The following is a 365668-nucleotide window of genomic DNA, read 5'->3' as shown; positions in this document are numbered from 1 at the left end:
GTGGGAGAGTAGGTCGGTGCCAAATCTTAAAAGCCTCTAACAGGCGTTTAACCTCAAGCCCTTGCAGTAACAACTGCAGGGGTTTTTTGGTTTAATAAACTTAAGCTCAAAGACTAAAGCAGAAAGACCAAAGAACACCGTCTAAAGACCAAAGACCAAAGCGCAAAACAAAAAGCGAACAACGAACGATATGCGATTCGCAGGTAACAGGCCTGCTGAAGGAACCACAAAACCCTAATAGCTAAACCCGGTGGCAGCGGAAATCCTTTTCGGGCTATAAACAAACTTCCTTCTTCCTGAATAACCTCTTCCCGAAAAGATTGCAGCATACAACGGGACTGAAAAAGCTATGGAATGCTNCAGCGGAAATCCTTTTCGGGCTATAAACAAACTTCCTTCTTCCTGAATAACCTCTTCCCGAAAAGATTGCAGCATACAACGGGACTGAAAAAGCTATGGAATGCTCACGTTCGTTTTCTGATATTTTAAGCTGACAATAATAGTAAGCACATATTAGTCGCTAATTGTAGAACGGCTATTAAACCCAGTGGTAAAAGCAGTTTATTAACAATAAAAACTAGTAAACTTAATTATAATAAAACTCATTATTGGCATTTGTGTTAATATTATAAGGTTTGCCACAATATTTGGTTATCTTTGTTAACAACACATATAAATATAATAATGAGTTTTTTTGCAGATAAAAGACGGGAAGTAATGGTGCATATTGAAAAATATATGCTGGAATCTATGGGTACCTATTTGAAGCCAATTGATACTAATTGGCAACCTTCAGATTTCTTACCTGACTCCACAAGTGAAACATTTTATCAAGATATTAGAAACTTAAGAGACAGTGCTAAAGACCTTTCGTACGATTTAGTGGCTGTCTTAATAGGTGATACGATTACTGAAGAGGCATTGCCTACTTATGAGTCGTGGTTAGCTATGGTTGATGGACATAGCAAAGATGAAGAAGGTGGTTGGATGAAGTGGGTTCGTCATTGGACAGCTGAAGAAAATCGTCATGGTGATTTATTAAATAAGTATTTATATCTTTCTGGCCGTGTCGATATGCGACAAATGGAAATTTCTACGCAGTATTTAATTGCTGATGGTTTTGATATCGGAACAGGGCATGATCCATATAGAAATTTCATTTACACCAGCTTTCAGGAGTTAGCAACTAATGTTTCTCATAGAAGAGTGGCATCTTTGGCAAAAAAAGACGGTGACACTTTGTTATCAAAGATGTGCGGCGTTATCGCTTCGGATGAAGCCCGACATGCCAAGGCTTACAAAGACTTTATGAACCGCATTTTTGAGGTTGATCCAAATGAGGCAATGTTAGCTTTCGAAGACATGATGCGTAAGAAAATTGTTATGCCTGCGCATTTTTTACGTGAAGTAGGATTAAAAATTGGGCAAACTTTTGGCCATTTTACTGATGCGGCTCAGCGATTAGGTGTCTACACAGCAGTCGATTATGTAGAGATTATGCAGCAATTGATTATCGATTGGAAAATTGAAGGTATGCGTGATTTAGATGACGCAGGTGAAAAGGCTCGTGATTACATTATGAACTTGCCGTCGCGCTTACTTCGTGTTGCAGAAAGAATGAAAAACCCTACAATTGATTATAAATTCAGTTGGATAGCGGGTTAATGTTTAGTTGTTAGTTAATATAAAATATTTTAAGCCATGATTTTTAATCATGGCTTTTTTTAATTTACATATTTCTGCGATACTGGCCACCAACTTCATATAGTGCTTTGCTGATTTGTCCTAAAGAACAAGTTTTACAAACTTCCATCAGTTGTTCGAAAATATTATCACCTGCAATTGCTGCTTTTTGCAGTTCTTTTAGAAGTTGCGACGCATGGTCTTCATTCCGATCCTGGAAAGCTTTTAAGGTTTCTATCTGGTACTGCTTTTCTTCTTCAGTAGCACGGATAACTTCACCAGGAACAATTGTTGGAGAGCCATTCTTATTAAGAAAGGTGTTTACCCCAACGATAGGATATTCTCCTGTATGCTTAAGTGTTTCGTAATACAAGCTTTCTTCCTGTATTTTTCCACGTTGATACATGGTTTCCATTGCACCTAAAACACCGCCACGGTCGTTAATCCGCCGAAACTCTTCCAATACTGCATCCTCAACCAAATCAGTTAGTTCTTCAATAATAAATGCACCCTGCAACGGGTTTTCATTTTTAGCCAATCCCAGTTCTCTATTTATAATAAGCTGGATGGCCATTGCCCTTCGTACGGATTCTTCCGTTGGCGTGGTAATGGCTTCATCGTAGGCATTGGTATGTAGGGAATTGCAATTGTCATAAATTGCATATAATGCCTGCAATGTGGTACGAATGTCGTTAAAATCTATCTCCTGGGCGTGCAAAGAACGTCCGGATGTTTGAATGTGGTATTTTAGTTTTTGCGAACGGTCATTTCCTTTATATTTATTTTTTATAGCTTTCGCCCAGATACGTCTTGCTACGCGACCAATAACGGCGTATTCCGGATCGATTCCATTGGAAAAGAAGAAAGATAAATTCGGCGCAAAATCATCTATATGCATGCCGCGGCTTAAGTAATATTCTACAAATGTAAATCCGTTACTCAGGGTAAAAGCCAGCTGTGAAATTGGATTTGCGCCCGCTTCTGCTATATGATAGCCTGAAATGGAAACAGAATAAAAGTTACGTACTTTTTCATCGATGAAATATTTCTGAATGTCGCCCATCATTCTTAATGCAAATTCTGTTGAGAAAATACAGGTGTTTTGTGCTTGGTCTTCTTTTAAAATATCTGCCTGTACTGTACCTCTGACTGAACTGATTGCATAAGCTTTAATTTTTGCATAAACATCAGCAGGTAGAACCTGGTCACCTGTCAAACCTAAAAGCATCAATCCTAAACCATTATTTCCTTCCGGTAAAGCACCGTTATAAACAGGCCTTTTAATGTTCTTATCTTTAAAAATCCCATCTATTTTTTCAGACACGTCCTTTTCCAATCCGTTTTCTATTATGTATTTTTCACACTGCTGGTCGATTGCCGCATTCATGAAAAAGCCTAAAAGCATGGGTGCCGGACCATTAATTGTCATGGACACGGAAGTAGATGGCGCACAAAGATCGAAACCAGAATATAATTTCTTGGCATCATCTAAAGTCGCAATACTTACGCCGGAGTTTCCAATTTTGCCGTAAATATCAGGGCGAATGTGTGGGTCCTCACCGTAAAGCGTAACAGAATCGAAAGCGGTCGACAGCCTGTGAGCAGGCTGACCTAATGACACATAATGAAAGCGTTTATTTGTGCGCTCAGGGCCGCCTTCACCAGCAAACATACGTGTGGGATCTTCTCCTTCGCGTTTCAAAGGGAAAACACCTGCAGCATATGGGAATTCTCCAGGAAGGTTTTCAGTTAATAGCCACCGAAGAATATCGCCCCAATCTTCATAACGCGGTAGAGAGACTTTAGGGATGTTTAATTTTGAAAGCGATTCGTAAAAAAGTGGCAGCTTAATTTCCTTATCACGTACTTTATAAATGAAAAAGGCCTCCTTATAACTTTTCTTGGTTTCCGGCCATTGGCGTAACAGTCGTTTGCATTCGCCATCCAGTTGTTCTTCGAAATAGGCGTAGGTTGTATTTAAATTTTTTAATACCCCGTCCTGTGGATAACCCTCTGGAAGAGGGACATTATTATCATTTAGTAAATCCATCACACCTTTCAGTTGATACATTTTCCTGGCGATGGAACTTTGTTTATCAACCCATTCGTTATAAGTTTGACTGGCTTCGGCAATTTCAGCCAGATAACGAATTCTATCAGGAGGTATAATATAAATTTTTTCGGACTGCTCGGCAGTTAATTCCATTTTGGCCTTGAAATCCGTTCCCGTTTTAGCTTTTATCTGCTCCATTAAGGCAACAAATAAGTTGTTCATGCCGGGGTCGTTAAACTGTGAAGCCATAGTTCCATACACCGGAATTTCTTCGTCTTTAGCATCAAAAATATTATGGTTGCGCTTGTATTGTTTACGGACATCACGTAGCGCATCCAGTGCACCTCTTTTATCGAATTTATTGATTGCAACCAAGTCAGCAAAGTCGAGCATATCAATTTTTTCCAATTGTGTTGCTGCACCAAATTCTGGTGTCATTACGTATAAAGAAACATCACAATGTTCAGTAATTTCTGTATCAGATTGTCCGATTCCGGAGGTTTCGACAATAATCAAATCATAACCGGCAGCCTTACAGATATCGATACTTTCCTGAACATTTTTAGAAAGCGCTAAATTTGCCTGCCTGGTTGCCAGGGAACGCATGTAAACCCTTGGATTATTAATGGCATTCATGCGGATTCGATCGCCTAGCAATGCGCCTCCGGTTTTTCTTTTCGACGGGTCGACGGAAATTATTGCCAGTGTTTTATCTTCTACTTCGACTAAAAATCTACGTACCAATTCATCTACTAACGATGATTTTCCCGCACCGCCTGTTCCGGTAATACCTAAAATGGGTGCCCTGTTATTTACCGACAGTTGTTTAAGTTCTTCAACAAATTTTTGTGTGCCCTCCGGATCATTTTCTGCTACGGTTATCGCTCCTGCAATTGCTTTTATGTCTTTTCTCGGAATGGTATTTAATTCATCAGTTATGCTAGATTTAGTAACGAAATCCGTTTTTTCTAACATATCATTAATCATTCCCTGTAAACCCATTCTTCTTCCATCGTCAGGAGAATAGATTTTCGAAATCCCATAAGCTTCAAGTTCTGCTATTTCGGTGGGCAAAATTACGCCGCCACCACCTGCAAATATTTTGATGTGCCTTGAACCCCGCTCCTGAAGCAAGTCGAACATATACTTAAAATATTCTATGTGCCCCCCTTGATACGAAGTCATTGCAATGCCCTGAACATCTTCCTGGATAGCACAATTTACCACTTCATCAACCGATCTATTGTGACCAAGATGGATGACCTCGGCACCTGAAGACTGAAGGATACGGCGCATGATGTTAATCGTGGCATCGTGTCCGTCGAAAAGGGAGGCAGCGGTTACAAAACGGATTTTATTTTTGGGTTTGTATATTTCTACTTGTTGCATACTATGGGATTTTAAGGGTCGATGTGCTCTGATTATCAATCCTTGTTTCCAAATATATTTGGTAGGCAAATGTACTAAAATAAGCTGCTTAAATAACGAATACCCTATACTGTTATGGCTTTTAGTTCAGTTATAAATACAAGGGTTAAGCCAACTGATATCATCGAATTTGCATCACAAGTGAAGTTTAAGGTTCTGGTATAAATTGGAAGGATTGCCTGCATTCGTCCAATTCGAGCATGGGCGTGAGTTTGTCGGCAGTATATGTTAATCATCAAAAAAAAATTATGATTTCTACCATATAAGGCATTAAAAACATGAAAGCCGTAACGCAAAATTACTAGATCGAATCTCAGGTTGTGTTAAGGTGACTAAGGTGGTTCAGGATAAACTAGTCGTTTATATTTTATCACCACCTAAGTCACCTGAGATCATCTTAGTGTTTACCTGTATAAACAAAAAAACTATGCCGGTGAAGCATAGTTTCTTAAATTATTTGTTTGTTATTTCTGTTATTGGTTCTCCAACGCAACCATTTGGCATTTGGATGTGAAGCAATGCAGCCAGAGTTGGTGCAATATCAGTCATATAATGTGTTTTGTTAGATGCACCTGGTTTTATACCCCAACCCATAAATACCAATGGAATATGGGCATCGTAAGGATTCCAGTTTCCATGCGTGGTTCCGGTGCTGCCTCCATTAAACCAGTTAGGATCTAAAATATAGTATAAATCTCCACTTCTTCGGGCATTGTAACCATTAGTTATCATTGTCTTTTGAATTTCCGGGATTGTAGCCATTGCGATTCTTGATATGTCAACGACGTTTGCAAAACCATCCATTCTTTTTAAGAACTCAATAGATGCTGATTTTATTACATCAAAGCTAACTGTTCCATTATCTGTTTTATCATGATCAAAGATGATTTGATTGTTCATGGATTTCAACACAACATTATTTACCTTAAATTTATCATTTAAAAAACTGTTCAGTTTAAAAACAATGTCTCTATCGCTTACTGTGCCTCCAGGAAGTTTATTTTCCTTCATAAAACCAGGGACATGGGCAACGCCATGATCTGCACTTAAGAATACCGTATAATTGCCTTTACCAACTTTTTTATCCAGGTAGTTAAAAAACTCCTCGAAATCTTTATCCAATCGAAGATAGGTATCTTCTGCTTCAATGGAGTTCGGCCCATAAGCATGCCCAACATAATCTGTTGCTGAACAGCTCACCGCCAGGAAATCTGTAATGTTATCCTGACCAAGATCTTCTGATAAAATAGCCAGTTTGGCTAAGTCGAGCGTAATTGTATTCCCATATGGCGTACTTCTTACAGCGTCGAAATTTTTATCAATGTATTGTGTAAGCTGGTGCGGGAATGTACTTGCTTTGCCTTCGTAATCTTTTTGGTCAGCCGTGCTATTTATGTAAGTATTTATTGGGTTTAAGGTTTCCCAGTTTTTAGCGTAAAATTTATTGGCCAGCTTTAGCTTGTTGTAATCAGCAATCCAGGCAGGAACTTCTTTCATATAATAAGAGCTGGTAATCCAGTTTCCCGTACTACCCTGATACCAATAGGCTGCATTTGCAGCATGGCCAGCTGGTAGAATGGAACCCCTGTCTTTTAGCGAAATTCCAATCACTTTTCCTTTAAAGTTGGTCGCTAATCTTAATTCATCCGTAATTGTAGTTGCCAGTAAGTTTTTTGGCGACATATTTCCTTCAGTGGATGGCGTGCTCCCTACCGTGACAACACTTGAGTCTTCGGTACAATAGACGTTCTTTTTGGTTTCAGAATTATACCAGTCGTTGCCTATAATTCCGTGAATTGCCGGGACTGAACCAGTATAAATGGTTGTATGACCAACAGCCGTGTAGGTTGGTGTATATGGTATAAAGGTATTCTCAACCGAGAACCCTTCGTTGATTAATCTTTTAAATCCACCGTTTGAATATCGGTTATAGTATCGGTATAAGTAATCCCAACGCATTTGGTCAACCACCAAACCAACAACTAATTTTGGTCTTGCCACTTCGGCCGGGAATGCCTTAGTTATTGTATTTATTTTTTTTGTTTGAGCCGAAACAGTAGAGAGGGATAAGATAGATAGGGAAACGATTAAGCTCGAAATTTTCTTCATTCTGTTTTTTTTAAAGGCTAAAAGTAGTAAAATTTAGATGAAGAATTTTTGAACATTCTGTAAAGTTTTTATAGCGCTTCTGCAACTACAAAGGTGCTGCCGCCAATGAAAACCATATCATTTTTTAATGCTTTTTCGATAGCCGAATTTTTTGCTTCCAAAACTGAATTATAAACCATACCCGATAGACCAAATTCAGCAGCCTGTTGTTGAAGTTCATTTGGATCCAGGCCACGTTCAATCTCGGGTTTGCAGAAATAGTATTGGGCATGTTGTGGCATTAAGAATAAAACCCTGGTGATGTCTTTGTCTTTCACCATCCCGAACACAATATGAAGATTCTTGTAAGGCGTTTCTTCGATGTTTTTTATTACTTCAGTTATCCCAGCTTCATTATGCCCGGTATCGCAAATAACCAAAGGGTTTTTGCCTAACGTTTGCCATCGACCCTGGAGTCCGGTTAATTTTTTAACCTGCTTTAAGCCTTCATAAATAGCGTGTTTTGTAATTTTTGTTTCAGTTCGCTGGCTTAAAATTTCTAATGTTTTTATCACCGTTATAATATTTTTCGGTTGATAAAGCCCTGTTAGATCGCTTTTTAAATTCGGATACTTAAGTTCATCACCCTCATGTATAGAAAGTTGAAGAATGCTATTTTTTATTAAGATTTTTTTCGCTTGTAGCAACTCGTCGGCAAAAAAAAATGGCGCATTTACGTCTTTGGCTTTTTTAAGGAAAACTGGTTTAGATTCTGATTGTGTTTCACCAATTACTACAGGAATACCTTTTTTAATAATACCTGCTTTCTCTCCGGCAATTTCCTGCAGGGTATTTCCTAGCATATTCGTGTGATCGAAACTGATGTTCGTAATTACCGAAATTTCCGGTGTGATAATGTTGGTTGAATCTAACCGCCCGCCCAAGCCAACTTCTATTACTGCAATATCTACCTGGTGTTTCGCAAAATGTTCGAATGCCATTGCGACTGTAGCCTCAAAAAAAGATGGCTCGATTTCGTAAATTAACTTTTTGTTCGCCGCAACGAAAGATTTGACTTCGGCTTTGCTTATCATTTTTCCATTTATACGAATCCGTTCTCGAAAGTCTTTAAGGTGTGGAGATGTATAAAGCCCTGTTTTTAAACCCTGTGCCTGCAAAACCGAAGCCAGCATATGCGAAGTTGACCCTTTTCCATTTGTACCGGCAACATGAATGGTTTTGAATTTATTTTGAGGATTACCTAAAGCCTCGCATAAAATTATGGTATTTGTTAAATCCTTTTTAAATGCGGATGCACCAACCCTGGTAAACATGGGCAGTTTGCTGTATAGGAAATCTAGCGTTTGCTGGTAGTTCATAATATTTGTCAAATATAGGTTGACTAATTTAATTATGAAATGAAATAGAAAATTGAAGCCTTAGTTACTGTCTGCAGGTTACAGACCATACGAATGCATTGAATTAAATGGTTGTAATTAGTTACGTTTGAAATTAAATACAACAACGCCGGTTTCATTGTCAGAACTGATATCAGAACTATTCAAAGAAGAATTCATCACGGCTTCAATACATTTATCAACGAGTTTTTTAGTCAAAATGGTTGAACCTCTTAATTCTTGTTTTGCCCTGGTAATATTTCCAGATTTATTGAAATAGATTCTGATGGCAACCTTGCCTTCTTCCTGCCCGTCATCTTTCGGAACAACAAGATTAGAAAAACGCCTTAATTCAATCGGTTTATTCCCAAAGCCTGAACCGCCTTTTCCATAATTATTGGCTAAAGGGTCTCCATTTACAGAGCCTTGGTTGCCTGGCGTATTACCTGTACCATCGCCACCACCCTGGCCTGTATTTTTTTTGCCTTTATATAATGCGTTCTGATTAATAACGGGCTTAGATGGTTTATCTTCCGCAGTCGTCGTTGGTGTAGTGGTTGTTGGCTTCGATTTTTTGGTATTTACACTAATCGCATCCTCAGTATTTTGGGTTTGAATTTCCTTATCGCTGGTCTGCGATTCCGTATTGTGCGTAACCTTTTCTTCAGGTACAACTTTATCCGGGCGTTTGTTATTTGCATTCGGATCGGCAGAGGGCTCTTCAATGCTTGTATAATCATCACCCATCCCGGTTTCGGCAGTTCCGTAATTTACCACCATACCGCCCATGCCTAAATCTTCGGGCGGCTGAAAAGAATTTATAACAATTAAAAAGCTTATCGCAAGCAAAACCCCCATTATTCCGGTGGATATTGCAACAGCTTTAGGATAATTATTTTCTTCTTTATAGTTCATTATTTTTTAGGCTCTACTGCTAAAACAAGTTTTAATTTCAATTTGTTCGCTACATCATATGCAACCATTATATTTTCTGCAGGCACGTTTTTAGCCACATATAAAATAATGGTCATATCGGGTGCTAGTTTTTGGTAAGCTTCTACAGCTGTCTGTAAACTTTCAGCAGTTGCCGGTTTTTTATCAACGAAATAATTTAAATTTTCGTCTATACTAACCGTTACAGCCTTTTTTGCCGTAGATTGCTGTCCGCTCGAGGATTGAGGCAATAACAACTTAACAACTTGTGGATTTACAACAGCTGATGCCAGTAGAAAAAATAGCATCAGGAAGAACATAATGTCGTTTAATGCCGACGTATGTACTTCTACAGCGCCTTTTGTTCTTTTTCTTAAATTCATTATTTACCTGGTTCTTCTAATAAATCAATAAAATCAATTGCATCAGTTTCCATTTTCAAAATGATTTTTTCAACCATGATATTTAAAATGTGGTATAAAACGTAGGCGATAATACCAATGATTAAGCCTGTGGCTGAAGTAATCATTTTAGTGTACAATCCACCCGAAATTGTACCGATTTCAATTGCACCTTTAATTGATACCTGGTGAAAAATTGTAATTACCCCAACGATTGTACCCACGAATCCCAGCATCGGTGCAATACCTGCAACGATACCTAAAATGCTGATGTTTTTTTCGAGTTTCGCAACTTCCAGTTTGCCAACGTTTTCAATTGCACCTTCAATATCTTTAATCGGGCGGCCAATTCTTTTTAATCCTTTTTGCAACATGCGGGAAAGGGGCGAGTTGTTGTTTCTTAATAAAGCAGAAGCCCCATCAAGGTTGCCAGATTGAATATATGATCTGATTTGAACCATTAAGTTTGATTCATCCTTAGTAGATTTCTTAATGGTTAAATAACGTTCAACAAAAATAACCAAAGCAAGAAAAGCTAAAAATGCCAGTGGTATCATTACCCAACCACCTTTAAATAACAAATCAATAAAATGTAATTCCGGTGCTGGCTGAGATAATGTTGGATTTATGGCGTTTGCGGTATCCTGAATCGCTTGCGTGGTGTCTTGAATTAATAAAGTTATCATTATGGTTGTGTGTTGTTTTTTATTTCTTTAACATAAAATCCTTCTCCTTTTAATCTTTTTTGAAGGATATTCTTCTCCTTTTCAGCTTCCTCTCTTGTAGCAAAACTGGCAATGCTGACTTTTTTTCTTTTACCTTCCATTTTGGCAATGATTGCATTCAGGCCAATTTTTTTAACCTTATCAATGTAACGTTGCGCGGCAGCTTCTGTTGCATAGGAAACTGAAATAACGTGGAAAGAAGATGTTGGAGCAGTTTTACTTGTCTTTACATTACTAACGTTGGTTTTGGTATTGACAGTATCCAATTTTCCAGTAACCTGGTTTGCTTTTAAAATGCTATCCGTTTTTGCAATCGAATCTTGTTTTATTTTTGCTGGATCTATTTTACGAGATTTTGATGTGTCTACGGCTGTAGTTGATAAAGCCGATGTTTGCACTTTCGGTGAATTACCGAACCAATCAGGTTTAACAAAATAAAGGACAACGGCAACTAAGATTAAAACAAATAGCGCAATCCAAACTTTAGTCCAGGCGGATTTGTTTTCATCTTCCTCCAAAACCTCATATGCTATTGGATCGTGCCCAAAACGATTCGGATGCTCAGCATGTTGTTCTTTAATAAATTCAGGAGCATCAATTATCGGCTCCTTTTCAATTTCGTCTTCTAAAATGATATATGTTTTTGGTTCTTCCGATTCAGGTTGATGTCCAAAACGATTCGGATGTTCTTCATGTTGTTCTTTAATAAATTCAGGAGCTTCAATTATTGGCTCCTCTTTAATTTCATCTTCAGAAAGGGCAGATTTATTTTCTTCTTCTGATTCAGGTTGGTGACCAAAACGATTTGGGTATTCTTCATGTTGCTCTTTAATAAATTGAGGAGCTTCTTTTACGACTTCCTCCGATTTGGTATCGTCCTTTAAATCAGCATTTATTTTCGGAATCTCCGATTCAGGTTGATGTCCAAAGCGGTATGGATGTTCTTCGTGTTGTTCTATTACGGAGTCCGGAACATTTATGTCTTGAGTTTCCGAATCTTTTTCTATTTCCTGGTTGTAATTCGACAAGGTTTGCCTTAAGTCATCCTTAACCTCGTCCAATTCTACATTTTCAATAACAGGTAAAATTTCTTCAGCGGGAAAAGATCGGTCTTCAGCTGGTTCATGAGCAATCTCATCAGATTTTTTACCCTCATTTTCCTGTAATCCTGACGGTTTTGCTTTTAAATCAAACTCAGGGATTACTTCTGACTCAGCAATAGCTGGTAAACCAAAAAATTCAGAACCGTAATTTATATTTTTTGAAGGCTCAAAACTTAAGCCTTCGTGTTCAGTATAAAACAAACGACCAATATTTTCCAATTCAGCCTCGTGTTCTATTTCAAGTTTTTTATGAGTTTCCTCTACAAACCTAGAAATATAATAAGCCGCACCATCTTTGGAAATGTTTCTGCTTTCAGCAATATAGTTTGGGAGCAATTCTTCATCCTTGACTTCGGTAGTAAATTGCAACGAATACCCAGGAGGTAAAAAAGATTGTTTTTCTTTATCATATCTGCCGGCGAATTTTTTCTTAAAAAAAGTACCCAGTCCGATTAATCCAATCGAATTACGCTGCTTTAAGAGTTCTGAAAGGTATAATAAGATGTCCATTCCGGTAAAATTAGCGTTTTATTCTAAATCGTCAATATAAATGACGCTAATTAAAATGAATAAGTTAATCCGCCAAACATATTAAAACCGTTTACTTGATAAAATAAGTACCTGCTATAATTGGTGTTCAGTATGTTATTTGCTTTTGCGAAAACTGAGAACTTATTATTTATTCTATATTCTGCACCAACACCTAAGTCTACATAACCTTTAACTGTTTGGATAAGTTCTATATTGGTATTAGGAACCACATATTGCGTCGGAGGAACTGGTGCACCCGTATACATTTTTGCTTTAACATCGTCCTGTATTACTACACCTGCATTAAAGCTCAGTTTTTTATTATAAGTATATAAGAAGTTTGAACTTACCTTTAACCCAGGTTTAAACCAGCTATAGGTTTCGGAGACAGGTTTATAATCATCAACATTTAACTTGCCTGTCCATTTTAATGCATCGCTAACTTGTACAGATATTTCACCTTCCAGACCGGTAATTTTTGCTTTACCAAAATCATAGATGACATCAAACTTATTAAAGTCAGTAAAATTATTAACAAACAAAGGCATGTCATCAATTTGTTTCATATAAAATCTGGCTTTATACCCGAAACCCGGTCCGCCTGTTCCTTTTATGCCCGCACTGATGCTTAACTTTTCTACTGAATTTTTAACAAGGATATTACTGTTTAACCATGGGTTTTCATCTGTGAAGTTTTTCAGAGAATTGCGGTTGACATCGCCTTTAACTTCACCGAAAACCTGTAGATAGTCAGGGATTAAGGTGAAATCGGCCGTAATAGCTGGGAATATTCTTGTGCTGCTGTAAGCGCCGAATTCCTGAACAAAATTAATTCCCGCGGTAACTTTAGCACCTTTTACCTGTAAGCGGATGTAAGGATTCAAACGCAATAGATTATTTCCCACGCTTGTTGTTAAATCTTTTGTACTGCCAAATTCCGTGGATGCTGCAAGGCCAAGGTTTAATGAACTAATTCTTTTATTTAAATAACCATTCACGGTTAAATAACGTTCTTTAGCACTAAATTTATCGTTCCAGACGTAGCCGTTTGCTTTCACAGCATAACTGAAAGCATCGCTGTCTTCCTCATAATTTTTAACTAATTCTCCTTCTGCCTCCAGTAACGTTAATGCTTGTTTCTCAGGGTTAGGGTTCAAAGTCGGACGGGCATTATCGATTCCATAAAAATATAAGCCGTTTCGTTCGAAGTTAATTCGGCCGCTAATGGTATTTTCATCCATAATACTTCGACCAAAAAGGCTGAATTGTTGTTGGCTGCTATTTTGTTTATTAAGCTTACCCTCTTGGCTGAAATGTTTAAAGTAACCGCCGACCTGCAATGCCTGATCCCGGCCATTGTTAATATAAACTTCACCAAGCAGTGTTGATAAAGAGCCAAAACCACCTTTTACATAGTTATTAATTAATTCAGTTTGTTTTTCATCCACAAGCGCTTGCGCCTGTAGTTTCTGAATATCACTATTGATTTCAAGCTTCCTGTCTGTTATACTGTAATTTAGCTTTGCTTTGTAAGTTTTAACATCATCTAAATTCGGACTTCTTCTTAGTTTTACCGCTTCAGCTAGAATTGGCTTATAAGGACGAACAACCTCAATTTCTTCACTAACGGTCGCCTTTTCTTCCTGTTTTTTTTCCTGTGCCTGAACTGTAACTATTCCAGTCGCCAGCAAAAACATCATATTGTATATATATTTATTGAACTTCATGTTGCTACTTCTTCGGGGTTAATTTTTCTAATTTTTGTTTGGCTGTAGGAATAATGTCATCTGTTTTATTATCGTAATTATCGATAATACTTAGCAGTGTACTTTTTGCCTGTAAATTATCTTTGAGCGCAACGTAATTATCTGATAACAGAATGAAGGCTTTGGCAACCCAGTAATCATAAGAAGCCATGTTATTAATTAAATCGAAGCATGTTTTTGTTGAGGTTTTAAAATCACCCTTTGTATATTCCAGAAAGGCCAGGTTGTATTTTGCCTCTGCAGCAGCAACGGTTTTAGTTTTCGCGACAACATTTTTAAATTCTTTTATGGCTGTTGTCGTATCGCCCTTTATTAGGTATGCTTTACCGGCATATAAACCTGAACTATTTTTTTCTTCTTCCGATGCTTTTTCTGATTCTTTGGTCAGTTGTGCATACTTTATCATATCATCTGCAGAATTGAGCGCCGTATATGCCTTTAACAAGTTATTGATGGCATAGCCATAATGTGCTTTGTAATCCGTTGTCGTTTCCAATCTTTTCAGGTAAACAATTGCCTCATTGTATTTTTTCTGATCTAGAAATACTTTTGAAATGCTCAACAAAGAACGTTCTGTGTAATCACTTGTCCAGTCATTTAAGATGTATTCGTAATCTGCAATGGCATCCTCAGGACGACCTAATTTGACTAGTGATTCGGCTCTTATGAATTTACCTTCTTTATCGTGAATTGCTTTTGGAAATTTATCAAAGTAGGCGTTAATGGCTTGCAATGCACCGTTGGCATCACCTTTTAAATATAGATTATTGGCGGCTGCAAAGACAATGTTATCTTGTTCTGCATTCGAATAGTTGCCAAGTGGCGTTGTACCGGCATAGCTGATAAACCCATTTGCATCACCTTTATCTACATAAATATTTTTAATGGATTCCATGGCTTGTTTGGCTTCATCGGCACTTGGATAGTCGCGGATTACTTTTTTAAATGATTCTAAAGCTGCATCATCCTGATCCTGGTTGTATTGAACCAAGCCTATAGTTACTAACGCTTTAGGTACATAACTGCTGCGCGGATATTTAGCAACCAAACCAACCAAATCCGTTTTTGATTTTTCTAAATCACCTTTATTAAAATAAGTATATGCTGTTTCAAAGCCAGCGTCATCTGCATAGTTAGAGTTAGGGAAACGCTGAAGTAAACTTTGCATGGTTGCAATTTTCACGTCGTACTGGTTTTCCAATCCCTGAATCATACCTTTCTGGAAAATGGCATAATCTTCTGCACTTGTTTTACGGCTGATGATTTTATTGTAATTGCTCATCGCGTTGCCATAATTTTTATTTACAAAATACGAATCGGCTAAACGGATGGTTGCATCATCGATAGTTTTCTGGTCTTTATCACTCCCTGCCAGAAAGCGCTCGAAATAAGTTGCCGCTTTACTGTACTTTTCATCTTCAAAGGCAGCATAAGCAAGCGCATAGTTAGCAAAATTATAAACACCGGTTTTATCCGCGTCAGGCATTTTTAAGAACTTTTCAAAAGTTGAAACGGCTTCGCCATATTTACGTAATTCGTACATTGATTCACCCTTCCAGTAGGTATTTAAGGCGTGAATTTCATTGTCTTCCGGGAATTTATCCGACCGTAGAAACATAGCGAGGGCATTTGGAAAGGCACGTTCGTTGTAAAATTCCAGGCCCCGGAAATAAGTCACTTTTTGATAAGCTTCCTTTGCTTCTAAAGTTTTATCAGGAATGGGTTCTAAAATATCAACAGCTGCCTGGTAATTTTTTGTGGTTAGCAAAACCTCACCCAAAAGCGTTTTAGCTTCGTTTATTTTTCTGGATTTTGGAAAGGTTTTAAGGAAACTCTGTGTTGCATCTAAAGCTTGCTGATGAAAATTTAATTCATAGCTCAATTTGGCATAGTTTAACCAGGCCTCTTCCTGTATTACCTTATCGAAATCCAGGCGTGATGCACGGAAAAAAGCACTTTGGGCCTTTTCTTTATTCCCTAACTGGATAAAAGCTTTACCCAACGTGAGCATACCATTTTGCAGGTAAACATCATCAGAATTTAATTTTTCCAATACAGCGACAGACTGAGTGTATTTCTTATTTTGAAATAATGAATAACCGTATTGATAAATGAATAGGTTGTTTTTTACCTCACTCTTATCCTTTGCATAGAACTCTGTAAAATATTTTTCTGCGTTTTTAAATTCAGATTTAGCGAAATAAGAAGCTGCAACCAGGCTAAGCATTTCAGGTTCGAATTGTTGTTTTGTCTTTGCAATAGCTGGTAGCGCATAGCTGATAACATCATCGTAACGTTCATCCAGGTAGTACATTGAAGTGATGTAATAAGGATAACTCGCTTCATATGTTGGTGAACCCTTTAACTTTTCAAAGTTGGCTAAAGCTGTTTTGTACTCTTTATTTAAATAATTAATATAAGCGAAATAATAGGTTGCACTTTCCTGGAACTCACCTTCTTCTTTTTTTACCTTTTCGAATAAGGGCTCCGCTTTATCGTAATCTTTAAGCATGAAATAAGCATAGCCCTGCTTGAACTGGTATTCATTCCGTTGTTTACCGGAGAGCGTTGAAGGGTCCGTTTTTTCAAACCATTCCAGTGCTTTTTCGTAGTTTTTCTGGTTAAAATAGGTCTTTCCAACATAAAAGTATGCTAGTTTAGTATTGGAATTTAAGGGGTAATCACGGATGAATGCCTGGAATAAGCTCTCTGCATCACTATTTGTTAATTCTAATGCACAAACTGCCGCATAAAATTTAGCATTTTCCTTTAATAAGGATAATTCTGCATTACTTTCTGATTGGGAGTTAGGCTTAAAGCGTTGCTGCTCAACAAGTTTAAATTGCTGCGAAGCCGCGGTATATTTCTCTTTATCTAATAATTCTAAGCCCGTTTGATAGTTCTTATTGAGGTTTTGTACCGCGCTGACTTGCGCATATGTGCTAAAACTTCCTGTTATAAGCAGCGGAATCAGTAAGTATTTTTTTTTCATTCGTGTATATCTTTCAATGGTGATGAAGCTATCATGGTCTGGTTGTTACAAACACTATATTATATCATGATGGCTCCATCAGTTTCAATTATGGTCGGTACTAAATTAAAAATAGTATCAAAGTTTATTAACAGAAGTAATTAACATCTGTTAATAACACAAATTAACGACCGGATTTTTTATTTGGTATGGCATTATAAAAAAAGCAGGTACTTAATTTTAAGTACCTGCTCTTCCAGCGAACATTAAGAATTCATGTTCAATGTATTAAAGCGTTATTATTTGGAAAAAAGGATTATTATAAAACCATTTTATTTTACAGGTTTCCCCTCAATTCCTGTTCGCGCTCCAGTGATTCGAATAATGCTTTAAAGTTTCCTGCTCCAAAGCTTTGTGCACCCTTGCGCTGGATTATTTCAAAGAAAAGTGTCGGCCGGTCTTCAATCGGTTTGGTAAATATCTGCAATAAATAACCTTCTTCGTCACAATCAACTAAAATCCCAAGACTTTCCAGCAATGAGATTTCTTCATCAATTTTACCAACCCGCTGCGGCATCATATCATAGTAGGCTTCTGGTGGAGCACTTAAAAACTCAACCCCACGTGCCTTTAATTCTTCAACTGTTTTTACAATGTCTTTGGTAGCAACTGCGATGTGCTGAACGCCTTCTCCTTCATAATATTCAAGGTACTCTTCAATCTGCGATTTCTTTTTACCCTCGGCAGGCTCATTAATCGGGAATTTTGAAAAACCATTCCCATTGCTCATTACCTTGCTCATCAATGCAGAATATTCCGTGTTAATTTGCTTATCATCGAAAGATAAAATATTTACGAAACCCATTACATCTTCATACCATTTCACGGCTTCATTCATACGGTTCCAACCTACATTACCCACGCAGTGATCGATGTATAACAGACCTGTATCCGATGGTTTATAATCACTTTCCCAATCACGGAAACCCGGCATAAAGGTGCCTGTATAATTTTTTCTCTCAATAAACATGTGAACGGTTTCGCCATAAGTATATATTCCGCTCATTTTCACCTCGCCATGCTCATCCGTTAACGTTGTTGGTTCCATATAAGCTTTAGCGCCGCGTTTGGTTGTTTCTTCAAAAGCACTATAGGCATCATCAACCCAAAGTGCTAATACTTTAACACCATCGCCGTGTTTTTTAACATGTTCCGAAATCGGATGGTCTGACTTTAGCGCCGTGGTTAATATCAGCCTGATTTTGCCTTGTTGCAAAACGTATGATGCCCGATCACGTACTCCTGTTTCCGGTCCGGCGTAGGCTAAACTTTGAAAGCCGAATGCGGTTTTGTAATAATGGGCAGCTTGCCTGGCATTGCCAACGTAAAATTCTACGTAATCCGTTCCGTTAATTGGCAGAAAATCCTGCGCTTTAGATATCTTTTCTGCGAAAGTTAGTGTTTCCATATTTTATAGTATCAAGTAGTTATTATCAAGTATCAAGATGTGATGTTTTAGGCCGATTTTATTCGATGTTGATTTGCCAGCTTTTGTGGTAGTTCTCGTCCTCAATATCCAGTGCCTCTTGAGTAAGCATCAGTGGTTTAAATGGGTCGATCATTACAGCCAGTTCATCGGTTTTTTCTTTTCCAATAGACTTTTCGACGGTTCCCGGATGCGGTCCATGGGGAATTCCGCCTGGATGCAGGGTAATCTGGCCTTTTACTACGCTTTTTCTGCTCATAAAATCGCCATCAACATAGTATAAAACTTCATCGCTATCCACGTTGCTGTGGTTGTACGGTGCAGGGATCGAATCGGGATGGTAATCGTATTTACGCGGTACAAAAGAACATACTACGAAGTTATGACCCTCAAAAGTTTGATGTACCGGTGGCGGTTGGTGCAAACGACCGGTTATGGGTTCGAAATCATGTATTGAAAAGGCATATGGGTAATGGTAGCCATCCCAACCAACATAGTCAAATGGGTGTGTACCATAAGTGTAAGGATAAATCAGGCCTTGCTTTTTAATCAATACCTTAAAATCCCCGTACTCATCATGTGTTTGCAGGTTTTCGGGTAAACGGAAGTCACGTTCACAATAAGGTGAATGTTCCATTAACTGGCCATATTGATTCATATACCTTTTTGGCGGTCGTAACGGACTGAAGCTTTCTACAATGAACATCCGGTTATTTTCATTGTCAAATTCTATTTGATAAATTGTACCCCTCGGAATAATCAGGTAATCACCATATGCAAACTTAATTTCGCCAAACCCGGTTTTAAGTTTTCCTGAACCTTCATGAACAAAAATCATTTCGTCGGCCTGGCTGTTTTTATAGAAGTAATCTGTCATCGATTTTCGCGGCGCAGCTAAAACGATGTGTAAATCGCTGTTTACTAAAACCGGTTTACGACTTTCGAGGTAATCATCCTCAGGTTTGATGTTAAACCCAATCAGGCTGGTATGCTTCAGGTGTTTTTCGCGTGCAATTTTTGGTTCAACGTTATAGGGCTCACCTAAATGCTTCACAATGGTTGGGGGGTGGCAATGGTAAACCAATGAATAGAGGCTGGAAAAACCCTCGGTTGATACCAGTTCTTCGGCATACAGATTACCATCGGGCTTACGGAAAACCGTGTGTCGTTTTGCAGGTATTTGCCCCAATTTATGATAAACAGGCATAATAATTATTTTGTGGTTAGAAAAATCTTTAGAATAAAACAATCAAAACACGAATGCGTTTCGACCAAGATGTATGCAGGAAGATTACAGAGAATATTGAGCCATGATTAATTTCGACAGCATCTTATAACGTCGCGCAGCAATTGCATCGTTTACGAGGTTGATATGTAATGCTTTTAAAATCATGATTTTGGTGCTGCTAAAGTAATGATTTTATTTTGAACATAAAATTTGTTTATATTTAAAATATCACAAGATAAATATGAAATTTCTTATAGCGTTGTTATTTTGCTGTTCTGTTTCATTTTATGCATCGGCCCAAAAGCGTTGGAAATATAAAATTAAGGTTGTTGAACATCAAGGAAAAAGGCATCGCGGATTCTTTTATGCGGCGGAAGATAATCAGTTGACTTTAATAAAAAGCAATGGTGATACAATAAGATTAGAAACAGAGCAAATAGAAAAACTTTACATTCATAGGCGCGGAATCGTTGCGCCTGTAGCCATTGCGACTGCAATTGCTGCTGCCGCGTTTGCCATTGACAACCCAAATGCACTCGAAACAGCCGTGATTATAGTTGTAGGTATACCGATAGGCTTTTGTGTTGGCCTGGTTGCTGGCGAACTTTTTGCCAATAAAAGGTTTTATAAAAAACTTAACGTCAATGATTTTCCGTTGATAAAGTCAGATTTGCGGCGCTATACAGAGGTTAAATAAATAATTTTTTGCTTTTTTATTGCTGCCCTAAATCATTAGCTTTACCGCGTATTTTAACCAAATTATATGAAATTAGTATCATACAAAACTGAAGACAGGGTACATCTTGGCGTTTTTATAAATGGCCACATCTATAATTTAAACAGTTGCGATAAATTACTTCCCGATACCATGAGTGAGTTTTTACAGGGTGGAGAAGTGCTGATGGAAAGAGCTAAAAAGGTTGATGTACAAATCAAGGATGGAACGATTGTAGCAAAAGAAGAGATTTTTTATGAGATTATGGCGCCAGTTCCGAATCCTACAAGCTGCAGGGATGGTTATGCTTTCAGGCAACACGTAGCAGCTGCCCGTAGAAATAGGAAAGTGGATATGATTCCACAATTTGATGAGTACCCTATTTTTTATTTTACGAACCACAATGCAATTCAGGGCACCGGCGAAATTGAATGCATGCCCGATCACTTTGAAAAGCTCGATTTCGAACTTGAATTAGCCATTGTGATTGGCAGAAAAGGAAGAAATATTAAGGCCGCAGAGGCCGACCAATATATTGCAGGATATATGGTGATGAACGATATGAGTGCCAGGACCTTGCAGATGGAAGAAATGCTGTTGAACCTCGGGCCCGCTAAAGGAAAAGACTTTTCTACTGTTATTGGACCCTGGTTAGTTACGCCAGATGAACTGGAGCAATATAAAGTAGCGCCGAAAGATGGTCATACAGGCAATGCCTACGATTTAAAAATGACCTGCCATGTAAACGGCATTGAAGTTTCCCGTGGAAATGCTTCAGATATGGACTGGACCTTCGCCGAAATCATCGAGCGGTGTGCCTATGGTGTAGACATTTTACCAGGAGATGTAATTGGTTCCGGAACTGTAGGAACAGGCTGCTTTTTAGAGCTAAATGGAACCGGGCTATTAAATGATCCAAATTATAAGACCCAGTGGTTGCAACCAGGCGATGTCGTTGAAATGGAAATAACCGGATTAGGTGCCTTAGTAAATACAATTACCAAAACCGATACTGATTTTTCTATTTTAGGTTTGAAGAAATTAAAAGGTTAATGTTGTTGTAAAGTTAGAATGTTTGGGAAAAAATTATTTGCATCCAAAGCATTTCAGCTTCTTAACAATTAAAATGTTAAACTTCCTGACATCAAATTAAAACACTTCAATCTTGATAACCTTAAAAACCGAAGAATTATCGGCCTTACAACTCCAGGATTACCTGCAATATGCAATTGCTCCGCGTCCAATTTGCTTTGCATCAACCATTGATAGTGAAGGGAATGTAAACTTAAGTCCGTTCAGCTTTTTCAATATGTTCAGCACAAAACCGCCTATCTGCATTTTTTCTCCGGCAAGGCGTGTTCGCGATAATACGATAAAGCATACTTTAGAAAATGTCCTTCAGGTAAAAGAGTGCGTGATTAACATTGTTAATTATGATATGGTTCAACAGATGAGTTTAGCCAGTACCGAATATGCGAGAGGCATTAATGAATTCGAAAAGGCCGGTTTTACAATGTTGAAGTCTGATATTATTGCACCGCCGAGAGTTGCTGAAGCACCTGTTCAGCTGGAGTGTGTTATCAATGACATAATACCTTTAGGTGATGCCCATGGTGCAGGCAATTTGGTTTTAGCTGAAGTCAAACTGATCCATATCAATGAAGAGGTTCTAGATGAAAACGGCAAAATTGACCAGCAAAAGATGGATTTGGTGGCTCGTTTGGGTGGCGATTGGTATTGCAGGGTAACCAGGGATAACTTATTTAAAGTCGCAAAACCTTTATCAAAATTAGGAATAGGGGTGGATCGCCTGCCAAAAACAGTTCGCTTATCGAAAGTGTTAACAGGTAACGATTTGGGTATGTTGGGGAATGTAGAAAAGCTTCCAACAGAAAATGAAATCGACTTAATCAGCCAGTTGGCAGAAGTTAAAGACGTTCTGGATGCTACAATCGGTGACGTTACAAATAGAGAAAGGGAATTACATGAACTTGCGCAAAACTTTTTAAAGCGAGGTGAGGTAGAACTTGCTTTAAAGATTGTTTTACTTTAATTTTAGGTATAGCAAATAAAATATGCATACAATCGTAGGTGTAGATCAGTATATCGCCAATTCGGCAGAATTCGCAATTCCGATTTTAGAGCATTTGAGGAAATTAGTGCACCGTGCAGATGCCAGAATTGAAGAGAAAATAAAGTGGAGTATGCCTTTTTTTGATTTTAAAGGGACGGTTTGCCACATGGCTGCATTTAAAAATCATTGTGCTTTTGGTTTCTGGAAGGCATCATTGATGAATGATGAATATAAAATTTTTAAAGACAGGTCGGAAGCAATGGGCTGGCTGGGGCAGATAAAATCTTTTAATGATTTACCTGACGATGATGTTTTGATCGCTTATATCCAACAAGCTATTAAACTTAACGAAGACGGAATAAACCTTCCTCCAAAACCTAAATCTTCACCGAAGGAACTTGAAGTACCAAAATATTTTATTGATGCTTTGCAGGAAGATCCATCGGCATTAGCAACTTTTCAAAATTTTAGTTATTCAAATAAAAAAGAATATGTAGAGTGGTTACTCGAAGCCAAAACAGAAACAACGAGATTGAAGAGGCTTGAAACGGCCATAGAATGGATTGCTGAAGGAAAAACGAGGATGTGGAAATATAAGAAGTGAGTTATAAAATGCTCACGATTTTCATAAACCTGTTTTTGTAATGGCCGTTAAAAGATGTAATGGTTACGCCATGTGCTTTTCCGGAGGATGCATGAATAAATTTAATACCCGATTCATCAATTGAATACACAATGCCTACATGGCCAATCCTCCTTATCTTCGAGTTGCTTCCCGTAAAGATTAAAACATCACCAACTTTGGCATTTTCAATACTGGTTTCTTTACCGGTGGCGCTAAACTCTCTTGAAGAACGAGGTACCTTAAATCCAAAATTGCTAAATACGTAACTTACAAATCCTGAACAATCGAAACCAACTTTTGGATTGCTGGTTGCATAACGATAAGGAATGCCGAGCATACTTTTGGCAAAATCTATGAGACTGGTAGAATTTGTTTTGCTGGAACTCTTTTGAACTTCTTCGATATTTTTAGGAAGGTTTTCGCTCAACTTTTTAACCAGTTCCTGATACTGAGCAGGTAGTTGAGTCTGGGCTTTAACTGCGGTTGCAGACAAAATGAAAAACGAAATTACGACTAATATTTTCTTCATATGTTGGGCGCAAATATAGATAAAATATTTTAGGCGGGTTAAAATGTTGAAAATGAGCATTAAAATACATTCTGAACATTTAGATTCAGAATGTATTTATCAAAAGATTAAATGCTTGGGAACATCGTTTGCGCTCTTTCTCCAATAAACGGTATTGGTTTTTTTGCTCCATTAATTGCGCCAATTAAGCCGATAATCCATAAGATTAAAAATCCAACCTGAACGATTCTTAATAAGTAATAAATGGACAATCCGCCTGTTGAGACAATCAATATTCCAAAAAGAATTCCTAAACCCCAACTTATTACCGTCGTGGCAAGATGAAATAATAGTGTTTGCCTTAGCTGATAACGAGCCAAATCGGTCTTATTATCTTTATACATGGCAAAATAAGCAATTAACCAGCCTATAAACCAAAAATAGCTTACTATAGAAGCAGCTTTGCCATTATCAGTCGATACTGGATTTGTTTGAAAGGGATTATTTGTTTCCATATTTTAATTAATAGATTTATGATATTCTAAATAACAAATAATTTTTAACATATCAAGTTTTAAGGCGTTGTTACTGCAACTGGAATAATTTTTCCGTTAAAAAACTTGTGTCCGGTTCTGGCGAAATCGGCAATATATTTTCCCATTTCAAAAGCCATAACCGGACTTTGGTAACCTGGAAAGGCAGCTTCTAACATTTCTGTTTGCGCCGATCCCAAGGCCAGACAATTAATTTTAATACCGGTTTCTGCCAATTCAAAAGCCAGGCATTCGGTTAAAGTATGTAAAGCCGATTTACTTGCCGAATAAGCAGACAAGCCTGGGAATTTTACGCTTCCCTGAAATCCGCCCATGCTTCCTATATTCACAATGTGACTGCCGGCCTGCATTAATGATAGTGTATTTTGTATCATTCTGAAATGCGACATAACGTTGCTTTGCAACATTTCGCCCAGTTCTTGTTCAGTTGTGTCTAAAAAAGGTTTGTTTATTAAAGCGCCAGCGTTGTTAATTAATATATCTATGGTTTCAAGGCGTTCTTTTAAAAAGGGAATTAGAGCTGCATAATCATCATTTACAATATCAAACTCCACTGGTAATAGCGTACAATCCGGATTTATGCCTTTGGCGATTTCTAAAAGTTTACGCAGTTTATCAGCAGAGCGCGCAATTGCTACAATTTTGTTTTCTTTTTGTAAGCTTAATTCTAATGCAGTTTCAAATCCAATTCCACTACTCGCACCGGTTATTATTATGTTCATTAAAAATAAAATTTGTTGTAATTTAATATGACAAGAAAAGCGTTTAATAAATTTAAGGGGTTGAAAAGCTCAATATTGCCATTTATCTTATCAAAATCAGCAATGTTATTTGTAAAGAGTTTTCCATTCATTACGCAAGCCGTGGCATAAATAATAGCATCAGGAAGTTTTATCTTATTGGCCCTTCTTATAGCAATCGTTGTATCTACTATAATATCATCTAGAGAAACAATGTTTAAAGAATTGATTAACTCAATAATATACATTTCTTCCAGTCTGTTTTTAAACGCATATCCAAGCAACTCCATTTTTGAAATTATCGAAATAGAATAAGTCATGTTTTCTGCAAATACTTCCTCGGACGCCAAAAGTTTTTTAGATAAATAGATAACAATATTCGTATCAAATATTATGTTTCCATTCATCTCTTAAATCACTTTGCCACTTAGACGGATCTTTAATGTCTTTGAACATTAAATTACCCTCAGTCTTATCAATTGCCTGTTTTAATTTGTGATAAGAACCTCTTGGTTCTTTAACCATGTTCGGTTCATGATTTTTGATGTCAACATCTTCGACGAAAGATAATGCCTTAAGCATCTTTTCAAGAAGCGCAGCATTTTGTTCATTATCTACTTTTACTGTGATGGTTGTCATAAAGTAAAGTTAATAAAATTAAAGATATTAATCAATCTTCAACAGGCAATTGATTGAATGGAATCTTGGGAACTTGTTTAAGTTTATTTAACGCTTTTACATTAGTCTGAACTTTGCTTAAGACCTCTGTTGCACCTTGTTTCTATAGTCTCAACGTAACAAGCTAGATAGATTAAGTAGTTGAGTTTCGATTAGCATACTGTAATTTAATTCTCCCCCATGTGCAAATCTTTCAGTTATTCTATTAGCAGCTGACTAACCGGATTTTTAATTACATGCAGGCCGTCGTGAATTAATTTGGCGTGTTCCGGTTCCCTGCCAGCTTTAAGTTCCAAATAAATCTGTACTTCTTTTTCCAGCTGGTGGTAAATTTTTTTATGGTAAACCAGTTCCAATATTTCTAATGCACAGAGCCAGTCATTTCTATGGTTTAGCTTAAGTTGTTTAAAAATAGTTTCAAGTTTTTCAAATCCTGTTGCGCTTTCTCTTATTTCTCTAACAGTTTTATAAAGTTTATGTAGGTCAGTCGTCTTTTCATCATAAACAATTTTTCCTGTCTTCTCCTTGCTTATCAATACAATTTCTTCATAGGCATCTTTATCGGCAGCGCCATTGAATACGGAAACTATGTGTGCTCCCACGGCCATGTCGTACATACCCCATTCCGGTTTAAACAAAACATTTCCATTGCTTTCTGTTACTTTACAATCTGTAAAAGAGATTAAAACAATTTTTTCGTTTTCGACAACGATGTCTTTAACCAGGCCTTCGACATAAATACCGCTTTCAAAAACTAAGTTCGATTTCGAGTTAATCTTAATGCCTGTGGTGTTAAGTTCATCAATAGTGTAATCCTCCAGCGCTTTTGATGCGTCTTTTAATTTACCAACTGGCGATGAGAAACCATCTTTATGGTAATTCTTGCCGTGTCCATTCAATTGCTTACCATTAAGAGCTAATGCGCAAGGGCCGGTCGCTTTTATAAAGATAAGTTCATCTTTTTCATTGATACCCATGTCCGTAAAAATGCCGCTTACCTGTAAACCAGAACTGTAAACGGCGGTTGCAACATTCTTACAATTTATGGCTTTCATTATGCTTTCTGTTCCGCCGCGTCTGAAAGCCATTGTATCTGCGAATTGTTCTAAAACATCAATCAGGTTCTGGAAGGTTTCTGTTACAAAAAGCTGCGGTTGAGTTTTGGTGATGTCGTACGGGTAATTAATGGTGTCTATGTTATACCATAACTTTTGAACATCTTTTTGCATACATGAAGCACTTTCGCCAATAGATGACAGTAGGCCAGCTCCGTAAATTTTCGGGTCTTCCAGCGTGCCAATCAAACCATATTCTACAGTCCACCAATGGAGCCGGCTTAACAAAGCCATTTCTGATGGTTCACCCATGTTTTCGCTGATGTTGAGCAATTTTTTCTCGGCCGTTGCAATTTGCATTTCATTGGAATTAACCGCTTCTTTTAAAATAGAGAGGTTTCTGATTGCTTCATAAAGTTCAAAATCTTTTGCAGAGAACATGGCTTTTGCGCCAATTGAACCAAAATAGCTGAGGTAGTTATTGTAGTCAGCATCGGCTATAATGGGTGCATGACCTGCACTCTCATGAATGATATCAGGCGCCGGTGTATATTCTATATGGTTGATTTGCCTGATGTCGGCCGCAATTACCAATACCCGGTAAGCCTGGTATTCCATAAATGCTGCAGGTGGAATGAAACCATCAACCGTGACTGCGCCCCAGCCAATCTTGCCTAAATTATCGTTCATGGTTTGCAAATCGGGAATATATTCTATACTAAGTCCGGCCCGCTGCAAACCTTTTATATATGGATAATAAGCAACATCTTTAAGGTAGCTATAATTCTGACGCATTACATAACGCCAAACGGCCTGGTCTACCGGTGTGTATTTCCCGTAGTTTTGGGCAACGATAAATTGCTTCAAATGCCCGGGCAATTTAGCTACCTGCGCATTATTGAAATCATTAAAAATGCTCATTAAGTATATACTAAGTTAGTCTGCAACTAAGTTAGCTAGTTACTTCAACCTAAACAAGAAAGCCACTGATTAATTAACAGTTGCTGATTGATAAATTATATTCCAATGCACGTCTTTTAAGGCACTATTATTTCGCTTTGATCTTTTTTACACTAAATGTAAAATAGTGTTGATATAAATAACTAAAGCCGGCAATTAAAACTGAAACAACAACTTTAGATACGGTTGGATATATACTTAGTACTTCAATAAAAAACTTTTGCATCACATAGGTTAAAAGGATATTAACCAAGTTAAGGTTTAAGAATCGGAGCAGTTGAATATGTGCTTTTACCTCACTATGCGTAAAAATTACGTATCGGTTAAGCAAGAAACTATAAGGTATTACAACCAGGAAATCGACAGCCAAGGCGGCAGTTTCTCTTTTAAGAGTAAAGAACACAAAGTTTACATCATCAGTTGAAAACAGGTGATGAAATGCAATATAGTAAACTATGTTACCTAATAACCAAGTGCTGCCACCTGTTGCCAGGTACCTGAAATTATGCTGAGAAATAAAGCTTTTAAACGGTGGATAGAAAAAATCGATTATGGCCAGAATGAGTTTTCGCATATTAAAACTTTATGCTTGCAAAGGTAGTTTATTTAAGTACTAATTACGCTTTATAGATGAAAATTACCTTGCAGGTTAGCAAACACTCATCGGCTGTTCACGCTTGTGACAGGCTGTGCTAAAAAATCGATAACTGCACACCAACTGTAAGATGGGTGCGGTTGAATACTTACACCTACTGTGTTTAATTTATATTTCTGATCGAGCAAGTTAAATCGATGACCCAGAGATGGCACACCGCAGTCTAGCAATAAATGACAAACGATGTCTAAGCTGTTTGAATAGCCAAAATCTATATTTTCACTTATCGCTTTTCTCGGGAATTGTTTTGATACTCTTGTAGCGAACGATTCACCATTGCTACTTTCATGTGTATCCAGATTATTGCGATTTAGATCAATTGCATGGCTTCTACTTATAGAACATAATTTTTCATCAGGATAAAACATGGGCAGGTTTTTAATTCCTCTTACGTGTTTTAACAAAGAGTTATAATAAGGGTTGTTGCGAGCGATTTTTAACTCATTATAGTTTCTGTATTTTTTTACCTTTTCATTGTAATTGTTGATGTAATCTTCAAGAAAAGTATAATAAAATTTTTCGCCATCGATACGAATCAAATTCATATAGAATATAACATTTTTCTCTTCACTGGTTAAAAATGAAGAATTTGATGCAGTATTCGCCTTTCTAAATTCAGCGTCTGTCCATGACTGAGCAGATGCATTGCTGCCAATTATAACAAGGATAATTGAAATATAAAAAAGGCGATTCATAAATGATTTTTTGATGGATAACGTCAATAAAATTTATTTATTTCTTTACCTGTAGAAATTGACGACGATTAATTTAGTAAGCAATTATTTACAGACATTAGTTATTCTAAAAACTAATAATCAGTAATTTTAGCTAGTTATGAAAAAAATCATCGTTTTTTATTGCCTCCTGGTGGTGTCTATTTCTTTAAAAGCACAAATTGATACCGCTACTTTCAGAACAATTTCGAATCAAATTAAAAAAGAATTTGCACCTGATAAGCGTTCAGTTTATTTTAACGTTCAAATTAAAGGGGATAGCATTTTCATTGAAAGTACATCAGAGCTAGCTTTGGCTGAAATGGATAAACAAGTAAAAGAAGTGCAGGGTTTTACGAAGGTAAATTCTTTACTACCATCGAAAGACTTAAATGGAATGGAATTCGGTCTGGCAAATCTTTCTGTTTGCAATAATCGCGGTGCGCCACACAATTCAGCTGAAATGCTTACGCAAATGATTTTAGGTACGCCTGTGGAAGTTTTAAAAAAAGTTGGTGGTTATTATTTGGTTAAAACACCCGATGGTTATTTATCTTACACAGATGGCACTGCGGTGAGTGTTATGAGCAAAGATGATTTTAATGCATGGAAAAAATCGAAAAGAATAGTTTATCAACTGGATTTTGGTCATGCATTTTCCGAGCCTGATATAAATTCAATTCGAGTTTCTGACTTGGTTAAAGGCAATATCCTTCAAGTTTCAGGTGAGGAAAAATCTTATTATAAAGTACGTTTTCCAGACAAAAGAATGGGTTATGTCAAAAAAACAGAGGTTAATTTTTTTTCAGAATGGGAGAAAAAAGCGAATCCGAATGCTGACGCCATTCTTGCAACCGCCAAAACTTTAATTGGCGTTCCTTATTTATGGGGAGGAACATCTGTTAAAGGGGTAGACTGCAGCGGCTTCACTAAAATATGCTACTTTTTAAATGGAATTATTATTCCAAGAGATGCCTCCCAACAAGCATTAGTAGGTTCAGCTGTAGATGTTTTAGATGCCGATTCGATTAGCGTAGAAAAGTGCCTTACGAATTTACGACCAGGCGACTTACTGTTTTTCTCAGCAGCGAAAAGGATAGGTATTAACGGCGGGCGGGTTTCGCATACCGCAGTTTATATGGGTAATGGCGAATTTATTCAAGCTGCAGGAATGGTGAGAATTAATAGTCTGGTTCCAACTGCTTCTAATTATGATGAGCATCAAAGTAAAACCCTGGTAAGTGCCAGGCGGTTTTTAACAGAAGTAGGAAAGGCAGAAATTACCCGGGTGGACAAGCACGGTTGGTATGGAAATTAAATTATTGAATTGAGCGGTCAGAAAGGTTTTTAACTTCTGACCGCCCAAATAACAAGCAACAATTACAAAAACATACCGCCTGATGCTTCAATACGTTGTGCATTAATCCATTTTGCTTCTTCAGTACAAAGAAAAGCTATTACACCACCAATATCATCTGGCATGCCAACACGACCTAGCGCCGTTTGCGATGCGATCATTTTATTTAAGTGCTCATTATCGCGAACTGCACCTCCGCCAAAGTCGGTCTCTATAGCACCCGGGGCAATAATATTAACGTTAATGCCTCTAGCACCTAATTCCTTAGCCTGGTATTTTGTTAAAGTTTCCATTGCACCTTTCATTGATGCATAGGCTGCATAACCAGGCAAAGCAAAGCGCGCTAAACCTGTAGAAACGTTCACAATACCACCACCATTGTTTAATATGGCCAATACTTTTTGAGTCAAAAAGAATACACCTTTGAATTGAATATTTAGTAAGGTATCAAACTGCGCTTCGGTGGTTTCTTCAAAAGAGGCATGAATACCAACACCTGCATTATTAACCAGATAATCCAGTTTATCTGCATTGAAAACTGATTTTAAAGCTGATTTTATCTCGTTAATAAAACCATCAAAACTTTTGGTGTCGCCAACATTTAACTGTAAAGCAGCTGCATTAACACCAATCTCCTTTAACTCTGCAACGGTTTCTTCTGCGTCTCCTTTCTTCGATTGATAAGTAAGAAGGACATTTAAACCTTTTTTAGCTAAATGAATAGCAGCATTTTTCCCTAAGCCCCGGCTTCCACCGGTTACAAGTACAATTTTATTTTGTGTTCCCATTTTCTTTTAATTTGATAAACAAAGTTAACCGGAAACCTGCTTTTAAAATGGTGATAGCTTAAGTTAAAATGGTGAGTAGTTAAGTTTTATATGGTGAAAATTTCCTTTTTTTCTGCCAGTGATTGAAAATATGCTTCTCGATATTGCTTTGGTGTTTGCCCCGAAAAGTGTTTGAAAAACTTGGTGAAGTTAGATGGATCGTATGTTAAAACTCTGGCAATTTCAGATATCGGTGTGCTTATATTTTGCAACATCGATTTTGATATTTCCATTAATCGTTCTTCAAAGAAAAAACACGGTGAATGACCTGTTGCGGCCTTGATTGTGTTGCTAAAATGGGTTGGGTGTACATGTAATATTTCAGCAAAATCCCTTACTTCAAACATTTCTGTTGCACGCCCTGAAACGATATCTGCAAGGTGCTTATCCAATTCTATTAAATAGTCGGCTGCAATTTCGTGTTGGCGGGCAAAGAATTTTTGAGGGATTTTCATGTTCTATATTTTGAATCCAATTCAAATATAAAAGGGAATAACCTGAAACCATAACCTACTTCACTTTTTTACCTGTACCTAACCATATCAAGCCGTTCAGAATCATATTATTCTGTGCTTCATTGTCGAAAGTAAAAGAAAGCGTTCTGTTAGTATTGTCATATTTATGCTCATAATCCATATCATTATGGCCCATATTAATATAAATCATTTTGTAATTTTTGTTACTCCAAACGACAGGATAATAACCGCTTTGCCATATTTCATGACTTTTCGGTCCGGTTCCTAATGGAAAACTGGCCGAATCGATTGCAAGAAGAATTTTAATGTCAGGGTTTTTTCGCAGATCATTTTGCCAGCGGTACCATTCATTAGGTTGTGCCTTAAAGGTTGCAGGTAGGTTTTTATTTACCGGATGCTTTTTATCTTCAACTTTCAAAATGGCCGAAGTAGGCCGCCAGGTATTGCTACCATAAGCACCTGAGCCTAAAAAGGTATTGTGGTACCAGTACCAGTTCATATCGTAGGCAGATTTTTCCAGGGCGAAAGCAGCGAAATGGAAGCCCATCCAGGCACCGCCGTTTTCCATATACTTTTTAAACGCCGCTCTCTGCTCTGGTTCTTCAGGGCGGGTATCTAAAAATAGAACGACCTGGTATTTTGAAAGAAATGCTGCGTTTAAATTATTCCAGTTCGAAGTGGATTGGTAGCTGAAGTTATGTTTCGCGGCCATTTCTGGAAAGTACCGGTTAGCCTCGTTCACAAAACTAACATGGGCTAAATCGTTTTTACCAGTGTAAAAGGCAATAACATTAAACTTTGGGTGTTTTGATTGTGCAGAAATTGCAGTTACCCAAAATAGCGATAAAAAAATTGCCAGGACTTTTCTACTCATTCAGTTAGATTATAATAGCTAATTTAACTAAATATAATGTCGGGGCTCACTTTTACTTGTCTAAAACTGATTTTGTTTATCCTGTAGTGATTTCAATCGATTGATAATTTTTCTGCAAAAAAAAGTCGCAGGTATTGATCCCTGCGACATCTATCAATATTCAGCTTAGCTTTTTTAAGTAACTGAGCGTCGATTATGCTAACAAATTCTTCCAGCTTACTGCTTTCCCAACAATATCAGCTAAATCTGCAATGGCAACGCGTTCCTGTTCCATGCTATCGCGATGGCGAATGGTAACGGTATTATCTTCCAGGCTCTGGTGGTCAACGGTAATGCAGAAAGGTGTACCAACTGCATCCTGACGGCGGTAACGTTTACCAATCGCATCTTTCTCTTCATAAATACAGTTGAAATCAAATTTCAATGCATCCATAATTTCCCTGGCTTTTTCTGGTAAACCATCTTTTTTGGTCAACGGGAAAACCGCTACTTTATACGGAGCAAGCGCCGGGTGAAGGCGCAGTAAAGTACGACTATCCTGTTTATCTTCCGTACTTAAGTCCTGCTCTTCGAAAGCATTTATCATGGTTAATAAGAACATACGGTCTAAGCCAATTGAGGTTTCTATAACATAAGGAACATAATTTCCAAACGGTTTACCTTCTTCATTTAAATCGTTATCGAAATACTGCATTTTTTTGCCAGAGAACTCCTGGTGCTGGGTTAAATCGAAATCAGTTCGGCTGTGAATGCCTTCAACTTCTTTAAATCCGAAAGGGAATTCAAACTCAATATCAGTGGCCGCATTTGCGTAGTGTGCTAATTTGACGTGATCATGGTAACGATATTTCTCAGGTGAAGTTCCCAGAGCCTTGTGCCATTTTAAACGGGCTTCTTTCCAGTATTCAAACCATTTTTTGTCTTCACCCGGGCGAACGAAAAATTGCATTTCCATTTGTTCAAACTCACGCATACGCATAATGAACTGGCGCGCAATTACCTCATTTCTGAAAGCCTTACCAATTTGGGCAATACCGAAAGGAATTTTCATTCTTCCTGATTTTTGAACATTCAAAAAGTTAACGAAAATACCTTGAGCAGTTTCCGGACGAAGATAAACCTCATCACTGCCTTCCGCCATTGCACCAAACTGCGTGCTGAACATCAGGTTAAACTGGCGAACGTCTGTCCAGTTAGAAGTTTTAGAAATCGGGCAAATTACTTTGTAATTAACAATCAAATCCTTCAGCTGACTTAGGTTTTCCGATTTTAGCGCCAGATTCATTTCAACCTCAAGCGCTAAACCTTTTTTTACAAATCTCCAGCTTGCCTCGTCAATAAAAGGATATTTAGCGTTGTCTAAAATTTCATCCTCATCTTTAAAACTGGGGATCCAGGCCGCCTGACCCTCATCACTTAATCCCAAAATCTCCTGTTGAAATTCTTCGAATTTAGCTTTGTTACCGGCACTAAAGCTTGCCAACTCAGAATATAATTCGTCAATTTTATTTTCCAATAACTGGTCGGCACGGTAGCGCTTTTTAGAATCTTTGTTGTCAATCATCGGGTCGTTAAAACCGTCGACGTGTCCACTGGCTTTCCAAACTTTGGGATGCATAAAAATAGCAGAATCGATTCCTACAATGTTTTCATGCATTTGCACCATAGCTTTCCACCAATAGCTTTTTATGTTATTTTTCAGCTCGGCACCCAACTGGCCATAGTCGTAAACGGCACTTAAGCCATCGTATATTTCGCTGCTTTGGAACACGAAACCGTATTCCTTAGCATGTGATATTACATTTTTAAATTGTTCGTCGTTATTTTTTTGGGCCATAATGGAGGCAAAGATAATAAAAAGGTGTTGGGATTAAAGGCTCAAGGTTGTTGTCGCAGCAAAATATCTCAGACTTAAGTCGGATTGATAATTGCGGAATATTACTTCAGAATTAGTAAGATTTATGATCAACCCAAAATAAAGCCGCTTAATGGCTAAATAGGCCTTATCTATTCTAAAACCTATTGTATTATATTAAAAGCGATTAGAATTGTCGCAATAAACAATACTATCAAGCCAGATAGAAAAATAAAATCGGCAACCTTTTCTAATTTTTGGCTCTCATTTCTTTCTCTTCGCATGGAGATAAAAGACAAAATGCAGCTTGTCATGAAAAACATTACGGCAGCAACTGCAAACTCATCGATTAGCGAATCATCAGTAAGGTTTAGTTTTTTTAAAGAAGTAAGCACGATGAAACAAATGCCAAGCAAATTGGCTGATGTACTTAGAATGTGCGGCGACCTGTTTTCAGCCATTGTTAATCTTTTTCCTCTAATTTAATCTTTTTTGTGATGCGGTAAACACGTTTCTTTTTATCGGGCTTATGCTCTTCGCCCATCAGGATTCCCCATGGTTTGAGATTATCTACCCGGTCGAAAATGATTTTTAGCATGGCTAAATAAGGTATGCACAAAAACATACCTGAAATACCCCAAATCATTTCACCTACCACAATCCCGATGAATGCAAATAAAGCATTAATTTTTACTTTTGAACCGACAACCAATGGCATCAATATATTGCCATCCAGTGCATGAACACCGATAAAAGCAACTAAAACAAGTAAAACTTTTCCCGCTCCGGCGGTAGCAAATGTAATCAGACAACTTACCACTAGAGCGAAAAATATTCCGAGATATGGCACAACATTAAAAATACCGGCAACCAGACCTAGTAATACAGCATATTTAATCCCTAATAAACTTAAAACGGTTATCATTAACACGGTAACGATAAGCATTTGTAGAAATAGGCCAATAATGTATTTTTTTATGATGTATTGAATCTGACTTACAATTTCAGTTACCTTTTCTTTATGCTCCTCCCTGAAAACAGAAGTTAGAAATGCAAATAGAATTCTGCGGTAATTCAGGATGAAAAAGGTGAATAGTAATGTAAATGCCAGGAATAGTAGGGTTGAGGACACCGTCGCTAGCGTTGTAGCCACGATCGCAGCACTCGTGGCCAGGGCTTTTTCGGTACTATCGTTTAAATAAGCGAGTTGCTTCGCTGTATTAACATGGAAAGTTTTAGAAATCCAATGTTGCAATTCGTGGTAAGAAACATTGGCTTTTTCTTTTAATAGGGGCCAGTCGGCCCACAAGTCACTAAGTTGATTTCCAAAAAAATAAATAATGCCTCCAATTCCTGCGATCATTAATACGACAGAAACAATGGTCGCCAGACTACGCTTAAACCTAAATTTGTGCTCTAAAAAATTACTAACGGGTAATAAGAGAATCGCCATTAGAAAGGAAAAAAGCAATGGCGCAAGTAAGGATTGCCCTAAGATGGCGATATAGGTTAAACTTATTAAACAGAATAAAACCAGTGCCAGTTTAGGGAGAAAAGATAGTTTTTCTTTCATAGTATTTTAAAAATCCTGTTTAATACAAAATGCCCGATTAATTGTTTCATCAATCGGGCATTTAAATATAGCAGATTATTTAATAGATACTCGCTTTATCTAAAAGTGAAATGTCTTCAGATGATAATTTTAAGTTTGCTGCTTCAGTAAAAGATTTCAGCTGACTTAAATCGGTTACACTTGCAATAGGGGCGGTAACTGACGGGTGGCTAATCAACCAGGCCAAAGCTACGGATGCTTGTTCTACGCCATATTTGTCAGCGACTTTGTCCAGGGCATCCAAAATTCGAAAGCCCCTCTCATTCAGGAATTTTTTAACGCCACCACCGCGCTGGCTTTTATTTAAATCTTCTTCGCTACGGTACTTTCCGGTTAAGAAACCGCTCGCCAAAGAATAATAAGTTATTACACCCAGGCCGTGGTCAAGACAGATTTTTTCATGCTCCTGTTCAAATTCTTCTCTATCGTACAGGTTGTAACCAGGTTGATAAACTTCATATCTAGGCAGATTATTGTTGGCTGAGAAAAGTAATGATTCTTTGAGTCTGTCGGCTGAGAAATTGGAGGCGCCAATCCAGCGTACTTTACCTGCTTTAATTAAAGTTTCGTAAGCATTTAAAGTTTCTTCAACAGGCGTTGTTTCATCATCAAAATGAGAAAAATACAGATCGATATAATCGGTTTGCAAGCGTGAGAGCGAATGTTCAACTTGGTTAATGATGTAATCTTTTTTTAATGATTTTCCACTGCCCATGTCCGATCCAACTTTAGTTGCAATAATAACTTCCTGGCGTTTATTGCTCTTTTTTAGCCAGTTACCGATAATGGTCTCTGATTCGCCGCCTTTGTTTCCGGACACCCAACGCGAATAAACGTCAGCTGTATCAATAAAATTGAAACCACTTTCAATAAAATGGTCTAATATTTCAAACGATTTCTGCTCATCGATGGTCCAACCGAAAACATTTCCTCCAAATACAATGGGCGCAATATTTAAATCTGTTTTTCCTAAAATCCTTTTTTCCATGATATGAAATTTAATGTTAGTTTAACAAATAAAGAAAGCCTGGGTTTTAAACGGGGGCGGAATTATGTCAGATTAAGATTAATAAACCAAAGTGGAAAGCAATCAAGCATTTCATTTTAATGCTGGTCCCGTGTTACGCTGTACCTTTAACTGTCTTTTCGAGAAGCTTAAGATGACAGTCAAAGGGTGCCGCTCCACCCGGGTTTATAAATTTCTGCTCTTGCTACTATATGCGTTTTTTCCTGCAAATCCAAAACCTTGAACCGTTTACCTTTTAATCCTCAACTTTAGTAGCTCTCAACATTTCTCTTTTTCCTGGCGCTCCGGGTAATTTTTCAATTGTAAAACCACAAGCTTTTAATGCTCTTTTAAGCTTTCCGGTAATCGCATAGGTTACGAAAGTTCCTCCGGGCTTTAAGAAACTGCAGGCCTGAGCAATTATTTCATCGCTCCACATCTCGGGTTGATGCTGAACTGAAAAAGCGTCGTAATAAATTACGTCAAATGTTTTTTCAGTAACGAACTGTGCTAATGTAACATGCGGAATTTCCAGTTCGCAAAGCGGAGATAGAGTTTGTTGAAATTTTAAGCTTTCTTCATAATTTGATATGAAATCAGTCCATATTTTTGGTGAAACAAATTCCGAATAGCCAGTTTGTTTTAGTAGGTCAGTAGTTAAGGGAAATGCCTCAATGCTCGTATAATCTAACTTAATGTTATTTTCGGTGCAATATTCTGCACTTAATATAAAGTTTAATCCTGTCCCGAAGCCAACTTCCAAAACTGAAATTTCTGATTTTCCTTCAGTGGCAAATTTTAAACCTGCATTAATAAAAACATGTTTACTTTCTTGTAAGGCACCGTGTTTACTGTGATAATGTTCGCCAATTTCTTCGTTGTAAAGTGTGTTAGAACCATCAGCGGTAGCGGTAATAATATTCATGATCAGGATTGCTAGGATTAAAGGATTACTAGGATTATGAGATTTTTGACCAGGATTAAAGGATTATAAGATTTCTAAGATTTTTGCGCAGAATTATTATTTTCGTAGCAGCTTACAAACATAGCGAAATTAGTATTTGTTTACCCTAAACCCTAAACCCTAAACCCTAAACCCTAAACCCTAAACCCTAAACCCTAAACCCTAAACCCTAAACCCTAAAATGGATATCGAATCTTTCAGAGCATATTGTTTAAGTCTTCCAGGAACGACCGAGGGGATGAAATGGGACCATCTTTGTTTTATGATTGAAGAAAAAATTTACGTAATCATCGCTATCGATGAGGGAACCCGTTTTTCTATAAAATGTAATCCTGAGGATTTCGACGCTTTAACTGCCAGAGATGGGATTGGGCAGGCTTATCACCTGGCAAAGCGACAATGGATCCAGGTGGAGAACCTTGATGTATTGACGGACAAGGAATTGAAAAGCCGTGTAGCGGATTCAAGAGCAATGGTGTTGGCTAAGTTACCAAAGAAAACGCAAGCCAAATACCTCTAAATTTTAGTACAAAAAAACTACTGTTTGCTATTATCTTTTTTTATGCCTTTATCAGCATTTATTTCTTTTGATTTCATGATGTTGAAACGGTACATTTCTTCAATACCAACAAGTTTTCGGGTGCATTTATCAATATCTGTTCCCTTTTCCCATAAGTAAGGGCGAAAGCTATAGGTTTTTGTGCCTTCTAAATTGCCTATAAATTGATTCCAGCTGCTCCAGCGCAAACCTTTATAAAATTTAGATAAATCGCTGTCGAAACAGAAAATAAGGAATTCGCCGTAACCCGCACCAAGCGGTTGCCAGGTTAAGGTATTTGGTTCAAGGTAGTAAACATTTTTTATGTCCTTACCTAAGCCGCCATAATTTATCGCAAAAAAACCGCCTATGGCATCATCGGCAATCAAAAGGTAAGGGATTTTATCACCGTATTCTTTTATCGTTTTACCCTTATTCCATTCAGCGATATTTCTGCTCAAACGGTCACTTCCCGAGCCTAAAATTCTTATCCAGCCATTATCAACCATAATTCCGCCTGTATTATAAATTACCGAACCTAAAGTGGCATAGGTAGAAATCTGTGCATTGTATAACGTTTCCTTCGCTTTTGCAGAATCAACAGGTAAAACCTCAACCTTGTTTTTAGCAGAATCAATCCATTTTTTTATAAGCGGCCAGGCGGGGTCGGTTTTGTTGACTAATGCATCTAAACTAATAAGATTGTCCTGAGCAAAAACCATAGAAGATGATAGGGTTATACTTAAGATAAAAAGGGCTTTGTAAATGCTTTTCATGTTGCAGGTTTATGTTTTTCAAAGATAGAATGATAATCAGGAATTACTAAGAAACGGTTTAAATTCAGTTGTAGCTTTTGATTGCTAAAAAAAGACGTCCCGATTTAATCGGGACGTCTATATCAGGGGTTAAATTCTGAAGAAATTTTCGAAGATTATGCTTAGACCTTTCGCCCTCAATCTTAAGCTCCTCCTGCACTAAATTACCACATTCTGATTCTATCTTCTGGTTTTTTGTACAATTTATCGCCAGGTTTAACATCAAATGCTGTGTACCATGCATCCATATTTACAGGTGCACCAATTGTACGGTATGGACCAGGAGAATGTGGGTCAGTTTTAATTAACTGAGCAGCACTTTCTGGTAAAATATTGCCTCTCCAAACTTGCGCCCAAGCCAGGAAGAAACGTTGATCTGGTGTAAATCCATCAATTTTTTCGTTACTCTGTCCCTGTTTAGTCATCTTGAAAGCAGTATACGCTGCATTTAAACCGCCTAAATCGCCAATATTTTCACCCATCGTCAATTTACCAATAACATGAACAGTATCCAAAACGGTATATGCATCAAATTGCTCGCCTAAAGCTTTTGTTTTTTCTTCAAATTTTTTGCGGTCTTCAGCAGTCCACCAGTTTTTTAAGTTACCTTTTGCATCATACTGGCTACCGCTATCATCAAAGCCATGGCTCATTTCGTGGCCTATAACTGCTCCAATACCACCATAATTTAGTGCATCATCTGCATTCGGATCAAAGAAGGGGAATTGTAAAATTCCAGCAGGGAACGTAATTGAGTTCATTGTTGGGCTGTATGATGCATTTACAGTTGGCGGCGTCATACCGAACTTGGTACGATCTACAGGTTTACCCAATCTGCCAACATTTTCGTTGTAACCCCAAACGCTTGCGTTACGTAAATTTTGAAAGTAGGTAGCTCTATTGATATTTAATCCAGTATAGGTTTCCCATTTAGTGGTGTAACCCACTTTAGGCTCAAATGCAGCCAGCTTTTCAAGCGCTTTTTTCTTGGTTTCCTCGCTCATCCATTCTAAACCTTTAATTCTGATTTCAAATGCTTTACGTAAGTTCACGATCATGGCATCCATACGTGCTTTCGCCTCAGGCTTGAAATATTTAGCTACATATAACTGGCCTAATAATTCGCCAATAGTGCCATCAGTTAACGATGACATGCGTTGCCAACGTGGTGTCTGAACTTTTTGACCAGTTTGTGCCTGCGAAAAAGCAAAACTTGCTTTAACAAACGGAGAACTCAAACTACCAGCAGAACTTTTTAATACGTTCCATTCTAAATAAGTTTTCCAATCAGCAACCGATATTGATTTCAACATGCCATCAAGGCTAGTCATAAATTTTGGAGAAGAAACTAATAATGTATCCTGACCATTAATTTTGAATTTGGTTAAATAAGTTGACCAGTTAATTCCCGGTGTTTTGCTGTTGAGGTCCGTAACTGTAAGTTTATTATAAGTTGCATAAGGATCACGCATTTCCAAGCGGCTCATTTGTGCTTCGGCAAATTGCTTTTCTATTTTGAAAACTGTTGCTGCCTTTTGTTTTGCCTCTTCTGCATTACTGCCCGTCAAAGAAAATAAAGTAGTAATATAGGTATTGTAGGCCTCACGGATTTTTACACTGCGGGTATCATTTTTTAAATAATAATCGCGATCTGGCAAAGTGGTGCCGCCCTGACCAATGTTGACCATGTATTTATTAACGTTTTTACGATCCTGACCAACCCCAAGACCGAACATTGGGCTGCCAATGCCACTGACACGCATGTAAGCAACCTGGTCTAAAACGCCCTGAACATCCTTAATTTGTTTGATTTTTTCTAAGTCAGCCTTGATCGGGGTGTAGCCTAATTTTTCAATAGCAACGGTATCCATTGCTGCAGCAAAAAAATCTCCGACACGGCGTTTTACTGATCCAGCAGGTGCAGATTTATCAGCAGCAGCCTCTTCCACGAGCGATTTAACGGCATTAATATTGAAATCACGAAGTTCGTTGAATGAGCCCCAACGTGTCTCCTTTGCCGGAACAGGATTGTTTTTTATCCATTTACCACTTGCGTATGTGTAGAAATCATCGCCTGGTTTAACAGACAAATCCATGTTTGCAGGGTCGATGAATTTTTTGGTGGTTTGTGCATTTGCAGAAAAGCCAGCAGCGACTATACCCAGTGCTGCAAAATATCTTTTCAAATTTTGGTATTTCATTCGCTTAAATAAGTTAGTTATAACAGCGAAATTTATGAAATACAAATTAATAATGAAACAATATAATAAGAATATTACTTGTTAAACCAGTAGTAAATTTTTGATATACCAAGCCTCCTTAGAAATTCGGTAGGCGAAAAATGGAACTTTAAGGATTTCATGATTTTAGAATCTTATTACAGTATTAACATTTTTTAACATCTTTTATTGTGTAGTTATAAAAAATTTCATTATTAAGAATGATTCACAATAAAGAACTAAATTTGAGCTAATGCCTGTTTAGCTTTACATGATTTTGAGAAGAACGTTTAGTATTTCATTGTAAATTGTATTCCAAGTGTTTGCTATAACAAAGCAAAAATGCTTTCAATTTTCGCTAAAATCGGTTAATTTGCTTTAGATAATGCTAAATTTGAACCACCTAAACCCGGCAAAGCATATGCCCGGAGGCCAGCTTTTCTATGCCTGGGGATGTGCAGGGATGGCGGCTGCAAGGAACCGAATGAGCTGGTGTTGCTTTTCAATATAAAATAGAAAATAAATGAGTCATTCCCACGATAAACAAGATAGCTGCTGCGGCAATAAAACGCACGAACATAAGCATGAAATAGGTCGCGAAGACAGTGATGAACATGAACATGATCATGGTGGCGACCCATCATCATTTAAGACGTATTTGCCTGCGATAGTTACGCTTTCCCTACTACTTATTGGTATTGCTTTCGATACTATTTTTAAAGTTGAGGCATTTAAAGTTGTTCGCCTGTACTGGTATATTGTAGCTTATTTACCAGTTGGTGTTCCGGTGTTACAGGAGGTTTGGGAAACCTTTAAGGCGAAGGATTTCTTTACTGAGTTTTCGCTGATGTCTGTTGCAACTATCGGTGCGTTTGCCATTGGTGAGTATCCGGAGGGAGTAACGGTGATGCTATTTTACACGATTGGTGAACTTTTTCAAATGGCTGCAGTAAATCAGGCAAAAAGGAATATCTCAGCCTTATTAGATGTTCGCGCCGACGTTGCCAGTGTGTTGCGTAAAGGTCAATACGAAAGTATTAATCCTAGTAAAGTTGAAATTGGAGAAACCATTCAAATTAAAGCAGGCGAGAAAATCCCTTTGGATGGCGAAATGTTATCAGAAAAAAGTAGTTTTAATACGGCTGCCCTAACAGGAGAAAGTAAACCGAAAACCATTGGCAAAGGCGAAAATGTTTTAGCAGGCATGCTGAACCTGGATAAAGTTATTGAGATAAAAGTTACCAAAGTTTTCGCAGATAGCGCACTATCCCGCATTTTAGAAATGGTCCAGAATGCAACTACGCGCAAGGCAAAAACGGAGCTATTTATTCGCAAATTCGCCAAAATTTATACACCAATTGTTTTCTTTCTGGCGTTGGCCTTAGTTACCGTACCGATTTTAATACTTGGCAACGAATATCATTTCCAAACCTGGCTGTACCGGTCTTTAGTTTTTCTGGTCATTTCTTGTCCCTGTGCTTTAGTCATTTCTATTCCATTAGGTTATTTTGGTGGAATCGGGGCGGCATCTTCTAATGGAATTTTATTTAAAGGTTCTAATTTTTTAGATTTAATTACAAAACTCAATACAGTTGTATTGGACAAAACCGGAACGCTTACACAAGGTGTTTTCAAAGTCCAGAAAGTCGAAAGCAATATCGATCAAATAGATTTTGTTGCTTTACTGGTTGCGGTTGAGGCAAAATCCACACATCCGATTGCAAAAGCCATCGTTGAGTACGCAGGAGGAAGTGAAGTCTATCCCGCGGAAAACATCGAGGAAATAGCCGGAATGGGCCTCAAAGGAATGGTAAATGGCAGAGCGGTTTTAGCTGGAAATGTTAAGCTTTTAGAGAAATTTAAAATCGAATTCGATTCTAAAGTTGCAGCAATTGAAGAAAGTATCGTTGTTGTAGCAATTGATGGAAAATATGTCGGTTACATTTTAATTGCAGATGAAATTAAAGAGGATGCAGCCGATGCGATTAAACAATTATATGCGAATGGTGTAAAACAAGTGGTGATGTTAAGCGGGGATAAAACTTCAATTGTGAAGAAAGTTGCAGGTGTTTTGGGCATTGATTCTTATTTCGGTGATTTATTACCTGAAGGTAAAGTTGCCAAGCTGGAGGAAATTAAAAAAGATAAAACCAAAGTGATCGCTTTTGTGGGCGATGGTATAAATGATACACCTGTTCTGGCCATCAGTGATATTGGCATTGCTATGGGTGCAATGGGTAGTGATGCCGCCATCGAAACGGCCGATGTGGTGATTCAAACCGACCAGCCCTCGAAAATCGCAACGGCAATTAAAATTGGTAAGGCAACAAAAAATGTAGTCATTCAGAACATTGTATTGGCTTTTGCTGTAAAAGCATTGGTGCTGGTACTGGGCGCGGGCGGCCTGGCAACCATGTGGGAGGCCGTTTTTGCTGATGTTGGTGTCGCTTTTTTAGCAATTCTAAATGCAGTCAGAATTCAAAAAATGAAGTTTTAAATTACTATAAAAATTAGTATATTTGGTTATGTCTGAGCCAATTTCATATCCTGAATTACATGATGAACCCGTTTATGAATTTAACGAGATTGATGCGTCGCTAACCTACAGCTATGCAAATTATTTAAATTGGCTTTTTGAGGATAGAGTGGAACTGATTAAGGGCAAAATCTTTAAAATGAGTCCTGCAGCATCACGAGTGCATCAGGAGGTTTCAAGAAACATTTTCAATCCACTTGTCAATTTTCTTAAAAAACAAAATTGTAAAGTTTATTCTGCACCTTTTGACGTTCGTTTCCCGAAAGAAAGCAAAGCTGATGCAGCTATTTTTACAGTACTACAGCCTGATATTTGTGTAATTTGCGATAAAAGTAAATTAGACTATCGTGGTTGTATCGGTGCTCCTGATGTTGTAATTGAAATTCTATCGCCAGGAAATACGAAAATGGAACTGTTGCATAAATACAAAGTTTACGAAGAATCTGGTGTTAAAGAATATTGGGTGGTTAGCCAAAGCGACCAAAGTATTTTAATTTATACCCTGAATGATTTAGGGAAATTCCAGCCTTCTAAACTATTTACCTTAAGTGAGAAAGTTTCTTCATCAGTTTTGCCAGGTTTTGAGTTATTACTAGATGAAGTATTTCACGACCTGGATTAACTGCTCAAAAAAAATCGGAAATAAACCGAAAGACAATTTCATTAATTTAACATACTACAAAATTTAACGTATTTGGTTATGAATAAGCCAGTTCCGTATTCAGATTTGCATGACGAGCCCGTTAATGAACTTAACGATATTGATGCATCATTAACTTATAGCTACGCGAATTATTTAAACTGGCTTTTTCCGGATCGGGTAGAACTCATTAAAGGTAAAATCTTTAAGATGAGTCCTGCGCCATCACGCATACATCAAAAGATATCGATTAGGATTTCTAATCTGTTAGTAAATTTTTTAAAAAATAGATCTTGTGAGGTTTACGCAGCACCTTTTGATGTCCGGTTTCCAAAAGAAAGTACAGAGGACAAAGAGGTATTTACTGTGTTGCAGCCTGATATCTGTGTAATCTGCGATAAAAGTAAATTAGACTATCGTGGTTGTATTGGTGCTCCTGATCTTGTCATTGAAATTTTATCGCCAGGAAACAACAAAAAAGAACTGCTTTATAAATACCAGGTTTACGAAGAATTTGGTGTAAAAGAATATTGGGTGGTAAGCCAAAGCGACCAAAATATTTTAATTTATAGCCTGAATGAGTCAGGAAAATTTCAGCCGTCGAAAATATTTACATTAAGCGAGAAAATTACCTCATCGGTTTTACCAGGTTTTGAGCTGGCTCTGGATGATGTTTTCGAAAATTTGGATTAATGAGGCTTAAAAAAAAGCCGAAAGCTACGTGTGATTCATTCTAAACTCCTCAACCGCATCCTTAAGCTTTTTCCTGCTTTTTTTTAACCAACATTTAATGTTGTCTGTTTTTTTAAGTTCAACCTAATTCTAAAACTGATTGCATCGAAGATAATTTTGATACAGATCTTTGCAACTTCACACTGACTAACCTTATAACAAAAGCTGCCCTTACTTTTCAAATAATCAAATAAACACCGCCTTTCAGGCGCCCTCTAAAAAAGGCGAATTGTATTGCGCCAAACTTTTAGCTTTACACTTTAGTCTTTCAGCTTAATTAGCTATTTTTGGGCTTTTATAACAATTTTTCATGAGCATTTCCACACATTACAATCCTGCAGAAACAGAAGATAAATGGTATAGCTATTGGCTGTCGAAGAAATTTTTTCATTCAGAACCTGACGAGCGTGAGCCTTATACCATCGTAATTCCGCCGCCAAATGTGACGGGGGTACTGCATATGGGGCACATGTTAAACAACACGATTCAGGACGTTCTGATTCGTAAAGCCCGTATGCAGGGAAAAAATGCTTGCTGGGTTCCGGGAACGGACCATGCATCTATTGCTACAGAAGCGAAAGTTGTGGCCATGTTAAAGGAGCAAGGCATCAATAAAAAAGACCTTTCCCGTGAAGAATTTTTGAAATATGCCTGGGAGTGGAAAGAAAAATACGGCGGCATCATTCTGGAACAATTGAAGAAATTGGGCGCAAGCTGCGATTGGGACCGTACTCGTTTCACAATGGAGGAAGACCTTTCTGCGGCAGTTATCGATTCATTTATTCACTTGTACAAAAAGGGCTGGATTTATCGCGGAATTCGCATGGTAAACTGGGATCCTGCAGGTAAAACGGCAGTGTCTGATGAGGAGGTTATACGTAAAGAAGTAAATCAGAAATTATATTATATTAAGTATCAAGTATCAGGTAGCAAGAATCAAGAATCAGGTAGCGCGAATCAAGATGAGCCGGAGTATTTAACTGTTGCTACAACGAGGCCCGAGACGATTATGGCTGATGCAGCAATCTGTATGAATCCCCATGATGAGCGTTTCACGCACCTGAAGGGCAAGAAAGTTTTTGTCCCTCTGGTTAATCATGAAATTCCTGTTATTGAAGACGAATATGTCGACATGGAATTCGGTACTGGCTGTTTAAAAGTTACACCCGCTCATGATTTAAACGATTATGAATTGGGAGTGAAACACAATTTACCGGTAACTGATATCTTAAACGATGATGGAACTTTAAATGAATTGGCAGTTATTTTAGTGGGTGAAGATAGGTTTGTTGCCCGAAAAAAAATCGCCAAAATGTTGGAAGAGGCCGGTCATTTAGACAAGGTTGAAGATTACAAATCTCAGGTTGGTTTTTCTGAACGTACTGATGCGGCTATCGAACCAAAGCTTTCCATGCAATGGTTTGTAAAGATGAAGGAAATGGCTCAACCCGCTCTGGATGACGTTTTAAATGGGGATGTAAACCTGATTCCGAATAAATTTGAAAATACCTATCGTCACTGGATGGAAAATGTTCGCGATTGGAATATTTCCCGTCAGCTCTGGTGGGGGCAACGCATCCCGGCCTGGTACGATGACAAAGGAAATTGGGTGGTTGCGAAAACAAAAGATGAAGCATTAGAAGAATTCTGGAAGAAAAAACATTTGGACGAAAGCTCTTTGGACACTGAAAAAGCCGGATTCAAGCATCAATTAGAGCCTTTTTTGAGGCAGGATGAGGATGTAATGGATACCTGGTTTTCTTCATGGTTATGGCCGATTTCTGTTTTCGACGGATTTAAAAATCCGGATAACAAAGACATTAATTACTATTATCCAACCAATGATTTAGTTACAGCGCCAGAAATTATGTTCTTCTGGGTGGCCCGGATGATTATGGCCGGACATGAGTTTATGGGTAAAAAACCATTCACAAATGTTTACCTAACAGGTATCGTTCGCGATAAGTTGGGGCGCAAGATGTCTAAATCGTTGGGTAATTCACCAGACCCGATTGGGCTAATTGAAAAATATGGTGCCGATGCCGTTCGTGTTGGTATGCTCATGTCATCTCCGGCAGGTAACGATTTAATGTTCGACGAAAGCTATTGCGAACAAGGGCGCAATTTTGCATCAAAAATATGGAATGCTTTCCGTTTGGTAAAAGGTTGGGAAGTGGATGATAACTTAGAAAACCCGAATACGCAAGCGATTTCCTGGTTCGAGAGCCGTTTCAACGAAGCATTGGTAGAAATCGAGGCGAACTTCAAACAATATCGTTTATCGGAGGCTTTAATGATAACCTATAAATTGGTTTGGGACGATTTCTGCGCCTGGTACCTGGAAATGGTTAAACCGGCTTACCAAAAACCAATTGATGCGGAGAGCTATAAAGCAACGGTTGGATTCTTTGAAAATATCATCAGGTTATTGCACCCAAATATGCCATTCTTAACTGAAGAACTATGGCATGATGATTTGTTTGCCGCGCGCGGAGAAATGGACTGTTGCATTGTTGCTGAGTTCCCAACAGGTGGTTTAATTGATGAGAAATTGCTGAAAGATGCAGAAGTAATTAAAACTGTCGTTGCTGAAATTAGAAATATTCGCAACCAGAAACAAATTTCACCGAAAGAGGCTTTGTCTTTAAATTTAAAGGTAAATTCTGATATTGATTACGAGAAATGGCTGAACATCATTTTCAAACTGGCAAATGTTTCTGAAGCAGAAATTGTAAACGATAAAATAGCGGGAGCAACGGCTTTCATGGCAGGAAAAGATGAGTTTTTCATTCCTTTAACTGAAAATATTGATGTCGATGCGGAACGTATTCGCTTAAATGCCGATTTGGTTTACCTGCAGGGTTTCTTAAAATCGGTTGATGCTAAATTAAGTAATGAGCGCTTTGTGCAAAACGCGAAACCAGAAATTATTGCCAATGAACGCAATAAGAAAGCAGATGCTGAAGCTAAAATCAAGATTATAGAGGAAAGTTTAGCTATGCTGGGATAAATTTTATTAAACCTATGAGGTTTTTAAAATGTTATAGGTTTCGACCAAGCCCTTTAGGAGCCTATTCTAAAGGGCTTTTGTTTATGCCCTAAATTATTGAAATCACCGTTTTATCAAGATATTTAATAAATTCATGCTCATGACTGACTCAGCATAGTTTCAGTTCCCGTTTCTAAATTGTTACCAAACTCCTTCTATTCTATTAAGTTAAACTCTTATTTTGCATTATAATAAATCTTGAAGACTTTCTAACCAGTCACTGCTAATACAGTTTATAATGAAATTAAAAATTTTTATTGGCTCAATTTTACTTTCATTGTTCTTATCAGGTTTTCGATGGGAAACAAAGCCATCAATCCCTTTAGGTATAGTTACTACAATAGAAAAAGACAGCCTAATTATAGCATCAGGGTTCCAATTAATGGGCGCATCCGTGGGCAAAATGATTGCCCCGTCTCTTTCAGAAGAAAAATTCAAACAAAATTTAAAAAACATCGGAAAACTCAAAGCCAAACTCTACATGTGCAATGTGATGTTTCCTGGCGAAATGAAGATAGCTGGACCGAAAGTTAATGAAGCCAGGGTACTTGCATATGTTGATAGTTTATTTCAAAGAGCACAGCAAGCAAAAGTAAGTTTGATTGTGCTGGGAAGTGGAGCAGCCCGACGCCTACCAGAGAATTACGATGTTAAAAAAGCGACAACGGAGTTCGTATTGCTGTGTAAAAAAATAGCTGTTATTGCAGCAAAATATAAGGTTAAAATTGCATTAGAAAACCTTCAACACACAGAAACCAATTTTATCAATACTGTAAAATCTGCAGCCGAAGTTGTGAGGTCAGTAAATCATCCAAATTTTAAACTCAATGCGGATATTTTCCATATGAGAAGAGAACAAGAGCCTCCTCAAAACATTATAGATGCCAGAGATTTGCTTATTCACTGCGAAATTGCAGAAAACGATGAACGAACATTGCCCGGAATTAAGGGCGATGATTTTACGGCTTATATACAAGCTTTAAAAAAAGCAAAGTATAGAGGGCCGGTTTTTGTTGAGGCGGGGAGCGATTATTCAGATACGCAGCTGGCTTTTTGCTTTCAGTATTTAAACAGACAAATCGAACAAGTTTATAAGAATTAATAATTCATTTTTGCCATTAACCATATTATGGAAAATTCCAGGAGAACATTTATTAAACAATCTGCCATATTCGCGGCCGCCACTTATGCCGGTACGATGGGTATGAATGCAAAAAGCTACGGCCGAATCATTGGGGCCAACGATAGGGTACGTGTTGGTGTTGTTGGGTTTTCAGACCGTTTTAAAGATACGCTACTGCCTTGTTTTTTAAATCACAACAAAGAATTAAACTTTGATGTAGTTGGCCTTTCCGATTTATGGAGTTACCGCAGGGATTTAGGAATTGCGCATTTGAAACAAAAATTCGGACACGATATTAAGGCTTGCAGAAATAATGATGAACTCTATGCCACTAAAGATTTAGACGCGGTAATCATCAGCACGGCAGATTTTCAGCATGCATTACACACCATTGAAGCCGTAAAAGCAAACTGCGATGCCTATGTAGAAAAACCCTTCGCCGAAACGATGGACGATGCCAAAGCAGCACTTAAAGCTGTAAAAGCGACGGATAGAATTATTCAGATTGGTTCTCAACGCAGGAGTGGAGAGAATTATGCAAACGCTGCAAGATATATTCAGGATGGAAAATTCGGGCCAATTACAGCGGTAGATTTGGTTTGGAATGTGAATCAGCCTGGCCGTTGGCGCAGACCGGATTTAGTCGCAAAGCTTAAAGAAGAAGATATTGATTGGAAAAGATTTCTATTAAACCGTCCTAATGAGGCTTTCGACCCAAGGAAATATTTAGAGTATCGTCTGTTCTGGCCATATTCTTCAGGAATGCCAGGTCAGTGGATGTCGCACCAAATCGATACGGTGCATTGGTTTACTGGTTTAAAACATCCAAGAAGTGTTGTTGCCAATGGTGGAATTTACACCTGGAAAGATGGCCGTAGAAACTGGGATTCGATGGTGGCGGTTTTTGATTACGGTCAGCCGAATTCGGAAGATGGATTTCAGGTTACTTTTACCTCGCGAATGCAAAATAGCGTTGGCGATGTTGGCGAAGTTTATTATTCGAACGGTGGAGAACTCAACTTAATTACGAACAAAGTTTCTCCCAAAGGTGGATTAAGACAACAGGAGGCATCGGCAATGGGCATGAAAGCTAATTTGTTGCCCGAATTTGATTTAAGTAAAACAGAAATCAAGGCCGCAACAGGCGCAAACATGGGCGGTGATTCATTAACTTCGGGTCACATGAGGAATTGGATGGAATGTGTTCGCAGTCGTAAAACGCCAAACGCACCAGTTGAAGCCGGCTACTCACATTCAATTGCAAACATCATGACAAATGCTGCGGTGCGTACCGGAGCAAAATCTGTTTTTGATGAAGGCAGGCAAGAAGTAATCGCAAACGGAAAAGTTTTTAAATATTAATTAATTTTCACCACCTGAGACACCTAAGAAAACCTAAGATGATATATTAACTAAGTCGCTCTTAGGTGTCTCAGGTGGTAAATCCATATAAATTAAACATGTTAATCAAAAAATATAGTATCCTGGCCCTTTCTTTAATTAGTCTATCAGCTGCCGCACAAAAAGCAAAACCGCTTTTCGATGGCAAAACTTTAACAGGCTGGAAAGCAGTAGCTGGAGCCGCACCTTACAAAGTTGAAGATGGTGCAATTGTAGGCACCATGACGAAAGGAACACCAAATTCTTTCCTGATTACTGAAAAGGAATACGGAGATTTCATTCTCGAACTGGATGTAAAATTAGAGGGCGAAACCACGAATTCAGGTATTCAAACACGTAGCCATATTAAGCCGGAGGGTAATAATGGGAAAGGATTAGTTTTTGGTCGCCAGGTCGAAATCGACCCAACTTCAAGATCTTGGACCGGAGGTGTTTACGATGAGGCGCGACGGTTATGGTTGTATCCTTTGGAGTTAAATCCATCAGCAAAACCCTTGTATAAAAAGAATGAATTTAATCATTATCGCATCGAAAATATCGGTAACGAACTCAAAACATGGGTGAACGGAAGGCCTGTTGCTTATGTTATCGATACCCTGGATAAATCCGGTTTTATTGGTTTGCAAGTGCATGGCATAGGAAATGAATTGGGCAATGATGGTAAAAAAGTTTATTTTAAAAACATCAATATCCAGACGGAGGGCTTAAAATCAAAGGCTTTTCCGAAAGGAATTTATGCGGTAAATTTAACGCCAAACACTTTATCAGCTTACGAAAGATCGGAGGGTTATAAATTACTTTTCGATGGAAAAAGTAATGCCGGCTGGGTTGGCGCATATAAAAATGCCTTTCCTGAAAAGGGCTGGAAGATAGAAAATGGGGTAATCAGCGTGGAACCATCAAGTGGTGCAGAATCTACAAATGGTGGCGATATTGTAACTAAAGAAGAATTCTCGGCTTTTGACATGTCGTTTGAGTTTAAACTTACACCCGGCGCAAATAGCGGGGTTAAATATTTTGTTACGTTAAGCGAAAAGAATACAGGTTCAGCAATTGGTCTGGAGTATCAGGTTTTGGATGACGTCTTACATCCCGATGCTAAATTAGGAAGAGATGGAAACCGTACGCTTGCATCGTTATACGATTTAATTACGTCGAAAAAAGAGCCACGTTACCTTCGCCCAATCGGCAGTTGGAATAATGCCCGTTTAATTGTTTATCCAAATAATAAGGTAGAGCATTACCTAAATGGCGTAAAAGTTCTGGAATATGTTCGTGGTTCGGAAGAATTTAAAAAACTCGTTTCTATAAGTAAATATAAAGACTGGAAAAACTTCGGTGAGGCTCCTAAGGGCCATATCTTACTTCAAGACCATGGTAACAAAGTAGATTTCAGAACCATAAAAATTAAACAGTTATAGATGCATCGTCGTTCGTTTATAAAAAAGTCGGCATTGTTTGGTTCCGGTGTTTTAGCGGCTGAAAATGTGTTGGCTAACTTGAGTTTAGATCGGGAGAAAATTATCAATATTGCCATGATTGGCTGCGGAGACAGGGGGAAAGGTGTTCTTTCTGTTATCAAATCAATGCCTGCAAAATTTAATATTGTTGCTTACTGCGATGTTTTGGATTTTCGATTGGAGGAAACCAAAAAGTATGTTCCGGCATCTGCAAAGGCTATTAAAGAATCCCAAAAGGTTTTAGATGATAAAACAATTGATGCAGTTTTTATTGCAACGCCTTTAAGCGAACATTTTAAAATTGCAAAGGATGCCGTACTTGCAGGCAAACATGTGTATGTTGAAAAGACCATGACTTACAACATTGCTCAGGCTTTGGAATTGAGGAATTTGGTTTTGAAACATCCTAAACTGGTTTATCAGGTCGGTTATCAGTATCGCTATTCTCCGTTGTATTTCAGGGTAAAAGAGATGATTAAAACCGGCTATCTTGGCAAGGTTTCGCAGGTGGATTGCCGTTGGGACAGAAACGGGAACTGGCGGAGAAAAGTGACTGATCCCAAACTAGAGCGTCAGATTAACTGGCGGATGTATAAGGAATATTCCGGCGGTTTGGCGGCTGAACTGCTTTCGCATCAAATCGACTTTATCAATTGGGCATTTGAAACACAACCTGATGAAATTACTGGTGTTGGGGGAATCGATGTTTTTAAGGATGGTCGCGAAACTTGTGATAATATTCAATCGATGCTTAGGTATGAGCGGGCAGGTATGATTGGTAATTTCGGTGCAACTTGTGGAAATGCGCACGATGGTTATCTTTTCAAAATTAAAGGTACAAAAGGCTCCGTTTCTTTACTCACAAATACAGGCATATTTTATCCGGAACCCGAAACGAAAAAAGAGCTGGGCATTGTAGATGGTGTAACTGGTGCGAGCAAAATTGTGGTCAACCAGGACGGTGGGATCCCGATTTTGGATAAGCTAACGCTTGATGGAACAAATTATGCCCTCGAAGAATTTTACGAATCGATTATTTCAGGGAAACTCCCGGCATCGAATGTGAAAACCGGAACGCAGGCAGCGATTTGTGTTGCGATGTGCAATGAGGCAATTTATTCCGGCAATAAACAATTGTGGAAAAAGGAGTATGGAATCTAAACATCTAATTAAATTACAAGTAATTGCGAATGCAGTCGTCATTTCGACTGGAGTGAAGCGGAATGGAGAGATCTTTGTAATCAGTAACAAAATTCAAAGATTTCTCGGCATCGCTCGAAATGACGACATGTCGATTATAATAACCTACAAATCTAAATAATTTGGCATCTCAGGTGTAAAAACGAATCGTCCTTTCTCTAAATCCATTTTGGCATATACATGCTGCAGGCCATTTGTGAGCACCACCCACTTGGCTTGATGCACAGAGTTATACCTTGATGCCTGTTCAAAAACCGACGGTGTGATTTTTACTGCTGGCGCTTTGCACTCAATGAGAACCAGTTTTTCCCCATTGGCATTGTAAATTAAGATGTCACTACGCTTTTGAAGCTGATTTAAAACCAAACCGCCTTCAATTTGAATTAAAGTTTTTGGAAAGTTCTTGTTTACTATCAAATCCTGTATAAAATGCTGACGAACCCATTCTTCAGGTGTTAAAACCAAGTGCTTCTTCCTCAACTCATCAAAAATAAAAACCACATCATATTTCCGGGTTAGTTTAAACGGATATGGAGGCAGATTTAATGGGGTCGGATGAAACATTATAATTTTCGGTTAAGCAATTTAACCAATTAACCAATTGAACAATTAAACAACAATGGCCAAAGTTAATATTGTTTATAAACATTTACTCAAATCCTAAAAGCTAAATTGTAATTTTACGGCAATGACTGCTGCCGAAATTATAAAAGATATTAAAGCCCGTAAGTTTAAACCAGTGTATTTATTACATGGGGAAGAATCATACTACATCGATCAGGTAACGGATTATATCGAAGATAAGTTACTTAGTGATGCCGAAAAAGGTTTCAATCAAACCGTTTTATATGGAAAGGATACCGATATGGCAACGGTTTTAGGAGCAGCAAAGCGGTACCCGATGATGTCTGATTATCAGGTTGTGATAGTTAAAGAGGCGCAGGATTTAAAATGGGCAAAGGAAGAAGGCAGCAGTAAGGAAGCCGAATTTGTTCTGAGCTATTTTGAAAAGCCATTACCAAGTACAATTCTTGTTCTTGCCTTTAAATATGCCAATTTCGACAAGAGGAAAAAGATTTACAAAGCCATCAGTAAAAGTGGCCTGATCTTTCAATCAGACTCCGTTCGGGATTACAAGCTGGTGCCCTGGATTGAAGATTTTGTAAAGGAAAAAGGCTATAAAATAGACCAGCAGGCATCTGCCTTGATGGCTGAATATTTGGGGACAGACCTATCTAAAATTGCAAACGAGATCGAGAAATTGATGCTGAATGTTTCCAGGGAAGTAACCATAAATACTGATTTGGTTCAAAAAAACATCGGCATTAGCAAAGAGTATAATGTATTTGAACTTCAGAAAGCTTTGGCGGTACGTAATATTTTAAAATGCAATCAAATTATAGATTATTTTGCAAGTAACCCCAAGGCTAATCCAACTGTTATGGTATTGGCAAATTTAGGCGGTTATTTTACTAAGCTTTTAAAATATCATTACGTTCAAAATAAAGCGGATGCTGCATCGGCACTGGGTGTGCCCCCTTTTTTCATTAAAGACTACGAAGTTGCCGCAAGAAATTACAACACCGGAAAAGTTTTCCAGGTGATAGCGCTACTTCGTGAGTATGATTTAAAAAGTAAAGGCTTAAATAGCAGTGGAAATGTCAATGATGGAGAACTCTATAAAGAACTTATTTTTAAGATACTACATTAATTTAAATTGTTAAACTGGTTAATCTCAGCATCGGTTGATGTATTATAATGCATATCATTTTATCAATTTAACAATATAGGAATTAACCAATTTAAACATTAACGAATATGCTACAAGGATTAAGAACAATAGTTTATTATGTAGGCGATTTAACAGCCGCGAAAGAATGGTATAAAAGCGTATTCGAAATAGAGCCGTACTTCGATGAACCATATTATGTTGGCTATAATGTTGGTGGATTCGAATTGGGTTTAAATCCAGACGATTCTGGTTTTAGTAACGGTAACCACTCCATAACGTATTGGGGCGTTAAGGACATCAAAGAAACTTTTAGACGTTTTGCAACACTGGAAATCGAAATTCATGAGCAACCTAATAATGTTGGAGGTTCAATTTGGGTCGGAAGCATTTTTGATCCCTTCGGAAACGTAATTGGCTTGATAGAAAATCCAGAATTCTCGTTATAAAATTATTTTTATAGTTAAAACTAAATAAATTAAGCGTTTGTAACTTAAAAGTTATTTCAAATACAATATCAAAACCCGCTTGCAGCCTATATTTACGGTCAAATCAACTAATTTGTTATGAAGAAAAATTTACTCAGCATTTTATTTGCTGTTTCTGCTATTACCTGTGTCCAGGCACAGGTAAGGCCAGGAGGAGCGGTTGCAACAACCGACTCTGCCAGAAGAGCGCCCGGCGCAGCCCTGGGTTCGGGCATTAGAGCACAACCAAAACCTTACGACCAGGTTATCACAAGTAAAACCTCGACCAGAAGAGGTATGATAACCACGCATAAGCTGGAAGATAAATTCTTCTTTGAAATTGCGGATACAACCTTAGGAAGAGATATTTTGGTAGTTAGCCGTATATCAAAATCAGGTGCTGAAGTAAGGGCTGTTCAGGGTTATGCCGGTGATCAAATCGGAAGTGCCGTTATTCGTTTTGAAAAAGGTCCGAATAACCGCATTTTCATGCGTAAAATAAGTTACAGAACTTATGGTCCGGATAGTACAACTTCGATGTACCAATCGTTAAAAAATTCAAATATACAGGCCATTGCAGCTTCATTTAACATAGCAGCTTATACACCTGATAAAAGAGGTAGTGTTATTGATGTAACTGATTATTTGAACAGCGACAATGATATTTTCTACTTTAGTTCTCCTGCTTCAAAAACGCGTTTCAGATTAGGTGCGCAGCTTGCTGACAGAAGTTATGTTGTAGCTTTAAGGAGCTTTCCAATGAATGTGGAGATTAATACAGTCAAAACGTATAGCTTAACTGCAGCTCCAAACCCTTTTGGTGGTGGTGCTCCTGCAGCAATGGGTGGCGGTGCTTCAGCTGGTTCATCAACCATTGAATTGAATACTTCATTGGTTATTCTCCCAAAGGTGCCTATGAAGGCGCGATATTTTGATCCTCGTGTGGGTTATTTTGCAGTGGGCTATACAGATTTCGATTTAAATCCTCAGGGTGTTAAAGAAATTGAGTTGATTAAAAGATGGCGGTTAGAGCCTAAACCACAAGATCTGGCGAAATACAAACGTGGAGAATTAGTGGAACCGATTAAGCCGATTATATTTTATATCGACCCGGCTACCCCAAAAAAATGGGTACCTTATTTAAAAGCAGGTGTTGATGATTGGGCTAAAGCTTTTGAAAAGGCAGGTTTTAAAAATGCAATCATGGCGAAAGAGGCGCCAACTTATAAACAGGATTCTACCTGGAGCATTGATGATGCACGTCACTCGGCAATCGTTTATAAACCCTCAGAAATTGCTAATGCCAGCGGACCAAGTATTTCCGACCCGCGTAGTGGTGAAATTATGGAGAGTCACATCAACTGGTTCCACAATGTGCAAAAACTGGTTCACGACTGGTACATGATTCAAACTGCAGCTGTTGATCCAAGAGCTCGCAAAATGACCTTCAGCGATGAATTAATGGGCGATCTAATTCGTTTTGTTTCGTCTCATGAAGTTGGTCACACTTTAGGTTTACGCCACAATTATGGCTCTAGTTCTACTGTTCCTACTGAAATGCTAAGAGATAAAAAATGGGTTGAAGCCAACGGACATACACCATCTATTATGGATTATGCCCGTTTTAACTATGTTGCGCAACCAGAGGATAATATTTCATCGAAAGGTTTATACCCCCGAATTGGTGATTACGATAAATGGGCAATTGAGTGGGGCTACAAATATTTTCCCGAAACAAAAAATGCGCAACAAGAAGTTCCGATTCTAAACAAAATGACCATCGAGTCTTCAAAAAACCGGAGATTATGGTTCGGCACTGAAACCAACCCAGATGATCCGCATTCGCAAAATGAAGATTTATCAGATAATGCGATGATAGCAAGTACATATGGTATTAAAAACCTAAAGGTTATACTGAGCAATTTACCTGTGTGGACAAAAGAGCCTGCTGATGGTTATGATAATCTCTCCAATATGTATGGTCAGCTGACCACTCAATTCGGTCGCTACATGGGGCATGTGGCTAAAAATATCGGAGGCGTTTATGAAAATCCTAAAACAGTAGAACAAACAGGACCGGTTTATGAGCGTACGCCGGCTGCAACACAAAAAGAAGCCATGAACTTTTTAGATGTTCAGTTATTTAAAACGCCTACATGGTTAATCAACAAACCAATTTTAGATAACATCGATGAGAATGGTTTAGAAGTTGTTGGCAGATTGCAGAATACTACAATCAATAGGTTATTAGGTACGAGTACGTTAACTAAGTTAATTTCTGCAGAAGCAGCTGATGGTAATAATGCTTATAAAATAACTGATTTGTTTACCGACTTAAATGCTTCGATTTTTACGGAGCTGAAATCAAACCAGCCAATTGATGTGTATAGAAGAAACCTTCAAAAACTCTATGTTGATAAATTGATTTCGATTGTTAAACCTTCAGCGATGCCAACCGCTATAAATGTGATACTTGCCGGCGGCGGTAGGGGTGGTGCCACACAAGGTGGCCTTACAGCGTCGCAAAGTGATGCATTGTCTGTTGTTAAAGGTGAGTTGAAAGAATTGGATGCGATGATCAAAAACAGCGCAAATTCTGCAACGGGTTTAAGTAAATATCATTTAGAAGATTTAGCAAGCAGAATAGATGATGCCTTGGATGTAAAAAAATAAATAAGTTAAGTTTAAGTTACGTAGAAAAGCTTTTTGGCTAATGCCAGGAAGCTTTTCTGCTTTTAAAGCTACGTGTGGTTAACAATTAATATATTAAATGTGTGGTGGATTTCTGTCAGGAATAAGAAAGTCTTCACCCTTCGAAAGTATCGATACGCGAAGATCACGGACTGTTATTCTTTTATCATCATTAAATGAGGTAATGTTACTTCCCTTACTATGTTGCCCATCTATAATTATTACGACGCCGCTGCCGACCACTTGTGCACTTCGTCCTTCATGAATTATAATGGCTGTATCTTCCTCAATGCCAATACCAATGGAAGCAGGATTCGTCGCAATTACCTGAGCCATTCTGACAAAGCGCCCCCGGTGTACAAAATGGGTGTCGATGCATACATCTTTCAGAAATTCAAAACCAGTGGTCACTTTCACGCCTGCCGCAACCATTTCTTCAACGCCGGTGCCATCAAAAATCATTGGTGTCGACATTGCCATTGCGCCTGCGCTTGTACCGCCTATAACAAGTTTATCGTGTATGTATCGCTCTTTGATTAGAGACATCAATTCCGTTCCTCCATATATAGCCGTTAACTTTAACTGGTCTCCGCCGGAAAAGAAGATGCCGTTCGCTTTCTCGACACGCTCATAAATCTCGTCAAATTCATCGGCCCGCTGATTATGGTGGATATGGCCGGTTGATTTTGCGCCGAGGCTCTTGAAAATATCGGCGTATTCAGTGTAGGTCTCCTCGATAGCTTCGCTTCCGGCAGTTGTAATAAGCTCAATAATCGGTTGTTTCCCACACAATTCAATAAATTCCTGGAGAATATTTTTATCAATCTCTTTACTTGGCCCTTCGGCAGACTTATTCTCTGCACCGCCAATAATGATAAGCTTACCCCTGGGAACAGGGCATGCTGATGTGTCTTTTTGTTTCATTCACGATAAAGTATATAACTTAAAACATTATTCATTTCGTTTTAGTTTAGAGATATACATCGCTGCCGATTATTTTAGGTGGCTCTTAATTTAATTTTTGGTTTCCATTTCGAACCTAAGCCGCCAGGCCGAACTGACTTATTTAAAGTTATAACTTATTGTTAATCGGCTTGATACAAATAAAGGTTTAAGAAATTATGCTGTTCGCAATAATTGGTAAGAAGAATTTTTTTTATAATTACAGCGGAAATCAGGTTTGATAATAGTTATCCAACCTGATTTATGCAGTTTTTCTTTTTATCATTTATAATCTGGCGAAGATTCGCCCGAACTTTGAACAGCCTATGGAATTTCCTTTTTTTAAATCTATGGGATGTAGTTCATCAAATTTATTTTAAAATATGAATGCTCAACAACTACAGGAACTGTTAAGAGTTGTTGGATTAAACGAATTTTCTAAAGTGCAATTAATTCAACAGATTGATCATGACCGTGTGGGACATACATGTACAACTGAATTTTATTAGTATTTTAGATTCCGGAAAATATGTATAATACAATGTTTAAGCTCATCAGTCTACGCTGGACGAATCCAATTCTCCTTATCTTTATTACTACATTATACGGCTGTGGTAGTGGTGAGTTTAAAATCATTGCACTTGATAAGGATTTGAATGCGGAGTTAATGTCATTAAAAAATATAGATTTAAAATTGCTGGGCACAAACCGGACTGTTCAATATTTCAAAGTAAGTGGAAGTGATAAGCTTAGTCCGGAAGTTATCAAATCAAGGCTTTTTACATTCACTGATGGAATATACCCGAAGACATTGCCTCCAGAGGTTACACAAATAAATCTCCTGTTTTACAGAGACAGATATAATGATTATCCCAAAGCGCAATTGTACCATGCTGCTATGGAAACAGAAGAAGGGATTATCGAAAAGGAGAAGCACAACCTGATCGCCTTTACCCGGCTTTTAAAATCTAATAATGGAAAGTGGGTCCGTATCTATAATGGTTATTCACCTCAAAGCAATGTCTTAACGGCTACAGATACATTAATGGTTGCCGTAAAGCAGCAGAAGCAAAAGGTGCCGGGCCAAAAACTTGAGGCATTAGTGGAAGATGGAAATTGCTTAAAAGTCGTTTCTGGAGACAACCGCCTGGTGATAAACAAATGTTATGAAGTGAACTTCCTTCGAATCCGTCAGGCTGACGAAAAAAAACTATCCTTAACTTTTATAAGCGGAAAAAATGCCATAGACGTGGATTTCTATCCTTCAAGTTCAGGCTGGGTATCTAAGAAGATAACTTTCTTTGGCGCTACTACCGGTAGTAAAAAAGGCATCACCCAGAATAGGGTTGTCAATCTCCGGGAGTTCGACTTTTCAACTGCTACGGATAGCCTGCTTTAGTTTTTATTTAGATCTCCAGTTTACTTAAGGGGGTATTTTGACAGGCCAATAATTAGCATGTTGTTTATGTTTTAAACTATCTTTATGGCTACTTTTCGGTGATAGACAGAAACGAAACTGCTGTATCTAATGGTGCAAATCCCTGGTAACAGATAATTTTTAATAGTATTTGTGCTATAGCATAACATTCTTTTAATACGGTATTAATATTTTCTTGCATACTTTGAACAGATTAATCATCAGTTGAAAGCGCTTATCAAAATTGGAAAGGAAAAAGACGTAAAACAGGACTACCCGGGGGTGGAATTGTTGTATAAACGTTGGGCTCCGCTTTTAAAAAACTACGCAAACTATTTTTTGAACGATGATGAAATATCTTCCGGTATTGTTAATGATGTATTCTTAAAAATTTGGAGTAATGCTTATCAAATGGATGATACGAAAGCCTATTTGTTTAAATCGGTTAAAAATGCTTCCCTTAATTACATTACTAGCCAAAGCAAGAAAAGAATAAGCTATTTTGACAGCGGGCAACTTACTATATTGTCCGACAACTCTCAATCAATTGATTTTTTAGCGGAAGAATCTGAACAGCTGATTTATCTTAAAAAACTGATTTCAAAACTTCCTGAGAAAAGACAGCTTGTTTTTAGATTACACCGCATAGAAGGCTTTAATTGTCAGGAAATAGCAGAATTACTTCAAATTTCTTCCCGAACGGTTGAAGATCACCTGGCGAAAAGTATGAAATTCATTCATGAAAACTGTCACCAATTTTTTAACCAACACTTAACAGAAGCTTAACTTAAACAGCCCGTGTTTTTTGCTTTCAGATGTGTCTTTACTCATGAAGAAACATCTCTATGAAAGAAGAAATTTGGAACATTATTATTAAGAGGCTAAGTGATACGGAAACCAGCGCCTCGAAAAAGGAATTGGATTTATGGCTTTCTGAAAGTGAAGAAAATGAAAAAATATATCATGAAAGTGCCATGCTTTGGCAACTTAGCGCACAACTGAAGCCAGAGGAAGCACTGGAAATCCCTGACCTTGCGGCTAATTCAAAATTTACGGGTCGTAAAGTGAAATTAAATTTCACTTGGATGTATGGAATTGCAGCCGCATCTGTTGCTGCGCTAATTATTTTCGGCATTAACTTCATCGACAGCATTAAATCAGAACCCGTAGCCGAGTGGACAACAGAAACTGCTGCGTTTGGAAAAATGTTGTCTGTTACGCTTCCGGATCGTTCAACTGTTCTGCTCAATTCAGGTACCAGCATCAGGTATAATAAAGATTTTTCTAAAAGCGACAAGCGTTTGGTTCAACTATCGGGCGAGGCTTTCTTTGATGTTATCCACCAAAATAAACAGCCTTTTGTAGTGGAAAGCGGCAAAATAAGAACAGTCGTTTATGGTACCAGCTTTAACGTCAGGGCATATAAAAACGAAAGTCGTATTCAGGTTTTTGTAAAATCGGGTAAGGTCGGCGTTTTAAAAAAAGAGGATAAGTCTCAACCGATCTTTTTAGCAGCCAATAATATCTTAACTTTTGATACGCTGGCAAAAACTTTTTCGAAAGCGCTATACACCGCTACAGGCGCAGATGACTGGAAAAACGGTACACTAATTTTTGAGCAAACACCAATGGGGGAAGTGTTATTCACGCTATCAAGAAGATTCAATGTGAAGTTTGATACCTCTGCCTATCCGCATTCCTCGTGTACACTAACTGCAAGATTTGAACACAAAGATTTGGCGGCAATATTAAAGACAATACAAACTGTGATGAACATCAAGATAAACCAAAATAATCAAACTATTTTTTTAAAAGGAGGAAACACATGTAAGGAAGACTAAAAAGCCGATCCCTAATAGGAAACGGCCTTAATAGGATTAATCGTTAGCTGCGAACTTTCGATTGATCTGGAAATATGAATAAACACGAACATTTAAACACACCCAAATTTATGAAAAATTTTAATGGGGCTAACAGCCTTATGAAAATAATTATGCGAATTAGCCTGATTTATGCCATTACTTCTATCCTGTTTATCAACCTTTTGCAAGCAACTGAAGCGAATGGTCAAACCGGTTTGGATACGAAAATTACATTGAACCTTAAAAATGTCCCGCTTCGGGATGTATTTAAACAGATTGAACAGAAAACCGGAGTTGGTTTTGTTTACTCCAACATTGAAAATGTCAATAAAAAAGTTACGATCAGCAACTTTGGTAAATCGGCCAGATCCATTCTAGCCCCGCTTTTGCACCAGAACCGGCTGATGATGATTGAGCAGGCTGGGGTAATTATCCTCAAGAATAAACTAGAGATTGCCAAGCAAGTAAAACCAGGATCTATAGTAGGTTATGTTAAAGACAAAGAAAATAATAAGACACTTCCTTATGCCACCGTTATTTTAAAAGGTGCTAACCGTAAATTCATTACTGATGTAAATGGTTATTTCATTATTGATGATGTTCCGGCAGGCAAAGTGACACTAGTAATTAATTATATTGGCTATAATAGCAGTGAATACACCTTTAACATCGAGGAGGGCAAAACGACCAATGTAGATTTTAAAATATCTGGTGCAAATAATGACATGAAAGGCATTACTGTGAATGGAATCCGACGCGGAGAAGCAGTGGCTTTGAGTAATATGCGCAATGCTGATAATATTAAGTATGTGCTATCAGAGGAACAAATTGAGCGATTTCCGGATGCAACTGTAGGCGAGGCTATGCAACGTGTGCCCGGTGTAGCCATGGATTACAGCTATGGACTTCCAAGAAATATTATCATCAGAGGTTTGGATCAATCAATGGGATCGGTAACCCTGAATGGTAACAGGCTTCCATCTACCTCAACCAGTTCAAGAGAAATAGATTTGAACGGCATATTATCCTCTACAGTTGAGGCCATCGAAGTAAATAAAACTTTAACACCGGATATGGATGCTGATGGTACTTCTGGTTCTGTTAATATCATCTCCAAAACGCCTAAGCCTGGGCAGCAGCAATTCCAGGTAAAAGGGGCTTTCGGTCATAATTTTTTAGTTGATAAACAAAATATTGATGGGTCAATTACTTATGGTAAACGCAATAATAAATGGGCTTATTTATTTGGTATAAACTATAGCAAAAGTTTTAGGGGAGAAGATCGGGTTCAAAAAGATTATGGCACGTATAAAATTAATGGCATAGACAGGGTGTTGCTTTCTAACCTGGAATTGGAAGGAACTGATTTACGACGTGAAAATTTGGGTTTACAAGGCGAACTGGATTTTTTCCCAACAGAAAAAAGTCAGATCTATTTAAGGGGTTCATTTAATAAATTCTATGAGCTTCAAACCAGAGGAACAAAAAGTTATAGCATTGGTAGTTATACTGATATAAATAACGTAGCAGGAGTAAGTATTGGTTCAAGCGGAACACCGAGAAATTACAATCGCGATCTGGCAACGGTTTCATTAGGTTATAAAACTGAATTTAACAACTGGAAAGCCAACGTTGATTTCACCTATTCAACAGGCTTGTACGATCAACCGCTTTATTTCGACGGTTATTTTACCAATACAGGTTTATCTGCTGGTTTAGATGTGTCCAATCCGCGGGCACCACAATTTAATTTCGGGAATGTAGACCCCGATAATGCCGCCAACTACACCACAAATTACTACACCAACCGACATCAAATTGCACATGATAAGGATGGACAGGCGTCTGTCAATCTCGAACGAAGTTTCGATTTGAGTGAGAAGAATAAATTACTAATCAAATTTGGTGGTCGCTACAAATATAAGGAGGATGACCATACCCGAAGTTATTACCAATATACATTGAAAACCGGGAGATTGTCGTTATCAAACTTTTTGGGTAACTACGAGCGTAAAGAATATTTTGATGGAAATTACAATTTGTCAGGCGCCATTTCTGACGGCTATCTTATGGAAGATTACTATCAAAACAATAAATCGCTTTTTGTTGATAATACCACCTACATTCGCCAGAATACTGATCCGGATTCTTACAACGGGAATGAGTCGTTGGCTGCGGCATACGGAATGGGTAAACTAACTTTTAACAAGCTGGATATTATAACAGGTTTAAGATACGAGCGGACCGGTTTTAACTATAACGGAAACATTGTAAACTTCGATAATACCGGCAATTATGTAAGCACAAACAAGGTGAATACCAAATCCTCATTCGAAGGTTTTTTTCCAAGTTTAAATTTGAAATATGCACTGAACCCACGCACAAACTTTAGGGCGGCAGTAACCCGATCATTATCTCGTCCGGGTTATTACAGTTTGGTTCCCTGGCAGGAAGTAGAGCCAAGACGCAAACGAATGAAGATCGGCAATCCATTCCTGGATCAGGCTACATCTACCAATGTAGATTTATTGTTTGAGCATTATTTGAAATCATTAGGCCTTATTTCAGGTGGTGTGTTCTACAAAAACATCAATAATTACATCTACGAAAGTATCTATACTCAAGTGGGTGGCAACTTTAACGGGTATCAGGTCACGCAAACTGTAAATGGCGCCAACGCACATGTTTACGGCTACGAAATCGCCTGGCAACAGCAGCTTACCTTTTTACCCGGATTTTTAAACGGCTTTGGTATTTACGGTAACTTTACTCAAATCCAATCGAAATTTAAAGTGCCGGGTCTTGTGAGCGAACGTACCGTAAGATTGCCTTCAATGCGACCTAAAGTAGGAAACGCTTCTCTTTCTTATGAAAAATATGGTTTCTCCGGTCGTATTTCCCTTAATTTTTACGAAACTTTCATTTCTGAACTCGCTGATGTTGAGGCTAACGATTTGATGGAAAAAGGCCGCTCCCAACTGGATTTTTCTGCATCGCAAAAGATCAGTAGAGCTTTCTCGGTTTTCATGGGCATTAACAACATTACCAATGCTCAGATTATTCTCGATTATGGAGATGGGCGACCAAACGACCATAAATACTATTCATCCTGGGCCAATATCGGTTTTAAATACACGCCTTTTCACTAAATATAATGAAGAAATCATTCTTAACAACATGCTTAGCAATATTTTGCTGCATTATTTATCAGAACACTTTGGCGCAAACTTTCAAAGCCACAGCAATTCCCGACCGCATTATTTTGACATGGTCTGCTGATCCGGCCACTACGCAATCGGTTACCTGGCGAACAGATTCTACGGTCAGGATAGGCTATGGTCAGATTCTGTTAGAAAATAGCTCGCCAAAATTAGAGAAACCCGAATCTAAAGAGATTATTGCTACGAGTTCAATATTAGGGGGTAAAGAATATGAATCGACAAGCTACCACAGCCTGACTTTTACAGATTTACAGCCTGATCAGCTTTACACATATCGGGTCGGGGATGGTAAAAACTGGAGCGAATGGTTTCAATTTAAAACTGCACCAGCAACAGACAAGCCTTTCTCATTTATTTATCTTGGCGATGCACAAAATGACATCAGATCAAAATGGTCGCGGGTAATCAGAAGAGCCTTTGCCACTTATGGTGATGCCCGCTTTATAGTGCATGCCGGGGATTTAATTAACCGTTCCAATAATGATAATGAATGGGGAGAATGGCATTTCGGCGGTGGCTTTATCAACGGAATGATTCCGAGCATGCCTTCATCCGGTAACCATGAATACTTTCGCGATGAAGCCAAAGCATTGACACTCGATCCGCATTGGAAAGCGCAATATACTTTGCCGGAAAATGGACCAGAGGGATTGAAGGAGTCGGTCTATTATATCGATTATTCAAATGTGAGGATCATTTCATTAAACTCTCAAATGATTGTTTTGGATTCGAATTCCTTAAAAATCCAGGCGAAATGGTTAGAAGAAGTGCTTAAAAACAATCCAAAGAAATGGACCATGATCACTTACCATCATCCTATTTATTCCACAGCCAAAGGGCGGGACAATAAGGACTTTCGGGAAGTTTTTAAACCACTCTTTGATAAATATCATGTGGATTTATTAATGCAGGGCCATGATCACACCTATAGCCGTGGGCAGAACCTGCCAACCGGAACATCAGGCAGGGTAGGAGGCCCAGTGTATGTAGTATCAGTAGCCGGACCAAAAATGTATAAGGTTGATGTCGATCCAAAATGGATGGATGTATTTGCGGAAGATACGCAGCTATTTCAAATCATTTCGGTAAAAGGAGACCATCTGGAATATACTGCCTATAAAGCGTCGGGGGAGGTGTTCGATAGTTTTAAATTGCATAAAACAAGTAAAACTAAAGCGGCTGTTTTCAGCGATACCAGGCCTAAAAAATAAACAGCTAACGATATAGTTCTCAAAAAATTCTAAGTCGACTTGACTTTAGCATTAGTAATTGTCAATACCCCATTCAAAACAGCAGATTTTGAATGGGTTTTTTAATGACATCAACTGCGATAATAACTATCTGAAAAAAAATAAATGGAGTTATGTGCCATATAGGATTCCTTTCAATTACTTTATCCTTAGAAAGACCACCTTCCGGCCGAAATCCTGTTGCCGTTTACACAGCTGATGTCGCTCATTCTTAATCTTTCTATTCTAGTAGCGTAATTGGTTTGTATTGCGCCAATAAAAATATACGAAAGGTTTGTTGGAATGTGCTATTTTTGCGGCGATCGGCAGATTTTAAATCGTATGCATTATGGAGGAGATTTAAACAGCATTGCCAACTTTTTTGTTAACGAACTTAAAATCCCTTTTAAACCAATTAAAGATGAAAAACACACAATATTGGCTGGTAAAATCAGAACCTTTTAAATACAGTTGGGAAAAGTTTATAGAAGATGGACGGACCTATTGGGATGGTGTGCGTAATTATCAGGCAAGGAATAACCTTAAAGAGATGCGAGAGGGAGATTTAGTTCTTTTCTATCATAGTAATGAAGGTAAGAATGTTGTCGGCATAGCTAAAGTGGTAAAAGAATTTTACCAGGACCCGACAACTGATGATGCCAATTGGGTAGTGGTTGATCTTTCGCCCGTTGAATCTTTAAAAAATGCAGTTTCTCTTGAACAAATTAAAGGAGAAGAAAGCTTGAAAAATATTTCTTTGGTTCGTCAGGGGAGGTTATCAGTTATGCCTTTAAAAGCTGAAGAGTTTGACAAGATATTAGAAATGGGCAGTTAAAGCCCATTCGTAGTAACAGGAATTTCTCCGGTTTTCTTACTTAATATCAATCCAAATGTCATGACAATACTGGAACCCAACACAACCAGGAATAAGAAAGAGGTACCTACCTGAACAATCTTTAAAGAATCTGGCAGGTTGAAATATAGTAAAATACTAATCAGGCCCCGTGGTGCAATGTAAATTATCGGGGCAATAGCACCTGCCTTAAATACTTTCAGGCAGGCAAACCTGACTGCATAAATGGTGGCTAAAATAAAGAAACCATTCATCAATATAGGCTTATCATTTAATTCGCTTACATTCATTGTAAAGCCAAAAATCACGAAAAAGAAGGTGCGTAGAATAAATGCACTTTCTGCTGAAAGCTGGTACAACTGCGACAGATCTGAACTCAGGTTTTTATACAAAAATGTGGTTCTAAACCATAAATTTTGGATGGCATCTGCATTATTTAAAAACAAGCCGGTGCTCAAAATCAGCACCAGTGATGATAAATGGTAAGATTGTCCTATTGCGTACACCAAAATCAGGATCGAAATAATAAGAAAAAATTTGATGTGGTGCACCAGCCTGCCCATGATGTAAAGCAGAACCATACATGCTATTGAGGAAAGAAAAATAATCAGGAAAGTACTCAAGCCTAAACCGATAAAGGAGGAAGTTGTAATGGAGTGATTGGTGATGGCAAAATTGAAAATTATAATACCCAGAATGTCTGAAAATGATGACTCATAAATCACAAACTCTTTATTTTGCTTGCCTAGCGCAGCTGCGGAAGGAATGGCAATAGCAGAACTTATTACACTAAAAGGGATGGCATTGGCAATACAGGTGTACAGGCTGGCGTGGCTGATTTGATAAATTATCAAAGTTATAATGGTAACCGTTCCCAACAGAATTGTTAATGCAGAGAAAAAGGCGCTTCTGATTATTTTGTTCTTCTCTATATCGTATTTAAGTTCCAAAGAACCCTCGAAAACGATTAATATGAGTCCTACGGTACCGAGAGTGGGCAATATCGCCAGGAAGTTAAATGTTTGTATTTTAAGATAGTCGACTAAAAACCTTAAACCAATTCCGAGTAAGAGCAGTAATAGAATAGAAGGAATTTTGGTTTTGCTGGCAACTAAGTCAAACAAATACGAGAATATTACTAATCCGCTTAAAATAATAAGAATGGTATAAGTTGTCATATTTTTCGCGTTTGATGATCGCTAAAATAAAACAAACATGTTAACCAACAAGGAATCTTATGTAAATTTATGCTTTGAAGAATAAAGCTTTAAGTTCGCTGGCGTCATCCGGGCTCATTTTTCCCCCTAAAACCAGGCGCAATTGCCTTCGACGCAGCGCACCATCATAAAGTAAGATTTCTTCGTTTGTTTCAGGGATTACTTCGGGAACCGGAATGGTTCTGGCACTTTGATCAACTGCAACGAATGTATAATAAGCCTCGTTGCTTTTCTGGCGCGCTCCACTGGGAATATTTTCAGCCCAAACATCAAGACGTACCTCTACAGAGGTGTTAAAAGCCCGTGTCACTTTTGCCTCAATGGTAATAACGTCGCCGAGTTTGATGGGATGCTTAAAAGAAACATTATCTACAGAAGCCGTTACGACAATCCTATTGCAGTGTTTTTGAGCAGATATTGCCGCAGCAATATCCATCCAGTGTAGCAAACGGCCACCCATAAGGTTATTTAATGTGTTGGTGTCATTTGGTAAAACCAACTCATTCATTATCGTAAAACTCTCCTTTGCGAATTTCTTTTTCAAACTCATAATTCCGCAAAAATACACAAAAGACCGATTAAAACGGCATTTTTCGTAGATCGTGGCAATTAAATCAGTGTTATAGAATAAAGTTAAGTTATGAAGCCGTTTTATCTTGCAAAATGTCTCATTTTTTCTTAAATAACCTTAGCTTCCAATGTGTTTGGAACTAGTAAAAATTAGGCGGATATCTGGAAGCGTTTCCTGTTCTTTTATGCAGAGAGAAGACATTGAGAATTGATTGTCCTAATACTTTCACCTTAATTTTTAAAAAAACAATTAACCTAATATCCTGTTACCTTAGCAAAAATCGAATTAATGCAAAACCAGACACTTATCCAATTTTTTCATTGGTATTATAACGAAGAACAAAATTTGTGGACAAAAGTAGCCAATGAAGCTGCTCACTTAAAAGAAATTGGAATTACAGCTGTTTGGTTGCCTCCGGCTTATAAATCGAATAATGCATCTTATGATGTTGGTTACGCTGTATATGATTTATTCGATTTAGGAGAGTTCGACCAGAAAGGGGGCGTACATACCAAATACGGTTCGAAAGATGAATACATAAAAGCTATAAAAGCTTTGCATGAACAAGGTGTTTCAGCACTGGCTGATGTCGTTTTTAACCATAAGGCGGGAGGGGATGAGTTGGAAAAGGTGAAAGTGAGAACAGTAAATCCGGATAACAGGAATGAATTTACCAGCGATGTTTTTGAAATCGAAGCCTGGACCAAATTTACTTTCCCCGGGAGACAGGGGAAATACTCTGAATTTATTTGGGACCATATGTGTTTTAGCGGGGTGGATTGGGCTGAAGACTTAAAAGAAACAGCAATTTATTCCATTCAGAATTACTTGGGTGAAGGTTTTGAAAAGGTGCCGTCAACCGAGCTCGGAAACTATGATTATTTAATGTTTAACGACATAGACTACAGGAACCGGGCAGTAATCGAAGAATTGAAATATTGGGGCGAATGGATGGTTGAAACCACAAAAATAGACGGATTCAGGTTGGATGCAGTAAAGCACATCAATCCTGATTTTATCATTGAATGGCTCGATCACCTGGATCAAAAATATGGACGTAAGTTTTTCGTAGTCGCAGAAGACTGGAATGTGGTCGATATTGAAGGACAACTTGAATATATCGATGTTACAGGCGGCAGAACGCAAATTTTCGACTCATTGCTGCACCACAACTTTTATTTGGCGAGCAAGAAAGATAACCAGTTCGACATGCGCACGATTTTTGATAAAACTTTGGTGCAGATAAAGCCTGAACTGGCCGTTACGTTCGTTGATAATCATGATTCACAACCTTTGCAAGCATTAGAATCCTATGTCGAATTTTGGTTTCGACCATTAGCTTACTCAATTATTTTACTACGTGAGCAAGGTATTCCATGTCTGTTTTTCCCGGATTTATATGGAGGAATTTATGATGATAAAGATAAGGAGGGGCAGGACATACACATTGAACTGGCTGCGATACCTGAAGTTGAAATGATGTGCAAGATAAGGTCAGCAGCAGCTTATGGCCTGCAACGCGAACATTTCGATCATGGAAATTGTGTCGGCTGGACCAGGGAGGGCGACGATGAGCATGAAAATAGTGGATTAGCAGTTTTGTTGAGTACGGGGGATGAAGGATTCAAGGAAATGGAAATCGGAAAAAAATTTGCTGGCAAAACTTTCAAAGATGCCCTGGGATATCGAGAACAGGAAGTTTTAATTGATGAAAATGGCTGGGCCGAATTTCATTGCAATGCAGGAAGTGTATCGGTCTGGATTTTAAAAACCGAATAAATTGACGGTGTTACCTATCGGTAACCTTATTGCTTAGATTGGTGTAACCCACTAATGTTTCCCAGCGGGCACCAGGGCGACGATAATAAACAAATATTTGATAGCTGTTTTCCGTTTGAAAAAATGAACCCTCGAAAGCTTGGCTTTCTAAAGTTGTGGTGTTGTTGTCAAGCCAGGCATATTCGTAATCGTATAGGCCTTGTTTAATTATGATGTTTGCGTAAAACTGCTTTCTGCCTGCGTCGTAAAGGAGTTTGTTTTCTTTGTTTAAAGTGAAATTGTTAAAACGGCCTATTACGTAAGCACTACCGTTTGCGCTAGGTGCTGGCGCATTTAACGTAAATAGGACACTCATGTATTCTGCTTCGGTTTTATCGTCGCGGCCTTCCGTATTGCGTACAAAAAAGTTTCCGTTTTCATCATATTGATCGGCGAATGCGCCGGTATTTCTTGGCGCATCCTGGAAAAGCATAACATTTACCGATCCGTTATCACGGTAAATATCCTTAACATTATCGCCTTTGAAACGTAAGCTTCTGGTGTCAAACTTTCTGAATTCATTATTTCCTGAGAAATCATTTGTGTTTAAATCGTTATAAACCAATTGATTTGGTCGAATAAAAGATGGCTTTGTATTTATAATTATGGTATTTGAATTGAAATTTTGCATGACCACAGCTTTCAAATCCTGGTAGGGATTAGGAATGGCAAAGGCGTGGTTGATGCTGAAGTTTATTTTTTGTTTGCTGTTTCTATCTGCAACCTGCATGGAATTTGTTACCTCCGCTGCAACCGCCAACTGATTGTCCAGTACATAAAAGCGTTGCGAAATTACTGGCTGATTTTTATCGCCGTCTAAATAAACCTTTAATACATAGTTTCCACTAATTTTAGGTTGAACCTGGGTATTCGGTAAGGTTAACTCGTAATGAGTATATTTTCTGGTCGTGTTTGACGAATAACGATAATTGATAATTCTATCGTTATCAAATCCTGTAAGGTAATCCAGCGTTGATATTTTGGATGTTTGCCAGTCAGAAGTGCAATGTTCAATCGTATACCAATAATTTTTAGTTCCGCCAAGTAAATCATCGAAAGAAAAATTGACGGTCTCTAATGAATTCAACATGATTACAGGAATACTCTGCTCTTTTTTACTGTTATAGCACAGCACAGTTTTAATATGTGGAAGATAGATTTTATTCTCGTTGGTGAAGGTTTTATCGTTTTGGGCAAAGGTTAAAGTAGCGTTGAAAAATAAAAGTATAACGAATAGTTTTTGCATGGTTAAAAATAACGTATTAACCACAGACGAAAAAGATTAACACAGATATTTTTTGAGTTGGATTTAAAAACTTGCCACGGAAATACAGATTTGCACGGAATAATAAATACTGTTCTGTATTTATGTACTTCCGTGGCGAAAAATAATTGCATAAAAAGCCACAAAAAGATCTGCGGCTACATTATAATATAAATTGTTACACCCAATGAAAAATCGGCTTCGCAGTGATGAAAAGGGGTTAATAAGATATTTTTTGAGCTGGTTTTAAAAGCTCGCCACGGATTTACCCGCAATAATAAAAAGACTGTTCTGTGTTTCCGTGGCAAAAATAAAGCCGCAGAAAAAACCTGCGGCTTCATAAATTCTTATCTGCGGTTAAAACTAACCCTCCAACTCCATAATTTCGGCTGCCAGGGTTTCCCATTTAGTCTGGCTATTATCTAAATCTTGTTTTGCAGCCAGATAACGCTTATTCGCTTCAGCCAATTTATCCGCTGTGCCATAAATATTTTCATCCGCCAATTCTGCTTCAATGTTTTTCACAGAAGCCTCTAATTCAGAAATCACATTTTCTGTTTTTTTAAGCTCCTCGTTTAGTTTTTTTAACTGGCTGGCTGTGTTTGGAGTTGTCGGTTTTGGATCTTCCTTTTGCTTTTCAGGCATTTTAACCGGAATTGGTTTAGATGCTGGAATAATGCGTTTGCTGTTCCATTCTTCGTATTCAGCGTAGGTGCCGGGATATTGCTTAATTTGTTCGTTTTCGATAAACCAGATTTTATTAGCAACATTATCCAAAAAATACCTGTCGTGAGATACGGCTATAAATGTGCCTTCAAACTGTTGTAAAGCCTGGATTAAAATGTTTACAGACTGAATGTCCAGGTGGTTTGTTGGCTCATCCAGAATCAGGAAGTTGGAATCCGTTGTTAAAGATTTTGCTAAAGCAACCCGGGATTTTTCGCCTCCTGAAAGTACCTTGATTTTTTTGAAAACATCATCACCCGTAAATAAGAAACAACCTAAAATGCCGCGCAATTCGGTATCGGAATGCTTAGGTGCAAAAGCCTGTAATTCTTCCAAAATAGAATTGTCCAGGTGCAGCGATTCCAACTGATGCTGTGCGAAAAAAGTAGTAGTAACATTATGGCCGGTTTCACAAAAGCCATCGAATTTTTCAGTCCCGGCAATCATCCTTAACAAAGTAGATTTACCCTTACCGTTGGCTCCGATTAATGCGATTTTATCACCCTTTTCGATAACTGCTTCAGCATCCTCCAAAATATGAACATTTGGGTAATGTTTAGTAGCATGTTCAATACGAACGACGTGACGGCCTGATGGTTTTGTGAATTTAAAGCTGAAGTTAACCGTCGGGTTGTCATCATCCACATCGTCCACTCGCTCCATTTTATCTAAAGCTTTCATACGCGATTGCGCCATTTTTGCTTTCGAAGCTTTCGCTTTAAAACGTTCGATTAAACGTTCTTCCTGTTTAATTTTTGCCTGCTGATTTTTAAATTCGCCTTTCTGAATTTCACCTCGTAGCGCTTTTTCTTCTACATAAAAACTATAATTACCCGCATAAACAGTTAACTTCCCTTTGCGTGACTCTACTGTACGGTTCACAATTTTATCCAGGAAATATCTATCGTGAGATACAATTACGATTGCACCTTCAAAACCCATTAAGTAGTTTTCCAGCCACTTAATAGAGGGTAAGTCCATGTGGTTGGTTGGCTCATCGAGTAATAAAATATCAGGATTTTGAAGTAATATTTTAGCAAGCATTACACGCATACGCCAACCTCCTGAGAAAGTGTTCAGCGGACGGTGTTGATCTGAAGTACTGAAACCTAAACCTGCCAAAATTTCGTTTGCCCTATATTCGATATTATATCCGTCTAAAGCTTCAAATTCCTGCTGTTTATCACTTAATTTATATAAAACCTCTTCACTATAATCGGTCTCAATTTTTCTAAGTAATTCCTCGATTTCATCGTGCAATTGGTTTTGGCGCTCAAAGGCCTCCATTGCCACGTGCAAAATGCTATGATGGGAATCGTAAGAAAGCAAATCCTGATTCAGATAACCAATTTTCAGGTCTTTAGACATGGAGACTGTACCTGAACTTGGTGCATACTCGCCAACAATTATTTTTAAAAGTGTCGATTTTCCTGTTCCGTTAGCGCCAATTAAGCCGGCCCTGTCACCCGGTTTGATGTGCCAGTTCGCTTCGTCATATAAGGCTCTTGAGCCGATCAGGAATGTTAAATTATTTATTGAAATCATTTCGGCTGCAAAAGTACGAATTTTTAAAGCTTATTTTATGCCGAAAATTAAATACAATAATGACCTTATTTCAGATTCTTTAAAAACAACCCAGAAGATTTTTGCCGTCATGATTAGCAGTCGACTTTTAGCAAAAGGAATAAAAATTAATTAATACTTTTGATTTCAAGCCAGGCAAACATGAGCAACGATAATATTAAAATAATCAGTAGGGAAATCCTTTCCGATAACTGGTACACGCTAAACAAAATTACTTTTGAATATTTAAAAAAAGATGGCACCCGCGAAACCCAAAATCGCGAAGCATATGATAGGGGAAATGGCGCGACAATTTTGCTTTATAATAAAACAAATTTTACTGTAATCCTTACCCGTCAATTCCGATTGCCAACTTATATCAACGGCAACGAGACCGGTATGTTAATCGAAACCTGCGCTGGTTTGCTTGACATGGATAATCCTGAAACAGCCATTAAAAGAGAGACAGAAGAAGAAACGGGCTATCAGATTAAGCATGCGGAAAAGGTTTTCGAAGCATACATGTCGCCAGGTTCGGTTACTGAAATCCTTTACTTTTTTGTAGCAGAGTATTCAAAAGATATGAAAGTGAGCGAAGGCGGGGGGCATCATGAAGAACAGGAGAATATAGAAGTTTTAGAACTGCCTTTTGAGTTCGCTCTGGAGATGATAAAAAATGGGGAGATTAAAGACGGTAAAACGATTATGCTTTTGCAGTATGCGCAAATTAACAACTTAATGGGTTAAATAAGGTATAATAAATTTTGATTTTTAAAAAAAACCTTTACCTTTGTACTGTAATAAAAATAATTACAGAATGAATAACAGCCGGTTTCCTATTTCTCTTCATATTTTAACCTTGCTCGATGATGCTAAAGGAACCCTGGTAAGTTCTGAGTATTTAGCAGGGAGCATCAATATTAACCCGGTTTTGGTACGCAAGGAAATTATGAATTTACGAAAACACGGTTTTGTGGATAGTAAAGAGGGTAAAGGCGGTGGGTCTTTTTTAGCTAAAAGTGCAGCTAACATAAACCTGGGAGAGGTATACAAGGCAGTCAGAGATAATACTTTTTTAGGTCAAAGTAAGAATGAACCTAACCCGAAATGTCCGATTGGAAAACAAATTAACCAACACTTAAATACACTATACAGCGATGCTGAAAATGCTTTGTTAGAGAATTTATCGAAGCAGACATTAGCTGATTTCGCATTGAAATTCAAATAAAAATTTTTAAACAAAACTGTAACAAAATACATTACAATTAATTAATAAAAATAAATAAATTTAAAAATTATGAAAGTAGCATTAATAGGTGCCTCAGGATTTGTAGGCAAAGCCCTTTTAAACGAATTGGTAAGTCGCGGAAATGAAGTCATTGCAATTGCGCGCCAAACGGATAAAATTGAAAGCACAGATGAAAATGTACACAAAGTAGCTGTCGATGTACTGGATACGGAGAAATTAGCGGAGGCTTTGAAGGGGGCCGATGCAGTAATCAGCGCATTTAATGCGGGTTGGACTAACCCAAATCTTTATAACGACACAATAACAGGAGCAGAGGCAATTCAAAAAGCGGTTAAAGTTTCAGGTGTGAAACGGTATATTTTTATCGGTGGTGCAGGCACTTTGCAAATTGATGGCAATCAGCTTGTAGATGGTCCTGAATTCCCAAAAGAAATTTATCCCGGAGCATCGGCTGTTAGGGATTATTTCAACATTTTAAAAGAGGAAAAAGAATTAGATTGGTTGTTTTTTAGTCCTGCAATTGAAATGCATCCCGGCATTACCATAGGTCGCACTGGAAAATATCGCTTAGGGAGAACATCGCCTGTCTTTAATGAGGAGGGGCGTTCTATTTTATCGGTAGAAGATTTATCAATTGTTCTTGCTGATGAACTTGAAAATAATGCTCACCACCAGGAGCAGTTTACAGCAGCGTATTAGGTGATCTAAGATGCCTATATGTAAGATGGATGAGGGAAAAAGGAATGTGTATTATTTCGGATTGATGATTTTTTAAGCACATTTTCCATTTTACCTTTTCCATCTTCCATTAAGTTATTATCTTCGTTGCATGTATCGCCTTATTAAACCAATATTCTTCAAGTTTGACCCTGAAAACGTACATTATTTCGTTGTTAAGCGGTTAAAATGGTTTAACGATAAATTTCCACTTGGAAAAACTATCATTCGAAGCAGTTTCGATGTTCACATTAAGGGTTTAGAGAAGGAAGTTTTTGGTCTAAAATTCCGAAATCCAGTTGGTTTAGCTGCAGGTTTTGACAAGAACGGCGAATACGTTGAAGCACTTAATAACCTTGGTTTCGGCTTTGTAGAGGTCGGTACAGTTACACCAATGCCCCAGCCGGGAAATGATAAGCCACGTATGTTTCGCTTGCCAAATGATGAAGCCTTAATCAATAGGATGGGATTCAACAATAAGGGGGTTGATGTAATGGCCGAACGATTACGCATGTTGAAATGTAAGCACCCAGAAATTATTGTTGGCGGAAATATTGGTAAAAACAAGGCAACGCCAAATGAAGATGCCGTAAGCGATTATATTAAGTGTTTCGATAGTTTATTTGATGTTGTTGATTACTTCGTCGTAAATGTAAGCTCTCCAAATACCCCTGGCTTACGTGAATTGCAGGAAAAGGGACCACTAAAAAATATCCTGAATACCTTGCAGCAACGGAATCGAAAAAACGATATTTCACGCCCGATTTTATTGAAAATTGCACCGGATTTAACGGATTCACAGTTAGATGATATTATTGAAATCGTAGCCGAAACGAATATAGCTGGTATCATTGCAACTAATACGACTATTAGCCGGGAAAATCTTGCAACAGAGAAAACACTTGCGGGAGAAATGGGTGGCCTGAGTGGCAAACCTGTTAAAGAGCGTTCTACTGAGGTAATTAAATACCTTTCAGAAAAATCGAACAGGGCTTTTCCGATAATAGGTGTTGGCGGAATCCATTCAGCTGAAGATGCAAAAGAAAAACTAGAGGCCGGAGCAAGTTTGGTTCAGTTGTATACGGGTTTTATTTATGAGGGGCCGGGATTGATTAAATCGATTTGCAAAGCCCTTGTGAAATAATTGTCTGATAATTTCTACTTAGGTACGGCAAAATCTAAATTCATTCAATTTTCAGAATGAATACGCTCATTTAATCCAACAGCATACTAAAAATGAGTCGTTGAACTATCCTGTTTTTTCTGGAAAACTGGTCTTTCATTTATTTTTTAATTGCCTAATTGTAAACCGGGCAATTTTTTCTGCTTCCAATTTATTTGTCTTCAGCATTCCACAGCATAAAAAAAGCATCCTTTGATCAGAAGGATGCTTTAAATCTTTTTAAGAAGATTCTAAAAACTATTTTGCCAATGAAGCTAAAACAGCGTTGTTTTTAGCTAGCTGATCGTTTTTAGGTTGTGCAGAGCGGCTTCCTAACTCAATGTTAGTTGCTCTTTTTAAAAAATCTACCTCCTGGTGAGCTGTATTTTTGTTTCTTCTGTCTTTTCTTTTTAATCTGGTAACTGCCATGGTAATAACCTTTTAATTATTTTATTTGTACAAATGGAGGTCGAGAGCGGATTCGAACCGCTGTAGAAGGTTTTGCAGACCTCTGCCTAGCCACTCGGCCACTCGACCTTTAAATTCAAGGCTGCAAAAATAGCAAATATTAGTTAGCCCGCAAATATAATTCACAATTAATGCGATTTAGTTTTGCCCTTCGCTATCTCTGAGCAAAATATAGCAGCACTTACGGCTACATTCAAGGATTCAGCATGGCCAATCCTTGGTATCGTGATAGGTTGAGTTATTTTTTTAATCACTTCTTCTGTAATCCCTTTCCCTTCATTGCCCAAAATAATTAATCCCTGTTTCCCCCAATTGGTTTCGTAAATAGAGTTACCATCTAATAATGCACCAAATACAGGGATTTGGCTCGATTCTAAAAGAACCGATAAGTTTTCATAATAAATATTTACCCTCGCTAATGAGCCCATTGTCGCCTGAACAGTCTTAGGATTAAAAGCTTCAACACAGTCTTCAGAACAAATAATATTTTTGAATCCAAACCAATCTGCAGTTCTGATAATTGTGCCCATATTGCCCGGGTCTTGTACGCCATCGAGTACAATGGTGAACTGATTTTTTAAGTTATTTAAATCTGCCGGCCTACTTTCAGGCAAGTGTAAAACGGCTAAAAAACCCTGCGGACTTTGTAAAGTACTAATCTTACTCAATTCAGCGTTGTTTACTTCAAATAAGTTTATATTTGCGGGTAATTTAGGTAACAAATTATATTGTTCGCTAACGTAAAACAGGGTATGAATCCGGTAGTCAGACTGTATAAATTCTTTAATTGATTTTATACCTTCAACCAGAAATAACCTATTTTCTTTACGGTATTTTTTTTGATGTAACGACTTAATAAAACTGATCTGAGATTTTGAAAGCATACCAATCCTTTAAATATTTTAAACTGAAAAGCCCTGCAATATTACCATTTATTATTATTGTTTTCATTCAGGCTTGTTCTTCAACTAAATATATTCCAGATTACCAGGCAATTGTAAAGAAAATTACGATAGATAGCATAGATGCTAAATTTGAAGAACAGGCGTATAACTATGTCCAAAAAGACATCAGGCCCTCGTCTGCATTCAGCATTAACGTTCCGATTTATAATTTGTTTAATACAAAAGATGGAAGGTATAAAACAACAGATATTAAACCTTTTGGAACACCGCCCGCAATTTTAGATAGTACATTAGTTGAAATATCCAGAATTCAGATTCAGAAATTCCTGAATGGTAAAGGTTACTTTCAGGCAAAAGTTACTGCAGATATTAAAGTTAAAGAAAAAAAAGCCGAAGTAAATTTCAAAGCAGATCCAGGTCCCGCTTCTATTATTGGAAAGGTTATGGATTCGATTGCTACCCCTACTATAAAAGCAATATATCAAAAAGAAAAGTCGAAGTTTACGCATCTTCATCAAAATATGCAATATGATTCAGACTCTTTATCCTACGAAAGAGAGCAAATTTATAGAGTGATGAAAGAGAATGGGTACTTTTATTTTCTTCGCCCTTACATCAACTTCGATGTTATTGAAACTTCGGATGTAAAAAATGTAGACTTACGGTTAAATGTTACAAATCCGCCAAGTGGAAACCATAAGCAATATAATATCGGTACAACCTACATGATTATTGCGCCAAGTCCGGATGGTTTTCCGGATTCGCTCAGAAATTACGTAAACAGAGACACAACCCGTGGTGTATCATTCACAGATTTATCGAAACGATACCGGCGAAATCCTATCCTTCGCTACGATTTTCTAAAAAAGGGTGAACTTTACGACCTCAGGAATGAAAATCTAACTTACGATAGGTTGTACGAATTGAACATTTTTAAAAACGTAAAGATTGATTATTATAATCAGGACAGTACCTCAAATAGAATCAATCCTATTATACTACTAACGCCTCAAAAAGTGATGAGTAACCGGGTAGAGGGGGAAGTTCCTTTCAATGGCGGTACTGTGGGATTCAACATAAGTAATACCTATACAAATAATAATCTGTTCAGAGGAGCCGAACGTTTTGAATTTCAAATTAAAGGAGGGCTTCAATCCAGAATTGGAAATGGGGCATCGCCGTTTAAAGACATCTACCAGAGGGATTTTTCTGTGAGCGCAAGTATAAGTGTGCCCCGTTTAATGATTCCTTTCTACACGCCTGTTTTGGGGGCAAATGGAATGCCTCACACGACTTTTTCTTCGAGTTACATTTACGCATTACAGAAAGATGTTTCGGTGAGACGGATATTTATCAACTCAATAACTTACGACTGGGTTGAAACGAAATCCAAACTCCACTCATTTACTCCTTTAAACTTTGAATATAGGTTTGGTAACCTGGACCCGTCACTTGATCTGTCTACAGTTTTAAACAACCTTTATTATACTACACTTCTGGTGAGGAAAGATTTAACTCTGGGAATGAAATATACCTATACGCTGAATGCTAACAAACTTAATCAATTAAGAACTTTTGTGTATTTAAGAGGTGGGATAGATATTGCAGGCAATCTTTTACAAGCACTTTCAAACTTCAATAATAACAAGCATAACCCAAATAATTATCTTCCTGGTGATACAATAAATCGTGACTACGCCAAAATTTTAGGCTTGCCATATAACCAGTATCTCAGGCCAGAGCTCGATATTAGATGGTATAAGCATTTGGGTGGAGACAGGCAATTTGTAGCGAGAATGAATGCTGGTGTTGCCTATGCATACGGGAACTCAGTGTTTATGCCCTTTGAGAAACGATTTTTCGCAGGAGGATCCAGTGGAATTCGTGCATGGCAGGCAAGAACTCTAGGACCCGGAAATTACAATAGAGGTACATTAAGTTCAGATACAGTTAGAAGAGCTGTTTTTGGATTGGACCAGCTTGGAGATCTGAGAATTGAAACCAATTTCGAATATCGTAGCATAATTCTTCGTAAATTTTTTGGTGGTGTATTAAAAGGTGCAGCTTTTGTGGATGCCGGGAATATCTGGAATTTGAATGCAGACGAGGGTGAAGAAAAGATGTTTAAGCTGAGCAAACTGGTTCAACAACTTGCGATTGGTACCGGCGTTGGTTTAAGGTATGATGTTCAATATTTCGTTTTCAGGTTTGATATCGGTCTGAAACTCAAAGATCCTCAGTTCTCAGGTTCAGATCAATGGGTAATCCGTAAATTTTTATCAGGTGGAAGAGATTTCAAAAATAATTTCAATGCCACACACGGACCAGATACATATCGGTTTCTTCAATATAACTTCGGTATAGGGATGCCTTTTTAATATTAATCGAACAGGCTTAAAGGCTTGGCATGCTGCTGAGGATCTTTAAATTGAAATTCTCTATAGGGCCGCCATTTTTTATCTATATGTTTGTATACTGAAAATCCGGTCACTATAAATGTTCGCTTAAAATTTTTATCCCGGTATGCATCCATTATTAAATCATAAACAGGCACTTTCACATCCTTGAATGCAATGGTAAGGTGTGGTGTAAATTTCGTTACCTCTTTAGCTGGTATTAAAGCCAGCGGCTTCAGGGCTGTTTTAATTTGAGTTTGTAACTTCATAATACCATCATTTTGCTCCACATCAATATATACCGTGTGCGGGGGAAAAGACTTAAAGTTTTTTAACACCTGTTCGAATGTGTTTAGATAAGATGCATCTTCTAAAACCTTAAAGAACCGCTTTTCTTGTTCATTTGAAATTTTAACCGGATTATAAAGTGTAATGTGTGCGGGGCGCTTCAATGATTCAAATACATTGTACTCAGCAGAAATACTTTTCCTGATTTCATCAACATCGTCAATAACAGTTGCCGGCGGTATAAGACAAATTAAAAACAAATTTTCCATATGCAAAAATCACTAATTTTTTTAGTAATTTTAACACTGAATTAAAATAAATTTTTTAATCCGTCGAAGATGCTTTCAAAAAAAGTAGATAGATTTAGTCCGCTGCTGTGGTTGAAATAAACAAAGACCAGAAAAATAATAACGGCAAAAATAATCAGCTTTCGAAATGCAAATGCCAAAACAACAAGCACAATTGGTATAATAAACAGCCATAAGCTATTGATAGGGTAAGGTGTTAAATCAGAATCTTTTTTATAAACGTAGACCAGTTTGCTATGTGTACCCGAATCATTCTGGTGTTTCAAATAAACAAACGTAGAACGTTCTATCGGCAGGGGAAGTACAGCAATACCGTCGTTAAATTTGAGACTTTGTGTAAACCCACTCACACTGAAAGTGTAAATTCCATTAATATTTTCATTAGGCACGTCAAGCGAATCTGCCGCTATGATTGCGAGTTTATTGTTTTTGAGTAAATTTTCTTTAACGATAAAATTGTTTATGGCTGCGGTTTGAGCAGCTCCAAGAAAGCCAGTCAGGCAAAGAAAAATTAAGAAGAATCCTCGTTTCATTCTATAGAACGTTTATTGTAAATTAAATAACCGATATGCAATAATACACCATTTCTTTTAATCGCATCATTATATAAATTATAACTCAAACTTACCGGTCCAACAGGCGTATGGTAAACAAGGCCTGCTGTACCCGCATAGCTGATTTTTGTTATCGCTTTTGCGTAAACAACATCTTGCAGCTTATTCAGCTCGTACTCTTTATGGGGCAAGAAAAGGTAACCTTCCAATCTAAAATCAAGGTTTTTTCTTACATTAAAGATGTTTTTTATTCCGCCTGCCGCATATGTTGAGGCTCTGAATTTATTTAGGAATAATGAGCGGCTATCCTGCAATGGATAAAAAGCGGGCGAAGCCAGTAGTGTAGCATAATAATTATTAAACAAAGGTTGATTGGAAATTACGCCTTCAACTAAGTACCCCAAAGTATATTTATTCAGGTGAAGAAAATAATTCTCCTGTAAAAGTTTCACACCAATCCATTGCCTTAAATGGTTTGAAGGTTCAATTGTATTTGCTGAAACACTATTTCTGAAAATATTGCCCGGATTGTAGTTTTCCCTTCCGGTTGTAAAATTAAAGCTCAGTAAAAAGCTTTGTCCGCGGGTTGCATATTGCTTCCTGTTTAAAGAGTTTTTCTCTAAGTTCAATGAACCTTTAAATCCGTTAAAGATGGTTTGATCGAGTAAATCTCCCACTGCAAACGTATTATTCGGACTATATCTGTCATTGTTATTAATGAATGATGAATGAAGAACAATTTTGGTATTGTAATTTAAAGGAACACCCATCATTAAATCAATTTTTCTATCCGCTTGTTCAATGTAAATCGGGTGAGGGTTTTCAATAAAAATCTGACTGGTGTTGTAAAAATTCCAGTGGTTGTAAGTTAATTCTGCACCTAAAAACAGCGGTAATTTTGTGGGATAGTCAACTCGCCCGCTTAGCTGAACAGATTCATAGAAACGGCCGGAATAGAAGCTCGTTCCAAAAGTGTAGGCTTTTCTGTTTAGGTAATTATATTGAACGCCCAGGAACACATTACTAATGGGTCTTGTGGAGATGTTACCCCCGATATCAAGTTTAAAGCTTTTTCTGGGTTGGGCAACAACCTCAAAGATGTAACTGTCTGTGGTGGCTTCGTAAACTATTTTCGGATAAATGGTTTCAAAGGTCTGATCGGCCACAAGTTTATAATATCCACGTTTAATGTCCTGTAAATTAAATGTCTGCTTATCACTTTTGAAAAGGCGTTCTACATACCTTTTCTGCTGTTCGTTAACCCCACTTACGATAATGTTACTGAAAATGAAGTCTGGTTTTTTCTTATTGAAATTTTCCCTTCTATTTGCTAAGTCTTCATCACTTATGCGTCTGGTGATTAGGGCCTTTATTTTTGCCATATCAGCCATTGTTGCTTCATACCCTTTTCTTATGAGGTCTTCAACAGGTGAAAAATTGGTTACGCTATAATCTTTTAAATCGGGTTGAATGTAAACACCGTTCTGACCAACCATTGTAGAGTCTGATTTCGACAGGAACATAAAAACCAGAAACCTGTTCATCAAGCGTTCATCATTATTTTTTGGATATTCATTATATGTTTTAGATGAAACGTTTGCTCCGATAATATAATCAGGCTTAAATTCTTTCTCCATAACATCGGCAGGGAAATTATTGTATAGCCCGCCATCAAAAACATATTTGCCATCCAGTTTAATCGGCCGATAAATAATGGGAACGGTCATGGTAGCCCGCACCGCTTCTGCCAGGCTGCCTTTGGCAACCGTAATGCTTTTTTGTGAAAGTACGTCGGCTACCATACAGCGGAATGGAATGAAAAGATTGTCAAAATTATCTTTCGAAGCAGCAGAAGCCTGTGAGAAAAGTTCCAGGAATGCAAAATTCAGTGGTATATCATTAATCAGATTGGAACGGAAGCTCAGATGGAAACCTGTATCGATAGCTAACTTTGCAGCCAACATGGAAGCATTTGGCGTATTCTTTTCAAAGAAATACGTATAATCACTGGTATACCTTCCGTTTACCCAGTTTTGAAATTCATTACTCACCGCAATCTTTTCAATTTGTGCAGGGCTGTAACCGGCGGCATACATAGCGCCTACTATGCCGCCCATTGACGTTCCTGTGATATAATCTATGGGAATGTGGTTTTCTTCCAGCGCTTTTAATGTGCCAATATGCGCCAAACCTTTTGCGCCACCACCGCTGAATACAAGCCCAACCTTTTGTGCGTAGGATTGAGTGCAACATGAAATGAGGAGTATAAGCAGGTATCTTTCAAAAGTTAACACTTCTAAAAATAAGGTTTTCTTTTAAAATTTAGTTCAATATAAAAATGTTATACGTCAAAAATGATGCAAAACTTACCCAAAGTATATAAGGAATGAAGATTAGCCCGGCCCATTTATTTATTTTGTAAAATACGAGGGCATTTATAATGATAATTACTAATAGGCCCAGTATCTCTGCAAGAGCAAAACCAATTTCATGTAAATAGAAAAATATAAAAGACCAGGCCAGATTTAATATGAGCTGGATTGAATAAATAGCGACCGTTCTTGGAAAGTGAACAATTTTATCACGTCTGATCCATACAAGATAAGCTGCTATGCCAATTAAAATGTAAAGGCTTATCCACACAGGTGCAAACAGCCAATTTGGTGGGTTGAAGTCAGGTTTGTTTAACGTTGGGTACCAGGTTTGAACAGATTTTGCTGTTGATAACCCCCCCAGTGCACCAACACCTAACGTTATTGCAATATTTATAATAAATGCTACCGGTTTGAACTTCATTTTATAAATTTCAGCTTAAACAAGCAAACAATTGAAATGTTTCGTTTATCTGCCTGCCACTGGTACAACCGGCAGACTTTCATTATCTTCTTTACCTAAACTTTGAACAGAAAATAGATAATTGTCTTTACTGTATGGTAAACGCATTTCAGTAGCGATGGAGAAAAATTTCTTTTGCCAAACTGGGCTGCTGGTTTCCCGCATTAACACATAATAACCTTTTACAGTTCCCGATAGCGGAGCTTTCCAATATAAGTATGTAGAATTGCTTAAGTTTTTAACATCGACTTTTACCTCAGTTGGCATTGATGGTGCCTTTGCAAGGTTAGCGAGGACGGCAATATTAACAGCTGTATTTTTTCTTAAGTATTCGAAATCCATAAATTCCATGAGGTCGCCATATTTAATACCTTTTTCAGTTCTTAAATCCTGGTGCTGGTGCTCAAAATTTTCATTCATCTCCGTAATCCGTACAGCAGTGAAGCCATTTTCTACAAAAGGTGTGTGGTCGCCGCCACGAAGAAACCGATCATTGCGATAAATTAATTTTATATCTAACTGATCCACATATCTTTCACCAGTTTCCTTTACATAACGTGCCAGCTGCCTGCTTTTACCATCGTTCTCCAATCCATACTGACGAATATTTTTTGCGTTTTTATCCAATTCATAGGCAGGTAACCCCTCGCTGAAAACCCGAAGTTTCGTATTATCAATAATTTGGGTTTCGCTTGCGTTATTACTACCAATCATATCATTGTTTAACATTGCTTCTACATTCCAGCCTTCTTTTTTTGCTTTAACGGCCATAAAGCCAGAACCTAACAGGGATTGTTCTTCACCGCTTACCGCAACGAATATTATAGTTGCAGGAAATTTGTATTGACTCATTATTCTTGCTGATTCAATAACACCCGCAACACCACTGCCATCATCGTTGGCACCGGGTGCATCGCTCACACCATTCATAACATCCGTAACCCGGCTGTCGAGGTGCCCACTCACGATGAAAACCCGTTTATCGTTCACATCTGTCCCTTTTAAAACAGCAACTGCATTACCCAAAATGATTTGTTTATCTACCCTTTTCCCATCGGGTTTTATGGTTACCGTGTCTAAAAAAGCACTTAACCGCCCATCACTTTGGCTGGCAAACTGATTGAATTTGCTCACCACCCAGTTCCTGGCTGCGCCAATTCCCTTTGTTTTATGCTTCGTATCACTAATGGTACTCCTTGTTCCAAAGGCAACCATTTTGCTGATGTAAGATTTTAAAGAGTCTGGATTAACAGATCTGACCATCTTATCTATTTCTGGATTTCGATTAACAATTGTCTGGGCTTTTACAGAAAGAATTAGGCCGTAAAAGAGTAAGAATGTAAATGTTTTTTTCATTGGGTAATTAAAAGAAAGCTAATGTATTGAATTAAGGGAAATGTTTTAATTGGAAATAAATAAATCCTGTAACAATTTGAACATATTACGCTGCATTGAACAGAGATTAATGTGATTTTTTAATGTAAAAAATGATTTTATTAAAGATCATTCATTTTAGTGCTTAACTTTACAAAGAATAATGCTGGTTATGATCTTCTTAACGGCTATATTTGAAGATGTTATGTTCAAAATTGCGATTAAATGGATAAGTTTCCCGTAAATCTTACTTCAGCAAAGTGCGAATTGTTAGATAGGATACTTCACGAATTTAAATATGAAGAATATATCAAAACTGATCGGGTACTACATATTTTCCGGGGCAATGCCATTTTAGCTTCGGAGTATCTTCAGTTACTTAATCAGCTAAATTTAATTATTCTCATTGGAGAGGTTCCTGGCCACCCGCTACCAGCCTTGATTGGCAAACAATCAGGACTTGAGATATTTCTGGGTGAAGGTGGTTTCATGAAACGCCTAGAATTAAGGAAAATGCAGGAAGAAACAGGGAAAAGCCTTATCGACTTGCAAAAAGAAATTTTTGATTTACGCAAACAGCTGGCAGCATGTCGTGAACTTATTGCAAAACAAGAAATGGCCATGCTGGATATGGATGCAGAATTAAGGCGTCTCGAAGCTGGAATGGAAAATGAAGGTTTTTCGTAAAAAAAGTCGAATTTATTTGGCTGTAGCGTTTTAATAATAACCATCGTTTTAATTAAAAAACCAATTATTATGCTCAATAAAATCTTTAATGCTTGCAGGTTAATTATCTTATTTTCGTTATTACTATTTTCTTGCAAGAAGAATGTAAGTGAAAACTTACCAAAAGATCAATTAACCGGTGCCTGGAGTGAAATATCAACCGGCTACACGCGCGTTTTGATTTTTGAGCCTGGAAATAGAATTACAATTCAGATTAAAAATAGCCAATACGTCGATTGGCATATAAAACTAACTGGAAAATATGCTATTGAAGGAGATAATCTGAACGTAAATATTACGGAACAATCGGAGAGGCAAAGCCAGGGTACAATTGTTAAGAGTCCTGTAAATTTACGATGGTTCGATAATGGGAAGTTCGGCATAGAAAACTTTGTACTTACTATAAAATATAAAACTTACCCGGCGGATGCACCTGTTGACACTGAATCTAAATTCGCAAAAATTGTAGCCATTGATTAAAGCGTTTAATTTTTCTTTCTCTTCACCTTATGCTTCAAATCTTCTGAAGCTCCTATATTTATACCCCGTGTAACCATTAATTTATCATTTTCGTAATCAACGTTGTGGTTGAATGTTTTCTTTCAGCAAATCTAATTATTATATGAGTTGACAGCGTTTAATTAAGTGGATAAGCCTGAGTTTAAAAAGCTCAATTAACTGGATATTCACCTATTTTAACCTGTTTTTGCTAATGTTTCCGCTTTAAAACTTTAAAGTATATTTTTGGAAATAACCAGATCAACACGAAGACTATGTTTTTGAAAAAAACGACCGATTTGTTACCAACAAAAATATGTTATGGCGTATGGCTTTGCTTGCTACTTGTATTAAGCAGTTATATGCTCCGGGCCCAATCGCCCTGGATTGCTCTTGGGAAAAAGCCTTCGACTTTACAACTGGAGAATGGTTTTTCTTCTTTTGATACAGGCACATTCATGCTTAAATTAGTTAAGTCGTCGCAAACTGTAGCTGGTTTGGCCCCTAAAATGGTCAAAGATTTTGATTTTATTCCCGGCGACAGCTTGAAAGTTAGAAGTTCTGATGGATTTTATCATTTAGGTGATATTAATTTAAAATTGAAATCGGGGAATGACACAAACTGGAAAAGCTATAGCACAGCTGTAAAGCGAAGCCCGGTAAAAAGTATTTCAGTTGCTGGCGCACTTGCCGCCGCCGACTTAAGGGAAACGTTGCCTGCAGATATTCCGTTAACCATAAAGAGAATTTGGGAACTGAAGGATGGTAAATTGGTTATCCGATTTGAAATATACAATAAAACCAATCAAAACGTCGAAATTGGGGCATTAGGCATTCCAATGATATTCGATAACATCCTGGACGGCAGAACGCTTGAACAGGCCCACGCGAAAAATGTTTTCTACGACCCCTATATAGGTAAAGACGCCGGTTATTTACAGGTAACAAGATTAAGCGGACATGAACCATCCTTAATTGTAACACCCTATGGAAAAACACCGTTCGAAGCTTATAATCCGTTGAATGATGATAAAACGCCAAGAGGAATCGCTTTTGAGGGTTTTTACGAATGGATGGTTTACAGTAAAGCTTATGCCGAAAATGAATGGAAAGATGCGGAGCAGTGGAATACACCTTCATCAGTGATTCTTAAACCAGGTGAAACCAAAAATTACGGGCTACAGTTTCTGTTATCAGGAACCGCAAGGGACATAGAAACAAGCCTGGTTGCAAACCACAAACCAGTAGCCCTGTCTGTTCCTGGCTATGTACTTCCTAAGGATGTTAATGCTAAACTTTTTATCAGGTACGATAAAAAAATTAAATCTGTTGCTGTTTTTCCAGTAAATGCTTTAAGTGTAAAATCAATCGGTTCAACAAAAAGTGGCTGGAAAAGTTATGCGGTTAAAGGTGCTGTTTCGGGCAGATCAAGAGTTACAATTACCTACGCCGACGGTTTGGAACAAACCATAAATTACAAAATTATCGAACCGGAAAGCGAAGTGATTTCAAGTTACGGAAATTTTCTAACGACAAAACAATGGTTTGATAAACCTGACCCCATTTTTAAAAGAAGTCCTTCAATAATAACTTATGATTACGAAAAGCAGCAACAAGTAGATCAGGATAGCAGGGCCTGGATTGCTGGCTTAAGTGATGAAGGCGGAGCCGGTTCCTGGCTTGGCGCAATGATGAAGCAACTGGTCCATCCCGAAAAGGCTGAAATTGACAAGCTAAAACAGTTTGTCGATACGGTAATGTTTGGGCAGATTCAACATAAAGACGGTCCTCAAAAATATGGAGTAAAAAAAAGTCTATTTTATTATGCTCCGGATTCACTGCCAAAGGGTACCTATTCGAAAGACATCAATTTTAAAACATGGTCTGCATGGCCTAAAAAGGAGGCCGACAATTTAGGGCGATCCTATAATTATCCTCATGTCGCTGCTGCACACTGGTTGATGTATCGCCTGGCTCGCAATTACAAAGGCTTTTTAAACGAAGCAACGTGGAAGCAACACCTTCTGGATGCCGCCGAAACGGGTATGGCCATGGTCAATATTGCACCGTATTACGCCCAGTTCGGACAAATGGAGGGCACAGTTTTCTATCTGATTTTAACCGATCTTAAAAATGAGGGTTTGAAAGAAGAAGCGATTAAGCTGGAAAATGAAATGAAAAAACGTGCCGATCACTGGCGCTCACTTGATTACCCCTTTGGTAGCGAAATGCCATGGGATTCTACCGGGCAGGAGGAAGTTTATGTATGGTCGAATTATTTCGGCTACCAGGATAAGGCAAAAGTAACGCTTGATGCAATTCTGGCCTACATGCCTGTAGTACCGCATTGGGCCTATAGTGGAAATGCCCGAAGGTACTGGGACTTTTTATATGGAGGAAAATTAATGCGAATTGAGCGTATGGTTCATCATTACGGTTCAGCGTTAAACGCAATACCAGTTTTGATGGATTATCGTAAACATCCAAACGATTTCTATTTACTTCGTACAGGTTATAGTGGTTTGATGGGCTCAATCTCGAACATTACCAAAGATGGATTTGCACCTGCTGCCTTTCACGCCTATCCTTCAACTTTAAAGAACGATGGCATTACCGGCGATTACGGTTCAGGATTTTTTGGTTATGCCGTGAATACGTCGTCTTACATTTTAAAACATGAAGAATTTGGCTGGCTTGCTTTCGGCGGAAATTTGACTGAAAATAACCAAGTAATCCGTATAAAACTTACTACAGCAGCAAAATCTTCAGTTTATATAGCACCCGCCGGCCTTTGGATTACTCTGGATGCCGGAACAATTGAAGAATTAAGTTATAACGCTGTCAATGGAGAGATTCATTTAAGTTTAGGCAAAGCTGATGAACACACAAATGATGCGGTGCTAAGAATAAGTCAGCCTGCTAAAGTGGATGGTGTGGGAAAATATTCCTTGAAAGATAAAACTGTCGGTGCCCGGGGTGCTTATGAAATTAAGCTATCTGGTCAAAATATGACTGAGGTGCTGCTGAGGAGATAACAATTAAATGCCTGATGGCAGATAGAGTCGGCCAATCATAAAGCAAACTTTAGCCTTATTCTTTTAGATGGAGATTTATTACGAATTTTATACCCCGACGGCAGCTTGAACTTATAAATGTGACCAACACATGCCATATATTTTTAATATCAGAAAAAGAAAGCTTTCGGGGTATTTGATTAATACAAAAATATGTTTGATAAAGAAGTTTATATCAAGAGAAGAAAAATATTAAAATCTAATTTTGATTCGGGAATTTTACTTTTTTTAGGTAATGAAGACAGTCCGATGAATTATGCGGATAATACCTATCACTTTAGACAGGACAGTACCTTTTTGTACTACTTTGGAATTTCTGAACCTGCACTGGCCGCCGTTTTTGATATCGATTCAGATGAAATCATTCTTTTCGGCAATGAAATGGGTATTGATGATATCGTTTGGATGGGCAGGCAAAAGACGCTGAAAGAAAAGTCAGTGGATTCCGGCTTAACACATGTACAGCCTCTTGGTGAACTTGATGAATATTTAATTCAGTACAAGCAAAAAAAACGAGCGATTCGCTTCCTGCCCCCTTATCGACCGGAAAACAAAATCAAGCTGGCCAGCTGGCTTGATATTTCTATTACTGAACTTAAGAGCGCAGCGTCAGTAAAACTGATTAAAGCAGTTGTTGCACAACGTTCAAAAAAGTCTGCTGAGGAAATCGTTGAGCTTGATAAGGCTGCATCCATATCTGCTGATATTCATCTTATGGTAATGCAGCAGGCAAAACCTGGAATGTATGAAAGGGAACTTGCCGCAAAAATTCAGGAAGCGGCTTTGTCTTATGGTGGAAACCTGGCTTATGCGGCAATTTTAACTGTTCGCGGAGAAATATTGCATAACCATTACCATGGCAATATTTTGAAAGAGGGGCAAATGGTGCTTAATGATTCCGGTGTCGAAACAGCCCTCGGTTATGCCGGGGATCTTACCCGTACTTTTCCGGTGAGTAAAAAATTCAGTTCAAAGCAAAAAGATGTTTACAATGTTGTACTTGATGCATATACGAATGCTAAAAATGCTTTGGCACCAGGTATTCGTTACCTTGATATACACTTGACATCGTGCAAAACCTTAACTCAAGGTTTAAAAGACATCGGCTTAATGCGAGGCAATGTGGATGATGCTGTTGAAGCTGGAGCGCATGCCATGTTTTTTCAATGTGGAACTGGTCATATGATGGGATTAGATGTTCATGATATGGAAGATTTGGGTGAGCAATATGTTGGTTACACAGATGATCTTAAGAAAAATACCACGCAATTTGGCTTAAAATCTTTACGCCTTGGCAAAGCACTTGAAACAGGTTATGTTTTGACTGTTGAGCCTGGCGTTTACATCATTCCCGAACTTATCGACAGATGGAAAGCGGAAAATAAATTTGTCGAATTTATCAATTATGAAAAACTTGATCAGTTCAGGGATTTCACAGGGATCAGGGTTGAGGATGATTTTCTTATCACCGAGAAAGGAAGCCGGATGCTGGGTAAACATCTTGCGCTGAGTGTAGACGAAATAGAATCTATCAGGAACTAAGAGACTGATTAAATTTATATTGTGAAAATGTCTATCGCCTATTTTTTGAGCGAAACAAGGCAAATGTTGCAGAGATAGCCACCTATCTCGAAATATTTAACGATGGTATGGCCAAAAAAGAAGTATAAACAAATTATTAGATAAATTTTAAACAGGCTCTAAGCTTATCAATAAACAACATGAAAATTTTAATTCCAGCGTCAGCACTTTTGCTATTTGTGTTTCTCGGTAATTCAGTTTCCGCACAAACAGCGAAAACCTACGGACTGGCCGATACCCTTAGAGGTACATTAACACCCGAACGAACCTGGTGGGATGTACAACGTTACGAACTGTCGGTGAAGCCCGATTATAATGACAAGAGTATAACGGGCTCTAATCAGATAGTATACAAAGTTGTTGGTGCCAATAATGGTAAAACACGCATGCAAATCGATTTGCAGGAACCACTGATAATTGACAGCATCCTTTACAATGGTAAATATAAATTGAAATTTGAGCACGTAGGCAGTGTCTGGTATGCGCATGTACCTGCGCAGAGACTATCTGCAACAAATAATGCGACTATTTTTTACCATGGCAAAGTTCATCAGGCCAAACGTGCACCATGGGATGGCGGCTTTATTTTTACAGCTGATTCACTTGGCCGCCCATGGATGACGGTTGCCTGCCAGGGTTTGGGTGCTTCCATCTGGTATCCTAACAAAGATCACCAGAGTGACGAGCCCGATCTCGGGGCCTCCTTAACTATGACTGTTCCTGATACGCTAATCGCCGTTGGTAACGGCCGTTTGGTTTTTAAGAAGCAAAATAACGATGGTACCTCAACGTATAAATATAATGTCGTAAATCCGATTAGTAATTACTGCATCATTCCTTACATTGGAAAATATGTAAACTTTAAAGAAAAATATGCTGGTGAAAAAGGGCAGCTTGATTTGAATTATTGGGTGCTCGATTACAATTATTCAAAGGCTAAAACTTATATGCCTGATCAGGTGCACAAAATGTTAAAAAGCTTCGAATATTGGTTTGGTGCTTATCCTTTTTATGAGGATGGTTACCAGCTTATTGATGCTTCGCATACGGGAATGGAACATCAATCGGCTGTATCTTATGGTAACTGGTATAAATTTGGTTATCGCGGACGAGATATGTCTGGCGATGGCTGGGGTTTAAAATGGGATTTTATCATTATTCACGAGAGTGGTCACGAGTGGTTTGGTAATAATATAACCAGCAAAGATTTGGCTGATATGTGGGTGCATGAAGGATTTACAAATTATAGTGAAACACTTTTCGTTGATTATATTTTCGGCAATAAGGCTGCAGATGAATACAATTTCGGAATCAGAAAAGCAATAAGGAACGATGGTCCGATTATTCCACCATATGGTGTAAATGCCCAGGGTAGTGGCGACATGTACCCAAAGGCCGGAAATATGTTGCATGCAATTCGTCATGGTCTCAATAACGATGCACTTTTCAGGTCGATTTTACGCGGGTTAAATAAAACTTTTTACCACCAAACAGTAACAACAAAACAAGTTGAAGATTTTGTTTCAAAGAAAGCAGGGTTTAACTATAGCAAAGTTTTTGACCAGTATTTACGTGTTGTTCAGATTCCATCTTTTGAATATTACCTGAAAGATGGAAAAGCCTTTTACCGTTATGCTAACTGCGTTAATGGCTTTAATCTACCGCTGACATTAAAAAAGAATGGGGTAAAAACACTAAAAATAATTCCCTCTGAAAACTGGAAAGAAGTTAGTCTTCTTGCAGGACAGGCATCATTATTTACGAAGCAAAACATAGAATTTATGTACTATTTGCAGGTAGAAAATGTTAAGTAATGGAATGTTTTTACCCGAAAACAGGTGCATTTTTAGCTTATATCGGTTAATATCCAATAATATCGGAGCAGATGTAAGGGTTAACTTTGAATCCATAAAGTAAAATTAACAATCAATTAAAAAATACAATAATGAGTATAAATTGGACCGGAGTTTTTCCAGCTGTTACCACTAAATTTACAGCAAATGATGAATTGGATTTCGAAACTTTCGACCTTAATGTCGAAGCCCAGATTGAGGCGGGTGCCGAAGGAATTATTTTAGGGGGCTCGCTTGGCGAAGCAAGTGTGTTAACAGATGAAGAAAAATTTGGTTTACTTTCTCATACCTTGACGTTGGTAAACGGCCGTGTTCCTGTTTTATTGAATATTGCTGAATCAACCACAAAAAAGGCTATTGAGGTAGCTAAAAAAGCAAAATCATTAGGCGCAAACGGTTTGATGTTATTGCCACCAATGCGTTACAACGCAGAAGCGGATGAAACCTTGGCTTTTTTTGGCGCGGTTGCAGAAAGTACTGATTTGCCAATTATGATTTACAACAACCCGGTTGACTATAAAATTGAGGTTACCCTGGACATGTTTGAGGTTTTGACTAAATATAGTAATATACAAGCGATCAAAGAGTCGACCAGGGATGTATCAAACGTAACCAGATTGTTCAACCGTTTCGGAGAACGATTTAAAATTTTTACAGGTGTGGATCCCTTGGCAATGGAAAGTATTGTAATGGGCGCGCACGGATGGGTTGCAGGCTTGGTAGATGCTTTTCCAAGGGAAACTGTAGCAATTTTCCGTTTGATTAAAGAGAATAGGATTGCTGAGGCATTAAAGATATACCGTTGGTTTTTACCAGTTCTCGAATTAGATACACATCCGAAATTGGTTCAATACATTAAACTCGCTGAGGTAGCAACTGGATTAGGAACTGAAGCAGTTAGGGCACCGCGTTTACCCATCCAAGGCGCAGAGCGTGAAAGAGTATTAAAAGTTATTAATGATGCGCTGGCTAACCGCCCTGAATTACCTGCCGGTAGTTGGGGAAAATAAGTCGATAAATAAAGATATGAACGGGAAAAACATTATTGCTTCAACCTATGTAAATGCGAATGAGAAGAACCTGAACGCCATTAATCCTGCCACAGGATTGGCCATAGAAGGTGATTTTTTCAAAGCAAATGAAAGTCTGGTAAATGATGCGTTGGCATCAGCTACAGAAGCTTTTCAGCTTTACAGAAGCATAAATAAAGATTTGAAAGCCGCTTTCCTAAACGCTGTTGCTGATGAAATTGCAGCAATAACAGAGGAACTGGTTAAAAGAGCAGCTGAAGAAAGTGGTTTGCCTTTGCCGCGTTTACAAGGAGAAGTAGGCCGTACAACGGGCCAGCTCCGCTTATTTGCCAATTTGGTAGCTGAAGGTTCCTGGGTAAATGCGATAATTGAAACTGCACAACCAGATAGGCAACCTTTACCTAAATCAGATATTCGTAGAATGATGATACCGATTGGGCCTGTTGTGGTTTTTGGCGCAAGCAACTTTCCATTGGCATTTTCTGTAGCCGGTGGTGACACTGCTTCAGCACTAGCTTCAGGTTGTCCGGTTGTTGTAAAAGCACATCCGGCACATTACGGAACCAGTGCACTGGTTGGCGAGGCTATCAAGAAAGCCGTTGAAAAAACCAATATGCCAAATGGTATTTTCTCTATGCTTTATGATGATGGCTATGAAATTGGCGCTGCACTCGTTAAACATCCTTTAACAAAGGCAGTTACTTTTACAGGTTCATTTAAAGGCGGTATGGCTTTAGTGAAACTTGCAGATGAACGTGAAAATCCGATTCCTGTTTTTGCAGAAATGGGCAGCATTAATCCGGTTATTTTTCTTCCTGATGCTTTAACAAATAAAGCGGAAGAACTTGCAAAAAAATATGCTGCTTCAATAAGCCTGGGTGCAGGTCAATTTTGTACCAATCCCGGCTTAATGTTGGCGATTGAATCCCCCTCGCTAACAACATTTAAAAAATCCTTAGCTGATGCTATTGCAGCAGTTCCATCAGCAACAATGCTTACAAATGGAATTGCCGATAATTACAACAGGCTTGCTACGGAAGTAATTAATAATGACAAAGCCTCGATTCTTGGTATTTCAAATTTGACTGATAAAGATTTAAAAAATCAATCGAAGGCTATAGTAGCTGAAATAAGCGCCACCGAATTTATTGAAAATCCAGAATTCAGGGAGGAAATATTCGGTCCTTATTCACTTCTGGTTGTCGCCAAAGATTTATCCGAACTGGAATCAGCAATTTCAAGCCTGGGTGGTCAATTAACAGCAACTCTAATGGCGGATAAAGAAGAGCTTAAGAATTACATTTCATTATTAAATAAATTAACTGATAAAACTGGCCGGATAATATTAAATGGTGTTCCAACAGGTGTTGAAGTTTGTGCTTCAATGCAGCATGGTGGCCCTTTTCCGGCTACTAACGACAGCAGGTTCACGTCGGTAGGCTCAACGGCAATTTACCGCTTCGTTCGACCTTTAGCCTATCAGGACTGGCAGCAGGATTTACTGCCTGATGAGTTAAAAGATGGCAATCCGCTGAATATTTTTAGAACAGTAAATCAAAAATTGACGAAAGCCGATGAGTAAAACTTTTTTCTGTGTAGATGCACATACCTGTGGCAATCCGGTTAGGTTGGTTGCCGGTGGTGGGCCTCAATTAGTCGGGGCAAACATGAGCGAAAAACGTCAGCATTTTTTAAAAGAATTTGATTGGATTAGAACGGGTTTAATGTTTGAGCCTCGTGGACATGATATGATGTCGGGTAGTATTCTCTATCCACCCCATCATCCTGACAACGATGTGGCTGTTTTGTTCATTGAAACCAGTGGTTGTTTGCCAATGTGTGGCCACGGCACCATCGGAACTATAACGATAGCAATTGAGGAAGGGCTGATCCAACCTAAAGTTCCGGGTAGAATCCGTATGGAAGCACCGGCCGGCCTGGTTTTAATAGAGTATGAACAGGAAGGGAAAAAAGTTAAGTCTGTTAAGTTAAAAAACGTTGCCTCCTATCTGGCTGCAGAAAATTTATATGTCGAATGTCCGGATTTAGGCTTGCTTACATTTGATGTTGCTTATGGTGGAAATTTCTATGCAATAGTCGATCCCCAGGAGAACTTCCCGGGCCTCGAAAATTATACTGCATCGCAACTAATTACATGGAGCCAAACGATTAGAAAGCGGATTAATGAACAATATACATTTGTACACCCGCTGGATGAAACCATTAATGGCTGCAGCCACATACTTTGGACGGGTAAGACGTTAGATCCAACTTCTACTGCTAGAAACGCTGTCTTTTATGGCGATAAGGCAATTGACAGGTCGCCATGTGGAACGGGCACTTCTGCACGAATGGCACAGTGGTATGCAAAGGGGAAGCTTAAAATGGGTGAAGACTTTATTCATGAAAGCTTTATAGGAAGTAAATTTACTGGAAGGGTGGAAGAAGAGGTTGATTTAAATGGATTTAGAGCCATTATACCGAGTGTTAAAGGTTGGGCAAAAGTTTACGGCTACAATACGATAAAAATAGATGCCGATGATGATCCATATGCTCACGGATTCCAGGTTATCTAGTTAAATTATTGCAGGATCGATTCTAAATTGAATCAGATTGTTAACAAAAAAAAGAATGTCGAAAGTTTTAATTATAGGTGGTGGTATTGTGGGCTTAAGCTCGGCTTATTATCTTCAAAAAAAAGGATATGAAGTCACAGTATTGGATAAGGGCGATGTAGCAGATAATTGCTCTTTCGGAAATGCTGGTATGATTGTGCCAAGTCATTTTATACCCTTAGCGGCACCAGGTATGATTAGTCAGGGCATCCGTTGGATGTTTAACAGCAAAAGTCCCTTTTATGTTCGTCCTAGCTTAAATTTGAATCTGGTTAACTGGGGTTTAAAATTTGTAAAGCATGCTACATCGAAACATGTTAAACTAGCTGCAGAACCATTGAGGGATTTATCCTTACTAAGTAAAAAGCTTTATGAAGATTTAGCAAAAGAACCTGGTTTTAATTTTGAATTGACCAATAATGGAATTCTTGCTTTCTATAAAACAGAGCAGGCAGGAGAGGAAGAGGCACACTTAGCGGCAAAGGCAAATGATTTGGGCTTAGATATGGCGGTTTTAAATGCCGGGGAATGCAAAGCCCTGCAGCCAGAACTAGACCTTGATGTTTTGGGGGCAGTTCATTATCGTTGTGATGCTCATCTGTATCCTGGAAAATTGATGGAGAATTTATTAAAATACCTGGAATACAACAAGGTAAAAATCGTCCGCAATAAAGAGGTTGACAGAATAGAAACTGATTCAAACCGCATTACAAAGGTCTTTACAGGCAGTGATGTCTGGGAAGCCGATTATTATGTACTGGCCACAGGATCATGGTCACCGGCAGTTGCCAAAATGGCGAACTTAAATATTTCGCTGATGCCTGGTAAAGGTTACTCATTTATGGAACCTGAACCAAAAAAACGAATGACTATACCGGCACTGCTTTGCGAGGCACGGGTTGCCATAACGCCGATGAACGGCAGTATCCGCTATGGTGGCACTATGGAGCTTGACAAGATCAATACCAGAATAAATATGCAAAGGGTAAAAGGTATTGTAGAATCTGTTCCTAAATATTTCCCTGATCTAAAACCCGATTTACCTGCAATAGATAAAATCTGGTATGGTTTCCGTCCCTCGTCTCCTGATGGTTTACCTTATATAGGAAGAAGTGCTGCACAAAGAAATTTAATAGTTGCAACAGGTCATGGTATGATGGGATTGAGTTTAGGACCGGCAACCGGACTTTTGGTTAGCCAGATTATCGCTGAACAACAAACTGAAATAAAAATTGATGCCTTTTTGGTAAGGTAAGCTTTAGCTAAGTGCAATTTATCGGTCTAACTATTCAATACTCAGGACATTCGAAATAAATTAAATTTATCTTATATGCGTTATACTCGAAATGAACGTCTTTAGAACGTTTAAATATTATCGATTATTAACCATATTTTAACCCAAAATGTATAATGTTTTGATTATTTGGTTAATATAATTACATTTATTATAGAATCAACCAACCAAAATATTATCATGAAGGTACTACCATTTACAATGCTCGTTCCTGATGACAAGAGTGTAATATCAGAACAAATAGAATTGCCTTTTTTTTATCAATACCTGCACAGGCATGATGAATGGCAGATTACCTATATTGAGCATGGGGAAGGCACATTAATTGCTGGTAATGACATGCATCCTTTCCAATCCGGAGATGTATTCCTGATTGGTGCAAAATTGCCACACCTATTCAAAAGTAATCCCGAATACTTTTCAAATACGAAAGAAAGAACAGTAAAAGCAAGTTCGATTTATTTCAATGCTAATGGTGTTTTAAATGCACTTTTCAATTTGCCCGAGATGAAACTTGCAAGTGCTTTTTTACAGAAGAACAAACATGGATTTAAAATTCCTGAACTTTATACCAAGGATATTATAAAAAAAATGTCCGATGTACACTATGCAACAGGGTCAGATTTACTTTTCAATTTTTTAAAACTAATTAACTGTTTGGTTGATTTGAATGAAAATTTGCTGCCGCTTTGTTCAGAAATGTATTCGTCAAATGTTACGGAGAATGAAGGTATGAGGTTAAGTAAAATCATTAATTTTATTACAGAAAACTACAATAGTCAAATTTCTCTTGAAGATGTTGCAAACGCTGCTTTTATGACTCCACAAGCATTTTGCAGGTATTTTAAAAAGCATACCGGACATACATTTGTATCTTTTTTAAATGAAGTAAGGATAAATGATGCCTGCAAAAGCCTCATTTCGGGGCGGAAAGCGGATTGTATTTCCGGAGTTGCCTATAAAGCAGGTTTCAATAGCATAACTAATTTTAACCGGGTTTTCAAAAGTATTATTGGACAGTCGCCGAGAGCTTACATCGACACATATAATCATGTAAGCAAAGTGAATTCTACTACCACGATATAAGTTATTCCTTTACGGCTTCTGAGATGCCTTAATCCACAATCAATCCTTCTCATCAATCGGTTTAGAATAGCTCATGGCTCAGTTACTATCAAATGTAATTGAAGAAATAAATTTCTCAGCCGTCAATAAACGATTTTATCCATTAATTCTAACAAAGGGTGGGTAGAAAGCTTGCTTTGAGTTCAAATACCCCCCCTTTAAATATGAATTTCCCCCCCAAGCAATTATACGGAATTGCGGTACTTTGATTAACCAAATATAAAAAGTTGATAGCCTTCAAATTCAAGCCCGATTTTGCTCCTGCATTAATTTTATTGCTGTGCTTTTCAATTTTTAAAGCAGAACTTCTAAAAGCGCAGACAAGAAACGTTAGTACAATTTCTGAAAATGGTTGGGCAAATAATTCAGTCAATGCCGTTATCTTCCGCAAAAATTCCCTGGTTACCTACCAAAATTACCAGTATGCTGCTTATTACGATGTGGAACAGTTTGTAGTTTTAGCAAAACGAAAAACAGGCGGAAAAACCTGGCAAATTAGAAAAACGCAATATAGGGGTGATGCAACAGATGCACATAAATCAATCAGTATTATTGTAGATGGTTCTGGTTTTATTCACGTAGCCTGGGGACAGCACAATAACGGATTAAACTATGCAAAAGGAATTGCTGCGGGTTCGCTGCAACTTGGCGAAAAGCTGGCAATGGTTTCTGAAAAGGAAAACAAAGTCAGTTATCCTGAATTCTATAAGCTTCCGGCAGGAGATCTACTTTTCTTTTATCGCGATGGCGGTTCTGGCAACGGGAATTTGATGATTAACCGTTATTCGGTCAAAAGCAAATCATGGATGCGTGTACAGAGTGGACTGATTGATGGTGAAGGTAAACGCAATGCATATTGGCAGGTCGCTATAGATAAATCCGGCACACTTCATCTTTCATGGGTTTGGCGCGAAAGTCCTGATGTGGCCAGCAACCACGATCTTTGCTATGCAAAGTCTTTGGATGGTGGTTTAACATGGCAAACATCCTCAGGAGAAAAATATAATTTGCCAATAATTGAATCAAATGCGGAGTATGCTTTAAAAATTCCTCAAAAAAGTGAATTGATTAACCAGACGTCGATGTATGCAGACGCTAATGGAAATGTTTTTATCGCAAGTTACTGGAGCGATATTCATAACCCAATTCCTCAATATCGTATTGTTTTCAATGATGGGGATGGATGGAAGGTAAATACGCTTTCTTTTAGGAAGACTTCTTTTAGTTTAAGTGGTGGAGGTACCAAGAAAATTCCAATTTCGAGGCCACAAATTGTGGTCTGGCCTAATGGTAAATATTATGCTGCAGGCATTTTGTTCAGAGATGCTGAACGTGGCAGCAAGGCCTCAATTGCCATTAATCAAGACATCACAGCAAATGCCTGGCGCGTCGAAGATTTAACAAATGAAAGCGTAGGAGATTGGGAGCCCAGTTATGATACGGAACTTTGGAAGGATAAAAATATCCTCAACCTTTATTTACAAAATGTTACACAAGTTGATGGGGAGGGAAAATCTGAATCGAAACCTACAGCGGTTAAAGTTTTACAATGGAAACCAAAATTTAAAAACTAGAATGAAACACCTGAAGTTAAAAAACCATTTTAATGCCACTATTCTTTTTTTGCTTTTAATGAGCCTGTTTCCCGGTAAATTATCTGCGCAATCAAATAGTACGATTGGAAGTAAAGAAGCCGGTTACCTATTTGTCTATTTCACTGGTGATGATAAAAAGGAAGAAGCCATCCACTTCGCGATAAGCAAGAACGGATATAGTTTTAATGCCTTAAATAATGATGAACCGGTAATTTCTTCCGAAAAAATTAGTTCAACGGGGGGCGTTCGCGACCCTCATATCCTGCGTGGCATTGATGGCAAATCTTTTTATATGGTGGTTACTGACATGGTTTCTGCAAAAGGATGGGACTCCAATCGGGCAATGGTATTGCTTAAATCGACTGACTTGGTTAACTGGACCTCATCCGTAGTCAATATTCAAAAGAGATTTCCAGGTAATGAAAATCTTTTACGCGTATGGGCACCTCAAACCATTTACGATAGTTCAAAGCAAAAATATATGGTTTATTGGTCTATGAAACACGGTAAAGACCCTGATAAAATTTACTATGCTTACGCAAATGCCGAGTTTACAGACTTAGAAACTGAACCAAAACAATTGTTTTTTAGTCCTACAAATGGTTCTTGTATTGATGGCGACATCATTTACCACAATGGAAAATACAATTTGTTTTTTAAAACTGAAGGGAACGGCAATGGCATCAAAAAAGCAGTTTCAGATAAGCTTACCGAGGGTTATAAGTTGGAAGACAAATATCTCCAACAAACTACCGATGCGGTTGAAGGTGCGGGCGTATTCAAATTAAACAATAGTGATGAATACATTCTGATGTACGATGTTTATATGAAAGGAAAATATCAGTTTACGCGCAGCAAAGATTTAGAAAATTTTAAGGTGGTTGACGAGGATGTTTCTATGGATTTCCATCCGAGACATGGAACTGTTTTGCCCCTCAATCAAATGGAAATAGAACAATTAGTATCCAAGTGGTATAATGCTGAATCTGTTCTTAAATCGACCCAGTCGAAGTATATTAAGAAGAATAACATCGTTTTAGACAGCGTAAATAAAAAACTTTTCATTCCTGTTGATTATGGCACAAATTTAAGAAATTTCGATGCCGCGTTTCCCTATTATCCTGGTGTGGCTATTTCACCAGCAGGCAAGCTTGATTTCTCCAAAGGGTCTAAAAAATTAACCATTACAATCGCTGTGAAACCAGCAGTTACCTACAACGTTAATGTAGAAGTAAATAGTAACCCGGTTTTAAAAGGCTACTATGCCGATCCTGAAATATTGTATTCTAATAAAACAAAAAAATATTACCTGTATCCAACCAGCGATGGTTTTACAGGCTGGAGCGGTTCCTATTTTAAAACTTTTTCGTCACCAGATTTAGTGAATTGGAAAGATGAGGGTATTATACTGGATTTGATTAAAGATGTGACCTGGGGCAAAAGAAATGCCTGGGCCCCCACAATCGCAGAAAAAAAAGTTAACGGACAATATAAATATTTCTATTATTACACTGCTGCCCAGAAAGTTGGCGTCGCAATAGCAGATAAGCCTGAAGGCCCATTTAAAGATAGCGGCAAAGCACTTATAGCAACAAGACCTTTGGGAATTAAAGGTGGTCAGGAAATTGACCCTGATGTTTTTACCGACCCAAAAAATGGAAAAAGTTATTTGTATTGGGGTAACGGTTATATGGCTGTTGCAACTTTAAATACAGATATGGTTTCGATTGATACAAATTCGATAAAGGTTATTACACCTAATAGAGATTTTAGAGAGGGAACTGAAGTGTTTTATCGTAAAGGAAAATATTATTTTTTGTGGTCGGAAGATGATACGCGCAGTGAAAATTATCGGGTTCGATATGGTACTTCTGATTCGCCAACGGGAAAAATATCCGTCCCTGAAAACAACCTCATTCTTTCGAAAGATACTCAAAATGGTATTTATGGAACCGGACACAACAGCGTTATTCAAATTCCTGGAAAAGATGAATGGTATATTGTTTACCATCGTTTTACCCGGCCAAAAGGCATCGCTATGGGTGATGCTGCCGGATATAATCGTGAAGTATGTATCGATAGGATGGAATTTGATGCCGATGGAAATATCAAAAAAGTAAGACCAACCCTTACCGGAATTAAACCTGTTAAATAATGATGAAAAAAAGTATTTTCAATTTACTCATGCTGCTCCTTTTGGCAGTAAATTTAAAGGCACAAAATTTACCTTTAAGAAAAGAGGTGCTTGGCATCATAAATAAAGCAAACTCGTATTGGCAGACAAATAACAAAGCCGAAGTCCGGTCTTTCTGGGATAATGCGGCTTATCATACCGGGAACATGGAGGTTGTAGCGCTAACGAAAAATGAAACTTACCGTAAATATTCAGAGGATTGGGCTGTTTATAATCAATGGATGGGGGCAAAATCAACCGATAAAACTCAGTGGAAGTATAAATATGGGGAAACCGATGAACATGTTCTCTTCGGCGATTGGCAAATCTGCTTTCAAACTTATATTGATTTGTACCATTTAAAACCTGAAGCATATAAAATTGCCAGGGCAAAAGAGGTTATGGAGTATGAAATGAGCACCACACAAAATGATTACTGGTGGTGGGCAGATGGTTTGTACATGGTAATGCCTGTGATGACAAAGCTGTACAAAACAACAGGGAATCATCAATACCTGGATAAACTCTATGAATATTTCACTTATGCGAACAGCATTATGTACGATAGTGAATCAAAACTTTACTATCGTGATGCTAAATATGTTTACCCTAAACATAAAAGTACAAATGGTAAAAAAGATTTTTGGGCAAGGGGCGATGGATGGGTTTTTGCTGGATTAGCAAAAGTACTGAAAGACCTGCCGAAAAACGATAAGCACAGAAAAGAGTACATTGCTAAATACAAAGGCATGGCCGAAGCGATTTTAAAAAGTCAGCAGGAGGAAGGTTACTGGACACGCAGCATGCTCGATGCCAACCATGCGCCTGGTCGTGAAACCAGTGGAACGGCTTTTTTTACTTATGGCTTGCTGTGGGGAATCAATAATGGTTACTTAAATAAGAAAACCTATTTTCCCGCTGCGCTGAAAGCCTGGAACTATTTAACTCAAAACGCCCTGCAAGAAAGTGGTAAGGTGGGTTATGTTCAGCCAATTGGAGAAAAAGCAATTCCCGGACAAATTGTTGATGCAAATTCAACTGCAAATTTTGGCGTAGGCGCTTTTCTCTTGGCCAACTGTGAAATGTACAGATTTTTAAAAAACTAACCAAACAACCTATATGAAAACCCTAACTAAAAAGCTGTTCCTAAACTTTATTGCAATTGCCTTTATTGCTGCACCAGCCTTTGGTCAAAAGAAAAAAGCAGGCAAGCAAACAGCTGTTTTAACGGAAAGACAATTCTGGCTTCAGCAGATGGACAAAATGGTGAAACCTGTTTTATATAATTTAGCAAAAGACAGCTTAAAAATCAATATGCCTAAGGTCACATCCATTCATGTTGATAATAAGGAGCACAGAATTAAAGTACAATATGTAGAGGTTTTAGGAAGGGTTTTAAGTGGGATTGCACCCTGGTTACAACTTGAAGGCGGCGAGGCAGCCGAAGTCGCTTTAAGAAAGCAATATAGAGCCTGGGCAATTCTGGGTTTGAAAAATTCATTGGACTCCAATGCAAAAGATTTCATGAATTACGATATCGGAGGACAACAGCTCGTGGATGCATCCTATGTTGCCCTGGCATTTATCCGTGCGCCATGGCTATGGGAAAATCTCGATAAAAAGAATCAGGAGTTAATGATGAAATCCATCATTACCACCCGAAAATTTAAGCCGGTATTTTCAAACTGGTTGTTGTTTTCCGCTATGAATGAAGCCTTTTTAGCCAAATTTGGTTACAGCTGGGATCCAATGCGTGTTGATTATGCCTTACAACAAATGGAGCAATGGTATGTTGGCGACGGCATGTATAAAGATGGTAGTACATATGCTTTTGATTATTATAATAGTTATGTTATTCACCCATATTTGGCTACAATCTCGAATGTAATTGGAAGCAAAGTAAGAGATTACAACACGATGTTCGAAAAGATTAAAAAGCGTAATGAACGCTATGCAATTATTCAGGAGCGTTTAATTAATACAGACGGGACTTATCCGGCAACGGGCCGCTCAATTGTTTATCGTGGTGGCGCTTTTCACCATTTGGCAGACATGGCCTTTAGAAAAGTTTTACCTAAACAATTAAGTCCGGAGCAGGTACGTTGTGCTTTAACAGCGGTTATCAGGAAAACTTTGGAAAGCCCGACAACTTATAATAATGGCTGGCTAACCATTGGCTTATATGGTTCACAACCCGATCTTGGCGACTTCTATAATAACCAGGGCAGTCCATACATTTGCAGCAATATTTTCCTGCCTTTGGGCTTGCCATCAACTGATGCGTTTTGGGCAAATCCGGCGGCTAAATGGAGCTCACAAAAGATTTGGGCAGGAGAAGACTTTCCGAATGACCACAGTGCGGATTTAAGATAACGGTTTAAAAAAAATAAAAGCAATGGATAAGGCTGTCTCTTATTCCGAAAAATAAACGTAGTTTTTACGTTTAAAAATTATTATCCTTTTCTTAAAACGCTTAAAAACGCATTTTTATAATAATTAGTTAGAATTTACCCCCTATTAATTACCATATTACCGCTCACGGCGAAAGCCTATTTGTAGTTAATTTGTTTCAACCAAATGTAAAATTTATGAAGATCGACATCGGAGCTTAAGTTAGCCGCTAATGCGCAAATAAATTTTTTGAAGAAAAAAGTTTTCAGAAAAAAATATTAAACAATCAATCACCAAATAAATAACTAACCAAATAATCATTATGCTAAAAAATTTACTTTCACCAATTAGGTGTATGCTAGCCTTACTCGCAATATTTCTGATGGCAGAAATAAACCCGATAAGCGCATTAGCTCAAACGGGAAGCACGGATGTTTCCGGTACCGTTCTCGATGCCAAAGGATTACCGATTCCAGGTGCAACAATCAAAAACCAAAATACGGCTAAGGTTGCTATTTCTGATGGAAATGGCCGTTACAGAATAGCAGCCACAAAAGGCGAAACGCTTGTTTATACATTTATTGGCTATACTTCGAAGTCCGTTGTGCTTGGTAATGATACCCAGGTAAATGTAAACCTCGCTGAAGAATCTGATAAAACACTTAACGATGTTGTTGTTATTGGTTATGGTACTCAAAAGCGTTCGGATGTTACAGGTTCGGTAGTTTCGGTACCAAAAGCCAGGTTATCTCAATTACCGGTTACTAACGTTTTACAATCTATCGAAGGTGCCGTTGCGGGCGTAAATGTTACCACAACTTCATCAGTTCCGGGTAGCCAGCCAAATGCCTTAATCAGGGGCCAGAATTCAATTACTGCCGGCAGTGGTCCTTATGTAGTTGTAGATGGTGTGCCATTAAGTAAAACAGGAGGTTCTTTAAATGACATCAATCCAAACGATATTGCATCTGTAGAAATTTTAAAAGATGCGAGTGCTACGGCAATTTATGGTACAAATGGATCAAATGGCGTTATCTTGATTACAACAAAAAGGGGTACGGCAGGGAAGCCGGTAATCCGCTACAGCGGGTATGCAGGTATTGATAATTTAGCGCACATCCTTGAACCAAGAAGCGGCGCAGAATATGTTCAAAAATATGCTGACTTTCTTAAACAAACTGGTCAAGTACAGCAGAGACCTGTCCCGAATATCGGTGAGCTTCCTGCATATAACGCGGGCACAACAACCGACTGGGTTAAAGAAGCAACGCAACAAGGCGTAATTCAGGATCATAACGTTGGTATTTCTGGTGGTTCTCAAGATGTTAAATATTTTATTTCCGGCGATTACCTTAAACAAAAAGGCGTAATTAGGGGATATGATTTTAAACGAATTGGTTTACGTTCCAACTTAGATGTTAATGTAACGAGTTTCTTAACCGTTGGTACTTCACTGTTTTTAACCAGTAACAACTACGATGGTGGCAGAGCAAACTTATTGTTCGCAACAGCAATGAGCCCTTATGGTCAGCAGTATAATGCAAACGGAACTTATGCAATTTACCCGATGAGTCCGGAGCAGTTATACACAAACCCCTTGTTAGGTTTAACTACAACGCAAATAAGCAGAACAACAAATATCAACGGAAACGGATATGCAGAAGTAAAATTTCCAGGCGCCTTAACGGGTTTAAAGTTTCGTTTAAATGCAGGTTATACCTACTTTCCTGAGCGGAGAGGAAGTTATATTGGCCGCTTAGCCAATGATTTGAATGGTACTGCTAGTAGTTTCAATGCATCTACAAACAGTTATACTATTGAAAATATCTTAACTTATTCTAAAGATATTAAAAAACACCATTTCGATTTTACGGCTTTATACAGTGCGCAGGAACGTAAATACAATTCCACTACAGCGGGTGCAGTTGGTTTTGTTAACGATGAACTAGGCCTTGATAATATTGGTGCAGGTGCAACGCAAACAAGTGGTTCATTCCGCGATAGATATGGATTAAACTCACAAATGGGACGTTTATTCTATTCATACGACAGTAAATACTTGTTTACTTTAACGGCACGTAGAGACGGTTCTTCGGTATTTGGCGCAAATACAACCAAATATGGTGTTTTTCCTTCTGCTGCAATTGGCTGGAACATCATTAACGAAGATTTTATGAAAAATTCTAAAGTCTTCAATAATTTAAAGTTGAGGTTATCCTACGGTAAAACCGGTAATGAGGCAGTTGGCGTTTACAACACCATTACCACAGATGGTTCTGTACGCTACCCATTTAATGGCATAAGCACAATTGGTGTAGTTCCAAACAACTTAGGTAATATTTCGTTACAATGGGAAACGACAAAAACAGCCAATATTGGTTTAGACTTCGGAATTCTCAATAACAGAATCAGTGGTACAGTAGAAGCTTATCAAAATAAAACGAGTGGTTTATTGTTAAACAGAAGCTTACCTATTATTACTGGATATTCGAGAGTTTTAGAAAATATCGGTAAAACAACAAACAAAGGCTTAGAAGTAACCTTAAACACTCAAAATTTCACTGGTAAAGATTTCCGTTGGGAAACTGCTATCGTTTTTGCAACTAACAAGAACAAAATCACCGATTTATATGGTGATGGCAAAAATGATTTAGGAAACAGGTGGTTTTTAGGAAAACCAATCAGAGTAATTTACGATTATCAAATGACCGGCGTTTGGCAAACCGGAGAAGATGTTTCTAAACAAGATCCAACGGCAAGACCAGGTAGTTTGAAATTTGCTGACTTGAATGGTGACGGTAGAATTACAGCAGATGACAGAACCATTTTAGGACAAATTGATCCAAAATGGACCGGTGGTTTAACTAATACCTTCCATTACAAAAACATTAACCTGAGTATTTTTATTCAAACTGCACAAGGCATGACTAAAAACAACCAGGATTTAACTTATGGTGATGAAACAGGTAGGAGAAATACGCCTGCAGAGATTGGTTATTGGACAGCGGAAAACATGAGTCAGACAAGGCCTGCATTATCTTATAATAACACGCTGGGCTATGGCTACGCTTCTGATGCAAGTTACACGAGAATCAAGGATGTTACTTTAAGTTATGTCTTCAGTCAGACTTTATTAGATAAACTTCACCTTGGCGGCTTAACGGTTTACGCGAGTGGCCGTAACCTGTACACCTTTACCAATTGGATAGGTTGGGATCCTGAAAATAATTATTCTTCCAGAGGCTCGGGTGATTGGACAAATAATTATCCTTTAACAAGAACTTTCGTATTGGGTTTAAATGTTTCATTACGTTAATTTATAATCATCATGAAAAAATATATAACCATAATTGCATCATTATCAGTGCTATTTGTTGCATTTTCATCGTGCAAGAAAGCATTTTTAGATGAGAAACCGTTTTCATCATATACGCCATTAACGCTTACAGATTCACTTGGATTTGAAGCATCGTTAATTGGATTGTATAATCATACAAGTACATTGTTTACCTGGTCTGAACAACAGGGCTGGCCAAGTGTTTGGCAGGTTGGTACCGATGTTGCAAACGCAACGAACAATCAGCAGGGTGTAGAAATTCCTTACTATAACTATGCTACGCTAACACCTACAGACAACGGTGCTGCCCGTACCTGGAACAGAAACTATGTAATGATAAATTTAACTAACATTATTGTAGATGGAATTGAGAATCCGAGTGTTACGACTATTAGCGCAAGGGGTAAAAATTTAGTAAATGCGGAAGCTAAATTTTTCAGGGCTTATGCTTACAACAACTTAGCAACTTTGTTTGGCGGAGTGCCGTTAATAACCCATGCACTGACCGGTCCAAAAACAGACTTTGTGAGGGCTCCAATAGCGGATGTAAACAACTTCATTGTCTCTGATTTGCAATATGCAGTAACAAATTTGCCGGATATTGAAGCGGTTAAAACGAATTCTAAAGGTAAGATGTATGCCAGAGCTAATAAATTTATGGCGATGCAATTGCTTGCTGAGGTCTACCTTCGCATTGGTAAGCCAGATTTAGCCGAACAACAAGCTCAGGCAATCATCAGCAGCGGCAAATTCAGCTTAATTAAAAACCGTTATGGTGTTAAAACCAGTCAGGCTGGAGATTATTATTCTGATATGTTCCAATATGGAAATCAAAGAAGAGCGCAAGGTAATACTGAGGCCATCTGGGTATTAGAACAGGAAAATCCAGCTAGTGTGGTTGGCGGAATTAGTGACAGTCCTCAACAAAGAAGGGTGTTTGGTGCTGCTTATTACAACATTGCTGGTATGGCGCTAGCCGATTCATTAGGTGGTCGTTCAATCGGCAGATTGCGGTTAAGCAACTGGGTTCTTTATGGTTTATATAAAGGAAACGACATCCGCAATTCGCAATACAACATTCGCAGAAGATATTATTATAATGACCCAAATCCAACTTATGCGGCCAGATTTGGTAAGCAAGTTCCTTTTACAGGTCCGGATACGTTAATTAACATATGCCCAAGTACAACCAAATGGGGCGCTTTCGATCCAAACGATACTTTTGGCTATGCAATGATTAAGGATTTTATCCTGATGCGCCTGGGAGAAACTTATTTGCTACTTGCTGAAGCACAGGTTGCCCAAGGTAAAACTGCCGAAGCTGCGACTACAATTAATGTATTGCGGACCAGAGCAAATGCAGCTCAGGTGACCGCTGCTGATATGACAAAAGATTTTATTCTTGATGAAAGGGCCAGGGAATTAATCGGTGAAGAAAACAGAAGAATGACTTTAATGAGAACCGGAACTTTAGTAGAACGCGCACTTCGGTTAAATTCAAATGATGCATCTAAACCGATTACCGGCTTAACATCAAAAGCATTGTTATTGCCAATTCCACTAAATGAAATACAGTTGAATAAAGATGCTGTATTAACTCAAAATCCTGGTTATTAAATGATATTTTGGTTAGTTTTTCGGGTCGTCTTCGGATGACCCGATCAATTTACACATTTGATATACTCAGGTTCCATTTACCACTTCGTTATCATCCGTTTTATGCATAATCGTTTACCCTTATTCCTTTGGTTTATTTTTTGTAGTTTGTTAAACAGCAATCTGGTTTTTTCTCAGAAAACCTACCAGAATTTTACACCCGGCAAAATTTGGAAAGATAATAATGGTGTCCACATCAATGCACATGGAGGCGGCATTGTTTATGTTCAAGGCCTGTATTATTGGTTTGGAGAACATAAAATTGAAGGTGAAAAAGGAAATACTGCCCAGGTTGGTGTTCATTGCTATTCATCAAAAGATTTATACAACTGGAAAGATGAGGGTATTGCACTTAAAGTTTCTAGTGATTTAAGAAATGATATTGCAAAGGGCTGTATTTTGGAGCGACCAAAAGTTATTTACAATAAGAAAACGAGAAAATTTGTAATGTGGTTTCACCTGGAGCTTCTAGGCAAAGGTTACGAAGCTGCCCGCGCAGGTGTTGCCACGGCAGATAAAGCAACCGGACCCTATTCGTTCATTAAAAGTTATCGTCCTAACGCTGGGAAATTGCCGTTTTACGCAGCGCTAACCCCCGAAAATGAAAAAGTTAATTGTGATAAACCTGCAAATAAAAGTGATGGTTTCTTCTGTCGCGATTTACCTGGCGGACAAATGGCCAGAGATATGACGGTTTTTGTTGATGATAATGGTAAAGCCTACCACGTATTTTCATCAGAAGAGAACTATACTTTACATTTAGCAGAACTAACGCCTGATTATTTGGGCCATACTGGAAAATTCATCCGAATTTATGTTGGCCAGCAAACGGAAGCGCCAGCTTTATTTAAAAAAAATGGAATTTACTATATGGTAGGTTCTGGTTGTACGGGCTGGGCTCCAAATCCCGCGAGGTGGTTTAAAGCAAAATCAATTTTCGGTCCATGGGAATATATGGGTAACCCATGTGTAGGGCCGGGTTCAGAAAAAACATTTGGCGGTCAAAGTACGCATGTGCTTCCTGCGCCGGGGAAAAAGAATGCGTTCATTTTTATGGCAGATAAATGGGAACCAAAAAATGCAATCGACGGACGTTATTTATGGTTGCCAATTCAGTTTGAGGAAAATAAATTAAAAATCGAATGGTCAGACAGGTGGAATCTGAGCGTCTTTAAGTAAAAGAAAGAAAAACTAAATTTCATAAGCAGCACGATAACTTGCGTGAATAAAAGCTTAAAACGTTCTCCTTGCAATAAATAAGGTGTCAATTAATCCAATTTAGAATGAAAAGCAAAATTCTTTTTCTACTGCCATTTTACGCTTTGTTAAACGCTAGTTCGCTATCAGCACAGCAATATTCAAAAGAAGGATATAATCTGGTTTGGTCGGATGAGTTTGAGAAAGATGGAATACCTGATGCAAAGAACTGGACTTATGAGAAAGGTTTTGTGAGAAATGAGGAGTTGCAATGGTATCAGCCGGAAAATGCATTTTGCAGGAATGGCTTGCTTGTTATTGAAGCACGTAAAGAAATGAAGCCGAATCCGTTGTACGAAGAAGGCAGTAATAATTGGCGCAAAAAGCCTAAAAACATTGAATATACGTCGGCTTGTTTAATTACTAAGGGCCTACAAAGTTTTCAATATGGTCGTTTTGAAATGAGAGGAAGAATAAATATCTCCTCAGGATTATGGCCGGCTTTCTGGACTTTAGGTGAGAATGGAAGATGGCCAGGCAATGGAGAAATCGATATTATGGAATATTATCGTGGTAAAATACTCGCAAATATTGCCTCGCTTGGTGCTAATAATAAACCGAAATGGTTTAGCAATACCAAATCAACAGAAGAATTGGGCGGAACGAAATGGGCATCAAAGTTTCATATCTGGCGTATGGATTGGGATAGTGAAGCCATAAGTTTATATGTAGATGATGTACTGCTGAACAAAACTTCGTTAGATAAATTAAAAAATGAAGATGGGAGCAGCGTAAATCCCTTCAGGCAAAAACACTACATCCTTTTAAATTTGGCAATGGGTGGCCTAAATGGTGGAGAATTAAATGACACCAAATTTCCAAACCGAATGGAAGTAGACTATGTCAGGGTATATCAAAAATAATAAAAACACACATGGTAAGAATAGCATTTAAAATGAAGCTGTTTTCCGGTTACGAACAGGAATATGAGAAACGACATAAAGAAATCTGGCCTGAACTGGCGGCATTGCTCAGTGAGACGGGCATAACGGATTATTCGATCTTCCATGATAAGAACACAAACGATTTATTTGCCGTTTTAAAAATTGCAAATCCTGAACTTATTAAGAAATTACCTGAACAACCCATTATGCAAAAATGGTGGGCGTTTATGGGCGATATAATGGAGAGCAATCCGGACAATTCGCCTGTTTCGTTACCTCTTAAAGAAGTTTTTTATTTGGCTTAATTGCTGAAAATTGAGTGACTACCATTCCATTAATAACTTTCCTTCCTTTTACAAACTTAAAATTTAGGTATTACTTTATACATCTAAGCACCCAAAGGAATAACCATGCCTAAATTGTAAGGATTAAGTCGGCACGGGGCTAAATTTTTTGCTGGAAATCTTCCATTTAATCGTGATCCCCTGATTATCCTGCATCGTTATTTATATCATTTCTGCAAACATTCGCAATGGGCAATCGACAAATCCAATTCCATTAGTTTCTTCTTAAATCAGCTGCACAAAATTTTATATGGTAAAACCATATTTCAATTCATCTGTTAATTAGAATTATAATCGAATAAACAAAAATTGACTTTTTGAATCTAATCTTTGTATTTATTTTTTATTCTTCTGTTTTAAACCAGTCAGCTTACCATTAACATTTTCTTAAAATAAAACGACTTGATAACAACTGAAAAAAACCCTCAAAGGCGAAATCCAACGTTGCCCAAATTTTTGCTGATCGTATTATTGACCGTCTTGCTATGCGCAGAAGGCTTATTTGCTTACCGATTACATGTGCTTTCCGGCCAGCAGGAACGAATAAAAGAAGATTACTCCAATATTAATAACATTACTTTCGGTTTGTTTTCAGTTGGTCAGTGGCACGATAAAGTAGCGGGTATTGTCAACCATCAGGTCCGCAACTTTACCATGACGCCCAAACAAAAAAAGGAATTGCAAACAGAGGTTGAGCAGATTATACTCGCTTTGATTGATAAGGCCGAAGCGATGGTTAATAAACCTAAAAAAACGCTCGACGGTAAAATCAAAAAGTTCGTGATTAATAATTTTGTGAATACCGATAAGATTAAGGCTCAGGTTCCGGCTTTTGCAAAAACCATCATTGCGCAGGTAGATAATCCTGCCAATAAAAAAAAGATGAGTAAAATGGCAATGAGCAAATTTGTCCAATTGGAAAATACCGGTGCTATAGATAGCACTTTAACCATCAACGAAGCTGCTACTACAAATATGCTTAAAAAGTACAAGGTGTCATCAGTTGATGAATTGAATAACAAATTTAACACCTCATTGGCAGATATCCGAAAGGCAACTTATGGATATTGTTTCGGGATGCTAAGCTGCATTGTTGTGGTTTTGTCCCTTTGGTGGTTATTTAGAAAAAGGGTTGAGTTGCATAGCACTTTATTTATTATGTCATTACTTTTTGCCTTCATTTTGCTTGCAGTTGGATTAACTGCTTCCATGATAGAGGTTGATGCCAGAATTAAGTCACTTGACTTTGTTCTGCTTGGCGAGCATGTTGTATTTAAAGACCAGGTATTGTTTTTTCAAAGCAAAAGCATCATAGATGTAGTTAGGGTTCTAATCGGGCAATCCGGCATAGATTCCATATTGGTTGGTGTCTTGATTCTTATTTTCAGCGTTCTTTTTCCGGTTATGAAGTTGAGCTCTACAGGCATTCATCTGCTGGGAAGACGTAAACTGGCCGAAAATAAATTTATTAAATACTTTGCTTTTCAATCTGGCAAATGGAGTATGGCAGATGTAATCGTAATAGCCATACTAATGGTTTATATAGGCTTAAATGGTTTGCTGGAAAGCCAGCTTAAAAATTTAAACATCAGAAGTGATTTGTTAACAATCATTACAACGAATAATACAGCACTTCAACCTGGCTACATTATATTTATCAGTTTTGTTTTGTATGGATTAACGCTTTCGACAATATTGAAATTTATCACGCCTTACGACGCTCATTAACAATAATATATTTCATACAACAGTAATCAATTCAGCATTGAAACAAAACCAACAATACACCGATAAAAGAAAAATAAGCTTTGCAAATATTTTGCTGGTTGTTGGCTTAAGCATCTTACTTTTCGGAGAAGCTTATTTTGCCCACCGCTTGCATATTTTGTCTGCTGAGCAGGAACAGATAAAAGAAGATTACAGCGTGGCAAATAACATTACCTTTGGTATTTTTTCTGTAGATCAATGGCGGGATAAACTATCAGCAGTGGTCAGCCGACAAGTTAAGGGGTTCAGCATGACCAAAAAACAGAAGGTGGAATTGCAGGAGCAAATTCAAAAACAACTTGATGGATTAATTGATAAAACAGTTTCTCAATTTAATAAACCGCAGAAATCATTAGGTGGAAAGCTTAAGAAGCTAGCATTTAATAGTTTTGTAGATGAGGATGAGCTGCACGCCATGGTTCCGGCCTTTGCCAAAACCATCATTACCAGAATCAACAGCCCTGCAAGTACAAAAAGGCTAAAGCGGATTGCAAATAGTAAAATTGATCAGCTCGAGGCAGAAACATATGATGGTACATCTGAGGCGTTTAGTGCTGTTAAACGTCATATGTCTTCTAAATACCATGTTTCCAACGCAGTTGAATTTGAAAAATCGATAAGCAAACATTTGAACGATATACGCATACAGACGTATAATTACGCCTATGCAATGCTAGGTTGCGTATTATTTGCACTTTGCCTGTGGTTTTTGATGAGGAAACAAATTCATTTTCAAACAACACTTTTTATTATGTCTATCTTGTTTGCACTGGTGCTCCTTGCGTCGGGTATAACGACCACAATTATTGAAGTAGATGCCCGCATACAAACATTGAATTTTAAGTTGCTTGGAGAAAACATTGTTTTTTCAAACCAGGTATTATTTTTTCAAAGCAAAAGTATTTTGGGTATCGTTGAAACCTTGTTAGGGCAATCTAAGCCGGATGCGATTGTGGTGGGTGCGCTAATAATGCTTTTTGTTGTTATTCTTCCAGTATTGCGCCTCCTTGGAAAAGGCATTCATGTATGGGGGAATGATAAATTAGCAGAGAATAAGGTCGTTCGTTATTTAGCCTTTGAATGCGGCAAATGGGATATGTCTGATGTAATGGTTGTAGGTATTGGCATGACTTATATTGGTCTTAACGGTATTTTAAAAAGCCAGCTTTCCAACTTAAATATGGATACCGAAGTACTGAAAACGACAACCCAAAACAACAGTTCACTCCAACCGGGATTCATAATTTTTGTTGGCTATGTGGTGTTTGCAATGTTGCTTTCTTATATCCTGAAACGAAATACCCACCCAAATGAAAAAGAACCTGATGTGTTGGATGAAGAAAATTTACCTGCTTAGTTTTAATTTGAAAAATGGCAATAAACCTTAATTTACCTTATTTAATGAAAATGACCAAATCGTGCATAGAAACGATGGACAGTTTAATACGATGAAACAAAGGTTTTATGTGTTTTAAATATAAAAGGAAAATTAAAATCAAACATTTATGAAAATTTTTTTCTTAACTAAAATTTTTCTTTGTTATTTCCTCGCCACTTTTGCGCAGGTTCCGAAGCAAACCACTGATAATTTGAATAAATACAGAAAAGTTCATAAAAACTCTTTTTTGTATTTACATCATGATAAGAGTACCTATACCAACAATGAAAAGATCTGGTTTAGCGCTTATCTTTTTAAAACGCCAAATCCTTTAAATGACCATAAATTATTAAATGTCTCATTAGTAAACGAAAGTACAAAAGGAGTTGTTCTCTCAGAAAAATTTTTCGTTAAAGATGGTCTCAGTTCCGGCTTTCTGCTGCTGCCTGATTCGATAGCGCCAGGAAAATACCAGTTACTTGCAAATACCAATGTGCTTGATCACAGCCGTAAGCCAATAGCAGTGTTTTCCTCAGCAGTCAAAGTTCTGAACATAAGTCAACAAACGTTTACCAGCAATTTTACCCTTATTGATTCAGCCTTTAAAAACGGCGTAATCCGGGCAAAGATTGACATCAGTGGCCTCGATCCCAATAGGAAAACAAACATCGTTATTACCCAACAACCCGGCACGAAGCATTCTAAAGCAGTCATCATGAAGGGAAAGCAGGCTTTATTGACAATTAGTCGAGATGAATTATCAGAAAATCCTTCAATAATAAAAGTTCGGGTAGATATTGACGGGGAAATTCATTATCATGAAGCTAAATTACCAAGTAATAGCAGTAATGACATTGATGTAAAATTTTATCCTGAGGGTGGAAGTCTTGTAACCGGGCTTAAATCTCGTGTAGGTTTTGAAACAAAAACTTCAGATGGCCGGCCCATATCATTAAAGGGGGTTTTGATGAAAAATGATCAACCTGTATCCGAAGTATCTACAAACAGTCTTGGGATGGGAACATTTTCGATTCAACCAGAAGTCGATGAAAAGTATACATTGAGCCTGAATCCGGGGACCCTTATTAAAAGGGAAGTTAAAATACAGCTTCCGGAACATTCAGCTGGCCCGAAAATGGTCATTCACTTAGAAAAGTCGGTTGTCAACGACAGTTTAAAGTTCTCAATTGCATCAATTGAAGAAAAAGCAATATTAATTATGCTTCACAACCTGGATGGCGAATACATTCTTCTAAGATCTCAACTAAGAAAGTCTCCTAAGATATTCAACCTGCCACTGAATACCCTTTCAAAAGGGGTAACGAAGCTAACGATAATGGATGAGTCAGCCAATCCTTTAATCGAGAGGCTGTTTTTTGCTCACTATGATCAACATTTTCTTGTTCCAAAAGTCGCAGCTTTTAAGGAGGCTTACAATAAGGGTGATTCTGTTAAAATGAAAATACAACTCAAAGATCCGGATGGAAAGCCGTCCGGGGGGATTATTTCTGTTTCTGTAGCACAAAGCAACAGGGTTAGTGCAACTATGACAGATATCGAAAACTATTATTACCTGAATAGTTGTATAGCAGATCTTCCCATTAGTAATTCAATGGACGGACTGGCTGATGTAGATTATCTGGAGGATGTTCTTTTGATCAAAGGCTGGGTAAACTTCACAAAGCGTTCAAATGCATCTATGGCAGATTCTTCATCGTGGAATGCTTTACAGTTTGAAAAAGGTTTGATTACCAGTAAGAACAAGCCATTGAAGAAGCCTTTAAGCCTGGTTTCATTCGGAGGAATCAAACCTTCCATATTTACGACCAACGAAGCAGGTGAATTTAATATTCAAGATTCAGATTTGATGGTGGAACAGAATAAGAAAATATTTTTCATGGTCGATGGAAATAAAGATAATTATAACATCAGAATAGAAGATCCACTTTTAACTGTAGCTACAGCTCTCGCAAAACAAAGCAAGCCAACTATCTTCGAGAACCTTTCCAACGAGGAGGAGCGCAAGATGCTAAAAAGCCTGCACAATGTAATCGTCTTGAAAGATGTCCAAATCACCTCGAGACAAAGTAATATAGGTGCATACGGCGAAAAAGGTGCAAATGCCTGTGGAGATTATGTCGATAGCAACCATGATTATTTGAATTACGAAAAAACTCCGCTTGAACGACAACGTAAGCCAATTGTTGGTCGTCTTTACCTAAAGCGGACAGACCTGGAAGGAGCATGGTTTAGGGTAGACCAGGTAATGTATACGGGGTGCCTTACGGAGCAGGAGCGCAAATCGATAGCTATAAAAGGTATAAATAGTGGAAAAGAGTATTATATGGCAGTACCAGCAGATGATAGCCCTGCCTACCAGTCTACTCTTTATTGGCAGTCGGGGCTTGTAGTTGGTTCTTCAGGAGAACTAGAGCTAAGTTTCAAAGCAGGAGATATTAGTGATAAGTTTCTAATTATGGCACAGGGAATAAGCAGCAAAGGCATCGTGAATGCTAAAAGTTCTTTTGAGATTAAATGATTATTCAGAGGGAAGGAACAGCAATGTGTTAATTAGTATATTTGATTAACAATTAGTTATATACAAAAAAAGGAACAAACAGCTTAAAACTGATTGTTCCTTGAAGTGCTCCCGACGAGATTCGAACTCATATCGATGGTACCGGAAACCATAATTCTATCCATTGAACTACGGGAGCATTAAGGTTGCAAATATAGAAAATCAAAATCTTTTTCCTCATAATACATAAGCTATTTTAATAGTAAATTCAATATGCCTGAATATCATTTTAATAAGCAAATCAATTTTACTCAAATAAGAAGCAAATCGAATTTTTTTAGCTAAAAAAATCGTTATAAAACATTGAAATTGGATTTTTATAAAATAAAAATGCACCTTTGCGAACCGTTTATAAAGATCAAGGCATGTAACAACAATTAACTGTTTATGGAAGAATTGGTTGTAGAAGAGATTCAGGAACTTCTTGAAAAAGAGAATGACAAAGCATTAAAGCTTTATCTTGATGAGCTGAATATTTCCGATGTTGAACAGCTGATCGATGAACTTCCACAATATGCAGCTAAATTTATCGAAACGATTTCCCTCAACAGAGCCGTAAATGTATTTCGGATTCTTGATTTTCCTACACAAGAACGCATTATCAAGAAACTTTCCGGCAATAAGTTAAATCAAATAATTAAAGACTTGCCCCCTGATGACCGGACTGCGCTTTTTAGCGAGCTGAAAGGCGATGTAGTTAAAAAAATGATTACGCTATTGCCGCCTGAGGAGCGTAAAGAGTCATTAGCGCTTTTAGGCTACAAAGAGGATAGTATTGGGCGTTTGATGACGCCCGATTACATTGCTGTAAAACCAGAATGGTCTATTTCAAGGGTATTATCGCACATCAGGCGATATGGCAAAAACTCGGAAACTATTGATGTTGTATACGTTATAGATAAAGATGGTGTTTTACTCGACGACATAAGAATTCGCGAGGTTTTGCTGGCTGATCCGGAGGCCATTATTGGTGAACTTACAGATAGACGTTTCATTGCATTAAAGGCAAATGATCCACAGGAAGATGCAATTAATATCTTCAGGATGAATAACCGTGTCGCATTACCTGTTGTTGATGAAAGTAATATCCTTTTAGGTATTGTTACAGTCGATGATATTCTATGGATCGCCAATGAAGAATACACCGAGGATATGCATAAAATTGGTGGTACAGAGGCTCTGGATGAACCTTATTTAGATACTTCAATTTTCAATCTGGTAAAAAAGCGCGTTGGCTGGCTAGCCATTTTAATGATAGGGGAAATGCTCACCGCAACTGCAATGGGTTTTTTTGAGGGGCAGATCCATAAAGCAACTGTTTTAGCGCTTTTCATTCCGCTAATCATCTCTTGTGGAGGAAATAGTGGTTCACAAGCCTCAACATTGATTATTCAGGCAATGGCTCTGGGTGAAGTAACCATTAAAGATTGGTGGTTGGTGATGAGACGGGAAATTACATCGGGATTTTTGCTCGGCCTTTGTTTAGGTATAATTGGTTTCCTTCGGATTCTGGTCTGGCATGTCGCAGCACCTAGCGTGTATGGCGAACATTGGATTTTAATTGCCGCTACAATAAGTGTTTCATTAGTTTTTGTGGTTCTATGGGGTTCTTTAAGCGGTTCGATGTTGCCGGTTTTACTCAAAAAATTGGGTGCGGACCCCGCCACATCTTCCGCACCTTTTGTTGCCACGCTGGTTGATGTAACCGGATTGATTATCTATTTCAGCTTTGCTGTATTATTTTTAAAAGGCGTTTTACTTTAAGTTTTATTTATGCAAAAGATTACCACATTATTTACGGATATCGGCGGGGTTTTACTAACTAACGGATGGGACAGGCATGCAAGGGGTGAAGCTGCGGTATTATTCAATCTCGATTCGATAGATTTGGAAGAACGCCATCATCTGACTTTCGATACATATGAAGTTGGAAAACTTACCCTTGATGAATATTTAGAGCGAATTGTTTTTTTTGAAGAACGTTCTTTTTCTTATGGTGATTTCAAGGATTTTATGTTTAAAAAGTCATTGCCCTACAACGATATGATTGGATTAGTCTGTGATTTGAAGAAAAAATATAATCTTAAAGTGGCGGTAATCAGTAATGAAGGTCGGGAGTTAAATCAGTATCGCATCAATACCTTTAAGCTAAATGAATTCGTAGATTTCTTTGTCTCATCGAGTTTTGTTCATTTCCGTAAACCGGATGCAGATATATTTAAAGTAGCTATCGACATTTCACAGAGTGATGTGGCAACAAGCTTATACATTGACGACAGAATGTTATTTGTACAGGTTGCAGAAGATTGTGGGCTAAAAGGTATTCACCACACAAGTTACGAGGACACTAGGAAACAGTTAGCCGCTTTTGGATTGGAAGTCTAGAGACTGGGTTTAAATGAATCTCTTACATTAATAACATTTCGCCGAACCTTAAGATTAGAGCTATGTGCCACAGCAGCAAAGCATTAGCATTAAGGATTGCTTTGTCTATCGAGATTGTCAAATATGCGGTCAGATTCCTCAATTTCCGGGTATTCTGTATTTCCGTCGCTAAGGATTTTAGTGAATAATTTCAGAAAAAAAGCCACCATTTCTGGTAGCTTTCATATTCTTAAGCCTCTTTACAGCGTTTACACATTAAATCTGAAATGCATAATGTCGCCATCTTCAACAACATAAGTTTTTCCTTCAACGCCTAATTTACCAGCATCCTTACAGGCATTTTCTGAACCCAGTGACACAAAGTCGTTGTATTTAATAACTTCAGCACGAATAAATCCTTTTTCGAAATCAGTGTGGATTACACCAGCAGCTTGTGGGGCAGTAAAGCCTTTTGTAATTGTCCATGCTCTAACTTCCTGAACACCAGCAGTAAAGTATGTGTAAAGATTTAATAATTTATAAGCTGCACGAATTAATTTATTAACTCCGGATTCTGTTAAACCTAAATCAGCTAAAAACTCTTGGCGCTCTTCATAACTGTCCAGTTCTGCAATCTCTGATTCAATTTTCGCTGAAATGACTAATACCTCAGCATTTTCATCAGCAACATTAGCTTTCACTAAGTCAACATATTTATTTCCAGAAATTACTGATGCCTCATCAACATTACAAACATACATTACCGGTTTTTGGGTAAGCAATCCTAAATCTTCAATAAAATCAAAATCTTCCTGGGTTAAAGGCGCGGTGCGAATAGATTTTCCGCTTTCTAAATGGGATTTTACGACGGTCAAAATTTCATAAGTACGTTTGGCATCTTTATCACCACCGGTTTTAGCCATTTTTTCGACTTTCTGGATGCGTTTGTCAACTGTATCCAAATCTTTAAGCTGTAATTCGGTGTCTATAATTTCCCTGTCACGAATCGGGTCGACAGAACCATCAACATGGATTACATTTCCATCGTCAAAGCAACGCAAAACGTGGATTATAGCATTTGTTGCACGAATGTTTCCTAAAAACTGGTTGCCTAATCCTTCACCCTTTGATGCACCTTTTACTAATCCCGCGATATCGACAATCTCGATTGTGTTCGGCTGAACCTTATTAGGCTTAACCAATTCGGCAAGTTTTGTTAACCTATCGTCCGGCACGGTGATTACACCAACATTAGGCTCAATTGTACAGAAAGGAAAGTTTGCCGCCTGCGCCTTTGCATTCGATAAACAGTTAAAAAGTGTTGATTTTCCAACATTTGGTAAACCAACAATACCACATTGTAATGCCATTTATATTTAAATTTCGATTTACGATTTCACCTTTCACCTTTCACCTTTCACCTTTCACCTTTCACCTTTCACCTTTCACCTTTCACCTTTCACCTTTCACCTTTCACCTTTCACCTTTGGCAAAGATAAGCTTTTAATATGTTTATTTAAAGGTCGGAATTTGTTGCAGCTAGATATTTTATCTAAGTTTATCCAAAATTACAGATTACAAACATGGAAGACTTAGAACAAACACCCCAGGAAGTAAAACTAATCGTTACCGAAGAGATGAGAAGTTACATTTATGAGATTTCTAAATGGGCAAGGTTCTTATCAATAATTGGATTTATTTTATCTGCTTTTCTAATTATCGGATCTTTCGGCATAGGGGCGGCTTTAACAGCAAATCCGGCTATGGTTGCACAGTTAGGCCCGCTAGCAGGCGCAGGCGCTATTGGAGTAACCATCGTTTACCTCGTTTTAGCTTTGATGTATTTTTATCCAAGTTTATTGTTGTTCAGGTTTTCGAACAAGGGTAAACGAGGCGTGTTGTATGGGGATCAGGAAAGCTTAGACGATGCAATGATGAACATGAAATCTTTGTTTAAATTTTGGGGCATATTTACCATCGTAATCATGATTTGTTACTTCCTTTTTGTCTTGCTTTTTGCTGCAAGCATGGCAAGGGCATAATTACTTAAAATATTTTTGTATGCCTTCTGGTTGTTTCCATCCGAAATTTGGCTCGTAATAGCTCCATAACAAATTACTAAGTTTACGGATCATTGTCCAGCCTTCATTGCTATAATTCCATGAGGTATCTTTTTGATTTTTAGTGGTGATACAGAAAACATAGTCGCCATGAGGTGCGTTAACCAATAAAACTTCAGAACGGGCGGCATCAACAGCGCCAGATTTCGAAGCAACCTGAACCGTTGGTGGAATTTGTGAAAGGGCTTCAGTGTCCCAGAAAATACGAATCAGGTTTCGGTAAATTCTTTCTGAAGCGGCAGGATTAATCATTTTACCATCTCTGATGAGGGTTAATAGCGTGGCCATTTCTCTAGGCGTAGTCTGGCCCCAGCCATATTTCTTCTGATTATCCTTTCTTCCAGCGATGCGTGAGTTTACCCTTGTATCTTTTAAACCATTCTTAGCCATTACTTCGTTTATCGCCGTTCCTGTTCCTGCTAAAAGCTGCGCCCATAAGCTTGCTGTATTATCACTTGTTGTAATCATTAACATTAAAACTTTATTCAAAGCGATTTTTTCACTATCCTTAAACGAGCCCAAAATATCTTCGCCAGCATATAATAAGCTGTCGCAGTACATCAATTCTGAATGATAATCTAATTCACCTTTCTCAATTTTACTAAATATACCGCAGGTTATAGGCACTTTAATCATACTGGCCGTAGGAAATATTGTATCGGCATTTACCGATGCAGTTTTACCTGTTTTTAGGTTTTTAACGTAAATTCCAACATCGCCATTAAACCCTTTAACCAATTCATTTAATTTTAATTGAAGTTTTTTATCAATTTTTTCTTGAGCGTAAGAAGAGATAAAAACAATAATGATTAGCAATGTAGATAGGACTTTTTTCATTTCGAAAGGATTAGAAGAATTTAAACATAAAAAAAGTCCCGATGGGAATCGGGACTTAGATTGAAATTATAATTTACTTAAAAAGAAAAATCATCATTTGTTTTTGCACTGTGCTCTCCGTTTTCAGAGTATTCATAACGCTTTTCAACAACATCCTGGTGCGTTTTGATGTATTCAACAGTTTCTGTTAAGCCTTCTGCAAATTTTTCAAAATCTTCTTTGTACAGAAAGATTTTGTGTTTTACAAACACACCGTCTTCTAATCTTTTCTTGCTCTCGGTAACTGTTAAGTAATAATCACCCGAACGAGTGGCCTTCACATCGAAAAAATAAGTTCTCTTACCTGCTCTTACTTTCTTTGAAAAAACTTCTTCTCTCTCTTTATTGTCGAATTCTCCCATGGTTGGTATTGATGTTGGTTTTTGGTTTCGGTAAATATAAAGCAAATATTTAAAGTTCAAAATAGAATTAACACATTTTAAATACTTCCACGCTCTTCTTCTAAAAGTTGATTGTTATAAAGTTCGGTGTAGCTCCCATTTAAACTAATTAGTTCATTATGTGTACCTTGTTCGATGAGTTCTCCATTATCCAGTACCAAAATTTTATCTGCATTTTTAATGGTCGAAATTCTGTGCGCAATTAAAATACTGGTCTTTCCGTTCATAATTTTACCAAGATTTTTGAGGATTTCTTCCTCTGTTTTAGTATCAACGGCAGAAAGACAATCGTCAAATATCAAAATTCGTGGCGATTTAATTAAGGCTCGGGCTATGGAAACCCGTTGTTTTTGCCCGCCAGAAAGTGTAATTCCCCGCTCACCCAGCATGGTTTCAAATTTTTCTTCGAAATCAACAATATTCCCATAAACTGATGCATTTTTTGCGGCTTCGTAAACCTCTTCATCTGTTACAGCATCTAAACCGAAAGCAATATTATTCTTAATTGTATCTGAAAAAAGAAAAACTTCCTGTGGAACAAATCCAATCTGGCCACGATAGTTCTTAAGATTAAAAGACTTAATGTTATCCCTATCTACTTTAATTGAGCCCTGTTCTACATCATACATCCGCATAATGAGGTTGGCTAAAGTAGATTTTCCAGAACCTGTTTTACCGATAATGGCTACAAATTCACCGTGATTGATTTCAAAGCTGACATTTTTAAGGGCCATTATTCCTGTATCAGGGTAGGTAAAACTCACATTATCAAATCTGATGTTGCCCTCCAGAACTTTTTTATCTTTATTTTCCGATTGAATATCTGCAGGAATATCTAAAAATTCATTAATTCTCTTTTGTGAAGCAGCAGCACGCTGGATGAGTGATGTAACCCAGCCGAGCATGGTAACCGGAAAAGTCAACTGGTTTATATAAATGATGAATTCTGCGATATTCCCGGCAGTAATGCTTCCGTTCATTACCTGGATACCTCCAATGTAAATTGTTAAAATTGTACTCAATCCTATTAACAACAACATGGTTGGGTAAAAAAGGGCAGAAACCCTTACCAGGCTCATCGAATCCCTTTTATATTCATTGCTCTGTATTTCAAACGTATTTCGGGTATAATCTTCGCGAACGTAGGATTTTATAATTCTAATACCTGAAAAACGTTCCTGAACAAAACTCGAAAGATCTGATAATCGCTCCTGAATTTTTCCGCTCTTTTTAAATATTAAGGTATTTACATAATATATAATGATAACCAGAAAGGGTAGTGGTAGAAGGCAGTAAATGGCAAGTTTAGAATTTACATCAAACATTGACCAGATAATAAGTACAGATAAAACGAACGTGTTTATAGTATACATGATTGCCGGACCAACATACATTCGAACCCGGTTTACATCTTCAGTTGCCCGGTTCATCAAATCACCTGTATTGTTTCTGCGGTAGAACCCCAGGCTTAATTTCTGGTAGTGCTGGTAGATATCGTTCTTCATGTCAAATTCAATATGCCTTGACATTAAAATAATGGTTTGCCTCATGAAGAATAAGAACAAGCCGCGTAATATATATAACAGGATAACAAGTAATCCAAAATAAAGCAAGCTGTTGCTGAAAATATCATAGATAATTTGCTTTCGGCTAAATCCGTCGAAAAGGCTGTAAATCTCTATGTTTTCGGTAATTAAATCAAAAGCATAACCGATAACCTGCGCTGGAATAACACCGAAAATATTTGAAATTACAACGAAAATACTTCCAGGAATAATCCACCATTTATATTTAAGAAAGTATTTATTTAAGCGACTCAGGTGTTTCATAGCATACAAACTTAGCCAAAGCGCAACAAATTTTGTTATAGTTTGGTTAAAATCATGTAATAATGGTTTTTTATTTTAATTTTGCAGCAGCTTAGCCGAACGTTCATTATGCCAGCAAATTCTTTCGCAGATTCATCCATTTTAGAGCAACTAAGTGTTCACGGACATAAAAAGCTGGTTTTCTGTAATGATGCAGATTCAGGTTTAAAAGCAATTATTGCCATTCACGATACTACATTAGGCCCTGCTTTGGGTGGTACACGTATGTGGAGTTATTCTACAGAAGGTGAAGCTCTGGAAGATGCTTTGCGTTTATCAAGGGGAATGACTTATAAATCTGCAATTACCGGCTTAAATCTGGGTGGAGGAAAAGGTGTAATTATCGGCGATTCCAGAAAGGATAAGACAGAATCCCTGATGCGCAGCTATGGCAGGTTTATTAAAAACCTGAATGGTGAGTTTATAACCGCTGAAGAAATGGGTACAAACACGCGTGATATGGAATATATTCGAATGGAGACCAGTTACGTTACAGGTGTTCCCGAATCGATTGGTGGTGCAGGAAATCCTGCTCGTTTTACTGCACAAGGTGTTTATTTAGGGATTAAAGCGAGTGTTAAGGAAGTTTTCGGCACAGATATGCTTGCTGGCAGAACTGTTGTTGTTCAGGGGATTGGCAATGTTGGCGAACACCTGGTTGCTTTGCTCAGAAAGGAAAATGCAGAAGTTCTGATCAGCGATATTAATCAGGAGCAGTTAACTTATGTTGCCCGTAAGTATAAGGCAAAGCCTATCGACGCGGAAAAGATTTTTGGTGTGGATGCGGATGTATATGCGCCATGCGCTATGGGCGCTACGGTTAATAGTAAAACCATCGATCGTATGAAATTTGCAATAATTGCGGGTTCAGCGAATAATCAGCTTAAAGACGAAGTTTTGGATAGCGAGTTGCTGATGAAAAAAGGAATTCTTTTTGCACCGGATTACTTAATTAATGCAGGCGGTTTAATTTCATGTTATTCAGAATTAACAGGCTTCGGAAAAAAACGTACCGTGCAACTTACAGAACATATCTACGACGCAACAAGAAATGTAATTAAATTAAGTAAAGCAGAAGAAATACCTACTAACATAGCAGCGAACCGTATCGCTGAAAAACGTATTGCAGATATTAAAAAGATAAAATCAACATATTAAATAATTTATTAACCGGTTTATAAACCACACTCGTTCTTACATTCATGTTAAATAGAAGGCACTTAAGAATTAAAGCTTTGCAAAACATTTTTGCTTGGCACATGGCAGACAAGAAAGACATTAAAGGCGACCTCAAAACTTTAATGCAAAGTATCGATAGTGTATACGAAATGTACATATGGATGCTCTCTCTAATGGTAGAAGTTACCGAATTTACTGCCAACGACGCCGCAGAACGTGCAAACAAGTACATTAAAACTGCAGACGACATCAATCCGAATATGAAATTGCTGCATAACAAATTCAGTGTTTTAATGCAACAAAATCCGGAATATGTATCGGCAATTAAGAAATATAAGGTAGACTGGGGTTTCGATCCTGAAATACGTAAAACAGTTTATAGTTCTTTAAAGGCATCTAAAGAATATGCCGAATACCTCGCAGATCCGAATGAAAGTTTAGAGTCGTCAAAAGATATTATTAAATACATCTTCAGAAAAATTATCTTGAAAAATCAGGCCATTATTCAGGTTTTTGAAGAAAAATTCATAAACTGGCAGGTCGATCATGAAGTGATGAAAGGCATGGTGGCTAAAACTTTGAAGAACTTTTCTTCGGATGATCCATTTAAAAATAAGCTTACCGAAATTAGTGCAGATTGGGTAGAAGACAGCAAATTCGTTCAGGATTTATTTGTTTATACGTTGCAAAACGATGCAAAATATCAGGAAATGATTGCCGACAGAACGAAAAACTGGGAATCGGAGCGCATTGCTTTAATGGATACGATTCTGATGAAAATGGCCATTTGCGAACTTTTGAATTTTCCATCTATTCCGGTAAAAGTGACCATTAACGAATATTTAGAGTTATCAAAAGATTACAGTACGCCGAAAAGTAATTCGTTTATTAACGGTATTTTAGACAAAATTTTAGGCGACCTGAAGAAAACCAATACAATTAAGAAAATTGGTCGCGGATTAATTGAAGAGTAAAATGAAAAGCGTATTTATAATTGCAATCGCTGTACTATCGTTTACAGCTTGCCGAAATGCAAACAATAGTGCTCCTGAAACTTCGACGGTTTCTGTTGGAAATACAGCTTCAAAAGTCGCACCTACTGATGCGGCGGTTGTTACTTTCGAAAGAGATATTTATGATTTTGAAAAAATTGAACAGGGTGAAAAAGTTCAGCACGAATTTAAATTCAGAAATACGGGTAAGAGTCCTTTGATTATTTCAAACGCAACTGCGACTTGTGGTTGTACAGTTCCGGAAATACCAAAAGAGCCAATTTTGCCAGGTAAAGAGGGAGTTATCAAGGTGGTATTCAACAGCGAGGGTAAATTGGGTATGCAGGATAAAGTGGTTACGGTAACCTCAAATGCAAATCCGAATACGGGTACAGTTCACCTGGTAGGTGAGGTACTCGAGAAAAAATAAATCGATTGATAATTGATTATCAATTAATTAATGATAACTAATTCAAAACAAATAAATAAAAATGATATCAACAGTAATCTTACAAGCAGCAGGCGGTGGTATGTTGGGAACAATCGTACCTATGGTATTAATCATGGTTGTTTTCTATTTTTTTATGATTCGTCCGCAGGTTAAAAAAGCAAAAGACCATAAAAAATTAGTTGCTGAACTTGGCATTGGCGACAAAATTGTGACTACAGCGGGTATTCACGGTAAAATTGTTGGTGCAAATGACACAACTTTTCTGATAGAAACTGAAGGTGGGGGTAAGATCAGATTCGATAAATCTGCAATTTCCCTGGATGCGACAAAAGCATCAACAACTCCGCCCAAAGCATAATCAAATTCAAGGAATGTATTAAAGAGCAGTCTCGAATGTTTTCGAGACTGTTTTTGTTTTACTACATTTGATTAAATGACATTTTATTTTAATTATGCCCTTTGTTAAATTAACAAAAATAGAGAGACGGCGTGTACTCAGTTTATTGGCTTGTTTATTATTGGCTATAGCTTCGTGGTTTTTTATGGCCTTGAGCAATAAATATGTGTATACGGCTAAAACTGTTTTAATATATAAAAATTTTCCACAGTGGCGCGCATTTCATCCTTTACAATCAGATACGGTTGATTTGCAGGTCGAAGGAACGGGGTGGCAATTGCTTTTTGCGAGACTAAGGATTAACCCGCAATCCATTTCGGTAAGTTTAAATCAATTGAATACAAAGGAATTTGTTGTTTTTTCCGATCAGTTATACAATATAAACAAACAATTAGAAAGTACACAAAAAGTTATCTCCGTAAAACCAGATACGCTTTATTTTGATTTCACTAAACGAACAGTCAAAAAAGTTCCCGTAAAGTTAAATCAAAAAATAGATTTTGTTAAGCAATATGGCGTGGCTAGTGAGATAAAACTGAATCCTAAATATGTTATGGTTACCGGGCCGAAAGAGGAGCTGGATAAAATTACTACCTTGCCTACTGAGACTTTAAAGCTGGATAAAGTTCAGAATACGACCACTGTTCGCGTTAATATGCAACACAGCATGCATAAAAATGTAAGTATACTACCCTCAGCAATTGAAGTTAAATTGCCTGTGGATGAATTTACAGAGAAGACACTGGAAATCCCATTGAAGATAATAAACAACCGGCACTATAGTAACATTCGGTTATATCCCAAAAAAGTAAAAGTTACCTTTTTGGTGGCCTTAAGTTATTTTCAGCAGGTTAATGAGGACTTCATTACAGCTACGGTTGATGCAGAGGAGTGGTCGGTTTTGCATCATAATAGATTTACGATAAAGCTAACCGAGTTTCCGGATTATTGTAGACTGGTTAAAATAAGTCCGTCCAAAGTTGATTTTGTAGTTGAAAACTGATGTATAAAGTAGGCATAACAGGCGGGATAGGAAGTGGCAAAACCACGATTTGCAAGGTTTTCGAGGTTTTAGGCATACCTGTTTTTTATGCTGATACTGTGGCCAAGCAAATCATGGCTAAAGATGAACAGCTAGTTGAGGGTATAAAATCAACTTTTGGTAAGGAAAGTTATTTCGGAAATGGACAACTCAATAATAAGTACATTGCAGGCATTGTTTTTAGTAATGAAGCTGAACTCGAAAAATTGAATGCTTTGGTACATCCTGCGGTTTTCAGAGCCTTTGATTCATGGGAAGAGCAGGTTGATGCGAGTGTTCCATATACACTAAAAGAAGCTGCTTTACTATTCGAAAGTGGTTCTTATAGAATGTGCAATACCAATATCCTGGTCACTGCCCCAATCGATATTAAAATAAATCGTGTAATGCAACGCGATATGGTTACAGCAGAACAAGTTAAAGCCAGAATGGACAAGCAGATGAGTGATGGGGATAAAGCTAAGTTGGCCGATCATTTTATCATAAACGACGAGGCGCATTCTATCATTGAAAAAGTTTTAGATTTGCATAAACACTTTTTGAAAGTGTCTGCTAATTCGCAGATTTGAGAATAATCTTAAATATTTTTAACAGATATGCTTAGCGAACTAAAATCCTGCGTTATCCTTGAATCCCACAAATCCTGGTCATGATATTAGACGATTTTATTAAGATAACTCCGACAGGATTATATTGTGTTTACGGCGATTTTTATCTCGACCCCCAACAACCTGTAAAGGAAGCAGTGGTTTCTCATGCGCATGGCGACCATGCAATCGGTGGAAGCCAAAATGTTTATTGTACTGCGGCAACAGAAACTTTCATGAAACATCGTTACCGCAAGTTTGCGGCGGTAGATTTTCATACCAAAAAATACCACGAAACTTTTAAGATTAAAGAGGTCGCAATTACTTTCTATTCTGCAGGCCATATTTTAGGTTCGGCACAGGTTTTAATGGAGTATCAGGGTACAAGATACTTGTATACCGGCGACTATAAAATCGAACCTGATGCCACTTGCGAGGCTTTCGAATTTGTTAAGGCCGATGTTTTGATTACGGAAAGTACGTTTGCAAATCCTGAAACTAAGCATCCCTCTCCAATCGATGAAATAAAAAAACTAAATGAAACCAATGCAAACATCATGCTTGGCGCTTATGCATTAGGGAAAAGTCAGCGTATTATTCAATTGTTAAATGAGTACTGCCCGACAAAGAATGTAATGGTTCATCACAGCATTATTCCATTTGTTAAAATTTATGAAAATTATGGGATTAAAGTCGGTGATTACAAAATGTACGATAGAAAAGTGATGAAGAATAATCGGGAGCACCAGGTGTATATTGTTCCGCCAATGGTTTTTCATAGTTATCATAAAGCAATCAATGTCGTTAGGGCTTTTGCATCAGGCTGGAAAAACCTACAACAGCAGAATGGCATATCGCTTTACATTTCAGATCATGTAGATTGGGGTGCCATATTACAAACTATAGAGCAGGTTGATCCAAAACAGGTTTGGACGCTACATGGAGATGGGAAACAACTTAAAGAATATTTTGCAGGTAAGTTGGAGATTAAGATAATGAATTAAAAAATCATTGAATGAGTGAATAATTTAATGATAAGACCGTTCACCCAATCAAAATTTAATTACTGATAATATGAAAGAGTGGCTAGACTTTTATTTTAATGAAGAAGGATTGATGGTTTTTACCGAAACCTATCATTTAAAGCGAGGCTATTGTTGTAAAAATAAATGTAAACATTGCCCATGGGGTTATGGCATAAAGAAAGTGAAGAAATGACGCTGCTGTATTTCGTTTTTTTTTCGAGGTTTAAAAACGAATATATTTATATATATCAGCTAACGAAATCTCGAAACCCATTGATACAAACTTTAAAGTACCTCCGATTTCTTTGTATTCAATAAGCTCCCAATGTTGTTTGCCATTCAGATAGAAAGCTTCAACTGAAACAGATTCAGAATCTATTAGGATAAATTCCTTTAGCGTGCGGATGTCTCGATAAAGTTTGAATTTACCGCCTCTATCGTAATTTTTGGTAGACGGCGATAGAATTTCGATAATAATTGTTGGCTCTAAAATGGAATCCTTATCATCAGTAGAATGCTTAATTCCGTTGCAATACACAGAAATATCAGGATAAGTAAAGAGCGTATTTTCTGGTATGTTCATTCTCATATCGCTTCCAAAAGGAATACATTTTGAACCTGCGAGCTTAACCGAGAGAAATCCAAACAAACTGGAGAAAATCAGATTATGATTTGTACTTGAACCAGACATCGAAAATATTTCACCTTGAAAATACTCATGCTTTTCATGTGACGCTTTTTCCATTTCAAGGTATTCTGCAACAGAAAAATGCTTTTTTTGATAGGATACCACAGGTTCATTTACAATTTCATCCATATATAAATTTACAGATGTTTTTCGTAAAGATTAAATATATAAACGATTAAACGTTTAAAACGGATATTACATTAATTGTTTGAAATGATTAATTGCTGAACTGGTTAAATCGGATGACTGCAAATCAAAAACCATTAATTCAAAACGGGCATTGTTAACTGCCAACTGAACTAGTGACCTGCAAAAAAGCCAATTAATGCTACGCCGATTCCCAGTAATACAGCTATCATTTTGCGTGTATTAATTTTATGGTCTGCGCTGGATTCGAACAAAATTGTGGTAGAAATGTGTAAGAAGATACCAATAACAATGCCCATTATTTTATTGAAATAAGCGTCGATACCGCCAATACTTCCATTGCTTAGTCCGATACTCAAGTAAAAGCCAAGAGGTGCCATTATAGCGAATACGGCCAAATACATCAGGATGCTACCCCGTTTGAAATGATTTTGCATTAAGATACTCGCTAACGCAAATGCCGCAGGAATGTGGTGTAAAGAAATCCCAAATATCAATTCGTTATGTTGATCTTTTGCAAGTGGCATACCTTCTAAAAAAGCATGTAAACAAAGACTAATCATAATTCCGAATGGAAAAACTTGGCCATCCTGATGCTTGTGTATGTGTCCGTGTTCTACACCTTCCGAAAACTGCTCTAAAAATATTTGCAATAAGAAACCAATAAGAATAAAGATTCCGATTTCTTCTTTATCTGGTCCACTATACGCATCGGGAATGAGGTGTAAAACCGTAATGGCAAAAAGATATGCTCCACTGAAAGATAGTATCAGTTTCAGTAACTTCGATTTATCACTCTTAACCAAAAAAATGGCTGATCCGCCTAAAAAAGCGCAGAAAAAAAGTACGGCAAATTTCCAAGCTTCCATTAAAATTCAGGTTGTAATTTTTTAAATATTCTCGAACAGATAAAACCAATTAACGTTCCCAGCAGAGCACCGGTTATTACGTCAACAGGGTAATGTACGCCAACATAAACTTGAGCAAAACTTATAATCGCTGCCCAGAATATACCGATAGGCAGAATCGGTTTCCAGCGACTGTAAAACACACCGATTAAGAACACAGCGATGGCAAAATGATTTGTTGCATGTGCTGATGGGAAACTTAAGCCGCTTCCGCAGGGAACACGATGGATAATGTCATTTGCCAGGCTAAAGTCGTTGCAAGGTCTTACCCGGGCTACAAATGGCTTTATCAAGCGTGATGAAACGATATCGCCCAATGCAAATGTAAATAGGGCCATACCGATAATGTAATAGCCTTGTTTTTTATATTGTTTAATGCAAAAAATCACAATAAAAATGTAAAGCGGCGACCAGAAAAAACGGTTGCGCATTAAAGGCATCAGCCAATCTAAAAAGCCATTCGAAAGTCCGCAGTGGATTTTCAAAAACAACTCTACATCAAACTGCTGTATGCTTTCTATCATGCCTTTTTGCAGATTAAAATTAACCGGTCAGAATTTGATTCGTCGAAATCATCGAGTGAATAACTTCCAAAAGTTTTCTTGATAAGCATTCCGGCTTTAGTTAACATTCGCTCAAAATCTTCGAGATTAAAAGCCTGAACACGCTCTTCGAAATTGTATATCTTGCCCTTATCATCGAAATTTATCTTCTTAATGATCTTACAATCTACTACATTTTTAGTGATATTAAATGTAATTCCATCCAGTGATTTAGCCTCGCAATGATTTAAATTTCTAATAATTTTTTCAGTATTAAAATAGTCTACCACTAAAGTTCCATCGGCTTTTAAACACTTTCTAAATGTTTTCAGTGCGTTTATATGCTCTTTTTCAGTATCAAAATAGCCAAAACTGGTAAATAAATTTAAAGCCACATCGAAATAGTTGATGTAGAAAAGCCTGCGCATGTCGTGCACCAAAAAGTGTAGCTTGCTGTTTTCAAATTGTTTGGCGTATTTTATACTTTGCTCTGATAAGTCAATTCCGGTAATGTCAAAGCCTTTTTTGTTTAGGTAAATGGAATGCCTGCCTTTGCCACAAGCAATATCGAGCATTTTCGAATCGATTTCAGGATTAAGATAATTCGTTAAACTATCGATAAAAAATTCGGCTTCGGCATCGTTTCTTTGTTGGTAAAGAATATGATAATATGGCGAATTAAACCAATATTGAAACCACTTGCGCTGCATAAAAAGCCTTTATTGTTTTGGAAAGGTGCAAATATAGCGTTTTATAAATGTTACTGTAGTTTTTAGGTTCAGTTTTTGCAACATTATTGCATAAAATTTCTGATTATACAGTAGAGTGAAAATCTGTTTTTCCACAACCTCAGTTTCGCTATACCCAGCGAAGTGGAAACATGCAAGACGAGAAAAGAGCGGAGGTTTTGAAACGAGACGGGACTGCTTTAACCGATGTATCAGTGCAATACTTTTTCAAAAAAAGACAAATCAGTCACACGATTGGATAAAATCTGCAACAGAATTTCTATTAAATATATCGTATATATAGATATAAAAACAATGTAAATTAACAAGCTAAGGCGGCCTAAAATACCAGCTATCTTGTTTTTTTTATTATTTTTGAGCTTCAAATAAATACGCAAAGTGACTTTAATAAAATCGATTTCAGGAATACGTGGAACCATTGGGGGGCAAGCGGGAAATGGCTTAACGCCCATAGATATAGTGAAATTTACAGCTGCTTTTGGTAGCTGGGTGATACAAAAAACAGGAAACAAAAGAATCGTTTTAGGTCGCGACGCACGCATTTCGGGCGAAATGGTTAATAATTTGGTAATCGGAACCTTACAGGGTTTGGGTATTGAAGTTATTGATTTAGGTTTATCGACTACCCCAACTGTAGAAGTTGCAGTGCCAGATGAACAAGCTGGTGGCGGTATTATTTTAACGGCAAGCCACAACCCAAAGCAGTGGAATGCCTTGAAGTTATTAAATGCAAATGGTGAATTTATCAGCGATTTAGACGGTAAAGAGGTTTTAGATTTAGCCGAAAGCTCAAGTTTTGAGTTCGCTGAAGTAGATAAGTTAGGTAAGGTTATTAAAAATGATAGCTACCTTCAAAAACATATTGATAAAGTTTTAGCATTGCCCTTGGTTGATGTTGAAGCAATTAAAAAGGCCGATTTCAAAGTTGTTATCGACTGTGTAAACTCAACCGGAGGTATTTTTATTCCAGCTTTACTGAGGGCTTTAGGCGTAACCAGAGTTACGGAATTATATTGCGATCCAAATGGGCAGTTTCCTCATAACCCTGAACCACTTCCCGAAAATTTGACTGAAATTTCGAAAGAGGTTCAGAAACAAAATGCTGATTTAGGTATTGTGGTGGATCCTGATGTTGACCGTTTATGTTTCGTAAACGAAGATGGCAGCATGTTTGGCGAAGAGTATACACTTGTTGCTGTTGCAGATTATGTTTTGAAAAACACACCTGGCAAGACAGTTTCAAACCTTTCCTCCACACGTGCCTTACGCGATGTAACAGAGAAAGCTGGCTTTGAATACAACGCATCTGCAGTTGGCGAGGTAAACGTGGTTAACAAAATGAAAGAAACCAATGCCATTATCGGTGGCGAGGGTAATGGTGGAATTATCTATCCTGAATCGCATTATGGTAGAGATGCTTTGGTCGGAATCGCACTGTTTTTAACGCACCTGGCAAAGTTCGGTAAATCTATTTCTGTTTTACGAGGCAGCTATCCGCAATACCATATTTCAAAAAACAAAATTACCCTTACGCCAGAAATGGATATTGACAATTTATTAAAACAAGTAGAAGAAAAATATAAAAGTCAGCCATACAGTACGATAGATGGTTTAAAAATTGAGTTCGATAAAACATGGGTACATTTGCGTCGTTCTAACACCGAACCCATTATCCGTATTTACAGCGAGGCCGAAAATGAAACTGTGGCCGAAAGTTTAGCCAATAAAATCATTTCTGATATAAAAGAAATCCTTAAATTAAATTAGCATGAAGAGAGTTTATTTAGATAATGCAGCTACAACGCCCTTAGATAAGGAAGTAATTGCAGAAATGAAGAACGTGATGGAAAATTATTTCGGAAATCCATCGGCTATTCATGCGCTTGGCCGCGAGGTTAGAACTTTAGTTGAGAAAGCCCGTAAAACAGTTGCAAATCTTTTGGGGGCGTCCCCATCTGAAATATTTTTTACTTCCGGAGGTACTGAAGCAGATAATACAGCCATTCGTTGTGGCATCTCTGCTTACGGAATCAAGCATGCCATTACTTCTAAAATTGAGCACCATGCCGTTGAGCATACCTTAAATATGATGCTTAAAAATGGCGAAATTGATAAATTAAGTTTTGTTAATATCGATGAGAAAGGCAACGTTGATTATGCACATTTAGAGGACTTACTTCAAAATAACGAACGTACATTTGTATCGTTGATGCATGCAAACAATGAATTGGGCACATTAACAGACATGATTAAAGTTGGTGATATCTGCGAAAAATATAATGCAATTTATCATGCCGACACCGTTCAAACCATGGGCCATTATGTACATAATGTACGTGAATTGAAAGCACACTTTATTGTTTGCGCGGCACATAAGCTTCATGGTCCGAAGGGCATAGGTTTCTTGTATGTAAACAGTAATATTAAAATTCCACCGATGATTTATGGCGGCGCGCAAGAGCGTAACATGCGTGGTGGAACAGAAAATGTTTACGGAATTGTAGGCTTGGCTAAGGCATTGGAAATAGCCTATGCAGAAATGGAACAACATCAAAATCATATTCAAGGCTTAAAAGATTATTTAAAAGAAGCGCTAATTTCGGAGATTCCTGGTATTGCTTTCAATGGTGAAACCGACGCAGATAAAAGCCTCTACACCGTGTTGAACGTATCTTTTCCGGAGATGGATATGGCCGATATGTTATTATTTAATTTGGATATAAATGGCATATGTGCATCAGGTGGTAGTGCTTGTTCGTCGGGTTCGAACATCGGTTCCCATGTTTTAAATGGAATCAATGCTGATCCAAATCGTCCGTCAGTTCGTTTTTCTTTTAGCAAATACACCACGAAAGAAGAACTGGACTACGTTATAGAAAAAGTTAAAATGGTAGTTAAGCAAAACGCTTTAGCCTAAAGCATATTATTAACCAAATAGAAACAGTCCCGGAGCAATCTGGGATTTTTTTTGCTGGCATTTTTGGAAGCAATTTTATTGCATTCATCAAAGTTAATCATGCTTTCTGTTCCAACAAAAGCAGTGTATTCACAAGCTCGTAGAAATGCTGGTTAGCTCCAAAAGAAAGTGAGAAGGATGTCTTGCTGACACAATCTCTTGCATATCTTAATACAAAAAACATATAAAACTAGTATAGATGCAGTACAGAAGCCCGTCATCTTTAGTTTCTCAACGAGACCTTATCAAAATTCCTTCAGATTAAGGTTAAGCAAATTAAGACTTCAAATTTCTTTGAATAAGTTAAAAGCAATTGGCTGCATAAATGAGCTTCGTTAAGTTTAATTCATTTCCAAAACAAAATTGAAAACAATATGATTTTACACTTGTTCCCTTAAAACATCAAATTGAAAAACCATGGAAAATAATAAAGAAAAAGGTAAAGTCGTTGAGAACGAATTACTCGATAAAACCGCTGAGGATATCAAAGAAGATAGAACGCTTGATGAAAATAAATCATCGAAAATAAGCACAAACTTATTTAACAAAGAGAAAGACCGTAAAAACAATTCATTAGGCCCAGGTCATGAGCCAGGTACAACGCCAGGTTCGAGCATATAGGTAAATCCTAAATTACGATTAAAAATTATTAAATTTAAGCCACAGTTATATGCTGTGGCTTTTTAAGTTAGTCTAAAAATGGAAAGAAGAAATTTTATCAAAAATTCGGCATTGGCAATGGCTTTGCTATCAATTTATAAAACTGACGTTTTTGCCCAACAAGAAATATTAAGGGCATATAATTTTAAACCGTTAAGAAATAACGTCGGTATCTTTACCGAACAAGGTGGAACGATTGGCTGGTTAAATTCTTCGAATGGATTTGTTGTAGTCGATGCGCAATTTCCTGCATCAGCTCCTCATGTAATCGACGAATTGAAGAAACTTGGTGAAAAACCATTCAAATATTTAATTAACACCCATCATCATGGCGACCATACCGCAGGAAATATTGCCTTTAAAGGTTTGGCTGAAAAGGTGGTAGCACATCAAAATTCACTTATTAATCAGAAGAGAGGCGCAGAGAAAGCAAATAATTTGGATAAACAATTGATGCCTGATACCACTTTCGGAACCGGCTGGAAAGCACCTGTGGGTGATGAAAAGATAAGTGCTTATTATTATGGTTCTGGTCATACAAACGGAGATGCAGTTTACCATTTTGAGAATGCAAACATCGTTCATGTTGGCGATTTAGTTTTCAACCGCAGGTTTCCTTACATTGATAGAGAAAATGGTGCACACATCGGCAATTGGATTACTGCTTTAGATAAAATTCAAAATCAATTCGATAAAGACACCCTGTTTATTTGGGGGCATAGTTTGGACCCTGAGAAAGTAACGGGAACAAAAGCGGATGTAAAAGCTTATCAGGAATACCTAAAAAACCTTATGGCGTATGTTGGTGGCGAAATTAAGGCGGGAAAATCCAAAGAAGATATCCTAAAAGCTACTACAATTCCAAATGCACCAGAATGGCAGGGCGATGGTATTCAAAGAAGCTTAACCGCTGCATACGAAGAATTGAAGGGTATATAAGATTTTTACAATGGTTTATTATTTCTTTTCATCGATAGTACTATTGGCTTATTAGCCATTAGTTCATTGGGCATTAGTTCATTATTAATTGATTACTGATTCATTTGTCCTCAGTTTATCTTAAATCAATCTGCGGAACCTGCGGAAAAATTTGTCTAAATTTTTCTTCAATTTATAAACATTCTATATTTAAAATAAATCTAAACCGTTCCTCCAAACTCAATATATCATAAGCCTTATCTGTTATATTTGTGTTACACATAATCCAATATCAGATATGGATGATTTTTTAGCAGCCCGCTCCCAAATGGCCTTATCATTAGGCTTTCATATTATCTTCTCTTGCATTGGAATGGTGATGCCATTTTTCATGGCCGTTTCCCATTACAAATGGCTAAAAACAAATGATGAGGTTTACAAAAATTTAACCAAAGCCTGGAGTAAGGGTGTCGCTATTTTTTTTGCCACAGGAGCTGTCTCCGGTACCATGCTATCATTTGAACTGGGTTTGTTATGGCCAAAATTTATGGAACACGCGGGCCCGATTTTCGGGATGCCCTTTTCACTGGAGGGAACTGCATTTTTTATAGAGGCTATAGCACTGGGCTTTTTCCTTTATGGCTGGGATAAATTGAATAAATGGTTTCATTGGTTTACGGGAATGGTTGTTGGCGTAAGTGGACTAGCATCGGGCATTTTGGTTGTAGCCGCAAATGCATGGATGAACAGTCCGGCAGGCTTTGATTTTGTAAATGGAAAATACCTGAATATCGATCCAATTCAAGCGATGTTCAATAAAGCATGGTTTTCACAAGCATTGCACATGTGCCTGGCGGCATTCACGGCTACAGGATTTGCCGTAGCCGGCGTTCATGCACTCATGATTTTACGGAATCAAAATAAGGAATTTCATCTCAAAGCATTTAAAATAGCAGCTGTTTTTGCTTGCATAGGCGCATTACTTCAACCTTTAAGCGGTGATATCTCTGCTAAAGATGTTGCGAAAAGGCAGCCTGCAAAACTTGCCGCAATGGAAGCGTTGTACAAAACCGAAAAGCCCGCACCGCTTTTAATTGGTGGCATTGTAAATGAAAAAGATAAAACGGTGAAAGGCGCAATTAAAATTCCTGGCGCATTAAGTTTTCTTGCTCATGGCGATTTCAAAGCTGAAGTGCAGGGTTTGGATAAAATTCCTGAAAATGAACATCCTCCCGTTGCGATAACGCATTATGCTTTTCAAATTATGGTGGGAATAGGTACATTGCTGGCCCTGATTTCACTGATATATTTTGTCAACCTCATTAGGAAGAAACCGCTATTAGAGAAGCGCTGGTTGCTGAAATTGTTTGTTTTGGCGATACCCTTAGGTTATATTGCTTTAGAAGCAGGATGGTTAGTCACGGAGGTTGGTCGCCAGCCCTGGATCATTTATGGCATTATGCGAACTAAAGACGCTGTGACGCCAATGCCTGGAATTGCATACTCATTCTATATTTTCTCTGCTATTTATTTATCGCTTAGCTGCATTGTAACGTTTTTACTTTATCGCCAAATTAAAATGGTGCCTGTTCTTTACGACAAATCAAATCACGCTAGCAGCGATTAAATCGTAATGATCAATTGAGACATTTATTAAATCTGTGTAATCCTCCAATCAGTGTAATCATTTTCATATTATGGAATACGTTGTAATTGCTTTTTTATGTTTGGGTATTTTGCTTTACTTTTTATTGGGAGGAGCAGATTTTGGCGCAGGGATCATAGAGCTTTTTACCTCTACAAAAAATAGAAGCAGAACGCGGAAAACCATGTATCAAGCCATCGGCCCGGTTTGGGAGGCAAACCACATGTGGCTGATTATCGCAATCGTTATTCTCTTTGTGGGGTTTCCTCACATTTACACCACGATGTCTGTTTATCTGCACATTCCCTTATTGATTATGCTTATTGGCATCATCGCACGCGGAACAGCCTTTGTTTTCCGCCATTATGATGCGATTAAAGATGATATGCATTGGCTGTATAATCGAATCTTCAGGTACTCAAGTTTTATCACTCCACTTTTCTTAGGAATTATTGCGGGCAGTGTAATCTCTGGTCATATCGATACTGATGCAAATGACTTTGTTTCGGCTTACATTTACAGCTGGCTCAATTGGTTTTCTGTCGCGGTTGGACTTTTTACAGTTGCGCTTTGTGGTTTTCTTGCTGCGATTTATCTTATTGGAGAAACGGATAGCGAACAAGATAAACGCCGTTTCATCAAAAAAGCGGAATATATGAATATTGCAGCCGTTATATTCGGTGCCATGGTGTTCATAGCCGCACAATTTGATAAAATTCCACTTATTGATTGGGTTTTTAAAAATACAGTTGGCTTAACAGCAATCATTTTGGCTAGCTTATCGCTGATTTTGCTTTGGTATCTTTTAATTAAAGGCAAAACCAAAGTATTGAGAATTTTAGCAGGTTTTCAGGTAACCATGATTTTATTAGCCATCAGTTATGCACACTTCCCCAATTTCATCAGATTAAAAAATGGTGGCGCAATTTCCCTGTTTGAAACCCTTGGTCCGGAAAAGACCATTTATAGTTTAGGTTTAGCCTTGTTGTTAGGGAGCGTTTTAATACTTCCTTTTTTGGGCTATTTATTCTACAAATTCCAGAAAAAAGAAGAGTAGAATTCTTCTCGTCATTGAAAACTAAATTTTTCAATACGGCGTAGCAATCTATTTCATTAAACTATTTGAAAAGCAATGCAGTAACCCTTTGGCTCCCAAGTCCCGCTATCGTTTAAATCTTTTTTAACTGCTGCAGCTTACTAAAAATTCGTTACTATGATGGGAAACCAGTAAATAATCTTTTGAGTTAGAGCGACAAAAAGTCCCTACATTTTAGTGGGTTTATCCTTAAGACAATAGAACTGATGCATTATTATCTCATAAAAAAGAGCACTCATTTCTGAATGCTCTTTTTATCTGTCATTTAATTATAATCCGCCTTTTCGTGTTGCTTTTCTAGCCTCTGGCCAGGTAACCTGTTTTCCTGTGCGTTCGTTTACAGGTAGATCTGTTGCTTTCTCGTTAGACGTTTTCTCAGGGTCTTCGCAGGCCATGTAAACCATAATAGCTGCTAAAATCACATTACTGCGAATTTCATCGAAAACTAATTTATCATAACTATCGCGGTTGGTGTGCCAGGTATAAGTTCCGTAATCCCAGCTCGTAGAACTTAAAGAATACCCGAGAGCACCTGCGGCTACAAAAGATGCAAAATCTGAACCTCCTGCGCCTGGCATGCCAGGAAAGTTGGTCTTGATTTGATTTTTAATGGTATCCGGTACTGCCGCCAACCAACGGGTGATGTAGTCTTTAGATTTTGCAAAGCCTTGTCCGCCGATGTTCACCACTCTACCTGTTCCATTATCCTGGTTAAACAACGCTTGAAGGTTGCCTACAATTTCAGGATGGTCTTCTACAAAAGCCCTTGAACCATTTAAGCCTTGTTCTTCACTTCCCCAATGGCCAACTAAAATTGTGCGTTTCGGATTTGGATAAAATTTCTTTAATATTCGCATCGCTTCCATCATCAAAATTGTACCCGAACCGTTATCGGTTGCGCCACTTGCAGCATCCCATGAATCGAAGTGAGCCGAAAGCATTACATATTCTTTTGGTTTCTGCTTGCCTTTAATTTCTGCAATCGTGTTAAAAGTTGGTACTAGGCCTAATTCTTTAGACTCAGATTCAATTTTTAAGGTTGGTTTGTTACCGCTTATGGCTAAACGGTAAACCAGGCCATAATCTTCTACCGATAAATCTACTGTAGGAATTTTGGTCGTATTTGCCCCAAAAACTTTATCTACTCCAAATCCTTGAGACCAATTATTGATGATGATTCCCGCTGCGCCAGCATTTTCGATAGCTAAAGCCAGGTTCTTAGCATTTAAACCTGTTTTTGCGATTCCTGCAGCCCAGGCTTTTGCAGCATCTGCTTTCTCTTTTTTATATTTTTCGAACAAATCCTTCGTTGCAAATTCTTCCCAGTTTTTTTCTGGTCGGCCAGAAATCTGGTTCATAGATATCAAAACTAATTTACCTTTTACATTCGGCAACCATTTTTGAAACGAAACAGAATCTGTAATCGCCGGTAGAACAATGGCTTCTGCATTAATCGCTTTTCCGTTAGTCGAAGGACTCCAGGCCAATTGCGTACCCTCTAAAGTTCTTAACCGTGGACTAACTAAATCGATGTGTGTAACGCCGCGTTCCCAGCCACGCCATTCGCCCCATTTTTCATTCTTTGCAAAAATGCCCCAGTCGCTGTATTTTTTAACTGCCCAATCGTTGGCTTGTTTCATTTGTGGTGAACCTACTAGCCGCGGTCCAACAACATCTAAAAGCTCATGGGCGAGTTTTTCTAATTGGGAGTTTTCGTTTACCTCTTTGACGATGTTGTCGATTACTTTTTTGTCTTGTGCAAAGGCAAAAGAGGAAGTAAATAGGAGTAAGGTTGGAAATAGTAGTTTTTTATTCATTTCAGTTCGCTTAATTGATAGGCTAATTTAAGGAATAAGGAAATGGGAGAGGTGATGTTAATGGAAATGTTGCAAGGACGGTATTATCAAACAAAATATTTTAACCACCTAAGACATTTTTAGACAATCTAAGCAGAATTCAGCTTCTACTTTTCTTGGTATTCATAGCAATCGCTATAAAAAACTTTTCTTTACCTATCTTTTTAACGCTACAACTCCCCTCATTATTTCAAGGAGGGGCTGGGGCGATATCATTAACTTAAGAAAACACAAAAAATTTGTCATCCTGAGCCTGTCGAAGGACAAGTATTTTGTGTTTTTTTTCGATTAAATGGTCGTCGACAAGCTCAGACTGACAAAATAAAGCTTAAGTTAATGACATTGGGAGGCGGGGTGGTTTAAACTACCTTCCCCAAGAACTACAAAACCCGTATTATCTAAACCTGATTGACGCGGTAGCTAACGATTTTTTTCCAATCGGTACTACAAGCAAAAAGCAGGACTGAGATAACCGATGTTATTCAAGCCCTGCTTTTCTGAAAATTTTTATAAGTTTGCAACTCCCTCTCCTTTGGAGAGGGTTGGGGTGAGGCTTTAATTATTCATCATTTTAATAAAAGCGCCTAATTTTGCTTTCATGGCTCTTCTATCTACAATAAAATCAAGGAAACCGTGCTCTAAAACGAATTCAGAAGTCTGGAATCCTTTAGGCAAGTCTTTTTTAATGGTTTCTTTAATTACCCGCGGACCGGCAAAGCCGATTAATGCGCCTGGTTCTGCAATATTAATGTCGCCAAGCATTGCGTATGATGCAGTAACGCCACCAGTTGTAGGGTCGGTAAGCAGAGAGATGTATGGGATCTTTGCCTGGCTCAATAAAGCCAGTTTTGCAGATGTTTTGGCCATTTGCATTAATGAAAATGCAGCCTCCATCATACGTGCACCGCCTGATTTTGAAATCATCAGGAACGGAATTTTATGTTTAATGCTGTAATCGATTGAACGGGCAATTTTTTCTCCCACCACAGAGCCCATAGAGCCTCCAATAAAGGCGAAATCCATGCAGGCAATCACCAAATCCTGGCCCTCAATTTTGCCAACGCCAGCGCGGATGGCATCTTTTAAGCCTGTTTTAGCCTGACTTTCTATAATTCTATCGGTATAGGGTTTATTATCGTTAAAGTTTAAAGGATCTCCTGACGTTAGGTTTGCGAAAAGTTCTTCAAACTCATTATTATCAAATAAAACTTCGAAATATTCTTTGGAACCTACTCTCAAATGGTAATCGCAGTAATGACAAACATATTTGTTTTCCTGTAATTCGGTTTGATGTAACGGTTTTTTGCAATTCGGACACTTATTCCACACGCCATCTGGTGCCTCTTTCTTCTCTTCCGTTGTGGTAATGATACCTTTATTCTCTCTCTTAAACCAAGCCATATAATTTTTTAAAGAATTGGATTGCAAAGAAACGAAAAATATAATAAAGATTAAGAATTACCAATAACCAATTGCAAAGAATGACCAAATCTCAAATTCCAATGACCAAACTATCATTATCCGTTCACTATGTTCCAAATTGATTATTGAAAATTCGGATATTTTATAAGAGTGTTTTTTTTACACTAAGCATAATGTCTTTTTTACACTAAATTGCCTTTATCTGATTGTAAGGCAAATAATTCTGTTGTTACAAAAGCATGAAATGTTATTTTTTTTTATAACTTCGGACTTAATAAAATTAACAAGAGATGAGTTTAAAAGGCTACAAAGGCGTAATTTACGGAGATGCCGTTCAAGAATTGTTTGAGCAGGCTAAAAAACATCAGTTTGCTTTACCAGCAGTTAACGTAACCGGTACAAATACGGTTAATGCGGTATTGGAAACTGCAAAGGCAGTAAATTCGCCGGTTATGATTCAATTATCTAACGGAGGTGCGCAATTCTATGCAGGTAAATCTTTAGATAATGAGAAGTTGCAGGCATGTATTTTAGGTGCTGTATCGGCAGCTAAACATGTACATTTATTGGCAGAACATTATGGTGTTGCCGTGGTTTTACATACCGACCACGCCGCAAAAAAATTGCTGCCTTGGATTGATGGCCTTTTAGAACATGGTGAAAAATTCTTCGCTGAAACCGGAAAACCGTTGTTTTCATCGCACATGTTAGACCTTTCGGAAGAGCCGATTGAAGAAAATATGGAGATTTGTGCTCAATATTTTGCCCGCATGGCGAAAATGAACATGACGATTGAAATCGAACTTGGTGTTACAGGTGGCGAAGAAGATGGTGTTGATAACAGCGATGTAGACAGCTCAAAATTATATACTCAGCCAAGTGAAGTGGCTTATGCTTATGAAGAACTAAGCAAAGTTTCTCCGCGTTTTACGGTTGCAGCGGCATTCGGTAACGTACATGGTGTATACAAACCGGGTAACGTGAAATTACAACCAGTAATTTTGAAAAACTCTCAGGATTTCGTTAAAGAGAAATTTAATTTAACTGCCGAAAAACCAATTAATTTCGTTTTCCACGGTGGCTCAGGTTCTTCTCAGGAGGAAATAAGAGAGGCAATTTCCTATGGTGCTATTAAAATGAATATTGATACCGATATGCAATGGGCATTTTGGGAGGGTATTTTAGAATATTACAAAAAGAATGAGGCTTATCTTCAGGGCCAAATCGGTAACCCTGATGGCGATGATAAACCTAACAAAAAATATTATGACCCACGTGTTTGGTTACGTAAAGGTGAAGAGACTTTCGTTAAGCGTTTAACGACTGCTTTCGAAGATTTAAACTGTATTAATGCGAACGATAAGTTATAATATCGACTGATTTTTTAGCTGAAATAAATATTCAGTCATTCAAAATCATTTATTCAATAGTTAAATAGAAGCGCCTTAAGTTGTAAAACTTATGGCGCTTTTTGGTTGTTTTATGCTATATTTAAGCAAACGAATTGTGATGACAAAATCTAAAACCGATACCAAAAAAAATAATTTTTTTGAGAAGTTTGCCAACGCTGCAACTAAATTTACAGGCAGCTCCATTGCTTTTATTTCTGCTACAGCAATTGTAATTATCTGGGCCGTTACAGGTCCGCTTTTCAACTACTCAGAGACATGGCAATTGGTCATCAACACGGGAACCACGATTATTACTTTCTTAATGGTATTTCTAATCCAGAAAGCACAGAATAAGGATGGAAAGGCCATCCAATTAAAGTTAAATGAATTGATTGCTGCGCAACAAGGTGCAAGCAACCGCATGGTTGATATTGAAGATTTAAGTGAAAAAGAATTGGACCAGTTGCATAAATTTTATGTTACGATTGCTACGCTTGCAAAAAAAGAAGCCGATATTCATTGCTCGCACTCCATCGACGTTGCGAAAGAGTTAAACGAGATTAAGTTAATAAACAATAAACATTTTAAATACGATAAACAATGAGTCTGCTAGTTCAAAAAGTCAACCACCCTGAAGATTTAGATAAGGTATTTGCTATACGTAAAATTGTGTTTGTAGACGAGCAGAATTGCCCGCCCGAACTGGAATGGGAACACGAAGACGAATCCATTCATTTTCTCGCTACACAAAATGGGCAACCTTGCGGCGCCTGCCGCTGGCGTAAAACAGATTTAGGTTATAAATTAGAACGTTTTGCTGTATTGAAGGATTTTAGAGGTCAAGGTGTTGGTCGCGCTTTAATTGCAGAGGCACTTTCTGATTTACCCGAAGACGCTCATTATATCTACTTAAACTCCCAGTTGGATGCCATGAGCTTATATGCAAAATTTGGTTTCGTAGCAGAGGGAGAACAGTTTGAAGAAGCAGGAATACAGCATTTTAAAATGGTAAAGAAAATATAATAATCTAATTATATGTCATTGCGAGGCACCGGTTGTTAATATCGTCATTTCGACTGAAGCGCAGCGAAATGGAGAAATCTTTTGATATAGATTTCTCGACTGCGTTTCACTCCGCTCGAAATGACGACCTCGGGAGTTAAAGGAACTCACCCAAATATTTTTCCTGACAAAACCATCGCCTCATTCCACTTTTCCATATTGAGATTTAGCTTTTCTCCTTTGGATGTTAAAAAGCTAAATACAGCTTCTGTGGCGATGTTACCCGTTAAATCGTCAGCTGCCATTGGGCAGCCACCAAAACCTTTTAATGCTGAATCTATTCTCTTAACACCGCAATCATAAGCTGCTTCTATTTTTTCAAGTCGATCGGTAGGCGTGGAGTGCAGGTGTATTCCAATTTCTGTACTGCCAAATTTAGAAATCAGTTTTGGGAGAATTGCTGTTATTTTGTGGGGGGTAGAAACACCAACGGTATCGGCAAGCGATAAGACTTTAACGCCTTTATTCACTAAAATATCAGCCCATTTTTCAACAATTTCATAGTTCCATTCATCACCATAAGGGTTACCGAAACCCATCGATAAATAAACAACAGCAGTTTTATTGCTTTTAACACAGAGTGAAAGCATTTCTTCAACTGTGTTTAAGGATTGCGATATGCTGGAATTTGTATTACGCTGCTGGAACGTCTCCGAAATTGAAAATGGAAAACCCAGATAACTTATTTGCTCGTGATTTATAGCGTCTTCTACGCCTCTTATATTAGCAACAATTGCTAACAGTTTAGTAGAACTTGTAGTCAAATCCAACCTGCTTAAAACTTCAGCTGTATCTGCCATTTGGGGGATGGCTCTTGGCGAAACGAAACTTCCAAAATCCAGTGTATCAAAACCGACCTGAAGTAATAAATTCAAATATTCTGCCTTTAATTCAGTCGGAACGAAATCATGTAAGCCTTGCATGGCATCACGTGGGCATTCGATTAATTTGAATTTGTTTGGGTTCATGTTTTCTTATTACTTAACCGAAATTGCGTAAAGTTTTTTGCAAAGAAAAGAAGCAAGGTTAAAAACTTTTAGGTTAGATTCAAGTTTCCTTTAATTACCGATTACCGATTACCGATTACCGATTACCGATTACCGATTACCATTGCCTAATGAACTTCCTTCACGCTCTGAACTTCTGCCCGATAATCGACACTTCTGTCTTTTGCAAAAGTTCTGATAATCAAACGTGTTCCTCTGTCATAACTGAAATAGCTCCAGAGCCAGTTAATGAAAACGATGATTTTGTTTCGGAAACCTACCAGGGTCATTAAGTGAACAAACATCCAGGTAAACCAGGCAAATATGCCCTGGAAATGGATTTTGCCAATATCTACAACGGCTTTATTTCGTCCAACAGTGGCCATAGAGCCCTTGTCGAAGTATTTAAATTTTTCTAAAGGCCTATTGTTTTTAATATTGATTAGGTTTTTAGCTAAATGATGACCTTGTTGAATGGCCGCTGGTGCGACTCCCGGATGGCCGTTCGGTGTATCTGCATCGATTATCGCTGCGACATCCCCAATTGCATAGATATTCTGGTAACCAACAACTAAGTTTTGAGTGTCTGTTTTTAGCCTGCCGCCACGAACAACTTCAGCTTTATCTAAGCCAGGTAACACCTCTCCCTTAACACCAGCACTCCAAATCACTGTAGAGCTCAAAATCGGTGCTTTATCCTGCAAGGAAAGGGTAAGTCCGTCATAACCCAGCACTCTTGTTTCATTCATTACCTGAACACCCATTCTAATCAAAAATTCTTTCGACTTTTTTTGTGCCTGCGGCGACATAGGGCCAAGTAGTTCAGGGGAGTTTTCAATTAAATAAATGTTAATCTTGCTTAGATCCATTTCAGGATAATCGTTCGGAATAACGTGTTTTTTAAGCTCTGATATTGCTCCAGCAGTTTCCACGCCGGTTGGCCCTCCGCCAACTACAACGAAGTTTAACAATGCACTCTTCTTATTTAAGTCTTTTTCAATTAGCGATTTTTCGAAATTTTGTAAAATTAAACTTCTTAAATCCAAAGCCTCAGGAATTGATTTCATTGGCATAGAGTTCGCCTCAATTTCCTTGTTGCCAAAAAAGTTACTGGTTGAACCTGTGGCAATAACCAGATAATCATAACGCACTTTACCGATATCAGTAATCAGGCAATTTTCAGCCGCATTGACCTGTGTTACCTTGGTAACCCTGAAAACCAGGTTATCCTGACCTTTAAATATCTTGCGCAGAGGGAAAGCAATTGAATCAGCCTCTAAACCACCGGTAGCAACCTGATATAGTAAGGGCTGGAAAGTATGATAGTTATGTTTATCTAACATAACGACTTGAAAAGGTTTATTTTTTAATCGTTTAGCTAGTTCAATTCCGCCAAATCCACCACCAACGATAACTACTCTTGGGTATTCACTTATGGGAAGTTGTAAATCCATTTTTAATGCTTTATCTGTTACTAATCTAACAAAAAGATAGCCAAAAGGTTTAGAAAATGGAGTTTGGAAACCGTTTCTTATTGCTAGTATTCAGATATAACGTTGAGATGACTGAAAGGATCTCTATAGCCTCAGCCTGTGAAAGTTTGTGATTTATTTTAATTTTGGAATTCCTATCCGGAAGAGAGGGATACAAAGAATGTTGGTTCGAACCTCTAGGTTTAAAGTACTGAACATTAGAACCCTCTCTTTTGGAGAGGGCAGCTACGAAATTCGCCATGCTTCTTCCTTTCAAGGGGTGAGGCAAAAAAAAACGCCTTCACGATTTATCGGGAAGGCGTTCAATATTTAAGAATCTATTTCTAGTTTTTCTTTTCAGCAGAGCTACCCAAATCGATTACGATAGGCGTAGAGATGCATAATGATGAGTACGTACCAATGATACGACCAATTAATAATGCGAAGATGAATCCGCGGATGCTATCGCCACCAAAGATGAAGATAACCAATAATACAAAGAACACGGTTAACGACGTCAAAATTGTACGACTTAATGTACTGTTTAGTGCGAAGTTGATTAATTGATTACGTTCTTCGCCATGTAAATCATCTTTACCGGCTTCTTTTAATTTCTCACGGATACGGTCGAATACAACTACGGTCTCCGTCATGGTGTAACCCATTACGGTTAAAATCGCTGCGATAAAATCCTGACCAATTTCTAATGAGAAAGGCATTAGGCCATCTAAAATTGTATAGAATGATAATACCATCAAAACATCATGGAATAATGCGATAACCGCACCCAATCCATATTGCCATTTTTTGAATCGGATAACGATATAGATAAACATGAATAAACATGAAATCAATACCGCGTAGAATGCACCATTCACAATATCACTGGCAATAATTGGCGTTACTTTTTGCGAGCTTACAATTTCATATTTAGAACCTGATAAGCCTTTATTTAAAGCATCTTCTACTACTTTATCTGTTTTAGGATCCTGATCTTCAATATGAAAAGTAGTTGTAATTTTTACCTGGCTATCTTCGCCAGCAGTTTTAACCTCAGGCGTTTCATTTCCGAAAACCGGATTTAGTTTTGTTTTTAAATCCTCCGTATTAACCGCTTTATCGAAGTGAACTAAATAAGTTCTACCACCTTTGAAATCGACACCTAAGTTTAAACCACCATTTTTAAAGTACATTCCAATACCTGCAACAATAATAATTGTAGAGATTACATAGTAGATTTTACGGCGGCCAACGAAGTTGAAAGCTAAGTTTTTGAATGCGTTACGAGTAAAGTTATTATCGAAACTAACCTCAACCTTACGGTTTAATAATGAATCGAACACAACTCTTGAAATCGCAACAGCAGCAAACAATGAAGACAGAATACCAATACACAATGTTGTTGCAAAACCTTGCACCGGACCACTTCCGAAAACGTAAAGGATAGCACCTAAAATGAATAAGGTAACGTTTGAGTCAATGATTGATGGCATTGCATGTTTAAATCCTTCTTTAATCGCAGCAGCAGTATTCTTACCGAGAGCAAGTTCCTCACGAACACGTTCGAAGATTAAGATGTTTGCATCAACCGATAAACCGATGGTTAAAACTATACCAGCAATACCAGGTAATGTTAATACAGCACCTAAGGAAACAAGAATACCAATAATGAAGAATAAGTTTAATAATAAGGCGAAGTTAGCAACCCAACCGGCACGGTGATAATACAATGCCATGAAGATTAAGATTACAATAAATGCAATTACGAAGGAGATTAAACCATCGTGAATGGCCTGTGCACCTAAAGTAGGACCAACAACGAAGCTGCCTGCGATACGAGCAGGAGCAGGTAATTTACCGGCTTTTAAAATGTTCGATAAATCTTTAGTATCCTCTTGAGTGAAGTTTCCTGAGATAGAAGAAACACCGTTAGGAATTTCGTTCTGAACAGTAGGAGCAGAGTAAACCTGATTATCTAATACAATTGCAATCGATTTTTTATTTTGTGGATCTGCAGAAGCTTCAGCAGTAATTTTTTTCCATTTCGCAGCACCTTCGCTGGTCATGTACATCGTTACTTCCGGTTTGCCTTTTTGGTCAAAATCATTACGTGAATCACTAACTGCGTCTCCACCTAAATCCGGTTTGCCATCAGCACTAACCACTTTAATTGCGTAAAGTTCAAATACTTTAGAACCTTCCATAGGTTTAACACTCCACATAAACTTCATTGTAGAAGGAATGGCAGCAGCAACCTCCGGCATTCTAAAATATGAATTTACTTTAGCGGTATCTTTTTGTGCAACCCAACCAACAATTGGTCCTGGGCGCAGCGAAGGCTGACCATTTTCTGCCTGGTAGGTTGGAACACTTAATATTGAAAATAATGGGTTTGACTTCGCAATTTCTGCTTTAGCAGCAGTAGAATCTTTTTTACCTAAACCAGCAAGTTTTCCGCCCTTTGTTGTGTCGGTCGCGGCTTTTTCCAAACCAGCTAATTTACCGCCAGCCGCAGAAGCAGCAGTTGTATCTTTAGTATCAGCAGCAGCTTTAGTATCTTTTAATGTCGATGCTAAGGTTTTGTTAATGTTTTCAAGTAAGGAAACAACTTCCTGTACCTGATACACTTGCCAGAACTGTAATTCTGCCGAACCCTGTAATAATTTATATACACGCTCTTTATCCTGAATACCCGGCATCTCAATTAAGATGCGGTTACTTCCAGGTTGTTTTTGCATGTTCGGACTCACAACACCAAAACCGTCAATACGAGAACGTAAGATTGTAAAGGAACGATCGATTGCGCTTTCAGCTTCTTTCGATAAGAAAGCCTGAACTTCGTTGTTGGTCGCGTTCGGTTTTAATTGGGATGCGTTATCCTGATTAGAGAAGTAATCTGCAAGTTTTACACCAGGACTTAATTTTTCGAATTCATCAACAAATAATTTGATGTAATCTTTACCGCCGGCATTTAACTGGGTTTGTGCATTTTGCAATGCTTTGTTAAAGTTAGCGTCAGTTGTATTATCTGCTAATGATTTAACTAATTCCGATAACGATATCTCCATCGTTACGTTGATACCACCTTTTAAGTCAAGACCTAAATTGATTTCCTTTGATTTAACTGACTGATAAGTGAAACCCAAAACCGGGTAAACTTTTTCAGTGCTCATCGAATCTAAATAAGCCTTCTCTTTGGCTAAATCACCTTTCGCATAGTTTTTTGCGTCTTTTTCCACCTTAGATGCGACCAAAGTAAAAGAAAGTGCATACGCACAAACGATAGCTAATACTATCGCTATAAACTTAATAAAACCTTTTCCTTGCATTGTTTGTTTAAAATAATTTGTCTTTCGCTGTTTTTTAACAAGTCGGCAAATCTAATTAAATTTTTAAATTATAGAACCCCTTAATTGATAATTTATTAAGATTAATTTTTAATACAAAGAAATCTGTGTTTTTTAATCATTAACCGCAAAGTGTGCACAGAAAAAAGGCGCAAAGTGCACAAAGCGGATTTGGAACAAATTGCGAATAGGGGCATAGGGTACAAGCCAGATGATGATTTAATTTTCAGTTAAGCCAGCAGCAGTTAATGCTTTTAAAAGCCTTTGCGCAATTTGCGAAAAACTTAGTGATCTTTGCGGTTAAAATTATAGATAAAAACTAACTACCTTTTCGTTTAAGTACCTCAAAAGTATAATCATACTTATTCTTTTCATCCGCCTTGTGAGACTCAGAACTTATGGTTTCCCATTCGCTTCTATCAATTTCAGGAAAGAATGTATCCGCATCGAAAGCATGATGAATCGTGGTTAAATATAATGTATTCGTTTTCGGTAAAGCCTGGCGGTAAATTTCTGCACCACCCACGATGAAAACCGGCTTTTCTTCATCCCGGGTAATATTCAAAGCCTCATCCAAACTATTTACGACTTCAACACCATCGATATTTAACGCGCTGTCTCTTGTAATCACAATGTTTCTGCGGTTTGGTAATGGCCTGCCAACAGAATCAAATGTTTTGCGGCCCATTATAACGGTATGGCCAGAAGTAGTTTGTTTAAAAAACTTCAAATCAGCAGGCATGTGCCATAAAAGCTGGTTGTTTTTACCGATGGCGAAGTTTTCGCCAACTGCTACGGCAATGCAAAGCGAAGGGCTTTTTAGTTCATTTGTCATTAGTTCATTTGTTCATCGGGTTCATCCGTTTATGATTTTGTGCCAGACGAGCCCTTTCCAATATATTTTAAATAAGCATTAAGCTTGATGTGTACTATTTCAAGCTTGTTGAAAAGTTGGGTGTAAATTTCATCGCTAACTAAACCTCTATGCCGCATTTTTCTCAAAAAAGACTTAGTTTCCAAAATTGAACCTCTGCTGTAGTAACAGAAATTTTTATTCTCCTTAAAATGAAGACGTCCATAACCCTCAGCTATGTTTGCACTAATTGAATCTGCAGCTCTGCAAATTTGTTTCCCTACAGTATCTTTAGCGAAAAAATCCCATTGCGTGGTAATATCCCAAATTTCATTTGACAAATCTTCAGCAAGCATATAAACTTCTAAATCTTCAATGCGATTATAACTCATAATTAGTTTGTTTACAGAATAATTACAAGGGATGAATTTAGAATAGAGATTTAGCCAATAAATGCTTAGCCTAATGATACAAATGAATTATATGTCGGTGTCCACATGTTGTCGTTTGGTCTAATGATACCAATGAACAAATGAAACTAATGAACTATATTGCAACAACTCCTTTAATATGTGGATGCGCCTCGTAATTCTCCAACGTGAAATCCTCGAATTTAAAATCGAAAATGCTCTTCACTTCAGGATTGATTTTCATTGTTGGCAGTGGCTTTGGTTCTCTGCTTAATTGTAGATGCGCTTGCTCAATATGGTTGTTATATAAATGTGCATCACCTAAAGTATGTACGAAATCGCCAGCTTGTAAATCACAAACCTGTGCAACCATCATCGTTAATAGAGCATAGGATGCGATATTAAATGGGACACCCAGAAAAATATCAGCACTGCGTTGATATAATTGCAGACTAAGTGTGCCTTTTGTTTCCCCCTTCAGGGGATTAGGCGGGGCAACGTAAAATTGAAAAAATGCGTGGCAAGGTGGCAAAGCCATATTTTCAATCTCTGCCACATTCCATGCTGAAACGATAATTCTGCGGGAATCAGGGTTATTTTTTATGGTATTGATAATATTGGTAATCTGATCGATGTGTTGTCCATCAGGCCTTGGCCAGCTTCTCCATTGCGAACCATAAACCGGGCCAAGGTTTCCATCTTCATCAGCCCATTCATCCCAGATACGAACGCCATTATCTTTAAGGTATTTAATATTGGTGTCGCCAGTTAAAAACCAGATTAATTCATGTATGATAGATTTTAAATGCAGTTTTTTGGTGGTAACCATGGGAAAGCCGTCCTGCAGGTTAAAACGCATTTGATAGCCAAAAACGCTGATGGTTCCTGTTCCCGTGCGGTCGTGTTTTTGTGCTCCGTTATCCAGCACATGCTGCATTAAATCTAAATATTGTTTCATAAACCCCAAACCCATAAAGGGCTTCCAAATATTAAATAATTAATTAACTACAAATATGTAAAAAATCTTATTCCCGAAATTTTTTAGTTTTCTACATTAACGGATTTTTAAACAAGCCTGACTTTTGTATGTTTGCGAAGTGTTGTAACGATTGAAAAGAAAATCTTGATAGCCAATAAATCTTGATACTTGATACTTAATACTCGATACTAAATAAATGTTATCCTTTCCAAACGCAAAAATAAACCTTGGTTTAAATATTACTGAAAAACGAAATGACGGTTACCACAACCTCGAAACTGTTTTTTATCCGGTTAATATAAAAGATTCGGTGGAAATTACTGATGCAGAATTTACGTCCTGTAAAATTCATGGCATCGATATCCCTGGTGATGCAAACGATAATTTGTGTGTAAAGGCTTACAATTTAGTTAAACATGATTTTGATATTCCGGCGCAGCAGATTAATCTATTGAAAAATATTCCCGTGGGCGCTGGTTTAGGAGGAGGGTCCGCAGACTGCGCTTTTCTAATTAAGCTGTTGAACGATAAATTCGATTTAGGCCTATCAATAAGGCAAATGGAAGATTATGCCCGTCAGTTGGGTGCCGACTGTGCTTTCTTCATTGAAAATAGACCTGTTTTTGCCTTTAACAAAGGCGATGAGTTTGAAAAGTGTGAAGTTGACTTGTCAGCCTGGTTTAAAGTTTTGGTAAAACCACCTGCACACGTCAGTACGGCCGATGCATATGCTTTAGTAAAAGCTAAAAAGCCTTTGCAATCCTTAAAAGAAATCATACATTTGTCGCCAACAACATGGAAAAATAAGGTTATCAACGACTTCGAGCCCTCGGTATTCGCAAAGTATCCCCAAATTCATCAAATAAAAACCAGTTTATACGACGCTGGCGCAGCATTCGCTTTAATGAGTGGTAGCGGTTCGTCGGTATTTGCAATTTTTAACGAGCCCGTTAAACTGCCTGAACTGGAGAAAAACAATTTAGTTTATTATAATATTTAACAAGAGCTGAAAGTTAAAGCAGAAAGACCAAGCGAAATGCGTCTTGATACTTGCTACTAACAGAATGAATATAATTAAACAAGAGCTGAAAGTTAAAAGCAGAAAGACCAAAGCGAAATGCGTCTTGATACTTGATACTAACAGAATGAATATAATTAAACAAGAGCTGAAAGTTAAAAGCAGAAAGACCAAAGCGAAATGCATCTTGATACTTGATACTAACAGAATGAATATAATTAAACAAAAGCTGAAAGTTAAAAGCAGAAAGACCAAAAGCGAAATGCATCTTGATACTTGATACTAAATACTTGATACTAACAAAATGAATATAAATCTCATCCGCAAAAGCGGAAAATTTAATTTCGAGGCAGAAAATGAGACTGGTTTTACTGTTGAATTGGATGCGAAAGCCGCAATTGGCGGGGAAGGCAAAGGATTCAGGCCAATGGAAATGCTTTTGGTCGGTCTGGGTGGTTGTAGTGGGATCGATATGGTGAATGTGTTGACTAAACAAAAGGAACCGCTTGATGATGTTAAAATAGCGATTAATGCCACACGAAAAGACGAAGAAATGCCACCAATTTTCGATGAAATTGATATTCATTTCGATTTATACGGCGATCTAAGCCAGGCAAAAGTTGAACGCGCCTTAGCCATGACTTTCGATAAATATTGCTCCGTGTCGAACATCTTAGGACGTTCTGCTAAAATTAATTTTACTTACAAAATAAATAGTATCAAGATTTAGGAGTAGCAAGTATTTAGTATCAAGTATCAAGTCGAAAAGGCGAAAATGCGGGATGCAAAATATACTCCATGCAAAATCTTGATACTTAATACTCAAATCTTGATACTAACAAAAATGAAATCTGATAACTTTGAAACCATAGCGATACGCACTCAAACCGAACGTAGCTCACATAAAGAACATTCTGCTCCAATTTATTTAACTTCAAGCTATAAGTTCGATGACGCTGAAGAAATGCGGGCTTTGTTTGCTAACGAAAAGGAAGGGAATGTTTACAGTCGTTATTCAAACCCGAATACATCTGAATTTATAGAAAAAATGTGTCTTTTGGAGGGTGCTGAAGATGGTTTTGCTACTGCTACAGGCATGGCAGCAATTTTTACAACCTTTGGAGCTTTCTTAAAGTCAGGTGATCATATCGTTTCAAGTCGTTCGGTTTTTGGGTCGACACATCAGTTATTAACCAATGTTTTCTCAAAATGGGGTGTAACTTTTGATTACGCAGATTTAGATAAACCGGAAAATTGGGAGGGTTTAATTAAACCAAACACCAAAATGATTTTCGTTGAAACCCCATCTAACCCTGGTATTGATATCATTGATTTGGCTTTTCTGGGCGATTTGGCAAAAAAACACAATCAACTTTTGGTGGTAGATAACTGTTTTGCAACACCATACCTGCAACAACCGATTAAGTTGGGTGCACATCTTTCGATCCACTCCGCTACAAAATATATCGACGGACAAGGTCGAGTGCTGGGCGGTATAGTTTTAGGAACAAAAGAGCTAATTGCCGATGTGGTCGCATTCGCCCGTCACAGCGGACCGGCATTGTCGCCCTTTAACGCCTGGATTTTATCGAAAAGTTTAGAAACATTAGCCGTACGTATGGATCGCCATTGCGAAAGTGCTTTGAAAGTAGCTGAGTATTTAGAGAAGCATCCAAAAATTAAGTTGGTTAAATACCCTTTCCTGCCATCACACCCGCAGTATGAAATTGCTAAAAAGCAAATGAAGCAGGGTGGTGGTATTGTTACCATCGTTGTTGAGGGCGGTGTGGAAGGTGCCCGTGAGTTTATGGATGGCTTGAAAATGTTCTCCATTTCTGCAAACCTTGCCGATACACGTTCCATCGCGACACATCCTGCAACAAGCACGCATAGCAAGCTAACTGAAGAAGAACGTAATATTGTAGGTATAGAGCAAGGTTCTATCCGTTTATCGATTGGTTTGGAGCACATCAATGATATTTTAGCAGATATCGAACAGGCGTTGGAAACCCTCTAGTCCCTATACGGGGAACTACAGGCAAGGTGGAAAGCGATTGTCTATTAAATGTTTAATATGAAATGAACGCCACAAATTCAAAGTCTGCCTTAGGGGATTCAGGAACAATAGATTTCATTCTTTCCGAATTGCAATCCGTTAGCGAGCCTGAATATTTAAAAAAGATGGCTCATTTTGGAATCGATGTTTCAAAGGCTTACGGCATTCGCGTACCCAACATTCGTAAACTGGCAAAGCAAATGGGCAAGAACCAGGAGCTTTCTTTATTGCTTTGGGAAACAGGTTTTCATGAGGCAAGGTTACTGGCAACCTTTATTGGCGATTATAAACTCATTACCGAATCGCAGGTAAATCAATGGACAAAGGATTTTACTTCCTGGGATACGTGTGACCAAGCTTGCGTAAATCTTTTCGTTAAAACGCCTTATTTTAAATTGAAAGTTTTGGAATTTACAAAGGCGGAAGAAGAATTTGTGAAACGCGCAGGCTTTGTTTTAATGGCTGCGGCTGCTGTTCATCTCAGTAAAGAACCTGATGAAACTTTTCTGAGCTTCTTGCCAATCATAGAAAGAGAGGCTTACGATAATCGGAATTTCGTTAAAAAAGCAGTCAATTGGGCGTTAAGACAAATTGGTAAAAGAAATGCTTTTCTACATCAACATGCTATTAATACAGCAAATAATATTCTCGCCCAACAAAATAAAAAAGCAAACTGGATAGCTTTAGATGCATTAAGAGAACTTAATAGCGATGCAGTACTTTCAAAACACAAACTCACATAGCATTTAAGCTCCGTTATCCTGAAATCCTCTAATCCTTGAAAATCCTGGTATTACTTACCCTACATCAATGCACAGCTTTAAAACCTGCAGTAAATTTGTATCATAAATAAGAAAGGAAATTTATGTCACAGTTTATTTTGCACAAAGAAAATACCAGAGGCCATGCAAATCATGGTTGGTTAAATGCACACCACTCATTCAGTTTTGCAAACTATTACAATCCTGAAAGAATGCACTTTGGGGTTTTGCGGGTTTTAAATGACGACTTGATTGATGGAGGAATGGGTTTTGGTACTCATCCTCATGATAATATGGAAATCATTACGATTCCATTAGCCGGGGCCATTGCACACAAAGATAGCATGGGAAATTCGGCCGTGATTAAAAGTGGAGAAATCCAGGTTATGAGTGCTGGTACAGGTGTTAGTCACAGCGAATACAATGCCTTAGCAGATGAGCAATTAAATTTATTGCAGATTTGGTTATTCCCCAACAAGAAAAATGTTACGCCGCGTTACGACCAACAAACTCTAGACGTTCAGGCTATGTACAACAACTTTCAGCAGATTTTATCACCGAACGAGGATGATGCTGGCGTTTGGATTCATCAGGATGCCTGGTTTTCATTAGGTAATTTTGATGAAGGCTTTGAAGCTGAATACAAAATTAAAAAAGCTGGGAACGGCGTTTATGCCTTTGTAATTAACGGAGAAGTTACCATTGATGGGCAAACTTTAAACAAAAGAGATGGTTTGGGTATTTGGGATACCGATAGCGTTAGCTTCAAGGCAAATTCTGCTGATGCACGAGTTTTGTTAATGGATGTTCCAATGGAATTTTAAATATTGTTGAAGGTTACGGGTTTTTTGCTGATGAGCTAAATTCGTAACCTTTACTTTTAATGTTAAATATAAATATTATGCAAACTACCATACTATATATCGGCAGAGATGCAGAAATTACCGTCGTAATGAACCGCCTGCTTAATGCCCGACCGGAGTGGAAAGGTGTTTGTGTCTGTACGGATGAAGAGGCAATTTCGATTTTAAAGACGCAGGATGTTGATTTGATTCTTTTAGGTAATGGTATTAGCCCTGAGTGTGAGAATGCGCTTAGAGAGGACGTAAATGCGTTGAAGCCAGGGATTAAAATTGTTCAGCATTATGGCGGTGGAAGTGGATTGCTTTATGGGGAAATTATGGGTGCCCTGGACTAGGATTTCTAAGATAGTAGGATTTCAGAATTTTTTGTTTAGCTGAATGTAATTAATATAATTTTACTTATCATGCTTAGACGACCTTAATCCTAAATCATGTAATCCTCTTAATCCTGGTTTTTGTTAGAGCCTAAAAAAGAATGAACCTTCATTGCACAGCCTATAATTCGACCAGTTAAATCGCCACATTTCATTTTGGTAGAATTAAATTTTACTGTTCAGAAATGGGGATAATCTAATATCTATTAAATTTCAATCTATTGCAATTGTTGTAAAAATATTTTTAAAATAAAAAATCCTGAACTCTTGGATTTTATAATTTTGGATCCTGCTAGCTAAATTTGATAAATCACTACCAATCCTAAAATCAGTTAATTCTTAAAATCTTGGTTCTAGTTAATGTAGTCTCTGTCTTCATCGGATAATTCCTTTTTGTTCGAAATTGGTTGAGTTCTTTCAATCTCACTATCGTAGCTGCTGACTGTCTTTCTAGGTCTGCCTACAACAAAACCGATAATGAAACCGATCAGCACACATACGCCTATTACGAGGAGCTTGGATACAAGAACATCATTTACGACGATAAAATTGAATGGTACTTCATCGCTGTTTAAAAAGAGAAATGCTGTTAATAATGCCGTTAGGATAATGATGAAGATGGTTTTTCCGCTCATGGGGTTAAAAGCTATAATTAAATGAAAATTCTAATATCGGGTTTTGATTGTAAATCTTATTAACAAATACCAACCTCGCTCCAACATCTACAACAGGTTGATACCTCAAAATGTTTAAACTACTGTTCAATTCTATGCCGAAAGTTTTCGGCTGGCCGATATTGGTGTCTACGCCGATATTTTCGTAATGACAAAATAAACCAGTCCTGAAATTGCGCACATAAGCCAATGAGCTTAGCTCCCAATCGGGAAAGGCGAATGGGAAACGATAATTAAAAAGCATGCTGTTTTGTAGTTTGCTTTTCGCGAGGATATTGTTGTAGCCGTAAACGGTTGCAATTTCTGTAGCATATTGATTTACACCGCTTGCTTTTTGATAATTGAAACTCGCCAGAAAAGAATGGTTTTTCGCTAAGCCTGGGAAATAGAAGAAACTCTCCAAAGCCATAATTTCACCACCCAGGTTTTTATCAAAGGGCTGGTGGTTGTAAGTCGCCCTGAAAATTTGTGCCCATCTTGGAGCGATATCTCTTTCCGTAATCCGTACATTGTGGTTGAACGTAAAATTATACTCCATCGGGAATTTCAACTCCCGAACAAAGTTGGCTGGCATGTTTTCAGGTATGTATCGTTGCGTAAAACTGGTGGCTGCGTTTAGTGTAAAAGCATAGTTTTGGTTTCGGGCGTTAAATGATAAGGGCAGCGATGCGTTAAGTTTGATGTAGTGCTCACGCCAATCGCCCTGCTGTGTCGCGTTTTTAGCTCGATAGAACGTTCTTTTCGGTCTGTCGCGATATAGAACGCTTAAAATCGGGTAAAGCCCCTTATAACTAATATCTGCGGTATATTCAAAACGCTTTAAATCTCTATGGTATTTTGTGCCCGCATAAAAATCCATAGTGTTCAGCAAATTGCTGGACTGCAGTTCAAGGCCGAAAACATATTCATTGTCGATTACGGGAATTATGCTATGAAAACTAAAAAGATTTAAACCTTGTCGAAAGCGCTTCGGTCGGTATGTGCTGTCCGGAATATTTTCAAAAATATTGCCAACATTTTCTTGCTTTTCGGCTGCTGAAGAAAAATCTATAAAAGTGTTTTCGCCAATTGGTTTTTCAATAATCGCTTTCTCTGCGATTTCGTACCCATTGATTTTATAATCGTTGAAAATAATTTTTCCATCCTCGGTTTGGGTTGCATTAAAAGCGCCATATTTTGAGCTGCTCAATGCACTGATTTTTTTGGTAGTGATGTCAATACTGTAAATATTATCGATGCCGTTGAAGTGGGCATTGAAAACAATTTTGTCATCTATAAAAATCGGTCTGCTTAACTGCTGTCTGCTATTCGAAATGAGTTGCGTTTTTTTTCCGCCGTTCAGCAACCACAAACTTTTTCCTTTCTCGCTCACCCCGATGTATGTGATCTGATTTCCGGTTTTATCGAAGCTAGGTGTTTGCAAAATTTCGTTTTCGGGGTTGGGATGTGACTTCAAAATTTTACCTGACAAGGCATCAATTTCCACGAGATTAAATTGATTGTTAAGTTCAACTTTTGCAGCCACGATTTTCGCCCCATCTTCTGAAAGGCTCGGGGAGAAGAGCCGACTCTTACTACTTAGCTTTTTAAATTTTTTAGTCTTCAGATTATAGCTGCAAATTACACTATAACTGCGTTGCTTATACCTCGGGTCGTAACGAATTTCGTCCCAAACCAAAACGTCATTTTTGTAATTAAACCATGGCTGCTCCTGGTAACCAATTCCAAATAATTTTTGTTCTGTTTTGTCTTCTTTTATAATGACAAAAAAACGGGCGTCCTGCTTACTTTCTTTCAGTGTTAAAATCTGACTTTTGCTTAAGCGAACGGGGAGAAAATAATTGGTTGCCAATGTCGCTTTTTTATTCAGACTTTCATAATTTTCAGGTTGAATTTTTTCTCCTTGTGCTGTCCATTTTTCTGCTAATTTTTCCTGGGTGGAGCGGAAATATTTTTTTGTGTTTTCTCCTGTGAACTTTTTCAGACTTTGTGAAAATGGATAAAGTCTAATCGGCCTTCTTCTGATGTCGCCAAGCAGACTGTCGGAAATAAATTGTCCGTATTTTTCTTTCATATCGGCAACCATTAAATAGCCCGTTTGATAGTAGCCGGGAGTTGCATCTTTGTTCGACCCAAAATAGGCTTTGCTGTAAGAGAATTTTCTGCCCTCCAAAATTGAGGTTCGAAAAGGCATGATCCATTTTGGCTGCCGACCACGACCAGACTCGGTTAAGGCTGTCTCGTTCACGACGGCATCTCCTTCAAAAAACCAGGTGGGTATGCCTGCTCCGAAATAAGCGAAATGAACCAATTCGGGAAATGGCTGTGCTCGGGTTCCTGTCAATTTGTCAAATTGCGCGATGTGCCTAAGCTCATGAACAGCCAGATTATTTAGCCAATCTTGACTATCAAAAAATTGTGGCGGTGTTGCGTAGAATTCTGACTTCTTTGGACCTAGTTGGACAAAACCATTTGCAATGGTTCCGCGGTTCTGTAATAGGAGCGGAATGGAGGTATTTGATTGCCTTAAACCCGAGCCAACTTTAGGATAAATAAAGGGCAGGGTATTAGCCATTCTTTGAGCATCTTTTTCCAATTCTTGTGGGTAGATGATTTTGAAGCCTCCAGCCTGAATGTAATCCCATCTTACACTAAGTGGGTTCTGTGCGGAGCTGAAAATCTGCCCAAAAACCGATAGTGACATAAAACTTGATATAGATATGGTTAAATACTTGAAAAACAGTAATTTTTTGCTATAATCTGATGTCATTTAAGTTTAATGCTAAAATATTTAGTTTTTTATAAAAATTAACTGTTGTTCGATGTGTAATTATAATTAATATAAAATATTATAAATAATTGATTTTTAGAATCATATTGATTATGTTTAATGTAGTCAAGAGTGTGAAATTATATATTTTGGTTTGAAATGTTTATTGATAATGGATGAATTTATTGCGTTTATGAAAGCTGTCTTATAAAGTGCTTAATTTACACTATTTAATCGAAAATCTTAATCGAAATTATGGAAAATAAATAATTCTGTACGCTTTTTCATCGGATGGATACTTGTAAATATTTCAGTCTAAACGGATATTCCTGATCGAAAATGCTTTAGATTCTCTTAATTTTTAATCAAGTATTTAGCTAAATTTTTCCACGGATTTCTGGCATAGTAAACTTGAATTCCTACTATATTTTCGGCTGCATCTTTTCGATGATTGCAATTGCTGAGAAGAGATTGTGAAAACAATCTTTCAAAAAAGAAATAATACCCTACTTGGTTATTGATGACAAAATGTCTTATTTCGTTTGAACTTGTTACAGTTCTTTCTATTCAATGTTTAATTGCTCGTGTAGGCTTTCTTCACGGAAGGTAGAACTTAATATCAATTTATGGATGGAAGTTTAACTTTTTTCAAATGGTTAGTTGTAAGAAGGTGTTAAATAGTGATGCGATTTTTAAAGCTGGAAAAGGTTTCTAGCTTAAGATTTCTATATATTCCAGTCAAAAAAGGTCATTTCTTTGCCTAAAATCCCGGTGATAATAGCCCTAGAATCGAATAAACGACTAACAAAATAAAATTCAGATAAATTATGGAAATTAATATTAAGTCGCAAAAAACCGGCTTTATCATTGTTTTAAGAAGGTTTTGTGTTTTTTTACTTAATTGTGCATAAAAATTTATTTGCGATCAGCAATTGGAATTGAGGCAATATATTCAAGTTCTATCATTCCCAAATTCGAGTTTTTGAAGGTCGGAAGTGAACTAATAAGCGTGTATTTACGCAGCTTTAGAGACTAATAGTCATTCAAATTATCCATATAATACTGGTGATTTTTATGTCTCAGCAACACAGCGTGATACTAACTTATCGACGTTGTGGAGGCATAAAAAAAACGACAGAGTTCTCCTGCTTTTTAAAGGCAATTTTTTCTGTTTTTGTAAATCGGATAAAGAAAAACTGATGCTAAAATTACAGCCGATCCGATGTAAAACCCGCCCGTCATTTGCTCCTTGTCTTTGAAGAAAATGTAGGCTAAAAAGATGCCGTAAACTGGTTCTAAATTTGTAACTAAAGCCGTCCGGAATGCTGATAAAGTTCTCATTACGGATACGCCTGCAACGTATGCTATCGAGGTGCATAAAGTTCCTAAAATAGCGATATAAAACCAGTCTTTGGAACCCAAATTGAAAGGCATATTTAATAATGAACCATCATACAATCGATATAATGTTATCCAGAAAAATCCGCCAACCAGCTCATAAAATCCGATTATCGAAGGCTCACTTTTTTGGACAAATGTAGAATTGATTGTAGAGAAAAGACTTGAAGCTACTGCTGCTAACAAACCGAAAATGATACCCAAAGTATACTGGGTTTCGAACTTAAAAATCATATATATCCCAGCAATAATTAATAATCCAATTAATATATCTCCAATAAAAATCGCTTGTTTTTTTATCAGGGGTTCTAGTATTGCGGTAAATAATGTAAACGATGATAGGCAAACCAGGGTTACAGAAACTGTAGAAACTTTAATGGCATGAAAGAAAAATATCCAATGAATGGCAACTAATCCACCAGTTAAAAAGAACTGGATAAATTGCTTTTTGGTAATTTTAATATTCTTTTTGGTCAGGATAAACCACGCGAAAAGCGTAATGCTGGCAATTAAAACGCGGTACCAAACCATGGGTACGGCATCGATAGAAATTACTTTACCAAGTACTCCGGTAAAGCCCCAAACGAAGACGGTAAGATGGAGAATTAACAGATTTTTTTTAGTAGCGTCCATTATTATTTAGGAGCACGTTTAAGCAAATAAAACCCTAAAAGCCCAAAGACTATTGTTGGAGACAAAACTGCTATAAACGGCGGTAAACCTCCCTTAGTTGAAAACATTTGTGTGAATTGATTAAATACGATGTAAGCAAAGCTAATGAAGATACCTATCCCTAATGATACACCAACGCCGCCACGTACTTTTCTTGAAGAAAGCGCAACGCCAATCAATGTTAAAACAAAGGCAGATAAGGGGTGGATATATCGTTTATACTGCTCAAACATTAAATCGTTCATAATTCCGGTTCCTCGTACTTTTTCCTTCCTGATTTTTTCTGCTAATTCTTTTGTAGATAAATTTTGAACAACATTATCGTAGGCCGAAAAATCATCCGGACGTATATCTAAAATGGTATCTTTTAGTTTGCCGCTGCCGTAAATCATAGTTTCTTTCAAACCATCTATTTTTCTTATGGAATAGTTGCTCAACTGCCATTTACGTTTCGTAGAATCCCATTTAATGTTATCAGCAATTATCTTTTTTTTCAGCACATCGCCCTCAAAATTATCGAGTGAAAACCGGTATCCGTAATTGGTTTTATTATCGAAACTTTGAATATAGATGTATGTTTTATTATCCAGTTTCATGTGGATATTAGATTTTGTGGAAGGGTCGTTTCGTTTAACGTAAGTATTCTCGAAACTGTTTTTCAGCGTATTGGTGTAAGGAAGTATGTATAAATTCGAGACCAGGTTTGCTGAAAATATGATACTTGCGGAGATAAAATAGGGCCAAAGGAAACGGTTAAAACTTACGCCTCCACTTAAAATAGGGACAATTTCGGTTTGGTCGGCCATTTTTGCAGTGAAGAAAATTACTGCAATAAAGTTAATCAGAGGCGAAAGCATGTTGATGTAAAAAGGAATTGAACCGGCATAATATTTTGTAATTACACCCCAAAGGCTTAATCCGCTTTTCAAAAAATCATCGAGTTTTTCCGACAAATCGAATACGATTATAATAATCACGAAAATCGCCAGGGTATAAAAAAAGGTTCCCAGGTACTTACCGATTATATACCGATCGATGATTTTTATATTGCCTTTAATTAAATTCATTTTATAGCTTGTTACCCAAAACCTTAACCATTTGGTTTTTCCATTCGTAAAATTCGCCGTTAATAATTTTTTCTCTGGCTTCTTTAACCAGCCAAAGATAAAAGTGTAAGTTATGCAGGGTCGCAATTTGTGCGCCAAGCATCTCTTTACTATGAACTAAGTGGCGTAAATATGCTTTGCTCGTAACTAAATCTACATGTAAGTCGCTATCAGCTTCTATAGGAGAGAAATCGTTTTCCCATTTCTTGTTTCTGATATTTATAATGCCATTTTTCGTAAATAACATGCCATTTCTGGCGTTTCGTGTAGGCATTACACAGTCAAACATATCCACTCCGAGCGCTATATTTTCTAAAATATTGATTGGTGTACCCACACCCATTAAGTAACGCGGTTTTTCATAAGGTAATATATCACAAACAATTTCCGTCATGGCGTACATTTCTTCGGCAGGTTCTCCAACAGATAAACCGCCGATGGCATTACCCTCGCGGCCCATGCTGGCAATAAATTCTGCTGATTTTATCCTTAAATCTTTATATACAGAACCCTGAACAATAGGGAATAAGGTTTGTTCAAAACCATATTTCGGTTCGGTATTGTCGAAGTGGGTACAGCAGCGCTTTAACCAACGATGTGTCATCTTAATCGATTCTGCAGCATAAGTATAATCGCATGGATAGGGCGTGCATTCATCAAAAGCCATAATAATATCTGCTCCGATTGTTCGCTGTATATTCATTGCATATTCCGGGGTAAACAAATGTTTAGAACCATCTATGTGCGAGTTAAAGGTAACCCCTTCTTCTTTAATTTTCCGAACTTTACTTAATGAATATACCTGATAACCACCACTATCGGTTAGAATTGGCCTGTCCCAGCCAATAAATTTATGTAAACCTCCAGCTTTTTCTAAAATTTCTAATCCTGGCCTTAAGTAAAGATGGTAAGTATTCCCTAGAATAATCTGTGCATTAATATCCTGCTCAAGCTCACGCTGGTGAACCGCTTTCACAGTGCCTGCAGTTCCAACAGGCATAAAAATAGGTGTTTGTATATCGCCGTGGGCTGTTGTAACCGTTCCGGCCCTGGCTTTTGACAGCGGATCGTTAGCCTGTAAAGTAAATTTCATATGGTGTGTTTCTCGTCACAAAAATCAGCCAAAAGTAAGAAAATATGAGGGTTTATTTTTGTTTAATTTTTTATCAACATAGAAGTGTATTACAGATTAAAAATGAGAAATTTGCGCCTGTTTATTTTAACGTTGTGATATTAAATCCGGTCGAAATCTGTCTGATTTCTTTTTTTACTTTTTGCCTGCTTGTACAATTGTATTATGTACTGTTTGTACACTTGAAACTAGCCAATATCAGCGTAGAGCATGTTCCTGATAATGCAAAGTCCGGAGTTAGTGTGGTTGTCTGTGCAAGAAATGAAATTAAAAATCTAGAAAAATATTTACCATCAATACTTGAGCAGAATTATCCGGAATTCGAGGTCGTTGTTGTGAACGACAGATCCTGGGATGGAACCGAAGAATTTTTAGAGGCGCTCGAAAAAAAGTACGCTAATCTGAAAATAGTAAAAATACTGGATAACGAGAAGTTTATTGCCGGAAAGAAATTTGCCGTTACGATGGGAATTAAGGCGTCCAAATACGATTGGCTTGTTTTCACAGATGCAGATTGCGAACCTGAAAGTGCTAACTGGCTGATGTGTATGCAAAAGCCTGTTGACGAGCGTACCGAAATCGTTTTAGGCTATTCACCATATTTAAAAAAGAAGGGCTTGCTGAATGCGCTGATCCGATTTGAAACGTTTTTTACAGCCGTTAACTACCTTTCCTTCGCATTAAAAGGCATGCCATACATGGGGGTAGGGCGAAACATGGCCTACAAGAAGTCTCTTTTCTTCAAAAATAAAGGCTTTGCAGCGCACATGCACATACCATCAGGAGATGATGATTTATTTGTAAATGCCCATGCAACTTCTTCAAATACCGAAATCAGGATAAATAAAGACAGCCATGTTTGGAGCGAACCGAATCGAACCTGGGCGGGGTATTTACGCCAGAAAAAACGTCATTTTGGAGCTGGAAAGCTTTATAAGTCTAAACATAAGTTCATTTTAAGTTTACAAATCATATTTCAATTCTTGTTTTACGTTGGATTTGGTGTCTGTATGTTTTTCAGTCGGGAAAGTAAATATATTGCTGGTAGCCTATTTTTGTTTAGCATCATCATCAGATGTCTGGTCTATCCGAAGTTGCTAAGCCGGTTAAATTATCGCGATTTACGTTGGTGGTTCCCAATTTTAGATATACTTTTGTTCTTCTTTTTGATGTTGAATGGCTTTTTATCAATGTTCGGAAAGAAAAAAGTAAACTGGAAATAAACGCAATTGAAAACACACTATGTCTGAAGTTAAACCTGATATCATTCTAAAATACTTCCCCGATTTATCAGCAATACAAATTGCCCAGTTTGCACAATTGTTCGATTTATATAGTTTCTGGAATGCGCAGATTAATGTAATCTCCAGGAAAGATATAGAAGAACTATATGAACGTCATGTATTGCATTCTCTGGGTATTGCGAAGGTTTGTGCATTTAAACCTGGAGAAACTGTTTTAGACGTAGGCACAGGAGGTGGATTTCCGGGGATTCCTTTAGCTATTTTATTTCCTGAAACTGATTTTTACCTGGTGGATTCAATCGGCAAAAAAATCAAAGTGGTAAAAGAAGTATCTTCGGCACTTGGTTTGGAAAACTTAAAAGCCGACCATTTAAGGGCGGAACAAATTAAAGAGAAATTTAATTTCGTGGTTTCCCGGGCAGTTACTCGTTTAGGAGAATTTTATCCCTGGATTCAAGGAAAGTTTAAAAAAGAATCCCTAAATGCAATTCCAAATGGAATTCTTTATTTAAAAGGAGGCGAGTTGGCAGAAGAGATTAAAGAATCGAAACTGAAAGCAGAATTATACCCGCTTTCAGCTTATTTTGATGAAGATTTTTTTGAAACGAAATATGTGGTTTACGTTCCTCAATAGTTAAATGATGGTAAGGTACCCTCGTTTTGAATCGTTCGGTTGGTTATCTTTTTTAGTAATCAGCACAACATAAACATATTTTCCGGCTGGTATCGTTTTGTCTTTTAACATTTGAATGTTTGATAGTTTACCATCCCAGTCATTCACATAATTAAATGTTGTGTATATCCGCTTGCCAGATGAACTCAATATCTGAAGTGATTTTCGTCCGGAACTCATTTCCGGAAGGATAAACTTTTCATTTTTGCGCCTGTCCAAAACGACATTTCTTGCTGCTGTTGGACTTGGATATTTTTCAGTTTTAACCTTTGGTTCACCCGGTGGCGGAGGTGGTAGTGGGCTTAAGTTTGGTCTATTAGGTTTTCCTGTGGGTGGCGGAGAAGGGACATCTAAAATTTTAATATTTTTTCCAACCGCTTCGATTGCGCCAAATTCAGCCTTTTTACCGTATTTTTTCATTCCATTATCTGAATCTAATGCGATAAAATAATCTGCATTTTCGACACCACCAAAGCTTCCGGATTCAATCAATTTGCCATTTACAACAAAGAGTTTTTTCGATACTGGCATTCCCTTTTTTAGTAAGTCATTATATCTAAAAGATAAAGTAATTTTAGTACCCTCTTCTTGAATCGTTAATCCTTCTATTATGCTATTAGTTTTGACGGTGTCTTGTTTTATTATTGCGTTTGCATATAAATCCATTACACCATAAGTTTTAGTAAAAGCCATAGTTGATAGTCCTAGCATGCCACAGATTATAGGTAATACGAATAACATTTTGAGTCTTACCCATCCTGCTGTTTTATTTTGATTTAACATGGATATTCTTTTTTTTAAGAGTGATGAATTAAATATTTGATTTGTAAGCGTTAAGTTTTGAAGACTAATAGATTGTTTAATGAGGAACATGGCATAATCGTACTTCTTCATGTCTGAATCGGTTACCTCCAGGTCGGCCAAATATTCATGAATAAGCTTTATATCCTTTTTTAACAGATAAACGACTGGATTAAACCAATTTATTGCACCAATAAGCTCGCAAAATAGGATGTCGAAGCTATGACCTTGTTTTATATGTGCCATTTCATGTTTTCTGATGGTACTTTGGTTTTCTAATTCGGGATCGATAAATAGCAGGTTGAAAAAGGAAAATGCAGCATTTGATTTTTCAAGATATATGATTCTGATGCCGTTTCTAATTCCATATTCATTCAAGCTTTTAATTTTCAAAATATAAATAAAACCTCTTATTAACCTGAATACTAAAAATAACGTAACAACCAGATAGACAGTAAAAATGAAGGAATTTAAAGTAAAAGCAGATTCGACAATTTGCGGATGTTGAATCATATTGGCATTTGGAGTGATCGCTTGCTCGGTAAAAACAGCTTCCTCAACAACATTTATTACTTCGTTGTTCCAAATTCCCACTTTAAAAAATGGTATTAAAAAGGAAATAAGTGTCGAAAAAATCAAATAGTATCTATTGAGACTATAGAATGTGTCTTTGTTTAAGAAAATTTTGAAGAAGCCATAAAATATAAATAAATATAAGTTTGCTTCGAGTAGATAAAATAACCAGCTCATAATTCTTGATCAAAATATTAATTACTATTAGGTTTTTTCTGCTAGACATCTATCAGTTAGTTCTGACTTTTTAATTAGTCGCAACTTTTGATCGAGCATCCTTAATTTCCTTTAGAATGACGTCCTTGATCTGAACAGCGGCTTTTGTCGAAGCTGATTTTGCGATGGAGATAGTAACATCTTTATCATCATTCTTTTGTACTGGCTCTGGCTTCACGGTGGTTTTACCCTGTGTTTTATGCCCCTTTACCTTTATTGGGGCAAGTTCTGATTGAGATTTAGGCGTTTGAGCTTTTATCTGTACGTTTTTGAGTGGGTAACCTTTTACGACACGTTCTGTTAAATCTTTTTTTGCAGGAGGTTCAACAGGTGGAGGTGGCGGGCTTAATTTTATTTCCAGTACTTCAACTTTAGTCGATTTAGGTTCCGCCGGTGGAGGTGGAGCGAGTTTCACGCTTTTTACTTTTTTATTTACCGGCGGTTCAACAGGCGGTGGTGGCGGTGGGGCTAATTTCACTCTTTTTACTTTCTTAATTACCGGCGGTTCAATTGGCGAAGGCGGAGGTGTATCAAGTTTTACTTTTTTAACCGTTTGTAAAGGCTCAGCAATAACAATTTCTTTAGCCTTGGGTCGTTTAACGGTATCCTGGACTTGAATATTTTTTTTAGGGAATAAATCGACCGCTCCGTAATCTTTTGTGAAGGCCAAGGTTGATGTACAAAGCATTCCACCAACAATGGGGAGTATTAATAACAATCTGAGCCTGGCCCATTTTGCTGATTTCTTTTGATTTAACATGCTTATTCTTCTTTTTAAAATGGATGAATTAAATATTTGGTTCGTTAATTGCAAATGTTTTTCGCCGTAAGAATTCTGAATAAGAAACAGGGCATATTCATACTTTTCCATTCCTTTATTAGTTGTTTCTTCATCGGCGAGAAATTCGTGTATAAGTTTTATATCGCGTTTAAGGAAATGTGCTATCGGATTGAACCAGCTTAAGCTTCTTATCAGTTCAAAAAACAAGATATCAAAGCTATGCTTCTGATGAATATGAGCCATCTCATGCATCAAAATAGTGTTTTTGTTAGGTAGTTCAGGGTCAATAAAAAGCATATTGAAGAAAGAGAAAGCAGTTTTGGTATCCGCTAATTCAATTACCGTGATGCCATCTTCAGTGGTTTTATTTGGTTTTCTAAGTAATTTGAAAATATGCCTGAATCCAAAGGCTATTTTTGAAAAGAATATTAAGACAACCAAAGCATAAAGAGACAGCAGTATATTTTCAGTGTTTAATAAAGTTGCTTCTATATGAATTTGTTGATAAACCGGCTCCTCAATTACAACAATTTCCCTTGTTAAAAACCCCAATTGAAGTGACGGGATCAGAAAAGCGAACAGTGAACTTAAGACTAAGTAATATCTGTTGAGCGCGTAGAATGTTTCCTTATGTAAAAATAGCCTGTAAAACCCGTAAAATATAGTCATGTACAGGTTTGCCTCGAGTAGATAATATAGCCAGTTCATCACTAATCTTTTTTAAGTTTTTCAGCGAGTTGAATTAACTCATTAAGTTTTTCATTGCTCATACTCTTTTCTTTTACCAGAAAAGAAACCAAACTTTCGTAAGAGTTCTCAAAATAATTGTTCATTACTTTGTCTAACGCAAATCGTTTATAATCAGCTTCTTTTACGATGGGGAAGTAGATGTAAGTATTGCCGACAGCCTTGTGGTCTACAAAACCTTTGCTTTCTAAAACCCTTATCACCGTTGAAACGGTATTATAGGCAGGTTTAGGCTCGTTCATCTTTTCGATAACATCCTTTACCAATCCTTCCTTCATTTCCCAAAGGATAAGCATTATCTGTTCTTCCGCTTTTGTAAGTTCTTTTATCATTTCAACTATTTTTATAGTTTCGTTATATGAAGTTACTACTATAAAAATAGTTTGCAAACTATTTTTATAGTTTATTTTATAAATAATTGATAATCAGTTAAATAAAATTTATATAAAATAATTTAGCACATAAAAAAACCTGCCCGAAGCGGGCAGGTAAATTTGAGAAGGTTTAGGTGGCCGAGAATATTAAAATTTCTCAGACTTTCTTGGATTATCCATCATTAACATCTTGTCTTTTAAGGACTGTTGTAAGCCCGATTGTTTGTCTATGCTTTTAACAACCTCTAAAACTGCATTTGCTGCATCACTGAAGAATTGTTTTGTAATGGTAGAATATTCATCGGTAGCTTTATGGTAGTCTTCATGATCTTCTACACCAAAATATAAAAATGGGATGTTTTTTGCATTAAAAGCACCCTGGTCACTTTGGTTTGTCCAGTCATCATGACCAAGTTTAGGGTCATCATGGCCTAAAATAACTTTAATATCCTTTCTAGTCGTATCAATATATTTCTTCAAATTCGGATATTTGAATGTACCAGCCACGTAGAGCTCACCTTTATCACTATGACTTATCATGTCCATATTCAGGTCTATTGCGATGGTATTTATTGGAACAGGTGGATTAGCTACGAATGCTTTAGCGCCCTGTAAACCCATCTCTTCTGCATCAAAGGCGGCAAAAATAATGGTATTGTTAGGCTTATTTTTAGCAAAGTATTCCGCGATTTTCATCAAACCCGCAGTTCCTGATGCATTATCATCAGCTCCATTAAAAACTTCATCTTTTACAACCCCCAGGTGGTCGTAATGTGCTGAAACCACAATTACGTTTGTTCCTTTTCCCTGGATATAGCCTATAATATTTGTTCCATTCACTTTTGCACCGCCCCTGGAGTTGAAAGTAAATTCCTGGGCGTAATTTACATTTTGCGGATAAGATTTTAAGCCTAGTTTTTGAAAACGATCCACAATGTAAGCCCGTGCCATTTCAGTACCTTTTGTCCCGGTTTTTCTGCCCTGATAAGCATCCGAAGACAATACTTCAACATCTTTTAAAAGTTGATTATCCAATTTACCTGAACCTGTAGTAGATTGATTTTTAACGGATGAACAGCAGCTTAACATTAGCGCTAGTGGAAGTATATATAGGATTTTCATTTTTTTTGAATATTAAAGCTTAAAGATATTAATTATTGGGATACTGAAAGGAAAACGATGTTTCTTTTGCTGTATTGCGTTAATAAACCTGATTGGAACGAACACAGAGTGCAACGAAGTAAAGTGTAAAGCAGGACTGAAGAGCACCAAATAGGATGAATTCATTTTCCAAAACCAGTTTTAGAATAAGATTGCTTCGTCGGCTGAAAAAAAAGCTTCCTCGCAAAGACGGCAATATAAATGTTCGCTTTTAAGCTGCCACTTCCCGTAAATCTACTGCAACAACCCTCGAAACGCCCTGTTCTACCATAGTAACGCCGTAAATAATATCGGTACTTGCGATAGTACGCTTGTTGTGCGACACGATAATGAATTGCGATTGGTCAGAGAATTTGCGAATAATATTATTGAATTTATCAATGTTGGTATCATCCAAAGGTGCATCAACCTCATCGAAAATACAGAATGGAGCCGGTTTTAGCAGGTAAAGTGAAAAGAGCAGGGCAGTAGCCGTTAGTGTTTTCTCCCCGCCGGATAACTGATTGATGGAAAGTGGTCTTTTTCCCTTAGGCCGTGCAACGATATCAATATCCGCCTCTAAAGGATTATTTACATCGGATAGGATTAAATCGCAGCTGTCTTCTTCGTTAAACAGGGACCTGAAAACAACAATGAAATGTTCCCTTGCTTGTGTAAATGCCTGCATAAATTTATCTTTTGCGGTATCATCGATCTCTTTAATCGTTTGCAAGAGGTCGGTTTTTGCTGCATTGAGATCTTTTTTCTGATTCTGTATAAAAGTATAACGTTCTTCCATTTCCTTGAAAGCTTCCATTGCCATAGAATTGATTGCGCCAAATTCATCGAGTTTACGTTTCATTTTTTCCACTTTTTGGCGGACTTCAAACTCGCTTTCAATAGCGTTCTGTTCTATTTCGGTTTCTAAAAGATCGTTAATGTCGATGTTAAATTCAACTGCCAAACGTTCTTTCAGTGAGTTTAAATCTATCTTCAAAGTGTTCTTTTTATCCTTGATTTCAGTTAAAAGGAAGTCGGTTTCTTCACGGTTTTTACGAATGCTTGTTAGGTTGTTTTCAAGCTCATTGATATTACCCTTACTTTCAAAATAGTCTTTTTCAACTTCTGCAAGACCCTTCTCCATTTCTTCACGTTGCCTATACATCTCTAAAAGAGTATCGTCACTTACATCTGTATGTTGTAGCGTTTCTGTAATTTGTAAAAGTGCTTCCTGAAGTTCTTTTTCGTTTTGTATAATTCGCTTATTTAATGCTTCTTCCTGTACAAAACGGTAATCTAAATCTTTCTCCAGCCCCGATAATTTGTTCTGTTGTTGATGGAAACGGATGTTATCCTGATTGTATTTCCCTGCAGATTCATTTACCTGCTCGGCAAGTTCCTGGTAATTCAGTTGCTGTTCCTGCAGATTAACATGGTCTTGCTGTTGTTTTTTCTGCAATTCGATTAGTGCAGGCAACTTTTCGCTGAGTGATTTTTCAATCGAAACAATCTTTTGCGCAATGTCAGTTTTTCGGTTTTTGCTGGTTGTAATAAACTCCTGATATTGGTCGCGACGTGTCTGAACCGAAATTTGTTCATTAATAAAACGGTTCAACTCCTGCTGCAGATTATTAATCTGGTTAATTTGCGAAGCTTCTTTTAGATTGAAAATATTATCTGTTTCTACAGAAATGGCTGTATTGTATTGATTAATAAGCGACTCTGAAATTTTAATTTCTTTCGCTAAATTTTCTAAATTCTTTGCCCGGCCTATTCTTTTTCCTTCAAACAATCCAACAGATCCGCCTGCCAAAGTAAATTTAGTTTGGGCATATTTACCGTTTTTCGCCAGAATGGTTATACTTTCTGTTGGTGTAGTTTTGAAAAGATGCTCTTGCTCTGCGATGGCGATGTATACATTTTGTAAAAGTAAATTGCAAAGCTGATTGTACTTTTTATCGACCTCAATAACCGATAAAGCCGGAATCAGTCCTTCATGATTGACAAGCGTTGGATTTTTATCGGGTATATTTTCCAAGATAAAAAAATTCGCCCGCCCGCGGCTTGCATCCGTTAACAAATTAATCGCCTGAACTGCGTCTGCATATTTATCAACTACATAATGATTCATTACTGGTTCCAAATAATTTTCGATGGCGATCCGGTAGTCCTCATCGCAGAACAAAATATCGGATAGCAGTAAGGCACTTTTCGCAAATGCACTATTCTTTTTAAGAAAACGAATTGATTCAGGAAAGCCTTCCAGGCTATCTACAAGCGACTTTGTCAGGTTGTACTCGTTTTGTTTTGCATCTTTTTTTCGGTTTTCGGCAGTCAGCTTTTCTTTATTGGCACTTAAATTGGATTCCGATTTGGCTAATTTCTCTTTCAAGACTTCTTCGGCCTCTTTGAGTTGTTTAATCTGGCTTTGCTTTTCTGATACCTGGATATCAAGTTCGCCCAAAGCATGATCGAATGCCTTTAATTCTGATGTTTTGGATTCCGTATCATCCACGTTTCTGTTCGATTCCTGAACCAAAGCATCCTTCTGGATATTTAAAATGTCGATTTCCTTTTGCGACTGATAAACCTGAGCCTGCAAATCATTAACCGATTTTACCAGCTTATCAATTCGATTTTTTTCTATTTGCTGTTGTTCGCGAAGCGTATCGAGTGAAGACTTAAGTAGTTTCAAATCGGATTCTACTTTATGAAAAACTTCGGTTTCGGTTAAAATTTCTTCATTTAGACGTTTTATATTGTATTTGATGTGGTTAAGCTGATTTTTGTCTTTTTCCAGTTCTCCGGATAAGCGTGTTTCTTTTTCCTGTAAAAAACGCATCTGCTCATTCTTGACTTTTTTCTCACTTTCATAGGCGCGGATTTTCGAGACCAATTCATTGGTTGCTTTTTGTTGGATAGAAAGATTTTTCTCATGATTAATACTTCCAAGCTTAAGTTTTTGAAGTTCAGCTTCCTGATTATCAATTTTAGCACTTAATTCCATTCTCGAAATCTGCTGATTTTGTTCCTGGCTTTCTAAAGCATTTAAATCTGTACGGAAAAAGGCGATTCGATGGGTCGCCAGCTGTACACTTAATTCGCGATATTGCTCCTTTAGTTTGTAGTAACGCTCGGCTTTTCGTGCTTGATTTTCGAGTGTTTTCAGGTTCTTTTCTATTTCGAAGAGTAAATCCTCTACACGTTCTAAGTCTGTCTCAGTATCTTTTAATTTATTGAAAGTTTGTTTCTTGCGAAGTTTGTATTTAGAAATTCCGGATGCCTCTTCAAACAAGGAACGGCGGCTATGTTCTTTATTGGTGATAATTTCATCAACCATTTTGAGTTCGATAATCGAATAGCTGTCCGAACCGATTCCGGTATCTAAAAATAAATCGGTAATGTCTTTCAGACGACACTGAACATCATTTAAACGATATTCGCTATCACCGTTCCGATACAGTTTTCTGGTCACTGTAACCTGAGAATAGGCCGTTGGAAGAATGTTTTTAGTGTTATCGAAACTCAAAGAAACTTCTGCCAGTTGTGCTTGTTTACGATTCTTGGTGCCATTAAAAATAATGTTTTCCATCTTTTCAGAGCGTAGTGCTTTTGTACTCTGCTCGCCCAATACCCAGCGCATCGCATCGATTACGTTTGATTTTCCGCAACCATTCGGGCCAACAATAGCTGTAACGCCCTCATTAAAATTGATGGTCACTTTGTCTCCAAAGCTTTTAAATCCTTTAATTTCTAATCGGGTAAGTTGCATGGTTTGTGGCCGGAGAACCGAATCCAATAATAAGGATAATTTAGGGTTTTTTCAAACCAGATTTTCTGGGATTTAACCGCAAAGAGCGCAAAGTTTTTCGAAAAGAACACAAAAGGGTTTTACCACAGAGTACACGGAGATTTCACAGAGGTATGAAGAAAAATCAGAGAAAATTTTTAGAAGTATTGCCACAGAAGCACTGAGTACGGGAAATTTTCTAATTTAATTCTGTGTTAATCCGTGTTTCCGTAGCAAATAAAATCTTTGGCTAAAGTTTAGCCAATTTGTATGCAGATACTTCATCTAATATTGCCAAGGAAACACTGAAATCATGGAAAATTTTCTAATGTAATTCTGTGTTTCTGTGGTAAATAATAAAAATAATCTGAGGATCTGCGGCTAAAGTTAGCGAACTACTTCACAATCATTAATTTCGCAAACTTCAATAACAATTGTTTATTACCAAGTCCCTGAAAAAATACGGTTGCCTTAACGTCTGGTAAATTTCCTTCTAAACTAATGACTTTTCCGAAACCGAATTTTTCGTGTTCCACTTCCATGCCGCCTTGAAACTCATGTGGTTGTGAGGGTGCAAAGCCAGGGCTTGGAACATGTGCTTTTGCAAGCAATGAAGTGGTTTTCGGACGGGCAGGCGGCGCAGATGTAGTATTTGCGGGTTTTGGCTTGCTAAAGAAATCCCGGGGTTGCGAGGTCCAGGTTTTACGTTCATCATCAAAATTGCCTTCAAAAACATTGCTTTTGGCAGGTTTAACATCCAGTTCTAAAAACCGCGGATTAATTTCATTGATAAAACGGCTTGGTTCACAATTTGTTAAAGTTCCCCAACGGTAACGGGACGTAGCATAAGTGATCGTTAATTTCACTTCAGCCCGTGTAATGGCAACATAAAATAAACGTCGCTCTTCTTCCAGGTCAGAACGCGAATTAACCGACATTTGCGAAGGGAATAAGTTCTCTTCCAAACCGACAATAAATACGTTTTTGAACTCCAAGCCTTTAGCCGAGTGTATGGTCATTAAAGAAACGGTATCTTTGTTCTTATCACCATCTTTATCATCATTGGTTAAAAGCGCCACATCCTGCATAAAAATATCAAGACCTTTTTCTTCAATATCTTCACGCTCTGCAAACTCTTTTATACCATTTAATAATTCCTGAATATTTTCATATCTCGAACGGCCTTCAACGCTGTCATCGGTATATAATTCTTTTAAAATGCCTGCATGTTGAGCGATAAACAAAGCCGATTCATAGGCGTCAAGCTTTTTAGCTTCTGCCTGAAAACTTTTAATCATCATTGCAAAATCATTCAACTGGTTTGCCAAACGGCCGTCAACATATTGATGCGCATTGGAAATCACATCCCACATCGTGACGTTATTCTGGTCGGCAGCTACTATGATTTTATCGATCGAAGTATCTCCGATTCCGCGTTTCGGATAATTAATTACCCTTTTAATTGCTTCTTCATCTTTTGGATTGAAAGTCAAACGGAAATAGGCTATTAAATCCTTAATCTCTTTGCGCTGGTAGAAAGATGTTCCACCATAAATTCTATAAGGTACATTTAATTTGCGCAGGCCTTCCTCCATAGCCCTGCTTTGTGCATTCGTACGGTATAATATAGCAAAATCGTGGTATTGGTAACCCTTTAAACCACGTTCCTGGATAATGGATTCGGCGACCAATTTACCTTCTTCGTTATCGGTAAAAGCACGGGAAACCTTTATTCTGTCGCCTTCAACATTTTCAGAAAACACATTCTTTTCCAGCTGATTTTTGTTGTTGGCTATGATGCTGCTTGCTGCATCAACAATATTTTGGGTAGAGCGGTAATTTTGCTCCAGTTTATATACTTTTAAATCAGGATAATCGCGTTCGAAGTTTAAGATATTCTGAATGTTAGCTCCACGGAAAGCATAAATACTTTGCGCATCATCGCCCACCACACAAATGTTCTGGTAAGCAGCAGCCAGTTTTTTTACAATGGTATATTGTGAAAAGTTTGTATCCTGGTACTCATCCACCATCAAATACCTGAATTTTTGCTGGTATTTGTTTAATACGTCGGGATGTTCCTTTAATAAGACGTTTGTTTTAAATAAAAGGTCGTCAAAATCCATGGCGCCCGCTCTGAAACAGCGTTTAGCATATTGCTCATAAATCTGACCTAATAACGGACGCTTATTCTGTATGTCTTCAGCCTGAATCTGATCATTCGCCTGGTATTCTCCCCAGGAAATTAAATTATTTTTTGCAGAAGATATGCGACCGTAAACAAAGTTTGGCGCGTATAATTTATCGTCCAGTTGCATTTCTTTCAAAATGGCGCGGATAACACTTTTGCTATCGTCGGTATCGTAGATGGTAAAGTTATTCGGATAGCCAATTTTTTCGGCTTCAACACGTAAGATTTTTGCAAAGACAGAGTGGAAGGTACCCATCCAAATATTTTTCGCCTCCGCGCCAACCACTTTCGAAATACGCTCACGCATATCCTTGCTTGCCTTATTAGTAAAGGTTAAAACCAGGATATTAAATGGATCAGTGCCGGTTTGAATCAGGTGCGCTACGCGATAGGTAATTACACGTGTTTTGCCCGAACCTGCACCCGCAACAATCATTACCGGCCCTTTCGTGTTCTCTACTGCTGCTCTTTGTTGTGGATTTAATCCTTCTAAATAGTCCAAATCGGCTCCTGTTTTTTTGAGGTTCAAAAATAACAATTCAAAAGTTTTTTATTGAATTTGTGGAGAAATAGAGTAGCGATTTTTTTGAAAAGCAAATCCTGATTATTATCCGCTAATCAAAGGTTTAGGGAAATAGTTTTGTGATTCTATTTAGGTTTACAAATCAAATTGGCTAATTCTCACCATTAAGGAGTTAAGAAAATGTAAGTTTATAGTCATGGAGGATTGATTTATATGCATTAGGCCTTTTATCATAGGATGAACATCTGAACCTCATGCACTGCCAAAATTACACCTTTATCAATTGGGAATAGAATTTGATATGTCGCTAATATGGAAGAAAAGAAAATCAATAAAGACATCGAATTTACGGATATACCAGAAGGTACAAGTAACGATATTTATGCTAATCTAAAAGAGAAATTGGAAAGTGTAGAGAAATTTCCCGGTGTGTACCATTTTAAATTTATTATTACAGGGGGACTTGATAAAATAAAAGATTTGCGAGGCGTTTTGCCCGATGATGAATTTATTGAGCAACCATCTAAAACCGGAAAATATGTTTCCATCACAGTAAAAAAGCAAATGCAAAACGCTGATGATATTATTGCAGTGTACAAACAAGTAGGAACAATAAAGGGCATTATGATACTTTAAAATACTTAGCTGTTAGAAATTCCACTTAAACATTTTGAACAGCTAATTGTTTTCGCTTTAGCTTTAGTTATTCAGCTTTTTGCTTCCTTCAAACTACATCCAATTTTCATTTTTGCTTTCTAATTGATATAACCAGTAATTTACAAGTTGCTTAATTTCGCTATAGTTTCCATATTTAAATTGTATCTGCCCGGCAGCGGTATGCAATGTTAAATGACCAACGTCAATGTTTTTGTGCCAGGGATATTGAAAGGTTGTAATCGCCTGTATTTTACCAGGCAAAATTATTTCTTTCGAAATATCCCAAATACCACTTGTTTTAATGATAAAATCCCGATTTACTGAAATCCGATGTCTGCGGTAACTCAGATAAATCATGAAAATACCGATAACGAAATAAGTGATTGAAACACCAATATATGGATTCAACTCAGGGATATTATAGGCTGCAATCAGGAAAATAAATAGGGGTAATACTATTTTGAAGAACACAGGCAAATTCAAAAAGCGCCAATCAGGCTTAAAGGTTTTCCCTTGCGCAAGTGGGCGACCAAATATTATTTTTAACAATTCATCACGCTCTAAAGGGCTACAGCCTACAATTTCTAAAATATTCCCCTGCATTTCATCTTCTTTTTTACTTTGACCAAACTGTGCTTGCCTTAAACTCATGTTTAGTATATTCAGTTTTTTCTGAAAGTAATTCTGACTATATTTTGTAATCTGCACTTTTCCCTGACTTATTAAAGTGCTTTTTTTAGCAATTAAACCGGAAGATAATAGTAAGGAGTGTTTATGCTGACTGATTTCCAATTCAAAATATTTGTAGAATGTTCTAACCAGATTAATAATCAATAAGGCAACCAATAATATTACAACGATGATTGCTAAAGAAAATAAGGTAGCCAGGCCCATCACTGTACTTTCGACATAGCCTTTGTCAATGTCGAAAACATCCATAATATGTCTTGCTTCTTGAATGGTGTATAAGAAAAATGCAATCATCAGTGCTAAACTTTGTCCATAATTTGAAGTTAAGCCAACCTTAAATAACGTCCAGGAACTAATTCTTAACAAAGGTGTTTCATTAGTAGGTATAAGTTTTTCATCAATTTCCGATACCCGCTCAACAGAAGTTTCTTTTTTACTCAACAAGTGTTCTTTTAGATTATAGGCTGAAATCTCGTCTATGGCCTTAATACTTACTTCTTCCCCTTTTGCACCGGCAGTATCAATTTTTAAACCATAAACACCGATAATTTTTTGCAAAATATTTTGATTGATGTTGACCTGCTGTATTTTGTCCAACTGAATAATTACCTGGTCGCGATTGAAAATACCCTTATTCACTACAAATTCTTGTTTTTCCTTATTCAAAAAGAAAGTAAATTTTAAATACCAGAAATATCCATAAATGAGGCAAAGCAAAATTAAGATTGCAAGTGCCAATAAGATATAGCTTAAATAGACTCCATCTATCTTAACAAAGGCGTAAATGATAAAGAAAAACAATGCCTTAACAACTTTTAAGATGGTATGAACAGCCATGACGACAATACCGACGGCCGATTCCCGTTGAGGTTTACTAAAATCTCTTTCCATTATAATTCCTGTTTGACAATTGTATCCTGAATTGATTCCAGTTTGTTCAAAAGCAAATCCCGAATGCTTTTTGCCTCTTCAATTGGTATTCCAGCAATATGTAAATGGCCGGTTTGACCGCCAGCAGTAAATATTTGCAGCGTTCCTAATTTGAACATCCTGGAGAAAATGCCCTCATTCAATTCGATATGCTGAATTCTGTTTAGTGGTACTATGGTCGTAGATTCGGCAATAATGCCACTCTTATAAATAACATCCCTGGTTCTAATGGCGTAACCACGTTTTTTAAAGCTTATCCAAAAAATCACGAAAAGAAAAAATATAACCAACAAATACATAAAACAGATTACGATGGCATACGGTTTAACCCATGTGAAAAAAGTCAGGGCCAAACCGATTGCAATTCCTCCAATAACCAAGCAAATAAAAAGGTTAATGCAAATAATTTTCCAATAATCTGAATGAGGCTTGTTTAAAGATATTTCTTCGTATTTGGGAAGGGAATCGAGGTCGATTTCTTCATTGGTAAAAGTATTTATTGGCATGGTTAAAGATAAAACAAAATTAATCTACCTCAGGCTAATTTGAAGATCTCCGTTATCTGGCCACAATAAACTTTTTAACCGAATTGTATTGCCCCGAATCTGAAGATATTTTGAAGAAATAAATGCCGGAAGCGAAAGTTGTTGTATTAATTTCAAGTGTATGCTTACCAGTGTTTAAATATTCATTGAGGACCGTTTTAATTAACCTGCCCATCAGGTCATAGATCTGGACATTAATTTTATCGGCTTCCGGCAAAACAATATCGATAGAAGTTTGGCTTGACGCAGGATTTGGATAATTCTGAGTTACGACAAACTGCAAAAATTTATCAAAAATCGCTTTGTTGATCGCATCAAAAATTACGTAGCTTATAAGTCTATATCCCCGTGCATTTGGATGAAAAACATCCTGGTAAAGTGAAAAATCACGGCGCATGGCACCATTAACATCAGCCAGATACAATTTATATTCTGTAACCAGTTTCCGGTATATTGTATTTAACTGGCGAATTGTCGCATTCACTGCAATTAAATTTCTATCCGTACGATCGTCAACATTTTGTAAAGTACACAAAATAGGTGTTAATTTTTGATTCAGGCTGGTTGTAATAAGTAGCCTCATGTTCGCTTCCGTTTGCGAAATGCTACCTCTTCCCGCGTTAATAGCCAGCGCATCATTTATGCCCATAGAAATTACTATAAAACCTGTCCGGTTGAGAATTGCTTTATCAATCCGTAACAGTCCTTGCAAAGTGGTTTGTCCACCGATACCCTGGTTTGTTATGTTTATAACTTTGCCAGGATAACAATTGAAAAAATTACTTTCCAGCATGCTTTGAAAGCCAAGTCCTTTTACACCTTCAACTGTACTGGCTCCGAAAGTAACTATGTTGATGCTGTCTTTGGCGTAATATTGAGCAGCCTCTGGACAACTAATTTTTACGTTAGTTTGAGAAAAAACCATCCCTGGGGTTAAAAATGAAAACAGCAGCAGAATATGCGATACAATTGCGCTTAATTTCATTGATAACTTTCTTACTTTGAGGTTTCTATGTAGTGTTTAAAAGGCGCAATTTAGTAAAAAATCGAAATAAATAATGTTGAAGTAATATTTATTTCGAATATTCAACACTTATATTACATATACTAAAATTAAGGATTATGTAGTTTTACTTATACTGTTTAAATCAGCGTAAACATTTCTTCGTTTCGCTCTATTGGATTCGATTATGTAAAAGCCTTTTATATGAAAAACCTATATTTGCCGAAATTCATTTTGTTATGCAAGAAATTAAAAATTATGTAGAAACACACAAACAACGATTTTTAGATGAATTGTTTGAATTATTGCGGTTTCCATCGGTAAGCGCCGACCCAAAATACAAAGGTGATGTGTTAAAAACTGCAGATTTTGTGGCTCAAAAACTTAAAGATGCAGGTGCCGACAATGTAGAAATTTGCAATACCGCCGGTTATCCTATTGTTTATGGTGAAAAAATTATAGATGCTTCCTTACCAACGGTTTTAATTTACGGACACTATGACGTTCAGCCTGCCGATCCATTGGAGTTATGGCATACACCACCTTTTGAGCCAACTGTACGCGATGGTAAAATTTATGCCCGTGGTGCTTGCGACGACAAAGGCCAGTTTTACATGCACGTAAAGGCGTTTGAGCTGATGATGCAAACAAATACCTTGGCTTGCAACGTTAAATTTATGATTGAAGGTGAGGAGGAAGTTGGTTCTGCTAATCTTGGCATTTTCGTTAAAAATAATGCAGCTCGTTTGAAAGCCGATGTCGTATTAATTTCTGATACCTCGATGATTAGCATGGAAAACCCTTCGATAGAAACAGGTTTACGCGGACTAGCCTATATGGAAGTAGAAGTTGTTGGTCCAAACCGCGATTTACACTCCGGTGTTTACGGTGGGGCAGTAGCCAATCCGGCAACCATTATTTGTAAAATGATTGCTTCATTACATGATGAGAATAACCACATTACGATTCCTGCTTTTTATGATAAAGTAGTTGAATTAACAGATGAAGAGAAAACAGCCTTAAATTCGGCACCTTACGATGAGAATGAATATAAAAAAGATTTAGATATAGAAGAAGTTTGGGGAGAAAAAGGCTACTCTACTTTGGAGCGTACCGGAACCCGTCCTACTTTAGAGGTTAACGGAATCTGGAGCGGTTACATAGGTGAGGGTGCAAAAACCGTTTTGCCAAGTAAGGCAAACGCGAAAATTTCAATGCGTTTAGTTCCGAATCAAAGTTCTGAGGAAATCGCGGAAATATTTACCAGGCATTTCGAAAGTATTGCACCTGCAAATGTTAAGGTTAAAGTTACACCACACCATGGCGGCGAACCTGTGGTGACGCCAACAGACAGTTTAGCCTATCGTGCCGCTGAAAAAGCAATTGAAGACAGTTTCGGGAAAAAAGCAATTCCAACCCGTGGTGGTGGTAGTATCCCTATTGTAGCTTTATTTGAAGATGTTTTGGGCATCAAATCTGTACTTTTCGGTTTCGGTTTGGATAGCGATGCTTTACACTCGCCCAACGAAAAATACGACATTTATAATTACTATAAAGGTATTGAAACGTTGCCCTTATTTCATAAATATTATGCAGAATTAAGTAAATAAGCTCTTGCTAATTTTTATTATCCCTGTTTGGAACATTTCAAACAGGGATTTTTTTTACTAAGAATCTTCGTTTTCTATATCGGTTGTTTCTGGCTTTGCTTATTTTCTAATTTCGATGTGCTGGATTGTCAGAAACGAAATGCATCTATAATTGTATTCAATAAAAGACGATTCAGACCCCTATCAATTTTTTTAGCACAGATTTTTTCCTAAATTGTACCCATGAAATACATATTCTCATCTCTTTTACTTTTAGCAGGAATTGCCTCTTTTGCTCAAAGTAGTAAAACGATTAATCAGTCGGGAAACCCTATTTTTCCGGGTTGGTACGCCGACCCTGAGGCAGCAATTTTCAATAACAAATATTGGGTATATCCAACCTACTCTGCTAAATACAAAGAGCAGGTATTTTTAGATGCTTTTTCTTCTGATAACCTGGTGAAATGGAGAAAGCACCCACATGTACTGGATACTGCTGCGATAAAATGGGCAAACAAAGCAATGTGGGCACCGGCCATTGTACAAAAAGATAAAAAATATTACCTGTTCTTTGGTGCGAACGATATTCAAAGCGATAACGAAGTGGGTGGAATTGGCGTTGCAGTGGCAGACAAACCCGAAGGGCCGTTTAAGGACCATTTAGGTAAGCCTTTAGTCGATAAATTTCATAATGGTGCGCAACCCATTGATCAGTTTGTCTTTAAAGATAAGGACGGACAATATTATTTAATTTACGGTGGTTGGAAACATTGCAACATTGCGAAATTAAATAACAATTTCACTGGTTTTGTGCCCTTTGAGGACGGAACAATTTTTAAAGAAATTACGCCTGACAAATATGTAGAAGGACCATATATGTTTATAAAAAATGGTAAATATTATTTTATGTGGAGCGAAGGTGGCTGGACCGGACCTGATTATTCTGTAGCTTATGCAGTAAGTGATTCGCCATTCGGCCCGTTCAAAAGAGTAGGTAAGATATTGGAACAAGATGCGGCTATTGCAAGGGGGGCAGGCCATCACTCTGTAATCATAAATGAGAAAAAGAATAAATACTATATTGTTTACCACCGTCGCCCTTTAACCGAAACTAACGGAAATCACCGCGAAACTTGCATTGATGAAATGAATTTCGATAAAGACGGAAACATCCTCCCCGTAAAAATTACCACGCAGGGTGTTAAAGCTCAAAAAGTAAAATAAAAAAAATGCTCAGCCGGAATGATTATTTCGGCTGCGTTAACTTGCCTCTAATATTGGCTTTGCTTTCTTGTTGTTCATCAAGCTGAAGGTATATGCGCATAGTAATAACATACACCCCAGACCAAACCAGAGCCAGTTGTAGCCGAAATGCCTGGCGATAAAAAAACCAGCGAAGGGCCCGATAACCTGTGCGAAAGACCAGCTTAACGTGTAACCAGCGGCATACAGGCCCCGGTTATGTTCATTGCTTCTGCTGATAACGATTGTATTGATGAAAGGCAAGGCGAACATTTCGCCGCCTGTAAAAATTATTATAGTAAGTATCGCCGCGGCTAAATGCAAACTCACCGGTGCACTTAAAATTAGATAAGAAGCCGCAAACAGCACGGAGCCAATAACGATAAAGTACATTGGCGAACGCTTTTTCTCAATTTTGTTAATCATTATCATTTCGAAAAGGGCGATTATTGCACCGTTTAAGCCTATAATAATTCCAATTGCAAACTCATCAATATGCCATTGTTCCTTAAAAAATACCGGGACGACTCTGAACATCAGGAATGCACAGGTAATAAAAACCGTAGTTAAAAGAATAAATTTTACGTAAAAAGGATCTTGCCATGGTTTGGTAATCACCATACTATTCGCCATAGCTTTTGCCTGTTTCATAAAATCTTTAACCTTCGGTAAAAAAGATAAGATTAATACGCCAACAACAATACTTACCCCGCCTTCAACGATAAACAACAGTTTATAATTTATTGAGGCAATAATCCCTGCCAGACTTATACCCACAGACCAGCCGATATTTACTGCAAGCCTGTTTAGAGAATAAGAACGGGTTATCGTTTCAGGAGCAGCATAATGTGCAACCGCTGTAAAGTTAGCAGGTCTGAAAGCTTCAGAAAAAAAGCTGATGACTACTGCCAGAATGCACAACGTAGAAAAATGGCTTACCGTAGAAAATAAAATAAATAGCAAACCTCCAATAATAGAAGAAAAGATTTGAACAGGCCTGAAGCCAATAATATCAGTTAGTTTACCTCCAACTGCAGACCCCAAAATAGATCCTACACCAAATAGCGTAATGATTAGGCCGGCATCCATTTCAGAACGGTGTAGGCTTTGCGTAACGTACAAACCCATGAAAGGAACGGCCATGCTCCCGCAACGATTAAACATCATTACAATACTTAAAAGCCAGGTTTCCCGGGTTAATCCACTGAAAGATGTTTTGTATGTGTCGTAAATGAGTTTAAACATTGTATTATCTGGTTTGCGAAATTACCAAAAACAATTAATCTTAATCTCACAGATAAAAACTATTTTTTGAGAACGTTAAACATTCAATTTTTTTATCAAATTTGTAGCCGAAACCACGCAAATGCCACCAATAAAGAAGAAAACTGCCAATAGGAAAACCCCGGATCGAAAGAAAAAGGCCAAACCTTTTTCAACCCAGTGGAAAGTTGCAATTGCAGGATTGCTGTTGGTTTTACTTTCGCCTTTTTACTATGGTTACATTGTTAAAGGATTCGTAGCAACCTGGCGTTGGATTACCGACTGGGGGCAAGACCCGAATTACCGGACCTACGAAAGCTTCGATATCAAAATCCCTAAAAATTATTCAATTCACGGCATCGATGTTTCATATTATCAAGGTAAGATAAACTGGCATAAAGTGAAATCGATGAAAGATGATGATGTACGTATTCATTTTGCATTTATCAAGGCAACAGAAGGCGTTTTATTAGTCGACCCATACTTTCAGCGTAACTGGCGGGAGGCACCAAAGGCAGGAATAATTTGCGGTGCTTACCATTTCTTCAGACCGAAACGAAATGGAAAAACCCAGGCGAAATTTTTTCTCCAGGTTGTAAATGTCGAAAAGGGAGATTTACCACCTGTTGTCGATATTGAAACTTTAGACGGTGTTTCTCCCTTAAAAATGAGGGCTGAGCTTTCAGATTTTCTAAATTATGTAGAAGTTAAAACTAAAGTCAGGCCTATTATTTACACAGGTTTAAAGTTTTACGAAGATTATCTTGAAGATAATTTTGATGAATATCCACTATGGGTTGCCCATTATTACCAGCCAAAACTACGATTGAATAAAAGCAAATGGAAATTCTGGCAACATTCTGATAAAGCCAAAATTAATGGTATCGGACATATCGTAGATTTTAATGCATTTAATGGAGACAGTACCGCATTAGCGGATATGTTGGTTCGTTAAAAGTTCATTTGTTCAATTGTCATTAGTTCATTGGATTTTATATTGAGGACAAATATTCCGACTAATTTTCTATTGAACTAATTACCAATGAACTAAACTATCCAGCCTTCACATTTCTCCAGGAAAAACTCATCGGCTTCGGCACCAATTCCAGGCGTATCCGGAACATCTAAAAAGTAGCCGTTATAGGTTAATCCACCAACAGCCGGGTCGGCTAAATGACCAAGTAAGGCGGTATCTAAATCGAAAAATACAACGTTCGGACTTGCCAAAGCAAAATGTAAATTGGCGCTTAGCGCAATTCTGCTTTCAAGCATACTTCCAATCATACATTTAACGCCGGTTTGCAAAGCCTCTTCATGAATTTTTTGTGCTTCCAGAATCCCACCTGATTTCGAGAATTTGATATTTAAATATGTTGTAGATTGGCTGTTAATCAACTTTCGGGCATCGTGGTGGTTGTAGCAGCTTTCATCAGCCATCAGTTTAATCGGGGAGTTCACATTGAGTTCAGGGAGTTTATCATCATACCAGGTTCTCATGGGTTGTTCACAAAATTCGATGTTGTATTTCTCCAGTTCGCCTAAAGCAAATAAAGCATCGTCAAAACTCCAGCCCTGGTTGGCATCTAAACGTATAATCAGTTCTTCGCCAACAGCCTCCCGGATATGCTTCACCCGTTCAATATCAGCATGAACTTGTTTGCCAAGCTTAATTTTTAAAATTTTACAACCGTTACTTTTATATTTAAGAGCTGTGCTAGCCATGCCTTCAGGCGAGTCAATTCCAATGGTCATATCCGTTTCGATTGTTCGCTTTGTTCCGCCTAAAAATTTATAAAGCGGTAAGTTTGCGTCTTTAGCTGCGATGTCAAACAAAGCCATATCAAATGCACTTTTTATCGTATTGTTGTGGTCAGCATAACCCAACAAATCGTTCATCCTTTCGGGAATGTCCAACGGATTTTTTCCTTTTAAAATCGCAGCAAAATCTTTGGCCATTGCAATGCAAGTCTCCTGCGTTTCGCCGACAATCATCGGGAAAGCTGAACATTCTCCAATACCATGAATACCAGAGTCAGTGTAAATTCTTATCAATACATTCTGTGCGAAATGCATGGTTCCGGTGGCGATAACGAATGGTTCCATCGGGATACTAAAGCGAAATATTTCGGTATGTGTGATTTTCATGGTTTATGTTATTGGATGTCTAGTTCAAAACGCTGTCTATCTTGTTCAATTAATTCTTTTAATTCTTCTTCCTTTGGTAAGTAGAGTAGGTATTTGCTTGCGAAAAGTTGGTTTTTATCACTAAGAACAGAATATTTTACAATAGTTTCATCTTTCTCGGTACATAGCAGTAAACCTATAGTCGGGTTATCGCCATCGTTTCTTTTTAAATCATCGTACATTCTTACGTACATGTCCATTTGGCCAATATCCTGATGGCTTAAACTTGCTGTTTTCAAGTCAATAATTACGAAACATTTTAAAATATAATTGTAGAAAACGAGATCGATGAAAAATCTGAAGTATCTGTTACGATATATTGTTGGCGAGCTACAAAAGCAAAACCTTTTCCAAATTCAAGTAAAAATTTTTGGATATGGGTTATAATAGCTGACTCTAAATTTCTTTCTGTATTCTTCTCTACCCCATTTAATCCTAAAAATTCAAAAATGTATGGGTCTTTGATATAGTTCTGTATGCTGGTTTTTGAATCTTTTTTTTGGGGTTCGGCTATTGTTCGTTCAAAAGATAAAGAATTGATTTGTCTTTCTAACGCTCTACTGTTCCAATTAGATGCTATGACTTCGTTAATGTAAAATTTTCTTTTCTCTTCTGATTCTAATCTGGAAAGCAAACGATAATGTGTCCAGCTCAATTCGTGACGCAATGCGTCACGAATTGGAAATACTTTATAAAACGCTCTTATATTACGAAGGTTACTCTCATCAAACCCTTTTCCAAACTCTACAGTAAGGTGCTTAGATAAGACTTTTAAAGTTCCCTTGCCATAATCTGCTCTTGATTTTCCTTGCAATTCATCTTCTACAATCAGTTTTCCAATTTGCCAGTAAGATTCCAGTAGGGCCGAATTTGCCGCACGGAAAACCCTTAAACGAGATTGGATAATAACCTCTTTTATTGCTGAAAATAAATTATTTTGAGTCAATTCCATATCAATTTGAGCCTTTAGATTTAAGAACTAAAGTATAAAAACAAAACTAAAACCAATTAGCATTGTAGATAATTTATAGCTTTATGGTTTCAATTTTCATATTTATATCTTCATGTCAAACGCACATTCAGAACCCAATAGTTTAATCAACGCTTCTTCACCATATCTATTGCAACACGCCTATAATCCGGTTCAATGGTACGAATGGGGTACGGAAGCTTTGGAAAAAGCCAAAACAGAAAACAAACTCATTTTGGTAAGCATTGGTTATTCTGCCTGCCATTGGTGCCATGTTATGGAACGCGAATGCTTCGAAAATCACGAGGTTGCCGAAGTGATGAACCAACACTTTATCTGCATAAAAGTAGATAGAGAAGAACGACCAGATATCGACCAGATTTACATGTATGCAGTCCAGTTGATGACGGGAAGCGGGGGCTGGCCTTTAAATTGCATTTGCCTGCCCGATCAACGACCTGTTTACGGAGGGACCTATTTTAGAAAAGACGACTGGATTAATATTCTTGAAAATGTTGCCGGTTTATGGGCGAATGAGCCAGATAAAGCGATTCAATATGCCGAGCGGTTGACATCCGGCATCCGCGACAGCGAAAAAATAATAGCAGTTGATATAAAAGAAGTTTATAACGAAAAACATTTAACCGAAATTATCGACCCTTGGAAACGGCATTTCGATATTGGCTTTGGTGGGTATAACCGGGCACCTAAATTTCCACTGCCAAATAATTGGATTTTTCTGCTACGATATGGTTTTCTAAAAGATGATGAATCTGTATTCACTGCCGTTTGCCACACTTTAGAGGAAATGAGCAGGGGAGGGATTTATGATCAAATCGGTGGTGGTTTTGCCCGTTATTCTGTTGACGATAAATGGCATGTACCTCATTTCGAGAAAATGCTTTACGATAATGCACAGTTAATTAGTCTATATGCTGAAGCTTACCAATGCACAAAATTCGATTCTTTTAAGCAGACCTTAGTGGAAACTTTAGACTGGGTTTTTAATGAAATGACTTCTCCGGAGGGATTGTTTTATTCCGCTCTAGATGCCGATAGTGAAGGCGTTGAGGGCAAGTTTTATGTTTGGGATAAAGTTGAATTCGGTAAAATTTTAGGAGAGGATGCCACTTTAATCGGTGATTATTACAACGTTACGGAAGAAGGAAATTGGGAAGAAGAGCGTACTAATATCCTACGTAAAACGATTTCAGATGATGATTTGATTTCGAAATACAATATTAATGCGGAAATACTTTATGAAAAGGTAAAATCTGCAAAGGCTAAATTGCTGGAAGTTAGAAGCAAAAGAATCAGGCCGGGTTTGGATGATAAGTGTTTAACTGCCTGGAATGCCATGATGATTAAAGGCCTGGCTGATGCTGCGACCGTTTTAAATCATGGTTTATATTATGAAAGTGCGTCTAAGGCAGCAAATTATATTTTGAATCATTTAAAAACCGGAAACGGTGGCTTGTATCGCAACTATAAAAACGGAAAAGCCTCAATAATAGGTTTTCTGGATGATTATGCATTCTTTATAGATGCCTTAATTGCGTTATATCAGTACGATTTTGATGAAAAGTGGTTAGATGAAGCTCGGAACTTTGCCGATTACGTTTTAAAGAATTTTACAGATAGCGAATCGCCTATGTTTTTTTACACCTCTTCCGAAAGCGAAAATTTAATCGCCCGTAAACACGAGGTCATGGATAATGTAATCCCGGCTGCAAATTCTGTCATGGCACAAAACCTCAAAAAATTGGGTTTACTGTTTGATATGGATAACTATACTCAAAAAGCAGGAGAGATGTTGGCTGCTGTTCTACCCAAGATAAAAACTTATGGTTCAGCTTATTCAAATTGGGCTATTCAATTGCTCAATGAAGTGTACGGGATCAATGAAATTGCAATTACAGGATTGGAAAATGAGGTCGTTAAATTGGAGTTGAGTAATTATTATATTCCAAATAAAATTTTATTAGGCGGAACAAAAAGTAACCTTCCGCTGTTAGAAGGTAAGCAAAGCAACGAAACAAAAGTTTATATTTGCCGAAATAAAGTATGCCAGTTGCCGGTTAAAACTGTTGAGGAAGCATTAGAGTATTTACAATAAAACAATCTGAATGAATATTTCACCAAACTCAGTAGTTGCATTAACTTATGAACTGCACACTACTAACGAAGAAGGACAACAAGTTTTTGTTGAAAAAGCGGACGAGCAAAATCCTTTAGTATTTTTATATGGCGTAGGCATGATGTTGCCAAAGTTCGAGGAGCATTTAACCGGTTTACAAACTGGCGATGAATATAGCTTTGAATTATCAGCTGCGGATGGTTACGGAGAATTAGATCCAGGTGCTTTCGCAGATTTACCAAAATCTATGTTTACTGAAGCAGGAGGTGAAGTTCCGAATGTTGGTGACGTTATTCCTTTACAGGATAACCAGGGGAACCAATTCAGGGCAGGCGTAACTGCTGTTCATGATGAAACGGTAGCTGTAGATTTAAACCACCCTATGGCAGGTAAAAACTTGATGTTTGCGGGAACCATTTTAAACGTTCGCGAAGCAACACAAGATGAGTTGGCTCACGGACACGCACATGGTGCAGATGGCCATTCAGGTCACTAATTAAATTTAAAATTAGAATATACAGGCCTCAGATTAGTTCTGAGGCTTTTTTGTTAATCTCTGAAAACGTCTTCAAGATCAAGCAAAAATCCAGGTAGTATGGAAGTAGTTACTTTTTCGCCGATTGTAAGCAATTTAGTAGGTTGAAATTTGCCTTCCTCATCCAAAATATACCTAAAAAAAGTTTTATCAGATGGACTCACAATCCAGTATTCCTTAACGCCAGCCTCTTCGTAAACGTCAAATTTATTTACAAGCTCCTTTTTATTATTTCCTGGCGATAAAATTTCTACTACAATATCCGGGGCACCAATACAACCGCGTTTATCTAATTTGTTTTCATCGCAAACAACCACAATATCGGGTTGAACTACGGTAAAAATGCTCTTGTCATCTTGTGTCTTTTTTGCTAATCTTACGTCAAAAGGGGCTGTGTAAACGCGACATGGTTTTCCTTTAAGAATATTGTAAACCGGACCAAAAATGTTAGTTAATATTTCCTGATGAATCCGGGAAGGAGCAGGACTCATTTTAAATAAATGTCCTTTTATAATTTCTAAACGCTCATCAAAGGCAAAACGCAAATAATCTGCATAAGTATAGCTCGCAGAAAAATCAATATCGTTTAAAGTTTCTATTAAAGGAAGCTCTTCCTCTGTGGGATATCGTCTTGTAGCTTTCATCTTTCCTTCTCAAGTAAAGATACTAAAAAAATTAGGAATATAATGACGGCTTAATGCAATTAAAAATCAAATTTTAACCTCACACCGCCATTGGTAAGGTTAAGTTTATCGTTAGAAAAGGTTTTCATCGGTAGCCTTAAAAATGGTTCGACAGCAAAGTTATTTTTCTTTGAAATTTTTTGTTGATAACCAATTGAGAAATTATAAAAGCCTAAATATTTATCCGTTGTTGTTGCAGGTCCCGTTTGAGGCTCTGAAATCCGTTCCGTAACGACGAGCATTTTCTGTGTTGAAGTTCCGGAAGCATTGGCTATTGTTGTGTTTTGAGCGCTGCTAATCAGATAGTTATTGTTTTTTTTGTTATTCAATATTGCAAGCGCAGATACCCCAATACCGGTGTAAAAATTGCTGCTGATGCGGTATTTCAATTCCAGCGGAATATTGATTCCACTGATACTGGCGTCAACAGATTCAAAACTTTTTGAGGCACTTGAATAGGCTATTGCATTTGAAGCCGATGGTGCATTTGCAACGGCATCGCTTGCGCTTCCTGAGCTTGCCATTAGGTTACTTGTTGTGCTTAATGCCGCATAGGTGATACCAGAGCTAATTGATAATTTATTAGCAAGATTATAGGATAGTGAGAAGCCATAATTCATGTTTACTTTATTATCGTTACCCATCGATGGCGCAACGAATACACCAGGCTCCCACTTTGTTATGGTTTTACTTTTCTCTGTTTTGGCTAAGCCGCTTTTATGACTATCTTGTTCTAACAATTGCTCAAAAGTCATTCTTGCTTCTGGCATTTTTTTCTTTTCAATCTTAATTTGAACCTGACTAAAATTTGAATTAAGGTTGGCTTTTCTCGAATGAAAGGTTTCTTCTAATCTACGTTGGTTTGCTAAGTTGTTTGTAATTAATGGATTAAGTGTTTCACTTTTAGCTTCGTTGAATGGGTTATTTGATACAACCTCACTTATTTTTGTTCTAAAAGTTTTGCTTTGGCTCTTAAAGCGGGCATCTTTAGGTAATGGCAATTTATCTTCCACTGAAGCAGACCTGGTTGATTTATCTATAACTAAATCAGCTTTTGATGAATTTTCTTTTTCAGAATTTTCTTGTTTTTTTGTTTTTGGTACCGTGTTTTTTACTATTGAATGCTCAACATTTTGTGGGTCGTTCTGCAATAAAAAGATACTGGTTATAACCAAAATTATTGCAGCAGCAGACCATAAAGGCCAGTAAAAAAAGCGGCTTCGTTTTTTTTCGTCGGGTACGGAGAAACGTTCCCAGGCACCGGGAGTGTAGGCTTCTTCATGTGCCTGAAGATTATCTTTTATATGGTCAATTAATTCTTTATCCATTTTTCTCGTATGAATTAACCAATGTTTTTAAATATAATATCCGAAGCTTATTTTTTGCCCGTGTTAGATATACTCTACTTGAACTTTCAGGTATATTCATCATTTTTGAAATCTCATCATGAGCAAATCCTTCAATTTCGTAGAGGTTAAAGACCAACCGTTGGTTATCGGGAAGTTGATTCAGCAGTTTTAATATATCCTGGACGTGCAAATCAGACGCTACTGAAATAGGGCTTACCGGATGTTCATCTTCAGCCAAATCATCTACATAAGAATGATTTTTTAACGTTCTTAGTTTATCTATTGCCGTTCTTGACGCAATTCTACTAATCCATCCCTTAAAAGTTTTTTGTAAATCAGCAGGATTATTAGGTGCTTGAAAGTTTTCTATGTTTTTGAAAATCTTTATAAAACAGTCATTTACAAGTTCTTCACCATCATAACTATTATTTACATATCGTAAAATAATGGCCATTAAATAGCCATAAAATGATTTATACATCATTTCCTTACAGCTGTTATCGTTCTTTTTGCAGCCTTGTATAATTTCTTCAATACGGAGTATTTTTCTTATCAACCCGGCCGAACTTATTAGAGATTAGTTTTAATAGCAATCAAATTTAATGAAAAGATGCCATCTGACTATTAGATGGCATCTGATTCGTATCATATGTAGGTGTTATTTGTTCGTAAGTATCGACAGGCCGAATTTTGTACTGTCTGTTTTGCTTTTCAATCCCTTTGCCCATAAAGTGTAAATCTTTCCAGCTTCGATTTTAGTTGCAGCTAAGGTTGCAGTAACAGTATTGCTTTCTTTAATCTGGAAATTGTAGCTGGCTGAAGGATCAATAGAAATAAAAGCCGAAGCTTCTTTATATGCTTTTCCGGTAACTAATGCAGTACTTGTTCCTTCAACTGCTAAATCCAATGCGGGTGCATCCGGACTTAAATTAATAAACCTGATTTTGGCTTTTCCAGCTGCAGGTAGCGTTAAATCATCCTGGACAACAAGTATTTTTGGCGACGGAAGTACGTCAATTACAAAAGCGGAATAAAATAATCCAGAATTTAACGTTACGTTAGCAGTTGCCAGGTATTTTAAAGAATCCTTTTTAGTGATACCAAATAATCTGGAACCTGGATAAGCGCCGAAATAACCCAGGTCTTTAGTATATGTAAAATCTTTATTGTTTGCTTTTTGATTATCTACAATAAAATCAATTGCACCTGTTCCCGGTGATGCATGCACAAAGCCAATACCGGCCACCGTAATTGGGTCTGAATTTCCCCAGTCTTTTTTACAGGCTGAAAGAAACAAAGTAAAAGCAAACAGCGCGCATATAATTTTTATAGATGTACCAAAATTTTTTTGAGTATTTTTCATTTTAATATTTTAAATCAGTTCTTATAGATAAATTGGTTAACGGCCATCAACACTTTTTCTATAAAACGGGAAATATTTCAGAAACGCTACAGCACATCTGTTTAATATCTTAATCTATTGTCAGCTTAGCATAGCAAAATTGGGCTTCTTACGATTTCAGTTTGTAGTAAGCGGCTAGAAGTCCAAATATTCCGGGCTGATTATTAAATCAGATGTTCTTGAGTGAACATGTTATGTTGAATGCTTAAAACTAGTTAAGATTTTTAATGTGCCTTGGGAAGGGAGGGAAGAACATAAGTTAAAACTGGAAGGGCGGGCAATTATCTCAGAATACATAAATAGTATGTAAAGAAAAAGAGTTTTGACATTACATCAAAACTCTTTTAATATGCATTGTGCCTAATTTTTATGCGTACATCTCTTCTCGTAGTTTAGCAACATCGGCGTTATTGATATATTCATCGTAGGTCATTAATTTATCAATGGTTCCTTTTGGTGTAATTTCGATAATTCTGTTGGCAACTGTTTCCGTTAATTGGTGATCTCGCGAAGTAAACAAAATCGCACCTTTAAAATCTTTCATGCCATTGTTTAATGCCTCAATAGATTCCAAATCAAGGTGGTTGGTTGGCTCATCAAACATTAGTAAGTTTGCCTGTTGCAACATCATTCTCGAAAACATGCAACGCATTTTCTCCCCACCAGAAAGCACTTTAACATTTTTCAACACTTCTTCTCCCGAGAATAGCATACGGCCTAAAAAGCTGCGTACAAATTGCTCATCGGCATCAGTTCCAGAATATTCACGTAGCCAATCGACCAGGTTTTCATCTTTTCCGTCAAAATATTCCGAGTTATCATTTGGAATGTCAGCCGTACTAATGGTAACGCCCCATTTAAATTCGCCTTTGTCAGCAGGAGTTCTGCCGGTTAAAACATCGTAAAATGCTGCGGTAGCCAAACTATTTTGAGATAAGATTGCAATTTTGTCACCCTTGTTTACCATAAAAGTGACTTTGTCGAATAATACACCATCATTTCCTGATTTGCCTAAAGCATCAACCTGTAAAATTTGGTCACCCGCTTCACGGCCTGTATTGTTAAAAATAATTGCAGGGTATTTGCGGCTAGATGCCTTAATCTCCGTAATATCAATTTTGTCTAAAGCTTTTTTACGGGAAGTTGCCTGTTTGGATTTTGATGCATTTGCACTAAACCGGCGGATGAATTCCTGTAACTCTTTCACTTTATCTTCCATCTTTTTATTCTGGTCGCTACGCTGTTTCAATGCCAGCTGACTGGATTCATACCAGAACGTATAATTACCGGTGTAAATACTCATTTTAGCAAAATCGATATCTACAATATGCGTACAAACCGCATCTAAAAAGTGCCTGTCGTGAGATACAACTAGAACAATATTTTGATAATCGGCCAGGAAGTTTTCCAGCCAGGCAATCGTTTCAATGTCCAAATCGTTCGTAGGTTCATCTAGTAACAATATGTCAGGATTACCAAAGAGTGCTTGTGCTAATAACACACGTACTTTTTGTGTATTATCCAATTCTTTCAATAACTTATAATGATTATCTTCAGTAATACCAAGGTTACTTAACATGGTTGCGGCATTACTTTCCATATTCCAGCCATCCATTTCAGCAAAAAGATTTTCCAATTCTCCGGCACGTTCGCCGTCTTTTTCACTGAAATCTTCTTTCATATAAATGGCGTCTTTCTCTTTCATGATGGCATACAGCTCTTTATGTCCAATCATTACGGTTTCTAACACGGAAAACTCATCGAATTCATAATGGTTTTGTTTTAAAACCGCCATTCTTTCACCTGGCGTAAAAGCCACACTACCCGAGGTCTGGTTCACTTCGCCTGATAAAATTTTTAGGAAGGTGGATTTACCCGCGCCGTTGGCTCCAATCACGCCATAGCAATTGCCTTGTGTGAATTTTAGGTTAACATCCTCAAATAATGTGCGTTTGCCGTATCGTAATGATAAATTAGAAACTGAAATCATATGTAAATAAATAAACCGCAAAGATACGGAAAAAGGTTGAGGCTAAAAAGGCGGATGCTAAAACGTTTGGAATATAATTTCCTACTGGTTAAATTCAGAAATTAGAATAAACATACCGTCTATTCGAATAAATCGGCTAAATTTGATGTTTAAAGATAGCGTACTTCTATTCACATGGCAAAAAATAAAGAAGCTAAGAAACCAAGTGTTTTTAGTTTGCTTGGATCGTATAAAGGCTTAATTTTCCTGTTGATTTTGTTCGCATTACTAAGCAATGGAATTAACCTCGTATTTCCAAAGATTATCGCGCATGGAATTGATTCCTATTCAAATAAAACATTTAATCTAAATTCCATTCTGTATCAGTTTGCATTCGCAATTGTTTTGGTTTTTATCTTTACATATTTGCAGGGCATTGTACAAACTTATGCCTCAGAGCGCGTGGCCAGGGATTTGCGAACAAAATTATCTAATCAGATTTCAGTTCAGAGCCATGCCAATATTATCCGCTCAAACCCATCTAAACTTTTAACCAACCTGACATCTGACGTTGATTCCATTAAACTGTTCGTGTCGCAGGCTATCGTTTCCCTCGCATCGTCTATCTTTCTGATTGTTGGCGCAAGTACGCTGCTTCTGATGATTAACTGGAAACTGGCCCTTTGTATAATTGCCATCATTCCAATCATTGGTGGTGCGTTTTTCTTTGTCTTAAAAAAAGTGAGGGCCTTGTTTATTAAAAGTCGTGAGGTTATCGACTGGCTAAACAAAGTCATCAGTGAAAGCATTCTCGGCTCCGCATTAATACGTGTAATTAATTCACAACAACTCGAGTATAATAAATTCATCGATGCAAATGCAAAGGCCAGGGATTTGGGACTCTCCATTCTACGCCTATTTGCAGGTTTAATTCCGATTATTGTATTTGTTGCCAATTTATCTGGATTAACTATTTTGGTACTCGGCGGTCATTTTGTAATTAACGGCAGCATGACTTTGGGCGAATTTGCTGCTTTTAACAGTTATCTCGCATTGATTATTTTTCCAATTCTGGTTATCGGTTTTATGAGCAACGTCATTGCTCAGGCAACAGCATCGTATCAGAGAATAGAAAGTGTTTTAAACGCCGTTGAGATAAAGCATACTGGTACTTTGGCCAAGGAACTGACCGGAGCAATTGAGGTAGAAAATATTTCATTTACGGCCGGACAAAAGCCAATTTTAAAACATATCTCATTTTCTGCCCATTCTGGTTCAAAAACAGCCATTATCGGTCCTACAGCTGCAGGTAAAACACAATTACTTTATATTTTAACGGGTTTAACAGAGCCTGAATCCGGCCAAATCCTTTATGATAATACAGCCTTAAGTGATTATAATCGGGAGAATTTTTACAAGCAGATAGGTTTCGTTTTTCAGGACAGCATTATGTTTAACATGAGCATTCGCGAGAATATTGCTTTTAGTGATACGGTTACAGATGAATCTTTAGCAAAAGCCATTCAAACTGCTGAACTGAAAGATTTTATTGATAACCTTCCTGATAAGCTAAATACCATAATTTCTGAACGTGGGAATAGTCTTTCCGGAGGTCAAAAGCAGCGGATCATGTTGGCTAGGGCCCTGGCAGTCGATCCGAGAATATTGCTGCTCGACGATTTTACCGCCCGTGTTGATACAAATACAGAGAAACGGATTCTGGAAAACATTCAACAAAATTACCCAGGCTTAACGCTGTTATCTGTAACTCAAAAAATCGCATCAGTTGAAAATTACGACAGCGTTATTCTTTTGATGCAGGGCGAAATCATTGCAGCCGGAACACATTTGGAGTTGTTAAAGAGCAGTCCGGAGTACGTTCAAATATACAATTCACAACAGAGCACAAGTAATTATGAATTACGATCTTAACCAGCTCACATCCCATCAGGAAAAGCAATCTACTTACCAGGCACTTAAAAGATTGTTGAAACTCATTTCCAACGAGCATAAAAACCTATGGCTGGCATTAATTGCGATTTTAATTAACTCTGGCTTGCTTTTACTCGGCCCACTTCTGGTTGGTTATACCATAGATACATATATCCGCACTAAGGAATTTTATGGTGTTCTCGTTTTTGGTGGAATTCTACTGGTGATGTATCTGATTGCGATGATCACCGGGTATATGCAGACAAAACTGATGGGTGGCGTAGGGCAAAGAATGCTCTTCATTTTAAGGAACGCAATTTTTAATAAATTGCAGGAGTTTCCGGTTTCCTTTTTTAATCAAAATAAAGCAGGCGATTTAATTTCAAGGGTAAATAATGATACAGATAAGCTAAATCAGTTTTTTTCGCAATCGCTGATGCAATTTGTGAGCAGTATTGTAACCATGATTGGTGCGGGTATTTTTCTTTTATCGATTAACCTGGAACTTGGCGCTGCGGCGCTTTCTCCGGCAGTTGTAATCGTGCTCTTTACGATGGTATTGTCGCCATGGGTGAAGCGCAAAAATGCAAAAAATTTGAAGAGTGTTGGTGGTATGAGTGCTGAAATTCAGGAAAGTTTAAATAATTTTAAAGTTATTATCGCATTTAACCGCCGGGATTATTTTAGAAAGCGTTTTGACGATGCAAATAAAGAAAACTATAAAACAGCAATAGGTGCAGGCCTGGCCAATAATATTTTCGTCCCGATTTATGGCTTGCTTTCAAGCTTTGCCCAATTAATCGTCTTACTTTTTGGTATTTACCTTATTTCCATCGGAAGCTTTACTTTGGGCTTACTGGTAAGTTACATTTCCTATTGTACAAATTTTTATAACCCGTTAAGGCAACTCGCTGCATTGTGGACAAGTTTTCAGGTAGCAATGGCAAGTTGGGACAGGATATCCCAGATTCTTTTGTTAGAAACGAATTTACCACACATAACTGATTATAAACCCGCCGAATCTAATGTTCTACTTGAATTTAAAAATGTTCATTTCTCATATGATGATTCAAAAGAAATTTTACATAGTGTTAATCTGAAATTTGAAAAGGGTAAAACGTATGCATTAATTGGCCCAACGGGCGGTGGAAAAACGACAACGGCATCGCTGATTTCCCGGTTGTTTGACGTAACGAAAGGAACTGTATTATTAAGTGGAAAAGATATTCGCACATTCAGTGCGGAGGAACGGACACAAAAAATAGGGTTTATTTTGCAGGAGCCATTTCTTTTCACCGGAACGGTTAAGGATAACATACTGTATGGCAATAGCAGATATAAAGATGTTAGTGATGAAGAACTTAAGGGAATTATCCGGGACGCTAACCTTGAAGCACTTTTAGCTATTTTTGATCAGGGATTAAGTACTCCGATTACATCAGGTTCTGACGACATCAGCTTAGGTCAGAAGCAGCTAATAGCGTTTATGAGGGCTGTTTTACGTAATCCTGAATTGTTGATTTTAGATGAGGCAACGGCGAACATTGATACCATTACTGAAAAGTTGTTGAGCGCCATTTTAGATAAATTATCGAACGAAACAACGTTAGTTATCATTGCACACCGATTAAATACCATTGAGAATGCAGATGAAATTTACTTTGTAAATGAAGGTGAAGTAAAGAAGGCAGGCACATTAAAGGAGGCACTGAACTTATTGCTTCATGGTAAACGCTTGAGTTGAAGCATGCAGGAAATTCTCTAAATATATTCAACACTTATCATTGAAAAATAATCGTTTAGAAAAAATATCAAGAATTAAAATTCTATAAACGCAGGTAATTTAGTATTTTTCTAAAAATAGACCTTATGAAAATATATCTATCGCTGGCGATCTGTGCATTTATATTTATCAGCGCCTGTAAACAGGAAATAAAAAATGAAAGCGCCAACTCATCGCCCGATTCTCTTGCAGTAAAATCAATTAACGATTCCAGTCTGGCAAAATACCTGTCGGTGATTGCTGCAGATAGTTTGGAAGGCCGGAAGCCTTTTACAACAGGCGAAACTAAAACAATAAACTATTTAAAAACAGAATTTGAAAAGTTAGGTTTAAAACCTGGTAATGGCGACAGTTACTTCCAGGAAGTGCCAATGGTGGAGATAAAATCAACACCATCTGAAAAAATGGTTGTTAAATCCGGTCTGAAAGAATGGTCATTAAATTACTTAACGGAGTTTGTTGCAGGGTCACGTCGCGTTCAGAATGAAGTGAGTGTTAAAAATTCTCCTTTGGTTTTTGCAGGTTACGGAATCGTGGCACCGGAGTATGGATGGAACGACTATAAAAATTTAGATGTAAAGGGTAAAATAGTTGTCGTATTGATAAACGACCCCGGATTTGCCGATTCCGCTTTGTTTAAAGGTAAAAATATGACCTACTTCGGTCGCTGGACTTATAAATTCGAAGAAGCATCCAGACAAGGCGCAGCTGGAATTTTAATTATTCATGATACAAAACCGGCAGCTTATCCCTGGACAGTTGTGCGCAGTGGCTGGTCTAAATCTAAACTTCAGCTACAATCGGAAGATAATGGAATGAACAGAACTGTTATAGAAGGTTGGATAAGTTTGGAAGGGGCCAGGAAATTATTCGCTTTGGGCGGACAATCTTTTGAAACATTGGTTGCAAAGGCCAGAAAAAAAGATTTTAAGGCAGTTGACTTAAATTTGACGACCTCACTTACCGTTAAAAATAAAATTAAAAAATCGGTTACTTACAATGTTTTAGCTTCAATTCCAGGCGGTAAATTAAAAAATGAGGCGATTATTTATTCTGCACACTGGGATCATTTAGGTATAGGCGAGAAAGTTCAGGGGGATTCAATTTATAACGGCGCCGTTGATAATGCAACCGGTGTTGCTTCTTTGTTCGAAATTGCTTCGGCTTTCAAAAAATTGCCTCAAAATCCGGAAAGAACAATTTTATTTATTTCTTATACTGCCGAAGAACAAGGATTGCTGGGTTCAGAATATTATGCTAAACATCCAGCGTTTCCATTAAGTAAAACGGTAGCAAACATTAATATGGATATGATGGGCCTGGCCGGTAAAACGAAAGATATTGTCGTTTATGGATATGGACAATCAGAACTGGAAGATTATGCAGCAGCGTCCGCCAAAAAACAAAACCGTATATTGGTTCCTGACCCGGTTCCATCTTCAGGTTTATACTACCGTTCCGATCATTTTAACCTGGCGAAGGTTGGTATTCCGTCTTTATTTACCGGTTCGGGAGTAGACAATATTAAGAACGGTAGGGAATGGGGTTTAAAACAAGTTGCTGACTTCACTAAAAACCGTTACCATTCTCCACAAGATAATTTTAATTCAAAAACCTGGGATTTATCCGGTATCGTAGAAGATGTTCGTCTTTTATTTGATATGGGTTATCGTTTGAGTAACGAGAGTACTTATCCGAAATGGAAAGACGGGTCGGAGTTTAAGGCTGTAAGAGAGAAATAGTTTATTCAGACTGTCACATTGAGCCTGTCGAAATGATACAATTGTGTTTTGGTGCGTAGACGCGCTCAACGACAGTTTAGAGCCGTCATTTCGACCGTAGTGGAGAAATCTTTGCAATCGATGTTTTACCAGTTTTTCAAGTATCGTAAGAATCAGTAAGGCATTGAATAAATTCAGGCAATAAAAAGCCACATATTCGCAGATGAGTTTAAAAATCTGTACATCCAATACCTCGGTTCGTGTGCCCATGAATCGAAAGTATAGTATGGTTCGTGAGGACACGAACCACGGCTTTTTGCAAACAATAAAGCCACATATTCATAGATTAAGTTAAAAATCTGTGAATATGTGGCTTTGTTAAATAATTTCTATCCTACTAGAAGTGGAACATCACACCCAATTTAGGCGCAAAAGTATCCGCTTCTAAACCAAATGAATTAGTAGTAACTTTGTTTCCTGTAGCTTCATTTTTTGCCTGGAAGTTTTGGTAACCTAAACCGTTAACTGAAACTTCGATGCCGATTCTCTTAGTTGGGAAGAAAGCAAAACCCGGAGCAACATTGACACCAATTGAAGTTGTTGATGCAACTTTAGCACCTGTATCTCCATTTGCCGCAACTACTTTATTTGAACCGAAAGCCATCGGAACCGATAATTGTCCGAAAAATTTAAATTGATCAGATAATCCAACATAATAGCGACCAAAAGGTGCAACTACAAAAGCTTCATTCTGGTTTAAATCACTAACTTGTTTATTGTATGTGTAACCTACGCCAGTACCGATAGCAAAATTATTGCCTACAAAATAACCAACACTTGGTATAACATTAAAACTAACATCCGATTTTGCTGCACCTTCAACCTTAGTTGAATTAAATCCAACGCTACCTCCTAAAATTACTTTTCCTTTTTCTGTTTGTGCATGAGCACCATAAACTAGACCTGCAACTGCTACCAACGATAATAATAATTTTTTCATCTTTTTAATTATTTAATTAAGTATAGTCAATTTTACCTTTTTAATTTCTGACTATATTCGCCTAAAAGTCAACAGTTATGCCATAAATTGCCCTCAAAGTCATTAAAAAATCAGTTTTTGGTTAACTGTCTTATTAAGAATTAAATATAAAATCAGTGTTAAATCAATATTATTTTGGTGTGACTAAAAATCAATCGATCGATTAATTTTGGAATATGTTAGATTGCCAATCTGGCCTTTTTGAAGTAATTGTCAGGCTTATTTTCGGAAGATTTGACATCATACTAGAATTTCTATTACTGGCTTAATGAAGTAAAAAACTAAAAGGTTTCTGCAAATAACTTTAAACGATAAAGCGGAGAAATGACAATTTAAACTCTAGATGCAGAGATTAAGTTTTCAAGTTTCTTTTTTATAATGCCAATAGCAACCTCATCTTTTAGGTTTCCCTGTTCATCGAACTTATTTTTTGCCTGGGCAACCAAAACTTCGGGCTGCAATACTGGATTCATATTCAGGAAAGTAAAAACGGGTAAAAACGCTGCCTGCATCCTAACTGTTCCCCACATGCCCTGCGTTGCGCCCATTAAGGCAACCGGTTTATGCATTAAAGGAGAATCTTTTCCGCGGCTAGCCCAATCGATGGCGTTTTTCAATCCGCCAGGAATGGAATAATTGTACTCCGGAGACGTAATTATAAATGCGTCTGCTTTGGCAAGCGCTTCTCTGAATTTAACAACGCTTAATGGCCGTTCAGCAGCTTCAGGCATGTCATTGTCAGCGTTATAAACCGGAATATCATCATAGGAAACAACTTCGAATTCAATCTCTTCAGGCAATAAATCGCCTGCAATTTTAAGTAGCATTGCGTTGTACGAACCTTTTCTAAGGCTGCCGCACAGGCCAACAATTTTTCTGTTTTCCATGCATAATAAACGATAGGATTATTAAAATGTTTGAGTTTTTGCAAGGACATATCGTTTAGCGATAAAATTTATAATGTTTATGTTTGAGCTTTAGTACGGATTATGAACGAGCAAGCATCAACTGAAAAAATAATAGAAAAAACAGTTTTCCCGATTTTATTTGCCCTTAGCTTTTCACATTTACTTAATGATACCATTCAATCATTAATTCCGGCAATTTATCCGGTAATTAAAACGAGTTATGGACTGAGCTTTTCTCAGATCGGTTTGATCACTTTAACCTTTCAACTAGCAGCATCGTTATTGCAGCCATTTGTGGGTATTTACACTGATAAAAAGCCACAGCCATACTCTCTGGCAATAGGGATGGGCTTTACCTTAACCGGGTTAATCATGCTTTCTATGTCAGCACATTTTTACACGATGCTGCTTTCAGTGGGCATGATTGGCATCGGTTCATCAATATTTCATCCGGAAGCATCCAGAATGGCTCATGCTGCGTCGGGCGGGAAAAGTGGATTGGCACAATCTGTTTTTCAGCTTGGAGGTAATGCAGGTAGCTCATTAGGGCCTTTGTTGGCCGCCTGGATAATCGTTCCTTACGGTCAATTCAGCGTAATTTGGTTTTCGGCCATTGCACTTTTGGCGATCATGGTTTTGACTTATGTTGGCAATTGGTACAAGGGATTTATGCTTGCCCGGAGTAAGAAAGCTTCGATTCAAACGGTAGTTAATCAATTTTCGAGAGGAAAAGTTATTTTTTCTATCGTGATTTTATTGCTGCTGATTTTTTCAAAATACTTTTACATGGCTAGTTTAACCAATTATTTTACTTTTTATTTAATTAATAAGTTTCATGTTTCAGTTCAAGCTTCACAAATTTATTTATTCGTGTTTCTATTTTCCGTGGCTGCCGGAACACTTTTAGGCGGACCAGTAGGAGATAAAATTGGAAGGAAATACGTGATTTGGGCTTCAATTTTAGGTACGGCACCATTTGCACTTTTATTGCCACATGCAAACTTATTTTGGACCGGTGTTTTAATTATACCTATCGGGATGATCTTAGCTACGGCATTTTCGGCAATATTGGTGTATGCACAAGAGCTAATTCCGGGCAAAGTCGGTTTGGTTGCGGGTTTATTTTTTGGCTTCGCTTTCGGTATGGGCGGGATAGGTTCAGCGTTACTTGGTAAACTAGCTGACTCTAAAGGAATTGAGTATGTGTTTTCTATTTGTGCCTTTCTACCGCTTATTGGCTTACTTACGGGGTTCTTGCCAAATATAGAAACGAAGAAAAAATAAAGAAACTCCAGCCGGTGTAATGGCTGAAGTTTCAATTTTGAAAGCTACCTGATTCTTTGTCTTTTTGAGTTTAGCCTTCTAACTAAATCGTAAGTATCCAATAAATGATTATCGTTGTACGGATTAGTTATCGATTTTAGTCTTCCGTTATTTTGTAAAGCAGATGTGTGATATTCAAATTTAATGTTTCCTATTGATTTAATTTTGCCATTATGCTCTGGAAAAACAGATATATAGTATTCTACATAGTCGTCCCCAATCGACTTTATTTTACCATTTGTTTCAGGGAATACAGATACATAATAGTCGATCCTTGTTCCTCCTATTGATCTTACCTTACCGTTGGTTTCTGAAAATACAGATATGTAGTATTCGATTTCCATTCCATCAATTGATTTTATTTTACCGTCGAGCTCAGGGAAAATACTAGTATAATATTCGATATTCCTATTGCCTTGCGCAATCACAGTCAAAGACAAAGTTGTAAGCATAATCATTCCGAATATACTTACCCAAGTTGTTTTAAAGCAACTTGTTTTACTACTTAAAATGCTCATAGATTTTAAAAATGGTAGTTAACTCCAAGGCTTGGAGAAAAGGTGTTAAAGCCGAAATTGAAATTATCAACAGTTGTTTTATATGTAGTTTGCTTGTAAACCCTTTTACTATAAGAAAACAAATCAAAACCTAATTCTATAGCCCATTTTTTTGTTGGGAAAAAAGCAAGATTCGGACTAATCGAGGTACCATAAAAAGTTAGCTTACTATCATCGGTATTGTTTATTCCGTTACTGTCTTGGTGTACTTTTCCAAACCCAACGTTAGCGTCGAACTGACCAAAGAACTTAAAGCGCTCTGTAATGTCAACATAATACCTTACGAACGGACCTACACTGTAAATTGTTTGTTTTTGGATTGTGGTTGAAGTGCCGTTTGTAATTACGCCATTTGTATTATTGGGAACATCGAAATTTACTGTGTTCTTTAAATAGTTCAGGTTTCCTCTGATTCCGATAGCCAGATTATCGAAAAAGAAGTGGCCGTAACTAGGGCTTAGGCCATACGTTTTCAAGTCCTGAGATTGAATGTCCTGCAATAATTTTGAGCTCGACAGGTTAATGGAGCCACCGATTAAATTTTTCCCTTTCTCGGTTTGTGCGTTCGATGTAAACGCAAAAGCGCATAGCGCTGCCATAAGAAACAGTTGTTTTTTCATTTGTGTGTTTTTGTGTGTACTCAAGTATAATAAAAAAAACACAAAGAACTATTGATTTAGTTGTTTTAAGTGCAAGTTGCTGAAAATCAATTGTAAATAATTCCTGTAAAGAAAGATTACTTTATTTCAATCTCATTGTTTTGAAACCCAAAGTTCCATTCATATCTGAACCTGCAATCTACATTGTGTGACCTCCATTTTTACCTGCGGAAAAGAAGGATAGGGAGGCCCTTCAAAGTCCGTTAGTTAAACTTGGATTCTAATATATTGCAGATGGATAATCTGGGTTTTTAGCATCTTTTCAGGCAAAAAAAAAGAGACTGTTAAATCTAACAGCCTCTTTATAAATCAATTATTCAATCTATGCATTCTGATTGAGGAATACAAATTTATTATCAAACATGTCAAGCTTTATCTTGCTATCCTTATCAACCTTTCCGGCCAATATTTCTTTAGATAATTCGTTCAAAATACGTTTTTGAATCACTCTTTTTAGCGGCCTTGCACCAAACTGAGGATCATAACCTAGTTGAGCCAACCAATCTAAAGCTTCTGGTGATGCATCCATTTCAAGTCCCATTTCAGCTAAAGTTTGCTGAACATGTTTAAACTGAAGTGAAACAATATCCCTGATTTCATTACGATTTAAAGGGGTAAACATTATCAGTTCATCAATTCTGTTTAAAAATTCGGGGCGTATGGTTTGTTTAAGTACCTCGAAAAGCTCATTTTTAGTTTTGGCAATTAATTCATCTCTGTTCTCATCTACTAAATCTTTGAAGTTGTCCTGAATTAAATGCGCACCAATATTAGACGTCATGATAATAATGGTGTTTTTAAAATTCACCGTCCTGCCTTTATTATCAGTTAAACGGCCGTCATCCAAAACCTGAAGCAAAATATTAAAGACATCAGGATGGGCTTTTTCAATCTCATCAAGCAACACAACTGAATAAGGTTTACGTCTAACAGCTTCCGTCAATTGTCCGCCTTCATCGTATCCAACGTATCCCGGAGGCGCTCCAATTAATCTGGAAACAGCGTGGCGTTCCTGATATTCACTCATATCAATACGCGTTAACGCATTTTCATCATTAAATAAGAACTCTGCAAGTGCTTTTGCCAACTCTGTTTTACCAACACCTGTTGTACCTAAGAAAATGAATGAACCAATTGGTTTACGTTTATCCTGCAAACCCGCACGGGAACGGCGAATTGCATCAGAAATCGCTTCAATAGCCTCATCTTGTCCGGCAACACGCTGGTGTAATTCAGCCTCGAGGTTTAGTAATTTTTCTCTTTCACTTGCAATAAGTTTTGTAACCGGAATACCGGTCCAGCGACCCACAACGCCTGCAATGTCATCAGCTGTAACTTCTTCTTTAAGCATTCTACTATCGCTCTGTTGATTTTCCAGATCGGCTTTAAGCTTTTCGAATGTGTCTTGGGCTTCTTTTATCTTTCCATAACGAATTTCAGCAACTTTTCCGTAATCGCCAGCACGCTCAGCTTGTTCGGCTTCTAGCTTAAATTGTTCGATAAGCTCCATTTGCTTATTGAGGTTATCAACCAAATCTTTTTCACCTTGCCATTTAGCCTTTAATTCATCGCGTTCGGCAGATAAATTCGCAATTTCTTCTGAAAGTTCTTTAACTTTCTTGTCGTCTTTTTCGCGTTTAATCGCTTCGCGTTCAATTTCTAAACGCATAATTTCGCGGTCTAAAGCATCCACATTTTCAGGAACACTATCCATTTCCATGCGCAATTTCGACGCAGCTTCATCCATTAAATCAATAGCTTTATCAGGTAAGAAACGATCGGAAATGTAACGCTGACTCATCTCTACTGCTGCAATAATAGCCTCGTCTTTGATCCTGACTTTATGGTGGGTTTCGTAACGTTCTTTCAAGCCACGAAGAATCGAAATTGCATCCTGTGTATCAGGCTCTTCTACCATAACTTTCTGGAAGCGACGCTCAAGGGCTTTATCTTTTTCCAAATACTTTTGGTATTCATCCAATGTAGTGGCACCAATTGCGCGTAATTCCCCACGAGCTAAAGCAGGTTTTAAAATGTTTGCGGCATCCATAGCACCTTCGCCACCGCCTGCACCAACTAAGGTGTGTATCTCATCGATAAACAAAATAATATCGCCGTCGCTCTGTGTAACTTCTTTTACAACGGCCTTTAGTCGCTCCTCAAATTCGCCTTTATACTTAGCGCCGGCAATTAAGGCCCCCATGTCCAGGGAGTAAACAATTTTACTCTTCAGGTTTTCTGGCACATCTCCTTTTATAATTCTAAAGGCAATGCCTTCTGCAATGGCTGTTTTGCCAACTCCTGGCTCACCAATTAAGATTGGATTATTTTTCGTTCTGCGGGACAAAATCTGAATAACCCGTCTAATTTCTTCATCACGACCAATAACAGGATCTAATTTCCCGCTTTCAGCGTATTCGTTTAAGTTGCGTGCATATTTACCCAGGGCCTGGTAAGTTGCTTCGGCATTTTGGTCAGTTACCCGGTTATCACCCCGTAACTCAGTAATGGCTTTTTTAAGGTCTTTTTCATTAACGCCTTGTTCTTTTAATAATTTCGAAGTGCTATCGTTAACAGCTAAAATTCCAAGTAATAAATGTTCTACAGATACAAATTCATCCTTAAATTCTTTTAAAAAGGACTGTGCTTTTTGTAAAACGCTGTTGGTATTTGATGACAAATAGACATTGCTTCCACTCACTTTAGGGAATTTCGCAATTTCATTATCTAAATTTTGATTTAATACATTAAGGTTAACGTTTAGTTTCTTCAAAACATAAGAGACTACGTTTTCATCAACAGTAAGCAAACCTTTGAGCAGGTGTGCCGTTTCAATAGCCTGTTGCTGGTTGCCTTGGGCTATTTCGGAAGCCTGTTGGATTGCTTCCTGGGCTTTGATTGTAAAATTGTTGAAGTTCATATAACCGTTTTGGTCAAAACAAATGCCACATCAGTTTTGATTTTGTAATCGGTAATTTTGTCTGGTCACTTTTCTGTTTTATGACTAAATTTCTGATTATTAGAGTTTTATAATGAAATTTTGTCTGTTTTTTAACGTAGAAAGCAGTTGTAATGTCCATTTATCAGTGTAGTCCTGCTTTACGCTTTACTTTTAGTTGTTCCTTCGACTCTGATCAATACGACAACAAAAAATATCGTTCCAATCGGTTCGTGGCCAGACTTCTGAATCTATTGCAGGGAAAGCCTAATGCATAAAAAAGCATCTGCGTTTTATCTACAGATGCTTTTTTTCTTTAAGTATTACCTGCTACCTGTTTTCTTTCAAAAAAACAATTTAGCAATTCATCAATTATTGAGTTTACCTTTATTTTACCCCAATATTTCTTTAAGTTTTTCAGTCTGATGATCGGCTAATTTTTGTAAAGGACCGGATGCTAACATTTTCATCATCATATTTAAATCTGCTGAAATAATGTGTTTGGCTGTTGTTGTACCGTTTCCGTTATCAACAACGGTCCATTTTAATTCAACGTCGAAAGGAGCTTTTTCCGTCGGTATGGCAGTAAGTTCCTGATTTTCTACGCGATTAGAGATTTTAATAGCAAGTTTAGCCATGTTTTGAATGGTAAAACGAGCATCATCTTCAGTAGATTCCCAATTATAAATATTTTCGGGCATCAATTGTTGATGGTTGTTCATGTTTGAGAGGAAAGCATAAACCTCAGAAACAGGTTTATTTACTTCTACAGTACTTTCTATAATTGTCATTTAGCTGATATTTAGGTTAGGCGATTTTGTATTAAAATTGTGAGTTTGATATTTGATTTTGTCCCCATTCCGAAGGATTTAGGCGCCATTTGCTCAGTAACTCCATGTCGCTTTTTGCGATAATACTGTGCTCGGCAGCGTAATCGATCAAAGCACCATAATTTGATAAAGTGATGTAGCGACATTTTGCAGCAGCAAAGTTTTCATCAGCTTTTTCAAATCCATAGGTAAATATGGCGGCTAAACCGGCAACTGATAAACCAGCCGCTCTTAGTGCATCGACAGCTTGCAAGCTGCTCTTTCCTGTAGAAATCAAATCTTCGATTACCATCACCCGTTGGCCCTCCACAACTTCACCCTCGATTAAACTTCCGGTGCCATGTTCTTTAGCTTTTGCTCTAACGTAGATAAAAGGTAAACCTAATTCTTGTGCTACTAAAACGCCCTGTGGAATACCCGCGGTCGCTACTCCAGCAATAACATCAACTGAGCCAAATTCTTCTTGTATGGCCTGCGCTAATTTCTGACGAATAAAGGTTCTAACCTGAGGATGGGAGAGGGTAATTCTGTTATCGCAATAAATAGGCGATTTCCAACCTGATGCCCAAGTAAAAGGATTATTAGGTTGCAATTTAATTGCCTTTATTTGTAATAAAAATTCCGCTACCTTTAATTCAATATCACTTTTATTATACATGGCCCAAAATTACAGAATTTATATTAACGATAACACCCTCTTTATCTCAGATGTTTTGCCAAACCAAAAAGAAAAAATTCAACAACTTGAATTTCAGGATTTTGATTTACAAACATTTTATAAAAAGTTGAAAAATGGGTCTAAGAAAAGCTACATTTTTCTAACTAAGAACCCAAAAGAGACTTTTAAAAAGCTAAAAAAGAATTGTGAAATCATAAAGGCTGCCGGCGGATTGGTGGAAAGTGTTAGTGGTAACTATTTGTTTATTTTCAGGAATAAAAAGTGGGATTTACCGAAAGGCAAGCTCGAAGCCGGTGAAAATATGAAAGAAACGGCCGTTCGAGAGGTGGAAGAAGAGTGTGGCATTAAAGTGGCTAAAAGAGAAGAAAAGCTTTGTAAAACCTACCATGTCTATCCCATGGGTTCCAAAATGGTGATTAAGAAAACCAACTGGTATAAAATGAAAGTGAAAGGCGAGCCCAAATTAGTACCTCAAAAAGAAGAAGGAATTGATGAAGCCGTTTGGTTGAATAAAAATCACATTGGGCCGATTGTGAAAAATACTTTTCCGTCAATTATGGATGTGTTGAGGGCTGGTGGTCTATTATAGTACTTTTAAAAAAATCTTCAGATAATTTTATGGTTGGCCTATTTCTTGGTTTGTACATTAATGGTATATTGCCTTTCTATTTAAAAAATGCAAACTATTTCTGAATCAAACTAATACAATGGGCAGGGCGACATTATTAGTTTTTGCTATTCTTTTATTTTCGTTTACTGAAAGCGTATTCGGACAGAGTGTTTCTAATGAAGGAACGAATTTCTGGGCAGTTTTTCCTACGCATGTGCCGAGTGGTGGTGCTTTAGCCAATATTGCGGTTTTTGTAACCTCTAAATCAGCATCTGAAGTCACCGTCAGCTGTGGTACTTGGTCAGAAACTAAAGCTATCGTTGCAAATACGGCTATTCGTTTCGACATACCTCGAAATAGTGCTTATGTAGATTTGTCTGAGTCAAATGTAAATCTGGTAAATAGGGGTATTCACATCAAAGTTAAGGATGGGATGCCAAAAGTTTCTGCTTACACGCATATTTACGGAAATGCAAGATCTGCTGCTTCCTTAATATTACCCTATGAAACATTAGGACAAACTTATTATTCCATGAATTATACCCAAAGTAATAATGGTAATAATTATTTGGCGATTGTTGCTGTAGAAGACAATACAACTGTTCTATTGCATGAAAAGACGGGAAATGTGAAAACAATTAAGCTGTTAAAGACGGGGGATGTATATGAATATATGTCTGGTTCAGACGATTTGACTGGCGTATATGTTGAGGCAGATCCGTTAACTTCATCTTGTAAGAGATTTGCAGCTTTTTCTGGAACATCAGTTATCTCAATAGTTTGTACAGGCTCACAAGACCCCTTGTTTCAACAATTGTATCCAACAGTGAGTTGGGGAAAAAGTTACGGGATAGTACCTTTCGCCAGAAGAAAATACATACTCAGGATTCTAGCCCAGGAAGATAATACAAAAGTAACATACAATGGGCAAACTTATACCGTTAACAAAGGGCGATTTATTGAAAGTGAGCAGCTTACAGAATCAAGTTTTGTTACTGCTGATAAATTAATTAGTGTAGCACAATATTCTCTAACCCAAACCTGTTCGTCAGCGGTTGGATTACAGACAATTGGTGATCCTGAAATGGTCATGTTAAATCCTGTAGAATTTAATATTAAAACGATAACAGTTTTTTCATCAACGCTTCAAAATATTACAGAGCGTTACATTAATGTGTTAATGTTAGCTAGTAAATCTTCTACTTTCAAGGTAGATGGTGTTGCTCCAACAACCCCCTGGCTGCCGGTGGTTGGCAATTCATTATACGTTTATAACCAAATCCCTGTAACCGGAACTTCTAACAATTCTTCTTTTAAGAGTTTAACATTAAATGCTGATGACGGATTTAATGCGATTGCTTATGGCTTCGGACAAGCAGAGTCTTATTCTTATTCGGCCGGAACTAATCTCTCGTCAAACAATTATCTAACTGTCGTTAACGAAGCTAAAAACGAAGAAAGTCCTAATGGATGTATTAATTCTAAAGCGGGCTTTAAAATTAATTTACCTTATAAACCAGATAAAATTACCTGGACCTTGGATGCTGAACCGTCTGTTCAAACAACAAATGAACCAGAAGTAAAGCTTATAAACGGGCAAACTTTTTATTCGTACAAATATCCTGATGATAAAACTTATTCAATGGTAGGAGAGCATAAATTAAATGTAATAGCTCATGTGCCGAATAATGAAACCAGCTGTCAGAATGGGGACTTGGAAACCAATTACATCTTTACCATTTATGATTTACCTACGGCAAATTTCGAAGTCGCAGCAAGCAGCTGTGCAAAATCTGATATCGATTTTTCCGATAAAAGCCTGTCAAATTCAACTGATTTTGCCGTAACCAACTGGTTGTGGGATTTTGGCGACGGGACGACTTCAATAGAAAAAAATCCAAAACATCCATATGCTGCTGAAGGTACATATACAGTTAGTTTATCGGTCAAATCTGGCACCGGATGTTTTTCTGATGCGGTAACTAAGCAAGTGCAAATATTTCCCTTACCTGTTTCGAAATTCACCGCTAGTTTAAATACTTGTATAAACACCGATTACCTGGTTGCCGATCAGTCAACAATAAGTTCGATTAAAAGTCCGAATACAATTAGCAAATGGAGCTGGGATTTCGGCGACGGAACTAAAATAGATAGATTAGACAAAACGCCTTTCACTCATCAATACACAGCTGTTGGAACATATACGGTTGCACTTACAACAACCTCTGCCGAAGGATGTATCAGTACAGCATTTACTCAGAATGTTAACGTAACTTATTTGCCTGTAGCCGATTTTACAACACCAGATGTTTGCTTAAAGGACGACTTTGCAATATTTGTTAATAAATCGACTGATGTAACAGGCGGTACTGGTACATTTACTTACGAATGGAATTTTGGGGATCCGGCATCAACCGCACTTAATCAAAACACGTCAACAGATAAAGATGGAAAACATAAATACGTAAACTTTGGCTCTTATACTGTTACCTTAAAAATCACGAACACTAATGGCTGTATAACAACCAAAACAAGAGATTTTGTTGTAAATGGTGCTGTTCAAAAAGCAGAATTTAGCGTGCAGAACGAAAATAATTTATGCAGTAATCATGATGTTGTCATAAATAATTCATCGACAGCATTTGTAGGCAAAATCACTAAGATTCTTATTTACAAAGATTTTATAAACGAGCCAGAGAAATTTGAAACAGTCATGTATCCTACAACTGCTGATATTCATTTAATTTATGCTGCTTTTGGAGGCAATGCAACTAGGAATTATAAAATTCGGTTGGTTGCATACTCTGGTGAAAGCTGTTTTGAAGAAACATCAAAAGTTATCGCGTTAAAGCCTTCGCCAATATTGGAATTTGCTGATATTCCTGCAGCTTGCCAGGGTGATGGCCCGGTTGTAATCAACCAGGCAAAGGAAACTTCACTTATTTCTGGAACAGGAACTTATTCAGGAGAGGGAGTAGATGCGGAAGGCAATTTTAACCCAAAATTGGTAAGTGTTGGTGAGCATGTAATTACTTACAACTTTATACCCTTTAATGGCTGTTCTTCGTCCATCACCAAAACTATTAACGTATTCAAATCTCCAACTGCCGGTGCTGGGTCAACGTTATATATTCTTTCCGGCGGGCAAGTCACAATACCTGCGATAGCTGAAGGTGAGGGTCTTAAGTATAAGTGGACACCGTCAATAGGTTTAGATCATGACGATGTTTTGAATCCGGTTGCTTCGCCAGAAAACGATACAGAATATAAACTCATCGCGACTAGTAACCAGGGTTGTACCGTTACCACGTCTGTAACAGTCAAGGTTTTACAAGCTTTAATACCTCCGAATTCATTCACGCCTAATGGTGATGGTGTTAATGACATCTGGAGTATTAAATATCTAGAAAGTTATCCAAAAGCAACTATAGAAGTTTTTAATAGAAATGGCATGAGGGTTTTCTTTAGTAACGGCTACAAAGTTGCCTTTGATGGAAATTATCAAAATTTACCTTTGCCTGCAGGCGTTTACTATTATCTTATCAATCCTAGAAATGGGAGAAAAACAATAACAGGCCCATTAACAATAATCAGATAAAATTGAAAAAATTAACCATTCTATTCGTACTATTTTTGAGCTTTAGAGGCTATGGGCAACAAAAGCCGCAATACACGCAATATATTTTTAATCAATATTTATTAAATCCTGCACTTTCAGGGATTGAAAATTACATTGATTTCAAAGCGGGTTTCAGGAAGCAATGGTCGGGTATTAATGATGCGCCTCAAACAGCATTTGTTTCTGCCCACTGGGCATTAGGAGATAACCAGCTATGGAGTAATGCATTAACATCCTTCCCTGAGCAAACCGGTGATCCTATGGACAGAAACTATACTCAGAATTATACTGCCTCTCCAGCTCATCATGGTATGGGGGTTGTTGTTGTTCAAGACAAAGCCGGACCGCTATCCAGATTGGATGCAAACTTAACGTATGCCTACCATTTGCAGCTGAGCAACACTTTTAACTTATCAGTCGGTGCAGCCGCTGGCATTTCGAGTATCAAGTTAGATGTTAACTCATTAACGTTTCCCGATAGCCAAATAGATCCCGCACTTTCCAATGCTATTGTTAGTCAAGTTAAGCCAGATTTGAGCGTTGGCATTTGGTTGTATGGAGCCAGGGTTTTTGCCGGCCTTTCCGCTCAACAAGTATTGGGACAGAAATTAAGTTTTACAAATTCCGATAATTATAATACTGGTAAAGAAGTAACTCATTTATTTGCTACAGCCGGTTACAAATTCTTTTTAGACGATCAAATAGCCGCGATTCCCTCAATCATGGTTAAGTATGTGAGGCCTGCTCCGGTATCTTTCGATCTAAATATGAAAGTTGCTTTTAAAGACAAAATATGGTTGGGCGGAAGCTACCGCAAAGATGATTCATTTTCAGCAATGGCAGGCTTTAATATTGGTAAAATGGTAAACCTGACCTACTCCTACGATTTCACAACTTCTGATTTGAATACAGTGAGCAATGGAAGCCATGAAATTGTTCTCGGTTTGCTGCTTAACAATATTTATAAGGTTCCATCTTATATTAAAATGTGGTAAATTGTTTGATATTTGGTTAGTTGTTTGGTTTTTTTGGAAAATCTAAACAACCAAACAACTTACTAAAGTTCCTTTCTTAACCTGGCTACCGGGATATTCATCTGCTCCCGGTACTTTGCAACAGTTCTTCTGGCAATGTTGTATCCACGTTCTTTTAATATCTCTGTAAGCTTTTCATCAGCAAGGGGCTTGCGTTTATCTTCATTGCCAATACAATCTTCCAGTATCTTTTTAACTTCTTTGTTAGAAACTTCTTCTCCATTTTCTGTTTGAATGGCTTCGGAAAAGAAAGATTTTAAAAGAAATGTACCAAACTCGGTTTGAACATATTTTGAATTCGCAACCCTGGATACAGTCGATATGTCCATATCAATTTTATCAGCTATGTCTTTCAAAATCATCGGACGCATTTTGCGTTCATCGGCAGTTAGGAAATATTCGTATTGATAAAGCATTATAGCATTCATCGTTTTAAGCAGCGTTTGCTGCCTTTGCTTAATTGCATCGATAAACCATTTTGCTGAATCAAGTTTTTGTTTGACAAATTGAACAGCCTCTTTCAGTTTTTTATCTTTTGAAGAAGCTTTATCATAATGCTCAAACATTTCCTGATAAGAACGGCTGACCTTTAATTCAGGCGCATTTTTCGAATTTAGAGTCAGAATTAAAATACCATCGTTGTTGCTGATGTGGAAATCAGGAATGATTTGCATTTGTTTGGTCGTAACCTGGTTTGCATCTCCTGGCTTTGGATTTAACCTGAGAATTTCATTTACAACTTCCTTTAATTCCTCGTTGTCTAATCCTAAACTTTTTTCGAGTTTATCGTAATGTTTTCTCGTAAATTCGTCCAGATAATTTTCGACAACGTTCATCGCTTTTATAATGATCGGATTATTGGTGTCTTTTCGCTTCAACTGAATCAATAGACATTCTTTTAAATCTCTGGCACCAATACCAGGAGGGTCGAAACTCTGAATAAGCCTTAACATTTCTAAAACGTCTTCCTCTTCAACCATTACGTTTTGAGAAAAGGCTAAATCGTCAATCATCGAACTCAATGGGCGACGCAGGTAACCATCATCATCCAGACTTCCTATTATTTGTTTTCCAATTATAAAATCCTGATCGGAAAGCGGAACTAAGTCTAATTGTTCCTGCAGACTTTCGAAAAAAGTACTTTCAATGGCAATTGGTGTTTCTTTCTTTTCATCATCATCATCGCCATTATTATAATTGGTACTGTAATCGTTGGTGTTATCGTCCTGAAGATAGTCGTCTACATTGAACTCATCCAGGTTGCTGTCTTCTGATGATTTTTCGAAATCATCAGGCCCATCATTTAAATCATCATACTCACTTTTAGGTTCATCTGCAGTCATTAAACTGGGATCCTCCAGTGCCGGATTCTCTTCAAGTTCTTCTTTTATTCTGGTATCTAAAGCAACTGTAGGTACCTGCAACAATTTAATAAATTGAATTTGTTGAGGTGATAATTTTTGCAGTAATTTTTGCTGTAGGTGTTGTTTTAACATATTTTATATAAAAGAGTAGCGCAAAAATAAACAAATCATCTCATATTCTGCTTAGAATTGATTTTAGTGCATCACATAATAATTCGGTAAACGTTTGTTTAGAAGCTAATGTTTCTTAAATTCGATGAAAATCATTCGAAACTTAATTGAATTATATGGGCTTTGTAAAAGAATTTAAAGAATTCGCTGTAAAGGGTAACGTAATGGACTTAGCGGTCGGAGTAATTATTGGTGGTGCCTTTGGCAAAATCATTGATAGCGTGGTAAATGATTTAATAATGCCGATTGTTGCAGCTATAATCGGTAAGCCCGATTTCAGCAATCTTTATATTGTTTTAAGGGGAACAGTCCAGGATGGAACTCCTTTGGCTGACGCAAAAAAAATAGATGGTGCAGCAATTTTGGCCTACGGGAATTTTATAACCGTAGCTATTAACTTTCTATTGCTCGCTTTAGTTATTTTTATAATGATCAAAGCTATAAATTCCTTGAAACGTAAGGAAGAAGCTGTGGTTGCAGCAGCTCCACCGGCACCAACAAAAGAAGAAGTTTTATTAACTGAAATAAGAGATTTGCTTAAAAGCAAGGCATAAAAAAAGGGTCTGCAAAAAAAAATGCAGGCCCTTTCCTTTTAAAAGTTCCTCTTGGCTTTTGGATTGGTAATAATAATATAATCTGCAAGGTTTTCAAACTTATTCCAATCTGGATCATCAAAACTTTCATCGGAAAATGAGGAGATATTTAAAATATTTAATTTTGGCTCATATCTCAGGAGTTTCGCTATGGTTCCAAGCTTTTCATCGCTATGGAATCTCCCATTCAGGTGCAAAACCTTAAAATTATTATTTTTTTTCGTGAAATTGGCTATAGACCAGGCCATTGTTGCATCCCAAAGATTTTGTGTTTGATAAATTTTCATTGACCCTGTACCATGACCTCCCATGGTTTCTAAAAACCGTTCATTGTATTTGCCCGTTGCAGTATCGATAGGTAATGGGGGAAGAAAAGCCAGCGATGTTTTCGGAAAAGCTTCTAATATCCCCAAACCAGCTTTTGTTACCGCGTTGCTGTACCTGGTCGCTGCATTTGAGCCGATAACTACAATTTTATTTTGCTTTGCATACTCCATCAGCGGACGATAATCATTATAGTTCGGCCACGCTCGGCCTTCTTTTATGAAGTTTTTTTCAGATATTAAATCTGCAAGGTATTCATCTACAATAGGTTGTACATCGGTGTGGAACATCTCAAGGGAAAGGGCTGTTCTACGTGGGTATTTTTCATTTAATTTTCTGAACAACTCTGCTTCAAGGTAATGTGCAATAGAGTCATTATGGTTTTCGCCGTAAAATAAAATATCGGATTTATCCATATCTGAAATGATATGGTCAACAGAGATTATCTTTTGCCTTTTAACATCGTAAATTTTATAGTCATTGTTATTATTTTGTGCAAAAAGTGCTGTTGATGTAAGTAAACAGATAAAAAACAAAGTCAATTTCATTTTCTTAAAATAATAAAATTTTTTCACCGATGAAATAACGCAACTTACCGATTTTAAGCTCATTTTGAAGGGGCAATTGTAAATTTGTTTGACGATTATAAATACTTTTGATTATTAACAATTGCACAAATGGAAAATTTAAATAATATAACTACTAATCGTTCTGGCAGGATGCTGAGTGGCTTGGTAATCGTAATAATCGGTTTGGCATTCCTTTTAGATAATATGGGTTTCGACATCCCTCACTGGGTATTCAGCTGGCATACATTTTTATTGGTAATAGGGATCTTTGTTGGTGTAAGGAGAAATTTTAAGGGCGCTGGTTGGTTGATCATGGTTTTAATCGGCTCATATTATACCATTGATGATATAACCGGGCTGGACTTTGATGCCTCGAAATACGCCTTAGGTATTGGTCTGGTAATTTTAGGAGGCTATTTAGTGTTGAAGCCGAAAGGAGATTTTTTAAGTAGAAGAAAAAATCGGGCTACAAACAGTTTTAATGCGGGAGTTGATGACTTAAATCAGGGTTTGCCTAAAAACGCGAACAGCCAGGATTTTGTAGAAGCAACAGCCATTTTCGGCGCAAGCAATCAAATTGTTTATTCAAAAAATTTAAGAGGGGGCGACATCAATGTAGTTTTTGGAGGGGCTGATATCAACTTAACACAAGCAGACTTCACCGAAAATGCGGTTTTTGATATTACAGCAGTTTTCGGTGGTGTCAAATTAATCGTTCCGCCAAACTGGGTAATTAAAACAAATGGGACACCGATATTTGGAAGCATAGAAGATAAACGAGGTCATTTAATGCAGGCCGGAGCGATACAAAAAATATTGACTATTAACGGAACAGTGATGTTCGGAGGAATAGAAATTAAAAGTTTTTGAAAATAAAAATTCGCAGTTAGCTTGTATTTAGCGGATTATTTGTGGCAAAGGGTATTATTAGCCAAAGTTAACGAACACACAAACTAACTACGGACAAACAATAGTTTCGGTAAAAAAATAAGGCCAAATTTTAGCCTTGGGTTACAATATCCTTTGAAAATTGTAAAGGAGAAAAATATATGACGGGATTTTATTGATGTTGGAGAAATAACAGAAATACAGTTACCAAATGATGGAGTAGAGGTGAGTTCAAAGATTTTAGACCCGGAAATCAGTTGAAGCTTATCTGAAAAATTGAAATACCAACTAAAACTTTAACTGAACTAAATAAATAAGTTTTGACAACGAGACCGCTATCTGTCCCCCAAATACAAAAAACTGCCTTTATTATAACAATTGCATGGACTATTCTTTGTGCCTTGGGACTTCATTATGTTGTGAATTTTTCATGGATAATATCTTGTACAGATAGTGCCATTAACAACGCTTTATTGGCTGGAGCTTGTGTGAGTATCAGCAATATGCTAGGCTATTATCAGCCGAAAAACGAGCGGATTCTATACGTTTTAATAATTACTCTTGCGTTAACTTTTGTGATTATATTCATTGCCAAATATGCTCTACTATACCTTTTTGCGGATTTTAAAGAATACAATGACTTTTATAATTTTTCATTTTCATTTCGGGGATTGATATCGTTTATGTGCTTGGCGTGGTGCGCTTTAGCAAATATATTGTGGTACAGGCTGGAAGAACAATCGGAAACTCAGGGCAGGCTGTTAGCGGCTCAAAATCTTGCTAAAGAAGCAGAATTGAACAAACTGCGCCATCAATTGCAGCCTCATTTTCTTTTCAACAGCTTAAACTCTGTATTTGCACTTACTATGGTTAATCCAAAAGAAGCGGGGGTAATGATTACCAAACTTGCTTCCTTCCTGCGCGGAACTTTAAAGCGTGATGATGAACTATGGGTTTCTGTGGATGAGGAAATGGAATACATCCAACTTTATTTGGATATTGAAAAAGTTCGTTTCAGCCATCGTTTAAATATCGAAGTTAATGTAGCAGAGGACACACTTAATCTATGTTTACCGGGAACATTATTACAGCCCATTGTAGAAAATGCGATAAAATTCGGACTTTACAATACGTCATCAGCAATCACAATTAAAATAGATGTTTCAGTTGAACAGGATATTCTACATCTAAAAGTTCAAAATCCTTTCGACCCTGAAATGCGTGCTACGGGTGGAACCGGCTTTGGTTTAACAGCTATAAAACGTAGATTATACCTCCTGTTTGCAAACCCACACCTATTGCAAACAGAAATTGAGGCAAATAATTTATATATTACAACTTTAAAAATTCCACAGAAAAATGATTAGGACCATACTAATTGATGATGAGCCTCTAGCACGTGATATTGTAAAATTCTACCTTTCGGAACATAAAGAAATTGAAGTAGTTGCAGAATGTTGCGATGGTTTTGAAGGCTTAAAAGCAATAACACAATATAAACCTGATCTTATATTTTTGGATATACAAATGCCAAAAATTAGTGGCTTTGAGATGCTCGAATTAGTAGAAGACAAGCCTGCAGTGATTTTTACAACAGCTTTTGATGAATATGCTATTAAGGCTTTTGAGGTTAATGCAGTTGATTATTTGCTTAAGCCGATAGATAAAGGGCGATTTGATGCCGCAATAAAAAAACTGCCTTCACGGTTAAATCAAACTGAAAATACCGAGGCAGTTTTAGACGCAGCCGCCCTAAGTCCTGCACAAAATAATAGGGTGGTAGTAAAAAAAGATGGTATAATAAAAATTATTCCGGTTGCCGATATCAATTATCTAGAAGCAGATGATGACTATGTTAAATTGAGTACATCAGCGGGTGCATTTTATAAAAACAAAACGATGGCATTTTTCGAGCAAACGCTTGATGCTGGTCAATTTATAAGAATACACCGTTCCTATATTATTAATCTTGCCGAGGTAACTAAAATCGAACTCAAAGAGAAAGATAGTTATGTTGTGTTATTAAAATCGGATATCTGGTTACCTGTTAGTAAGACCGGCTATGTGAAATTGAAGGCAGCTTTAGGCCTTTAGCAGGTTCTTATAACTGAAACCATATTATTTTCAATTATTACATTCGCGTTTTAAATAAAATAAAAATTGAACAAGCTTGCAATTGTAGAGAAATCGCTTTATATTTGCACCTCTTAATTTTGAAATTACAATAAGATAATATACAGTCATGAAAAGAACATACCAACCTTCGCAAAGAAAGAGAAGAAACAAACACGGCTTCCGCGAAAGAATGGCAACAGCTAACGGCAGACGGGTATTAGCATCACGTCGTGCTAAAGGAAGAAAAAGATTAACAGTTTCTGACGAACGCAAGCATAAAGCATAGTTTTTGATTGCTTTTCCAGGTAACTGGAATCGGCAGATCAAAATCTGCAGTTATAATCAAAAATATATGTACACATTCAGGAAAGAAGAACGGTTATGCAGCAGAAAACATTTAGATCTGCTGTTTAAAAACGGTTCTTCTTTTTTATTATACCCATTTCGGGTTTCTTATATCTTTGTTGAATCTTCAAGTGAAGTTCAGGCCCAGGTAGTTATTAATGTTCCTAAAAAGAGGTACAAAAGAGCAGTTGATCGTAACCTGCTTAAACGTCGTATCCGCGAAGCCTATCGCCTTAATAAACAAGCTAATTTATATTCAAAACTTCCTGCTGATAAAGGATTGCTTTTATTTTCAATTCAGTTTGTTGGAAAAGATAAGTACGAATTTTCCTTCATTGAAAAAAAGTTGATTGCAACATTTAAACGTTTTCATAAATTAGTTCTGCCAGATGAAACTGATAAATAGAATATTCGGCGTTTTTTTTTTAGGATTAATAAGAACATATCAATATGCTATATCACCGATGCTGGGCGCAAATTGCAGGTTTACACCAACCTGTTCTCAGTATGGAATTGAAGCGATAAAAAAATACGGTGCGTTTAAAGGCGGTTGGATGGCTTTGAAGCGTATCGGTCGCTGCCATCCCTGGGGCAATCATGGTCACGATCCTGTACCATAAATAAAAAAATACGATAAAATAGTCTAATTTTCACCTTTACATTATGGCTAAAATACTTTTAATAGAAACAGCAACTGCTGTTTGTTCTGTTGCATTATCAGTTAATGGGCAAACTACATCAATAAAAGAAGAAAGTGGTCAGAATCTGCATGCAAGTAACCTCACATTATTTATCGATGAGGTTGTGAGTAAATCTGGCTTGAGTTATAATGAATTAGATGCAGTTACGATAAGTAAAGGGCCGGGTTCTTACACTGGACTCAGAATTGGAGTTTCTACCGCTAAAGGTCTTTGTTATGCCTTAGAAAAGCCTTTAATTGCAGTAGAGACATTAGAAATGATGGCAGCAGGATATTTGATTCAAAATCCGGATTATAAGGGATTAGTTTGTCCGATGATTGATGCCAGAAGGATGGAAGTTTATACTTCTGTTTACGATTCAAACCTGAATCTGATTGAAACTACTTCAGCTAAAATTATTGACGAAAATAGCTTCGCTGGATTATTATCGAAAAGTACAATAACATTTATTGGCGATGGAGCCGCAAAATGTGCTGAAACGGTAAAGCATAAGAACGCAATATTTGTTGATGCAAATTTTAATTCGGCAGGTAACATGTCGGCATTAGCCGATAATGCCTTTAATAACAGGGTTTTTGAAGATTTAGCCTATTTTGAACCTTTTTACCTCAAAGATTTTGTTTTAACTCAGCCAAAGAAAAAGGTTTAATAACTATTTTCTTTTAAATATCGAAAATAGATTTTTAAAAAAGCTACCTCCCTCGTTGTCATTAATGCCTGGGATGACATCGCTAAATTGCGGGTGGTTAACAATATTGCCAAATTTAATTCCTACCCCCATATAAAACGAAGCAGCATTTGGTCCACTACCAACGGTGTAGTCATTTTTGATAACATTTCTAGCCGTACTAGCCGTTGATATTAAGTTATCTGTACCCATAAAAATCTCAAAATTCGGGGTCTGATATTTTCCCTGCAAGCCAACCATAAATATTTCATTAAGGTTGTAAAGCGGCGTAACACTGCCTGCAAAATTATTGTATTTAAAGGTGTTAACGAAAGCGATATCGCCACCCTTATAAAAAAGATTTTTTGATATTGCCAGGGCCGGAGTATACATTCCGTAAGATTTTGAAAGGTAAACATCAACCTTTGCATTTGTTGCAGCAAGAAACTTCTCTGGTGTTTCGGAAAGTTCAAAAATGTCAGTTATTCCATTATTAACATTTTTTTGATTAGCGGAGATGTCATTGATGGTTTTATTGGCATTTACTATTGTACTATTGGTGTTATGTCTCCACCATATGAATCCTAGATCTTTAATATTAGCCATTAAAAATAAGCCTTTTTTTGTAGTGTAATTTGCACTGAAACCTGCAGATAATCCAGGATTTCTGAATGTTGGTATGAAGTTGTTCCGGTTAATTTTGTTTTGATTATTAAAGTTGCTGGAATACCTGCCGGTAAGGCCGATGTCTAATGAATTGGATTCAGGGTTAATGTATAGATAAGAGTCAGAGATATTCAAATCGTTATAAACTATTCCACTAAGCAAACTTGCTTTTACTCCAAATGCTAATCGTTTGTTATAGTTTTCGCGATAGGTAAAACTAAATTGATGATAAGATTGCTGATAACCTTTAGTATTGAAAATATTTCTTAGAGGCGTTTTTTCCGGAAATCTCCTAAACGAATCGAAAATAGCAATGGTCTCATTGGTATAGTCTATTTGAGCATCCGACCGGATTTGCCAGGCAAATCCCATTTCCTTCTGATATTTATAAGATTGAAATATGCGTAATGTTAATACATAAACATTGCTGTTTTCGTAAAAATGATTTAATGTGCCAGCACCTATAGGCAGCGCTCTCGTATCGTTAACGCCATCCACAATAATCCGTCTTATTACAGATTCGGCATCACCCCGGTTTGCCCCGTTAACGCCGAAATAAGGTAGAAAAAAGTTTGAAGAAAATCTTCTCGACGAATCTAAGGTAAAAGATTTTTGCGACGGATTTTCAAATGCATCAAACATAGTCTTAGAGCCAAAAAGCGCATACTGCTGTGCAAAAGAAATTGTAAATGTTGAGGATAAAATTAGGGCAAGTAGAAGTTTCTTCATTTAATTTGCGTTTTCCTGGTTTTGATATAAACGATTGATGGTTGAATCTGGTATTTCGGTCTTTAAATATTTGTTTAAAAGCACGTTAGTGATAAATTTGTTTTTGTCGGCACTCATTTGATAGTAAAATGTATCAAAATTTTTCAATCCGCTATCAGCCCGAACATGTTTGTAAAATGGTGCTAATACATTTCCCCTGAATATTTCAGCCGAGTTTTTTATGTTAACGTAGTAGCTAACATTCGATGTTGTAGAAAGTTGGTTCAGCGCATCCTGGTATTGTGGCAACTCAATTAATAACCGATTATCTTTATAGCTGCTTAAAAACGCCTGTACAGTGCTTGCGTTATTTGCAAAAACTAAATTGTTATCAATTATGGTGTAATATGGACGACGAAATTTTTTAAAAGGCGCTCCGAAAAAGGCATATAATATGTCTGTAGATTTAAAAATCTTGATTTCATCACTATAATCTGTGCTAACATCAATAAGCAACTGTTTCACTTTTTCTCCGTTCGATAAGGCGACAGCGCCAAGTTTTTCGGACGTGCTTAGCTGGAAACTGATAAACTGGTTTTTAACATATGGCCGGAAAATAGAATTTAAATCAACCCTGAATTCATTTTTTACCGATTTCACCAAAGCATCAACTTTTGTGGTTTCCTCTTTATTCAACTGCCATGCAATAAGCTTTTGTAGCCAGTCTTTGTAATTATCATATGCATACAGACTGTAGTTTGATGTATTGTCAGGTAACAAATTAGTAATGCTAATGGTCTGTGCGGGTATATGCTCAAAAAGCTTTAAATAATTGTCGCTGGCTTTTAGTTCGGTATTGCCATTAAAAAGTATTTTCTCTTTGCTGAAATTATAATTTAGTGAAGCAAAGCTATTTTGTTTTTCAAAAAGCCCCAATTCACCATTCATTTTACCCGCCAAAATATTTTTTAATAATAATGGCGCCTGGTTAAAGTTGATGTATAGATTTGCCAGCACGTTTTTATTTAGTAAACTATTATCCTTAATATATTCAGTAAATGGGTTTTCATCCAACCTAACGGCAGCATTGTCAATTAATTTTCTGGATGTGGAAATTGTTAGAACCTGATCTTGAACGCCTACGAAAAAGGTAATATTTTTACTAAAGTTAATGGTGAATAGTTGATCTGTTCTTTTAGAAACTGCTTTCCTGCTTTTTAAATAGTTGAAAAACTGACGGTAATTTTTATCTTCCTGTAGCTGAACAGTAATTAAAAAATTCAGCTTTTTATCTTCATCAGGTAGAACGCTGAGGTAAATCTGTTGATTTGAGAAGTAGCTGTTCAAAATATTATCATTAATAATATTGTCTTTCAAGCTCCTCAATAGCGCCATCTTCTCATTTCCTAAAACCTGCTGGATCAAATCCTGTCCTTCAATAATTTGGTAAAAACCTTTGTCGTTTTGGAAGGCCACTAGGATTGCAGCATTATTTGTAGCCGATTGAAGCGCTAAATCTTTAATATTATTCTCATTGTTCAATTTAGAAAAATACAGGAATGTCAAAAAAGCTACGCCTGTTATCAATGCAATCAATAGAACTAATATTTTTCTCATCTGTTGTGAACAAATTTAAATTATTACAGCCATTTGTACGAAGTTCCTGCTCATTTTATTAATTTAGCGACAGCCTTAAGCTAAACTTTATGAACAAACGTATTATTCTGACTGCTTCTTTCTTTGGTGCTATAGCTGTATTATTAGGTGCTTTTGGTGCGCACGGTTTAAAAGCTTTAATTGACGCACCTTCTTTAGAGATTTGGCAAAAAGGCGTAGATTACCAGTTTTATCATACTTTTGCGCTCTTATACCTGTCTACATTTGCACGTTATAGGAACAAACTTATAAATATCGCTTATTTTTGCTTCACTTTTGGAATTCTACTTTTTTCCGGCTCTCTTTATTTGCTCTCAACCAGAAGTTTATTAAACTTGGCTTTTGTGGATATTCTGGGTCCGATTACCCCAATTGGAGGTCTGCTTTTTGTGCTAGGTTGGATAATGCTATTTTTTGCGGCTGTAAAGGATAAATAATGATCGAGTTTGAACCGGATATTTTTACAGAAAGGGAAACGCTTTTTATTGAGGTTATTTTGCCTTTATCTTTGGCAAAAAACTATACTTACCGGGTTCCTTTCGAACTAAATGATCAGATTGAAATAGGTAAAAGGGTCGTTGTTCAATTTGGTAAATATAAAATTTATACCGCTTTAATTAATGCCATAACTAAAAACCCACCTATCGCTTATGAAGCCAAATACATTCTTGATGTTATAGATTCCACTCCATCAGTTACAAGTACACAGCTTAAATTCTGGTCATGGATGACAGACTATTACATGTGCAACGAAGGGGATGTTATGTCGGCGGCCTTACCTGCAGGTTTAAAATTGGCTAGCGAGACCATATTAATTCTTCGTGATGATTTTGATAATTCTGTAGAGCTTTCCGAAAAGGAAGAGGTAATCATTAACACATTAAAGAAACAAAAAAAGCTTACTGTAAATGATGTTTCTAAACTTTTAGGACAAAAAACGATTTACCCGATTATTAACCATTTATTGGATAAAGAGCTTATTTTGGTAGCTGAAGAGGTGATTCAAAAATATAGGCCATTAATGAAATCATTTATCACGCTTAATGAATTCTACAGTGAAAGTGATAATTTAAAACAACTTTTTTCAATTTTAGAGAAAGCACCCAAACAGCTGGATGCCCTAATGGCTTATTTGAAATTAGATAGATTAGGCATGCCAATTTCCAAAGAGCAACTACTTGAAGAAAGTAATTGTGGGCCGGCAACTCTAAAGGCTCTGACCGATAAAGATATTTTTATAGTACTTAAGCGTCCGGTAAGTCGACTGGCTCCTAATGATGATAGCTTTAGTATCAACTTTACTTTAAATGATGGGCAACAAAAGGCATTAAATCAAATTAATTTATCCTTTGAAGATAAGGATGTCGTTCTGCTTCATGGAGTTACCGCCTCTGGTAAAACTCAGGTTTATATTAAGCTTATTGAACAGGTTATGAACAGCAATGATGGGCAGATTTTATTTCTCCTTCCAGAAATTGCCTTGACGACTCAAATCGTTGAACGAATAAAGCAGTATTTTGGTAATTCAATTGGCGTTTACCACTCCAAGTTTAATAACAGTGAACGGGTAGAAATCTGGAATAAAGTTAAGAATAGCGCCTTTAAAGTTATTTTAGGCGCCCGTTCGGCTATTTTTTTGCCTTTTCAAGATTTGAAATTAATTGTGGTAGACGAGGAGCATGAGCCATCCTATAAACAATACGACCCCGCGCCAAGATATCAAGCCAGAGATTCGGCCATTTACCTGGCGCATTTGCACCAGGCAAAGGTTATCCTTGGTTCGGCGACGCCATCTTTAGAAAGTTATCATAATGCATTAAGTGGAAAGTATGGTCTGGTAGAAATGAAAGAACGCTTTGGTGGTGTACAATTGCCCAACCAGCAGATTGTTAGCATTTCTGAAGAAACTAAACGGAAAACGATGGTTTCTTATTTTTCCAGTGTGTTGATAAAAGATATGGATCTGGCGTTAAGTAAAAAAGAGCAAATCGTACTCTTTCAGAACAGGAGAGGCTATGCCACGATTCTTATCTGCGCAACCTGTGGTTATACACCAAAATGCATTAATTGCGATGTAAGTTTAACCTACCATAAAAGCAGTGGTAAATTACATTGTCATTATTGTGGTTATCAGCAAAGTAGCGTTAACATTTGCCCTGCCTGCGGTTCCGTGCATATCGAGCAAAAGGGTTTTGGTACCGAACGAATAGAAGAAGAGTTAAAACTGCTTTATCCTAGCGTTTCCATTGCACGATTGGACATGGATACAACCAAAACCAGAAATGGCCTTCAACAAATTCTGACTGATTTTCAGGAGAAGAAAACAGATATCCTAATTGGTACACAAATGGTTGCTAAAGGATTGGATTTTGATAATTTGAGCCTAATTGGCGTAATAAATGCAGACACATTATTAGGTTATCCCGATTTTAGAGCTTACGAGAGAAGTTATCAGCTATTAGCCCAGGTAGCTGGCAGAGCCGGAAGACGGGCAGATCAGGGTAATGTATGTATACAGACATATGATGCTGAAAATAGGATTATTAAACAGGTAGTTGATAATGATTATGTCGGAATGTACCACGACGAAATCACAGAGCGTGAAAAATTTTTATATCCACCTTTTTCAAGGATGATTTTTATTGCTGTAAAGCATAAAGATATCAACGTTTTAGAAAGGTCAGCTTTGTTTTTAGCACAAACCTTAAAGGCCAAGTTCGGTCAACGTGTTCTCGGCCCTGAACAGCCTCTAGTTGGCAGAGTTAGGAATCTTTATATAAAACAAATTATTATTAAAGCAGATAAACATACTGCCATAAACAAAGTAAAGCATGTGTTAAGAGAAACACTTACTGAATTTAATGCGATGAAGGATTTTAAAAGCGTTTTAATCCAAATCGACGTAGATCCGTATTAATTTTTACTGTTGAAATTAAATTGAATGCCTGCCGAAACCGGGTTTAATAAAAACTCCCATTTGCGGTAAGTATTTACCGTCCTTCCTACACCATTCGGATCTGAAATATCTTGCTTCTCATAAGAATAGTTGAAATCTAAATTGCTTTCAGCAAAAATACACAGCGTTGAAAGAATATTAATTTTTAAGCCTAAAGACGGGGTCATTACCAATCCATTCTTAACAGCATCTGTATTTTGAATTATACTGTTGGATGTAGGATTTGCATCAGAAAGCGTTCCAGTAAAACGATTAGAACGATAGCCTAAATCAAATGCGAAATAGGGTTGAACCCGCGAATAGTTAAAGCTTTTTTCAAATCCAATTTTAACAGAATAATCGGTTACTTTACCTTTTGCAATCTGGCAAGATTCGCAAGTATTTTTAAATTCAATATTGTCACGGTAGTAATTTCCGCTAATTCTATAACTTATTTGATTGTCGTTGAACTTTATTAAAGCACCATTAGTATACATTTTTGTATAATCCTGCGTATTAGTTTGATTTAAAATTTTAGGTAATTGCATTGTACTAAATGCTCTTATGCCAATTGAATAGTTATAATCGGCACTCGATTGTGCGAAGGACGATATAGTTAAAAGGAGAGCAACAGCACTTAGTGATACTTTTTTCATAGATGTTCCGATTATAAATAATGCCGGTTTTCAAAAGTAAAAATAATTCTATGCCGGACAAATATATTATTAGGTAGAAATGAAACTCCAATATTTTTGGTTTTGATTTCCTGTTACTTACAATATTAATAAAATTTCTACCTTGTATCACCACTTAAAAAAACTACTTTTGAAACTTCATGGCCTATAAATTTGTTGATAATTACCGGGAAAGAGGAGCGAGAAAGAAGCTTGTTGAGTTATTAAAATCGCGTGGTATTGAGGATGAAAATGTTTTAAAAGCGATGGGCAAAGTTCCCCGTCATTTCTTTTTTGATGAAACTTTCTGGAATCAATCTTACAAAGATATTGCCTTTCCAATCGGAGATGGGCAAACCATATCTCAGCCTTACACGGTAGCGTATCAAAGTGAATTGCTTCATATCAAAAACGGGGATAAAGTACTGGAAATAGGTACCGGATCCGGATATCAGACCTGTATACTAATGGAGCTTGGTGCGAAAGTATTTACTATAGAACGGCAGGAAAACATTTACAACCGTACCATTCAGGTTTTGCCGGGAATGGGTTATAAACCGACTTTTTTTTGTGGCGACGGTTCGAAAGGAATCGCGGAACACGCGCCATACGATAAAATAATAGTAACTGCCGGTGCACCGCTGGTACCTGAAATCCTACTTAAGCAACTTAAAGTTGGGGGAATCCTGGTCATTCCGGTTGGCGACGAAAAAACACAAAAGATGGTTACTGTACTAAGGGTCAGCGATACAGATTATGAAAAAATTGTACTGGATACATTCAGGTTTGTACCGCTGGTTGGCGATCAGGCGTGGTAAGTCGGTTATTTGTTTTTTCTATTTTTAATTGTTAGCCAACAACTAAAGACTGATTTACCTTTTCATTGCTCTGTCCAGTTCGCGTTTGGTATCCCGATCTTTAATGCTATCGCGTTTATCGAATTCCTTTTTACCTTGGGCTAAAGCGATTTCAATTTTTGCAAAACCACGTTCATTTACAAAAATTCTTAACGGAACAATAGTATACCCTTTTTCTTCACCTTTGGCCTTGAGTTTTTTTATCTCTCTTTTCTGGAGTAACAGTGCGCGATCCCTTTTTATATCATGGTGATAAAAAGAACTGTGGCTATACTCGGAAATATGGAGGTTTCTTACATAAAGGTTACCCCCGATAAACATACAGAAAGCGTCTGTCATGTTTGCCTTGCCCTGTCTGATTGCTTTTATTTCTGTTCCCAAAAGCGCTATTCCGGCTACATATTTATCGATTAAATTGTAGTCGAAATAAGCTCTTTTATTCTTTATGTTGATATCGTTTTTCAAAATTTGTATTGTCTTTATTTAGCCTTACAGCCACCTGTCTTCAACTAATTAATAGTTGGATTGCAAATATCAAAAAAAATGCCCGAATATCATTTTTTAATTGATACATCGCGGCTAGTCTATTGCTATTTTGTTCATCTTTTGTAAAACCTAGATTATTATTATTGCTTTCGACATTAAAAATTTAAGTTTGAATTTATTTTACCAATATGAAGTTAAGAAACCTGTTTTTAATTTTAATCGTATTTTTTGCGGTAACTGCAAATGCGCAACAACCGACTTATCTGCCTCAATTCAAATTTTTCAAGTTGGATGGTAAACCATATTCCAATGTAAACATCAATCAATCTAAAAAAACGCTTTTTATTCTATTTGATTGTACCTGCGAGCACTGCCAGAGAGAAGCAAAGGAATTAAACAATGCATATAGCAAGTTTAAAAACGTTAGTGTTTTAATGATAACACTCGATGAACCTGTTTCCATAAAAAAGTTTTTTAGTTCTTATGCTCCCGGTTTGAATTTGAAGCCAAATGTTACGGTACTTCAGGACAAAAACAGAACTTTTATACCGACATTTTTACCAACCAAATATCCGGCAATGTATCTTTATTCTCCGTCTGGTAAATTATTGGTTTACAGTAATGGAGACGGCGGCATTAAAAAAGTGTTAAAGTCTATCTAATAATCAATACAGGAATATTCACTTTGTGGCGTACAGAATTAACCGTGGTTCCAAAAATCAGGTCTTTCAAGCCTTTATGCCCATGTGCGCCCATTACAAGTAGTTCTAGGTTATTTTTATTGCTAATGGCTGCAATTGCCTTTGCCGTTCCACCAAATCCAACAACACCGATTGCACTATAACCCAAATCTGCAAGGTTTAATTTATATTTTTCCAGGTTCTCTGCATCGCTTTTAGTTTCATGGTCCATAACAATATCTCCATGGTAACGGGCTGCTGCTGTTTCTACTATATGTATCAGGTAGTACTGTGCATCTTTCCCCCCTTGAATAAGCGCATGCCTGATTGTGTTTCTATCGTTTTTAGAAAAGTCTACCGCGATTCCAATGCGCTGATAACTAATCTTATCTATCTTTCCAATATCGAGGGCATTACCATGAGGGACCAATTGCCGGTTAAGGTTGCGCTTATCTATCAATGGATGAAAGAAGACATACAGCATGAGCAAAGTAACCCCAACTACTGCTGGAAGCACAAATACATAAATCCACCAGGAATTCGCATCCTTTGTCCATCCTGAGATCTCCTCAATAACGAGCTTTACATTTAATGCGATAATTAATAAAGCGCTCCCCCAAGCCAAAACTTTTACCCAGGTTTTTATGGCAAAATCTTTCATTTGCTTCCTGTCTGAAGTAAAATGAATTAAAGGGATGACTGCAAAACCAAGTTGTAAACTTAGCACAACCTGGCTAAGTACCAGTAAGCCGCCCAAAGCATCGTCTCCATAATGAAGTATGGTGAAGAAGGCAGGAATGATGGCCAATAAACGAGTAATTAATCTTCTTAACCAGGGTTGAATCCTCAAGTTAATATGGCCTTCCATAATGATCTGCCCCGCGAGCGTACCAGTTACAGTAGAGCTTTGTCCGGCTGCGATTAATGCTATAGCAAAAAGTGTTGGCGCAACATTTCCAAAAATATTTGATAACAGTTTGTGTGCATCCTGAATTTCAGCCACTTCATGTAAACCGTTTTTATAAAAAGCGGCTGCAGCCAGGATTAAAATGGCAGCGTTTACAAAAAATGCTAGATTTAGAGCAACGGTTGTATCTATCAAATTAAATTTTAGCGCTTCCTTTATTCCTTTCGTAGTTCGTTCTATTTTTCTGGTTTGTACAAGGGAGGAGTGCAAGTAAAGATTGTGTGGCATAACAGTCGCACCAATGATGCCTATTGCAATATAAAGTGCATCTCCGCTTAACAATGATGGCTCAAATCCTTTTGCGACTTCTTTAAGGGATGGTTCAACAATGAACATTTCTACCAAAAACGAAATGCCGACTATAAATACCATCGACACGATAAAGCCCTCCATTGCCCTCATCCCCTTATTTAATAAGAAAAGCAATAAAATTGTGTCAAAGATGGTAATAGAAATACCCCAGATTAATGGTAAGCCGAAAAGCAATTGCAAACCGATCGCCATGCCAATTATTTCTGCCAAATCACAAGCAATTATAGCAAGCTGTGCCAATCCGAACAAAGGAATATTTGCCCAACGGGGATATGCATGCTTCGACGCCTGGGCCAGATCCAAACCCCGGACTATCCCTAAACGGGCACTTAGCGATTGAAGCAACAGGGCGATGAGATTAGACATCAACAATACCCAGATAAGCTGGTAACCAAATTTGCTTCCACCTGCTAAATCAGTTGCCCAGTTTCCGGGATCCATGTAACCGACACTTATCAGGTAAGCAGGACCAATAAAGGATAAAATTCTGCGCCATCCTTTTCGCTTATCCGTATTTACACTCTGATGTACTTCACTTAGCGATTCAGTTTTTGCCATTGGTGCTGATTAAAATATGTTTTGCAACTTCTCTACTAATATTAATTTGTTTGCCGGTAACTAAGATTTCTACTGAACCATCGAAATCCGTAACATCAGATACTTCGATTTGTTTGCCAAGTGTTAAACCTAATTTTTCAAGGTGTTTTAAAAAAGCAGAACTGTGTTGACTTACTCCTGTAATTGTTCCGCCATCACCAATTTTAAGCTCTGTTAATTTTATGAATTGTGTTTTTGCAAATCTTCCATGTTTATCAGGAATAGGATCTCCATGGGGATCTGATTTCGGAAAACCCAAAAATTCATCCAGTCTTTCAATTAAATCAACAGACTTGATATGCTCTAACTCTTCGGCGACGTCATGTACCTCATCCCACTTAAAATTAAGCTTATCTACCAAAAAAACTTCCCACAATCTGTGCTTTCTTACAATGTCTACAGCGGCCTGTTTTCCTTTTTCTGTCAGAGTAACACCCTGGTATTTAACATAGTCGACCAAATCCTTTTCGGCTAGTTTTTTTATCATATCTGTAACGGAAGCCGGCTTTGTCTGAATTTGTTCAGCAATTGCATTTGTCTGTACGTTATTTGTTTTTTCAGCTAAATGATAAATTATCTTAAGATAATTCTCTTCAGTAAAACTTCGCATTTGTGTTTACCTAAATTTATTTTTAGGTAAATCTAAAAATTTTTCTTTAAAATATATATGATAAATTATGTTAAAATTTAGAATATAATTTGGTTATGTTTGTGTTCTCAATACCTTTGGATTTATATGGCATCTGAATTAGACAAAATTGATTTTAAAATTTTAAGAATCTTACAGGAGAATGGTCGAATTACCAATCTTTTATTATCTCAGGAAATTGGCCTCTCACCGGCGCCTACTTTAGAACGTGTACGTAAACTTGAAATGGCAGGATACATCAAAAGCTATCACGCCTTGGTTGATGAAGAGAAACTTGGATTAGGGATAAAAACTTTTATACAAATTCAGTTGGATTTTCATAAGAACAACACCATTCAAATCTTTTTGGATGAAGTAAACCAAATTAAGGAAATTACGGAATGCCACCACGTTACCGGTCAGGCAGATTTTCTTTTAAAAGTTTATGTAAAAGACATTAAATCTTACGAACGTTTAATAATGGACAAAATAAGTAAAATTTCCGTTGTGAAGACTTTTCAAACCATGATGATCATGTCGACAACTAAAAAGGAACCGATAGTGCCTTTGGAGTACTAGGCTATTCACCACCTTAGACATCCAAGAACATCTAAGGCTATTCAATTATTCTGTTTATCAATGTTATACATAAATTCACTGACAAACGCTCTTTTGCCTGTTTGAACAATATTGGTGCAATTAAAATTTATTAATAACCCTTTTGGGGCTTTTAATAATTTCATGTAAGTAAGGATTTGAGCTTCATGTATAGGAAGAATTGATTCAACTGATTTCAATTCTAAAATCAGGCAGTTCTCAATAAATAAATCAGCGCGTAGTTCACTGTCTAATAAAATACCTTTGTAAGGTAAGATAATTGATTGTTCTGACTTAAAATTAATTTTTTGTATCTGAAGTTCTCTTATTAAACATTTATGATCAACGCTTTCTAACAAACCCGGGCCTAGCAGCTTGTGAACTTCGATACAAGCACCTGTAACTTTATATTCTAAATTGTCAATAAATGTTTTGCTAATCATGTCTAAATCAATCAAGTTTAAAACTTTAGGGATGATTTAAATGATTTTACTAAGGTTTTCTTAGGTGTCTAAGGTGGTGAAATTTATTGAATTTTCCAGTCAATAGGCGCTAAATTATTTTGCACCAATAACTGATTTGCTTTCGAAAAATGCTTCGATCCAAAGAAGCCATTGTAGGCTGAAAAAGGAGAGGGGTGAGCCGCCGTTAAAATATAATGCTTTTTCTCATCTATCAAAACGGCTTTTTGCTGGGCATATTTACCCCATAATAAAAAAACAATATGCTTACGTTTCTCTGAAAGTGCTTTGATTATCTGGTCTGTAAATATTTCCCATCCACGATTTTGATGGGAACCCGCCTCCGAAGCACGAACAGTTAATGTCGCGTTTAAAAGTAAAACGCCCTGTTCTGCCCAATGCATCAAATTGCCATGCAGAGGTGTTTTAAATCCTTCAATATCAGTTTCTAGTTCCTTATATATGTTTTTTAGTGAGGGTGGGACAGCCACCCCTTTTTGTACAGAAAAAGATAAACCGTGTGCCTGGTTAATGCCGTGATATGGGTCCTGACCCAAAATGACAACTTTAACTTTATCAAAAGGTGTTGTATTCAGTGCATTGAATATATCGGTTCCTTTTGGATATACTGTATAGCCTTTTTCTTTTTCTTCCAATAGGAAAGATTTCAGGCTTTTCATATAATCTTTTTCAAACTCTTCTTCTAAAACGGCTAACCAGCCAGGTTCCAATGCAGCAGACATATTAAATCGAGATAATGGGGAATGTAGTTGACGATGATATTTATTTATAGGTGTACAAATACAACGAAATTTGAAAGATAAAGTTTACGATTTCTGAAGGATGGCCAGAAAATCTCCTTCTAAAGTTGTTTTCGGATGTTCGATAATCCGACCTAATTCCTTACCTTTTTTATCATAGATGATAAAGGTAGGGACCATTTTAATATCCAGCCCGTCAATTATACCATTTTCCGCTTTTTTGTTGCCATCGACGGCGATGAATTCGGTATTCTTTTCTTTGAATTGTAATGCATCCAAAACCTTGAGAAAATTAGACACATTTACTTTGCTATCGCTGCACCAGCTTCCGAAAACAATTTTAACGTGTTCTTTTTTGACCAATTTTTTCAATTCAATCATTGTAGCTGCATCAGGCATGTAAGCGGCATACAAGGGTTCGTAGAGTTCTTTAAATTCAGGAAAAGCAACCACACCTTCGCGGGTACAGGCGTTAATTAAAATATCTTTATTGTGGACCGTATCGTGGATTTTTTTATTTACTTCTTGTGCAGAAACATTCATGGCTAGGATAATTAGGATTATAGAAAGTGGGTATTTCATATTATAAGTTGCTTTTTTAATTTTGTAATTTTTAATGAAATTATTGTTTTAAAATCTAATTTATGCCATTTAAACACGATATTTGCAAAAAAGAATAATTTAGAATAAAATTTATGCCAAATATTATTAGATTAATTGCGGGTTTTGTATTGTTGGGTGGTGCTGTAGCTTTATTTATTTTCGGTTTTTGGCCATGGGGAATTGTTGCCATTCTACTGGGTATAATTGTACTGATTACTTATTTTTTTAATGAGAATATGCTTTTAGCACAATGGTTTCTTCGAAAAGACAACATGCCCAAAGCTAAAATGTATTTAGATAGAATTACGAATTACGAGAAACAACTTATCAAACTTCAACACGGCTATTATAATTTACTTGTTGGCTTAATCGAAAGCAGAACTGCACCAATGAAATCCGAGAAGTATTTTAAAGCTGCACTCAGTTTAGGCATGCAAATGGAACACAATGTTGCGCTGGCCAAATTAAGTTTAGCGGGTATTGCAATGGCGAAAAGAAATAAACGTGAAGCTACGATGTATCTGGCAGAGGCAAAAAAAGCAGATAAAAATAAACTGCTGGCCGATCAGATTAAGCAAATGAAAGATCAGATGGGTATGATGGATAAGCAACAGCAAGTTCGCTACAGATAGAATTTACTACGTCAATAAAAAACGCCACTTCTTTTGTTAGAAGTGGCGTTTTCGGTTTGTGTATAATCCGGATTTATTCTTCATTACCAAATTGTCTAAAACCAAAATCAATTTGGATTTGTAGTATATGTAAAATTATATATATGGCAACATCACAAGAAGGTAGTACTAACAATACTCAGGAAGAAGATAACATTAAAGATTTGGGCGGAAAAGACGCCGTTGAAAAACTGAGGGATTTGGCGAATAAGGCTGAAAGCTGTTTTTTTTGCACCAATATAAAAACAGGTGTACCATTATCTATCAGGCCAATGGCTATTCAGCAGGTAGATGATGAAGGTAACATATGGTTTATGAGCATGAAGGATAGTCACAAAAATGAAGAAATTTCAAGCGATCCATTTACTCATTTGTTATTTCAGGCCGGCGCTCACTCTGGTTTTGTTAACATTTACGGTATTTCAGAAATTAGTAGAGACCAGGCAAAAATTGATGAGCTTTGGAGTCCTTTTATCAAAACCTGGTTTCAGGGAGGTAAAGACGATCCAAATATCACCTTAATTAAGGTCATCCCTTCAGAAGGTTATTATTGGGATACGAAACATGGAACTGCTGTGGCTTTCTTAAAAATGGCCGCTTCGGTAATTACTGGTAAAACAATGGATGATTCTGTTGAGGGAAATTTAGATATTGATTAAATACATATGTTTAAATCGGTTAACAGTTAATGGTTTTTATCTAATTTGCAAAAATTAACTGTTAACCGACTATTTATCACCAAGATAATCAAAGCCTTCAAACTCTTCCCGCTGATTTCTCTTACTTAAAATATCATCTTCTTCAGCTTCTGCTCTTTTAAAAAAGAAAGCTTCAGCTTGAATTCTTTTTATTAATTGATGAACTAAAGATAGATCAAAGGCCTCTTTGCTTAATTTTATGCAATATTCTCTTTCTGTAATTTCTAAACTTGACGTATTCATGATGCAATGATTTTTATGTCGATTGCTGTAAATATAGAAAAGGCTTGCTAAATAATTGCTAGCAAGCCTTTTAAGTTTATGTTATTTTTGTGTTAACCGCTTAATTATTTATGCGATAAAAAAAGACCATCATCATTTTTTGTAACCTTAAAAATTCCTTTTCCGGTTAAGGCTTTTAAAGTAGTATCCCACTTTTTATTACTCCAGTCGCTTAGCTTATTTTTAACATCAGTTAACAAAATTTGTTCTCCTTCTTTAACTAAGGCATACAGCTCAGTCTCTTCTGGTGTTAACTCTATTTTCTTTTTCTCCGGGCGCATCTGTGGAAAGAATAAAACTTCCTGAATGGTACTTTGGTTGGTCATTAACATTACAATCCTATCAATACCAAATCCTAAGCCTGAGGTCGGAGGCATGCCGTATTCCAGGGCACGAACAAAATCATCATCCATCGCCATCGCTTCTGCGTCACCACGGTCGGCGAGTTTCAATTGATCTACAAAACGCTCTTTTTGATCTATTGGGTCGTTCAGTTCTGAGTAAGCATTTCCAATTTCTTTACCATTGACAAAAATTTCGAAACGCTCGACTAAGCCTTCTACGGAACGATGTTTTTTAGCCAGCGGGGTCATTTCTATAGGGTAATCCGTAATGAAGGTAGGCTGAATCAAATTAGCTTCAACCTTCGCACTGAAAATTTCATCAACCAATTTACCACGGCCCATTGTTGAATCTGTTTCGATATTAAGTGAAGCACAGGTTTTTGCTAATTCTTCTTCTGTCATGGCAGAAACGTCAATTCCGGTGTATTTTTGGATTGATTCATACATGGTCAGTTTTTCGTAGGGGCCTTCAAAATTAATTTGATTTTCGCCGACGGTAACAACAGCCGAGCCATTGGTAGCAATCGCAACTTTTTCCAGACATTCTTCAACCATAGCCATCATCCAGATATAATCTTTGTAGGCTACATAGATTTCCATTGATGTATATTCCGGGTTGTGCGTACGATCCATTCCTTCATTGCGGAACATTTTACCAAATTCGTAAACACCATCGAAGCCAGCGACAATTAAACGTTTTAAATACAACTCATTTGCAATACGCAAATAAAGAGGCATATCTAACGTGTTGTGGTGTGTAGCAAACGGACGAGCGGCAGCACCACCATGGATTGGCTGCAAAATTGGTGTTTCCACTTCCATCCAGCCTTGTTCATCAAAATAGTTGCGCATCGAGTTGATTACTTTACTGCGTTTGATGAAAATTTGCTTATAATCCGGGTTTACTGTTAAATCCACGTAACGCATGCGGTAACGCAATTCCGGATCGGTAAAACCATCATATATATTGCCATCGTCATCACGTTTTACAACAGGTAAAGGACGTAATGATTTTGCTAAAACTGTGAATTCTGTAACGTGAACAGAAATTTCCCCTGTTTGCGTGGTAAAAACATAGCCTTTCACGCCAATATAATCTCCAAGATCTAAAAGCTTCTTGAAAACAGTATTGTATAAAGTTTTGTCTTCGTCAGGACATAGATCATCTCGCTTTAAATACAATTGAACTCTGCCTGTAGAATCCTGTAATTCAGCGAAAGATGCACTGCCCATAATTCGACGGGTCATTAATCTTCCTGCGATACTGATTGTCTTGTAAGCGGTTTTATCTTTTTCGTAGTTTGCATTAATGTCTGCAGCATATGCATTTACTTCATATGATTCTGCAGGGTAAGGTTCAATACCTAATTCGCGCAGCTGTTTCAGCGACTCACGTCGCAATATTTCTTGTTCTGATAATCCTATACTCATTTCGGGTATTTTTTGCAAAAGTAAGAAATTTGCAAGATGTTTAATAATAGTAAAATTGCAGTGATGATGGAAATATAAACTGAGGCTTGCTGATTAATTTTAACGCGTAAGATACATTTGAATAGAATGCGGTCTAGAGCAAGGGAACGGTGTATAAAGAATCTTCAGAACAGATCGATTTACAAGATAATTTTAGCAGCAATCAAATAAAATATTTTATTTAAAATGGTATAGAAATACTACATTGCCTGTATACGCTGTTTTCGTTTGCCCTTTGATATCAAGATTGGCTTCGATAACAACTTTTGTTATACCCCTTAGATCTGAAATTGCAATAAGTTTTGCCCGCAATTGAACCTCATCATCTACCAGAACCGGTTTGTTAAATTTAAATGATTCGATGCCGTAATTTACCTCCATCTTAACGTTCTGGATATCTGCGATTTGTTTCCACAGGTATGGAATCAATGATAGAGTCAGGTAACCGTGAGCTATCGTTGAGCCAAACGGACTTTTTTCCTTAGCCTTTTCCGGATCCGTATGAATCCATTGAAAATCTAAGGTTGCTTCTGCAAATTTGTTAATTTGGTCCTGTCCGATTTTATGCCAGTTTGATGAACCTATCTGGCAACCTAAAAATGCTTTATACTCTTCGAAACTATTAATTATCACCATAAAATAATGCCCTTTTTTTAATGGAAGGTTTTAACGCAAGCCCTATTTATTTAAGTTTGGTTCGGAAGATAAATAAATTAAGTAAGACTGAGAAAATTTAGATAATTTGATTTTAATTATTGAAATTAAGTTTAGCTTTCTGCTTCCACACCTTCTTCGTACATTTCGTTAATCGCACCAGCGTATTTTTTTTCTACGATTCTTCGTTTTATTTTCATCGTTGGCGTAATTTCACCCTCGTCAATATTGAAAGGATTTCTCTTAATCTTAAAGTTCTTGATCCGCTCGAACTTAGCCAGTTCGTTAGAAATTTTCTTAATGTCCTGCTCCATCCATTCCATGATTTCTCTGTTTTGAATAAATGGGTCAGCTTCTTCAAAGAAAGTTGGTTTCAAATTGAAAGTTTCTTCCAGGGTTTCTTTGTTTGGAATAATAATGGCTGTAATAAATTCCCGTTTATCTCCAATTAAAAATAATTGGTCGATCTTGGGGCTTTTCAGGTAAATATTTTCCACTGGGGTAGGATAAACGTTTTTTCCATAAGCATTTACAATCATGTTTTTTAAACGATCCGTGATTTGTAAATTTCCTTTATAAAAGCGACCGATATCTCCGGTGTGAAACCACATGTCTTTATCAATAGCTTCTGCGGTTTCAGCAGGTTTATTAAAATAACCTTTCATTACACAGTGCCCTCGAACAATTACTTCGCCTTCGGCACATTCAAATCCTTCATTAAAAGTTTCGTGAGTTTGAATGTTTATAATTTCTTTGGATTCTACATCCTGAATGCCAATTTCAATTCCTGGAATAACCCTGCCTACAGTTCCGTATACCTGCCTGTGGTATTCGGTTACCGACATTACCGGAGAGGTTTCAGTTAGGCCAAAACCTTCAAGAATTTTGATCCCTAAATCGCCAAAGAATTCGCCAACATTTTTTGGTAATGCTGCTCCACCGGAAATCATAAATTTTAATCTTCCGCCTGTTTTTTCCTTTATTTTACTAAAAACTAATTTTTCTGCGATTCCTTTTTTTGCAGCCAGAATTAATCCAGGATTTTCACCTGCTTCCCTGGCTAACCGGTATTTATTGCCCGTTTCCAAAGCCCAGGTAAATATTTTTGCTTTCGTTCCGCCACCGGCTGTTCCAGATTTTATAGCCTTGTCGTGAATACGTTCCAGTAACCTCGGTACACAACTCATTACAGTCGGGCGAACTTCGCCCATGTTCTTTGCTAATAGCTCTAAACTTTGAGCGAAAGCAATTTTACAGCCTTGGGTACAACATACGTGATAGGTGGCCGTACGCTCAAATACGTGAGAAAGTGGTAAGAAGGAAAGGAAAGTTTCTGTTTTATCGATTACCGGAATTTGCTGAAGACAAACTTCCACATTTTTTACAAAATTGTAATGGGTCAGCATAACGCCCTTTGGAGTGCCCGTTGTACCGGATGTATAAATCAACGAGGAAACATCTTCGGGTAATACCAAACTTCTGCATTGTTCAATTTCAGCTTTTTCAGCAGCCGTAACCTGATGTTTTAAAGCTAAAATGTCAGAAAAGGCAATTACCTCAACATGAATATCTGCAGGTATTGTTACTTTTTCAAAATCTTTAAAAGCAGGGATAATATATTTTAGTTCTTTGCAATTAGAAGCAACTTTTAGTACTTTACGATATAGAAAGTTATTCCCTACCAAAATTCCTTTTATACCAGAATCATTAATGATGTATGCCACTTCCTGTTCAGAAAGTGTGGGGTAAATAGATACATTAATTACGCCAATTTGTTGAATTCCCTGGTCGTAATAAACATAATCAGGTGAGTTTTCAATCATTAACCCCAAACGGTCGCCTTTTTTTATTCCTTTTTCAAGGAAATATGCCGAAACTGCATCGGCCCTTTTCAGGGTATCTTCGAAAGAAACTTCTGTCCATTCTGTACCTTGCTTATGTATTAAAAAGGTATCTTCTGGTTTATGAATGTTTTTTACAACATTTCTCAATAGGGTAGCGACAGTTGAAAATTCATTAATTAATGGCATTGCTCGTTATTTGGTTTGCTGTTATAATTAACAATTATAAGGCTTTTTGGTTTAAAAATGTAAATTGATGATTTAGCGAAGGATATTAGTGGGAAATTACCCGCAGATTAAGAGATTGCCGTAAATAAAATCGTTATAAATTGCTTAGTATTTCGGATTTAATACAAAAATTCATTTTCAATCTGCCTCTTTATCTAAGCGAAATTCTTCCGTTTATTTTAAACAGAAAAAGACCCCATTTAATGGAGTCTTTTAAAAATAATTTTTATTTTTATTCTAAACGGAGAAACTCTCGCCACAACCGCAGGTGCGGCTAGCGTTAGGATTTACAAAGTTAAAACCTTTTCCGTTTAAACCATCAGTAAAATCCAGCTCAGTTCCTGCTAAATAAAGGAAAGATTTCATATCTAAAGCGATTTTTATTCCTCGGTCTTCAAAAAACTGATCACCTTTTTGCTCCTCGTTATCAAAATCTAAATTGTATGATAAGCCAGAACAACCACCGCCTTTTACAGAAACACGTAAAAAGTAATCAGAACCCATTTCGGAATCCTGCATTAAGTGATCTATTTTTTCTTTTGCTTTATCGGTTATCGTAATCATAGTATCAAGATTTGAGTATCAAGTATCAAGATAAAAAATCGAACCGTCGTCTCGATACTTGATACTAAATACTAGTTACTTTTATTAATGGTGTGACTTTTCCAAAACAATTGCTTCTAAGCCATTTTTAACGCGATAATCGTTAATAGCTGATTTGATTGCATCTTCTGCTAACACCGAGCAGTGAATTTTTACCGGTGGTAAGGCCAATTCCTCAACAATATCCATGTTATCGATAGATAAAGCCTCATCAATTGTTTTTCCTTTTAACCATTCTGTAGCTAAAGATGAAGATGCAATAGCCGAACCACAACCAAATGTTTTAAATTTAGCGTCAGTGATAACGTTATCCTCTCCAACTTCGATTTGTAGACGCATTACGTCGCCACACTCAGGTGCGCCAACTAAACCTGTGCCTACAAATTTGCTGTCTTTATTTAACGTACCTACGTTACGTGGGTTATTGTAATGGTCAATTACTTTTTCTGAATATGCCATGATATTTTAGATTTTAGATTTACGATTTTAGAATGCACTTCCACCGTAAATTATTAAATTTTTTATTTTATTGTATTGCAGATTTCAAATCGTAATTCGTCAACCTACAATGGTAAATTAATTTAGTGTTCTGCCCACTCAATTTTACTCAAGTCGATACCTTCTTTAAACATCTCCCAAAGTGGAGAAAGTTCTCTTAAGTGATTAACCGCTTTTTCTGTAACAGCAATTGCCTGGTCAATTTCTTCTTCAGTGGTAAATCTTCCTAAACCATAACGGATAGAAGAATGCGCTAAATCATCAGACAAACCTAAGCTTTTCAAAACGTAAGATGGTTCTAAAGAAGCCGACGTACAAGCCGAACCTGATGATACAGCCAAATCACTCATTGCCATCATTAAGCCTTCGCCTTCAACATATTTAAACGAAATATTTGCTACGTGCGGTAAACGATGTTGTGTATTACCATTAACATAACTCTCTTCCATTTTGTTTAAAGTCGATTCTAACTTATCGCGTAAGCCTGATAGACGAATTGCTTCACTTTCCATTTCTAAACGACAAAGCTCGCAGGCTTTACCTAAACCAACAATACCTGGAACGTTTAATGTACCCGAACGCATTCCACGTTCATGGCCACCGCCATCCATTTGTGAAGTTACTTTAACCCTTGGATTTTTTCTACGTACATACAGCGCACCAACACCTTTCGGACCATACATTTTATGCGCTGAAAAAGCCATCAAATCAATTCCGTCGGCATTTACGTCCACTGGAATTTTACCAACTGCCTGCGTAGCATCGGTCATAAATAAAGCACCGTGTTTATGCGCAATTGCAGAAATTTCTTTTACAGGCTGGATAACACCAATCTCGTTGTTACCATACATGATGGATACCAAAATCGTTTCGGGTGTCATTGCAGCTTCTAATTCAGCTAAATCAATTAAGCCATCTTCCTTAACGCCTAAATAAGTTACTCGAGCACCGTTTTTTTCAAGATGTTTACAAGTATCTAAAACCGCTTTGTGTTCAGTAACCGCAGTAATGATGTGGTTACCCTTGTCTTTGTACATTTCAAACACACCTTTAATAGCTAAGTTATCAGCCTCAGTTGCGCCAGATGTAAAAATCACTTCTTTTTCGGTACAGCCGATTAATTTGGCTACCTGCTCACGAGCATAATCTACGCCTTCTTCAGCCACCCAACCAAATGCGTGATTACGGCTTGCGGCATTTCCAAATTTCTCAGTAAAATAAGGTAGCATCGCTTCCAACACTCTAGGATCTAAAGGTGTAGTTGCGTTATTATCTAAATATATCGGCTGTTTCATCTCTATTCTGTTAATTATGATCACAAAGATACGAAAAAAGTTTTCGAACAATTATAAATAATCCCTATGAGGTTATAGATAAAACACGCATTTTTACATTCAACCAACCTTTTTAAACCATGAATAAGATAGATCATATCGGTATTGCGGTAAACAACCTAAATAAATCTGTTTCGCTTTATGAGCTTTTGTTGAATACCTCTTGTTACAAAACCGAAATTGTGGCTTCAGAGCAAGTAAATACTGCATTTTTTAAAACCGGCGAAAATAAAGTTGAGCTATTAGAAGCAACATCTGATGATAGTGCAATAGCGAAATTTTTGGAGAAAAAAGGGGAAGGGATCCATCATATTGCATTTGCAGTTGATGACATTCTTGAAGAAATGGATCGACTGAAAGCTAACGGATTTGTACTGTTAAATGATGTGCCAAAAAAAGGTGCTGATAATAAAATGGTTTGTTTCGTGCATCCAAAATATACGAACGGTGTTTTAATTGAACTTTGCCAGGAAATTAAGTGGGTGTAGCGGATAAGGAGCAAAGAGTAAGGAGAAAAGATAAGTATAGAGTATCAAGTATCAAGTATCGAGTATCAAGTCGCAAGTATGGAGTAGCAAGAGAGAAAACAAGCGGTTAGCCAATAAAAAAACGATCAGCGAAACAAATATGTCTATCCTTAAAATCGTTAGCAAAGATTTTGATATCGAAGAATGTTTATCTGAAGACCAATTGCGCAAAGTGCTGATTGAAGCATTTGCTTATCTGGTGGATAATGATTTTCCAAAATTGATTCAGATTTTGTATAAAGCTGATGTCGATCAATATAGACTAAAAGAATTGCTCGAAACCACCGAAGACAGAAGTGTTGCCGAAGTTATTGCCGATACTTACATTTCCCGGCAACTCGCCAAAATAGAAACCTGGAAGAAATATAGTTCAAATGGCTAACAAGAAACTTATTCGCACCAACGATTTTTTAACGCATTACTTATTTTTACGTAGAATTCTTAAAAATTAAGAATCATCTAAAACATAAAGAATATTTTGTTTATCCGACTTGATTTTTAATAAATAAATTAATACATTTGCATCCTCTAAAATAGAGGTAGAAAAGACTAATAGAAATTATCATAAGCGTTGTTGCCAGCAAATTGCAAAAATGTTCTTGATGCTTTCACACAAATAACTTAAAATAATATTCAAATGAAACCATCGAAGCGTTAGCGAGATAGCTTCATCACAATTAAAAGAAAATAAAAATACGATGAAAAAAGATTTGCACCCATCAAGTTACAGGCCAGTTGTTTTTAAAGACATGTCTAACGAATATGCTTTTTTAACTAAATCTTGTGTAGATACAAAAGAAACTATTAAATGGGAAGATGGTAATGAGTACCCTCTTTATAAATTAGAGATTTCTCACATGTCTCATCCTTTTTATACTGGTAAAATGAAATTGGTTGATACAGCAGGACGTATCGATAAATTCAAAAACCGTTACGCTAAGAAATAAATTTAGCTCAAAAAGACATTTTTTAAAGTCCCTTTGCCAAAAGCATCGGGACTTTTTTTATTTTTGTTGCTTATGATAATCAATCTTTTTGATGATTCCAGTTGGGATTCGTTACGTCCTCTCACTTTTACACGCCCAGTAGCTGATCTACGCATTGGCATTTTAACCATAGCTGAAAAATGGGCAAAGTATCTGAACGCCGATTTTGGTTTCAATACACAAGATTATCTTTCGGTAAAATATCCCGCAAAAAATAATGCCAGAATATCAGTTAATGGTTCCATCTGTCCTGATAATGCTTTGGTTGATGCTATAAATGATTTGAAAGAAGGCCAAGTGTTGGTTAAAGGAGACGTTCTTATAGCATGTAGTAATGATGCTGATAATTTAGAGCTGGTTACATTTAATGATGAGATACAGTACAATAATGATTTCATTAGAATAGTTTATCCCAATGATATTTTTACCTATAATGGAATTGAATTAAAAAAAGATTTTGAATTATTGACAAAAGGAAGAACTTCATCAACTTTAAGCTCGACGAACACTTTTTTAGGCGACGATATTTTCGTTGAAGAAGGGGCAACGGCAGAGTGTTCTGTTTTTAATAGTTTGCAAGGCCCGATTTATTTGGGCAAAAATTCACAGGTCTGGGAGGGAAGTTTTATCCGGGGAAGTTTTGCATTAGGGGATGATTCTTCAGTTAAAATGGGAGCAAAAATCTATCCAAATACAACCATAGGTCCGCATAGCAGGGTAGGTGGCGAAATTAATAATGCTGTTATCTGGGGCTATTCCTCCAAAGGGCATGAAGGTTATTTAGGTAATGCAGTTTTGGGACAATGGTGTAATATCGGAGCAGATAGTAATAATTCGAACCTTAAAAATAATTACGCTGAGGTAAGGCTTTGGGACTACGGTAAAGAAAGTTTTCGTAAAACCGGTTTGCAATTCTGCGGTTTAATTATGGCAGACCATGCAAAATGTGGGATTAATACGATGTTTAATACAGGAACAGTTGCGGGCGTAAGTGCCAATGTTTTCGGATCTGGTTTTCCACGTAACTTCATTCCTGATTTTGCCTGGGGCGGAGCGCAGGGCTTTGAAGTTTACAGTTTAAAAAAGATGTTCGAAACGGCAGAAAAAGTTTATGCAAGAAGAGATTTGGCTTTTGATGAAGCTGAAAAAGACATTTTGAGCGCAGTTTTTAATTTAACACAAGAATATAGACGGTTCTAGGAGATGCTTTATTAAACACATCATCCAAACCAAATTAAATAATAATCAGATGAGAAAAAAAATAGTTGCAGGAAACTGGAAAATGAATTTAGATTATAACGAAGGCGTGTCGTTATTCAGTGAAATTGTCAATATGGTTAAAGATGAGCGTAAAGGCGATCAGATTGCTATCATTTGCGCACCATTCATTCATTTAAATAGTTTAGCAAAATTAGGTGGTAATGATGTTGCTATCGGTGCCCAAAATATCCACGACAAGGAAAATGGTGCTTATACCGGCGAAATTTCCGCTAAAATGATTAAGTCTGTTGGCGTTGAATATGTTATTTTAGGCCATTCCGAGCGTAGACAATACCAGGCTGAAAGTGATGCTTTATTAGAGGCAAAGACTAAGACGGCATTGGCCCATGATTTAAAGCCTATATTCTGTATCGGTGAAACTTTGGATGAGCGTAACAATGGAAGTTATTATGAAGTTTTAAAGAAACAGTTAGTAGAAGGACTTTTTAGTTTAACAGAGAATGACTTCAGAAAAGTAGTAATCGCTTATGAGCCAGTGTGGGCAATTGGAACAGGCTTAACGGCGTCTCCAGAGCAAGCGCAAGATATTCATGCTTTTATCCGTAGTGAAATCGAAGCCAATTATGGTTTCAATGTTGCAGATGATACGACAATTTTATATGGTGGTAGCTGTAATCCGGGTAATGCAGCAAGCTTATTCGCTCAGAAAGATATTGATGGTGGTTTAATTGGTGGTGCCTCGTTAAAATCACGTGATTTTACAGATATCATTAAAGCTTTAAACAGCTAATGCAATACATTAAAGCAGTATTTAAATTCGAAGGAATTGAAGACTACCAGCAAGACTTACTAATAGGTGATCTTGCAGATTTAGGCTTCGATACTTTTGAAGATGATGAAAGCGGATTTACAGCTTTTGTAATGAAGGATAAGTTTAATGAAAGCGATTTGAAGGAATTGCTTGCAAATTATGCTGAAGATTTTCAAGCAAGTTATACCTTAGAAGATGTGGCCGACGAAAATTGGAATGCAGAATGGGAAAAGAATTTCAGTCCGTTGATTATTGATGATGTTTGCTACGTTCGGGCAACCTTCCACGAGCCTCAGCCATCTTATCCCTACGAAATTGTAATCGATCCAAAAATGGCTTTTGGAACCGGTCATCATCAAACGACAACAATGGTGATGCAATACATTCTGGCTGCAGATATTAAAGACAAGGAAGTTCTGGATATGGGCTGCGGCACAGGCATATTGGCCATACTTGCTGCTAAGCTTGGTGCTAAAAGCCTAGTGGCTATCGATTATGACGATATCTGTTACGAAAGTACAATCGAAAATGCCGCATTAAACAACGTTTCAAATCTAATTGCTTTGTGCGGAAGTAAAGAGATTATTCCTAATGATCAATACGATATTATTCTAGCCAACATTAATAGAAATATTTTGCTTGATCAGATTAGCAGGTATTCAGAAGTGCTTAAACCAGCGGGAAAAATATTTTTCAGCGGCTTTTACCTCGACCCTGATTTAGGAATGATCACAGCAGAATGTGCCAAATATGGTATCAGGTATGTTGATCATAAACAAAACGGCGACTGGGTTGCCGCTCAGTTCGAAAAGAAATAAAGAATAAAGAACAAGGAGTAAGGAACAAAAAAGCAAGGAACAAAGAGCAAGGGACAAGATAAAAAGGGTGTTTATCAAAACCTACATTAATCATTGCTCCTTGCTCTTTAATCATAAATAATATGCGCATACATTTTATTGCGATAGGAGGAAGTGCAATGCACAATCTGGCTATTGCACTTTATAAAAAAGGCTATCAGATTTCAGGTTCTGATGATGTGATTTTTGAACCGGCAAAATCTCGTTTAGATAAATATGGTTTATTGCCGGCTGAAATGGGTTGGGATGAGAATAGAATTTCTACTGATTTAAATGCTGTAATTTTAGGTATGCATGCCAGAATTGATAATCCTGAATTATTAAAAGCACAAGAATTAGGTGTTAAAATTTATTCATATCCTGAATACATTTACGAGCAAAGCAAAAATAAATTAAGGGTTGTAATTGGGGGCAGTCACGGTAAAACAACCATTACAAGTATGATTCTGCATGTATTGAATTACTACAATCGTGACTTTGATTATCTGGTTGGAGCTCAACTTGCTGGCTTTGAAACGATGGTAAAGGTTACTAAAGAAGCACCTGTAATGATCATCGAGGGCGATGAATACTTATCTTCTCCAATTGACAGGCGACCAAAATTCCATCTCTATAAAGCGAATGTGGCCGTAATAAGTGGTATTGCCTGGGATCATATTAATGTTTTTCCAACCTATGCTGATTACATTGCTCAATTCGACAAGTTTATAAACACCATTGAACAGAACGGTACTTTAATTTACTGTGAAGCAGATAAAGATTTAAAAGAAATCGTAGAAAAATCTGAGGCGAAGGTTACAAAAATCGGTTATGCTATTCCTGCGCATGAAATTAAAAACGGAATAACATATTTGCTTCCCAAAGGAACGGCTTTAGAAGTTTTTGGCGATCATAATTTGATGAATATGAATGCCGCTAAGTTGGTGTGTAAACAATTGAACATTAGCGAAAAAGAATTCGATGAGGCCATTTCTTCTTTTACAGGTGCAGCTAAACGGTTAGAAGTTATCTCTTCAGACGAATCGACTAATGTTTACAAAGATTTCGCGCATTCCCCTTCAAAATTAAAAGCGACAATCGATGCCGTAAGAGCGCAATTTGCCAATCGTAAATTAGTTGCCTGCATAGAGTTGCACACCTTCAGCAGTTTAAATAAAGATTTCCTGAAAGAATATGCTGGTTCGATGGATAAAGCAGATGAAGCAATTGTTTTTATCGATTTAAAATCTTTTGAGCAAAAAAGAATGGAACCGTTTTCTGAGCAGGATGTTCAGGATGCCTTTTCAAATCCGAAGCTTAAATTCTTCAATGAAGCTTCAAAACTCAAGAGCTATCTTTTGAGTTTAAATTATAAAAATGCAAATTTGTTAATGATGAGTTCGGGCAATTATGCCGGCTTTGATCTGCCGGAGCTGGCTAAGGAATTAATAAGGTAGTTAACTACAAAACACAGGTCCTTTATCCAGATTGATGATGAAAAGCATTGGAGACCACATTAAGCAGAGTAGGGTAGCACTTGGTTTAAGCCAGGCGGAGGCTGCAAAATTGTTAAATATTTCCACGCCTGCTTTTTGCAAAATTGAAACCGGACAAACGGATTTAAACGTGTCGCGTTTGCTTCAAATTGCTAAAACTTTTAAGGTTTCAGTTGTTCAACTTCTCTCTGGTGATTCTGATAATGGGGGCTCATCCGAAGAACTTTCCGTTCTGAAAAAGGAATTGTCAGAAAAAGAAGAGGAACTCAATAGACTTCGTAAGAAGGTTATCGAACTTTATGACAAACTGGGGATATAGCGATCAACGAAAAAAGAACAATGATAAAAGAATAAAGTGCTAACGTAAATTGGGCATTTAAATCTTTACTCCTTGTTCTTTCTTTTATCATATTAAAAAATCTTCCGCATTGTTAAATGCTTTTTACCGAATGTTGCTCCGGTGGCTTTATGAATAGCAATCATTTGTTCGTTAAAATCGCCAACCCAGCTTAATTCCAGTTCCTTATATTGATTTTTTGGGAGCACATATTCTCCTAATCTTATAAATAGAACAGATTCTAGTCCGTGTTTCTGAAATTTCGGTTTGGTTCCCATAACAATTGCACGCATCCGCGTAACGCCAACCCAGCGACGGTAGGCAAACTTTAATTTTTCAATAAGACCTAGCTTTCCATTAAAGCCTTTGATCATTTGGTTTGCATCAGGAATTAGCACAACAAATGATGCAGGTTCGCCATTAAAATAGGCGAACTGGATTAAATGTTCATCCATGATGGGCTCCATACTTTTAAAACTTGCTTCTAAAGTGGCTTTTTTTATAGGAACGAAGTTTTCAAAATCCTGCCATCCGTCATTATAAATTTCCATTAGATCAGCAATATATTTCTCAGAATTAGCTTTACTGAAATACTCAAAGGTATAGCCGGGTTTATTTCTAACCCAATTGGCAATTTTTGTAAAGCGCTCCGGGAATGGAATGGTTAAATTGATATGATTGGTTAGTTGCTCGTATTCAGTTATAAAGCCATAAGCCTCAAAGAACTTTTTATAATATGGAAAATTGTAATTCATGCCGAAAGACGGCGGTGTAAAGCCCTCAACTAATAAACCCCAAAAGCTATCATTTTCCCCAAAATTGATTGGGCCATCCATAGCTTGCATTCCATTCTCGCTAAGCCAGGTTCTGGCAGTGTCGAATAGTATAAATGCTGCTTTTTGATTTTCAATACATTCAAAAAAGCCCATTCCTCCGGTCGGCTGTTCATAATTGTATGCTTTTTTTTCGTTTATAAACGCCGCAACCCGACCAATTAAATTACCATCTTCATCTTTCAAAATCCAGCGGGTACATTTACCATGGTTAAAGAAGTTATTTTTTTTCTGATCGAAAACATTTTCAACTTCCGAATCTAACGGGCAAATCCAGTTTTTATCATTCTTGTAAAGGATTTTTGGAACGTTTAAAAAATCATTTTTTAGCGATGAATTATTTACAGCTACTATTTGCATTGGATGGATTTAAAAATAAAAAGCATCCAACCAAGCGGTAGGATGCTTTTCAAATATATAATTTTTAAATATTAATAATCGTCGTCGTCGTCATCAAAAGTGTCAAAATTGTCAAGGTCATCTAACGGAATGTCAAAATCGTCTTCATCTTCATCTACAGGTATCTTTTTCGTAGTTTGAATGTCGTCATCTTCAAGATCATCATCTTCATCCACCTGTTTTTTGGTAGTTGGCTTAGTTAGGAGTTTCTTTGGCGCTTTCATACTACAAAAATAAAAATTGCTTTTATACTTTAAAAATACGAAAAAACTTTTTTTAATAACAAACTGGTTTTAAACAATTTAAAATTAATTTATTCCACTGCATTACCTATTGTATTTTCCTCATTGCTTATGTCTTTCAATTGCGGAAGTTGGGAGAGGTTATTTAAACTAAAATAATCCATAAATAAATGGCTTGTGGTATACAAAATGGGCCTACCTGGAGTTTCTGCTTTTCCATCAATACTTATCAGCTCTTTTTCCAATAACCGCTGAACAGAGTAATCAGAATTGACACCGCGAATCTGTTCGATCTCCAGTTTGGTGATGGGCTGACGGTAAGCAATAATCGCTAAAGTTTCCATGGCAGCCTGGCTTAATTTTTTCTTTGATCGATGTAACTGAAGTTGATTTACTGTTTCATGATATGCTTTCTTCGTTAAAAACTGGTAGCCATCATTTATATTCACTAATTCAATAGCAAAATTTTTATCACTGTATTTTTGCTTTATTATATCGAGACTTTCAAAAACCTGTACTTCGAATATTTCATTTTCAGAACCAGCGTTAAGGGCTAAAATAATCTCTTGTACACTAATACTTTGAACAGAAGAAAAGATGAGGGCTTCAATATGATTAGTAATATTACGGTGCGGCATAAACAAAATTAAAATTTTCGAACAAAAAAAGCGGTCTCGCTTTTAAAAAACAAGACCGCTTTTAACACACAAATGAAACCTGAATTAAGATATAGTTTTAGGTTAGGTTATTAATATCTATATCAATTCTATAAGAACGTTCGATAAACACTATCGTTTATTTTCAATACAAGTTTAAGGCTAAAGATAGCACAACGTTACCTCTATTTAGTAAGTGGTATTAATAATTGAGTAAACGGTAATTAATTATTTCAAAGGTATAGAAATGAATACAGTCGTCCCATTTTCATCGTTTTGACTAACATCTAGTTGTATTGGTTTTGCTTCAATCTGCCCCAACAAATTTAACCTTTCTCGGGTTAACTGCATTCCTTTACTGATGTGTTTGTCTTTTTTTTCTTTTAAAGAATTTTCAATACCAACGCCATCATCAATAATTTTGATGTTAAGATAATTCTCGTCCTGTAACTTTATGTCAATTTCAATTTTCCCACCCATCTCCTTAGGCATTATGCCATGCCATATCGCATTTTCTACATAAGGTTGTAAGAGCATCGATGGTATTAATGTTTCGTCCCGCTCTATATCATCATCTACATTTATTACATATTGAAATTTATCACCAAAGCGGTTTTTTTCAAGTTTTAAATACAAATTTAAGTATTCCAGTTCTTCTTCGATGGTGATATAGCTTTTTGTACAAATTTCCAGATTTTTCCTAATTAATCTGGCAAAACCGGTTAAAACTTTATTTGCTGAAGTGGTATTTTGCGTATTGATGTAGTGTTGAATGGAATTCATCACATTGAAGACAAAGTGCGGGTTCATCATGGCCTGTAGTGCCTGCTGCTCCAGCATCAAAATTCTGTTTTTTAAAAGTAATTGCTGCTGTTCCTTATCTTTTTGCCTGCGCGTGATGTAGACGGCGAGTTTATAAAAAACATAGCCTACCAGAAGAATTAAAACAGAAAGAAACCACAAGCTTTGCCAAAAATGATTTTTTATCGTAAAAGCGATTTTCGATGAGGGGCCCCAATCATTATTCTGACTTTTGGCGCTTACTTCAAAAAGATAATCCCCGGCTTGTAATGCAGAGAAGTCCAACCTGCGGGTTCGCGTTTCAATCCATTTTGATTTCTCATTCAAACGGTAACGGTAGCTAATGTCGCTTGTTGTAAAATCTACTGCGCCAAAGGTAAAAAATATGGTGTTGTTGCCGCTTTCAAAAATAAAATTGTCTTGGTTAACAGGCAGGCGTTCTCCATCCTTAATAATGGAAGTAATGTATACTTTCGGACGGCTACGTGTTGTATAGTTGTTGAGGTATTTGAAAAGAATTAATCCTTTATTTGTTGCAAAATACGCAGTGCTGTCATCGATATAGAAATTATTTACATCTTCCGTCAGTAAATCCTTGCCGTAATCGAAATTGATTACCTCCGTTTTAGAAGTGTAACCGGAAATCTTATTGACCCCCTTATTGGTAAGGACCCAGATTTCTTTGTTTTTTATAAATATTTTTGTACAAATATCATTTGTAAGACCATTTTTCCGGGTGATTTGCTTTATGACTCTACCATTTTTGTAAAACAATATCCCGTAGCCATCTGTCGCTAAAATCAATGTACCATCCGCTAGTTGCTGAATGTCATTTATTCTTTTGGTAAGAAGCAGATTATTTCGGAAATGTTGAATTAGCCGTCCATTCGCAAATTGAGATAAACCATTCACGTTGGAAAACCATAATCCACCATTTCTATCATAAAAAACATGATAAGACCTGTCTTTAAAGAAGTCTTCTTTCTCACGGTATTTTAGCGAATTGAATTCCAGCTTATTTAACCTGTCGGACAAGAAAACTACACCCGATGAAAGTGCTAACGCTAGTTTAGAATCTGTTTCATTTAAGCTGAAATTTTTGATAACAAACATCGAATTGTTCGTTTCCTTCAGGTACTTCACATCATCTCTGTTTTTATAAATGTTCTTAAAAACGCCTAAGCCATAGTCTGATGAGAAGTAAATGGACTCGTTTTTCGGATCGAAAGTTATTTGTTTTATTGTTTTGTATTTTTTATAATCGTCTAGCCCAACTTCATCAATTTGATAGTTTTTAACATTAAGAATGTCAATCACCGCATCGTCGGTGCCAAGCCAAAGCCTGTCTTTTGCATCTTTTGTGATGCTTTTTATTACGTTACTACTCAAACCGGATTCCGCATCGATAATCGACAGTCGCGAATTTGCATTGGGCAACATGTAAATCCCCTGGTTGGTTGCAAACCACATGTTATCGCTAATGTCTTTGATGGATTGATTAACCGAAATTCCCTGTAAATACATAACCGTTTTTCCACTCTTGTCCATCACAAGTGCGCCATTATTGCTGGCCAGCCATACTTCTTTATTCGTGTAGTCATAATAAAAATAACCCGCCATATTTTTAAGAAGGTTACCAGGAATGGCGATCAGGTTGGTTATATTGTTTTGCTTATACTGATTTAGACCTTTTTCATCGAGGTAGTAAAGCGACCTGTCGGGCGCATTACTCGCAGTCATATAAGATAAAGGGTTAACTCTGTTATTTGTTATTTTGAAGCTTTTACCATCAAATTTTTGTCTGCTTAAATCGCTGTAAGCATAGATATTGCCTGACTCATCTTCATGCAGAAATGCATTGGTGAACTGTTCGTTAGCCTTTAGTGAAATAAATTTCTTAACGGACTTTCCATCCCACATTATAATCAGATTTGCACTCGTTCCCAGCCATATTCTGCCTTTACTATCTTCCAGGAAAGAAACGATTACAGTATTGGAATTTAATTCCTTTAGAAGCTTGTTGTTGTTGCGGTTATAAAATTTACCATCTTTTATATAGCTTAACTGCCCATTCAGCGCCAAAAACCAAAGCCTTTCTTCTCTGTCTTCCTTTATTTGCAGTATTTGCGTATCGGGCAGGCCATCTTCAATGCTGAAATTCTGAAAATTAGTGCCGTCAAAGCGGCTTAAACCTGCGTCAGTAGCAATCCAGATGAAGCCTTTTTTATCCTGTAAAATATAATAACAGTTGTTACTCGCAAGGCCGTTTTTTGAAGTATAATGTGGAAGATAGGTCGTTTGAGCAGTAGTATGTTTTGATGGAAATAATGTAAACAGAAAAAACAGAAACAGGTTGAGTCCAAATACTTTCTTTGTATTCAAATATCGGGCATAACCTCCGAACACGCCGAAAATACATTTACTAATGCTCACTGTTTGATTTCGTAAATAATTTAATTTTCTCAAAGAAATCACTTGCCCTTCTGCGCGACACATTTATGCTATCGCCATTTTTCAGAAATACCTGTAAACCATTTTTTGAGTTATATTCTTTTAAATGATTGAGGTTTATGATACTCGATTTATGTATTCTAACAAATTGCTCTGAAGGTAGAATTTCTTCAAATTCGCGTAGCACTTTAGATACCGTTATTATTTCGTGATTGTTTAGATGAAAAACCGAGTAATTACTGTCTGCCTCAATATATATGATGTCGTCCACATCAATCATTTTAAAGCCCTGTCCATGAGGAAGTGTTAGCTTTCGTATATCTGTTCGGTTATTTAAAGTTGATGCAAGATTCGTAATGCGCTCATCCTTTTGATCGAGCGTTTTATGCAGTCGGGTATATTCAACGACTTTATCTACTGCGGTTTTAAGCTCATCAATATCTATTGGTTTTAAAAGATAATCCAGTGCGTTTGCTTTAATCGCTTTTAATGCATACTGATCGTAGGCTGTTGTAAATATTACAGCTGCGTTATGCTGTTGCGCGTTTGGAATAAGTTCAAAGCCATTGCCTCCCGGCATGGCAATATCCAGGAAGATAAGATTGATGGAATGGTGTGCCAGGATATCCCTGGCTTCGGCAACGGAGCGTGCAATTCCCGTAATTTCTATTTGCGGACAATTCTGTTGCAACAAAAAGAAGAGAGATGAACGGGCAAATTCTTCATCATCAACAATAATAGCTTTTAATACGGTCATAATAATAGGTTTGTGAATGTATTAAAAACGAATTATAAAAAAAAATCAAAAAGCAAAAACCGGCCAAGGAATTGTCACGTATATATCAGCAAAACCGAGATTTAAAAATCCCTAAACGTAAAAAATATGAAAAACAATGAACTAGAAATTAAAGATGAACTTCAAGAGAAAAGTTTATTTGAAGGTAGTTTAGGCCGCAGGTCTTTTCTACAGTTTGCTGGCGCAAGTGCTGCCGGGATGGCATTAGTTGCTGCCGGTTGTAAAAAAGACCGTAATTTTCCGGCAATGAACGGTACCACTTTAGATTTTAAAGATGATTTTGGTGTATTAAATTATGCATACGCTTTAGAACAATTAGAAGCTGCATTTTATATTAAAGTGGCTTCTGCACCTCCTTCATCTTTTACAACGGCTCAAAAAGCTTATTTTCAGGATATTCAATTTCACGAGGTTGCACACAGAGAGTTTTTCAAAAATGCTTTAAGTACCGCAGCTATCGGAAGTTTAGAAGTTGATTTTTCTTCAATAGATTTTACAAGTGCAACTAGCGTTTTAGGAGCTGCAATGGCTTTCGAGGATTTAGGTGTTGCTGCATACAATGGTGCTGGTGTTCGTATAAAAACAGACGCTTATTTAGTTTTAGCTGGTAAAATCGTATCAGTAGAGGCGCGCCACGCGGCTTATGTGAGAGACATTATCTCTAACGGATCATTTGCTGATTTGAATAGTATGACAGCTTTAGGTGCAAATAATGCAGGCGGTTTAGACGGAGCATTAACACCGGATAAAGTCTTGGCTATTGCAGGTAAATACATCAAAACAAAAATTAACGTAATTAATCTTTAATCTTAATCTCCTGAAATCATGAATATCGTAAATATATTAGAAGAAATTGAAAAAGTTGACGGCGAAATCTATGAAAGATTAAGTCCGAGAAGGTCTGCAATGAAAGATTTTTATTCAATGGGTAAAAAAATCGCATTAGCAGCAGCTCCATTAGCATTAGGTTCTATGTTCACAAAAGCCTATGGTCAAACTTTGCCTACAGCAGTTGTTAATACATTAAACTTTGCATTGTCATTAGAATATTTAGAGTATCATTTCTACAATCATGCATTGCTTGGTACAGATGTTACTTTTGCATATCCTACTGCAGCGGCAAAAGCGGCAATTACAACCATCCGCGATCACGAATTGGCCCATGTAAATTTGTTGAAAGGTGCTTTAGCTGGTGCTGCAAGGCCTGAAATTACCTATGCAATGACAGATTTTACTGCCGGTGGTACTTTTGGTGATGTTTATCAAAACTACTTGACCTTTTTAAAGGTTGCTTTAGGTTTTGAAGATACTGGTGTAAGGGCCTATAAAGGACAGGCAACCGTTCTGAAAGGTAATGCTGTATTAACAACAGCCTTACAAATTCACTCTGTAGAAGCACGTCATGCTTCACACATACGTCAAATGCTTGCTGCAGCGGGTGCCTCAATTAAACCTTGGATTAGTCTGGGCGCAGGTGGTATCGCGAACGATACAGGTGTGCCTCAAGTTGATCCGGTTTATGCAGGTGAGGGCTTAGATGTACAAGCCGGTGTAACGATTACAGGAATCAATGGTCAAACCGGAGTTACTAAAGCGGCAGCAGTTGAGTCTTTCGATGAGCCTTTAGATACTGCAAGTGTTGTAACTATTGCTAACTTATTCCTAAGAACAGGATCAAAATTGTAAAAATAATTTGAACATTTTTTAAGTAGATGTTTAGTTTAAGGTAGGGAGGTAGGACTTTGGTTTTACTTCCCTTTTTTTATAATAATAAACCAGGATTTAAGGATTATAAGATTTGATTATTGCCAGAAGTTAAAGTCGGTTCGTAGATAAGCTCTACATAGATCCCGTTTTTCTTATTATACTAATTTAATCTGGTTGCCTTTAAAAAAGATATTCTTCATTTCCTATCCTACATTATAAATCTTACATCATTTAATAAGTAATTACCTGTTCTTCCAAANCCGTTTTTCTTATTATACTAATTTAATCTGGTTGCCTTTAAAAAAGATATTCTTCATTTCCTATCCTACATTATAAATCTTACATCATTTAATAAGTAATTACCTGTTCTTCCAATTACAATGATAAACCAGGATTTAAGGATTATAAGATTTGATTATTGCCAGAAGTTAGATTCGGTTCGTAGATAAGCTCTACATAGATAACCGTTTTTCTTATTATACTAATTTAATCTGGTTGCCTTTAAAAAAGATATTCTTCATTTCCTATCCTACATTATAAATCTTACATCATTTAATAAGTAANCTAATTTAATCTGGTTGCCTTTAAAAAAGATATTCTTCATTTCCTATCCTACATTATAAATCTTACATCATTTAATAAGTAATTACCTGTTCTTCCAAATGTTCGGGTAAATCCCGGTAATTGTATTTTTGTCCGCGAAGCTGCGGCTCAAAACCAGCAGCTTTTATAGATTGCTGAATTCCGTTAGCGGTAAACCTGTGTGGCGCACCTGCGGCAGAAACCACGTTTTCTTCAATCATGATTGATCCGAAATCATTTGCACCTGCATGTAAACACAATTGTGCCGTCGTTTTACCGACAGTTAACCAGCTGGCCTGGATGTTTTTGATGTTAGGCAGCATGATTCTGCTTAATGCAATCATGCGGATGTACTCATCAGCAGTAACAGTATTACTGATGCCCCTTAATCGCTTCAATAAAGTCCCATCATCCTGAAAAGGCCATGGAATGAAAGCTAAAAACCCATTTGCATCAGCAGGTTTTTCGCTCTGCACCTGACGGATCCAAACCAGGTGCTCGAAACGTTCTTCAATGGTTTCAACATGGCCGAACATCATTGTAGCAGAAGTGGTAATATCCAGTTGATGGCAGGCACGCATAACGTCAAGCCATTCCTGACCGCCACATTTGCCTTTGGAAATTAAACGTCGCACACGATCATTTAAAATTTCGGCACCTGCTCCTGGCAACGAATCCATTCCGGCTTCTTTTAAAACTTTTAAGACTTCAGTATGACTTATGCCTTCAAGTTTTGCAACATGTGCAATTTCCGGCGGACCTAAAGCGTGAAGTTTTAAATCAGGGTACAAGTCTTTTAGTTTTTTAAATAAATCAGCGTAAAAAGCCAGACCTAAATCGGGGTGGTGACCTCCCTGCAATAACAATTGATCGCCACCTAAACGGAAAGTTTCTTCTATTTTAACTTTATAGGTTTCAATATCAGTAATATAACTTTCATCGTGGCCCGGGCGGCGGAAGAAATTACAGAATTTACAATTGGCAATACATACATTAGTTGTATTTACATTTCTATCGATTTGCCAGGTAACCTTACCACTTGGAACCTGAATTTTTCTAAGTTCGTTGGCGACAAACATTAAAGATGCTGTGTCGGCATGGTGATAAAGATGTACACCTTCCTCAAGTGTTAAGAAATCGAAATGTAGTGCCCGTTGCAGTAAATCGGCTGTATTCATAGTACAAAGATAAAGAATTGGTTTGTTGGTTCGTTGGTGTTTTAGTTTTTTAGATGTCAAATCTACAGAGGTTTTTGGAGAGCATTTGTTTAATCGGTTAGACTTTATAAAAACTATTCACCAAACAAAAAATAAATGAGTCAATAACATTTCTCATAAATGAATCAGCTAAAGTTTGCGTTACAGGTACCGTAGTTTAACTATTGTCAATTATTTCCAAAAAGCAATGCAACTAAAAAAACTAACAATCTAAAGTAATATCTTTACGCCTCCTAAATATATATATGGTAGATTTTAATCGCTTCACACTAGCCAATGGTTTAAAAGTTTTAGTACATGAAGATGCTACAACGCCAATGGCAGTTTTAAATATTTTATATGATGTTGGTGCTCGCGATGAGGATCCTGAAAAAACTGGATTTGCACATTTATTTGAGCACTTAATGTTCGGGGGATCGGTAAATATTCCCAATTATGACGAGCCTTTACAGCGTGTGGGTGGAGAAAATAACGCCTTTACAAGCAACGATATTACTAATTATTACATAACGTTACCAGCAGAAAACATTGAAACTGCGTTCTGGCTGGAGAGTGACAGGATGTTAAGCCTGGCATTTTCTGAAAAAAGTCTTGAAACCCAAATCAATGTAGTTAGTGAAGAATTTAAGCAACGCTACCTCAATCAACCTTATGGTGATGTATGGTTGAATTTAAGGCCTTTGGCTTATAAAACGCATTCTTATCGCTGGGCGACAATCGGTAAAGCGCTTTCGCACATAGAAAATGCGAGAATGGACGATGTCAAAGCATTTTTTAAGAAACACTATACGCCACAGAATGCAATTCTCGTGGTGGGCGGAAATGTAAAAACGGAAGATGTTAAGAGGCTCGCCGAAAAATGGTTCGAGCCCATTCCTTCGGGAGAAAAATATAACCGGAACTTAATTCAGGAGGAAAAGCAAACTGAGTCCAGATTTGAAACTGTTAAAGCAAACGTACCACTTAATGCAATTTATGTAGCCTTTAAAATGCCTGGAAGATTAGATGAAGATTATTATGCCTTTGATTTATTGTCTGATATCCTTTCGGGGGGAAAATCTTCCAGATTACATAATAGCCTATTAAAGGAACAACAGCTTTTCAGCGATATTAATGCATATATTTCCAGTAGTTTAGATCCGGGTTTGTTTATTGTAGAAGGAAAACTTGTTGAAGGTATTTCTATCGAACAAGCAGAAACGGCAATCTGGGCAGAGCTTGAAAAAATAAAAACCGAGCTTGTTCCGTCCGACGAATTAACAAAAGTAAAAAATAAGGTTGAATCTGTTTTGGTATTTTCTGAAATGAATTTACTGGATAAGGCTATGAATCTTGCTTATTATGAACTACTCGGAGATGCTGATATTTTAAACCAGGAAGCGGCTAAGTATTTAAAGGTTGAAGCAGAAGACATAAAAAGAATTTCTACCGATACTTTTAATAAAAAATCGTCATCCACATTATATTATCTAACTGAGGAATATGCTTAACCGTACGCAAGCGCCTGACTTTAAGCAGGTATCAGCAATAAATTTTATACAACCAGAAAAAGCTGTCCTGGACAACGGCATTCCTGTATTTGCGATACATTCAGGAGAACAGGATTTGGTCCGTATCGAGTTTTTATTCGATAATGTTAACTGGACTATTGAAAAGCCGTTACAAGCTATCGCCGTTAATGCCATGCTTAACAATGGCACCAACAAACTTTCTTCGAAAGAAATTGCTGAAAGTATCGATTTTTACGGCGCTTTTTTTCAAACTGAATACGGACAGGACCAATCTACGGTAACACTCTATTCACTAAATAAGCATCTGGCTTCGGTTTTACCGATAGTTAAAGACGTACTTTCCTACAGTCAGTTTCCACAAAAGGAACTGGATATTTATATTCAGAATCAGAAACAAAAACTACAGGTTAATCTTCAGAAGAACGATATATTATCTCGAAAGGAATTTTCACATGCGTTATTTGGCGATACCGCCTATGGTGTTGATATTCAATTGAAACATTATGATGCTGTAAAACGTGATGACCTGGTAGACTACTTCAAAGCCGCATATACGCCAAATAATTGTACAATTGTTGTTGCCGGAAAGTTTGATGAAAAAAGTTTTTCCTTACTGAATGAACAATTTGGTAAAGACTGGGAAACTAGTAATTCTGTGAAAAATAACTTCAATTTTAATACTTTAAAAAAGAACGAAGTTTACAAGGAAAAATCAGAATCTTTACAATCGGCAATTCGCATAGGTCGGTTGGTCGTTAACCGGAAACACGAGGATTTCGCAGGGTTACAAATTTTGAATTGCGTTTTAGGCGGGTATTTTGGTTCACGTTTAATGAATAACATCCGTGAAGATAAAGGTTACACTTACGGCATTGGTTCAGGAATTGTTTCACTTCAAAGCGCAGGCTACTTATTTATTGCGACAGAGGTTGGTGCCGATGTTTGTGCTCCGGCTTTAACCGAGATTTACAGGGAAATAGAATTACTTAAAAACGAACTTGTCGAAGAAGAGGAACTTGAATTGGTGAGGAATTATATGCTAGGTTCAATGCTCGGAAGTTTAGAAAATGTTTTTTCGCATGCAGATAAATTTAAGAACATTTACTTTTCAGGTCTTAATTACAATTACTACGAAAATTACATCAATACGGTTAAAACCATTACTGCCGAAGAAATTAAAGATTTAGCGAATAAATATTTAACTATTGAGACCTTCACGGAAGTTGTGGTAGGTAAGAAGTAGGACAGTTCTTCGTTAAAATGAGAGGGGGCAAAAATTAAATTTTGCCCTTTTTTCATTTGTCAGCAAAGCTCAATATTTATGCATTTTTGGCATTAGACTTTTATTTTCCTGGTTTTTTTGTATCTTTGCCTGGCAAATAATAAATCGTAATTTATTTGCTATGCAACTCGACTCCACAAAATTTATCGCAACAGGTTTGACGTATGACGACGTGCTTTTAGTACCCGCATATTCCGAAATTCTGCCTCGTGACGTAAATACAGCCACTTTCTTAACTAAAAAAATTAAGCTTAACGTTCCGTTGATTTCTGCGGCAATGGATACTGTTACCGAAGCTGAACTTGCAATTGCTATTGCCCAAAACGGCGGTATTGGTATGTTACATAAAAACATGACCATCGACAGACAAGCTGAGGAAGTTCGCAAAGTTAAGCGTTCTGAAAGTGGGATGATTCAAGATCCGGTTACGTTGTTGGAAACTGCAGTAGTTGCCGATGCTTTCAAAATAATGAAGGAACACAAAATTGGTGGTATTCCGGTTGTGAGTAGCGATAATAAATTAGTTGGCATTATTACAAACCGGGATTTACGTTTCCAGAAGAACATGTCAAGACCAATTGCCGAGGTTATGACCAGCGAAAATCTAATTACTGCGCCCGAGGGAACAAACTTGATACAAGCAGAGGAAATTCTTCAGAATCATAAAATTGAAAAATTGCCAGTTGTTTCTAAAGATGGTTATTTAATTGGATTAATTACTTTCAAAGATATCTCTAAAGTAAAAAATTATCCGGCTGCATGTAAAGATGAACGTGGTCGTTTGCGCGTAGGAGCTGCGGTAGGGGTAACTGCCGATACTTTATTGCGTGTTGATGCCTTAGTGCATGCAGGAGTTGATGTAATTACAATAGACACTGCCCACGGACATTCTAAAGGAGTGGTTGATAAATTAAAAGAGGTTAAATCGAAATATCCTGAATTACAGGTCATCGTTGGCAACATTGCAACAGGTGCAGCAGCTAAATTTTTAGCGGATGCGGGTGCTGATGCTGTTAAAGTCGGTATCGGTCCCGGTTCAATTTGTACCACCAGAATTATTGCCGGTGTTGGTGTTCCCCAATTATATGCTGTTTACGAATGCGCTAAAGCATTAAAAGGTACAGGAGTTCCCGTTATTGCTGATGGTGGTATTAAACATACCGGCGATATCGCAAAGGCAATTGCATCGGGAGCAAGTACCGTAATGGCAGGTTCATTATTTGCTGGAGTAGAAGAATCGCCAGGTGAAACCATAATCTATGAAGGCCGTAAGTTTAAATCGTATCGCGGTATGGGTTCTATCGAAGCAATGGAACAGGGTTCCAAAGATCGCTATTTCCAGGATGTGGAAGATGACATCAAAAAATTAGTTCCGGAGGGGATTGTTGGTCGGGTACCTTTTAAAGGTACTTTGGCTGAAGTCATGTATCAATACATTGGCGGTTTACGAGCTAGTATGGGTTATTGCGGCGCTGCAAATATAGAAGCTTTACAAGAAGCTCAATTTGTACAAATTACTGCGGCTGGCATGCGTGAGAGTCACCCACATGATATTACAATTACTAAGGAGGCACCTAATTATACAAGGTAAGTAAAAAGTTAAAAGCGGAAAGAATAAAGCTTTCCGTTCTATATACTAGTCGTAGCGTCCCGCTACGACTTTTTATTTGACCTTTTTGCTTTAAGATTATTAGATTAAAATCCTCTCACAGATTACGCTAATTAGGCAGATTAACAATCATTTACTGTTCCAATTTAATTCTGTCTCGTAAGACAATACGCATTTTGTACAAAATAAAATTTGGCAAATCCTTTTTTTTAATATATTTGTCTACTAAATCTATAGGATTTATATATTTAATTAAATATACTTGCCAATATGAATGGAAAATCATGCTTTGTGTTCTTATTCTCGCATCAACGCGAAGCAAATCGAAATTGGTATATAAACAATTATCTAACCCAAACACATTAATAAAATCATGAAAAAAAAATTACTTATTTTATTTTTTTTAATACTTTCATCAGGTGCTTTATTCGCTCAAAATACGGTACGGGGTTCTGTGAAAGGTGCAAACAATGCTAAAATTCCCGGTGCAACGATTACTGTGAGAGGAACTAACATTGTAACTAGGACAGATTCCAGCGGTGTTTTCACCATCGATGCAAAACAACAACCTCCATTTTACATCCGTATCAGTTATGTCGGCTACAAACCCCAGGATTTTCAGATTCTTAAAATACAGGATGTGCCAATCGAACTCACTTTGGTGGAAGATACACAACTCGATGAAATCGTGGTAACTTCAAGAAGACGCTCAGAAGTTTTACAGGATGTACCTATTCCAATCACGGTTATTGGCGGACAGGCAGCTGAAAATGCCGGCGCTTTCAACGTTAACCGTTTAAAAGAATTGGTTCCTTCCGTACAGTTATTCGCTTCAAACGCCAGAAATACGACGCTGAATATCCGTGGATTGGGCTCAACCTTTGGTTTAACTAATGATGGTATTGATTCTGGAGTTGGTTTTTATGTAGATGGCGTTTACCATGCCCGCCCTGCGGCAACTTCTACTGATTTCCTGGATATCGAACGTATAGAAGTTATTCGCGGTCCGCAAGGAACTTTGTTTGGCAAGAATACAACTGCAGGTGCGTTTAACATAACAACCACCAAGCCCACGCAAACACCAACTGCAAAAGTAGAAATGAGCGTTGGAAATTATAATTTTCTTCAGGCAAAAGCATCTGTTTCTGGTGGCTTATCCAAAAATCTTGCAGCAAAAATTTCTTTATCAGGAACGCAACGCGATGGAACTATTTGGAATACCAGAGAAGAGCGCAAATACAGCGGGCAAAATAATCTTGGTTTCAAAGGGCAATTATACTATACACCATCAGATAGATTGCAGATTTTATTAAGCGGTGATGTGAGCGTTCAACATCCGGCAGGTTATCCATTGGTTATTGCCGGTGTAACCCAAACAGAAAGAAGTGCGTTCCGCCAATATGCAACCATTCTTTCCGCTTTGGGCTATCAGCAACCAAAAATTGACCCCTTTGCGAGAGAAATCAATACCAATACGCCGTGGAGACATAATCAATCTATTGGTGGTATTTCGGTAAATGTAGATTATAAAATCGGTAATGGAACATTAACCTCAACAACGGCATGGAGATTCTGGAATTGGGACCCAACCAATGACAGGGATTTTTCAGAGTTGGCAGCATTAACAAAATCGCAAGGCAACTCTCGCCACGACCAATATTCGCAAGAAATAAGGTACGCAGGTAATATCACTGAAAAAATAAGCGGCGTAATTGGTGTTTTCGCCCTGGGCCAAAACTTAAAAGGTTTAGACCAAACCGAAGAAGTAGGTAAGGACCAGTGGCGTTTTGTACAAACGAGCGCAACAGGCAGTCAGGCTTTATATTCAACACCAGGTTTATTAGATGGTTTTGGAGTTAAAACGAACTCTACAATCAAATCGCTGAGTGCGGCAGTTTTCGGTCAGGTGGATTGGGAAGTGGTCAATAACCTTCACATTTTACCTGGTTTACGCTATACTTATGATAAAAAGGGTGTTGACTATAACCGAAATACCTACGGTGGCTTGCAAACTACAGATGCAGCCTTACTTGCATTAAAGGCCGCAGTTTACAGCGATCAACAATTTAATACGAGCACCAACAATAATAACCTTTCAGGAAACCTTACCGTTTCCTATCGCCCGTCTACCAGATTAAATGCTTATGCAACTTTCTCCACAGCCTATAAACCTGTTGGGGTAAATGTTGGCGGTTTGCCAACAACTTCAACAGGTACTGCAGATTTATCGGTTGCGGTTGTCAAACCTGAATATGTAGAACATTATGAATTAGGTGTAAAAACCAAGCCCTTCAAAGGTGCAATTTTAAATATTACCGCTTTCAATACAGATATTGATGATTATCAAACCAACGTTCAATCGCCACAACTGGGTGTGAACCGAGGTTACTTAGCAAATGCAGAACAAGTTAATGTTAAAGGTTTGGAGATTGATGGAACTTATCAGTTGGAAAGATTTTTGAGTTTAAATGCTGCGTTATCCTATTTGGACGGCAAATATGTAAAATTTACAAATGCACCTTTGCCTTTGGAAGAAACCGGTCACACGGAATTAATTAATGGTGTTGCTACTCAGGTTGCTTTTAAAGATGCGTCAGGAGGTAGATTACCCGGTATTTCAAAATGGAATGTCTCAGGTGGCGCAGAGTTAAGCACTTCGGGTAGTTTAGCTACAAAACCGGGCAGATATTTTATAGCCGGCGACGTAAGTTACCGCTCAGACTATTCTTCAAATGCAACACCATCGGCTGTTTTGAATGTCGCTGGTTACTCGCTACTTAATGCAAGATTAGGATTCAGATCTGAAAAGTTCTCCGCCTTTATTTGGAGCAGAAACATTGGAAACAAGAATTACTACGAGCAGTTGCAGGCTGCCGCAGGAAATTCTGGTTTATATGCGGGGGTATTGGGCGACCCAAGAACCTACGGTGCAACTTTAAGATTTTCGTTCTGATACTATCTTTTTTCTCTTTTATATTTGGTTAAAAAAGCGTCGGATTTATCCGGCGTCTTTTGTTTTTGGAAATCAGGGTTTCACACTTTTCAGACACGGTAGTCTGCGATACTTTCAATTTAAGTCTTAAAGCAGGGGAGAACAACCTCATACAGCAATCTTTTTCAGACCTGTATAAAGTAAACTTTAAACGCTATTTTCAGAATAAAGATTAAGGGAAGCTGATAAAATCTTAACTTCGGTAAATTTTACAACAAATGAATAAGCTTAAAGCAGTTTGCGTGTATTGCGGATCCAATTTTAATGGCGACATACAGTTACGCAAGGCGATAAAACAACTTGCAGAAACACTAGTAGATCATAAGATTAAGTTGGTTTATGGTGGTGGCAGTGTTGGTGTTATGGGTGTTTTAGCCAATGATGTTCTGGAACTAGGCGGTTCGGTAACCGGCGTTATCCCCCAGTTTTTACTGGATAAGGAGGTAGGTCATAAAGGTGTTACCGAAATGATTGTTACCGAAAACATGCACCAACGTAAGCAAAAGATGGCCGATTTAAGCGATGGGTTTGTGATCCTGCCTGGTGGTTTTGGTACATTAGAAGAGTTTTTTGAAGTGCTCACCTGGTTACAATTAGGTTTGCACAATAAGCCAATTGGCGTTTTAAATATAAACGGTTTTTACGACCCGTTATTCGCTCAAATGGAAATGATGGTTCAAAGTAAATTCTTAAAACCGGCCAATCGCGATTTGGTTTTCAATGAGGGAGACGCAGCGAGTTTAATTGATAAAATGGATAACTTTTCGGCCGTGCCGGATGAAGTTTGGTTTAAAGAAAGAAATTTAACATAGCTTTAGTCTTCATAGGCGAATAAATCAATAAAAAAATTAGCAATATAACTTTCATAAAAATGCAAATTATTTCTTCTCACGCAGAATTTGAACAACATTTAGGTAAGGAGCTTGGTGTCTCGTCTTGGCACACCATTACGCAAGAGCAAATCAATAAATTTGCTGATGCAACCTTAGATTATCAATGGATTCATACAGATGAGGAAAAGGCCAAACACGAGGGCCCATTTGGTTCTACAATTGCCCATGGCTATTTAACACTGTCTTTAATTCCTTATTTATGGAAAGAGATTGTCGATATCCAAAATTTGAAAATGGAAATCAATTATGGTATTGAAAGTTTGAGATTTGCGCAGCCCGTAACTGTAAACAGCAAAATAAGATTGAAAGCAAAACTAGCTTCCATTGTGAATTTACGTGGTGTAACCAAAGTTCATATGGGTATTGAAATGGAAATTGAAGACCAAAAGAAACCAGCATTTACTGGCGAAGTTGTTTTCTTATACCACTTTACATCAGTTTAAATAGATTAGCAAGATGGAATTTTCAATCTTTTTTGAATTTCTTTTTGATAAATCCACTTAGCGTTTCATCTTCCAAATCTTCCAGGGTACTCAGTTCCAACTCAAGGGCTTTGGTACTAATTTGAATTTCAACTAATGAGATAATCAGCGAGATCATAAAGCATATTAAACTCAGTGCAAAAAGGATTTCGGCGACAATATTCCATTCTAAATAAATAAAAAACATGCAGAACAGGCAAAGACAAAAGCTTAAAACGCCGAAAGCCTGCATGTTTTTGATAAGCCTTAAGCGGTAACGCAGATTTTTAATTTGATTCTGCAAGCCAATATTCTTTTCACCTTCTTCATATTTTGCTTTTAAACTCCTAACTAAGGCGGCCAATGCCAGGAAGCGATTGGTATAAGCCAACATGATTAAACTGATGGCAGGGAAAAGTAAAGCCGGGATATTTACAGTTAATTCCATTATTAAGATTTATTCGAAAATATTATTTTAAAGGGATATCTTTTTGTTTAACCGCAAAGAGCACAAAGTTTTTCGCAAAGCATACAAAGTTGGTGGGTAAATTTTGAAGATTTACCATAGAGGTCATGGGGTTTTCATAGAGATAAATATATTAAACAGACACCTTTTGTTTAACCGCAAAGGGCGAAAAGTTTTTCGCCAAGAACAGAAAGCTGGGCGCTAGATTTTCTAAAAATTTAGCACAATAGGTTACGGAGTTATATAAAGTTAAGCTAATATTCTCTATTTCCTCTGTGATTTTTTATCCGTGCGCTCTGTGATTATATTTTTTGAGGCCTTTGCGATTTTTTCCTTTGCGTTCTTTGCGGTTAAATGTAGCACTAGACCAGAAACCATTTCAGTCTTCTCCATTATTCTGAAATTAAATTTAAATTGCCTTCATGAATATTGAGTTCAATAGAAATGAGGATGTAAATAAGCAGCTGTTATACGAGCTGAAAACCAAACTCAAAAAAATTTACCAGGGCGGAGGTGAGAAAAATGCCGCTAAACAAAAAGCTAAGGGCAAGCTTCTTGCTCGAGAACGCATAGCGTACCTGATAGATAAAAATTCTGAATTTTTGGAAGTTGGTGCTTTTACAGCTGATGGTATGTATGCCGAGCAAGGCGGCTGCCCATCCGCAGGCGTAGTTTGTGGCATTGGTTACATAAACGGCAGGCAATGTATGATTATTGCGAACGATGCAACTGTAAAAGCTGGTGCCTGGTTCCCTATGACGGCTAAGAAAAATCTCCGGGCACAGGAAATCGCTATGGAAAACAGATTACCCGTAATTTATTTGGTGGATAGTGCAGGTGTTTATTTGCCAATGCAAGATGAAATTTTTCCCGATAAAGAACATTTCGGTAGAATGTTTAGGAATAATGCAATCATGTCTGCGGATGGAATCGTACAAATTTCAGCAATCATGGGTGCATGTGTTGCTGGCGGTGCTTATTTGCCGATAATGAGTGATGAGGCAATGATTGTTGATAAAACAGGATCTGTGTTTTTAGCCGGGTCGTATCTGGTGAAATCGGCTATAGGAGAGGAGGTTGATAACGAAACTTTGGGTGGTGCTACCACACACTGTGAAATTTCTGGCGTAACGGATTACAAACATCCTAACGATGAGACCTGCCTGGACAGCATCCGTAATATAATGAGTATGCTTGGCGCCCCTCAAAATGCGGGTTTTGATAGAATTAAACCTGTAAGACCTAAAGAAAACGAACAAGAATTATATGGCATTGTGCCTGAAAACAGGGACAAGCAATATGAAATAATGGATGTTATTAATCGATTGGTCGACAATTCTGAGTTCGAAGAATATAAGCAAGGTTACGGACAGAGTATAGTTTGCGGTTTAGGCAGGATTGATGGCTGGGCAGTTGGCGTCATAGCCAATCAGCGTAAGGTTGTGAAATCGAAAAAAGGAGAGATGCAGTTCGGTGGCGTAATTTATTCTGATAGTGCAGATAAAGCCAGCCGTTTTATAATGAATTGTAACCAGAAAAAAATCCCATTGGTTTTCTTACAGGACGTTACAGGCTTTATGGTTGGAAGTCGATCGGAGCACGGTGGAATTATAAAAGATGGTGCCAAGATGGTTAATGCGGTTGCAAATTCAGTGGTTCCAAAGTTTACGATTGTAATTGGGAATTCTTACGGTGCCGGTAATTATGCTATGTGCGGCAAAGCGTACGACCCACGATTGATTTATGCATGGCCAACGGCAAAAATTGCTGTAATGGGTGGTGCACAGGCAGCAAAAACCCTGTTGCAAATCCAGGAAGTATCCTTAAAAGCGAAAGGCGAAGTCATTACACCCGACAAAGAAGCTCTACTTTTAAAGGAAATTACAGATAGATACGATAGTCAAACGACACCATATTATGCGGCGTCGAGACTTTGGGTTGATGGTATTATTGATCCATTGGAAACCAGGAAAGTAATTTCCATGGGTATCGAAGCGGCGAATCAATCGCCGATTACTAAAAAATTTAATGTTGGTGTGATTCAGACTTAGAAATTGAATCTTATATAAAAGAATGAAGTTATTTCCAGTTCTAGCCATAGTTGTGCTTTGGCATATAAAGTTATTTGCTCAGGATGCATATAAAATTCATCAGGATGCTATTGTTATCGATACGCATGGAGATATTCTTTTCAATCAGATTAAATCAGGAATTGATATTGGTAAACTTCAATCCAAAGGAAATTTCGATTTGGTTCGGGCCAGGCAAGGCGGTTTAGATGTCCAGTTTTTCTCCATTTGGTGTGATGAAACTGGTGGCTATGCTGTTGCTAGCAGGGAAATAGACTCGCTTTATAGTTTGATTAAGAGATACCCCGAAAAGATAATGCTGATAAAAACCGCTTCGGATTTAGAAAAAGCAGTCAGGCAGCAAAAATTGGCTGCCATGATAGGTGTCGAGGGCGGCCATATGATAGAAAATCGTTTAGACCACATCGATAGTTTGGCAAAACGGGGCATGGCTTATCTTACACTTACCTGGAATAACAGTACATCCTGGTCTAGTTCTGCTGCAGATGAAAGTTCAGGGAAAGTGAAGCCGGAACAGGCTGGTTTAACTACTTTCGGAAAACAAGTTGTTAAGCGGTTAAACAAGCTTGGTGTGATGGTTGACCTGTCTCATGTGGGCGAAAAAACCTTTTACGATGCAATTAGGGTAAGCTCAAAACCAATTATTGTCTCTCACAGTTGTGCCTACCGTTTGAATCCTGTTCCGCGAAATTTAAATGATAAACAAATTAAAGCCGTTGGAAAAAATAAGGGTGTTGTTTGCATTAATTTCTACAGCGGATTTTTAGATTCTACTTTCAATAGGAAACAGAAAGCTTTTTTCAATAAATATGATGAAGAGTTGAAATCGCTATCTGCCAAATACGGAAGAAGTAATGCCATTGATACTTTACTTTCAAACCACCAGGCAGATGCTGATGCAACTCGTCCGCCCATTTCTTTGTTAGTTAAACACATCAACTATGTTGTGAAATTAATTGGAGTTGACCGCGTAGGTTTGGGTGCCGATTTTGATGGTGCGGAATCTTTTCCATTGGGCATGAATAGTGTAGCCGATTATCCAAAAATTACAGCCGAACTTATAAAAAACGGTTATTCGGAAAATGATATTAAGAAAATTCTTGGGGGCAATGTGGTAAGGCTAATTAAGGAGAATAAAGGTAGTTAACCCGGAATCACTAGATGGCTTTAAGATTGCTTTGGACCTCGCAATGAAGTTGGATTTCAATGTTAATAAGTAAACTATGTTGACAAAGCGCATTTGCTAACAATTGTTTAAAGCACTAAATTTGCTTTTCAAATAACGAATTTCAAACATACTAGATAATGTCACAAGAAAACGAACACGTTCAGTGTTTAATTATAGGTTCTGGCCCGGCGGGCTATACAGCAGCAATTTACGCAGCCAGAGCAGATTTAAAACCCATTATGTATACTGGAATGCAAGCGGGTGGTCAGTTAACTCAAACAACCGATGTCGAAAACTTCCCTGGTTACCCTCAAGGAATTATGGGTCCTGAAATGATGGAAGACTTCCGTAAACAAGCTGAACGTTTTGGAACGGATATCCGCTTCGGATACATCAGTTCGGTGGATTTCTCTGCCACGCCACACAAAATTGTGGTTGATGAAATTAAAACCATTACCGCGGATACCGTAATTATTGCAACTGGTGCAACCGCAAAATGGTTGGGCTTACCCAGCGAGCAACAATATAATGGTTTTGGGGTTTCGGCCTGCGCGGTTTGCGACGGTTTCTTCTTCAAAGGCCAAGATGTGGCCATTGTAGGTGCCGGCGATACCGCTGCTGAAGAAGCAACTTATTTAGCAAAACTATGTAAAACTGTGCATTTATTGGTTCGTCGTGACGAATTCAGAGCATCGAAAGCAATGGTAAGCCGTGTGCTAGCAACACCAAACATCGTTGTTCATTATAATACCGAAACTGAAGAAATCCTGGGTAATGGTAAAAACGTTACTGCTGTAAAAGTTGTCGATAATAAAACAAATATTACTTCAGAAATTCCTGTTGAAGGTTTCTTTGTGGCTATTGGTCATAAACCAAATACAGATATTTTTAAAGGTCAATTGGACATGGATGAGACTGGTTACCTGTTAACCAAACCGGGTTCTACACTAACTAACATCGAGGGCGTTTTCGCCTGCGGTGATGTTCAGGATATGTATTACCGTCAGGCGGTTACCGCTGCAGGTTCTGGTTGTATGGCGGCTTTAGACGCAGAAAGATATTTAGCAGCAAAGGAACATCCGGTAGAAGCCTGATTGTTTGGAACAAACTTAAAATCTCTCTGATTTGCTTCAGGGAGATTTTTTTTGTTATTGTATTTTTAAGTAAACCTTAGTTGGTGATTGTAACAAAAATGTGGGATTTATAATCTTCCCATTATATCTATCTTGGTTTAATATTATCATATAACAACTACATCCTAACATCAAATCAAATCATGAACAAAGCATTATCGATTTTTATTGGCGTATTAATCAGCACAAGTGTCTTTGCACAGCGTGATCCAAATCTTGGTATCATTCCGGCACCAGTTTCCATTACACGAGCAAATGGCAGCTTTATTTTAGATAAAACAACCGTCTTGATAAATCAGAGCATAGACGGCGCAAAATCTGCAGATTTATTAAATGCATTTATTGTTTCAAAAGCAGGCTATGCATTAAGAGAAACAAAGACTGTTCAACCAAGCCAAAAGAGTATTCTCATAACATCAGTTGGAGCAGATAAACTTCCTGCCGAAGGTTATACTATTAAAGTTACACCAACGCAGATTACGCTCACAGGTAGAGGGGCAGGCTTATTTTATGCAGTTCAATCGGCAATGCAGATGATTCCTGATAAAGTTGCGGATAAGATAACAATTCCTGCTGTTGATATTAACGACTATCCCCGTTTTGCTTATCGTGGAACAATGCTTGATGTTTGTCGTCACTACTTCCCGATTTCGTTCATCAAAAAGTACATCGACCAATTAGCTTACTATAAAATAAATACTTTTCACTGGCACTTAACTGATGACCAAGGCTGGCGATTGGAAATAAAAAAATATCCGAAATTAACGACAGTCGGTTCAATCAGAAATGGTTCTATCATTGGTAACTATCCAGGCAAAGGCAATTACTTAACGGAAGTTAAAGGTTTTTATACTCAAGATGAAGCCAAAGAAATTGTAAGATATGCAGCGGAAAAATACATCACTGTTATCCCCGAAATCGAATTGCCAGGCCATGCTTCTGCCGCGATCGCAGCTTATCCGGAGTTGAGTTGTTTTCCTGAAAGAGATACTTTTATAAGCGATAAAACACCTTGGGCAGGCTCCAGAAAAGGAAAACAAGTGCAACAAACCTGGGGCGTTTTTGATGATATTTTTGTTCCTTCAGAGAGCACATTTAATTTTCTTAATAATGTTCTTGATGAAGTTATCGCTATTTTTCCTTCAAAATACATTCATATCGGAGGAGACGAAGCCCCAAAAACCTATTGGAAAGAATCTCCATTTTGCCAGGCCTTAATGAAAGAAAAAGGCTTGAAAGATGAGCATGAGCTGCAAAGTTATTTTATTCAAACCATCGAAAAACATGTAAACGGAAAAGGTCGTTCAATTATTGGTTGGGATGAAATTTTGGAAGGTGGTTTGGCGCCGAATGCGACGGTTATGAGCTGGCGTGGTGAAGATGGCGGTATTGCTGCAGCGCAACAAAACCACGATGTGATTATGACACCAGGTTCTATGGGCTTGTACATCGATCATAAGCAGTCTAATTCGCCCGATGAACCTGTAACTATTGGCGGTTTTGCACCATACCAAAAAATATACGCTTACGATCCCATTCCAAAAGTGTTAACGGCTGATCAAAGAAAGTATATTAAAGGCGTACAGGCTAACATGTGGTCGGAATACATAAAGACACCCGAAAAAGCACAAAATCATGCATTTCCGAGGTTGCTTGCACTAGCTGAAATTGCCTGGTCGCCAGTCGAACGTAAAGATCTAAAGAATTTTTCAGAAGAGCGTTTACCTAATCACTTAGCTCGTTTAGATAAAATGAACATCAATCTTTGGGTTCCGACACCAATCGGACAAAGTGATAAACCTTTAACAGGAGGTGATTTCACCATAGATTTAAAAGTGCCTATTGCGGGCGGGAAAATTTATTACTCATTAGATGGCTCCCGTCCATCAGAAAATGCGTTTTTGTATTCTGGCCCGGTTAAGGTAACTGTTCCACAAGGAGAAAAAAGGCTTTTAAGAACGATTGTTATTGCACCAAGTGGCAGAAGAAGTGTGACTACCGAAACTGTTATGAATAATGGCGCTCCGGATGTTAAAGCCGAGGCGAAAAAATAAATCACTTTGTTTTAAAATCCAATTTTCTTATTTTGGTACAAACAAATTGTATCGAAAAGAATGATTTTTAAAAACTATAACTTACAGCATCTTTTGCTTTTAGCAGGGATGCTGTTTTGTTTTTCATGCACAGAAGAAAAGCCAAAGGAAGTCAAAGCAGAAGAGGCTAAAATTGAACAAAATCCTTTCCGTTTTTATAAAGATATTGAGGTAAAACCAGGTTTAAATTTCGAAATCGTAAGCTGGGGGAAAGGTGTAGATTCCATTGGTGGGTACCAGATTTTAATGTCAGACTCCGTTAAAAGCAATTACAAATCTGCCGCGGTCGATAGGAAAGGTACATTAACTGATGCCTGGAATATGGACTTAGATAATGATGGAAATCCGGAATTATACATTCAACTTTTAAGCAAAAAAAATGTTTCTGATTTAAATGTATTTGAATATTCTGGCGGTAATTTTAATAAAATAAACTTTCCATCACTCACATCGAATCAAAAGAAAGGTTATTCTGGTAAGGATAAATTTTTCATTAAAAATGGAGATCTATTCAGGTCTTTCCCTGTAAAAGATGAAGCTGATTCGGCAAAAAATGTATTTAAGACCTATCTGTATAGGTTAAGCGGAAATAGTTTCTCAACAAGTGAGGTTAGAGCTGAGTAGAGCGAAGACCTAAGGTTTAGGTTCATTGCTTTTCAACCATTCTGACCATTTACCAGAAGCCAATTCGCTATCTTTCCAGTAAATAATTATGTAATTAGAAGATGGAAGAAAGTAAGAAGTTCTCAATCCGGGGTAGAATGAATAGTTTTAAATACGCATTCAGCGGGCTCAGGTTGTTTTTTATAACCGAACATAACGCACGGATACATATTTTAGCTGCGGTTTTAGCAATAGGCTTATCTTTTTATCTACATCTATCTTCTACAGAATGGATTGCAATCCTGACGGTTATTGCTGCTGTTTTTGTCGCTGAAATAATTAATTCGTCTATAGAAAAATTAGCTGATGTTGTTTCTCCGCAAACTCATCCACAAATTAAAGTCGTAAAAGATATGGCTGCTGCGGCTGTTTTGATTACAGCTTTCTTAGCTTTAGCAGTAGGGGGAATTGTATTTTTACCTAAATTATTTTGAGTTGTTTGCCGCTCTTGATTCTTCCATTTTATCAATTATAATCCGGTCCCATCTTGCCTGCATTTTGTGATTGCTTCCATGCTCAGTTTCTTCATCGTAATTTCTCTGCATGGTATCAAAATAACTGCTGATTTCATTGGCCAACTGGGAGATTTGAGCCTTATAATTTTTTACAGAATAATTCCTGTTTTTTAAAACTCTATCAGCCTCTAAGTATAAAATATACTGAATATCTGCATGGCCTTGTTCATGATGGAGGAGGCTTTGACGGGCTTCCTCAGTTCTTACTTTATCGAGCTTAACCCAGGAACGACTTTTATCAATACTGATTTCATTCTGCAATTTAATTTCAACTCGATTTCGGTATGTTGTTGAAGCATAACTGTACTTCCAGGTCATGGCAGTAAGCGCATAGAAAGGCGAGTTATTATCCGGTTTTCCTTTGAAGTGAATGTTCCAATCCAACTGCTCGGGTCCGCCGGCATCCTGCCTGAAAGACAATAGCGGTGTAACGAAGAATAAAGAAAAAATAATCAGCAGGCTTTTCATGATAAAACCCAAAGTAAAAACCGTGCCTAAATTACCCTGTTACCGAGAACTGATTACTTATACGTTCGAATTTTTCGATAAGCAATGCGATTCTTTCTTTTTCACGTTTGATTACCGCCTTCCGTAGAATAGTGGAGCAAAAAATCATCCAAAGTGCCGTGAAGCCTACGGCAAAAACTTTTTGAATCAGAGTCAAATAAGAAAAAATTTCAATAAAATAGAAGAGTATTCCCAATGATAATGCAAAGGTATAAACCCAGAAGAGAGAATTATAAATTTTATATCTATTAACCTGATAAGTTTTCAGGTTTTTTAAATATTCATTAGGGTGAACAGTAAAATCTTTCTTTGATATTAATCTATGGTCTCTGTATAATATAATTGTACTTGAAAGAATGGCAATGAGAAAGATAGCAATTCCTAGATAAGTAGTCCAGGATTCGAAATGGAAAAAGACTAATAATGCTGCGATTGTTAAAAAAGAGGCCACCATACCTAAGATATTTAAAGCAGACCTTAACTTTAAACCATTAACCTCTTTTTTAGCTTGTTGCAACATCTCATCAGCAGAAACTTTAACTTCTACCTCGTGCTTTTGCCACAACTCCTGTATTTGATCAAACGCTTGCATACTGGTTATATAGTTCTGTTAATTTTTGTTTAATACGGTGAATTTTTACCCTTAAATTGCCTTCGCTGATACCGGAGATGTCTGCAATTTCATGATATGGTAACTCATCTAAAACCATAGTGATGATTAAACGATCATTTTCCTCGAGTTTCGAAATACAGGTATAAAGCAGGGCAACCTGTTCGTTTTTCTCAGAAAATTCTTCAATCTTATTCTCAATTATATTTTCAGTTAACTCATCTTTCGCCTGACGTTTTTCTGAGCGTAAGTAGGTTAGACATGTGTTTACAGCTATTCTGTATATCCAGGTAGATATTAATGACTTGTTTCGAAACTTATCCAGATTTTGCCAAACTTTTAAAAATGTTTCTTGTAAAAGATCGTTTGCCGAATCGGTATCGCCTGTATAACCGTAACATAAATGAAATATTTTTTTGGAATTCGAATCAAAGATTTGCTTAAATAACTTGTCCTTTTGTTCCATTTAACGGGTTATATTGCTTTTTAGATGGTGAGCTACGTTTTTTGTTACAATGATAGTTTAAAATAGATTAAATTCCTTACTGCATAAATCTAAATTTGTTACACGAGCTAAATATCGTAGTTTTACCAAATTAAAAAAGCCAATTTATTATTCATGAAGAAAAACAAACTCACGCTTTTTATTTTTATTGCGTTGATCGCAGGCATTGCTTTGGGTTACATCTTAAATGTTAATTCCATTGATGTTTATAACCAGAATATAATTAATGCAGATGCAAAAGTCAAAAGCATTGAAGTTAATATAGCTAAAACGGCCGATACCACCACCTCAACCTACGCTCAGTTAAAAGCAGATAAGAAGGCAAATTCGAAAATTAAGAAAGAAAACGAGGACATACGTGAGAAGAAGCTGGAATATTTTACCTTATTGAGTGATATTTTTCTTCGTTTGATAAAAATGATCGTTGCGCCTTTGGTTTTTACAACACTTGTTGTAGGTGTTGCAAAAGTTGGTGATATAAAAGCGGTCGGTCGGATTGGCGGTAAAACTTTAGGTTGGTTTGTTGCCATGTCGTTGATGTCGTTAGTTCTTGGATTAATTCTGGTGAATCTTTTTGAGCCGGGAAAACACATGAAATTAACCTTACCTGATCAGTTGGTTAATACCGGGATTCAAAAAACGGCGATGAGCGTAAAAGATTTCATTGCTCACGTGTTTCCAAAAAGTATAGCAGAATCTATGGCGACAAATGAAATACTGCAGATTGTTGTTTTCTCTTTATTCTTTGGTGTGGCAACTGCTGCAATCGGCGACTTAGGCCAGGTTGTAATCAAAGCATTCGATGCAATTGCGCATGTTATTTTAAAAATGACAGGCTATGTGATGAACTTTGCACCACTTGCCGTTTTCGGTGCCATGACCGCAATCGTAGCCAAGCAGGGCTTAAACGTTTTAAATACCTATGCTATATTTATAGGCGAGTTTTATTTTGGCTTAGCCATTCTTTGGTGCATCCTTATTTTTCTCGGGTTTTTAATCTTAAAGAAAAGGGTTTTCCGTTTGGTAAACGATATGAAAGAACCTGCGATTTTAGCATTCAGTACCGCAAGTAGCGAGGCCGCCTATCCTAAAACGATGATGCTTTTAGAGCGTTTTGGTTGTAAAGATAAAATCGTAAGTTTTGTTTTGCCGCTGGGTTATTCTTTTAATTTAGATGGCTCAATGATGTACATGACATTCGCTTCACTATTTATAGCGCAAGCTTACGGTATTCATTTAGGTTTCGAGCAGCAAATTTCAATGCTTTTAATCTTGATGTTAACCAGCAAAGGTATTGCCGGTGTTCCACGGGCTTCCCTGGTTGTAATTGCAGGTACAATTGCTAGTTTTAACATTCCCGAAGCGGGTTTAGCCTTGTTAATTGGCATCGATCCATTGTTAGATATGGGGCGATCGGCAACAAATGTTGTGGGTAACAGTATAGCGACAGCTGTAGTGAGCAAATGGGAAGGTGAGCTGAAAGATAGCTAGGGATACAGGATTTTGGGATTTTAGAATTATACCGCTAATCAATTTATTTGATTTAAAGATAGCATGACAATCAACAAAATTTTTTAAGCTTTGCATCGTTTTCAAACCTGTACAATTATTCACTCAATCAAAATTCAATCATTCTATAATTCACAATGTCGAACAAAGGAAAAAAGATATTCTTGGCGTTAACCATCATCGTGCCGATGATAATTTATTGTTATATTTATTATAAGCCTATTATTCAGAACGCACCATTTCGTAAAAATGATTTCGTATCGATGACTTACAAATGGGGTATTAAAGATACTTTAGAAAACCAGTACAATTCTGCGGATAGTTCATATCAGTACGTAAATAGTCGAGATTCGATAATACAGAAAAAAGTCGGATTAAAAAGCGACGATATCCTTTACATGCATGCAAAAGCAAACGAAATAGGTCTATGGAATTTTCCGGATACAATAGGCAGAAAAAGTGCCAAGTCTGTCGCTGTGCCTCGTTATGATATGTTCTTTAAATACAAGGAAAAGTCGAAACATGTTGTAATTTATGGAGACTTTGACGGAAATCCCAAACTTTTAGATGCCGCAATGCAAATGAGAAAAGTTATCGAAGAAACTATAAACCAGGCAGAAAAGAGAAGCGGGAAGTAAAATTTATTCTGTTGAAAATATTTCAGGCTTTAATAAAATGTTGATGTTAAACATTTTATTAAAGCCTTTTTTTTAAAGGTATTTCGTATATTTACGAGATATTCGTAATTAAATGGAGAAATTGACTTTACAGGAAGAAGAGGCGATGCTTGCCGTATGGCAAATAAAAAAGGGCTTTATAAAAGATTTTATGGATGTTCTGCCGGAGCCAAAACCGCCATATACTACCTTAGCATCGACCATTAAAAATCTGGAACGCAAAGGTTATCTTAATAGTGAGCGTTTCGCAAATGCCAATCGTTACAGTGCTAAGGTTAAGGAAGCCGATTATAAAAAACGTTTTATGAGTGGCTTTGTAGATAATTACTTTAAAAGCTCATACAAAGAACTGGTTGCTTTTTTTGCGAAAGATAAAAAGATTAGTGCTGAGGAGTTAAAAGAGATAATCAATCTTATCGAAAACCCTGAAAAGTAATGGTATGCCACATTTCTTTATAATCTTATTCAAGATAAATCTGGTTTTGGTGCTTTTTGCAGCTGCATACCATCTTGTACTGCGCAAGCTAACATTTTATACTTTAAATCGTGTTTTTCTGTTTTTCGGAATTTCGTTTTCTACCGTTTATCCATTTATAAATCTAACTGAGGTTCTCGACGGTTTCAGATCTACTCCAGCCTTTTTGCCCCAGTTAAATCAAAACATTAATCGATTAGCCCAGCAAGATTCAGTTTCTCTTCTTTGGCAAGTTCTGACTTTTGTCTTTTATGCAGGCGTGCTTTTTATGGCATCAAGATTAATTATTCAGTTTATTTCGCTCCGTCGTGTGCATAAAAATTCTAAGCCAGGGCGAGTTGATAATTTCAAAGTACGTATTCTAAACGATGAAGTGAGCCCATTTTCTTTCTGGCAAACCATTTACATTAATCCGCTTTTGCATAAAAAGGAAGATTTGAAAAATATTATCGAGCATGAAAGGGTACACGTGGAAGAGTGGCATACTTTAGATATTGTTCTTGCAGAAATAAGTTTGGTTTTTTACTGGTTCAATCCTGGTGTATGGTTGATGAAAAAGGCTGTTCGAGAAAATATTGAGTTTGTTACCGATGCAAAAATTTTAAAAAAAGGCATTGATAAAAAGGCATACCAGTACAGTTTGCTGGATGTTGGTACCCTGCGTCCATCGGTCGCAATTGTGAATCATTTTAATTTATCCGATCTTAAAAAAAGAATCAAAATGATGAACTCCAAGCGTTCATCAACAATAAATTTAACGAGGTATGTTTTTGTTTTGCCTGCTTTGTTATTCTTAACCCTGGCTTTTACTATTGATAAAAAGAAAGTTCAAAAACGTCTGAGACCAATCAACGAAATTATCTTAACTGCCCCAGACAAAAGAGCAAAAAATGTTTCACCAAAGCCAAATCAAAATAAAAAAGTTAATAAGTCATCCGAGTTAAAGAATAAGGTTGCCATAGGTAATGGTACCATTCTTATAAGAAGCAATGGCGTACAGCAGGCAGATTCATCACATCAGGTTTTGAATATTTTTTTAAAAAATAAGATGGCCAAGATTCCTTCAAGCGTAAAAGGGGATAAAAAGATTTTTATAAGCAGTTTCATGTTTAATGATACGACAAGTAATGCACAAAATCCCGAAATCAGGAACATTAAAATCATAATGAGAACTGATAAAGGTGTTGGCTATTCTTTTTCAGATGACAATGATAGGGCTAGGGTGGTGAACGTTGCCGGATTAGGTAGAACACCTGAAGATTCAGTATCAACACCAAATAAAATAAAGCAATTTTTCTTTACACAATCGGCCACTTATACTGTGGATGGTAATAAAATTTCCGCGGCAGATTTAAACAAATTAGCTACTGAACAAATCAAAAATATAGTTGTGAGGCAAAATGGCTTAATAGATATTAAAACCAAACAAAAATAAATCAGGGAGCTTTATCAATTTCGAATCGCCTCCTGAATGTGTTGTTTTAAACCCATAATATTTCTGACTTCATTTAGCTGAGTTTGTCGGTTCGCCCTGTATGATCAATCGATACGCAGTAAGCATTTTAAAAATTGAATCTCGCTCTCAGCATCGCTACTCTTCCAGGGATGGAATAACTGCCTGTTGTTAACGAATTGGCAGAAAGATACACGGCATCGAAAGTTTTAATGTTTGCCAAATTCGTTAATCCGAATTCCAAATCAGTTTTAAATTTAATTAATTTGTATTTTACGTTGGCATCAGCAAAAAGATAATTCAAATTTGGCTGGGTGTTCTGATGTGTAAATAAGTGTTCGGCAGAAAGGTTTATGTACACATTTTTGACTGTTGTAAAAGATAATGTAGATTGCTGCCTTAGCTGCTGGAAATTCGTTTTGACCACGTTTTCTGTTTCAACCGCATTATTAGTTGTCGAATAAACCGCGTTGTAAGAAAAGTTTATAAAGTTGGTTAACTTCGCATCGATACCTCCTGTATACGTTACCATTTGAGTATTTATAGGCAGTAGTTCGTTATTTTGTAACTGGCTATAATTGCTTTGAATAAAGCTTAGTCCTGCGTTAACTGTGCTTTTTAGCGCAAATAAATATTTACTTGCATTTGCATTGAATGAAAAACTTTTAACGTGGTTTGATAAAGGCAGGACTATTCGCTGCTGGATGTTATTGGTTAATGTATACGATGAAATTGTATTTAGTTCCGCATCGTTATAACTGGTGTTGATGTTAATGAAAAGCATTTGCATTGCTTTCCTAAAATTAAAACCTGCGCCAACATTATGTGTTTTACTTTCAGAAATTGGCGCATCATTGGCAAAAAGTGATCGATAATTACGCAAAATAGTTCCTCTATACACTTCATCAATACCACCGAGGTCATTTTTAAAAGAATAGTTCGCTGATATATAATTTTCCTGGCTGGTTTGGTATTTAAAGTTTAATGATGGATTTACGAAAAATCTGGACAAACTTTTATTCACATTATTCCCTGTGTCCTCATAGTTTACTATGTTGTAGCTTACCGGTAGGGAAAGGCTCATTTTTAATTTTTCCCCAGTGAAGTCATAGCTGCCTTCGGTGTAAACCTTAGTTTTAAGCCAATCCAAATTATTTACTGAACTTTGGGAAATGAATTCAGTTTTTCCGTCATCCTGAATTTTAAAAAGTTGGGAATTTAAATGCTGCTCCTGAATGTTAAATCCCGCGCGATACGTTTGCATAAATTTGCCGCTAATCAAGGCGTAGGAAATATAATTATTTGTGTAAGAAGTTGGTAGTTTCGCAAATTGGCGTAACCCTGCATAGGCTTGTCCGTTGTTTAAAACATTTGCATTTAAACCGGGCGTGATGTTTAAACTTTCCGGCTGCGTTGTGCGGTTTAAATAGGAATAAAAGTTTAAGACATTATCCGATTTAAGTTTTTTTCGATAATTAAATTCATTTGAAACATCGAAATTTTTCCTGTTGAGTGCCTGATAAGCAGGTATATCATTGATTACGATTCCAGATTTTGTTTTGAAAGGAATGTAATCCAACACAAAATTATTGTTCAGATAATACTTGTCTGCATTTCCATTTAGATTAAACTGAGCCCTTAATTTTTGTGGATTTATATCGTTGCTTTGAACTTCTGTATACCTCACGGTTTTTCCTGGTAAATAGGTTTCTGAAAGCTTATTATATTGTTGGTTTCTTTTATCGTATAAATAATGAAGATTGGCTCTCAGTTGCAAATCTTCATTAAACTTATAAAGGTTATTTAAGTTTATTAAGCCGGCTTTATTAAAAAGATAACGGCTTTGCGGTAAAAATGGAACGCCTGCGGCACCTGTAGAAAGTAATCCGGACGGTTTGTCATTTTCGAGCCTTTTCAGGTAATCAGAAAAATTATGCGATGTTAAATCAATTCCAGGGTCGACACCAATGTTATTTCCCTTAATGTTGTTGATGAATTTCAATTTTTTATTAAATAACATCGCTGTTATATTTTCATCAAACCGGTCGGGCGTGCCGGCCCCAGCAGTTGCGTCGCCCATAACTTTAAGTTTAGCTTCATCTTTCAGAACTAAATTAAGGGCCACATCATCGCTGGTGTTATTTTTCCGCATCATTTTAATTGGCTGGTCATTCTGAATAACCTGAACTTTATCTACAGCACCTTGAGGAATACTCTTGGTGCCAATATTATATTTATCATCGAGCAGGTTATCCCCATCAACATATAAATTCGATATCGCCTTTCCATTATAGCTTACTTTTCCATCTTCGGCAACTTCAATTCCGGGCATTTTTTTCAAAACATCCCCTATGCTTCTATCTTGCTTATCTGCAAAATCAGATGGCCGATAATTTAGGGTATCTCCGTTAGATGTTAATTTTGGCCTATTTTTAACAGTTACTGTTTCAAGGTTAATTTCTCCATTCTGAAGAATTAAATCGTAACTCTTGTTTACGTCAACTATTTTGACTGCTGTTTTCTTGTACCCAAGGCTGGATGCCTCAATACTGTAATTAAGAACATCCTCGTTTTTAAGACTAATGGAATAATCGCCTTTGGCATCCGAACGGTTATAACTGATGATATTGCCTTCAGTATCTTTCAAAGTAACATTTACTGCTGAAATTCCTTTTCCTGAAACATCCAAAACCTTTCCTCTCAACAGTTTCTGGGCAAATGCAGTGCTGAAACTTATCAATGCGTAGCATAAGATAAATGTGAATAACCTGCTCATTTTTTCTCAGGTAGCTCTATAGGGTTGTTAATGGCTGCTTTTGGTACTGAAGAGGAGCTACCGGCTGGCCTGGAAACCGTTGAACTATTAAACGAACCTTTTATTCCATTGGCGGCCATCTGGGCTTGCATAAAGCCTTGAGGATCTTTATCCCTTGCTTCTTTCAGCCTATCCAATTCCTGCTTGGTTGATTTTATGGCATCTGCCGGAAGTTTAATTTCCGGTCCGAAATAGGGGTTCCCGGTATCAATACCAACAATTTTAATTGTACCAACTGTACCATTAGGCATTGTCAGTTTCGGATCGCCATTTTCTATATCCTTACCATCCTCGTCTTTAACGTTTTCCAGCCCTGCAAATTCGAATTTTACTTCTTTTTTTTCATCATAGGCTTCTACAATCAGGCCTGGGAGGCCATTTAATTTCCATGGACCGCTTTGAAAGGGGATTTCCGTAGCGAACCAGGCTATCCAATTTCTGCCTTTAAAATTTGTTGTGGCTTTCTGACAATGAATTCCAGAAAAACTTATGGTATCTTTTAATATCTTCCAATCTATTGTTGGTGCGGCTTCTTCAATCAGGTAGTTATTGACTAAGCGTTCTTTAATGATTAATTTATGTTCTGCAGCGAAGTAAAAATAATCAGATTGTGTTATAGGCCCCTTGCTTTCACTTTTAATGTTGATGGAGAAATTGTTGTTACCAGCCTGGTTTTTCATTTGCTCCTGCATTTGTTTCTGCAAATTCATGCTTTGATTGATCTTGTCATAACTTGTAAAAACAGATGCATTATTGCCTGTAACCAGCAACATGTTCTCTGTTCTGGGTTTGTCTTTTTGAGTCGTATCCTGTATGTGCGTAAAAGTATAGCGAACTCTAGCCAAAGCTTTATCTGGCTTTTGCGCATAAACAGTTATCGATAACATTGCCGCGCAGCAGGTTGTAATAATGGTTTTCATATAAGTAAGTTTATTTAATTTTCGTAAATCTACGAAATATTCGTAATATAAAAACACTTTAACATTTTTTAACTCAGAGGTGGCTTTAGAATGTTTTTGGAGTTTCAGATAACCAATATTGAGGGGGAAGCTTATAGAATTTTGAAATACCAGCTTGTGTAAAAGCTGACAGGAGCGATTATGCAGCCGATTTTTAGAAACACTTGAATTGATAGCAGTGAATAACCTATATATACTTAGACCTTGCTTTCCAAATAACGTTAAAAATCCTGGTGCATATTGATCATAAAATCTTTCAATCTTACAAATCCTGGTCCCGGAGGGTTTAAGTAAAAAATATTTTTGATATGGGTTTGTGTGTTAACTGAATTTGTTCTATATTTGCACCTCGTTAAATAAAAATTAAAAAACTAATATTTAAACAATGTACGCAATAGTAAATATAGCAGGGCAGCAATTTAAAGTTGCTAAAGACCAGCACCTTTTTGTACACAGGTTACAAGGAGATGAAGGCGCTAGTATTGAATTTGATAATGTATTGTTGGTTGATAATGGTGGTGCAATCACTGTAGGTGCTCCTGCGGTTAAAGGTGCTAAAGTTTCAGCTACTATCGTATCTCATTTAAAAGGTGATAAGGTAATTATTTTCCACAAAAAACGTAGAAAAGGTTACAAAAAGAAAAACGGTCACCGCCAGTTTTTCACAAAGATTCAGATTTCTGACATCACGCTATAATTAATTGTTAACCCAATAATTCACTTTTAAGTGAGTTAAAAAATATAAAATCATGGCACACAAAAAAGGAGCCGGTAGTTCGAAAAACGGACGTGAATCGCATAGTAAGCGTTTAGGTATTAAAATTTTCGGTGGTCAGGAAGCTATCGCAGGAAACATTTTAGTACGTCAACGCGGTACAAAACACCACCCTGATAAAGGTGTTGGTATTGGTAAAGACCACACTTTATTTGCTTTAGTAGATGGTACTGTTATCTTCAAAAAGAAACAGGATAATAAATCTTATGTTTCTATACTTCCTGCAGCTGTTAAAACTGCGGTTGTTGCGGAAATTGCCGAAAAACCAGCTGTTAAAGAAGAGGCTGTAGCTGCACCAATCCTTGAAGATGCACCGGTAAAAAAAGCGCCTGCTAAGAAAGCAGTAGCAAAAAGAGAAGAATCGGCTGAAGAAGCTGCACCTGCAGAATAATCAGTCTATAAAGTATAATTGAAAAGCTCCCGAATACATTTCGGGAGCTTTTTGCATTATAGCCTGTCAGAAATTTTAGCCTCAGTTTCGGTCCAACATATTTTTTAACCATAATATCCGAAGGAAACTAAGATGATTCAATTGCCATTTATACAATCCAAATCAAGTTGTTATAATCCGACCTAATACTGCCTTGCCATTAGTTGCTTGGTCAAGTCCAAAAGGTTTGATTTAGCCTCGTTACTTACACTGATTTGTTCCATTAATGCAAGCGCAATGTTCATGTAATTATTCATTGTTTCCTCGGCAATGTTCCTGATGCCCAAATCGTCATAAACCTGCCTGATGGCTTCCACTTTTTCCTTTACGTCAAAATCCTGGTGATTAGTCCATGTATGAAGCAATTGTAGATTTTCTGCTTCTGCAAGCTCAAAAGCCTTTAACAACAAGAAAGTTTTTTTGTTGGCGATGATATCTCCGCCCACTTGCTTTCCGAATTTTTCAGGGTCAGCATAAACGTCTAAAATATCATCTTGTAGTTGAAAAGCAATGCCTATATTTTCGCCGAACTGGTAAATTAAGTCGGCATCTTTTTGTGAAGCTTCGGCGATGATTGCACCTAATTGTAATGCCCCGCCAAGCAATACTGCTGTCTTCAACCGTATCATATTGATGTAGTCATTAATGGTTACATCCTCACGGTCTTCAAATTCCATATCGAGTTGCTGCCCTTCGCAAACACCCTGAGCCGTTGCATTAAAGGTTTCAAGCGCATTTTTCAAGAACAATGGGTTTACTTTTGCCAGGTTTTTATTGGCTTCAACCATCATAACGTCTCCGCTTAGTATGGCCGTATTGGTGCTCCATTTTTCGTGAACTGTTGCTTTACCTCTTCTTAATGGCGCGTTATCCATAATATCATCATGCACCAGCGTGAAGTTGTGAAATACTTCTATAGCCATTGCTGCGTGAATTGCATCATTTGGGTCTTTACCGAATAATTCTGTCGACATTAAAACCAGTAAAGGACGAATTCTTTTCCCTCCTAAGTTTATAATATAAGTGATTGGATCGTAAAGTTGTTTTGGGTTTTCAGGAAACTTTAAATTTGTAATTGCCGTTTCTAAAATTTTTTGTAAATGTGATATGCTGGACATTCGCGGTTTTATATGTTAATCATTGTTTTGCAGACATCTGTGATTACTGGAATGTCTCAAGCTGTATTTAGCTTAACAATTGGATTATTTGCCAAAAATCGTTATTATTTTTTATAGTTGATGTACGTTTTTTCTTTTGAATTGCCCTTATTGAAATCTGAAAACCAATTTTACTCACTTGATTATAGATATGTATTTTTGTGGCTATGTTATAATCAGTTCATATAGCATTTAATATAAATGGCATCTCATATATATATATATGTAAGCCGCCTTTTTTAGTTAAGGGAACATAAATAAAGTAAATCCCCATTATATTACGAGCGAAAAATCTATCTGCCGCTTGGCAAGATCTACTTTTTTAACTTTAATTGTTACTTCATCACCTAACTGGTATTTTTTCTTTTTGCGTTGGCCTATTATACAATAATTTTTTTCGTCAAGTACATAGAAATCATCAGAGATTTCGCGAAGGCGAACCATTCCTTCACATTTATTTTCTTCAATTTCTACATACATGCCCCATTCCGTTACACCAGTAATGATTCCTGCATAAACGTTTCCTACATTTTCTTCCAGGTATTCGGCTTGTTTGTATTTAATTGAGGCACGCTCTGCTTCTGCAGCTCTTTTTTCCATTGCAGATGAATGTGCACTTGCGACTTCGTAAAATTCAGCATCGGCGGATTTTTCCCCAGCCAGGTAATCTTGCAAAAGTCGGTGTACCATCACATCAGGATAACGACGGATTGGAGAAGTAAAATGGGTGTAATATTCAAAGGCAAGTCCGTAATGACTGGTTTTTTTCGTTGTATATATTGCTTTCGCCATAGAACGGATGGCTAAGGAGGTTAGCACATTCTGTTCTTTTTTACCTTCAACGTCGGCCATTAAATGGTTTAACGATTTTGCAATTTCCTTGTCTGATTTGGTATTGATTTTATAACCGAAACGTGATGCAAAATTTGCAAATGTATTTAAGGTTTCCATGTTAGGAGAGTCATGAACACGATATACAAAAGTTAATTTGTTTTTTCCTTTCAGTTCTGTCGCTATAAATTCGGCTACTTTTCTGTTCGCCAGAAGCATGTAATCTTCAATAAGTTTATGTGCATCTTTTCGTTCTTTAACGTAAACGCCGATTGGTTTGCCGTTTTCATCAAGTTTGAATTTCACTTCAGTACTTTCAAAGCTGATAGCGCCGTTTTTAAACTTTCTTTCGCGAAGGATGTGCGCAAGCTCGTTCAACTTCAGGATTTCTGAGCTATGATCGCCTTCTTTATTCTCGATAACTTCCTGCGCTTCTTCATAGCTAAACCGCCTGTCTGAGTGAATAACTGTTTTTCCATACCATTCTGATTTGATGTTTGCCTCATCATCAAGTTCAAAAACGGCCGCAAAGCATAGTTTGTCTTCATGCGGGCGTAGAGAACAAACGCCGTTGCTTAACCTTTCGGGAAGCATGGGTATTACTCTATCTACTAAATAAACAGAGGTGGCACGGCTGTAGGCTTCTTTATCCAATTCGGTTCCTTGATGTACATAATGGGAAACATCAGCAATGTGAACTCCGATTTCGTGGTTACCATTAGGTAATTTCTGATAAGAAATGGCGTCATCGAAATCTTTTGCATCTGCAGGGTCAATGGTGAAAGTTAATATCTCTCTGAAATCTTTGCGTTTGGCAATTTCAGTTTCAGAAATTTCTTCCGGGATTGCATCAGCTTCTTTTTCTACAGCAGGAGGGAAGGATAATGGGAAGCCGTACTGTGCCAAAATCGCATTCATCTCCGTGTTATTCTCACCCTGATCGCCCAATACGTGCTTAACCGTACCTATCGGGTTTTTAGCGCCTTCAGGCCAGTCGGTTAAGCCCACCAAAACCCTTTGTCCGTTTTTAGCACCTAAAGTGTCAGAAAGCGGTACAAAAATATCATGCATCATCTTTTTATCGTCAGCTATCACAAAAGCGAACCGCTCAGATATTTTGATAACGCCTGTAAAGTCCGACTTTGCCCGCTTAATAATTTCAATAACTTCTCCGTCATTTTTACGGCCATGCTTTTTTGCAAAAACATAAACTTTTACCGAATCGCCATGCAAGGCGTTCTTAAGCTTGCGTGGGGCAACAAAGACATCTTTTTCAAATTCATCATCTGGTATAATGTAAGCTGAACCATCTGCAGTCATGTCTACGCGGCCCGTTAAAAAGTTTTGCAACTCCTTTAGCTTGAATTTTCCTTTTTCAGGCTCAAGGAAAATTCCGGCGCTTTTACCCTCCTTTAAAACTTCGAGAATCGTTTCGCGGGATTCCTGATCATTGAGATTTAATTTGGCAGAAACCTGCTTATAATTTAACGGTTGATTGCTGTTTTTTTCGAAGACATCACTAACCAGCTGATTCAGAACCAATTTTATATTTGCAGATTTATTCTTTGCCATATGCTAAATGTATTTTATCGAAGATACGGAAAAGATAGAAATGAAGGTTAGGATGCAAACGGAAAATGTGATAGTAATGATGCTATTGCTAATGAAAACATCAATTATTTGACCAGCAGTTCAAACGACTTAATCTTTTTCCGAAGCGAGGTATAACTTAGATAAACGTGACCATTCTTGCCTTGAATAATTGCCGGATAGCTGTATTCTCCTTCTTTATGGTTTTCCAATGTGTAAATATCTTTCCAGTGCTCCCCATCACAAGATACCGCCAATTTTAAAACTGAACGGCCTTCCCACCAATTTTTTCCAGCTTCCAAGGGGTTATATATTAATATTTGCTTACCACTTTTTAAGGTTACTGCATCGCTACCAGAATTTGGATTTGGCAAACTTGTTTTCGAGAGTTTCGACCAGGACTCACCATTGTCTTCAGACCAACTCTGAACGATTACATTTTGGCGGCTTCTACACAATAGCTGTATTTTTCCATTTGGATAGGTTAAAATAGAAGGCTGAATTACGCCAAAAGTATCGCAATCAATTTCGATTTTCCTCCAGTTATTTCCATATTTGTCCGATTTTTCGAGGTGAATCAACCATTTTTTCTCATCCAAACTTTCGGTACTTGAGGGATAAAGGATATCGCCAGCTGCGAGTTGAACGGGTTTATTTTTTATCGGGCCTAAAAATCCATTAGGCAGTTTTTTTGCTGGAGACCATGTCTTTCCATTATTGTTTGACGTTTTATATTCTGCCCACCATGTTCTGGGGTTGGGGCCAACTTTATAGTGCAGGTACAAAATTCCATTCCTGGCTTTAAACAATACGGGATTCCAACAAGCATAACCTAAAGTATCATTTTGTAAACCGTTTGCAATTTCAACCGGTTTAGACCATTTGCTATTGGCTCTGACCGAGTACCAAATAGAAACATCTTTACTACCCTCAAACTTTCCTCCAAACCAGGCACTCATAATTCTATTACCCTTTAACTCCAGCAATGTCGATGCATGGCATGATGCAAAGGGAGCCTCGTCGAAAATAAAGCCAGATCGTACTATTTTAACTGATGTTTTCTGAGCTTTGGTAGTTGCTGGAAATATTAAAGACAATGTCAGAAAAGCAAAACGAATAAATTCTGATGTTTTAGCTACCGGGAATCGCATCAATTAGTTTTTTAGTGTAAGCAGCTTTTGGCGAATTAAATATGTCTTCAGGAAATCCTTCCTCTTCAATTTTTCCCTTATTCATTACTAAAATCCGATCTGATATGTGTTTTATAACCGCTAAATCATGCGATATGAAAATGTAAGTAAGGCCTAATTCCCGTTGCAAATCTTTAATTAGGTTTAAAACCTGTGCCTGAACAGAAACATCCAGGGCAGAAACGGATTCATCGCAAATGATAAACTTCGGTTCTAAAGCTAAGGCCCTGGCGATAACAACACGTTGTCTCTGCCCGCCACTAAATTCGTGTGGATACCGGTTATAATGCTCCTCTTTCAGTCCGACTTTATTTAATAGTTCTAAAACCTTTGTTTTGCGCTCTGCTTCATTTTTAAAAAGGTTATGTACCTTTAAAGGCTCAATTATGGATTGACCAATGGTTAGCTTTGGATTTAGTGAAGCATATGGATCTTGAAAAATGATTTGAATATCTTTCCTTAATTTTCTCATTTCCGCTTTGCTTATGTGAGTTATATCTTTCCCGGAAAAAATTATATTTCCGGAGGTCGGTTGGATTAATCTCAGAATGCTTCGCCCTAATGTAGTTTTCCCGCAACCTGATTCTCCTACCAAACCTAACGTTTCGCCGGGGAAAACCTTAAAATTAATTTCGTCTACAGCTTTTACATATTCTTTCGTTTTACTGAAAAAACTGCTGTTTACCGGATACCAGGTTGATAAATTTTTGATTTCCAACAGCGGCTCTTTAGCGTAAAGTTTGCTATGCCTTGCCCGTGTCTCCTCTTCTGTTATTTGATTTGAGGGACTTAAATGCGCCGATGCATCTTCGACTAAGCCGGTTAAAAAATCGGCTACAACAGGTAATCTTTTCAATTTTAACACAGGCGATGGCCTGCAAGCCAATAAACCTTTGGTGTAAGGGTGTTGTGGATTTTGAAATATGGATTTGGCATTACCTTGTTCTACAATTTCACCTTTGTACATCACAGCAATTTCATCAGCAATTTCATGTACCACCCCTAAATCGTGTGAAATAAATACCATAGACATATTCCGTTCCTCTTTGAGTTTCAAAAGCAACTGAAGAATGGTTTTCTGAACAGTTACATCTAAGGCCGTAGTCGGTTCATCGGCTATCAGTAACTTTGGATTGCAGCTTAAGGCCATTGCAATCATTACCCGTTGTTTTTGTCCACCTGAAATCTGATGCGGATAACTTTCAAATATTTTCTCGGGACGTGGCAGCTGAACCTCGTTGAAAAGTTGAATTGTTTTTAATTTTGCCTCTTCTCTGCTTACTTTTTGATGCAGAATAATCGCTTCGGCAACCTGATAACCACAAGTGAAGACTGGATTCAGTGAGGTCATAGGTTCCTGGAAAATCATTGAAATTTGATTTCCACGGTATTGTCTTATTTCATTAGCATCCAGGTTTAATAAACTTACGCTTTCAAATTTTATTTCTCCGGTAATTTTAGCCGATCGTTCGTCGTGTAAGCGCATAATCGAAAAAGAGGTGACAGATTTACCGGAACCGGACTCGCCCACAATACCTAAAACTGTACCTTCCTGAACATTAAAACTAATTTTTTTTACCGCCTTGAACCATGTTTTTTCTTCATGATTGAAAAAATCGATATTTAGGTTTTCTACATTTAGCATCAGGATACAATTGTAATATTTTCTGGTGGAATTACATTGATTCCTTTAAATTTTAAAAGAACCTGAGCCGTAGTAATTACATCTTTCTGGCAATAGGTTACAATGCGTGGCAGGTTTTTTTCTTCATAAAAAACCTTTCTCACCATACTGCCATCAATATCGTCTTTAGGCGTTGGAACATTCAAAATGGCCGCAAGTAAATTTAATGAAGTGTAATGTTTATAATCACCAAATTTCCAGAGTTCCATTGTATCGATGTGGTTTACCTCCCAGGGTTTTTTACCGGAAATTTGAAGCTGAACCGGAATCTCGATTCCGTTAACCAATAATCGCCTGCATAAATATGGAAAATCGAATTCCTTGCCATTATGTGCACAAAATTGAAGTGTGGGCGCCTGTTTGTGGAGTAAAGCTGAAAATTCTTTTAGCAGCTGGGTTTCATCATCGCCAGAAATGGATTTTATACGTAAATACGGTGTTTTATCGTGGATGTAGAATATGCCCAGGCTAATGCAGATAATTTTCCCAAACTCTGCTAAAATGCCCGCACGTTCGTAAAAATCGTCAGGACTTTGTTCTGGTTTACGCTGGTAATGCGTTTTCTGTTCCCAGAGTTCTTGCAAGTGTGAAGGAACTTCCTCATAGGAGGCATATTGTGGTACAGTTTCGATGTCGATAACCATTACCTGGTTGAGATCCAGTGTCTTTAGCATAAAACAAGATACGTAAATAGTTTTCAGTTCGCAATTTTCAATTTCAAGCTAAACATGTTTAACAATTCGATAATATTTTTTTAAGTTTGATTATGGCTAAAAGCAAATTTGAAATATCCCTGGAAGAAGGTCCTCATAAAATTCTTTCAGATTTGGTAGGAAACTGGGAAGGTACATCGAAAACCTGGTTTGAAAAAGATGTGCTTGCTGATGAGTCAGCGGTACAGGGCATATTTTCTTCAATTTTGGGAGGTAGATTTGTTTCTTACGATTACCAGGGAAGCTTAAGCGAGAAACCGGTTGAAGGAAAGATGATTATCGGATATGATATCCCTTATCAAAAATTTACCAGCAGCTGGATTGATAGTTTCCATATGGGAACGCAAATCATGCTGTCGAGTGGAGATGCTACCCATAATGGATTCTCAATTTTGGGAACCTATGGAAGTCCTGAATACGGGGAACAACTTTGGGGATGGCGAACGCAACTGCAAATTATTAATAACAACGAAATCCTTCTTTCAGCTTATAATATTTCTCCGGATGGTGAAGCCGCAAAAGCAACTGAGGCGCTTATGAAGCGGGTTTAAACCTGTAAATTTTCCAGAACCTATAGGTTTATCTTTTAAAATAAAGTTTGGCCTGTATTATTTCCATTCGCCATGACCGGGATTTTTAAATCCGTTCCAACGGCTTTATTGAGTTTCTCTGTAAAATAAGCTGAAAATAGTGGAGAAGATAGCTCTACATTTTGATGGACGAAGAAATACAGGTTTTGAAGACCTTGTTCTTTCCATACCACAATTCTTTCAATCCAATCGTCTAAACGCTTTTTATCAATTAAATCATCATTTGCGCCAACGAAGCGGATAAAAGCAGTAGGCGTGGTTAAACGCATATGCAACATATCTCTTCTGCCCGAGGTATCTACAATAATATTTGCAATGCCATTATCTTCAAATAATGCCGCAAATTCACTGGCAATCGCAGAGTTTGAAAACCATTCTTCATTTCTCACCTCAACAGCCAGGGGAATTACTTTTGGAAATTCTTTTACAACAATTTTAAGTCGTTCTAAATCTTTCGGTTTGAAATTATCATGCAGCTGGAGAAAAGCCATGCCTAGCTTATCTTCAAAATTGCTGATTGCATCGCAATATTGTTCAATTGGTTCTTTAACGTTTATTAGTCTTTTAAAGTGGCTAATGGTATTGGTCAGTTTCGGAAAAAATTTGAAATCAGCAGGTGTTTTTTGCGTCCAGGTGATGACCTGCTCACTGCTGGGCATGCCGTAGAAAGTTGCATTCAATTCGATTGAATTAAACTGGGTAGAGTAGTAGGTCAACTCATCTTTTGTACCTTTTGGATAGAAGCCTTTTAAATCTGCTTTATTCCATTTGGCACAACCTACGAAAGCTTTGAAATCCTGGTGTGGTTTGTTGGCGGCTAATATCTCTGCAGTTTCAGGAGCATCGGCCGGCAGTGTGAAATCTATGATGGATGGGTCTTCAACTTTACCGAATTGCATATGGTTTATTTAATTAACCGCTAAGTTAGCAAAGAAAATTCCGCAAAGAAATACAAAGGAAAGTTTTAGTGCATTGAAAAGCACATAAAAAAAGCGCCAAGTAAATACTTAGCGCCCTTTGCGAGAAACTTTGTGTTCTTTGCGGTTAAATTTAATAACCTAATATCTTCAAAACCTGCTTGCTATTCTGTTCTTCCCCAAAAACCTCAAAATTGAAGCTTTCATCACGGTTTCTGCGAATTAAAACGTGTTTCGGACTTGGCAATAAACAGTGGTGAATACCTCCATAACCACTTAAAACTTCCTGGTAAGCACCGGTGTGAAAGAAGCCTAAGTACTGGACCTTACGTGTTTTAGGCATAAATACACTATTCATATGTGCTTCCTGATTATAATAATCCTGTCCATCACAGGTAATGCCTCCTAAGTTAACCCGCTCGTATTCAGCATCCCAGTTGTTGACCGGCAATAAGATGTATTTTTGGTTTAATGCCCAAACATCTGGCAAGTTGGTGATGAAAGAACCATCCAGCATTAACCAACGTTCGCGGTCGTTTTGTTGCTTTCTGCCTAATACCTTATATAAAATGCCCGATGCCTCAGCAACAGTGTATTTACCAAACTCGGTAATGATATCAGGTTCCATTACATCATGAATGGCACAAATTTCTTTAATCCTTTTTACGATTTCATTAACCATGTATTCGTAATCGAAATCAAATACCAATGAATCCTTAAACGGCATACCGCCGCCAATGTCTAAAGTATCTAAATCAGGATTAATCTTTTTGAACTTGCAATAAAGTGTTACATATTTTTCTAATTCGTTCCAATAATACGGTGAATCGGTAATACCGGAATTGATAAAGAAGTGAAGTAATTTTACGCGAAAATTGGGGTTATGGACAATTTTATTGTTGTAGAAATCGATAATGTCTTCCATACGAACACCTAATCTCGAGGTGTAAAATTGAGAATCCGGTTGCTCCTCTGCAGCAATACGGATACCTAGATTGCAAGGTGTATCAATATCAACCTCATCATCAAAAAGATTAAACTCTTCTTTGTTATCCAATACCGGGATGATGTTTTTATAACCATCGTGCAGCATATCAATAATATACTGTTTGTATTGATAGGTTTTAAAGCCATTGCAGATTATGGTGGTATCCTTTGTTAAATGCCCTTTTTTCTCTAAAGCATCAACCATAGGCATATCAAAAGCAGATGAAGTTTCCAGGTGGATGTTGTTCTTCAATGCTTCTTCTACAATATGGCGGAAGTGCGAACTTTTAGTACAGTAGCAATATTTATAGTCACCACGGTAATTGTTTTTTAAAATAGCAGTCTGGAAGAGAATTTTCGCTTGCTGAATTTTCTTGCTTACCATTGGTAAGTAGGTGAAACGTAAGGGGGTACCATAAGTTTCAATCATTTCCATCAGGTTTAAATCCTGAAAATATAACTCATCTTCTATAACATCAAAGCCATCCTGAGGAAAGCCAACGCTTAGATCGAGAAATTCTGAGTAACTCTGCATTTACTTTTAAATAATTTTTGCAAAAATGTAATTTTAAATCGAGAATTAATCTTAATTGAAGATATTTTTACTGTAGAGCAACGGTTAGTCTGACAATAAATTTTAAACTCGGTGTACTAGCATGGAAATAATGGTTCTTGGGGACACGAACCATGGCGGTGGACATGAACCAGGCAGTCATAGGTTACCGCAGATCCGGATTGGTCTATTCTGCGTAAATCATTTTAAATCTGCGGGAGAATTTTGATTGATTCGGAGAGAAAAACCTGTATTTCGATGAATTTGTATAAGATAGCCGTGTTTAAAATTTCCCTCCGTGAGCAAATTGGTTCCCGCAGATTTCGCAGATCCACGCAGATTTTTAATTGGCTTTTTCTGCGCAATCTACAGGGAAATTTTCATTAGCCTTTTCTTAAATACTTTGTCAAAATCACAATCGTCTGGCCTTCCACTTTACCTTCAATTTGGTCTACATTATCATGGACTAACCGGATATTTTTTACGACGGTACCTAATTTAGCACTTAAGGTTGAACCTTTTACATCTAATGTTTTAACAAGAACCACTGTATCGCCCTCGTATAATCGGGTACCATTACTATCCTGATGAAATTCTACCGTTCCTTCTGATTCATGATCACCTGTTTTTTTTGCCCATTCTAAAGTTTCGTCTTCCAGGTATAAAATATCTAAACTATCTGCTGCCCAGCCTTCATTTCTCAATCTGCTCAACATTCTCCAGGCAACAACCTGTACCGCCGGAAATTCAGACCACATCGTCTCTGTCAATATTTTCCAGTGATTGGCATCGAGCTGCTCCGTTTTTTCAATTTGATTTAAGCAGGTTTTACAAACTAAAATTGTGTTATCGCTATTCGGGTTGCTTGTCGGCGGAACTTCATAAATGTTTAAAGCAGTTTCTGATGTGCATAATTCACATTTATTACCCGATCGTGTTTGTAATTCCTGTATTAAAGACATATTCATTTTCTAGATCGGCGAAAATACTAAAACTTTTCGGAATAAAATATGATTTGGATTACATGAACCCCAGCTGTAAGCGCTATTATTTGTATCGATCCAACACAACTCATGTTAACTTATTTCAATATGAATTGGTCCTTCAAAGTTAAGAACAATAGTTTATTTATTTGGTAGGTAAATGAATTTCAGCAAGCATGCACCTGGCACTGCCACCGCCATTTTTTTCAATTGTATACAGTGGTGCATAAATAATTCTGTTATACTTTTCCAGCTTTGATATTTGCTCCGCATTTAATGATAGGTAAGCTTGTTCTGACATCACCAATAAGTTTTCGTTCATACGATTTGCTACCTGCAACATATTTCCGGCAAAGCGATTCATTTGTTCAAGCGAAATTTCAATTATTTTTTTGCCGCTATTGATTAAACTTAAAGCAACGAAATCTTTTTCATCGGGGTTTTTAATCGAATCTAAACAAATTACGGCAAACTGATCGCCGATACACATCATCACATTGGTGTGGTAAATCGGGAAATTAGTCGCGTCAACCGCCTGGAAAGTCACGGGCTCATAGCCTGTAAGCATGCAAAAATTGTTCAAAACTTCCTCGTCGGTGCGCACACTCAAGCAAGCATAAGCAATTTTGTTAATCCGATCCAAAACCATACTTCCCGTTCCTTCCAGAAATGCATATTGCTTTTCATAAAAACTTATATCGCTAACATGGCTTACTTCAAACTTATCTTTTAAGTCCTCTAATATGTCGTTTCTACGTTCTTGTCTGCGGTTTTCGGAAAACATTGGGTACAAAAAAACGGAACCATCTTCGTGAAAAGAAACCCAGTTATTTGGAAATATAGAGTCGGGCGTTTCGGGTTGTAGCGTGTCATCAACTACGGTTACATCAACCTCATTTTGTCTCAGCATGGAAACAAAACCATCAAACTCTTTTAGCGCCTGTTCGTGTATATTGGTTTCGGTCGAGGCAACCTGAAATTTATTATTCCCTGCGGTTTGTTCATTGAATTTAAAATTAACCGGGCGAATCATTAAAATATGGTTGGTAGCTTGCATTTTAGTATCAAGTATCAAGATTGTCTGGTACTTTAATTTTTATTGTCTAAACGTATCACGTATTACTTAAAACTTCTAACTTAATTCGTCTCTTAAAATTGGTAAACTCATACAATGAAAACCGCCGCGGGCACGGGATAGTTCTGCTGAAGGCATTAAAATTAACGTATCTGTAATGGTATCTGTATTTGTTTTTCCACTTTCTAAATCCTGGATTAAGTCTTTTACGTCTATGATTTTAAAACCAGCTGCCTTAAAAGCTTCAACAGTTTTATCATTTCTGTCGTAGCCTAAAACCACACCCTCTTTTATCGCCAGCAGGTTACAGGAATCTGTCCATTGTTCCCTCGAATCGTAAGGAAACGTATTGTTCCCACTATAAATGATTTTTGTGGGCTCCGTACTCTTTAAATCATTCTGACTAATATCATTCAATAAAGCCTCCACATGTTCAAAATGTTTTGGTTCCTGTGGGTTTGCCTTTGTAAACTGAATGGCGGTGGTAGCCTCCAGTTTCTCAGGTTCCTTTAGAAAATTAATGGGTTCGTATGGGTTATACTTTGGTGAATGGGCAATGGAATTTAAAATAACCCATGTATTGCGTTTAACCTGTGTAAACACCGTATCCAGATGCATATAATCACGCTTGCTTGGAATTTTTACCACGGTTACTTTCTCCACCACATCATTATCAAATAATAGTTTAATGGCTTCATTTGCACCATGTTCGGATGTTCTTTCACTACAGCCGATAAGCACATGGTTCGGACTTACCATCATCACGTCGCCACCTTCCAGTGTGGTACTGAAAGCTGGTTCATCGCCCGGACGTAAAAAGTGCATAGTCACATCCGGGATTTCCAGGATGTTGTTGCTGTAGCTTTCGAAAAGCGGGTGGTTAAAGAAAATGTAGCGCATTAAAAGTGTTTCGCGCACACGGGCTTTTTTTGCCGGCTTATTTAATAAAATATAGTTGTTTATTGTTATACCAACGTCCCTGGTGAAAATTAAGTTCGGAATTGGTGGGAAAATCATCGTGTCGTTCGCCAATGTTCCGGAGATAAAAATTTCTGCCAGTTCTTTGGGGTCGGTATTGGTAAGTTCCATTTGTACTTTGTAGGTACAACCTTCAATTGCACAAACAGCTGCTACTAACTTCCTACGAATGGATTCACTTTCCAGCATTTCGCTTAAAAGGTTTTGAATCTCTATCACCGAGGCAGAATTATGGAAGTCAGGATGATTTGGTTTGTAGAAATTGCGATTTTGCTCTTCTGAATCGATTTTCGCAAGCTTTCCTTTAATTTTTCCGGGATCAAGAAAATAAAGGAGTAGTTTGATGTAATAATCATATTCACCTTTCCGGATGGTATCCAAATGTACAATATCTTCGAAAAGCCAATCCTGCGCTTTTGATGGAACAACTTTGCCCAGTCCACTGTCTGGACTATGGATTAACAATTTACGCAACCGGCCGATCTCGGTTTTTACGTTGACCTGGAAATTTTGATTTAGCTCGCTCATAAATTTAGTTGTACAAAGCTATTAGAATTTCATGGAGTATCAAGTGTGGAGAGTATCAAGTAGCAAGTATCGAGTAGCAAGTAGCAAGTATCAGGTATCAAGATATCGCTTTATGCTTTGGCCTTTCAGCTTTCCGCTTTTAATCCTATTTTTACGCCATGAATTTTATTATTACCGCAACGCTTGATGCAATTAAACAACTTTATAATGAAGAGATAGCAGAAAGCGTAATCAATATACAAGAAACCCGCAAAGAATTTGAAGGTCAGGCAACGGTAGTTGTTTTTCCGATAACAAAAATTTCAAAAAAATCTCCTGAACAAACCGCACAAGCCATCGGCGAATACTTAGTTGAAAACGTTGCTGAGATAACTGCCTTCAATGTTGTTAAGGGATTTTTAAATCTGAGCATTGCAGAAAGCTATTTCCTGAAACAATTTAACGAAGAAATTTTATCGCCGGAATTTGGTATTTATAAGCCGAATGGTAAAAAGGTAATGGTCGAGTATTCTTCACCAAACACAAATAAACCATTACACTTAGGGCATGTCCGCAATAATTTGCTTGGCTATTCTGTTGCAGAATTGCTTAAAGCTTACGGTTATGAGGTGACGAAAGTTAACCTGGTTAATGATAGGGGTATCCATATCTGTAAATCAATGCTGGCCTGGCAAAAATGGGGTAATGGCGAAACGCCAGAAAGTTCAGGCTTAAAAGGTGATCACTTGGTTGGAAAATACTATGTCACCTTTGATAAAGAGTATAAGAAGGAAATTGATGCCTTGAAAGAACAGGGACAAACTGAAGAGGAAGCAAAAAAGAATGCGCCGTTGATTAAAGAGGCTCAGGTAATGCTTCAGCAATGGGAAGCGGGAGATGAGGCCGTTGTTTCGCTTTGGAAAACCATGAATGGCTGGGTTTACGACGGCTTTGCTGTAACATACAAAAACCTGGGGGTTGATTTTGATAAGTTTTACTATGAAAGCAATACCTATTTATTAGGAAAAGACACTGTTGAAGAAGGCTTACAAAAAGGCGTTTTCTTTAAAAAAGAAGACGGTTCTGTCTGGATAGATCTAACGGCTGATGGTTTAGATCAGAAACTTGTTTTGCGTGCCGATGGAACCTCGGTATACATTACCCAGGATTTGGGAACTGCTAAAATGAAATTTGATGATTTCGGAATGGATGAATCGATTTATGTCGTTGGCAATGAACAGGATTATCATTTTAAGGTTTTGTTTTTAATTCTGGAGAAACTTGGCAAAAGCTGGGCGAAAGGTCTTTATCACTTATCTTATGGAATGGTTGACTTGCCTAACGGAAAAATGAAAAGTCGCGAGGGAACTGTGGTTGATGCGGATGAATTAATCGATGATATGGTCGCCACGGCTCAGGAAAAAACCGAAGAATTAGGAAAAACGAACGATTTTACCGCTGAAGATAAAGCTGAATTGTATAAAAATATTGGTTTAGGCGCTCTAAAATATTTCCTTTTAAAAGTAGAGCCGAAAAAACGTCTGTTGTTTGATCCCAATGAGAGCATTGATTTTCAGGGAAATACAGGTCCATTCATTCAATATACGCATGCCCGTATAAAATCGCTGTTAAACAAAGCGGGATATCAGTTTGCGGTTAACAGCGAGCAGTTTTCAGGAATTTCTGATGTGGAGTTAGAAATGATTATGTTATTAGCAAAATATCCTTCGGAAATTGAACTAGCCGCTAAAGCACATAGTCCGGCGAGTTTGGCTAATTATTTATATGAGCTTGCCAAGTTGTTTAATAAGTTTTATCATGATGTACCGCCAATTGTTAAAACGGAGGATGCTGACGTCAAACAATTCCGTTTAAATTTAAGCAAGAAGACAGCGGATATTATTCACACAGGTATGTTAATTTTAGGAATAACTTCTCCGGAAAGAATGTAAGGAGATTTTTAGATATAGTGAATATACTATAATCTTAAAATTCTTAAATCCTGGTCAATGATCAATGAACTGATTTTACTTTGCCTTGCTGCTTTCTGTGCAGGATTTATAGATGCTATTGTGGGTGGCGGGGGTTTATTGCAAACGCCGGCTACTTTACTCATTTTGCCACATTACCCGGTAGCAACTCTATTGGGCACAACAAAAATCCCTTCGCTTGCCGGCACAACGATTGCCGCATTCCGGTATTCCAGGCAAGTTAAATTCAATTTTAAGGTATTAATTGCTTGTGCAACCACAGCATTTTTTGCCGCCCTTACCGGCGCTTTTCTCGTAAGCAGAATTGATAATGCTATAATTAAGCCCATCATTTTAATTGTACTTATTTTCGTTGCCATTTATACCTATTTTAATAAACAGTTTGGCATCCATTTGGAAAAAAATCATTCGGTAAAAACGCAAGTTTTGATGGCTACGATTTTCGGCTTATTAATTGGCTTTTACGACGGATTGATAGGGCCGGGAACAGGATCGTTCTTAATTTTGGTTTTTATTACAGTACTGGGCTTTGATTTTATACAAGCGAGTGCGCATGCAAAGATTGTAAACATAGCTACAAACCTGGCAGCAATCGCCTATTTCAGTTCAACAGGGCATATTTTATTTCAATACGCCGTCCCTATGGCTGCTTTCAACCTCACAGGAGCACATTTTGGAACAAAGCTTGCCTTATTGAAAGGGAATAAGTTCATCAGGATATTCTTCCTCATCGTTGTTTTTGCAACGATTTTAAGATTTGCGTACGACATTCTAATGCCACACCTTTAACGCAATAAAATACGTTTTCCATGTCTCTGGCTTGAAAGTTGATGAATTTTTTAATAAAAATACATGTCATCATCAGAAAAAAAGTTGGAAAGATTTGTTCAAGCTCAGGAAAAGAGTTACCAGGATGCGCTGGCTGAATTGAAGTCAGGAAGAAAGCGTAGTCATTGGATGTGGTATGTATTTCCACAAATCAAAGGCCTTGGGTTTTCAGAAATGGCAAGATTTTATGCAATAGAAGATATTAAAGAGGCTGAAGATTATCTGGCTCATCCTGTTCTGGGAAAGAGGTTAATCGAAATTACCCAGGTTTTGATTGAGTTAAATGAAGACGATGCCAACAAGGTTTTTGGTTATCCGGACGACATGAAGCTCAAATCTTCGATGACTTTATTTGCTAATATAAATCGTACAGACCCGGTTTTTCTCCAAGTAATCGACAAATACTTCCACGGTAAGCAAGATGTGGCAACGCTCCGAATTATTGGTAACCCTTCATCATAAAAAAGCATCGTTAATTAATCAACGATGCTTTTTGGATGAGGTCAATAGGATGTTTTAAACTCCAAGGTCATCTTTAGCATAAGCTGTCCGGGTTTCAAATTCATCTCTGTAACCTTTGGCTTTTTCCATCCATTCAGGAGCTTTATCTTTTAAATCGTCCACTACCGATTTACCTGTAACCGGATCTTTCTTAGTGATATATTTAACGCCTGCATAAATTGCAGCGCCTATAATTGCTGTTTTTAATAGTCCCATGTTCTTAGTTTTTTATATTAGTCATAACATCCGGCAGCGACCAATGGTTTTAAATTATTAATCTTAAAATTAATTAGATACGTTTATTTTTAAGCTGTCTTTAACTATGATACCACTAATGGTAGCAGAATTGTATTTGATTGTATAAGCGCCGGGTTTGGTGATGGTATAGGCATCGTTCAAATTAAAATCAACGCTGGTACTATCGCCTTTTTTTAATGTAGTGTAGCTATCACCAGGGGGCGGCATCACTCGTTTGGCCATCGGGCCTTTATAATCAACCGGGGTATAATCATCCAGAGAAACATCAAGATATTTACTCATCAACCCTTCAAAAGGTGTATGCCATTTACAAAACTTAGCTGCGGTATCTGCATTGTTATACACCGAGAACTTAATATTTATCGGCTGACCCAGTTTTGCATTTCCAACCAGCATCATTTTTCCCGTAATGGGATCAACGTCTCTTGATTTTGTTTCTGACAAAAGGGTTGTGTCGCTCTTCGCTATTGTTTCTTCTTTTTTATCTGACGAACTGCATGCCGTAAATAATAAGGCCCAGATGCTGAGCATTATGGATAACTTTTTCATAAGAGTGTTAATTGTTTATTGTTCGTTTTCAGTTCCCGACTTAATAGGAACAGGTTTTTTTCTTCTGAATATCGGAAAGCTCATCGGACTTCGGGCGGGGCGTTCATCGCCCAGTAAAACCCCCCACTGTTTAAATGATTCGGTTCGGTCAAATATAATTTTTAATACGGCCACACTTGGCAGCGCAAGAAACATTCCGGAAATACCAGCAATGCTGCCGCCAATAAATACCCCAAGGATAGCAAATAAGGCATTTATTTTAACTTTCGACCCTACGATCCGGGGCATCAGGATGTTGTTGTCAAGAAACTGTACAAAAGCAATTACACCCAATACCGTAATAACCGGCCATAATTCCTGTGAAGAAGTCAGCGTTAATAAAACGCCAATTAGATTGCCTATCAAAGCGCCAACGTATGGAATAAGATTAAGGATGGCAAATATTACCCCAATTAACAAAGCATGTTTAATTCCAATAAGCATCAAAATTCCACCCAACAAAATCGTCATGTAAGTCACTTGAATCAACAAGCCAATTAAATAACTTTTGATGATGGACTCGGTTTCATATATGGCTTCTTTTACTTTCGGATGGTCATCTGTTTTAAACCACATAAAAATAAATCGAAGCAAAATATCTTTATAAAAAAGCATCAAATAAATGTAAATCGGAAGTAAGCCGATAAAAACAAAAATTCCACTTAGTGTTACTGCTGCTCCGCCGGCAAGAGAAGTTCCCATGTTCATCAAATCATCACTCTTATCCTGTATAAATGCTTTTTGCTGCTTATCATTGTAATGGGTAATTCGACTTACCCAGTCGCTTAGCGAATTAATGTGCTGTGTTACGTTTCTTTTTATGTCCGGGAAATCCTTTACCAGTATGCCGATTTGGTTTGAAAAAAACCAGACTATGAGCGCAACAAAAAGGGCTACTACGAGAATGGAAAATATAATGGATAAACTCTCGGGTACTTTTTTGCTTTTAAGGAACCGATATATAGGCAATAATACGATACTGATAAAAAATGCCATCAAAATTGGCATAATAATATCCTTACCTATAACAATCACAGTTGTGAGTGCAATAAGGCCGAGCAATTCTATTGATCTTTTTACGGTAAGTGGTAAATTATTAAGCATGCGTTTCCGGTTTCCCCATTAAACAGGAATGATCTAATATTGTTTTAGCTGGAGGTAAATTGATGCGATGCAGAAGCAATGTTTATTATATTTCCTGATGTTTTTATACAAATGGGTCTAATGTAGAGGTTATCCATTTCCCATTATCTGTTTCCAGTTTCCATTTTCTGTTGTCCATTTCCCGTTATTGATAAAATGGGTTTAATGCACTGGCTAAAATAAAAAATTACTTCAGGCTAATGATATACCGGAGGATTAAATTTATTTTTGCAATTCGGTACAATCGATATGACTAATCAAGATACAATTATTGCTTTATCTACGCCACCTGGTTCGGGTGCTATCGGTGTAATCCGCCTTTCGGGGCCGGATGCCATCGCATTAGTTAATTCGGTTTTTTATGGTAAAGACCTTGAAGAACAGGATTCGCATACTTTGCATTTTGGATTGATAAAAGATGGCGGGCAAATTGTTGATGAAGTTGTAGCTGGGTTGTTTGTTGCACCAAAATCTTATACAAAAGAAAACGTTGTGGAAATTTCCTGCCACGGTTCAAATTATATTATTCAGCAGATAATTAATTTATTGATCAGTAGAGGGGCAAGGGCTGCTAAACCCGGTGAGTTTACCTTACGTGCTTTTTTAAATGGCGCCTTTGATTTGAGCCAGGCCGAGGCCGTTGCCGATTTAATCGCTTCTAATTCTAAGGCATCGCACGATGTTGCCATGCAGCAGATGCGTGGCGGTTTTGCCAATGAATTAAAAGCACTACGTGAGCAACTCATTCATTTCGCCTCGATGATAGAACTTGAACTGGATTTTGCAGAGGAGGATGTCGAATTTGCCAACCGGGAGCAATTGCGCAATCTCGTTACGAGGATAAATCACGTTTTAAGTCGTTTGATATCCTCCTTCGAATTGGGTAATGTAATTAAAAATGGTGTTCCAATTGTGATTGCAGGTAAACCCAACGTTGGTAAGTCGACTTTGCTCAATGCTTTATTAAACGAAGAACGTGCAATTGTTTCTGACATTGCCGGAACCACCCGCGATACAATTGAAGATGAATTAACCATTGGTGGCATTGTTTTCCGTTTTATTGATACGGCAGGCATTCGCGATACAGCCGATGTTATAGAAGCTTTAGGTGTAGAACGCACGCTGGAGAAAATGAAGCAGGCCAAACTGATTATTTATATGGCAGATGCAGCCCAAAGCACAGATGAAATTGAAGAACAGGTGCGGGGCTTGGCAAAACTTGAAATTCCATACCTGATTTTATTGAACAAGGCCGATTTACTATCACCACAGAAAAAAGAGGAACTTGCCAGGCTACAGGTCGTTTTTATTTCTGCAAAGGAAAAACTAGGTATTGATGAGCTTAAGGAAACGCTTTTAGAACAGGTTAATCTACACCACATCAATACGAGCGAAACACTGGTGACCAATATCCGCCATGTTGAAGCTTTAAAACAAACAGAGAATGCCCTGCATCGCGTTTTAGAAAATGTAGATAACCCGGTAACATCTGATTTCTTAGCCATGGACATTAAACAGGCGCTGCATTACCTGGGGGAAATTACAGGCACTGTTACAACGGATGATTTGCTTGAGAACATTTTTACGAAGTTTTGTATCGGTAAATAGTTGATTGTTAGTTTTTTGTGTTTATTATCATTATATTAATGATGAACTAGATTTCCTATTTCCAAACTTATTCAATCAGCATACATAGAGAACTCCGATGTGAGCATCGCATTGATCTCGAGAATTTCAATTAAGTACTTCTCAACGTTTATGCAAGAGCTAAGATAAATGCAAGAAAATATTTTAGAAGAAGATTACATAAATATTCCGGAGAATTCATAAAGGATCTTAAATCAAAAGTAATCTATCCATATAACGATGAAGCAGAGCTCGTCGTTGAAGAAAGTATAAACAAGTTTTTGATATTATAGATGTTACTATTCCAACGTATGCAAAAAGGTCATTATTGAAAAATCGTACAGTCGTAGAATAAATTCTTAATGAAGCATAAATGATGTTAATATGTTTATAAATACACTCATAGTTATTAGAGTTAATTTCTAAATTTATGCTTTAAGTATAAAATTTAAATGGGTAACTTCTCTCGCAGGCTAAATGATGTGGAATCATTTGACCATTTTTTTAAAGCGATTAAATATTCTATAGATGAAAACCTTCTAGGGAGTTTTGTTGACGCGGAATTGATGACTATTACGGAGCATGAACAAACTAGTTCGAGTCGCAGGAACAGATTGCCAGCCTATGCCACGGACGAATCCAGGTGGCAACTTAGGACAAAAATAGTCGAAGAATTATTAACTCTCGAACGTCTAGTGGACGACGAAAAAATTAATTTGGGGTAGGGGGCGCAATACCGGTTGGAGGTGCTAGAAGTCAAAAGAAAGCCTTTATAATAATCGGACTCCCGGCATCAGGTAAATCTGGTATAGCAAACCGAATCGCTGATGAATATTCTGCGATTATCTTAGACTCTGATTATGCTAAAAGAAAACTGCCTGAATTTGGTGGTTTTAAGAGTGGCGCCTCTTTGGTTCATGCAGAATCTGGTGGAATTGTGTTTCCAGGCAAAATGACAATTGATCAGCCTTTTGAAACTTTGAGTGAAAAAGTAATTAAATTAGGAATGAATTTTGTTTATCCCACAGTTGGGCAGGATTATGTTTCTTTAATTAAATATGCTGATTCTTTAAAAAATTCTGCCGGTTATGAGGTTCATCTGATTTTGGTTAATTTGGACAGACAAAAGGCAACACATAGAGCGATAGAACGTTATATTAAGACTAACCGATATGTACCATTGGGGTTAATATTCGATTGCTACAGTAACGAGCCTACTCTAAATTATTATTACGCAAAACAACGAGAGTCAGAACTATTTGCAAGTTTTGGCGAAGTTTCGACTGATGTTCCCTATGGTGATGGACCGAAATGTGCTAATTTAACAGATGATAGTCCTGTAAATTTATTTTTATGAAAAAATATAGTAGTAAAAAGCATGTAATAATTCCCAAAAGCGGTCGCCGATTAGTAGTTCTTGGTGACGGGCAAAAGGTGGTTAAAAAAGTTCTAAGGAGTAAAATTGGTGATAGCCAAAATGGTAAATACCGAATGATAACTGGGAAAGAAGTTGACATGTTGCTCAGGAAGCGTGATGAGTCATTAGTTGCGAAAGAAGTTGACGAATTAAATAATATGAGTCGTTTTATTGAGGAGACCTTTAAATAGAGATTTTTCATTTGGTATTTTGCTAGCTTAATGCTGTTCAGTCAGACTTCTATCATACGTGAGTGGTAATGGGTAACTAAAAAAAACTATTTCAACGACAAGTGAAAATGGACAGTTTCCTTTTAGTGAAGTTGCAAAATATTCCTAGAAATGATCGGAATGCTCAAATAAGTTATGCAAAGATTTTGCTTATTTTCTATTCACGAAAGTGAATTTATTTTTGACTGTTGTATTTCCGATCACCTTCAATATTAGTTCAAAATTGTTGTGTCAATTTTTTTTGCGTTGTTCCAAGTTTTGATTAATTGATCTTGATCTAGTGACACATATTGATGCCACTGTCTTCGCTTGTGATCAATACGCCTTTTTCATTTTATGCGGAATGCTGCGCTGCTAAAATTGGCACTACCTACGATAGCTTCCCATTTTTAAGGATTGTTATAAAACAGAAGACTTTGGGATAAAAAGTTCCATAAGACATAGTCATGAATTTCATCCATGTATTGTCCATGAAGTGCCCTATGAAGTGAAGGTGAGTCTGGTAAAAATGCCGTCCGACAAATATCTGATTGATTTTACTCGTGTTTTTTCAAGTTCTTTAAGAAAAAAAATCTGCGCTCAACGCGATAAAGATTCTATTTATTACTTTTCCCTATCAAAATCCCATCAATCATATTACTAAAATCCTAGATTTAACTACCGCTGATGGTTGCATCCTATACAATGGCTTGAAAAAAAGCCGTTTAATGAGTTTTGCTATAATAGTGTCGAATTTTGCACTAACTTTAAGCAACAAATACGCTAAATTAATCAATTTATGAGTACGTCTGATTCAAACCTTGAAGATATAAATTCGAAAACACCTGCCCAAATGATCGAATCATTTTATAACACCCACACTATTGATAAGGTAAAGCTGACTCTGTTGGAAGCATTTCAGGGTTATGCATTAAATGATAAAAGTGGCTTTTTAAAGTTAGATATTGGCGAGGAGCAGGTTAGTGAAGTTTTCGACAGTTTGATAGAATTGGTTAGAGCCATAGAAACTTTGATTGAAGAGGGTAAAATTGAAGGCGTGAAAAGTTAAGTAAATCGCTGTCAAAGCTAAATTTCTGATTTTTTTTCGCGTTTAAGCGAATCAAAAATGGAGCTGAATTTAAACTCTCTGCTACGCCTCACATGTCTTTTTCCTGATGAATTTGCAGGTAATAACACAAAATTATACTTATATATGATTTAATATAGGAATTGCCTTAGGCTGAAAGGAGCCGAATCTATTATATAAAATATGACCAGTTTGCCGATGGCTGGTAAAGATTTCGCCGAGCATTAGATCAACAGAATCTGTAATTTCGACTGGTAGCCTGAGTAAAGAAATGTACAGTGTTAACCAACATACGGCCATGTGTGTAGGATTTTTTACTATGAATGCTACAACAGATTAATCAGAATTTCCCGGCATTGGCTGAACAAATTTAACAATCCTTTCTTATTCAAGTATGCACTAGCTCTCCTAGCCATGCATAGCTAAACCCTTTATTATTGATCAACTATTCCGCGTATAAGAACTCCGTCTTTCAATTTCTTGAAACCCATTAATTCCCAAGAATTACAAAACTGGTACTAAAAATGAGCTCGTGAAAAGTAATATGCATAATTTCCTCGGTTTCTTTTTTTTCAATATATCTACAAAACAGATAATATAATATTTATGTTTCTAATTAGATGTATCTTAATAGATGTATCTAATAAGATGTTTCTAAATAGGGGTACCTAAAGCGCATCATTTTAATTTACTTTACTGCATGACAAGAGTTAAAAATGATCAAGAGGTTGAAAATGCGAAGCAAGTTTTGAAAATGGTTGGCGCCCGGATACGGTCTATAAGAGAAGCTAAGGGTGAGCCTAATTATGAAAAGTTCGCCTTCAAACGTAACCTTAGCCGTACGCAACTTTGGAGATATGAGAATGGGGAAGACTTTCGTTTTACATCGCTACTAAAAGTGCTCACCGCGTTGGATATCAGCCTTACCGATTTTTTTGGAGAAGGATTTGATAAAATGGTCTAGATGGATACTATATTTTTTTGAACAATTTAAAGTGTATGGTTAGGTATTGATTTGTTAAATCAAAAAGCTTCTAATCCCTTAACTATTAGTATACGTTTATCTAACTTACTTTAAAAATACATCAGTTTTTTGCTAATCCCGTTCAAATTCTAATTATGTCGTATTTACATAACCGTAGTGTTAACTTACTTGGATCGGCTCAAGATGTCATCACACATTAAATTATTTAGTGATGGCCAAGGGGTCGTACTTTGAACTAAGAAGGAGCTTAAGTTCTCTAAGTCGGTTAATTACTCCCGAAATGCACTCCATCTCTGCTAAGAACCATTCCATTTTGTCTTTATCCTAAACCATTTTTCTACCGGCGTGTTATCTGAGTACTTAAACCAGATTTAGCCTATGGAAACCCGAAGCCCCGCCACGCCCTATAATTCCAGAAATATAAAGCCGCTCCGCCTTAAAATTAATGGTAAACCAGTATCAATCAACATAAAACCATGGGTAACCCTGCTTGACCTATGCAGGGAACACTTCGACCTTACCGGATCAAAAAAGGGCTGCGACCATGGCCAGTGTGGTGCATGTACGGTACTTTGCGATGGCGAGCGTATATTAAGTTGCCTCACCCTGGCAGTAATGAAAGAAGGCGCCGAAGTGACTACCATAGAGGGGATTGCAGAAGACGGTGAACTTCATCCTATCCAGCAGGCCTTTATCGATCACGACGCTTTCCAGTGTGGCTATTGTACACCCGGACAAATCTGTAGTGCAATTGGTCTTTTAAAAGAAGGTAAAGCGAACTCCAGGGAGGAGGTAAAAGAACTCATGAGCGGAAATCTCTGCCGTTGCGGAGCAAACGTAGGCATTATCGATGCGATTATGGAAGTAAAGGAGGGCAGGCGATGAACGATTTTGAATTCCAGCAAAGTGCCACAACCGAGGAAGCGATTCGATCGGTTTCCCAGAATGAAAACGCATTTTTCCTTGCCGGGGGAACTAACCTGCTTGACTTATGGAAGTACGATATTACCCATCCGGCACTACTGGTGGATATCAACCATATTGATGCTTCAGATGGGATTACAGAAAAACAGGATGGCGGCATACAGATAAGTGCCACACTTAGCAATGCCCGTACAGCTTATCATTCCATTATAGAAGAAAGGTATCCATTGCTGTCAAAGGCAATCCTGGCCGGGGCTTCTGCTCAGATCCGAAACATGGCCACTAATGGCGGCAACCTGATTCAGCGCACGCGGTGCTATTATTTTTACGACCCCCACTTACCCTGCAATAAGCGGGAACCTGGATCGGGCTGTAGTGCAATTGAAGGTTATAACCGCATACACGCAATCCTGGGTGCCAGCGATTGCTGTATTGCTGTTTTTCCCTCCGACATGTGCGTGGCACTGGCCGCGCTTGATGCCGTGGTGAATGTACAAGGACCAGCCGGGGAGAGAAGTATTCCTTTTGCAGATTTCCACAGACTTCCGGGAGATACACCTGATATCGATAACAACCTTTCCCATGGCGAACTGATTACTTCGATAGATCTTCCTCCGGAAGGATATGCGCAACACTATTCCTACCTGAAACTAAGAGACAGGCATTCATACGCTTTTGCCCTAGTTTCTGTAGCCACCGGCCTTGCGTTGGATGGCAACAGGATAAGTTCTGCCAGGATTGCGCTTGGCGGGGTTGCCCATAAGCCCTGGCGGTCAGTTGATGCGGAAGATTTCCTTAAGGGTAAGCCTGCAACGGAGGAAAGCTTTTCAACAGCGGCCGATATCATTTTGAAAGGCGCTAAGGGTTATAAATACAATAACTTTAAGATAGAACTTGCGAAAAAAGCGATCATTCGAAACTGCCTGATGGCGCTCGATCCGGCATCACAAGTACCGGGCGCTGGCCCATCGAGATAGACCAAAGAAATTCAACATGGAAAACAACAGAACAGTCGGAACGCCCCTCAGCAGGCTCGAAGGAAAACTAAAAGTAACTGGCGCTGCGAAATATGCCGGCGAATATAATGTAGAAAATCTGCTTTATGGCTACGTCGTCAATAGCACCATCACCACAGGTAAAATTCTGACGATCGACTCTTCAGTAGCGCTGGCACTGGAAGGCGTTGTAGAGGTGATTACGCATGAAAACCGTCCGAAATTGCCCTGGTTCGACCTCTTTTATGCGGATATGGATGCGCCACCGGGCACCGTTTTTAAACCGCTTTATAATGATGAAATCGTTTACAACGGGCAGCCGATTGCACTGGTGCTGGCCAACGATTTTGAAACGGCCAGATATGCATCGACACTTGTTAAGGTGAGTTATAAAAGTGAGGAATTCCAGACCTGTTTAGATGACCACATTGATAAGGCTAGGGATGCAAAAAAGGGAATGGCAACAATGCTCAAGCCCCCACCGCCTTCGCCAACCGGCGATTTTGAGAAGGACTATGCTCGGGCACCTGTAAAAGTGGATTCCACTTACCAGCATGGCACTGAGCACCACAACCCAATTGAACTATTTGCAACGACCACTATTTTTGAGGGTGATGGGAAGCTGACCATCTATGACAAAACCCAGGGGACAATCAATAGCCAGTTTTATGTGGCCAATATCTTCGGATTGCACTACAAAGATGTGCGCGTACTGGCGCCCTACGTTGGAGGCGCTTTCGGCTCAGGCTTGAGACCGCAGTACCAGCTTTTTCTCTGCGTAATGGCCGCGATGCATTTGAAACGGAACGTGAGGGTAACCCTGGACAGAGCACAGATGTTTACCTTTGGACACAGGCCACCAAATGTGCAGCGGTTGCGTTTTGCAAGCGAGGTAAACGGTAGGCTAACTGCTATTTCCCATCAGGCCATTTCGGAAACTTCCAGGTTTGAAGATTATACCGAAGTGGTGTCTACCTGGAGCCATAAGCTCTATCCCGCACCAAATACGCTCTTCGAATATAAGCTCGTTCCGCTGGATGTGTATACACCGGTAGACATGCGGGCACCGGGTGGCTCCACAGCAATGCATGCCATTGAGTGTATCATGGACGAACTTTCTTACAAACTGGATATCGATCCGGTTGAGCTCCGGTTGATTAATTATACAGACACGGACCCTTCTACCGGAAAACCGTACACCAGCAAGGAATTGAGGCAATGCTACCTGAAGGCGGCTGAACAGTTTGGTTGGGAGAAAAGGAATCCCAAACCTGGAAGCATGAAGAGGGGGAACAAGCTGGTTGGATATGGTATGGCGACAGGAATTTGGGATGCGTTCCAGTTTCCCTCAAGGATTGAAATGGTTCTGGACAAATCCGGGCGGGTTACGGTGAACAATGCGGTAACTGATATTGGTACAGGAACCCTGACGGTAATGACACAGATTGCTGCGGATGAACTGGGAATCCCGATTGACATGGTCACCTTCAGCTATGGCGATAGCAGGAAGCCTTTTTCGATGTTTCAGGGAGGATCCGCTATGACTGCATCTACGGGATCAGCGATTATTGTAGCGGCAAAACTTTTGAAGAAGAAATTGTTTAAAATCGCCAAAAGCATGAAAAATTCCTCACTTGCAGGCGTTAGCGAAGAGGAGCTAAGCCTTAAAAATGGAGGGATAGCTGGTATTAATGGCAGCTGGGTTTCTTTTGCCGATTTAGTAATACATAACAAAAAGCCCATCCGGATAAAAAAGATGACCATGCCCAATATGCTCAAGCTGAAAAAATATAGCCTGGGCACCCATAGCGCTGCATTTGTGGAAGTAGAAGTTGATCAGCAGCTGAAAACCATCACGGTTTCGAGGGCCGTTTCAGCCGTTGCAGCGGGGAAAATTATCAATCCCAAAACGGCAAGGAGCCAGGTATTGGGCTCAATGGTTTGGGGAATCAGCAAGGCGCTCTATGAAGAAACGATCATGGATGCCAAACTTGGCAAATACATGAACCCCAACCTTGGCGAATACCATATCCCCGTGCACGCGGATATCGGTGAGCTCGAAGTGATTTTTGCCGATGAAAAGGATGATATGATCAATGAGCTCGGATCTAAAGGGGTAGGAGAAATCGGGCTGGTCGCAATGCCAGCAGCCATTGCCAATGCGATCTTCCATGCCACGGGAAAAAGGATTAACAAACTGCCCATCCATTTTGATGAGTTGTTTGAGAGTGAAGGGTACACACCATTGATGGCCTGAATAATGGCCCTAATCGAGGTTTAGCCTTGGCTTAATTGCTTTGGCGGAAAGATTCATTGAGAGTTAATGCTACTGATACTTCTATAACATAGGCAATGTAATGATTATGCGATTTTGGCTAGCAAGATGGCGAAGCTTTCTCGGGGTTAGTTTTATGGTTGCGGTAGCGGATAATTCCGGGCAGAAAATTAAATTGAAGATACTCAAATCAGAGATACAGAATGATGATGAAGCGGTCACACTTAGGGAGAAATGTTGGTGTATCTTATATAAAATCCTTAAGCGACGGATCTATAATTGTAATTTCATAAATGTAGTTCAGCCTCAATAACAAGCAGTTATATAGTAAACACGTACTGTGTTAACTCTAATTTATATCAAATGTAACCTTATCCAATAATTTCTTTTCGGTGTTGAATTCCCCAGTTGGTCAGGTTGTTAATAATGGTCTGTAGGGTTTTTCCGTGCTTGGTAAGCTCGTATTGTATGGTGACAGGATGGGTGTCTAATACGGTTCTGTTGACCAGTTTGTTGACTTCCAATTCTTTTAATTCCTTACTAAGCATTTTGTTTGAAATTCCGATAACATCATTTAGAATGTCGGAAAATCTTCGTTTATTGTAATGGCATATTGAGGAGATGATGTAGATTTTCCATTTTCCACTCAAAACGTCCATGGCATCATGGATGGCCATCATTTCTTTTTTGCGATCATTTTGATCTATTGGTTTGCACTCCATATGTTACTTTGTTACCTCTAGGTTACTGTTACTTTTAGAAACAAAGTAACTAAAATATATTCATATAGCCTAACTTCGGTGCTCAATAATTCAATAAGCAGAAAAATGAATAGATTAAAAAATAGGGTAGCTATCGTTACCGGGGCATCAAAAGGAATAGGTGCTTCTATAGCCCGTCATTTAGCCGCAGAAGGGGCGAAGGTGGTTGTAAATTATGCATCAAGCAAAGAAGACGCTGATAAAGTTGTCAGAACGATTACCGATAACGGCGGATCGGCTATTGCTGTACAGGGCGATGTATCAAACCAGGCAGACGTAAGCAGGTTATTTGAAGAAACAAAAGAAGCTTTCGGCACTTTGGATATTCTGGTAAATAATGCTGGTATTTACCAATATTTGCCCATCGAACAGGTATCAGAGAATTCTTTTCATCAGCAGTTTAATATTAATGTTTTAGGTGCTATCCTGACCATCCAGGGCGCTTTAAAGTTATTCGGCGACCGTGGTGGGAATATCATCAACATTAGTTCAGGCGCAAGTAATACCCCTTTACCCACAGGGAGTGTATATTCTGCAACTAAGGCCGCGTTAGATGCGGTTACTATTGCTTTATCAAAAGAGCTTAGTGGCAGAAATATCCGTATCAATTCTATTTTGCCGGGTGTCGTGGAAACGGAAGGTTCGCATAGCGCGGGATTTATTGGTAGCGAATTCGAAGCTAAATTAGTTGCCACTACCCCGCTTGGACGTACCGGCCAGCCGGAAGATATAGCAAAAGTTGCCGTTTTTCTTTCCTCCGATGAGGCGGCATGGATCACCGGAGAAAAAATTTCGGTTTCAGGAGGCATATACGGAATTTAAAATACATCGAAAAAAATGAATAAACTAAAAAATAAGGTCGCTGTGATTACAGGCGGCAATAGTGGGATTGGTTTCGGAATTGCGGAGGCTTTCAAAAATGAAGGCGCAGTGGGTGTAATTACCGGTAGAAATCAGACAACACTGGATAATTCAGTTACGGAACTGGGTGCGGACTTTTTGGGCGTAACAGCAGATGTAACCGTTAACCAGGATCTGGAAAAAATTTTCAGGAAAACCACTGAGCGGTTTGGAAAGATCGATGTGCTTGTCGTTAATGCTGGAGGTATTGTTGATGGTATGCCAATGGCTGCAATCAGTGAGGTTACCGAAGAAAACTATGACAGTTATATGGGTCTCAATTTAAAGAGCACCTATTTCACCGTCCAGAAATCCCTGCCTTATCTAAATAATGGTGCGTCAATTATCTTAATAGGATCTAGTGCTGCCCATCGGGCCGCACCCGGGATGACCATTTACGGAGCGGCAAAAGCAGCAGTTATTTCACTTGCCAAGGGTTTATCTTCGGATTTACTGCACAGAAAAATAAGGGTGAATACGCTTTCACCCGGATCTATTGACACCCCGGTTTTCGGAAAGATCGTCCCAGAAGAACAATTGGAACAAGTGAAGCAGATGTGGGTAGATATCACGCCGGTTGGCAGGCAAGGGTTGCCTTCAGACATCGGGAATGCTGCTGTATTTCTTGCATCTGATGATTCATCCTTTATAGTGGGTACGGAAATTCTTTCCGACGGTGGCCTCACCAATATCAGTATGATGAAATAAGGCCGAAGAATAAGTAACCAGATGCGGTATTTTTACAATTAGCCCTTCGAACGGACGGTTTGTCCATTCATCTCTGATTTGAATAATACACAGATTTTAAACTGCATCCCGGCGTCTCAAAAGGAACAGCCTCAGATTTCACTGAGGCTGTTTGTGATCCATGCAGACGCTAATATTTATCTTCAACAGATACCATGCTTTTTATTTTTTATGCTATTGTATTCTTTGCATTTTAGTCCGTTTTTAAAGGTATTTTTTATAACCGGAGTAAGATTCTGCCGGCCTAAATTATTCGTTTAAATTAAGGCAAATGTGCAGTGCCATAGTTTTTTGCAGCCTTGCTGGAATATTTTTAATTTAGCAGATTGCTCATCGGCATTTTTGCTATTGATATATGGGAACATCAATTGATACCTTACAGGAATTATTGTTTGATTTAGCGGGTGTACTGCCTGCCGATACCGCACCATTATTTGCCATGACCACTCCGGTATCGCTTGAAACCAATGAAGCCTATATCCGAGAGGGAGAAAACAGCCGTCGACTGGCTTTTATTGAAAAGGGGGTCGTCCGCGCATATACCATTAAGGAAAATGGAGATGAAGCTACACTTTTTTTGCGCTGGGAGGGGCAGTTTATTGCCTCACATGATACCATTATTAACCGTCAACCCTCACGATTTATTTACCGTGCCCTGGAGCCTGTAAAGCTGCTGCAGATTGATTATGATGTTTTGGAGGAGATTTTGAAAACCCATCCGGAGTATGAACCGATCCGCAACTTTTTCCTGATGAAAATGCTGGCGGAATCTTTAAAAATGCTGGAATCCTTTGTTACACAATCACCGGAAGAGCGTTATCGGGAGCTCCTATCGGAACGATTCGATCTGGTAAACCGTGTGCCTGATAAATACATCGCATCCATGCTGGGCATCACCCCGGTGTCCTTAAGCCGGATTCGCAAAAGGATGCATACTAAAGGAAAAACAGTAACATAAATTATCCTTTGTTAAGCGGCTAAATTATCTTTTGTTAACGGCGTCAAATCTACCTGCTTTATACTTTTGGAGTATAAAAACAAATAGATATGGAAAAGATAATAGAAGCCACATTTAGTATTTTTAGTGTTTCGGCTATCCGGTATTTTGTGCTTGCCGGGATTCCTTTTGCGCTGTTTTATCTGCTTATGCCTGCTAAACTAGGTAAATTTAAGATTCAACAGAAAACAGCCACAAAAAAGGACTTCGTCCGTGAGGTATGGCATTCCATGCAGAGTACACTGGTATTTTCAATCATCGCAGCTGGATTAGTTTTCACGCCCCGGCATCAATATACCCGGATTTATACACACATTAACGATTTCCCAATATGGTATATGGGCGTTGCGTTGTTGCTGAGCCTGATTATACACGATACTTATTTTTATTGGATGCACCGGTTATTACATCATAAAAGACTGTTCAGACTTACCCATCTGGTTCATCATAAAAGCACTAATCCCTCACCATGGACATCCTACAGTTTTCATATACTCGAAGCCATCACTGAAGGACTTGTTTTAGTACCAATCGTTTTACTGCTGCCGATGCATCCCTTAACGATATTGCTCTTTACTGTAACGGGCTTCATCATTAACGTGTACGGACACTTAGGCTATGAAATTATGCCTAAATGGTTCCGCTTTACCTGGGCATTTGAAACTCTGAATACTTCTGTTCACCATAACCTCCATCATAGTAAATTTAAAGGAAACTACGGCTTGTATTTCAGAATCTGGGACAGGGTGATGGGTACAGAGCATCCAGATTATGTAAAGGAATATGACCGCTTACAGTATCGTCGCTTTAATCAAAAATCGCAGGAAGAAAGAAATCAGAAGGGAGACCGGAATAACTAACTACCGATTTTACTACCATTAACCAATCGTTCATTATTAAGTTAGGGATGCCGTACTATAAAATAATTTTTACATAGGCATCGAATCCCAAAAGGTATTTTTTATGGCGTTCATTCTAGTTCCGTATATTGTAAGTTGTTGCATTGGAGCTCTTCAATTCACTCATATTGGTGGAGTTATTAAAAAGAAAGATGTTGAAATGCTGTAGCTTGGAACCGGGTGGAGCATTTTTCATTAAGCGGGCAAACCGCACTGTTGTTTTACTGTTATTTAAAAATGGAAACAGCAGTACCGGGATTATTTTTATATCCTGATTTTATAAGCGCAAACACGGAAAAGGAATTGCTAACTGAAATTGACGAACAATTGTGGATGGTTGACTATGCCCGGCGACTTCAGTATTATGGATTCAGAAATGAACTTGAAGAGCCTTATCCGCTGATTGCAATCCCGCTGCAAATTCCACCGCGGATTTATATGTTATCTGAAGAAATTGTCAATAAAAAACTTTTGGACATCCAGCCGGACCAGGTCATTATTAATGAATATATGCCGGGTGAAGGGATTCGTCCTCATAAAGATCGCAACTATTATGAAAACCAGATTTGTGGCGTAAACCTTGGAAGTAGCTGCATCATGCGTTTTATCAGGGGAAAGAACCTTGAAATTGTTGATGTTGAGATTCCCAGGCGCTCCGTATACATCATGCAGAATGATGCCCGCAAGAAATGGAGCCACGGTATACCGCCAAGAAAAAAAGACACAATTGAAGGACAGGTTCATCACCGGGGCAGAAGGGTATCCATAACTTACCGTAAAGTTAAACCGGTTAAGGTGAATAATATAAACCCTGAAGGAAGGGTGGCCACTATACTGCGTGAAAAATTTCATGTCAGTGACTTTAAAATCCTGAACTTTAAACAATCGTAATCGAAATAAAATGTTAAACTTTAATTTATAAACCTTTAAACGATAAAGCTATCTTATACCTGTACGTCCGAAGGAAACATCAAAATGCTGTTCTGTCGGTAATGTTACAATCTATTTGGCCGCTTGTTTGTTCTCTTTTAAAAAGAAATATTATGTGGATTGTATGGGCGGTACTGGCCGCAGTTTCGGCAGCATTGGTCATTGTGCTCACTAAAGCCGGACTGAAAAATGTCGACCCCAGTCTGGCCTTTGCCATTCAGGCGATACTAATACTATTGATTACCTGGGGTGTTGTGCTTTTCCAGGGGAATTTTAGTTCCTGGAAGGCAATTGAAAAAAACGCATGGATTTTCCTGATTGCTGCGGGTATCTTTACATCGCTCTCTACGCTATTCTCCTATAAGGCGCTGTCAATCGGGCCGGCATCCTATGTGGCTACAGTAGAGAGGATGTCCCTCGTAATCGCAATTGTGCTCTCCGTTGTCTTTTTAAAGGAGAAATTAACCTGGCAGATTATACTCGGTGGAACAGTGATGCTCGCGGGAGCCATATTGATTGCTTTGTCCGACCAGGGGGAATAACCTTGCATCATCTATGATTAACTTATGCTTCTTTGTTTCCAATACGTTGCATAACCGGAGCTGCCGTAAGACCGTGGAGAATGATGGAGATTAGTATGGTGAAGGCTACAATGGCCCAGAGCGCATCCTGGTGCTCAAATTTTACTTCCCCAAAAGCAAAGGCCAGGTAATATATTGACCCCATACCTCGAATACCGAAGAAACTGATTGCAAATTTTTCCCTTAAGGGGGTTGAGTTTCCCAAAAGGGATATGTAAGAAACAATAGGTCTCACCAGAACGACAAATCCCAGTGATACCAGCGCCATTTTAAAGGTCAGGGGTACCAATATGCCGCCAACCAGGGAACCGCCGAAAAAAATCAGCAGCACGGCAAGAAGCATCCTTTCCATCTGGTCGGTGAAGGAATGTAATTGCTGATGATAATCATGGCCTTTCTCATAATGCCGCAGCGTCAGTCCGGCAATAAATACGGCGATAAACCCGTAGGCATGGAATGATTCGGTTATGGCGTAGGTAATAAAGGTTAGGGATATGGCAAGAAATCCGTCAGAAGCTTTTAGTAAACGATATTTTTCCGAAATAGAGAATACCAGGTAGCCCACCATTTTACCGCATAGCCAGCCTATAACGAGGCCTCCGGCAATTTTATAAATTAGGTAGAACCATGTCCAGTGCCATATGGAGGATGAACTGATTCCTTGCGAGGCTATAACGATAGCTAACCAGGTAAACGGAAATGCCAGTCCGTCATTGAGCCCTGCCTCCGAGGTCAATGCAAAACGGGGCTCGGATTTGCCACGCTCATTTGGCGGCCCAACCTGTACATCGGCGGCCAGAACCGGATCTGTCGGCGCAAGAACCGCGGCGAGTAGTATGGCAGCGGATAGATTTAGTTCAAGAAAGAAGACACCCAGCAAAGCAGAAATTAATATGGCTAATATCATGGCGATGAATATCAGCCTGAGCGGTGTAGACCATTTTCTGAAGGAAAAACTTCGATCAATCTTAATCCCTGTACCCATTAGCGAGATAATAACGATGAGTTCTGTCAGATGTACCACAAGGCTGTTATCTTTCTGCGGAAGAGGAGAGGGCAACACTTCCGGCCATATCAAATATATTAAAACGCCGATAGCAACATACACAATAGCATAGGATATTCCTAGTTTTTTGGCCAGAGCGGGAATAAAGGCCATACCAATACTGGCAACGCCCGCAATCAGCATTAATAGTATGTATTGGTTCATCATTTAGTATTTTATATTAATTTATTAAAAAACGAAGCGTTCCGTTAGGAGGTCTTTAGACGTTATATTATAATATTCATTTTCTTATTTTTCAAATCCAATAGCAAAAATATTATGCTATTTTCTTTGTCTGATATCGCATCAATTGCTACTATAAATTGCCCTTAACGAATCGACTTTTAGCCGACTCTTAAGCCAGGAACGGATTTTTACCTGACTCGCGGGACTTGGCACCCTGGATACTTCCACATTAAAAAGGGTAAGGGTGTCCTTACTTTGGCTATCCAGCCTGTTTATTACCGTATTGGAAAGTGAATAGCTTTTGATTTCCGGGAAAAGAGCAATGAGTTCAGAACTAATGTCGGGCAGGGGTCGGGAAAGCTTATCAACTTTTACCGGAGTACCAGACTGATTTCCTTTCTTGAAGACGTCTTCCATTATACTGGCCTTAATCTGGGAAAAGTCAATTTCCTGCCTGGCATTAAGGCCCTGCCTTACCTTCAAGGTAGTTCCATCTAGTTTATATTTTTTTAAATTACCTTTTATTGAGTCCAATTTATTCTCTGGAAGTTCTTCCCCTATCAATAACAGATCTATCTCTTTTTCTCATTTGCCGTAACGAAGATTCCGGTTAATTACCTGGGTAGTTGTAAAGTTAAACTGCTCACGAATGAAGGTCTGTGCATTATTTTCAAAAATACTCTTTTGAACAATTCCGTAGGCAAGATATATACTGGGAATAACGGTGACAAGCACACTGATAAGAATATATCTCGAAACCTTCTTTTCCACCCCAGCATCCTCAAAATGTTTTTTGTTAAACTTCAAAAATCTTACGATAAGATAGGTCGAGATGCAGATAAAAAGGCTGTTGATGAAAAATAAATATAAGGCGCCAAAGAAAAAAGGCCAGTTGCCCATAGCAAGCCCATAGCCAGCTGTGCAAAGCGGTGGCATCAGCGCTGTAGCAATAGCCACACCTGGTACAACATTACTCTTGTCTTTCCTGGTAGCAGCAATGATGCCTGCCAGCCCACCTGTGAAAGCTATAAATACATCCCATATGGATGGTGTGGTTCTCGCGAGAAGCTCGCTCTGGGCTTCATGAAGTGGAGTGATATAAAAATATATGGTCGAAGTGACTATACTAATGATGGTAGCAATAAGCAGGTTTCTACCACCTCTCTTAACGAGCTCGAAATCGTTTGTACCTATACCAAGGCCTATTCCCATGATCGGTCCCATAAGTGGAGAAATCAGCATAGCGCCAATAATCACTGCGGTGGAGTTTACATTCAGCCCTACTGAAGCGATAATGATGGCAAAAATGAGGGTCCAGAGCGGCCCCCCCAAAAATACAGAATTCCTGGAGATGGAATTCACTACCTCTTCTTCATTTGCCTTCCCCAGATTCAGATTGAAGCGCTTGGAGAAGAATGTTCGCAGTGCGCCTTGCACAGTATCGTTTTCGTCTTGCATGTATCCCTTTTTTTGTCTTAATCTGCAACTGATTTACCATACAGAATGGTGAACAATCCGGCATGTTCTAAACATTTACATAGCTAAACTGTTTGAATTGTATAACATTTTACAAAATAGGATTACCATGAAGACCAACAGCTACAAAACCTTTGGGCTAATGCTTTGCCTTTCTTTTATTATAATGTACGGCGTTATGTTTTTAAATGTCGACCAGGCAGATCATATTTATCTAAGCGTCACAAGAACCTACATGACCTTTCTCATGATAGCACCCATGGCCATACTGATGCTATCACTGATGCCTGCAATGTATCAAAACAAGCGACTAAACAGGATCATCTACATCTTCTCATCTGCGGTATTTCTTTTAAGCTTCTGGATGCTTCGCAGCCAGATTGCGGTTACCGATGCCCAGTACATCAAGGCGATGATTCCCCACCATTCTTCTGCCATCATGACGAGCCGTCATGCCGATATTCAGGACCTTGAGCTTAAAAAACTTTCTTTATCCATTATAGCTTCACAAGAAAAAGAAATCAGGGAGATGAAGACTATGCTGAAACGGTTGCATCAAGGAAAAACAGACGCAGGTAAATAAATAAGTAACAGTTTCAAAGCCAATACGTTCCATGATTACTGTGTCAAACCATAGCAAACACCCTCCAATATAAATATGGCATGTGCGCCCAATTATTTAATGTCTCTAGTCTGGATGAGCCAGGTGATATGGAACGCAAATAATTTCAGGCAGGAACGAATGCGTTGCCGGAATGGTAAAGGAATTAGTGTATTTGAAAGCTCTACTGAGTTTATAATCCATTAGGACTGTGCAGGTAAATTTCCTGTTGACTGAAAGGAATTTTAATGCCGTTTTGTTTGAAAGATTCATTTATAGTAATGATTAGATCACTTTTTGTTGAACTGTTTTCCTTCAAGTTTCTAGTCCAGATCAATATTTTAAGTTCAATGGAATTTTCTCCGAATTGTTCAAATTGCACCACAGGCTTCGGATTGTTTAACACCCGTTCTTCGCTTTCCAGGATTCCGATAATCAGGTTTTTACATTTTTTCAGGTCGGTTTCATAGCTCACGCCGATATCAATAGATATCCGCCTTCGACCTCCGGCTAATGTCCAGTTCATTAGATGTGAATTTAACAGGTCGCCGTTTGGCATCACCAGATCTCCGCCATCAAAGGTGCTAATTACGCTGCTGCGGAATCCTATGGATTTCATAGTGCCGCCCTGCCCATCTACATCCACCACATCGCCTACGTTTACTGGTTTCTCAAAAGCAATTATTAGTCCGCTTACCAAGTTATTCACTAATGTCTGCAAGCCAAAACCAATTCCTACTCCCAATGCACCTATAACAATGGTAATCTTATCGAGTGGAATTCCCGCAGCCGCTAAGGCCAGAAAAAGACCTATGCAAAGTATTACCAGTCTTACCAAGAGTACCCAGCTTCCTAATCCTTTTTTTGCAGACTGTTCATTCTTGCTGTTTACCAGATGGTCGTCGGAGGTAAAAAAGGAGACAATTTTTGATGCGATGACGGCGATGACCATAATACCGAAAAACAGTAAAAGCCCATTGATATTGAAGCTGTAGTCTCCAATTTGGCGTTCACGGTCCAAAAGCTCCAGGAATGGGGTGGAGAGCAAATCGAATTGTGGAAAATTGTGTCCAATAATCACCAACCATCCCAAAACTAAAAGAAAATATAAAATCGCAGGTGCTTTACTTCCAACCTTTCCAAAGTTGAGGTAGAAAAGTTTTCTGTCCTGCACCGTGTAAACATCGAAGGCTAAGAGAAGCCCTTCATTTATGAATCTAACTACCCATAAGAAAAGAATAGATATGACTACGTTTAAAAAGCCAACCAGAAATAGCGTTTTAGAAAGATTGAACCGACCATAGATATTTAATAATGCGGAAGCGGCTTCAAATAACACCATGACGTAAATGGAATAGCAAATCCATTTTTCTTTTAGCTCGGAGTATTTTTTCTGCATAAGTATGACTATACCTGTGCATGCACCCACGACTGAGAATCCAAGCATAAGCCACCGTTCATCTCGCGAGGCTTGCAGTAAAATATTACTAAATGAGGAAACTAAAAGTAGCAAGACCATGAACAGCCATACTTTCATCCAGTAGTTGGTGATAAAATTTTTAAACAGGACAGTAAGGGATATAATGCTAATTACCCAAATTATCAGGCTAAGTGTAAATGGGGGGGAGATAAGGATAAACTGAAATAAACTCAATACGATTACTATCGCTGATAATAAGGGATAACGGATAACGAGCTGACCATCCATGTCGTCTTTAAGAAGGCCTTTGCGCGTATAGATATTTCTTAATGCGCTCAGGTACAAAAAAGAGCAGAAAACCAAAAGAAGAATTACAACAAGCTTACTCAGATTATTACCCACGTAATATTTCAATGTAAGCAGATTTTTTTCAAGAGAAAATTTGATGATTTCCTTAAAATCACGAAAATGTTTAGGATGTTGCCAGATGTATGGTAACTCACGATTTAGTGTATTGGACGCCATTGAACGCTCATACTGTTCCGCTTGTTCAATACTATTGGTAAGCTGACTGATGGCTAAATTATAGGTGTTCAATTGTTTCTGAATCTGCAGGCTCCGGGCTTTCAAAATAGAATCCATAGGGGCTGTCTCATAGGCAACAGTTCCAAGGGTTTTTAAATAATCGGCCACGGATGCTGAATCTTTTGGGAGAGCAAAAAGCTCCGGAATGGTCGACAATGAATCAAGTTTGTAATGATATCCAGTAAATGCCTCTTGTCTGGCATCCAGGTTTTTCTTTATTCTTGTAGTCGTTTCTAAAAGTTCCCTCAAAATCCGTTTCGTCGAGGCTAAGTTTCGGTAGGTTTGGATCGAACCAACGTTTGTAAACACACCCTCAGATGCAATCTTAAAAACAGATTTAAGTTTGGCGAGGTAATTTTTTATACCGGCGGTATCAGAGGACGTTTTAAGGTATGCCTTTGCATTTTGCGTATTTACCCGGATTTCATTGATGACTTTGAGTTGTATAAGAGAAATGTTATCTGTCTTGAAATCCTCCCTGCTTTCCTTGGCAGATTTACTTGCCAATGCCCGCATTTTCTCTAGAAATGTTTCTTGTCGGGCTTTTACACTGTCCGGTTTTTTAACAGGTCGATTATTGTTTTGAGAGAAAGCGCTTATGCCAAAGAGAATACCGCTCAAGGTCATTAAAAAAATTACGATGTTCTTGAGGTGGGGATGATGGGCATTCATTAATCAATAATACCGAAAAAAATAAAGGATCACAAACGGATTGAAATAAAGCAATCAATTGGCATGTTAATTTAAATAATACGTAGTTTTGATTAAATTTACGGAAATCTATAAGCTATGAAAAAAATCTATCTTTTAGTTTTGTATGTATTAATTGGGGTATGCGGCTTTGCACAAAATCAATCAGAAGCAAAAGTTGATCTTATTAGAAAGTCTGACGGGGAGGAACTCAAAGGAAAAATTATCAGGGTCACAGACGCTGATGTTTCTTTTGTTTATCTCGGAGAGACTGCAGAATATGTGATTAAAAAAGCAGACATTTCGCAAATTGTACATTCTAGTGGCCGGGTAGAAACTTTTTCTTCAACAAATATGCCTACTGACACGAGGCAAAAAGATCAAATTATAATGAGTGCGACCCCGGCAGATCACCATAATAGAATTGCGATTCTTCCTTTCACTTTTTTGATGGATAATCAACCCGGAGCAGAAGCTATAGGTTTAAAAGCACAGCAGGATGCCTACGGTTTACTTCGTCAGCATTCGGCTGGTTATATAATAATTGATCCCCGTACAACGAATGCGGCTTTAATTCAGGCGGGAGCGACCAGGGATAAAATGATAGGTTTCACCATGAAAAACCTCTGTGATATCCTTGGTGTGGAATACATAATCGACGGAACCGTTACTCAGAACAAAGGCTATTCAACAAGTACTACGGCTACTAGCGATGATACTAAAATCAAGCGGAATGAGGGTGAGAAAGTGAAGGGAATATCGAGTTATAGTTCTTCTAATAGCAGTTCGGCGCAACGTTATGATGTTAGTGTAAGCCTTCAGATCTACATGGACAATAACGCCAGTATTTACAATGAGCGACATAAAGCTTTCTTAAGCAATACAGATGGATCTTACAGCGGCCCTTTGGAATACTTAATGAAAAGGTGTCCTCTTTATCGTAAATAACGAGGGAATACTCTAAATGGCTACGGCCTAACATCAATGAGTATTCATGAAGCTGCTGCCGCTAAAGCAAGTTGAACAGAAAATGAACAGTTTAGTGAGGTAAAATGAACAATTGGAATGAAGAAAGCATACCAAATACACGCTACATTTGTAATGTGAAAGGTGAGAGCGTCACAAGCGATAGATTATTTTGGTATAGGTAAGGGGTAGACATTAAATTGTTTGCCCTTTTTTAATACAATGTGAGAAGCAAGGCGAATGGGCATTAACATTCTTGGTCTACAGCCTATTGATGGTCATTAAAAAAAGCACGAAATTTTGGTTGTTCTTTAAGCGTTAAAATTTGTTCTTCGCGCAATGGTTTAATCAGATAATCATCTATAACAACAGATGAATCGGCACGTTCGATGTCTTTCTTTTCTACAGATGAGCTCACCATCACGATTTTAATCTTTTCGCGCAAGGGATGGTTTTTTACAACTTCCGCAAATTCCCATCCATTCATCTGAGGCATGTTGATATCAAGCAATATAAGGTACTCACAAGAACCGTCATTAATATCGCCAAGGTACGAAAGTGCAGTTTCTGCTGATGAAAATGTTTCTGCATCATCTATCGGACCACAATCGCCTACAACCATTTCATGTAGAAAAAGGGCGATTTCATCATCGTCTACTATCAAAATTTTATAACGCAATCTATAAGGCTTTTAATCTGAAAATTTTTTTATTCAATAACAAATCTATTCCGACTTGGTTTGTTTTAATGGATATTTACTTGCGGAAGCTAAGATTCTTCATCAATATTAGATACAATAGACCTGACCGAATTGTCGAGGTTCACCGCACTTTCATAAATCATATTGCACAATGATAAGCTCTGTTTATCGTGCGTATACTTTTGTAATAAAGGTACTAAGGAAAGAATATTGGTTAAAGGCGCACGGATTAGGTGCGATTGGTTAAATGCGATCTTATTTAGAAGATGGGATTTTTGCCGGATCTGATCCATAGCGCCGTCTAAAAGTGCTTTGTGCGCAACAAATTCTGTTATATTGAAACCTAGACAAAATATACCTTCCGGATTTCCCTGCTCATCAAACATAGCCTGGTATTCCCACTGTGTATATATATAGCCTCCTTCGCCATCATGTTTTCTGATAATTGCCGGAAATAGCGAGCCGGGATTTTGAAAGCATTTTAAAGAAACCTCACTGCAAATTTCCCTATCGTCTTCATGCATGGTGATGTAGTATGGTTGGCCAACGAAATTTTCATGGATGTAATTGAATTGGCGTGAATAATGCTCATTAACATAAGAATAATTACCATCCATTCCAGCGGTTATAATGTAAAAGGAGTTTGATCGCTCCAGCAGTTTTTTTGTCTCAGAGAAGTTTGTCATAGATTTTTGTACTATATTAATCAGGCTGCATTTGTAAGCAGTTTTTCGTTTCCAGTTAATTAATAATAAAGATCGGTATTTGTTGCTGCTTATGCTATTGGAAGCCTGGAGTCAGGATAATACTTTCTAATGTATTGTACACTTCAATTTCGGTCTGCTTTGTTTTCATCAGCAGCATTATTTTTCCATCCTCCGGTTCCCGCCAGTCAGCTATTCAATTATAAAATACTCGACTTCAACCGTAATTTATAACAAAAAATGCACACCTATCGCATAAGGAATGAAATACCTGATAAATTTAGTATAAATACGTTTTGTTTCAATTTGAAAAACCGGAGATGGTTTAGGCAGGTTATCATCATAGTTAAAACTACATTATGAAAACAACCCAAAATAACGAGCGAGAGATAATAAATCAAGAAAAGCACATTGATTGGAGTATTGGGCTGCATGAATTCAATGATAGCGAAGAGGATGTTAGTGGCGGGCAGTTTGGTGCGTTAAGAGCGGAGGGCGATCATGTGGTGCCGGTTCAGCGAGCGTCAGGTCAGCAAACAGAACGAACAGCTGGTTCCAGCGACGAACCCAGCCAGTCAGGGGCTAAGTGATTCGGATAATGTGTTTATCATCTTATGAATGGTAATCACAAGGGATATAAATAACTAAATAATATGAGTAAAATACCGAGAAAAATTCATGGATTAATAGACTATTTCTGGGTCGTAGTTATGATTGTGTTACCCTTTGTTTTAGGTTTTGCCGAAATAATTCCTGCAGCAATCTGTTTTTTTATTGCCTCAGCCAGCACCCTGGTGTTGTCGCTATTTACAAATTATGAACTGGGAATTTGGAAAAGATTACCAATGACTTTCCATCTCGACATGGATATGGTTCTTGGGCTTTGCCTTGCCATTTCACCATGGTTGTTTGGATTCCATGAGCAGGTATTTTTGCCACATGTTATTATGGGCTTATTTGCAATCGTATCGGGCTTAATCACCCAGCGTAATTCTTTACTAACAGGTGTTAATAGTGCTCAGAGTATGTAGTACAAAGATTTGATATAGAGTGGACTTCTGGACGAACGCTTATGGAAAGCTGAAATTCAACTTCATTGGCGATTAGATGGTAGTAAACCTTTCTGATGTCAAATGAGCGTATTGTAGTACTTTGTTTTACTAATTTCTTTAATTTTTATGAAACCCATTTCCATTTGGGCGGCAAATGCCCAGTCAGAGCTTAAATCACTTAAACCTACAGCGGAACTATCCAAAGAACTTATGTTGTCCGCTTATTTAACGAGCGATACACTATGGCTGGTTAAAGAATGGCCCGATGGAAATCGTATCGCTTTCCGCAGTGCATTTTCACCTTCGGGCAAACTAACCATCAAAAAGATTAATCACGGAAACAGCAAAATCAATTTCATTCTGGCTTGTTCAACCGTCATTCATGAGGTTACGGTACTGCATGATCTGGAGTCAAAATCCTTTAGGTATACGGTTAAGGCAACACCGAAAATACCCTTGTTTATTCCCTATTGGCCCAAAGATATTTTAAGCTTCGACGAAGAAGGAAACATCAAACAAGAAGGTAAAATACATACCCATCAAAGGGGTACCCGTTCTGGAATTCTATTTTTCAATGACGGTGAGTCCGGTTCGGTGTTTTACTTCCAGAACCTCACAGCATTAAACCAATATTGTGAAACAGCAAAGAGCAGTTTGGGAGAAACAGTCGGCGGCGAATGGCCGGAAATAGGCTTTTATTTACCGCCGACAAACGCGCCCTTGGAGAAAGGTAAAACCTATGGTTTGAGTGATGGCTTCGTAACTTTTTCGCCTCAATTACCTGCTAATCCAGTAGAAGTTGCAACAGAATATATGAATCACCTGGCAAGCACCTATTTACAGCTGCCTCGCCCGGAGCGTTTTTACTACAACTGGCTGGATACGGTAGAAAAAGGTTTAAATGACCTGACTTATCATAAAGGTTGCTGGACATTTGCCGGCGGACACAGCTATCTGAATGCTTATGTAGCAGATTATAAAAGCCCTCCGGAAGTAATGGTACAGTTAGCCGTACTAATGCCAATGCTGGATTATCTCGATTGGAAAGGTGAGAAAAGCCACATATTGGTTGAAGAGCTGAGGGCTGGTTTAGAAAGTTTTTATCAGGAAGATATGGGGACAATCGTAAGGTGGCTACCCGCGGCCGAGAAAAATCTCGACCATTCTGAAGAGCAAAAAAAACCACGTGTAATGGACTCCTGGTACCTGCATCATCCTTTAATGAATCTGGCACGCCTGAGCGAACGGGGCGATAAGAATGCGAAGGATATGTTATTAAATTCAATCGACTATGTCATCAGGGTGGCGCAAAAATTTGATTACGAGTGGCCCGTATTTTATCAGATGGATACACTCGACATCATTAAAGCAGAAACCGCCGAAGGGCAGGGTGGCGAAAAAGACGTTCCTGGTACCTATGCCGACCTGATGCTACGCATGTGGAAATTAACAGGAGAATCCAGGTTTTTTGAAGAGGCTAAAAAAGCCGCAGATAAATTAAAAGGGCTAAGTTTTGAGCTATTTTACCAGGCCAATAATACGGCGTTCTCCGCGGGAGCCATGATTAGATTGTATAAGGAAACAAAGGATAAAACCTATCTTGAACTGAGCTATGTTTGTCTGGCGGCCCTGTTCGACAATGTTCAGCTCTGGGAATGTGATTATGGGAATGCAAAAAATTTTCCGACTTTTTTCGGCGTTTTCCCGCTTAAAGATGCGCCTTATACCGCAGCTTATGAAGAGCAGGAAGTATATTCTGCCCTTCACGACTATATCAATGAAGCAGAGGATATAGAGATTCTGCCATCATTAAGATTGTTAATCGCCGAATTTATCAGGCATATGGTGGGGCGTGTGGCTTATTATTATCCACCCATGCTGAAAAGCGATATGATTGCCGATGAAATCAAAACCGGCGAAATTGATCCTAAACTCTGGATCGCGCTCGAAGACCTTCACGACGGATGGGAGCAGTCGGGAGAAGTAGGACAGGAGGTATATGGTGCGGGAATCGCTTTTGGCATCATCCCACAGCAGTATTATAAAATCAAAAATGAATCATTCATTCTTTTTTGTGATTATCCGATATCTAATTTCCAGAAACGAGGAAAATCGGCTTCATTTATTACCGGCGGCGATGAGCGCCTGAGTTGCAGGCTCATGATATTATTTCAGGAACCCAGAAAAACGGAGGATAACCGACTTGAAGTTTTCCTTGAAAAAGAAAAAATTATTCCAGTTAAAAACAATCCGGAAATGCTGGAATATAGTCTAGCCGGTAATCGTAAGGTGAAAATAAGCTGGTAGTTGTGAGTAGATTGATAACATAAGGTCTATGAAATGACATTGTGTTATCAACATATTAAACGAATGACTAAATTGAACAATGTATCACCTTTACATTGTAAGTGCGATGAATACGGCGCCGGTATCTTTTTTGTTTTGGGCAGTTTCAAATGCTTCGTTAATCTTATCTAAAGGAAAAGCGTGGGTAATCATCTTTTTTGCGTTGATTTTACCTTTGGAAAGCAGATCGAGGCATAGCGACATTTCCGGATAAATACCCCAGAAGCCATAGCTTGCACTGGGAATAAGGGAGATACCTGACTTCTGCATTTGCTGCCAGTTCAATGATATGGGCGTGTCGCCATCCTCGAAACCGCCAACTACAACTACTTTACCGCCGATGCGTGTAAAGGAAACGGCCTGCGGAAGCGTAATGGGCATGGAAGGGCCGCCGGCGCATTCGAAAGTAATGTCTGCGCCCCTGCCTAAAGTGAATCTCTTTAGGCGCGCCAGCGCATCTTCCGTCTCGATGTTTACAACTTCATCCGCACCCAATTCCTTGCCGATTTCCAAAGCGCTCGGAACCACATCAAAAAGAATCACATCTGCTCCTGATGCTTTTGCAAGCTGCAATTGTGCCAGGCCAATCGGACCCCCACCAATGATGGCGACTTTGTCATTGATATGCAGACCGCTAAGTTGCTGCGCATGCAAACTAACGGCAAAAGTATCCAGAAGCGCGGCTTCTTCATCACTTACATTATCGGGCAGGATATGGAATTTTGTGGCCGGACCGATTAAATATTCTGCGAATGACCTGGAAACGGTTTCCATCCTTACTTTGTAGAGGTTAGGGCAGAGGTTATATTGTTGTATCCTACACCAGTCGCAGTCGCCGTCGCCCAAAAGGGTTTCCACCACAACCCGATCACCCGGTTTTACATTTTTCACGGCCGGCCCAACCTCCACAACTTCCGCAGCAAGTTCGTGCCCCATAATTTTGCACTCCAGTTCAGGTTCATGTTTTTTCCAGTGGCGGAGATCGGTGCCGCATATGCCCGACACTTTAATTCTCGCCAATACCCAATCCGGTGCAGGTATTTCAACCCTATCTACTTCTTGTACCTCGAAAGTTCCGTCTGACTTTTTTAAAGCCGCTTTCATTTTACTGCTCATGCTGGTTATTTTAATTAATTTTTAATCGTTAACAAATGTATTTGGTGCCATTTCCAGAAACTGCAGACAAGTGGGTGCGCCAATTTCAGCTGCCACGCCTGCATAGGTTAGTCTGCCGTTCTCCCGTTCTATATGGAAGCTGGTGATGTTGTTCCCTTTTTCATTGGCAGAAAACAGGTAGCTGCCAGAAGGGTCTATTGCCAAATGACGGGGACCCTCTCCGCCGGCGGGAATTCTTTGTATTTCTTTTAAAATTCCCGACTCTTTATTGATTGAAAAAACAACAATTACATTGGCCTCACCACGATTACTGGTATATAAATAATTGCCACGCTGGTCAATTGTTATGCCTCCGGCTTCCGCGCCGCTCTTCAGCTCATCGCCTGTTGCTATCGTATACCGGTATAACCATTTGTCGAACTTTTTGCTGTAGAAAACAAAGACATCGCCACTGAGTTCGCATAGTACATAAAACCAGGCTCCACTGGGGTGAAAGACCATCTGCCTGGGCCCAACACCGCCGGGCAAATCGATGTAGGATGGCGCTGTAGGGCTTAAGGGTTGAACACCATACTGGTTGTAATGGTAGGTGTAAATCCGGTCGCTGCCCAGATCTGCAACAAAAAGCATTTTATGGTCCGGGGAAAATAGCGAACTGTGGATATGTGCCTGTTCCTGCCGCTCCTGGTTCGGCCCTGAGCCATCGAACCTGAACAGCTGAACCGGTTGGGCTAGTTTTCCCTGGGAATCAAAAGGGAGCACGGCCAGACTGCCACCTCCATAGTTAGACGAAATTGTCATATTAGCATGTGTGTGAATTGAAATGTGGCAGGCGCCGGCACCTTCAAAAGATACCTCGCTTAGCATGATTGGCTGCTGTTCATTCGCGACGATGAAACTTGCCATTTTCGATTGAGTCCCTTCTTTTTTCTCGCTGATGGCAAAAAGCAGTTTATGACGATGATCTGCAATAAGGTACGACGGGTTCTCTATCCCGCCAACCGAAGATAACAATTTAAGCTGACCGTTCGAGCCATCAAAACTATACCTGAAAATAGAATCATCTTCTGCTGATGCATAATTACCGATGAACAAATCTATACGTCCCTTGTCAATCATAATAACCGTTAATGATTATATAATTTGTAAGTGCGGGCGTATTTTTAGATCGACAACGTCGCAGGCAGGTGGTTGAGCGATACAGAATGCAACCGCCCATGCGATGTCTTCTGCCCTCAACATTTCCTGGTTTTCTATCTGTTCGAGCTTTTCTTCTTGTGGCGCCTCCTGCATATCTGTATCCACAGCACCAGGTTCTATAAGAGAGACCTTTACACCAAGAGCATTTACTTCTTTTCTAAGCGATTCTGAAAAACCCTGGATTGCCGATTTCGTGGCTACATATACAGAACTGTTTTGTTCTCTCACATCGGCACTCATCGATCCGATGTTGATGATTTGTCCCTTTCCTTTGCCCTCGAACCTGCTAATGGCCTCTTTGCTACAAGCCATGTAAGCTAAAAGGTTTGTGTTTAAAATGTATTGCCAGTCCTCATAATTGCCTTCAAGAATGCTTCCATAACCCAAGGCCGCGTTGTTTATCAATATATCAAGGCCGCCGAGTTGTTCATCAGCTACCCGGAAAAAATCGGCGACATCATCTTTAGCCGACAAGTCCACAACCGTTCCGATGGCATCATACCTGTTTTTTGCTTCTATTGCCGCCAGCGTTTCATCAACCTGCTCGCTGTGCCTGCCGCAAATCAGGCATTTGGCCCCCAGCGAGCTCAATAATATCGCTGTAGCGCGCCCAATTCCAGTGCTGCCGCCGGTAATCATTATTTTCTTGCCTAAAAACGCGCTGCTGAAATACGAATTAAAATCTTCCATAAGTTTTTATATATTTTGTTTAAAGTTCATATCAATCGGAACGGATAAAGGCCAACGTCTACTGTTTAATCGCTCAGGTAAAGTTAATTAAGTTGCTCACCAACCTGATGTGTTCGTTCTGCATGCGTTCCTTACAATACAACCACTTATTATGAAGTTTGTTGACTTAAAAAATACCTGTTTTTTGAGGTTAACTACCCGGAAATGCCTGCCAGTCTTTTATGGGCCCATCGAAATAAACTTCAGCTATTTAAACGTACCGTATAAAATACGGTTGACACACCATTGAAATACGGGTTTTATAACTAAGTCAAACCGTCGATAAATTATGATGTTGAGCATTTAGTGCACATTAAATTCCCCCTGTTTGTGCATGTAATTAAAGCAAAAAATGAAAAAGATTATAACATGTGGCATCCGGCCGTTTGGGCTCATGATATTATTTTCGATCCTGGTCTCGTGCAGCGCAGAAAAGCGCGATCAGGAGATAAAGGCTGATTTAGTAAGTAAAGCGAAAGATGACATCAACTTTGCAGGTGTGGTATTTATGGTTAGCAATGCTAAGGTGTACCTATGGGGCCTTTGCCCAACCGAACATTCCAGGGCATTGGTCAGGGAAAAGATAGCGAGTATACATGTGATTAAAGCGGTGAGCGACCAGATTGGAATTGGTGCAGTAAAACTGGATCATAGCCTTGACTTGAAATTGCAGGCGGATAGCGTAGCAGCCAAATACCCTGGCGTTGCCGTTTCAGTAGCTAATGACGTAGTCACCTTAGCCGGAGTCATTCCCAGCGACAAATTTAATGTTTTAATGACATCCGTCGGGCAGCTCAATCCAAAGTCTATCAGAAATCAACTACACCAAGTTTCAGATCAATAGCAATAGGTAAATAAAATGGAAAAAGACGAAATACATTGGGCCGACTGGCACCGCATTTTCTTCGGTACAGCACCAACAGAATTCTTATGGGAGGTATTGATAAGAACGGTGATCATTTACCTTTTTCTATTAATTACCTTAAGGTTATTGGGAAAAAGGATGGGCGGGCAGCTCACCATCTCTGAACTTGCTGTGATGCTTACCCTTGGAGCAATTGTATCGGTGCCAATGCAAATACCCGATAAAGGCTTGTTGCAAGGTATTCTGGTACTTTTTTGTGCTTTTATATTTCAGCGCGGCATTACCTACCTGGCCGTAAAAAACCATAAAATAGAATTAATAACTCAGGGAAGTGAGTCGTTGGTTGTCCGGAATGGCGTAATGTGTGCGGATGAACTTAATAAAATGAAAATCTCCCGGGAACAAATGTTCGCCGTACTAAGAAATTCCAAAATCTATAATCTTGGGGAGGTACAGCGGGTTTACCTGGAGGCCTGCGGTATTTTTTCAATTTTTAAATTCGAGGAGCCAAAACCCGGCTTAAGCCTGCTTCCACCGTCAGATGAAAAAGCCGGTAGTGAATTCAAAGTTATTGGTGAGTTAAGCGTATGCCAGCAATGCGGAAATCCGGCTTTGAATCCGCAGGATACGGAAAACAGCTGTTCAAATTGCCATAAAACAAACTGGGGCTATGCCGTTTTACAAAATAAATAATCATGAAAGAATACGAGATTAAGCTTGAAGATATCCAGCGCATCCTGTTGGGTGAGGTGCCCTTTCATTTTTTTGTTGAAGTCATTCTCCGTACGGCAGCGATTTATCTGATATTAATGGTTTCGATGCGGTTGATGGGTAAAAGAATGTCTTCGCAGTTAAGCCGAAATGAAATGGCTGCAGTGGCATCCCTGGCAGCAGCCGTCGGCGTACCATTAATGAATCCAGACCGGGGCTTGTTGCCGGCAGTAGTCATTGCGGGCGTTATTATTTCACTGCAAATGCTGATTGCCTGGATCGCAACCAAAAACATAAAATTTGAAGCCGCAACGCAGGATAAATATAATATGCTAATCAAGGACGGTATGTTGAACGTTCAAGCCATGGCGCTTACGCGTATAACACAAGACAGAGTATTAGCGCAGTTACGTTCGGAGAGCATAAGCCACCTGGGCATGGTTAAGCGCTTATACTTTGAGGCGGGCGGGAGTTTTAGTCTGCTAAAAATGAACACGCCAATACCCGGGTTGTCCAGCATCCCAAAATGGGACCAGGAAATGTCTGAAAGAATCCATTCACTAACGGAGCAGGAGTTATGTGCCTGGTGTGGCAGCTATAAACCCGGCAGGAACGCTACTAAATGCAACAATTGCAAGAAAGATGTTTGGGTATACGCCGTGCGAAATCATAAGGATGCGAATCGATGACGCCTAAAACCTGCAGGTATCTGTTTTTAAAGCGGTGCTTGTTTTGTGCGTCTGGTTAGTGATTTAAAACTAAATTCAAGCGGTAACCAAGCGGATAAACTGACATTGATCACCGCAGGTTCGTTATAGAATCTTGAATATCAAACTACCTATTATGAGAATTTACAATAAAATAATACTATGTACCTAAAAAAACAATGGAAGACTGAGTGATTCGTAAAATTCAAAGTTTTCAAATTCCTGAAACCTTTTTTTTGAGAGTAATGTTTTATTTTAAATTAAACATATAAAGATATGGCAAATCAGAAAAATGATGCGGAGATGCCGAATGGACATCTTCACGAACTATTCGTTGATGAGCTCCGGGATATACTGGGAGCAGAAAAGCAGTTGCTAAAGGGATTAAAGAAGTTATCCGCTGCGGCTGAAGGGCAAAAACTCAAAGACGCATTTGAAACACATTACGCGCAGACTGAGGGTCAGATTGAACGCTTAAAGGAGGTTTTTGGTTCATTAAATCTGAGCCCGAGGGCAAAGAAATGTAAAGCGATGGAAGGCCTTCTTGGCGAAGCTGACGAAATAATCGAAAGTTTTAGTGACGACCCGCAGGTATTGGATGCCGCCTTAATTACGGCTGCGCAAAAAGTAGAACATTATGAGATCGCCAGTTATGGATGCCTTGTTACTTTTGCAAAGTTAATGGAGCATACAGATGCAGAACAACTGCTGGCTGAGACGCTTGCAGAAGAAAAAGAAACCGATAATTTATTGACGGAGATCGCATTGAGCGAAGCAAATACAGGCGCTACAGCCTAAAAAAAATGCCCTGCCAAAAGGTAGGGCATTTTTTTCTAACCGAATTAACCGCAATACGTTACTGCTGTTCGTGATTTTCCACAGGACATCCAAGACTCAAAATAACAGGAATTCATTAGCCCTTCAATTAACGTTAGCAGTCCGGCCGGCCCATGCTATAAGAAGTATTTCTTTCACGGCCTGTTATAAATACGCGAAACGTTACGGCTTCTAACAAAAAGTAATCCGGCGGAAACCCTGCTCAAAAACGGTTTGTTTCATAAGTATACATCTATGAAACAAAACTATACAATTACACCAGGAAAGTCTTATCCGTTAGGTGCCACCTGGATGGGAAACGGAACAAATTTTTCACTTTTTGCGGAAAATGCAGAGAAAGTGGAGCTGTGCTTGTTCAACAATGAAAATAACGAAGTTACCCGTTTAGAACTCGCAGATCGCGATCACCAGGTATTTCACTGTTTTATAAATGAGGTTGCTCCGGGCGCGCTTTACGGCTATCGCGTTTATGGTCCTTATGTCCCTGAAGAGGGAAAGCGCTTTAACCCCAATAAACTCCTGCTGGATCCATATGCAAAAGCCATTTCCGGTGATATGAACTGGAGTCCATCCGTATTTGGTTACAATCTGAACGACGAGGAGCAGGATCTAAGCTTTTCTGATCTGGACAGTGCATCTTTTGTGCCCAAATCTGTGGTGGTGGATCCATCCTATGATTGGGAAGGCGATGTTCATCCGGATATTTCCTATACCCAAACCCTTATTTATGAATTGCATGTGAAAGGGTTTAGTCAGCTTAACCAAAGGATTCCGGAAAATCTTCGCGGAACTTATGCTGGGATTGCCCATCCCGATAGTGTTCGCTACCTGAAATCACTTGGTGTGACCGCGGTGGAACTGATGCCCGTTCACCAGTTTATTCAGGACGGGCATCTGCTTGAAAAAGGACTTAGTAACTACTGGGGATACAATACCATTGGTTTTTTTGCACCGCATAGCGGATACAGTTCATCAGGAAGCTACGGGCAACAGGTAAAGGAATTCAAGGACATGGTGAAAGCATTGCACAAAAGCGGTATTGAAGTAATACTGGATGTGGTTTACAACCATACTGCCGAAGGAAATCAGCTTGGGCCGACCCTCTGCTTCAAAGGTATTGATAATGAAAGCTATTACCGTCTGGAACAAGACAACAAACGTTATTATACCGATTACACCGGAACGGGAAATACGCTTAACACCCGCATGCCTGCCGTGCTCAGGTTTATTATGGACAGCCTTCGTTACTGGATTAACGAAATGCATGTAGACGGCTTCCGATTCGATCTGGCTTCAACACTGGCAAGAGGTTTACATGAAGTTGACCGTTTAGGTGCCTTTTTCGATATCATTCATCAGGACCCGGTAATATCACAAATTAAACTGATTGCAGAACCATGGGATGTAGGAGAAGATGGTTACCAGGTTGGTAAATTCCCCGCCGGATGGGCAGAATGGAATGGAAAATATCGGGATATTATGCGTAGGTTTTGGAAAGGAGACCCGGGTATGCTGGGTGAGTTTGCCCAGCGTTTTATGGGAAGCCCCGACCTTTACATGCAGGATTACAGACGGCCGACAGCCAGTATAAATTTTATAACAGCACATGATGGGTTTACGCTCAATGACCTGGTTAGTTACAACAAAAAACATAATGAGGCCAATCAGGATGATAATACCGACGGTGAGCAGCACAACGATTCCTGGAACTGTGGCTGGGAAGGTGATACGGATGATGGAGCCATTAATTACCTCCGCAACAAGCATAAACGTAATTTTCTGGCAACGCTATTGCTCTCGCAGGGCGTGCCGATGATTTGCGCAGGGGATGAGTTGGGTAAAACCCAGAAGGGAAATAACAATGCCTATTGCCAGGACAATGAAATTTCCTGGATAAACTGGGCAGCTATGGACGACGAACTTTCAAAATTTGCTACAAAGGTTATCCATCTAAGAATGAAACATCCGAGTTTGAGGAGAAAGGCATGGATAACAGGCGATCAGATCGATTCTGATGGGCTGCTGGATATCGCCTGGTTTTCGGGCGACGGTGAATTTATGAACGAGCAGACATGGAATAGTGAGGAGTTGCGGTGCCTGGGAATTTTTCTCCATGGAGAAGGCATCCAGGGTACAGACGAGGAGGGTGCCGAAATTCTGGATGATCATTTCCTGCTTATCTTTAACGCGGATAGTTTTGCCTCCGGTTTCAAGCTGCCCGAAGGTAAATTTAGCAAAAGCTGGACTCTAGTCCTGGCGACCGGTGATGACAGAAATTTGAAGAATCGATACGAACAGGAAGAACTGGTAAATATCGAGGAGCGAAGTCTTGTGATACTTAAAGCAGAAAAATTGTACAACTATTATTAACTTAATTTGTTTAACAAGCTGATTAAACTGAACAAATGAAGAATATTGTAGTAATTTTAATATTAATGAATGCCATAGGCTTAAATGCTTATGGACAACAAAATCGGCATTATTCTGTATTTAAACCCATACCCGCGGATAGCCTGAGAGAGATGGAGACCGACAGACCCGACGTAACGGAGAGTCCTCAAACGGTAGATGCCGGACATTTTCAAGTGGAGACAGACTTAACCCGTTTCCAGCGGGAACGGAATAGTGAAGCAAGAATGGATGAATACCTGTTCAACCAGGTTAATTTAAAACTCGGGCTAACCAATACAACGGCAATTCAGCTTAGCCTTGAAAGCTACGTTGTAAAAAAGGATTTTAAGGCCTTAGGTAATTTAGAGCGTACAAGTGGAATAGGTGATTTAACATTCCGGTTGAAACAGAATCTTCTTGGAAATGATAAAGGCAGATTTGCTATTGCATTGCTGCCTTACCTAAAATTTCCCACATCACATGCCGATCCTGAAATCCAGTATGAGGGCGGTATCATCATTCCGATGCGCATTAAGTTTGCGAACGACTGGAAAATGGGCTTGCAGCTGGAAGCAGATCGTTTACAGGATGATGAAGGCATGGGGCACCACAACGAGATTTTACAAACCATATCCATTTCACATCCCGTCATTAAAAAATTGGATGGAACCATCGAAACCTATTATACTTATGAAATTCACGAAGCACATTTTAAGAATTATCTGAACGCTGCGCTTCAATACGAATTATCTAAAGATTTTCTGATTGACGGCGGCCTGAATTATGGAATTCAGCATGATGCCAGAAAAAGCTATTTTGTGGGGCTTTCGTTCAGGCTTTAATATTAAAATAGTCGTCATTTCGACCGCAGTGGAGAACACGAAGGCTCTGCGAAGCAAGGTCTATTAAATGGCTTTTATTAAAAAGATTTCTCCGTTTCGCTGCGCTACAGTCGAAAAGACGACAAAGATTAGACGTCATTTCGACCGCAGTGGAGAACCCGAAGGCTCTGCGAAGCAAAATCTTTTAATTGGCCTTTATTAAAAGATTTCTCCGTTTCGCTGCGCTACAGTCGAAAAGACGACATGTCAGTAAAGAAAAACTGAGCCGCATTTTAGCTTTGGCCAGATTAAGTAATGGCTATTCCAATTTAGTCCTTGTCACGCACGGGCTCCTGCATTTTTGCCATTTGCTCAGCCTGCATGCTGTCTGGCGTAATGTTGCCTAGTGTTACCATTATTTTATTTTTCATTCCGGAAACTACCATGTCATCTCCCGCCATCATCGCCTCGTAACCATCTTTAGCTACTCCTGCAGGGTCGGCAAGTTGTCCTTCCTGTACAATTTTTGAGTCCTGCATATCTGCTTTATTGAAAAAGTCCGTATCAGTTGGTCCCGGCAATAGCGAAGTAATGGTAACTGCGCTGTCTTTAACTTCGTTTCTGACCGATTCGCTAAAGGAATGTACAAAAGCCTTAGTGCCGTGGTAAACAGCTTGGTATGGTCCGGGCGCTTTTCCCGCAATCGAAGCGACATTTAATATTTTACCCGAATTTCTTGCCACCATTTCCTTTACATAAAGCTTAGTCAGGGTTACAAGTGATGCAATATTTAACTGAATAATGTCCAGCTCACGGTTGAGCTCCGTTTCGATAAATTTACCGTAAACACCCTGGCCGGCATCGTTAACGAGTACATCAATTTGAATGTTCTGACTTTTCAAATCTTCATACAATTCAGATGCTGCATCTGGCAAAAACAGATCTTTACTAAACGTGATCACTTCAATTCCTTCCATCTTAAGCATGCTCGCAGTACGCTCCAGATCAGCCTCATTTCTCGCAACAATTACCAGGTTAAATTTATCCTTTGCAAAAAGTTTGGCCAGTTCCAGGCCGATACCACTTGTTGCACCTGTAATCAGGGCAAAATGTTTTGTATTTTCCATAATATTTAATTATATTATCGAGGCTGTTCCATAAATATGATTTCATCCTTAGCCTTTCGATGAACCTATGAAAAGCCTTCTTGGGGCGTTTAATAAGCTCGACGTGACAAGATTCAAAGACAAATTAATTTATGATACAGCCTCATTCTATTTTTTTTTCGAAATGTATTTTATTGCCAGCGTTCCAACCACTAATACAACGAGCGCTGACTTTGCCAAGCCGACCGGATTATATTTAAGCTCTGCTTTATAACCACGCTCTGCCAGAATGTTCGGTATAGTACCTTTGCGAAGATCTTCAAAAATTCCCTCCCAGGCATTAACGCGGTCTGCAAGTATGAGCGGAATCCAATGGCGGTAGCGGTCTTCACTGTGTTTAAATGCATAGCGACGAATCATGCCGCTGAGACCCGAGGGCGGAACAGAGGTTCCGAATACAGCACTGGTTCGCGGGCGTTCATTTGATTTTAATAACTCAATGTTAACCGGTTGTTGCTCAGATCGTTCGTAATCACTTCTTTTGTGATCGTCGCCGGTATAGTTTTTCATTGGATACGTTGGCTCGTTTTCTAAATCTATATCCATGCCCCACCCGGGGATTTTTTTATAATCTTGATTGTCGTTAACCATAATATTAGGCTTTTGTTGAAGGGATTAATACAGTTTTAATGCAATTATCAAGCTTCGCTGAAAAAATATGATAAGCGTCGGCGATTTCTTCCAAGGGTATTCTATGCGTTATCAGTCCTTTCGGGTCCAATCTGCCGGCCTGAACGTGCTCGATCAATCTTGGTAACAGTCTTTTAACCGATGCCTGATTTGCCCGTAACGTTATGCCCTTGTTTAATACATTACCAATTGGCACGTAATTAAATGGCGGCCCATATACACCAACAACGGAAACGATTCCACCTTTTTTAACTGAATTGATTGCCCATTGCAGAGCAGTGGCTGCGCCGGCCTGCATCAGGGTAACCTTTCCTGTAAAGGTCTGTAATGCATTTCCTTCGGCTTCGCATCCAACACAATCAATGCAAACATCTGCACCATACCAATCTGTTGTTTTCTTCAGAAATACAACCGGGTCTTCCATCGATTTGAAGTTATAGGCTTCACATTTGGCATAATTTTTTGCAAATTCCAGTCTATAATCAATGTGATCAATAATAATCACCCTCGATGCCCCAAAAAACCAGGCACATCTTGCGGCCATAATTCCTATCGGACCTGCGCCAAATACCACAACTGTATCTCCTTCTTTAATGCCGCCCATTTCTGCTGCCTGATAACCTGTAGGCACCACGTCCGTTAATAATACGGCATCATCCGGATCCATATCGGGTGGAATAACTGTTGGTCCAACGTTGGCATAAGGCACCCTTACATACTCCGCCTGACCACCGTCAAAACCTCCGGCAGTGTGTGAATAGCCAAATATTCCGCCAACCGCTGTCGCCATGGTATTCGATTCATGGCAGTTTCCGAAGAGTCCCTGTTTACAAAAATTGCATTTTCCGCAAGCGATGTTAAAAGGTACAAGAACCTGATCTCCTACTTTTATATTGGTAACTAATGGGCCGGTTTCCTCTACAATTCCGACAAATTCGTGTCCAAAAGTAGAGCCAACACGTGTGTCAGGTACCATTCCATGATATAGATGCAGGTCGGAACCACAGATGCATGTTCTTGTTACCCGTACAATGGCATCCTCTGGATGAAGAATTTCAGGCATTGGCCGCTGCTCGACCCGGACCCTGTACGGCCCGCGATAGTTCATTGCTAACATAGTCTAATTTTGTTTTAAATAATAGGTATATTGATGATAATGCTTTTTATTTAACGATGAGGCGGCCTTAGTCTGGCGCAATATATCGTCGTTCATATTTATAGAACATAGGTAAGCGGAATGGAGTTTTCATTTTTTTGAGTTCCCCAATCAACGCTATACAGGTTTTGCCATGTATTTAAGCGTCTTCATCAGATTCCTCTTTCCAGTCGGCCGGATTTCGGCTTGTGTCTGCATCCGTATGGTCACCTTTGGGGATCTCTAAATCGGCTGGCCGCTGGTCTTCAAATGATTTCGGACCATCTTCCGGTTTTTGGTTTTCGTTACCAAGTGGTTCGTCCTTCAGCGTATGATTTTTCTTTTTTTCGTTTTCCATCTTTATTTTATTTAGTTTTTCAATAGATATTTTTATAACAAATGCTATTTAAGATAAAAGGTCATGGCCATGATACGGACCACTCATCGAAGCCGCTTGATTTGGATGTGCTGTCTTTATCTTCTTTTTCATTTGTATTTTCTTTATTTTTCTCAATCAAAGCATCTATAATTTCTTCATTCAGGTTTCTGTTGCTTTTCAACCTTTCTTGCTGCTTCTTATTTTCTTTTTCAGCTGTATTGTTTTTAATATTTTTCATAATTAGCGCATCTAATTGTGAATCTTTTTAAAGTAAAAGCCTCTCCGTTGAGACGCTGTGGTTTTTTTAAACCACATTGCAAAAATCCACATCTAATAATGCTCCCCGCAGGTTTTTTGCATTGTTATTATGGATTTTTGCTTGTCTATTTTAATGCTTTACCGGGCTATTTATTGAATAAAACCTCGAATAAATCCTGATTGTTCCCCTTAATTGGGATTCGCGTATTTACCGATAAGATTCAGGTATTTTACGCCATTGCAGGAAATAAAGAATCTTATTATGTGTCCGGTCCGTTTTTTACCTCTGACCAATTCAGCTGCTCGACCGCCTGCGCATGAATGCATGAATAGCTTGGCTTTCTTTTTTCTAAAAGGTGGCTTTGTTTTAGGCAGAAAACGCATCAAAAATCAGTACCTGCATGCCAAAAAGGGGTACTTATATGGTCAACTTCTGGCACATCTGCTATGTTTTATTACAGCTGCCTGATGTATTTCATAGCAGGGAACCGGCGAAGATGATGTTTTCCATCATACAGGATTTCCCTGTTCCTGTTATGTGTTTTTGAAAGATGGATTAAATCAGCGCCAGAAATGTATGCAAACAACCAATATTTTTTAACTAAATTTTAAATCTATGTTTTATCATGACAACAACCTGCAATACAAGGTTAGGGTAGACAAACCCAATCCCGCATTTGCGAAATTATTACAGCAAGCCATCGGTGGCATCGAAGGCGAGATAAGGGTTTGCCTGCAATACCTGTTCCAGGCATGGGGAAATCGGGGGCCAAATAAGTACCGCGATATGCTTTTGGACACCGGAACTGAAGAAATCTCGCATATTGAAATGCTTTGTACTGCTGTAGCCTTGAATCTGGATGGCGCTACCCATGAGCTCAAAGATAAAATTGCCGGGGAGAACCCGATAGTGAGTAATATTCTCGGAGGAATGGATCCTCGCCATGTTTTATCCTCTGGTTTATCCGCAATGGCGGTAGACAGCAATGGTGTACCTTTTAACGGTTCATGGGTGGTCGGCAGCGGAAATATTGCTGCGGATATGTATGCAAACGTAATGGCTGAATCGACAGGGAGGGTTTTAGCAACCAGGCTTTATGAGTTAACCGACGATTCAGGTATGAAGGATATGCTTTCTTTTTTGATAACGCGGGATGCCATGCATCAAAACCAATGGCTTGCCGTGCTGGAAGATTTAGGCGGCGTAGGCGAGAATTTGCCTATTCCTAACACTTTTCCGAGGGAAAACCATGTGCCTGGATTTGAATATGCTTTTGTATCAACAAATATTGAAAAATCAGGAGAGGCGCAGGGGCGGTGGTCAAATGGGCCATCTATTGATGGTAAAGGTGAGTTTCAGGTAATCACCGCTCAACCTGGTCCTCCGATTCCGGATTTGGGTATTCCAGATGTGAAAGGTTATGCTCAACAACAACAGATGACAGGTGGAGACAAAGGTTTAATTGAAAATATTAAAGATACCATCTTGCCCTAAATTCAAACCATACAGGCGCAAAACAGAAAAAAATGGTTTGCGCCTGTAATTTAGATTAGGAATACTCAATGAAATACATAAATAATGTGGCCGTGATCAACTTCCTGGCTCGGCGAAATTTTAGTGCACTCTTGGGCTTTTTGGTGGTTCTATTTATGTTGTGCAGCGGCTGTGCAACTTCTACGCCCGGCGTTGGTATGCAAAAGAAGATAGCACAAAAAACCTACGTCATTATTGGCGCTTCAAGTGGCTTTGGCAGAGGCGTAGCAGAACAAGTGGGCAGTTACGGTGCAAAAGTCCTCATAGCCGCCAGGAGGGATGAGGCCCTGCAGGAGGTGGCCAATACCATCCGATCTCGCGGTGGAACTGCAATAACCCTTCCAATGGATATCAGCAAACCCGCAGATTTAGACAAAGTCCGGACACTTGCACTAAAAGAATTTGGCCATGTAGATGTATGGATTAACATGGCTGGTGTAGGTGCAATCGGGCGGTTTTGGGAAATTCCCATAGCCGATCAGGCGCGCATTGTAGAAATTAACCTCACGGGATTTATTTATGCCAGTCACGCGGCAATCACCCTTTTCAAGAATCAGGGTTTTGGAACGTTGATTAACATGTGTTCCATTGAAAGTGTTAACCCACTCGCTTATCACGCCGCTTATGCAGCCACAAAAGCGGGGGTTCTGAATCTTTCTAAAACCATCAATCAGGAACTACGGCTGGCCGACTACGATCGGATTATAGTGGTTACCATAGAGCCCTGGGCGGTTGATACGCCATTTTGGCGCCATGCAGCCAATTACAGTGGCGGAACACCGAGAATGGCCGCTATGGATCCACCTTCGAAAGTAGTTAATGCGACAATCCGCGCCTCAATCAGGCAGAGAAGAGAATTGCTGTTGGATGGAAAGCCAAAGGGGCAAAATTTTCACATTGGCTTTTTCCAGGATTTACTGAACGTATATCGGCAAACATCGCACACCGGTACCAGATCAGAAAGGCACCACCTGCGGATACGACCTCCGGCTCAGCTTTTAGACCTGTACAGGCAGGTACCGGCATTGAGGATGGGGTACGGGAGCGAATTAAAAAGGAAAAGCAATTGCAGCGTAAGTCTAACTAACAGCTTTCATTATCCGGTGCCACCAAGCCATGCGCCGCTTGCTCCGATTTGCATAAGTCTTATTGAGCGAGCAATCGTGTAAGGGTAAGAAACCGGAAAGATGATCCGTTCGAAAACCTAACCGGCTTTGTTTTGCTTAATCTTGCTGCCCAATTCGTTTAGCAGTTCCTGTTCTTTTTTAATAGCCGGCAGCTCCTCTTTCATAAAGTTTTTAACCCGCTGTTGCCTGGCATGCGCTGCATTCTGATAGGCCTCAAAGTTTTTGTTCAATTCTGCCGATAACTGCTCATAAAATGGCCGGTCGAATGCAACACCTACCTGCCTTGATAACCAGCGGATGGAATCCAGTTGTTCATTGCGCAACTCTTTATCTAAAAGGACTTTGTTTTTATTGCAAAAGCTTTCCAGGTTTTTTCTGTGGTTTCTGATTCGTTCACGGGCTTTTTTTGCATATGCCTTAATCTCTTCACTACTACCTGAAGACAAGGCCGCCGTAAGCAAACTATCCTGAACAACCATGGAACGGCCTGCATCTTTCAGATAGCCTGCGGCATCTTCTTCCATATTGGTTTCAAAAGAGTCTGCGCCGCCCACAATATCATTAACCGCTGTATCATTGGTGACACTATCTTTCTCCATTGATGAGCGCTTATCAGCCATATTGCAACCTAAACTAAGGCTTGCCAGCGCCGTAATGGTAATCGCATTGGTAAGTTTGGAAGTCCTTTTAATCATAATCTGGTATTTTTTATAAATAAACACCAATCCAATAGCTATTGTTGACCCGGATGACTTACAGAAGGAAAAACAGGTACATATTCTGAATTCGCAGGTATTTTACTTTTCGGTGCTGCATAAAAGAGGGCACGGGATTGGAGGAACAGGAGCTAAAGACTTGCCTTTTTTCTGAGTTTCCCAAACCTTAGGGAAGCTCAATGTGCATTTAACAGCAAATCTGTAGATTTATGATATATTCTTATATCAGACGATTATAACTTGTAGCCTATGATATTTTTGTTCCCATTTTTCAAAAAGATAAGGTTATCCGTATTGTCAGCAATGTAATCGGGTTTTTTATCATTCAATACCACTTTTCCCTCGATCTTGCCAGTATCTTTATTTACCCTAACCAGACCATAACCGCTATCGTCGCCATTTTCCACCTGCGTTAATATGATTTTGTAATTCAAGGCATCCTGCGAAGCAGTGAAACGTCTTTTCATATCAGAAAGCGCTGCGCTCCCGAGGTTTGCCCAGCGATCAGAAGCCGCCATGTTACTGTTATAGGAAGTTGTATTCGGGCCTGATAAACCTGCCTGAAAGCCGTGCGAAGCAGAATTTCCGGCCGAAACGGCTATCGCGGTTACATTCATGATTTTGTTGGCTAAACTCGTTCCAGACGCTTTCTGATAGAAGCTGTAAATTAAGTTTCCGTTCCAGTCAAACAAGGCCATGTTCTGAGAAGAACTTACCAATACGCCCTTCTCCCTCAATTCTATAGCATTCGGGGCTTCGTCTCCGCCAAACTTCAGTTCCTTGCTAATTGCTTTATAATCTCCTGTTTCATTATTCATTGTGTACAATTGGTTGTCGGCAAAGAAATAGGTCATGCCGCCTTTTTCCAAACCAATTCCGCCGCTTTTAAAGGTCAGGGATTTTTGCCATACATCTTTTCCACTGGTGGGATCCTGAATATTAAGCTCCCGGTCCGTTCTGTAAATCAATCCTTTGTCGTTTTGCTTAATGTCCATGATGTAACCGGAAACTTTCATATCGGATTTGGCCGCTGTGGAACCGGAGTTCATATCTATTATATTAACATAGTTATTTCCGGATTCTTTTGCAGAGGCAATAGCGAGGCTGTTTCCCTTTAATTTTAAGGCTGTGATTTTGCCCCTCAAGCCAACAGGTTTCCATTTCTGGGTTCCGGTTTTATAGTTCAGGAGCATAAGTTCTGCACGTTTATCGTCGGTTGCAATTAAAAATCCCCTTTCATCATACAGCACATGCGCAACCGGATCAGAAAACTTTACCGTTTGCCACACCGGAGTACCACTGTTAAGGTCGAAAGCCGACATCTGTTCATTCGAGTAATAATACACAACATTCGGCTGGTTATCTAAAATCAGAAATTTCCCATAGGCGGCATCGGCTAATGCAGCAATACCATCCTTCATACTTCCGCCCATTCCAGCCATTTTACTGCCCGAATTCGCTGCACCGGCAGCACTTCCTACAGCACCCAGTCCGGGTACTTTCGCAAGCCCGCCCAGTGACTTCATTAAACCGCCCTTCTTCTCATCTGCCCTGATGCTTTCTTTCTCTTCAACCTCTTCAGCTTGTTCAGTTGCTAAAACGCCTTCATCCGTGTTGGTTTTAAAATCGGCTTTCCAGATGATGTTACCAGAGGAAACGTCGATTTTGTAGAGCCTTTTGTTTGTTGCCAGCAATAAGGCATTGGCGCCGTCCGCTAAAGGCCTGGCCACCATCACTTCGCTGTTGCTATCAAAAATCTTGCTTAGTACCCATTTTTTCGCTCCGCTGGCGGCATCGATAAAAACCAGTGAGGGCTGATTATTTAGATATCCGGAGAATATGATTCCACCCAGAGACGGCACTGTGTATCTTTTGTTAACCATTTTCATTCCCAGGTCGGCTGTGTTGGCAATGATTTTTCCTGATGAAACATCCAGAATGACCTGTTGCATGTTGAACATGCTTCCCGTTACGATGGCAATGAAAGGAGAACCGCTAATGGGGTTATAATTTGTTCTGGAAATATTCTTTAAAAAGTCATGTTTCCAGGCGATTTTTCCTGTAGCAGGCTCCACGCCAAACAGGCCGCCGTTTGTTCCGGCTATCAATTTTCCGGTAGGACTCAGCCTGTACCAGTCAATATTGCCTTCTGATTCTATGCTCCAGGCTTTGCCTACAGCAGCAATAGCGTTGGTGTTGGTTGGGCTAACGTCAGCCGCTGAGTCTGTCGATTCTTTCGTGGCTGATGTGACCGTATTTTCTTGTTGTGCCTTGTCTTTCTTACTCACCAGGCTTTTCAGTTTACCAAATTGAGCAGATGCAGGTGCCGCCAAAGCTAAGCAGCAGGAGGTAATGATGTAAAATTTTTTCATTTTGTTCTATATATTTTTATTGTCTTATTGCATTTTTTGAAGTACACCTCGACCAATTATCAGTGCGAAAGCTCAATTTGCCTTTCAGCTACAGGTCAATCCACGAAGATTAATTAAAAGGCTTTGTATCCTGATTGCATGGAGAAAGGCGTCTATCATTTCATTCCGCAGGCAGGCGATTACCGGTATAAATTTGCCGGCATGTAAAGCAGTCCGGGCATCACGGAATGGCTGGTATTGAGCAGGTATTCTAACGCGAACTTTGCGTGTAGGGTAGTTGAGAATGGTAGCGTTTAATTCCATACTCAAAGTTAAAACACATGAAATTTTGAGCAATACCGTGCTAACGGTATATTTTACAGGAGTTTATGTTCGTAAGCCCATTTCACCAGACCGAGCAGATTATTGGTGCCTGTTTTTCTGAAAATATTTTTCCTATGGGTTTCAACTGTACGAACGGATATAAAAAGCTGATCAGCAATTTGTTTATTACTTTGATCCTTTTCCATTAAAGCAATAATTTCTTTTTCCCTTTGGGTGAGTCGCACAGCAGAAGTTTGTTGTTTCAATTTGATGTGTTTGGAGAGCTCATCGAGCACGGTAGGTTGAAAGTAGGTGCCACCGGAAAATACCTTTTCGATTGCGCCGCGCAATTCATCAATTCCACAATGTTTTAACAGGTAACCATCTATGGCTGCTTTTGTCATCATTTCTTCCACCAACAGCCCGCTTCCGCTCATGCTCAGTGCAATGATTTTAATGGACGGAAATCTTTTCTTCACTTCCACAGCAAGTTCAACGCCACTAATCTGTGGCATCATAACATCGGTCAGCAGGATGTCGATAGGTGTTGCGGTGAGTTCCTCCAACAGTAAAATCCCATCAGTATTCGTCGCATCAACACTAAGCTCAGGGAAATTCACTAGTGCTGCACACAAGCCATCGATAACAATCTGATGATCATCTGCAATGGCGAGACGAATTCTTGTATGCATACTCATAACGGTACGTGAATAGCAACTAAGGTTCCTCCGTTTCCGGAACTTGTATTCCATTCTACAGTTCCTTTGAGGAAATGAACCCGGCTGCAAATGCTATTTAAACCCATTCCCTTATTGAAACTGAGTTCGTCGACGTCGAAACCAGTGCCGTTATCTTCTATCATCAATGAAATTCCGCCGGCATCCTGGTTTATTGAGATATCTACTTCTGAAGCTCGTGCATGTTTAAGGATGTTCTGGAAACATTCCTGGATCACCCGGTACAAGGTAAGTTCCTGCATTTTGTCCAGTTTAACCTGTTGCTCCTCTGCCGATAAAATTACCGATAGGTTTTTTTGAGCACTATTGCTGGTCAGGGCTTTCAGTGCGGGAATTAGTCCTTTCGAAAGAAGTACATCTGGCATCATATGATGACTTATACCCCTGATTTCATTACAGCTATCCTGTACCAGTTGGGTAGTCGTTTCGAGTAAGGACACATGCTTTGAATTCATATCCGGATCGGTAGTAATGGCCTGTAAGTTTAGCCAGGCTGCCGTCATGGTCTGGCCAACACCATCATGAAGTTCGGCAGCAATGCGTCTCCGCTCATTTTCTTCCGAATTTATTAAGGCTGCCGCCGCCTCCTGCTCTTGCTGGTAAGCATGCTCGTTGAATATTTTTTCTTTTTTTAACTGTTTTCTTTTCGCGGCAAGATAAACGGCCAGGGATGCTAAAACTGAAATGGCAACAAGGCCACCGATAATTAAATTCTTTCTTTCCAGTTGTATTTTGCTAAGCCTGATTTCCTGCTCTTTCTGCTCAGTTTCAAATACAGATTTCCATTCTGCTATAGCTGCCTCTTTTTTGTCGCCGGATACACTGTCTTTAAGTGTATAATACTGCTTCTGAATCTGCAATGCATCCTCATAATGTTTGTTTTGCTCATAAAGCTCACTCAGCGTTTTCAACGCATATAGTTCACCCTCCCTGTAGCCGGATTGTTTAGCCAGGCCAATGGAACGCTTAAGAAATGTCTCTGCGGAGTCTGGTTTTTTTTGCATCGTGGCCAATACCCCAAAATTCAGCCAGGTATCTGATTGTTGCTTGATATTGCCTAAGGCGATATCAATGGCAAGTGATTTATTGAAATAAATTTTAGCACTATCAGGCCTGTTGCTATACATAAAACAATTGGCCTTATTGTCCAGGAACATGGACTCATATTCAGGCAGTTTCATTTTATGGGCAAGGGTCAAACCCTCTTTATCTATCATCAGGGCACTGTCGATAAGGTTGCTCTGACCGTAAACATTGGCCATTGCGTGAAGCATCAACAGGTAAAAACTCGTATTTTTTTGATCGCCCAGCAAAGATAATCCTAATTTATAATGCTGTCTGGATTGCGCATTATCTCCTTTAAGCTGGAAGAGCTGGGATAGGTTGGCATGTATACCCGCTTGTGAATGCTTATCGCCAATTTCAGAAAAATAGTTAAGACTTTTTTTATACAGCTGTAGGGCTTCGGGGTATTCTCCAAGATTGAATGCTGCATTTCCAAGGCTATTGTAAACTTTCCCCAAAGCAAATTTATCTGTCGTATCTACAGATTTTAATGCTTCCCTGAAGAGATGTCTTGACAGTTCATACCTCGCTAATTTTGCGTGGTAATAGCCCATTGCAACGAGGTAATCTACATTTGTTTTTAAATCTGCCGCAGACGAATTTTTCTTAATGGAATCTGCAAATAACAGCAGGGAATCCTTCTGTAATTTGCTTAACCGACGGATTTCGTTTAGGTCGGTCCGCACAGCGGGGCTATGGCAGGCGCTGATTAATCCTGTAACGGTAAGCGCAAATAGAACAATCTTTGAAAGCATATCAATATTAAAAGCCAGTAAGCTTAATTTCTAAATTTAATTGAATATAGTCATTGAGCATCAATTATTTACAGTTTTTGAAATTAACTTGTTGTACGCTCAACGGTAAACAAAACTATACGATTGATATTTCCATGCAATACCTTTTGAACGGTATTTTCAGGCGCTTTATCGTTGGTTTGCGCCTTGCACCGACTATTCTTGTTCAGCCTTTTTTTAGATGTGTTGCTTCTTTGAATGATGCTTATACAAAGTTTTCTCATTCATGATCGCATCATCAACAGCAGATGGTACTATGGATGAGTGCCCGTTCAGTCAAAGATGAGCTGGATTTTGGCCGGACTTTGGTCGGGTAGAATTGTCACAACCCCGACGAAACCCCGACGAAACCCCGACTTAAGTCCGGCGAAAGTCCCACAAAAAGGTTTAGCTGTCTAGTCTATCCTATGTCCTATACTGGAATAAGTTCACAATATGTATAGTCCTGATATAGCTTTACATGAGTCTGGAAATACTTGACATCGTCCTGAAATTGCTTTGGCTTTAGTGAAAAATGTTAAGCATCATGTAAATTGTAAAGCAAACTTAATAATTTGTAATTCTTTGTAAGGATTTGTCGGAATTTACGACTAACCAATAAAAAAACTTATGGAAAAAAATCGAAATTCTAAGCGCTGGTTGAAAAATTCTTTGTTTGCGTTAACGCTGGCCGGTTTATCAGTTGTAAATTTTTATGCCAACGCAAACATCCGAACAGCTCCCTTCAAACCTGCGCAGTTAATTGTTACAGGAGATACTGTAAAAATGACAGCTGGTGTTCCATTAAGGGCTGAAGATGTAAGTCCTTTGTTAGCAGGGGAGCAAATTCCGGTTTTGCAGCTGCGCAAATCTTCCAGCGAACCGTTTGACTTAAATAAATCGGTATCGGAAACGCCGACGATTCTCGTTTTTTACCGTGGAGGCTGGTGTCCTTATTGCTCTAAACAGCTTTCGGGTTTACAGGAAATAGAAAAAGATCTAAGAACAATGGGTTATCAGGTTATCGCCATTAGTACCGACAGCCCCGAAAATCTTAATAATACAATGGATAAGCAAAAGCTTTCTTACACCTTGTTATCGGATGCGGATCTAAATGCCGCGAGGCAGTTTGGCATCGCATTTAAAAGCCCTAAAAGCTACGATAAATTTCTTCCGGAAACATCAGGCGGTAAAAATGTCGACAAGTTACTGCCTGTGCCATCCGTCTTTATTTTAAACAAAAAAGGAAAAATTCTTTTCGAATACATTAATCCTGATATTACGCAAAGGTTAAGTGGGCCTTTATTGAAAGCAGCCGCCGCCGCGCTCCGTGAAGAAATTTAGCTTACGTACAAATTAAATGAAAAAATTACTTCTGATACCTGTAATGATTTGGGGTACTATAGTAACTGAGTCTCAAATAGACTCTGCGGCATACGAACCAAACAATTTAACAATAGAAAAGCCACCGGTAAAAATTGAGTCAATTACATTTATTGAAAATACTTATTCAATTGCCTTAAAGAAAGCAAAAGCGGAACATAAATACCTATTTGTTGATGCCTATGCAACCTGGTGCGGTCCCTGTAGGCAACTTAAAAATACGACCTTTAAAGACAGCAAAACGGCTGATTATTTTAATAAAAACTTTGTTAACCTATCTGTGGACATGGAAAAGGGAGAAGGAGTGGGGCTGGCATCAAAATGG

318 protein-coding genes, 2 tRNA genes and 1 pseudogene (1 of these 321 running past the window's edge) are annotated in these 365668 nt (G+C 37.9%); 169 read left to right on the top strand and 152 right to left on the bottom strand.

Annotated elements, in window-relative coordinates; all coding sequences use genetic code 11:
- The first annotated feature begins 684 nt into the window (after positions 1 to 684).
- A complete protein-coding gene (locus ASF92_RS08820; RefSeq protein ID WP_056090986.1) occupies positions 685 to 1665 on the top strand; it encodes an acyl-ACP desaturase in 981 nt (326 codons plus the stop codon).
- Positions 1666 to 1729: 64 nt separating this feature from the next.
- On the opposite strand, the gene ASF92_RS08815 is transcribed toward ASF92_RS08820, so the two are convergent.
- The 11 genes from ASF92_RS08815 to ASF92_RS08765 form a co-directional block, all read right to left on the bottom strand.
- Complete coding sequence (locus tag ASF92_RS08815) at positions 1730 to 5125, bottom strand: methylmalonyl-CoA mutase family protein (protein ID WP_056090982.1); 3396 nt, start codon at positions 5123 to 5125, stop codon at positions 1730 to 1732.
- A gap of 492 nt (positions 5126 to 5617) precedes the next feature.
- Positions 5618 to 7273, bottom strand: coding sequence for an alkaline phosphatase PafA (gene pafA / locus ASF92_RS08810; RefSeq protein WP_056090979.1), 1656 nt, complete (start codon positions 7271 to 7273; stop codon positions 5618 to 5620).
- A 68-nt stretch (positions 7274 to 7341) separates the two neighbouring features.
- Positions 7342 to 8631, bottom strand: a complete 1290-nt coding sequence (locus ASF92_RS08805; RefSeq protein WP_056090977.1) for a folylpolyglutamate synthase/dihydrofolate synthase family protein — start codon at positions 8629 to 8631, stop codon at positions 7342 to 7344.
- Between the two features lie 117 nt (positions 8632 to 8748).
- Positions 8749 to 9564, bottom strand: coding sequence for a hypothetical protein (locus tag ASF92_RS08800; protein WP_056090974.1), 816 nt, complete (start codon positions 9562 to 9564; stop codon positions 8749 to 8751).
- Positions 9564 to 9965, bottom strand: a complete 402-nt coding sequence (locus tag ASF92_RS08795; protein WP_056090971.1) for a biopolymer transporter ExbD — start codon at positions 9963 to 9965, stop codon at positions 9564 to 9566. The genes ASF92_RS08800 and ASF92_RS08795 overlap by 1 nt, the downstream gene beginning before the upstream one ends.
- On the bottom strand, positions 9965 to 10669 hold the full coding sequence (locus ASF92_RS08790; protein WP_056090969.1) for a MotA/TolQ/ExbB proton channel family protein: 705 nt from the start codon (positions 10667 to 10669) through the stop codon (positions 9965 to 9967). The genes ASF92_RS08795 and ASF92_RS08790 overlap by 1 nt, the downstream gene beginning before the upstream one ends.
- Positions 10669 to 12321 (bottom strand): SPOR domain-containing protein, encoded by a 1653-nt coding sequence (locus ASF92_RS08785; RefSeq protein ID WP_056090966.1) that lies wholly within the window; start codon positions 12319 to 12321, stop codon positions 10669 to 10671. The genes ASF92_RS08790 and ASF92_RS08785 overlap by 1 nt, the downstream gene beginning before the upstream one ends.
- Before the next feature lie 50 nt (positions 12322 to 12371).
- On the bottom strand, positions 12372 to 14069 hold the full coding sequence (locus ASF92_RS08780; RefSeq protein WP_056090964.1) for a TonB-dependent receptor: 1698 nt from the start codon (positions 14067 to 14069) through the stop codon (positions 12372 to 12374).
- Between the two features lie 4 nt (positions 14070 to 14073).
- Positions 14074 to 17100, bottom strand: coding sequence for a tetratricopeptide repeat protein (locus ASF92_RS08775; protein ID WP_056090962.1), 3027 nt, complete (start codon positions 17098 to 17100; stop codon positions 14074 to 14076).
- A 316-nt stretch (positions 17101 to 17416) separates the two neighbouring features.
- Positions 17417 to 18547 (bottom strand): 4-hydroxyphenylpyruvate dioxygenase, encoded by a 1131-nt coding sequence (hppD, locus tag ASF92_RS08770; protein WP_056090954.1) that lies wholly within the window; start codon positions 18545 to 18547, stop codon positions 17417 to 17419.
- Positions 18548 to 18605: 58 nt separating this feature from the next.
- Positions 18606 to 19772, bottom strand: a complete 1167-nt coding sequence (locus tag ASF92_RS08765) for a homogentisate 1,2-dioxygenase (protein ID WP_056090951.1) — start codon at positions 19770 to 19772, stop codon at positions 18606 to 18608.
- 262 nt (positions 19773 to 20034) lie between these two features.
- On the opposite strand from ASF92_RS08765, the gene ASF92_RS08760 reads away from it, so the two are divergent.
- The 4 genes from ASF92_RS08760 to ASF92_RS08745 all read left to right on the top strand — a co-directional run bounded on the left by ASF92_RS08760 (position 20035) and on the right by ASF92_RS08745 (position 23186).
- Positions 20035 to 20490 carry a hypothetical protein gene (locus ASF92_RS08760; protein ID WP_056090948.1) on the top strand — a complete coding sequence of 152 codons (456 nt, stop codon included), beginning with the start codon at positions 20035 to 20037 and terminating at the stop codon, positions 20488 to 20490.
- A 66-nt stretch (positions 20491 to 20556) separates the two neighbouring features.
- Positions 20557 to 21561 carry a fumarylacetoacetate hydrolase family protein gene (locus ASF92_RS08755; protein WP_056090946.1) on the top strand — a complete coding sequence of 335 codons (1005 nt, stop codon included), beginning with the start codon at positions 20557 to 20559 and terminating at the stop codon, positions 21559 to 21561.
- A 112-nt stretch (positions 21562 to 21673) separates the two neighbouring features.
- The gene (locus tag ASF92_RS08750) at positions 21674 to 22561 is read left to right on the top strand and encodes a flavin reductase family protein (RefSeq protein WP_056090944.1); all 888 of its coding nucleotides are present in this window, start codon (positions 21674 to 21676) and stop codon (positions 22559 to 22561) included.
- Positions 22562 to 22583: 22 nt separating this feature from the next.
- Positions 22584 to 23186 carry a YdeI family protein gene (locus ASF92_RS08745; protein ID WP_056090942.1) on the top strand — a complete coding sequence of 201 codons (603 nt, stop codon included), beginning with the start codon at positions 22584 to 22586 and terminating at the stop codon, positions 23184 to 23186.
- 1 nt (position 23187) lies between these two features.
- Here the strand turns inward: ASF92_RS08745 and ASF92_RS08740 are convergent, their stop codons facing one another.
- The 8 genes from ASF92_RS08740 to ASF92_RS08705 form a co-directional block, all read right to left on the bottom strand.
- Positions 23188 to 23736 carry a C40 family peptidase gene (locus ASF92_RS08740; RefSeq protein WP_056090940.1) on the bottom strand — a complete coding sequence of 183 codons (549 nt, stop codon included), beginning with the start codon at positions 23734 to 23736 and terminating at the stop codon, positions 23188 to 23190.
- A gap of 107 nt (positions 23737 to 23843) precedes the next feature.
- Positions 23844 to 24230 carry a hypothetical protein gene (locus ASF92_RS08735; protein WP_056090938.1) on the bottom strand — a complete coding sequence of 129 codons (387 nt, stop codon included), beginning with the start codon at positions 24228 to 24230 and terminating at the stop codon, positions 23844 to 23846.
- A gap of 59 nt (positions 24231 to 24289) precedes the next feature.
- Positions 24290 to 24991: an SDR family oxidoreductase gene (locus ASF92_RS08730; RefSeq protein ID WP_056090935.1), complete on the bottom strand. Its 702-nt coding sequence runs from the start codon at positions 24989 to 24991 to the stop codon at positions 24290 to 24292.
- On the bottom strand, positions 24991 to 25416 hold the full coding sequence (locus ASF92_RS08725; protein WP_056090931.1) for a type II toxin-antitoxin system VapC family toxin: 426 nt from the start codon (positions 25414 to 25416) through the stop codon (positions 24991 to 24993). Before ASF92_RS08725 ends, ASF92_RS08730 begins: the two co-directional genes overlap by 1 nt.
- The gene (locus ASF92_RS08720; protein WP_056090928.1) at positions 25394 to 25648 is read right to left on the bottom strand and encodes a hypothetical protein; all 255 of its coding nucleotides are present in this window, start codon (positions 25646 to 25648) and stop codon (positions 25394 to 25396) included. The genes ASF92_RS08725 and ASF92_RS08720 overlap by 23 nt, the downstream gene beginning before the upstream one ends.
- 236 nt (positions 25649 to 25884) lie before the next feature.
- Positions 25885 to 27663: an aromatic amino acid hydroxylase gene (locus tag ASF92_RS08715; RefSeq protein ID WP_056090920.1), complete on the bottom strand. Its 1779-nt coding sequence runs from the start codon at positions 27661 to 27663 to the stop codon at positions 25885 to 25887.
- A gap of 127 nt (positions 27664 to 27790) precedes the next feature.
- The gene (locus ASF92_RS08710) at positions 27791 to 28276 is read right to left on the bottom strand and encodes a GtrA family protein (RefSeq protein WP_056090919.1); all 486 of its coding nucleotides are present in this window, start codon (positions 28274 to 28276) and stop codon (positions 27791 to 27793) included.
- An 86-nt stretch (positions 28277 to 28362) separates the two neighbouring features.
- Positions 28363 to 29052, bottom strand: a complete 690-nt coding sequence (locus ASF92_RS08705) for a CAP domain-containing protein (protein ID WP_056090917.1) — start codon at positions 29050 to 29052, stop codon at positions 28363 to 28365.
- Between the two features lie 139 nt (positions 29053 to 29191).
- On the opposite strand from ASF92_RS08705, the gene ASF92_RS08700 reads away from it, so the two are divergent.
- Positions 29192 to 30388 (top strand): C40 family peptidase, encoded by a 1197-nt coding sequence (locus ASF92_RS08700; RefSeq protein ID WP_056090915.1) that lies wholly within the window; start codon positions 29192 to 29194, stop codon positions 30386 to 30388.
- Between the two features lie 62 nt (positions 30389 to 30450).
- On the opposite strand, the gene ASF92_RS08695 is transcribed toward ASF92_RS08700, so the two are convergent.
- From ASF92_RS08695 to mnmD, 8 genes are all read right to left on the bottom strand, one after another.
- Complete coding sequence (locus ASF92_RS08695) at positions 30451 to 31215, bottom strand: SDR family NAD(P)-dependent oxidoreductase (RefSeq protein ID WP_056090912.1); 765 nt, start codon at positions 31213 to 31215, stop codon at positions 30451 to 30453.
- Between the two features lie 86 nt (positions 31216 to 31301).
- Positions 31302 to 31709 carry an AraC family transcriptional regulator gene (locus ASF92_RS08690; protein ID WP_056090896.1) on the bottom strand — a complete coding sequence of 136 codons (408 nt, stop codon included), beginning with the start codon at positions 31707 to 31709 and terminating at the stop codon, positions 31302 to 31304.
- Between the two features lie 55 nt (positions 31710 to 31764).
- Positions 31765 to 32604: a ThuA domain-containing protein gene (locus ASF92_RS08685; protein ID WP_056090894.1), complete on the bottom strand. Its 840-nt coding sequence runs from the start codon at positions 32602 to 32604 to the stop codon at positions 31765 to 31767.
- Between the two features lie 193 nt (positions 32605 to 32797).
- A complete protein-coding gene (locus ASF92_RS08680) occupies positions 32798 to 34441 on the bottom strand; it encodes a glycine--tRNA ligase (protein WP_056090892.1) in 1644 nt (547 codons plus the stop codon).
- A gap of 182 nt (positions 34442 to 34623) precedes the next feature.
- Entirely contained in the window at positions 34624 to 34920 is a 297-nt protein-coding gene (locus ASF92_RS08675; RefSeq protein ID WP_056090890.1) for a hypothetical protein, read from the bottom strand.
- A gap of 2 nt (positions 34921 to 34922) precedes the next feature.
- On the bottom strand, positions 34923 to 36032 hold the full coding sequence (locus tag ASF92_RS08670) for an AI-2E family transporter (RefSeq protein ID WP_056090888.1): 1110 nt from the start codon (positions 36030 to 36032) through the stop codon (positions 34923 to 34925).
- Positions 36033 to 36111: 79 nt separating this feature from the next.
- Positions 36112 to 37059 (bottom strand): aldo/keto reductase, encoded by a 948-nt coding sequence (locus ASF92_RS08665; RefSeq protein WP_056090886.1) that lies wholly within the window; start codon positions 37057 to 37059, stop codon positions 36112 to 36114.
- 274 nt (positions 37060 to 37333) lie between these two features.
- Positions 37334 to 38002 carry a tRNA (5-methylaminomethyl-2-thiouridine)(34)-methyltransferase MnmD gene (mnmD, locus tag ASF92_RS08660; RefSeq protein WP_056090884.1) on the bottom strand — a complete coding sequence of 223 codons (669 nt, stop codon included), beginning with the start codon at positions 38000 to 38002 and terminating at the stop codon, positions 37334 to 37336.
- A 220-nt stretch (positions 38003 to 38222) separates the two neighbouring features.
- On the opposite strand from mnmD, the gene ASF92_RS08655 reads away from it, so the two are divergent.
- On the top strand, positions 38223 to 38561 hold the full coding sequence (locus ASF92_RS08655; protein WP_082489502.1) for an MmcQ/YjbR family DNA-binding protein: 339 nt from the start codon (positions 38223 to 38225) through the stop codon (positions 38559 to 38561).
- A gap of 17 nt (positions 38562 to 38578) precedes the next feature.
- On the opposite strand, the gene ASF92_RS08650 is transcribed toward ASF92_RS08655, so the two are convergent.
- Positions 38579 to 39355: a DUF2625 family protein gene (locus ASF92_RS08650; protein WP_082489501.1), complete on the bottom strand. Its 777-nt coding sequence runs from the start codon at positions 39353 to 39355 to the stop codon at positions 38579 to 38581.
- A gap of 203 nt (positions 39356 to 39558) precedes the next feature.
- The gene (locus ASF92_RS08645; protein ID WP_056090876.1) at positions 39559 to 41595 is read right to left on the bottom strand and encodes a M13 family metallopeptidase; all 2037 of its coding nucleotides are present in this window, start codon (positions 41593 to 41595) and stop codon (positions 39559 to 39561) included.
- A gap of 541 nt (positions 41596 to 42136) precedes the next feature.
- On the opposite strand from ASF92_RS08645, the gene ASF92_RS08640 reads away from it, so the two are divergent.
- From ASF92_RS08640 to ASF92_RS08605, 8 genes are all read left to right on the top strand, one after another.
- A complete protein-coding gene (locus tag ASF92_RS08640; protein WP_082489500.1) occupies positions 42137 to 44110 on the top strand; it encodes a heavy metal translocating P-type ATPase in 1974 nt (657 codons plus the stop codon).
- Between the two features lie 28 nt (positions 44111 to 44138).
- The gene (locus tag ASF92_RS08635; protein WP_056090873.1) at positions 44139 to 44771 is read left to right on the top strand and encodes a Uma2 family endonuclease; all 633 of its coding nucleotides are present in this window, start codon (positions 44139 to 44141) and stop codon (positions 44769 to 44771) included.
- 78 nt (positions 44772 to 44849) lie between these two features.
- Complete coding sequence (locus tag ASF92_RS08630) at positions 44850 to 45482, top strand: Uma2 family endonuclease (protein WP_056090870.1); 633 nt, start codon at positions 44850 to 44852, stop codon at positions 45480 to 45482.
- 349 nt (positions 45483 to 45831) lie between these two features.
- Positions 45832 to 48531: a valine--tRNA ligase gene (locus tag ASF92_RS08625; protein ID WP_056090867.1), complete on the top strand. Its 2700-nt coding sequence runs from the start codon at positions 45832 to 45834 to the stop codon at positions 48529 to 48531.
- Between the two features lie 277 nt (positions 48532 to 48808).
- Positions 48809 to 49672: a sugar phosphate isomerase/epimerase gene (locus tag ASF92_RS08620; protein WP_056090864.1), complete on the top strand. Its 864-nt coding sequence runs from the start codon at positions 48809 to 48811 to the stop codon at positions 49670 to 49672.
- Between the two features lie 27 nt (positions 49673 to 49699).
- The gene (locus ASF92_RS08615) at positions 49700 to 51055 is read left to right on the top strand and encodes a Gfo/Idh/MocA family protein (RefSeq protein ID WP_056090862.1); all 1356 of its coding nucleotides are present in this window, start codon (positions 49700 to 49702) and stop codon (positions 51053 to 51055) included.
- Positions 51056 to 51153: 98 nt separating this feature from the next.
- The gene (locus ASF92_RS08610; RefSeq protein ID WP_056090860.1) at positions 51154 to 52515 is read left to right on the top strand and encodes a DUF1080 domain-containing protein; all 1362 of its coding nucleotides are present in this window, start codon (positions 51154 to 51156) and stop codon (positions 52513 to 52515) included.
- The gene (locus ASF92_RS08605; RefSeq protein WP_056090855.1) at positions 52516 to 53715 is read left to right on the top strand and encodes a Gfo/Idh/MocA family protein; all 1200 of its coding nucleotides are present in this window, start codon (positions 52516 to 52518) and stop codon (positions 53713 to 53715) included. It begins immediately after the preceding gene.
- A gap of 144 nt (positions 53716 to 53859) precedes the next feature.
- Here the strand turns inward: ASF92_RS08605 and ASF92_RS08600 are convergent, their stop codons facing one another.
- The gene (locus ASF92_RS08600; RefSeq protein WP_056090852.1) at positions 53860 to 54318 is read right to left on the bottom strand and encodes a type I restriction enzyme HsdR N-terminal domain-containing protein; all 459 of its coding nucleotides are present in this window, start codon (positions 54316 to 54318) and stop codon (positions 53860 to 53862) included.
- A 124-nt stretch (positions 54319 to 54442) separates the two neighbouring features.
- Between ASF92_RS08600 and holA the strand changes: the two genes are divergently transcribed.
- From holA to ASF92_RS08585, 3 genes are all read left to right on the top strand, one after another.
- Entirely contained in the window at positions 54443 to 55465 is a 1023-nt protein-coding gene (gene holA, locus ASF92_RS08595; RefSeq protein WP_056090848.1) for a DNA polymerase III subunit delta, read from the top strand.
- Positions 55466 to 55572: 107 nt separating this feature from the next.
- The gene (locus ASF92_RS08590; RefSeq protein ID WP_056090845.1) at positions 55573 to 55932 is read left to right on the top strand and encodes a VOC family protein; all 360 of its coding nucleotides are present in this window, start codon (positions 55573 to 55575) and stop codon (positions 55930 to 55932) included.
- Positions 55933 to 56049: 117 nt separating this feature from the next.
- Positions 56050 to 58623, top strand: a complete 2574-nt coding sequence (locus tag ASF92_RS08585) for a zinc-dependent metalloprotease (RefSeq protein WP_056090842.1) — start codon at positions 56050 to 56052, stop codon at positions 58621 to 58623.
- A gap of 93 nt (positions 58624 to 58716) precedes the next feature.
- Here the strand turns inward: ASF92_RS08585 and ASF92_RS08580 are convergent, their stop codons facing one another.
- A complete protein-coding gene (locus ASF92_RS08580; protein ID WP_056090839.1) occupies positions 58717 to 59565 on the bottom strand; it encodes a cyanophycinase in 849 nt (282 codons plus the stop codon).
- Positions 59566 to 60124: 559 nt separating this feature from the next.
- On the opposite strand from ASF92_RS08580, the gene ASF92_RS08575 reads away from it, so the two are divergent.
- From ASF92_RS08575 to ASF92_RS08550, 6 genes are all read left to right on the top strand, one after another.
- Positions 60125 to 60982 carry a hypothetical protein gene (locus tag ASF92_RS08575; RefSeq protein WP_197413252.1) on the top strand — a complete coding sequence of 286 codons (858 nt, stop codon included), beginning with the start codon at positions 60125 to 60127 and terminating at the stop codon, positions 60980 to 60982.
- A 300-nt stretch (positions 60983 to 61282) separates the two neighbouring features.
- Positions 61283 to 61786, top strand: coding sequence for a sigma-70 family RNA polymerase sigma factor (locus tag ASF92_RS08570; RefSeq protein ID WP_197413251.1), 504 nt, complete (start codon positions 61283 to 61285; stop codon positions 61784 to 61786).
- A 59-nt stretch (positions 61787 to 61845) separates the two neighbouring features.
- On the top strand, positions 61846 to 62841 hold the full coding sequence (locus tag ASF92_RS08565; RefSeq protein ID WP_056090831.1) for a FecR family protein: 996 nt from the start codon (positions 61846 to 61848) through the stop codon (positions 62839 to 62841).
- 110 nt (positions 62842 to 62951) lie between these two features.
- Complete coding sequence (locus tag ASF92_RS08560) at positions 62952 to 66011, top strand: TonB-dependent receptor (protein ID WP_197413250.1); 3060 nt, start codon at positions 62952 to 62954, stop codon at positions 66009 to 66011.
- A 5-nt stretch (positions 66012 to 66016) separates the two neighbouring features.
- Positions 66017 to 67294, top strand: a complete 1278-nt coding sequence (locus ASF92_RS08555) for a metallophosphoesterase family protein (protein ID WP_056090826.1) — start codon at positions 66017 to 66019, stop codon at positions 67292 to 67294.
- A gap of 439 nt (positions 67295 to 67733) precedes the next feature.
- Positions 67734 to 68147, top strand: coding sequence for an EVE domain-containing protein (locus ASF92_RS08550; protein ID WP_056090824.1), 414 nt, complete (start codon positions 67734 to 67736; stop codon positions 68145 to 68147).
- Here ASF92_RS08550 and ASF92_RS08545 read toward each other — a convergent pair.
- Positions 68144 to 69343: a sodium:proton antiporter gene (locus ASF92_RS08545; protein WP_056090822.1), complete on the bottom strand. Its 1200-nt coding sequence runs from the start codon at positions 69341 to 69343 to the stop codon at positions 68144 to 68146. The genes ASF92_RS08550 and ASF92_RS08545 overlap by 4 nt on opposite strands.
- A gap of 67 nt (positions 69344 to 69410) precedes the next feature.
- Entirely contained in the window at positions 69411 to 69932 is a 522-nt protein-coding gene (locus ASF92_RS08540; protein ID WP_056090819.1) for an acyl-CoA thioesterase, read from the bottom strand.
- Positions 69933 to 70241: 309 nt separating this feature from the next.
- On the opposite strand from ASF92_RS08540, the gene ASF92_RS08535 reads away from it, so the two are divergent.
- Positions 70242 to 71732: an alpha-amylase gene (locus tag ASF92_RS08535; RefSeq protein ID WP_056090816.1), complete on the top strand. Its 1491-nt coding sequence runs from the start codon at positions 70242 to 70244 to the stop codon at positions 71730 to 71732.
- Between the two features lie 10 nt (positions 71733 to 71742).
- Here ASF92_RS08535 and ASF92_RS08530 read toward each other — a convergent pair whose 3' ends face one another.
- Positions 71743 to 73017, bottom strand: coding sequence for a DUF5103 domain-containing protein (locus ASF92_RS08530; protein ID WP_056090813.1), 1275 nt, complete (start codon positions 73015 to 73017; stop codon positions 71743 to 71745).
- A gap of 381 nt (positions 73018 to 73398) precedes the next feature.
- Positions 73399 to 75306, bottom strand: a complete 1908-nt coding sequence (locus ASF92_RS08520; protein WP_056090807.1) for an ABC-F family ATP-binding cassette domain-containing protein — start codon at positions 75304 to 75306, stop codon at positions 73399 to 73401.
- A gap of 180 nt (positions 75307 to 75486) precedes the next feature.
- Here ASF92_RS08520 and nudK point away from each other — a divergent pair, with 180 nt between their 5' ends.
- From nudK to ASF92_RS08500, 4 genes are all read left to right on the top strand, one after another.
- Positions 75487 to 76071 carry a GDP-mannose pyrophosphatase NudK gene (nudK, locus tag ASF92_RS08515; protein ID WP_056090804.1) on the top strand — a complete coding sequence of 195 codons (585 nt, stop codon included), beginning with the start codon at positions 75487 to 75489 and terminating at the stop codon, positions 76069 to 76071.
- A 70-nt stretch (positions 76072 to 76141) separates the two neighbouring features.
- A complete protein-coding gene (locus tag ASF92_RS08510; RefSeq protein WP_056090801.1) occupies positions 76142 to 76552 on the top strand; it encodes an Rrf2 family transcriptional regulator in 411 nt (136 codons plus the stop codon).
- 69 nt (positions 76553 to 76621) lie between these two features.
- On the top strand, positions 76622 to 77272 hold the full coding sequence (locus ASF92_RS08505; protein ID WP_056090798.1) for an NAD(P)-dependent oxidoreductase: 651 nt from the start codon (positions 76622 to 76624) through the stop codon (positions 77270 to 77272).
- A 130-nt stretch (positions 77273 to 77402) separates the two neighbouring features.
- Positions 77403 to 78434 carry a quinone-dependent dihydroorotate dehydrogenase gene (locus ASF92_RS08500; protein WP_056090795.1) on the top strand — a complete coding sequence of 344 codons (1032 nt, stop codon included), beginning with the start codon at positions 77403 to 77405 and terminating at the stop codon, positions 78432 to 78434.
- 276 nt (positions 78435 to 78710) lie between these two features.
- Here the strand turns inward: ASF92_RS08500 and ASF92_RS08495 are convergent, their stop codons facing one another.
- From ASF92_RS08495 to ASF92_RS08485, 3 genes are all read right to left on the bottom strand, one after another.
- Positions 78711 to 78881, bottom strand: a complete 171-nt coding sequence (locus ASF92_RS08495; protein ID WP_056090792.1) for a hypothetical protein — start codon at positions 78879 to 78881, stop codon at positions 78711 to 78713.
- 34 nt (positions 78882 to 78915) lie between these two features.
- Positions 78916 to 78989: transfer RNA gene (locus tag ASF92_RS08490), tRNA-Cys, on the bottom strand.
- A 59-nt stretch (positions 78990 to 79048) separates the two neighbouring features.
- Entirely contained in the window at positions 79049 to 79804 is a 756-nt protein-coding gene (locus tag ASF92_RS08485; protein WP_056090790.1) for an RNA methyltransferase, read from the bottom strand.
- On the opposite strand from ASF92_RS08485, the gene ASF92_RS08480 reads away from it, so the two are divergent.
- Complete coding sequence (locus ASF92_RS08480; protein WP_056090788.1) at positions 79795 to 82203, top strand: BamA/TamA family outer membrane protein; 2409 nt, start codon at positions 79795 to 79797, stop codon at positions 82201 to 82203. The two genes, ASF92_RS08485 and ASF92_RS08480, sit on opposite strands and share 10 nt — an antisense overlap.
- 2 nt (positions 82204 to 82205) lie before the next feature.
- On the opposite strand, the gene ASF92_RS08475 is transcribed toward ASF92_RS08480, so the two are convergent.
- Genes ASF92_RS08475 through ASF92_RS08455 form a run of 5 tightly spaced genes read right to left on the bottom strand, consistent with a single transcriptional unit; the run spans position 82206 to position 87562 of the window.
- Positions 82206 to 82778: a 2'-5' RNA ligase family protein gene (locus ASF92_RS08475; protein WP_056090785.1), complete on the bottom strand. Its 573-nt coding sequence runs from the start codon at positions 82776 to 82778 to the stop codon at positions 82206 to 82208.
- 41 nt (positions 82779 to 82819) lie between these two features.
- Positions 82820 to 83350: a hypothetical protein gene (locus tag ASF92_RS08470; RefSeq protein ID WP_056090782.1), complete on the bottom strand. Its 531-nt coding sequence runs from the start codon at positions 83348 to 83350 to the stop codon at positions 82820 to 82822.
- Entirely contained in the window at positions 83347 to 85665 is a 2319-nt protein-coding gene (locus ASF92_RS08465) for a patatin-like phospholipase family protein (protein ID WP_231729775.1), read from the bottom strand. The genes ASF92_RS08470 and ASF92_RS08465 overlap by 4 nt, the downstream gene beginning before the upstream one ends.
- 28 nt (positions 85666 to 85693) lie before the next feature.
- Positions 85694 to 86167, bottom strand: a complete 474-nt coding sequence (locus ASF92_RS08460; protein WP_056090780.1) for a TspO/MBR family protein — start codon at positions 86165 to 86167, stop codon at positions 85694 to 85696.
- A gap of 45 nt (positions 86168 to 86212) precedes the next feature.
- Positions 86213 to 87562 (bottom strand): M20/M25/M40 family metallo-hydrolase, encoded by a 1350-nt coding sequence (locus ASF92_RS08455; protein WP_056090777.1) that lies wholly within the window; start codon positions 87560 to 87562, stop codon positions 86213 to 86215.
- 243 nt (positions 87563 to 87805) lie between these two features.
- Between ASF92_RS08455 and ASF92_RS08450 the strand changes: the two genes are divergently transcribed.
- The 22 genes from ASF92_RS08450 to ASF92_RS08345 all read left to right on the top strand — a co-directional run bounded on the left by ASF92_RS08450 (position 87806) and on the right by ASF92_RS08345 (position 120698).
- Positions 87806 to 88267 (top strand): hypothetical protein, encoded by a 462-nt coding sequence (locus tag ASF92_RS08450; RefSeq protein WP_056090775.1) that lies wholly within the window; start codon positions 87806 to 87808, stop codon positions 88265 to 88267.
- A gap of 69 nt (positions 88268 to 88336) precedes the next feature.
- Positions 88337 to 88786: a hypothetical protein gene (locus ASF92_RS08445; RefSeq protein WP_056090772.1), complete on the top strand. Its 450-nt coding sequence runs from the start codon at positions 88337 to 88339 to the stop codon at positions 88784 to 88786.
- 293 nt (positions 88787 to 89079) lie between these two features.
- Positions 89080 to 91839 (top strand): DUF5695 domain-containing protein, encoded by a 2760-nt coding sequence (locus ASF92_RS08440; protein WP_056090769.1) that lies wholly within the window; start codon positions 89080 to 89082, stop codon positions 91837 to 91839.
- 192 nt (positions 91840 to 92031) lie between these two features.
- Entirely contained in the window at positions 92032 to 93420 is a 1389-nt protein-coding gene (locus ASF92_RS08435) for an aminopeptidase P family protein (protein ID WP_056090765.1), read from the top strand.
- 179 nt (positions 93421 to 93599) lie between these two features.
- Positions 93600 to 95273 (top strand): M1 family metallopeptidase, encoded by a 1674-nt coding sequence (locus tag ASF92_RS08430; RefSeq protein WP_056090761.1) that lies wholly within the window; start codon positions 93600 to 93602, stop codon positions 95271 to 95273.
- A 131-nt stretch (positions 95274 to 95404) separates the two neighbouring features.
- Positions 95405 to 96322: a dihydrodipicolinate synthase family protein gene (locus ASF92_RS08425; RefSeq protein WP_056090759.1), complete on the top strand. Its 918-nt coding sequence runs from the start codon at positions 95405 to 95407 to the stop codon at positions 96320 to 96322.
- The gene (locus ASF92_RS08420; protein ID WP_231729774.1) at positions 96270 to 97925 is read left to right on the top strand and encodes an aldehyde dehydrogenase (NADP(+)); all 1656 of its coding nucleotides are present in this window, start codon (positions 96270 to 96272) and stop codon (positions 97923 to 97925) included. Before ASF92_RS08425 ends, ASF92_RS08420 begins: the two co-directional genes overlap by 53 nt.
- On the top strand, positions 97918 to 98919 hold the full coding sequence (locus tag ASF92_RS08415) for a 4-hydroxyproline epimerase (protein ID WP_056090756.1): 1002 nt from the start codon (positions 97918 to 97920) through the stop codon (positions 98917 to 98919). Before ASF92_RS08420 ends, ASF92_RS08415 begins: the two co-directional genes overlap by 8 nt.
- 55 nt (positions 98920 to 98974) lie before the next feature.
- Positions 98975 to 100213: an FAD-binding oxidoreductase gene (locus ASF92_RS08410; RefSeq protein WP_056090753.1), complete on the top strand. Its 1239-nt coding sequence runs from the start codon at positions 98975 to 98977 to the stop codon at positions 100211 to 100213.
- 219 nt (positions 100214 to 100432) lie between these two features.
- Positions 100433 to 101338 carry an AraC family transcriptional regulator gene (locus ASF92_RS08405; protein WP_056090750.1) on the top strand — a complete coding sequence of 302 codons (906 nt, stop codon included), beginning with the start codon at positions 100433 to 100435 and terminating at the stop codon, positions 101336 to 101338.
- A 266-nt stretch (positions 101339 to 101604) separates the two neighbouring features.
- Positions 101605 to 102951 (top strand): BNR repeat-containing protein, encoded by a 1347-nt coding sequence (locus ASF92_RS08400; RefSeq protein ID WP_231729773.1) that lies wholly within the window; start codon positions 101605 to 101607, stop codon positions 102949 to 102951.
- Position 102952: 1 nt separating this feature from the next.
- The gene (locus ASF92_RS08395; protein WP_056090748.1) at positions 102953 to 105127 is read left to right on the top strand and encodes a family 43 glycosylhydrolase; all 2175 of its coding nucleotides are present in this window, start codon (positions 102953 to 102955) and stop codon (positions 105125 to 105127) included.
- A complete protein-coding gene (locus ASF92_RS08390) occupies positions 105127 to 106251 on the top strand; it encodes a glycoside hydrolase family 88 protein (protein WP_157263778.1) in 1125 nt (374 codons plus the stop codon). The genes ASF92_RS08395 and ASF92_RS08390 overlap by 1 nt, the downstream gene beginning before the upstream one ends.
- A gap of 13 nt (positions 106252 to 106264) precedes the next feature.
- On the top strand, positions 106265 to 107518 hold the full coding sequence (locus ASF92_RS08385; RefSeq protein WP_082489498.1) for a DUF2264 domain-containing protein: 1254 nt from the start codon (positions 106265 to 106267) through the stop codon (positions 107516 to 107518).
- Between the two features lie 400 nt (positions 107519 to 107918).
- The gene (locus tag ASF92_RS08380) at positions 107919 to 110852 is read left to right on the top strand and encodes a TonB-dependent receptor (RefSeq protein WP_231729772.1); all 2934 of its coding nucleotides are present in this window, start codon (positions 107919 to 107921) and stop codon (positions 110850 to 110852) included.
- A 12-nt stretch (positions 110853 to 110864) separates the two neighbouring features.
- Positions 110865 to 112490 carry a RagB/SusD family nutrient uptake outer membrane protein gene (locus tag ASF92_RS08375; RefSeq protein WP_056090733.1) on the top strand — a complete coding sequence of 542 codons (1626 nt, stop codon included), beginning with the start codon at positions 110865 to 110867 and terminating at the stop codon, positions 112488 to 112490.
- 102 nt (positions 112491 to 112592) lie between these two features.
- Positions 112593 to 113708 carry a glycoside hydrolase family 43 protein gene (locus tag ASF92_RS08370; RefSeq protein ID WP_082489497.1) on the top strand — a complete coding sequence of 372 codons (1116 nt, stop codon included), beginning with the start codon at positions 112593 to 112595 and terminating at the stop codon, positions 113706 to 113708.
- A 104-nt stretch (positions 113709 to 113812) separates the two neighbouring features.
- On the top strand, positions 113813 to 114649 hold the full coding sequence (locus ASF92_RS08365) for a family 16 glycosylhydrolase (RefSeq protein ID WP_056090731.1): 837 nt from the start codon (positions 113813 to 113815) through the stop codon (positions 114647 to 114649).
- Between the two features lie 11 nt (positions 114650 to 114660).
- Complete coding sequence (rhaM, locus tag ASF92_RS08360; protein WP_056090728.1) at positions 114661 to 114975, top strand: L-rhamnose mutarotase; 315 nt, start codon at positions 114661 to 114663, stop codon at positions 114973 to 114975.
- A gap of 441 nt (positions 114976 to 115416) precedes the next feature.
- Complete coding sequence (locus ASF92_RS08355) at positions 115417 to 116742, top strand: paraquat-inducible protein A (RefSeq protein ID WP_231729771.1); 1326 nt, start codon at positions 115417 to 115419, stop codon at positions 116740 to 116742.
- A 196-nt stretch (positions 116743 to 116938) separates the two neighbouring features.
- Positions 116939 to 118138, top strand: coding sequence for a paraquat-inducible protein A (locus tag ASF92_RS08350; protein WP_231729770.1), 1200 nt, complete (start codon positions 116939 to 116941; stop codon positions 118136 to 118138).
- A gap of 148 nt (positions 118139 to 118286) precedes the next feature.
- A complete protein-coding gene (locus ASF92_RS08345) occupies positions 118287 to 120698 on the top strand; it encodes a hypothetical protein (RefSeq protein WP_056090720.1) in 2412 nt (803 codons plus the stop codon).
- A gap of 106 nt (positions 120699 to 120804) precedes the next feature.
- On the opposite strand, the gene ASF92_RS08340 is transcribed toward ASF92_RS08345, so the two are convergent.
- A tRNA-Arg gene (locus ASF92_RS08340) sits at positions 120805 to 120876 on the bottom strand.
- A 248-nt stretch (positions 120877 to 121124) separates the two neighbouring features.
- Between ASF92_RS08340 and mgtE the strand changes: the two genes are divergently transcribed.
- On the top strand, positions 121125 to 122501 hold the full coding sequence (mgtE, locus tag ASF92_RS08335) for a magnesium transporter (protein WP_056090716.1): 1377 nt from the start codon (positions 121125 to 121127) through the stop codon (positions 122499 to 122501).
- Between the two features lie 9 nt (positions 122502 to 122510).
- The gene (locus ASF92_RS08330; protein ID WP_056090712.1) at positions 122511 to 123122 is read left to right on the top strand and encodes an HAD hydrolase-like protein; all 612 of its coding nucleotides are present in this window, start codon (positions 122511 to 122513) and stop codon (positions 123120 to 123122) included.
- 248 nt (positions 123123 to 123370) lie between these two features.
- Here ASF92_RS08330 and ychF read toward each other — a convergent pair whose 3' ends face one another.
- On the bottom strand, positions 123371 to 124471 hold the full coding sequence (ychF, locus tag ASF92_RS08325; RefSeq protein WP_056090710.1) for a redox-regulated ATPase YchF: 1101 nt from the start codon (positions 124469 to 124471) through the stop codon (positions 123371 to 123373).
- Between the two features lie 213 nt (positions 124472 to 124684).
- Between ychF and ASF92_RS08320 the strand changes: the two genes are divergently transcribed.
- Positions 124685 to 125143, top strand: a complete 459-nt coding sequence (locus ASF92_RS08320) for a DUF5362 family protein (RefSeq protein WP_056090707.1) — start codon at positions 124685 to 124687, stop codon at positions 125141 to 125143.
- On the opposite strand, the gene ASF92_RS08315 is transcribed toward ASF92_RS08320, so the two are convergent.
- The 3 genes from ASF92_RS08315 to ASF92_RS08305 form a co-directional block, all read right to left on the bottom strand.
- Positions 125144 to 126058 (bottom strand): serine hydrolase, encoded by a 915-nt coding sequence (locus ASF92_RS08315; RefSeq protein ID WP_056090703.1) that lies wholly within the window; start codon positions 126056 to 126058, stop codon positions 125144 to 125146.
- A 77-nt stretch (positions 126059 to 126135) separates the two neighbouring features.
- Entirely contained in the window at positions 126136 to 126459 is a 324-nt protein-coding gene (locus tag ASF92_RS08310; RefSeq protein ID WP_056090700.1) for a DUF3276 family protein, read from the bottom strand.
- 77 nt (positions 126460 to 126536) lie between these two features.
- Positions 126537 to 128327, bottom strand: coding sequence for an ABC transporter ATP-binding protein (locus tag ASF92_RS08305; RefSeq protein ID WP_056090697.1), 1791 nt, complete (start codon positions 128325 to 128327; stop codon positions 126537 to 126539).
- A gap of 108 nt (positions 128328 to 128435) precedes the next feature.
- Between ASF92_RS08305 and ASF92_RS08300 the strand changes: the two genes are divergently transcribed.
- The 8 genes from ASF92_RS08300 (at position 128436) to ASF92_RS21200 (ending at position 134232) form a co-directional block, all read left to right on the top strand.
- Positions 128436 to 129524, top strand: a complete 1089-nt coding sequence (locus tag ASF92_RS08300; RefSeq protein ID WP_056090694.1) for a Glu/Leu/Phe/Val dehydrogenase — start codon at positions 128436 to 128438, stop codon at positions 129522 to 129524.
- 44 nt (positions 129525 to 129568) lie between these two features.
- Positions 129569 to 130519 carry a transcription antitermination factor NusB gene (gene nusB, locus ASF92_RS08295; RefSeq protein WP_056090691.1) on the top strand — a complete coding sequence of 317 codons (951 nt, stop codon included), beginning with the start codon at positions 129569 to 129571 and terminating at the stop codon, positions 130517 to 130519.
- Position 130520: 1 nt separating this feature from the next.
- Complete coding sequence (locus tag ASF92_RS08290) at positions 130521 to 130967, top strand: DUF1573 domain-containing protein (RefSeq protein WP_056090688.1); 447 nt, start codon at positions 130521 to 130523, stop codon at positions 130965 to 130967.
- Positions 130968 to 131028: 61 nt separating this feature from the next.
- Complete coding sequence (yajC, locus tag ASF92_RS08285; RefSeq protein WP_056090684.1) at positions 131029 to 131346, top strand: preprotein translocase subunit YajC; 318 nt, start codon at positions 131029 to 131031, stop codon at positions 131344 to 131346.
- A gap of 94 nt (positions 131347 to 131440) precedes the next feature.
- On the top strand, positions 131441 to 132388 hold the full coding sequence (locus tag ASF92_RS08280) for a CdaR family protein (RefSeq protein ID WP_056090681.1): 948 nt from the start codon (positions 131441 to 131443) through the stop codon (positions 132386 to 132388).
- Positions 132388 to 132996 (top strand): dephospho-CoA kinase, encoded by a 609-nt coding sequence (gene coaE / locus ASF92_RS08275; protein ID WP_056090676.1) that lies wholly within the window; start codon positions 132388 to 132390, stop codon positions 132994 to 132996. The genes ASF92_RS08280 and coaE overlap by 1 nt, the downstream gene beginning before the upstream one ends.
- Positions 132997 to 133076: 80 nt before the next feature.
- On the top strand, positions 133077 to 134018 hold the full coding sequence (locus ASF92_RS08270; protein ID WP_056090673.1) for an MBL fold metallo-hydrolase: 942 nt from the start codon (positions 133077 to 133079) through the stop codon (positions 134016 to 134018).
- A gap of 70 nt (positions 134019 to 134088) precedes the next feature.
- Positions 134089 to 134232, top strand: coding sequence for a DUF5522 domain-containing protein (locus ASF92_RS21200; protein ID WP_197413248.1), 144 nt, complete (start codon positions 134089 to 134091; stop codon positions 134230 to 134232).
- A gap of 30 nt (positions 134233 to 134262) precedes the next feature.
- Here ASF92_RS21200 and ASF92_RS08265 read toward each other — a convergent pair whose 3' ends face one another.
- The 4 genes from ASF92_RS08265 to ASF92_RS08250 all read right to left on the bottom strand — a co-directional run bounded on the left by ASF92_RS08265 (position 134263) and on the right by ASF92_RS08250 (position 137034).
- On the bottom strand, positions 134263 to 134856 hold the full coding sequence (locus ASF92_RS08265) for a Uma2 family endonuclease (protein ID WP_056090670.1): 594 nt from the start codon (positions 134854 to 134856) through the stop codon (positions 134263 to 134265).
- A gap of 170 nt (positions 134857 to 135026) precedes the next feature.
- Positions 135027 to 135743 (bottom strand): ZIP family metal transporter, encoded by a 717-nt coding sequence (locus ASF92_RS08260; RefSeq protein ID WP_056090668.1) that lies wholly within the window; start codon positions 135741 to 135743, stop codon positions 135027 to 135029.
- Positions 135743 to 136306 carry a phosphatase PAP2 family protein gene (locus tag ASF92_RS08255; protein WP_056090665.1) on the bottom strand — a complete coding sequence of 188 codons (564 nt, stop codon included), beginning with the start codon at positions 136304 to 136306 and terminating at the stop codon, positions 135743 to 135745. Before ASF92_RS08255 ends, ASF92_RS08260 begins: the two co-directional genes overlap by 1 nt.
- Entirely contained in the window at positions 136303 to 137034 is a 732-nt protein-coding gene (locus ASF92_RS08250) for a bifunctional 2-polyprenyl-6-hydroxyphenol methylase/3-demethylubiquinol 3-O-methyltransferase UbiG (RefSeq protein WP_056090662.1), read from the bottom strand. Before ASF92_RS08250 ends, ASF92_RS08255 begins: the two co-directional genes overlap by 4 nt.
- A gap of 417 nt (positions 137035 to 137451) precedes the next feature.
- Here ASF92_RS08250 and glmM point away from each other — a divergent pair, with 417 nt between their 5' ends.
- The 6 genes from glmM (at position 137452) to ASF92_RS08220 (ending at position 144309) form a co-directional block, all read left to right on the top strand.
- The gene (glmM, locus tag ASF92_RS08245) at positions 137452 to 138840 is read left to right on the top strand and encodes a phosphoglucosamine mutase (protein WP_056090659.1); all 1389 of its coding nucleotides are present in this window, start codon (positions 137452 to 137454) and stop codon (positions 138838 to 138840) included.
- A gap of 1 nt (position 138841) precedes the next feature.
- On the top strand, positions 138842 to 139990 hold the full coding sequence (locus ASF92_RS08240; protein WP_056090654.1) for a cysteine desulfurase family protein: 1149 nt from the start codon (positions 138842 to 138844) through the stop codon (positions 139988 to 139990).
- A 456-nt stretch (positions 139991 to 140446) separates the two neighbouring features.
- Entirely contained in the window at positions 140447 to 140650 is a 204-nt protein-coding gene (locus tag ASF92_RS08235) for a hypothetical protein (RefSeq protein ID WP_056090651.1), read from the top strand.
- Positions 140651 to 140728: 78 nt separating this feature from the next.
- Positions 140729 to 141628 carry an MBL fold metallo-hydrolase gene (locus ASF92_RS08230; RefSeq protein ID WP_056090648.1) on the top strand — a complete coding sequence of 300 codons (900 nt, stop codon included), beginning with the start codon at positions 140729 to 140731 and terminating at the stop codon, positions 141626 to 141628.
- A gap of 277 nt (positions 141629 to 141905) precedes the next feature.
- Positions 141906 to 143234, top strand: a complete 1329-nt coding sequence (locus ASF92_RS08225; RefSeq protein ID WP_056090645.1) for a cytochrome ubiquinol oxidase subunit I — start codon at positions 141906 to 141908, stop codon at positions 143232 to 143234.
- Between the two features lie 70 nt (positions 143235 to 143304).
- Positions 143305 to 144309, top strand: coding sequence for a cytochrome d ubiquinol oxidase subunit II (locus ASF92_RS08220; protein ID WP_056090642.1), 1005 nt, complete (start codon positions 143305 to 143307; stop codon positions 144307 to 144309).
- 308 nt (positions 144310 to 144617) lie between these two features.
- On the opposite strand, the gene ASF92_RS08215 is transcribed toward ASF92_RS08220, so the two are convergent.
- Together ASF92_RS08215 and accD are read right to left on the bottom strand one after the other, a co-directional pair.
- Positions 144618 to 146165, bottom strand: a complete 1548-nt coding sequence (locus tag ASF92_RS08215) for a M20/M25/M40 family metallo-hydrolase (protein WP_056090637.1) — start codon at positions 146163 to 146165, stop codon at positions 144618 to 144620.
- Between the two features lie 594 nt (positions 146166 to 146759).
- On the bottom strand, positions 146760 to 147605 hold the full coding sequence (accD, locus tag ASF92_RS08210) for an acetyl-CoA carboxylase, carboxyltransferase subunit beta (protein WP_056090635.1): 846 nt from the start codon (positions 147603 to 147605) through the stop codon (positions 146760 to 146762).
- 311 nt (positions 147606 to 147916) lie between these two features.
- On the opposite strand from accD, the gene fbaA reads away from it, so the two are divergent.
- The 3 genes from fbaA to ASF92_RS08195 all read left to right on the top strand — a co-directional run bounded on the left by fbaA (position 147917) and on the right by ASF92_RS08195 (position 150040).
- Entirely contained in the window at positions 147917 to 148996 is a 1080-nt protein-coding gene (fbaA, locus tag ASF92_RS08205) for a class II fructose-bisphosphate aldolase (protein ID WP_056090632.1), read from the top strand.
- 139 nt (positions 148997 to 149135) lie between these two features.
- Positions 149136 to 149621, top strand: a complete 486-nt coding sequence (locus ASF92_RS08200; protein ID WP_056090629.1) for a low affinity iron permease family protein — start codon at positions 149136 to 149138, stop codon at positions 149619 to 149621.
- A complete protein-coding gene (locus ASF92_RS08195; protein WP_056090626.1) occupies positions 149618 to 150040 on the top strand; it encodes a GNAT family N-acetyltransferase in 423 nt (140 codons plus the stop codon). Before ASF92_RS08200 ends, ASF92_RS08195 begins: the two co-directional genes overlap by 4 nt.
- A 146-nt stretch (positions 150041 to 150186) precedes the next feature.
- Here the strand turns inward: ASF92_RS08195 and ASF92_RS08190 are convergent, their stop codons facing one another.
- The 6 genes from ASF92_RS08190 to ASF92_RS08160 all read right to left on the bottom strand — a co-directional run bounded on the left by ASF92_RS08190 (position 150187) and on the right by ASF92_RS08160 (position 158105).
- Positions 150187 to 151047: a hydroxymethylglutaryl-CoA lyase gene (locus ASF92_RS08190; RefSeq protein WP_056090622.1), complete on the bottom strand. Its 861-nt coding sequence runs from the start codon at positions 151045 to 151047 to the stop codon at positions 150187 to 150189.
- 146 nt (positions 151048 to 151193) lie between these two features.
- Complete coding sequence (locus tag ASF92_RS08185) at positions 151194 to 152519, bottom strand: NAD(P)/FAD-dependent oxidoreductase (protein WP_056090619.1); 1326 nt, start codon at positions 152517 to 152519, stop codon at positions 151194 to 151196.
- Positions 152520 to 152881: 362 nt separating this feature from the next.
- Positions 152882 to 155866 (bottom strand): protein translocase subunit SecDF, encoded by a 2985-nt coding sequence (gene secDF, locus ASF92_RS08175; RefSeq protein ID WP_056090613.1) that lies wholly within the window; start codon positions 155864 to 155866, stop codon positions 152882 to 152884.
- A gap of 337 nt (positions 155867 to 156203) precedes the next feature.
- Positions 156204 to 156719 carry a dihydrofolate reductase gene (locus ASF92_RS08170; protein WP_056090610.1) on the bottom strand — a complete coding sequence of 172 codons (516 nt, stop codon included), beginning with the start codon at positions 156717 to 156719 and terminating at the stop codon, positions 156204 to 156206.
- Between the two features lie 29 nt (positions 156720 to 156748).
- Positions 156749 to 157129 (bottom strand): four helix bundle protein, encoded by a 381-nt coding sequence (locus ASF92_RS08165; RefSeq protein ID WP_056090607.1) that lies wholly within the window; start codon positions 157127 to 157129, stop codon positions 156749 to 156751.
- A gap of 154 nt (positions 157130 to 157283) precedes the next feature.
- Positions 157284 to 158105, bottom strand: coding sequence for a thymidylate synthase (locus ASF92_RS08160; RefSeq protein WP_056091112.1), 822 nt, complete (start codon positions 158103 to 158105; stop codon positions 157284 to 157286).
- A gap of 217 nt (positions 158106 to 158322) precedes the next feature.
- Here ASF92_RS08160 and ispE point away from each other — a divergent pair, with 217 nt between their 5' ends.
- The 6 genes from ispE to ASF92_RS08125 all read left to right on the top strand — a co-directional run bounded on the left by ispE (position 158323) and on the right by ASF92_RS08125 (position 163159).
- A complete protein-coding gene (gene ispE / locus ASF92_RS08155) occupies positions 158323 to 159126 on the top strand; it encodes a 4-(cytidine 5'-diphospho)-2-C-methyl-D-erythritol kinase (RefSeq protein WP_056090604.1) in 804 nt (267 codons plus the stop codon).
- Between the two features lie 322 nt (positions 159127 to 159448).
- Positions 159449 to 159874: an OsmC family protein gene (locus ASF92_RS08145; protein ID WP_056090598.1), complete on the top strand. Its 426-nt coding sequence runs from the start codon at positions 159449 to 159451 to the stop codon at positions 159872 to 159874.
- 114 nt (positions 159875 to 159988) lie between these two features.
- Positions 159989 to 161161, top strand: coding sequence for a PLP-dependent aspartate aminotransferase family protein (locus ASF92_RS08140; RefSeq protein WP_056090595.1), 1173 nt, complete (start codon positions 159989 to 159991; stop codon positions 161159 to 161161).
- A 62-nt stretch (positions 161162 to 161223) separates the two neighbouring features.
- Positions 161224 to 161943: a DNA alkylation repair protein gene (locus tag ASF92_RS08135; protein ID WP_056090592.1), complete on the top strand. Its 720-nt coding sequence runs from the start codon at positions 161224 to 161226 to the stop codon at positions 161941 to 161943.
- Positions 161944 to 162065: 122 nt separating this feature from the next.
- Positions 162066 to 162785: a pirin family protein gene (locus ASF92_RS08130; protein WP_056090590.1), complete on the top strand. Its 720-nt coding sequence runs from the start codon at positions 162066 to 162068 to the stop codon at positions 162783 to 162785.
- Positions 162786 to 162862: 77 nt separating this feature from the next.
- Positions 162863 to 163159: a hypothetical protein gene (locus tag ASF92_RS08125; protein ID WP_056091109.1), complete on the top strand. Its 297-nt coding sequence runs from the start codon at positions 162863 to 162865 to the stop codon at positions 163157 to 163159.
- 392 nt (positions 163160 to 163551) lie between these two features.
- Here the strand turns inward: ASF92_RS08125 and ASF92_RS08120 are convergent, their stop codons facing one another.
- The 5 genes from ASF92_RS08120 to tgt all read right to left on the bottom strand — a co-directional run bounded on the left by ASF92_RS08120 (position 163552) and on the right by tgt (position 170911).
- Positions 163552 to 163833: a DUF1049 domain-containing protein gene (locus ASF92_RS08120; protein WP_056090587.1), complete on the bottom strand. Its 282-nt coding sequence runs from the start codon at positions 163831 to 163833 to the stop codon at positions 163552 to 163554.
- Positions 163834 to 163837: 4 nt separating this feature from the next.
- A complete protein-coding gene (locus ASF92_RS08115) occupies positions 163838 to 166576 on the bottom strand; it encodes a hypothetical protein (RefSeq protein WP_231729769.1) in 2739 nt (912 codons plus the stop codon).
- A gap of 1218 nt (positions 166577 to 167794) precedes the next feature.
- Positions 167795 to 168673: a DMT family transporter gene (locus ASF92_RS08110; RefSeq protein ID WP_056090579.1), complete on the bottom strand. Its 879-nt coding sequence runs from the start codon at positions 168671 to 168673 to the stop codon at positions 167795 to 167797.
- 2 nt (positions 168674 to 168675) lie between these two features.
- The gene (locus ASF92_RS08105) at positions 168676 to 169779 is read right to left on the bottom strand and encodes an LptF/LptG family permease (protein ID WP_082489494.1); all 1104 of its coding nucleotides are present in this window, start codon (positions 169777 to 169779) and stop codon (positions 168676 to 168678) included.
- A gap of 1 nt (position 169780) precedes the next feature.
- Entirely contained in the window at positions 169781 to 170911 is a 1131-nt protein-coding gene (gene tgt / locus ASF92_RS08100) for a tRNA guanosine(34) transglycosylase Tgt (protein ID WP_056090576.1), read from the bottom strand.
- Between the two features lie 44 nt (positions 170912 to 170955).
- Here tgt and ASF92_RS08095 point away from each other — a divergent pair, with 44 nt between their 5' ends.
- Together ASF92_RS08095 and rsmG are read left to right on the top strand one after the other, a co-directional pair.
- Positions 170956 to 172173 (top strand): glycosyltransferase, encoded by a 1218-nt coding sequence (locus ASF92_RS08095; protein WP_197413247.1) that lies wholly within the window; start codon positions 170956 to 170958, stop codon positions 172171 to 172173.
- A 19-nt stretch (positions 172174 to 172192) separates the two neighbouring features.
- The gene (gene rsmG / locus ASF92_RS08090; protein WP_056090573.1) at positions 172193 to 172828 is read left to right on the top strand and encodes a 16S rRNA (guanine(527)-N(7))-methyltransferase RsmG; all 636 of its coding nucleotides are present in this window, start codon (positions 172193 to 172195) and stop codon (positions 172826 to 172828) included.
- Here rsmG and ASF92_RS08085 read toward each other — a convergent pair whose 3' ends face one another.
- The 6 genes from ASF92_RS08085 to ASF92_RS08060 all read right to left on the bottom strand — a co-directional run bounded on the left by ASF92_RS08085 (position 172829) and on the right by ASF92_RS08060 (position 183982).
- Positions 172829 to 174262: a M56 family metallopeptidase gene (locus ASF92_RS08085; RefSeq protein WP_197413246.1), complete on the bottom strand. Its 1434-nt coding sequence runs from the start codon at positions 174260 to 174262 to the stop codon at positions 172829 to 172831.
- A gap of 226 nt (positions 174263 to 174488) precedes the next feature.
- Positions 174489 to 175946, bottom strand: coding sequence for a M56 family metallopeptidase (locus tag ASF92_RS08080; protein WP_082489493.1), 1458 nt, complete (start codon positions 175944 to 175946; stop codon positions 174489 to 174491).
- Positions 175947 to 175948: 2 nt separating this feature from the next.
- Positions 175949 to 176317, bottom strand: coding sequence for a BlaI/MecI/CopY family transcriptional regulator (locus ASF92_RS08075; protein ID WP_056091101.1), 369 nt, complete (start codon positions 176315 to 176317; stop codon positions 175949 to 175951).
- A 189-nt stretch (positions 176318 to 176506) separates the two neighbouring features.
- Entirely contained in the window at positions 176507 to 177481 is a 975-nt protein-coding gene (locus ASF92_RS08070; protein WP_056090564.1) for a M28 family peptidase, read from the bottom strand.
- Between the two features lie 250 nt (positions 177482 to 177731).
- Positions 177732 to 181271 (bottom strand): chromosome segregation protein SMC, encoded by a 3540-nt coding sequence (smc, locus tag ASF92_RS08065; protein ID WP_056091098.1) that lies wholly within the window; start codon positions 181269 to 181271, stop codon positions 177732 to 177734.
- A gap of 413 nt (positions 181272 to 181684) precedes the next feature.
- Positions 181685 to 183982 (bottom strand): ATP-dependent helicase, encoded by a 2298-nt coding sequence (locus tag ASF92_RS08060; protein WP_056091095.1) that lies wholly within the window; start codon positions 183980 to 183982, stop codon positions 181685 to 181687.
- Between the two features lie 333 nt (positions 183983 to 184315).
- On the opposite strand from ASF92_RS08060, the gene ASF92_RS08055 reads away from it, so the two are divergent.
- On the top strand, positions 184316 to 184639 hold the full coding sequence (locus tag ASF92_RS08055) for a DUF493 family protein (protein ID WP_056090561.1): 324 nt from the start codon (positions 184316 to 184318) through the stop codon (positions 184637 to 184639).
- A gap of 93 nt (positions 184640 to 184732) precedes the next feature.
- Here ASF92_RS08055 and ASF92_RS08050 read toward each other — a convergent pair whose 3' ends face one another.
- From ASF92_RS08050 to ASF92_RS08040, 3 genes are read right to left on the bottom strand one after another with little or no spacing between them, the layout of a single operon-like run.
- Complete coding sequence (locus tag ASF92_RS08050) at positions 184733 to 186241, bottom strand: PH domain-containing protein (protein WP_056090558.1); 1509 nt, start codon at positions 186239 to 186241, stop codon at positions 184733 to 184735.
- Positions 186241 to 186786: a PH domain-containing protein gene (locus ASF92_RS08045; protein WP_056090555.1), complete on the bottom strand. Its 546-nt coding sequence runs from the start codon at positions 186784 to 186786 to the stop codon at positions 186241 to 186243. The genes ASF92_RS08050 and ASF92_RS08045 overlap by 1 nt, the downstream gene beginning before the upstream one ends.
- Before the next feature lie 52 nt (positions 186787 to 186838).
- Positions 186839 to 187810 (bottom strand): SGNH/GDSL hydrolase family protein, encoded by a 972-nt coding sequence (locus ASF92_RS08040; protein ID WP_056090552.1) that lies wholly within the window; start codon positions 187808 to 187810, stop codon positions 186839 to 186841.
- A gap of 257 nt (positions 187811 to 188067) precedes the next feature.
- On the opposite strand from ASF92_RS08040, the gene ASF92_RS08035 reads away from it, so the two are divergent.
- Both ASF92_RS08035 and ASF92_RS08030 read left to right on the top strand, forming a co-directional pair.
- Positions 188068 to 189438 carry a dipeptidase gene (locus ASF92_RS08035; RefSeq protein ID WP_056090549.1) on the top strand — a complete coding sequence of 457 codons (1371 nt, stop codon included), beginning with the start codon at positions 188068 to 188070 and terminating at the stop codon, positions 189436 to 189438.
- Positions 189439 to 189660: 222 nt separating this feature from the next.
- Positions 189661 to 190641 carry a glycoside hydrolase family 43 protein gene (locus ASF92_RS08030; protein WP_056090545.1) on the top strand — a complete coding sequence of 327 codons (981 nt, stop codon included), beginning with the start codon at positions 189661 to 189663 and terminating at the stop codon, positions 190639 to 190641.
- Positions 190642 to 190677: 36 nt separating this feature from the next.
- On the opposite strand, the gene ASF92_RS08025 is transcribed toward ASF92_RS08030, so the two are convergent.
- The gene (locus ASF92_RS08025; protein ID WP_056090542.1) at positions 190678 to 191904 is read right to left on the bottom strand and encodes an MFS transporter; all 1227 of its coding nucleotides are present in this window, start codon (positions 191902 to 191904) and stop codon (positions 190678 to 190680) included.
- A gap of 121 nt (positions 191905 to 192025) precedes the next feature.
- Between ASF92_RS08025 and ASF92_RS08020 the strand changes: the two genes are divergently transcribed.
- Complete coding sequence (locus ASF92_RS08020) at positions 192026 to 192877, top strand: glycoside hydrolase family 25 protein (protein WP_056090540.1); 852 nt, start codon at positions 192026 to 192028, stop codon at positions 192875 to 192877.
- Positions 192878 to 192969: 92 nt separating this feature from the next.
- On the opposite strand, the gene ASF92_RS08015 is transcribed toward ASF92_RS08020, so the two are convergent.
- Together ASF92_RS08015 and ASF92_RS08010 are read right to left on the bottom strand one after the other, a co-directional pair.
- On the bottom strand, positions 192970 to 194067 hold the full coding sequence (locus ASF92_RS08015) for a mandelate racemase/muconate lactonizing enzyme family protein (RefSeq protein WP_056090538.1): 1098 nt from the start codon (positions 194065 to 194067) through the stop codon (positions 192970 to 192972).
- An 8-nt stretch (positions 194068 to 194075) separates the two neighbouring features.
- Positions 194076 to 195058: pseudogene (locus tag ASF92_RS08010) on the bottom strand (YhcG family protein).
- 112 nt (positions 195059 to 195170) lie between these two features.
- On the opposite strand from ASF92_RS08010, the gene ASF92_RS08005 reads away from it, so the two are divergent.
- Together ASF92_RS08005 and ASF92_RS08000 are read left to right on the top strand one after the other, a co-directional pair.
- Positions 195171 to 197192 (top strand): thioredoxin domain-containing protein, encoded by a 2022-nt coding sequence (locus ASF92_RS08005; protein WP_056090535.1) that lies wholly within the window; start codon positions 195171 to 195173, stop codon positions 197190 to 197192.
- 10 nt (positions 197193 to 197202) lie between these two features.
- The gene (locus ASF92_RS08000; RefSeq protein WP_056090532.1) at positions 197203 to 197709 is read left to right on the top strand and encodes a peptidylprolyl isomerase; all 507 of its coding nucleotides are present in this window, start codon (positions 197203 to 197205) and stop codon (positions 197707 to 197709) included.
- Positions 197710 to 197762: 53 nt separating this feature from the next.
- Here ASF92_RS08000 and ASF92_RS07995 read toward each other — a convergent pair whose 3' ends face one another.
- The 5 genes from ASF92_RS07995 to ASF92_RS07975 form a co-directional block, all read right to left on the bottom strand.
- A complete protein-coding gene (locus ASF92_RS07995) occupies positions 197763 to 198392 on the bottom strand; it encodes a Uma2 family endonuclease (protein WP_056090529.1) in 630 nt (209 codons plus the stop codon).
- A 59-nt stretch (positions 198393 to 198451) separates the two neighbouring features.
- The gene (locus ASF92_RS07990; RefSeq protein ID WP_056090526.1) at positions 198452 to 199759 is read right to left on the bottom strand and encodes a hypothetical protein; all 1308 of its coding nucleotides are present in this window, start codon (positions 199757 to 199759) and stop codon (positions 198452 to 198454) included.
- Positions 199752 to 200336: an RNA polymerase sigma factor gene (locus tag ASF92_RS07985; protein WP_082489492.1), complete on the bottom strand. Its 585-nt coding sequence runs from the start codon at positions 200334 to 200336 to the stop codon at positions 199752 to 199754. Before ASF92_RS07985 ends, ASF92_RS07990 begins: the two co-directional genes overlap by 8 nt.
- Before the next feature lie 102 nt (positions 200337 to 200438).
- A complete protein-coding gene (locus ASF92_RS07980; RefSeq protein WP_056090523.1) occupies positions 200439 to 201143 on the bottom strand; it encodes a DUF4397 domain-containing protein in 705 nt (234 codons plus the stop codon).
- Positions 201144 to 201549: 406 nt separating this feature from the next.
- The gene (locus ASF92_RS07975; protein WP_056090520.1) at positions 201550 to 203172 is read right to left on the bottom strand and encodes an ABC-F family ATP-binding cassette domain-containing protein; all 1623 of its coding nucleotides are present in this window, start codon (positions 203170 to 203172) and stop codon (positions 201550 to 201552) included.
- A gap of 174 nt (positions 203173 to 203346) precedes the next feature.
- Between ASF92_RS07975 and ASF92_RS07970 the strand changes: the two genes are divergently transcribed.
- From ASF92_RS07970 to ASF92_RS07960, 3 genes are all read left to right on the top strand, one after another.
- Complete coding sequence (locus ASF92_RS07970; protein ID WP_056090516.1) at positions 203347 to 205083, top strand: ABC transporter ATP-binding protein; 1737 nt, start codon at positions 203347 to 203349, stop codon at positions 205081 to 205083.
- Positions 205067 to 206827, top strand: coding sequence for an ABC transporter ATP-binding protein (locus ASF92_RS07965; protein ID WP_056090511.1), 1761 nt, complete (start codon positions 205067 to 205069; stop codon positions 206825 to 206827). Before ASF92_RS07970 ends, ASF92_RS07965 begins: the two co-directional genes overlap by 17 nt.
- Positions 206828 to 206952: 125 nt before the next feature.
- Entirely contained in the window at positions 206953 to 208608 is a 1656-nt protein-coding gene (locus tag ASF92_RS07960; protein WP_056090507.1) for a M28 family metallopeptidase, read from the top strand.
- Positions 208609 to 208984: 376 nt separating this feature from the next.
- Here the strand turns inward: ASF92_RS07960 and ASF92_RS07955 are convergent, their stop codons facing one another.
- On the bottom strand, positions 208985 to 209587 hold the full coding sequence (locus ASF92_RS07955; protein WP_056090504.1) for an outer membrane beta-barrel protein: 603 nt from the start codon (positions 209585 to 209587) through the stop codon (positions 208985 to 208987).
- A 371-nt stretch (positions 209588 to 209958) separates the two neighbouring features.
- Complete coding sequence (locus ASF92_RS07950; RefSeq protein ID WP_056090502.1) at positions 209959 to 210513, bottom strand: NADPH-dependent FMN reductase; 555 nt, start codon at positions 210511 to 210513, stop codon at positions 209959 to 209961.
- A 102-nt stretch (positions 210514 to 210615) separates the two neighbouring features.
- Here ASF92_RS07950 and ASF92_RS07945 point away from each other — a divergent pair, with 102 nt between their 5' ends.
- The gene (locus tag ASF92_RS07945) at positions 210616 to 211818 is read left to right on the top strand and encodes an MFS transporter (protein WP_056090500.1); all 1203 of its coding nucleotides are present in this window, start codon (positions 210616 to 210618) and stop codon (positions 211816 to 211818) included.
- 44 nt (positions 211819 to 211862) lie between these two features.
- Here ASF92_RS07945 and ASF92_RS07940 read toward each other — a convergent pair whose 3' ends face one another.
- From ASF92_RS07940 to pyrE, 5 genes are all read right to left on the bottom strand, one after another.
- Positions 211863 to 212375 carry a hypothetical protein gene (locus ASF92_RS07940; protein ID WP_056090497.1) on the bottom strand — a complete coding sequence of 171 codons (513 nt, stop codon included), beginning with the start codon at positions 212373 to 212375 and terminating at the stop codon, positions 211863 to 211865.
- 5 nt (positions 212376 to 212380) lie between these two features.
- On the bottom strand, positions 212381 to 213034 hold the full coding sequence (locus ASF92_RS07935) for an outer membrane beta-barrel protein (protein WP_056090494.1): 654 nt from the start codon (positions 213032 to 213034) through the stop codon (positions 212381 to 212383).
- A gap of 361 nt (positions 213035 to 213395) precedes the next feature.
- Positions 213396 to 215993: an ATP-dependent chaperone ClpB gene (clpB, locus tag ASF92_RS07930; protein WP_056090489.1), complete on the bottom strand. Its 2598-nt coding sequence runs from the start codon at positions 215991 to 215993 to the stop codon at positions 213396 to 213398.
- Positions 215994 to 216403: 410 nt separating this feature from the next.
- Positions 216404 to 216802: an SRPBCC family protein gene (locus ASF92_RS07925; RefSeq protein WP_056090487.1), complete on the bottom strand. Its 399-nt coding sequence runs from the start codon at positions 216800 to 216802 to the stop codon at positions 216404 to 216406.
- A gap of 31 nt (positions 216803 to 216833) precedes the next feature.
- Complete coding sequence (pyrE, locus tag ASF92_RS07920; RefSeq protein ID WP_056090484.1) at positions 216834 to 217499, bottom strand: orotate phosphoribosyltransferase; 666 nt, start codon at positions 217497 to 217499, stop codon at positions 216834 to 216836.
- Here pyrE and ASF92_RS07915 point away from each other — a divergent pair.
- The 3 genes from ASF92_RS07915 (at position 217498) to ASF92_RS07905 (ending at position 222744) form a co-directional block, all read left to right on the top strand.
- Positions 217498 to 218109: an NUDIX hydrolase gene (locus tag ASF92_RS07915; protein ID WP_056090482.1), complete on the top strand. Its 612-nt coding sequence runs from the start codon at positions 217498 to 217500 to the stop codon at positions 218107 to 218109. The two genes, pyrE and ASF92_RS07915, sit on opposite strands and share 2 nt — an antisense overlap.
- Before the next feature lie 118 nt (positions 218110 to 218227).
- Positions 218228 to 221728: a PKD domain-containing protein gene (locus ASF92_RS21530; RefSeq protein WP_056090480.1), complete on the top strand. Its 3501-nt coding sequence runs from the start codon at positions 218228 to 218230 to the stop codon at positions 221726 to 221728.
- Between the two features lie 2 nt (positions 221729 to 221730).
- Positions 221731 to 222744, top strand: a complete 1014-nt coding sequence (locus ASF92_RS07905) for a type IX secretion system membrane protein PorP/SprF (protein ID WP_056090477.1) — start codon at positions 221731 to 221733, stop codon at positions 222742 to 222744.
- 62 nt (positions 222745 to 222806) lie between these two features.
- Here ASF92_RS07905 and rpoN read toward each other — a convergent pair whose 3' ends face one another.
- Positions 222807 to 224279, bottom strand: a complete 1473-nt coding sequence (rpoN, locus tag ASF92_RS07900) for an RNA polymerase factor sigma-54 (RefSeq protein WP_056090474.1) — start codon at positions 224277 to 224279, stop codon at positions 222807 to 222809.
- A gap of 155 nt (positions 224280 to 224434) precedes the next feature.
- Here rpoN and mscL point away from each other — a divergent pair, with 155 nt between their 5' ends.
- On the top strand, positions 224435 to 224872 hold the full coding sequence (gene mscL, locus ASF92_RS07895; RefSeq protein ID WP_056090471.1) for a large conductance mechanosensitive channel protein MscL: 438 nt from the start codon (positions 224435 to 224437) through the stop codon (positions 224870 to 224872).
- 38 nt (positions 224873 to 224910) lie between these two features.
- Here mscL and ASF92_RS07890 read toward each other — a convergent pair whose 3' ends face one another.
- Positions 224911 to 225783 (bottom strand): ChaN family lipoprotein, encoded by an 873-nt coding sequence (locus ASF92_RS07890; protein WP_197413245.1) that lies wholly within the window; start codon positions 225781 to 225783, stop codon positions 224911 to 224913.
- A 129-nt stretch (positions 225784 to 225912) separates the two neighbouring features.
- Between ASF92_RS07890 and ASF92_RS07885 the strand changes: the two genes are divergently transcribed.
- The 7 genes from ASF92_RS07885 (at position 225913) to tsaB (ending at position 230502) form a co-directional block, all read left to right on the top strand.
- Positions 225913 to 226674, top strand: a complete 762-nt coding sequence (locus ASF92_RS07885; RefSeq protein ID WP_056090465.1) for a LiaF domain-containing protein — start codon at positions 225913 to 225915, stop codon at positions 226672 to 226674.
- A 491-nt stretch (positions 226675 to 227165) separates the two neighbouring features.
- Positions 227166 to 228059, top strand: a complete 894-nt coding sequence (locus ASF92_RS07880; protein WP_231729768.1) for a sensor histidine kinase — start codon at positions 227166 to 227168, stop codon at positions 228057 to 228059.
- Positions 228052 to 228786, top strand: coding sequence for a LytTR family DNA-binding domain-containing protein (locus ASF92_RS07875; RefSeq protein WP_056090459.1), 735 nt, complete (start codon positions 228052 to 228054; stop codon positions 228784 to 228786). Before ASF92_RS07880 ends, ASF92_RS07875 begins: the two co-directional genes overlap by 8 nt.
- A 148-nt stretch (positions 228787 to 228934) precedes the next feature.
- A complete protein-coding gene (rpmH, locus tag ASF92_RS07870; RefSeq protein WP_010601723.1) occupies positions 228935 to 229093 on the top strand; it encodes a 50S ribosomal protein L34 in 159 nt (52 codons plus the stop codon).
- A 66-nt stretch (positions 229094 to 229159) separates the two neighbouring features.
- The gene (locus tag ASF92_RS07865; protein ID WP_056091088.1) at positions 229160 to 229558 is read left to right on the top strand and encodes a ribonuclease P protein component; all 399 of its coding nucleotides are present in this window, start codon (positions 229160 to 229162) and stop codon (positions 229556 to 229558) included.
- A complete protein-coding gene (gene yidD / locus ASF92_RS07860; protein WP_056090457.1) occupies positions 229542 to 229772 on the top strand; it encodes a membrane protein insertion efficiency factor YidD in 231 nt (76 codons plus the stop codon). The genes ASF92_RS07865 and yidD overlap by 17 nt, the downstream gene beginning before the upstream one ends.
- A gap of 43 nt (positions 229773 to 229815) precedes the next feature.
- Positions 229816 to 230502 (top strand): tRNA (adenosine(37)-N6)-threonylcarbamoyltransferase complex dimerization subunit type 1 TsaB, encoded by a 687-nt coding sequence (gene tsaB, locus ASF92_RS07855; RefSeq protein WP_056090454.1) that lies wholly within the window; start codon positions 229816 to 229818, stop codon positions 230500 to 230502.
- A 3-nt stretch (positions 230503 to 230505) separates the two neighbouring features.
- On the opposite strand, the gene ASF92_RS07850 is transcribed toward tsaB, so the two are convergent.
- Together ASF92_RS07850 and ASF92_RS07845 are read right to left on the bottom strand one after the other, a co-directional pair.
- The gene (locus ASF92_RS07850; protein WP_056090452.1) at positions 230506 to 231915 is read right to left on the bottom strand and encodes a DUF5723 family protein; all 1410 of its coding nucleotides are present in this window, start codon (positions 231913 to 231915) and stop codon (positions 230506 to 230508) included.
- Positions 231916 to 233511 (bottom strand): hypothetical protein, encoded by a 1596-nt coding sequence (locus ASF92_RS07845; RefSeq protein ID WP_056090449.1) that lies wholly within the window; start codon positions 233509 to 233511, stop codon positions 231916 to 231918.
- 89 nt (positions 233512 to 233600) lie between these two features.
- Between ASF92_RS07845 and ASF92_RS07840 the strand changes: the two genes are divergently transcribed.
- Positions 233601 to 233987, top strand: a complete 387-nt coding sequence (locus ASF92_RS07840; RefSeq protein ID WP_056090446.1) for a DUF423 domain-containing protein — start codon at positions 233601 to 233603, stop codon at positions 233985 to 233987.
- Positions 233987 to 236467, top strand: a complete 2481-nt coding sequence (gene priA / locus ASF92_RS07835; RefSeq protein ID WP_056090442.1) for a primosomal protein N' — start codon at positions 233987 to 233989, stop codon at positions 236465 to 236467. The genes ASF92_RS07840 and priA overlap by 1 nt, the downstream gene beginning before the upstream one ends.
- Here priA and ASF92_RS07830 read toward each other — a convergent pair.
- Positions 236464 to 237141, bottom strand: a complete 678-nt coding sequence (locus ASF92_RS07830; protein WP_056090439.1) for a hypothetical protein — start codon at positions 237139 to 237141, stop codon at positions 236464 to 236466. The genes priA and ASF92_RS07830 overlap by 4 nt on opposite strands.
- 179 nt (positions 237142 to 237320) lie before the next feature.
- On the opposite strand from ASF92_RS07830, the gene ASF92_RS07825 reads away from it, so the two are divergent.
- The gene (locus ASF92_RS07825) at positions 237321 to 237977 is read left to right on the top strand and encodes a protein-L-isoaspartate(D-aspartate) O-methyltransferase (protein ID WP_056090436.1); all 657 of its coding nucleotides are present in this window, start codon (positions 237321 to 237323) and stop codon (positions 237975 to 237977) included.
- Positions 237978 to 238031: 54 nt separating this feature from the next.
- Here the strand turns inward: ASF92_RS07825 and smpB are convergent, their stop codons facing one another.
- A complete protein-coding gene (gene smpB / locus ASF92_RS07820; RefSeq protein ID WP_056090432.1) occupies positions 238032 to 238481 on the bottom strand; it encodes an SsrA-binding protein in 450 nt (149 codons plus the stop codon).
- Positions 238482 to 238690: 209 nt separating this feature from the next.
- On the opposite strand from smpB, the gene ASF92_RS07815 reads away from it, so the two are divergent.
- Positions 238691 to 239164: a redoxin domain-containing protein gene (locus tag ASF92_RS07815; protein ID WP_056090429.1), complete on the top strand. Its 474-nt coding sequence runs from the start codon at positions 238691 to 238693 to the stop codon at positions 239162 to 239164.
- Here ASF92_RS07815 and ASF92_RS07810 read toward each other — a convergent pair.
- Positions 239157 to 241019, bottom strand: a complete 1863-nt coding sequence (locus tag ASF92_RS07810) for an Nramp family divalent metal transporter (protein WP_056090426.1) — start codon at positions 241017 to 241019, stop codon at positions 239157 to 239159. The two genes, ASF92_RS07815 and ASF92_RS07810, sit on opposite strands and share 8 nt — an antisense overlap.
- Positions 241006 to 241668 (bottom strand): metal-dependent transcriptional regulator, encoded by a 663-nt coding sequence (locus tag ASF92_RS07805; protein WP_056090423.1) that lies wholly within the window; start codon positions 241666 to 241668, stop codon positions 241006 to 241008. Before ASF92_RS07805 ends, ASF92_RS07810 begins: the two co-directional genes overlap by 14 nt.
- Positions 241669 to 241794: 126 nt before the next feature.
- Here ASF92_RS07805 and ASF92_RS07800 point away from each other — a divergent pair, with 126 nt between their 5' ends.
- Positions 241795 to 242265, top strand: a complete 471-nt coding sequence (locus ASF92_RS07800) for an Lrp/AsnC family transcriptional regulator (protein WP_056090420.1) — start codon at positions 241795 to 241797, stop codon at positions 242263 to 242265.
- A 41-nt stretch (positions 242266 to 242306) separates the two neighbouring features.
- On the opposite strand, the gene ASF92_RS07795 is transcribed toward ASF92_RS07800, so the two are convergent.
- The 3 genes from ASF92_RS07795 to ASF92_RS07785 form a co-directional block, all read right to left on the bottom strand.
- A complete protein-coding gene (locus ASF92_RS07795) occupies positions 242307 to 242741 on the bottom strand; it encodes a GxxExxY protein (protein ID WP_231729767.1) in 435 nt (144 codons plus the stop codon).
- 68 nt (positions 242742 to 242809) lie between these two features.
- Positions 242810 to 243487 (bottom strand): uracil-DNA glycosylase, encoded by a 678-nt coding sequence (gene ung / locus ASF92_RS07790; protein WP_056090414.1) that lies wholly within the window; start codon positions 243485 to 243487, stop codon positions 242810 to 242812.
- An 84-nt stretch (positions 243488 to 243571) separates the two neighbouring features.
- On the bottom strand, positions 243572 to 244087 hold the full coding sequence (locus ASF92_RS07785) for a thioredoxin family protein (protein WP_056090410.1): 516 nt from the start codon (positions 244085 to 244087) through the stop codon (positions 243572 to 243574).
- Positions 244088 to 244200: 113 nt separating this feature from the next.
- Between ASF92_RS07785 and ASF92_RS07780 the strand changes: the two genes are divergently transcribed.
- The gene (locus ASF92_RS07780) at positions 244201 to 244740 is read left to right on the top strand and encodes a DUF2892 domain-containing protein (protein WP_056090407.1); all 540 of its coding nucleotides are present in this window, start codon (positions 244201 to 244203) and stop codon (positions 244738 to 244740) included.
- A gap of 143 nt (positions 244741 to 244883) precedes the next feature.
- Entirely contained in the window at positions 244884 to 245438 is a 555-nt protein-coding gene (locus ASF92_RS07775) for a pyridoxamine 5'-phosphate oxidase family protein (protein ID WP_056090404.1), read from the top strand.
- A 69-nt stretch (positions 245439 to 245507) separates the two neighbouring features.
- Here the strand turns inward: ASF92_RS07775 and ASF92_RS07770 are convergent, their stop codons facing one another.
- The 7 genes from ASF92_RS07770 to ASF92_RS07740 all read right to left on the bottom strand — a co-directional run bounded on the left by ASF92_RS07770 (position 245508) and on the right by ASF92_RS07740 (position 252692).
- Positions 245508 to 245720 carry a hypothetical protein gene (locus ASF92_RS07770; protein ID WP_056090401.1) on the bottom strand — a complete coding sequence of 71 codons (213 nt, stop codon included), beginning with the start codon at positions 245718 to 245720 and terminating at the stop codon, positions 245508 to 245510.
- 104 nt (positions 245721 to 245824) lie between these two features.
- On the bottom strand, positions 245825 to 247534 hold the full coding sequence (gene lysS / locus ASF92_RS07765) for a lysine--tRNA ligase (protein ID WP_056090398.1): 1710 nt from the start codon (positions 247532 to 247534) through the stop codon (positions 245825 to 245827).
- A gap of 216 nt (positions 247535 to 247750) precedes the next feature.
- Positions 247751 to 248209 (bottom strand): MaoC family dehydratase, encoded by a 459-nt coding sequence (locus ASF92_RS07760; RefSeq protein ID WP_056090394.1) that lies wholly within the window; start codon positions 248207 to 248209, stop codon positions 247751 to 247753.
- Between the two features lie 131 nt (positions 248210 to 248340).
- The gene (locus ASF92_RS07755) at positions 248341 to 250257 is read right to left on the bottom strand and encodes a long-chain fatty acid--CoA ligase (protein ID WP_056090392.1); all 1917 of its coding nucleotides are present in this window, start codon (positions 250255 to 250257) and stop codon (positions 248341 to 248343) included.
- Between the two features lie 276 nt (positions 250258 to 250533).
- A complete protein-coding gene (locus ASF92_RS07750; RefSeq protein WP_056090390.1) occupies positions 250534 to 250860 on the bottom strand; it encodes an iron-sulfur cluster assembly accessory protein in 327 nt (108 codons plus the stop codon).
- An 84-nt stretch (positions 250861 to 250944) separates the two neighbouring features.
- Positions 250945 to 251358, bottom strand: coding sequence for a Fe-S cluster assembly scaffold IscU (iscU, locus tag ASF92_RS07745; RefSeq protein ID WP_025142622.1), 414 nt, complete (start codon positions 251356 to 251358; stop codon positions 250945 to 250947).
- Positions 251359 to 251480: 122 nt separating this feature from the next.
- Positions 251481 to 252692 (bottom strand): IscS subfamily cysteine desulfurase, encoded by a 1212-nt coding sequence (locus ASF92_RS07740; RefSeq protein WP_056090387.1) that lies wholly within the window; start codon positions 252690 to 252692, stop codon positions 251481 to 251483.
- A 119-nt stretch (positions 252693 to 252811) separates the two neighbouring features.
- Here ASF92_RS07740 and mce point away from each other — a divergent pair, with 119 nt between their 5' ends.
- From mce to ASF92_RS07700, 8 genes are all read left to right on the top strand, one after another.
- A complete protein-coding gene (gene mce / locus ASF92_RS07735) occupies positions 252812 to 253219 on the top strand; it encodes a methylmalonyl-CoA epimerase (protein ID WP_056090384.1) in 408 nt (135 codons plus the stop codon).
- 139 nt (positions 253220 to 253358) lie between these two features.
- Entirely contained in the window at positions 253359 to 253640 is a 282-nt protein-coding gene (locus tag ASF92_RS07730; protein ID WP_056090381.1) for a hypothetical protein, read from the top strand.
- A 316-nt stretch (positions 253641 to 253956) separates the two neighbouring features.
- Positions 253957 to 254205: a type B 50S ribosomal protein L31 gene (locus tag ASF92_RS07725; protein WP_056090378.1), complete on the top strand. Its 249-nt coding sequence runs from the start codon at positions 253957 to 253959 to the stop codon at positions 254203 to 254205.
- A 72-nt stretch (positions 254206 to 254277) separates the two neighbouring features.
- Positions 254278 to 255444, top strand: coding sequence for a putative sugar nucleotidyl transferase (locus tag ASF92_RS07720; protein WP_056090375.1), 1167 nt, complete (start codon positions 254278 to 254280; stop codon positions 255442 to 255444).
- Positions 255445 to 255493: 49 nt separating this feature from the next.
- Positions 255494 to 256255: a triose-phosphate isomerase gene (gene tpiA / locus ASF92_RS07715; RefSeq protein ID WP_056090372.1), complete on the top strand. Its 762-nt coding sequence runs from the start codon at positions 255494 to 255496 to the stop codon at positions 256253 to 256255.
- The gene (gene prmA, locus ASF92_RS07710; RefSeq protein WP_056090369.1) at positions 256255 to 257094 is read left to right on the top strand and encodes a 50S ribosomal protein L11 methyltransferase; all 840 of its coding nucleotides are present in this window, start codon (positions 256255 to 256257) and stop codon (positions 257092 to 257094) included. Before tpiA ends, prmA begins: the two co-directional genes overlap by 1 nt.
- Before the next feature lie 122 nt (positions 257095 to 257216).
- Positions 257217 to 258569: a UDP-N-acetylmuramate--L-alanine ligase gene (gene murC, locus ASF92_RS07705; RefSeq protein WP_056090366.1), complete on the top strand. Its 1353-nt coding sequence runs from the start codon at positions 257217 to 257219 to the stop codon at positions 258567 to 258569.
- 34 nt (positions 258570 to 258603) lie between these two features.
- On the top strand, positions 258604 to 258927 hold the full coding sequence (locus ASF92_RS07700) for a helix-turn-helix domain-containing protein (protein WP_231729766.1): 324 nt from the start codon (positions 258604 to 258606) through the stop codon (positions 258925 to 258927).
- Between the two features lie 92 nt (positions 258928 to 259019).
- Here the strand turns inward: ASF92_RS07700 and ASF92_RS07695 are convergent, their stop codons facing one another.
- From ASF92_RS07695 to ASF92_RS07675, 5 genes are all read right to left on the bottom strand, one after another.
- Positions 259020 to 260138 (bottom strand): hypothetical protein, encoded by a 1119-nt coding sequence (locus ASF92_RS07695; RefSeq protein ID WP_056090359.1) that lies wholly within the window; start codon positions 260136 to 260138, stop codon positions 259020 to 259022.
- A gap of 71 nt (positions 260139 to 260209) precedes the next feature.
- Positions 260210 to 260401 carry a hypothetical protein gene (locus tag ASF92_RS07690; protein WP_056090354.1) on the bottom strand — a complete coding sequence of 64 codons (192 nt, stop codon included), beginning with the start codon at positions 260399 to 260401 and terminating at the stop codon, positions 260210 to 260212.
- Positions 260402 to 260490: 89 nt separating this feature from the next.
- Positions 260491 to 261057, bottom strand: coding sequence for an SMC-Scp complex subunit ScpB (gene scpB, locus ASF92_RS07685; RefSeq protein ID WP_056090352.1), 567 nt, complete (start codon positions 261055 to 261057; stop codon positions 260491 to 260493).
- 246 nt (positions 261058 to 261303) lie between these two features.
- Positions 261304 to 264309, bottom strand: coding sequence for a sensor histidine kinase (locus ASF92_RS07680; RefSeq protein ID WP_231729765.1), 3006 nt, complete (start codon positions 264307 to 264309; stop codon positions 261304 to 261306).
- On the bottom strand, positions 264299 to 265084 hold the full coding sequence (locus ASF92_RS07675; protein ID WP_056090350.1) for a LytTR family DNA-binding domain-containing protein: 786 nt from the start codon (positions 265082 to 265084) through the stop codon (positions 264299 to 264301). Before ASF92_RS07675 ends, ASF92_RS07680 begins: the two co-directional genes overlap by 11 nt.
- 126 nt (positions 265085 to 265210) lie before the next feature.
- Here ASF92_RS07675 and ASF92_RS07670 point away from each other — a divergent pair, with 126 nt between their 5' ends.
- Together ASF92_RS07670 and ASF92_RS07665 are read left to right on the top strand one after the other, a co-directional pair.
- The gene (locus tag ASF92_RS07670) at positions 265211 to 265930 is read left to right on the top strand and encodes a ferritin-like domain-containing protein (protein ID WP_056090347.1); all 720 of its coding nucleotides are present in this window, start codon (positions 265211 to 265213) and stop codon (positions 265928 to 265930) included.
- An 18-nt stretch (positions 265931 to 265948) separates the two neighbouring features.
- Entirely contained in the window at positions 265949 to 266809 is an 861-nt protein-coding gene (locus ASF92_RS07665; RefSeq protein ID WP_056090344.1) for a ferritin-like domain-containing protein, read from the top strand.
- Positions 266810 to 267465: 656 nt separating this feature from the next.
- Here ASF92_RS07665 and ASF92_RS07660 read toward each other — a convergent pair.
- A complete protein-coding gene (locus tag ASF92_RS07660; protein WP_056090341.1) occupies positions 267466 to 268590 on the bottom strand; it encodes a CofH family radical SAM protein in 1125 nt (374 codons plus the stop codon).
- 284 nt (positions 268591 to 268874) lie between these two features.
- Between ASF92_RS07660 and ASF92_RS07655 the strand changes: the two genes are divergently transcribed.
- The 6 genes from ASF92_RS07655 to ASF92_RS07630 all read left to right on the top strand — a co-directional run bounded on the left by ASF92_RS07655 (position 268875) and on the right by ASF92_RS07630 (position 277359).
- Complete coding sequence (locus ASF92_RS07655; protein WP_056090338.1) at positions 268875 to 270119, top strand: pitrilysin family protein; 1245 nt, start codon at positions 268875 to 268877, stop codon at positions 270117 to 270119.
- The gene (locus ASF92_RS07650; protein ID WP_056090335.1) at positions 270112 to 271383 is read left to right on the top strand and encodes a pitrilysin family protein; all 1272 of its coding nucleotides are present in this window, start codon (positions 270112 to 270114) and stop codon (positions 271381 to 271383) included. Before ASF92_RS07655 ends, ASF92_RS07650 begins: the two co-directional genes overlap by 8 nt.
- A 160-nt stretch (positions 271384 to 271543) precedes the next feature.
- The gene (guaB, locus tag ASF92_RS07645; RefSeq protein ID WP_056090332.1) at positions 271544 to 273013 is read left to right on the top strand and encodes an IMP dehydrogenase; all 1470 of its coding nucleotides are present in this window, start codon (positions 271544 to 271546) and stop codon (positions 273011 to 273013) included.
- 391 nt (positions 273014 to 273404) lie between these two features.
- Entirely contained in the window at positions 273405 to 275984 is a 2580-nt protein-coding gene (locus tag ASF92_RS07640) for a TonB-dependent receptor (protein ID WP_056090329.1), read from the top strand.
- Positions 275985 to 276241: 257 nt separating this feature from the next.
- The gene (locus tag ASF92_RS07635; RefSeq protein ID WP_056090324.1) at positions 276242 to 276835 is read left to right on the top strand and encodes a TIGR00730 family Rossman fold protein; all 594 of its coding nucleotides are present in this window, start codon (positions 276242 to 276244) and stop codon (positions 276833 to 276835) included.
- Positions 276836 to 276894: 59 nt separating this feature from the next.
- Positions 276895 to 277359 (top strand): MaoC family dehydratase, encoded by a 465-nt coding sequence (locus ASF92_RS07630; RefSeq protein ID WP_056090321.1) that lies wholly within the window; start codon positions 276895 to 276897, stop codon positions 277357 to 277359.
- A 22-nt stretch (positions 277360 to 277381) separates the two neighbouring features.
- Here ASF92_RS07630 and ASF92_RS07625 read toward each other — a convergent pair whose 3' ends face one another.
- Entirely contained in the window at positions 277382 to 277825 is a 444-nt protein-coding gene (locus ASF92_RS07625) for a DUF2721 domain-containing protein (protein ID WP_056090318.1), read from the bottom strand.
- Between the two features lie 440 nt (positions 277826 to 278265).
- Here ASF92_RS07625 and ASF92_RS07620 point away from each other — a divergent pair, with 440 nt between their 5' ends.
- From ASF92_RS07620 to ASF92_RS07595, 6 genes are all read left to right on the top strand, one after another.
- Complete coding sequence (locus ASF92_RS07620) at positions 278266 to 279894, top strand: acyl-CoA carboxylase subunit beta (protein WP_056090315.1); 1629 nt, start codon at positions 278266 to 278268, stop codon at positions 279892 to 279894.
- 22 nt (positions 279895 to 279916) lie between these two features.
- On the top strand, positions 279917 to 281080 hold the full coding sequence (locus tag ASF92_RS07615) for a dipeptidase (protein WP_056090313.1): 1164 nt from the start codon (positions 279917 to 279919) through the stop codon (positions 281078 to 281080).
- A 158-nt stretch (positions 281081 to 281238) separates the two neighbouring features.
- Positions 281239 to 282195 carry a thioredoxin-disulfide reductase gene (gene trxB / locus ASF92_RS07610; protein ID WP_056090310.1) on the top strand — a complete coding sequence of 319 codons (957 nt, stop codon included), beginning with the start codon at positions 281239 to 281241 and terminating at the stop codon, positions 282193 to 282195.
- Between the two features lie 182 nt (positions 282196 to 282377).
- Positions 282378 to 284288, top strand: coding sequence for a beta-N-acetylhexosaminidase (locus ASF92_RS07605; protein ID WP_056090307.1), 1911 nt, complete (start codon positions 282378 to 282380; stop codon positions 284286 to 284288).
- A gap of 60 nt (positions 284289 to 284348) precedes the next feature.
- On the top strand, positions 284349 to 284951 hold the full coding sequence (locus tag ASF92_RS07600) for a hypothetical protein (RefSeq protein ID WP_056090303.1): 603 nt from the start codon (positions 284349 to 284351) through the stop codon (positions 284949 to 284951).
- Positions 284952 to 285052: 101 nt separating this feature from the next.
- Positions 285053 to 285424, top strand: a complete 372-nt coding sequence (locus ASF92_RS07595) for a diacylglycerol kinase family protein (protein WP_056090298.1) — start codon at positions 285053 to 285055, stop codon at positions 285422 to 285424.
- Here the strand turns inward: ASF92_RS07595 and ASF92_RS07590 are convergent.
- From ASF92_RS07590 to ASF92_RS07580, 3 genes are read right to left on the bottom strand one after another with little or no spacing between them, the layout of a single operon-like run.
- Entirely contained in the window at positions 285416 to 285973 is a 558-nt protein-coding gene (locus ASF92_RS07590) for a DUF922 domain-containing protein (RefSeq protein WP_056090297.1), read from the bottom strand. The genes ASF92_RS07595 and ASF92_RS07590 overlap by 9 nt on opposite strands.
- A 31-nt stretch (positions 285974 to 286004) precedes the next feature.
- The gene (locus ASF92_RS07585) at positions 286005 to 286604 is read right to left on the bottom strand and encodes a hypothetical protein (RefSeq protein WP_056090294.1); all 600 of its coding nucleotides are present in this window, start codon (positions 286602 to 286604) and stop codon (positions 286005 to 286007) included.
- On the bottom strand, positions 286591 to 287088 hold the full coding sequence (locus tag ASF92_RS07580; RefSeq protein WP_056090292.1) for an RNA polymerase sigma factor: 498 nt from the start codon (positions 287086 to 287088) through the stop codon (positions 286591 to 286593). The genes ASF92_RS07585 and ASF92_RS07580 overlap by 14 nt, the downstream gene beginning before the upstream one ends.
- A 153-nt stretch (positions 287089 to 287241) precedes the next feature.
- Here ASF92_RS07580 and ASF92_RS07575 point away from each other — a divergent pair, with 153 nt between their 5' ends.
- The 4 genes from ASF92_RS07575 (at position 287242) to ASF92_RS07560 (ending at position 291223) form a co-directional block, all read left to right on the top strand.
- Entirely contained in the window at positions 287242 to 288618 is a 1377-nt protein-coding gene (locus tag ASF92_RS07575) for a dicarboxylate/amino acid:cation symporter (protein ID WP_056090289.1), read from the top strand.
- A gap of 155 nt (positions 288619 to 288773) precedes the next feature.
- Positions 288774 to 289274 carry a hypothetical protein gene (locus ASF92_RS07570; protein WP_056090287.1) on the top strand — a complete coding sequence of 167 codons (501 nt, stop codon included), beginning with the start codon at positions 288774 to 288776 and terminating at the stop codon, positions 289272 to 289274.
- Between the two features lie 112 nt (positions 289275 to 289386).
- A complete protein-coding gene (locus tag ASF92_RS07565; RefSeq protein ID WP_056090283.1) occupies positions 289387 to 289749 on the top strand; it encodes a BlaI/MecI/CopY family transcriptional regulator in 363 nt (120 codons plus the stop codon).
- Between the two features lie 4 nt (positions 289750 to 289753).
- Entirely contained in the window at positions 289754 to 291223 is a 1470-nt protein-coding gene (locus ASF92_RS07560) for a M56 family metallopeptidase (RefSeq protein ID WP_056090279.1), read from the top strand.
- Between the two features lie 127 nt (positions 291224 to 291350).
- Here the strand turns inward: ASF92_RS07560 and ASF92_RS07555 are convergent, their stop codons facing one another.
- Together ASF92_RS07555 and ASF92_RS07550 are read right to left on the bottom strand one after the other, a co-directional pair.
- Positions 291351 to 294017, bottom strand: coding sequence for a TonB-dependent receptor (locus tag ASF92_RS07555; RefSeq protein WP_056090276.1), 2667 nt, complete (start codon positions 294015 to 294017; stop codon positions 291351 to 291353).
- Complete coding sequence (locus ASF92_RS07550) at positions 294014 to 294976, bottom strand: GLPGLI family protein (RefSeq protein ID WP_056090273.1); 963 nt, start codon at positions 294974 to 294976, stop codon at positions 294014 to 294016. The genes ASF92_RS07555 and ASF92_RS07550 overlap by 4 nt, the downstream gene beginning before the upstream one ends.
- Positions 294977 to 295400: 424 nt before the next feature.
- Here ASF92_RS07550 and rplU point away from each other — a divergent pair, with 424 nt between their 5' ends.
- Positions 295401 to 295712 (top strand): 50S ribosomal protein L21, encoded by a 312-nt coding sequence (gene rplU, locus ASF92_RS07545; RefSeq protein ID WP_056090270.1) that lies wholly within the window; start codon positions 295401 to 295403, stop codon positions 295710 to 295712.
- 52 nt (positions 295713 to 295764) lie between these two features.
- Positions 295765 to 296181 (top strand): 50S ribosomal protein L27, encoded by a 417-nt coding sequence (gene rpmA / locus ASF92_RS20780; protein ID WP_082489490.1) that lies wholly within the window; start codon positions 295765 to 295767, stop codon positions 296179 to 296181.
- 182 nt (positions 296182 to 296363) lie between these two features.
- Here the strand turns inward: rpmA and ASF92_RS07535 are convergent, their stop codons facing one another.
- The 5 genes from ASF92_RS07535 to ASF92_RS07515 form a co-directional block, all read right to left on the bottom strand.
- Positions 296364 to 297338 (bottom strand): polyprenyl synthetase family protein, encoded by a 975-nt coding sequence (locus ASF92_RS07535; protein ID WP_056090267.1) that lies wholly within the window; start codon positions 297336 to 297338, stop codon positions 296364 to 296366.
- A 312-nt stretch (positions 297339 to 297650) separates the two neighbouring features.
- Positions 297651 to 299780 (bottom strand): ribonuclease R, encoded by a 2130-nt coding sequence (rnr, locus tag ASF92_RS07530; protein WP_056090264.1) that lies wholly within the window; start codon positions 299778 to 299780, stop codon positions 297651 to 297653.
- A 104-nt stretch (positions 299781 to 299884) separates the two neighbouring features.
- On the bottom strand, positions 299885 to 300949 hold the full coding sequence (locus ASF92_RS07525) for an exo-alpha-sialidase (RefSeq protein ID WP_056090263.1): 1065 nt from the start codon (positions 300947 to 300949) through the stop codon (positions 299885 to 299887).
- Complete coding sequence (locus ASF92_RS07520; RefSeq protein WP_056090260.1) at positions 300930 to 302633, bottom strand: ABC transporter ATP-binding protein; 1704 nt, start codon at positions 302631 to 302633, stop codon at positions 300930 to 300932. Before ASF92_RS07520 ends, ASF92_RS07525 begins: the two co-directional genes overlap by 20 nt.
- On the bottom strand, positions 302633 to 303346 hold the full coding sequence (locus ASF92_RS07515) for a 3'-5' exonuclease (protein ID WP_056090255.1): 714 nt from the start codon (positions 303344 to 303346) through the stop codon (positions 302633 to 302635). The genes ASF92_RS07520 and ASF92_RS07515 overlap by 1 nt, the downstream gene beginning before the upstream one ends.
- Before the next feature lie 92 nt (positions 303347 to 303438).
- Between ASF92_RS07515 and ASF92_RS07510 the strand changes: the two genes are divergently transcribed.
- Positions 303439 to 303936, top strand: coding sequence for a DUF1579 domain-containing protein (locus tag ASF92_RS07510; protein ID WP_056090252.1), 498 nt, complete (start codon positions 303439 to 303441; stop codon positions 303934 to 303936).
- A gap of 35 nt (positions 303937 to 303971) precedes the next feature.
- Here the strand turns inward: ASF92_RS07510 and ASF92_RS07505 are convergent, their stop codons facing one another.
- The 5 genes from ASF92_RS07505 to ASF92_RS07485 form a co-directional block, all read right to left on the bottom strand.
- Entirely contained in the window at positions 303972 to 304874 is a 903-nt protein-coding gene (locus ASF92_RS07505) for a DUF72 domain-containing protein (RefSeq protein WP_056090249.1), read from the bottom strand.
- 151 nt (positions 304875 to 305025) lie between these two features.
- Positions 305026 to 306414 carry an arginine decarboxylase gene (locus ASF92_RS07500; protein WP_056090246.1) on the bottom strand — a complete coding sequence of 463 codons (1389 nt, stop codon included), beginning with the start codon at positions 306412 to 306414 and terminating at the stop codon, positions 305026 to 305028.
- A 401-nt stretch (positions 306415 to 306815) separates the two neighbouring features.
- Entirely contained in the window at positions 306816 to 307394 is a 579-nt protein-coding gene (locus tag ASF92_RS07495) for an alkylphosphonate utilization protein (protein ID WP_056090242.1), read from the bottom strand.
- A 166-nt stretch (positions 307395 to 307560) separates the two neighbouring features.
- On the bottom strand, positions 307561 to 308472 hold the full coding sequence (ctlX, locus tag ASF92_RS07490) for a citrulline utilization hydrolase CtlX (RefSeq protein WP_056090238.1): 912 nt from the start codon (positions 308470 to 308472) through the stop codon (positions 307561 to 307563).
- Positions 308473 to 308547: 75 nt separating this feature from the next.
- A complete protein-coding gene (locus ASF92_RS07485; protein ID WP_056090235.1) occupies positions 308548 to 309996 on the bottom strand; it encodes an arginine deiminase family protein in 1449 nt (482 codons plus the stop codon).
- Between the two features lie 158 nt (positions 309997 to 310154).
- On the opposite strand from ASF92_RS07485, the gene argS reads away from it, so the two are divergent.
- From argS to ASF92_RS07470, 3 genes are all read left to right on the top strand, one after another.
- Positions 310155 to 311927: an arginine--tRNA ligase gene (gene argS, locus ASF92_RS07480; protein ID WP_056090232.1), complete on the top strand. Its 1773-nt coding sequence runs from the start codon at positions 310155 to 310157 to the stop codon at positions 311925 to 311927.
- A 57-nt stretch (positions 311928 to 311984) separates the two neighbouring features.
- Positions 311985 to 312755, top strand: a complete 771-nt coding sequence (locus ASF92_RS07475; RefSeq protein ID WP_056090228.1) for a TSUP family transporter — start codon at positions 311985 to 311987, stop codon at positions 312753 to 312755.
- Positions 312756 to 312818: 63 nt separating this feature from the next.
- Positions 312819 to 313256, top strand: a complete 438-nt coding sequence (locus ASF92_RS07470) for a DUF1810 domain-containing protein (protein ID WP_056090224.1) — start codon at positions 312819 to 312821, stop codon at positions 313254 to 313256.
- Positions 313257 to 313310: 54 nt separating this feature from the next.
- Here ASF92_RS07470 and ASF92_RS07465 read toward each other — a convergent pair whose 3' ends face one another.
- From ASF92_RS07465 to ASF92_RS07455, 3 genes are all read right to left on the bottom strand, one after another.
- Complete coding sequence (locus tag ASF92_RS07465) at positions 313311 to 313511, bottom strand: hypothetical protein (protein ID WP_056090221.1); 201 nt, start codon at positions 313509 to 313511, stop codon at positions 313311 to 313313.
- A gap of 69 nt (positions 313512 to 313580) precedes the next feature.
- Entirely contained in the window at positions 313581 to 314102 is a 522-nt protein-coding gene (locus tag ASF92_RS07460) for a protease (RefSeq protein ID WP_157263776.1), read from the bottom strand.
- A 15-nt stretch (positions 314103 to 314117) separates the two neighbouring features.
- On the bottom strand, positions 314118 to 315245 hold the full coding sequence (locus ASF92_RS07455; protein WP_056090215.1) for an AI-2E family transporter: 1128 nt from the start codon (positions 315243 to 315245) through the stop codon (positions 314118 to 314120).
- Between the two features lie 288 nt (positions 315246 to 315533).
- On the opposite strand from ASF92_RS07455, the gene mnmE reads away from it, so the two are divergent.
- From mnmE to ASF92_RS07410, 8 genes are all read left to right on the top strand, one after another.
- The gene (mnmE, locus tag ASF92_RS07450; RefSeq protein ID WP_056090213.1) at positions 315534 to 316892 is read left to right on the top strand and encodes a tRNA uridine-5-carboxymethylaminomethyl(34) synthesis GTPase MnmE; all 1359 of its coding nucleotides are present in this window, start codon (positions 315534 to 315536) and stop codon (positions 316890 to 316892) included.
- 751 nt (positions 316893 to 317643) lie between these two features.
- A complete protein-coding gene (locus ASF92_RS07440; RefSeq protein ID WP_082489489.1) occupies positions 317644 to 318267 on the top strand; it encodes a zeta toxin family protein in 624 nt (207 codons plus the stop codon).
- Complete coding sequence (locus ASF92_RS07435; protein WP_056090203.1) at positions 318264 to 318518, top strand: hypothetical protein; 255 nt, start codon at positions 318264 to 318266, stop codon at positions 318516 to 318518. The genes ASF92_RS07440 and ASF92_RS07435 overlap by 4 nt, the downstream gene beginning before the upstream one ends.
- 817 nt (positions 318519 to 319335) lie before the next feature.
- A complete protein-coding gene (locus tag ASF92_RS07430; protein ID WP_056090200.1) occupies positions 319336 to 319605 on the top strand; it encodes a hypothetical protein in 270 nt (89 codons plus the stop codon).
- Between the two features lie 718 nt (positions 319606 to 320323).
- The gene (locus tag ASF92_RS07425; RefSeq protein WP_056090197.1) at positions 320324 to 320587 is read left to right on the top strand and encodes a helix-turn-helix domain-containing protein; all 264 of its coding nucleotides are present in this window, start codon (positions 320324 to 320326) and stop codon (positions 320585 to 320587) included.
- Between the two features lie 399 nt (positions 320588 to 320986).
- A complete protein-coding gene (locus ASF92_RS07420; protein WP_056090194.1) occupies positions 320987 to 321493 on the top strand; it encodes a (2Fe-2S)-binding protein in 507 nt (168 codons plus the stop codon).
- On the top strand, positions 321490 to 322509 hold the full coding sequence (locus tag ASF92_RS07415) for a xanthine dehydrogenase family protein subunit M (RefSeq protein ID WP_056090190.1): 1020 nt from the start codon (positions 321490 to 321492) through the stop codon (positions 322507 to 322509). The genes ASF92_RS07420 and ASF92_RS07415 overlap by 4 nt, the downstream gene beginning before the upstream one ends.
- A 16-nt stretch (positions 322510 to 322525) precedes the next feature.
- On the top strand, positions 322526 to 324784 hold the full coding sequence (locus tag ASF92_RS07410) for a xanthine dehydrogenase family protein molybdopterin-binding subunit (RefSeq protein ID WP_056090186.1): 2259 nt from the start codon (positions 322526 to 322528) through the stop codon (positions 324782 to 324784).
- A 389-nt stretch (positions 324785 to 325173) separates the two neighbouring features.
- Here the strand turns inward: ASF92_RS07410 and ASF92_RS07400 are convergent, their stop codons facing one another.
- The gene (locus ASF92_RS07400) at positions 325174 to 325524 is read right to left on the bottom strand and encodes a helix-turn-helix domain-containing protein (protein WP_056090180.1); all 351 of its coding nucleotides are present in this window, start codon (positions 325522 to 325524) and stop codon (positions 325174 to 325176) included.
- A gap of 105 nt (positions 325525 to 325629) precedes the next feature.
- On the opposite strand from ASF92_RS07400, the gene ASF92_RS07395 reads away from it, so the two are divergent.
- The 6 genes from ASF92_RS07395 to ASF92_RS07370 all read left to right on the top strand — a co-directional run bounded on the left by ASF92_RS07395 (position 325630) and on the right by ASF92_RS07370 (position 330578).
- On the top strand, positions 325630 to 326385 hold the full coding sequence (locus ASF92_RS07395; protein WP_056090175.1) for an SDR family NAD(P)-dependent oxidoreductase: 756 nt from the start codon (positions 325630 to 325632) through the stop codon (positions 326383 to 326385).
- A gap of 15 nt (positions 326386 to 326400) precedes the next feature.
- On the top strand, positions 326401 to 327171 hold the full coding sequence (locus tag ASF92_RS07390) for an SDR family oxidoreductase (protein WP_056090172.1): 771 nt from the start codon (positions 326401 to 326403) through the stop codon (positions 327169 to 327171).
- Positions 327172 to 327565: 394 nt separating this feature from the next.
- A complete protein-coding gene (locus ASF92_RS07385; protein WP_056090169.1) occupies positions 327566 to 328168 on the top strand; it encodes a Crp/Fnr family transcriptional regulator in 603 nt (200 codons plus the stop codon).
- 89 nt (positions 328169 to 328257) lie between these two features.
- Complete coding sequence (locus ASF92_RS07380; protein WP_056090166.1) at positions 328258 to 329067, top strand: sterol desaturase family protein; 810 nt, start codon at positions 328258 to 328260, stop codon at positions 329065 to 329067.
- A 276-nt stretch (positions 329068 to 329343) separates the two neighbouring features.
- Positions 329344 to 329997 carry an alpha-ketoglutarate-dependent dioxygenase AlkB gene (locus ASF92_RS07375; RefSeq protein ID WP_056090160.1) on the top strand — a complete coding sequence of 218 codons (654 nt, stop codon included), beginning with the start codon at positions 329344 to 329346 and terminating at the stop codon, positions 329995 to 329997.
- A gap of 152 nt (positions 329998 to 330149) precedes the next feature.
- Positions 330150 to 330578 (top strand): EamA family transporter, encoded by a 429-nt coding sequence (locus tag ASF92_RS07370; protein WP_056090157.1) that lies wholly within the window; start codon positions 330150 to 330152, stop codon positions 330576 to 330578.
- Positions 330579 to 330600: 22 nt separating this feature from the next.
- Here the strand turns inward: ASF92_RS07370 and ASF92_RS07365 are convergent, their stop codons facing one another.
- From ASF92_RS07365 to ASF92_RS07360, 3 genes are all read right to left on the bottom strand, one after another.
- Positions 330601 to 331830 (bottom strand): sodium:proton antiporter, encoded by a 1230-nt coding sequence (locus ASF92_RS07365; protein WP_082489488.1) that lies wholly within the window; start codon positions 331828 to 331830, stop codon positions 330601 to 330603.
- A gap of 138 nt (positions 331831 to 331968) precedes the next feature.
- Entirely contained in the window at positions 331969 to 332382 is a 414-nt protein-coding gene (locus ASF92_RS21365) for a hypothetical protein (protein WP_231729764.1), read from the bottom strand.
- A gap of 51 nt (positions 332383 to 332433) precedes the next feature.
- Positions 332434 to 333306: a TIGR00341 family protein gene (locus tag ASF92_RS07360; protein ID WP_231729763.1), complete on the bottom strand. Its 873-nt coding sequence runs from the start codon at positions 333304 to 333306 to the stop codon at positions 332434 to 332436.
- Between the two features lie 97 nt (positions 333307 to 333403).
- On the opposite strand from ASF92_RS07360, the gene ASF92_RS07355 reads away from it, so the two are divergent.
- On the top strand, positions 333404 to 333907 hold the full coding sequence (locus ASF92_RS07355; RefSeq protein WP_231729762.1) for a DUF305 domain-containing protein: 504 nt from the start codon (positions 333404 to 333406) through the stop codon (positions 333905 to 333907).
- A gap of 211 nt (positions 333908 to 334118) precedes the next feature.
- On the opposite strand, the gene ASF92_RS07350 is transcribed toward ASF92_RS07355, so the two are convergent.
- Positions 334119 to 336557, bottom strand: a complete 2439-nt coding sequence (locus ASF92_RS07350; protein ID WP_231729761.1) for a mechanosensitive ion channel family protein — start codon at positions 336555 to 336557, stop codon at positions 334119 to 334121.
- 162 nt (positions 336558 to 336719) lie between these two features.
- Between ASF92_RS07350 and ASF92_RS07345 the strand changes: the two genes are divergently transcribed.
- Positions 336720 to 337568 (top strand): hypothetical protein, encoded by an 849-nt coding sequence (locus ASF92_RS07345; protein ID WP_056090150.1) that lies wholly within the window; start codon positions 336720 to 336722, stop codon positions 337566 to 337568.
- Positions 337569 to 337854: 286 nt separating this feature from the next.
- Here ASF92_RS07345 and ASF92_RS07340 read toward each other — a convergent pair whose 3' ends face one another.
- Both ASF92_RS07340 and ASF92_RS07335 read right to left on the bottom strand, forming a co-directional pair.
- Positions 337855 to 338250, bottom strand: a complete 396-nt coding sequence (locus ASF92_RS07340; RefSeq protein WP_157263774.1) for a response regulator — start codon at positions 338248 to 338250, stop codon at positions 337855 to 337857.
- Positions 338251 to 338354: 104 nt separating this feature from the next.
- Positions 338355 to 338972: a PAS domain-containing protein gene (locus tag ASF92_RS07335; protein ID WP_056090145.1), complete on the bottom strand. Its 618-nt coding sequence runs from the start codon at positions 338970 to 338972 to the stop codon at positions 338355 to 338357.
- 377 nt (positions 338973 to 339349) lie between these two features.
- Between ASF92_RS07335 and ASF92_RS07330 the strand changes: the two genes are divergently transcribed.
- The 3 genes from ASF92_RS07330 (at position 339350) to ASF92_RS07320 (ending at position 342349) form a co-directional block, all read left to right on the top strand.
- Positions 339350 to 339580 carry a hypothetical protein gene (locus ASF92_RS07330; protein WP_056090142.1) on the top strand — a complete coding sequence of 77 codons (231 nt, stop codon included), beginning with the start codon at positions 339350 to 339352 and terminating at the stop codon, positions 339578 to 339580.
- Positions 339581 to 339643: 63 nt separating this feature from the next.
- Positions 339644 to 340021: an SPW repeat protein gene (locus ASF92_RS07325; RefSeq protein WP_082489487.1), complete on the top strand. Its 378-nt coding sequence runs from the start codon at positions 339644 to 339646 to the stop codon at positions 340019 to 340021.
- 147 nt (positions 340022 to 340168) lie between these two features.
- Positions 340169 to 342349, top strand: coding sequence for a hypothetical protein (locus ASF92_RS07320; protein WP_056090136.1), 2181 nt, complete (start codon positions 340169 to 340171; stop codon positions 342347 to 342349).
- A gap of 90 nt (positions 342350 to 342439) precedes the next feature.
- Here the strand turns inward: ASF92_RS07320 and ASF92_RS07315 are convergent, their stop codons facing one another.
- The 3 genes from ASF92_RS07315 to ASF92_RS07305 are packed head-to-tail and all read right to left on the bottom strand — an operon-like array spanning position 342440 to position 345394.
- Entirely contained in the window at positions 342440 to 343504 is a 1065-nt protein-coding gene (locus tag ASF92_RS07315; protein WP_056090133.1) for a zinc-binding dehydrogenase, read from the bottom strand.
- A gap of 21 nt (positions 343505 to 343525) precedes the next feature.
- Positions 343526 to 344623 (bottom strand): lactonase family protein, encoded by a 1098-nt coding sequence (locus ASF92_RS07310; RefSeq protein WP_056090130.1) that lies wholly within the window; start codon positions 344621 to 344623, stop codon positions 343526 to 343528.
- Positions 344624 to 344638: 15 nt separating this feature from the next.
- Positions 344639 to 345394 (bottom strand): SDR family oxidoreductase, encoded by a 756-nt coding sequence (locus ASF92_RS07305; RefSeq protein WP_056090126.1) that lies wholly within the window; start codon positions 345392 to 345394, stop codon positions 344639 to 344641.
- A gap of 433 nt (positions 345395 to 345827) precedes the next feature.
- On the opposite strand from ASF92_RS07305, the gene ASF92_RS07300 reads away from it, so the two are divergent.
- The 6 genes from ASF92_RS07300 (at position 345828) to ASF92_RS07275 (ending at position 351786) form a co-directional block, all read left to right on the top strand.
- On the top strand, positions 345828 to 346277 hold the full coding sequence (locus ASF92_RS07300) for a hypothetical protein (RefSeq protein WP_157263772.1): 450 nt from the start codon (positions 345828 to 345830) through the stop codon (positions 346275 to 346277).
- Positions 346278 to 346292: 15 nt separating this feature from the next.
- Positions 346293 to 346991 (top strand): DUF421 domain-containing protein, encoded by a 699-nt coding sequence (locus ASF92_RS07295; protein ID WP_056090122.1) that lies wholly within the window; start codon positions 346293 to 346295, stop codon positions 346989 to 346991.
- Positions 346992 to 346993: 2 nt separating this feature from the next.
- On the top strand, positions 346994 to 347698 hold the full coding sequence (locus ASF92_RS07290; protein ID WP_056090119.1) for a DUF421 domain-containing protein: 705 nt from the start codon (positions 346994 to 346996) through the stop codon (positions 347696 to 347698).
- A 294-nt stretch (positions 347699 to 347992) separates the two neighbouring features.
- Positions 347993 to 348514 (top strand): ferritin-like domain-containing protein, encoded by a 522-nt coding sequence (locus ASF92_RS07285; RefSeq protein ID WP_082489486.1) that lies wholly within the window; start codon positions 347993 to 347995, stop codon positions 348512 to 348514.
- 273 nt (positions 348515 to 348787) lie between these two features.
- Positions 348788 to 350923 (top strand): glycogen debranching protein GlgX, encoded by a 2136-nt coding sequence (gene glgX / locus ASF92_RS07280; RefSeq protein WP_056090115.1) that lies wholly within the window; start codon positions 348788 to 348790, stop codon positions 350921 to 350923.
- Positions 350924 to 350958: 35 nt separating this feature from the next.
- Positions 350959 to 351786, top strand: a complete 828-nt coding sequence (locus ASF92_RS07275) for a transporter (protein ID WP_056090112.1) — start codon at positions 350959 to 350961, stop codon at positions 351784 to 351786.
- A gap of 308 nt (positions 351787 to 352094) precedes the next feature.
- Here the strand turns inward: ASF92_RS07275 and ASF92_RS07270 are convergent, their stop codons facing one another.
- From ASF92_RS07270 to ASF92_RS07250, 5 genes are all read right to left on the bottom strand, one after another.
- A complete protein-coding gene (locus ASF92_RS07270; protein WP_056090109.1) occupies positions 352095 to 352892 on the bottom strand; it encodes an SDR family oxidoreductase in 798 nt (265 codons plus the stop codon).
- Positions 352893 to 353039: 147 nt separating this feature from the next.
- A complete protein-coding gene (locus ASF92_RS07265; RefSeq protein ID WP_056090105.1) occupies positions 353040 to 353522 on the bottom strand; it encodes a hypothetical protein in 483 nt (160 codons plus the stop codon).
- A 4-nt stretch (positions 353523 to 353526) separates the two neighbouring features.
- Positions 353527 to 354678 (bottom strand): zinc-dependent alcohol dehydrogenase, encoded by a 1152-nt coding sequence (locus ASF92_RS07260; RefSeq protein ID WP_056090103.1) that lies wholly within the window; start codon positions 354676 to 354678, stop codon positions 353527 to 353529.
- 178 nt (positions 354679 to 354856) lie between these two features.
- Positions 354857 to 355054: a hypothetical protein gene (locus ASF92_RS07255; protein WP_056090099.1), complete on the bottom strand. Its 198-nt coding sequence runs from the start codon at positions 355052 to 355054 to the stop codon at positions 354857 to 354859.
- A 61-nt stretch (positions 355055 to 355115) separates the two neighbouring features.
- Entirely contained in the window at positions 355116 to 355313 is a 198-nt protein-coding gene (locus ASF92_RS07250) for a hypothetical protein (RefSeq protein ID WP_056090096.1), read from the bottom strand.
- A gap of 636 nt (positions 355314 to 355949) precedes the next feature.
- On the opposite strand from ASF92_RS07250, the gene ASF92_RS07240 reads away from it, so the two are divergent.
- Positions 355950 to 356828: a manganese catalase family protein gene (locus tag ASF92_RS07240; RefSeq protein WP_056090090.1), complete on the top strand. Its 879-nt coding sequence runs from the start codon at positions 355950 to 355952 to the stop codon at positions 356826 to 356828.
- Between the two features lie 68 nt (positions 356829 to 356896).
- On the top strand, positions 356897 to 358036 hold the full coding sequence (locus ASF92_RS07235; protein ID WP_082489485.1) for an SDR family oxidoreductase: 1140 nt from the start codon (positions 356897 to 356899) through the stop codon (positions 358034 to 358036).
- 35 nt (positions 358037 to 358071) lie between these two features.
- Here ASF92_RS07235 and ASF92_RS07230 read toward each other — a convergent pair whose 3' ends face one another.
- The 5 genes from ASF92_RS07230 to ASF92_RS07215 all read right to left on the bottom strand — a co-directional run bounded on the left by ASF92_RS07230 (position 358072) and on the right by ASF92_RS07215 (position 363942).
- Positions 358072 to 358689, bottom strand: a complete 618-nt coding sequence (locus tag ASF92_RS07230; protein ID WP_056090087.1) for a DUF4142 domain-containing protein — start codon at positions 358687 to 358689, stop codon at positions 358072 to 358074.
- Positions 358690 to 358943: 254 nt separating this feature from the next.
- Positions 358944 to 361082 (bottom strand): PQQ-binding-like beta-propeller repeat protein, encoded by a 2139-nt coding sequence (locus ASF92_RS07225; protein WP_056090084.1) that lies wholly within the window; start codon positions 361080 to 361082, stop codon positions 358944 to 358946.
- 84 nt (positions 361083 to 361166) lie between these two features.
- Complete coding sequence (locus tag ASF92_RS20990) at positions 361167 to 361385, bottom strand: hypothetical protein (protein WP_157263770.1); 219 nt, start codon at positions 361383 to 361385, stop codon at positions 361167 to 361169.
- 53 nt (positions 361386 to 361438) lie between these two features.
- A complete protein-coding gene (locus tag ASF92_RS07220; protein WP_056090081.1) occupies positions 361439 to 362077 on the bottom strand; it encodes a response regulator transcription factor in 639 nt (212 codons plus the stop codon).
- A gap of 2 nt (positions 362078 to 362079) precedes the next feature.
- Entirely contained in the window at positions 362080 to 363942 is a 1863-nt protein-coding gene (locus ASF92_RS07215; protein WP_056090079.1) for a tetratricopeptide repeat protein, read from the bottom strand.
- Between the two features lie 648 nt (positions 363943 to 364590).
- Here ASF92_RS07215 and ASF92_RS07210 point away from each other — a divergent pair.
- Both ASF92_RS07210 and ASF92_RS07205 read left to right on the top strand, forming a co-directional pair.
- A complete protein-coding gene (locus ASF92_RS07210) occupies positions 364591 to 365304 on the top strand; it encodes a peroxiredoxin-like family protein (RefSeq protein ID WP_056090076.1) in 714 nt (237 codons plus the stop codon).
- Positions 365305 to 365320: 16 nt separating this feature from the next.
- Positions 365321 to 365668, top strand: the 5' portion of a protein-coding gene (locus ASF92_RS07205) for a thioredoxin fold domain-containing protein (protein ID WP_056090073.1). 132 nt of this gene lie beyond the right edge of the window; only the first 348 of its 480 coding nucleotides appear in the window; the start codon lies at positions 365321 to 365323; its stop codon lies off the right edge, out of view.

This window comes from Pedobacter sp. Leaf176 (assembly GCF_001424305.1).
Lineage (GTDB): Bacteria > Bacteroidota > Bacteroidia > Sphingobacteriales > Sphingobacteriaceae > Pedobacter.
Note: the sequence above shows the minus strand (reverse complement) of the source record. Positions and strands in the feature narration are given on the sequence as shown.

Bases quoted from the DNA above. Each gene is read 5' to 3' on its own strand.
- ASF92_RS08820 (WP_056090986.1), top strand. From the start codon at position 685: ATGAGTTTTTTTGCAGATAAAAGACGGGAAGTAATGGTGCATATTGAA.
- ASF92_RS08815 (WP_056090982.1), bottom strand. From the start codon at position 5,125: ATGCAACAAGTAGAAATATACAAACCCAAAAATAAAATCCGTTTTGTA.
- pafA (WP_056090979.1), bottom strand. From the start codon at position 7,273: ATGAAGAAAATTTCGAGCTTAATCGTTTCCCTATCTATCTTATCCCTC.
- ASF92_RS08805 (WP_056090977.1), bottom strand. From the start codon at position 8,631: ATGAACTACCAGCAAACGCTAGATTTCCTATACAGCAAACTGCCCATG.
- ASF92_RS08800 (WP_056090974.1), bottom strand. From the start codon at position 9,564: ATGAACTATAAAGAAGAAAATAATTATCCTAAAGCTGTTGCAATATCC.
- ASF92_RS08795 (WP_056090971.1), bottom strand. From the start codon at position 9,965: ATGAATTTAAGAAAAAGAACAAAAGGCGCTGTAGAAGTACATACGTCG.
- ASF92_RS08790 (WP_056090969.1), bottom strand. From the start codon at position 10,669: ATGATAACTTTATTAATTCAAGACACCACGCAAGCGATTCAGGATACC.
- ASF92_RS08785 (WP_056090966.1), bottom strand. From the start codon at position 12,321: ATGGACATCTTATTATACCTTTCAGAACTCTTAAAGCAGCGTAATTCG.
- ASF92_RS08780 (WP_056090964.1), bottom strand. From the start codon at position 14,069: ATGAAGTTCAATAAATATATATACAATATGATGTTTTTGCTGGCGACT.
- ASF92_RS08775 (WP_056090962.1), bottom strand. From the start codon at position 17,100: ATGAAAAAAAAATACTTACTGATTCCGCTGCTTATAACAGGAAGTTTT.
- hppD (WP_056090954.1), bottom strand. From the start codon at position 18,547: ATGGAAACACTAACTTTCGCAGAAAAGATATCTAAAGCGCAGGATTTT.
- ASF92_RS08765 (WP_056090951.1), bottom strand. From the start codon at position 19,772: ATGCCTGTTTATCATAAATTGGGGCAAATACCTGCAAAACGACACACG.
- ASF92_RS08760 (WP_056090948.1), top strand. From the start codon at position 20,035: ATGAAATTTCTTATAGCGTTGTTATTTTGCTGTTCTGTTTCATTTTAT.
- ASF92_RS08755 (WP_056090946.1), top strand. From the start codon at position 20,557: ATGAAATTAGTATCATACAAAACTGAAGACAGGGTACATCTTGGCGTT.
- ASF92_RS08745 (WP_056090942.1), top strand. From the start codon at position 22,584: ATGCATACAATCGTAGGTGTAGATCAGTATATCGCCAATTCGGCAGAA.
- ASF92_RS08740 (WP_056090940.1), bottom strand. From the start codon at position 23,736: ATGAAGAAAATATTAGTCGTAATTTCGTTTTTCATTTTGTCTGCAACC.
- ASF92_RS08735 (WP_056090938.1), bottom strand. From the start codon at position 24,230: ATGGAAACAAATAATCCCTTTCAAACAAATCCAGTATCGACTGATAAT.
- ASF92_RS08730 (WP_056090935.1), bottom strand. From the start codon at position 24,991: ATGAACATAATAATAACCGGTGCGAGTAGTGGAATTGGATTTGAAACT.
- ASF92_RS08725 (WP_056090931.1), bottom strand. From the start codon at position 25,416: ATGAATGGAAACATAATATTTGATACGAATATTGTTATCTATTTATCT.
- ASF92_RS08720 (WP_056090928.1), bottom strand. From the start codon at position 25,648: ATGACAACCATCACAGTAAAAGTAGATAATGAACAAAATGCTGCGCTT.
- ASF92_RS08715 (WP_056090920.1), bottom strand. From the start codon at position 27,663: ATGAGCATTTTTAATGATTTCAATAATGCGCAGGTAGCTAAATTGCCC.
- ASF92_RS08710 (WP_056090919.1), bottom strand. From the start codon at position 28,276: ATGCGAAAACTCATTCTGGCCATAATCGATTTTTTCTATCCACCGTTT.
- ASF92_RS08705 (WP_056090917.1), bottom strand. From the start codon at position 29,052: ATGAATCGCCTTTTTTATATTTCAATTATCCTTGTTATAATTGGCAGC.
- ASF92_RS08700 (WP_056090915.1), top strand. From the start codon at position 29,192: ATGAAAAAAATCATCGTTTTTTATTGCCTCCTGGTGGTGTCTATTTCT.
- ASF92_RS08695 (WP_056090912.1), bottom strand. From the start codon at position 31,215: ATGGGAACACAAAATAAAATTGTACTTGTAACCGGTGGAAGCCGGGGC.
- ASF92_RS08690 (WP_056090896.1), bottom strand. From the start codon at position 31,709: ATGAAAATCCCTCAAAAATTCTTTGCCCGCCAACACGAAATTGCAGCC.
- ASF92_RS08685 (WP_056090894.1), bottom strand. From the start codon at position 32,604: ATGAGTAGAAAAGTCCTGGCAATTTTTTTATCGCTATTTTGGGTAACT.
- ASF92_RS08680 (WP_056090892.1), bottom strand. From the start codon at position 34,441: ATGGCCCAAAAAAATAACGACGAACAATTTAAAAATGTAATATCACAT.
- ASF92_RS08675 (WP_056090890.1), bottom strand. From the start codon at position 34,920: ATGGCTGAAAACAGGTCGCCGCACATTCTAAGTACATCAGCCAATTTG.
- ASF92_RS08670 (WP_056090888.1), bottom strand. From the start codon at position 36,032: ATGAAAGAAAAACTATCTTTTCTCCCTAAACTGGCACTGGTTTTATTC.
- ASF92_RS08665 (WP_056090886.1), bottom strand. From the start codon at position 37,059: ATGGAAAAAAGGATTTTAGGAAAAACAGATTTAAATATTGCGCCCATT.
- mnmD (WP_056090884.1), bottom strand. From the start codon at position 38,002: ATGAATATTATTACCGCTACCGCTGATGGTTCTAACACACTTTACAAC.
- ASF92_RS08655 (WP_082489502.1), top strand. From the start codon at position 38,223: ATGGATATCGAATCTTTCAGAGCATATTGTTTAAGTCTTCCAGGAACG.
- ASF92_RS08650 (WP_082489501.1), bottom strand. From the start codon at position 39,355: ATGAAAAGCATTTACAAAGCCCTTTTTATCTTAAGTATAACCCTATCA.
- ASF92_RS08645 (WP_056090876.1), bottom strand. From the start codon at position 41,595: ATGAAATACCAAAATTTGAAAAGATATTTTGCAGCACTGGGTATAGTC.
- ASF92_RS08640 (WP_082489500.1), top strand. From the start codon at position 42,137: ATGAGTCATTCCCACGATAAACAAGATAGCTGCTGCGGCAATAAAACG.
- ASF92_RS08635 (WP_056090873.1), top strand. From the start codon at position 44,139: ATGTCTGAGCCAATTTCATATCCTGAATTACATGATGAACCCGTTTAT.
- ASF92_RS08630 (WP_056090870.1), top strand. From the start codon at position 44,850: ATGAATAAGCCAGTTCCGTATTCAGATTTGCATGACGAGCCCGTTAAT.
- ASF92_RS08625 (WP_056090867.1), top strand. From the start codon at position 45,832: ATGAGCATTTCCACACATTACAATCCTGCAGAAACAGAAGATAAATGG.
- ASF92_RS08620 (WP_056090864.1), top strand. From the start codon at position 48,809: ATGAAATTAAAAATTTTTATTGGCTCAATTTTACTTTCATTGTTCTTA.
- ASF92_RS08615 (WP_056090862.1), top strand. From the start codon at position 49,700: ATGGAAAATTCCAGGAGAACATTTATTAAACAATCTGCCATATTCGCG.
- ASF92_RS08610 (WP_056090860.1), top strand. From the start codon at position 51,154: ATGTTAATCAAAAAATATAGTATCCTGGCCCTTTCTTTAATTAGTCTA.
- ASF92_RS08605 (WP_056090855.1), top strand. From the start codon at position 52,516: ATGCATCGTCGTTCGTTTATAAAAAAGTCGGCATTGTTTGGTTCCGGT.
- ASF92_RS08600 (WP_056090852.1), bottom strand. From the start codon at position 54,318: ATGTTTCATCCGACCCCATTAAATCTGCCTCCATATCCGTTTAAACTA.
- holA (WP_056090848.1), top strand. From the start codon at position 54,443: ATGACTGCTGCCGAAATTATAAAAGATATTAAAGCCCGTAAGTTTAAA.
- ASF92_RS08590 (WP_056090845.1), top strand. From the start codon at position 55,573: ATGCTACAAGGATTAAGAACAATAGTTTATTATGTAGGCGATTTAACA.
- ASF92_RS08585 (WP_056090842.1), top strand. From the start codon at position 56,050: ATGAAGAAAAATTTACTCAGCATTTTATTTGCTGTTTCTGCTATTACC.
- ASF92_RS08580 (WP_056090839.1), bottom strand. From the start codon at position 59,565: ATGAAACAAAAAGACACATCAGCATGCCCTGTTCCCAGGGGTAAGCTT.
- ASF92_RS08575 (WP_197413252.1), top strand. From the start codon at position 60,125: ATGTTTAAGCTCATCAGTCTACGCTGGACGAATCCAATTCTCCTTATC.
- ASF92_RS08565 (WP_056090831.1), top strand. From the start codon at position 61,846: ATGAAAGAAGAAATTTGGAACATTATTATTAAGAGGCTAAGTGATACG.
- ASF92_RS08560 (WP_197413250.1), top strand. From the start codon at position 62,952: ATGAAAAATTTTAATGGGGCTAACAGCCTTATGAAAATAATTATGCGA.
- ASF92_RS08555 (WP_056090826.1), top strand. From the start codon at position 66,017: ATGAAGAAATCATTCTTAACAACATGCTTAGCAATATTTTGCTGCATT.
- ASF92_RS08550 (WP_056090824.1), top strand. From the start codon at position 67,734: ATGAAAAACACACAATATTGGCTGGTAAAATCAGAACCTTTTAAATAC.
- ASF92_RS08545 (WP_056090822.1), bottom strand. From the start codon at position 69,343: ATGACAACTTATACCATTCTTATTATTTTAAGCGGATTAGTAATATTC.
- ASF92_RS08540 (WP_056090819.1), bottom strand. From the start codon at position 69,932: ATGAGTTTGAAAAAGAAATTCGCAAAGGAGAGTTTTACGATAATGAAT.
- ASF92_RS08535 (WP_056090816.1), top strand. From the start codon at position 70,242: ATGCAAAACCAGACACTTATCCAATTTTTTCATTGGTATTATAACGAA.
- ASF92_RS08530 (WP_056090813.1), bottom strand. From the start codon at position 73,017: ATGCAAAAACTATTCGTTATACTTTTATTTTTCAACGCTACTTTAACC.
- ASF92_RS08520 (WP_056090807.1), bottom strand. From the start codon at position 75,306: ATGATTTCAATAAATAATTTAACATTCCTGATCGGCTCAAGAGCCTTA.
- nudK (WP_056090804.1), top strand. From the start codon at position 75,487: ATGAGCAACGATAATATTAAAATAATCAGTAGGGAAATCCTTTCCGAT.
- ASF92_RS08510 (WP_056090801.1), top strand. From the start codon at position 76,142: ATGAATAACAGCCGGTTTCCTATTTCTCTTCATATTTTAACCTTGCTC.
- ASF92_RS08505 (WP_056090798.1), top strand. From the start codon at position 76,622: ATGAAAGTAGCATTAATAGGTGCCTCAGGATTTGTAGGCAAAGCCCTT.
- ASF92_RS08500 (WP_056090795.1), top strand. From the start codon at position 77,403: ATGTATCGCCTTATTAAACCAATATTCTTCAAGTTTGACCCTGAAAAC.
- ASF92_RS08495 (WP_056090792.1), bottom strand. From the start codon at position 78,881: ATGGCAGTTACCAGATTAAAAAGAAAAGACAGAAGAAACAAAAATACA.
- ASF92_RS08485 (WP_056090790.1), bottom strand. From the start codon at position 79,804: ATGCTTTCAAAATCTCAGATCAGTTTTATTAAGTCGTTACATCAAAAA.
- ASF92_RS08475 (WP_056090785.1), bottom strand. From the start codon at position 82,778: ATGGAAAATTTGTTTTTAATTTGTCTTATACCGCCGGCAACTGTTATT.
- ASF92_RS08470 (WP_056090782.1), bottom strand. From the start codon at position 83,350: ATGAAACGAGGATTCTTCTTAATTTTTCTTTGCCTGACTGGCTTTCTT.
- ASF92_RS08460 (WP_056090780.1), bottom strand. From the start codon at position 86,167: ATGAAGTTCAAACCGGTAGCATTTATTATAAATATTGCAATAACGTTA.
- ASF92_RS08455 (WP_056090777.1), bottom strand. From the start codon at position 87,562: ATGAAAAAAACATTTACATTCTTACTCTTTTACGGCCTAATTCTTTCT.
- ASF92_RS08450 (WP_056090775.1), top strand. From the start codon at position 87,806: ATGGATAAGTTTCCCGTAAATCTTACTTCAGCAAAGTGCGAATTGTTA.
- ASF92_RS08445 (WP_056090772.1), top strand. From the start codon at position 88,337: ATGCTCAATAAAATCTTTAATGCTTGCAGGTTAATTATCTTATTTTCG.
- ASF92_RS08440 (WP_056090769.1), top strand. From the start codon at position 89,080: ATGTTTTTGAAAAAAACGACCGATTTGTTACCAACAAAAATATGTTAT.
- ASF92_RS08435 (WP_056090765.1), top strand. From the start codon at position 92,032: ATGTTTGATAAAGAAGTTTATATCAAGAGAAGAAAAATATTAAAATCT.
- ASF92_RS08430 (WP_056090761.1), top strand. From the start codon at position 93,600: ATGAAAATTTTAATTCCAGCGTCAGCACTTTTGCTATTTGTGTTTCTC.
- ASF92_RS08425 (WP_056090759.1), top strand. From the start codon at position 95,405: ATGAGTATAAATTGGACCGGAGTTTTTCCAGCTGTTACCACTAAATTT.
- ASF92_RS08420 (WP_231729774.1), top strand. From the start codon at position 96,270: ATGATGCGCTGGCTAACCGCCCTGAATTACCTGCCGGTAGTTGGGGAA.
- ASF92_RS08415 (WP_056090756.1), top strand. From the start codon at position 97,918: ATGAGTAAAACTTTTTTCTGTGTAGATGCACATACCTGTGGCAATCCG.
- ASF92_RS08410 (WP_056090753.1), top strand. From the start codon at position 98,975: ATGTCGAAAGTTTTAATTATAGGTGGTGGTATTGTGGGCTTAAGCTCG.
- ASF92_RS08405 (WP_056090750.1), top strand. From the start codon at position 100,433: ATGAAGGTACTACCATTTACAATGCTCGTTCCTGATGACAAGAGTGTA.
- ASF92_RS08395 (WP_056090748.1), top strand. From the start codon at position 102,953: ATGAAACACCTGAAGTTAAAAAACCATTTTAATGCCACTATTCTTTTT.
- ASF92_RS08390 (WP_157263778.1), top strand. From the start codon at position 105,127: ATGATGAAAAAAAGTATTTTCAATTTACTCATGCTGCTCCTTTTGGCA.
- ASF92_RS08385 (WP_082489498.1), top strand. From the start codon at position 106,265: ATGAAAACCCTAACTAAAAAGCTGTTCCTAAACTTTATTGCAATTGCC.
- ASF92_RS08380 (WP_231729772.1), top strand. From the start codon at position 107,919: ATGGCAGAAATAAACCCGATAAGCGCATTAGCTCAAACGGGAAGCACG.
- ASF92_RS08375 (WP_056090733.1), top strand. From the start codon at position 110,865: ATGAAAAAATATATAACCATAATTGCATCATTATCAGTGCTATTTGTT.
- ASF92_RS08370 (WP_082489497.1), top strand. From the start codon at position 112,593: ATGCATAATCGTTTACCCTTATTCCTTTGGTTTATTTTTTGTAGTTTG.
- ASF92_RS08365 (WP_056090731.1), top strand. From the start codon at position 113,813: ATGAAAAGCAAAATTCTTTTTCTACTGCCATTTTACGCTTTGTTAAAC.
- rhaM (WP_056090728.1), top strand. From the start codon at position 114,661: ATGGTAAGAATAGCATTTAAAATGAAGCTGTTTTCCGGTTACGAACAG.
- ASF92_RS08345 (WP_056090720.1), top strand. From the start codon at position 118,287: ATGAAAATTTTTTTCTTAACTAAAATTTTTCTTTGTTATTTCCTCGCC.
- mgtE (WP_056090716.1), top strand. From the start codon at position 121,125: ATGGAAGAATTGGTTGTAGAAGAGATTCAGGAACTTCTTGAAAAAGAG.
- ASF92_RS08330 (WP_056090712.1), top strand. From the start codon at position 122,511: ATGCAAAAGATTACCACATTATTTACGGATATCGGCGGGGTTTTACTA.
- ychF (WP_056090710.1), bottom strand. From the start codon at position 124,471: ATGGCATTACAATGTGGTATTGTTGGTTTACCAAATGTTGGAAAATCA.
- ASF92_RS08320 (WP_056090707.1), top strand. From the start codon at position 124,685: ATGGAAGACTTAGAACAAACACCCCAGGAAGTAAAACTAATCGTTACC.
- ASF92_RS08315 (WP_056090703.1), bottom strand. From the start codon at position 126,058: ATGAAAAAAGTCCTATCTACATTGCTAATCATTATTGTTTTTATCTCT.
- ASF92_RS08310 (WP_056090700.1), bottom strand. From the start codon at position 126,459: ATGGGAGAATTCGACAATAAAGAGAGAGAAGAAGTTTTTTCAAAGAAA.
- ASF92_RS08305 (WP_056090697.1), bottom strand. From the start codon at position 128,327: ATGAAACACCTGAGTCGCTTAAATAAATACTTTCTTAAATATAAATGG.
- ASF92_RS08300 (WP_056090694.1), top strand. From the start codon at position 128,436: ATGCCAGCAAATTCTTTCGCAGATTCATCCATTTTAGAGCAACTAAGT.
- nusB (WP_056090691.1), top strand. From the start codon at position 129,569: ATGTTAAATAGAAGGCACTTAAGAATTAAAGCTTTGCAAAACATTTTT.
- ASF92_RS08290 (WP_056090688.1), top strand. From the start codon at position 130,521: ATGAAAAGCGTATTTATAATTGCAATCGCTGTACTATCGTTTACAGCT.
- yajC (WP_056090684.1), top strand. From the start codon at position 131,029: ATGATATCAACAGTAATCTTACAAGCAGCAGGCGGTGGTATGTTGGGA.
- ASF92_RS08280 (WP_056090681.1), top strand. From the start codon at position 131,441: ATGCCCTTTGTTAAATTAACAAAAATAGAGAGACGGCGTGTACTCAGT.
- coaE (WP_056090676.1), top strand. From the start codon at position 132,388: ATGTATAAAGTAGGCATAACAGGCGGGATAGGAAGTGGCAAAACCACG.
- ASF92_RS08270 (WP_056090673.1), top strand. From the start codon at position 133,077: ATGATATTAGACGATTTTATTAAGATAACTCCGACAGGATTATATTGT.
- ASF92_RS21200 (WP_197413248.1), top strand. From the start codon at position 134,089: ATGAAAGAGTGGCTAGACTTTTATTTTAATGAAGAAGGATTGATGGTT.
- ASF92_RS08265 (WP_056090670.1), bottom strand. From the start codon at position 134,856: ATGGATGAAATTGTAAATGAACCTGTGGTATCCTATCAAAAAAAGCAT.
- ASF92_RS08260 (WP_056090668.1), bottom strand. From the start codon at position 135,743: ATGGAAGCTTGGAAATTTGCCGTACTTTTTTTCTGCGCTTTTTTAGGC.
- ASF92_RS08255 (WP_056090665.1), bottom strand. From the start codon at position 136,306: ATGATAGAAAGCATACAGCAGTTTGATGTAGAGTTGTTTTTGAAAATC.
- ASF92_RS08250 (WP_056090662.1), bottom strand. From the start codon at position 137,034: ATGCAGCGCAAGTGGTTTCAATATTGGTTTAATTCGCCATATTATCAT.
- ASF92_RS08240 (WP_056090654.1), top strand. From the start codon at position 138,842: ATGAAGAGAGTTTATTTAGATAATGCAGCTACAACGCCCTTAGATAAG.
- ASF92_RS08235 (WP_056090651.1), top strand. From the start codon at position 140,447: ATGGAAAATAATAAAGAAAAAGGTAAAGTCGTTGAGAACGAATTACTC.
- ASF92_RS08230 (WP_056090648.1), top strand. From the start codon at position 140,729: ATGGAAAGAAGAAATTTTATCAAAAATTCGGCATTGGCAATGGCTTTG.
- ASF92_RS08225 (WP_056090645.1), top strand. From the start codon at position 141,906: ATGGATGATTTTTTAGCAGCCCGCTCCCAAATGGCCTTATCATTAGGC.
- ASF92_RS08220 (WP_056090642.1), top strand. From the start codon at position 143,305: ATGGAATACGTTGTAATTGCTTTTTTATGTTTGGGTATTTTGCTTTAC.
- ASF92_RS08215 (WP_056090637.1), bottom strand. From the start codon at position 146,165: ATGAATAAAAAACTACTATTTCCAACCTTACTCCTATTTACTTCCTCT.
- accD (WP_056090635.1), bottom strand. From the start codon at position 147,605: ATGGCTTGGTTTAAGAGAGAGAATAAAGGTATCATTACCACAACGGAA.
- fbaA (WP_056090632.1), top strand. From the start codon at position 147,917: ATGAGTTTAAAAGGCTACAAAGGCGTAATTTACGGAGATGCCGTTCAA.
- ASF92_RS08200 (WP_056090629.1), top strand. From the start codon at position 149,136: ATGACAAAATCTAAAACCGATACCAAAAAAAATAATTTTTTTGAGAAG.
- ASF92_RS08195 (WP_056090626.1), top strand. From the start codon at position 149,618: ATGAGTCTGCTAGTTCAAAAAGTCAACCACCCTGAAGATTTAGATAAG.
- ASF92_RS08190 (WP_056090622.1), bottom strand. From the start codon at position 151,047: ATGAACCCAAACAAATTCAAATTAATCGAATGCCCACGTGATGCCATG.
- ASF92_RS08185 (WP_056090619.1), bottom strand. From the start codon at position 152,519: ATGGATTTACAACTTCCCATAAGTGAATACCCAAGAGTAGTTATCGTT.
- secDF (WP_056090613.1), bottom strand. From the start codon at position 155,866: ATGCAAGGAAAAGGTTTTATTAAGTTTATAGCGATAGTATTAGCTATC.
- ASF92_RS08170 (WP_056090610.1), bottom strand. From the start codon at position 156,719: ATGACAAATGAACTAAAAAGCCCTTCGCTTTGCATTGCCGTAGCAGTT.
- ASF92_RS08165 (WP_056090607.1), bottom strand. From the start codon at position 157,129: ATGAGTTATAATCGCATTGAAGATTTAGAAGTTTATATGCTTGCTGAA.
- ASF92_RS08160 (WP_056091112.1), bottom strand. From the start codon at position 158,105: ATGAAACAATATTTAGATTTAATGCAGCATGTGCTGGATAACGGAGCA.
- ispE (WP_056090604.1), top strand. From the start codon at position 158,323: ATGTTATCCTTTCCAAACGCAAAAATAAACCTTGGTTTAAATATTACT.
- ASF92_RS08145 (WP_056090598.1), top strand. From the start codon at position 159,449: ATGAATATAAATCTCATCCGCAAAAGCGGAAAATTTAATTTCGAGGCA.
- ASF92_RS08140 (WP_056090595.1), top strand. From the start codon at position 159,989: ATGAAATCTGATAACTTTGAAACCATAGCGATACGCACTCAAACCGAA.
- ASF92_RS08135 (WP_056090592.1), top strand. From the start codon at position 161,224: ATGAACGCCACAAATTCAAAGTCTGCCTTAGGGGATTCAGGAACAATA.
- ASF92_RS08130 (WP_056090590.1), top strand. From the start codon at position 162,066: ATGTCACAGTTTATTTTGCACAAAGAAAATACCAGAGGCCATGCAAAT.
- ASF92_RS08125 (WP_056091109.1), top strand. From the start codon at position 162,863: ATGCAAACTACCATACTATATATCGGCAGAGATGCAGAAATTACCGTC.
- ASF92_RS08120 (WP_056090587.1), bottom strand. From the start codon at position 163,833: ATGAGCGGAAAAACCATCTTCATCATTATCCTAACGGCATTATTAACA.
- ASF92_RS08115 (WP_231729769.1), bottom strand. From the start codon at position 166,576: ATGTCACTATCGGTTTTTGGGCAGATTTTCAGCTCCGCACAGAACCCA.
- ASF92_RS08110 (WP_056090579.1), bottom strand. From the start codon at position 168,673: ATGGACGCTACTAAAAAAAATCTGTTAATTCTCCATCTTACCGTCTTC.
- ASF92_RS08105 (WP_082489494.1), bottom strand. From the start codon at position 169,779: ATGAATTTAATTAAAGGCAATATAAAAATCATCGATCGGTATATAATC.
- tgt (WP_056090576.1), bottom strand. From the start codon at position 170,911: ATGAAATTTACTTTACAGGCTAACGATCCGCTGTCAAAAGCCAGGGCC.
- ASF92_RS08095 (WP_197413247.1), top strand. From the start codon at position 170,956: ATGAGGGTTTATTTTTGTTTAATTTTTTATCAACATAGAAGTGTATTA.
- rsmG (WP_056090573.1), top strand. From the start codon at position 172,193: ATGTCTGAAGTTAAACCTGATATCATTCTAAAATACTTCCCCGATTTA.
- ASF92_RS08080 (WP_082489493.1), bottom strand. From the start codon at position 175,946: ATGAACTGGCTATATTATCTACTCGAGGCAAACCTGTACATGACTATA.
- ASF92_RS08075 (WP_056091101.1), bottom strand. From the start codon at position 176,317: ATGATAAAAGAACTTACAAAAGCGGAAGAACAGATAATGCTTATCCTT.
- ASF92_RS08070 (WP_056090564.1), bottom strand. From the start codon at position 177,481: ATGAAAATCCTATATATACTTCCACTAGCGCTAATGTTAAGCTGCTGT.
- smc (WP_056091098.1), bottom strand. From the start codon at position 181,271: ATGCAACTTACCCGATTAGAAATTAAAGGATTTAAAAGCTTTGGAGAC.
- ASF92_RS08055 (WP_056090561.1), top strand. From the start codon at position 184,316: ATGGAAGAAAAGAAAATCAATAAAGACATCGAATTTACGGATATACCA.
- ASF92_RS08050 (WP_056090558.1), bottom strand. From the start codon at position 186,241: ATGGAAAGAGATTTTAGTAAACCTCAACGGGAATCGGCCGTCGGTATT.
- ASF92_RS08045 (WP_056090555.1), bottom strand. From the start codon at position 186,786: ATGCCAATAAATACTTTTACCAATGAAGAAATCGACCTCGATTCCCTT.
- ASF92_RS08040 (WP_056090552.1), bottom strand. From the start codon at position 187,810: ATGAAATTAAGCGCAATTGTATCGCATATTCTGCTGCTGTTTTCATTT.
- ASF92_RS08035 (WP_056090549.1), top strand. From the start codon at position 188,068: ATGCAAGAAATTAAAAATTATGTAGAAACACACAAACAACGATTTTTA.
- ASF92_RS08030 (WP_056090545.1), top strand. From the start codon at position 189,661: ATGAAATACATATTCTCATCTCTTTTACTTTTAGCAGGAATTGCCTCT.
- ASF92_RS08025 (WP_056090542.1), bottom strand. From the start codon at position 191,904: ATGTTTAAACTCATTTACGACACATACAAAACATCTTTCAGTGGATTA.
- ASF92_RS08020 (WP_056090540.1), top strand. From the start codon at position 192,026: ATGCCACCAATAAAGAAGAAAACTGCCAATAGGAAAACCCCGGATCGA.
- ASF92_RS08015 (WP_056090538.1), bottom strand. From the start codon at position 194,067: ATGAAAATCACACATACCGAAATATTTCGCTTTAGTATCCCGATGGAA.
- ASF92_RS08005 (WP_056090535.1), top strand. From the start codon at position 195,171: ATGTCAAACGCACATTCAGAACCCAATAGTTTAATCAACGCTTCTTCA.
- ASF92_RS08000 (WP_056090532.1), top strand. From the start codon at position 197,203: ATGAATATTTCACCAAACTCAGTAGTTGCATTAACTTATGAACTGCAC.
- ASF92_RS07995 (WP_056090529.1), bottom strand. From the start codon at position 198,392: ATGAAAGCTACAAGACGATATCCCACAGAGGAAGAGCTTCCTTTAATA.
- ASF92_RS07990 (WP_056090526.1), bottom strand. From the start codon at position 199,759: ATGGATAAAGAATTAATTGACCATATAAAAGATAATCTTCAGGCACAT.
- ASF92_RS07980 (WP_056090523.1), bottom strand. From the start codon at position 201,143: ATGAAAAATACTCAAAAAAATTTTGGTACATCTATAAAAATTATATGC.
- ASF92_RS07975 (WP_056090520.1), bottom strand. From the start codon at position 203,172: ATGATTTCAGTTTCTAATTTATCATTACGATACGGCAAACGCACATTA.
- ASF92_RS07970 (WP_056090516.1), top strand. From the start codon at position 203,347: ATGGCAAAAAATAAAGAAGCTAAGAAACCAAGTGTTTTTAGTTTGCTT.
- ASF92_RS07965 (WP_056090511.1), top strand. From the start codon at position 205,067: ATGAATTACGATCTTAACCAGCTCACATCCCATCAGGAAAAGCAATCT.
- ASF92_RS07960 (WP_056090507.1), top strand. From the start codon at position 206,953: ATGAAAATATATCTATCGCTGGCGATCTGTGCATTTATATTTATCAGC.
- ASF92_RS07955 (WP_056090504.1), bottom strand. From the start codon at position 209,587: ATGAAAAAATTATTATTATCGTTGGTAGCAGTTGCAGGTCTAGTTTAT.
- ASF92_RS07950 (WP_056090502.1), bottom strand. From the start codon at position 210,513: ATGGAAAACAGAAAAATTGTTGGCCTGTGCGGCAGCCTTAGAAAAGGT.
- ASF92_RS07945 (WP_056090500.1), top strand. From the start codon at position 210,616: ATGAACGAGCAAGCATCAACTGAAAAAATAATAGAAAAAACAGTTTTC.
- ASF92_RS07940 (WP_056090497.1), bottom strand. From the start codon at position 212,375: ATGAGCATTTTAAGTAGTAAAACAAGTTGCTTTAAAACAACTTGGGTA.
- ASF92_RS07935 (WP_056090494.1), bottom strand. From the start codon at position 213,034: ATGAAAAAACAACTGTTTCTTATGGCAGCGCTATGCGCTTTTGCGTTT.
- clpB (WP_056090489.1), bottom strand. From the start codon at position 215,993: ATGAACTTCAACAATTTTACAATCAAAGCCCAGGAAGCAATCCAACAG.
- ASF92_RS07925 (WP_056090487.1), bottom strand. From the start codon at position 216,802: ATGACAATTATAGAAAGTACTGTAGAAGTAAATAAACCTGTTTCTGAG.
- ASF92_RS07915 (WP_056090482.1), top strand. From the start codon at position 217,498: ATGGCCCAAAATTACAGAATTTATATTAACGATAACACCCTCTTTATC.
- pyrE (WP_056090484.1), bottom strand. From the start codon at position 217,499: ATGTATAATAAAAGTGATATTGAATTAAAGGTAGCGGAATTTTTATTA.
- ASF92_RS21530 (WP_056090480.1), top strand. From the start codon at position 218,228: ATGGGCAGGGCGACATTATTAGTTTTTGCTATTCTTTTATTTTCGTTT.
- rpoN (WP_056090474.1), bottom strand. From the start codon at position 224,279: ATGTTAAAACAACACCTACAGCAAAAATTACTGCAAAAATTATCACCT.
- mscL (WP_056090471.1), top strand. From the start codon at position 224,435: ATGGGCTTTGTAAAAGAATTTAAAGAATTCGCTGTAAAGGGTAACGTA.
- ASF92_RS07890 (WP_197413245.1), bottom strand. From the start codon at position 225,783: ATGAAATTGACTTTGTTTTTTATCTGTTTACTTACATCAACAGCACTT.
- ASF92_RS07885 (WP_056090465.1), top strand. From the start codon at position 225,913: ATGGAAAATTTAAATAATATAACTACTAATCGTTCTGGCAGGATGCTG.
- ASF92_RS07875 (WP_056090459.1), top strand. From the start codon at position 228,052: ATGATTAGGACCATACTAATTGATGATGAGCCTCTAGCACGTGATATT.
- rpmH (WP_010601723.1), top strand. From the start codon at position 228,935: ATGAAAAGAACATACCAACCTTCGCAAAGAAAGAGAAGAAACAAACAC.
- ASF92_RS07865 (WP_056091088.1), top strand. From the start codon at position 229,160: ATGTACACATTCAGGAAAGAAGAACGGTTATGCAGCAGAAAACATTTA.
- yidD (WP_056090457.1), top strand. From the start codon at position 229,542: ATGAAACTGATAAATAGAATATTCGGCGTTTTTTTTTTAGGATTAATA.
- tsaB (WP_056090454.1), top strand. From the start codon at position 229,816: ATGGCTAAAATACTTTTAATAGAAACAGCAACTGCTGTTTGTTCTGTT.
- ASF92_RS07850 (WP_056090452.1), bottom strand. From the start codon at position 231,915: ATGAAGAAACTTCTACTTGCCCTAATTTTATCCTCAACATTTACAATT.
- ASF92_RS07845 (WP_056090449.1), bottom strand. From the start codon at position 233,511: ATGAGAAAAATATTAGTTCTATTGATTGCATTGATAACAGGCGTAGCT.
- ASF92_RS07840 (WP_056090446.1), top strand. From the start codon at position 233,601: ATGAACAAACGTATTATTCTGACTGCTTCTTTCTTTGGTGCTATAGCT.
- priA (WP_056090442.1), top strand. From the start codon at position 233,987: ATGATCGAGTTTGAACCGGATATTTTTACAGAAAGGGAAACGCTTTTT.
- ASF92_RS07830 (WP_056090439.1), bottom strand. From the start codon at position 237,141: ATGAAAAAAGTATCACTAAGTGCTGTTGCTCTCCTTTTAACTATATCG.
- ASF92_RS07825 (WP_056090436.1), top strand. From the start codon at position 237,321: ATGGCCTATAAATTTGTTGATAATTACCGGGAAAGAGGAGCGAGAAAG.
- ASF92_RS07815 (WP_056090429.1), top strand. From the start codon at position 238,691: ATGAAGTTAAGAAACCTGTTTTTAATTTTAATCGTATTTTTTGCGGTA.
- ASF92_RS07810 (WP_056090426.1), bottom strand. From the start codon at position 241,019: ATGGCAAAAACTGAATCGCTAAGTGAAGTACATCAGAGTGTAAATACG.
- ASF92_RS07805 (WP_056090423.1), bottom strand. From the start codon at position 241,668: ATGCGAAGTTTTACTGAAGAGAATTATCTTAAGATAATTTATCATTTA.
- ASF92_RS07800 (WP_056090420.1), top strand. From the start codon at position 241,795: ATGGCATCTGAATTAGACAAAATTGATTTTAAAATTTTAAGAATCTTA.
- ung (WP_056090414.1), bottom strand. From the start codon at position 243,487: ATGTCTGCTGCATTGGAACCTGGCTGGTTAGCCGTTTTAGAAGAAGAG.
- ASF92_RS07785 (WP_056090410.1), bottom strand. From the start codon at position 244,087: ATGAAATACCCACTTTCTATAATCCTAATTATCCTAGCCATGAATGTT.
- ASF92_RS07780 (WP_056090407.1), top strand. From the start codon at position 244,201: ATGCCAAATATTATTAGATTAATTGCGGGTTTTGTATTGTTGGGTGGT.
- ASF92_RS07775 (WP_056090404.1), top strand. From the start codon at position 244,884: ATGGCAACATCACAAGAAGGTAGTACTAACAATACTCAGGAAGAAGAT.
- ASF92_RS07770 (WP_056090401.1), bottom strand. From the start codon at position 245,720: ATGAATACGTCAAGTTTAGAAATTACAGAAAGAGAATATTGCATAAAA.
- lysS (WP_056090398.1), bottom strand. From the start codon at position 247,534: ATGAGTATAGGATTATCAGAACAAGAAATATTGCGACGTGAGTCGCTG.
- ASF92_RS07760 (WP_056090394.1), bottom strand. From the start codon at position 248,209: ATGGTGATAATTAATAGTTTCGAAGAGTATAAAGCATTTTTAGGTTGC.
- ASF92_RS07755 (WP_056090392.1), bottom strand. From the start codon at position 250,257: ATGCCATTAATTAATGAATTTTCAACTGTCGCTACCCTATTGAGAAAT.
- ASF92_RS07750 (WP_056090390.1), bottom strand. From the start codon at position 250,860: ATGATTACGATAACCGATAAAGCAAAAGAAAAAATAGATCACTTAATG.
- iscU (WP_025142622.1), bottom strand. From the start codon at position 251,358: ATGGCATATTCAGAAAAAGTAATTGACCATTACAATAACCCACGTAAC.
- ASF92_RS07740 (WP_056090387.1), bottom strand. From the start codon at position 252,692: ATGAAACAGCCGATATATTTAGATAATAACGCAACTACACCTTTAGAT.
- mce (WP_056090384.1), top strand. From the start codon at position 252,812: ATGAATAAGATAGATCATATCGGTATTGCGGTAAACAACCTAAATAAA.
- ASF92_RS07730 (WP_056090381.1), top strand. From the start codon at position 253,359: ATGTCTATCCTTAAAATCGTTAGCAAAGATTTTGATATCGAAGAATGT.
- ASF92_RS07725 (WP_056090378.1), top strand. From the start codon at position 253,957: ATGAAAAAAGATTTGCACCCATCAAGTTACAGGCCAGTTGTTTTTAAA.
- ASF92_RS07720 (WP_056090375.1), top strand. From the start codon at position 254,278: ATGATAATCAATCTTTTTGATGATTCCAGTTGGGATTCGTTACGTCCT.
- tpiA (WP_056090372.1), top strand. From the start codon at position 255,494: ATGAGAAAAAAAATAGTTGCAGGAAACTGGAAAATGAATTTAGATTAT.
- prmA (WP_056090369.1), top strand. From the start codon at position 256,255: ATGCAATACATTAAAGCAGTATTTAAATTCGAAGGAATTGAAGACTAC.
- murC (WP_056090366.1), top strand. From the start codon at position 257,217: ATGCGCATACATTTTATTGCGATAGGAGGAAGTGCAATGCACAATCTG.
- ASF92_RS07700 (WP_231729766.1), top strand. From the start codon at position 258,604: ATGATGAAAAGCATTGGAGACCACATTAAGCAGAGTAGGGTAGCACTT.
- ASF92_RS07695 (WP_056090359.1), bottom strand. From the start codon at position 260,138: ATGCAAATAGTAGCTGTAAATAATTCATCGCTAAAAAATGATTTTTTA.
- ASF92_RS07690 (WP_056090354.1), bottom strand. From the start codon at position 260,401: ATGAAAGCGCCAAAGAAACTCCTAACTAAGCCAACTACCAAAAAACAG.
- scpB (WP_056090352.1), bottom strand. From the start codon at position 261,057: ATGCCGCACCGTAATATTACTAATCATATTGAAGCCCTCATCTTTTCT.
- ASF92_RS07675 (WP_056090350.1), bottom strand. From the start codon at position 265,084: ATGACCGTATTAAAAGCTATTATTGTTGATGATGAAGAATTTGCCCGT.
- ASF92_RS07670 (WP_056090347.1), top strand. From the start codon at position 265,211: ATGAAAAACAATGAACTAGAAATTAAAGATGAACTTCAAGAGAAAAGT.
- ASF92_RS07665 (WP_056090344.1), top strand. From the start codon at position 265,949: ATGAATATCGTAAATATATTAGAAGAAATTGAAAAAGTTGACGGCGAA.
- ASF92_RS07660 (WP_056090341.1), bottom strand. From the start codon at position 268,590: ATGAATACAGCCGATTTACTGCAACGGGCACTACATTTCGATTTCTTA.
- ASF92_RS07655 (WP_056090338.1), top strand. From the start codon at position 268,875: ATGGTAGATTTTAATCGCTTCACACTAGCCAATGGTTTAAAAGTTTTA.
- ASF92_RS07650 (WP_056090335.1), top strand. From the start codon at position 270,112: ATGCTTAACCGTACGCAAGCGCCTGACTTTAAGCAGGTATCAGCAATA.
- guaB (WP_056090332.1), top strand. From the start codon at position 271,544: ATGCAACTCGACTCCACAAAATTTATCGCAACAGGTTTGACGTATGAC.
- ASF92_RS07640 (WP_056090329.1), top strand. From the start codon at position 273,405: ATGAAAAAAAAATTACTTATTTTATTTTTTTTAATACTTTCATCAGGT.
- ASF92_RS07635 (WP_056090324.1), top strand. From the start codon at position 276,242: ATGAATAAGCTTAAAGCAGTTTGCGTGTATTGCGGATCCAATTTTAAT.
- ASF92_RS07630 (WP_056090321.1), top strand. From the start codon at position 276,895: ATGCAAATTATTTCTTCTCACGCAGAATTTGAACAACATTTAGGTAAG.
- ASF92_RS07625 (WP_056090318.1), bottom strand. From the start codon at position 277,825: ATGGAATTAACTGTAAATATCCCGGCTTTACTTTTCCCTGCCATCAGT.
- ASF92_RS07620 (WP_056090315.1), top strand. From the start codon at position 278,266: ATGAATATTGAGTTCAATAGAAATGAGGATGTAAATAAGCAGCTGTTA.
- ASF92_RS07615 (WP_056090313.1), top strand. From the start codon at position 279,917: ATGAAGTTATTTCCAGTTCTAGCCATAGTTGTGCTTTGGCATATAAAG.
- trxB (WP_056090310.1), top strand. From the start codon at position 281,239: ATGTCACAAGAAAACGAACACGTTCAGTGTTTAATTATAGGTTCTGGC.
- ASF92_RS07605 (WP_056090307.1), top strand. From the start codon at position 282,378: ATGAACAAAGCATTATCGATTTTTATTGGCGTATTAATCAGCACAAGT.
- ASF92_RS07600 (WP_056090303.1), top strand. From the start codon at position 284,349: ATGATTTTTAAAAACTATAACTTACAGCATCTTTTGCTTTTAGCAGGG.
- ASF92_RS07595 (WP_056090298.1), top strand. From the start codon at position 285,053: ATGGAAGAAAGTAAGAAGTTCTCAATCCGGGGTAGAATGAATAGTTTT.
- ASF92_RS07590 (WP_056090297.1), bottom strand. From the start codon at position 285,973: ATGAAAAGCCTGCTGATTATTTTTTCTTTATTCTTCGTTACACCGCTA.
- ASF92_RS07585 (WP_056090294.1), bottom strand. From the start codon at position 286,604: ATGCAAGCGTTTGATCAAATACAGGAGTTGTGGCAAAAGCACGAGGTA.
- ASF92_RS07580 (WP_056090292.1), bottom strand. From the start codon at position 287,088: ATGGAACAAAAGGACAAGTTATTTAAGCAAATCTTTGATTCGAATTCC.
- ASF92_RS07575 (WP_056090289.1), top strand. From the start codon at position 287,242: ATGAAGAAAAACAAACTCACGCTTTTTATTTTTATTGCGTTGATCGCA.
- ASF92_RS07570 (WP_056090287.1), top strand. From the start codon at position 288,774: ATGTCGAACAAAGGAAAAAAGATATTCTTGGCGTTAACCATCATCGTG.
- ASF92_RS07565 (WP_056090283.1), top strand. From the start codon at position 289,387: ATGGAGAAATTGACTTTACAGGAAGAAGAGGCGATGCTTGCCGTATGG.
- ASF92_RS07560 (WP_056090279.1), top strand. From the start codon at position 289,754: ATGCCACATTTCTTTATAATCTTATTCAAGATAAATCTGGTTTTGGTG.
- ASF92_RS07555 (WP_056090276.1), bottom strand. From the start codon at position 294,017: ATGAGCAGGTTATTCACATTTATCTTATGCTACGCATTGATAAGTTTC.
- ASF92_RS07550 (WP_056090273.1), bottom strand. From the start codon at position 294,976: ATGAAAACCATTATTACAACCTGCTGCGCGGCAATGTTATCGATAACT.
- rplU (WP_056090270.1), top strand. From the start codon at position 295,401: ATGTACGCAATAGTAAATATAGCAGGGCAGCAATTTAAAGTTGCTAAA.
- rpmA (WP_082489490.1), top strand. From the start codon at position 295,765: ATGGCACACAAAAAAGGAGCCGGTAGTTCGAAAAACGGACGTGAATCG.
- ASF92_RS07535 (WP_056090267.1), bottom strand. From the start codon at position 297,338: ATGTCCAGCATATCACATTTACAAAAAATTTTAGAAACGGCAATTACA.
- rnr (WP_056090264.1), bottom strand. From the start codon at position 299,780: ATGGCAAAGAATAAATCTGCAAATATAAAATTGGTTCTGAATCAGCTG.
- ASF92_RS07525 (WP_056090263.1), bottom strand. From the start codon at position 300,949: ATGCGATTCCCGGTAGCTAAAACATCAGAATTTATTCGTTTTGCTTTT.
- ASF92_RS07520 (WP_056090260.1), bottom strand. From the start codon at position 302,633: ATGCTAAATGTAGAAAACCTAAATATCGATTTTTTCAATCATGAAGAA.
- ASF92_RS07515 (WP_056090255.1), bottom strand. From the start codon at position 303,346: ATGCTAAAGACACTGGATCTCAACCAGGTAATGGTTATCGACATCGAA.
- ASF92_RS07510 (WP_056090252.1), top strand. From the start codon at position 303,439: ATGGCTAAAAGCAAATTTGAAATATCCCTGGAAGAAGGTCCTCATAAA.
- ASF92_RS07505 (WP_056090249.1), bottom strand. From the start codon at position 304,874: ATGCAATTCGGTAAAGTTGAAGACCCATCCATCATAGATTTCACACTG.
- ASF92_RS07500 (WP_056090246.1), bottom strand. From the start codon at position 306,414: ATGCAGAGTTACTCAGAATTTCTCGATCTAAGCGTTGGCTTTCCTCAG.
- ASF92_RS07495 (WP_056090242.1), bottom strand. From the start codon at position 307,394: ATGTCTTTAATACAGGAATTACAAACACGATCGGGTAATAAATGTGAA.
- ctlX (WP_056090238.1), bottom strand. From the start codon at position 308,472: ATGCAAGCTACCAACCATATTTTAATGATTCGCCCGGTTAATTTTAAA.
- ASF92_RS07485 (WP_056090235.1), bottom strand. From the start codon at position 309,996: ATGAGCGAGCTAAATCAAAATTTCCAGGTCAACGTAAAAACCGAGATC.
- argS (WP_056090232.1), top strand. From the start codon at position 310,155: ATGAATTTTATTATTACCGCAACGCTTGATGCAATTAAACAACTTTAT.
- ASF92_RS07475 (WP_056090228.1), top strand. From the start codon at position 311,985: ATGATCAATGAACTGATTTTACTTTGCCTTGCTGCTTTCTGTGCAGGA.
- ASF92_RS07470 (WP_056090224.1), top strand. From the start codon at position 312,819: ATGTCATCATCAGAAAAAAAGTTGGAAAGATTTGTTCAAGCTCAGGAA.
- ASF92_RS07465 (WP_056090221.1), bottom strand. From the start codon at position 313,511: ATGGGACTATTAAAAACAGCAATTATAGGCGCTGCAATTTATGCAGGC.
- ASF92_RS07460 (WP_157263776.1), bottom strand. From the start codon at position 314,102: ATGAAAAAGTTATCCATAATGCTCAGCATCTGGGCCTTATTATTTACG.
- ASF92_RS07455 (WP_056090215.1), bottom strand. From the start codon at position 315,245: ATGCTTAATAATTTACCACTTACCGTAAAAAGATCAATAGAATTGCTC.
- mnmE (WP_056090213.1), top strand. From the start codon at position 315,534: ATGACTAATCAAGATACAATTATTGCTTTATCTACGCCACCTGGTTCG.
- ASF92_RS07435 (WP_056090203.1), top strand. From the start codon at position 318,264: ATGAAAAAATATAGTAGTAAAAAGCATGTAATAATTCCCAAAAGCGGT.
- ASF92_RS07430 (WP_056090200.1), top strand. From the start codon at position 319,336: ATGAGTACGTCTGATTCAAACCTTGAAGATATAAATTCGAAAACACCT.
- ASF92_RS07425 (WP_056090197.1), top strand. From the start codon at position 320,324: ATGACAAGAGTTAAAAATGATCAAGAGGTTGAAAATGCGAAGCAAGTT.
- ASF92_RS07420 (WP_056090194.1), top strand. From the start codon at position 320,987: ATGGAAACCCGAAGCCCCGCCACGCCCTATAATTCCAGAAATATAAAG.
- ASF92_RS07415 (WP_056090190.1), top strand. From the start codon at position 321,490: ATGAACGATTTTGAATTCCAGCAAAGTGCCACAACCGAGGAAGCGATT.
- ASF92_RS07410 (WP_056090186.1), top strand. From the start codon at position 322,526: ATGGAAAACAACAGAACAGTCGGAACGCCCCTCAGCAGGCTCGAAGGA.
- ASF92_RS07400 (WP_056090180.1), bottom strand. From the start codon at position 325,524: ATGGAGTGCAAACCAATAGATCAAAATGATCGCAAAAAAGAAATGATG.
- ASF92_RS07395 (WP_056090175.1), top strand. From the start codon at position 325,630: ATGAATAGATTAAAAAATAGGGTAGCTATCGTTACCGGGGCATCAAAA.
- ASF92_RS07390 (WP_056090172.1), top strand. From the start codon at position 326,401: ATGAATAAACTAAAAAATAAGGTCGCTGTGATTACAGGCGGCAATAGT.
- ASF92_RS07385 (WP_056090169.1), top strand. From the start codon at position 327,566: ATGGGAACATCAATTGATACCTTACAGGAATTATTGTTTGATTTAGCG.
- ASF92_RS07380 (WP_056090166.1), top strand. From the start codon at position 328,258: ATGGAAAAGATAATAGAAGCCACATTTAGTATTTTTAGTGTTTCGGCT.
- ASF92_RS07375 (WP_056090160.1), top strand. From the start codon at position 329,344: ATGGAAACAGCAGTACCGGGATTATTTTTATATCCTGATTTTATAAGC.
- ASF92_RS07370 (WP_056090157.1), top strand. From the start codon at position 330,150: ATGTGGATTGTATGGGCGGTACTGGCCGCAGTTTCGGCAGCATTGGTC.
- ASF92_RS07365 (WP_082489488.1), bottom strand. From the start codon at position 331,830: ATGATGAACCAATACATACTATTAATGCTGATTGCGGGCGTTGCCAGT.
- ASF92_RS07360 (WP_231729763.1), bottom strand. From the start codon at position 333,306: ATGCAAGACGAAAACGATACTGTGCAAGGCGCACTGCGAACATTCTTC.
- ASF92_RS07350 (WP_231729761.1), bottom strand. From the start codon at position 336,557: ATGACCTTGAGCGGTATTCTCTTTGGCATAAGCGCTTTCTCTCAAAAC.
- ASF92_RS07345 (WP_056090150.1), top strand. From the start codon at position 336,720: ATGAAAAAAATCTATCTTTTAGTTTTGTATGTATTAATTGGGGTATGC.
- ASF92_RS07335 (WP_056090145.1), bottom strand. From the start codon at position 338,972: ATGACAAACTTCTCTGAGACAAAAAAACTGCTGGAGCGATCAAACTCC.
- ASF92_RS07330 (WP_056090142.1), top strand. From the start codon at position 339,350: ATGAAAACAACCCAAAATAACGAGCGAGAGATAATAAATCAAGAAAAG.
- ASF92_RS07325 (WP_082489487.1), top strand. From the start codon at position 339,644: ATGAGTAAAATACCGAGAAAAATTCATGGATTAATAGACTATTTCTGG.
- ASF92_RS07320 (WP_056090136.1), top strand. From the start codon at position 340,169: ATGAAACCCATTTCCATTTGGGCGGCAAATGCCCAGTCAGAGCTTAAA.
- ASF92_RS07315 (WP_056090133.1), bottom strand. From the start codon at position 343,504: ATGAGCAGTAAAATGAAAGCGGCTTTAAAAAAGTCAGACGGAACTTTC.
- ASF92_RS07310 (WP_056090130.1), bottom strand. From the start codon at position 344,623: ATGATTGACAAGGGACGTATAGATTTGTTCATCGGTAATTATGCATCA.
- ASF92_RS07305 (WP_056090126.1), bottom strand. From the start codon at position 345,394: ATGGAAGATTTTAATTCGTATTTCAGCAGCGCGTTTTTAGGCAAGAAA.
- ASF92_RS07300 (WP_157263772.1), top strand. From the start codon at position 345,828: ATGATATTATTTTCGATCCTGGTCTCGTGCAGCGCAGAAAAGCGCGAT.
- ASF92_RS07295 (WP_056090122.1), top strand. From the start codon at position 346,293: ATGGAAAAAGACGAAATACATTGGGCCGACTGGCACCGCATTTTCTTC.
- ASF92_RS07290 (WP_056090119.1), top strand. From the start codon at position 346,994: ATGAAAGAATACGAGATTAAGCTTGAAGATATCCAGCGCATCCTGTTG.
- ASF92_RS07285 (WP_082489486.1), top strand. From the start codon at position 347,993: ATGGCAAATCAGAAAAATGATGCGGAGATGCCGAATGGACATCTTCAC.
- glgX (WP_056090115.1), top strand. From the start codon at position 348,788: ATGAAACAAAACTATACAATTACACCAGGAAAGTCTTATCCGTTAGGT.
- ASF92_RS07275 (WP_056090112.1), top strand. From the start codon at position 350,959: ATGAAGAATATTGTAGTAATTTTAATATTAATGAATGCCATAGGCTTA.
- ASF92_RS07270 (WP_056090109.1), bottom strand. From the start codon at position 352,892: ATGGAAAATACAAAACATTTTGCCCTGATTACAGGTGCAACAAGTGGT.
- ASF92_RS07265 (WP_056090105.1), bottom strand. From the start codon at position 353,522: ATGGTTAACGACAATCAAGATTATAAAAAAATCCCCGGGTGGGGCATG.
- ASF92_RS07260 (WP_056090103.1), bottom strand. From the start codon at position 354,678: ATGTTAGCAATGAACTATCGCGGGCCGTACAGGGTCCGGGTCGAGCAG.
- ASF92_RS07255 (WP_056090099.1), bottom strand. From the start codon at position 355,054: ATGGAAAACGAAAAAAAGAAAAATCATACGCTGAAGGACGAACCACTT.
- ASF92_RS07250 (WP_056090096.1), bottom strand. From the start codon at position 355,313: ATGAAAAATATTAAAAACAATACAGCTGAAAAAGAAAATAAGAAGCAG.
- ASF92_RS07240 (WP_056090090.1), top strand. From the start codon at position 355,950: ATGTTTTATCATGACAACAACCTGCAATACAAGGTTAGGGTAGACAAA.
- ASF92_RS07235 (WP_082489485.1), top strand. From the start codon at position 356,897: ATGAAATACATAAATAATGTGGCCGTGATCAACTTCCTGGCTCGGCGA.
- ASF92_RS07230 (WP_056090087.1), bottom strand. From the start codon at position 358,689: ATGATTAAAAGGACTTCCAAACTTACCAATGCGATTACCATTACGGCG.
- ASF92_RS07225 (WP_056090084.1), bottom strand. From the start codon at position 361,082: ATGAAAAAATTTTACATCATTACCTCCTGCTGCTTAGCTTTGGCGGCA.
- ASF92_RS20990 (WP_157263770.1), bottom strand. From the start codon at position 361,385: ATGGAATTAAACGCTACCATTCTCAACTACCCTACACGCAAAGTTCGC.
- ASF92_RS07220 (WP_056090081.1), bottom strand. From the start codon at position 362,077: ATGCATACAAGAATTCGTCTCGCCATTGCAGATGATCATCAGATTGTT.
- ASF92_RS07215 (WP_056090079.1), bottom strand. From the start codon at position 363,942: ATGCTTTCAAAGATTGTTCTATTTGCGCTTACCGTTACAGGATTAATC.
- ASF92_RS07210 (WP_056090076.1), top strand. From the start codon at position 364,591: ATGGAAAAAAATCGAAATTCTAAGCGCTGGTTGAAAAATTCTTTGTTT.